This window comes from Pseudomonas hygromyciniae, from assembly GCF_016925675.1.
GTDB lineage: Bacteria > Pseudomonadota > Gammaproteobacteria > Pseudomonadales > Pseudomonadaceae > Aquipseudomonas > Aquipseudomonas hygromyciniae.
This window is the reverse complement of the sequence record NZ_CP070506.1, coordinates 5221654-5673922: the sequence shown is the minus strand read 5'-3', so window position 1 is coordinate 5673922 and position 452269 is coordinate 5221654. Positions and strand designations below refer to the sequence as shown.

The window sequence follows — 452269 nt, the reverse complement described above, 5'->3', positions numbered from 1 at the left end:
CCCATGGCGCCCAGTTGCCCGACGATATCGGCGTTGCTCGCGGTAGACAGCGGGAAGCTGCCGGCCAGTTCGCGCTTGGCGTCATCCAGTTCTTTTTGCGTTGGCCCGGTCTTGAGGTAGTCGGCCAGCACTTGCTCCACCAGGCGCAAGGTGCCACCGCTCATTTCGGCGCGGGTCTGCAGGTTGATCATGAATGGGCCACGCACCTGCATCGGCGAGAAGCCCGAATAGACGCCATAGGTCAGGCCACGCTTCTCACGTACTTCGCTCATCAAGCGGGTACCAAAGCCACCGCCGCCAAGGATCTGGTTGCCCAGGGACAGGGCGGCGTAGTCCGGGTCGGCGCGGTTGATGCCCAGTTGTGCGAACAGCAGGTGCGTCTGCTTGGATGGAAACTCGATATGCCCCAGGCCAGCCTTGGGCTCGGTCGGTTCGGCGATCTTCGCCAGTGCCGGGCCCTTGGGCAGCGATGCGGACACCTTGGCCGCCATGGCCTCGGCGTCGGCCCGGGACAGGTCGCCGACCATCGCGATCACCGCGTTGCCAGCGGCATAGGCCTTGGCATGGAATGCCTTCAACTGAGCCTGGGTAATAGCCGGAACGCTCTCAGGCGTGCCTTCGCTCGGGTGCGCATAGGGATGGTCGCCGTACAGGCGCTTGAACAGCTCGATACTCGCCAGCTTGCCCGGGTTCTGCTTCTGGTACTCGAAGCCGGCTAGCAGCTGGTTCTTGATCCGCGCCAGGGAGTCGGCAGGGAAGGTCGGCTGGCCGATCACCTGGTCAAACAGCGTGAGGGCGGCGTCGCGCTTGTCGGCGGCACTGAGGCTGCGCAGCGAGACCAGCGCCATATCGCGGTAGGCGCCGTTGCTGAAATCGGCACCCAGGCCTTCAAAACCGGCGGCAATCTGCCCCACGTCCTTGCCCGGCACGCCTTCGTTGAGCATGGCGTTGGTCAGCAGGGCCAGGCCTGGCGTGTTGCCGTCCTGGCTGCTGCCAGCGGCGAACAGGATGCGCATGTCGAACATCGGCAGTTCGTGGGCCTCGACGAACAGCACCTTGGCGCCTTCGGCGGTATTCCAGGTCTGCACGTTGAGCTGGCGGTTGGTTGGGTTCTTTCCGTCCAGCTCTGCCAGGGATTGCAGGGTCTTGCTGGACTTGGCCTGCTCCAGTGCCGGGCTCGCAACGGAGTCGTCCGGGCGACCGATATACACCGCGACTGCCGCCACCAGGGTCACGACGATCAGGCCGGGCAGTACCAGGCGGTTGTTTTTGCGATCACTCATGAGTGGTCTCCTCGGGCAGGACATGGGCGATACTCAGGCGTTCGCGGGTGAAATACGTGCGCGCGGCCTTCTGGATGTCCTCGGGTGTCACGCTTTGCAGCTCGGCAAGCTCGGTGTCCATCAGCTTCCACGACAGGCCGACCGTTTCCAGGGAGCCAATGGCCGTGGCCTGGCTGGTGATGGAGTCGCGCTCGTAGACCACGCCGGCAATGACCTGGGCGCGGATGCGTTCCAGCTCCTCGGCGGTCGGTGGCTTGGCCTTGAGTTCGTCCAGCAGGCGCCAGAGCCCGGCTTCGGCCTGGGCCACGGTTTTCTTCTTCTGCTGGTTGGGCGTGGCGCTCAAGGTGAACAGGCTGTCGCCACGGGTATAGGCGTCGTAGTTGGTCGAGGCCGCGGACACCAGTTCTTCACCGCGTTCCAGCTGGCTCGGGATGCGCGCGCTGTAGCCGCCATCGAGCAGCGCCGAGATCAGGCGCAGGGCGTTGACCGAGCGTTTGTCTTCGGCGGTGGCCAGGCCCGGGACGTTAAAGCCCAGGATGACGCTCGGCAATTGGGTCTGAACATGCAGGGTCAGCAGGCGCTCGCCCGGCTCGGCCAGCTCCAGGGGCTTTTTCGCCGGTGGCACGTCGCGCTTGGGGATCGGGCCGAAGTAACGCTGGGCCAGGGTTTTCACCTCATCCGGGGTCACGTCGCCGACCACTACCAGCGTGGCGTTGTTTGGCACGTACCAGGATTGGTACCAGTGGCGCAGTTCCTCGACCTTCATGCGGTCCAGGTCGGCCATCCAGCCGATGGTCGGCGTGTGGTAGCCGCTAGCCGGGTAGGCCATCGCCTTGAAACGTTCAAAGGCCTTGGACAGCGGGTTGTCATCGGTGCGCAGGCGGCGCTCCTCCTTGATGACTTCGATCTCGCGGCTGAATTCGTCGGCCGGCAGGCGCAGGGTGGCCATGCGGTCGGCTTCCAGCTCCAGGGCAACGCCCAGGCGGTCGCGGGCCAGTACTTGGTAGTAGGCGGTGTAGTCGTCGCTGGTGAAGGCGTTTTCTTCGGCGCCCAGGTCGCGCAGGATCAGCGAGGCTTCGCCGGGGCCGGTCTTGGAGCTGCCCTTGAACATCATATGTTCCAGGGCGTGGGACAAACCGGTCTGGCCAGGGGTTTCATAGCTGGAGCCGACCTTGTACCAGACCTGCGAGACCACCACCGGGGCGCGATGGTCTTCGCGCACGACGACCTTGAGGCCGTTGTCCAGGGTGAATTCATGGGTGGGTTGTGGGTCGGCAGCCAAGGCTGAAAGGGGCAGACAAACTGTGCTGAGCAGCAGGCCTGCGGCGCGGCGGGCTAGAGCATTCATTCGTTTTTAAACCTGTTGGGCTGCCCGCTTGGTCTTAGCGTCGGCGGGCGAGGAGGTGCTAGGATACTGATCCGTATTAGCGGCGGCCACTGCGGCTGTCATATCGTTTCGGATCCAGTCGTCGTAAAGATGGAGTTATCGGTGGGTTTCCCCGGTTTTAATCCGCTTTTCGCCGATTTTATCGCTTCAGTCCTATATTGAATCGATTTGTTGAGGCTGTATTCACGCCTCACAAAATGCTGCGCATGAACAAGCTGGCTAAAAAACAGTCTGTTGCGCATCGAATATTATTTACCGAGGCGCCACCTAGGCGCGTCGCTACCGTGAGATAGCCGTCCTCCATGTTTGGTTCCAACGACGACAAGAAGAGCCCAGCTGCGGCTGGCGAGAAAAAAGGCCTGTTCGGATGGCTGCGCAAAAAGCCGCAGGAAACCGTCGTCGAACAGCCGCAAGTCCAACCTGAGCCTGTGCCCGAGCCTGTTCTGCAGGCGGAACCTGCGATTGAGCCGGGGGCTGAGCCTGTTGTCGAGGCGCCGGTGGTGTTGCCGATGGCCGAGCCGGTCTTGCAGCCGGTGGTGGAGGCTGCGCCAGAGCCAGAGCCAGAGCCAGAGCCAGAGCATAAGCCATGGCCGTCATTGCCGGTGGCTGAAGAGCCCGTTGCGTTGGTGGAGGATGTGCAGGCCGAACATGCAGCGCCGCCGATTCCTGCCATTGTCGAGCCTGTCGAGCCGCTACCCGTCGTCGCTGAGCCGGCCCCGCTGATAGTCGAACCCGCTGCAGTGGTAGTCGCTGCTGCGCCCGCAGTCATCGAGACTGTCGCAGTACCTGCGCCTGTCCATGCGCCTGCCGAGGCCAGCAAGACCGGCTTCTTCGCCCGCCTCAAGCAAGGCCTGAGCAAAACCAGCGCCAGCATTGGCGAGGGCATGGCGAGCCTGTTCCTCGGCAAGAAAATCATCGACGACGAGTTGCTCGAAGACATCGAGACCCGTCTGCTGACCGCTGACGTGGGCGTCGAAGCCACCGCCGTGATCATCCAGAGCCTGACCCAGAAGGTGGCGCGCAAGCAGCTCACTGACGCCGACGCGCTTTACAAGTCATTGCAGGCCGAACTGGCCGCCATGCTCAAGCCGGTGGAAGCACCGCTGGTGATTACCGAGAAAAAGCCTTTCGTGATCCTGGTGGTAGGCGTCAACGGCGCCGGCAAGACCACCACCATCGGCAAGCTGGCGAAGAAGCTGCAACTGGAAGGCAAGAAAGTCATGCTCGCCGCCGGTGACACCTTCCGCGCCGCTGCGGTGGAGCAATTGCAGGTGTGGGGCGAACGCAACAAGATCCCGGTCATCGCCCAGCACACCGGCGCCGACTCCGCCTCGGTGATCTTCGATGCCGTGCAGGCCGCCAAGGCCCGTAACATCGATGTGCTGATCGCCGATACCGCCGGTCGCCTGCATACCAAAGACAATCTGATGGAAGAGTTGAAGAAAGTCCGCCGGGTGATGGGCAAGCTCGACGCCGATGCGCCGCACGAGGTGCTGTTGGTGCTGGACGCCGGTACCGGGCAGAACGCGATCAGCCAGGCCAAGCAATTCAACCAGACGGTACAGCTGACCGGCCTGGCATTGACTAAGCTCGATGGCACGGCCAAGGGCGGGGTTATTTTCGCCCTGGCTAAACAATTCGGGTTGCCGATTCGTTATATCGGTGTCGGCGAAGGTATTGATGACCTGCGCACGTTTGAGGCCGAACCCTTTGTCCAGGCGCTGTTTGCCGAGCGGGAGCGTTCATGATTCGTTTTGAACAGGTGGGCAAGCGGTACGCCAACGGGCATGTCGGCTTGCATGAGCTGAGCTTCCGGGTGCGCCGTGGCGAGTTCTTGTTTGTCACCGGGCATTCCGGCGCCGGCAAAAGTACCTTGCTGCGCCTGTTGTTGGCCATGGAGCGCCCCACCACCGGCAAACTGCTGCTGGCCGGCCAGGACCTAGCCACCATCAGCAATGCACAGATCCCGTTCCTGCGTCGGCAGATCGGCGTGGTGTTCCAGAACCACCAGTTGCTGTTCGATCGCACGGTGTTCAACAACATCGCCTTGCCATTGCAGATTCTCGGCCTGTCCAAGGCCGAAATCGTCAAGCGTGTGGATTCGGCCCTGGAGCGCGTGGCGCTGTCGGACAAGACCGATTTGTACCCCGGCGACCTGTCCACCGGCCAGCAACAGCGCGTCGGCATTGCCCGCGCCATTGTCCACCGCCCGGCCTTGCTGCTGGCGGACGAACCCACCGGTAACCTCGACCCGCGCCTGGCCGCAGAGATCATGGGGGTTTTTGAAGACATCAACCGCCTGGGCACCAGCGTGCTGATTGCCAGTCACGACCTGGCATTGATCGCGCGCATGCGCCATCGCATGTTGACCCTGCAGCGCGGTCGCCTGATTGGTGACGGGGAGGCCGGCGTATGAGTGCCACACGCAGCCCTAAAGTCTCCGAGCGCGTCGCGCCGAAAGCGGCCGATCCGCAGCCGCAGAAAAAGAAACGCGACGAAGATGACGGTCCCGATTTCAGCACCCTGCTGCACGCCTGGATCGAAAGCCATCGCGCCAGCCTGGTGGATAGCCTGCGCCGCTTGGGCAAACAGCCGATTGGCAGCTTCTTTACCTGCCTGGTCATGGCTGTGGCGTTGAGCCTGCCGATGGGGTTGTCGTTGCTGCTTAATAATGTCGAGCGCCTTGGCGGCTCCTGGCAGCGCGCGGCGCAGATTTCCCTGTACCTGCAACTGGATGCCAGCGCCACAGAAGGCGAGGCCTTGCGCGAGCAGATCAAGAACCTGCCGGGCGTGGCGGATGCCGAGTACATCAGCCGTGACCAGGCCCTGGAAGAATTCCAGCAGCAATCGGGCCTGGGCGAGGCGCTCAAGGAGCTGCCGCAGAACCCGTTGCCGGGCGTGGTGCTGGTGACGCCAAATGAAATCGACAAGACGGCCCTTGAAGCATTAAGACAAAAATTGGCTGAACTGCCCAAGGTACAACAGGCGCAGCTTGATTTAGTCTGGGTCGAGCGTCTGGCGGCGATTCTCAAGCTGGGCGACCGGTTTGTCTTCGGCCTGACGGTGTTGCTGGTTTCTGCATTACTTTTGGTGATAGGCAATACCATTCGTCTTCATATTGAAAACCGTCGCACCGAGATAGAAGTGATTAAACTGGTCGGCGGCACAGACAGCTATGTGCGTCGTCCTTTTCTGTACATGGGTGCGCTTTATGGCTTCGGTGCCGGGATTCTGTCCTGGGGCGTATTGGCGTTTGGCCTGGATTGGCTGAACGACGCGGTAGTCGGCCTGGCCGGTTTGTATGGCAGTGACTTTGCCCTGGCTGGCGTACCTGCTGCCGATGGTCTATCACTCTTGCTTGGCGCGGTGTTGTTGGGTTATATCGGTGCATGGATCGCAGTCGCACGCCATCTCAGGGAGCTGGCGCCGAAATAGTGTCTTTTTGCTTGTATTGACCTTTCAGCGTTTATAGGGAACTTGTCCTACGGTTTCCGGTCAATTTTCGCAGTGCTGAACTGCACGAGTTATGTGAGTCGGAGGTTTTTTCGTATGACCACTTCTTTGCAACCTGCTTATGCTCTGGTCCCAGGCGCGAACCTGGAAGCCTATGTGCACACGGTCAACAGCATTCCTTTGCTGACGCCCGAGCAGGAGCGTGAACTGGCCGAGAGTCTCTACTATGAGCAGGATTTGGGGGCGGCTCGGCAGATGGTGCTCGCCCACCTGCGTTTTGTCGTACATATCGCCCGTAGCTATAGCGGCTACGGCCTGGCCCAGGCTGACCTGATCCAGGAAGGCAACGTCGGGCTGATGAAGGCTGTAAAACGCTTCAACCCGGAAATGGGTGTGCGCCTGGTGTCGTTCGCCGTGCACTGGATCAAGGCGGAAATCCACGAGTTCATCCTGCGCAACTGGCGCATTGTGAAAGTGGCGACCACCAAGGCCCAGCGCAAACTGTTCTTCAACCTGCGCAGCCAGAAGAAACGCCTGGCGTGGCTCAACAACGAGGAAGTCCACCGTGTGGCCGAAAGCCTCGGTGTGGAGCCTCGGGAAGTGCGCGAGATGGAAAGTCGCCTGACCGGCCATGACATGGCCTTCGACCCGGCCGCCGAAGCGGACGACGACAGCGCTTTCCAATCGCCGGCCAACTACCTGGAAGACCACCGGTACGACCCGGCGCGTCAACTGGAAGATGCCGATTGGAGCGACAACTCCAACCACAACCTGCACGAAGCACTGGAAGTGCTGGACGACCGGAGCCGTGACATCCTCTACCAGCGCTGGCTGGCAGAAGAAAAAGCCACGCTGCACGACCTGGCGCAAAAGTACAACGTGTCGGCCGAGCGGATTCGTCAGCTTGAGAAGAGCGCGATGAATAAGCTTAAATTGTCGATCGCCGCCTAACACGCAGCGAACGGCCAAAAAAATGCCCCGATCGAAAGATCGGGGCATTTTTGTTTGTGTCGCGTCCTGTATCAGTTGGACCACGGCGCCTTTCGCGTATTGTTCAGCTCATTCAAGTAACCCGTGCCACCCAACTGCCCCATCTGCTGACGAATCCAGGCCGCCCGCCGCGCCACGTACGCTGTTGGATGGCTGGCACTCCACACTCGCGGATTCGGCAGCACCGCCGCCAGATAGCTGGCCTGCTGCCGCGAAAGCCCCTTGGCACTCACCCCGAAATGGTGTCGCGCTGCCGCCTCTGCGCCAAACACCCCTTCATCCCACTCCACGCTGTTCAAGTACACCTCAAGGATCCGTTGCTTGGGCCAGAGGATCTCGATCAATCCGGTAAACCAGGCTTCCAGGCCCTTGCGCAGATAACTGCGGCCGGCCCACAGGAACAGGTTCTTCGACACCTGCTGGCTCAGCGTACTGGCGCCGCGAATCGAGCCGCCGCGCTCGTTATGCAGCAGGGCGGCCTGGATCGCGCCAAAGTCAAAACCCCAATGCTGCGGGAAACGCTGGTCTTCGCCGGCCATGACCGCCAATTTCAGGTCGTCGGAGATCTCATCCCACGGCACCCAGGCGCGTTGCAGGTCAATAGGCTCGCTGTCGACCCAGGATTCGATCTTGCGCTCGACCATCAGCGCCGTGAACGGTGGCGGGACGACACGAAACAGCAGCACCAGCAAAACGCTGGCGATGACAAACCATTTCACGACTTTGAGAAAACGACTGAAGAGGACACGCAGCATAGAGATGGCTTGGCCGAACCCGTTGAGCGGGCCATTATACAGACCCGGCCCTTTGAGTCTGACTGGAGTTCCTCATGCTGCGTGGCTTTCTGATGTTGGCTGCCTTTTTCGGTTTTACCGGTGTGGCCCTGGGTGCGTTCGCGGCCCACGGTCTGAAAAAAACCTTGAGTGCTGAATACTTGGCGATTTTCCATACCGGCGTGACCTACCAGTTGGTGCATGCCCTGGCGTTGTTTGGCGTAGCCTTGTTGGCCGCGCATATTCCCGGGCGCCTGGTGATGTGGGCGGGCGTGTCGTTCAGCATCGGGATCCTGTTGTTCTCCGGCAGCCTGTATCTGCTGACCACCGTCGGCATCGGCAAACTGGGGATCATCACCCCGTTTGGCGGCCTGGCGTTCCTGATTGGCTGGCTGTGCCTGGGGCTCGCCGCCTGGCGCCTGCAACTGACCGCCTGACGCTTGTAGCTGACCTTCAGGTCACGATCAGGCTAGAATGCTGGCCCCTTAAAACGATGGCGGCCCGTGGCATGCGCATTCAATTGAACGGCGAATCCTATGAACTGCCCGACGGTGAAACCGTCGCGGCCCTGCTGACCCGTCTGGAACTGACCGGACGTCGCGTCGCAGTGGAGCTCAACCAGGATATCGTCCCGCGTAGCCAGCACACCGAAACCGCCCTCACTGAAGGCGACCAGGTTGAAGTGGTCCACGCCATCGGCGGCGGCTAGCCTAGGCGCAACTACCCGAATTCTGCAGAACCTCACCCCAACTCGAGGATTTCCCATGAGCATCGTTCGTAGCGACAAGCCCTTCGTCCTGGCCGGTCGTACCTACCAGTCGCGTTTGCTGGTAGGCACCGGCAAATACCGCGACATGGAAGAAACCCGTCTGGCAATCGAAGCCTCGGGCGCTGAAATCGTGACGGTGGCCGTGCGCCGCACCAACATCGGCCAGAACCCGGGCGAACCGAACCTGCTGGACATCCTGCCGCCGGACCGCTACACCATCCTGCCCAACACCGCCGGTTGCTACGATGCCATCGAAGCCGTGCGCACCTGCCGCCTGGCCCGTGAGTTGCTCGACGGCCACAACCTAGTGAAGTTGGAAGTGCTGGCGGACCAGAAAACCCTGTTCCCCAACGTGATCGAAACCCTCAAGGCCGCCGAAACTTTGGTCAAGGAAGGTTTCGACGTGATGGTCTACACCAGCGATGACCCGATCATCGCCCGCCAACTGGCCGAAATCGGCTGCATCGCAGTCATGCCGCTGGCCGGCCTGATCGGCACTGGCCTGGGGATCTGCAACCCGTACAACCTGCAGATCATCCTCGAAGAAGCCAAGATCCCGGTGTTGGTGGATGCCGGTGTCGGCACCGCGTCCGATGCCACTATCGCCATGGAGTTGGGCTGCGAGGCGGTGCTGATGAACTCGGCTATCGCCAACGCGCAGCAGCCGATCATGATGGCCGAAGCCATGAAACACGCGATTGTCGCCGGCCGCCTGGCGTATCTCGCCGGGCGTATGCCGAAAAAACTTTACGCCAGCGCCTCCTCGCCGCTGGATGGTCTGATCAAGTAAGAGCCATTGATGACTGAATCAAACGAAACGCCGAACCCCGTGGAAGAAGGCGACGAGTCCAAGCACCGCCGCATCAAAAGCTTTGTGATGCGTGCCGGGCGCATGACTGAAGGCCAGCAAAAGGGCCTGGACCAGGGCACGCCGTTGTTCGTCCTGCCCCTGGCTGATGCGCCGGTGGACTTCGACCAGGTGTTTGGCCGTTCGGCCCCGCGCTCCCTGGAAATCGGCTTCGGCATGGGCCATTCCCTGTTGGAAATGGCCGCAGCGTCGCCCGAGCAAGATTTCATCGGCGTGGAAGTCCACCGTCCGGGCGTGGGCGCATTGCTCAACGGCGTGCTGACCCAGGGCCTGAAAAATCTGCGGGTCTATGACTGCGACGCGATCGAAGTGCTCAACCGGTGCATTGCCGATAACAGCCTCGACCGCCTGATGCTATTTTTCCCGGATCCATGGCACAAGAGCCGCCACCACAAGCGCCGCATCGTCCAGGCCTCCTTCGCGGAGCTGGTACGCAGCAAGCTGAAAGTGGGCGGCATCCTGCACATGGCCACCGACTGGGAACCTTACGCCGAGTACATGCTGGAAGTGATGAACGTCGCCCCTGGCTACCGCAACCTGGCCGAAGATGGTCAGTGCGTACCACGCCCGGCCGAACGCCCGATCACCAAGTTCGAACGCCGTGGCGAGCGGTTGGGGCATGGGGTTTGGGATTTGAAGTTCGAAAAGCTGGCTTGATCAGCGAGAAGACTGAAATGCGATCAACTGTAGGAGCGAGCTTGCTTGCGAAAAACGGACAGGTGACGCGGGCTACCTGATAGCTCGGCGTTATCGTTAACGTTCTTCGCGAGCAAGCTCGCTCCTACAGTTTTGTGGTGTTGGGCTTTTAGTCAGTCCCGGCCGAGCGCCAAGTTCGAACGCCCTGGCGAGCGGTTGGGGCATGGGATTTGAAGTTCGAAAAGCTGGCTTGATCAGCTAGAAGACTGAAATGCGATCAACTGTAGGAGCGAGCTTGCTCGCGAAAAACGGACAGGCGATGCGGGCTACCTGATAGCTCGGCGTTATCGTTAACGTTCTTCGCGAGCAAGCTCGCTCCTACAGTTTTTTGGTGTTGGGCTTTTAGTCAGCGGCGGTCGGCAACCACGCCAATCAACACCAGGACCACCAGCAACACCGGCGCCAAGCTGTAGTTATTGAACTGGCTCAACCCCCGCACAATCCACGGTGTGGCGTAGATCAGCGCGGCACCACTGCCGATCATGCACAGCAGGGCCATCAACGGTACGCGCAAGGCGCCGGCGATATTGCCCAGGCGCGCTTCGACCCAGCCCTTGATATCGGCGCCAAACAGCACCAATAGGCAGCCTACCAGTGCCAGGGAGATTTCCGACAGGTTGCTACGGCTCCAGCGGGATACGGTGGCAAGCAGGTCGAGTACCAGATCCATTCGATTTCCTTAGAGCGATCAGCTCAAAAACTTCTGCAGCAGGTCATTGAGAAAGAGTTGACCACGGTCCGTGGCCGCCAGGCGTGACGGTTCGACCTGCAATAAGCCACTTTGTTCTGCCTCGCGACGGGCCTCATCCAGGCTGGCCAGGTCCAGGCCAGTGCGCTCGGCATAAAGCCTGGCTTCAACACCGTCAGTCAGGCGCAGGGCATTCATCAAGAACTCGAAAGGCAGCTCTTCATTGGTCAGCTCTTTCATTCCGGCCTGGAAGTTTTTTGCCGGGTTGAGGTAGTCCTTTGGTGCACGGGTTTTCCAGGTGCGCACAATGCGCCCATCTGGATGACTGAGCTTGCCGTGGGCGCCGGCGCCGATGCCGATAAAGTCGCCAAAGCTCCAGTAATTGAGGTTGTGCCGTGCAGGTCGTCCCGGTTGGGCGTAGGCCGAGACTTCATACTGGGCGTAACCGTGCTCGGCGAGCAGGGCCTGGCCGGCTTCCTGGATATCCCACAGGGTGTCGTCTTCCGGCAGCACCGGCGGCTGGTTCCAGAACACCGTGTTGGGTTCCAGGGTCAGTTGGTACCACGACAGGTGGGTCGGCTTGAGGGCGATGGCCTGGCGCAGGTCGCTCAAGGCATCGTCCAGGGATTGATCGGGTAAGCCGTGCATCAGGTCCAGGTTGAAGTTATCGAACCCGGCCTGGCGCGCCATGCCGGCGGCGCGTACGGCTTCGTCGCCGTTGTGGATACGGCCCAGGGCCTTGAGTTTTTCCTGCTGGAAGCTCTGGATGCCGATGGACAGGCGATTGATCCCCAGCTTGCGGTAGGCGACGAACTTTTCTTGCTCGAAGGTGCCGGGGTTGGCTTCCAGGGTGATCTCGATGTCGCCGGCAAACGGGATGCGTTGCTCCACGCCCTCCAGCAATCGGCCCAGCGCCGCAGCACTGAACAGGCTGGGCGTGCCGCCGCCAAAGAAGATCGAGCTCAACTCGCGGCCATACACCGCGTGCAGATCCTGATCCAGGTCCGCCAGCAACGCATCGACATACTCTTGTTCCGGCAGCACCTTGCTGGCGGTGTGGGAGTTGAAGTCGCAATAGGGGCATTTGCGCACGCACCACGGGATGTGGATGTACAGCGCCAGGGGCGGCAGCACGGGCAGGGCCGCCCGAGGTGTTTGCGCGCCACCGTGAATCAGCGGCAGCGCCGGGGTGTCGTGGGTCATTTCAAGCCCAGACGCTGGCGCAGCAAATCCATTGCGCGGGCGCGGTGGCTGATCTGGTTCTTGTCGGCGGGGCTCAGTTCGGCGCTGGAGACATTGCGCTCCGGTACCCAGAACAGCGGGTCATAGCCAAACCCGTGCTCGCCACTGGCCGCATGCAGGATGCGCCCGTGCCACAGGCCTTCGCAAAGAATCGGCAGCGGGTCGTCGGCATGCCGCACCAGGGCCAGCACGCAGACGAACTGCGCGCCACGCATCGCGTCCGGTACATCCTTGAGCGCGTCCAGCAACTTGGCATTGTTCGCCGCGTCGCCTTTGCCGTCGGCATACCGCGCCGAATAGATGCCAGGGGCGCCGCCGAGGAAGTCCACGGCCAGGCCAGAATCGTCGGCCAGTGCCGGCAGGCCGGAAATGCGCGCGGCATTGCGGGCCTTGAGGATGGCGTTTTCGACGAACGACAGGCCGGTTTCTTCAGGTTCCACCTGGCTGAACTCGCCAATCGAGCGCAATTGCACCGATTCGCCGAGCATGGCTTGCAGTTCCTTGAGTTTGCCGGCGTTATGGCTGGCCAGTACGAGTTGTGTCAGGTTCATTATTCGGCCGGGAACAGTTCTTGGGTGAAACTGAAACCGTGGGCCTTGCCGCCGGTTTCAACATTGATGGTAAAGGTGCGGAATTCCTGCTGCGGCACCGAGTAGGGGGCGAGGTAGTAGATCGCGCCTTTTTCGGTGATCTGCTTGAAGTTCAGCCTTTCACTCTTGCCGGTCAAGTCCTTGATCGTGCCGGTCACTTGCGCCGCCACAGGCTCCACGCCCTTGATCACCGAGACATTGATCATGCCCTTGTTCTTGCTGCGCACCACGCCCACGGCCTGGGCCGTCTCGGGTTGCAGGAAGCTGGAGGTGAAGGTGCTGTAGTGCACGGTGATATCACCAAACGCCTTCTGCCGGTTACTGTCGATAGGGCCGGCGGCCATGGCGCTGGCACCCAGGCACGCGGTGAGTAGAAAAATAGCCAGGCGACTCATGATCGTCCTCCTCGAAAATGGTTAGACGGCAATCTGATGATCGGTCAGGCCAGGACTGCTGACCCGGTAAATTCCGATTTCACCCAAAAGATTAGGCCATAGCTTACTCGCCCAGCCGTGGCGATGCTGTTGATCGACGGCAAGGCGGTTGATGACCTTGGCTTCACGCCCACTGCACAACGCCTCGAAATCTTCGAAGGTGCAGAAGTGAATGTTCGGCGTGTTGTACCAGGTGTACGGCAGGAAGTCCGATACTGGCATCCGGCCCTTGGTGGCTAGGTACCAGCGGCAGCGCCAGTGGCCGAAGTTGGGGAACGTGATGATGCATTGGCGGCCGACGCGCAACATCTCGTCGAGGATCCGGTCCGGGTAGTGCACGGCCTGCAGGGCCTGGGTCATCACCACGATATCGAAGCTGTTGCTGGCAAAGTTGCCCAGGCCCTTGTCCAGGTCCTGCTCGATCACGTTGATGCCCTTGGCCACGCACTGCGCGATGTTGTCCGGGTCGTTTTCCAGGCCATAGCCGGTGACTTGCTTGTTGTCGCGCAGCCAGCTCAGCAGTTCGCCATCGCCGCAACCCAGGTCGAGCACGCGGCTGCCGGCGGGGATCCAGTCTTGGATGATTTCCAGGTCGGCTCTCATGGCTTTCTCACAATGTAATGCGGTTCATGTAGTTGCTGAACGCCTGCAGGTAGCGCGGGATCGGGATCAGGAAGGCGTCGTGGCCTTGCGGTGCATCGATCTCCAGGTAGCACACGTCTTTGCGGGCGGCCATCAGCGCATCCACCAGTTCCCGCGAGCGGGCCGGGGAGAAGCGCCAGTCGGTGGTGAACGACATCACGCAGAACTTGGCGCTGGCACCCTCGAAGGTCTTCGCCAGGTCGTCATCAAAGTTTGCCGCCGGGTCGAAGTAGTCCAGGGCCTTGGTCATCAGCAGGTAGGTGTTGGCGTCAAAACGCCCGGAGAACTCCTCGCCCTGGTAACGCAGGTAGCTTTCAACCTGGAATTCGACGCTGTGGAAGTCGTAGTTGAGCTTCTCGCTCTTGAGCCCGCGGCCGAATTTCTCGCCCATGGAGTCATCGGACAGGTAGGTGATATGCCCGACCATCCGCGCCAGCATCAAGCCGCGCTTGGGGATCACCCCGGCTTCCTGGAACGAACCACCGTGGAACTCGGGGTCGGTGAGGATTGCCTGGCGCGCCACTTCGTTGAAGGCGATGTTCTGCGCCGATAACTTGGGGGCCGAGGCGATGGCCAGGCAATGGCGCACGCGATCCGGGTAGGTGATGGTCCATTGCAGGGCCTGCATGCCGCCCAGGCTGCCACCGATCACGGCGGCCCATTGCTGGATGCCCAGCAGGTCGGCCAGGCGCGCCTGGCTGTGCACCCAGTCTTCCACGGTCAGTACCGGGAAGTCGGCACCGAACGGCTTGCCGGTTTCCGGGTTGAGGCTGCTGGGGCCGGTGGAACCATTGCAACCGCCGAGGTTGTTCAGGCTGACCACAAAGAACTTGTTGGTGTCGATGGGCTTGCCGGGGCCGATGCAACTGTCCCACCAGCCGGGCTTGCGCTCGTCGGCGCTGTGGTAACCGGCGGCATGGTGATGGCCGGACAGGGCGTGACAGATCAGCACGGCATTGCTGGCCGTGGCGTTCAACTCGCCGTAGGTTTCATAGATCAGGTCATAGGCCGGCAGCGATCGACCGCAGGCCAGGGCCAGGGGTTCGCTGAAATGCGCCACTTGGGGCACGACCAGTCCAACAGAATCGGGGGGGAAGGCAGCTGGCATCGACCCTGCTCTCGTTTAAATGAGGCGTAAGTCTAAAGAGCGGGGGGGCTAGCGGCAAGCAAAGGCCTGCATGGATTCACTTCAAGACACAGTTACAAAAAAGTGGGAGCTGGCAAGCCAGCTCCCACAGATATCTATACCAGGTGCGGGCCGGTCAGATCAGCAGGCGCAGGATGTCCGGCATCATGGTCATCGCCGCCAGGTTGTTGATCACCAGCATGTCCAGGAGCTTGAGCACCATGAACGCGAGGATCGGCGAGATATCCAGGCCGCCGAGGTTCGGCAGGATCTTGCGGAACGGCGCCAGGGCCGGCTCGCAGATCTGGTTGACCAGTTCGGCGCCAGGGTTATGGCTGCCCGGTGCGACCCAGGACAGGATGACGCTGATGATCAGGGCGAAGAAGAAAATCTTCAGGAACAGCGCGGTTACGCCGATCACGGCCCAGACCAGCAGTTGCAGGAAGTTGCCCATGGTGCCGTAGGTCAGCAGCAGCGTCAGGGCCATCAGCGCCAGTTGCACCAGGATCGCCAGCACCAGCGACGACATGTCCAGGCCGAACAGGCTCGGGATCACCCGGCGCAACGGCTTGAGCAGCGGCTGGGTGGCCTTCACGGCGAATTGGCAGAGCGGGTTGTAGAAGTTGGCGCGTACCAGTTGCAGGACAAAACGCAACAGCACGATCAGCAGATACAGGCTGCCGAGGGTTTGCAGCACGTAGACGGCTGCGGTGTTCAAACCAATCATATTGGCTCCTTATTGACCCAGTTGTTCGGCCAGTTCGGCCGAGCGGTGCGCGGCGGCACCCAGTGCTTTTTCGACCAGGGCTTCAAAGCCCCCAGCCTGGAACGATTCGATGGCAGCTTGTGTGGTGCCATTGGGCGAGGTCACGCGACGCCGCAACTCGGCTGCGTCCACATCGCTGGACACCACCATATGCGCGGCGCCGAGGGCGGTTTGCTGAGTCAGTTGCTCGGCGATTTCCCGTGGTAGGCCCAGCTTCACGCCAGCGGCGGTCATGGCTTCGACCAGCAGGAAGAAATACGCCGGGCCACTGCCGGACACTGCCGTGACGGCGTCCAGTTGCTGTTCTTCGTCCAGCCACAGGGCCACGCCCACGGCCGACAACAGCTCCTGGGCCTGCTCACGTTGCTCGGCGCTCACTTGGGTGGTGGCGTATAGGCCGCTCACGCCTTGGCGCAGCAGTGAAGGCGTATTGGGCATGCAACGCACGATGGGCTGGGCGCCGAGCCAGTTGTTCATGCTGGCGCAATTGATGCCGGCGGCAATCGACACCACCAGTTGCTGCGGTGCCAGGCTTGGGCGCAGCGCTTCGCACACGGCCTTCATGGCCTGTGGCTTGACTGCCAGCACGATCACATCGACGCCCTGGATGGCCTCGGCGTTGTCGGCGAAGGTTTCGATACCGTGCTCGGCGCTCACCCGGGCGCGGGTTTCGGCACCCGGATCGCTGGCACGAATCTGCGAAGCTTCCAGGCCCTTGGCCCGCAGGCCGCCGATCAGGCTGGCCGCCATGTTACCGGCGCCGATAAAGGCTATACGCGTGCTGCTCATGACAGGTCCTTACTCAGATGGAAGTCAGCCATTTCATGGCTGGCCGTAGTCGCGGGCACCAAACAGGGCGGTACCGATCCGCACCCACGTGGCCCCTTGGGCAATGGCCGACTCAAGGTCATGGCTCATGCCCATGGAGAGTGTGTCGAGCCCCAGGTTCAGGCTCGCTTGCAAGTCACGCACCCTCGCAAACGCCGCATCTTGCTGTGCACGGTCGTCGGTGGGCTCGGGGATCGCCATCAGGCCCCGCAGCTTCAAGCGCGGCAGGGCCTGGATCGCCTCGGCCAGTGCTGGCAAATCGGCGGGTGTACAGCCGGACTTGCTGGCTTCGCCACTGACATTGACCTGAATGCAGATATTGAGCGGCGGCAGGTCGGCCGGGCGTTGCTCGGACAGGCGTTGGGCGATTTTCAGGCGGTCCACGGAATGCACCCAAGCGAAGTTCTCGGCGATAGCGCGCGTCTTGTTCGATTGAATGGGGCCGATGAAGTGCCAACTCAAGGGCAGGTCGGTTAATTCGGCTTGTTTGCCGAGGGCTTCCTGCAAGTAGTTCTCGCCGAAGTCGCGCATCCCGGCGGCATAGGCTTCGCGCACGGCTTGCGCGGGCTTGGTCTTGCTGACCGCCAGCAAATGCACGCTCGATTCATCACGTTGCACGGCCTGGGCCGCAGCACGGATCCGCTGACTAACCAGGCCAATATTGTCTGCTATGGTCGACATTCAAGTTGCGCCCGTGGATATGGAGTCCGCGGCATTCTACTGGAAATGGATAGCCCTATGGACATCACTGAACTGCTGACCGCAAGCGTCAGCCGGGGCGCCTCTGACCTGCATCTGTCGGCAGGGTTGGCGCCGAGGATGCGAGTCGATGGCGAGGTCGTGCCACTCGATTGGCCCTCATTGAGCGCTACGCAAGTAGCGGACTTGCTCGGCCCGATCCTGAATAAACACCAGCAAAAGGATTTCGAAACATCTCTTGAAACGGATTTTGCCTTCGAGTTGCCCGGTGTGGCGCGCTTTCGCGCCAACGTGTTCCAGCAGCATCGGGGCATGGGCGCGGTGTTTCGCGCGATTCCCTCCCGGGTGCAGAGCCTGGAAACCCTGGGGCTGGGCGATGTGTTCCGGCGTATCGCCGAACTGCCCAGGGGGCTGGTGCTGGTGACCGGGGCCACGGGCTCGGGCAAGTCCACCACCCTGGCGGCGATGATCGATTACCTCAACAACAGCCGTCAGCAACACATCCTGACCCTTGAGGACCCTATCGAATTTGTCCATGAGCCGTGCAAGGCGCTGATCAGCCAGCGCCAGGTGCATCGCGATACCCACAGTTTCTCCGCCGCCCTGCGTTCTGCGCTGCGCGAAGACCCGGATGTGATCCTGGTCGGCGAGTTGCGCGACCTGGAAACCATCCGCCTGGCCCTGACGGCGGCTGAAACCGGGCACCTGGTGTTTGGCACCCTGCACACCAGTTCGGCGGCAAAGACCGTGGATCGTCTGGTGGATGTGTTCCCGGCGGGGGAAAAGGCCATGGTCCGTTCGATGCTCTCGGAGTCGCTGCAGGCGGTGGTGTCCCAGGTGTTATTGAAGAAAGTTGGCGGCGGGCGCGTGGCGGCCCATGAAATCATGCTCGGTACACCGGCGATCCGTAACCTGATCCGCGAGGACAAGGTGGCGCAGTTGTACTCGGCGATCCAGACGGGAGGGGCGCTGGGGATGAAGACGTTGGATATGAGCTTGAAGGGGTTGGTCAGCCAGGGGCTGGTCAGCCGCGAAGAGGCGCAGCAGAAGGCGAGGGTGCCCACCGACATATGAGGTCTTGCGGGCAATAAAAATCAAATGTGGGAGCGGGCTTGCTCGCGAATGCGGTGTGTCAGTCACCCTCTTTGGTGGCTGATCTATTGCATTCGCGAGCAAGCCCGCTCCCACATGTGTTACCGCATTTGAGCCTTGAATCAGCGTTGCACAATGCGCAGGTTGTTCTGCTCTTTAGGCAGTACGCGCTTGGCAATCACGTAGTTCTTGTTCCAGAACGGCTTTTTCAGGGTGTCGATGCTGACCGACTTGCCACGGCGTGGCGCGTGGATAAAACGGTCGTTGCCCAGGTAGATGGCTACATGGTTGACCTGGCGGCTCTTGAGCTTGAAGAACAATAGGTCGCCGGGCTTCAAATCCTTGCGATCAACCTTCTGCCCGTGGCCACTGGCCATTGCATTGGAGGTGCGTGGCAAATCCACCGCAGCTACATCGTTGAAGGCGTATTTCACCAGGCCGCTGCAATCAAAGCCTTTACTTGGGCTGCTGCCGCCCCAACGATAAGGCGTACCGAGCACGTTGACGGCACGGCTGAGGACTTTGCTGCTTTGCTGGTTATTGCTCGCTACCAGGCCGGAAACTGCTTTACCGTGGGCCTTGCTCACTTGAGTCGGGCGCTTGACGGTGAGTTTTACCGATTTGGCGGAGCTGGTAGTAGCGTGGACTTTAGGGGTGAAACCATTAACGTTCGGAAGTCGTTGCTCACGATTGGTGGCGTGGGCGGCCAGTGGCATCAATAGGCAAATGGTTAGCCATGTCTTTAAAAATGGTCGCATAAGGCAGGCTCTTGTTGGTTTGCGCGCAACTTTATAACAGCTTTTAGTGTCTTTCTCAGGCCGTTTGTCGACTGAACCTTGACGTCAAAATCAGGAAAACCGCGACGAACTGTCGCAATTGTCCTACACAAGTCAGGTGGCATAAGGCTTTGAGGGAAGGGACGATACCATTTGCCGTACGTCGGGTGCCTGTAAAAAAGTCACAAAGAAACCAGAAATATTTATCTATCGAGGCAAAAGAGGTCATTCATGAACACCTATCGACAGGATGTTTCGCAACAGGACACCCACAGCAAGATGATCGGTTACCTGCTCTGGATCTTCGGTTTTACCGGAGCGCACCGCTTCTATTACGGCAAGCCGGTGACCGGGACTATCTGGTTCTTCACCTTTGGTTTGCTGGGTATTGGCTGGTTGATCGACCTGTTTCTGATCCCGGCAATGGACCGCGAAGCCGACCTGCGTTTTACCGCTGGGCCCATTGAATACAACGTGGCCTGGATTTTGTTGGCGTTTCTTGGGGTGTTTGGCTTGCACCGGATGTATCAGGGCAAATGGCTCACCGGCCTGTTGTACCTGGTGACCGGTGGCTTGTTCCTGATTGGGGTGCTGTATGACTTCTGGACGCTGAACACGCAGATCTCGATCCGCAATGCCGAGCGGTTGGGCGGGCGCTGATCAGCTCCAGCCTTGTGAGGATCTAATTGTGGGGGCGGGCTTGCTCGCGAAAGCGGTGCATCAGTCGACCTATTTGTTAACTGATATACCGCTTTCGCGAGCAAGCCCGCTCCCACATTTGATTGTGCCCGCTTCAGTTCTGGATCAAGCCTGGTAGCTGATCCGCCCATCCACCAAGGTGTAGCGCACAGTTGCCGGCAAGCTATGGCCGATGAACGGGCAGTTTTCACCCCTGGACAACCACTGCTCGCCAGCGACGGTGGAGCTGGCCGGATCAAACAGCACCAGATCTGCCGCCGAACCCACTGCCAGCTTGCCCGCCGGCAGGCGCAGCGCTTGCGCTGGGCCTGAGCTCAGGCGTGCGAGCAATGTTGGCAGGTCCAGCAAACCATCCTCCACCAAGGTCATCGCCAACGGGAGCAGCAGTTCGACGCTGCTGATCCCAGGCTCTGTCGCGCCAAATGGTGCCAGCTTGGCATCCCGCTCGTGGGGCTGGTGATGGCTGGAGATCGCCGAAACCACCCCCGACTTCACCGCCGCCCGCAAACCATCACGGTCGGCGCGGGTGCGCAGGGGCGGTTGCACGTGGTACAGGCTGGAGAAGTCGATCAGCGCCTCATCCGTCAGGATCAACTGGTACAGCGCCACATCAGCGGTCACCGGCAAGCCACGGGCCTGGGCCTGGGCAATCAAGGCCACGCCGCGGGCGCTGGTCAGTTGGCTGAAGTGGGCGCGTACGCCGCTTTGTTCCACCAATAGCAGGTCACGGGCCAAGGCTACGGTTTCTGCGGTTTCCGGGATGCCCGCAAGACCGAGGAAGCTGGCGGTGGGGCCTTCGTGGGCCAGGCCGCCTTCGGCCAGGTCATGGTCTTGGGAGTGGAAGATCACGGTCAGATCGAAGGTGGCGGCGTATTCCAGGGCCCGGCACAGGGTGCGGGTGCTGCGAAAACTCTCCAGGCCATTGCCGAAGGCCACGCAACCGGCGTCACGCAGGGCAATCAGCTCGGCCAGTTGCTCGCCATCCAGGCCTTTGCTCAGGGCGCCGATGGGGAACACTTTGCAATTGCCGGCCTCGCGGGCGCGGTCGAGGATCAGCTCGGCGACGGCCGAGGTGTCCAGCACCGGTTTGGTTTGCGGCGGGCAGCACAGGCTGGTGACACCACCTGCAGCGGCGGCGCGGGTTTCGCTGGTGATGCTGCCTTTGCGGCTGTAGCCCGGCTCGCGCAGGGCGACGTTCAGGTCTACCAGGCCGGGCGCGGCCACCAGGCCTTTGGCGTCGATGCTCTCGACCGGGTTGAAACCATTGGGGGCGGCGCCGATGGCAATGATCTTGCCGGCTTCCAGGTGCAGATCGGTGACTTGATCCAGGCCACTGGCCGGATCGATGACTCGGGCGCCGAGAATGCTGAGCTTCACTGGGCGTTCTCCTGCTCGAATTGACGTTGGGCAGTTTGCCCGCTCATGGCCATGGACAGTACGGCCATGCGCACCGCGATGCCGTAGGTGACCTGGTTGAGAATCACCGAGTGCGGGCCGTCGGCCACCGCCGACTCAATCTCCACCCCACGGTTGATCGGGCCAGGGTGCATGACAATCGCATCCGGCTTGGCGCCGGCCAGACGCGCGGTGGTCAGGCCGAACAGACGGTAGAACTCGCCTTCGCTGGGTAGCAGGCCACCGGCCATGCGCTCGCGTTGCAGGCGCAGCATGATCACCACATCGACATCCTTCAGGCCTTCGGTCATGTCGGTGTAGACCTTGACCCCGTATTGCTCGATGCCGATAGGCAGCAGGGTTTTCGGCGCGATCACGCGGATATCCGGGCAGCCGAGGGTTTTCAGGGCCAGCATGTTCGAGCGTGCCACCCGCGAGTGCAGGATGTCGCCGACGATGGCCACCGAGAGGTTTTCAAAGCCGCCCTTGTGCCGACGGATGGTGAGCATGTCGAGCATGCCCTGGGTCGGGTGGGCGTGACGGCCATCGCCGCCGTTGATGATCGCCACCTGCGGGCACACGTGCTCGGCGATAAAGTGCGCCGCGCCCGAGTCGCCATGGCGCACCACGAACATGTCGGCCGCCATGGCCTCCAGGTTGCGCAGGGTGTCGAGCAGGGTTTCGCCCTTGCTCGCCGACGAGGTGGAGACGTTCAGGGTGATCACGTCGGCTGACAGGCGTTGGGCCGCCAGCTCGAAGGTGGTGCGGGTGCGCGTCGAGTTCTCGAAGAACACGTTGCAAATGGTTTTGCCGCGCAGCAGCGGGACTTTCTTCACCGCCCGGCCGCCGACTTCAAGGAACGAGTCGGCAGTGTCGAGGATTTCGGTGAGCAATTCGCGGGGCAGGCCGTCGAGGGACAGGAAGTGTTGCAGCTGGCCCTGAGCGTTGAGCTGCAGCGGGCGCTTGGCATCTAGAGGCGTCATCGCGGGGACTCTTTACAAGGCGGTTTAAAGGGCGAGGTCTTGCAGTTCGAGTTCGAGCGGCGTGGGACCGGACAATTTTACCCGCTGTTGGGCTGAAAGCGACAGGGTGGCACCCACCACATCCGGGCTGATCGGCAGTTCGCCAGCTTCGAGGTCGAGCAGGCAGACCAGGGTGATGCTGGCCGGGCGGCCGTAGTCGAACAGCTCGTTCATGGCGGCACGGATGGTGCGGCCGCTCATCAGCACATCATCAATCAGCACCAGGTGCTGGCCTTCGATTTCAAAGGGCAGCGCAGACGGGCGCACTTGCGGGTGCAGGCCGTTCTGGCTGAAGTCATCGCGGTAGAAGGACACATCCAGGGTGCCCAGGGGCGAGTCGCTGCCCAGCTCTTGCAGCAACGCCTGGGCGACCCACACACCACCGGTACGGATGCCGATGAAACGCGGCTCGCTGATGGCGCGGTGTTGCAGATGGGTCGTGAGGCTCGTCGCCATCTGACGGATCAGTTCGGCGGGATTGGGCAGGCTCATGGTGGCTCCTTCAAGGGCTCGGGCAGCGTGACGCTGACAAAGTCCGGGCTCAAACGTAAGAAGACGCGGCAAGCCGCGTCAGTCAGGATTCAAATAAAGCGGTGTTTTCATCCAGCCAACCCTGCAACAGCAAGGCGGCGGCAATGGCGTCGACCGGGTTGTCGCGGTAGCTGCCTTTCTGCCCGCCACGATCGCGCCGCTCACCCTTGGCCTCAAAGGTGGTCAGGCGTTCATCGTGGGTATAGAAGGGCAGGTTGTAGCGGCCGTTGAGGCGGCGGGCGAACTTTTCGGCGCGCAGGCACATGTCGCTGGGGGTGCCGTCCATGTTCAACGGCAGGCCGACCACCACCGCGTCCGGCTTCCACTCCTTGATCAGGGCTTCGACCTGATTCCAGTCCGGTATGCCGTTTTGCGCCTTCAAGGTACACAGCTCGCGGGCCTGGCCGGTGATGACCTGGCCCACGGCAACACCGATCTGCTTGGTGCCGTAGTCAAATCCGAGGATCAGTCGCAAGGCCATCAGGCGTGCCCCGCCTGGCTGGTCAGCAGGTTGAGGTTGATCCCCAGTTGCGCTGCTGCGGCATTGAGGCGCAGTTCGCTGGCGGTGTTGAACAGAATGTCGGCATCGAAGGGGCACGTCAGCCAGGCATTGTTGGCCAGCTCTTCTTCCAGTTGCCCGGCTTCCCACCCGGCGTAACCCAGGGTGATCAGGCTCTGCTGCGGGCCGGCGCCATCAGCGATGGCAAACAGCACGTCCTGGGAGGTGGACAAGGACACGCCATCGAGGTCGACGGTTGCCTGGAACGTCGGGCCGCTGGGGTGCAGCACAAAGCCCCGGTCAGTCTGCACCGGGCCACCGAAATAGATCGGCACCGCCTGGCAACTGGCAGGTGGATCGATCTCCGGGCGCAGTTGCTCAAGGATATCGGCCAGGTTCAGGTCTTGCGGGCGGTTGACCACCAGCCCCATGGCGCCATTGGCCGTGTGCTCGACGATATAGGTCAAGGTGTGCGCAAAGTTCGGGTCGGCCATATGGGGCATGGCGATCAGGAATTGGTGCTTGAGGTAAGTCGGGCTGACATTTTTCATGTCCGCTAGTGTGGCGTTGGAGGGGCGAACTGACAAGCTGGGGATGTGTAGGAAATCGGTTGGCGGGTTTGCTTGGGCTGTAGGAGCGAGCTTGCTCGCGAAGATCGTCAACGATAACGCGGGCAGTCAGAATGCATGCGGCGGCCTCAGGTTCTTCGCGAGCAAGCTCGCTCCTACAGCGTTGGGCTGATCAGTTGCTGGAAAGCCGGTCGCCCTTGGCAAAGCGCCAGGTGCGGATGATTTCCAGGCGGTCGATATCGTTCAGGTCGCCGGTGAACGGGGCGAACGGCGCGGCCAGGCGCACGATGCGTTGTGCCGCCTGGTCCAGCAATGGCTGGCCGGACGACTCCAGCACCAGCACTTCATATAAAGAGCCGTCGCGGTTGATCGACACCAGCAGGCGCAAGTTGCCGTAGATCTGCTGGCGACGGGCCTCGTCCGGGTAGTTCAGGTTGCCGATGCGTTCGACCTTCTTGCGCCATTCGTCTTTATACCAGGCGCCTTTGTCGCGCATGGTCGAGGCGGCGTTGAGCCGGTAGATGCGCGGGCGCTTGGCATACAGCTGTTGTTCGTTGGCCAGTTCGGCCTCCAGGCTGGAGATTTCGCTGGAAAGTTGCGAGCTGTCGAATGTGGGGGCGGGTTTGCTTGGCGCAGGTTCGGTCTTCACGGCTTCGCGCTGGGTCACGGCCTTCTGGGGTTTTGGCGCAATGGTGGCGACGGCGGCCTTGGGCGCGGCCTGCTTGACCTCGGGCTTGGCCACCGGAGGCGGCGTGACCTTATTGATCTTGTTGTCCTGGAAGGGCGCCACTTCGGTGGTCTTGGGCACTGCCTTTTTATCCAGGGTGCCGCTGCCCTGCTGATTGTCCTGGGCCAGGAAGTCAGCCTTTTCGGGCTTCTTCTCACTTTTGAAGGTGGCGAGGGTGATTTCCAGGGTCTTGCTGATTTGCTGGGGTTCGACGAACGTGAAGCCCAGGCCGAGGATCAACGCCAAATGAATCAGCGCTGCCAGAAATAGGGTAAATCCGAGCCGATCAGCCGGGCGTACGCCGCTGTGGCTGATTTCGGGGGGCAGGTCGGACGGAAGCGTCATAACAGGAAAACCAACATCGCGCGTTTCACAGGTGGGGCATGATAGCGCAATGTTGGCTGACCTCCGGCTGTTCTATGTCACTTGGCTTGTAGCTTGTCGGCAATGGCTGCCATGAGCATTTCGCCGATATTGGTGCCGAACGCGTTGTCTATTTCGCGAATACAGGTCGGGCTGGTGACGTTGATTTCCGTCAGGTGCTCACCAATTACGTCAAGTCCTACGAACAGCAGGCCTTTCTCCCGCAGGGTCGGGCCAACCTGGGCGGCGATCCAGCGGTCTTTGTCGCTCAGCGGACGGGCTTCGCCACGACCACCCGCCGCGAGGTTGCCACGGGTCTCGCCGGCTGCCGGGATACGTGCCAGGCAGTAATCCACCGGTTCGCCATCGATCATCAGGATGCGCTTGTCGCCATCCTTGATCGCCGGCAGGTAGGCCTGGCCCATGATCTGCTGGGTGCCCAGGGCCGTCAGGGTCTCAAGGATCACCGACAGATTGGGGTCGCCTGCGCGGTGACGGAAGATCGAGGTGCCGCCCATACCGTCCAGCGGCTTGAGGATCACATCGCCGTGCTTGGCGGCAAATTCACGCAGTACGTCGGCGCGGCGGCTGACCACGGTGGGCGGCGTGCACTGGGGGAACAGTGTGGCGAACAACTTCTCGTTGCAGTCGCGCAGGCTCTGGGGCTTGTTGACGATCAGCACGCCGGCACGCTCGGCCTGCTCCAGCAGGTAGGTGGAGTAGACGAACTCCATGTCGAACGGCGGATCCTTGCGCATCAGGATCACGTCCAGGTCGCTCAGCGGGCTGTCGATCTCGTCTTGCAGTTCGAACCACTTTTCAGGGTTGGCAAACACCTGCAGAGGGCGCATCCGCGCCCGCGCCTCGCCGTCACCCTGGTAAAGGTCGCGCTGTTCCATATAGAACAGGGTCCAGCCGCGGGCCTGGGCGGCCAGCAGCATGGCCAGCGAGCTATCCTTTTTATAGGAAATGCTGGCGATAGGGTCCATGACAATGCCGACGCGAACGCTCATGGGGGATTTCCTCTAGCAAATAAGGGCGCATAAAAGTGGCGTCAGAGTGGCGCTGCGGCTGTTGTGGGTCAAGGAAAAACCACCTTGCCGGTCGGCCGATAGATTGCCTCCCCAGTCTGTGCTAAAAAGGCTGCCATGGTGTGTCGGCCCTTGCACGGCAAGGGTTTTGGCGCTCGTCCCAGGCAGTAGCCGGCAGTACACACCGAAAACCGATTCGCTGTGGCGATGGTAGAGCAGATATGGAACAGCATTCCAACGCCTTGAAAGTGATGGTGATCGACGATTCGAAAACGATTCGCCGCACCGCTGAAACGCTGTTGAAGAACGTAGGGTGCGAAGTCATCACGGCCATCGACGGTTTTGATGCCCTGGCCAGAATCGTTGACCATCACCCGCACATCATCTTTGTTGACATCATGATGCCGCGCCTGGATGGCTATCAGACCTGCGCTCTGGTCAAGAACAACCCGGCGTTCAAGGCCATCCCGGTGATCATGCTGTCGTCCAGGGATGGCCTGTTCGACAAGGCCAAGGGGCGCATCGTCGGCGTCGATCAATTTTTGACCAAGCCTTTCAGCAAGGAAGAACTGCTGAGTGCGATCAAGGCCTATGTGCCGGGTTTCGCTGCAGTAGAACAAGCACATTGACCCTGCCCCCAGGGCTTGCGTCAACCAATGTAGTGGGGAAAACCATGGCACGCGTTCTGATCGTCGACGATTCGCCGACTGAAATGTACAAACTGACCGGCATGCTGGAAAAGCATGGGCACCAGGTCCTCAAGGCCGAAAATGGTGCCGATGGCGTGGCCCTGGCCCGCCAGGAAAAGCCCGACGCCGTCTTGATGGATATCGTCATGCCCGGCCTCAATGGCTTCCAGGCCACGCGCCAGTTGTCCAAGGAGCCGGAAACCAACGGCATCCCGATCATCATCGTCACCACCAAGGACCAGGAAACCGACAAGATCTGGGGCGCACGCCAGGGGGCCAAGGAGTACCTGACCAAGCCGGTGGAAGAACACAAACTGATTGAGGTCCTGAACAAGGTGCTCAAACTCTGACGGCACGTTCCCATGACCGAGTCGCAAACCGCCTTTGAGCTGCTGCTGGACATCGACCGTCGCTGCCGCCTGTTGGCCGCTGATCTGCCGTCCCAGGAAACCCGCTCGCACAGCTGGAGCGGCATCGGCTTTCGCCTGGGCGGGCATTGGTATGTGGCGCCCATGGGCGAAGTCGCCGAAGTGCTGCATGAGCCGCGCTGCACCCTGATGCCCGGGGTCAAGCCTTGGGTCCGGGGCGTGGCCAACCTGCGCGGGCGTTTGCTGCCGGTGATCAACCTGTGCGGGTTCTTTGGCTATGAGCTGTCGGCCGCACGCAAGCAGCGCCGGGTGCTGGTGATTGAACACGAAGACACCTTTGTCGGCCTGCTGGTGGATGAAGTGGTCGGCCTGCAGCATTTTGCCCAGGACCTGCTGCGCCCGGTATCCGCCAGTGGGCCCGCCGCCAGCGCTGCGTTTATCCAAGGCCAGTTCAGCGGCGACCCGCTGTGGCAGGTCTTCAGCCCTTTCGCCCTGGCCCAGGCCCCGGGCTTTCTGGATGTTGCCGCATGAGCACCGCCACGCCCGTCAAACCGCAGGAAGCCTCCCGTAGCCGTTCGCAGATCATCGTGCTGTTTATTGCGCTGATCATTTTCATCATGCTGCTGTTCGCCAACTTCGCGTACCTCAACACCCAGTCCACCTATGACAAGCAGTACATCGGCCATGCCGGCGAACTGCGGGTGCTGTCCCAGCGCATTGCCAAGAATGCCACCGAGGCCGCGGCCGGCAAGGCTGCCGCGTTCAAGCTGTTGAGCGAGGCGCGCAATGATTTTGCCCAGCGCTGGGGCTACCTGAAAAAAGGCGACCCGGCCACCGGCCTGCCCGCCGCGCCCAGCGCCGTGCGTGGCGAAATGCGCGCCGTGCAGCATGACTGGGAAGCCTTGCTGAAGAACACCGACGTGATCCTGGCCAGCGAGCAGACGGTGCTGTCCCTGCATCAAGTGGCGGCGACCCTGGCCGAAACCGTGCCGCAATTGCAGCTGGAATCGGAAAAGGTGGTCGAGATCCTGCTGCAGCGCGGCGCACCCGCCAGCCAGGTAGCCGTGGCCCAGCGCCAATCGCTGTTGGCCGAGCGCATCCTGGGGGCGGTCAACACGGTGCTGGCGGGGGATGACACGGCGGTCAAGGCCGCCGACGCCTTTGGCCGCGATGCCAACCGCTTTGGCCAGGTCCTGGCCGGTATGCTCCAGGGCAGCGCTGGCCTGAAGATCAGCGAGGTGCAAGACCCGGACGCCCGTGCGCGCCTGGCGGAGATTGCCGAGCTGTTCGAGTTTGTCTCCGGCTCCGTGGATGAAATCCTCGAAACCTCGCCGCAACTGTTCCAGGTACGCGCCTCGGCGAGCAATATCTTCAGCCTCTCGCAAACCCTACTCGATGAGGCTTCGCACCTGGCCACCGGTTTTGAAAACCTGGCGGGCGGGCGCACCCTCGACACCATCGGCGGCTATGTCCTGGGCTTGCTGGCGCTGGCATCAATCATCCTGATCGGCCTGGTGATGGTGCGCGAAACCAATCGCCAACTGCGCGAAACCGCCGAGAAAAACGAACGCAACCAGAACGCGATCATGCGCCTGCTGGACGAAATCGAAGACCTGGCCGACGGCGACCTCACCGTGACCGCCTCGGTGACCGAAGACTTCACCGGCACCATCGCCGATTCCATCAACTATTCGGTGGACCAGTTACGCGACCTGGTGGCGACCATCAACCTCACCGCCGGTGAAGTGGCCGGCGCCGTGCAGGAAACCCAGGCCACCGCCATGCACCTGGCCCAGGCCTCGGAACACCAGGCCCAGCAGATCGCCGAAGCCTCGACGGCGATCAACCAGATGGCCCAATCCATCGACCAGGTGTCGGCCAACGCTGCCGAGTCCTCGGCCGTGGCTGAACGTTCGGTGGAGATCGCCAACAAAGGCAATGAGGTGGTGCACAACACCATCCACGGCATGGACAACATTCGCGAACAGATCCAGGACACCGCCAAGCGCATCAAACGCCTGGGCGAGTCATCCCAGGAGATTGGCGATATCGTCAGCCTGATCGACGACATTGCCGAGCAGACCAACATCCTCGCCCTCAACGCCGCGATCCAGGCAAGCATGGCCGGCGATGCCGGACGCGGCTTTGCCGTGGTGGCCGATGAAGTGCAACGCCTGGCCGAACGCTCGTCGGCCGCCACCCGGCAGATCGAGAACCTGGTGCGGGCGATCCAGACCGATACCAACGAAGCCGTGATCTCCATGGAACAGACCACCACCGAAGTGGTGCGTGGCGCGCGGCTGGCCCAGGATGCCGGAGTGGCCCTGGAAGAAATCGAAGGGGTGTCCAAGACCCTGGCCGCGCTGATCCAGAGCATCTCCAACGCCGCGCAGCAGCAAACCTCGTCGGCGGGGCAGATCTCCCTGACCATGAACGTGATCCAGCAGATCACCAGCCAGACCTCATCGGGCTCCACGGCCACCGCCGAGAGCATCGGCAACCTGGCCAAAATGGCCAGCCAGTTGCGCCGTTCGGTATCGGGCTTCACCTTGCCGCCCGTGCGCAAGCCCAATGAATGAAATGCCCCCTCAAAACCACCGCAATCTAAATGTGGGAGCGGGCTTGCTCGCGAAAGCGGTGTATCAGTCACCTAATGTGCCGACTGACCCAGCGCTTTCGCGAGCAAGCCCGCTCCCACATGAACGTTCACTCTTCATCCATTCAGACGGGAGTCGTTATGGTTGACCGGCACGACTACGTCGCCCTCGAATGGGTCAAGGGCGAAATCGCCGAAACCCTGAAGCAGGCCCGTGCGGCGCTGGACGCCTTTGCCGACGACGCCAGCGAGCAGGCCCTCGCGCAGTGCCTTGCGGGCATTCACCAGGTCCACGGCGCCCTGCAGATGGTCGAGTTCTACGGCGCGGCACTGCTCGCCGAAGAGATGGAACACCTGGCCCTGGCCCTGCAAGCGGGGCATGTCAGCCAGCGCGAAGAAGGCATTCGCCTGCTGCAACAGGCCCTCGGGCAACTGCCGTTGTACCTGGACCGTGTGCACAGCGCGCGGCGCGACCTGCCTCTGGTGGTGTTGCCGCTGCTCAACGACCTGCGCAGCGTGCACGGTAAAAGCCTGCTCTCGGAAACCAGCCTGTTCAGCCCGCAACTGCTGGTGATCGCGCCGTTGCCGGATGAAGCCCTGGCCCAACGTGCGCCGGCGGATTTTGCCGAGCAACTGCAGCAGTGGCGGCAAATGCTGCAACAAGGTTTGGCCGGGCTGCTGCGTGAGGATCATGGCCCCAGCAACCTGGAAGACATGGCGCGAGTCTTCGCCCAACTCGAAGCGCTGTGCCACGGCGCGCCGTTGCTGGCGTTGTGGCAAGTCACCTCGGCATTGGCCGAAGGCATGCTCACCGGCGTTATCGCCAATAGTCCGGCGCTGCGCAGCCTGCTCAAGAGCTGTGACAAGGTACTCAAGCGCCTGCAGATCCAGGGCATCGAAGGGATCAACACCCCGGCGCCGGATCAACTGCTCAAGAGCCTGCTGTTTTACATCGCCAAAGTCACCCGGCCGACGCCGCGCATGCAAAGCCTCAAAGAACGCTACGGCCTGGATGAAGCCTTGCCCGACAGTACCGTGGTCGATGCCGAGCGCGCGCGCCTGGCCGGCCCGGATCGCAATGCCATGGGCTCGGTGCTCGGCGCGTTGTGTGAGGAGTTGGTGCGGGTCAAGGAACGCCTGGACCTGTTTGTACGCAGCGACCGCCAGCACACAGCGGACCTGGACAGCTTGTTGGCGCCCTTGCGCCAGATCGCCGACACCCTGGCGGTGCTCGGCTTTGGCCAGCCGCGCAAAGTGATCATCGACCAGTTGGCGGTGGTCCAGGGCCTGGCCCAAGGGCAGCGCGAGCCCAATGATGCCGTGTTGATGGATGTGGCCGGAGCGTTGTTGTATGTCGAAGCGACCCTGGCCGGGATGGTGGGCACCGTCGAGCCGCAAAATCGTGAAGACAGCCGCCTGCCCACCACCGACCTGACCCAGATCCACCAGTTGGTGATCAAGGAGTCATGCCAGTGCCTCAAGCAGGCCCGGGAGTTGGTCATCGATTGCCTCGATGCAGGCTGGGACACACAGCGTCTGGAGTCCTTGCCCGAGCTGCTGACCCAGGTGCGCGGCGCCCTGGCGATGATTCCGTTGCCCCGTGCGGCCAACCTGATGCGTGGTTTCAATGACTACGTGAACGAGCAGTTGATGGTTCAGGACACTGCGCCGCCCACCGCGCAGCTCGAGCATTTTGCCGATGTGCTCAGCAGCCTGGAGCACTACCTGGAGCGCATGCTCCAGGACCCGGACGCGCCCGGCGAGCGGGTGTTGGACATCGCCTTTGAAGGCCTCGCGGCGCTGGGTTACGCGCCTGTGCAATCCCCGCAGGCTTGGCGCCAGGAACGGTCGGCGTCGAGCGAAGAATCAACGGACAACACCTTGGCGCAGGCCCTGGCCAGCCCGACCCCACGTCTCAACCCGCCCGCGCTGCAACGCCCGGGCAGCTTGCTGCCGCCACCGGCCGACGAAGAGTCGGTGGACGACGAACTGCGCGAAGTGTTCCTGGAAGAAACCGCCGAAGTACTGGAAGTGCTGCAGCGCCTGATACCCCAAGGCGCCGCCAGCCTCGAAGACAAGAGCACCCTGAGCGACATGCGCCGCGCGTTCCATACCCTCAAGGGCAGCGGGCGCATGGTGCGTGCCCTGGTGTTGGCGGAACTGGCGTGGGCCGTGGAAAACCTGCTTAACCGCGTGCTGGAACGGGTGGTCGCGCCGGGCGCCGAGGTCCAGGTCGTGCTCGATGACGTGCTGTTGCTGTTGCCGACCTTGATCGCCGAATTTGCCGCCGACGCCCAGCGCCAGCGCGATGATGTCGACCTGCTTGCCGCACGTGCCCATGCCCTGGCCAGTGGCGCGCCGTTACCGCCAGCCGTGGAGCAGGATGACAGCGCGCTCGACCCGCTGCTGCTGGAGATCTTCCGCAACGAAGCGTTGAGCCACTTGGACAGCCTCAATCGGTTTTTGCACCAGGCCACCGAACAGATGCCGCTGCCCGTCAGCGATGAGTTGCAACGTGCCCTGCATACCCTCAAGGGCAGTGCCTACATGGCGGGGGTCTTGCCCATCGCCGAACTGGCGCGGCCGCTGGACCACCTGACCCGCGAGTACAAGGCCCATCGCCTGGCGCTGGACCTGGATGAAATCGACCTGCTGCTGGAGGGCGAAGCCCTGTTCCAGCGCGGCTTGCGCCAGTTGGACAGTAATCCGCTGGCCCCCATCGACGGCGCGCAGTCCTTGATCGAGCGCACCCAGGCGCGTCTCGACAGCCAGCTCGAAGCCTTCCTCAACGCCCCGAGCGAGGGCCTGCGGATCAAGCGCGACCCCCAGTTGATCAGCAACTTCCTGGCCCAGGGCATGGATATCCTGCTCGACGTCGAAAGCCTCTTGCGGCGCTGGCAACAACACCCTGGCGAGCGCCAGGAGCTCAGTGCGCTGCTGGACGAGTTGACCACCCTGGGCGAGGGCGCGCACCTGGCCGACCTGCACCCGATGGATGAGCTGTGCGAAGCGTTGCTCGACCTGTATGGCGCGGTGGAAGAGAGCAGCCTGGCCGTCAGCGAGCGGTTTTTCCATGAGGCCGAACTGGCCCATGAAGCGCTGATCAACATGCTCGACCAACTGGCCGCCGGCCAGGAAGTCAGCCCGGCGCCGGCACGCATGAAAGCCTTGCGCGAGCTACTCGATGAAGGGCTCGATCCCAGCGCCACCGGCCTGATCAAAAGCGATGGCAGTCGCGCCCTGAGCATTGCCGAATTGGGCGCGGCCACCACACAGTTGCAACAAGACTGGGCGGTGGACGATGAGATCGTCGAGATCTTCCTTGAAGAAGCGGTCGATATCCTCGACAGCGCCGGGCAGTCCCTCAAGCGCTGGTTGCTGGAACCCGACGGCGTGGCACCGCTGTCGTCCCTGCAACGTGACCTGCACACCCTGCGCGGCGGCGCGCGCATGGCCGAAATCGGCCCGGTGGGCGATCTGGCCCAGGAACTGGAAAGCCTTTACGAAGGGTTGGTGGACCGGCGCTACAGTTACTCCGGTGAAATGGCCCAAGTGTTGATGGACAGCCATGAACACCTGGCCTTGCAACTGGAGCAGTTGCAAGAGCAGCAACCGTTGAGTGATTCCAGCGCCTTGATCAACCGTTTGCGCGATGTGCGCCAGAACGCGGCGCCAGTAACTGTGCCCGTAGCGCCTGAGGCGCAGGGTGCAGGCAGCGATCCCGAACTGCTGGATATCTTCCTCGAAGAAGCGGCCGATATCCTCGACAGCTCCGGCGCGGCGCTGTTGCGTTGGCAGGCCGAGCCGCAGAACCGCCAGGAGGTCGAGACCCTGCTGCGCGACCTGCATACCCTCAAGGGCGGTGCGCGCATGGTCGAAATTGGGCCGATCGGCGACCTGGCCCACGAACTGGAGTTTCTCTACGAAGGCCTTTCGGCGGGCCTGCTGGCGCCCACGGCTGAGCTGTTTGCGTTGTTGCAAGGCTGCCATGACCGCCTGGCACAGATGGTCGAGGCGGTGGCGGCGGGGTTGCCGGTCGGCTCGGTAGAGCGTCTGATCGAACGCATCAAGAGCCTGGTCCAGCCCACCGAAACCCAGGTTGCCCCGGTCGCGATGCCCACCGGCAAACCCGAAGCGCCGGCGGCCAGCGAGCCGGGCGCGGACATGGTGAAAATATCCGCCGAGCTGCTGGATGATCTGGTCAACCTCGCCGGTGAAACCTCGATTTTCCGGGGGCGTATCGAGCAGCAGGTCAACGACGCCCGCAGCGCCCTTACCGAGGTGCAAACCACCATCGAGCGCATGCGTGACCAACTGCGTCGCCTCGAAACCGAGACCCAGGGGCGGCTCGTCAGTCGCCAGCACGCCGAAACCGAGCGCCTGGGCTACGAAGAGTTCGACCCGCTGGAAATGGATCGCCATTCCCAGTTGCAACAATTGTCCCGTGCGTTGTCCGAGTCGGCCTCGGACTTGCTGGACCTCAAGGAAACCCTCGACCAGCGTAACCAGGACGCGCAGAACCTGTTGCAGCAACAGGCGCGGATCAACACCGAACTGCAAGAAGGCCTGATGCGCACGCGCATGGTGCCGTTCGAGCGCATGCTGCCGCGCCTCAAGCGCATCGTGCGGCAAGTGGCCGGTGAGTTGGGCAAGGATGTGGAATTCGTCGTCGGCAATGCCGAGGGCGAGATGGACCGCAACGTGCTGGAACGCATGGCCGCGCCCCTGGAGCATATGCTGCGCAACGCCGTTGACCATGGCCTGGAGTCGCGGGATGCGCGGCTGTTGGCGGGTAAGCCGGAGAAGGGCCGGATCACCCTGGACCTGAGCCACGAAGGCGGCGACATCATCTTCGATATGCGCGACGACGGCGCCGGTGTGCCACTGGATGCGGTGCGGCGCAAGGCGATCAAGCGGGGCCTGCTGGACCCGGATATGGAGATCAGCGACCGCGACGTGTTGCAGTTCATCTTGCAGCCAGGGTTCTCCACCGCCGAAAAAATCACCCAGATTTCCGGGCGTGGCGTGGGCATGGACGTGGTGCACGAAGAAGTGCGCCAGCTGGGTGGCAGCATGGTGATCGACTCCACGCCGGGGCTGGGCGTGCATTTTCGCATTCGCCTGCCGTTTACCGTGTCGGTCAACCGAGCGTTGATGGTGCAGTGTGCGGAGGACCAATACGCGATTCCGTTGAACACCATCCAGGGCCTGGTGCGTGTATTGCCCAATGAGCTGGAGGGGCACTACCAACTGGATCCGCCGGTGTATGAATACGCGGGCCAGCGCTACGAGTTGTATTACCTGGGCGAGTTGCTGCACACCGTGGCTCGTCCCAAGTTGCTGGGGCAAAACCAGCCGCTGCCGGTGCTGCTGATGCAGTGCAACGAGCGGCATATTGCGGTGCAGGTGGACGACATGGCCGGCACCCGGGAAATCGTGGTCAAAGGCCTGGGGCCGCAGTTTGCGGCGGTGCAAGGATTGTCCGGGGCGACCATCCTGGGCGATGGCCGGGTGGTGTTGATCATCGACCTGCTGGCGCATATCCGCGCCCTGGCCCCAGCCTTGCCGGCCCAGGCGGCAGACAGTGTGCTGGCAGTCAACGAGCCGCAGAAAAAACAGCGCTTGCTGGTGCTGGTGGTGGATGACTCGGTGACCGTGCGCAAAGTCACCAGCCGTCTGCTGGAGCGCAATGGCATGAACGTGCTGACCGCCAAGGACGGCATCGACGCCATCGCCTTGCTCGAAGAACACACCCCGGACCTGATGTTGCTGGATATCGAAATGCCGCGCATGGATGGCTTTGAAGTGGCGATCCAGGTGCGCAACGATCCGCGACTCAAGCGCCTGCCGATCATCATGATCACCTCCCGCACCGGCCAGAAACACCGCGACCGGGCCATGGCGATTGGCGTCAACGACTACCTCGGCAAGCCCTATCAAGAGTCGGTGTTGCTCGAAAGCATCGCCTACTGGAGCCCGAAACATGCTTGACCACCGCACCAGTCAACTCACCGGCTTGCTACTGCCCCTGGCCGACCGCCACCTGTTGCTGCCCAACGTCGCGGTGGCCGAGCTGATCGACTTCCAGCGCGGCGAACCGGCCAGCGACGCGCCGCCGTGGTACCTGCGCCAAGTGACCTGGCGTGACCAGCACCTGCCGCTGATCAGCTTTGAAGCGGCGTGCGGTGGCGCCAGTGTTGTCAGCGAACGCGCGCGGATTGTGGTGCTCAACGCCCTGGGCGGGCGGCCCACATTGAAGTTTATTGCGCTGGTGATCCAGGGCATTCCCCGCTCTTACAAGCTCGATAGCCAGTTGAGTTATGTGGACGTACCTCTGTCGCTGCTGGAACTGGCGGCGGTACAGGTCGGCGAGCAGGTGGCGAAAGTGCCGGACCTGTTGAAATTGGAAGCGCTGCTGGTCGAGGCTGGCCTGGCCTGAACAAAATCTCGGCGGCCAATGGAGATCAAAGGTGGGAGCTGGCTTGCCTGCGATAGCATCCCCTCGGTTTAACTGACACACCAAAGCGTCTGCATCGCAGGCAAGCCAGCTCCCACATTGGATTGTGCTTGGCGCCAAGCCTTACTCAATCTGCGCAAAACGCTCAATGACCGGTTGTTCACGGTGCTCTGCTTGCCAACGATCGTCGGTACTTTGCATCGACAACCATAACCGCGCTTTGCTGATACCTGCCCGCTCCAGCCTCACGGCAAGGTCCGGGCTGACTGGCGCGTGACCATGCAGGATCCTGGAGAATGTTTCCCTGGCAAAGCCGAGCCGCCGGGCCATTTCGGTAATGGTGATGCCCAGGCTGGGCATCACATCCTCAAGCAGGATTTCGCCGGGATGTGGTGGGTTGTGCATACCCATGTGCGTGCCCCTTGTGTTTCCAGCTGACGATCATGGATGGGTTGTGACGTGATACATCAGGCTCTGCAATGGCCTTGTATCGGGTTTAGGGTCAGATTCATGATGTTCTGCAGGTGAGATGATTCAAATCCAAAAGGCTAGTGAGGTGGCATCCGAGCAACAACCCTAAAAGGTTGTAGGAATGATTGATGGGGATGCAGTCTTCAGATTTTTCCCGCGAAATTTTCGCGCCATCCCACAAATGGTCGAACGGGGCCAACTGCTGATCGAGTACTCGCTGGAGCAGATATCGCCAGCGGCCGCTGCGTAAAACTTGATCGGTCCCAAAAAGGGACCTATCGTTCCCTTTTTGGGACTCTTTGGTCGTCGCCATGCAAACCCTGCCCCTCAGCACAGCCCTGTTTACCGTGACCCAGCAAAAAGTCCTGGGCCTGCTTTTTGGCAAACCTGAGCAGAGCTTTTTTACCAATGAAATAGCCCGCTGGGCCCAAGTGGGCAAGGGCAGCCTGACCCGTGAGCTGGAGCGTCTGCAACGAGCGGGTGTCCTGAGCATGACCCGTCAGGGCAACCAGACCCACTACCAAGCCAACCCGCAATGCCCGATTTACGCTGAGTTGCTGAGCATCGTGCGTAAGACCCTGAGCCTGGATGAACCTCTGCGCAACGCATTGGCGCCATTCGCCAAGCAGTTGATCTGGGCCTTTATCTACGGCTCGATTGCCAAGGGGCAGGCGCACTCATCCAGTGACATAGATCTGATGCTGATCGGTGAAAGCCTCGACTACAGTGAAGTCATGGCGCAGCTCATGCCGCTGGAAGAACAATTGGGCCGCACCATCAACCCAACGCTCTACACCCCTGAGGACTGGATTGGCAAATGGACTGCCGGGAACAGTTTTGTGCGGCGGGTCGCGGAGCAAGACAAGATCAATCTCATTGGGGTGAACCCCGTGGAGTCCAAGGATGGACAGCAAAACCAATCTGGAGAATCTGCTCCGTAGTGGTGGCTTGAAGGCCGAGCCGCCGGATTGCACGGAATGTGAAGGTTTGATGCGCTCGGGCAAGGATCGGTTAAGGGACGCGGGTACTGCGCAGTTATCCTTTTCGAGTCGCTTTGACCTGGCTTACAACGCCGCCCATGCCATCGCACTGACTGCCTTGCGCTTGCAAGGTTACCGCTCTGACAAGCGCTATCTGGTCTTCCAATGCCTGACTCATACCACCGATACCACAAAGGTTCAGGTTCGACTGTTTGCGTTGTGTCATGAGCGGCGAAACCTGGCGGAATACGAAGGGTATATGGATGAGGATGAGGCGCTGCTAAAGCAACTTATCGACAGTACACAAGCGTTGTTGAGTGATGTGGATGCGCAGCTCAAATGCTTTCTCGGATAAAGCCCCACGTAAACCCGCCGATAACCCTAGGAGTCTTTCGGTGGAAGCAACGACACAATGTGGCTATTCGACGTATTTGCCCGGCTGTATAACCTCAACCCGTTTACCTTCGCTTTCATAATGTGGCTTGTGGTGCTGGTAATCACCGCCAGCGTGACGATGAAATACCCGACCAGGCGCGGCAAGCTCTTGGGATTCGGGATCACGACCGTAGGTGCGGTGTTGATTCTGGGGTACCTGGAACTGCTGACGCTCAGCGCCACCGGCAAAGAAATCAAAGGGGTTGTGACCAACTTTGTAGTCATGACCCTGGGAGGCCTGGGCTCGGGCCTGCTGGCGGTGGCTATCTCGAAAGGGCCGAGCAAGGCCGAGATCCAAAAGACCCGCAACTTCATCCGCGGCTGGGGCCTGACGGTCTTTGAATACCTGTTGGTGTTTATCCTCATGTGCTCACTCGTCTTGTCTGCGCTCTGCCTGCTCTTGTGGTTCTTCGACTGGCCTGTGGTGACGGGGCATACGGTGTCGGGCCTGTTGCTGGTGTTCCTGGTCGCGGCGATGGGTTGCGCGTTCATTTCCTACCTGCGTCGGTTAATGAAGTGGGAGCAGTGGGGCGTGGGCCTGTTGTTTGGGCTATTGCTGTTTCTGCTGCCGGTGTATGTGCAGGCGATTGGGGGGCTGGTGAGCTGGAGCCTGGCGGCGGTGCTGGGATTTCATACTGTGGCAGGCATCGCCATGGGCTGGACCGTGTGGCGCCAGCGCCTGGAATGGTTGTAGGAGCGAGCTTGCTCGCGAAGGACGCATAGGCGCCGCGCGTTACCTGATAGCGCTGCGTTAGCGTTGACGTTTTTCGCGAGCAAGCTCGCTCCTACAGGGGGATCGTTACTCCAGCCGTAACGGTTCGCCGCCGAGCTTGATTGATACCCCCCCGATTCACTCCTATGGTGAGCCCCACGACAGCGAACCCGTGGAGCGATCATGACAACAACAATAACCCCCGACTCGCGCTGGACGCGGCGCCGCGACGAGAAGCAGCGGCGCCTCGGGCTGGTCCAGGCGTTTGCCGACGGGGCCGTGCTGCCCAGCGACAGGATCGTCGAGGCCCTGCAAGCCCTGATCCTGCCCGGCGACCGTGTGGTGCTGGAGGGCAATAACCAGAAGCAGGCCGACTTTCTCTCGCGCTCCCTGGCCAAGGCCGATCCGGCAGTGCTCCATGACTTGCACATGATCATGCCCAGCGTCGGGCGCTCCGAGCACCTGGACCTGTTTGAAAAGGGCATCGCGCGCAAGCTCGACTTTTCCTTCGCCGGCACCCAATCCCTGCGCATCAGCCAGTTGCTCGAAGACGGCCTGCTGGAAGTCGGCGCGATCCACACCTACATCGAATTGTATGCACGGCTGGTTGTCGACCTGATCCCCAACGTGGTGCTGTCCGCCGGCTTCATGGCCGACCGCGCCGGCAATATCTACACCGGCCCCAGTACCGAAGACACCCCGGCGCTGATCGAACCGGCGGCCTTCAGCGATGGCATCGTCATCGTCCAGGTCAACCAGTTGGTGGACGACGTCAGCGACTTGCCCCGCGTAGACATCCCGGCCAGTTGGGTGGATTTTGTAGTGGTGGCCGACAAGCCCTTCTATATCGAACCGCTGTTCACCCGCGACCCCCGGCATATCAAGCCGGTGCATGTGTTGATGGCGATGATGGCGATCCGTGGCATCTACGAAAAACACAACGTGCAGTCGCTGAACCATGGCATTGGTTTCAACACCGCCGCCATCGAACTGATCCTGCCGACCTACGGCGAGTCCCTGGGCCTCAAAGGCAAAATCTGCCGCAACTGGACCCTCAACCCGCACCCGACGCTGATTCCCGCCATCGAAAGTGGCTGGGTCGAGAGCGTGCATTGCTTTGGTACCGAGTTGGGCATGGAACACTACATCGCCGCCCGCCCGGATGTGTTCTTCACCGGCCGCGACGGCTCGTTGCGCTCCAACCGCATGTTCTGCCAACTGGCCGGCCAATACGCGGTGGACCTGTTTATCGGCGCCACCTTGCAGGTAGATGGCGACGGTCATTCCTCCACCGTGACCCGTGGCCGGCTGGCCGGGTTTGGTGGCGCGCCGAACATGGGCCACGACCCGCGCGGGCGCCGCCACGGCACCCCGGCCTGGCTCGATATGCGCCACGACGATGCCCCCGAAGCCCTGCTGGAGCGCGGCAAGAAGCTGGTGGTGCAGATGGTCGAGACCTTCCAGGAGGGCGGCAAACCGACCTTCGTCGAAACCCTGGATGCGGTGGAAGTGGCGCGCAAAAGCGGCATGCCCCTGGCGCCGATCATGATCTACGGCGACGACGTGACCCACTTGCTCACCGAAGAAGGCATCGCCTACCTGTACAAGGCGCGCTCCCTGGAAGAACGCCAGGCGATGATCGCTGCGGTGGCCGGGGTGACCGCCATCGGCCTGCGCCACAACCCCAAGGACACCGCACGCATGCGCCGTGAAGGCCTGATCGCCTTGCCCGAAGACCTCGGCATCCGCCGCACCGACGCGACCCGCGAACTGCTGGCGGCCAAAAGCGTGGCCGACCTGGTGGACTGGTCCGGTGGCCTGTACAACCCGCCCGCCAAGTTCAGGAGCTGGTAAATGCACGCACTCAAACTGCACACACTGACCCTGGCCGAGCAACTGGCGGACCTGGCGGTCGACGCGCTGATCGACGAAGCGGACCTGTCGCCCAAACCGGCGCTGGTGGACCGGCGCGGCAACGGCGCCCACAACGATCTGCACCTGGGTTTGATGCATGCCTCGGCACTGTCCCTGTGGCCGGCGTTCAAGGAAATGGCCGAGGCGGCGATCGAGTTAGGTGAAGTCGGCCTGCCACTGCGCGAAGCCCTGGGTCGTATCGGGCGCGAGGGTGAGCAAGCGATGCTGATCACCACCCAAGGCGTGAACACCCATCGCGGCGCGATCTGGGCCCTCGGCCTGCTGGTGGCTGCCACCGCGCTGGATCCCACCTCCCGCAACGCCAGTGCCGTTAGCCTGCGCGCCGCGCGCCTGGCCTTGCTCAACGACCGCTATGCGCCGCAACCGTTGAGCCATGGCGTACAAGTCGCCCAACGCTACGGCGCACGCGGCGCCCGCGAAGAAGCGCAACTGGGCTTCCCCTCGGTGCTGCAACGGGGCCTGCCGCAACTGCACGCAAGCCGCGCGCAACAACACGGCGAGCAGAACGCACGCCTCGATGCGCTGCTGGCGATCATGACCCAATTGGCCGATACCTGCGTGCTCTACCGCGCCGGCACCAATGGCCTGCAGGCCATGCAACTGGGGGCCCAGGCCGTACTGGACGCAGGCGGCAGCGCGAGCCTGGCCGGGCGCCGTCGTCTGAATGAATTGGACCAACAACTGCTGGCACTCAATGCCTCCCCCGGTGGCGCCGCCGACCTGTTGGCCGCCTGCTTGTTTATCGACCGCATCGAGTCTTGCGACGGAGCGTTTTGATGGAAACCCTATCCTTTGAATTCCCTGCCGGGCAGCCGCCCAAAGGCCGTGCGCTGGTGGGTTGCGTCGGTTCCGGCGACCTTGAAGTGCTGCTGGAGCCGGGCACGGCGGGCACCTTGAACATCCAGGTGCAAACCTCGGTCAACGGCGCCGAGCAACGTTGGCAGCATCTGTTCCAGCGGCTTTTCCAGGAACAGACACCGCCGGCCTTGAACATTCAGATCCACGATTTTGGCGCCACCCCCGGCGTGGTGCGCTTGCGCCTGGAGCAAGGTTTCGAGGAGCTTGGCCATGACTGACTTACTCAACCGACACAGCTTCGTCGAGCTCGGCGCCCGCCAGCGGGCCAAGGCGTTACTGGATGCCGGCAGCTATCGGGAACTGATCGACCCGTTCCAGCGCGTAATGTCGCCGTGGCTGAGCCGCCAGGGCGTGGTCCCCCAGGCCGACGATGGCGTGGTGATCGCCAAGGGCACTCTCGACGGCCTGCCGCTGGTGATCGCCGCCATCGAGGGCAACTTCCAGGGCGGCAGCCTCGGTGAAGTGGGCGGGGCAAAAATCGCCGGGGCCCTGGAACTGGCCGCCGAGGACAACCGCAACGGCGTCCCGACGCGTGCGGTGCTGCTGCTGGAAACCGGCGGTGTGCGCTTGCAGGAGGCCAACTTGGGGCTGGCGGCAATTGCCGATATCCACGCGGCGATTGTCGACCTGCGCCAGTACCAGCCAGTGATCGGCGTGGTGGCCGGCAGCGTTGGCTGCTTTGGCGGCATGTCGATTGCCGCTGGCCTGTGCAGCTACCTGCTGGTGACCCGCGAGGCACGCCTGGGCCTGAACGGCCCGCAAGTGATCGAGCAGGAAGCTGGCCTTGAAGAATACGACTCCCGTGATCGGCCCTTTATCTGGAGCCTGACCGGTGGCGAGCAGCGCTTCAACAGCGGCTTGGCCGACCGTTATGTGGCGGACGATGTGGCGCAGATCCGCCAGCAGATCAGTGAACTGTTGCAGCAAGGTTTGCCGGCCGCGCAACGCAGCCGCCAGGCCGATTATTACCTGGCGCGCCTGGCTGCGCTGGACGCCGTACCGCAGATCGAGCCGGCCACGGTTCGTGACCTGTATCAGGGAGAACGCCCATGAGAGGCTTGCAGTGGTTCAACGCATTGAGCGCGGATGCGGCGCCGGTGGCGGGTTTACCGGCTTCGTTGAAAGTGGCCGATGGCGTGCTCGGCGAGCAGGCCGTAAGGTTTATCGCGGTGGTGCCGGATGCTGCCAACCGCTTCCCCCGCGCACGCCAGGGCGAGGTCGGTCTGCTGGAAGGTTGGGGCTTGGCCAAGGCGGTGGATGAAGCCATCGCCAGGGGCGATCAGCGCCCGATCATTGCCATTGTCGACGTGCCGAGCCAGGCCTATGGCCGCCGCGAAGAAGCGTTGGGAATTCATCAAGCCCTGGCGGCGGCGGCGGACAGTTATGCCCGTGCGCGCCTGGCCGGGCACCCGGTGATCGGGTTGCTGGTGGGCAAGGCCATGTCCGGGGCGTTTCTTGCCCATGGCTACCAAGCCAATCGCCTGATTGCCCTGCGCGACCCTGGGGTGATGGTGCACGCCATGGGCAAGGCCTCGGCGGCGCGGGTGACCCTGCGCAGCGTCGAAGAATTGGAAGCCCTGGCCGCCAGCGTGCCGCCCATGGCCTATGACATCGACAGCTATGCCAGCCTCGGTCTGCTCTGGGAAACCCTGACGGTCAGCCAGATTGAACAACCGACGGCCGACGATCTGGCGCGGGTCAGTGATTGCCTGGTGCAGGCGATCAAGGACGTACAGAACAGTGGCGTGCGGGATTTGCGCGGGCGCCTGGGCGCCGCCAACCGTGCGGCGTCCAGCCATGTACGCGAGCTGCTGCGGGAGCAATGGTGAACGCTCACGACTTGCTCTGGGGCATGACTCCGGCGCACCTGCCTGTTGATGCACCGGACTGGGTACTGGCGGTGATCGGTGCCGGGCAGCCGGTGGTGGTGCGCCGGGCGCTGGCCGAACCTGGCTATGTGGCGGTGGGTGTGCGCGGGCGTCAGCGTGAGCAGCGCTTTGGCGCATTGATGCCCGTAGCAGCGGTACAACGACGAGTCGTCCCGGAAGCGCTGCGCGGGGTGATCTCGCCTCGGGATCTGCCGGCGTTGCGCGCCCTCGATCAATTGCGGCCGGTGCTGGCGCAAGAGGTGTGGGGCGTGACTGGCAGCGCGGGTTTCGAATTGGCCACCGGCATTGAAGCGCTGCATGCCCAGAGCGATCTGGATTTGTTGTTGCGCACTTTCGAGCCTCTTGATCGCGGCGATGCCAAGGATCTGCTGGCGCTGCTGGACACCGCGCCGTGTGCCGTGGACCTGCAACTGCAAACGCCGTATGGCGCGGTGGCCTTGCGCGAATGGGCCGGCCCATCGCCGCGGGTGCTGCTGAAAAGCGCCAGCGGCGCGCACCTGGTCAGCGACCCTTGGCAGGCGGTGGCATGAGCAGCCTTTTGGTGTTCCCAGGGCAAGGCGCCCAGCGCCCGGGCATGCTCCAGCAGTTGCCCGTCAGCGTCCTCGACGAAGCCAGCGAGGCCTTGGCGCAAGACGTGCGCCAGCTCGATTCGGCACAGGCCCTGGCCAGTACCCGCGCCGTGCAACTGTGCTTGCTGATTGCAGGCGTGGCCCACGCTCGTCAGTTGCAGCACACGCCGGACTACGTGGCGGGCCTGTCCATCGGCGCTTACCCGGCGGCGGTGATCGCCGGCGCCCTGGGGTTTGCCGATGCACTGCGCCTGGTCAGCCTGCGCGGTGAGCTGATGCAGTGCGCTTATCCACAGGGCTACGGCATGACCGCGCTGATCGGTGTGGAGTTATCCACCGTCGAACATGTGCTGGCCGAGATCCACGGCCCCGATTCACCGGTGTACCTGGCCAATATCAATGCCGACAACCAGTGCGTGATTGCCGGCAGCGACTCAGCTATGCAACGGGTCGCGGATCGCGTCAAAGGCCAGGGCGTGGCCAAGCGCCTGGCCGTCAGCGTGCCGTCCCATTGCGCGTTGCTGGATACGCCTGCGCAAACGCTGGCCGAGGCGTTCGCCAAGGTCACGCTCAAGGCGCCGGCCATCACCTACCTGAGCAGCACCCGGGCGCGGCCGATTCGCGATCCCGCACAGTTGCGCGACGACCTGGCCTTCAACATGTGCCGTGTCGTCGATTGGCGCGGCACCGTGCAAAGCGCCTATGAGCGTGGCGTGCGCCTGCAGATCGAACTGCCTCCCGGCGCGGTGCTTACCGGCCTGGCACGGCGGGTGTTTGAACAGGGCACCGTGATCGCCTTCGAAGGTGCGCGCCTGGACACCTTGCAGGCCTTGCTGGAACAGGAGGGCCGCCATCACCGATAAAGCATGACCTTGGCTTTCGAAGCACAAAAACAACAATTTCGATCAAGCATCAAGAGGACTACCAACATGATTATTTACGGTGTGGCGTTTCTGGCCTTGTGTACCTTGGCGGGCCTGTTTGTCGGCGAGCTGCTGGGCAAATGGATGGGCATCCCGGCCAACGTCGGTGGGGTGGGGATTGCGATGTTGCTGCTCATCGGCCTGGGTAGTTACCTGGGCAAGCGTGGCCTGTTTACCGGCAAGTCGGAGCAGGGTGTGAGCTTCTGGGCGGCGGTGTATATCCCGATTGTGGTGGCCATGGCCGCCCAGCAAAACGTTTATGGCGCCATCAGTGGCGGCCCCATGGCGATCCTCGCCGGCACCTGTGCGGTAGTGGTGGCATTTGCCCTGGTGCCGGTGCTGGTACGCATCGGCAACCGTGAGCCGGATGCAGTCGTCACTACCAAGTCGGCAGGGTGAGCGCCATGTACGAATCCTTGATGAAAGTCATCACCGGTTACGGCCTGATCAGTGGTTTTGCGGTGATCGGCCTGACCATGTGGGTGTCCTACTGGATCAGCGACACCTTCACCAAAGGCCGCTTGCATGGTTCAGCCATCGCGATCCTGCTGGGGCTGCTGCTGTCCTATGTGGGCGGTGCGTTTACCGGCGGCTCCAAGGGCGTGGTGGATATCCCGCTGCTGTCGGGCATCGGCCTGCTGGGCGGGGCGATGCTGCGCGACTTTGCCATTGTGGCGACCGCGTTTGGGGTGAGTGTCGATGAGCTCAAGCGTGCCGGATATGTGGGTGTGCTCGCACTGTTTGTGGGGGTTGGCTCGTCATTTATTGCCGGCGTGGGCGTGGCCATGGCGTTTGGCTACACCGATGCGGTGAGCCTGACCACCATCGGTGCCGGCGCCGTGACCTATATCGTCGGGCCGGTGACCGGGGCGGCGATTGGGGCCAGTTCCGAGGTGATGGCGCTGTCCATCGCAGCGGGGTTGATCAAGGCCATTTTGGTGATGGTAATGACCCCGTTCGTGGCGCCGTTGATTGGCCTGAACAGCCCGCGCAGTGCGGTGATCTTCGGCGGCCTGATGGGCACCTCCAGCGGCGTGGCCGGCGGTTTGGCGGCGACCGATCCGAAGCTGGTGCCCTATGGCTGCCTGACGGCGGCGTTTTATACGGCGCTGGGGTGTTTGTTGGGGCCTTCGTTGTTGTTTTTGATGATGCGGGGGTTGGTGGGCTGATTCGCTAATCTCGATTGAATGTTCGGGCCTCATCGCAGGCAAGTCGAATCGTCGCACCGCAGCTCCCACATTGGAATGCATTTCAAATGTGGGAGCTGGTTTGCTGCGATGGCGGTTTCAACCCTGCCGATTGGCGTACATCCGACACTCCGCCAACAACGCCAGCAAGTTCGGATCACGCTCTTTGGCCTTCAAGAACACCACGCCAATGTGCTGCTGCAGCCGGTAGCGCGCCTGCAACGGGATCAGCTTGACCCGGTTCTCATACACCGCCGCAATCCTTCCCGGCAGCAATGCATATCCCACCCCCGAGCTGACCATGCTCAGCAGGGTGAAGATGTCGTTGACCTGCATCGCCACCTTCGGTTCGAACCCTGCCTGCTTGAACACTCGTTCGCCGTCCTGGTGGGTGGCGAAGCCTTGGGTCAGGGTGATGAAGGTAGCGTCGCGCACTTGGGCCAGGTCGATTTCCTGTTCGCGGTCCAAGGGCGAGTCGGCGGGGGTGGCGAGGTAGATATCATCGGAAAACAGCTGGATCTGCGCGCAGTCCGGCTCCACCGCCTGGTCGTCGAGGGAGATCAGGATCGCGTCGACTTCCATGTTCTTGAGCTTGTACATCAGGTCGACGTTGGAGCCCAGGATCAGGTCGATATTGAGCTCGCTGCGGCGGATTTTCAGGCCCATGATCAGTTGCGGTACGGTCTTGACCGTCAGCGAATACAGGGCGCCGAGCTTGAAGCGTTCGGCGGAGAAACCGGCGGCTTCGCGGGTCAGGCGCACGCTGTCGACCACGTCCTGTACCAGCTTTTGCGCGCGTTCTTCGAGTACGTAGGCGCTTTCCAGGGGCGTGAGGTTGCGCCCTTCGTGCTTGAACAGTGGGCAGCGCAGGGCGTTTTCCAGGGAGTGGATGGCCCGGTGCACGCTGACATTGCTGGTCTGCAACTCGGCGGCGGCGCGGGCCAGGTTGCCGGTGCGCATGAAGGCCAGGAAGATTTCCAGCTTCTTGAGGGTGAACTCTTCGTCGATCAGCATGGCGATGACTCTTATTCGAATGCGTTCGATTGTGCCCTTAAAGCGTCGCAACCGTCATAACGGTCTTGCACTCTGGCCTGTCAGGCCTGAGCCTTACGGGGTCGATGCAGCAGTTTTGGAGGTTGGCGATATATGTATCACGGAGAACGATTCAACGCCTGGAGCCATTTGCTCGGCGCCGTGGCGGCCTTTATCGGCGCGGTGTGGATGCTGGTGGTGGCGAGCATGGATGGCAGCCCGTGGAAAATCGTCAGCGTGGCGATCTACGGTTTTACGCTGCTGGTGCTGTACAGCGCCTCGACGGTTTATCACAGCGTGCGCGGGCGCAAGAAAGCGATCATGCAGAAGGTCGATCACTTTTCGATCTACCTGCTGATCGCCGGCAGCTACACCCCGTTTTGCCTGGTGACCCTGAACGGGCCTTGGGGCTGGACGTTGTTCGGGATTGTCTGGGGCCTGGCGGTGATCGGGATCTTGCAGGAGATCAAGCCGCGCTCCGAGGCGCGTATCTTGTCGATTGTGATTTATGCGGTGATGGGCTGGATTGTGTTGGTGGCGGTCAAGCCATTGATTGCCGCGCTGGGTACGGATGGGTTTATCTGGCTGGCGTCGGGCGGGGTGTTGTACACGGTGGGGATTATCTTTTTTGCCTTGGAACACCGTTTGCGGCACTCCCATGGGATCTGGCATCTGTTCGTGATCGGCGGCAGCCTGCTGCACTTTGTGGCGATCATGGGCTACGTGCTCTGAATGTGGGAGCTGGCTCCTACAGGGTTCTGTGGTGTTTTAGAGGCGGTCTAGCTGCTCTTGGGCACGACTGCCAAAGATCTCCAGCAGGCTCGCCAGCATATGCGGCGGCGGTTCATCGGCGCGGGTCAGGGCATACAAGGTGATGGGCAGCGGTGGCGCCAATGGGCGGATGCAGGTGCTGTCGGTGGACGCGCCCAGGGCGGTGAAGGGATCGATCACCGCTAGGCCGGCGCCGGACTCCACCATGGCCCGGGCCAGGGAATAGGTCTGCACCGAGATCCGCACCTTGGGCGGCGGTTCGACCGCTTCGAGGTAGCTGTCGAGCCGCGCCGACAGCGGGTCGGCACTCGACAGGCCAATCAACGGCGCGCCTGCCAGGGCCATCAACGGCAGGGGCTTGCCCCGCTCCGCCGCAGGCCAGAAGCCCTGTGGCGCCAGCGCTACCAGTACGCCGTGGGCCAACGCCTGGGCTTTGAGCCCTGGATGGTCCGGGGACTTGAGGGTCAGCGCCACATCCATCTCGCGCATCAACAGGTTTTGCACCAGCTCGCGGCTGTGGGCACTGGACAGCTCGCAGGCGATGTCCGGATAGCGCTGGGTCCACTCGCCAATTGCCGGCGGCAACAATGACAAGGCCAGGGCCGGCGTAGCGCCGATGCGCAGGCTTTGGCCGGGTGCGCGGCGCAGGTTCTGGGCAAGGCGCCGCACGCCTTGCAGGCTTTCGCTGACCTTATCGACTTCACGCTCCAGGGCCAGGGCTTCCGGGGTCGGCTGCAGCTTGCCGCGTATACGCAGGAACAGCGGGAAGCCCAGTTGCAGTTCGGCGTGTTGCAACACTTTGGTCACCGCTGGCTGCGAGACATGCAGCAACTGCGCGGCGGCGCTGACCGAGCCGGTCTGGCGGATGGCCTGGAAGATTTCGATATGACGCAAGCGCATGACGAGTCCATAACCTTTGTTTATAGGTGGCCCATCTTTATTCATTGTCCGGCGCCTGTCACCTGCCCCTAACCTTGGACACTCATTACAAGGTTCGGGAATCGACATGGCTCAGCAGGTTTGCATCATTGGCGGTGGGGTCATCGGTCTGGCGAGCGCCTATGCCCTGGTGCGCGCCGGTATGGACGTGACGGTGGTCGAGGCCCGCGACAGCCTGGGCAGCGAGACCAGTTTTGCCAATGGCGGCCAGTTGTCCTATCGCTACGTCGCGCCGCTGGCGGACAAGGGCGTGCCGTTGCAAGCCATTGGCTGGCTGCTGCGCGGTGATTCGCCGTTGAGGCTGCGCCCGCGCCTGGATCCGGCGCAATGGCGCTGGATGGCCGCGTTCCTCGGCGCTTGCCGGGCCTCGGTGAACAAACGCAACGCCGGCCACCTGTTGCGCCTGGCCACGTTGAGCCAAGGCATCTTGCAGCAATGGCGCGAAGAAGATGGGCTGGACGGTTTCGACTGGCAGCGCAACGGCAAACTGGTGACATTTCGCAGCCATCACACCTTTGAACACGCTCGCAATAAGGTGCTGGATCGCCTGCAGCAACAGGTCCTGTCGGCGGCCGATTGCACGCGCCTGGAACCGACCCTGGGCGCGAAGGATTTTGTCGGCGGGATCTACACGCCCAATGAAGAAGTGGCGGACTGTCACCGCTTCTGCCAGCAGTTGGCAGCACGCCTCGAAGCGTCGGGCCGTTGTCGGTTTGTGCTGGGGCGCAAGGTCACGGGTATCCGCCATGCCAACGGCACGGTGCAGGCAATCGAGCTGGGCGAGGAGGTGATGCCGGTTGAGCACCTGGTGTTGGCGGCGGGGGTGCGCAGCCCTGAGCTGGCTTTGCCTGGGATCGCACTGCCGCTGTACCCGCTCAAGGGCTACAGCCTGAGCGTGCCGATTGGCGAGCAGCACGCCGCGCCGAAAATCAGTATCACTGACTATGACCGCAAGATCGTTTACGCAAAGATCGGCGAGCAATTGCGGGTGGCGGCGATGGTCGACATCGTCGGCTTTGATACGGGCCTTGAGCCCAAGCGCCTGGCCCTGATCAAGCGCCAGGCCTGTGAGACGTTCCCCTTGGCCGGTGATTACAGCCAGGCCATCGAATGGGCCGGCATGCGCCCGGCCACCCCCAGCGGTGTGCCGCTGATTGGCGCCAGCGTCTACCGCAACCTGTGGCTCAACCTTGGCCACGGTGCCTTGGGTTTCACCCTGGCCTGTGGCAGCGGCCAGGTATTGGCCGAACTGATCGGCCAGCATCCCCCTTCCATTGATATGCAGGGCCTCGCGCCCCGCGCCGCATAGGACAGTGCAATGACCATCACCCGGATCAACAGTAATAGTCGCCTGTCGGGCGCCGTGACCTTCCAGGACCTGGTATTCCTCTCCGGCCAAGTGCCGGACGAAGGCCAGGACGTCACCACCCAGACCCACGAGGTGCTGGCCAAGATTGACGCGCTGCTGGCGCAAGCCGGCAGCGACAAGGATCATCTGCTCAACGCGACCATTTACCTGAAGAACATCCAGGAGGGCTTTGCGCCGATGAATGATGTCTGGTCCGCCTGGCTGACGCCCGGCCAGGCACCGACCCGCACCACCCTGCAGGCGGAGCTGGCACGTCCGAACGTGCTGGTGGAAATCAGCGTTATCGCTGTCCGCCGCCCATAACAAAAACACCAACGGAGAATAACAATGCAAAAAATCACGTTGATCGGCACTGCGCTGGGGCTGTTGTTGACGGCCCAGGCTCAGGCCAATGAAACGCCACTGACGGGCACCCTGGCCAAGGTCGCGAATGCCAAGAGCATCACCCTGGGTTATCGCGATGCGTCGGTGCCGTTTTCCTATGTCGGTGACAACACCGGCAAACCCATGGGCTATTCGGTGGACCTGGCGAGCAAGATTGTCGAGCGCATCCAGCAGAAGACGGGCGTGCCCCAGCTCAACGTGAAGTACAACCTGGTCACCTCGCAGACGCGTATTCCGCTGGTGATCAACGGCACCGTGGACCTGGAGTGCGGTTCCACCGGGGTGACGGCCGAGCGGCAGAAGCAGGTGGCGTTTTCCTACGGCTTTATCTACGTGAAGGGCCAGTTGCTCACCGCCAACGACAGCGGTATCCAGCGCTTTGCCGACCTGCGCGGCAAGAACGTAGTGACCACCGCCGGCACCACCAACGAGCGGTTCCTCAAGAGCTACAACCATGAGCACAAGCTGGATATGGCAGTGATCAGCGCCAAGGACCACGGCGAGGCGTTCCAGATGCTGCAGTCGGGTCGAGCCGTGGCGTTCTATATGGATGACGCGTTGCTCTATGGCGAGCGCGCCAAGGCCAAGGACCCGCACAAGTGGGTGGTCGTGGGCGAGGAGCAGTCGCGGGAAATCTACAGCTGCATGGTGCGCAAGGACGACCCGCAGTTTCTGGCGGTGGTCAACGAGACCCTGGGCGAGCTGTACAGCTCGGGGGAAATCAACGGGATTTACCAGCGCTGGTTTGAACAGCCGATTCCGCCGAAGGGCTTGAACCTGGAGTTCCCCATGACCAGCGAGCTGAAGGCGATTATTGCCAAGCCGGTCAGCGATCCGGTGGAGTAAACAGGCGAGCACCCGATCAAAACTGTAGGAGCTGGCTTGCCTGCGATGGCGGCATCAAGGTCTGCGCAAGACTTGCGGGCCTCATCGCAGGCAAGCCAGCTCCTACAGTTTGATTGGGTTTGCATGGTGGGGTTAGAAGTCGCCCCAGAGTTGTTGAGCGACTGATAACGCGACTACGGGCGCGGTCTCGGTGCGCAGTACCCGCGGCCCCAACCTTGCGGCGTGGAAGCCAGCGCCTTGCGCGGCCTGGACTTCGCCATCGGTCAAGCCACCCTCCGGCCCGATCAAAAACGCCAGGCTCGACGGCTTGGCATGGCTCACCAGCGGCTCGGCCACCGGGTGCAGCACCAGCTTTAAATCCGCCTCGGCCTGTTTCAACCAATCGGCCAGCAACAGCGGTGGGTGAATCACCGGCACCGTGGAGCGCCCGCATTGCTCGCAAGCGCTGATTGCAACCTGGCGCCAGTGCAGCAGGCGTTTGTCGGCGCGCTCGTCCTTGAGGCGCACTTCGCAGCGCTCGCTGAAAATCGGCGTGATGGCGTTGACCCCAAGCTCGGTGGCTTTCTGGATTGCCCAGTCCATGCGCTCGCCACGGGACAAGCCCTGACCCAGATGAATGTGCAAAGGCGATTCCACCTGGCCGGAGAAGGCTTCGGTCAGTTGCACGGTCACGCGTTTTTTTCCGACTTCCAGCAGGCTGCCGCGAAATTCCTGGCCAGAACCGTCGAACAGTTGCACGGCATCGCCTTCGTTCATGCGCAGCACGCGGCTGATGTAATGCGCCTGGGCTTCGGGCAACTCGTGGTCGCCAAGGCTTAGCGGGGTATCGGTGAAAAAACGGGACAGTCTCATTTCTGTTCTCGGGAAAATGCAAAACCTGTGGGAGCCGGGCTTGCCCGCGATGCGGCAGGCCAGGCGCCAGATTAATGGGGTGGGTTCAATCAGCCGGGGTCGCGAAAGCCTGGGTGAAAGTCTTTCGGTACGGCCACGCTGACTGTGCTGTTGGTGGCGATATCAATGCCTTCAGTGGCCACTTCAGCGAGGAAGTCGATCTGCTCCGGGGTGATCACATACGGCGGCAGGAAATACACCACGCTGCCCAGGGGCCGCAGCAATGCACCGCGTTCCAGAGCGTGTTCGAACACTTTCAGGCCGCGCCGTTCCTGCCAGGGGTAGGCGGTCTTGGTGGCTTTGTCCTGCACCATCTCGATGGCCAGCACCATGCCGGTCTGGCGCACTTCCGAGACATGGGGGTGATCCACCAAGTGCGCGGTGGCCGTGGCCATGCGCTGGGCCAGGGCCTTGTTGTTCTCGATGACGTTGTCTTCTTCGAAAATATCCAGGGTCGCCAGGGCCGCGGCACACGCCAGCGGGTTGCCGGTGTAGCTGTGGGAATGCAGGAAGGCGCGCAGGGTCGGGTAGTCGTCGTAGAAGGCGCTGTACACATCTTCGGTGGTGACCACAGCGGCCAGCGGCAGGTAGCCACCGGTCAGGGCCTTGGACAGGCACAGGAAGTCCGGGCGGATGCCCGCCTGCTCACAGGCGAACATGCTGCCGGTACGGCCGAAGCCGACGGCGATTTCGTCGTGGATCAGGTGTACGCCATAGCGATCGCAGGCTTCGCGCAGCAGCTTGAGGTAAACCGGGTGGTACATGCGCATGCCGCCGGCGCCCTGGATCAGCGGTTCGACGATCACGGCGGCGACGCTGTCGTGGTTGTCTGCCAGAGTCTGTTCCATGGCCTGGAACATGTTGCGCGAGTGTTCTTCCCAACTCATGCCGTCGGGGCGCAGGTAGCAGTCCGGGCTTGGCACCTTGATGGTGTCCAGCAGCAAGGCCTTGTAGGTTTCAGTGAACAGCGGCACATCGCCGACCGACATCGCGGCGATGGTTTCGCCGTGGTAGCTGTTGGTCAGGGTGACAAAGCGCTTTTTGTTCGGCTGGCCGCGGTTGAGCCAGTAATGAAAGCTCATCTTCAATGCGACTTCGATACACGACGAACCGTTATCGGCATAGAAGCACCGGGTCAGGCCTTCGGGGGTGATCTTCACCAGGCGCTCGGACAGCTCGATCACCGGTTGGTGGCTGAAGCCGGCGAGGATCACGTGTTCCAGTTGGTCCACCTGATCCTTGATGCGCTGGTTGATGCGCGGGTTGGCGTGGCCGAACACATTGACCCACCACGAGCTGACGGCATCGAGGTAACGCTTGCCTTCGAAGTCTTCCAGCCATACGCCTTCACCGCGCTTGATCGGTACCAGCGGCAGTTGCTGGTGGTCTTTCATCTGGGTGCAGGGGTGCCACAACACGGCGAGATCGCGTTGCATCCACTGGTTATTCAAGCCCATCTTTGCGTCTCCTCGAAGCGCTGCCACGACCTGCGCAGGCAAAACAATCGCGCAAGCCTATGCAATGGCGGGCTGTGTCACAACCCATGAACGGTGAATTGGCAGTAAATGCAGGACGGTCTGTCACGTTTGTGCTCAATAGTCCTTAATCCCTGGTTAATTTAGTGTTCATAGGCTCAACATCGGATAAATCGATATTTCACAGCAAAATTTTCCGCTTTATATCGATAGGTAAAGCGCTAGTCTTGGGCACGGCTCTTACGGGATTTGGGGAATGCAACTACGAAACACATCGACCCGCTACGGCTGGGTCAGCATTGTTATCCACTGGAGTGTGGCACTGGTGGTGTTCGGTCTGTTTGCGCTGGGCCTGTGGATGGTCGGCCTCGACTACTACAGCATGTGGCGCAAAGACGCGCCGGACCTGCACAAAAGCATCGGCATTACGCTGTTCGCGGTGATGCTGGTGCGCATTGTCTGGCGTCTGCTCAGCCCACCGCCGCCAGCGTTGGCCAGTTATAGCCGCATGACCCGTATCGGCGCGGCGTTTGGTCACGCGTTCCTGTATCTCGGGCTGTTTGCCGTGATGATTGCCGGCTACCTGATTTCCACCGCAGACGGTGTCGGGATCCCGGTGTTTGGCCTGTTTGAAATTCCTGCCGTGGTTTCCGGTCTACCGGACCAGGCAGACGTAGCCGGCCTGGTGCACTTTTACCTGGCCTGGGTGCTGGTGGTGTTTGCCGGCCTGCATGGCGTGGCCGCCTTGAAGCACCACTTTATCGATCGTGACGCGACCCTGGTTCGTATGCTGGGGCGCAAAGCCTGATGTTCAACCTCGACTCACAAGGAATAGAAAGTATGTTGAAAAAAACTCTCGCCGCTCTGGCAATCGGTACTGCTCTGCTGTCTGCTGGTCAGGTGATGGCTGCTGACTACGTGATCGACAAGGAAGGCCAGCACGCCTTCGTCGACTTCAAGATCAGCCACTTGGGCTACAGCTACATCACCGGTACCTTCAAGGATCTGGATGGCAAGTTCAGCTTCGACGCTGCCAAGCCTGAAGATGCCAAAATCGAAGTGAATGTGCGTACCGCCAGTGTTTTCAGTAACCATGCTGAGCGTGACAAGCACGTGACCAGCAAGGACTTTCTGGAGGCGGGCAAATTCCCTGACGCCAAGTTTGTCTCCACCAGCGTTAAGCCAACCGGCAAAAATGCTGATGGCAAGCTGACCGCCGATGTGACCGGTGACCTGACTTTCCACGGCGTCACCAAGCCAATCGTGGTCAAGGCTACTTTCCTGGGTGAAGGCAAGGATCCATGGGGCGGCTACCGTGCAGGCTTTGAAGGCACCACCAGCATCAGTCGCAAAGATTTCCATAAAGACGGCATGGACGTTGGTCCACAGTCCGACAAAGTTGAGTTGTACATCACCTTTGAAGGTGTAAAAGCGAAGTAATCCTTCGTCTGTAGGAGCGAGCTCGCTCGCGAAGAACGCATGAGCGCCGCGTGCGTTCAGCAGGTCTGCGTCATCGTTGACGATCTTCGCGAGCAAGCTCGCTCCTACAGTAGTTTGAAGGCATAAAAAAACGCCCCGTATCGCAGGATACGGGGCGTTTTTTATGCTTTTGACAACCTAGCGGTTGCGAGTCAGCAACGCTGGTTTTTCACCACGAGGGCGGCCTGGCAGTTGATCCAACTGTTCAGGTGTCGGGAAGCGATCGCTTTTCGACTCCTTGTGGATGATCTTCGGCGTAGTGCCGCTGCGCGGGTTCTGCACAGCCGGCTCGGAGGCGCGTGGCTGCTCATCACGGGCAGGGCGGCGGTTGCGCGACTCTTCGCGACGGGCCTGGCCATCACGCGGAGCGCCGTTACGCGGACCATTGCGCTTGGCAGGCGGGGTGCCAGTGGTGGCGCCGTTGCTGCTGCGTGGACCGTTCTGGCGACCCTGCGGCTGGCCACCGGTGCGCGGAGCACCTGCGGCGGCGCCCTGTGCCGGGGCACCTGGGCGGCGGCCACGGCCTTGGGCCGGTTTGGCTTGGGGCACGTAGTCAACGCGGTTACCGAAGTTATCCACATCATCGTCGAGGAACTCGTCCGGTGCGCGGTCGGCTGCGGCGCGTGGCGGCTGGCTCGGCTGGCGCTGTTCGCGGGCCGGGGTGCCTTCACGGGGCTTTTGCTCGCGGGCTGGGCGTTCGCCACGGCCGTTGGTAGGCGCCTTGTCCTTGCCGCCCTTGTCCTTGCCTTTGTCGCGACGACCACCGCCACCACCGCCGCCGTTCGGGCCATCGCCCTTGGGACCACGTGGGTTGCGCGGGTTACGCACATCCGGACGCTCGCGCACTTCCGGCTTTTCGGCTTCTACGGTGCTGGCATCGAAGCCCATCAGGTCGCCGTCGGCGATTTTCTGCTTGGTCATGCGCTCGATGCTTTTCAGCAGTTTTTCTTCATCCGGGGCGACCAGGGAAATGGCCTCGCCCGAACGACCGGCACGGCCAGTACGGCCGATACGGTGCACGTAGTCTTCATCGACGTTTGGCAGCTCGAAGTTGACCACGTGTGGCAGTTGGTCGATATCCAGGCCGCGGGCGGCGATATCGGTGGCGACCAGGATCCGTACGGAGCCGGCCTTGAAGTCGGCCAGGGCCTTGGTCCGCGCGTTCTGGCTCTTGTTGCCGTGGATGGCGACAGCGGTGAGGCCATGCTTGTCCAGGTACTCGGCCAGGCGGTTGGCGCCGTGCTTGGTGCGGGTGAACACCAGCACCTGTTCCCAGGCGCCGGCGGTGATCAGGTGGGCCAGCAGCGAGCGCTTGTGGCTGGCAGGCAGGCGGAACACCCGTTGCTCGATACGCTCGACCGTGGTGTTGGGCGGCGTGACTTCGATGCGCTCGGGGTTGTGCAGCAGCTTGCCGGCGAGGGCGGTGATGTCGTTGGAGAACGTTGCCGAGAACAGCAGGTTCTGACGCTTGGCCGGCAGGCGCGCGAGGACTTTCTTCACGTCATGGACAAAGCCCATGTCGAGCATGCGGTCGGCTTCGTCCAGCACGAGGATTTCCACGTGGGACAGATCGACGCTGCCTTGGCCGCACAGGTCGAGCAAACGACCAGGGCAGGCGACCAGCACGTCAACCCCACGGGACATGGCCTGAACCTGTGGGTTCATGCCGACGCCGCCGAAGATGCAGGCGCTGACGAACTTCAGGTCACGGGCGTACAGCTTGAAGCTGTCATGCACCTGTGCGGCGAGTTCGCGGGTAGGGGTCAGGACCAGTACGCGGGGTTGGCGCGGGCCGTGACGCTGGGATTTGTCCGGGTGACCGTTGGGGAACAACCGCTCCAGAATCGGGAGGGCGAAGCCGCCGGTTTTACCAGTACCTGTCTGAGCCGCGACCATCAGGTCGCGACCTTGCAACACGGCGGGAATAGCCCGCTGTTGCACCGGAGTAGGCTCGGTATAGCCCGCTGCCTCGATGGCGCGGACTAAAGCCTCGGAGAGACCGAGGGAAGCAAAGGACATGAGTAATCCTGTTTGTAGTTAGGGCTTGGCCCAAAGGGATAATCTTGCCGGGCGCGAATGGCGTTTAGAGGAACGCAATCCCGTCCGGTCCTGCTGGGGCTGGCAGGCACTCCAACGGCTCGCGCGGGCTGCAAAGCTGCGCAGTAGCGGGGTTGGATGCCTGTGATACGACCACAGCGGCCGGGCGTAAGCCTGGCGGAAAGGCCGGAGTATAACAGAGCAATCACTGCGCGCTGCTTTCCTGCTGCTCAACGGTGTCGTCCAGCCGCGGCGCCGGGGGTATTTGTACGCTGGCGCCGGTATATTTCGCACTCAGGGCCGCATAGCCGGGCTCTTGCTTGAAGCGCTTGAGCTCGGCAGCAAAGCGCTGCACCAGCAGGTCCATGCCCGCGCCCCGGCGCACGGCGAGGAATTGCTTCTGGCTGCTGATCACCGGCGAGGCCTGGGTGACCTGGTGTTCCAGGCCCAGTTCCTTGATCACATGCTGGCCGACCCTGCGGTCGGTGATCACCAGATCAATCCGGCCACGGGCCAGCTTGCCGAAGTTGGCCTCGTGGCTGGGGGCCGGCTCGCGGATAAACAGGCTGGATTCGCTGAACCCGGCGCTATACAGGTAGCCGGGGGAGGTGCCGATGGTCAGCCCTTTCAGGTCATTGAGGGTCTGGAACGGATGCGGGCGCTCGTTGGCGTAGAACATCACAAACTCAACCTGGGATAGCGGTTCGCTGGGGTAAAGCAGTGCGGCGTCGCGTTCATGGCTGTGAAAAATATCCAGCGCGCCATCGGCCAGGCCCTGGTCGAGCATGGCCAGGCAACGTTTCCAGGGCAGGAACTGCCATTGCACCTCGATCCCCAGGCGCTGGAACACGATAACGGTGGTCTCGTAGTCGAGCCCGCGCATCTGGCCGTTTTCTTCGTAGACGTAAGGTGCCCAGGGTTCGGTGACAATGCGCAGTTTCTCGCCATGGGCGGTCAGGCTCAGGCAAGTGAAAAGAATAGCGCTCAACAACTGGAGAATGGCGGGCATACCCTGAGGTTACGACTGTCTCAGGTTAAAGAGAAGCTCTGGATCGGGGATCTGCGGGCGGCAAACCTGAACTTTTATTGTGCCGCCGACCCGCAAGGAATCCGGGGCGGCGGTACAAGGTGCAGCCTCAGCGTGGCAGCTTGAGGTTGTTCCAGATCGCCAGGCTTGGGTCGGCCTGGTTCAGGGTGTAGAAGTGCAGCCCCGGTGCGCCACCTTGCAGCAAGGTCTCGCACATTTCACTGATGACCTGCTCGCCGAAGGCCTGGATGCTTTTGACGTCATCGCCGTAGGCTTCCAGCTGCTTGCGTACCCAGCGTGGGATTTCTGCACCGCAGGCGTCAGAGAAGCGCGCCAGCTTGCTGTAGTTGGTGATTGGCATGATGCCCGGCACGATCGGGATATTCACGCCCAGGGCCTGCACGCGCTCGACAAAGTAGAAGTAGCTGTCGGCGTTGAAGAAGTACTGGGTGATCGCGCTGTTGGCGCCAGCATTGGCCTTGCGGACGAAGTTGTTGAGATCGTCTTCGAAATTACGCGCCTGCGGGTGCATTTCCGGGTAAGCGGCCACTTCGATATGGAAGTGATCACCGGTTTCTTCACGAATGAAGCTCACCAGGTCATTGGCGTAGCGCAGTTCGCCGCTGGCCATGCCCATGCCGGATGGCAGGTCACCGCGCAGGGCGACGATACGCTTGATGCCGGCGGCCTTGTACTGGGTCAGCAGGCCACGCAGGTCGTCTTTGCTGTCGCCCACGCAGGACAGGTGCGGAGCGGCGGGCACCTTGGCCTCGCTTTCCAGCTGTAGCACGGTGTTGATCGTACGATCACGGGTCGAGCCGCCTGCGCCGTAGGTGCAGGAGAAAAAATCGGGGTTGTAGCTGGCCAACTGCTTGGCAGTCGCCATTAGTTTTTCATGCCCAGCATCGGTCTTGGTCGGGAAGAACTCGAAGCTGTAGCGACGGTCTTGGGACATGGTAATACCCTTGAAAACTCATAAAACCGGAAGACATACACCGTCAATGTGGGAGCGGGCTTGCTCGCGAATGCGGTGTGCCAGTCGTTACTGCTTTGACTGACACTGCGCATTCGCGAGCAAGCCCGCTCCCACACAAGCCCGCTCCAGCAGGGAGAGAGCCGGTTACTTAGTAGCGGTAGGCGTGCGGCTTGAACGGACCTTCGACGGTCACGCCGATATAGTCGGCCTGGGTCTTGGTCAGTTGCGTCACGACGCCGCCGAAGCCGCGGACCATTTCCAGGGCCACTTCTTCGTCGAGTTTCTTGGGCAGTACTTCCACGGTCAGGCGCTCGGCTTTCTGGGCTGGCGACAGGTCGGCGTATTTCTGGCCGAACAGGAAGATCTGGGCCAGTACCTGGTTGGCGAACGAGCCATCCATGATGCGGCTTGGGTGGCCAGTGGCGTTGCCCAGGTTAACCAGGCGGCCTTCGGCCAGCAGGATCAGGTAGTCGTCGTTTTGCGGGTCGAAATCGCCAGCGCCGGTACGGTGAACCTTGTGCACCTGAGGTTTGACTTCTTCCCATGCCCAGTTCTTGCGCATGAAAGCGGTGTCGATCTCGTTGTCGAAGTGACCGATGTTGCACACCACGGCGCGCTTTTTCAGGGCCTTGAGCATGTTGGCATCGCACACATTCACGTTACCGGTGGTGGTCACGATCAGGTCGATCTTGCCCAGCAGGGCTTTGTCGATGCTGGCTTCGGTGCCGTCATTGACGCCATCGATGAACGGCGAGACCACTTCGAAACCGTCCATGCAGGCTTGCATGGCGCAGATCGGGTCAACTTCGGAAACCTTGACGATCATGCCTTCCTGACGCAGGGACTGGGACGAACCCTTGCCCACGTCACCGTAGCCGATCACCAGGGCTTGCTTGCCCGACAGCAGGTGGTCGGTGCCGCGCTTGATCGCATCGTTGAGGCTGTGACGGCAGCCGTACTTGTTGTCGTTCTTGCTCTTGGTCACCGAGTCGTTGACGTTGATGGCCGGGATTTTCAGCTCGCCCTTGGCCAGCATGTCCAGCAGGCGGTGTACACCAGTGGTGGTTTCTTCGGTCACGCCGTGGACGCGGTCCAGAATAGCCGGGTACTTCTTGTGCAGCAGCTCGGTCAGGTCGCCGCCGTCGTCGAGGATCATGTTGGCATCCCAAGGCGCGCCATCTTTGAGGATGGTTTGCTCCAGGCACCACTCGTACTCTTCTTCGGTCTCGCCTTTCCAGGCGAACACCGGGATACCGGCAGCGGCGATGGCGGCAGCGGCCTGGTCTTGAGTCGAGAAAATGTTGCAGGACGACCAACGCACTTCGGCACCCAGGGCAACCAGGGTTTCGATCAGCACGGCAGTCTGGATGGTCATGTGGATGCAGCCGAGAATCTTCGCGCCCTTGAGCGGCTGTTCAGCGGCGTACTTGCGGCGCAGACCCATCAGGGCTGGCATTTCGGATTCGGCGATAAAGGTTTCGCGACGGCCCCAGGCAGCGAGGGACATATCGGCGACTTTGTAGTCGGTAAAACCTGCAGGCGTGATTACAGCGCTCATGAAGAGCCTCCATTCGTAGTGTGCGAATGGGCGCCGTTGTGCGTTTAGTATCCAGCCAAGACAACCCGGCTGGGCAACGCCCCATCCGAGCCTGACAGGCCAGGGCCTGCTGCAGCGCCCCTCGGACAGGTGGCGGGAGAACGGTATCAATCGCAGATGACCGTTTTGAAACGGTGGCGATTATAGCCGCCTGTGCCCGACTTCCCAAGCCTTTCTGTCGGGCTCATGAAGATCGCTCATGGCCGTGATAGGCAATGGCGCATAGAGCTTGGGCCGGCGCTCTGCCATGATGGCGCCCATCATTCGGCAAGACGCTTTGGAGTGAACATGAACTTCCACACCCGCAAATGGGTAAAACCCGAAGACCTCAACCCCAACGGCACCCTGTTCGGTGGCAGCCTGCTGCGCTGGATCGACGAAGAAGCGGCGATCTACGCCATTGTTCAGCTGGGTAACCAGCGCGTGGTGACCAAGTACATCTCCGAGATCAATTTTGTCAGCGCCTCGCGTCAGGGCGACATCATCGAACTGGGCATCACCGCCACCGAATTCGGCCGCACCTCCATCACCCTGACCTGTGAAGTGCGCAACAAAATCACCCGCAAAAGCATCCTGACCGTGGAAAAAATGGTCTTCGTCAACCTCGGCGAGGACGGCCTGCCAGCCCCCCACGGACGCACCGAGATCAAGTACGTGAAGGATCAGTTCCAGGACGACAACCTGTCTGAATAACCTCGGCCCGGCCTGATTTGATTTACCAAATCTGTCCGGGCGGATCGCTTCCAGGCTTTCTCTGCACTCAGGGCCACATCCTGTAGAGAGAGCACGCAATGAAAGTGACCGCCAACCCGGCTGCCAACGCGCAGTCGTCATCGCAGCTACTGCCGCCGCCCCCCGCCCAAGGCATCAAGACCCCCTTGGTCGAGGGCGTCGGCCCCCGAAGGCTGAGCCTGTTCCGAGACAGTAATGGCCAGGTGGAGGTGGTGCTGTCACCACCTGCGGTCAGCCATCTGGTGCTCAGTGGCGGTGGGGCCAAGGGCATCGCCTTTCCTGGGATGGTGCAGGCGCTTGAAGAAACCGTGAGGCTGCCAGGCATCAACGCGATTTCTGGCTCATCTGCCGGTGCGATTTCTGCAGCGCTGCTGGCCAGTGGCATGGGGGCCAAGGCCTTTGGCACGCTCTCAAATGGCATTGACCTGCCCAGCCTGCTCAACAGCCAAGACCCTGTGACGGCCTGGCTGCAAAATGCCGGGGCAAGCCTCGGCAAACTTGCCGGGCGGCTGCCAGGCCCGGCGGGCAATATTTCCCAATTGCTGCTGACCATGATGCCGCGCCTGCAAACCCAGGCGCACTCGCTTGAAGACATGATCCGTAATGAGTCACGCAAGTCGATCCTGGCCCATATTGCCGACATGCCCAGGGCAAGCCGCCCCGGTGAAGTGATGAAAATCGCCGACAGGCTGAGCGCCGGAGGGGCGCCTACCTTTGGTGATCTTGAGGTGCTGAGCAGGCATATCCCGGCGATCAAGCAACTGAACATCACGGGAACCGGCATGTTCGATGGCCGCCCGCAGTTGGTGGTGTTCAACGCCAGCCTGACTCCGGATATGGACATTGCCCGTGCCGCGCACATCTCCGGCTCCTTGCCGGTGCTGTTCAAAAGCCCTGCCGAGCAAGGCCATGGATTCCAGGCGCGGGGTGAAGTCACTTTTTTCCAGGACGGTGGTTTGTTACTCAACACCCCGGCGCCCGGGGTGATCGAGCGCTCCTTTCCCGAGAGCCCGCTGAGCCAGCAGGAGTCGTTGATCGTCAAATTTGAGTCCCAGGCTCCAGCGGCGCAGAAGAAGAGTGGCAGCGTCATGAGCAACATTGCCGACAAACTGACAGGCACTGCTCATACGGCCGCAGGCGCCTATCAGCAGCAACGACTCAAGGAATTTGATCAGCAGACCGTGGTGCTGCCGCTCAAGTCCGACAAAGGTGACTTTCGTGAACTGCTCAGTGGCACGGTCAACTTCACCATGACCGCCGAGCAGAAAAAGCATTTGCAGGTCCAGGCCCGGCAAGCGGTGATGCAACACCAGGAGCAGCGCAGCAAGGTGCGTGAGCAGCATTTGTTCGGGTCATTGGACGACGCGGTACTGGCGATGGACGATGCAATGCTTGCCAGTGTGCAAGCGGCGCTCCAAAAGGATCCCGCCGCGGCGAATGTGTTGCGCTTTCGCAAGCAGGCACAGCAGGCGTTGCAAGCTCTGGACGCGGCAATTACCGAGGCCAACAAGGCAGGCAATACCTTGGGCTTCACGCCTGGTTTGCTTTCTGTGCTGCGTAACCTGGATGCGCTCGTGACTCGGCCCCAGCATATCGAGTGGCTGGGGCGGCGGCTTAATGCCCCTGGGCAGCATAATTTCCAGCAATTGTTGCAGGTGGTTGCCAGGCGCAATCAGGGGGCTGCCACGCCAACCTCCAAGGTCATGGCCAGTGCGCTGGCTGAAATGCAGCGGCGGGATATCGCCGTAAAGGCCGACAACTTCATTCGCGAAGTCATTTACCCCTCCCTCTACCGTGCGGGCCAGCCGGCCGCCAACGTCGAACTTCTGCAACGGGCCGCGCGCGACCTGGCCGAGGCGACGACGCCGGCCGAGTTCAATCGGGTGCTGAACGACATCATTGAACACTATGGCGCGCGTAATAAACCCTGGTCCAAGCCATTGCGCTCGACCACAGTAGAAATGGCCAAGGCCTGGCGCCTACCGCTTTAGTTGCCGGGCCACTGAACAGCCATGGCGCCGGCGTGTCGTAGCTACAGGCTTCCCTTGGACACTTGAGCATCATGGCCACCAACAAAGACGGCAAAACTCCCAACCTGTCGCAGGAAGAGCAGCAGGATGTGGACAAGAACCAACCACCCCGGGCGGCGGTGCTGCATGAAATCATCCGCACCCAGGGCGACCAGGAGCTGGAGCGCAGCGTAGCGGCACTGTGGTGGTCGGCGCTTGCCGCCGGCCTGACCATGGGCTTGTCGCTGATGGCCATGGGGCTGCTCAACTCACGTCTGCCCGATGGCGAAGCCTTCAAGGTAATCGCCAGCTTTGGCTACTGTGCAGGCTTTCTCGCGGTGATCCTCGCGCGCCAGCAACTGTTCACCGAAAACACCCTGACCGCCGTGCTGCCGGTGATGAGCAAGCCCACTTTGGGCAATGCCGGGCGCCTGTTGCGGTTGTGGACGGTGGTGCTGGTGGGCAACCTGTGTGGCACCTTGCTGGTGGCCTATGCGATGTTGCACCTGCCGATCTTCGACACCAAGACCGACCTGGCCTTTCTTGAAATAGGGCGCAAGGTCATGGAAAACGACACCGGCCAGATGTTCGCCAAGGGCATTGTGTCCGGTTGGATGATTGCCACTATGGTATGGATGATCCCGTCCATGGAAAGCGCCAAGATGTGGATCATTATTCTGATCACCTACCTCATGGCCCTGGGCGATTTCACCCACATCGTCGTCGGTTCGGCCGAGGTGTCCTATCTGGTATTTGCCGGCGAGTTGCCGTGGCGGGACTTCTGGCTGGTGTTTGCCGGACCGACCCTGGCGGGCAATATCATCGGCGGCAGTTTTATCTTCGCGTTGATCAGTCATGCGCAGATTCGCAGCGAAGGCAGCCTGCCAGGCAAGAAGGCTGCGGACCCGAGGCATCCGCAGCAGATCGACAAGGATCAGTGAGGCCCAGGTTTCGCGGGTGCATCCGCACGATATTTCGTATAAATAGGTGCTGATACATCGCGAATCACTTTAAGGAGGTTCCATTGCTGGCGACGGCCCTTGTTCTGGTAGCGGCGCTGTTGCATGCGACGTGGAACACCTTGATCAAATTCAGCGGCGAGCGCCTGTTGGTGATCGCCTGCATGGACAGCGTCGCGCTGCTGTTTGTCCTACTAGCGGTGGGATTTGTGTCGCTGCCGCCCCTGGAAATCTGGCCGTGGATCATCGCTTCGGCGCTGTTCGAGTTGCTTTACCGCTACTTGCTGATCCAGGCCTATCGCGTCGGCGACCTGGGGTTGGTGTACCCGCTGATGCGTGGTCTATCACCCTTGGTTGTGCTGGCGTTGACCCTGGTGTTTGCCGGGGAAGTGCTGAGTACGCAGCAGATTGTCGGCATCCTGCTCATCCCGTTCGGCATGCTGTGCCTGTTGTGGCAGGGCGGTGGTGGGGATCGGTTGCCGTGGTCGATGTTGCCGGTGGTGGCGCTGATCGGCCTGTGCATTGGCTGCTACACCTTCCTCGATGGGCAGGCGCTGCGGCGTTGGTCGCACCCTTTGGACTACCTGGTCTGGCTGACGCTGCTCAGCGCCTGGCCCTTTCCATTACTGGCCATGGTGCGCAAGCGTGCGGCGTTCAGCCTGTTCTGGCGCACTCAATGGCGGTTGGGGCTGAGCGTGGGATTGTGCGTGTTGTTGAGCTACGCTTTGGTGCTTTGGGCCATGCAGTTGGGCTCGATTGCCGAGGCCGCCGCGCTGCGGGAAGTCAGCGTGATCCTGGTGGTGTTGTTCGGTATGCGCTACCTGAAAGAACCTTTCGGCCGGTCCCGGCTCTTAGCCTGTGGGTTGGTGTTGATCGGCATGCTCGTGATGAAACTCTAACCAGCGGATAAAACCAAAAAAGGAATGAGTGATGACTGTCGCTTTCTGGTGTGTGTTGATCGCAATTTTTCTGCCTTACCTGTGTACCGGCGTGGCCAAGTTCAGTGGCGGCAAATTCGGGCCTCGGCAGAACCATGACCCTCGGGCCTTCCTGGAGACCCTGGAAGGGTTTGCCAAGCGCGCCCACAGCGCACAGCTCAACAGCTTCGAAGTGACCCCGGCGTTTGCGGCGGCGGTGATTATTGCCCACCTGGCGGGCAACGCGGAACTGGTGACCATCAACGTACTGGCTGTGCTGTTTATCACCAGCCGCCTGCTGTACATCATCTGCTACCTGGCGGACTGGGCGATCTTGCGTTCGCTGGTGTGGTTCGTGGGCATGGCGTTGATTGCCAGCTTCTTCTTCGTCTCGATCTAAGGCGCGCAGGCAGTGCCTGCTTGCTGTGGCGAGCGGGCTTACTGTGGTGAGCAGGCTTGTTGTGGCGAGCGGGCTTGCCCCGCGCTGGGCTGCGAAGCAGCCCCAAAACTAACCGCTATGGAGTATCTGATACACCGCATTTGACTTACTGGGGCTGCTTCGCAGCCCAGCGCGGGGCAAGCCCGCTCGCCACAGAAGCCCGCTTGCCACAGTAAGGCTGCTTGTCATAGCAGGCCGGCTCCTACAGGGGGGTATCCGGCACTTTGGGTAGCGCTGCGCCCTTGGGCCACAGCATCCAGATCTGGCCCTGCTGCTTCATATTCCCGGCTAACTCGCCCGCAGCATCACCCGTGCCCCAGAACAGGTCCGCACGCACCTCACCGACAATCGCACCCCCTGTGTCCTGGGCCGCTACAGGCCGTACGACCGGCGTGCCATCGGGGCGGGTGGTCGATAACCACAACAGGCTGCCCAGGGGGATGACCTTGCGGTCTACCGCCACGCTGTAGCCTGCGGTCAGCGGCACGTTCAGCGAGCCGCGCGGGCCTTCATTGCTGTCGGGCCGGGTGCTGAAGAAAACGTAACTGGGGTTGCTCGCCAACAGTTCCGGGATCCGCTGCGGGTTTGCCTTGGCCCAGGTGCTGATTGCGCCCATGCTGACCTCTTCTTTCTTCAATTCGCCTTGTTCCACCAGCCAGCGGCCGATCGGGCGATAAGGGAACCCGTTCTGGTCGGCATAGCCCACACGCAATTGGCGACCATCAGCCAGCTGGATGCGGCCAGAGCCCTGGATCTGCAGGAATTGCAGGTCCATCGGGTGGGTCAGCCAGGCAATCGGTTTGGCACTGGAACCTTGTTGGTTAATGGTGCCAGCATCGTCATAGGGCTTGAGGACCCGGCCTTCCAGACGCCCGCGCAGGCGTTTGCCCTTGAGTTCGGGGTAGATGCTTTCGAGGTTGACGATGATCAGGTCGTCCGGCACGCCAAACACGGGGACATGGGCGGTTTTGGTTTCGGTGAGGCTGCCTGGGTAGACCGGCTCGTAGTAGCCAGTGATCAGGCCATTGGGCGTGTTGTCCGCCGAGCGCAAGCCGTAGACGTCCAACTGTTGCTTGAGAAAGCCGCGGATATCGCCGGCATTGCCCGGCACATTGGCCGCTGCAGCACAGGTGGTGCCCCATATCGGATCGTTCTTCAGGCGCTGGCAGGCACTGCGCCAGGATTCGAAACCGGCTTGCAGGTCGCTGTCCGAAACCACTGGCAGGGCGTCCCAGGGGGCGCTGACATAGGTCGCTACGGCGTGGGGTTTTTCGGGCGCAGGCGTGGGGGCAGGGGCGTTGCCGCCGTCGCATCCGGCGAGCAGCGCGATCATCGGCAGCGCCCACGCCAGTCGGCGGTTCCAGGGGGTCAACAGGTTATTCATACAAGTAAATTCCCAAGGCGATTGCCCGCGCAGGTTATGGCGCAAGCATCCATATTATTAATAGGGCTATTGGTCTTTGCGGGCGGGGCGAGGATACTGGCCGCCGTTTCCCGTGACCCTGAGCCACCATGACTTTTAAAAAACTGACTGTTGTATTGCTGGCCTGCCTGACGCTGACTGCTTGCGGTGGCGTTGATCCGAACTCGCCACTGGGCCAGCGCAAGGCCATTTTCAAGCAGATGCTCAAGACCGGCGAAGACCTGGGTGGCATGCTGCGCGGTCGCATCCCGTTCGACGGGGCGAAATTTGCCGAAGGTGCGGTCAAGCTCGACGCCCTGTCCCATGAGCCGTGGAAGCATTTTCCAACGGTGCGCGAAGAAGATCACACCAGCGCCAAGGACGATGTATGGCAAAAACAGGCGCAGTTCCAGGAACTGGCGCGCAACCTTGAGGCGGCCACCGGTGAATTGGTGATCGCCAGCCAGGTACAGCCTTATAAGGCCAGTAACCTGGGGCCGGCCGTGCAGAAAGTCGAAGATGCCTGCAGCGCCTGTCATAAGCAGTTTCGCGACCATTGAGCCTGATCGGGCAAGAAAGTCGAATACGCCTTACTTGTCCAGGTCGTCGAGGGCTTGCTGCAACTCTTTGCGCGATTCGGCGAGCTTGTCCTTACGCTTGTTGATCTTCTCGGAGTCGCCCTTTTTCATGGCCTTGTCGAGGTCGGCCTGACGGCGGCTGACTTCGTGCTTGGCATCCAGCACTTTGTTCTCGCGTTCCTTTTTCAGGGAGGCGTCGGTGCAGTGGGCGGTGACTTCGCTCAAGGCTTTTTCCAGGCCGGCTTGTTGTTCGCTGTTGCCGTGGGCCTTGGCTTGTTCGATCTGCACGCTGATGGCCTGGCGCTTGGCGGCGCAGCCGGTCAGTTGCGGGGCAGTCTCGGCAGCCAGCAATGGCGTGCTCAGTAAGCTGGTGACGGTCAGCAGGGCAAGCGGTGCAAGAAACTTCATGGAAACTCCAAAGTAAACAAGATCGTTGTCAGGTGGGCAGGATGATTTCTGCCGGCACCGGTTAATGTAGCGGGCCCGGGACTAAAAGCCGTCTATCCCGGCAGCCCGTAGCGTTTCACTCATGGCCACCACCTGAGGGTCGCGAAAAAAGGCGCTCAACTGCGCCGCGCGTCCCGGGCCGATTCCCGCTTCGGCCTGCCAGGCTTGAGTGTCTCGGGCGGCCAGGGCCTGCCAGCCGCCCGCGAGGTTGTTACGGGCGGTAGGTGGAACCCCCAGCGCCATCAGCCATTGTGCGAACGGTCGCTGGCGCGCAACTCGCAGGCCCGCAAGCAGGCGTGCACTGCTGCGCTCACCGAATCCGTCAATGGTAGCAAGCTCTGTCTCATCAAGGTTCAACCAATCCACCAAGCCGCTGATTTGACCGGCCTGTATCAAACTGTTCCAGGTCTCGCGGCCTATGTGTGGCAGGTCCAGTCCCTGCTTGCCACTAAGCCAGGAAAGCCGGGCCAGCAGTTGCTCTTCACAGGCTGGGGTCAGCCGCCAGCAGCTCAGGTGATGGAAATCACTCGCGACAGGCACCTTGATATCAGCGCGTGGATGGCTACGCAGGATGACTTGGTCGAGCCTTGGGATCACTTGGCCAGCAAGGCTGATGGATATCTGGTCGCCAGGACGGATATCCAACGCCTGCCAACGCTTCAGGGAACCGATGCTGACGCGCCTGATCTGGCGGTCGTCGAGCAGCACCGGGTGCAGCTCCAGGATCGGCGTGATGCGGCCGGTGCGGCCGATCTTGAACTGCACCTGGCGCACATGGGCCAGGGCTTTGATAACCGGGTATTTCCAGGCAACCGCCCAATACGGCGTACTGGCCTGCCAGCGTTCGGCCGGGGCACGCCGGCTTTGGTGCAGGACCACCCCGTCGGTGGCGAATGGCAGCGGCTGACCATGCCAAAAGGCACGCCAGTGACGGGCCTGTTCGAAGTTATCGATAGGTTGGCTGTAGCGCTGGCTGTCGCTAAAACCCCAGCGTGCCAGGCTGTCCAATTGCTGCTTGAGGTCTGCCGGCCCTTGGGGCCAGGCCCAGACAAACAGGCCGATACCTGCGGCGTCGATGTCGCTGAGTTGTTGGCGATTCATCAGCCCGGAGATTTTGCTGCGGGCATTCATGCCGCCTGCCTCGCCTTGTATATGGGCCTCAAGGCGCCAATACAGCTCACCTTGCACAAGCAGGTCAATGGCCTCGGGCAGTCGTTGCACAATACCGGGGATTCTGCGGGCCGAGGCGGTCCAGTCCTGGCCTAGCAGACCATCGCCGCGGCTGATGACCTGGGCCAGGCGCCCCCCACGGTAGACCAGGGTAACGGCCACGCCGTCGACCTTGGGTTGTATCCACAGGTCGCTGCGTGTGCGGATCCAGTCTTCCACGGCGCGGTCGTTGATCAGCTTTCCAAGGCCCGTGTGCGGGACGGGGTGGGCGATGGTGCCCCGGGCGCTGGACAGTGGGTTGTCGGCCGGTGATGCCACCTGCGCAAAGCAGCCCCTCCATTGCTCCAGCCGCCTGCGGGCCTGGTCGTAGAGCTCATCGCTGATCGGGGATTGGCCGAGCCGATGGTAGCTGTCATCCCACAGGCTGATTTGCCGTTGCAGGGCGGCTGTTTCGTCCCGGGCCTTGTCGGCTGGCCAGTCCGGGCAGTCTTGTGCCCAGGCGACGATAGGGAAGAGCATCAACAGTAGGTAGTGCAGCAGGCGTGGCGTCATCATGAGCATCCTTGCTCTGAAGGGGGCGCCCAGCCTAAAGCAAGCAAACACCCATAAAAAAGCCTCGCAGGCGCGAGGCTTTTTACTGGGTGTTTCTGCTTACTTGAACAGACCGCCCAGGGCTTTCACGGTGTCGTTGCTGTCAGCCTTGGCCTGCTGCTTTTGTGAGGCTTCGTCGAGCTTGCCTTGGGACTCGCCGACTTTTTTGCAACCTTTGTTTACCTGGTCCAGTGCAGCCTGCATGGCCTTCACTTTCATGTCTTCGCCATTGGCTTTGGCGGCATCGACCTTGGCTTGCAGTTCCTGGCTCTGTTTTTCGCAGTTGCCGGTTGCGCCGCCCAGTTGGGAAGTCAGGGCGCTCAGGTCAGCGGCTTGCACTGGCAGGGCGAACAGGCTGAACAGGACGGCAGCAGGGGCGAACGTGGAAATACGCATGAAAAACCTCAATGTTCGATTGCCTGCGCACTTGGCTGTCCCGAGCGGGCGCAATGCAATATCCAGTGTGGTTGAACGCTCGGGAGGGCGCGGATTCTAGTAGGCCATCATTTGGCCTGCAAGGGTTGGATCCAATTAATGTGAACTTGTAGGGGGCGAGCTTGTTCGCGAGGGCGTCGACAATAACGCGGGAAGCCTGATGCCCCGTGGAGTTCTGGAGATTTTCGCGAGCAAGCTCGCTCCTACAATTTAAGGCAATAAAAAGCCCTGCCGGGCGAGCCGGGCAGGGCCTTGGGTGCTACGTGCTGCGATTACAGACCGGCAGCGGTGCGCAGGTCGTCAGCGCGGTCGGTTTTTTCCCAGGTGAACGTGGTGAACGTGTCGTCGCCGACCGTCTTCTGTTCAGGGGTGCGACCGAAGTGGCCGTAGGCCGCGGTTTCCTGGTACATCGGGTGCAGCAGGTCGAGCATGGTGGTGATTGCGTACGGACGCAGGTCGAAGATCTCACGCACCAGCTTGACGATCTTGTCGTCGCTGATCTTGCCGGTACCGAAGGTATTCAGCGAGATCGACGTAGGCTGTGCCACACCAATGGCGTAGGAAACCTGAATCTCGCAACGCTCGGCCAAGCCGGCGGCGACGATGTTCTTGGCCACATAACGACCGGCGTAGGCTGCCGAGCGGTCAACCTTGGATGGATCCTTGCCGGAGAACGCGCCACCGCCGTGACGGGCCATGCCGCCGTAGCTGTCGACGATGATCTTGCGCCCGGTCAGGCCGCAGTCGCCCACCGGGCCACCAATGATGAACTGGCCGGTCGGGTTGATGTGGAACTGGGTGTCCTTGGTCAGCAGTTCGGCAGGCAGCACGTGCTTGACGATCAGCTCCATCACGCCTTCGCGCAGGTCTTTGTAGGAGACTTCCGGGTTGTGCTGGGTCGACAGCACCACGGCGTCGATACCCACCACTTTGCCGCCTTCGTAGCGGCAGGTCACCTGGGACTTGGCGTCCGGGCGCAGCCAAGGCAGCAGGCCGGATTTACGGGCCTCGGCCTGGCGCTTGACCAGTTGGTGGGAGAAGGTGATCGGCGCAGGCATCAAAACGTCGGTTTCGTTGCTGGCGTAGCCGAACATCAGGCCTTGGTCGCCGGCGCCCTGGTCTTCCGGCTTGGCACGGTCGACACCCTGGTTGATGTCAGGCGACTGCTTGCCGATGATGTTCATCACGCCGCAGGTCGCGCCGTCGAAGCCGACGTCGGAGCTGGTGTAGCCGATGTCGGTGATCACGTCACGGACGATCTGCTCCAGGTCGACCCAGGCCGAGGTGGTGACTTCACCGGCGATGATCGCCACGCCCGTTTTCACCAGCGTCTCGCACGCCACGCGGGCGAACTTGTCTTCAGCAATGATGGCGTCCAGCACCGCATCAGAAATCTGGTCGGCGATTTTGTCCGGATGCCCTTCAGACACGGACTCGGAGGTGAAAAGGGAATATTCGCTCATCTCGATGTTTTCCTGATATTTACCGATGGTGAGTGTCGCCAGATGGCCGCTGAAAGTGGCGGACCTGAATCTGGAAACCATTACGTAAGCCTACATACAGGCTTTCCCCGGGAACGAGTCCCGCAGCGGTGGCCCAACGGGCCAGATCGTCCTGTTCAAACCCCAACCATAGATCACCGCAGGCCTCCCTGGCCCAACTCTGGTTGTGGCTGCATAAATCAGTTACCAGCAGGCTGCCGCCCGGTTGCAGCAAACCGGCCATTTGCTTGAGGGCATCGGCCGGCGCGGCAAAATGGTGCAAGACCATGTTCAGCACCACGCAATCGGCTTGCAGCCCTACATCATTCAAGGCATCGGCCAGCCGTAGGCTGACGTTGCCCAAGTGCTCGCGCTCGCACAGCTGGCGCGCCAGTTCCAGCATGGCCGGGCTGTTGTCCAGCGCCGTCACCTGGTGGAAGCGGCGTGCCAGGTCCGGCAGGAACCCGCCATCGCCCGGCCCGACTTCCAGCGCCGTGGCGCCCTGGTTGAAGCCCAGTTTGTCGAGCAGCGCCAGCACGCTTTCGCGGTATTGAGGCAGCCCGGCAATCAGGTCCTGCTGGGCGCGAAACTTGTCCGCCACCCGTGAGAAAAAGTCCTGGCTGGCGGCGGCGCGTTGCCCATGGACCTGAGCGATGCGCGATTGCACGTCAGCCGGCAGGGCCAGGTTGTCTACTTCTTCGAGCAATGCCGCGTGCAGCTTGCCACCCAACAAATCAGTGTGGGGCAGGGCGCGACGGTAAAAAATCGCATTGCCTTCACGGCGGGTGGCTACCAGGTCGGCCTGGGCCAACACCTTCAAATGGTGGCTCATGCCGGATTGGCCGATGGCAAAGATCCGCGCCAGTTCCAGCACGCCAAACGAGTCGTTGGCCAGGGCGCGCAGTACATTCAGGCGCAGCGGATCGCCGCCGGCCTTGCACAAGGCCGCCAGCTCATCGCAATCGTCGGGGCGAATGGAAGGCGCAGGTAAGTTCATAAGGCCAGCAGTCTAGTGATGAGGTCAAATCCTCGCAAGGCCAATATCAAAAAGTTTTGATATTGGTCGATAATCGGTGGTTATAAGCAGGCGCTATAACCTTTAGACGAACGGCGGGAAGTGTTCTTGCTGTCAATGCAGTCCAAACCACAGGAAAAACCCACATAAGTCGGTATCTGTCATTGCCCCTGAGGCCTTGGCTGAGGGAAAATGCCGGTCCTTTTTTCCGTTTCTTTTATTCAACCCCAGGAGATCAGCGATGCCCAGCCGTCGTGAGCGTGCCAACGCCATTCGTGCCCTCAGCATGGATGCCGTGCAAAAAGCCAACAGCGGCCATCCCGGTGCCCCGATGGGCATGGCGGATATCGCCGAGGTACTTTGGCGTGACTACCTGAAACACAACCCGAGCAACCCATCGTTCGCCGACCGTGACCGTTTCGTGCTGTCCAACGGCCATGGCTCGATGCTGATCTATTCGTTGCTGCACCTGACCGGCTATGACCTGTCCATCGACGATCTCAAGCAGTTCCGCCAACTGCACAGCCGCACCCCGGGCCACCCGGAATTCGGCTACACCCCAGGCGTGGAGACCACCACCGGTCCCCTGGGCCAAGGCCTGGCCAATGCCGTGGGTTTTGCCCTGGCAGAAAAAGTCCTGGCGGCGCAGTTCAACCGGCCCGGTCACAACGTTGTCGACCACCACACCTACGTGTTCCTGGGTGATGGCTGCATGATGGAAGGCATTTCCCACGAAGTCAGCTCCCTGGCCGGTACCCTGGGCCTGGGCAAGCTGATTGCCTTCTACGATGACAACGGCATCTCCATCGACGGCGAAGTCGAAGGCTGGTTCACCGACGACACGCCAAAGCGTTTCGAAGCCTACAACTGGCAGGTGATCCGCAACGTCGACGGCCACGATCCGGAAGAGATCAAGACCGCCATCGAAACCGCGCGTAAAAGCGAGCAGCCGACCCTGATCTGCTGCAAGACCACCATCGGTTTCGGTTCGCCGAACAAGCAAGGCAAGGAAGACTGCCACGGCGCCCCATTGGGTGACGCGGAAATCGCCCTGACCCGTGAAGCGCTGAAGTGGAACCATGGCCCGTTCGAAATCCCGGCTGATATCTACGCCGAGTGGGACGCCAAGGAAGCCGGTCGCGCTGCAGAAGCCGAGTGGGACCAGCGTTTTGAAGCCTACGCCGCTGAATTCCCGGCATTGGCCATTGAGCTCAAGAGCCGCCTCAACGGTGACCTGCCGCTGGACTTCTCGGCCAAGGCCGACGAGTACATCGCTGAAGTGGCCGCCAAGGGCGAAACCATTGCCAGCCGCAAAGCCAGCCAGAACGCCCTGAATGCCTATGGTCCACTGCTGCCTGAGCTGCTTGGCGGTTCGGCTGACCTGGCCGGTTCCAACCTGACCCTGTGGAAAGGTTGCAAAGGGGTCTCGGCTGAAGACGCCAGCGGCAACTACATGTACTACGGCGTACGCGAGTTCGGCATGAGCGCTATCATGAACGGCGTTGCCCTGCACGGCGGCCTGGTGCCGTACGGCGCGACCTTCCTGATGTTCATGGAATACGCACGTAATGCCGTGCGCATGGCTGCGCTGATGAAGAAGCGTGTGATCCACGTGTACACCCACGACTCCATCGGCCTGGGCGAAGACGGCCCGACGCACCAGCCGGTCGAGCAACTGACCAGCCTGCGTACTACGCCGAACCTGGACTGCTGGCGCCCATCGGACGCGGTCGAATCGGCCGTGGCCTGGAAACACGCGATCGAGCGCAAGGACGGCCCTTCGGCGCTGATCTTCTCGCGTCAGAACCTGCAGCACCAAGTGCGTACCGACGCGCAGATCGCCGCTATCAGCCGTGGCGGCTACGTGCTCAAGGACTGCATCGGCGAGCCGGAGCTGATCCTGATCTCCACCGGTTCCGAAGTGGGCCTGACCGTTCAGGCCTACGACAAGCTGACCGCCCAAGGCCGCAACGTACGTGTTGTGTCCATGCCGTGCACCAGCGTGTTCGAAGCCCAGGACGCGGACTACAAGCAATCGGTCCTGCCGTTGCAGGTCAGTGCGCGTATCGCCATCGAAGCGGCTCACGCCGACTACTGGTACAAGTACGTGGGCCTGGAAGGCCGCGTGATCGGCATGACCACCTACGGTGAGTCGGCGCCGGCGCCAGCGTTGTTCGAAGAGTTCGGTTTCACCCTGGAAAACATCCTGGGTCAGGCTGAAGAGCTGCTGGAAGACTAAGGCTGTAGATTGGGGTAGCTGTACTGACGCCTTCGCGAGCAAGCCCGCTCCCACATTTGGAATGCATTTCAACTGTGGGAGCGGGCTTGCTCGCGAAGGCGGCGGCACATTCACCCCATTACCCAAGGTAATCGAGAACCCCATGCCTCAACCCCTTCCCTACAAAGTTGCACTCAACGGCTACGGCCGAATTGGTCGTTGCGTCTTGCGTGCTCTGTTCGAGCGAGGGGCGACGGCCGGGTTTGAAATTGTTGCGATCAACGATCTGGCTGATATGGCCAGCATCGAATACCTGACACGCTTCGACTCCACCCACGGCCGGTTTCCCGGCGAAGTGCGGGTCGACGGCGATTGTCTGCATATCAATGGCAACTGCGTGAAGGTTTTGCGCAGTGCCGCGCCCGAGGGCATCGACTGGGCGGCGCTGGGCGTCGACCTGGTGTTGGAATGCTCTGGTGCCTATAACACCCGTGCTGATGGCCAGCGCTTCCTCGACGCCGGCGCACCACGCGTGCTGTTTTCCCAGCCGATGGCCAGCGAGGCGGATGTCGACGCCACCATCGTCTACGGTGTCAACCAGGACTGCCTGACCGGTGACGAGTTGCTGGTGTCCAACGCCTCCTGCACCACCAACTGCGGTGTGCCGCTGTTGCGCCTGCTGGACCAGGCGATTGGCCTGGAGTACGTGTCGATTACCACCATTCACTCGGCGATGAACGACCAGCCGGTGATCGACGCCTATCACCATGAAGACTTGCGCCGCACCCGTTCGGCGTTTCAGTCGGTGATTCCGGTGTCCACCGGCCTGGCCCGCGGTATCGAACGCCTGCTGCCGGAACTTGCCGGGCGAATCCAGGCCAAAGCAGTGCGCGTGCCGACGGTGAACGTGTCGTGCCTGGATATCACCATGCAAACCGTCAGCGATACCGATGCCGCCGAGGTCAACCGGATCCTGCGTGACGCCGCCACCAGCGGCCCGCTCAAAGGCTTGCTGGCCTACACCGAGCTGCCGCACGCCAGTTGTGATTTCAACCACGACCCGCATTCGGCCATCGTGGATGCCAGCCAGACCCGTGTTTCCGGACCAAGGCTGGTGAATATCCTGGCCTGGTTCGATAACGAATGGGGCTTTGCCAACCGCATGCTCGACGTAGCAGAGCACTATCTGCACATCGCTACTAAACAACCTCAACAGTAATTCAGGAACTGCGACCCATGACCGTGTTGAAGATGACCGACCTCGATCTGCAAGGTAAGCGCGTACTGATCCGCGAAGACCTCAACGTCCCAGTCAAGGACGGTGTAGTCACCAGCGATGCGCGAATCCTGGCCTCGCTGCCGACCATCAAGCTGGCCCTGGAAAAAGGCGCGGCCGTGATGGTCTGCTCCCACCTGGGTCGTCCGACCGAAGGTGAGTTCTCTGCCGAAAACAGCCTCAAGCCTGTAGCCGATTACCTGAGCAAGGCCCTGGGCCGCGAAGTGCCGTTGGTGGCCGACTACCTGGGCGGCGTCTCTGTTGCGGCCGGCGACATCGTGTTGTTCGAGAACGTGCGCTTCAACAAGGGCGAGAAAAAGAACAGCGACGAACTGGCCCAGCAATATGCGGCGCTGTGCGACGTGTTTGTGATGGATGCTTTTGGCACCGCTCACCGCGCCGAGGGTTCAACCCATGGCGTGGCCAAGTTTGCCAAGGTGGCCGCTGCTGGCCCGCTACTGGCTGCCGAGCTGGATGCACTGGGCAAGGCCCTGGGCGCACCGGCCCAGCCAATGGCCGCCATCGTGGCGGGCTCCAAGGTGTCGACCAAGCTGGACGTGCTCAACAGCCTGAGCCAGATCTGCAACCAACTGATCGTTGGCGGCGGCATTGCCAACACCTTCCTGGCCGCTGCTGGCCACCCGGTCGGCAAGTCCCTGTATGAGCCGGACCTGCTGGACACCGCCCGCGCCATCGCCGCCAAGGTCAGCGTGCCGCTGCCGGTGGACGTGGTGGTGGCCAAGGAATTCGCCGAAAGCGCCGAAGCCACCGTCAAGCTGATTGCTGACGTGGCGGCTGACGACATGATCCTGGATATCGGCCCGCAAACTGCTGCGAACTTCGCTGAACTGTTGAAAGCCTCCCAGACCATCCTGTGGAACGGCCCGGTCGGTGTGTTCGAGTTCGACCAGTTTGGCAACGGCACCAAAGTGCTGGCCAAGGCGATTGCCGAAAGCTCGGCCTTCTCGATTGCCGGTGGTGGCGACACCCTGGCGGCCATCGATAAATATGGCGTTGCTGAGCAGATCTCCTACATTTCTACCGGTGGTGGCGCATTCCTTGAGTTTGTCGAAGGCAAGGTACTGCCAGCCGTTGAAGTGCTGGAAAGCCGAGCCAAGGGCTGAGGCCCAGGGTCTGGAAAAGGAGCATTCCCATGATCAAGCCATTCGCGCTGGTGATTGCGGCAGGCCTGTTGGCCGGCTGCGGCAGCGCGCCCAAGGAGTCGCCAGAGGCCCCAGGGGCTGCGCCGCACACGGGCTGCTACCAGGCCGACTGGCAGGCGGAGACCATGCCGGTGATCAGCAAGCGCATAGGGCCCGACGGGCTGGAGAAGTACGATTCCCCGCCCAAAGGTAAGGAACAGGGTTGCCCTTGATGGGTCTGATTCACTAACCGACAGCACTGGCGGCCCAGGCCGCCGTTCGAGGATTGGCAATGAAAGGCGTTATCGCCCTGGCAGCGCTGGCTTTATTAGCCGGTTGCGCCAACCTGAACATGTTCAACAAGGCAGAGCCCCAGCAAGACACATGGACCACCTGGGTGTGCGACAGCCAGGCCCAGGTGAACTGGCGGTTTGTCGATAGCGACCGCAAGCAGGTAGATGTGCGCCTTGGCGGCTCCGACCAGGTGTATCGCCTCAAGGAAGACGTGGCGGCCTCCGGCGCGCTGTATAGCAATGAGCAGTTGGCATTTCACACAAAGGGTGAGGAAGGCCTGGTGTATTGGGTCGCCACCGACGATTTGATCGGCCGGGGCTGTAAGGCCCAGTAATACAGAACACTGAAGATCTCATGTAGGAGCGGGCTTGCCCGCGAAAGCGGTGGGTCAGTTGGCGAATTCGGTGCCTGGCACACCGCTTTCGCAGGCAAGCCAGCTCCTACATGATTCGGTTCCAGATTGGAATTTGGGTCAGCCCCAGTAGCAATAACGATTCAGCAGACCAAGGCTCAACCCCTTGATCTGCAATAACTTGAATAGCAGCCGCCGCTACGGCAGGCTTGCACGATTAACGACCCTCGACCGGGAGAGACAACACAATGGCACTTATCAGCATGCGTCAAATGCTGGACCACGCAGCCGAGTTCGGCTACGGCGTCCCAGCCTTTAACGTCAACAACCTTGAGCAGATGCGCGCCATCATGGAAGCCGCTGACAAGACCGACTCCCCAGTGATCGTCCAGGCTTCGGCCGGTGCGCGCAAATACGCCGGTGCCCCGTTCCTGCGTCACCTGATCCTCGCGGCAATCGAAGAATTCCCACACATCCCGGTGTGCATGCACCAGGACCACGGCACCAGCCCTGACGTGTGCCAGCGCTCGATCCAACTGGGCTTCAGCTCGGTGATGATGGACGGCTCCCTCGGCGAAGACGGCAAGACCCCGACCGACTACGACTACAACGTACGCGTCACCCAACAGACCGTAGCCCTGGCTCACGCCTGTGGTGTGTCGGTAGAAGGCGAGCTAGGCTGCCTGGGTTCGTTGGAAACCGGCATGGCCGGTGAAGAAGACGGCATCGGCGCCGAAGGCGTGCTGGATCACAGCCAGATGCTGACCGACCCTGAAGAAGCCGCTGACTTCGTCAAGCGCACCCAGGTCGACGCCCTGGCCATCGCCATCGGCACCAGCCACGGTGCCTACAAGTTCACCAAGCCACCTACCGGCGACGTGCTGGCGATCGACCGCATCAAGGAAATCCACAAGCGCATCCCCAACACCCACCTGGTGATGCACGGTTCTTCCTCGGTACCGCAAGAGTGGCTGGCGATCATCAACCAGTACGGCGGCGACATCAAAGAAACCTACGGCGTACCGGTTGAAGAAATCGTCGAAGGCATCAAGCACGGCGTACGCAAGGTCAACATCGACACCGACCTGCGCCTGGCGTCCACCGGTGCAATGCGTCGCCTGATGGCCACCAACCCGAGCGAGTTCGACCCGCGTAAATTCTTCGGCGCTACCGTGACTGCGATGCGTGATGTGTGTATCGCACGTTATGAAGCGTTCGGCACTGCCGGCAATGCTTCGAAGATCAAGCCGGTGTCGTTGGAAGCGATGTACCAGCGGTATCTGAAAGGTGAGTTGAACGCCAAGGTGAACTAAGCCTAAAGCGTTTAAAAAGAAACCCGCAGCGATGCGGGTTTTTTATGAGCGGCTTATAGCCGAGCCCGACCTTCCAAACGCTGAAAAATAATGTGGGAGATTCTATGTTGCAGGTAAACCCTGCAACTTTAAGTTCGGCTGGTATTCGCTCTGGTTTTTCATCAGCGCGAATGCCACCCGGCAGAGCTTGCGGGCGAGGATCACCAGGGCTTGGGTCTTTGCCAGTCCCCGGGCCAGGTAAGACTCGTAGTACGGTTTCCAGGTCGCAGATCGGCTAGCGGCCATCGCTGCGTTGTGAGCAAGGCGCCGCAACTCTGAATCGCCCTTTTTACTCAAGTGCCGAGGGCCGGCCTTTTTTCCGGAATCTTTTGGTCTCAGATCCATCCCCAAGAAAGCGATGAATGCATCGCCATTGGCGAACTGACCGCGCATGAAGGCTGTCGCTAGACCAGTAGCCGTAAGATCACCCACTCCCTCAATGGCTTTGCAGCGCTTGATATTTTCGGTGATGCCCGCCTCTTTACTGACCTTGTGCAGCAACTTCTGAATGACCTGCTCAGCTTGTTTGAAGGACTTTAACTGCTGGGCCAACTCGTCTTTCAAAAGCGGTTCGCCTGACCAGCTCAGTGTAAGGCTTACACGCAAGTTGATAAGCTCTGCACGTCGGTGTAGCAAGCTTTTCAATAACTTGTAAGCCTGCGGAGGTGGACTCCAGAGCCGTAGCCGTTTCTGCTCGCTGCTCAGGTAGCGCGCTAATAAACGTGCATCACAAGGGTCGGTTTTCGCCCGCTGGCCAATGCTTTCGCGGTAATGGCTCAACCGATAAGCGTCTACAACGTAAACCCGATGTCCTATTTCATGGGCGAGTTCAGCTGTGTCCAAGTGGTAAGTGCTGGTGGCTTCCAGGGCAATTGAGCTGTTGGCAGGTAATGTGTTGAGCCAGCGACCAAGAGCATCGCGGTCGTTGGCAATGGCTTGAGTGGCGTTGAGGTCTTCGCGGTAGGCAACGATTTCGGCCTTGGCCACATCGATACCCACAACCGTTGGTGAAGTAAGGATTGTCATAACTAATCCTCGGAGCTAGGGTTTAAGGGCTTGTCGGGGTCTATCCCAGCGCTGGCTTGCCTCTATTGTCGGTTTTCCCGATGAATTCCTTATCGGCGCTTAGGGTAGAAAGGGCGGGACGAGAAGTCTCCCACGGTCCGTACTGGCTAGAGTCGGAATCGGGCTTTTAGTCGCCGCCCACCCCTTCAAGTCTAAACATACAAGCGGGCTTGCTCGCGATTGCGGTGGTTCAGCCAATACATTTGTTGCCTGACCCACCGCCATCGCGGGCAAGCCCGCTCCCACATTTGATTTGCGGTGCTTATTGATCAACCAGCACTTTGGGGTTCGAGTTGCCCCAGACGGTGTAGAGATCCGCCAACAACGCCCCATTGATATCCTCAACCTCGGCCTGGCTCGTCTGCACATTCCCCTGCTTGCCAAACAGCACCACCTCATCCCCACTCTTCACGCTCGGCACATCGGTCACATCCACCATCAAGGTGTTCATCGACACCTTGCCCACCACCGGCACCCGATGCCCATTGATCAGCACGATGCCTTTATTGGTGAACGCTCGGCGATAGCCGTCGGAATAGCCCACGGTGATGTTGGCCAGTTTCGAATCCCGCGCCAGGGTGTAGGTGCGGTCGTAGCCGACGGTGTTGCCCTTGGGGTAGCTGTTGACCGAGGCCACGTGGGACTTGAACTGCATCACCCGCTTGTACTCGGTGAACGATGGCACGGTGTCGCCGAACAGCAGGCCGCCGGGGCGCACCATGTCCAGGCGGGACTCGGGCACTTCCAGGGTGGCGAAGGAGTTGGCGGCGTGCAGGGTGATTTTGCTGCGGTCCAGTTGGGCGACGTTGATCAGCCAGTTGGCCTGCTCGTTGAAGGCCTTGAGGCCGGCGCGCACGTCGGCGGCGTCTTCGACGGCGAAGTGGGTCATGATCGCCTTCACTTCCAGGTTCGGTACCTTGGTGATGGCCACGGCATCGCGCCGGCCTTGGGCGGTGGTCATTTCTACGCCGTTGCGGCTCATGCCGCTGGAGTTCAGGCCCAGGTGGACCACCAAAGGGCGGCCATGATGTTCGGCGATCAGGCTGGCGCGCACGGCGAAGTCGAGGTTGCCCACCAGCTCTTCGACGTTGTATGGCAGCGCCGCTTCCAGCTCGCTCAACGCGGCGGTGCGTACGCGGATCAGTTGGCCCTTGAAGCCGCTTTCACGTACGACGCGGGCTTCTTCATTGCTGGCCACGCCCACGCAAGGTACGCCGAGCTTGATCACCGACGGCATCAGCAGGCCGATACCGTGGCCATAAGCGTCCGCTTTGAGCACGGCGCAGATTTTCGACTTGTCGGCGAGGCTGGTTTGCAGGGTGCGGATGTTGTGTTCGAACGCGGCTTTGCTGATCTCAACCCAGGCGTTGCTGTCTTGGATATTGACCTGGGCCACCCCGTCGGTCATCGACAACGGCGGAGCAGCGAAGGCCGGGTTTTGCAGCAGAACCATGCCCATGGAAAGGGCGAGTAGGGTGCGAGTGAAGGGCATTGGTGAGTCTCCATGACTTTCTTATAGGGAAGCATTGCGCGTGCGCGGCGCCATACTCGAATTGTCCTACAAAAAAGTCGAGACCCAGGGTCGCGGTTCTGTCCTAAAGCGTCGTGAGAATGATCGGACTGTCAGTTGTGATCGATATCCAGTTTGGCAAATGTCACTTTGCCACCCTCTTTGCTGTCGCCGCTGTTGTCTTGCACATACACACCGGCCTTGAAGTACAAAGGCTTTTTGCCCCAGGCCGCGCCCAGGCGTTCGTTCCATTGGCCGTTGGCGGCTTCAATGTTCAGCAGGCCGGCCTTGTTCAGGTGGATGACGTAGGTGAAGTTGCGCTGCAGTGGCACATTCTCGGCCACGATGATCACCCGACCTTTGCTGTCATCCGGGCGCATGCGCACTTTGGCGACGATGTTGCCGGTCTGGGTTTTTTCCTTGTACTGGTATTCGACTTTGACCAGTGGTTTCTGGCTGTCATAGGCGTGGATCTGACCGATGACAATCTTGCCCGAGGAGGGCACCTGATTGATGGCCAGGGTGGCGCGCAGGTAGTTATCGGCTTCGGGATAGGTCCAGTTGCGCAGCCGGCCATCGGCATAGGTTTCGCGCAGTTCGCTGCGCGGGTAGATCGCGTTTTCGGTGCGGGTACCGGTGACGGGGGACCAGAATTGCGCGCTGCTGCCTTCGGCCTGGAAGTACTTGCCCTTGAAGCCGCTGAGCAGTTTAGGCGTGTCGATGGTGGCGGGTGGAGTGCCAACAGGGATGCTCAGGTTCCAGGTGGACAGATCAATCATGGAGTGCGCCTTTGTTGTACGAAAGAGGGGTCAAAAGGCTTTGGCCCGAGGGGTGGCGCGTTCTTTATAAGCGGCTGGTAACGGTTTGTTAATGATTTTCAGGCGGTTTATTGGCGTCAATAGCCTGTCAAAAAGCCATCTTTCCCGTAATCCGGGGGCTGTAGCGCCTGACCGTTAGTCGGTTGTGTGCGCTTTGGCGCAATGATGCTCCCGTCGTGCCTTCTGCTTTAAGGGATCCGAGGCTAGAGTGACTCCACATTAAGTGTCTGGTTTTGTCTCAAAATTGACCGGAACGAACCCTCAAGGAAGAGATGCAGCATGGAATCCGCTCCAACCCTGGCCGAAGGCTCTTCAGTGCTCCTGGTGGTCGATGACTACCCGGAAAACCTGATCAGCATGCGCGCGCTCCTACAGTGCGAGGACTGGCAGGTGTTGACCGCGGGCTCCGGCGAGGAAGCCCTGGGACTGCTACTGGCGCGTGATGTCGACCTGGTGTTGCTGGATGTGCGGATGCCGGGCATGGACGGCTTCGAAGTGGCGCGTTTGATGCGCGGCAGTCAGCGCACCCGCATGACGCCGATCATCTTCCTGAGTGCCACTGAGCAATCGCCCGCCGCCGTGCTCGAAGGCTATGCCAGTGGCGCCATCGACTACCTGTTCAAACCCTTTGACCCGAATATTCTCAAGCCCAAGGTCCAGGCCTTGCTGGAGCATCAGCGTAACCGCCGGGCCTTGCAGCGTCTGAGTCATGACCTGGAGGCGGCTCGGGCCTTTAATGCCTCGGTGCTCGACAACGCCGCCGAGGGCATTCTGGTGGTGGGCGAAGACGGGGTAGTCAGCTACGCCAATCCGGCCATTTCACGATTGCTCAATGCCACGGTGGACGAGTTGCAAGGCCAGGCGTTCCTGGGCTTCCTGCAAAAACCCCATATGCCTGACTGGTTCAGCTGCGAGCTGTATACCGGCTACCTGCGTGGCGAAACCTGGCGCCTGCATGATGCAATCCTGCGCACCGCACCCGGCCAGCAGTTGCCGGTGGCGATGTCCTGTGCGCCGTTGCCCCCGGAGCAGAGGGCCATGGTGGTGACTGTGCAAGACATGTCGCAGGTGCGCCATCTGCACCAGCAACTGGAGTCCCAGGCCGTCACCGACCCGCTCACCGGGTTGCTCAACCGGCGTGGTTTTTACCAGACCGTGGAGACGATCCTGCTGCGCAACGAGCGTAGCGAGCATGCCATGGTGCTGCTGTACATGGACCTGGACGGTTTCAAGCGGGTCAACGATTCGGTGGGGCACGACGCCGGCGACCGGGTGCTGCGCTGGGTCTCGGAGCAATTGGAACTGTGCCTGCGCAGTTGCGACATTCTTGGCCGCCTTGGTGGGGATGAGTTCGTCGCGTTGCTGGAGCTGGAATACGCGGAACAGGCCGCCAAGCTCGCCGAACAGTTGATCGAGCGGGTATCGATCTGCCAGCAGGTGGATGGCCTGGAGGTCATGCTGGGGGTCAGTATTGGCATCGCCACGTTCCCCGATTGCGGCCGCGATTTGTCCGGCCTGCTGCGTGCCGCCGATATCGCCATGTACGAAGCCAAGCGGGCAGGGCGTCAGCAATATCGCTATTACGATCAGGAAATGAACGGCCGGGCCCGCTCGCGCCTGATGCTTGAAAGCAGTGTGCGCGAGGCCATCGACCACAAGCAGGTGACGTTGGTGTACCAGCCCCAGGTGTCCCTGCTGGATGGGCACCTGCGCGGTGTCGAAGCCTTGTTGCGCTGGCAGCATCCGAGTGTGGGCGACGTGCCGCCTGGGTTGTTCATGCCCTTGCTGGAGGAGGCGCGCCTGATCAGCCAGCTCAGCAGTTGGATTTACCATCAGGTGGCATTGGCGCGCCAGACCTGGGCATCGGTCATGAGCGACGAATGGGTGCTCAGCGTGAGCCTGAGCAGCAGCCAGTTCAATATGCCCAACCTGGTGCCTCAACTGCAGCAGGCACTGGAGCGACATGGGCTGCACGGGCGGCAACTGGAAGTGGAAATCGCCGAAGAAAGCCTGATGCACAATATTGAAGAGTCCACCAAGCAGCTCAGGCAGCTACGACACCTGGGGGTACGCATAGCCCTGGATGACTTCGGTTCGGGCAACTGCTCCCTGGCCCATCTGCGTGACCTGGAGTTCGACACCCTCAAACTCGACCCCGGCCTGGTGGCCCGCGTGCTCGGCTCGCCGCGGGAGGCGGCGCTGGCCCGCAGCATTATCGAACTGTGTGGGCACTTCGGCTTGCTGGTGATTGCCGAAGGTGTAGAGACCCTTGAGCAGTGCCACTGGTTGCAAGCCAATGGCTGCCAGTTTATCCAGGGGCCGCTGGTGGCCCTGCCCCTCACAGTCAAAGAGATTTCCCTGTGGCCACAGCCTTTCGCGCTGCGCGCAGGCCCCTGCTGAATTCGCTACACTGGCGGCCTCAAGCCCCTGCCGTTCGAACCCATGACTGCGCTGAAATACCTCCAGGCCTATCCCGCCGCCCTGCAAGAGCAAGTACGCCAATTGATCGCCAAGGATCAACTGGGCGACTACCTGCAGCAGCGTTACCCCGAGCGCCATGGGGTGCAGAGTGACAAGGCGCTGTACAACTACGCCCAGGCTCTGAAGCAGGAGCACCTGCGCAACGCGCCGCCCATCGACAAGGTGCTGTTCGACAACCGCCTGGACCTGACCCACCGCGCCCTTGGCCTGCACACCACGATCTCGCGGGTGCAGGGTGGCAATCTCAAGTCCAAGAAAGAGATCCGCATCGCCGCGTTGTTCAAGGAGGCCGCGCCGCAATTCCTGAAAATGATCGTCGTCCACGAACTGGCACACTTCAAGGAATCGGACCACAACAAGGCGTTCTATAAACTCTGCGAATACATGATGCCCGGCTACCATCAGGTGGAGTTCGACCTGCGGGTGTACCTGACTTATCGCGACTTGCAGGGCAAGTGCTAATCACAAGGCGACCGATCATGGACGTGAGTAAGACCAAGAGCAGTTTCTACCGCCGCCTGTATGTGGCGTACCTGATCGACAGCCAATTGGCCAGCAGCGTCCCGGCGTTGACCGAGGTGACGGGCATGCCCCGGCGCACGGCCCAGGACACCATCGCGGCGTTGGCGGATCTGGATATCGTCTGTGAATTCGAGCAGGAAGATGGCGCCCGCAACCATGCCGGGCACTACCGGATTCGCGACTGGGGGGCGATTGACCGGGGCTGGATCGAGCGCAACCTGGTGCAGGTCAAGCAGGTGTTGGGTTACCCCTGAAATTGGGCTGGCAGGTCTGACGCTATCGCGGGCAAGCCCGCTCCCACATTTGATCGCAATCGACCTGTGGGAGCGGGCTTGCCCGCGATAGCGATCTCAAGCGCGCCGCATACCAATATGTGGAATGTCGTCTTCAAGGTAGACCTCACCCTCGACCTTGAACCCACATCTTGCGTAGTACCCCTGCAAATGCGCCTGGGCTGAGAGAAAGATCGGCATCTGCGGCCAGATATCGTCGATCTGTTTGAGGGCTTCTTCCAGCATCTGGTGGCCCAGGCCGGTGCCTCGCGCGGCCTCGGCCACGAGCACGCGGCCGATGACCACGTCGTCGCCATTCAGCTCCGGATCCAGCAGGCGCAGGTAGGCCACCAGTTGATTGTCCTGCCAGGCCATCAGGTGGTGGGTATCGCCCTCCAGGTCCTGGTTATCGATGTCCTGGTAGACGCATTTCTGCTCTACCACAAACACCTCCGAGCGCAGGCGCAAAATGGCATAGAGCTGTTCCTTGCCCAGATCATTGTGGTGCTTGCAAACCCAATCGACAGTCATCGTTCCATCTCGCTTAAAGACCTGAGCCGAATAGTAGTGCCCTGGCCGGCGACTGTCTTGGGCGATAGTGCAAACACGTGGAAAACCCTGTTTTTTGTGAGTGACGTCAATTTGCCATCATTGAGAGCTTTCGCGGCCTGCTTCTTTGTGTAATCTGCTGTACATCGCGAGCGATAAGCTACAGTCAGAACCTGGAAGTACTCCCGCCAGCGTCATCGCCCGCCAGAATCTGCCCGCTGTGCAAGGACAATAAGCATGCTGCGATTATCTCGTGCCGTTGCTTTGATCGTATTGCTGTTGCTGGCCCCTACAGTGGCCGCGGAACGCTTGCGCCTGGTGGCGGATGCGTGGCCGCCGTTTACCGATGCGACCCTGATCAATGGCGGCCTGGCTACCGATATCGTCAGCACCGCCCTGGCGCGTGCCGGCTATGCCAGTGATTTCGAGCAAGTGCCGTGGGCGCGCGCGTTGATGGGCGTGGGGGATGGGCGTTATGACGTGCTGATCAATGCCTGGTACGACGAGGCGCGCACGCACTTGGGGCAGTTTTCCGCCGAGTACCTGCTCAACCGTGTGCGTTTTATCAAGCGCCGCGCCGATCCCATCGAGTTCCAGAACCTTCAGCAACTGCACGACTACCCCGTCGCGGTGGTGCGCGGTTACGCCTATTCGGCAGATTTCGATGCTGATCCAAAACTGCAAAAAGTCCCGGTGCATAACTTTGCCATGGCCGTGCGCATGCTGGCTGCCCAGCGCGTGCGGCTGACGGTTGAGGATGAGTATGTCGCACGCTTTTACCTGGCGCGGGAATCGCCCAGGGTGCGCAATGCCGTGGAGTTCCTGCCCAAACCCTTGAGCGAAAACAGCCTGCATATTCTGGTCAGCCTGAAAAACCCCAAGCACGAGCAGATCGTTGCCGGGTTTGATCGGGAGATCAGCAAGATGAAGGCCGATGGCAGTTATGCGCGGTTGCTGAAGCAGCATGGGATGTAGGGGGTTCTAGGTCCCCATCGCAATACGAACGCCTCCCCCCTGTGGCGAGCGGGCTTGCCCCGCGTTGGGCTGCGCAGCAGCCCCAAAACCAGCCGCTACGTTTTATCTGATACACCGCACTCGGCTTACCGGGGCTGCTTCGCAGCCCAGCGCGGGCGATGCGGCGTTCCGACAAGCCTGCTCGCCACAACAGCATTTATGCGAGGGCGGCCTAAGCCGCGCTAGTCTCCTTGATCAAATGCGCCGCCAGCGTACGCAACGGCCCCAACTGCCGACAGATCAACGCCAACTGCGTCTGCACCAGGCGCTGGGCTTCGTCGATCTCATCCGGCATTTGCTCCAGCTCTACCGCCAGCGCTTCCTCGGCATCGCTTTGCACCGCGATCGGCTGTTTGTTCGCAAGCCCTGTGGCAATTTCGTCAATGCTGCTGGCGAGGGTCTTGCCCGCGCCTTCGATCAGGTGTTCGCGCATGTCGGCCGGCAGTTGGGTATCGCGGTGCGCACCCAGGCCCGACAGGTAGCTGAGCAAGGTGTGGGACAGCACCAGGAAGCGGAAGCCCACGTCGGCTTCCTTACGGAAATGCCCCGGTTCCATCAGCATGTTGGCCAGGGTGGTGGACAGCGCGGCGTCGGCGTTGTGCGCATTGCGCCGGGCCAGGCGGTAGGCCAGGTCGTCGCTCTTGCCGGCGGCATATTGCTGCATGATCTGGCGCAGGTAGATGCTGTTGCAGGTCAGGGTGTTGGCCAGCACCTTGTTCAGGCGCCGGCCCTGCCAGTCCGGCAGGAACAGGAACACCGCCAGGCCGGCGATCAGGCTGCCAAGCAGGGTATCGAACAGGCGCGGCAGGAACAGCCCGTAGCCATCGCCCACCTGATTGAAGCAGAACAGCACCATCAGGGTAATGGCGGCGGTGGCCAGGGTGTAGCGGGTGGTGCGGTTGATAAAGAACACCAGCCCGGCGGCGATGGCGAACATCGATTGCACCAGGGGGCTGGGGAACAGATCGAACAGCGCCCAGGCCACCGTCAGGCCGATGGCCGTGCCGACGATCCGCTGGCCGAGCTTGCGCCGCGTCGCGCCGTAGTTGGGCTGGCAGACGAACAGGGTGGTGAGGATGATCCAGTAGCCTTGGGACGGATGGATCAAATGCACCATGCCGTAGCCCACACTCAGCGCCAGGGGCAGGCGCAGGGCGTGGCGGAACAGCAGCGAAGTCGGGGTCAGTTGGGTGCGCAGGCGCGTCCACATTTCCTTGAGGTTGCGCGGCGAACGGTCCAGCAGGCTGCTGTCGCTGGCATCGGCCAGGCTGTCGGGGTTGCTGGCATCACTGAGCAGGCGGTCGAGGGTCGACAGGTTGGCCGCCAGCGCCCGCAGCGAACGCAGAAGGCCGCGCCAGGCTGGGTTGCTCTGGATACGCAGGTGTTCCAGGGATGCATTCAGGTCGCCCAGGGCTTCGGCGAAGCTGGCGTCGTAGACAAACGGCTGGCGCAACTGGATCGACTCGGCGAGGGCTTGGCAGGCCTTGCCTTGCTGGCGCAGCAGGCGCTGGCAGCGGAACAGCACGTCACTGTGGAAGAACGCCTCGGCCAGCGCGTTGTAGGGGTAGTGGGAGGAGCTGGCGCGTTCGTGGATGTCCTGGGCCAGGAAGTACAGCTTGAGGTAGCGGCTGACCTTGGACCCCGGCCGGCCATTGCCGACACGGTGCAGGATGATTTCCTTGGCCGCATTGAGTGCGGCCACCACCCGGCCATTTTGTTGGGCCAGTTCCAGGCGCCGCGCTTCTACGTCCAGTTGGCGAATAGGCTCGAACAGCGATGACTTGAGCTTGAGGTAACGCCCCAACTCGCGAAACAGCCGGGCCAGGCTCTGTTGCACCGGCTGGTTGGAAAACATCGCCTGCCACAGCACCGACAACGCGCCATACCAGGCGGCGCCGGCCACCAGCAGCAAGGGTTCGTGCCAGAAGTCGGTGACGGCGCCACCGCGCTGATCCACACCGATCATGGTGTAGACCGACAGAATCAAAGTCGCTGAGGCGATCGCCCCATAGCGCTCGCCGAGGGCGCCGAGCATGGTCAGGCAGAAACTCGCCAGGGCGATGGCGATGGCGAAAATCCACGGGTACGGAAACAGCAGCTCCACCGACAGCGCCGCCACGCTGAAACACACCAGCGTCACCGCCAGGGCGTTGAGGCGGCCTTGCCAACTGTCATCGGTCTCGGCCAAGGCGCTGGCGATAATCCCCAGGAACAGCGGGATCAGCAGCGACATTTCATCCTGATACCAGCACAGCGCCATGCTGCCGGTGAGGGCGATAAACACCCGTACGCTGTAACTGAACTTATCCAGTGCCCAAAGGCGCCGCATGGACTGCTTGAACGAGGTCGAGGACATGAAGTCTGGGGTCTTCCGGGACGATGCCGCTAAATTGAGCCAGTAATGACGCCACGGCAAGCGTGGCGATCACATTCACAAGCAAAAAATGTTTTTGGCACACCCCAATCAAAATGTGGGAGCGGGCTTGCTCGCGAATGCGGTGTGCCAGCCACCGGATCAGTTGACTGGTACTGCGCATTCGCGAGCAAGCCCGCTCCCACAGGTGATCGCATTACCGTTTTAGAGGGCGGGGCTCAGGCGTACTGCGCCGCCGCATAGCCCGATGCCCAGGCCCACTGGAAGTTGAACCCACCCAAGTGCCCGGTCACGTCCAGCACTTCGCCGATAAAGTACAGGCCCGGGCTTTTCAGCGACTCCATGGTCTTGGACGACACCTCCCGCGTATCCACCCCGCCCAGGGTGACTTCGGCGGTGCGGTAGCCTTCGGTACCGGCCGGGACCAACTGCCAACTGCCCAGTTTAGTGGCGATATCCGCCAGTTCGGCGTGGGTGTACTGCTTCATCGGCTTGGACACAAACCACGTCTCGGCCAACAGGTTGGCCATCTTCTTGGTGAAGATCTCACCCAGCAGGGTCTTGAGCTCGCTGTTGGGGCGCTCGGCCTGTTGCTGTTGCAGCCAGGTGTGGGCGTCGTGGTCGGGCAGCAGGTTGATCTCAACCGTGTCGCCGGGCTCCCAGTACGAGGATATCTGCAAAATCGCCGGCCCGCTCAGGCCGCGATGGGTAAACAAAATGTTCTCGCGAAAGCTCTGGTCGTTGCAGCTGACCAGGCAATCGACCGAGGTGCCGGACAACTCGCCACACAGCTCCTTGAGCTGATCGGTGATGGTAAATGGCACCAGGCCGGCGCGGGTCGGTAGCAACTCATGGCCGAACTGCTTGGCTACCTGATAGCCAAAGCCGGTGGCGCCCAGGGTCGGAATCGACAGGCCGCCGGTGGCAATCACCAACGACTCGCAGCGCAACTCGCCGAGGGTGGTCTGCAACTGATAACCGCTGTCGAGCTTGGTGATCTCCTGGATCGAGGTGTCCAGGTGCAGGCTCACGCCGGTCTGGATGCATTCGTCGAGCAGCATGCCGAGGATGTCGCTGGATTTGTTATCGCAGAACAGCTGGCCGAGTTTTTTCTCGTGGTAGGGCACGCCATGCTTGGCCACCAAACCGATGAAATCCCACTGGGTGTAGCGGGCCAGGGCGGATTTGCAGAAGTGCGCGTTGTGCGAGAGGAAGTTGGCAGGCTCGGTGTACATATTGGTGAAGTTACAGCGGCCACCGCCGGACATCAGGATCTTCTTGCCGGCCTTGTTCGCATGGTCGATCAACATCACCTTGCGCCCACGCCCGGCGGCGGTCAGCGCGCACATCAAGCCTGCGGCGCCAGCGCCAATGATCACAACTTCGGTCGAGCGCAAAACGGTGTCCTCACAAAAACCTAATTTGAAATGCAATCAAAAATGTGGGAGCGGGCTTGCTCGCGAATGCGCACTGTCAGCCAACCCATCTGGCGACTGGTACACCGCATTCGCGAGCAAGCCCGCTCCCACATTGGATCTCCATTGAATCGAAGGGCTTTACAGGATCCGCACGCGCAACGAGCGGCCCTTGATCTTGCCGTCGTTCAAGCGCTGCAACGCCTGCTTGGCGACGCTGCGCTCCACTGCCACGTAGGCCTGGAAGTCAAAGATCGCAATCTTGCCGACCTGGGCGCCCGGGATCCCGGCTTCACCGGTCAGTGCGCCAAGGATGTCGCCTGGGCGAACCTTGTCTTTGCGGCCGGCGGCAATGCACAGCGTGCTCATCACCGGCAGCAGCGGCGCGCCGCCCTGGGATTTGAGGTTGCTCAGTTGGTCCCAGTTCAGCGGGGCTTTTTGCAGCAGTTCGATGGCCTGGGCGCGGTGCGCTTCGGACGGCGCTACCAGGCTGATGGCGATCCCGGTTTCGCCAGCGCGACCGGTACGGCCCACGCGGTGAATGTGGATTTCCGAATCGCGGGCCAGTTCGACGTTGATCACCATGTCCAGCGAGTCGATGTCCAAACCACGGGCCGCGACGTCGGTGGCTACCAGCACCGAAGTACTGCGGTTGGCAAACATCGCCAGCACCTGGTCACGGTCGCGCTGTTCCAGGTCGCCATGCAGGCCGACTGCAGAAATGCCCTTGGCGGTCAGGTGATCCACGGTTTCCTGCACTTGCTGCTTGGTAAAGCAGAAGGCTACGCAGGAGGCCGGACGGAAGTGCGACAGCACCTTGGTCACCGCGTCCATGCGTTCTTCCGGGGAGATTTCGTAGAAACGCTGCTCGATCTGTTCGTCGGAGTGGAACGCTTCGGCTTTGACCTGCTGCGGCGCGCGCATGAATTTGGAGGCCAGTTGCTTGATGCTCACCGGGTAGGTGGCCGAGAACAACAGGGTCTGGCGACGGGCTGGGGTCTTGCTGATGATGTCTTCGATGGCGTCGTAGAAACCCATGTCGAGCATGCGGTCGGCTTCGTCGAGGATCAGTGTGTTCAAGCCGTCCAGCACCAGCGAACCCTTGCGCAGGTGTTGCTGGATGCGGCCCGGAGTGCCGACGATGACGTGGGCACCATGCTCCAGGGAAGCGATCTGCGGGCCGAGGGACACGCCGCCGCACAGGGTCAGAACCTTGATGTTGTCTTCGGCGCGGGCCAGGCGGCGGATTTCCTTGGCCACCTGGTCAGCCAGCTCGCGGGTCGGGCACATCACCAGGGCCTGGCAACCGAAGTAGCGCGGGTTGATCGGGTTCAACAGGCCGATGCCGAAGGCGGCGGTCTTGCCGCTGCCGGTCTTGGCCTGGGCGATCAGGTCCAGCCCCTTGAGGATCACCGGCAAGCTTTGCGCCTGGATCTGCGTCATCTCGGCATAACCCAGCGAGTCGAGGTTAGCCAGCATGGCGGCGGAGAGCGGCAAAGTATTAAAAGCGGTGGCGATGGTGGTCACGGGACTGGCTCTGCAAAAACAAAATGTCGCGCAGTGTACCAGCCCCGTGGGAATTTCCCTGCAAGTTCTAGACGAGACGCCGCTTAATGCTCGATGTCGTGCTCGCGGCTGACCAGCCTTTTGCCGTCTTTTGGCGACAATTGCAGGAAGATCGCCGCCGCTAGCATCGCCATGATGCCCACCGTGAGGAACGTCAACTGGAACGCTTCAAGCACGGTATTGACCACATCGTTACCGGCCTCGGCGGTAAACCCGCCGAGCAGGGCACCGGCGCAGGCCACCCCCAGGCTCAGGGCCAGTTGCGCCACCACCGACAGCAAACTGTTGCCGCTGCTGGCCTGGGCATCGTCGAGGTCGATCAGGGTCACGGTGTTCATCGCGGTAAATTGCAGGGAGTTGATCGCCCCCAGCACCGCGAGCATAGCCAGTAGCAGCGGGTACGGCGTCTGCTCGCTGACCAGGCCCATGCTCGCCAGCATCATGCCCAGGAGCAAGGTGTTGCCGGTGAGCACGATGCGATAGCCCAGGCGTTCGATCAGCGGCCGGGCGATGGACTTGGCGACCATGGCCGCCGCCGCCAGGGGCAACATGCTCATCCCGGCCTGGGACGGCGAATAGCCCAGGGCGATCTGCAACAGCAAGGGCACGAGGAACGGCAGGGCGCCGCTGCCCAGGCGGGCGAACAGGTTGCCGAGAATGCCCACGGCAAAGGTCCGGGTCTTGAACAGCACCGGCGAGAACAGCGGGTTTTCGATATGCCCGGCGCGCAGCCAGTAGGCCGCCAGGCAAGCCATGCCGCCGAACAGCAGCAACATCACCCGCAAGTGCGGCAGGTGCAGCTCGCCCAGGCCTTCCATGGCAATGGTGATCAGCACCATCGCCGCGCCAAACAGCAAAAAGCCCAGGCTGTCGAAGCGTGTACGCTCAGTGCCGCGCAGGTCGGGGATGAATTTCCACACGGCGTAACAGCCGAGCATGCCCACCGGCAGGTTGATCAGGAAAATCCAGTGCCAGGTCAGGTATTGCACCATCCAGCCGCCCATGGTCGGGCCGAGCAGGGGGCCGAGCAGGCCGGGAATGGTGATAAAGCCCATGATCCGCACCAGCTCCGAGCGCGGGTAGGCGCGCAGCACCACCAGCCGGCCGACGGGCAGCATCAGCGCGCCGCCCAGGCCCTGGATCACCCGGGCGCCCACCAACATGGTCAGGCTGCTGGACAGGGCGCACAGCAGCGAGCCGATGCTGAACAGCATGATCGCGCCGAAGAAAATCTTCTTGGTGCCGAAACGGTCGGCGATCCAGCCCGAGGCCGGGATCAGCAAGGCCACGGTGAGCATGTAGGCGATGATCACGCCTTGCATGCGCAGCGGGTTTTCCGCCAGGTCCTCGGCCATGGCGGGCAGGGCCGTGTTGAGAATCGTGCCGTCGAGCGACTGCATGAAGAAGGCAATCGCTACCACCCAGGGTAACCAACGGGCGGTCTTGGCATCGAGCACGACACGATTCGGCATGAGATCCCTTTTTGTTAGCAGGCTATGTGTTGCCGATTATGCGCCAACCTCGGCCGGTTTTCCCACTGGCGGTTCGTCTATATCGGCGATGGCTACGTGTTTGCCCACCAGGAAATCAATCAATGCCCGATGCACCGCCAGCGCCGCCTCCCGCGACTCCAGGTCGAGTAAATGGCCGGTGTGTTCGGCGCTGGAGAAGCTGCTGCGCCCCACATAGTGCTTGAACAGTTGGGCTTCATTGGCCGGGGTGTACTCATCCAGGGTGCCGTTGAGGAAATGCACCGGCGTCTCGATCTGGCGCAATTGCGGCAGGTAGTTGCCATCGCCCAGGGCCAGCATCTGATGAATATGAAAGCGCGCCTGGCGGTATTCGGTGGTGGCCATGGTCGACAGGTGCCGATGGTTATTGCGCTTGAGCCGGCTGGAGAGGAATTTGCCGACGGTTTCATTGAGCAGGTGGCCGACGGCGGACTTGTCATCGGCCTCGATCAGCACCCGCACCCGCTCCACGTATTCGAGCATTGCCTGGTTGAGGTTGGGTGCCAGGGCCATCACCACCGAGCTTTCGATGGAAGGCGGGTTGCGCGCCAGGGTCAGCAGGGTCGAGATGCCTCCCCAGGAGGCCGATACCAGATGGTTGACCTGGAAACGCTCCACCAGCGCCCGCAGGATCTCGACCTCGTCGTCCTTGGTCACCAGGTCCAGGTCAGTGTTGTGCGGGCGCGAATAGCCGGAAAACGGCAGGTCGAACATCAGCACATTGAAATGCTCGGCCAGGCACTTGCTGGTGCGGGCGAATGAGCGGGTGGTGGACAGCGCGCCGTTGACCAACAGCACGGTCTTGCGTTGCGGATCGTTACCCAGTTGCTCTACGTGAACGTTGTAGTGCTTGAACAACTTATCAATGACAAAACTTCCTTGGTACATGTCAACGCTCCGGCTCGCCCTATCCCGGGCGAGGTCATGCATCGCTTGCAGGCAAGCGGGTTGAAAGGTGGCGGGATGCCACTAACCGTTATAACGAGCTTTTGGAGAGTCGACAACAGCCCGCCAACCAGCGGGGTGCTGCCAGGGAAGGTTCGTCAGAATGCAGGGGATTGCCCTGTAGGAGTGGGCCTAAACCGTGGCCAAGGCGCTTGTCGTTGTGGTCAGGGCTGGCTTGTTGTGGCGAGGGGGCTTGTCCCCCGCTGGGCTGCGCAGCAGCCCCAAAACCAGCCCCCGCGGTCAACCTGACAGAACTCGGTGCACCTTACTGGGGCTGCTTTGCAGCCCAGCGGGGGACAAGCCCCCTCGCCACAACAAGCCCGCCTTCACTACAACAAGCCCGGTTTCACCACAGCAGGCCCAGGGTTTACAAGGTCAGGGTCAGACGCTTGACCAGCGCGCCGGGCAGCAAACTGGATGAGGTGTTGCGCTCGCCGTAGGTGCTGGCCGACAGCCGCAGTTCGCGCTCGGTGGTCAGTGCTTCCAACTGCGATCCCAGCAGGTGGTAGACGCTGTCGTCAAAACGCATGGTGCTGACCGGCGCCTTGATCTCGCCGTCTTCCACCCAGAACGTGGCGAAGCGGGTCATGCCCGTCAGGCGTGCCGCCGGCTGGTCGGAGTAGTTCAGGTACCACAGGTTGCTGATATACAGGCCGGTGCCCAGTTGCTTGAGGATATCGGCCTGGGCCAGGTTGCCGGCAGCCATCTGGAGCGCACTGGGGGATTCGCCGCCATCGGCGCCGTTGGTGCTCAAACCGTATTCGGCGGCGCTGCGTGAGTTCACCAGTTGGCCTTGCGCCCGGCCATTGGCGATCAAGGTCACGTCGCTGCGCGGATAACCGTCACGGGAGAACGCCGGGCTGAGGGAGGCCGTGATCTGTTCGCTCATCCCCACCAGCGGGCTCAGGGCCTGGTCACCGGCATACAGGCGCTGCAACGGGCTGCCCTTGCTGGCGATGGCCTGCGCAGAAAAACCGCCCCAGGTGAGCATGTCGACGATTTCTTCCAGAGCCGCCGGCGCCAGGTAGGCACGGTATTGGCCGGGCGCGAGGGTGTGCAAGGGGCGACCGAGGAACTCCAGTTGCTCGCGGGCTTGCTGCAAGCGCTGGGCAAACGCCGCGCTGTCCCAGGCATCGCCGGCGTAGCTGGCCTTTACCGCTTCGCCATTGGCATGGAACAGGCTGAAATCAAAGTTGAAGCTATTGGCCTGATGCCAGCCAAAAGCCCCTGACGAGCTGGCGAACCCGCGGCTGATCGGCCCGGCGGCATAGATTCCGACCAAGTCCAGGCCTTGGGCGCCCTGGCTGATTTCGGCCAGGACTTGATCGAGGTCCGGCAACGCCTGGGCCTTATCGCTCCTGTTTTGCCAGGCCGTGTGATTGAGCAGCAGGTAAGGATCCTTGGGCAGCAAGGGCAGGGTTTCGCGCAATTGCTGCAGGCCCTCGGCCAGGCGCTGGCGGTCGACTTCGGGGGATCCGGCCAGGGTGATGCCAAGGTCGGCATGCCGGCCATCATTGATCAGCTTGAGGTTGAGGCTGGCCTGCTGCACCTGGCCGGCCTGGCGTACCTTGGCGTGATTCAAGCGCACGAATTCGGACGACTCCGCCGCGTAGCCCAGATGAAACTGTTCCTCGGCGGTGATGGCCTGCTTGAGCCACTCCACCAGCTCCTTGAAAGCATTCATCAGACGTCTCCCCCAAACACATCTACATCGCTGAATACACACGCAGGCGAAGCATGGCCGACGCGGATCACCTGGTTCGGCTCGCCCTTGCCACAGTTGGGCGTGCCCAACACCTTGAAGGTGCTGGCATCGCCCACGGCACTGAGCTTGCGCCAGAACTGCGCGGAAATCGCCCGGTAGTTGGGGTTCTTGACCACGCCCTTGAGCTCGCCGTTCTCGATCAACTGGCCCCATTCGCAGCCGAACTGGAACTTATTGCGCGCATCGTCGATGGACCAGGAACGGTTGGTCGACATCAGGATGCCGTGCTCGATGCCGCCGATCAGTTGCGCCAGGCTTTGGTCACCGGCCTCGATATTGAGGTTGGCCATGCGGTCGATGGGCGCGCGGTTCCAACTGCTGGCGCGGCTGTTGGCCACGCCGTCCATACCCGAGCGGTATTGCGACAGCGCCCCGCCCAAGGGTTTGAGCAGCAGGCCGTTACGGATCAGGAACTGCTTGTTGGCGGGCGTGCCGTCATCGTCATGGGCGTAGCTGGCCAGTTGTTCGGGAATGCTTGGGTCGAAGGTCACGTTCAGCAGGTTGGAGCCGTACTGCAGGTGGCCGAAGTCGCTGGCCTTGACGAAGCTGGTGCCGGCGTAGTTGCGCTCGTCACCGAGGATGCGGTCCAGCTCCAGCGGGTGGCCAATGGATTCGTGGATCTGTAGGATCATCTGGTCGGGCATCAGCAGCAGGTCGCGCGGGCCTTGAGGCGTGTTGGGGGCCAGCAGCAGTTGCAGGGCCTCGTCGGCGATCCGTGGCGCGGCGCCGACCAGGCCGAAACGGTTGATCACTTCAAAGCCGCCTTGCTGGCCGAAGTTGCTGCCGCCCAGGGTGCGGGTCTGGCTGTCGTTGCCGTCGTAGGCCGTGACATCGACTCCGGGGAACACAAAGCGCTGGGCCTGGCGCAACTCGGCGCCGGCGCTGTTGAGGTAAATCTGCTCGACGTGGGTGGTGCCCAGGCTGACTTCCCAGTTCACCAGGCGCTCGTCCTTGGGCACGGCGGCCGATTCGGCGCCGAGCAGTTGGTAGCAGTCGCTCAGGGACGGGAAGGGTTGGTCGAGATCTGGCGACAGGTAGTCGGCGATGTGGCTGGACACCGGCTGGTCGCGCAGGTCGAGCAGGGCATGGGGCTTGATGCGAAGGGCTTGCTCTTCGGCCCGCTCCAGCGCGGCTTGCAGGCCGGCCAGGGAAATATCATGGGTGGCGGCGTAGGCTTCGACACCGTTGAGGCGCACGGTGAGCATGGCGCCTTCGTCGCGGCTCAGGTGCGGCGGTTCAGCGACGTTCTTGCGTACCGACAGGTACTGGCCGGACTCGCGCACGTAGCGCAACGAGAAAAACTCGGCGCGGCTGCGCAGAGCGGAGAAATGTTGTTTGAGTTGCGGGTGGGCGTCGAACATGGGGCCTTCCTTGTGGGCAGCGCAGGCCCTCATCACTGTAGGAACGAGCTTGCTCGCGAAGGTCGCGAACGATGGCGCGGGCATTCTGGATAAATGCTGCGCTCTCGGGTTTCTCGCGAGCAAGCTCGCTCCTACAAGGTTAGACCGGGCAACCCTTGGCGCGCAGGATCGCATCAAAACGATCAGGGTCCAGGGTGCCGGCTTCAATAGCCGCCAGTGTAGCCTGCTCGCGTGCCAGCAGGTCATGGCAGCGCACCAGCAGTTCCGGCAGCTCGCTGCGCGAGGCGGCGACCACGCCGTCGCCATCGCCGATCATCAGGTCGCCAGGGGCTACCAGCATGCCAGCGCACGAGATCGGTACGTTGATCTCGCCGCCGCCGTCGGTGCTCGGGCCACGGTGCACGCCGCCGATGGCGTAGGCCGGCAGCTCGCCGGTTTGCCATTCGTCGAGGTCACGCAGGGCGCCGTTGATCACCACGCCGACGATGCCGGCCTTCAGGGCCATGGCACGCATGATGCCGCCGAACACGGCGCGGGTCAGGTCGGCGCTGCCGTCGATCACCAGCACATCGCCCGGGCGGGCCATTTGCATGGCTTTGAGAATCATCAGGTTGTCACCGGGGCGCACGCGCACGGTCAGGGCGCTGCCGAGCATCGGTGCATTACCGTGGAAGGCCTTGAGGCCCAGGCCACCGACGTTACGGCCCAGGCAGTCGCTGACGGCCGCGGCCGGGATCTTGCTGAATTCCTTCAGCCATTTCGGGTCCAGCGGCTCAACGTTTGGATTGATCAGGAAGCCGGTAGGCCATTTGCTCGAAGAAACGACATCAAACATGAGAAAGCCTCGTGGCCAGGCAGAAGCCGGCGTGTCGGTAGGAAGGTGAAACGTTTGCGCGAGGGACTAGATTAGGCCGGCGCGGGGGGTGGGATCAAGGGTGTGGCGGTGTAGGAAGAGTCTGGGAAGGTGTGTGTAGGCTGGACGGGCCTCATCGCGGGCAAGCCCGCTCCCACATTTTGATTTGTGAACACATTCAAATGTGGGAGCGGGCTTGCCCGCGAAAGGGGCGCCGCGGTGTAGCGATTACTGCGCGCTAGGACCCACTTCACGCAACGGCTTGCCACGCACTGGCGCATCGCCGGCCACGTAGTAGTCGGCTGTGCTGCGCGGCAACTGGCGGCCACGCATCTTGTCGGCGATTTTCTCGGCGATCATGATGGTTGGCGCGTTCAGGTTACCGGTGGTGATGATCGGCATGATCGACGCATCGACCACCCGCAGGCCCTGCATGCCATGCACGCGGCCTTCGCCATCGACCACGGCCATTTCGTCGGTGCCCATCTTGCACGAGCAGGACGGGTGGAACGCAGTTTCGGCGTGCTCGCGGATGAACTTGTCCAGTTGCTCGTCGGTTTGCACCTCGATGCCCGGGCTGATTTCACGGCCACGGAACGCATCCAGTGCCGGCTGCTGCATGATTTCACGGGTCAGGCGGATGCCATCGCGGAATTCCTGCCAGTCCTGCTCGGTGGCCATGTAGTTGAAGAGGATGCTCGGGTAGTCCCGTGGGTTCTTCGACTTCACTTGCACGCGGCCACGGCTTGGCGAACGCATGGAGCCCATGTGCGCCTGGAAACCGTGCTCTTTCACACCGTTGCTGCCGTTGTAGTTAATCGCTACCGGCAGGAAGTGGTACTGGATGTTCGGCCACTCGAATTCTTCACGGGTACGGATAAAACCGCCCGCTTCGAACTGGTTGCTGGCGCCGATGCCGGTGCCGTTGAACAGCCATTCGGCACCAATAGCCGGCTGGTTGTACCAGAGCAGCGAGGGGTACAGCGAGACCGGCTGGGTGCAGGCGTACTGCAGATACAGCTCCAGGTGATCCTGCAGGTTTTCACCGACGCCTGGCAGGTCGTGGACCACCGGGATGTCGAGGCTTTCCAGCAGTTTGGCCGGGCCGACACCGGAGCGTTGCAGCAGTTGTGGCGACGCGATGGCGCCGCTGCACACCAGGACTTCCTTGCGCGCGCGGGCTTCCACACGTTCTTCGGCGGCACCGATCAGGTAACGCACGCCGACCGCACGCTTGCCTTCGAACAACACTTTGTCGGTCAGGGCATGGGTGACGATGGTCAGGGTCGAGCGCTTCTTGGCGGTGTCCAGGTAGCCACGGGCGGTACTGGCGCGACGGCCGTTCGGCGTCACGGTACGGTCCATCGGGCCGAAGCCTTCCTGCTGGTAGCCGTTCAAGTCTTCGGTGCGCGGGTAGCCGGCTTGTACGCCGGCTTCAACCATGGCGTGGAACAGCGGGTTGTTGCCGGCTTTGGGCGTGGTCACGCTGACCGGGCCTTCGCCACCGTGGTAGTCGTTGGGGCCGATGTCGCGGGTTTCGGCCTTGCGGAAATACGGCAGGCAGTCGAGGTAGCTCCAGTCTTCCAGACCTGGCAATTTCGCCCAGTTGTCGTAGTCCATGGCGTTGCCACGGATGTAGCACATGCCGTTGATCAGCGAAGAACCACCCAGGCCCTTACCGCGACCACATTCCATGCGGCGGCCGTCCATGTGTGGCTCTGGATCGGTTTCATAGGCCCAGTTGTAGCGGCGGCCTTGCAGAGGGAACGCCAGGGCAGCGGGCATCTGGGTACGGAAATCGAGACGGTAGTCGGGGCCGCCGGCTTCCAGCAGCAGGACGGTGACGCCTTCGTCTTCGGTCAGACGGGTCGCCAGGGTGTTACCGGCAGAGCCGGCACCCACAATGATGTAATCGTATTCTTGGGACATAAATGCACCCTCTTTGGAGATGGTCAGGTCGGGCTCCATCGCGGGCAAGCCCGCTCCCACAGGGGAACGCATTCCAATGTGGGAGCTGGCTTGCCTGCGATGGCTGCCTCGCAGGCAATACAGAACTCGGGTTTAGAACACCGAGGCGTAGTCGCCCAGCTCGACCTGTACCGATTTGATGCGGGTGAAGTTATTCAGCGAGCTGATGCCGTTCTCACGGCCAACACCCGACTGCTTGTAGCCGCCAACTGGCATCTTGGCGTCGGACTCGCCCCAGGCGTTGATCCAGCAGATACCCGCTTCCAGCTGATGAATCACGCGGTGGGCGCGGTTCAGGTCGCGGGTTACCAGGCCAGCGGCCAGGCCGAAGTCGGTGTCGTTGGCGCGGCGGATCACTTCTTCTTCGGTCTCGTAGGTGAGGATGCTCATCACCGGGCCAAAGATCTCTTCACGCACGATGGTCATTTCGTCGGTGCAGTCAGTGAACACAGTCGGTGCCACGAACGCGCCCTTGGCGAAGTCACCGTCGGTCAGGCGGTCGCCGCCGCACAGCAGGCGTGCGCCTTCTTCTTTACCTTTGGCGATGTAGCCGAGCACGCTTTCCATGTGGGCGAAGCTGACCAGCGGGCCGAAGTTGGTGTTTTCGTCTTCTGGGTTGCCGACGCGGATGCGCGCAACACGCTCGACGATCTTGGCTTCAAAGGCTGCTTGCAGGTGCTTTGGAATAAACACGCGAGTGCCGTTGGTGCAGACCTGGCCGGAGCTGTAGAAGTTGGCCATCATGGCAGTATCGGCGGCGCGATCCAGGTCGGCGTCGTCGAAAATGATCAGCGGGGATTTGCCGCCCAGTTCCATGGTCACGTCTTTGAGCGAGGAGCTCGAAGCGCTGGCCATGACCTTCTTGCCGGTGTCGGTGCCGCCGGTGAAGGAGATTTTTTCGATGCGTGGGTGCTCGGTCAGCCAGGTGCCGACTTCACGACCGCTGCCGGTCAGGACGTTGAACACGCCATCCGGAACGCCGGCTTCGGTGTAGATCTCGGCCAGTTTCAGGGTGGTCAGCGACGTCACTTCGCTTGGCTTGAAGATCATGGCGTTGCCGGCAGCCAGGGCTGGGGCAGACTTCCACAGGGCGATCTGGATCGGGTAGTTCCACGCGCCGATGCCGGCGACCACGCCCAGCGGCTCGCGGCGGGTGTAGACGAACGAAGTGGTACGCAGCGGGATCTGCTCGCCTTCAATGGCGGGCACCAGGCCGGCGTAGTATTCCAGCACGTCGGCACCGGTGACGATGTCGACGTACTTGGTTTCGGAGAAGGATTTACCGGTGTCCAGGGTTTCCAGGGCAGCCAGTTCATCGTTGCGCTCGCGCAGGATTTCCACGGCGCGACGCAGGATGCGCGAACGCTCCATGGCGGTCATCGCAGCCCAGATTTTCTGGCCCTTTTCGGCGCTGACCACGGCGCGCTCAACGTCTTCGAAAGTAGCGCGTTGCACGTTGGCGAGAACTTCACCGTTAGCCGGGTTGATGGCTTCGAAGGTGGCATCGCTGCCAGCGTCGCTGTAGCCGCCATCAATGTAGAGTTTTTGCAGTTCGAAACGGGCCATAAAGTCCTCGCAAGTGCATAAGTGGTTGGCGTTAACCACTGAGGGGCATAGCCCACTCAGTAGCCGTTCAGGGGTTGAGCGTTTATGTGTGCTCTAACTCACCTGCTTGGCCAATTGGAAATCCATGTATTCGTAAGCGATCCGTTGCGCCTGCTCCGTGTCGAAAGCGTCTCCCGACAGGGCGCCGCGCAACCACAAGCCGTCGATCAGGGCCGCCAGGCCACGGGCTGCTTTGCGTGCGCGCGGCAGCGGCAGCACTCGGCGAAACTGGCAGCACAGGTTGGAATACAGACGTTGATCGTTGATCCGCTGCAACCTGTGCAATGACGGGTGATGCATGCTGGTGGCCCAGAAGGCTAGCCAGGTTTTCATTGCCGGGCCGTTGACCTGGCTGGCGTCGAAGTTGCCTTCGATGATCACCTGGAGGTGCGCCCGTGGGCTGTCATCCTTCAGGGCACGCCTGCGTTCGTGGACGTTCTCGATCAGCGCATTCATCAGGTACCGCATCGTTGCGGCGATCAGGCCATTCTTGTCCTGAAAGTAGTGACTGATGATGCCGTTCGAGACTCCGGCCAGACGGGCGATCAGCGCAATGCTGGCATCTCCCATCCCAACCTGATCGATGGCCGTCAATGTGGCTTCGATCAACTGCTGGCGGCGTATGGGTTGCATACCGACCTTGGGCATGTAGCACCTCTCCTTAGGCCTGCCGACGGGCGTAAACGTTCGTCGGCTTGAGGGCCAGTCTATTTTGTTTTGATTGAACGTTCAATCAACAAAGAATAAGATCTGCGACAAATGGTCGCTGCCTACAGGTATTTCCTACATGTTGGCAGGCACATCTGACATCCATAAAAACCCCTGAAACAGCCCGTGACAGCGCTTCGCTGGGGTTCGGGGTTTTTCGGGATGTCTTTATAACACCCGTCCGTCGACTGCCGAAAAATCGATGGCGCGGGTCAAGCGCTGCCTTGTGTCCTCTCTCGCACTGCCCGGAGCCTCTGTGCCATGAGTTCTGCCTCTCTAATAAAGACCCCACCGGAAAAGGTGCGGGTCAACGGTTGGGTGTTCTACACCTCCACCGCGTTGATCCTGTTGTTGACCGCCGTTCTGATCATCGCCCCGCAAGAGGCCGGCAGAATGCTGGGAGTCGCCCAGACCTGGCTCTCGAAAAGCTTTGGCTGGTACTACATGGTGGTCATCGCCGCCTACCTGGTATTCGTGGTGGGCCTGGCGTTTTCCTCCTACGGCAAATTGAAGCTGGGCAGCAAGGCCGACACTCCAGACTTCAGCTACGGCGCCTGGGCCGGCATGTTGTTCTCTTCGGGCATCGGCATTTCGTTGCTGTACTTCGGCGCGTCCGAGCCGTTGGACCACTACTTCAACCCGCCTGAAGGCGCCGCCGCCACCCACATGGCCGCACGCCAGGCGTTGCAGTTGACCTTCCTGCACTGGGGCCTGCATGGCTGGGCGATCTACGCACTGGTCGGCCTGGCCGTGGCGTACTTTGCCTACCGGCATAACCAGCCGTTGGCGCTGCGCTCGGCGTTGTACCCATTGATGGGCGAGCGTTGGGTCAAAGGCGCGGCCGGTCACGCGGTGGACGGCTTCGGCATGTTCGTGACCCTGCTGGGCCTGGTGACGAACCTGGGGATTGGTTCGATGCAAGTGTCGTCGGGGTTGGAAAACCTGTTCGGCATGGAGCACAGCAACACCAACCTGCTGATCGTGATCATCGTGATGAGCACCGTGGCGACCATCGCTGCTGTGTCGGGTGTGGAAAACGGCATTCGCCGCCTGTCCAACTTGAACATTGTGCTGTTCAGCGGCCTGCTGATTTTCGTGCTGCTGTTTGGCCCGACCCTGCACCTGCTCAACGGCTTTGTGCAGAACATCGGCGACTACATGAACGGCCTGGTACTCAAGACCTTCGACCTGTACGTCTACGAAGGAGATGGCGAGAAGTCCGAGCGCTGGATGGGCCTGTGGACCCTGTTCTACTGGGCCTGGTGGATTTCCTGGGCGCCATTCGTGGGTATGTTCATCGCGCGTATTTCCCGCGGCCGTACCGTGCGTGAACTGGTGGCGGGCGTACTGCTGATCCCGCTGGGCTTTACCCTGGCGTGGCTGTCGATCTTCGGCAACTCGGCCCTGGACCTGGTGCTCAACCACGGTGCCGTGGAGCTGGGCAAGACCGCGCTGGAGCAGCCATCCATGGCGATCTACCAGTTGCTGGAATACTACCCGGCGTCGAAAGTGGTGATCGGCGTGTCGATCTTTGTCGGCTTTGTGCTGTTCCTGACGCCGGCGGATTCCGGCGCGGTGATGATGGCCAACCTGTCGTGCAAAGGCGGCAACGTGGATGAGGATGCGCCGCACTGGCTGCGGATCTTCTGGTCGGCGGTAATCACCCTGGTGACCATCGGCTTGCTGTTTGCCGGCAACTTTGAAGCCATGCAGACCATGGTGGTGTTGGCGGGCCTGCCGTTCTCGGTGGTGTTGATCTTCTTTATGTTCGGTCTGCACAAGGCCATGCGCCAGGACGTGGCCATCGAACAGGAGCAGGCGCAATTGGCCGAACGCGGCCGTCGTGGTTTCAGCGAGCGCCTGACTGCCCAGGACCTGCAACCGAGCCAGGCTGTGGTGCAGCGCTTCATGGACAAGAAAGTCACCCCGGCCCTGGAAGAAGCCGCCGTGGCCCTGCGCGCCCAAGGGCTGGATGTGCAGACGCTGCTGGGTAAATCCAAGCGCTGCATTGGCGTGCGGATCGAGATGGAAGGCAACCCGTTTGTCTACGAGGTGAGCCTGGACGGTTACCTGGCGGCGCCGAGTGAGTCGATCGAGGCGGACGAGGAGCGTGCGCGCTACTACCGCGCCGAGGTCTACCTGCACAACGGCGGTCAGGAATACGACCTGATGGGCTTCACCCAGGAGCAGATCACCCGGGATGTGCTCGATCAGTTTGAAAGCCATCGGCAGCTCCTTGGCCGTGTCTATAGCTGATAAAAGCCGGCGGTGTCGTCACTGACACCGCCTGTTCAAACTTGGCAATGTGATCAAATGTAGGAGCGAGCTTGCTCGCGAAAAACGTCAACGATAACGCGTGTTTCCTGGAGGAACCCGGTGCCTGTGAGTTCTTCGCGAGCAAGCTCGCTCCTACATTGATCCAGTTCCTTCAGTTGGGTCTTCAGCCCAGGTTCTTGCCCAGCAGGGCGTGGTATAGCTCGCTGTCTCCCAGAATCCCCACCACCCTGTTGTTGTCGTGCAGCACCAGCTTGTTGCCGGTCTGGTAGCGAATCTGCAACGCGTCACGCATGCCGATATTCGAATCCACCAACGTCGGCAACCGCCCCAGGCCTTCCACGGCTTGCCCTGGCGCCCAGTTCTGCAGGCTCATTGCTACGCCATTTTGCCGTGCGCCCTGGATGGTGTTGCCTTCAGCCAGGTCCAGCCATGAGTCGCCGCCCGGATCCAGGCACACCGAACCGTTGACCCGCTTGCAGTTGTCCAGGGTGCGCATCAGGCTGCGGCCGCACAACACGTTGAGCGGGTTGGTATGGGCGACGAAGGTGCGCACATAGTCATCCGCCGGGTTCAGCACGATCTCTTCCGGCACGCTGTACTGGATGATCTTGCCGTCCTTCATGATCGCGATGCGGCTACCCAGCTTGAGTGCCTCGTCGAGGTCGTGGCTGACGAACACGATGGTCTTGCTCAGCTTGCGTTGCAGCTCCAGCAATTCGTCCTGCAGGCCCTGGCGGATCAGCGGGTCGAGGGCCGAGAAGGGTTCGTCCATCAGCAGGATATCGGCGTCCATCGCCAGGGCGCGGGCCAGGCCGACGCGCTGCTGCATACCGCCTGAGAGTTCGTCGGGCTTCTTGTTGCGCCATTGGGTCAGGCCGACCAGTTCGAGCTTTTCGTCCACCAGCTTGCGCCGCTCCTTCTCGGGGCGACCCTGCATCTCCAGGCCAAAGCTGATGTTTTCGCGCACCGTCAGCCAAGGCATCAGGGCGAACTTCTGGAACACCATGGCGATGCGCTTGGTGCGCATCATTTTCAGCTCTGCCGGAGTGCACGAAGCGATGTCGATCTGGCGACCTTCATGCTCCACAAACAACTTGCCACGGCTCACGGTGTTAAGGCCGTTGATACAGCGCAACAGGCTCGACTTGCCGGAACCGGACAGGCCCATCAACACGCAGATCTCGCCTTTCTCGATATCCAGGCTGGCCTTTTCCACGCCGACAATCTGCCCGGTCTTTTTCAGGATTTCGTTGCGGTGCATCCCCTCGTCCAGCAGCTTGAGGGCTTCGCGTGGGTCTTTGGAGAAGATCACATCGACATTGTCGAATCGGATAATGCTCATGCATCACCCCCTACTTTGGCGTCGGGTTGTTTGCAGATGCGGTCGAGCATGATGGCCAGCAGCACAATCGCCAGGCCCGCTTCAAAGCCCAGGGCAATGTCGGCGGTGTTCAGCGCGTTGACCACGGGTTTGCCGAGGCCGTCGGCGCCCACCAGGGCCGCGATTACCACCATCGACAACGACAGCATGATGCATTGGGTAATACCGGCAGCAATGCTCGGCATGGCGTGGGGCAGTTCGATGCGCGAGAGCAACTGGCGGCGCGAGCAGCCAAAGGCCTTGCCGGCATCCATCAGTTCTTGCGGTACATCGCGGATGCCCAAGTAGGTCAGGCGGATCGGCGCGGCGATTGCGAACACCACCGTGGAGATCAGACCGGGCACCACACCCAGCCCGAAAAGGGTCAGGGTCGGGATGAGGTAGACGAAGGTCGGCACGGTCTGCATCAGATCGAGCACCGGCCGCATCATCGTGTAGAACATCGGCTTGTGCGCGGCAACAATGCCCAGCGGCACACCGATCACCACGCAGACCAGGGTGGCGAACAGCACCTGGGCCAGGGTCTCCATGGTTTCCTGCCAGTACCCCAGGTTGAGGATCAGCAGGAAGGAGGCAATCACAAAAACAGTCAGCCCCCATTTACGTTGAATGTAGTGTGCAAGCAGCGCAATCAGACCGATCAATGCCAGCGGATTGAACCAGGTCAGCGCGAACGTCACGCCGTGGATCATCGTTTCCAGTGTCGATGCGATCGCGTCGAAATAATCGGCGCCGTTCTGCGTCAACCATTCGACGAAGGCAGCGATGTACTGGCCTAGTGGGATTTTCTGTTCAGTCAGCATGGTAGTGAATGTCCACATGCGAAGAGGGAAAACATCCTGGGCCGGCACGCCGGCCCAGGGTCAGCGATTACTTGTCGAGGTAGGCTTTCACGGCGGCAAGTCCTGGTTTGCCATCAAGGGTGGTGACCCCGGCGAGCCAGGTGTCGAGTACTTGTGGGTTCTTCTTCAGCCAGGCCTTGGCGGCGGCATCGGGTTTCATTTTGTCGTCGAGGACGTTACCCATCAGGGTGCTTTCCATGTCCAGGGTGAACACCAGGTTTTTCAGCAACTGGCCCACGTTGCTGCATTCCTCGGAGTAGCCCTTGCGGGTATTGGTGTAGATGGTGGCCTGGCCATAGTTGGGGCCGAATGAATCGTCACCGCCGGTCAGGTACTTCATCTTGAAGCGGGTGTTCATCGGGTGCGGTTCCCAGCCGAGGAACACGATGGCCTTGTCGCGTTTGCTGGCGCGCTCGACCTGGGAGAGCATCCCGGCTTCGCTGGATTCGACGATCTTGAAACCGGCCGATTTCAAGCCAAAGGCATCCTTGTCGATCAGCGTCTGAATGGTGCGGTTGCCGTCATTGCCCGGCTCGATGCCATAGATCTTGCCATCCAGCTCCTTCTTGAACTTGGCGATATCGGCAAAGTCCTTCAGGCCTTTGTCGTACAGCGCTTGTGGCACTGCCAGGGTGTACTTGGCGTTTTCCAGGTTGGCGCGCACGGTTTCCACGGTGCCGGCATCGCGGTATTGCTTGATGTCGTTCTCCATGGTCGGCATCCAGTTGCCGAGGAAGATGTCCATGTTCTTGCCGTCGGCCAGGGACTTGTAGGTCACGGGTACGGAAATCATCGTGGTGCGAGGCTTGTAGCCCAGGCCCTTGAGGATCTCGCTGGTGGTGGCGGTAGTGACGGTGATATCGGTCCAGCCGACATCGGAGAAGTTGACGGTGCTGCACTGCTCGGGATCAGCAGCGTGGGCCGCAAAGGGAAGACTCAGCATGGCGGCCAACAACAACGGGTGGGAACCTTTCATGGGTTTGGACTCCTGGTGTTTTTCCGGCGGTGCTAGACCGCGCTTATAAGTGTTGCAGTTGGGGCGTGCGAGCAACGTGCAGCCTCGGTGCCTTGCAAACGAGTCGAGACTGATCATGGACCAGTGAAAATCTGACGCCTACAGGGTGCGTCGTATCCAGTACAGGGATGGTCGTATCCAGTGTCGGTGACGTCGCATACAGGTTTTTCCACAGGCAAAACTGCACTTTTTCTCGATCTGCGCCGCAAAAAACGGCGATTACGCCCCATTGCGCGGGGACGACGCTGGTGAGCATGGGTATGTCGGTGTGAGACGCCGGACGGCGCAACGAAAGCTTGATGATGCCGCCATCTGGGCGACTTGAGCGTAGCAGCTCCGCCACCAGGCGTTATTGCGCCTGGCCTGTGCTATCGAGGAGTTTCGCGCAATGGCTATCAGCGTTTTCGACCTGTTCAAGATCGGCATCGGGCCGTCCAGTTCCCACACCGTCGGCCCCATGCGTGCCGCGGCGTTGTTTGTCCAAAACTTGCGTGAACGTGCTCTTTTGGAACAGGTGCAGCGCGTCGAAGTTCAGCTGTATGGCTCGCTGTCGGCCACCGGCATCGGCCATGGCAGCGACAACGCGGTGATCATGGGGCTGATGGGCGAATGGCCGGACGCGATTGATCCGTCGCAGATCGGCCTGCGCATCGAGACCCTGCGCGAGACGCAGACGCTGCTGCTGGACAACCGCGTGCCGGTGCCCTTTGTATGGTCGCGGGACATGCGCCTGATCGACGAAAACCTGCCGTTCCATCCCAACGCCATGACCCTGGTGGTCTACGGCGCCCAGACCGAATTGCATCGCGATACCTACTATTCGGTGGGGGGCGGTTTTGTGGTGGATGAAGCCCAGGCGCGCAGCGGCGTGGCCGATATGGATCGCACCGAACTGCCCTACGAGTTTTCCAGCGCGGTGGAGTTGATGCAGTTGTGTAACACCCACAACCTGCGCGTTGCCGAATTGATGCTGGCCAACGAAAAGGTCTGGCGCTCGGAGGAAGAAATCCGCAGTGGCCTGATGAAACTCTGGCGCGCCATGCAGGACTGCGTCGAGCAGGGCCTCAAGCACGAAGGCATCCTGCCCGGCGGCCTGAACGTGCGCCGCCGCGCCGCCAAGTTGCACCGCAGCCTGCAGGAATTGGGCAAGCCGAATGTGATCGGCTCGACCTTGAGCGCCATGGAGTGGGTGAACCTGTTTGCCCTGGCGGTCAACGAAGAAAATGCCGCCGGTGGGCGCATGGTCACCGCACCGACCAACGGCGCGGCGGGGATCATCCCGGCGGTGCTGCACTACTTTATGAAGTTCAGTGAGCAAGTCACCGAGGCCAATGTGGTGGATTACTTCCTCGGTGCGGCGGCCATCGGCATCCTGTGCAAGAAGAACGCTTCGATCTCCGGCGCCGAAGTGGGTTGCCAGGGTGAAGTCGGTTCGGCCTGCGCCATGGCGGCGGCGGGGCTGGCAGAGATTCTCGGCGCGACCCCGGAGCAAGTGTGCAACGCCGCCGAAATCGGCCTGGAACACAACCTGGGCCTGACCTGCGACCCGGTGGGTGGCCTGGTGCAAGTGCCGTGCATCGAGCGCAATGCGATTGCAGCGGTCAAGGCGATCAACGCGGCGCAAATGGCCCTGCGCGGCGACGGCCAGCACTTTATCTCCCTGGACCGAGTGATCCGAACCATGCGCGATACCGGCGCGGATATGCATGACAAGTACAAGGAAACATCGCGGGGTGGGTTGGCGGTGAGTGCTGTGGAGTGTTGAACCGGTGATAGCGCTATCGCAGCATCGGTACCTACACAGTTCACAGAAAAATGACGAACTCCCCTGTGGCGAGCGGGCTTGCCCCGCGTTGGGCTGCGAAGCAGCCCCAAAACCAGCCGCTACGAAGTATCTGATACACCGCACTCGGCTTAACTGGGGCTGCTTCGCAGCCCAGCGCGGGGCAAGCCCGCTCGCCACAGGGGGGCGTCAGTGTCTGAAAGTTGTGTAGGTACCGATGCCGCGATGGCGGTAGTTCAAACAACACTGCTCATAAAGTGAACACCCCAACCAAAAGCGCCACCTTTTAGCGCGTCGCAAACAGATAAGTAGCTTGCGAACGATCACCCTCCTTACCACCCGTCACCTGTGCGTGTGGTGACACACTTTTCCTACGCCCTGAAAGCGCCTTCCCACAAGTGCTACCGATCTGCTCACAGACCCTGAGCGTAGGCTTTTTCCGAGTCATATCCTCACGCCGGGCGTGGGCTTATATAGACACCTCAACAGGTCGTTTTCAGGAGTTATTGAATACCTATTCAACTTTAGGCATGGCATTTGCTCTATCAATCCAAAGCCTCTCTCCTGATGGATGAAGAGCGCAATAACAAGAGCCTCGCCTGAGGCCATCACCTGCTTTGTGTGAGGAGATACCGCGATGACGTCGTTCAACTCCGGGGCCCAACCCCAGAACCGTGCGCCTCAATCCATCGGCTTTTTGCTGCTGGACAATTTCACGCTGATTTCCCTGGCGTCCGCAGTGGAACCGCTGCGCATGGCCAACCAATTGTCCGGCCGCGAGCTGTATCGCTGGACCACCTTGAGCGTCGACGGCAACCAGGTATGGGCCAGCGATGGCCTGCAAATCACCCCCGATTGCTCCATGCACAAAGCCCCGGCCCTGGACACCGTGATTGTCTGCGGTGGCGTGGGTATCCAGCGCACTGTGACCCGTGAACATGTGTCGTGGCTGCAAAGCCAGGCGCGCCAGTCCCGTCGCCTCGGCGCAGTGTGCACCGGTAGCTGGGCCCTGGCCTGCGCCGGCCTGCTTGACGGGTTTGATTGCAGCGTGCACTGGGAATGCCTGGCGTCGATGCAGGAAGCCTTCCCACGGGTGTCCATGAGCACACGCCTGTTTACCCTCGACCGCAATCGCTTCACCAGTTCGGGCGGCACCGCGCCGCTGGACATGATGCTGCACCTGATCAGCCGCGACCACGGCCGTGAACTGTCGGCGGCGATTTCCGAGATGTTCGTGTACGAACGCATCCGCAACGAACAGGATCACCAGCGCGTGCCGCTCAAGCACATGCTCGGCACCAACCAGCCGAAGCTGCAGGAAATCGTCGCACTGATGGAAGCCAACCTGGAGGAGCCGATCGACCTTGATGAACTGGCCGTGTACGTCGCCGTCTCGCGGCGCCAGCTGGAGCGGCTGTTCCAGAAATACCTGCACTGTTCGCCGTCGCGCTACTACCTCAAGCTACGCCTGATTCGTGCGCGGCAGTTGCTCAAGCAAACGCCAATGTCGATCATCGAAGTGGCCTCGGTGTGCGGGTTTGTGTCCACGCCGCACTTCTCCAAGTGCTACCGCGAATACTTCGGCATTCCGCCACGGGATGAGCGCGTAGGTTCCAACACCACCCAGCAAGTGGCGATGATGCCGATCCCGCAGGCGTTGGTGTTGTCACCGTTGGCCGGGCCAATGTCGGCGCTGAGCCAGGCGCGCAATGAGTCGACGTTTGCCAGTGTAAGGTTGTAGATCGAGGCGTCTGTATTCGCGAGCAAGCCCGCTCCCACATTTGACCGAGTTCCACCTTTGAAATGCAGTCAAAGGTGGGAGCGGGCTTGCTCGCGAATGCGGTGTATCAGGCCCCGGAGTTCTGCTTGAACTGCACCAGGGCCGGCAACAGCTGCTTATCAATCGCCTGGCGCACCGCCGGCAGAATCGTCGCACTGCCGGTGTACATCTGTTCAACCATGCCCTTGAGCGCCTTGGCCCGCGCTTCACTCAAGCCGCGCACTGCGCATTCACAGGCCTGCTCGGCGGTGGCGCCGCTGGACACCTCGAAACCCAGGGAGCGCAGTTGGCTCAACAGGTCATCCTGATCAATCAAATCCGCGTGCATCATGATGTTCATCCTGGTTAGGGGAGCCTTTGATTCTGGTGGGCTGCCAGCGGGTCGGCAAGGGCTGAATGACGCAATGGCTGGAACGACTATGAGCAGGTCGTTTTCGGGCCAGTTACCGAGGGTGGTTGCAGGCACACTGGTTTTCAAGCAAGCAGCATGAAGGTTTGGTCACCCTCAGTCCGCACGCTCACACAGCACTCTGCCCCGATCCTGTCACGGCTTGATCGGGGCTTTTTTATGGCTGCTTGTCTGTAGGAGCGAGCTTGCTCGCGAAAAACTCAAGGGCGCCGCGTCTAACCAGGCAGCGCGCGTTATCGTTCACGTTCTTCGCGAGCAAGCTCGCTCCTACAGGGTTAGCGTTGCGGCAGGCCGATGACGCGCCCGAGGAGGGCGGGCCGGGGTAGGTCTGCCTGCTCGGCACTGATTGCCGCCAAGCGCTGGGCAACCCCCTCGCTGAACGGTGCTGAACGTGGCCCGGCCAGGTCCACATGCAGCAGCATCTGTTCATTGCCCGCCAGTTCCCGTGCTTCGCCGACCCGATGCAGGCTGTGATAAAGATGCAGGCGCTTGCTGTCATGGGCGATCAACTGGGTATGCACTTCAACCTCGGCGCCCAGCTTCACCTCGTGCAGATAATTGAGGTGCAGTTCCAGGGTGAACAGCGAATGGTCGCTGGCTTCGCGGTGGTCGCTGTCCAGGCCCAGGGTGTCCATCAATGCATCGGTGGCGTAGCTGAAGATCAGCAGGTAGAACGCATCGCGCAGGTGGCCGTTGTAATCGACCCAGTCGGGGATGATTTTGGTGGTGTAGGTGGTCAGCGTAGGCATGTCATGAATCCCAAGGTGTACGCAGTCAAAATGTGGGAGCGGGCTTGCTCGCGAAAGCGGTGTGTCAGTTGGTGCATTCGGTGCTGATGCATCGCTTTCGCGAGCAAGCCCGCTCCCACAGGGTTATTCAGTGAAGCTCATGCCGTGTTTGGCCTTGGTGGTCTTCACCGCCTCCAGCACCGCCAGCAAACAATCATCACGATAGCGCTCCAACGCTGAAATGCTATGGCTGCCCAACTGCTCGCGGGTGCCATCGACCACATCATCAATCAGTTTGTCCGTCAGTTCCGGTGCAGGCAGGTACGTCCATGGCAGTTGCAACGCCGGGCCGAATTGCGCCATGAAATGCCGCATCCCGGCGTCGCCGCCGGCCAGGGTGTAGGTCAGGAACGTGCCCATGAACGACCAGCGCAAACCGGCGCCAAAGCGGATCGCATCGTCGATCTCGCCGGTGGTTGCTACACCATCGTTGACCAGGTGCAGCGCCTCGCGCCACAGCGCTTCGAGCAAGCGGTCGGCGATAAAACCCGGGACTTCCTTGCGCACATGCAAGGGGCGCATGCCGAGGGACTCGTAGACTTTTATGGCGGCCTGGATCGCTTCGGGTGCGGTGTGTTTGCCGCCCACCACTTCCACCAGCGGCAGCAGGTACACCGGGTTGAACGGGTGACCGACCACGCAGCGCTCCGGATGGGTGGAACCTTCATAAAACTCACTGGGCAGCAGGCCCGAGGTGCTGGAACCGATCAGCGCATTGGGCTTGGCCGCTGCACTGATCTTGCTGTGCAGCTCCAGTTTCAGTTCCAGGCGTTCCGGGGCGCTTTCCTGGATGAAGTCGGCGTCTTGCACGCATTCCTCGATGGTCGCCACAAACCGCAGGCGGTCCTGGCTGGCGCCCGGTGCCAGGCCCTGTTTTTCCAGGGCGCCCCAGGCATTGGCGACACGTTTGCGCAGGGCCGCTTCGGCGCCTGGCGCCGGGTCCCAGGCCACCACATCCAGGCCGTGGGCGAGGGCGCGGGATACCCAGCCACTGCCGATGACACCGCTGCCCAGGGCGGCGAAGGTTTTGATCTCGGTGATAAAGCTCATTTGGGTAATTTCCAGTGCTAAAGAGGTTCATTGTGGGAGCTGGCTTGCCTGCGATAGCGGTGGGTCAGTGCCATATGTATCAACTGATGCACCGCTATCGCAGGCAAGCCAGCTCCTACATTTTTGGGCGGGTTGCGGCGGGGGGATCAGCTGCGTTTGGTCAGGCCCATTTTTATGCGGCCTTCAGCCGGGCTCAGCACTCGTGCGCCCAGGCGGCTGAGGATTTCCCCGGCACGCTCCACCAGTTGCCCATTGGTCGCCAGCACGCCCTTGTCCAACCACAAATTGTCTTCCAGCCCGACCCGCACATTGCCGCCCAGCAGCACGGCTTGCGCCGCCATCGGCATTTGCATGCGCCCAATCCCGAAGCCGGCCCACACCGCATCAGCCGGCAGGTTGTCGACCATGGCCTTCATGGTGGTGGTGTCGGCCGGGGCGCCCCAGGGGATGCCCAGGCACAGTTGGAACAACGGGTTGTCGAGCAGGCCTTCCTTGATCATCTGCTTGGCGAACCACAAGTGGCCGGTATCGAAAATCTCCAGCTCGGCCTTCACCCCCAGTTCCAGGATGCGCTTGGCGCCCGCCCGCAATTGGGCCGGGGTCGAGACATAAATGGTGTCGCCATCGCCGAAGTTCAGGGTGCCGCAGTCCAGTGTGCAGATTTCCGGCAGCAGTTCTTCGACGTGGGCCAGGCGGGTCAACGGGCCGACCAGGTCGGTGTTGGGCCCGAACGCCATGGGGTTCTCGCCGCCACCGATTTCCAGGTCGCCACCCATGCCGGCGGTGAGGTTGACGATGATGTCGATATCCGCCTCGCGGATGCGCTCCATCACTTCGCGGTACAGCGCCACGTCGCGGCTGAACTTGCCGGTCTGCGGGTCGCGCACATGGCAATGCACCACGGTGGCGCCGGCTTTGGCGGCCTCTACCGCCGCCGCGGCGATTTGTTTGGGGGTGACCGGCACGTGTGGGCTTCTGGCGGTCGTGTCGCCAGCACCGGTGAGTGCGCAGGTGATGATGACGTCGTGGTTCATGGGGCAGGTTCCTTACAGGCGGGCGTAGTGATGCCGTTCGCAGCCGGTATCAGCTGCGAAGCGGTGATTCGAAAGAGGTTATTTGCTGCTCAGTTGCAGGTTGTCCGCAGCCGGCTTGCCGTCGAAGGTGGTCACGCCTTCCAGCCAGCGCTGCAGGTCCTGGGGGTGATCCTTGAGCCACTGTTTGGCAGATTCCAAGGCATCCTTGTGTTCCAGCAGCGGCTGCATCATCCGGCTCTCGTCGGCAGCGGTGAACGTCAGGTTGCTCAGCAGCCTGTGCACATTCGGGCATTGCTCGGCGTAGGTCGGGGTGGTCACGGTCCAGACCGTGGCCATGCCTTCGTTGGGGCCCAGGGCGTCCTCGCTGCCCGACAGGTAGGTCATCTGCACATTGACGTTCATCGGGTGCGGCGCCCAGCCGAAGAACACCACGGCCTCCTTGCGGCGCACGGCGCGGTCCACTGCGGCGAGCATGCCGGCCTCGCTGGACTCCACCAGCTGGAATTTGCCCAGGCCGAACTGGTTCTTGGCGATCATCGCCTTGATCTGGGTATTGGCCCCCGAGCCGGGCTCGATGCCGTAAATCTTGCCGCCCAGCTCTTTGTGGAACTTGGCGATGTCGGCGAAGGTTTTCAGGCCCTTGTCGGCGAGGTAGGTCGGCACCGCGAGGGTGGCGCGGGCGTCCTTGAGGCTGGGCGCATCGAGGACTTTTACTTGGCCGGCGTCGACAAAAGGCGTGATGGTCTGGGTCATCAGCGGGTTCCAGTAGCCGAGGAACAGGTCCAGGCGCTGGTCGCGAATGCCGGAGAAGATGATTTGCTGGGAGGCGCTGGTTTGCTTGGTGGTGTAGCCGAGGCCGTCGAGCAGCACCTGGGTCATGGCGCTGGTGGCGATCACGTCGGTCCAGTTCACCACACCCATGCGCACGTTTTTACAGGAGGCGGCATCGGCGGCCCACAGGCTGGTGCTCAAGACGGCGCTGAGCGCGAGCACGCAGCGGCTGATCAGTCGGTTCATGATGGATCCCTCGGCAGGTCGTTATTGTGGGTTCCGGTGTCTTTGCGCACCGTGTCGCCAAGTTACCCACCTTGATGCCCGGTAAAACGCACGGCGGCGACCCGCTCTTGCACTGCAGCGACCTGTGCCCTTGAATGGGCGATTGAACTGGCGTACACACAACACACGCTGCCCGCCTGACGAGAGCGCTTGCATGTCCCAGGACTTTTATTTTTTGCTGATGCCCGGCTTTTCAGCCATCGGCTTTATCTCTGCCATTGAACCGCTGCGCGTGGCCAACCGTTTTCGCGGCGAGCTGTATCGTTGGCACGTACTGAGCGCGGACGGCGGCGCGGTGCTGGCGAGCAATGGCATGTCGGTCAACGCTGACGGCGGATTGGAACCACTGAAAAAAGACGCGACTTTGCTGGTAGTGGCCGGCTTCGAACCCCTGGAGTTCGTCACGCCAGCCCTGGAGCACTGGCTGCGCCGCCTCGAGCATGACGGCGTGACCCTCGGCGCCATCGACACCGGCAGCTTCGTCCTGGCCCAGGCCGGCCTGCTCGACGGCTACCGTCTGACCCTGCACTGGGAAGCCATCGATGCCTTCAAGGAATCCTATCCCGCACTGGCCGTGACCCAGGAACTGTTCGAGATCGACCGCCGGCGCATCACCTGCGCCGGTGGCACCGCCTCCATCGACCTGATGCTCGACCTGATCAGCCAGGCCCACGGCCCGGAGTTGGCGATTCAGGTCTCCGAACAGTTCGTGCTGGGCCGCATCCGCCCGCGCAAGGATCACCAGCGCATGCAGATCGCCACGCGCTACGGGATCAACAACCAGAAGCTGGTGCAGGTGATCGGCGAGATGGAACAGCACACCGAACCGCCCCTGAGCACCCTGGCGCTGGCGCAGATGATCAAGGTCACGCGGCGGCAACTGGAGCGTCTGTTTCGCCTGCATCTGAACGAAACACCGAGTACCTTCTACCTCGGCCTGCGCCTGGAGAAGGCCCGCAAATTGCTGCGCCAGAGTGGTATGAGCGTGCTGGAAGTGAGCATTGCCTGTGGGTTTGAGTCACCGTCGTACTTCACCCGCAGCTACCGGGCACGGTTTGCCAAATGCCCGCGAGAGGATCGGCGGCGGTAGGGCATACGCCGACCAAAATGTGGGAGCTGGCTTGCCTGCGATAGCGGTGGGTCAGCAACTTATCTGCCAACTGATACACCGCTATCGCAGCATGAGTATCTACACGACCCGCTCTTCTGGGTATGTGTATATATCCGTTGCCGCGGTCGCGGCGGGTATGGGTTCCGCCCTTACGGCGGCTCACTTTTGAACAGCGCAAAAGTAAGCAAAACGCTCTTGCCCCACCACTCGGCACCTCGCCTAGGCTCGGTGTGCCCGTAATCCGACATTGATTTGGGGGGCCGCCGCGATGGGCCATCCATGGCCCAGCGCGGCTAAACCGGCGTCCTGCCGGTTTACCCCCCAAATCAATATCGGATTACGGCCAGCGTGGTTTAACGGGGCGCCTAAGATCAAAATCACAAGCAGAGCGAGGCGGCCTGACAGCCGACCTGATCGGTGAGGCTTACGCGTATACCTGTGGGAGCGGGCTTGCTCGCGAATGCGGAGGGTCAGTCAATATATCCATCACTGACCCACCGCATTCGCGAGCAAGCCCGCTCCCACAGGGGAATGCAGCTTCGCGCTCTGGCGTTGCTGTTGCTCTGCTTTTGATCTTAGGCGCCCCGTTAAACCACGATGGCCGCAGGCAGGTATTGCGCAGTGGGCACCCCGGCAGGATGCCGGGGTAGCCGCGACACGGCCATGGATGGCCGATCGCGGCGGGCCCACGGAGCAATGCCTGACTGCGGGCATGCCGAGCCTAGGCGAGGCACCGAGTGGTGGGGCAAGAGCGTTTTGCTTACTTTTGCGCTGTTCAAAAGTGAGCCGCCGTAAGGGCGGAACCCATAGCTGCCGTTACCGCAGCAATGGATATGCCCCCTACATCAGCCCAAAACCCAGAGCCCAGAAGTATCAGAGAGTTGTGTAGATACTCATGGCTATCGCAGGCAAGCCAGCTCCCACATTGAATATGTGGTGTGGCTTATTTTTTTACCAAGGCCGAGCACGCGGTTTTGAAGGCCTCATGCTGATACTTGTTCAGCGTCGCCGGCAGTTCGAAGCTGTGCTTCTTGTACTGCGCATTGATGGTCTGCGGCGACAGCAGCGTCACTTCAACGCCGTCCAGCAACTGCAACACGCCTTCGATCTTGAAGGTGGTCGGGCCGCCGGCGAATTCGCCTTTCTTGCTGCGTTTCTTGATCGCGATGCGGGTGATGCCGTTGTCGCGCACAAACGCGGCCACTTGGCTGGCGAAGGCTTTGACGTTGGCGGCTTCGTCATCGTCCTCAAGGGCGATTTTCTTGGTGGCCATGGCGACGTGGGTCAGGTCCGGGGCGGCAACGGCGATGATGGCTTCGCTGCCTTTGATTTCGATGCCGCACAGAGTCATGGGTAGCCTTGGTTCAGAAGAAAGGATGGGCGCGATTGTCGCTTATTCCTGGCCAATCGACTCCAAAAACTCCGACCGCTCATCACTCATCCGCGCCAGGCAGTCATTCTGCGCAATGGCGTAGGCGCGGGTTCCGGTCACTGCGGGGAAGGTGTCCACCGCGCAATCAGCATCCCGCAGTTTTTCCCACTTCTGCTGGGCATCCTTCAGACGAGCGGTAATGTCCGCCAGTTTGGTCTTGTCGCTGGCGTAGGTAGAACCCATGCGTTCCAGCAGGCCTTGATAGTTGTCTTTCAACAACTGCTCGGCGGTGGTTTTGTTGTAGGAGGCGCATTCCAGGGTCTGTTTGTCGTTTTCGATGCCATCACACGGCGTGCTGTCGGTGTCTTCAGCCGCGTGGACGCCGGTGGCGAGGAGTGCCAAAGCCAGGAAAATCGGTTTCATTGCGCCTTCTCATATCAGTGGGTGGGTCGAATTCTGGCTCAAGCGTAGGCCAAAGAACAGATGCAGGACAGACACGTCTGTGCACCCTTTGTCGTGGATTGACGCTTTCGGCAATTCCCCTGTCGTTTTTGCACCCGGCTCGCTCAGTCCCTGGGCATATGCTGGCCCCAAAGCGCCGGCAGACGATTCGGCGCATGAATCGCCAATAAGGGGACGCCTGATGAGCCCAGCCGAACTGCACGCCGACAGCATCGTTATCGACGGGCTGATCATTGCCAAGTGGAACCGCGACCTGTTCGAGGACATGCGCAAGGGTGGCCTGACCGCCGCCAACTGCACGGTGTCGGTGTGGGAAGGCTTCCAGGCCACGATCAATAACATCGTGGCCAGCCAGACCCTGATCCGTGAGAACAGCGACCTGGTGATCCCGGTGAAAACCACCGCCGATATCCGCCGCGCCAAGGAGCAGGGCAAGACTGGCATCATCTTCGGCTTCCAGAATGCCCACGCCTTTGAAGACCAGCTCGGCTACGTCGAGATCTTCAAGCAGCTCGGCGTCGGCGTGGTGCAGATGTGCTACAACACCCAGAACCTGGTGGGCACCGGCTGCTATGAGCGCGACGGCGGGCTGTCGGGCTTTGGGCGCGAAATTGTCGGTGAGATGAACCGTGTCGGCATCATGTGCGACCTGTCCCACGTCGGCTCCAAGACCAGCGAAGAAGTCATCCTCGAATCGAAAAAACCGGTGTGCTACTCCCACTGCCTGCCGTCCGGCCTTAAAGAGCACCCGCGCAACAAGTCCGATGCAGAACTCAAATTCATTGCCGACCACGGCGGCTTTGTCGGCGTGACCATGTTTGCGCCGTTCCTGGCCAAGGGTATCGATTCGACCATCGACGACTACGCCGAAGCCATCGAGTACACCATGAACATCGTCGGCGAAGACGCCATCGGCATCGGCACCGACTTCACCCAGGGCCATGGCCAGGATTTCTTCGAAATGCTGACCCATGACAAGGGCTACGCCCGCCGCCTGACCAGCTTCGGCAAGATCATCAACCCGCTGGGCATCCGCACCGTGGGCGAGTTCCCCAACCTGACCGAGACCCTGCTCAAGCGCGGCCACAGCGAACGCGTGGTGCGCAAGATTATGGGCGAGAACTGGGTCAACGTGCTGAAAGACGTCTGGGGCGAATAAGCCACCGTTTTTTCTCCCCCGGCCATTCGTGCCGGGGCATTACCAAGAATTTTCTGGAGTTAAGTTTCCATGGCCAAGATCGCCCCGCAATTGCCAATCGAAGTCGACAGCGAAACCGGTGTCTGGACCTCCGACGCCTTGCCGATGCTGTACGTGCCGCGTCATTTCTTCGTCAACAACCACATGGGCATCGAAGAGGTGCTGGGCGCTGATGCCTACGCCGAAATCCTCTACAAGGCCGGCTACAAATCCGCCTGGCACTGGTGTGAAAAAGAAGCCGAATGCCACGGCCTGGAAGGCGTCGCGGTGTTCGAGCACTACATGAAGCGCCTGTCGCAACGCGGCTGGGGCCTGTTCAAGATCCAGGACATCGACCTCGACAAAGGCACCGCCAGCGTCAAGCTCGAACACTCGGCATTCGTCTACGTGTATGGCAAGGTCGGGCGCAAGGTTGACTACATGTTCACCGGCTGGTTTGCCGGCGCCATGGACCAGATTCTGCAGGCGCGCGGCAGCAACATCCGCACCGTCGCCGAACAAGTCTACGGAGGCTCCGAAGAGGGCCATGACGACGGTCTGTTCACCGTCAAGCCGTTGTAAGCCGAGGACCGTGCCATGGCTTTCGAAGCAATGTTTGCGCCGATCCAGATCGGCAAACTGACCATCCGCAACCGCGTGCTCAGTACCGCCCACGCGGAGGTGTATGCCACCGACGGCGGGATGACCACCGAACGTTATGTGAAGTACTACGAAGAGAAAGCCAAGGGCGGCATTGGCCTGGCAATCTGTGGCGGTTCCTCCGTGGTGGCGATCGACAGCCCGCAGGAATGGTGGAGTTCGGTCAACCTGTCCACCGACCGCATCATCCCGCACTTCCAGAACCTGGCTGACGCGATGCACAAGCATGGCGCCAAGATCATGATCCAGATTACCCACATGGGCCGTCGCTCACGCTGGGACGGCTTTAACTGGCCGACCTTGATGTCGCCCTCCGGCGTCCGTGAACCAGTACACCGCGCCACCTGCAAAACCATCGAACCGGAAGAAATCTGGCGGGTGATCGGCAACTACGCCAGCGCCGCAGCGCGGGCCAAGGCCGGTGGCCTGGATGGCGTGGAACTGTCGGCGGTGCACCAGCACATGATCGACCAGTTCTGGAGCCCGCGGGTCAACAAGCGTACCGATGAGTGGGGCGGCAGCTTTGAGGGGCGGATGAAATTCGGCCTGGAAGTGCTCAAGGCCGTGCGTGCCGAAGTCGGCCCGGATTTTTGCGTCGGCATCCGCCTGTGCGGCGACGAGTTCCACCCGGACGGCCTGTCCCACGAGGACATGAAGCAGATCGCCAAGTATTACGACGACACCGGCATGCTCGACTTTATCGGCGTGGTCGGCTCGGGGTGCGACACCCACAACACCCTGGCCAACGTGATCCCCAACATGAGTTTCCCACCGGAGCCGTTCCTGCACCTGGCCGCCGGGATCAAGGAAGTGGTCAAGGTCCCGGTGCTGCACGCGCAGAACATCAAGGACCCGAACCAGGCCACGCGCATCCTCGAAGGCGGTTATGTGGACATGGTCGGCATGACCCGTGCGCACATGGCCGACCCGCACCTGATCGCCAAGATCAAGATGGGCCAGATTGACCAGATCAAGCAGTGCGTCGGCGCCAACTATTGCATCGACCGCCAGTACCAGGGCCTGGACGTGCTGTGCATCCAGAACGCCGCGACCTCCCGTGAATACATGGGCGTGCCGCACATCATCGAAAAATCCACCGGGCCCAAGCGCAAAGTGGTGGTGGTCGGTGCCGGCCCGGCCGGGATGGAGGCCGCTCGGGTTGCTGCCGAGCGTGGCCACGACGTGACCCTGTTGGAGAAAAAAGACTTTATCGGCGGGCAGATCACCACCGCGTCCAAGGCCCCGCAGCGCGACCAGATCGCCGGTATCACCCGCTGGTTCCAGCTGGAACTGGCACGGCTCAACGTCGACCTGCGCCTGGGCGTGGCGGCGGATGCCGCAACCATCCTCGACTTGCGCCCGGATGTGGTGGTGCTGGCGGTGGGTGGGCATCCGTTCATCGAGCAGAACGAACACTGGGGCGCGGCAGAAGGCCTGGTGGTCAGCAGCTGGGACGTGCTCGACGGCAAGGTGGCGCCGGGCAAGAACGTGCTGGTGTACGACACCATCTGCGAATTCACCGGCATGTCCGTGGCCGACTTCCTGGCCGACAAGGGTTGCCAGGTCGAGATCGTCACCGACGATATCAAGCCTGGCGTGGCCATCGGTGGTACGTCATTCCCCACCTACTATCGCAGCATGTACCCCAAGGAAGTGATCATGACCGGCGACATGATGCTGGAGAAGGTCTACCGCGAGGGTGACAAGCTGATAGCGGTGCTGGAGAACGAATACACCGGCGCCAAGGAAGAGCGGGTGGTGGACCAGGTAGTGGTGGAGAACGGCGTGCGCCCGGATGAAGAAATCTACTACGCCCTCAAGCAAGGGGCGCGCAACAAGGGGCAGATGGACGTCGAAGCGTTGTTCGCGATCAAGCCGCAACCGTGCCTGAGCGAACCGGGGGAAGGCTACTTGCTGTTCCGCATCGGTGACTGTGTGGCCCAGCGCAATACCCACGCCGCGATCTACGACGCCCTGCGCTTGTGCAAGGATTTCTGACCCAACACCGAACCAATGTGGACTCGGTCAAAAATGTGGGAGCGGGCTTGCTCGCGAAAGCGGTGTGTCAGTCGATACATCCGGTGGCTGATGCACCGCCTTCGCGAGCAAGCCCGCTCCCACATTAGACCTGTGTGGTCTGTGGGAGCTTCACCATGTTGAACACCCTTCTTCCGATTCTCCTGTTTGCGGCCCTGGGCCTCGCTGTCCTCGGCGCTTTGCGCCGGGTGAACATGTGGCGCCGTGGCCGTGCCGCCAAGGTCGACCTGCTGGGCGGCCTGTTGGCCATGCCCAAGCGCTACATGGTCGACCTGCACCACGTGGTCGCCCGCGACAAATACATCGCCAATACCCACGTGGCCACGGCCCTGGGCTTTGTGTTGTCAGCGTTGCTGGCGATTCTGGTGCACGGTTTCGGCCTGCATAACCGCATCCTTGGCTACGCCTTGCTGCTGGCCTCGGTGCTGATGTTTGTCGGCGCCACCTTCGTCTACCTGCGCCGGCGCAACCCGCCATCGCGCCTGTCCAAGGGCCCGTGGATGCGCCTGCCGAAAAGCCTGATGGCGTTTTCGGTCAGTTTCTTCCTGGTGACCTTGCCGGTGGCCGGGATCCTGCCTGCCGACTTCGGTGGCTGGCTGCTGGCCGCGCTGCTCGGTGTGGGTGTGCTGTGGGGCGTGTCGGAGATGTTCTTCGGCATGACCTGGGGCGGGCCGATGAAGCATGCGTTTGCCGGTGCCCTGCACTTGGCCTGGCACCGCCGCGCCGAACGTTTTGGCGGTGGCCGTTCCACCGGTTTGAAGCCGCTGGACCTGAGCGATAAAAGCGCGCCCCTGGGCGTGGAAAAACCCAAGGACTTCACCTGGAACCAATTGCTGGGCTTCGACGCCTGCGTGCAGTGCGGCAAGTGCGAAGCCGCGTGCCCGGCGTTTGCTGCCGGCCAGCCGCTGAACCCGAAAAAGCTGATCCAGGACATGGTGGTCGGCCTGGCCGGTGGCACCGATGCGAAGTTCGCCGGCAGTCCGTATCCGGGCAAGGCCATTGGCGAGCACAGCGGCAACCCGCACCAACCGATCGTCAACGGCCTGGTGGACGCCGAGACCTTGTGGTCGTGCACCACCTGCCGCGCCTGCGTCGAAGAATGCCCGATGATGATCGAGCACGTGGATGCCATCGTCGATATGCGCCGTCACCTGACCCTGGAAAAAGGCGCGACCCCGAACAAGGGCGCCGAAGTCCTGGAAAACCTGATCGCCACCGACAACCCTGGCGGTTTTGCCCCGGGCGGGCGGATGAACTGGGCGGCGGACTTGAACCTGCCGCTGCTCGGCGATAAGAAGACAACTGACGTACTGTTCTGGGTTGGCGATGGTGCCTTCGACATGCGTAACCAGCGGACCTTGCGCGCTTTCGTCAAAGTGCTGAAGGCGGCCAAGGTCGATTTCGCCGTGCTGGGCCTGGAGGAACGCGACAGTGGCGACGTGGCCCGGCGTCTGGGGGATGAGGCGACGTTCCAGCTACTGGCTGCGCGCAATATCCAGACCCTGGCCAAGTACAGCTTCAAGCGCATCGTGACCTGCGATCCCCACAGTTTCCATGTACTGAAAAACGAATACGGCGCCTTCGACGGCAACTACCGCGTGCAGCACCACAGCACCTACATGGCCGAGTTGATCGACGCCGGCGCGCTGAACCTGGGCCAGCACAAAGGCAACAGCGTGACCTATCACGACCCGTGCTACCTGGGCCGTTACAACGGCGAGTACGAGGCTCCGCGCCAAGTACTGCGGGCGCTGGGGATCGAGGTCAAGGAGATGCAACGTTCGGGCTTCCGTTCCCGTTGCTGTGGCGGTGGTGGCGGCGCGCCGATCACCGATATTCCCGGCAAGCAGCGCATTCCCGACATGCGCATGGAGGACATCCGCGAGACCGGTGCCGAGCTGGTGGCCGTCGGTTGTCCACAGTGTACGGCGATGCTCGAAGGGGTGGTCGAGCCGCGCCCACTGATCAAGGACATTGCCGAGTTGGTGGCGGATGCCTTGCTCGAAGAGGCCGCATCGGCCAAGAACACCCGTCAACCTGCGGAGGTCCACTGATGAGCGACATTATCCGCCGCGACCCACGGGCCGAATGGATCGCCCGCAACCGCCTGCACCCGCTGCATGCGGCGATGCAACCGGAGCAGCACAGTTGGATGGGGCCTAACGGCATCCTCCGTAAAAACGTGCATGGCATTGGTTTTATCGGCCCCAACGGCATCAAGCGTATCGACCGCAGCGGCGCCCAGCAGGGTGGCGCGACCAAGCGCACGGCAGCGGTGCAAGTGCAGTTGCCGCTGCACCAGGTGCCAGCCCCGGCGTTCTACATCAACGTGGTGCCGGATATGGTCGGCGGCCGCCTGAGCAGCCACGACCGCGACTTGCTGGGCCTGGCACGGCAACTCGCCGGCAGCGACGGTGCGGTACTGGCGGTGGTCTTTGGCGAGCATAAGGAAAGTGCCTTCGACACGGCCGGCGTGGATCGCCTGCTGGTGCTGGACGGCCACGCATTCGACGGTTATTCACCGGAGCAACGGGTCCATGGCCTGCGGGCTGTGGATAACCAGTTCAGCCCGCGTCACTGGTTGCTGCCCGACAGCCGCAGTGGCGGTGGCGAACTGGGGCGGCGCTTTGCTGCGAGCCTCAAGGAACGCCCGGCAACCCGGGTGTGGCAGATCAAGGGCAACGAGTGTATCGGCCGTGCCGGTGCGGGCCAGGAAGACCTGGCGCGAGCGTTGCCAAGGCTGATCCTGGCCGCCGTGGAATGTGCCGACCCCGTCAGCGATACGCGCCATGAAGTGTTGCCGGTGGAGTTATCCACAGCGCTGGCGCGCAGCTTGCCGCGTATCGAGGATCTGGGCGCGGTGGCGGTGGATCCGGGCGCGATTCCCATGGCCGAAGCCGAGTTTATTTTCTCGGGCGGCAACGGGGTCAAGGACTGGGAGCTGTTCCACCAGACCGCTGCCGCCCTGGGGGCTACCGAAGGTGCGTCGCGGGTGGCCGTGGACGATGGCTTCATGGCCCGTGATCGGCAGGTTGGCGCCAGTGGTATCTGGGTCACTGCGCGGGTGTATGTGGCCGTGGGGATCTCCGGGGCGATCCAGCACCTGCAAGGCATCGGTGCCTGCGACAAGGTGGTGGCGATCAACCTCGATCCGGGGTGCGACATGATCAAGCGCGCCGACCTGTCGGTGATCGGTGACAGCGGCGAAATTCTCCGGGCCTTGATCGCAGCGGTCCAGGCCCACCGCAACGGCGCCAAGCGCGATGCGGCTTAAGCAAAGGATATGGTCATGACCACCCATGTAATCAGCCTGGTCTCCATAGGCGCCCACCCGACCTCCGGCCGCCCACGTCGCGCCGAACAGGATGCGCGCGCCGTCGAGCTAGGGTTGCAACTGGCGGGGGATAACCTGCAAGTGCTGCATGCCGGCGACATTGCCGAACCGACCCTGCGCGCCTACCTGGGCATGGGGTTGGCGCAGTTGCACGTGCTGGAGCAGCCGGCCGGCGCCGATGCCTTGCCGATACTCGGCGACTATCTACGGGACGCTGGCGCCCAGGTGGTGCTTACCGGCAGCCAGGCAGAAACCGGCGAAGGCTCGGGCATGCTGCCCTTCCTGTTGGCCGAACAACTGGGCTGGCCGTTGATTGTCGGCCTGGCCCAGGTGGAGTCCATCGACAACGGTGTGGCCCATGTACTGCAAGCCCTGCCGCGCGGGCAGCGGCGGCGCCTGAAGGTGCGCCTGCCGTTCCTGGCCACGGTGGATAACGCCGGGCCCAAGCCTCGGCAAAGCGCCTACGGCCCGGCCCAGCGCGGAGTGCTGCAGGAGCACGACGTGCAGGTGGTGGACGATGAGTTATTCACAGGCGCCGTGCTGCAACCGGCCAAGCCTCGACCCAAGCGCCTCAAAGTGATCAAGGCCAAGAGCGGCGCCGACCGTATGAAAGCTGCCACTGCCAAGGCCAGCGGCGGCAGTGGCCAGGTGCTCAAGGGCCTCAGCCCCGAGGCGGGTGCCGAAGCGATTCTCAAGCTGCTGATCGAAGAAGGCGTGGTGCGCTGACCCCCCCTGTAGGCGCGAGCTTGCTCGCGAAGAACCTGAGCGCGCAGCGTTAAACCAGACACGCTGCGTGATCGTTGGCCTTTTTCGCGAGCAAGCTCGCTCCTACAAGCCATGTGCGTTGGTGTTACCCACAATCCCTGTTAACGCAGCTGTGGATAACCTGTTCGCGGCTGTCCACACCCCATGTAAATCAAGCCCTGCAGCCCTCTGTACGAAAAACAACCAACCTAAGCGCCGGTTTTTACTGGGCTTTTTCTGTGGATAAGGGAAAAGCCCCGCTCAGAGTTGCCCCCAAAGTCTGTTGGTGCTTCTGTGGATAAGATGTTCGCTACACGCTGCAAGCCATATGGATAAAGGCTTGCAGTGGGTTGGTTGAAATATGATCAATATCGCTGTTTCCATGGGTTTACGCGGGTAAAGCCTCGATTTTGATGGGCCGCAGGCGGTTTTCCACAGATAGGCCAAAGTTGCCCCCAAAGTCTGTTGGCGCTTCTGTGGATAAGGTGTTTGCGTTCCGCTACAGGCCATATAGAACGTGGCCTGTACGCTTTAGGTCAAAAAATGATCAATATTGGATAAAACCCATTGCTTTGAATAAGTCACGGATTTTCTTGGTTTTATGTCGAGGTAAGAGCGCAGTTGCCCACAATTGCTGTGGGTGGGTTTGTGGATAAGTTGTTGGGGGATGGCTGCAGGGCAGGGTAACAGTGGGCTGGCGGCCCTATGCTCAATTTTTGACCAGGAGCGGGCTCAAAAGTGGGAGCGGGCAAGCCCTAATGCCACGTAGGAGCGAGCTTGCTCGCGAAGAACTTGAGAGCGCCGCGTTTACCTAGCAAACACGCGTTATCGTTGACGTCCTTCGCGAGCAAGCTCGCTCCTACGTGGCATTAGGGCTTGCCTGCTCCCACAGTCAGTTACTCGTGTGCTGCGACGCCCTTGAGGTACGGCGCCGGCGCCGCTCCCAGGTTGTTGAGCATGCGCTCGCTGTACCAGTCCACAAAGTTCACCACGCCAAACTCATAGGTCTTGGAGTACGGCCCCGGTTGGTAAGCGGTGGAGTTGATCCCGCGCTGGTTCTCTTCGGCCAGGCGCCGGTCCTGGTCATTGGTGGCGTCCCACACCTGGCGCATGCGTTCGACGTCGTAGTCTTCACCTTCCACCGCGTCCTTATGCACCAGCCATTTGGTGGTGACCATGGTTTCCTGGGCGCTGATCGGCCACACCGTGAAGACGATGATGTGATCGCCCATGCAGTGGTTCCACGAGTGGGGCAGGTGCAGGATGCGCATCGAGCCCAGGTCGGGGTTCTTGATCCGGCCCATGAGTTTCTTGCAGCCCTGCTTGCCATCCAGGGTCATGGAGACGGTGCCCTTGAGCAGCGGCATGCGCACGATACGGTTTCGCAGACCGAAGCTGGCGTGGGCGTAAGGGATCTTCTCGGCGTCCCAGGCAGCGGCGGATGCGGCGACGTGGTCCTTGAAGGCCTGGTCGGCACGCGGGTCGGTGACGTCGTCCCATTCCAGCAGGGTTTTCAGTAACTCGGGGTGCGAGGCGTTGCAGTGGTAGCACTCGCGGTTGTTTTCCAGCACCAGCTTCCAGTTGGCTTTTTCAAACAAGGTGGTCTGGATCGCCACCTTGGTGTTTTCCATGTCGTAGGGTTCCATGTAGTGGTTGAGCGTCGACAGAAAGTCATCGATGGCCGGCGGGTTCTCGGCCAGGCTGATGAAGATGTAGCCGCCGGCGGTCTTCACGTTCACCGGCTTGAGGCCGTACTGCTTCATGTCGAAGTCGGCGCCCATCTCGGTGCCGGCGAACAGTAGGCGCCCGTCCAGTTCATAGGTCCACTGGTGGTAATGGCAAACCAGTTTGGCGACCTTGCCCTTGTCGCTGGTGCACAAGCGCGAACCGCGGTGGCGGCAGACGTTGTGAAAGGCATGCACCACGCCTTCGGCGCCACGGATCACGATGATCGGGTTCTTGCCGATCTGCAGGGTCAGGTAGTTGCCTTTGGCGGGGATTTCGCAGGTCATGCCGGCGATCAACCATTCCTTCTGGAAGATCTCCTGCATGTCGATATCGAACAGCCGCTGGTCAGAGTAAAACGGCTGGGGCAGCGAAAAAGTGCGCTCGCGCTCTTGCAGCATTTGCGCGGTGGCCTTGCGTGCGGGTTCCAGCGGATCGCCCAAGCTCAAGGTTGCGGTGACGTCCATCGTGTGTGTCCTCAAGGCCATTCTGTGTGGCCGCGATAAGTGGCTAATCAGGTTTGCAGCAAGGCGTAAAGAAAGCGTCGTTGTTGGCTGCGAGTGTGGGCCCGGCGCCGCCCTCAACCTTATCCATTAACGACATGGCCCACTCTGTTCCCGACGCGCAACCCCAGTGGTATGGGGGCTGGTCGCGATAAGTATGCGAATGTCGCAGATAGGTAAATGGCAGGTTGCGGCCTTACGCAGAATCGCCAGCATCAAGCCGAACTACGGCCGTGGAGAACAGCATGTCCAACACCTTCCTGAATCCTGTCACCACCCAGACCTGGGCCAATGGTCGGCACATCGTGCGGTGCGTCAAAGTCATCCAGGAAACCTGGGATGTGCGCACCTTCTGCTTTATGGCCGATCAGCCGATCCTGTTCTTTTTCAAACCGGGGCAGTTCGTCACCCTGGAGCTGGAAATCGACGGCCAGCCGATCATGCGGTCGTACACCATTTCCAGCTCGCCATCGGTGCCCTACAGCTTCTCGGTAACCATCAAGCGCGTGCCGGGCGGGCGGGTGTCGAACTGGTTGCACGACACCCTGCATGAAGGGCAAGAGTTGGCGGTGCACGGGCCGGTGGGGCTGTTCAATGCCATCGACTTCCCGAGCCCGAAGGTGCTGTACCTGAGCGGTGGCGTGGGGATCACCCCGGTGATGTCCATGGCCCGTTGGTTCTACGACACCAACGCCAATGTCGACATGACCTTTATCCACAGTGCGCGCTCGCCCAAAGACATCATTTACCACCGCGAGCTGGAACACATGGCCTCGCGCATCGACAACTTCAGCCTGCACCTGATTTGCGAGAAGCACGGCCTGGGCGAACCCTGGGCCGGGTATCGCGGGTACCTGAACCACAAGATGCTGGAATTGATGGTGCCGGACTTCCTCGAGCGGGAAGTGTTCTGCTGCGGGCCGACACCTTATATGAGCGCGGTCAAACGCCTGCTCGAAGCGGCGGGCTTCGACATGGCGCGCTACCACGAGGAATCCTTCGGCGCCACGCCAGCGGAAGCCCGCGCCGATGCGGTCGAGCAAGCCGAACAAGCCGCCGATGCGCCGCAGATCGACCAGGCGGATTTGCATCAGGTGGAATTCATTGCGTCGGGCAAAAGCATCCGCGTGGCGCCGGGCGAAACCGTGCATGCCGCCGCCGCCAAGCTCGGCCTGCTGATCCCCAAAGCCTGCGGCATGGGCATTTGCGGCACGTGCAAGGTGATGAAGCTGGGCGGGGAGGTCGAGATGGAGCACAACGGCGGCATCACCGAAGAAGACGAAGCCGAAGGCTACATCCTGTCGTGCTGCAGCGTGCCGAAGGGGGATGTGCGGATCGAGTTCTGATCTTAGTACAACCCTGGCCGACGATCCTGATGCACATGGTTGTGCGCACTGATGAACTTATCCCGGGCCTGGGCCAGAGGCAGGTCCGCCACCAGGCACTGTTCTTGCTGATGGGAGGTCGCGCCGGCCTGGGGGTAGCCATCGGCATCGACGATAACTGACCCTCCTACCCAGTTGACGCCGCGTTCTTCGCCATGACGGTCGCACGCGGCAATGAACAGGCGGTTGACGGCGGCATTGGCCTGGACCCGGACGATTTCTGCCGGCCTTTCGCCGGCGGGGCGCGGGCCATCTGGCCAGTTGACCGGCGCACAGAGCAGGTCGGCACCGGCGAGGGCGGCCAGGCGTACCCACTCGGGCAGTTCCAGGTCGTAGCAGATCATCACGGCGATGCGTCCGACGGCGGTTTCGACCACCGGCGGGGGCTCGGTGCCGGGGGTGAAGATGGATTTTTCGCGGTCCCACAAATGTGCCTTGCGGTACACCGTCAGCCTGCCGTCCGGCTCTATCAGCGCGGCGCTGTTGGCCACCTGGGTTGCCGTCAGCCGCTCACAGAAACCGGCCACGACAATAATGCCCAGCTCGTTTGCCAGTGTTTTCCACAGGGTCAGTGTCGGTCCCTCCAGGGTTTCGGACACCCTAAGGGCTTCGTGCAGGTCCGTGAACACATAACCGCTCTGCATCAACTCCGGCAGCACTACCACCTGCGCGCCTAGCGCTGCTGCACGGCGGATGGCCTCGGCGCTGAGGGTGCGGTTGTACTGCGCATCGGCGATACGGGGCGCCAGTTGATGACAGGCGATACGGACGGTGTTCATAGGTTGTTGCCTTCCAACATAGCCTCGCTGGCGGCAATCGCACGGCGCTCGGCGTTATGGTCAAGGTTGCGGTTCATCACACAGTAGGCGAGCGCGGAAACGCCCAGGCCGATCACAAACGCAATGTCGGCACCGCCCAGCGCCACGGCGACCGGCCCGACGTAGAAGCTCAACGACATGAACGGCACCATCGAGACCATGCCCAGGCCATAGGCGACCAGGCCCGCTTTGCCCCACTGGCCATAGATACCGGCGGGGTTGAAGATGTCGCTAATGGCGTATTGGCCTTTGCGCACCAGATAAAAATCCGCGAGGTTGACGGCGGTCCACGGCACCAGGAAATACAACATCAGCAGCACAAACGTATTGAAGCTGGCCAGGTAGCTGTCAGGAATGCTCAGGGCGATCAGGAAGATGATCACCGCCACCAGGCTAATCCCCATGATCCGGCTCTTGAGGCGCGGCTGGATCTTCACGAAGCCGTCGATGGCACTGATGCCGGTCAGCATGGCGCCGTAGCAGTTGACCGCCATGATGCCAATCAGCGCCGGCACGGCGATCAGCACGGTGAAGGTGCCGAAGCCGGGGATCACCTGGTTGCCCACGGTGCGCACGCTGGTGATGGGATCCGGCGAGGGCAGCGCCGAAGCAAGGAATGCGCCCAGGGACATCAGCCACAAAGCAGAGCCGGCGGCGCCCAGGTAGGTCCAGAAAATCACCCGGCGCGACGGCGTTTGGTGGGGCAGATAGCGCGAGTAGTCCGACACGTACACGGCGTAGCTGATCTGATAACCGGCAGCGGCGCTGAGCTGAATCAGGAACGCCGACCACGAGAAATGTGCATCGGCCACCGCCGCGTCGGCCGACAGGCTCATCAAGGCGGCGACGGTCAGCACCGCGAATACGCTGATCATCACGTAGGTCAGCCAGCGTTGCACGGTGTGCAGCAGGTCATGGCCGATCACGGCAATCACCACCGCGAGGATGATCATCAGCGCATACCACGGCGCGCGGCTGCCCGGCAGGACCGTGTTGATGGCATCGGTGGCGAGAATCACGTTGAACACGTTGAAGCCGATGTACACAAAGATCACCGCGATAAACGGCACGATGGCCCCGCGCAGACCGAACTGGGCGCGTGACTGGATCATCTGCGGCAAGCCCATGCGCGGGCCCTGGTTGGCGTGGAACGCCATGGCGAAGGTGCCCAGGCACACACCAATGACAATCGCCAGCACGGCGTAGACCAGGCTCAAGCCCAACGCGGCCCCGGTGAAGCCGGTGACCATGGTGGTGAGGACGAAGTTGCCCGTGAACCAGAAGGGACCCTGGTGCCAGACTTTGCCGTGGCGTTCGTTGCGCGGCACGTAGTCAATGGAGCGGGTCTCTATTTTCAGGCCGGGGGCGGCGCGGGGAGCGGTCTTGTCGGATAGGGCGTTCATAGGTTCACGGTTTATTTTTATAGGGGGTGAGTGCCGGAGCATCGGGTAACTGGCGGGCCAATTGAATCGCGATCTATAAATAATTACTTCAGACTTTCCTTAAGTAATGCTTTTTTGCGGGCGGCGATGGAACCGCTCTGTCTTATTGCAAAGCGATATAACCAGGGTGCGGTCGGTCTTCTAGTCTGGTTTTTAGTCCCGTCGCAGTCGCCTTTAGCCTTGTCGTAAAGGGTGGACGCTCACCCAATCTGCAAGGAAGCCACCATGTCTGCGATTCCCTCCCGTTCCCAGGGGGCCCAGCGCCTGTTGAACAAAAACGTCACGGCGCTGATTCCTGATTTTCCGTTCCATTACGCCCGCTATCTGTGGCAGGCGGCAATCCTCAAGAAACCCCTGGGCCATGTCGCGCCACAGCATTATGGCGAGCAGGTGTTGATCGTCGGGGCCGGCGTGTCCGGTCTGGTAGCTGCCTACGAGGCGATGCGCATGGGCCTGCATCCGGTGGTGGTCGAAGCCTCGGGGCGCATTGGTGGGCGCCTGTTTGCTCATGTGCTGGGTGACCGCAACGACCCGCAGGGCCGGGTGATCTGTGAACTGGGGGCCATGCGCTTTCCCAAGTCCGGCAAGGCGTTGATGCACTACTTCAATAAGGTCGGCATGGGCGGCAATTCGACGGACTTCCCCAACCCCGGCTCGGCGGCTGCGCCCAGCACGGTTGTCGATTACAAGAACCAGCAGACGTACTACGAGGGCAATGATCTGCCGGACCAATACAAACGCATTGAGGATATGTTCTTCGGCCAATTTCTGGAGCAGGACCCGATTCGCTTTACCGACATGGAAAACGCGATGCAGGAAAGTGCGGTGAACCAGGCTGAAATCAAGGCCATCTGGAACACGATCCTGCGGTCGGGATGGGATGACCTGAGCTTCTACGCCGCCATGGTTGAGCAGGCCAAATGGACTCGGGAAGACATCGACCTGTTTGGCCAGATCGGTTTCGGCACCGGCGGCTGGAACACCGACTACCCGAACTGCTTTCTCGAAGTGCTGCGGGTGCTTTATACCGGCCTGGATACCAATCACTCCTTGATGTACGACGGTTCCAGCGAGCTGCCCCTGCGCTTGTGGAGCGGCACGCCGGCATCGTTTGGTGACACCCAGGTCCATTGGCCGGCAGACACGACCGTGGAGAGCCTGACGCGTCGCGAGATCGCTGACCCGCTGCATCAGGAGGTCCGGCAGATCCAGCGTCTGTCCGGTGGCTCATTCAAGGTGTACCTGTATGACAACCAGCTGAATACGGGTACCGAGCGCAATTTTAAAAGTGTGGTCTACACGCCTCACGTGCGGGTGCTCGACAAGTTCCGCTACATGGACGGCAAGGACCGTTTTAACCTGATGGACAACTTGCTGGCCCCAGAGACCTGGGAGGCGGTGATGTACACCCATTACATGCAGTCGGCGAAGATCTTTGCCACCACCCAGCGGCCATTTTGGAATGATGCCCAGAACGGTCGCTACAAGATGAGCGTGACCTTGTCGGATCGCCTGACCCGAGGCACCTACCTGTTGGACTACGGTTTGGGCAATGGGGCGAGCACGGGCTGCGGTATGTTCCTCTCATATACCTGGAACGATGACAGCCTGAAGTTCCTGGGCGATCGCAGCGCGCCGTTGCCGACCCATGTGCAGTTGTGTACCACCTTGCTGGATACGGTGTACGCCGATACGCAACTGGACCTGGCGGCCGAGTTCGGCATGGTTGATCCGTTTATCGAGATCAACTGGGAAGACGAGCCGTTTTACCTGGGGGCCTTCAAGATGAACCTGCCGGGGCAGTATGAGTATCAGCGCCTGCTGTTTTCCCAGTTCATGAACGGTGTAGAGGGGGGAGAGCCGGACGGTTTTATTCTGTCGGGAGATGACATTTCCTGGACCGGGGGCTGGGCCGAGGGCGCTGTGACCACGGCCTTGAATGCGGTGAACAAGCTGGCGGTCATCTTTGAGGGCGGGACAATCGAAAACAATCCCGGGCCTATTGATCAGTGGGATGCTTTGCAACCCTTGAAACTGTAGAGGCTGGCGGCGAGGAGGCTGTTGTGGCAAGCCCCCTCGCCACAGGTCAGGCGCCCATCACTTCGCGTATATCCGCCGCAAGTTCGCGTACCCGTTCTTCTTCGGTATCCCACGCGCACATGAAGCGTGCGCCGCCCTTGCCGATAAAGGTGTAGAAGCGCCAGCCCTTGGCCGTCAGCGCGGCGATGGCCGGCTCCGAGAGTTGCAGGAACACGCCGTTGGCCTGCACCGGGAACATCAATTCCACGCCGGGAATGTCCGCCACCAGGCTGCTGAGCAACTGCGCGCAGTGGTTGGCGTGGCGTGCGTGCTTGAGCCAGGCGTCGTTTTCCAGCAGGCCGACCCATGGCGCTGACAGGAAGCGCATTTTCGAGGCCAGTTGGCCGGCCTGTTTGCAGCGATAGTCGAAGTCTTCCGCCAGCTTGTGGTTAAAGAACAGGATCGCCTCACCCACCGCCATGCCGTTCTTGGTGCCGCCAAAACACAGCACATCCACCCCGGCTTTCCAGGTCAGGTCGGCCGGCGAGCAGCCGAGGAAGGCGCAGGCGTTGGAGAAGCGTGCGCCATCCATATGCAGGTTCAGCCCCAGCTCCTTGCAGGTGACACTGATGGCGCGGATTTCATCCGGTGTGTACACGCTGCCCACTTCGGTGGCCTGGGTCAGGGTCACGACGCGGGGCTTGGGGTAGTGGATATCCTGGCGCTTGAGGGCGATCTCACGGATCGACTCGGGGGTCAGCTTGCCATTCTCGGTGCGCGCGGTGAGCAGCTTGGAACCGTTGGAGAAGAACTCCGGTGCGCCGCATTCGTCGGTCTCGACGTGGGCGGTTTCCGAGCAAATCACGCTATGGTAGCTCTGGCACAGCGAAGACAGGGCCAGGGAGTTGGCCGCCGTACCGTTGAAGGCGAAGAACACTTCACAATCGGTTTCAAACAGTTTGCGGAAACCGTCGGCGGCGCGGTGGGTCCATTCATCGTCGCCATAGGCGCGTTGATGGCCCTGGTTGGCGAGCTCCATGGCGGCCCAGGCTTCCGGGCAGATACCCGAATAGTTGTCACTGGCAAATTGTTGGCTCTTGTCGGTCATGGCCCGTTCCTGTGGTCGATATTGGTGCGCACTTTAACCAAGAATATCCGGCGGGCGCACGCACTGTTAATGCAAAGTCTCTGGGGAATTATGCACGGTACTGAAACGATTCCTGTAAGGCGCGGCCGCGATGGCGCCCTGGACCTGCTCAAATGGCTGGCGCTGCTGAGCATGGTGCTCGATCACCTGCGCTATATCGGTTTGAGCCTCGATGGCCTGTACGTGCCGGGACGCCTGGCGTTCCCGTGGTTTTGCCTGGCGATTGCGGCGAACCTGCACCGGGTCAAGGATGGGCCGACGATCTTTCAATGGCGTTACCTGGGCTGGTTGCTGCTGTTCAGCGTGATCAGCGAGGTGCCCTATCGGATGTTTATCGAGGATGCCGATACATTGAATGTGCTGCCGACCCTGGCGCTGGGTTTGCTGGTTGCACGAGGATGGCAGCAAAAGACGCTTTTTGATCGAGGATTGGCGCTGATCGCCTTGTTGTTGGCGGCGGTATTTTCGTCGAGCCTGATGTTCGGATTTTTTGGTGTATTGCTGCCGTTGGCGATGCTGTTGGTGTTCAGTCGCCCGTGGTATTTGAGCGTGTTGCCGGGGTTGGTGTGTGTAGCTGCCAATCAATGGCAGGTCTTACTCAATAGCGGCAATCTCGTCGCGATGCTCGGGTTGGCCACATGCCTGATTGCGCCATTGGCCGGATTGGTCTTGTTGCGACAGGTCACACATGTCTCACCGCCGGCTATGCGGCGCTGGGCGTATGCACTTTATCCCGCGCATTTCTTACTGCTGCTACTCCTTCGAAAGGTCATCACATAGTCCCTGTGGGAGCGGGCTTGCTCGCGAATGCGGTGGACCAGCCAATGCATGTGCTGCCTGACACACCGCATTCGCGAGCAAGCCCGCTCCCACATTTGTTCGGTGTTGTTCTGGTCATGTCGTAAACGCACCTTTGCGTGGCGTGCGTAGGCATTTGACCTGCCTGCGCCAGCCCTACCATCGCATCAAAGGGCCCTGCACGGGCCTCAACAATACGAAAGGCTGGGAGAGACGCGATGTTCAGCAAACAAGACCAGATCCAGGGATATGACGACGCACTGCTGGCGGCCATGAATGCCGAGGAGCAGCGTCAGGAAGATCATATCGAGCTGATCGCGTCGGAGAACTACACCAGCAAGCGTGTGATGGAAGCTCAAGGCAGCGGCCTCACCAACAAATACGCCGAAGGCTACCCTGGCAAGCGCTACTACGGCGGCTGCGAGCATGTGGATAAAGTCGAGGCCCTGGCCATCGAGCGCGCCAAGCAGCTGTTCGGCGCCGATTACGCCAACGTGCAACCGCACTCCGGTTCGTCCGCCAACAGCGCCGTGTACCTGGCGCTGATCAATGCCGGCGACACCATTCTGGGCATGAGCCTGGCCCACGGCGGTCACCTGACCCACGGCGCCAAGGTGTCGTCCTCGGGCAAGCTGTACAACGCCGTGCAGTACGGCATCAACACCGACACCGGCCTGATCGACTACGACGAAGTCGAGCGCCTGGCCGTGGAGCACAAGCCGAAAATGGTCGTGGCCGGTTTCTCTGCCTACTCCAAGACCCTGGATTTTCCGCGCTTTCGCCAGATCGCCGACAAGGTGGGCGCGCTGCTGTTCGTCGACATGGCCCACGTCGCAGGCTTGGTTGCCGCCGGCCTGTACCCGAACCCGCTGCCGTACGCCGATGTGGTGACCACCACCACCCACAAGACCCTGCGCGGTCCACGGGGTGGCCTGATCCTGGCCAAGTCCAACGAAGAGATTGAGAAAAAACTCAACTCCGCCGTGTTCCCAGGCGCACAGGGCGGCCCGCTGATGCACGTGATCGCGGGCAAGGCTGTGTGCTTCAAGGAGGCGATGGAGCCAGGCTTCAAAGCTTATCAACAGCAGGTGATCGACAACGCCCAGGCCATGGCCAGCGTGTTTATCAAGCGTGGCTACGACGTAGTGTCCGGCGGCACCGATAACCACCTGTTCCTGGTCAGCCTGATCCGCCAAGGCCTCACCGGCAAGGACGCAGACGCCGCCCTCGGTCGCGCCCATATCACCGTCAACAAGAACGCCGTGCCCAATGACCCGCAGTCGCCATTTGTGACCTCGGGCCTGCGCATCGGCACTCCGGCGGTGACCACACGCGGTTTTAAAGTGGCGCAGTGCGTCGAGTTGGCTGGCTGGATCTGCGACATCCTCGACAACCTCGGCGATGCCGATGTCGAGGCCAACGTGGCCAAGCACGTGTCTGCCCTGTGCGCTGATTTCCCGGTTTATCGCTGAGCGCGGTTTTGGAGTAATGACTATGCAACGCTACTCAGGCTTCGGCCTCTTCAAGCACTCACTCAGCCACCACGAAAACTGGCAGAAGATGTGGCGCACGCCGACCCCTAAAAAGGTGTACGACGTGGTCATTGTCGGCGGCGGCGGGCATGGTCTGGCGACCGCTTATTACCTGGCCAAGGAACACGGGATCACCAACGTGGCCGTGGTCGAGAAAGGTTGGCTGGGCGGCGGTAACACCGCGCGCAACACCACCATCGTGCGTTCCAACTACCTGTGGGATGAGTCGGCGCACCTGTATGAACACGCGATGAAGCTCTGGGAAGGTCTGTCCCAGGACTTGAACTACAACGTGATGTTCTCCCAGCGCGGCGTCTACAACCTGTGCCACACCCTGCAGGACATCCGTGATTCCGAGCGCCGCGTGAGTGCCAACCGCCTCAATGGCGTGGACGGCGAGCTGCTCAACGCCAAGCAAGTGGCCGACGAGATCCCGTACCTCGATTGCTCGAAAAACACCCGCTACCCGGTCCTCGGCGCTACCGTGCAACGGCGCGGCGGCGTGGCCCGTCACGATGCCGTGGCCTGGGGTTTTGCCCGCGCCGCCGACGCCCTGGGTGTGGACCTGATCCAGCAGACCGAAGTGATCGGCTTTCGCAAGGAAAACGGCGTGTGCATCGGTGTCGAAACCAACAAAGGCTTTATCGGCGCCAAGCGCGTCGGTGTGGTCACCGCCGGTAACTCCGGCCACATGGCTTCGCTCGCCGGTTTCCGCCTGCCGATCGAATCCCACCCGCTGCAAGCGTTGGTGTCGGAGCCGATCAAGCCGATTATCGACAGCGTGATCATGTCCAACGCCGTGCACGGTTACATCAGCCAGTCCGACAAGGGCGACCTGGTGATCGGCGCCGGTATCGACGGCTACAACGGCTACGGCCAGCGCGGCTCATACCCGGTGATCGAACACACCATCCAGGCCATCGTCGAGATGTTCCCGGTGCTGTCGCGGGTGCGCATGAACCGCCAGTGGGGCGGCATCGTCGACACCACGCCGGACGCCTGCCCGATCATCTCCAAGACCCCCGTGCCGAACATGTTCTTCAACTGCGGTTGGGGCACCGGTGGCTTCAAGGCCACCCCCGGCTCAGGCAACGTGTTTGCCGCGAGCCTGGCCAAGGGTGAAATGCACCCGTTGGCGGCACCTTTCTCCATCGACCGTTTCCACAACGGTGCGCTGATCGACGAACACGGCGCTGCGGCCGTCGCCCACTAACAGGAGAAATTCCCTATGTTGCATATCTTCTGTCCTCACTGTGGCGAACTGCGCTCCGAAGAGGAATTCCACGCGTCCGGCCAAGCGCACATCCCGCGCCCGCTGGACCCGAATGCCTGCACCGACGAGCAGTGGGGCGACTACATGTTCTTCCGCGACAACCCGCGCGGCCTGCATCACGAACTGTGGATCCATGCCGCCGGTTGCCGCCAATATTTCAACGCGACCCGCGACACCGTGACCTACGAAATTCTTGAAACCTACAAGATCGGCGAGAAGCCACAATTCACCGCCAAGGCTTCTGGAGAGAAGGTATGAGCCAGATCAATCGCCTGTCCAACGGTGGCCGCATTGACCGTAATAAAGTCCTGACGTTTACCTTCAACGGCCAGAGCTACAAAGGCTTTGAAGGCGACACCCTGGCTGCAGCCTTGCTGGCCAACGGCGTGGATGTCATCGGCCGCAGCTTCAAATACTCGCGCCCACGCGGCATCTTTGCTGCGGGCGCTGAAGAGCCAAACGCGGTGCTGCAGATCGGTGCCACCGAAGCCACGCAAATCCCCAACGTGCGCGCCACGCAACAGGCGCTGTACCAAGGCCTGGTCGCAACCAGCACCAACGGCTGGCCGAGCGTGAACAACGACATGATGGGCATTCTCGGCAAGGTCGGCGGCAAGCTGATGCCGCCGGGTTTCTACTACAAAACCTTCATGTACCCGCAATCGTTCTGGATGACCTACGAGAAGTACATCCGCAAGGCCGCAGGGCTGGGTCGCTCGCCGACCGAGAACGATCCGGACACCTACGACTACATGAACCGCCATTGCGACGTGCTGATCGTCGGTGCCGGGCCCGCTGGCCTGTCGGCGGCCCTGGCGGCTGCGCGCAGTGGTGCGCGGGTGATCATCGCCGATGAGCAGGAAGAGTTCGGCGGGTCGTTGCTCGACTCCCGTGAAAGCCTCGACGGCAAGCCGGCGGCCGAGTGGGTCGCCAGTGTGATTGCCGAGCTCAAGGCGTTGCCGGATGTGGTGCTGCTGCCTCGCGCCACCGTCAACGGCTATCACGACCATAACTTCCTGACCATCCACGAGCGCCTCACCGATCACCTCGGCGACCGTGCGCCGATCGGCGTGGTGCGCCAGCGTATCCACCGTGTGCGTGCCAAGCGCGTGGTGCTGGCGACCGGTGCGTGCGAGCGCCCGCTGGTGTACGGCAATAACGACGTGCCGGGCAACATGCTGGCGGGTGCGGTGTCGACTTACGTGCGCCGTTACGGCGTGGCGCCGGGTAAAAAGCTGGTGCTGTCGACCAACAACGATCACGCCTACCGCGTGGCGCTGGACTGGTTTGACGCGGGCCTCAGCGTTGTCGCCGTGGCCGATGCTCGCCACAACCCACGCGGTGCGCTGGTGGAAGAAGCCCGTGCCAAAGGCATTCGCATCCTCACCGGCAGCGCCGTGATCGAAGCCCGTGGCAGCAAGCACGTGACTGGTGCGCGTGTGGCGGCTATCGATGTCAAAGCCCACACCGTCACCAGCCCTGGCGAATGGCTCGATTGCGACCTGGTAGCCAGCTCCGGCGGCTACAGCCCGGTGGTTCACCTGGCCTCGCACCTGGGCGGCAAGCCGACCTGGCGTGAAGATATCCTCGGTTTTGTACCGGGCGAAGCACCGCAGAAACGTGTGTGCGTCGGTGGCATCAACGGCGTCTACGGCTTGGGTGATTCCCTGGCTGACGGCTTTGAGGGTGGCGTGCGTGCCGCCAGCGAAGCCGGGTTTGCCGCGGTGGAAGGTACGCTGCCCAAGGCCCTGACGCGCCTGGAAGAGCCAACCCTGGCGCTGTTCCAGGTGCCGCACGAGAAGGCCACTGCACGGGCGCCCAAACAATTTGTCGACCTGCAAAACGACGTCACCGCCGCCGCCATCGAACTGGCGACCCGCGAGGGCTTCGAGTCGGTGGAACACGTCAAGCGCTACACCGCGCTGGGCTTCGGCACCGACCAAGGCAAGCTGGGCAACGTCAACGGCCTGGCCATTGCTGCGCGTTCGCTGAACGTGACCATCCCGCAGATGGGCACCACCATGTTCCGCCCCAACTACACGCCGGTGACTTTCGGCGCCGTGGCGGGCCGGCACTGTGGGCATATCTTCGAGCCGGTGCGCTACACCGCGCTGCAAGCCTGGCACGTCAAAAACGGCGCCGAGTTCGAGGATGTCGGCCAGTGGAAACGCCCGTGGTACTTCCCGCGCAACGGTGAAGACCTGCACGCCGCAGTCAAGCGCGAATGCCTGGCCGTGCGCGACAGCGTCGGCCTGCTGGATGCCTCGACCCTGGGCAAGATCGATATCCAGGGCCCGGATGCCCGTGAGTTCCTTAACCGCATTTACAGCAATGCCTGGACCAAGCTCGACGTGGGCAAGGCGCGCTACGGCCTGATGTGCAAGGAAGACGGCATGGTCTTCGACGATGGCGTGACCGCGTGCCTGGCGGACAATCACTTCCTGATGACCACCACCACCGGCGGCGCCGCCCGTGTGCTGCAGTGGCTGGAAATCTACCAGCAGACCGAATGGCCGGACCTGAAGGTGTACTTCACTTCGGTCACCGACCACTGGGCGACCATGACCCTGTCCGGCCCCAACAGCCGCAAGCTGTTGAGCGAAGTCACCGACATCGACCTGGACAAGGACGGCTTCCCGTTCATGACCTGGAAAGAAGGCCTGGTGGGCGGCGTGCCGGCGCGGGTGTTCCGTATCTCGTTTACCGGTGAGCTGTCGTACGAAGTCAACGTGCAGGCCGACTACGCCATGGGCGTGCTGGAACAGATCGTCGAGGCCGGCAAGCAATACAACCTGACCCCGTACGGCACCGAGACCATGCACGTACTGCGGGCCGAGAAGGGCTTCATCATCGTCGGCCAGGATACCGACGGCTCGATGACTCCGGATGACCTGAACATGGGCTGGTGCGTAGGCCGTACCAAACCGTTTTCGTGGATCGGCTGGCGTGGGATGAACCGCGAAGATTGCGTGCGTGAAGAACGTAAGCAACTGGTGGGCTTGAAGCCGATTGATCCGAAGGTGTGGCTGCCGGAAGGCGCGCAACTGGTGTTTGATCCGAAGCAGACGATTCCGATGAAGATGGTCGGTCACGTCACCTCCAGCTATGCGCACAACTCCCTGGGGTATTCGTTTGCGATGGCGGTGGTCAAGGGTGGCTTGAAGCGTATGGGCGAGCGGGTGTTTTCACCGCAGGCGGATGGCAGCGTGATCGAGGCCGAGATTGTGTCTTCGGTGTTCTTCGACCCTAAAGGCGACCGGCAGAACATCTGATAGACCGAGGCGCGGCCTTCGCGAGCAAGCCCGCTCCCACAGGGGAGCTGTATTCCAAAATGTGGGAGCGGGCTTGCTCGCGATGGCGGCAGTAGCCGCACAACAGAATTCAAGAAAGGTGCTTTATGACCGCAGCCAATGTGTACCAACAACGCCCCACCGCCGGCGCCAAGGCCGAGTCGTCGCTGCACCATGCCGACCTCGCCAGCCTGGTCGGCAAGGGCCGCAAGAACGCCGGCGTGACCGTGCGTGAAAAGAAACTCCTTGGCCACCTGACCCTCCGTGGCGATGGTCATGACGCCGCGTTTGCCGCTGGCGTACACAAGGCCCTGGGCATCGAGTTGCCCGGCGCCCTGACAGTGATCGTCAAGGGCGAAACCAGCCTGCAATGGCTCGGCCCGGATGAGTGGCTATTGATCGTGCCAAGCGGTGAAGAATTCGCCGCCGAGCAAAACCTGCGTGCCGCCCTGGGGGATTTGCATATCCAGATCGTCAATGTCAGCGGCGGCCAGCAGATCCTTGAGCTCAGCGGCCCGAACGTGCGCGATGTGCTGATGAAGTCCACCAGCTACGACGTGCACCCCGACAACTTCCCCGTAGGCAAGGCGGTGGGCACGGTGTTCGCCAAGTCGCAACTGGTGATCCGGCATACCGCCGAGGACACGTGGGAGCTGCTGATTCGTCGCAGCTTCTCGGATTATTGGTGGTTGTGGTTGCAGGATGCGGCGGCCGAATACGGCCTGAATGTCCAAGCCTGATATGACCCTGTAGGAGCGAGCTTGCTCGCGAAAAACGTCAACGAAAACGCGCGCATCCTGAATGAACGCGGCGCCCTTGGATTTTTCGCGAGCAAGCTCACTCCTACAGTAAGCCGCATCGCTGTATGAGGAGTTAACTGTAATGAGCCGCGCACCCGATACATGGATTTTGACCGCCGATTGCCCCAGCGTGCTCGGCACGGTGGACGCGGTCACCCGCTATCTGTTCGAACAGGGCTGCTACGTCACCGAGCACCATTCGTTCGATGATCGCCTCTCGGGGCGCTTTTTTATCCGCGTGGAATTCCGTCAACCCGATGGCTTCGACGAGCAGGGTTTTCGCGATGGCCTGGCCACCCGTGGCGAAGCCTTTGGGATGATTTTCGAGCTGACGGCGCCTAATTACCGGCCAAAAGTGGTGATCATGGTCTCCAAGGCCGATCACTGCCTCAACGACCTGCTGTATCGCCAGCGCATCGGCCAACTTTCGATGGATGTGGTCGCGGTGGTGTCCAACCACCCTGATCTCAAACCCCTGGCCGACTGGCACCAGATTCCCTACTACCATTTCCCCCTCGACCCCAACGACAAACCGTCCCAGGAGCGTCAGGTGTGGCAGGTGATTGAAGAGGCCGGCGCCGAGCTGGTGATCCTTGCGCGCTACATGCAAGTGCTGTCACCGGAGTTGTGCCGCAAGCTCGATGGCAAGGCGATCAATATCCATCACTCCCTGCTGCCAGGGTTCAAGGGCGCCAAGCCGTACCACCAGGCGTACAACAAGGGGGTGAAGCTGGTCGGCGCCACGGCGCATTACATCAACAACGATCTGGATGAAGGTCCGATCATCGCTCAGGGGGTGGAGGTGGTGGACCATAGTCACTATCCCGAGGACTTGATTGCCAAGGGGCGGGATATCGAAGGGCTGACCTTGGCCCGGGCGGTGGGGTATCACATTGAGCGGCGGGTGTTTTTGAACGCCAATAGAACTGTGGTGCTCTGACGGGCGCCATCGCAGGCAAGCCAGCTCCCACATTCGACTGCATTCCACGAATGTGGGAGCGGGCTTGCCCGCGAAGAGGCCCTTACTAACAACGCAAAAAACAGCATCTGCAACCCGAGCACTTAAACGCGCTGCCCACCCAAGGGCGACGCGGTTCCATAAAAACAACAGCGAGGTGAAAGCATGTCTGGTAATCGTGGTGTCGTGTATCTCGGCAACGGTCAGGTCGAAGTACAGAAAATCGACTATCCCAAAATGCAGGACCCCCGTGGCAGGAAGATTGAGCACGGCGTCATCCTGCGCGTGGTCTCCACCAACATCTGCGGCTCCGACCAACACATGGTGCGCGGCCGCACTACCGCCCAGACGGGCCTGGTACTGGGCCATGAAATCACCGGTGAGGTGATCGAGAAGGGCAGCGACGTCGAGAACCTGAAACTCGGCGACCTGGTGTCGGTGCCATTCAACGTTGCGTGCGGGCGCTGCCGCTCCTGCAAGGAACAACACACCGGCGTCTGCCTGACCGTCAACCCGGCGCGTGCCGGTGGTGCCTACGGCTATGTGGACATGGGTGACTGGACCGGCGGCCAGGCCGAGTACGTGCTGGTGCCGTACGCCGATTTCAACCTGCTCAAACTGCCGGATCGCGACAAGGCCATGGAAAAAATCCGCGACCTGACCTGCCTCTCCGACATCCTGCCGACCGGCTATCACGGTGCCGTCACCGCTGGCGTTGGCCCGGGCAGCACCGTGTACATCGCTGGCGCCGGTCCCGTGGGCCTGGCCGCAGCGGCTTCGGCGCGCCTGTTGGGCGCGGCGGTGGTGATCATCGGTGACGTCAACCCGATCCGCCTGGCCCACGCTAAGGCCCAGGGGTTTGAAATCGCCGACTTGTCCAAGGACACGCCACTGCATGAGCAGATCGCCGCCTTGCTGGGCGAGCCGGAAGTGGATTGCGCGGTGGATTGCGTGGGCTTTGAAGCCCGTGGTCACGGGCATGATGGCGTCAAGCACGAGGCTCCGGCCACGGTACTCAACTCACTGATGGGCGTGGTGCGCGTCGCAGGCAAGATCGGCATCCCTGGCCTGTACGTCACCGAAGACCCGGGCGCGGTGGATGCTGCCGCGAAAATGGGCAGCCTGAGCATTCGTTTCGGTCTGGGCTGGGCCAAGTCCCACAGCTTCCACACCGGCCAGACCCCGGTGATGAAGTACAACCGCCAGTTGATGCAGGCAATCATGTGGGACCGCATCAACATCGCCGAAATCGTGGGCGTACAGGTGATCAGCCTGGATGACGCGCCGCGTGGCTATGGCGAGTTCGATGCCGGTGTGCCGAAGAAGTTTGTGATTGATCCGCACAAGCTGTTCAGCGCGGCGTAATCACAGCCACCGATAGCAATGTGGGAGCGGGCTTGCTCGCGAAGGCGGAGTGTCAGTCAGCGAATATGGCGACTGATACACCGCTTTCGCGAGCAAGCCCGCTCCCACATTGGTTGTGTTGTGTTTGAGCGTTAGCGAATTGCCAGCGCGCCCTGGTACACCGTCGGGCCCGTAGGCTGCTTGCTCACCGAGCCACCCTTGGTTTCCGAACTGACCATCAGTTCCACCGGCTGGCTGATGGTTTCCTGTTGACGCGGATTCAGGCCGATGATGCCTTTGCCATCCTCCGGCAACAGGCCCAGGGATACCGGTGTACCGCCGGCTGGCAGGGCCCACAGTTCGAGGCTGCGGTCCGGCTCCGGCGCGGTGGCGGCAATCGGTTGGACTTCCAGGTAATCCTTGTGCGCCATGATTTGCGCAGCCGGTTGTTGGCTGGTGCTGACCAGGGTCGCGGCGGACTTCACGCTGTCCTGTGTGTAGAGCGCGCCGCCGATACCGGCAACCACCACCACGCAGACGCCGATGAACAGACGCGGGCGGGTCCAGAATGAGGGCTTGTGCTCGATCACTGGGGGGAGGGTCGCAGTCATAAGGCTCTTCCTGACAAGTTTTGTAGTGTGTTGATTGACCCTGTGGTGGGCGATGGGTTCCTAGTGGCAGTTTGATGGTGTGGGGCCTTGGGGCTTTTCTGAACAAATCTGTGACGTGGAACAACCTAGTGGATGCTGAGTCCAACGGCTGCTTCAGCTCCTAAATTTACGAGGTTGTCTCGATGAAGATTTCACGCGGTTTTGCCCTGTCCTGCCTTCTGACCGTGGCGGCCAGCCCGGTGTTTGCAGCAGGCTTCAGCCTGGGCGATGTGGCCAACGCCGTCGCCGGTGCCCAGGGTACCAACAAGGCCGCCGCTGCTGCGCCAACGTCACAGACCGCCGGTTTGTTGGGCGCCTTGACCAAGCAATTGAATGTCACCCCGGAGCAGGCAGTCGGTGGTACCGGCGCCATGTTGGGCTTGGCCAAGAATCAGCTCAGCAGCACCGATTATTCGCAGTTGGGCAAAAGCGTACCGGGCCTGGACAAGCTGTCGGGTAGCAACGCATTGGGCAGCCTGGGCGCCCTGAGCGGCATGCTCGGCCAAACCGGCGGCAGCAAGACCAGTGGCCTCGATGGCCTGCTGGGTAACGTCAAGGACACCAACGACCTGAAAACCGCGTTCAGCGCCTTGGGCATGGACAGCGGCATGATCGGCCAGTTTGCCCCGGTGATCCTGCAATACCTGGGCGGCCAGGGTGCCGACAGTTCATTGCTTGGCAAGCTGGCCCAGGCCTGGGGTACCGGCAGCTAAGGCCGTTCGGCGCGTAGTTGGGCGATGCGCGCATCCTTCTCCATCCAGAGCTGGTTGACCCAGCTCTGGACGGTCTGGCGAAACGCCGGATCATTCTCGTAATCCCCCTGCCACAACGCTGGATCCAGCTCGCGGGTGCGGATATCGACAATCACGCGGGGCACCGCGCCGCTGATCAAATCCCAGAACCCCGGAATCTTCTCCTGTGGATACACCACGGTCACGTCGAGGATCGCATCCAGCTGTTCGCCCATCGCCGCCAGTACAAACGCCACGCCACCGGCCTTGGGCTTGAGCAGGCGGGTGAAAGGTGAGCCCTGTTGGGCACGCTTGGCTTCGGTGAAGCGCGTGCCTTCGAGGTAGTTGACCACCGTCACCGGCTGGCGCTTGAACAGCTCGCACGCCTGTTTGGTGATCTTCAGGTCCTGGCCCGCCAGTTCCGGGTGCTTGGCCAGGAACGCCTTGCTGTAGCGCTTCATGAACGGGTAATCCAGGGCCCACCAGGCCAGGCCCAGGAACGGTACCCAGATCAGTTCCTTTTTCAGGAAGAACTTGAAGAACGGCGTGCGCCGGTTGAGGGTCTGGATCAGCGCCGGGATATCCACCCAGGATTGATGGTTGCTGATCACCAGGTACGAGGTATCGACCCTCAACCCGGTATCGCCGCGAATGTCCCACTGGGTAGGAATGCACAGGGCGAAGATCAGCTTGTCGATCTCGGCCCAGGTCTCGGCGATCCACATCACGGCGCCGGAGGCGTAGTCCCGTGAACGACCGGGGGCCACCAGCTTGAGCAGGGCGAAGACCAGCAGGGGGCCGATCAGGATCAGCGTGTTGAGTAACAGCAGCAGTGTGACGAAACAGCCGGTGAGCAGGCGGCGCATAAGGAACTCTTGCAAGCGGTTGGACGGGCCATGATAAGCAGCTTGAGTCTAGAGGCCAAATCGCAAATGGCCTGACGAATGTTTCACTTTGTGTTGCGTATGCTGGGGCACGATCCAACTTTGTGCCGCGATTGCAGTCTAGTATTTGCCTACTTACCTCAAGGAATCCTCCTACGTGAAATCTCTCCTTGCCCTATTAGCCGTGGTGGCCCTGCCGGTCATGGCCGCCGAGCCGACCCTGTACGGGCGCTACGAATACATCCAGTTGCCGGAAATCGGCGAGACCTTCAAGGCCAAGATGGACACCGGTGCGCTGACCGCTTCGCTGTCGGCCCGCGACATCCAGACCTTCACCCGCGATGGCGAAGACTGGGTGCGTTTCCGCCTCAGCGGCAAGGACGTGAGCAACAAGGTTTACGAGCACAAAGTGGCGCGCATCAGCAAGATCAAGAACCGCTCCGACGAAGACGAAGACGGCGAAGAAACCAGCGTGGCCAAGCGCCCGGTGGTGGATCTGGAGATGTGCCTGGGCAACGTCAAGCGCACCGTCGAAGTCAACCTCACCGACCGCAGCAGTTTCAACTACCCGCTGTTGATCGGCGCCAAGGCCCTGCGTGAATTCGGCGCCGCCGTGAACCCGGCTCGCCGCTATACCGCCGACAAACCCGACTGCTGATTGACGCCGCATAAGGCATGGGGCACCGTTCACCTTTAGCTCCCAGTGCTCGGACGCCATGCCCCATATCCTGATTGTCGAAGACGAAGCGGCCATTGCCGATACGCTGATTTTTGCCCTGCAAGGCGAAGGCTTCACCACCACCTGGCTGACCCTCGGCCAGGCCGCGCTGGAGCATCAACGGCAGACCCCGGCAGACCTGCTGATCCTCGACATCGGCCTGCCGGACATCAGCGGTTTTGAAACCTGTAAGCAACTGCGCCGTTTCAGCGAAGTGCCGGTGATGTTCCTCAGTGCCCGCGACGGCGAAATCGACCGCGTGGTGGGCCTGGAAATCGGCGCCGATGATTATGTGGTCAAGCCCTTCAGCCCACGGGAAGTAGCAGCGCGGGTCAAGGCGATCCTCAAGCGTGTCGTGCCGGTTGCCGCGCCGACCAGCAGCGGGCTGTTCCAGGTGGACCACGAGCGGGTGCAGATCCACTATCGCGGGCAGTTGCTGGGCCTGACCCGGCATGAGTTCCGTTTGCTCAACTGCCTGCTGGAGCAGCCCGAGCGGGTCTTCAGCCGCGAGCAACTGCTCGATGCCGTCGGCGTGGCCGCCGATGCCGGCTACGAGCGCAATATCGACAGCCATATCAAAAGCCTGCGCAGCAAGTTGCGGGGCGTAGCCGCCGATGGCGAGCCGATCCAGACCCATCGGGGCCTGGGCTACAGCTACAGCCCGAGCCACGCCTGATGCGCATGGGGCTGCGGATTTTCCTGGTGTATGCGCTGTTTATCGGCCTGATCGGCTACTTTGTGCTCAACACGGTGATGAAGGAAATCCGCCCCGGCGTGCGCCAGTCCACCGAGGAAACCCTGGTGGACACCGCCAACCTGCTGGCGGAAATCCTGCGTGAGGACGTGAAGCACGGCACCCTGGGCCAAAGCCACTGGCCGACCGTGCTCAAGGCCTACGGCGAGCGCCAGCCGGGCGCGACGATCTGGGGGCTGGCGAAGAATCAAGTCAACCACCGTATCTATGTCACCGACGCCAAGGGCGTTGTGCTGCTGGACTCGGCAGGAGTGGCAGTGGGCCAGGACTACTCGAAATGGAACGACGTGTACCTGACCCTGCGCGGCGAATATGGCGCCCGCTCCACCCGCAGCGATGCCGATGATCCGGCCTCGTCGGTGATGCACGTCGGTGCGCCGATCCGTGATAACGGGCAGATCATCGGCGCGGTCACGGTGGCCAAGCCCAACAGCTCGCTGCAACCCTATGTCGACCGTACCGAGCGCCGCCTGCTGTGGTACGGCGCCGGCCTGGTGGCGCTAGGCCTGTTGCTGGGGGCGCTGTTGTCGTGGTGGCTGAGTGCTGCGCTGCGGCGCCTGACCACCTATGCCCAGGCTGTCAGCGAAGGGCGGCGCGCCGAGTTGCCGCACTATCGCGGCGGTGAGTTGGAGCAGCTGTCCACGGCGGTGGAGCACATGCGCACGCAACTGGAAGGCAAGGCCTATGTCGAGCGTTATGTGCACACCTTGACCCACGAACTGAAAAGCCCACTGGCCGCGATCCGCGGTGCGGCGGAGTTGTTGCAGGGTGAAATGACTGCGGCCCAGCAGCAGCGCTTTGTTGGCAATATCGCCAGCGAAAGCGCGCGTTTGCAGCAGTTGATCGAGCGCCTGCTGAACCTGGCCCAGGTCGAACAGCGCCAAGGGTTGGAGCAGCAAACCACCGTGCCGTTGGCCGCGTTGGTGGATGAAGTCCTCAAGGCGCAATGCGCGCGGATCGAACAGGCCGGGTTGCAGGTCGAGCGTCTGATCGGGGCTGATGTAAAGCTGTATGGCGAACCGTTCCTGCTGCGCCAGGCCTTGGGCAACCTGCTGGAAAACGCCCTGGACTTTACCCCGCCCGGCGGCACTCTGCGCTTTAGCGCCCAGGTGCGGCATCACGATGTCGATGTGTGCCTGTTCAACCAGGCCGAGCCGATCCCCGAATACGCCCTGCCACGCCTGAGCGAGCGTTTCTACTCCCTGCCGCGCCCGGTCAGCGGGCGTAAAAGCACCGGCCTGGGCCTGAACTTTGTCGAGGAAGTGATGAAGCTGCACGGCGGCTCATTGCAGATCGGCAATGTGCCGGGCGGGGTGCAAGTGGTGCTGCATCTCCACACAGTCTCCACATTGCCCTCATAAACCTCCCACAGTCCGGCGCCAGACTCTCCCCATCAAAACAGGGAGATACCCATGAACCGCAGCCTGCTATTCAAACTGGGCGCCATCGCGCTGCTGATCCTGCTATTGCTGATTCCGTTGCTGATGATCAACGGCATCATCAACGAACGCCAGGCGCTACGCGACGGCGTATTGATGGACATTGCCCGCAGCTCCAGCTACAGCCAGCAGGTGAGCGGGCCGTTGATGGTGGTGCCGTATCGCAAGACCGTGCGTGAGTGGAAGCTCAATGAAAAGCTCAACAAACGCTATGAAGTGCTCAGCGAAGAGCAAGGCCGCCTGTACTTCCTGCCGGAGCATTTCGAGCTCGACGGCAAGGTGCAAACCGAACTGCGGGCCCGGGGGATTTACCAGGCGCGGCTGTTCCATGCCGACAACCGTATCAGTGGCCGCTTTGTGTTGCCGGCGCAGATGGGGATCAAGGAAGACTTTGCCGATTACACGTTTGAACAGGCATTCCTGGCCGTTGGTATCAGTGATATCCGCGGGATCGAAAACGCCCTGAAACTGGAGCTGGGCAGCCAACGCCTGGAGTTTGCCCCGGGCACTCAAGTGAGTTTTCTTGGCGCCGGGGTGCATGTTCCGCTGCCCGCCCAGGACAGCAAGAACCCAGCGCCCCTGGACTTCGCCTTCGATCTGCGCCTGCAAGGCACCGAGCAATTGCAAGTGCTGCCGGTGGGCAAGACCAGTGTGGTCAAGCTGGCCTCCAACTGGCCCCATCCCAGCTTTGTCGGCAACTTCCTGCCGGCGCAGCGCGAGATCAACGACCAAGGGTTCAGCGCCAACTGGCAGACCTCATTTTTCTCCACCAACCTTGAGGAGGCGCTATACGGCTGCGTGGTCGGCAGTCGCTGTGAGAACTTCAATCAGCGCGGCTTTGGCGTGAACTTCATCGACCCGGTGGACCAGTACCTCAAGAGCGACCGCGCGATCAAATATGCGTTGCTGTTTATCGCCCTGACGTTCGCCGGCTTCTTCCTGTTCGAAGTGCTCAAGAGCCTGGCGGTGCACCCGATCCAGTACGCGTTGGTGGGGGTGGCCCTGGCGTTCTTCTACCTGCTGCTGTTGTCGCTGTCCGAGCATATCGGCTTTGCCCTGGCGTACCTGATCTCGGCCAGTGCCTGTGTGTTGCTGATCGGTTTTTATGTGTGCCACGTGCTGCGCAGCGTGGCCCACGGCCTGGGATTCTCGGCGGGATTGGCGGCGCTGTATGGCTTGCTGTACGGGTTGTTGAGTGCCGAGGACTACGCGTTGTTGATGGGCTCGCTGTTGCTGTTCGGGCTGCTGGGCACGGTGATGGTGCTGACACGCAAACTGGACTGGTATGGCGTGGGCAAGCGCAAGGCGAATGAGCCGTTGGAGTTTGACCTGGAGGCGGTGCAATGATCGGATTAAGGGAAGACCAGCGGGAGAGGGCGCAACTGGTGGGGAAAATCAACGCGCTGTTTCCCGAGTTGCGCGACGCCTTCGTGGCAAGTGGGTCTGTTGTGGTTGGAGGGCTCGCCACAACAAGCCCCGCTCACCACAGTAACCATCAGGCAGGCGGCTGGGTCGCCAGCATTGAAGGCCGCTGACTGACCTCGGCGTACCAGGTCGCCAGTTTGGGATTGCTCGAACGCCATTGCAGGTCCGGATGGCGAAAATCCACATAGCCCAAGGCGCAGGCGACGCTGATGGCGGCGATGTCGAAATGGCTGGCCAACTCGGCGATAGCGTCCCGCTCTAGCTCGGCCAGGGTACGGCGGATCTTGTTGCGCTGTTCTTGCAGCCAGCTTTCCCACTGCTTGTCGGCCGGGCGCAGGGCGGTTTCATAGCGCACCAGCACGGCCGCGTCCATGATCCCGTCGGCCATCGAGGCCAGGGTCAGGCGGCGCCAGCGAGCCGAGCCGTCGCGGGGGATCAGTGGGTTGCCGACGTGCTGGTGGTCGAAGTAGTCGAGGATCACCCGGCTGTCGTGCAACACATTGCCATCGGCCAGGCGCAGGGCCGGGATCTTGCCCACGGGGTTGCCTTCGTTCAGCGCAAGGATCGGGTTGACCGGCGTGACCAACACGGTCTCCAGGGCGACCCGATCTTGCTGGCCGGTTTCATGGAGCAGGACCAGGACTTTGCGGACAAACGGCGAAGCGGGGTGCTGGAACAACGTCATGCTTGGCGCGGACATGGGCAATCCTCGGAAAAGGTCGGCCATAGACTAGACAGTTGCGAGGTGACTGGCGAGGGGGATCTTGGTTGTTTTTGCGAGCCTCATCGCAGGCAAGCCAGCTCCCGCATTTGACGGAGTTCACACATCAAATTGTGGGGGCTGGCTTGCCTGCGATAGCGTCCTCACGGCCGCCGTACCAATCCCCACAGACCGATTGCTGCGGGTATCCCCAGACCAAGCCAACTGAGGGAGTCCCAAGCCCCATCCCCCAGCAACGCCGCAAACAACCCGGCAGCACTGAGCAGCCCGATGCCCAGCGGCACTCCGAACACCTTCCAGAAATTCGATTGCCGCGGCCTCATGGCTTGGCCGCCTTGCGCCGCACCAGCCACAGATACACACCGCTGCCCAGCACGATGATGGTCAGCACATCCAGGACCGCCCAGAGGATTTTCATCGGCATGCCGCCATAGTCGCCAAAGTGCAGGGGCTGGGACATGCCCATGGCGTCCATGTACCACGGCCGCCCGGCGACGGCGGTGACGCTCAGGTCGCTGGCGTCGATCAACACTGGCGTCAGCAGGTGCGAGGTCAGGTGTGTGCTGCCTTTCATGAACACCGCGTAATGGTGCTCGCTGGAAAACCGCGTACCGGGGAACGCAATAAAGTCCGGGGTCATGCCCGGCGCGACCTGTTCGGCGATTTTCAGCAGGTCAGTGGCCGGCGCCCGCAAGGTCAGCGGCGGTGCGTTCTTGTAGGGTTCGATCATCGCGGTGAGGCTGTCATTGCGCCAGGCGGCGATGATCAAGTCGGCACTGGCGCTGATCACCCCGGTGACGCCCACCACCAACGCCCAGGTCAGGGTGACGACGCCGATCAGGTTGTGCAGGTCCAGCCAGCGCAGGCGCGTGGACTTGTCCTGGCGCACGGTGGCGAACCTCAAGCGCCGCATGAACGGCAGGTACAACACCGTGCCGGAAATGATCGCCAGCACAAACAGCACACCCATGAACGCCAGCAGCAACTTGCCCGGCAGCCCGGCGAACATATCCACATGCAGGCGCAGCAGGAACATCGTCAAGCCGCCATTGGCCGACGGCATCTCCACGCTTTCGCCGGTGCGCGCGTCGAGCATAAAGGTGTGGGACGAATTGGGCTCGGTGCCGGCGGTGGCCGCCATGATTGCAATCACGCCGTTCTTGTCGTCTTCGTCCCAGGCCAGGTACTGCATGGCTTCGCCAGGGCGATGGGCCTGGGCCTTGGCCACCAGTTGCTCAAGGTTGAGCTGCGGGGTATCGGCCGGCATCTGCTTGAGCTCGGGCTCATTGCCCAGCAGGTGATCGATCTCATGGTGAAAGATCAACGGCAGACCGGTCAGCGCCAACATCAGCAGGAATACGGTGCAGATCAGGCTGGTCCAGGTGTGGATGAAGGACCAGCGGCGGATGGTTGTGCTTTTCATTTCATCGCCTTCAGACAAGCCAAAGCCGCCCATGGGAGGCGGCCTGGCTATGGAGCAGTTAGCTCAGTGCGTTACCACTGATAGGTGGCGCTGGCGACGACGCTGCGTTGGTCGCCGTAGTAGCAGTAGGAGGCATCACAGGTGGAGATGTACTGCTTATCGAACAGGTTGGTGGCGTTCAGTTTTACCGAGGCACCTTTGAGGCTATTGTCGAGGCGGCCAAGGTCGTAATGCACGGCGGCATCGAACACCGTGTAGGCATCGGCCTTGCCCAGCCAGGTGTTGCCTTGGTCGCCATAGGTGTTTCCGGTGTAGCGGGCGCCAGCGCCAATGCCGAAACCGTCGAGAACACCGTCGTGCCAGGTGTAGTCGGTCCACAGGGATGCTTGCTGGTTTGGCATCAGTTGCAGGCGGTTACCTTTGTAGATACCGGTCTGCACCTCGGATTTGGCCAGGGTGTAGGCGGCGATGACCTTGAGGTTCTCGGTCACATCAGAGATGGCTTCCAGCTCCAGGCCCTTGACCTTCACTTCGCCGGCCTGGTCGGTGATCGACTCGCCCCCCGAGCCGAATCGAGTGACCAGCACGTTTTTCTGGGTCAGGTCGTAAACCGCTGCGCTGAGCAGTGTGTTGCTACCAGGGGGCTGGTACTTGACCCCCAATTCCCATTGCTTGCCTTCGGTGGGTTTGTACGACTTGACCGGGTCAACGCTGGCGTTGCTCGCTGGCTGGAATGACTCGGCATAGGACAGGTACGGTACAAAGCCCGAGTCGAACACATAACTCAGTGCAGCGTTGCCACTGAAGTTTTTGCTGCGGTCGGTATTGGTCGCGTCACTCTTGTTGAGGTACGTGGTGCCTTGATGCACCCAGTCTTCACGTCCACCCAGGGTCAGGCGCCATTTGTCCAGGGCCATCTGGTCTTGCACATAGAGGCCGGTCTGTACGGTTTTCTGGTCGTAGTCGTAGAACGCATCCTTGCGCGCTGGGCGCACGATTGGCTGCCCGTAGACCGGGTTGTAGATGTTAACGGAACCACCGTCACCAAAAATCGATAGATAGGAGCTATTGGTGCGCTGATGATCCAGGCCGATCAGCACAGTGTGATTGATATTGCCGGTGGCGAAGTCAGCCTGGAAGTTGTTGTCCACTGCAAACTGAGCGATGTCCTCGTCCACATTGGTCGAGGTGCGGCTGATATTGCCCTCAGCGTCCACCGGGGCGTGGAAGTAAGCGCCCACGGTCAGTTGCTGGAAGGACAGCTCCGATTTGGTGTAACGCAGGTTTTGCTTGAATTGCCAGGTATCGTTGAAACGATGCTCAAAGGCGTAGCCCAATGCGTAGTAGGTACGGTCGTAGAACTCGTAGTCCGGGTCACCCAGGTTCTTGTGATGGGATACTTCGCCCAACGGAGATTTGATCTTGGTGCCCACGATCGGCAGGAACTGACTGGTGGTGCCGGTATCGTCGCGAGTGAACTGCGACAGGAAGGTCAGCTTGGTATCGGTATCGATATTCCAGGTCAGGCTCGGCGCGATGTTGTAGCGCTTGTTGTCGATGTGATCGACCTGGGTGCCGGCGTCGCGCACCACGCCACTGAGGCCATAGAGGAACTGACCTTCATCATCGATCTTGCCGGTGCTGGCGAAGTTGATCTGGCGGTAGTTGTCGCTGCCGTACTGCACCTGGATGGCATTGCTTGATTCTGCGCTGGGGCGCCGGCTGACCATATCCAGCAGACCGCCCGGTGGGGTCTGGCCGTAGACCGACGAGGCAGGGCCACGCAGCAGGGCGAGGCGGTCGAGGTTCCAGGTTTCTGCTTTCGGGTTGGCGTACACACCACGAGGCAGTGGCAGGCCATCGAGGAAATGGGTGGGTTCGAAGCCGCGTACGCGCATCCAGTCATAACGCGTGTCACTGCCATAGCTGGCGGAAACGATGCCGGGCATGTACTTGACCGCGTCATCCAGGTTCTGCACGTTGCGGTCCAGCATCTGCTGGCGGGTTGCGACGGAGATCGAACGGGGTGCTTCTACCAGCGCGGTATCAGTCTTGCTCCCCGCCGCCGTACGCGTAGCGACATAGCCATCCACCGGTCCCCAGGCGCTTTCATAGCTGCCCTGGCCAATGATGCTGGTCTCTGGCAGTGCAATTACACCCTCCGGGACGGGCACCAGGGTGAAGGTGCCGGTGCTGCTCTGCTCCAACTGCAAACCACTGCCGCGCAGGGCTTCACGCAGGGCGCCCGGGGCGTCGAACTGGCCTTTGACCGGGGCCGAGGTCTTGCCTGTTGCCAGTGCTGGGTTGAGGGTCAGTGCCAGGCCGGCCTGGCTGGCGATCTGGTTCAGGGTGCTGGCCAACGGGGCGGCTGGCAGATTGTAGGCACGCACGCTGGACGCCTGTTCGGCGGCGATTAGCGCAGTGCTGGCCAGCGGGGCGCTAAGGGCAATGGCCACGGCTAACAGGCTGGGGCGCAACAAGGTGTCTAGCGTGCGGGACATAGGGCGGCTCCGAAATGGAAATATTTCTCAATTGCCTGTTTGCCGAGCGAGAATCAAAAAGTGATAGGGGGAGGTGAAAATATTTTTGTCTGAGGGAAATGGGGGTGCTTTCAGGGCCTCATCGCTGGCAAGCCAGCTCCTACATTTGGGGGTGTTCACAATTCAAAGTGTGGGAGCTGGCTTGCCAGCGATAGGGCCCTAAGGGTTGCCCGCAACCTTTGGCACCACCGTCACCCACCACGGCGTACGCTGCTGGATCTGCACTGGCAAGGTGGGCAACAGCGCATTCAAAGCCAGGTCGGTGTCCTGCAGCGGGAAGCTGCCAGTGATGCGCAGGTCGGCCACGTTTTTATCCACACCCAAATAGCCGCTGCGGTAGCGGGCGAGTTCCTCGACCACATCCGCCAGCCGCGCGTTGTCGACCACCAGCATGCCGCGGGTCCAGGCGTCGGTGCCGGGCGTGACCGCCAGCAGTGGACCGAGGCCGTCCTGGCGCATCAGCACCTGCTGGCCTTCCTTGAACACCTGCTCCTGCTGCGACGCCTCGGGCTGCGCAGCGACGGCCGACTGCAAAACGCTGAGCCGCGTACCGTCGTCCTCGCGTTTGACGATAAACCGCGTGCCCAGGGCGCGCAGGCTGCCGTCGCGGGTCTGGACGACAAAGGGCCGCGCATCGTTGTGGCCGGTCTGGACCAGGATCTCGCCGTCCTGCAACACAATCACCCGGCGTTTTTCGTCAAAGCGCACATCAATGGCGCTGTGGGTGTTGAGGTTGATCAGGGTGCCATCCGCCAGCTTCAGCGTGCGTTGTTCGCCGGTGGCGGTGCGTTGGTCGGCCAGCCAATAGTTGATGGGCACGTAGCGCTGGCCTGCGAACAGCGCCAGGCCGCAGACCAGCACCACACTGGCCAGGCCGCTGCCGAGCTTGCGCACCCGGCGGCGGATGCCCTCACGCGATTGCAGCAGCGCCGCCCGCGCCGGGCCGCTGGCCACGCTGAAGCGCTGATCGAGCATGCCCAGTTGGCGCCAAGCGCGGGCGTGTTCGTCGTTGCTGGCCAGCCATTTACTGAACTCGTCATGCTCCACAGCGCTGCGATCCCCGGAATCCAGGGACAGTTGCCAGGCAATCGCAGCATCCAGCACGCGTGCCGAAACCGGTTTGGAGCTGATCTGACTCACAGCGGCTCGCCATACAGTGCGATGTAGCACTGGCGAATGCCCTGGGCCAGGTACTGTCGCACCCGTGGCACGGAAACACCCAGGCGCTGGGCGATCTCGGCGTGGCCCAGGCCATCGAGACGGTTATAGAGGAAGGCAGCGCGGGCCTTGCTGGAGAGTTTGCCCAGCAGGCGGTCGATGGCCTTGAGGTCTTCGAGGATCAGGTGCTGTTCTTGTGGGGAAGGGTGCTCGCTTTCCGGGATCAGCATCAGTTCGGTGAGGTAGGCCTGTTCCAGCGCCGCGCGGCGGAAATAGTCGAACAGCAGGCCCTTGGCGACGGCTACCAGGAACGCCCGGGGTTCACGAGGTTCGCGCAGTTCTTCACGTCCCAGCAGGCGCATGAAGGTGTCTTGGCTCAGGTCCTCGGCACGACTGGGGCACGCCACGTTGCGCCGCAACCATGCCAGCAGCCAGCCGCGATGGTCACGGTACAACGTGCCAACAAGCTCACTGTGGGGAGTTTGGGCGGACGACAAGGCATCACCAATCGGCAAGTTTAAACTAACGAGAATTATTCGCGATTGTGGCAGAGGCGATGAGGCTGCGCAATTGGCGTTGGTCGGATGATGGCACCACAACCGATGGTAGGAGCCGGGTTGTGGTGTTTAGAAGGACGGGGCTTGCTTGCGCCGTTTCCACTGGCTCAGGCGCTGCTGCAACGCGGCGGGGCTGTCCAGCCCTTGCTGGCGGGCGCGGCTGAACAGAATCAACATCAACTCAGCGGTGGCCAGGGCATCGGCGCTGGCGTGATGGCGCTCACCGACTTGCAGGTTGAAGTGGGCGATCCAGTCATCCAGGCCCGCTTCGCGAATATGCGCTTGGGGACATAGCAGTGGCGCCAGGTCTGCCACGTCGAGGAACGGATGGGCCAGGCGATAACCCAGGCTGTCCTTGAGCGCCCGGCCGAGCATGTGTTGGTCGAACGGTGCGTGGAACGCCAGCAGCGGGCTGTCGCCGACAAAATCCATGAAGTCCAGCAACGCCTCGGCTGGGTCGCAACCGGCGGCGATCGCACTGGGCCCCAGGCCGTGGATCAGGACGCTGGGGCTGAGTTTGGTGTGCGCCCGCAGCAAAGTGCGCTCGAACTGCTGGGAAAAGTCGATGGCACCGTCTTCGATCACCACTGCACCAATCGACAACACCTGATCGCGATTGAGGTTCAGGCCGCTGGTTTCCAGGTCCAGGACCACCCAGCGCTGGTCGCGCAAGGTGTTGTCGCCGAGTGTTCCGGGGGCTGGCAGTTGTTGCAGGCGTGCTTGTTGCAGGGCATCGAGCCCCGGTCGGTGTGGGCGTAGCCAACTGAACAGGCTCACAGCTGATACCTCAGGGCCAGGCTGCTTTGCAGGCGTTGGGCCTGGCGCAGGGATTCGCGCAGGATGCGCCGGTCCAGGTGGTTGAGGCTGTCCGGGTCGACCCGGTTGGAGTACGGCTGGTTCTCGCGGGTCTGCAATTGGTGCTGCTGCATGCGGGTTTGCTGGATAAAGTGGTAGGCCTCTTCATAGGCTGCGCCGTCCAGGCGTTCGATCACCGCTTTGTCCACTAGCTGGCGCAAGCGCTCCAGGGTGTTGTTGGCGGCGATCCCATTGGCCAGGGCCAACAGGCGGGCACCGTCTACGAACGGTGTCAGGCCCTGCACCTTGAGGTCCAGGGTGGCCTTGTCCGAGCCTTTGCGCGTCAGCACAAAATCACGGAAGCGCCCCACCGGCGGGCGCTGGCGCAGGGCGTTCTCGGCCATCATCCGTTGGAACAAGCGGTTGTCTGCGACCTGGTCAAGGATGCCCTGGCGCAACTGGTCGCAGCCCTGCTCATCGCCCCATACCACGCGCAGGTCGAAGTAGATGCTGGATTTGAGCAGGTTCTCCGGCGTCGCCTCGCGGATAAACGCGGCAAAGCGCCGGGCCCACTCGGCGCGGGACAGGCACAGCTCGGGGTTGCCGGCCATGATATTGCCCTTGCACAGGGTAAAGCCGCACAGCGCCAGGCTCTGGTTGATCTGCTGCGCCAGCGGCAACAGCAGGCCGCGAATCTCGGCCGCATGGGCGGCGTCCCGTGCATCAAACAGGATGCCGTTGTCCTGGTCGGTATGCAGGGTCTGTTCGCGGCGCCCCTCGCTGCCGAAACACAGCCAACTGAACGGCACGCCGGGGTCGCCTTTGTCGGCGATGCTTAGTTCGATGACCCGGCACACCGTGTGATCGTTGAGCAGCGTGATGATATGGGTGATCTGGGTCGAGGACGCGCCATGGGCCAGCATGCGCTCCACCAGTTGGCCGATCTCGCCACGCAGCGCCACCAGGTTTTCCACCCGTGGCGCATTGCGGATGGTGCGGGCCAGGTGCACCAGATCGACCCGTTGCAGGGAAAACAGATCACGCTCGGACACCACGCCACACAAGCGTCGATCCTTGACCAGGCAAACGTGGGCGATGTGCCGTTCGGTCATGGCAATTGCCGCGTCGAAGGCGCTGTGATCCGGGCTGAGGAAGAACGGCGCCTGGGTCATATGGCGCTCGATGGCCTGGGTGAAGTCGCTGGTGCCATCGGCCACTACGTGGCGCAGGTCACGCAGGGTGAAAATCCCCAGGGGGGCCTTGTGTTCATCGACCACCACGATGCTGCCGACCTGTTGCTCATGCATCAACGTGACCGCCTCACGCAGCGGCGTCAGCGGGCTGCACGTCACCGGGTGGCGCATGGCCAATTCGCCCAGGCGGGTATTGAGTGAATACTGGGTGCCGAGGTTTTCCACGGCTTTCTGCTGGACTTGCTGGTTGACCTGATCCAACAGGCTGCTGACCCCACGCAAGGCAAAATCGCGGAACGCCCCGGACAGGGCAAACAGCTTGATAAACGCCGGCTTGTTCAATTGCAGGCAGAAGGTATCTTCGGCGGCCTTGTGCTCGGTGCGGGTGGCCCGCTCTCCCAGCAGGGCGGCCAGGGGGAAGCACTCTCCGGTGGCGATTTCGAAGGTGGTCTCGGCCGAATCCGGACGCTGGCCGACCACGCGCCCCTGCTTGACGATATAGAAGTGCTCCACCGGGCCTGCCGACGGTTTGAGAATACTCTCGCCGGGGCCGTAGAAGCGCAATTGGCACTGTTCCACCAGAAACGCCAGGTGGGCGTTTTCCATCTGGTTGAAAGGTGGGAACCGTTGAAGGAATTGCAGGGTGCCGTGAATGTTCTGCAACACCGCAGTTTTCCCTGCCTGGGTGAAAGCATCAGCTTTACTCATAACCATGACCGCAGTTTTTTGTCGTTATCGTCCTTCATGGTCGACCCCCACGCGGCGGGTGCCCATTGGACGTAAGTCTAGGTAGCTATAAGGCCTTCGATGACTAAGGAAAAACCTTACATGAATATCGTCCAGACCCGTAGAACGCCCACTAGGAAAACTATCCGACGAAGTGCACATTGTTCGCCCTTCCGGCGATGTCTGACTAGTGTGCTGGGAGATTCAGAAGAACTGCCGAGAGACGTATGCCCGACCTAGATATTCTGAGTGACGCCGAGCGCGAAGCGCTGAGCGCCGTGATGCTCGAGCCTGATTTACCGCCGCAGCGGGTGCTGATCGTCGATGACGATAAAGACGCCCGGGAATTGCTGGCCGAAATCCTGGGGCTGGACGGCATTCGCTGCATGACGGCGGACAGTGGCGAGGCAGCCTGGGAATTGTTGAAGTCCAACACTTCCATCGGCCTACTGATCACCGACCTGCGCATGGCCCCCAGCAACGGCCTGCAACTTATCCGCCAGGTGCGCGAATCCACCCGCGCGGCATTGCCGATCATCATCATGTCCGGGGACGCCGAAGCGCCGGACGTGATCGATGCAATGCATCTGAGCGTGGTGGACTTTCTGCTCAAGCCGATTGATAGCGTGAAGTTGGCGAAGTTGGTCAAGCGCGAGTTGGGGATGGCTTCGTAACCCTGTGGTGACGGAGCTGGCGCCATCGCCGGCAAGCCAGCTCCCACATTGGGTAGCGGTGCTCCCTGACAACTCGGTCAACTGTGGGAGCTGGCTTGTCGGCGATGCGGCCAACACGATCTACCGGACCCCAATAAAAAGCCCCGATCTCACGACCGGGGCTTTTTTATGTTTCATGTCCCGTCCTGAATAAGGTTTACACCTTCTGACCTATCTTCAGGAGGAACCAATGGATTCGGGCAAAAGGCGGAGCCAGCGTGACTACACGCTAGCCTTTAAATTATCGGTCGTAGACCAGGTCGAAAAGGGCGAGTTGAGTTATAAAGAGGCTCAACGGCGCTACGGCATTCAGGGCCGGTCCACGGTACTGGTCTGGCTACGCAAGCATGGCCGGCAGGACTGGAGCCAAGGCGCCTCAATTCGAGAGCCGAGGAGCAGGTCCATGACCGAGCAAACCCTCCCGCTGACACCCGAGCAGCGGATCAAAGAGCTCGAAGAACAGCTGGCGCTAAGCAATCAGAAGGCGCAATTCTTCGAAGCCGTCGTGAATGTTCTGAAGAATGACTACGGTGTTTGCGTCGTAAAAAAAGCGACTCGGCAAGTCCTCTCGCAAGGGCAAATCCAAGACCTGAGCATCACCAGGGCTTGCCTGTTCATGGGCATTTCGCGCCAAGCGTATTACCAACGTAATCGAGCTTTTGACGCAAGGACTCGTCAAGATCAAGAGGTCATGGACTTTGTTCTTGAAAAGCGCCGCCGCCAGCCCAGGATAGGCACGCGCAAGCTGCATTACCTGATGAGCGTCGAAGTTGGCGCGCCAGTGCGGGTCGGTAGAGACCGCCTGTTTAGCATCTTGCGCAACGCTCGAGAACTGGTGGTGCGCAAACGGGCTTACCACAAAACGACGGACAGCCATCACCGCTTTCGCCGCCATCCGAATTTGCTCAAAGAGGGTCCAGGACAAATCGTTGCCAGCAGGCCCGAGCATGTCTGGGTCGCAGATATAACCTACCTTCCGACACAGGAAAGCGTCGCCTACGTGAGCCTCGTGACAGACGCTTACTCGCGCAAGATCGTAGGCCATCATGTGCATGAGAGCTTGCATACCGAGTCGGTGATCAAAGCGATGGAAAAAGCAATTAGCAAACGTCGAAGCAAGCTGCCACTGATCCATCACTCAGACCGTGGAGCCCAATACTGCTCCGAGCTTTACCAGCGCTTGCACGCTAGCCATAACGTTAGATGCTCAATGACCGACGGATATGACTGCTACCAGAATGCTCTGGCAGAAAGGATAAACGGGATCTTGAAGACCGAGCTTTTGCTGTGCCGCCCTAAAAACCTGGCGGAAGCAGTGAAAATGGTGGATGAATCGGTGCTGATCTACAACGGGGAACGGCCACACCTGTCCCTGAAATACAAAACGCCCGATGCGGTGCATCGGGCGTTTTGAGACTGAAACAGGTGTAAACCTATTTCAGGACTAGACATCAAGGTTCAGTCACAGACCATTCTTGGCCTTGAACTCCCGACGCCGACGATGCAACACCGGCTCGGTATAACCGTTGGGTTGCTTGGTCCCTTCGATCACCAACTCTACCGCTGCCTGGAACGCGATATTGCTGTCGAAGTCCGGGGCCAGAGGACGGTACAGCGCGTCCCCGGCATTCTGCCGATCCACTACCGGTGCCATGCGCTTGAGGCTTTCCATGACTTGGGCTTCGCTGACCACGCCATGGCGCAACCAGTTGGCGATGTGCTGGCTGGAGATGCGCAGGGTGGCGCGGTCCTCCATCAGGCCCACATCGTTGATATCCGGCACTTTCGAGCAACCTACGCCCTGATCGATCCAGCGCACCACGTAGCCGAGGATGCCCTGGGCGTTGTTGTCCAGTTCGTTGCGGATTTCTTCCTCGGACCAGTCGGTATTCTGCGCCAGGGGAATGGTCAGGATATCGTCCACCGAAGCGCGTTCGCGCTTGGCCAGTTCGGCCTGGCGGGCGAATACATCGACCTTGTGGTAATGCAGCGCGTGCAGTGCGGCAGCCGTCGGCGACGGTACCCACGCGGTGTTGGCGCCGGCCAGCGGGTGAGCGATCTTCTGCTCGAGCATGGCAGCCATCAGGTCTGGCATCGCCCACATGCCTTTACCGATCTGCGCACGGCCTTGAAGGCCGGTGCTCAAACCGATGTCGACGTTCCAGTTCTCGTAGGCGCCGATCCATTTTTCGGCCTTCATGGCTGCTTTGCGCACCATCGCGCCGGCTTCCATTGAGGTGTGGATTTCGTCGCCGGTGCGGTCGAGGAAGCCGGTGTTGATAAACACCACGCGCTCGCTGGCGGCCTTGATACAGGCCTTGAGGTTGACCGTGGTGCGGCGCTCCTCGTCCATGATGCCGACCTTGAGGGTGTTGCGCGGCAGGTTCAGCACCTCTTCGATGCGCCCGAACAGTTCGTTGGTGAACGCTGCTTCTTCGGGGCCGTGCATCTTGGGTTTAACGATGTACACCGAGCCGGTGCGGCTGTTCTTGCGGCTGTTGTTGCCATTGAGGCTGTGGACCGCTGCCAGGCTGGTGATCAGGCCGTCGAGGATGCCTTCTGGCACTTCATTGCCCTGGGCATCGAGGATGGCGTCGATGGTCATCAGGTGGCCAACGTTGCGCACGAACAGCAGCGAGCGACCATGCAGGGTCACCGCATTGCCGTCGACACCGGTGTAGGTGCGGTCGGCGTTCATGGTGCGGGTAAAGGTCTTGCCGCCCTTGGCCACTTCTTCGGCCAGGTCGCCCTTCATCAGGCCGAGCCAGTTGCGGTAGATCACCACTTTGTCGTCGGCATCGACGGCGGCGACGGAGTCTTCGCAGTCCATGATGGTGGTCAGCGCGGCTTCCATCAGGATGTCTTTGATGCCGGCGGCGTCGGTCTGGCCGACCGGAGTGCTGGCGTCGACCTGGATTTCGAAGTGCAGGCCGTTGTGCTTCAGCAAGATGGCGATTGGCTGGGCGGCATCGCCCTGGTAGCCGATCAACTGGGCATCGCTGCGCAGGCCGCTGTTGCTGCCACCCTTGAGGCTGACCACCAACTTGCCGTCGACGATCTTGTAGCCGGTGGAATCGACATGGCTGCCGGCGGTGAGCGGAGCGGCTTCGTCGAGGAAGGCACGGGCGAAGGCGATGACCTTGTCACCGCGCACCTTGTTGTAGCCCTGGCCTTTCTCGGCGCCGTCGGCTTCGCTGATGGCGTCGGTGCCATACAGCGCGTCGTACAGCGAGCCCCAACGGGCGTTGGAGGCGTTGAGGGCGAACCGCGCATTCATCACCGGTACCACCAACTGCGGGCCGGCCATGCGGGCGATTTCATCATCGACGTTTTGTGTGGTCGCCTGGAAATCCGCTGCTTCTGGCAGCAGGTAGCCAATATCTTGCAGGAAGGCTTTGTAGGCCACCGCGTCGTGGGCCTGGCCGGCATGGGTCTGGTGCCAGGCATCGATCCGCGCTTGGAAATCGTCGCGTTTGGCGAGTAGGGCTTTGTTCTTCGGTGCCAGGTCGTGGATGACCTTATCGGCGCCGGCCCAGAACTGGTCGGCGGTCAGGCCGGTACCGGGAATGGCTTCGTTGTTCACGAAGTCGAACAGGACTTTGGCGACCTGCAGGCCACCGACTTGAACGTGTTCAGTCATTGCTTGCCTCACTCTGCGGAGCTAATTCGCTTTTCAGCTTTTCAATTTACCAATGAAGCCTCTGGCCATTTAAACCACAAACCCAAGGCACCAGTACATGCCATCAACGGCGGCTGGGTGGTTCCAATCAACGGCGCAAGGCTTGCTGACGGGCTGTTCGGGGTTCTGACGGCGCCTGGGCAGACATCGACCTAACGTTATGTAGTGCGCGCCGAGGCATACTACATGATGAGTTGCGGTTGTGAAAATTAGACTAAATACGTCGTTTAGCGACCCACTTTGGTTGTACGGTCACAGCGGGGAATGGGATGTTCTCAAAAAACCAATGGATTGTTCCAGATAAATATAAAAATGGTACACGATTTGTTTTGCGGCTAGCTAAATCCCCTGTAGGAGCGAGCTTGCTCGCGAAGATCGCTAACGATGACGCAGGCATCCTGGATATACGCGGCGCACTTGAATTTTTCGTCGGAACGCCGCCCGCAGACAAGCTCGCTCCAGGCAGGTGCCTATAATCGAGTATTCATCACCAGAGGACTGTTGCCATGGACCATCTCGTACTCACCGTCATCGCCGCCGACAAACCCGGCGTGGTCGAACGTGTCGCCCATTGCATTGCCGAGCGCGGTGGCAACTGGCTGGAAAGTCGTATGGCCCATATGGCTGGGCAATTTGCCGGGATCCTGCGGGTCAGTGTGCCGATGGAAAACCGCAGTGAGCTGGTCAGCGCCCTGGAGGACCTGTCCACCCATGGCATTCGTGTACTGGTAGGCGAAAGCAGCGGTGGGCAGGCGTCGGCAAGCAAGCCGATCCTGATGACCCTGGTGGGCAATGACCGGCCGGGGATCGTGCGTGAAATCACCGCATTGTTGAGCAAGCAAGGGGTCAACCTGGAGCGCCTGAGTACCGACGTGCGCCCGGCGCCCATGAGCAGCGACCCGTTGTTTCACGCCGAGGCCGCGCTGGCGGTGCCTTCCACCCTGGCGCTGGATACGTTGCAGGCTGCCCTGGAAACCCTGGCCGATGATTTGATGGTGGAATTGCAGCTGCGCAGCGAGGAATAACCGTCCACAGGGTTGTTCATGGAAATCTTGCATGGGCCTGTGGATAAGCTGTAGAGACCCGGCGCCAGGCCACGCCGGCCGGGGCTTGCGGCGCGTTGAGCAAAAAACGAGCAATTTCAACGGCTTGTGCACAAACGCCGGGGATCAGGTTGTGGGTAACCTTGGGGTGAAACCCTGCAAGCCAAGCCGGCTGTGGCTTGCAGGGTTTTGTACGTTATTTGATCAGCGTTTGCGCAGGCTCAGCCACGCATCGATGCTGTAGACCGCAAGCCCAGCCCAGATAAACACGAACGCCACCAGGCTGGCGGGGCTCATGTGTTCGTCGAACAACAGCACCGCCTGCAGCAGCACCAGGGTCGGCGCCAAGTACTGCAGGAAACCGAGCGTGGTGTACGGCAAGTGCCGCGCGGCAGCGTTGAAACACACAAGCGGGATCAATGTCACCGGGCCTGCGGCCACCAGCCACCAGGCTTCGGATGTGCTCCAGAACGCCATATTGGCGCTATGGGCGGTGGGGTTGAGCAGCAGCCACGCCAGGGCAATCGGCACCAGCATCCAGGTTTCCACCACCAGGCCCGGCAGTGCCTTGACCGGCGCCTGCTTGCGGATCAAGCCGTAGAAACCAAAGGTCAACGCCAGCACCAGCGACACCCACGGCAAACTCCCCACCTGCCATACCTGTTGCGCCACACCCACGGCGGCCAGCCCGACGGCAACCCATTGCAGGCGCCGCAGGCGTTCACCGAGCAGCAGCATGCCCAGCAGCACGTTGACCAGCGGGTTGATGTAGTAACCCAGGCTGGCTTCCAGCATGCGGCCACTGTTGACCGACCATACATAGGTCAGCCAGTTGCCTGCGATCAGCGAGCCGCTCAACGCCAGGATCGCCAGGCGCTTGGGGTTGTCCCGCAGTTCGCGCCACCAGCCGGGGTGTTTCCACACCATCAGCAGCAAACCGCCGAACAGCGCCGACCACAGCACGCGATGGACGATGATTTCGGCGGCCGGCACGCTGGCGATGGCTTTGAAGTAGAGCGGGAACAGGCCCCAGATGACGTAGGCACTCAGGCCCAGGATGTACCCGCGACGCGGGTTGGCGGCTTGCATGCAGAATCCTTGCTTAGGCAGCTAACAATTCCGTGATTGTAAGGAAGTTTGTCTATCGATGGGTTGGCTTTTTGTAGGAACGAGCTTGCTCGCGAAAAACCTGAGGGCGCCGCTGGGTGTCAGGTTTCCCGCGTTATCGTTAACGATCTTCCCGAGCAAGCTCGCTCCTACATTGATGAGCGCGGGTGATTTCTTAGAAGAGCTTCAGGGGTTCTTCGTTGAGCGCCGACAATTGCTCGCGCAGCGCCAGCACCTGGTCGCCCCAATACCGCTCGCTGCCAAACCACGGGAAGCTGTGGGGGAATGCCGGATCATCCCAGCGCCGTGCCAGCCAGGCGCTGTAGTGCATCAGGCGCAGGGCGCGCAGAGGCTCGATCAGCGCCAGTTCGCGAGGATCGAAATCGTGGAATTCCTGGTAGCCGTCCATCAACTCCGACAGTTGCCCCAGGCATTCCTGGCGATCGCCGGCCAGCATCATCCATAAATCCTGCACCGCCGGGCCCATGCGGCAGTCGTCGAGGTCGACGATATGGAACATTTCGTCTCGGCACATCATGTTGCCGGGGTGGCAGTCGCCATGCATGCGGATGTTCTTGTGCGGCGTGGCGCTGTACACATCCTCCACGCGCTTGAGCAGGTCGCGGGCCACGGATTCGTAGGCAGGCAGCAGGCTCTTGGGAATGAAGTTGCCTTCGAGCAAGGTGTTCAGGGAGTCATGACCGAAGTTCTTCACCCCCAGGGCTTCGCGGTGTTCGAAGGGGCGGGTGGCGCCCACCGCATGCAAGCGCCCGAGCAACTGCCCAAGGCGGTACAACTGATCGAGATTGCCCGGCTCTGGCGCCCGGCCACCACGGCGAGGGAACAGGGTGAAACGAAAGCCCGCGTGTTCGAACAGGCTTTCGCCGTTATGGATCATCGGCGCGACGACTGGGACTTCGCACTCGGCCAGCTCAAAGGTAAAACGGTGTTCTTCGAGGATCGCCTCGTTGGTCCAGCGCTGGGGGCGGTAGAACTTGGCGATCAGCGGCTCGGAGTCTTCGATGCCGACTTGATAGACACGGTTTTCGTAGCTATTGAGGGCCAATACGCGAGCGTCGCTGAGGAAGCCGATGCTTTCGACAGCGTCGAGAACCAGGTCGGGGGTCAATGTTTCAAACGGGTGGGCCATGCGAACTCCTGCGCGCAGCAGGTCGCCGCGTCCGGCCGGGTATGGTAGCGCACCGGGCCTTGGATAGGTGGTGTGTGTGCCCGCGGTGAGCGTCGGTACCTACACAATGTTGCCGTAACCCATAAATCCAAGCGGGCAGTGCTGTTGTTGTTGTTGTTGTTGTTGTTGTTGTGGCGAGCGGGTTTGCCCCGCGCTGGGCTGCAAAGCAGCCCCCATCAGCCGAATGCGGTGTATCAGATAATCCGTAGCGGCTGGTTTTGGGGCTGCTTCGCAGCCCAACGCGGGGCAAGCCCGCTCGCCACAGGGGGGGGCGTCAGTGTCTGAAAGTTGTGTAGGTGCCTATGCCGCGATGAGGCCCTAAAGATCATCTAAACCGGCGTGCCCAACAGCACATTGCTCGGCGCAAACTGCACCTGAACCAGCGTGCCTTCACCCGCCCCCAGCGCCTTGAGCTGCTCGGGCGCCGCTAGCGCACACAGCACCAGGCCGCTGGGCAAGGCGATGCGCACCTCGCTGGGGCCATCATCGGCATCAAGAATCGCCTCGACCACGCCGCCCATGCAGTTAAATCCAGGCGTCGGCGCTTGGTCTGCAGCGATCAGCTCCAGCCAGCCGGCCTTGATCAACGCTACCACCTCAGTGCCGATTTCCAGTTCCAGGCGCAGGGTGCTGTCATGGGTGATCTGCGCGTCGAGGGTCAAGCTACCGGCCAGTTCCAGTCGCACCCGATCATTGCGGCCATGGCTGTCGATGCGGATCACTTGGCCATGCAATTGGTTGCGCGCGCTGGTGCGCAGCATCAGGCGGCCCAGCAGGTTGAAGTCGCTGGCGTCTTCGGCGCCCTCCAGCACCTGGGCCTGCAGGGTCTGCAGGCGCTGATACAGGCGCAACACCCGTTCACCTTCTGCCGAGAGCCGCGCACCGCCGCCGCCTTTGCCGCCGACGCTGCGTTCAACCAGAGGCTTTTGCGCCAGGTTGTTCAGTTCATCGATGGCATCCCACGCGGCCTTGTAGCTCAAGCCGGCGCTTTTCGCGGCACGGGTGATGGAGCCCTGCTCGGCGATATGTTGTAGCAAGGCGATACGCTGGGGGCGACGGACGATATGTTGGCTCAACAGAGACGGTAAAGGCATGGCGAACGGCTGCACACTGGCTTGGAATACCCGGGACGTTGCGGGCAGGCGCCGCCAGAGTCAAGTCATGTGCCGGGCTTGGGCGTGCGCGCCAGGCAGTACACATCGACCTGACGCGCGCCGGCATCTATCAGCAGGCGGGCCAGGCTGTGGGCGGTGGCGCCGGTGGTCAGTACGTCGTCCACCAGCGCCAGGTGCTGGCCCTGTACCTGCGCGCCCGGGGCCAGGGCAAAGGCCTTGAGCAGGTTGCGCTGGCGTTGCCTGGCGTCCAGTTGCTGTTGGGCGATGGTGTCGTGGGGGCGCAGCAGCAGTTGTTCATCCACGGGCAGGTCAAGGTCCCGGCTCAGCCAGCGGGCGAGCATGGCGGCCTGGTTGTAGCCGCGTTGGCGCAGGCGTTTGGCGGCCATCGGCACCGCAAGCAAGCGGTCGGGGCGTGCCAGTTCGGCGTTGTCGAAGCGGTCTTGCAGGCATTGCCCCAGCAGGCTTGCCAGCAGATGCCCCAGGGGCCATTTGGCCTGGTGCTTGAAGCGGTTGATCAGGCTGTCCACCGGAAAGCTATAGGTCCAGGGCGCCGCGACCTGTTTAAACGCAGGCGGTGACTGCTGGCATTGGCCACAGACCAGCCCGCTCATTGGCAACGGCAGGGCACACACTTGGCAGCAGTCGGTCAGCCACGGCAGCTCGATTTCGCAGACGTTGCACACCGTAGACGGCGAATCAGTCGGCTCATCGCAGATTAGGCAGGCCTGGTTGTTTTTTAACCATATGTAAACCTTGTGTTTGTAGTCAGGTTGACAGTGCATGAATCTTCCTTAAATATGCCGGGCATCCGTGTCGTGCCTGTGGGTATTGCCCTCCCACAGCGCTTGCCCAAGCATAAACAAGGAATCGCCCATGAGCGCCAGCCTCACTGCCACCTTGCGTCACGATTGGTCTTTGGCCGAAGTCAAAGCCCTGTTCGTCCAGCCGTTCAATGACCTGTTGTTCCAGGCGCAGACCGTGCACCGCGCGCATTTCGATGCCAATCGGGTGCAGGTGTCTACCTTGTTGTCGATCAAGACTGGCGCCTGTCCGGAAGATTGCAAATATTGTCCGCAGTCGGGCCACTACAACACCGGCCTGGAAAAAGAGAAGCTGATGGAAGTGCAGAAGGTCCTCGAAGAGGCTGCACGCGCCAAGGCCATCGGTTCGACCCGTTTCTGCATGGGCGCCGCCTGGAAGCACCCGTCGGCCAAAGACATGCCTTATGTCTTGCAGATGGTCAAAGGCGTGAAGGCCTTGGGCCTGGAAACCTGCATGACCCTTGGTCGTCTGGACCAGGAGCAGACAGAGGCGCTGGCCCAGGCCGGCCTGGACTACTACAACCACAACCTGGACACGTCGCCGGAGTTCTACGGCTCGATCATCACCACCCGCACCTACAGCGAACGCCTGCAAACCCTGGCGTATGTACGTGATTCGGGGATGAAGATCTGCTCGGGCGGTATCCTCGGCATGGGCGAATCCCTCGACGACCGCGCCAACCTGCTGATCCAGTTGGCCAACCTGCCGGAGCATCCGGAATCGGTGCCGATCAACATGCTGGTGAAGGTGGCCGGTACGCCCCTGGAGAATGCCGAGGATATCGACCCGTTCGACTTTATCCGCATGCTCGCCGTGGCGCGCATCCTGATGCCGCAATCCCATGTGCGGCTGTCCGCCGGCCGTGAAGCGATGAACGAGCAGATGCAGGCTTTGGCGTTCTTTGCCGGTGCCAACTCGATTTTCTACGGCGACAAGTTGCTGACCACCGCCAACCCGCAGGCCGACAAGGACATGCAACTGTTCTCACGCCTGGGCATCCTGCCGCAAGCCGGTGAAGAGCATGCTGATGAAGTGCACCAGGCGGCGATTGAGCAGGCGTTGGTCGAGCAGAAAAGCAGCGAGCAGTTCTACAACGCTGTCGTCTGATTGAAATGCCATCCAAATGTGGGAGCGGGCAAGCCTGCTCCCACATGTTTGATCGAGTTCAACCGCTAAATCCGAGGCCAGCATGTCATTCGATCTCGCCGCGCGCCTCGCTGCCCGCCGTACAGAACATCTCTATCGCCAACGCCCGCTGCTGCAAAGTCCCCAGGGTCCGCAGGTGGTGGTGGACGGCCAACCGCTATTGGCCTTTTGCAATAACGACTACCTGGGCCTGGCCAATCATCCGCAAGTCATCGAGGCCTGGCAGGCCGGGGCTGCCCGCTGGGGCGTGGGTGGAGGCGCCTCGCACCTGGTCGTCGGCCACAGTACGCCACACCATGAATTGGAGGAGGCGCTGGCCGAGTTCACCGGGCGCCCGCGTGCGCTGCTGTTTACCACCGGTTATATGGCCAACCTCGGTGCCGTCACCGCACTGGTCGGGCAGGGCGATACGGTACTCGAAGACCGGCTCAACCATGCCTCGCTGCTGGATGCGGGCTTGCTGTCTGGTGCGCGTTTCAATCGCTATCTGCACAACGATGCGGTCAGCCTGGCCAAGCGCCTGGAAAGAGCTTGCGGCAATACCCTGGTAGTCACCGACGGCGTGTTCAGCATGGACGGCAACCTCGCCGACCTGCCGGCCCTGGCTCGCGAAACCCGGGCCAAGGGCGCCTGGCTGATGGTGGATGATGCCCATGGCTTCGGGCCGCTGGGCGCCACGGGCGGCGGGATCGTCGAGCATTTCGGCCTGGGCCAGGAGGATGTGCCGGTGTTGGTCGGCACCCTGGGCAAGGCCTTCGGTACCGCCGGGGCGTTTGTTGCTGGCAGCGAGGAACTGATCGAAAGCCTGATCCAATTCGCCCGCCCGTATATCTACACCACCAGCCAACCGCCGGCGCTGGCCTGCGCCACATTGAAGAGCCTGGAGCTGCTGCGCAGTGAGCATTGGCGGCGTGAGCATTTGCACATGCTGATCCGTCAGTTCCGCCGGGGAGCCGAGCAGATCGGTCTAGAGCTAATGGACAGCTTCACACCGATCCAGCCGATCATGATTGGCGACAGCGCTCGGGCGGTGCGCCTGTCACAGATGCTGCGCGAGCGCGGGATTATGGTCACGGCCATCCGTCCACCCACTGTGCCCGTCGGCAGCGCCCGTTTGCGCGTGACATTGACGGCGGCCCACAGCGAGGCGCAGGTGCAGCTATTGTTAAGCGCATTGGAGGAGTGTTTCCGCTTGCTAGGCGCCCTGGAGCTCGACCATGCGTGATCGACTGATATTGCTGCCCGGCTGGGGGCTCGGCGTATCGCCGCTGGAGCCTTTGGCCGCCGCATTGCAGGGGCTGGACGAACACCTGCACGTACACATCGAGCCTTTGCCGGCGCTGGAGGCCAGTGACCTCGGCGAATGGCTGGATGAACTCGACGCCACATTGCCGGATAACGCCTGGCTTGGCGGCTGGTCCCTCGGCGGCATGCTGGCCTCTGAATTGGCGGCGCGACGTGGCGAACGGTGCTGCGGGTTGCTGACCCTGGCGAGCAATCCGTGTTTTGTCGCCCACGATGGTTGGCCTAGCGCTATGCCTGCGCAGACCTTCGATGCCTTCCTCGCCGGCTGCCACGCCGATTCCCAGGTCACCCTAAAGCGCTTCGGCCTGTTGTGTGGCAAAGGTGCCGAAGACCCTCGCGGGCTGGCGCGTTTGTTGGTCAGCGGCGCGCCGCACACGCCGTCCGGCGCGTTGATGAGCGGTCTTGAACTGCTTGCGCAACTGGATACCCGCGAGGCCTTGCAGGCTTTTCGCGGCCCGCAGTTGCATCTGTTCGCCGGTCTCGATGAGTTGGTGCCCTGTGAAGCCGCCACTGAACTGCTGAAGTTATTGCCCGATGTTGAGGTCGGTCTGATTGAACAGGCCGGGCACGCTTTCCTACTGGACAACCCCCACGGAGTGGCGGGGGCGATCCAGGCTTTTTTGCATGAGTGCGGCGATGACTGACTTGTCCCATCCTCCATTGCCGGGCGCCTTGCCCGACAAACGCCAGGTCGCGGCATCGTTTTCCAAGGCGGCGGCCAGTTACGACAGTGTCGCCGCGTTGCAGCGTGACGTGGGCGGCGAGTTGCTCGGGCGCTTGCCATCGGCGTTGATGCCCCGGCGCTGGCTGGATCTGGGCTGCGGTACCGGATTTTTCAGCCGCCAATTGAATAGAACGTTCCCGCAGGGCCAAGGCCTGGCGCTGGATATCGCCGAAGGTATGCTCAGCCACGCGCAGCCCTTGGGCGGTGCCGAGCACTTTATCGCCGGGGATGCCGAGCGTTTACCGTTGCAGGACGGTAGTTGCGAGTTGATCTTCTCCAGCCTGGCGGTGCAGTGGTGTGCTGACTTCACGGCGGTGCTCAGTGAGGCCCAGCGGGTGTTGCAGCCCGGTGGCGTGCTGGCGTTTGCCAGCCTGTGCGTCGGCACCCTGGATGAGTTGCGCGACAGTTGGCGGGCGGCCGACGCCATGGTTCACGTCAACCGTTTTCGCCCGTTCAGCACGTACCAACAGCAGTGCGCTGCCAGTGGCTTGCGCGTGGTGAGCCTGGAGCAGCGCCCCCACGTGCTGCATTATCCGGATGTACGCAGCCTGACCCACGAATTGAAAGCATTGGGGGCCCACAATATCAACCCGGGGCGCCCAGGTGGCTTGACAGGCCGCGCGCGGATTGTTGCATTGGTGCAGGCCTACGAGCAGTTGCGCCAAGTCCAGGGCCTGCCAGCAACCTATCAAGTCGTGTACGCCGTATTGGAGAAACCCTTATGAGCGCTGCCTATTTCATCACGGGCACCGACACCGATGTCGGCAAGACCACCGTCGCCGCGGGCCTGTTGCACGCGGCTCGACAGGCAGGCAAGAGCACCGCTGCCGGCAAACCGGTGGCCTCGGGCTGCGAAGTGACCCCACGGGGCTTGCGCAACGCCGATGCCCTGGCCTTGCTGGCGGAGTGCTCGTTGCCGCTGGCCTATGCTGAAGTCAATCCGCTGGCCTTTGAGCCCGCCATCGCGCCACACCTGGCGGCCCGCGAAGCCGGTGTGGCGCTGACCGTGCAAGCCCTGCTCAAGCCGATGCAGCACATCCTCGACAAACAAGCGGACTTCACCCTGATCGAAGGCGCTGGTGGCTGGCGCGTGCCGCTGGCCGATCAGGACAACCTGTCGGATCTGGCCAAGGCCTTGCAGTTACCGGTGATCCTGGTGGTGGGTGTGCGCCTGGGGTGTATCAATCATGCGCTGCTCAGCGCCGAAGCCATCGCCCGGGACGGTTTGCCGCTGGTGGGATGGGTGGCCAATATCATCGACCCCAAGACCTCCCGTCTGGAAGAAAACCTTGCCACCTTGGCCGAACGCCTGCCGGCACCGTGCCTGGGCCGCGTGCCACGGCTCAAGCAGCCCACGGCCGAAGCGGTGGCCGAGTACCTGCAGTTGGACTTGCTCGATTAGTTTTTCCTAGGGATAGGGCATTATGCCATTAGTGTTATTGACGGGCCTTTTGCCAGATTGTCTGCTTCAATAAGGATTCACGATTTATTGCAAGGCAGGTTTACGCCATGGAAATCTCTGGAAGCAGTGCGTTTTATTCAGGCCTGAGCACTATTCAGGCCGGTCAGAACCGCGTCGACCAGGCCGCCGGCAAAATCGCCAGTGCTGCCACCAGCCAGCCTTCGGACGCCCAGAATGACCGCTTGCAGGCAGTCAACCGCGGCCAGCCGACCGACTCGGCGAGCAATATGCTGGAACTGGCCGAAGGCAAGTTCCAGGTGGAGCTGGGCGCGAAAGTCGCCAAGGCTTCCGACGAAATGCTCGGCACGTTGATCGACACCTACGCCTGATCGACGGGCTCATTGTGGCGAGGGGGCTCGTCCCCCGTTGGGCTGCGAAGCGGCCCCAAAACCTGCCACCTCGGTGTATCTGATAAGTCTCGGTGTGTCTTATTGGGGCTGCTTCGCAGCCCAGCGGGGGACGAGCCCCCTCGCCACGACAAGCCTCTTGCTACCCCCGACTTCATCAACACACCTATCTCCCAATCTTTGACATGCCATGCGGCATCACGCTGCAGGCCTTGTCGTGCGTGACGTTGACCTGCGTCATGACAAACGGCATCTGCGGGGCGCTTGACAAGGATAGGGCGTAAACGTATGTTTCAAACAACTGTTTGACCGCTACAACAAATCCACGCGGTTGTTCATTCCAGATACATCAGCAGAGGTTTATCGCTATGCCTGACTACAAGGCCCCCTTGCGTGATATTCGCTTCGTTCGTGACGAACTGCTCGGCTACGAAGCGCACTATCAGAGCCTGCCGGCTTGCCAGGACGCTACTCCAGACATGGTTGACGCCATTCTCGAAGAAGGCGCCAAGTTTTGTGAGCAAGTGCTGGCCCCGTTGAACCGCGTCGGTGACATCGAAGGGTGCACCTGGAGCGAGTCAGGCGTTAAAACCCCTACTGGTTTCAAAGAAGCCTACAAACAATTCGTCGAAGGCGGCTGGCCGAGCCTGGCCCACGACGTGGCGCACGGCGGCCAAGGCCTGCCGGAATCCCTGGGCCTGGCCGTCAGCGAGATGGTCGGTGAAGCCAACTGGTCGTGGGGCATGTACCCAGGCCTGTCCCATGGCGCGATGAACACCATTTCCGAGCACGGTACCCCTGAGCAGCAGGACGCCTACCTGACCAAACTGGTCTCGGGCGAGTGGACCGGCACCATGTGCCTCACTGAGCCACACTGCGGCACCGACCTGGGCATGCTGCGTACCAAGGCCGAACCTCAGGCCGACGGTTCCTACAAAGTCTCCGGGACCAAGATCTTCATCTCGGCCGGTGAACACGACATGGCCGACAACATCGTCCACATCGTACTGGCCCGCCTGCCGGATGCTCCGGCTGGCACCAAAGGCATTTCGCTGTTTATCGTGCCTAAGTTCCTGCCCAACGCCGATGGTTCGGTGGGTGAGCGCAACGCGGTGTCCTGTGGCTCCCTGGAACACAAGATGGGTATCCACGGCAACGCCACCTGCGTGATGAACTTCGACGCGGCCACCGGTTACCTGATCGGCCCGGCGAACAAAGGCCTGAACTGCATGTTCACCTTTATGAACACCGCTCGCCTGGGCACTGCGCTGCAAGGTCTGTCCCACGCCGAGATCGGTTTCCAGGGTGGCTTGAAATATGCGCGTGACCGTCTGCAAATGCGTTCCCTGACTGGCCCGAAAGCGCCGGACAAGGCCGCTGACCCGATCATCGTGCACCCCGATGTACGCCGTATGCTGCTGACCATGAAAGCCTTCGCCGAAGGCAACCGTGCGATGGTGTACTTCACCGCCAAGCAAGTGGACATCGTTAAGTACGGCACCGACGACGAAGCCAAGAAACAGGCTGACGCGCTGCTGGCCTTCATGACCCCAATCGCCAAGGCGTTCATGACCGAAGTCGGTTTTGAATCTGCTAACCATGGCGTACAGATCTACGGCGGCCACGGCTTCATCGCCGAGTGGGGCATGGAGCAGAACGTTCGCGACAGCCGCATCTCGATGTTGTACGAAGGCACCACCGGCATCCAGGCCCTGGACCTGCTCGGTCGTAAAGTGCTGATGACTCAAGGCGAAGCGCTCAAGGGCTTCACCAAGATCGTGCACAAGTTCTGCCAGGCCAACGAAGGCAACGCAGCGGTCAGCGAGTTCGTCGCGCCGTTGGCTGCACTGAACAAGGAATGGGGCGAGTTGACCATGAAGGTCGGCATGGCTGCCATGAAGGACCGTGAAGAAGTCGGTGCCGCCTCCGTGGACTACCTGATGTACTCCGGTTATGCCTGCCTGGCTTACTTCTGGGCCGACATGGCGCGCCTGGCTGCCGAAAAACTGGCTGCCGGCACCAGCGAAGAAGGCTTCTACACTGCCAAGCTGCAGACTGCGCGCTTCTACTTCCAGCGCATCCTGCCGCGTACCCGTACCCACGTAGCGACCATGCTGTCGGGTGCCAACAACCTGATGGACATGAAAGAAGAGAACTTCGACCTGGGCTACTAAGCCCCGGCGGGTTCACTACAAGGCCGCCGCTCTTTCGGGAGCGGCGGCTTTTTTGTGGGCGGGTGAAAAAACCTGAGTGGCGCGCTCAGGGATTGCCCGTTGCTGCCGTTACAGTGATGGCAATGTGATACAGGTCACATTGAGTGTGCTTAACTGTGAACAGTGAAGGCACTGTGCCATCTATTTTGTGGGTCGGAGCTTTACCCTTGTCGCGCGCGTCTGCTGTACGTTTCAGTCATTTCCTACCGTCGTTGCTGTTATTGCTGGCGGGGTTGTCGGCTGCTTACGTCAAGGACCTCAACGTCTTCTTCACCTCGCTGTTCAATGTGCTGCCAACCCTGGTGTTGCTGCTGGGCGGCGCTTATTGCGCGGTGTACCGCCGCCAGCGTGAGCTGTTCCTGATGGTCACGGTGTACGTCGCTTACTTTCTTCTGGATACCCAGACCGATTTCTATCGCGACCATGGCCGCGTGCGCGAAGACGCCGCCGTGGTGTTCCATCTGGTGTGCCTGCTCTTGCCGATGCTGTTCAGCATCTATGCCCTTTGGCAGGAAAAAACTCACCTGTTCCGCGACTTTGTCGCACGCTGTGCGGTGCTGCTTGCCGTAGGCAGCGTTGCGTTGGGCCTGGAGCAAAGTTACCCGGGACCGTTGCTCAACTGGTTGGCAGAGATTCGCTGGCCGGCGTTGCATGGCGCGTGGATGAGCTTGATCCAGCTGTCGTACCCGATGTTCCTGTTGGGCTTTGTCGCCCTGGCAGCCCAGTACTGGCGTGAGCCGCGGCCGTTGCATGCCGCGCAGTTGGTGGGGTTGCTGGGGATGTTCTGGATGTTGCCGCAGACCTTTATCCTGCCGTTCACCCTGAACATCATGTGCAGCCAGGTGATGTTGATGATCGCCGCGGGTGTGTCCCATGAGGCCTATCAAATGGCCTTTCGCGATGAGCTCACCGGCCTGCCGGGGCGTCGCGCCCTCAACGAGCGCATGCAGCGCCTGGGGCGCAACTATGTGCTGGCGATGAGCGACGTCGACCACTTCAAGCGCTTCAACGACACCCATGGTCACGATGTCGGCGACCAGGTGCTGCGGCTGGTGGCCAGCAAACTGTCGAAAGTCAGCGGCGGTGGCCGGGCCTATCGGTATGGCGGCGAAGAGTTTGCCGTGGTATTTGCCGGCAAGACCCTGGATGAATGCCTGCCGCACCTGGAAGAAATCCGCGAGATCATTGCCAATTACCACATCAAGTTGCGTAACCCGGACAGCCGCCCCCAGGACGATTATCAAGGGCGCCAGCGCCGTTCGGGTTCGGGGGCGTCCAGCGTGTCGGTGACCGTGAGCATCGGCGTCGCCGAGCGCCAGGTCGAGCAGCGCACCCCGGAAGAAGTGCTCAAGTCTGCTGACCAGGCGCTTTACAACGCCAAGGGGGCCGGGCGTAACTGCGTGGTGGCAGCCGGCCAGAACCGCCGTGGTGCGGTGCGCATGCAGGGCGCTGCCGGTTGAGTGATGGTGGTGTATTCAGCGGCTGTACAGTGATTGTCCGGGACCACCGGCGGCAGTAGGTTGAAGCCATCTGCCGCCGGAGACATCACCATGCCTGCCTATAAAGCTCCCCTGCGCGACATGCGCTTTCTGATCGATCACGTGTTTGATTTCCCTGCTCACTACGCGGCCCTGGGCGCCACCGAGGCCAGCCCGGACATGGTCAGCGCGATCCTTGAAGAAGGCGCCAGGTTCTGCGAAAACGTGCTTGCACCGTTGAATCGCCCGGGTGATGAAGAGGGCTGCCATTTCGACAATGGCGTGGTGACCACACCTAAAGGCTTCAAGGAAGCCTTCGCGCAATACGTCGAAGGCGGCTGGCACGGCCTGGCGGCGGATCCGGCCTACGGCGGTCAAGGCCTACCATCGTCCCTGGGCTTGGTGCTCAGCGAGATGATTGGCTCCAGCAACACCTCCTGGGGCATGTACCCCGGCCTGACCCACGGCGCCATGTCAGCGATCCACGCCCACGGCACCCAAGCGCAGAAAGACACTTACCTGACCAAGCTCACTGCCGGCCAGTGGACGGGCACCATGTGCCTGACCGAAGCCCATTGCGGCACGGACCTTGGCATCATCAAGACCCGCGCCGTGCCCCAGGCCAACGGCAGCTACGCGGTGACCGGCAGCAAGATCTTCATCTCCGCCGGTGAGCACGATATGAGCGACAACATCATCCACCTGGTGTTGGCCAAGTTGCCGGACGCGCCTGCTGGCACTAAGGGTATTTCGCTGTTTATCGTGCCCAAGTTCCTCGCCGGTTCCGGCGCACGCAATGGGGTCAGTTGCGGTTCCATCGAGCACAAGATGGGGATCAAGGCCTCGGCCACCTGCGTGCTGAACTTCGATGGTGCCGAGGGTTATCTGATCGGCGAGGCCAACAAGGGCCTGAACTGCATGTTCACCATGATGAACCATGCGCGCCTGGGCACGGGCATGCAGGGGTTGTGCCTGGGTGAGGCGAGCTTCCAGGGCGCGATCCAGTACGCCAATGACCGTTTGCAGATGCGCGCCCTGACCGGCGCCAAGGCCCCGGATAAACCGGCAGACCCGATCATCGTGCATCCCGATGTGCGGCGCATGTTGCTGACCATGAAAGCCTTCAACGAAGGTAACCGCGCCCTGACTTACTTCACCGCGCAACTGCTGGACACCGCGCACCAGAGCGATGACCCGCAGCAGCGCCAGCAGGCCGAAGACCTGTTGGCGTTCCTCACCCCGATCTGCAAAGCCTTTATGACCGAAACCGGGCTTGAGGTGACCAACCACGGTATGCAGGTGTTTGGTGGCCACGGTTTTATCCGCGAGTGGGGCATGGAACAGTTAGTGCGCGACTGCCGGATCGCGCCGATCTACGAAGGCACCAATGGGATCCAGGCCCTGGATTTGCTGGGGCGCAAGGTGTTGGGCAGCCAGGGCAAGTTGCTGCGCGGCTTCACCAAAATCGTGCATAAGTTTTGCGCGGCGAATGCCGAACACCCGCAACTCAAGACCCAGGTCGCGCAGCTCAATGAGCTGAACCAACAATGGGGCGAGTTGACGACCAAAGTCGGCATGGCCGCGATGAAAAATCCCGATGAAGTCGGCGCGGCGGCCCTGGATTACTTGATGTACAGCGGTTACATCATCCATGCCTACCTGTGGCTGCGCATGGCCCTGGTGGCCCAGGCGCAGTTGGATGCAGGCCAAGGCGATGCGGACTACGCCCGTGGCAAGTTGGCGACCTGCGAGTTTTACTTCAAGCGTCTGTTGCCGCGCACCAGTGCTCATCGGGCGGCGGTGGAGGCGGGCAGTGATTGCTTGATGAGCCTGCCTGCCGAACTGTTCGCCTTGTAGGAATCGGTGGTGTGACTGTGAAATACCAATTGGTCACAAGCAGACCCTATGTGTCACAAAAGTTGTTCGGTTACACTCCGGGTCTGTGAAACCGATCCTACCGAATCACTTTTAACGTTCTCACGAGGTTTGCCATGGCTGACTACAAAGCGCCGCTGCGCGATATGCGCTTCGTCCTCAACGAAGTATTCGAGGTTGCCAAGCTGTGGGCGCAATTGCCGGCCCTGGCCGAGACCGTGGATGCTGAAACCGTCGAGGCGATTCTTGAAGAAGCCGGCAAAGTAACCGCCAAGACCATCGCCCCGTTGAGCCGCAGCGGCGACGAGGAAGGTTGCCGCTGGGACAATGGCGTGGTCACCACTCCGGCCGGATTCCCCGCAGCCTACAAGACCTATGCCGAAGGCGGCTGGGTGGGCGTGGGTGGCGATCCTGCCTATGGTGGCATGGGCATGCCCAAGGCCGTGTCGGCCCAGGTTGAAGAAATGATCAACTCCTCGGGCCTGGCGTTTGGCCTGTACCCGATGCTGACGTCCGGCGCCTGCGTGTCGATCAACACCCACGCTAGCGACGAACTCAAAGCCACTTACCTGCCGAACATGTACGCGGGCGTGTGGGCCGGTTCCATGTGCCTGACCGAGCCCCATGCCGGTACCGATCTGGGGATTATTCGTACTAAGGCCGAGCCCCAGGCGGACGGTTCCTACAAGGTCAGCGGGACCAAGATCTTTATCACCGGTGGCGAGCACGACCTCACCGAAAACATCATCCACCTGGTGCTGGCCAAGTTGCCGGACGCTCCAGCGGGTCCCAAGGGCATCTCGCTGTTCCTGGTGCCCAAGTTCATGGTCAATGCCGATGGCAGCCTGGGCGCACGCAATCCGGTGACCTGTGGTTCGATCGAACACAAGATGGGCATCCAGGCCTCCGCCACTTGTGTGATGAACTTCGACGACGCCGTTGGCTACCTGGTCGGCGAGCCGAACCGTGGCCTGGCGGCGATGTTCACCATGATGAACTACGAGCGCCTGGGCGTCGGCATCCAGGGCCTGGCGACCGGCGAGCGCTCTTACCAGAATGCTGTGGAATACGCCCGTGACCGCCTGCAAAGCCGTTCGCCGACTGGCCCCAAGGCCAAGGACAAGATCGCCGACCCGATCATCAACCACCCTGACGTGCGCCGCATGTTGCTGACCATGAAGGCGGCGAACGAAGGCGGCCGTGCGTTTTCCACTTATGTGGCGATGCAACTGGACACCGCCAAGTTCAGCGAAGACGCCGCGACCCGCAAGCGCGCGGATGACCTGGTGGCGCTGCTGACCCCGGTATCCAAGGCATTCCTCACCGACCTGGGCCTGGAAACTACCGTGCACGGCCAGCAGATCTTCGGCGGTCATGGCTACATTCGTGAGTGGGGCCAGGAGCAGTTGGTGCGTGATGTGCGCATCACCCAGATCTACGAAGGCACCAATGGCATCCAGGCGCTGGACTTGATGGGGCGCAAGATCGTTGGCAGCGGCGGGGCGTTCTACACCCTGTTTGCCGATGAGATCCGTCACTTCATCGCCACGGCCAGCAGCGACCTGTCTGAGTTCACCCAGCCCCTGAGCGCTGCGGTGGACGAACTCGACACCTTGACTGCCTGGGTGCTGGATCGTGCCAAGACCAACCCCAATGAAATCGGTGCGGCCTCGGTGGAGTATCTGCATGCCTTTGGCTACATGGCCTATGCCTATATGTGGGCCTTGATGGCCAAGGCTGCCTTGGGCAAAGAGAACGAGGAAGACTTCTACGCCAGCAAACTGGGGACGGCGCGCTTCTACTTCGCTCGCCTGCTGCCGCGTATTCACTCCCTGAGCGCCTCCGTGAAGGCCGGCAGTGAATCGCTGTTCTTGCTGGACGAAGCGCAGTTCTAATCGGTGGAGCACGTGTAAGCATTCTCTTACATGACGTACTGCTAATCGTCCTCTATCGCCAGATTGGATCCACAGCTAATCTACTTCACATGGACGTCGCGCAGGAAGCGCAAAGCAACAACAGGGACACGTAGGATTCTGCCAGGATGGCGGAGTGAAATGGATGTCAGGGAAACAGTCTGCAAAGCCCCGCTTCGGCGGGGTTTTCTTATTGCCCGCGAAAAAGTTCAGGCCAGCCCGTCTACCGTGGCCGTCGGCCCGTGGGGACCATTCATTACGTCTTCGAGCAAGGTGCGCAGCAATTCCAGCGTCGCTTGCTGACGTTGCACATCCCGACACACCAAACCCACTTTCAGCGGCACCCGTGGCTCACTCAAGGGCTTCCACAATAGCGCCTGGCTGCTGTGTTCATCCTGTGATCGACCGGGCAGTACCGTCGCCAGCCGGGTATGGGGCAGGCTGTCGAGAATCCCCACCATGGTGTTCAGTTCAGCCTGGACCTGTGGCCGGCGCCCCAGGTTCGCCAGTTGCGCCTGCCAGATTTGCCTGATCTGGAATTCTTCCCCCAGCAACAGCATGGGCAATTCCGCAGCTTGCTTGAGGGAAACCTTCTTGAATTCACGCAGAGGGTGGTCGGCTGGGATGACTACTTTCAGTTCATCTTCATACAGCAACACGCCGTGTAAGCCGGGTTGGCGGGCCGGCAGGTAACTGATGCCAATGTCCAGCGAGCCATTGAGCAGGCGACGTTCGATCTCCAGGCCCGTCAGCTCATAGATCTGCACCACCAGATGTGGCTGGGCCTTGCGTACCCGTTCCAGCATCTGCGGGACCAGGCTGGTATGCACGGTTTGCAGCACACCGATGGCCAGGGTCCGTAGCGCCTGGCCTTTGAAGTGGCGCAGCGCCTCGACGGCTTGCTGCATACCGTCGAGCAACGGCAAGGCGTGGTTGTACAAGGTGTGGGCAGCCAGGGTCGGCAACAGGCGTTTGCTGCTGCGTTCGAACAGGCTTACATCGAGGTGCTGCTCCAACTGGCGGATCTGCTGCGACAGCGCCGGCTGGGAGATCGACAAGCGCTCTGCGGCCCGGCCGACATGGCCTTCTTCGTACACCGCGACGAAATAACGCAGTTGCTTGAAATCCATAAGTAATGCTTATCGAAAAAGCTGGAAAATCGAAATGGCTGTACGCCCCCAAGGCGCCTAGTCTAGCGCCTATTCACAGGGCTTACAGGGCCAAGACGCGAGATGAATACCGTTTACAGCGATGCTGTTTACATAGGCAAGGCAAAAAACGATTTGCCGAACTCCCGCCAATCCAGGGTTGCCAACAACCTGCTGGGTGTGCAGGCATGAACCTTTTCAACCTGCGCCGCCCGGCACCGAGCCTGGATGATCTGTTACTGGACGCAAAAACTCCGATGCTGCGTGATGAGCTTTCCAGTCAATCCCTGATGCCCACAGTGGCCCGCCCTCCGCAGGTTTTCGTACGCGGCCAGGGTTCCTGGCTATGGGACAGCGAAGACCGTGTCTACCTCGACTTTGCCCAGGGCGGTGCGGCCAACAGCCTTGGCCACAGCCCTTCGATATTGGTGCGTGCATTGGCTGACCAGGCGCAATCCCTGATCAACCCTGGCATAGGGCTGCACAACCGCAGCCAACTGAACCTGGTGGACCGCCTGTGCCACAGCACCGGCAGCGACCAGGCCTACCTGCTCAACAGCGGTGCGGAAGCCTGCGAGGCAGCCATCAAGTTGGCGCGCAAGTGGGGCCAACTGCACCGTGGTGGCGCCTATCGCATTATTACCGCTGGCAACGCCAGTCACGGTCGCAGCCTGGCAACGCTGGCGGCCTCTGGCGACAATCGTTTCGAGCCACAACTGCCAGGCTTCTGCCACGTACCGTTCAATGACCTGCCCGCCCTGCATGCCGCGGTCGACGCACAAACCGTCGCGATCATGCTGGAACCGATCCAGGGCGAAGCCGGCGTCATCCCGGCCACCGAGCATTACCTCAAGGGTGTGGAGCGGCTGTGCCGGGAGTTGGGCATTCTGCTGATTCTTGATGAAGTACAGACTGGGATGGGCCGTTGCGGCACCTTGCTGGCCGAACAGCGCTACGGCGTGCGCGCCGATATCGTCGCCTTGGGCAAAGGCCTGGGTGGCGGAGTGCCATTGGCTGCGCTGCTGGCTCGCGGCAAAGCCTGCTGCTTTGAAATCGGTGAGTTGGAAGGCACCCATCACGGCAATGCCCTGATGGCGGCCGCTGGAGTTGCCGTGCTCGATAACGTGCTGGGGCATGGCTTTCTCGAACACGTACGTGATACCAGCCAATACCTGAGCGAAGGCCTGGCGCGGCTTGCCCACCGCTATGGCCAGGGCGAACTGCGGGGCCAGGGCCTGTTGTTGGGCCTGAGCTTGTCAGATGATTCGGCAGATGCGGTGGTAAAGGCGGCACTGTATGAGGGCCTTATCCTCAAAGCCCCCCAACCCGACTGCCTGCGTTTCACCCCGGCGCTGACGGTAAGCAAGAGCAATATTGACGAAATGCTACTGCGCCTGGCCCGTGCTTTTTCCCGTGTGCACACAGCCCAACTGCAATGCCGCAAGGGCATCGCTGTTTAACCCTTATTCCTGAACCGTCTCGCGGTATACGCAGCGCCTCCAGCCTGATTGTTTTGGCTGGGGGCGTTTTTTTGTGTGTAATTTCTGGATTGAAAAGGACGCTTGAGGCCCATCGAGAAAAATGGCTTTTTTGGCGGGCACCGGCAGGGAGTGCCGGTAGGGCGCAAAGATTTTTTGTAAGCCCTATTTCTAATCTATACCACCAGGTGGTATGTTCGTGGGGGAAGGGATGCCTATGAAGCTGCGACTGTTCAAAAGCCGGCATTTTGCTGATGCAGCCAGCAAGGCCTGGATCTGCGATTCGGAATTAAGAGAGGCATTTGGTGAGATGCTCAGGGGCCAGGCGGACAATCTGGGTGGTGGAGTCTGGAAGAAACGCCTCAATCACAACCGACATCGCTCCATCGTCCTGGCGAAGGGCAGGCATTACTGGGTTTATCAGTTTCTGTTCGCCAAGCAAGATCAAAGCAATATCAGCCACAAGGAATTGACTGGGTTTCGGGCGTTGGCAAAGGCCTATGAAGGCTTAAACGAAATACAGATCCAGCAGTTACTGGATCTCAGGGAGTTTGTGGAGATACATCATGACCAAAAAATATGAAAGCCAAGCGCTGGAGTCCATTCACCAATCGGCCAGCGCGCTGCATTCGATTGGCGCCATCAGCAAGACCACCCTTCGTGAATTCGATGAGCTGTGCATTGCGCCCGTACCGGCACAGATACCTGCCGACCAGATCAAACAACTGCGCGAGCGCAGTCATGTCAGCCAACCGGTGTTCGCTCGTTACTTGAACACCAGTGCGTCGACCATCAAGCAATGGGAGTCCGGCGAGAAGCAACCCAGCGGCATGGCGCTCAAGCTGCTGAGTATCGTGCAAAAGCACGGATTGGAGATCCTTGCCTGAGGAGGATGGCCCGGTGCCAGATTCCACTGAACCCTCACGCGCGGCCAGGGTCGATTAGCTGTACGGCTCACACGAGCCGATTATTCGGAGCTGACCCATGGATTTCATTCGTATCATCATCGCCATTCTGCTGCCGCCACTGGGTGTGTTCCTGCAAGTGGGTTTCGCCGGCGCGTTCTGGCTGAATATCCTGTTGACCCTGTGCGGCTACATCCCTGGCATCGTGCATGCGGTGTACATCATCGCCAAGCGTTGATCGGTCAGCCTTTGGCGATCAGCCTGGAGTTTCGCTCATTGCGAAAAGCCAGTTGCTCGATGGTCTGCGTGGCGTGCTCGGCTTCGAGCCGGGCGTTGAGGATGATGCCGTGATCGGCGGATTTGCTGCACACCGGGTCGGCGTTGCTGGCGTCACCCGTTAGCATGAACGCCTGGCAGCGGCAGCCGCCGAAGTCCTTTTCCTTCTCGTCGCACGAGCGGCACGGTTCGGGCATCCAGTCATAACCACGAAAGCGGTTGAAGCCAAACGAGTCGTACCAGATGTGCTGCATGCTGTGGTCGCGCACATTGGGAAACTGCACCGGCATCTGTCGGGCGCCGTGACAAGGTAGGGCAGTGCCGTCTGGTGTCACTGTCAGAAAGATACTGCCCCAGCCATTCATACAGGCCTTAGGGCGTTCCTCGTAGTAGTCCGGCGTGACAAAGATCAGCTTGCACGGATGCCTTTCGGCTTCCAGCTTGGCGCGGTATTCGTTGGTGATGCGCTCGGCACGGGTCAGTTGTTCCTGGGTCGGCAGCAGGCCAACACGGTTGAGCTGGGCCCAGCCATAGAACTGGCAGGTGGCGAGTTCGACAAAGTCTGCCTCCAGCGCAATGCACAGTTCGATGATGCGGTCGATCTTGTCGATATTGTGCCGATGGGTTACGAAGTTCAGCACCATCGGGTAGCCGTGGGCTTTGACCGCCCGGGCCATTTCCAGCTTTTGCGCGAAAGCCTTTTTGGAGCCGGCCAGCAGGTTGTTCACCTGCTCGTCGCTGGCCTGGAAGCTGATCTGGATATGGTCCAGGCCGGCTTTCTTGAAGTCGCTGATCTTCTGCTCGGTCAAGCCGATGCCGGAGGTGATCAGGTTGGTATAAAACCCCAGCTTGCGCGCCTCGGCGATCAGCTCGGCGAGATCCTGGCGCACCAGTGGCTCACCGCCGGAAAACCCCAGTTGTGCCGCGCCCATTTCCCGGGCCTCGCGAAACACTTTGATCCATTGCTCGGTACTCAACTCCTTGCCCTGCTCGGCGAAATCCAGCGGGTTGGAGCAGTACGGGCACTGCAGCGGGCAGCGATAGGTCAGCTCGGCGAGCAACCATAGCGGAAGGCCGATCTCGGGCTTTTCAGGCAAGTTCGATCCAGTGCTCTGCACGTGCCACCTCCATGAAATGCTCGATGTCTTCACCGAGTTCAGGCACGCCGGGGAATTGCTGCTCCAGCTCGCCAATGATGGCCGCCACACTGCGCTTGCCGTCGATCAAACCGCCAATCAACGCGGCGCTGTCGTTGAGCTTGATCATGCCTTCGGGGTATAGCAACACATGGCCCTTCTGCGCTGGCTCGTACTGGTAGCGGTAACCCTGGCGCCAGGTCGGCTTTTTGCTGCGGTCGAAACTCATAGGGTGATCCCTTTATGCCAGACCCGCTGCGCGGTCACGCTGTGATAAGGCGGGCGGTTCAGTTCGTAGGCCATGCTCATGGCATCGAGCATGCTCCAAAGAATGTCCAGTTTGAACTGGAGAATCTCCAGCATTCGCTCCTGGCCGGCGCGGGTGGTGTAGTGCGCAAGGGTGATCGCCAGCCCGTGCTCGACATCACGCCGGGCCTGGCCCAGGCGGGTACGGAAATACTCGTAGCCGGCAGGGTCGATCCATGGGTAATGCTGGGGCCAACTGTCGAGGCGCGATTGGTGGATCTGCGGAGCGAACAGCTCGGTCAGCGAACTGCTGGCGGCTTCCTGCCAACTGGCCCGGCGGGCGAAATTGACGTAGGCGTCCACGGCAAACCGCACACCGGGCAGCACCAGTTCCTGGGAACGCAACTGATCCGGATCCAGGCCCACCGCCTGGCCCAGGCGCAGCCAGGCTTCGATGCCGCCGTCTTCGCCGGGTGCGCCGTCATGGTCGAGCAGGCGCTGGATCCACTCGCGGCGGATTTCCCGGTCCGGGCAGTTGGCCAGGATCGCGGCGTCCTTCAGCGGGATGTTCACCTGATAGTAGAACCGGTTGGCGACCCAGCCCTGGATCTGCTCGCGGGTTGCCCGGCCGTCATACATCGCCACGTGGTACGGGTGATGGATATGGTAGAAGGCACCCTTGGCCCGCAAGGCCTGTTCAAATTCGACGGGGGTCAGCGGTGTATCGGTCATTGGGGCTCTCCTACAATTCAATGCTCATGCCGTCGTAGGCTACTTCTACATTGCGCCGCGCCAACTCGGCCCGTTCAGGCGAGTCTTCGTCGAGGATCGGGTTGGTGTTGTTGATATGGATAAGTACCTTGCGCTGCTTGGGCAATTGCTCCAGCACTTGCAGCATGCCGCCGGGGCCGTTCTGCGCCAAGTGGCCCATTTCGCGGCCGGTGCGGGTACCGACGCCACGGCGCTGCATTTCATCGTCATCCCACATCGTGCCGTCGACCAGCAAGCAGTCGCTCCCCGCCATGATTTCCAGCAGCTGCGCGTCGACTTTGCCCAGCCCGGGGGCGTAGAACAGTTTGCCGCCGGTGCGCAGGTCTTCGACGATCAAGCCGATATTGTCACCCGGGTGCGGGTCGAACCGATGGGGCGAGTAGGGCGGTGCGGCGCTGCGCAGGGGCAATGGGGTAAAGCGCAGGTTGGGGCAGGCAGGAATGGTGAAACTGGCGTCCAATTCGATACGGTTCCACGCCAGGCCGCCATTCCAGTGGGTCAACATGGTGAACAGCGGGAAGCCGGTGCTCAGGTCTTCATGGACCATGTCGGTGCACCACACCTGGTGCGGGCAGCCCTCGCGCAGGCTGAGCAGGCCGGTGGTGTGGTCGATCTGGCTGTCCATCAGGATGATTGCGCTGATACCGGTATCGCGTAGCGCGCGGCCAGGTTGCATCGGCGCAAAGCCCTGCAATTGGGCGCGGATATCCGGCGAGGCGTTGCACAGCACCCAGTTCACGCCATCGTCGGACAGGGCGATGGACGATTGGGTGCGCGCCTGGGCCCGCAGGCTGCCGTCGCGAAAGCCGGCGCAGTTCACACAGTTGCAGTTCCACTGCGGGAAACCGCCACCGGCCGCCGAACCTAGAATCTGGACGAACATCGCTGCTCCTTTACACAAGACTCAAAATAAAAACGCCCCGGCGAGCCGAGGCGTTGCATTGCAATACAAAAGCAATCAGCGGCTGGCGAAGTACATGGTGACTTCAAAACCAATACGCAGATCAGTGTAAGCAGGTTTGGACCAGGTCATATTCATACTCCTACGAAGGGATGGGACGTTTACTACCAAGTAATACATATAGTCCACCTCCAGTCGGAGATGTTCAGATGCGTGGCGCGATTTTACTCATTTCTCGTCAAGCTAGCGCTGTCTTGGTGGAAAAAGCCTGTTGCAGCATCGGCAACGATCAGCGTCATATCTGCCAGTGATCGCCCGCTGCCGCGCCATTGGCCAGGCAGCGCCAGCCGCCAGCCGCTTGGTTGAGTTGCGCAGCCGCCTCCACCAGATGCAGGCGTGTGCGGCCCTGGATCAGCTCTTGTAATTGCTCAAGATAGTTCGCGCCATGCCCGGCCAACCTGGCCTGCCAGAGCAACTCGGCGGCTTGGGATGTGGGCAGCGCCTGCGGCGAAAATTGCCGGGCCAGGGTCGCGTTACCCAGGTCGTCGCTTCCATTGATCAAGGTTGGCAATTGCGTGATGAAGGCCTGGATGTGATCGAGCAGGTCCGCCAGCGCCACATCGGGCGACTGCACGCCAAACAACAGAGCGGTTTGCCCGTTGAACTGTCGGATACCACTGAATACGGCGTAGCCCACCTGCAATTCGCCCCGTAGACGCTGGTAGAACGGAGTCTGGGCCAGGTGAGCGAGCAATCGCCAGTCGGCCTCGTCGGCCAGGGATGGGCTCGGGGCTGGGCACAGCAGCAGCAAGGCGGCTTCGGTGGAAGCGGTGTCTAGCTGATGCCAGCGATACAGTCCATTGATGGAGTGGGCGATGCGTGGAATCTCGGCACATTGTCCGGGCAGGCGTGCGGCCGCATGTTTGATCGCCGTTTCGCACGCAGCCGGCAGGCCCATGCCCAGGCCTTGCCACGTGGCAGTGGTCCATCCATTGGGCAATGGATTGGGGTGCCCTGTGGAGGCAATGTCGGCAGCGCAGGCTGGCAATGCCTTGAGCAGTTCGCGGATGGCCATCTGTGGCGCCGGGCTGGCGGGCGCGTCTTGTTCAAGGTTGGCGTCGGCCTGGGTCAGTTCGCGAGCCAGTTGCTCGACGATAGCGGGCATGGGGTCATGCAGCCCGCTCATTTTCAGCAGCCAACTATTGCCTACAGCTTCGCAGGACATTTCCACGCCGGCCTGGCGGGCGTTGGTCTGCAAAGTTTGCAGGCTGTTGCCTATGCCATGGGCGGTCGAATCCAGTTGCCAGCACAGGTAAAGGGCGCCCTCATCGTGATCGGCGGGCAACGCTTGGCTGAATGAAAGGCCTGGCAGTTCGCGCCGTCCACGGGAGCGATCCTGGGCGAAGGTGCGCAAGCCACGATGGGCGCTGGTCTGGCCGCGAATCAGTCCGGGGCGTGGTTCCTGGGCTTGCGGTCGCAAGAGTGGGTTGCCCGGCGGCAACTGCCAGGCCTGTTGCGCAGGAGCCGATTGCAGCAGGTTCAGCAGGGTCTTGAGCGCTTGGCAATGCTGCTCGGACAACGGCGCTTCGCGGTTCTCACTGTCATGGCGGGCCAGGGCCAAGGCGCCACTGATTTGCTGTTGGCGGTTGATCAGCAGCGCGTACTCTTCGCGCAACGCAGTCCAATCGCTGTGGGCGAAAAAGCTCAACCAGTCGTTCAATAGGGCTTCGATTGCCAGGGACTGTTGTGAGCCCTTTGGCCCCAGGGTGAATTCGATATCCAGCAGCGCCTGCCCGGCGAACGAGTACAGCACCCTGGCGTGCAGTGCGCTTGCCCTGCCCCGGGTTTTCAATTCGGCCAGCAGACCACCGGGTGCCGTGGCATTCAGCCAGGTGCAGAGGAAATCCAGGGCTTCGCGGGGCGCGTTGCAGGCGATGAGGTGATGCAGATGCTGGTTGTCGAGGTATTGATAGCGATATTTATCGCCGTCCATCAAGGCCGGTGGTGGCTGCTGCGGGCGTAGCGGGCCCAGGCGCAGGCACTCGCCAAAGCGCTCGGCCAAGGCTTGCAGTTCTTCCAGCGATTGCGGGCCGGCAAGGCTCAAGGTCATCTGTCCTGCTTGATAGAAGTCTTGATAAAACCCCAGCAAGCCTTGTTGGAAATCCTCCTGTGGCACCGGCAGGCTATCGCGGTTGCCCGCATGAAAACCCCGCAGCGGATGCCCGGCGGCGAGGCCTTCGAGGATCGCGACTTGATGCCGTGCCTCGGCATCCTGGGACCAGGCGATAAACTCGGCCTGCAGCACTTCGCGCTCGCGCAGTTGATCGTCCATGGCCAGGCGCGGATGAGCGAGCATATCGGCCAGGCGCTGCAGTGCGCCGTCAAACACCGTTGCGGGCACTTCAAAGAAGAAGTCCGTGGTGCGCTCACGGGTGCTGGCGTTGACCTGTCCGCCGTGGCGCTGCACGTAGGCCATCAAACCGTCCGATGCAGGAAAAGCCTCGGTGCCAAGAAACAGCAGGTGTTCCAGAAAATGCGCCAGCCCCGGCCAGGCCAACGGCACGTCATGGCTGCCCGCCGCTACCCGCACGACAGCTGCACAGCGCTTGAGACGTGGGGCATGACGCAGGGAAACCCGCAGGCCATTGGCCAGGGTCAGTTGCAGGTGATGAGGGTGGGCCGGCACAGGCATGAGCACTTCCAGAACGTAGGAAGTGCCTATGCTAGCGCAAAGCGCGGGGGTCAGTGTTTATGCAGCGCGGCATAGAGCTCGGGGCGCCGGTCTGCCAGGTAGTGGTTGGCCGCTTGTGCGGCGTGTATCACCTGGCGGTCGAGGGTCGCGACGATCAGTGCCTCATCCAGGCCTGCCTGGGCGACGCGCTGCCCATCCGGAGCGGCGATGCTGCTTTGTCCGCAATAGTGGATCTGGTCTTCATGCCCGCAATAGTTGGCGTAGGCCACATAGCACTGGTTTTCAAAGGCCCGTGCGCGCACGGTGACGTCCGCGACGAAGTCGAAGGGCACCATGTTGGCCGTCGGTACCAGGATCAGTTCGGCACCGGCCAGGGCCAGGCGCCGGGTATTTTCCGGAAACTCCAGGTCGTAGCAGATGAGGAACCCCAGCTTCCAGCCGTTCAGCTCGACGACGGGGAACTCGTCCCCACCGGGGCTGAACATCGAATGATCGAGGTCGCCGAACAGGTGCGTCTTGCGGTAGTTGCACAAGCGCTGACCATTGGCGTCGATCAGTTGTACGGCATTGTAGATCTGCCCATCCTCGGCCCGTTCCGGATAGCCATAGAGAATCGCCACGCCCGCGTTGCGCGCCAGTTCGGCAATGGTCTGCGCAGACTGCCCGTCCTGCGCTTCGGCCAGCGCGCCGACTGCTTCAGCACCGATGTTGTAGCCTGTGAGGAACATCTCCGGCAGCACCAACACGTCTGCATCGCACGCTTCATGCGCAACGCGATGCAGACGCTTGAGATTGCCCGCGACATCCAGCGGCAACGGCGGGCATTGGTACAGGGCAACACGCATGGCTTGGCTCCTTATTCGGCCAGGGCGATGGGGCCGATCTCATCGAACACATCCCCCGGCCCCGGGTTTTGCGGGTGGGTACTGCCACCGAAGTGGGTCATGATGCCCCAAACCGCGTTCAACGAGGTCTGCACGGCGCCTTCGACCCAGGCTGGGGTCCAGGATACATCGTCGCCGGCGATGAAAATCCCGCGCTGCTCGGCCGGCATATCCTTTTGCATGAAGTGCGCGTACATGCGCTGGTTATAGCGATAGTGGCCCGGCAACGCGCCCTTGAATGCGCCGAGGAAGTGCGGATCGGCTTCCCAGGAAACGGTGATTGGGTCGCCAATGATGCGCGCCTTGATATCGACTTTCGGGTAGATTTTTTTCAGCGCATCGAGGGCCAGCTTCACCCGTTTATCGATGGGCTGCGGGAGCATTTTCAGGGCGTCGCTCATCCACGAGTAGGACAGGCAAATGACCCCCGGCTTGTCGTCGCCATTGTCGAACAGGTAGGTGCCACGGGTCAGGCGATCAGTGAGGGTCATGCTCATCAGGTCGCGGCCGGTTTCCGGGTCTTTGTCCTTCCAGAAAGGGCGGTCGACCATGACAAAGGTTTTCGACGACTGCATATAGCGCGTGCGGTCCAGGGCCATCCACATTTTTTGCGAGAACAGGCTTTCGTCGCATTCGATCTGGGTGGTCAGCAGCCAGCTCTGGCAGGTGGTCAGCACGGCGGCGTATTCCCGGGTGTCACCGTAGTTGTCGGTCACCGCAAAACGCCCGTCGGCGGCATGGGCAATGCGCTTGACCCCGGCCCGTGGCGCGCCATGGTGCAGGGAGCTGAGGCTGGTGCCGGCCGGCCAATGGGCGCAACGCTCCGGTACATGGCGCCAGATCCCCATGGGCACTTGCGCCACGCCACCGACCACCAGGTGCTGGTGATCGTCGCAGTTGGTCATCACCACGCGGAAGATTTCCAGCATCGAGTTGGGGAAGTCCGAGTCCCAGCCACCGGTGCCGAAACCTACCTGGCCAAACACTTCGCGGTGATGGAACGACAGCTTGGCGAAGGCCTTGGACGTGGCGACAAAGTCGTAGAAGGTGCGGTCGTCCCACAGCGGCACCAGCTTGTTCCACAACTCCTTGAGCCGTGGCACGTCACGGTCGCGAATCGCTTGCTGGATATCACCGAACTGCGAACCGGCCTCCAGGGCGTCGGCCCAGGCGTCAGCCACTTCCTGGAATAGCGCAGGAAGGTCGGAAATTTTCTGTGCGTAATGGGTCTGGCCTTCCAGGTCGATCACGGTGCTGCCGGAGGCCGGCGTCAGCGGGTTGGGGAACGGCTTGGTTTCAAGGCCCAGCTTGTCCACATAGTGGTAAAACGCCGTCGATGACACCGGGAAGCGCATACCGCCCAGCTCCGCGATGATGCCTTCGGCCCCTTCAAAAGCCTGGGAGCGCAGGCGCCCGCCCATTTTCGAGGCTTCGTACACCACCGGCTTGAGGCCAAGCTTCATCAGCTCGTAGGCAGCCACCAGCCCGGCGATACCCGCACCGACAATCGCCACTTCGGCGCCATGGTTGGCGGCGGGAATACTGCCCAGCCCGGCGGGGTGTTCGATCCAGTCATCAAAGGCGAACGGAAAATCCGGGCCAAAGATAGTGATGGGTTTTTTACCGTCTGCAGGGTGGCGATTGTTCTTGTAGGTGGCGTTCATGGCTGACCTTGCTGGCACTCGACGGGGGCACGACCCGTGAAGTATAGGAAAAGATGGCAGCCATTCTAGGGAGCGTAGCGCTCGTTAATAAGACGCAATGTGTCGTCGTATTGAATTGTTTTTAGTCGAAGTGACGAGGTTGGCGGTCAGATTGGCTGGCCGCGATCCAATTTGTTACTAAGGATGATCGAGGTGGTGGTCTTTTCTACCCCGTCGACACTGCCGATCTGGTCCAGCAGTTGATCCAACTGCTCCGGCGAATCGGTACGCAGCCAGGCCACATAATCAAACTCACCACTGACCGCACACAACTGCTGGACCTGGGCCATGGCGCTGAGACGACGCAGCACTTCCTTACCGGAACGCGGTTGCACGGTAATCCCCACATACGCCTGCAACCCACCATCCACCACACGCTGCCCAAGACGCACGCCATAACCAGTAATCACCTGGGTCTTCTCCAGGCGCGCCAGGCGCGAGGTCACGGTGGTGCGGGCAATCCCCAGTTGGCGAGCGAGCATGGCTACGCTTTCACGGGCATTGATCTGCAAGGCGGCAATCAACTGGCGGTCGATCTCATCGAGAACGGGAGGGCGGGGGGGCGGACAAGATGGGCTCCGGCGTGGGTGGCAATGGGGGAGCATGTTACAGGCTCGTGTTCGCGGGTGGCGATTGCGGTGACCTTTCATATGCGCTTGATCCGGACTGCCTAGGATCAGAATTAGGCCGCGCCCGCAGAGTTGGCGAGGCTGGTCAGTGTGGCATTACATATTTGCGATGCGCCTGGCCTGCGTTACAGCCGCCACCCATCATTTAGCAGTGATTTTGGCGGCATCTAACCTACGTTAGGCGTTACCAGTATGTTCAAAGCAACCCCCGATCCGCCGGCAAGGTCCAACGCTAAGATCATCGATCAACGCGCTGTTGATCGACTGTTGTCCCATCTGATTTTAGGTCAGAGACGGCACCGAGAAATCGTGCCAGGGCTTCAGTCCCCCTCCGTGAACCGCCGCCGCGTCAAGAAAAGCACCACGCCCAGTGGCACGGCCAGCAGTGCTAGCAGCTCCAGGTCAAAGCCCAGCACCTGCTGCTCACCCACCTTGAAGAGGCTGACCAAGCCCGTTGCCAGCAGCGCCAAACCCAGCCATTTGCGCAGCGGGTATGGTTTCAGAAACTGAACGAGAATCGCGCCCAGCACCAGAAGGACGACAGTTTGCATGATGTAGGGCATGTGCAGTTCCTCAGACCTTGATGACCAGCGTCACGACAGAGCGCTGTGGGCCAATCCCGCCATGGACCTCTCCCTCGATGCTGACCAGCACGTCACCTGCATGCAGGGTCGGCAGGGCTCCTTTGAGGTACCAGTTGACACCCGTCGTCACGACTGCACCTGAAGCCCAGCCAATGAGCGGCCCGCCCAACGCACCTACCCTCCCGGCAACACCACCTGAGGCCGCAGCAATTCCCTTGGCGACGTTGCCGCGCATAGTGTTGATAGCATCGGCCTGCTGACGGGTGAGGGGATTGGAAATGCAGACTGTCAGCAGGCATGGCAGGTTTCGAGCCTGCATTCGGTCGTACATATCGACGACCATGCTGTTGACTTGGTAATGGGCGCGTTTCGCTTTGCCAAAGTGCAGCTCGCGCAGGCGACCTCGGTCGCTTTCCATGAGGGTGATTTGAGACAGATTGAAGACGATCCCTTCTTCGGACCTGTACTGGGTGGTCTTCTCGAACTTCATGCGCGTATCCATTCGTGCAAAAAGACGACGATTTTCTACAAGCGGTGACTAAGATGCAAACAGTCTTTGATGTGAGGCCCCGGGGAATTTGACGTCTGCATGGGGCTCATCGCCAGCAAGCCAACTCCCCGATAACAACACATCGAGCGCGTCGGTGTTGGAGACGTTAGGCCGAGGCGCCTCCGCACGAGGCACTGGCCGGGGCGATTCAGACTGTATCTGCGGCGGTCCATCCAGAAACACGAAAGCCGCGCAATGCGCGGCTTTGAGTATGGTGGGCCCAGTAGGACTCGAACCATTATGTGGTGCGTAAATATCCTGTTTAGATACTGTCCGTCCGGTCTTGTGGCCTGTAATCTCTAGAGGGAATGGGCAATTTTGGTAATCAGAAGATTCAGTGGCAACGTTTTCCAAATATAACCTCGGTGTGGCATTTGAATAAATGTCACCTCATCCCAGTTTTTAGATATCTATTGCTTCCGACAACGCAAGACATCCGATCTTGCCCAGCAGGCGCCCTCCGGTGCATGCTCGGAATATCCTAGTATTGTCAGGTGAGCCGCTGCCTGACATTTCTCAGATGCAGCGGAATGGAACCCCGCACTTCATCGCCGATGTCGCCAACCATGCACTAGAATTCAAGTGGTCACAAAAAAACCGACCTTAACCAATGACTGGTAGCCAGCGGATAACTCATCTGCATGGCAGTCTGCATCCAGCTCGGTGGATCTCTGCACGGGTCTCCAAACGCTGCACGCGATCTACAAAATGATCGCGTTGGTCACAGCTACCCTGCTGGCATCGAGCATAGGCTTCTCGGATAAGCTCAGCAGGAAGCTTTGCTCTTTAGCGACCTCCCGAAGGAGACTGTCCATGGCCACGGAGAGATGCATCAAGCCGTTAAACTTGTCTTCCGTGTTAAATATAAAGCGAGATCCATCTGGTACTATCAGTCGCCTCGCTTCTTCCTTGTTGTTCCACAAGTAATCCAAATATCTTTGGGTCTCAGCTAATATCGCTAATTCATAGTAGGCGCCAACGGAGAGACTATGCATGTTGGCGTGGTACATTATTGAGGCAATATCAAAGCTGGAGATCGTTACAGCTTTTCCTTCCGCCTCGAGATCTGCCTTTATGTTTTTACATAATCTTATTGATTTGCGGAGCCCACCAATCGTGGTTTCACATCGTTCTCGTATTTTTTTGATGTGCAGGAAAGGCCAGTTTTCAATCGTGGTGTTTTTATGCGAATCTAGGATGGTGACAGCACGGTCATGTTTCTGACCAGATGCTTGATAACTAATAGTGTCATGCCAGTGGGAAGGCACGACATCAACTGGACGCGCTAATGACCCTCCTTGCAATTTAATGGCCTTGGAGCCAGAGGTGTCAATTGTCGCAGCGGGAAACGCATCGCGAAGAGCTTTACTAATTTCCCCCCTGCGATCAGTTAACACCCCAACTGAGGTGCGTGAGGTCGGTGAACGGTACTGACCCGATGTACTCATGTACCCACGGGCATCATAGGTATGAAAGTCAGCTTCTATCGCTAAAAGGTCGACATCACTGAACCCTCGAATATGGACATTCAGCGGTACTGAGCCCTGTAGCTCGAATTCAAGACTGCCGCTTGTCCTCTTCGACAACTGGTTGCTAACCCGTTCTGCGGTTTCGATGCTGATGCGGGTGTAGGTAGGATCTACCTCTTGCATAGCGCCTAAAGCAAAAGTTGTATTCGGCTTGTCTTTGACCCTATGTTCCCACGCCTCTTTTGTAAGGCTTCGGTTCACGATGAAATCCTTCGCATCCATCGCGATTACAGAGGATCTATCAAGGCCCGAGCGTCTGGAGCGCAGACGATTGATTCGCTCGTTAATTGGTGTGTTCATTTTTTCTCCTCAGCTCCATTCGCCCATAGGTGGGCCGACCGTAACCGTTAAAATAGTCACCCTGTGCGCAATCTAGTGATTTAGTAAACAAAAGGTTTGCGCTGCCAACATGTCCCCGAAGCTCAGGTTCGCCGGGATTAGGATCATTCCGGTAGTTATAAAGAAGGCGGTATCCGTCAGCTTCATCGTGAACCAACGCCGCAGTGATACTGTTGGAGCCTGATTGATGTGTCTTCAATCGCACTCTAATCTTGTCCCAAGTTTGACAAATATATACATCGGCTTGCCAAGAGCGAATCGGATTTCCTTCGGTGTCCAGTGTTGTTCCAGTGCACTGCCACTCTCCCGACAGATCAGGAACTTTTAGATATTTAACTGCCCAGCGCCATTTCCAAACTGTCTTATTGAATAGAGCGTACAGCAGAGCAAAAACTATACCTGCGCCAATTAGTGACAGGGCTGTCGGTGGAAGATTTACAGGCAGGTCATACTTTTTAGCCAAATCTTCAGCTGACAGCAGCAAAAAAACCGCAATGCCGGAAATCGCGCTTGCCAGTAGTGTCAAATACCTACCAATCAGAGCTCGATTTACCCCGCCCAATAGGCTGTATTCATGATCGTGAATCATCAGACGCAACCTTCAATAGACTTAATGTCCCGGAAGCCCATTTACCTGCAGAAGATGGGCAGCAGCAATGCCGCCCAGAGCTTCCGATGAAACTTCAAAACTACTGGGTATGGCATACCGAGGAACACGTCCGGCAACCGTTCGACTGCTGGTAGGTGTTGCGAGCCTGGCGAACAGCGGTCACACAGGAGGTGTGATAGCCAAGATCAAGGCGGTTATGGAGTGCCGGCAAATAGATGCACGTACTGGTATGCACCTCGTGGTCACCATTGGTCTGTGCATTACGGTTCACGAAATACTGAGCCATTTTTACTCACCCCGCTCTTTGTTCGATTGGGCGAGCACCGAGGCTGCTAAGGTCTTGGTGGTGGCGCTGTACTTGTTGCTGTCGAGGACATGACTGGCTTTAGTCTCCATATCGGCACCGGTTTGCTTGCCGGTCGACGCTTGAGCCATTGCCGACCCTGCCAATTCCTTCTGGATGGCCGAGGAGCTATCACTACGCAGAATTTTGGAGGCCAAGCTGGCCACGGGAGACGAAGTTTGTTTAGGATTTTTCGGCACGATTAGGTGCTCCTGTATCTATAAAAAATCGAATAGGCAGGAGCAACCCTTGAGCGGAAAACCGGGCTGAATGGTTGACATCCAAAGTCGGTTTTTCTCTAATGCGCGTCCCACCAGTGTCCGCATTGGTTCAGGGATTGGCGGGTATGTGTGCTCGGCGTCCAAACTTTGCACGCATACCCGCTGTGTTCACTGAAACCTCAGCCCCTCGCCAAAAACACAACATGTAGTGCTGTTTTCGAGATGACCTACAAGATAATGGGGCCGAAATGACATTGCAAGGCAACAGCCTGTGGATAACTTGTGCGCAAATGAGTGGTTGGATCCATTTTTTTTCCTGTATGTATGCCCAGCCCTTCTAAATCGCGGGGTACAACGTTTCGCCGTTGAAATATTTTGAAACACACTCCTTTCGCATGCCCCTTTTCCTTCTAGAACAGCAACCCTCTGCGTTTAAAAGTGACAATTCAGTGGCGTCATTACTTCGTTAAATCTGGTTTGGTTTTTTCCGTCAGGTGCTGTTCCTGAACTCTTTCCACGGTCAGTGGATGACGCTAAAAACCTCGACTGAAAACATTCGGGCGGGGTATTGCGGGGCTATTTACTCTGATCTATGATCACGCCAGGTGGTGATGGTCGCCTGGCGCCTGTTTCGCGAAGCAATAGCCCATCTGTGACACCCTTCAGTTTTACATCGGCATGTCCCTAACCAGACGCTGCCCGGTGAACAGGCAATCGGACACCTAAGCGTCGTAGATTTAGGAACCTTTGCCATGTCTGATTTTTCCCGGCTAAACATCTTCAAATCCCAAGCTAAACAGCTTGCTCGTGATCAGGGCTTGAAGCTTTCTGGCGCTCAAGAAACCCTGGCGCAGAAAGCAGGTTTCGCTGATTACCATGAGCTCTCTGTAATCGCCCAACGGAACCCCAAGGATCCGCGTCTGATGGTGGCTGTATTTGGGATCAAAGAGTTTACCCAAGCGATCCATGAGGACGATGTCTACGCCGACTTGGATCTGGAACTGGAAGACCAGCTCTCCGGCGCGATTGCGAATACCAATGCGAGTGGATTCAGGATTGATGCTCTTGAAGTTGGAACCGCTGACTATAGCGACGCAACCGGGAAGCTGACTTTAAAAGTCTCCCTGACCTACCAGGGGCAGCAAGATCAGGAGCGGGTGTATCACGGTGCCGCGTTCTTCCTTACTTCCACGGTCGATTTGCTTCGCCGCGAGGGTATGTGGTTGCTTGCAGAAGACGGCGTATCTATCTCCAGTATCGAGTCGGATGCTGATCGAGATCGTAAGTCTGAGCACGAGTATTGGGCTCAGGTGGAAGATGCTCGAAACAGCAACCGCATGTCGATGGCGCAAGCACTCGCGAGCGAGCTAGGGATATCGGTTGAAGATGGCGAGCTCTTGGCCGGATCAGAGATCACGACCAACGAGTCGGATGATGGGCTCGTGTACAGCTACTGGATCAATTTTGAGCCGGAAGCTGAAGGCGAACTGAGAGCAGACCTGCTGGCGCGATTCGGCTCTCTGGAGTACGAGCTGAACCCAAACTTCTTCGATGATGTTGAGCACGATTTCTGAGATTGATGAGGTGGTGGTCGACCTCACGGTGAGCACCTATTGGGATAGACTCTGCCCGGAGCAGCATGCCTACGGCTTCCACTACCCTTGCTCAAAAAATGCGGGCGGCTTGGCCGTTGATGTCTTCAGCGGCGCCGGCGCACCGGCGGAAAGCGGCATTCTTATTCAAGGATGCGCTGAAGAGCAGTGTGAGCGCTTCGATGCTGTCAACTGGCACACCAGCGACGCATCAGATACCGCCCGGTAGACTGGCTTTCTGAGTCATCTAAACTTTACGAACTGGGGATGAGCTTGCTGAAGGTAGTCTTTGACAAGCCCCGTGATGAACTGGTGGCCTTCATCAATCGTCATTGAAACCTGCGCGGGCTGTTGCATCATTTCTTGAAAGCCGTGCCTAGCATCGAAGCCGTTCAAGCTGAAATTGTTGGCTGAACAGGTGAATTTCTTCTCTTTTCGCTTGCTTCTAAAAGCCTTGAGACCCTTCCGTCTTTCCCATGTCTCAAGAGTGTCCAGTATCTTGTAGTAGGTGATCCAGCTGCTGTCTTGGTCGAGAAATTTTAGGAAGAGGTAGATATCCTCATGCTCAGCGGCCAGCATCATTAGGCTGATCTTCTGTGAGGTGCCAAGCGCTTTCCTGAGATCATCGCTCCAAGCTTGCCTGGAGATAGCAGGCTTGGTAAGCATCCCCGGAATATTTCTTTTTTCCTGCCTTGAGAGCTCGCCCCCCTCAAGCAGGATCTTGTAGATACTCAGCTTGTATGGCTCGCGCTCCAACAGCGCCGATGCACCATTGAACAGATTCAAAAGCTCGTAGGTGATCTGCCAGACTCCTTCCTGAGTTTGACCCTCGAACAGATTTGAATTAAATCGGAAGTCGTCGTTAGGGCAATCGTTCCGGTCATCTACTCCCCCCCAGAGCCTGAAGTAATTGATGCTGTGCCCCCATGTGCAAAGCTGCCTGATCTCCTGCGGGTTGCCGTTGAGCAACACTTCCCAATCACTTTGCATATGCATCAGATCCCTCCAAACTTGAGATCCAGATGCTAGCAAAAAAGTCAGTCAGTGACGGGCCCTTTGGGCTCCCGAGGTTATCCGTGGCTGGCAACCGGACATGATTGATCAAGAGTACCCCGTTTTCCGAAGCAAGCTGGATCGGATACGAGCTATCTAACCGCGCACCTCTAAGCCAGACATCGACCTAGTGTCGTTTGGTTAGCTGAGGTGCTACATAAGCACTTATGGCGCGCAGGTCTCGCCGTTGGTGAGGAATGTGAAGTCTACCTCTCGATTGGTAAGTCCGGAACTCGCTGCAATTATCAGTCGATTACTTGGCCGCAGTAGGGCTACCGTCACTGCAGGCTGCAGTCCGTCGCTGAGCGTAACGCTCCCAAATGGGGTCTTTAAGCCTAAAAGTGATGGTTAATGTGCCGTATTAGGGACATTAAATTTGCATCTCATAGCAACCTACCACTAGGTCTCGGCTCATCATCTCCCTCGCCACCCCGTTATCTCCTTTGTGCCGCCCGCATGGACTGTTACGGCTCAAGCCGAAGCAGCAGTCATCATATTCGCTTTACCGAATATTCGCCAAAGCGTATATTCGATTTTGTGCATGTATTAGCTACCGACGACCCCGGCGCATTTCGCCACACGCTCCACGACATCCACGAGCGCATCAAGCTCTTCGTTTTGGTCAAGACCAAGCACCTGGAGGATCTATGACAGAACCCATGAACCCCACCACCTTATTCAAGTGCCTGGCGGATGACACCCGAGCAAAAATTTCGATGCTTGTCGTGAGTGAAGGTGAGCTGTGTGTATGCGAGCTGACGGCGGCACTCGACCTGAACCAGCCGAAGATTTCTCGTCATTTGGCCCTGCTGCGCTCTGCCGGTTTGCTGTTGGATCGTCGCCAAGGCCAATGGGTGTACTACCGCCTGAATCCCGATTTGCCTGCGTGGGTGACTGCAGTTTTGAAGGAAGTGGTCGACGCCAATCAGCAATGGCTGGAAACCGAGGCTAAGCGCCTCTGCGGCATGAACGACCGCCCGATCAACCAAGCCATGTGTAGCTGATTCACGCCCAACCGGATTAATGAAATGCTGATTGCCGTATTGATCTTTATCGCAACCATCGTCCTTGTCATCTGGCAACCCAAGGGGCTAGGGGTTGGCTGGAGTGCGATGTTCGGTGCCATCGTGGCGTTGCTGGCAGGCGTCGTTACTCTTGCAGACATACCCGAGGTCTGGCACATCGTCTGGAATGCTACCGGGACTTTCATTGCGGTCATCATCATCAGTTTGCTGCTTGATGAAGCAGGGTTTTTCAAGTGGGCTGCATTGCACGTGGCCCGATGGGGAGGCGGGAGCACCCGCAAGCTGTTCGCATTTATCGTCCTGCTGGGCGCAGCGGTGTCGGCCCTGTTCGCCAATGACGGAGCAGCATTGATCCTCACACCCATTGTGATCGCAATGTTGCTGGCGTTGCGTTTTTCTCCTGCTGCTACCTTGGCATTCGTCATGGCAGCCGGTTTTATCGCCGATACGGCGAGCTTGCCGCTGGTGGTTTCCAACCTGGTCAACATCGTTTCTGCCGACTACTTCGATATCGGCTTCAACGAATATGCTTCGATCATGGTGCCGGTAAACATCGTCAGCGTGGCGGCAACATTAGCCATGCTGCTGTGGTTTTTCCGCAAAGATCTGCCCAAAACTTATGACCTCAACCAGCTGGACAATCCGGACGAGGCTATCCACGACCGGGCCACTTTTGTAGCCGGCTGGTGGGTGCTGGCGCTACTCCTGATCGGCTTCTTTGTCATTGAGCCGTTGGGTGTGCCAATCAGCGCCATTGCAGCGGTCTGTGCATTCATCCTCTATGTCATCGCGGCTCGTGGTCATGCCATCAACACAAGCAAGGTGCTCAAAGAGGCGCCATGGCAGGTGGTGATTTTTTCTTTGGGTATGTATCTGGTTGTTTATGGCCTGAAGAACGCCGGCCTGACCGACCACATCGCGCAGATCCTGAACGTGTTCGCCGGTTATGGCGTTTGGGGTGCGTCCCTAGGTACAGGGCTGCTAACAGCGTTGCTGTCATCGATCATGAACAACATGCCCACCGTTCTGGTAGGCGCCTTATCCATTCATGCTGCTGAAGTCGATGGTGTAGTCCAGCAAGCGATGGTTTACGCAAACATCATCGGCTGCGACTTGGGCCCGAAGATCACCCCAATTGGGAGCTTGGCAACTCTGTTGTGGCTGCACGTGCTCGCCCGGAAAAACATAACGATCAGCTGGGGTTACTACTTCAAGACCGGGATCGTGCTGACCGTGCCCATCCTCGTCGCCACATTGTCAGCCCTGGCACTGCGCCTCAGTTTCTGAATCAAGGAATCGTCTGATGAAAGTCTTGTTCATGTGCACCCACAATAGCTGCCGCAGCATTCTGTCCGAGGCGCTTTTCAACCACCTGGCGCCCGAGGGTGTAGAAGCCGTCAGCTCAGGAAGCTTTCCCAGTGGCCGGGTGAATCAACGCGCATTGCAAACGCTGGAGGCGGCGCGTATCTCCACGGCGGGCTTGAGCAGCAAGGCCTCAGATGCGTTTGAGGGTTCGCCTCCTGACATCGTGATTACCGTCTGTGATCGGGCTGCAGGAGAAGCATGCCCCATCTTCTTCGGCCCAGCCTTAAAGGCGCATTGGGGGCTGGCTGATCCGTCCGAAGCCATCGGGTCGGAAGCAGACATTAGCGCAGCGTTCGAAACGACACTGGCCAAAATTCACGAACGCGTGAGTGCGTTTTTGGCCCTGCCGCTGAAGACCATGAGCGCTGACCAACTGAAAGTTGAACTGAACCGGATCGGTTCGCTTTAAAGATCAACCGAGGCGGCGCCCCAGCTGGTGCCGGCGAAGGAGTTTATATGCAAGACACACTGCCGAACGTACACGCCGACCTGATCGACATTCCTTCGTTGGAGCAGCTGTCGCCTCGTACGCCTTCGCTCCATAAACCTCGCATTCTTCTGCTATATGGATCAACGCGAGAGCGCTCATTCAGCCGGTTAGTCACGCAAGAGGCGGCGCGCCTGCTGAATGAGTTCGGCGCTGAGACCAAGATATTCGACCCCTCGGGTTTGCCGTTGCCGGACGACGCTCCGGATACACACCCCAAGGTCGCGGAATTACGCGAACTCATGCAATGGTCTGAAGGACAGGTGTGGTGTTCGCCTGAGCGGCACGGCTCCATGAGCGCAGTTTTCAAGGCCCAGATCGACTGGGTTCCGCTGGCGATTGGCGCTGTACGACCTACGCAAGGCAAAACCCTTGCTGTGATGCAGGTCTGCGGCGGCTCGCAATCTTTCAACGTGGTCAATCAGCTGCGCGTACTGGGTCGATGGATGCGGATGTTCACCATCCCAAACCAATCTTCGGTGGCAAAGGCGTTCACCGAGTTCGACGAGGCAGGTCGTATGAAACCGTCCTCGTACTACGACCGACTGGTGGACGTGATGGAGGAGTTGATGAAGTTCACGTTGCTGTTGCGGGATCGCCAGGATTATTTGGTTGATCGGTACTCCGAGCGTAAAGAGTCCGCCGAAGAACTGTCCAAACGCGTCAACCAGCGCTCCATCTAACGTCAGCACGAGGAAGCGATATGAGCCAGATCACGATCTACCACAATCCCGAATGCGGCACCTCTCGCAACACCTTGGAGTTGATCCGTAACAGCGGGGAAGAACCGACGGTTATCGAGTATCTGAAGACCCCGCCTGATCGCACCACACTTGTCAGACTCATTGGGGATATGGGTATCGGGGTACGGGCTCTTTTGCGTATCAAAGGCACTCCATACGAGGAGCTGAGATTGGGCGATGCATCGCTGACGGACGAACAGCTCATCGATGCCATGATGGCCCATCCTATCCTGATCAATCGCCCCATCGTCGTGACGCCTTTGGGGACGCGTTTGTGTCGTCCATCAGAAGCTGTGCTCGATTTGTTACCGCAAGAGCAGCGTGGGAGTTTCGTCAAGGAAGACGGACAAGTCGTCATTGATGAGAATGGCAACAGGGTTTGATCCCACCCGAAGTACGTGGCCTTGGAGTGCCATTCGCACTCCACTTGGCCACCGTTTGCATTCGACCTAACCAGCAATTGCATCTCGTTTGACCTGCTCGCGTTGTCAACATCATAGCAACGAGCGGCCAATAGCAGAGTTCTGGTCATCCTGTTCCGCCCTTCCTCCTATTTGAAGCCTCAGTTTCAGCAAAGAGCTGTTTATGAGTTTTCCGTCAAACGGCGCTTGTATAGGTATAGGGGGTATACCTATGATGCGTGTATTCACAGTTAAAAAGGTTTCTCTCATGGGCCATACAGCTTCAAACAAAGACGATCTTCTCAAACGCGTGAAACGCATCGCGGGGCAAATCCAGGCCGTTGAGCGTGCACTGGAGTCGGATGCCGATTGCGCGAAAACATTGCATCTCGTAGCTGCCACACGTGGAGCTATCAACGGCTTGATGGACGAAATTATTGAGGATCACGCCAGAGAACATGTAGCGAGCCCAACGCTTAGCGATGAAGAGCGCAACAAGGGTGTCGAAGAGCTTCTTGAAGCCATTCGCCGCTACTCCAAGTGAAGAATCCAGGTACATGTCCATGAGTAGCAGCCCCAATATCGAGATTAGCCACATACATGACCATGTGTTCCTTGGGTCAGCACGCGAAGAAAATGCCAAGCGTACCCTTTGGGTTGTGGCGCTTACGGTGGTGATGATGGTTGGCGAAATCGTCGCCGGCTATCTCACTGGCTCAATGGCTTTACTTGCCGACGGCTTTCACATGGCAACCCATGCAGGCGCTTTGGGCATCGCTGCAGCTGCCTACGGTTACGCAAAACGCCACGCTTCCAGCAGTCGTTATAGCTTCGGTACGGGCAAGGTTGGAGACCTAGGTGGATTTGCATCGGCGCTCATTCTCGGCATGGTGTCCTTGGTAATCGCCGTAGAGTCGGTCATGCGCCTTTTGCAGCCAACGGAGGTTCAATTCGGAACCGCTACGCTCATTGCGATTGTGGGTTTGATCGTAAACATTGTGAGCGCGCTTCTGCTTGGCCACGGTCACAGTCATGGGCACGATGATCATCATGGGCATGGGCATGGGCATGGCGATAACAACCTGAAATCAGCTTATGTCCATGTGATAGCGGACGCTCTGACTTCCGTCCTGGCAATTGCAGCACTGCTCGCTGGCCGATATCTGGGGTGGGTGTGGCTGGATCCGGTAATGGGCATTGTAGGTGCCATAGTTATTGCGCGTTGGGCATGGAGTTTGATGGGTGTAACCTCTGCTGTACTGCTGGATCAAACTGATGAGCACGTTGCAGAGGAAATTCGAGAGCTGGTTGAGACGCCGGGGGATGCAACCATTACAGACCTACATGTCTGGAGGGTGGGGCCAGAAGCGCATGCGGCTATTGTCAGCGTCATCGGCGAATCCACCGTGAACGCTGAAAGCATTCGTGAACGACTGAAGCCTGTCCACGAAGTCAGCCACCTTACGGTCGAGTTTCGATTAGTTTGATTTACCGGCTCCCTAACCTCGACTTCATGGGAACTCCGAATGCCACTAGGGAAACGTGAGCTTGCGCGTATCGAGCGTCGATTAATTACCACCCTCACCAAAGCGTGCGAAACAGCAAAAGGGGAGATCGAAGGATTTACGTGGCTCACTCACATCGCCGACCTGAATGCGCTGAGTGAAACCCTCAAGGTTGTCTGGGTGTTCGAAACACTGGCTGACAAGAAGCTCGCCCAGGCTAAAGCGAAGGCACGCATTGTTGAGTTGACTACCATCGCGTTGAACGAGGCCGACATCGATCTGAACCTTTCAGATCACAATGTCTGCTTCGACTCTGAGGAGGAGTGCCAGCGCACGCATGGCGGAAACTGGAAAAATCGTCTGGTTCAATCAGCCGCGACCAAAAGGGGCTGACAATGGCTAAAGAAATCGAAAATCCCTGTATCTCGACTTGCCAGCTGAATGGTGATCTGTGTGTGAGTTGCGGGAGAAGTAAGGAAGACATCAGAAAGTGGAAACGCATGAAGCGGCCTGAAAAAATGGCCGCTGTAAAACGGGCGAATGTGCGATTGAAAGGGCTCAAGAAAGCGTACGGATAGCAACTTGCATTGGATGACGGCTGCGAGTCGTTCTTTGCCGATCATGTCCACGAATTTTGCTGGTCAAATTCGACGCAAATGACTTGCTAGGTCGAATGCAAACGGGTGGGCAAGTCCGTGCAATTACTCACCTGGAGGGATGATGGTGAATCAAAATTCGAAACTTGATGTAGTGGTCATTGGCGGTGGTCAATCCGCGCTCACCGTCGCCTATTTTCTAAAGCGCTCGGGTCATTCCTACGTATTGCTCGACGCCGAGTCGGCACCGGGAGGAGCCTGGCGGCATGGATGGGATTCTCTCCGACTATTCTCGCCGTCTGCTTGGAGCTCAATCGCCGGCTGGCCCATGCCAGCTGTCTCCGAGGGGACTCCTGGACGGGACGATGTTATCGACTATCTGACTCAATACGAGCGCAGATATGATTTTCCCATTGTCCGCTCCACGCGGGTGACCCGTGTCGAGAAAACCGAAGATGGATTACGGGTTATCTCCGGGGATAGACGCTGGGATGCCAAAGCGGTTATCAGTGCAACAGGCACCTGGAGCCGCCCATTTACCCCGAGCTCTCCCGGACAGGAGTTATTTGTAGGGCAGCAGCTTCATTCCGCTCATTACGTTGGGCCGAACGAGTTTGAGGGGAAAACCGTCCTTGTCGTGGGTGGTGGAAACTCGGGAGCCCAGATTTACGCCGAGGTTTCCAAAGTGGCTCAGGCAACCTGGGTAACTCAAGATGCCCCAAAGTTTTTACCTGATGAAGTTGATGGGCGCGTCCTGTTCGAACGAGCCACTGCTAGATTGAAGGCGCAACAAGATGGGATGGAGCCTCAACAGCCCGTTGGAGGGCTGGGAGACATTGTGATGGTGCCATCGGTAAAGGAAGCTCGCGAACGCGGCGTGCTTAACACGGTGCGGCCATTTACGCATTTCACCTCAACGGGCGTTGTGTGGCCATCGGGGGCCGAGACGAAGATCGATGCCGTCATCTGGTGTACTGGATTTTCTCCAGCGCTCAACCACCTGGGCAACCTAGCTATCGTTGACGATGGCGGTAAAGTCGCCGTGAATAAAAACCGGAGTGTTGCTTCACCTAATCTGTGGCTGGTGGGTTACGGCGATTGGACGGGGCTTGCCTCTGCAACATTGATCGGAGTAACCCGCACCGCTCGAGATGTAGTCAACCAAGTCCAAAGCTATCTCACTAGCGAATCCTGATGGCTCGCGACGCAAATCGAGTGAACCTACTGCGATGCGACCTCAAGCTTGGGGAAAAGAATAGGTTCCAACGGAGGGGTTGCCTGGCACAGCCCTAGCCGCCAGTAACCGACGTCGTGCCATTTTCCAAGCTTGAAGCCTACCTCCGGATATGTGCCGATGTGGACGAACCCCAGAGACTCATGCAAGCCCACGCTTCCTTCATTGGGCTGCGCGATTCCGGCATAAGCTGCACGAAACCTTTGCTTTTCAAGAATCGGAAGCAAGGTCTCATAGAGTTCACGGCCAACTCCCTGACGGCGAGCAGATTCAGCTATGTACACCGTCACGTCCACCGCCCACCGGTAGGCCGCACGTGCGCGGTGCTGGCTGGCATAGGCGTAGCCCTTGATCTCCCCACCTTCTTCGGCCACCAGGTAGGGATATGTCTGAAGTGTCGTCGCTATCCGCTGAGCTATTTCCTCAGCGCTCGGCGGAATCTCTTCGAACGAGATGGCCGTTGTTGAAACGATGGGGGCGTAAATGCGCTGGATGGCTACAGCATCTGCTACCGTCGCCGTACGGATTTTCAAAGCCATGCAAGTCGTCCTTGATTCGAAAGCTGAACATTACCCTTTTTAGATCAGCCTTGGACATGGTCGAAATATGAAGATGTTATGAGCTCTACTATTCGCCTGAGTAGTTCAACTAGGCCTCTACATCGATCTGACTGATACGACCTCAACATATTTGTACTTCTTCCTTGCAGCCCTAACGGCGTCTTGCTCGGCAAGCAACGAGCTCAACGTGTCGGCCTCGTGAATCAACTCGGTCATTTTCCCCTCAAACTCGTTCCCAACCCGGAGCGTGACCCGCAGCCTGGGCGTGAACGCTTTCGTCACTTTCTTCTTGGCTAGTCGAGCCTCTGCGGGCTTCGTGAAAACGATCTCTGGCACAGGCTCCTGCACTAGCGGAGTAGAAACTTGCTCCTCTGGCTGAGGCGCACCAAAAAGGGCACGACGCATTTCTTCTTCGGTTAATTCAGAGTTCATAGAGCATCTCAAAGGGGTGGCACTTCACTGGTGAAATTCTACAAGGATTGCTGCTGACCGGCGTCCATCGGGAAACTGCTTGGACGTTAAATCCCCAGTTCGATTTCAATACATGAGCCTCGCAGGGCACGCGAAAGCTGCGCCTTTGGTAGCAATGTGATGAGCCCATCAACCAAGCTGCTGGCGTGACGAGCGTATAAGGTGACTGTGCCTGCAGCCCGAATTCGACCCGGTACGAAGGCACCGACTCGTTCCTGGGCAATTTTCAGTATATTCAAGACTTCTTGGCTAACCTTGTCGTGGGATAGATGCTCAACGACTGGTCTGGGCGGGCACCCGGCGCGGCTCCACATTTCTATGACCGCTTGGAGGAGTCCGTCTGAGCCGAGATGCTCGAGGGCCATCTCCCATAACTCACCCTCCTGCGCCATATCCAGGCGAGCCCTAGTCATAACGGAGTTCCTGCAACATGAGGCTCTTTCTTGATTGCGAGTTCACCCGGCTCTCAGCCACAGCGGAGCTGATATCACTCGCACTGGTAGCTGAGGATGGACGCGAATTCTACGTGGAATTGATCGACACATGGCGAGAGGAAGATTGCAGCGACTTCGTCTTAGAGATCGTTCTTCCGCAGCTCTGGGGTGGTGGCAATGCACAACCTATTATCGGGGCAAGAACTGCACTGCTCGATTTCCTAGCCTCGTTCGACGAAGTTCTGGAGATTGTCACAGACGCTCCACAGTACGACTGGGAGCTTTTCTGCGAACTCGCATATGACGATGGTAAATGGCCAAGGAACGTCCGGAATTACCCCACTGACGCCACCACTCTTGATGCCACAAGTGACGGAGTTCCGCTTCCGCATCACGCTCTCCTTGATGCCCGTATCATCGCCAGCATGTTCACCTAAAGCAATCCGAAGAAAGGGCTACCCTGAGAAGGCGTATGGATCAGTATTCTATATTGGCCAATCAGGTGGAGCTAAGTATGAACTGGAAGGCCCGCACGTAGGAGCCACTCGCGGAGTTGAGCTGTGGTGACAACCCTGAAGGCTCTTTCCACTACCCCAAGCCCGAATCTGGTCGCTTTTTTAGGGATGCCGATAGTGAAACTGTCCACGACGCCCCATGCGTCGATTCTGTGTCGCGGAAGTTCTGCAAAAAACCTCGTCTACCGAGCTCAAAGTCGGCAGCCTCAGCTGCCGCAGAAAAAGCGCCTATCAGATTGTGGGCAATCGCACATACAATCATTTTAGGCAGCATAGAATCCGCTTGAATGTGTTCGGAATGGAGAATCGTGATGTCTGCAAATAAGCGGCAGCAGTTTGAGCTTGGCAAAATCCTTCAGAACGCCATTTTCTCAATACAACTAGGGATTGAAGACTACGCGATCAGTACAGCACCAGGCGGAGACACGACCAGAGCCATTTCATCATCGCGCAACCTATTCGCCGGTGTGATTTTGCTGTTCAAATACAAGCTTGCGTCCCTCGCGAAAACTCCGGAGGAGGCCGAGCAGCTCCTTTATGAGCCTAAAGTCATACTCCCTTACTTGACTGAGGAAGGCGGGATCGAATGGCGTCCCATTTTCGAACAGAAAAATCCTCGCTCAATCGATACCGACGCGATCCACGCTCGACTAGATAGTTTAAATGTAGAGCATGATTGGGAGGTGGTTAAAACGCTGAGGGACTGCCGCAATAACCTCGAGCATCTCCATCCTACTCATCAAACAAGTGAAATACAAAAATTCCTAGCCGCTCTTTTCCCACTTCTTCAGAACTTCATAAGTAGCGAATTATTCGACAGCCCAGGCGCACTTTTAGGAAAAGCCTGGGAAACTATGCTCCAAACACACGACTTCTTCGAAAAAAACAGACTGAGGGCACGAGCTGAATGGAAAAAAATAGGTTTGCCCGCCAACGCCCTGAAACTTCTTAAAGGCTGCCAGCGCGGGAGTTGTGGGTCTCCTCTTCTGCAGCCTTTTGAAGAAGATGCTGCAGCGAGTCTTCCTGTTGATACGCCTGAATTCAGGTATGAATGCTTAGTCTGTCATCACCGGGCCGGTATGCTCGACGTGTTGGAAGCGGAATTCCTGCTCAAATATGAATCTGCCTTTGATACAGAGCAGGTTGTAGAGGAGTGTCCTGTATGTTTCGTTCACATGTTCCACACCCATCATGATATTTGCCATTGGTGTGAAACCAAAACTGAATATAAGCGGTGTGAGCACTGCCATACTATTCTTGAGTCTCATGAGGCCGAGCACGGAACATCGTGTGAGCGATGCGACCAATATCAATGGATGTTTGACCAGCATGATCCTACCGCCCGCTAATAATTAAGTTTCTTATTTTACCCATGGAGAAATCTATGTCTTTTGAGTTATCGAAGATTGACTGGAATGCCATTAGCGCTATATCTACATTTCTGGCAGTTCTAGTCGCCCTGTTCTATCAACCATTTTTAAACAGGCGCAAGGTTGTCCTCGACACTAATCTAAGAACAGAAAATGGAAATATACATTTTATCTATCTTTGCATAACTAACAAAGGCGAAAAGCCGATATGGATAGTTTCGGGCGGGCTGCTTTTTGAAGACGGTGAAAAAAAGGTTGTTAAGTTTATGGATGACGATACATTGCCAAAGAAACTGGAGCCCTCTGAATTCATTATCTGTCCAACTCCTATCATGGAGTACAATTACAAAATAAAAGACTTATTTGCAAAAGATTCGCTTGGAAAATTTTGGTACTTGAAGAGGAAGCAGAGAAAGGAACTAGATAAAAATATCCGAATCTGCAAAGATCATAACCCTCCTCTGGTTCGCAGCAAACCCGCCGAATACGTAGAAAGGCCGAAACCAAAAAGCAAATCTTGATTTTGACTTTCTCTTGCCTTGCTGATGATGAAAAGCACCATAAAATCTGCACCTAAGTGCCGCTAGCGGGACTATAGATCGAGTGACGCGGCACAAGTTTTGAAGAAGTCACTCCTGTGAAGGAGCCGTTGTTTTCAGATATCTACGTACAGTGGCTTCAGAGAGTTCTAACGCTTCCGCAATCTCGACAACAGGCACTCCTTCTTTCCTCAGTCGTTGAGCCTCTATCGTCTTATGTGCCGCCCCAGATCTGGAGGGTCTACCAGGAAACAACTTCCCAGTCCGTGCTAACGACTCAATTTCGATATCAATGCCGTCCTTTCTGATCCTGTTCAATTGCCTCGAAACACGTCTTAGACCCTCTCCAAAGGGCTCACTCGCCTGCAAGGAGGTCGCCATGAGAATCAACGCAGCGGCATCAAGCTCCAAGATGGATGCCAGTCTTACCAGCATATCAATGGTGATGCTTACTTCTCCCCGCTCAATCCGACTGAGATGGGATCGGTCAATGCTGTTCAAGTCCTCCTGAGACAGACCTTGTCCTCTGCGCACTGCTCGTACCACCACAGCTAGCGCTTCTGCTGCCTCCATCGATTTCCCTCCAGCAAATCGAGGATAAGGCCACATTGCGCTCCGTCATAACACGCCTTATCATCCTCATTGTGACTGGTTTGAATTCTCGGCATGATTTCGATGCCGGCGCGTCCTCAGGCAGAGCTGCGCAAAGGGTGCACTGGATCGGGAAATTCAGGCCAAGACGAGCGACAAGTCCAGAGATTGAATTGTCAATTTCCTGGTTATTAATGAAAAAGGAAGCCGTATGGCTAGCATCGAAGAACCCGATTTCATGAAAGGGCCACGTACACCACTGGAAGGCCTGTCCAGCAGCTCTGATGCACGAGCGCTAGCGAACCAACGTTTTCCCGAAAAGCCTTACTGCTTGGTTCGAGATTGGACAATATTTCGCATTGAAGTCACTCGCGACGAACTCTTCAAATGCCATGCAGCGGGCCAGCTCCCGATGATCCTGTTTGCTCACAACGTGGCCGAGGACAGCCAAGGCCGTTTCGAACGGGGCGATTGGGCTCGTTCAAGCATGTGCACCGGTTTCCACGACGGTGTTGCATTCGAAACCAGAAACACGGTTTACGTGTTGATTGGCCCTGGTCATGAACAGCTCGCGAGCCTGAAAGACGTTTTCTCCCTCTTCTAACCTGCGCTCTATATCGGAGCCCCTTCAGGCCAAGGACACACGATGTTTAGAACACACGACGCCGACATGCTGGGCCTACCGGGCATGTTCGGTGAGGGTCAGTACCAATGGCATCAGGTATCCAAAGTGCTTCGTAATCACTGGTATCACGTAACAGTTCAGGCCAAGACCAAGGGTCGAATTTCAGAGGCGGTTCTGATGGTCGGCAGCGAACCTCGGCTTCAGCAACTCCTGATTTCCCAAGACGCTGAGACGATCATCACAGAGGTGCAAGTAGTCACACCTGCCCACATGAATGGGACGGGAGTTTGGCGAATGGAGAAACTGACCAAAGTGACGCTTGGTGAAGACCAAAACGAGTGTGTTGTGTGCCTGCTAGAGGTGGAGACCGGCTCCAAATACCACAGCTCTCACCAACCTAGCTTCAACACTGATGTGCTGAGCAACCTTCGTCCGATCTATCACGCAAACATGATTCGTACAGCCTGAGATTTACCAAGATTTCTGCACGATACCAGCACAGATGGTTGCGTGTGGAATTCCTGGTTAGGCCGTATATACCGCCAACGGAGTGCAACAATGCTGAACATGATTGGCTTGGATTTTTATGGGAAGCGCCACACAGAATTCGACCTAATACGAATCAAAAAAGCCCAGGCGCAAGGCTTCGATAGACCGATCACAGCGTATCTTTGCAGCGCCTCCATCAAAGCCCGAACGGGCATAGGCGTAGTGTTTGGTCACAACCGTAAAGACCAGTATGGGCGGTTCGGCGACGGCCATTTGATCCGCACTTCTGATGTGATCAAAGTCGAGCGTGAAGGCAGGTTTTGGGTGATGACGACGGAGAATAGTCGTTACGTCTTGGCGACGTTCCAGAGGGGTAATGGACGTGCAAGCCTGCGTGAGTTTCTGCGGCTTTCACGGGGGATGCACCACTTCACCCCGCGAGGGTTACAGTAATGGTCGTGGTCTTCTTCCACTGGCGAACCCTCCTGAATGGCTTCGAGGTGGTGTCATGATCGTCAAGGCAGGCGAAGTCATCTGCATTGCCTCGGGCATTTTTGAGAATTACGACCGCGCTGGGCCCTTTGTTGCAACGCAGGACTTCGACCTCGATTCATTAATAGCAGAGGCAGTGAAGCCGCTCACAGAGAAATGGGAAGTGTCGAGTTTGTTTGGCGATATACCCAGGGTGCTTTTCGAAAACGGGCTTATCACCAAGCTTCCTTGTCGCAAAATTTACCTATGAGCGATGGGCGAAGTCGACATTCGGGAAGAGCAGGATGACCTTTGATGACGACGCTTCAAGCATTTTACTAAAGCGTCATGATGGTAGCGATAGAGCTGAGATGGTTTGCCTTGCAGTAGCCGCAGTTAGGATCGCGGTAAACGTCGATGACTTCAGCGGCTTGTGCCGCTCCGGTCATGAGTAGTGTCGTGAACGCAGCGATTCGCAGACTGGCATTCATGGAAGTTCTCCTGTTTATAAATAAGGCTTACCGACAGCAGCAACCGCCGCCGTTCCCGCCACAACCGGAGGATTTCTTACTTTCTACGCTTTCCACTGTCGCCAGCTGTGCTGGATAGCCCGCGTTCTCCAGGGCTGCAAGCAGCGCATGGCTGTCCGAATCGCCGCTGACCTTCACCCGTCCGGCTTGTAAATCCACTGCTACGTCACTCACGCCTTCAACTGGGCGCAGCGCTTCGGTGACATGTTTGACACATGAACCACAGCTCATGCCTTGGACTTGCAGTTCAACAGTTTTCATTGGTGACTCCTCACAACAAAGTTGATCATGGAAAGACTGACGCATGAGGCTTTTTTGCGGCGTTGGCTTATCCTCAACCTTGCTGCCATGGCAAGGTCAAGCGGTCGTTTTCACTCAATCAATGGAAGCCTGGCGCAGACGCAAGGCGTTGAATACCACCGACGCCGAGCTCACGCTCATGGCCAGTGCGGCAATGAGCGGTGACAGAAGGTGACCGGTAAGTGGAAAGAACAAGCCGGCAGCCAGTGGGATACCCATGGCGTTGTAAAGGAAGGCGAAGGTCAGGTTCTGGTGCATATTTCTCACCGTTGCGACTGACAGGCTGCGAGCACGCAGGATACCGAGGAGATCCCCCTTGACCAGGGTGACCTGAGCGCTGTTCATCGCCACGTCAGTGCCAGTGCCCATGGCGATACCTACATCAGCGCGAGCCAGTGCGGGGGCATCATTAATGCCGTCGCCGGCCATCGCCACCCGGTGTCCGGCTTGTTGCAGAGATGCCACCAGACGTTCTTTATCTTGCGGTTTGACCTCGCCGTGAACCTCCTCGATGCCCAATTGGCGAGCTACCGAGCGAGCAGTCGTAAGGCCATCGCCAGTGGCCATGATGACCTTGACGCCATCCGCCTGCAGACGCTCGACGGCCAGCTTCGTGGTGGGTTTGATGGGGTCGGCAACAGCCAGCAAACCCGCCAGGGCGCCATCGACTGCCAGGTACATGATGCTCGTACCGTCGCCGCGTAGCTTCTCGGCATGTTCTTGCAAGCTCTCTGTGGAAACGCCGGCCTCCTGCATCAACGCGGTATTGCCTAGCATCAGGCGGCGACCCTCGACCTGCCCGCTTACACCAATACCTGAGGCTGACTCAAAGGTTTCAGGTGTCACCAGTTTTAGCCCTGCGGCACGAGCCTGCTCGACGATGGCGCGGGCCAATGGATGCTCACTGCCCTGATCGAGACTTGCGGCCAGGCGCAACACTTCATCCTGAGTAAAACCGAGTACGGCCTCGACGCTATGGAACGCTGGTCGACCTTCAGTGAGGGTGCCAGTTTTGTCGACTATCAAGATGTCTATCTTGCGCAGGTTTTCGATGGCGGCGGCATCGCGAAACAATACGCCGCTGCCAGCAGCCTTGCCGGTGGCAACCATGACTGACATCGGTGTCGCTAGGCCAAGGGCACAGGGACAGGCGATGATCATGACCGCAACAGCGTTGATGAGTCCGAACACCCAACTTGGCTCGGGCCCCCACAGCCCCCAGCCGAGTAGAGTAAGCGCGGCGATAGTAATCACCACAACCACGAAGTAACTGGCAATCACGTCTGCCAGCCGTTGCATCGGCGCTTTTGAGCGTTGTGCCTGCACAACCATCTGCACAATCTGTGCGAGCAGGGTCGCCGACCCTATCTTCTGCGCTTGCATCACCAGACTGCCGTGGATGTTGAGAGTGGCGCCAATCAGCGCGTCGCCGGCTCTCTTCATGATCGGTATCGGTTCGCCGGTGAGCATCGACTCATCTACAGCGCTTTCGCCTTGCAACACCTGACCGTCGACAGGCACTTTTTCGCCCGGTCGCACACGTAACGTGTCGCCGCTGTGTACGTGTGTCAGAGGGATGTCTTCTTCCGTGCCATCGGCATTGATCCGTCGGGCAGTTTTGGGTGCCAGTCCAAGCAGCGACTTGATGGCAGCCGAGGTTTGCGAGCGAGCCTTGAGTTCAAGCATCTGGCCGAGAAGGGTCAGTGAGATGATTACAGCCGCCGCTTCGAAGTACACACCGATGCGGCCCTCCATCATGAAGTTGCTGGGGAATACATCGGGGGTCAGGGTGGCCACGACGCTGTAAAGGAAGGCCGCCGCCGTGCCGAGGCCGATTAGCGTCCACATGTTCGGACTTCGCTGAATCACCGAACGCACACCACGCACATAAAACGGCCAGCCAGCCCACAGCACGACGGGCGTAGCCAATCCCAGCTCGACCCAATTTTGCGTGGTGCCATGGAACAGCACCAGGGCATGTCCCCCCATAGCCAGCACGGTTACGATCACTGTCAGTGGCAATGTCCACCAGAAGCGCCGTGTGAAGTCCTTAAGTTCGGGATTCTCATCCTCCTCTAATTCGGGAATCACCGGCTCTAAGGTCATGCCGCACTTAGGGCAGACGCCGGGGCCGATCTGGCGAATTTCCGGATGCATGGGACATGTGTATACAGCGGCACCCGTTACCGGTTCTGCTGTTTTCTGATGGACTTGTTCGATTTTCAGTTGAGATATTCGATAACGCTCGGGTGCTGCCCTGAAGGTCGTTTGGCATTTCTGGCTGCAGAACCGGTAGTTTTGCCCCTCGTACTCCGTGCTGAACTGGCTGTCGTTACTGACGATCATGCCACATACCGGGTCATGGGAGCCGGTAAGTTGGGGTTCAGACTTCTGTATTAGGCCGTGCTCTTGACGAACCTCAGGGTTGTGCATGAGCTAAATCCTATTCGCATTCTTGGTTGAGACTGAGGTTTCGCCGTGATGCCTGTGACCACCGTGGTGGTGCCCGAAAAAATGCATCAGCGGGCACAACAGCAAAATCATATAAGGCAGTAAGCCCAGCATATGGCCGTAGTGTTCTCTTGCTAGATAGAACAGCACGATCACCAGCAACATGCCCAGCGCTATGCCGGGTTTGCTCCTCAAAAATGTTGGAGAGGTGTTAGCGGAATGTGGTGAATTCGTCATGGTCTGTACTCCTGAGGGAGCTGTTTAGTGATACGTCATATAGTTGCGGCGAACGGCAGTTTTACCTTTGGCATATTGGCTAAGGTAAAACCGTCGCTGCATTACCTAAAGGCTTGTGCGCGTCACTTGCTCATCGGCATGTTCATCATGCTCGATTGCTGATCCATCATTTTCATCATCATGTTCATCATTCCCATCTCCGTGCCGTCTTTGTTGCCGCCCATGCCCATGCCATGACAGTTCTTGTGCATCAAGGCCATGCTGTCCTTCATCGTCTTCATGCTCTCCTGCATGGCGGCGTGTCGCTCGGCAGGGGTCTTGGCGGCGGCTGCCTTGTCGTGTGCAGCCTGCATTTTTTGCATTTGCTCGGTCATGACGTTGTTTTGCATCGACGTGGCTGCAGCGCTTGTCTGGGCTGGCGCCGTCTGCCCCTCCGGGTGGTGCTCATCGACTGCCGAAGCGACGAATGGGCTGCTCATGAGCAGGGCTGCGAGAATAAGTTTCAATGAAATATTCATGGCAATCTCCAAAGGGTGAGTACAGCTCAGGTAATACCAAGCCGCGCCAGGTTGGCGCAGTCGGACAGTGCGCCGAAGCTCGGCGCGCAGAAGGTCGGATTAATCGTTGAAACGGACGAAAATCAGGCGGGCAGGAGGTCTGGCCGGTACAGGGCGCCGTAATGCAAGAAAGGCAAAAGCGGAGGGATTGGCGGGATACAAAATCAGCAACGCTGGGATAAGGAGCAGAAGCGTCCAACTGAACAGGTCAAATATTTGAAGATGGAGCGAAGGACTTACAGCTATTGCCGCATCGGCGCAGTGCTGAAGGCAACCGAGGGCATGGGCGTCATGGCTATCGTGATCTTGCGTAGTGATCAGCGAGACATGAGTTATAGCCGGATTGTGGCTGGGCTGTGCCAGGCATCCCTGGGTCGCTGCCAGACCAAACGCTAACACCCACAGCACGATGGCGAGGCGTATGAACGTTGGTTGACGATGGCGAAACCAGAACATGGAGAATCTCCGGTACTGATTAGCGGATTTTGATTTTCCAACATACGCCACATTGAAGTGCCACGGTTGATCTACATCAATTTATGCAACCGGCTGTCGGTTCTGTGGTTCGGTCAAATTTTACAACACCCGCCGATCTTTCAGATGTTGAGTTTCTCCGTGTGCTGTCGAAAGTGTAATCACCGGCTAAGCGTGCTGACAGGTGCGTCCCCTCATCATCCTCATCGAGCTGACGCTCAAACTCTCTGGTTTCAACGAGAGTCAATTCCTTGGAGGAGATGCATTATGAAAGCAACCAACGTTGTGATTCTTACGCTCAGTTTGGCTATATCGTCGCTGGCCTTTGCCGAAGGTGGTGGCGACCGTGCGGTTGAGCGCATGGAACGAGCTCGCGAGACGGCAATGGTCACCACCAAGCCCGTCCCACAAGCGAAAGCGCAAGAGGATATTGCACAGGAAAAGCCCACGGCTGAAGAGCAGAAGCATCAATGCTGAGCCGCCCAGCTTACTGAAATGTAATCACCCCGTTTGCTAGCTTATGGCATCTTCCGATACATCAAGCGCACTAGCTCGTCTAGCGTTAGCCCTCGGGGGCACGCCCAGTGCGCACATCTAACATCCGCCTGACGGGACATGAATCGGTATGCAAGCCAAAACCTCTCGGCGCACCTTTGTGAAAGGACTCACCGCAGGCGGGATTCTCGGTTGTCTAGGCCTCTGGCAAACCCCTATCTGGGCCGCCCCTAAAGTGGGTGAGACCAATGTCTTGTCAGGTACAGAGTTTGACCTCTTCATCGGAGAAACACCGGTAAATATCACTGGGAACTCCCGGACGGCCATGACCATAAATGGCGGGATTCCTGGGCCCCAGCTGCGCTGGCGTGAGGGCGATACCGTGACCTTGCGGGTCAAGAACCGCCTCAAGGATATGACTTCTATCCACTGGCACGGAATTATCCTTCCGGCGAACATGGACGGTGTGCCAGGCCTTAGCTTCCATGGAATTGAGCCTGATGGCACGTACGTCTATCAATTCAAGGTCAAGCAGAACGGAACGTACTGGTATCACAGCCACTCCGGCTTCCAAGAACAGGTTGGTGTGTACGGCCCGCTGGTAATCGACGCAAAAGAGCCCGAGCCTTTTGAGTATGACCGTGACTATGTGGTGATGCTCACCGATTGGACGGATGAAGATCCTGCTTCGCTGATGAAAACGCTGAAGAAGCAGTCTGATTACTACAACACCCACAAGCGAACAGTCAGTGACTTTATCAATGACGTTGCTGACAAGGGTTGGTCAGCAACCGTCGCTGATCGCAAAATGTGGGCAGAAATGAAGATGAATCCCACTGACATTGCAGACGTCAGTGGTGCGACATACACCTACCTGATGAACGGCCATGCTCCGAACTCCAACTGGACAGGCACATTCAAACCCGGCGAAAAGCTCAGATTGAGGTTCATCAATGGTTCAGCCATGAGCTATTTTGATGTCCGTATTCCGGGTTTGAAAATGACTGTTGTGGCTGCTGATGGCCAATATGTTAAGCCGGTGAGCGTAGACGAGTTCAGGATCGCCACTGCTGAGACCTTCGATGTGATTGTCGAGCCAACTCAGGATGCCTACACGCTGTTTGCTCAGTCGATGGATCGGTCGGGATACGCCCGAGGCACCTTGGCCGTCCGGTCAGGCATGACTGCTCCAGTCCCAGCGCTAGATCCTCGTCCTCTAGTCACCATGGCAGACATGGGTATGGCCGGTATGGATCACGGTGCGATGCCTGGTATGGGCGATATGGCTGGAATGGATCACAGCAAAATGGCCGGTATGGGAGACGACTCGATGCAGGGTATGTCGGGTATGGACGGCGGAGCCATGAAAGATAGCTCTGGCTCTATGCAAGGCATGTCCGGTATGAACAGCATGCAGGGAATGGATCACAGCAATATGTCCATGGGCGGCATTAGTGGTATGGGAGAAATGCAGTCGCACCCAGCCACAGAGTCCAACAATCCCCTCGTCGACATGCAAGCAATGTCGACCTCTGCGAAGCTCGATGATCCTGGCATGGGCCTTCGCGACAATGGTCGAAAGGTGCTGACGTACTCTGATCTAAAAAGCACGTTTGAGGATCCAGATGGCCGTGAGCCAAGTCGCACTATTGAACTGCACTTGACCGGTCATATGGAGAAATTTTCCTGGTCTTTCAACGGCGTAAAATTTTCAGACGCCGAGCCGGTAAAACTGAAGTACGGCGAGCGAGTTCGGTTCGTTCTCGTGAACGACACCATGATGACTCACCCCATCCACCTGCATGGGATGTGGAGCGACCTTGAAGATGAAAACGGGCAATTCCTCGTTCGCAAACACACCATCGATATGCCGCCAGGATCAAAGCGTAGCTACCGAGTGACTGCTGATGCGTTGGGACGCTGGGCCTATCACTGCCATCTCCTATACCACATGGAAATGGGCATGTTCCGTGAAGTGCGCGTGGAGGAATAAGGAGATGGCTATGAGTAATTTCTTAAGCGGGACTCGCATGCACTCAGCTGTACTCACGGTCGCTCTCACTGCTGGTGTTGCCTTGCCGGCAGCTGCTGAGTCTAGCCAGGGCATGGATCACAGCCAAATGCAGGGTATGGATCACAGCCAGATGCAGGGCATGGATCATAGCAAAATGGAGGGTATGCAGCCCGCCAAGCAGCCACAAACTCAAAGTCGGACTCCGATACCACCACTTACCGATGCTGACAGAGCCGCAGTTTATAATGCCCCTGGTGGTCACGAAGTCCATGACAGTGCTCTCAACTCACTTTTTATATTTGAGAAGTTGGAATGGCAGGATGCGGACGATGGAAGCGCGCTTAACTGGGAAGCACAAGGTTGGATAGGGGGAGATGTTGACCGTCTATGGCTACGTTCCGAAGGCGAGCGCACTAATGGGAAGACTAAAAAGGCTGAAGTTCAAGCTTTATGGGGACACGCCATTAGCCCTTGGTGGGATCTAGTCAGTGGGGTGCGTCAAGATTTCAAGCCAGGCGACCCTCAGACGTGGGCGGCTTTCGGTATCCAAGGCTTGGCGCTCTACAATTTCGAGGCCCAAGCTACTGCTTATTTGGGTGAAGATGGCCAGACCGCAGCGCGTTTAGAAGGGAATTACGACATTCTCTTAACTAATAAGCTGATTCTGCAACCGACGGCAGAATTCAATTTCTATGGCAAAAACGATCCTCAACGCGGGGTTGGTTCAGGGCTGTCTGAAAGTGAGGTTGGTTTGCGGCTTCGGTACGAAGTCCGTCGAGAGTTTGCACCTTACGTAGGTGTAACTTGGAATCGGTCTTATGGAAAAACCGCAGACTATGCCCGCGAGGAAGGTGAAGACAATAGCGAAGCACGCCTAGTGGTCGGCGTCCGAGTTTGGTTCTAATCGAAGTTAGCGTCACCCAATAATTATCTCACCTCATTACAACAGCTTCGTGCTGTGAGGAGCCTTGCATGTCCGTTTTCAAATCCTGTGTCGTGGCCGTTGCTCTTTCATCCAGCTTACTGCTCAGTGCAGTTGCCCAAGCCCACCCGAAGCTGCTGTCTTCAACTCCTGCTGAAGGTGAGAACGGCCAAGCCCCGGCAAAAATTGAGCTGTATTTTTCAGAGAGCTTAGTTACTCAATTTTCCGGAGCTAAGTTAATTATGACTGACATGCCTGGCATGCCGAACTCACCCATGGGTGTTAAGGCCAGCGTGGCGGGCGGAAGTGATCCAAAAACAATGATTATAACTCCGACATCGCCACTTACAACAGGAACTTATAAAATAGAGTGGCGAGCGGTATCGTCAGATACTCATCCGATTACCGGTAGCGTCACTTTCAAAGTGAAATAAGTATGAGCGACTCTTTAAATGTAGTGCTGCGATTCGCGCTCTACTTAGATCTGATGCTCCTGTTCGGCCTAGCAGTCTTCGGGCTTTACAGCTTTCGGGGAAAAGAGCGCGTATCAGGCGCAATGTTGCATTTTGAGTCGCTGCTACCTGGCATCGCTGCCTTTGGTGTGTTTTTGTCGATAGCCTCCTTCGTCGTCATGGCAAAAAATATGAGCGGCGCATCCGACTGGGCGGAGCTGCTACCCCATCTGGAAATGATGGTGTACGAAACTGAGGTGGGCTATAGCTGGGTGACGCGCATGATTTCATTAGTAGTGGTGATTTCTGTCGCAAGTCAGAGCAAGCGATGGCCAACAGGAAGTCTCTGGGTTGCTACCTTGGCAGGCTGTATCGCCTTATCCACGCTCGCGTGGACAGGTCATGGAGCGATGGATGAAGGCACTCAGCGGTTCTGGCACTTTGCGGCTGATATTCTGCACCTACTTGCCGCTGGCGGCTGGATCGGAGCTCTCGCGGCGTTTGGTTTGATGTTGAGTATCAGGAGGTCTAATTCGGAGCAACTCGTACGAGTGCTGTCACGAGCACTCACTGGCTTCGAGACAGCAGGCGCATTCATTGTGGGTACGATCATAGTCACAGGCGTCGCTAATTATCTCTTCATTGTCGGGCCGACGTTGCTAGAAGTTGTAACCAGCACCTATGGCGTGCTTCTTCTCGTGAAAATCCTGCTTTTTGCATGCATGATCGGGCTTGCTAGTCTCAATCGTTTTTACCTGAGTCCTTCACTCGAGCGCTCTGTGAAAGCCGGTGATTATTCCCTTGCAGCCTCGGTTTTGAGAAAAAGCATAGTGATTGAGTCAACCTGTGCTGTTGTCATCGTCTGTTTGGTGGCGTGGCTAGGAACACTGAGCCCTTCAATCGAGATGGCTCAAGGTTGATCCAGTAGCCAAATCTGAGCGTCCATATGGGTGCTCAGAGCTAGGTAACAACTATTGGCTCGCAGGGTACTGAGCGACTTTTTCTTGCGCACCTGCCTTGGTGAGGCCCAGCACTTGATAAGACTGATGGCTCTGGCCGTAGTCCATGCCGGGAGAGCCTGCGGGCATGCCCGGTACTGCAATTCCTGCGAGGTCGGAGCGACTACTCAGCTTCTTGATTTCTTCGGCTGGGACATGCCCCTCTACGAACTTGCCGTCAATAACAGCCGTATGGCATGACGCGAGTCCCTGCGGCACTCCTAAGCTCTGCTTAATAGCGCTCATATTGCTTTCAACATGGTCGACCACCTTGAATCCATTCGATTCAAGGTGCTTGACCCACTCCTTGCAGCATCCGCAGTTCGCGTCACGATGCACATCGATTGTGAGCGGCTCAGCCGCCTGCGCGACAGCACAAATCATCAAGCCCACGGCGAGCGATAGCTTTCGTTTGAACATTCGATGCACCTCGTAGCGTTTTAGTATGCGGTTGCTCTGCAAGCCCCCTAGCCTTGGGCCAGCCGTCATGCTTCCACAGTGGTTGGAATTAGGTTAAGCGCAAAAAGCTCAAATCGCTGATTACATTTTTGTAAGCCGCCTGCCAATTCACTCCATCCAACCCATCACACACCGACCTGTCGTGGCATCGGGCGATCCGTGGGCTGTTGAGGCAATTACATTTACGTAAGCTTGCGCACAGATGTCAGATTGGTAGCACACTAGAACACCGCAAACCGGAGCCCGTGCATGAAACTCTTGGTCGCAGAAGACGAACCCAAAATCGGAATGTACCTACAGCAGGGTCTTGTGGAGGCTGGCTTCACTGTCGACCGAGTTGTTACGGGAACAGAGGCGTTGCACCATGCGTTAAATGAGACCTATGACCTTCTGATCCTGGACGTAATGATGCCCGGCCTGGACGGCTGGGAGGTCATTCAATCTGTCCGCATAGCCGGGAACTCAGTTCCTGTTTTGTTTCTGACAGCCAGGGACGGGGTTGATGACCGGGTCAAAGGGTTGGAACTAGGAGCGGACGATTACCTAGTCAAACCCTTTGCATTTTCCGAATTGCTTGCTCGCGTCAGAAGCTTGCTCCGCCGTGGTTCCGCCGTACCCAACCAAACATCTATCAAAATCGGCGATCTGGAGGTCGATCTTCTGAAACGACGTGCCTCCCGCTCAGGTCGACGCATTGACCTCACCGCCAAAGAATTCTCCCTCCTAGAACTCCTTATGCGCCGTAGAGGGGAAGTCCTGCCAAAATCACTGATCGCATCGCAGGTTTGGGATATGAACTTCGACAGTGATACCAACGTGATCGAAGTAGCAATTCGCCGGCTCCGGGCCAAAATCGATGATGATTTCGACACTAAGCTGATTCAGACCACCAGGGGAATGGGCTACATGCTAGATGCGCCGGATACTGAATGAAGCGTGTATCTCTTACCTTCCGTTTGAGCATGATGTTTGTCTGTGCCGTGGTAGCCGTGCTGGTTGTAGCAGGCTTTACCTTCGATGCTTTTAGTAGACATCACTTCAAAGCGCTCGACCGTCAAGCGATGACGGAAAAGCTCGTATCCATTCGGCAAATCATGGATGGCGAGGCCGGCTCCGTAGACTCTTCAGAAGTGGTGTTACAACTGCAAGCCCTGCTGGGCGCCCATCAGGAGCTTTCAGCATCGATTGTCACCAACGGAGGGAGGACGATCTTCGCTACTCCCAACGGAACTGCACAGCCTACCGCTGCGGTTCATGAGGCTGGGGAAGGTTTGTTGGAGTGGACGGCTGGCGGCCATACGTATAGAGGCATGAAGGCCCAAGTTCATTTAGTGAATGAAGCTGAGCCACTAACCGCATGGTTAAGTATGGATATCACCAGTCACATGCACTTCGTTGAAACTTTGCGTTGGTGGCTGGTCATTGGGCTGGCTATCAGCGCTCTGGTCAGCGCAGCGTTAGGGTGGCTGGTGGCGCGCAGCGGGTTAAAGCCGGTCGCACAGGTGACGCAAGTCGCGGCCTCAATGTCAGCCGGTTCGCTGAAAGAACGCATCCCGATGGACTCGGTGCCTCGTGAGCTTGAGAGCCTTGTCTCTTCTTTCAACGCCATGCTTGCTCGCCTTGAAGAGTCTTTTGTTCGGCTGTCCAACTTTTCAGCCGATATTGCGCACGAGCTACGAACCCCTATCAGCAATCTGCGTACACACACCGAAGTCATCCTTTCAAAGAAACGTGCACCGGACACTTATGAAGAGAATCTCTATTCAAACCTGGAGGATCTGAACCGACTCTCCAGCATTATTGACGGCATGCTTTTCTTAGCAAAATCGGACAACGGTCTGGTTCTACCTGCCAAAGAGAAAGTCGAGTTGCGTTCGGTGGTCGAAAAACTTTTCGAGTATTACCAGTTGCTGGCAGAAGACACCGGAGTAAAGCTACAAGTCTCCGGACACGGCGCGGTCTATGGTGACGGTACGATGTTGGATAGGATGATCTCGAATTTACTTTCTAATGCGCTCAGGTATACCCCTCCTGACTGCACTGTCTCCGTAAAAATCGAGTCGTTGGGTAGCATAATCAGCTTGTCAGTGAAGAACCCCGGCGAGGAAATAGCTGGAGAACATCTGCCCCGGTTGTTTGACCGTTTTTACAGAGTCGATCCTGCACGTAGAGAGGGTGCTACGAACAACGCGGGGTTAGGTTTGGCAATCGTCAGATCACTGGTTGACGCCCATGATGGCGCCGTTGAGTGTGTCTCCGGAGGAGGCTATACGACCTTTGAGATCCGCTTACCTGCTTGGCCTGCTGACTGAGAATAAAAGAAAACTCCCGTGCCTCTTCTTTGAGGAACAAGGCCGCAATGCGGCCTTGTTTATTTACGGCGTCACTCGTGTGAATGGCCGTGCCCAGCGATCTCAGAAGTTGCGTCTTTTTCATCGCCTCCGCAGGCCGTCATCAAACCAAGGAAGCAGATCAGGAGCATCGAACGGATCATGGTTGTTGGGGTTTTCATTGGAATACTCTTCAAAAATGGATGAAATTGAATGACATGTGGTCAAGCAGCACGCTGCGTTTCTTGCCGTAGCACAGCCATCGCTGCTTCTGATTACTGTTTGACGCCCAAATAATCGCCGCTGGTTTTCAGTGTGATGGTCACGTCGTTAGTGCTGCGATTACGCCAAAACCAACCATGGGTGCCGTCAAAGATGGCGGTAAATTCACCCTTATCACTTTTGACCTGCTTGCCCTTGTTGTAGCTATGGAAGTAACCCTTCTCACCGTTGTAGGGTTCGCCATGGGTATCGAAGTTCACAGGCCCACCAACCGCAGTCCATTCGTAGCCAACAGACTTGCCCTTCAAGACTTCGAACTTTATTTCAGTCCCTTCACCTGGCTTGAGCGTGACGCTCATTTGATTAGTCTTCAAAGCTGAAGTGGGTGTGGGAGCCGGCTGAGCAGCAGGTTTCGCAATAGGCTGGACTTGCGCAACCTGTGGAGCTGGAGCTGGAGCAGCAGCTTGCGGTGGCGCGGCATCCGCCAAAGCTTCCTGAGCAAGGATGATCTTCAATTCGCCCATTTGGGTCAGTCCCAGTGCTCGGCCCACACCCGTTGGATCGACGGCATATTCCGAAGGCATAACCACTGTCACCAGCAGGCCGACCGCAGTCAGCAGTGCAATGACAGTGGAGCGCACCAGTTTGCGAGTGCTTGGCAATTCATTAACAGTGGGAAGCGGAGTATTGAACATGGTCAGAATTCCTTACGCGGAGACAAACAGGCCGGTGATCTGGTAACCCATCAAGAGGAAACCGGCACTCATCATGGCGACGTTGGCGGTATAGGCGTGGCGCCAGAAACTGCCGGTGCGCCGCCAATACCCCATCAGAATGAGAATCGCGCTGAGGGCCAGTAACTGGCCGATCTCAACACCAACGTTGAAGGCGATCAGGTTCGGAATCAGGCCATCAGGTGAGATCTCGTATTCCTGGATCTTCGTCGCCAGACCAAAACCGTGGAGCAAGCCGAAGATCAGCGTGGCCACTTTGGTGTTGGGTTGGAAACCGAACCAGCGCTGGAATGCGCCCAGGTTATCGAGCGCCTTGTACACCACCGAGAAGCCGATGATGGCGTCGATGATGTACGAGCTGATGCTGACCTCTGTAAGTACGCCAAGCAGCAGCGTGACCGAATGACCTACAGCAAACAGCGTGACATACAGCCCCACGTCTTTCAGGCGATAGAGGAAGAAGATCACCCCGAACAGAAATAGCAGGTGGTCGTACCCGGTCATCATGTGCTTGGCGCCCATGTAAATGAAAGGCAGCAACATGACGCCGGAGCTTTCCTGGATGAAGCCTTTGTCACCTTCCGCGACGGCGTGAGCCATCGCCTCGGGCATTCCCAGGAAAAGTGCAGCGATAAGTAAAAACAACGTAACCGTCTGGCCAACTCACCTCTCAGCACACAGACCAGCTCAGACAAGAACGGGTGGAAAACAAAGCCTTGCCCGCAGGTATACCCATTGAATAAGCCTGTATCTGACGTAGCTCATGCGGAGCTTGGCAGCGGGTCGCAATCGACGATGGCTTCATTGTATACTTCTGCTCCGCATACCCCTTGAGCTACAGGAACATCAGCATGACTGTACTCCAAACGATCTACTGGCAGCCTACGCCGCCTTAGCGCTACGCCCCCTCGCAACAACCTGCTTCCGCTAGCCTCGCTCGCGGGTGCGCACTGCTGTACGCCTGGTTATACGCCTTAAGCACACAGCAAAAAAATCCTCAAAATTTGAATTTGTATCGATTCGCTCGCCATTCCCTTGGCGTGCGCGATGCTTTGCCTTGGATATTTTCTATGCTGCAAAAACTTAGACAAACGTGGTTTTCCAACGTCCGTGGAGATGTGCTCGCGGGGCTCGTAGTCGCACTTGCGCTGATCCCTGAAGCCATCGCCTTTTCCATCATCGCCGGCGTTGACCCAAAGGTCGGACTTTACGCCTCCTTCTGTATCTGTGCTGTTATTGCCTTTGTCGGCGGTCGTCCCGGCATGATCTCGGCGGCTACCGGCGCCATGGCACTTCTCATGGTCACTCTGGTTAAAGAGCACGGACTTCAGTATTTGCTGGCAGCCACGTTGCTCTGTGGGGTACTTCAAATCCTCGCGGGTTACCTGAAGCTAGGTTCGCTGATGCGCTTCGTCTCTCGCTCTGTGGTCACGGGTTTTGTGAACGCATTAGCGATTCTGATTTTTATGGCGCAGTTACCTGAATTGACCAACGTGACCTGGCACGTCTACGCGATGACCGCAGCGGGCCTTGGAATCATCTACCTGTTTCCGTATATACCTAAGATCGGCAAGCTGGTTCCCTCACCACTGGTGTGCATCCTGACCCTGACTGCCATCGCCATTTATCTGGGGCTAGATATCCGTACCGTGGGGGACATGGGCCAACTGCCGGATACGCTGCCGATTTTTCTGTGGCCTGAAGTGCCGCTGAACTTTGAAACCCTGCGCATCATCTTTCCTTACTCCGCTGCGCTGGCAGTTGTAGGCCTACTGGAGTCGATGATGACCGCGACCATCGTCGACGACCTGACCGATACCACCAGCAACAAAAACCGCGAGTGCAAAGGCCAGGGTGTGGCCAACATCGCTGCCGGCATGCTTGGCGGCATGGCAGGTTGCGCCATGATCGGCCAGTCGATCATCAACGTGAAATCTGGTGGCCGCACCCGTCTCTCGACATTGTGTGCCGGCGTTTTCCTGCTGCTGATGGTGGTATTTCTTGGCGAATGGCTCTCCAAAATCCCTATGGCGGCACTCGTGGCTGTGATGATTATGGTGTCCATCGGCACCTTTAGCTGGGATTCCTTGCGCAATCTGAAAGAGCATCCGCTGTCGACCAACCTCGTCATGGTGGCGACCGTCGTGGTCGTCGTGGCCACTCACAACCTAGCCTACGGCGTACTGGTAGGTGTGCTGCTGGCTTCGCTGTTCTTTGCCAATAAGGTTGGGCACTACCTGGATATCAAGAGCACTTTGGAAGAGACGGAATCGCATCGGACTTACCGCGTCGTGGGCCAGGTGTTCTTTAGCTCTGCGGACAAGTTCACTGAAGTTTTTGACTTCAAGGAAGCGCTCAACAAAGTCACCATCGATCTCACACAAGCGCATTTCTGGGATATCACCGCCGTCGCAGCGCTGGATAAGGTCGTGATCAAGTTCCGCCGTGAAGGCGCTGAGGTTGAAGTGCTCGGTCTCAATGAAGCCAGCACAACAATCGTTGACCGCTTCGGCGTGCATGACAAACCCGGTGCCATCGACAAGCTCATGAGCCACTAAGGAGAACGACAATGACCCACGTAATGGCATGCATTGATAACTCACAATCCTCATTGGCGGTCTGCGATTACGCAGCATGGGCCTCGCAACGACTCAGCGCTCCCCTGACCTTGCTCCATGTGCTGGATAGGGAAAAATATCCTGCATCCGCTGACCTCAGCGGCAATATCGGTCTCGGTAGCAGAGAACATCTACTGGAAGAGTTGGCCACGCTGGATGCGCAGCGTGCAAAACTGGCCTTGGAGCATGGGCAGCACATGCTTGAAAAAGCTCGCGAGCGAACAGTCATCTCTGGCGCCATGTCACCTGATCTGAAGCAGCGCCATGGCCATCTCGTCGAGAGCCTGAGCGATCTCCAAGACGATATTCGATTACTGGTGATTGGAAGAGTCGGTGAGGACAGCACGCGCAGTGCCCAAAGTCTTGGCAGCCAGATTGAAGCGGTAGTCCGAACAATCCACCGCCCCATCCTGATTACAACCAGCCATTTCAGGAAACCTGAAACGATCATGGTGGCATTTGACGGCAGCGCTACAGGCCACAAGACCGTACAGATGCTTGCTTCAAGCCCGCTGTGCGAAGACCTGCCAATTCATATCGTCATGGTTGGTACGGACTCTGAAGAAAACCAGAACGAGCTGGAGAAAGCACGAACCACACTTGCCTCTTCTGGCCCGCTAGTGCATGCCGAGATCCGCCCAGGCGAAGTAGAGTCGGTACTTCATGCGTATCAGGCAGAGCACGGCATTGACCTCTTGGTCATGGGGGCGTACGGGCACTCACGCATCAGGCAGTTTCTGGTAGGCAGCACGACCACGACGATGCTGCGAACATCCACTTTACCCGTATTGCTGCTTCGCTGAGCCAGTTCCACTGGCCACAGTATTTCCAGAACTGCGGAAATGCCGTGGCCACCCTGGACGATGACTAACTGATTTTGCCGTAACGAGACCACATGCAACTCATAACTGAAATTGTTCACCCCGAGCTGAAATCCAAACAGGGCAGAGTATTCCGTCGACATGCAGCACGCGGCATCGTGATGCGGGATGAACAGATCCTGTTGCTGTTCACCGAGCGCTATAACGACTTCAGCTTTCCTGGAGGCGGCCTTGATGGTGACGAGGACATTGTCACAGGCCTGAAGCGTGAGCTTGAGGAAGAGACTGGTGCTCGTGACATAAAGGTGCTCCAGCACTACGGTTACATTGAGGAGTACCGGCCCTACTGGGGGCCACAGTACGATCTGATGCACATGACCTCGCATTTTTATCAATGCGAAGTAGCGCCCCAGCTAGAGCCCGTGAGAATGGAAAGCCACGAAATCGCTAATGGTATGCGGCCTGTCTGGATCAACCTGCATGAAGCCATCACGCACAATGAAGCCGTTATGCAGCGTCACGAGTCTTCGATGGGGCAATCAATTCTGCGCGAAACCTATATGCTGAGAAAAGTCGCTTCCGAATTGTTGATACAAGTCAGCCTTTGAGCTGACTATTTGGCGAAGTCCACTTAGCCTGTCTCAGGCAAGCATCCAATGCTGCGGGAGTAATTGCGTGATTTCGCTCGCCCGCTGTGTCGGCAGCCGCATCAGCACATCCTTGAGATAGGTATACGGATCGTGCCCATTCATACGCGCCGACTGGATCAGGCTCATGATTGCCGCCGCCCTTTTTCCACTGCGCAGCGACCCGGCAAATAACCAGTTCGAGCGCCCAAGCGCCCACGGCCGGATCAAATTCTCGATCTGGTTATTGTCGATGGGTACAGCACCATCTTCCAAGTAGCGCGTCAGCGCTACCCAGCGTTTAAGGCTGTAATCCAGGGCCTTGGCCGTGGCCGAACCCTCGGGCACAAGTTCGCGTTGGGCCAACATCCACTCATGCAGTTTTTCAGCGATGGGCACCGCTGTTTCCTGACGTAATCGCCAGCGGTCTTCGTCGCTCATTTCCTTGGCGTGTCGCTCGACTTCATACAACCCGCCAATCGAGTGAAGCGCCTGCTCCGCCAACTGGCTTTTATTGGCTGCATGCAGGTCGAAGAATTTGCGGCGTGCATGGGCCATGCAGCCGATTTCGGTGATGCCCAGCTCGAAGCTGGCCTTGTAGCCGGCGAAGTCATCGCAGACCAGCTTACCGTTCCACGTGCCCAGGAAGTTACGCGCATGTTCGCCGGCACGGCTGGGGCTGAAGTCGTAGATTACGGCCTTGAGGGCCGAGAAAGGCGTGGTGCTATAGGCCCACACGTAAGCGCGGTGGGTTTTCTTTTCGCCTGGTGCGAGCATCTGAACCGGGGTCTCATCGGCGTGGATCACGCCCTGGGCCAACACATGCTCACGCAGCGCATCGACCAGAGGCTGGAGCTGCACACCGGTCTGTCCGACCCATTGCGCCAGTGTCGAACGGGCGATGGGCAGTCCGGCCCGACCAAAAATCTTCTCCTGCCGGTACAGCGGTAAATGGTCGGCGAACTTCGCCACCATCACGTGGGCCAACAGGCCTGCGGTCGGGATGCCCTTGTCGATCACTTGGGCCGGTACAGGCGCCTGGATCAGTGTTTCACACTGACGGCACGTCCATTTTCCACGCACATGCCGCTCAACGGTGAACACGCCCGGAGTGTAATCGAGCTTCTCGCTGACGTCTTCGCCGATTCGCTGAAGCTGGCAGCCGCACACGCACTGAGTATTCTCTGGTTCGTGACGGATCACGGTTCGCGGAAACTGCGGCGGCAGTGGTGCACGCTTGGGCTTATTACGTGGCTCGGCCGGTGCGGCCGGCGGATTGGCTGCCTTCAGCTCGGCTTCGATAGCTGCGATATCGGTATCGAGCAGATCATCGAGCAGACTGCCTTGGTCGGGGCTCAGTTGCTCGCTGCGCTTGGCGAACTTGTGTCGCTTGAGGATGGCGATTTCATGAGCCAGTTGCTCGTTGACCGTTTCGAGGCGTTGGATTTTCTGGCTCATGGAGTCGACCTGGGACAGCAACTGCATAGCCTGTTCGGCCAAGCCGCGCAGCTGTTCCGGTGTCATCTGGTCGAGATTGGGCGAGGAAGTCATGCCGCTGATTGTGTCAGAGCAGGTCGTCAACAGCGATAAACCGATGGGCTAATGGCAGGGGCTAAAGCACTGTGATCGCGCTGCCTGCGCCGACCCGCTGCCACGGCAAACCCAGTACCAAGGCTTGAAGTTGCTCGTTATCGAGTTCGACTTCCGATCCGTGACGGATGCCGGGCCAATGAAACTTGCCTTGGTTCAATCGTCGCGCTGCCAGCCAAATGCCCACACCGTCATGCACCAAGACTTTCATTCGGTTGGCACGGCGATTAGCGAAGAGGTATGCGCAGTGCGGCTTCGCCACACCGAACACCGCGATCACCCTGGCCAGCGCGGTCTCGGTACCGGCGCGCATGTCCATAGGCTCGGTGGCAAGCCAGATGGCATCGATCCGAATCATACCAATAGGTCTCGCAGAAAGGTGGCACAGGCGACAGCGCTTTCGGTCGGCCAGTTCACTTTGACGGTGCCACGCGGGTGCTGGATTTCAATGCAGATACTCGATGAAGCTGCCTGCGAATGTCCTCCGGCTAGCGGCAAGGGCACTGGAATGAAAGCAGGTTGCAGCGCCATGGTTTTGTTCGTGAGTACCCTAATCCATTTATGGACGAGGTTCGCGTTAAGGCTGTGCTTCTGCGCGACGCTGGCAATCGATGCGCCGGGCTGGGCGCACTCTTGGACAACTTGGGCCTTGAAGGATTTTGAATAGGAACGGCGTTGTGACTGCATGGAAAGACCCGCTTAAAAGGCTAGAAATGGTGTCCACTTAAATTAGGTGGACACCATCGCCTTTGGCGTCGGGGTCAGGAAGGTGAGTTGGCCGGACGGTTACAAAACAACAGCAATACGGGGCGGTGCAAAGGCGCAGTAATCGCGCCGACGCCGCTCATCAAGTACGAATGCATATATCAATCCTATGTTGCAGAGATCGAAGGCCGTAGTGCGGCCAAGGTCAAGATGCGAACGAAGGACGGGGTGGACGCTCGATCAAGAATATCGGCGGCAGGGGAACAGAGTGTCGAAGCGCATCGACCCGGATGGATAGCATCGGGGATGTCGCCAGCATCAACGCCGCTGTGAGTTGCGGTGTTTCGTGCTGGTGATCAGGGGTCAATGGCGAATGGTAGTGATCTGAAAGACTCGAATAGCTTGATGAAGCCTCTTCGCCGTGGGAGTGATGGGCGTCTTGCGTGATCTCCCAGGCTGGCTGTTTCGACGCCACTGATAACGAATAGGTATGCCCGGCCCAAGCCACCAATATGGCGAGAGCAAGCGCGATTACCACCGTAGTTGTCAGTGTTCTGCTGAACATGGCGTTAGGGTTTCAACTCGGTTTATAGGGCTTTTACGCGTTTGACCGGATCCCCCTAGGGGGGATAGGATGCCAGCGTAATTCATTGAGGCCTGAGGCTCAAGTCATGAGTGAGCACGAACACGAACACAGCCATCCCCACACCCACCAAAGTCATGAGGCGATCATCAAACGTCTCAAACGGGCGGATGGGCATTTACGCGGCATCATCACCATGATCGAAGAGGGTCGTGAGTGCGTGGACATCGCCCAGCAGCTGCATGCGGTTGAAAAAGCAGTGTGCCAGGCCAAACGTACGCTCATCCAGGATCACATTGATCACTGCCTGGAGGACACCGTTTCGGCGCTAGGCAATGGCGAACGCGCACCACTGGAAGCTTTCAAGCAAATCACCAAGTACCTCTAGGTCTGTCATGCCCAATTTTGCTGAACTGCTGCAACAAGGCGGGGCTCACGCCTGGCTGTATTTCCCGAGCGCGATCCTGCTCGGCGCCTTGCATGGCCTGGAGCCGGGACATTCCAAAACCATGATGGCGGCCTTCATCGTGGCCATCCGTGGCTCGGTCAAACAGGCTGTTTTGTTAGGTTTGGCCGCGACGTTGTCGCATACCGCAGTGGTGTGGTTGGTCGCCATCGGCGGCATGTACCTGGGCAAAGGCCTGGATGCGCAAACCACTGAGCCGTACTTCCAGCTTGCCTCTTCTGCACTGATTATCGTGATTGCGCTATGGATGCTCTGGCGTACTTGGCGCGGCGAGCAGATGTTCAAGTTCGAGCAAGGTGATGATCATCACCACGGCGAGCACGACCATGGTCATCATGACGAGACCCATCGAATCGATACCGGCCATGGCCGCATCGAGCTGTCGATCTTCGAGGAAGGCATGCCACCGCACTGGCGCCTGAAGACACTGACCGGGCACGCTTGGGCTGCCTCAGATGTTCGCCTGATGACTACTCGTCCCGACGGTAGCAGCCAATCGTTCTCTTTCGTTGAGCGCGACGGCTTCCTGGAGTCGACGGTCGATATTCCGGAACCACATGAGTTCAGTGCTCGCTTGAGTCTTGGACATGCAGATCACTCCCATGATTACGATCTCCAGTATCAGGAACACGATCACGGGCATGCTCATTCCGAATTGGAAGGCTTAGAGTTGTCGAATGATGGCTACCAGGATGCGCATGAACGTGCGCATGCCAGCGATATCCGCAAGCGCTTCACCAATCGCGAGGTCACTACGGGCCAGATCGTTATGTTCGGCCTGACTGGCGGTCTGATTCCTTGTCCGGCAGCCATCACCGTTCTGTTGCTATGTCTTCAGGTTAAAGAAGTTGCGCTGGGAGGCATGCTTGTCCTGTGTTTCAGCATCGGATTGGCGCTCACCTTGGTCACTGTAGGTGCTGCGGCGGCAATTGGTGCTAAGCAGGCCTCCAACCGTTGGCCTTGGCTGGGCACCGTGGCTCGTCGTGCTCCGTACCTGTCCAGCGTGCTGATCATTTGTGTTGGTCTGTACGTGGGTTTCCATGGCTGGATCGGCCTGAACGCTTGAGGCAAGTCTTTCGTGCTTGAACTTACGAGCTACATTGGTCTGTTCGTGGCGGCATTCGGTGCCGCGACGTTATTGCCAATGCAGTCTGAAGCCGTGCTGGTCGGGATGTTGCTCTCCGACCGGTACGTCGTTTCTACGCTATTGGCGGTAGCCACTGTTGGCAATGTGCTTGGCTCCGCACTGAACTGGCTTCTGGGCCGTTCCGTTGAGCGATTCCGCCACAAGCGCTGGTTCCCCGTGAGCGAGAGCAAGTTAGAAAAAGCCCAGCAGTCCTATCTGCGCTACGGGCGCTGGTCACTGTTATTGAGCTGGGTGCCCATCATTGGCGACCCGCTGACAGTCGTCGCTGGAGTCATGCGCGAGCCGCTCTGGAGTTTCCTGTTGATTGTCACCCTGGCCAAGGGGATGCGTTATCTCGTGCTGACCGCCGTCACTTTGGGATGGACATGACGACTGCTCATACAAATCCGCCTTCTTCACTCAAGAGCCGAAACGCCAGCCTGGATCTGATCAAATGGCTGGCAATGCTCACCATGGTTATCGATCACTTACGATTGGTCTGGCCGGAAATGAGCAACCTGTTCATTCCAGGAAGGCTTTCATTCCCGCTGTTCTGTGTCGCCATTGCGGCAAACGTGGCACGCTCTAAACAGGGGGAATTGCTGACTACTGCGAACGTTCGATACCTTGCGTTGATGCTCTTGTTCGCCGTCATATCAGAAGTGCCTTACCGCTACATCAGCACCTCAGGATCATTCAATGTGTTGGTGACGCTGGCATTGGGGCTGGTGATTGCCTGGGGATGGCAACATCGCACCCTATTGAGCAGCGCTATGGCATTATTGGCCGCCGCGATTGCCTACGTGCTGGATGATCCACTTATGTACGGATTCTACGGTGCACTTGTTCCAGCGGCTGTCTTAATAGCAATCAAAGGCCCCGGTGTTCTTTGGCTGCTGCCAGCGGCTCTATGCCTGATGAGCAATACTCGAAGTAGCATCGTAACCAGGGCGCTGGACTTGGAAGTCTATTCAATGGTGGCGTTGAGCACCGCGTTCGCGGCGCCGCTGATAGGACTCTGGCTACTGCGTCAGACCTTCACCTTCAAGGTCTGGCCGGTGCGGCAATGGGGATATTGGTTCTATCCGGGCCACCTTGCCGCTTTGCAAGCGCTACGGTTGCTGGTCTGAATACCGGTCACCAGCTTTAGCAAGCCCTAGGAACTCACGATCATCTGTTGGGCCATCGGCGATGCTGATCATCGATCACGTATGGATGTTCGTGATCCACACCGTCCTGGCCGTCGATGTGTGCGTGATCGCCCGGCAGATTCTCATGGGTGTGTTTGATCGACTCCTGATCATGAGCTGGGCGCCAGATCACGATGCTGACCAGTAGTGCACTGCCTGCCACCACGGCGAGGCCAACAAACGACGCCGTGAGGCTGATGTTGGCTCCCAGCCATCCCGCCAGTGGATAAGTAATCAACCAGCAAGCATGGGACAGCGCAAATTGGGCGGCAAACAACGCCGGGCGATCTTCGGCATGTGCCGAGCGACGCAACAGGCGACCGCTCGGAGTCTGGGCCAGCGAATAGCCCACCCCGAGCACCATCCACAGCGGCAGCAGGAAGTTGTAGGTGGTCAGGTTGATGCCGACGGCCAAGCCTACGACCAGTATTCCTCCGCCAAACAACATGGCCGTTCGGTCTTTGATGTTTTTCAGCAGGCGAGGCAAGACCAGGGCCGAGATCATGGAACCACCACCAAACGCAGCCAGCGCCAATGCCGTTGAGCTTTGAGGCAGAGCGAAGCGCGACTGAACCATCACCACGGTATTGACGATGACCATGGCACTGGCAGCCGCTACCGTCAGGTTGAGAGCCAGCAGCCCTCGCAGGCGGGGCGTCGCTAGGAATATGCGCATGCCACGAGTAGTTCGTTCATAGATGCTGCGTCGTGGTACTTGCTTCGCCTTTGGCAACAACACCGTGGCGACTAGGGCGGCAGAAGCGAGGAAGCCGATGACCGTGCCGGCGAAAAGGCTGTGGAAGCTGATCACCGTCAGGAGCGCGGCAGCGAGCATCGGGCTCGCGACACTTTCGAGATCGTAAGCCAGACGCGATAGCGACAAGGCACGGGTGTAGTCGTCTTCATCCGGCAGGATGTCTGGAATGGTCGCTTGGAACGTTGGAGTGAACGCTGCCGATGCGGACTGAAGGACGAAAATCAGCACGTAGATTTGCCAAACCTCGGTCACAAACGGGAGAGCAAGCGCGACCAGCGCCCGCACCAGATCCAGCGAGACCAGCATGGCTCTGCGAGGCAGGCGCTCTGCAAAAGCCGCTGCAATGGGCGCTACGCCAATATAGGCCGTCATTTTTATAGCCAACGCCGTGCCGAGAACGGCACCTGCTTGGGCGCCTGCTAGATCGAACGCCAGTAAACCGAGCGCGACGGTGGCAAGGCCAGTCCCTAAGAGTGCAATCACCTGAGCCAGGAAAAGATGGCGATAGGTTCGGTTGGCTAGGATTTTCAGCATGAGAAATCTCAAAAGGAAGCGCGTACGACTATCTGGTTACTGAGATTTCCCGAAGATAAAAGAACTACGAGTTTCTCGTTTTCAGATGAATTCATATCCCCCCTAGGGGGATATGAATTCATCCTAAACCAGAGCCAGAAGTAGCTCAAGAAATAAGCATTCGACCTTTGATCGAGTCTCCGGAGAAGTAGCTTGCTCAGTGAAGGCACTTAGCCATACGCTGCCGGGCGTGAGACCTCTCACGGATATAAAATATGAGCAAGGAGCAAGCCCTGATGAAACTGTCCGCCATTTTGATCGCCGCTTTACTTTCGATTACGTCCGTTGCTGCCTTCGCACACAGCGGCGGTACTGATTCAAAAGGTTGCCATCGCAACCATAAAACCAACGACTACCACTGCCATTAAATGGCCAAAGCCCAGCGTCAGGCTGGGCTTTGGTGTGAGCTGGTCACTTCAGATCTCTGGGTGTCTGACGGACGCTGTTTAATCCGCTCGTGATCGCTAGCGCAACAGATGTACTGCCAGACCAGCGAGCGCACAGGCCATCAGTACCTGAATGACGCCGCGCTTGAAGCGGAACAATGCTATTGCGGCTGCGATGGCGATCAATGCAGAGGGCCAGTCGAGGTTACCGCTGAAGCCTTTCGGCCAAAGCACGTGATACCCGAAGAAGCACGCCAGATTGAGGATCACCCCAACTACGGCGGCGGTGATGGCGGTAAGCGGTGCAGTGAACTTGAGTTCGTTGTGGGTCGACTCAACCAGAGGGCCACCCGCAAGGATGAACAGGAACGAAGGTAAGAAGGTGAACCAGGTCACCAGGGCAGCTGCGACAGCTCCGGCCAGAAACACCTGATCAGCCCCGAACACTTGCGAGACATAGGCCCCGACGAAGCCGACGAAAGCCACCACCATGATCAGCGGCCCTGGCGTGGTTTCCCCCAGCGCAAGGCCGTCGATCATCTGTGTCGGGGTTAGCCAGCCATAGTGACCGACTGCGCCTTGATAGACATACGGCAGTACGGCATAAGCCCCGCCGAAGGTCAGCAATGCAGCTTTGGTAAAGAACCAGCTCATCTGGGTCAGGGTTCCTTCCCACCCAAAGAGCGCGGTCAAAACACCCATCGGCAAAGCCCATAGCACGGCACTAATCAGTGCGAGTGAGGCCAATTTCAACCAGCTGAACCGAGCATGTTCGGGGGACGGCGTGTCGTCATCGATTAAGGCCGGGCCGAAGGATTTTTTGGCGGCGCTATGGCCACCGGCTCTGAATTTTTCGGGTGCCATTCGCCCCCCGAAATAGCCAATCAACGCTGCCCCTAAGACGATCAGCGGGAACGGAACATTGAATGCAAAGATGGCGGCAAATGAAGCCGCTGCTATCGCCCACAGCCAATTATTCTTCAGTGCCCGAGAGCCGATTCTATGCGCCGCCTGCACCACGATGGCCGTCACGGCGGGCTTGATGCCGTAGAAAAGTCCGGCTACCACGGGTACTTCGCCGAACGCGATGTACATCCACGACAGCGCGATCAGGATGAATAGTGAGGGCAGTACAAACAGCGCGCCGGCGATCACGCCTCCCCACGTTCGATGCATCAGCCAACCAATGTAAGTCGCCAATTGCTGAGCCTCGGGCCCTGGCAACAACATGCAGTAATTGAGGGCATGTAGAAATCTGCGTTCTGAAATCCAGCGTCGCCGCTCCACCAACTCCTGATGCATGATCGAGATCTGGCCCGCAGGCCCGCCGAAGCTAATGAAACCGAGCTTCAACCAGAACCAGAACGCCTCACGCAGACTAATCTGTTCAGGCCTCAACGGATTCGCTTCAACCTCTGGTGCCATAACTTTACTCATTGGGTTGCTCCTCTTTCACAAACCCGGCGAGCAGGCCGTCGAAGATGGCGCTCGCGGCAGCCAGAAGTTGGTCGTCGTCGGAAATGGTCTCTCGCAGCCCAGCAAGCACCCGCTCAATCCCGGCAGCCTCCACCGGCTGAATACCGCCAACATCGAGGTAATGCACAAGGGCAGCAATGCGACCTAGACCTTGTATCTGGATTTGAAAACTGGCCTGTAGGGTTTCAAAGGTGACGCGGTTACCAACATGGCTGAAGGTTGCGTCATCAAAATCAAACCCCAAGGCGTTGACTGGGCAGTCCTGTGGAGTGTTCAGCCAGACGATCTGAGCTTGCGGGTCGATGAAGCGGCGGATCAACCAGGCACAGGCGAGCCGGTCGACCCAGGGACGTTTACGCGTTGCCCAGATACGGCCCTGATAATCGCTGAGATTGAGTACCGATATCGGTTGATTACTGCTGTGCGGCTCATCCGGCGACAGGGCTCTACTGACTGCCGTCTCTAACTCCTGTAGAGCCGCATCAATCTGGTGCTTTGGTTCACCTGGGAAGTAATCGATGCTCGCTATCTGATCGTAGGCTTTGCGCAGCTTGCGGATTTGTTTGGTCGTCGCCAGCGCATTTTCAGCATTCAACTGCTCACGGCAGCCTTCGATCTCTCCACCAAGTTTGGTGTAGTCATCCTTGCGGTCGAAAAACTCGATAAAGCGCTCACCGTTGGGATCAACTACAGGCAGGAGGTAGGCGGTGCCATTGATGGCCAATATGTCTCGTTCGACAGAAGTCAGAGCTTCGCGGCAAGCGCTGGTATCAGGGAGCAGGTAAACACCGTCACGGAGTACAGCGGCACCTGAAGCTTTCAAGGCACGCCAGGCTCGCATGCGCTCGGTGGCGTTGGCGGTGGGTAAGCCAAGGATCAATGCGAGCCAATTTTTCATGTAGGAATATCTACTCGATATGTAGTAATCGCTACGCTACTCCTTGCTGCAAGGCTTGGGAAGCGGTGCTCAACAAAAGCAGTTGTTCAGAGGGCATTCGGAAGAAGGAACAGACACGCAGACTTGCGGTGGTCATTGCGAGCGAAGCCAAGCTTCCATTTTTTGCAACCTTCCTCTACGTAAAAGCACCGGTTTCCCTAAATCCAACATCACCAACAATCCCTGCCTTTCGCATGTTGAAGGGAACCAATCAGCGATTTCGACGTTGCAGCGTTTGGCGTCACCTACCGCCCACTTAATAATCATGTCTGCTGCGGCACGGTAGTGATCCGCCATGAACAGCCTTTTGCCGTCTTCTGACCAGCCTCTCATCGCAAGCTCGTCGGTTACGTCGATGAGTCCAGCGTCTCCAAAGAAATCGGTCGTATCTGGATAATGAATACCTGCCAAGGACACCTTGGCCACGCCGGATTTTCGGTCGAAGTAAGACAGGAAATGCCATCCTCCCGTTGTACTACCTGGATCTGGAAAATTGATCGCAGCTTTGCCAGTGATGTAGTGCGTGCGGGAAACGCGTTTGAGATCAAAATCGAAAAGCGGCTGGTTCATGGGAGTGTTTTGAGCCGGGCCAGCCCCTGTTTGATATGACCAGCGTTCTCACCAATTGTGTAAAGCGCACCACGGACGTTGTCGCCGACTTCCGCATGTCCCTGGGCTTCCACCTGGAGGGTCAGCTCCATGAGCGCAGCCTCAAGGGCCAGCTGGTTTTGGTACATCCTTTCCAGTACATCTGATAGGGAATACTCACCCTGCATTTGGCTCACCTCCATGTTGGGAGCAACAGCATAGCAATAGGCTTAAACGTGTAGGCGCTTTTCCAAACTGGCCTACAGCTCATCACCATTGAACTAATCATCATGCGCATGTCCCTAATGTCGTGCTGATAGCCGCCCGATTAGCGCGGTTCGGAGCTCCCCACTCTCACGCAAAGGTTTGATGAATCATGAAGAGCGAACAAGTTGAAGGTGTAGCAGAAAAGCTGGCCGGCAAGGCGCAGAGCACGGTCGGGAAACTAATTGGTGATTCGAAGATGGAAGCTGAAGGTGCGGGACATCAAGCGGCTGGTCAGCTGACTAAAACCTATGGCGATACACTGAATAGCGTATCCACGTTCGTTAAAGAAAAACCAGTCGCCGCCCTCGCGATTGGTGCTGCAGCGTTGATCTTGATAAATCGCATTTTTCGTCGTTGAACGTGGAGGAGGTGTCTCCAGCCAGGTGACACCTCTCGCTAAAGTCCTGCCCTCTTCGCACTCCCGCTACAGTTTTCTGCCAGGAGAGTGCGAGGGTAATAAACCTGCAGCCTCTTTTGCCTCGAGTAGCCTTTGCTCAGCGTACATAGCCGGATCATCGTCTGGCAGCGGGTAGCCTGCAGCCGATAGGGCCTGGGCCCGCTCCTCAATCAGCACGCGCTCGGGAACGCGAAACGCTTGGTAGGATCTGCCTGGTACGCGTTGAGTTACGCCAACTCGCAACTCCTCAGGACTTACTCTCCAGCCGGCATCGTCTGGGTGCTTGGTAAGCTTGTAACCAGAGCAGTTAGGCACGTGGTGAGTGATCTCGTACTCTCGCCATACGGCCATAGCTTGACCGTCAATCTTCTGTGGCCTGCACTCAATCAGCCAAGCCACCGCATTGATGAGTTGCCCATGTGAAAACACGGCGATGTCCTGGGCAGGATGCTCTGCAAGTCTATCTAAGAAAGACTGACCTCTAGATATAAAGTCCAAGAATGACTCGGCGCCTTCACCATCCGTGAACGCTGGGTCTGACTTGGCCCAGTATCCCTCCACCCAAGCTCGTCTCTGGGCAACGGTCGTGTTGATACACCGTGCAGGTTCAAGGTAGGTGAACTCGTGAATGGGCCATATTTCAAACGGCACTGAAGGGAAAGCAGCCACTGTCTGCATTGCAGTTGCTTGCGCTCGGGAGAACGGCGAGGCAACGATCAGATCTGGGGCTTGAGCGAATGACCCTGCCACTTGGCGCGCTTGCTCGACCCCCTTTGGGGTAAGAGGGATGCTCGCGTGATCAAGGCTGGGTTGGCCTGCGTTGGCCGCGCTTTCTCCATGGCGGATCAGCCTGACGTGCTTCACCGACCAAATATCCCCACTATTTCAGCCATCCGAACCTGCTCTCTACGTTATGGGCAACACCACAAGTGCCTACCCTTGCCCAAGGATACACCGCAGCCATGAGCACGAAACACATCACGTAGAAAAAGAGGGGTCGCGATAACCTGGAGGTTTATGTATTCCAATATTTTTGGACTGTGCTTCTGGCAATGCCAAGCTTTTCAGCGATTGTTTTCCTGTCGAAACCTTGCGCTTTCAGGGCTCGAACGTAATCTGCATAAAGCGGCTGCTTAGGCTTTCCCTGGGAGCGCTTGATGAGCTTTCCATCACTGAATTGCTCCTCTACCAACTGCCACCCTCCGGACATCTCGAATTCCCTGATTCGCAAGGCAGTACGTTGCAGGGCTTGCGAAGGGAGCTCGTCACCCTGAGCCGCAATGGCGAGAGTAACCATAGTCAAAAGGTCGAGGCCTAGATAGTCAGCGATCTCGTCCAGTTTCTCCAACGTCGCGTTCGCTCGGGCCTGCTCAAGCTTCCCCACGTACGTTCTGTGCGTTGCCCCCGCCAACTCTTCGTAACTCAACCCCTGATGAGCACGAGCTCCACGCAATGCTCCTGCCAGCGCTTCTTTCAGATGCATGAGTCGGATCCTCAAAACTGAGGATAGAGCCACGGCAAGCGTGTTTCGATAAACAGATCATAGTGATATTATCGTGACATATGGTTTGCCAAGCAGTCGTTTGATCATAGCGGCGACGTCTGGATTGGTGATGGATTGGTCATCAGAGCAGCACCTAAGACACGGCCAGGGACGTCTCGATGGGAGACGCGCTCATCAAGTCCGGCGTTTATGGCCAGCGTGAGCCCGCCTGCAATAGTCACTGAGCGACGTCTTGGCAAGAACCAGATCCACTTTTTTGAGCGATGGCAGGGATAGTGAGTGATGAAGTTCGATTGCGTGAAAGTTTCAGGAAAAGTTGACTACGTTCGATCTGTTGATCGAATGAACGGCGGACATAAAGCTAAAGTCAGCATTGATGGTGCAGTTATCCCGAATTTGCAAGTATCGAATAAGCTTTACGAAGAGTTAGAAGTCGGCGAAAACGTAACTTTGTATGGACTTTTCAAAAGAAGTAATGACAAGGAAAAAAACACAGGCATCTTGTACGGCCTAGCGAAGCAAAACGGCGAGAAATCATTTGCAACCCAGTATAGATATCAAGTCCCGCTTTTCCTGACGGTCACTGCGACCATCGCATTTTGCTTAACTTTCGTCGCCGGCTGGATAGCTTCGATATTCCCAGTGCTTTTCTTGTTTGGAGAAAATTCGGATTATATGTATACCACTACGGTATTTGCAGTAATTGAGTCGAGCTTGGTTGCCGCATTTTTCCTGTGGAGGGCATGGGCGATGTTCAACGCTACATCTGATCCTGAAGCTTGGGAAACTACCGAAGCCGCAGCGCTATCGAGTCGCTTTAGTAAGCTCCACAAGTAATTGTCCTGTGCGTAGGGCACGCTAACACCCGCCCCGGCTTCAGGATCGCTGCGCCAGACTTTCCTTTGGCTGCGAGTATCGGGCAAGCGGAGCGCGCAGGCGTGTGGGATGGACGCCCGTAGGGACGAGACGTGGCTTGCCACGGCTCGGTTCACGCCAGCCATCCGCCGAAGGCGGCACGCCATAACCACCGCCCTGCTTTGTGAAAAGGAGGCTTAAATGACCTGCGATTTACTCCGCGAGCGTGAGAGAACTAGGCGAAGGTTTCTGTGGGCGCTTGCCACCTTCCACCCTGGTGATATCAGTGCATCCGGCCTCCTTGCGATCCTCGATGATCTCGATGACCAAGAGCAAAACGACGCCCCCTGTAGCGATCAGCCACTCGAACTCGTTGAGGTTCGTAATTCTGTCTCGGTAATGCGTCATAACTCTGGAATCGACATCATTTTGGAGCAGACTATCCCGCAGCCTTGGAGGGAGCGCTTCGTTCAGGCAAGCGTAGGCTCGACCAGGCTGGCAGAAGGGTTCTACGCCTGCGACTGGTATAAATTCCTGGATTGCTGGGAAACAGAGATGCAACACTTCGAGGCACACACAGCTGCCTGCAGTAAGCCCAAGCTGGATTGAAGCAGACGGAGACTAGACATGGAGCGAGGCGGCGATGACACCGTGTATTGCGATATCCAAATGCCTGTGGCTCAAGGGCGGGAGCTATTGGAATTAGTGAGTGCACTACGAGAATCGAAAGCTCATCCACGTCTCGACAGAGTCTTCGAGCACATGCAGTACGAACTCAGCACGTCCATCGATATCGTGGATAACCCGCCAACTTGGGGGCCTTGGCGTCAGTGATGACGCTTAGTGGAGCCATCAGAGCTCTGCATCCCATGCATCCATCGCCTCGCTCAAAGTCGAGTACCACTGAAGATCACCGAGCCGTAGGGCATTTGCAACTTGCCTGTTGGTATTGCCGTCGACCCAAGGCGGGAGACTCTCTTGGCCATTTGAGAAGAGACTAGCCGTCGCCACAGCGTAACAGCCGGTATTCGTAGACTGGAGGCACACATAGCGCACAGCAGCGCCACTATGGAGCCGACGCCAAGTCACCACTTCCCTACAGTCTAATGCGCTCACTGGAGCCTCTACGGCGGGACTCTCTTCCTGTTCCACCTGGACATGTACCGCTGCTTTGAATGGCCCGCCAGGCGCACCAGGTTTGTGGACGAGATGCTTGAGCTGCTCACGTGAGGCGATGATCTGGTCGCGAATCTCTTCCGGGTCGATAGACATTCCACCCCGGTCAGTAACCGAGAGGGTCTTCAAGGAGTTCGCCGCCAGGATGAACTCGCGTTCACGCGCCTTCTCCCGCTCGGGGCGTCGGTCGGGACTAATGACGTTCCAAAGGCTTGTAAGCAGCTTCAAGGACATACTCCTACCTAAGGTATTGGGCGCGGATCCTGCGATCATACTAGGAGTGCAAGACGCCTGAAGGGGTAGCCCAGTCCAAAACATTGTTGCTAACTAACGATTAGGAATTCAAACCGAAAAGCCAACACAGAGCGTGTCGCTTCGATTTGGGCGAGCTACCCCCTGCTGCACAATGTCCTGAGTGCTTAGGATCAAGGCCAGCCGCTTTGATCGTGACACGCCGGTGTAGAGCATGCTGCGTTCCACAAATTCGCTTTGGCTCAGAGAGCAAATGATGGACGTCTCGTACTCGCTGCCTTGCGACTTGTGAATTGAGATGGCGTAAGCGAGCTTCATCCCGAGCACGAACAAGTCCATCCTGGATAGGGTGACTTCGATCCCATTGAAGAGACATGCACCATAGATCTGGCCATCGATTGACGTAACGCCGGACATGATCCCGGTATTGCCATTGAACAAATTATGCTCGTAGCTATTCTGGGTCACGATGACGGGGTCATTCACTCGCAGCCAGTATTTGCCCATCCAAATGCCCAGCGTCTCGTCTGTGTGCTGGAGGACGCTTTGCAGATGGTTGTTTATCTTGTGCCCGGAATCCGGCATGCGCTCGGACATGTGGGGCGTCAGAATCTGAGCATCAGGGATGATCTGCTTGATCTTCGCGAGGTGTGTCAGCATGTCCTGCGTGTTCGTGCAGGGGATCAGATAAACCCCATCGCGCTCGCCATTCCAGAATGGCAATGTGTCCAGATGACCCGATCTAATCTTCATGGCGATGTTCTGAAGGTGACTGTTGTCGATAGACCTGTGAACCTTGGTCAGATGGGTCGACGGTATCGCCTTTGATTTGACCAGGGCATGGAAGAATATTCCATAGCCTACCGGTGATAGCTGACCGGTATCGCCTACTAGCAAGAGAGACAGTTCCTTCTTTGCGAACGCATTCAGCAGTTTCAGCATCAAGGCGATGTCCACCATGCTGGATTCGTCAATGACTACGAGCGGGTCGCCCCCAGTGTTGAACCCTGAGCTTGCGGCGCTGATTTTGATCAAAAAGCTGTGGATCGTGTGGGTGTCTCGGCCAACAGACTCCTTGGCCCGCTCCTTGGCTTTTCCGCTCAGTGCTAGGACATGCACTGGGCGGTGCCGAGAAGCTATATCCACGATGGCTTTCAGCACGGTTGTTTTGCCAGTACCGCCGAACCCAGTCAGCGTGCTGATGCGATTAGTAAGCGCCATTCGCACTGCGTTTTTCTGGTCTTGAGTAAGCGAGTACCCAAAGGTGCTCTGACTATGTGCGGAGTAATCTTCAATCGCTTGCTCCAGTTCCTGCGCAGAACCGTGGAGCAATGAGGCCTGAGCGGACAGTAGAGTAGCGACTCGCTGCTCAAGTTTACTTTCGATAAGGGCCGCGCCCAGTGGCTGGATGAGTGTCGTCCCTTGATGCGTCTTCACGCATACAGCACGCCTTTGTAGGGCACAGTCGATAGCTTGGTCTACCAGTCTGGCGGATGAAAGCTTCTGCATCAGGGCGGTTTTTAGTTCTTCGATTCGGTATGCCGTATGACCCTGATCCAGGCGCACATACAGCAAGTTCTCCACAAGGCCGGCCAGCCTGCGTGGGTCATCACGAGATATGCCTAGCTTAGCTGCTGCGGCGTCCACGATTTTCCATATGTTCGGGTGGATGCCTTGAAACGCAACGAGGCTGTACGGGTTAAGCTTCAGACGCTCTACCGTATTGGTCTGGCAAACCTTGAGAATGCTTTTGGCGAGCCCAGGGTCGAAGTGGTGTTCCATGAGAAACTCAATCGTTGAAATCTCATCCTGCAGCGTCCTCCAAGCATCCACGACCTTCTGGGCGAGATCGGGATTAATAAATTCCGCCAGGTAGCTGACCCTGCCAGCAGTCAATGCCTGAGCAAGGTTTTCTGCGCCAAATGCCCTGACCAGTTTCGAGACTTTCGCTTTGCCGAATGACAGCCCGCGAAATGCAGGATGCTTTACCAGCAATCGTTCCACATACGCCGCAATGGGCAGGTTTACGATATGGCAGCTCTCGATCAGAACGAAATCCCTGAACTGATCATGCCCTGTGATCGAGCCTTTGAACTGCCAGCATTCACCTGGTTGAGGAATGCGGGTGATGATTTTATAACTGGCTCTGCAGGTGTAAATTTTGTTTTGGCCAATGATGCGCCCGGAGAAGACTGCACCACCGAAACTGCCTGGCTTCACCGAGCTCACCTGGATCACGCTCGACAGGTTGCTCATAGGATGAATGACCGCCCAGAGTCGATCATTAAGTCCTGCTGGCTACTGATTTCCTGTGCAGATGTCCGAAGCAACCGTAGCTCGGCAGAGAGTCGCTCAACTTGCTCGCGAAGCAGTTCGTTTTCCTTCGACTTTTGCTCAAGCATTACTCGCAAGCGATTGGCTTCGCGACTTTTCGAATCCGCCATATCAACCGCCAGAGACTCGGGGTCTTTGGCCGCAACAAACTCGCTGCCTATGCGGCGAATGTCCTTCGCGATGACCTGTTCCAGGGTCTGGCCCTGGGAGCAAAAGACCTTCTTGGCGCTTTCAGAAAACCACTGCCTACGATTACCACATTCATCAGCGATTTTGCTGAAGTTGACGGCGCCAAACTGGTTCATAGGAAATTTCTCCCCAGCCTGTTCCAGTTGCAGCACGTAGTCCCTATAGCGGTCGTACGGAGAGCGCTTCTGATCACTTGTGTCCATGGCTTTTCTCTTTCGCTTTCAACCACAGAATGAACGGCTCAACCACCTCTGTTGGCACGAGTCCCTCCCTAGGTTCAAGGTCGTCAAAACTGCAGCAAATCTTTTTAGCCTGCATGTCAACCGTAAACATCCCTTCACTTGCATCGAGAACCAACTTAAGGGCCCGGCAGGTTTTGTCAAACTTCGCCATGAATCCTTGATCCACATGCGTTGTGTCTGGCAGGGTTACTGGCTGAGCACCATGGCTACGGAGGGCTGAGCGCAGAGCTTCGACCTCCTTCCTCAGTTTCTCTGTCTCAGCTTGAAGTTGGTCTGCTCGCTGAACGGCCAGCTTTCCGACAAGCTTGTCCTTCTTAGGCTCCATGTTTCCAGCAGCATCCCAGTGCTTGAAGAATATTGGCCCGAGCAGAGTCCAATAGTCAGTGCTCTGTACCAAGGTTCTGTAGCCAATCTTCTTTTCGTTTACAGGAAGCCCATCGTTGTAAAGTTCGGCGCAGAATCTTGAGTAAGGCGTAACCCCATCGAATGATGCTTTTCCTACGAAAGACTTCAGCTTAGGTATTACTTCGTCTTTAATTCGGGAAATTCTATAGTCGCGGTTCAGCTTTTGAGAGCCTGCAAATCGGTTTTGGCCCTTTTTCGCACCTTTGCTCATGCAGAAACACCCCCTGGGCTCGAAATTAGCTTCAGGATTGCAGTAGGTCGTTCCAAGGCCATGGGCTTACTCATTGCATCATTCAAATCATGCAGTGAAAGACCCAGAACTTCACACGTAGACCGAATCAGGCCCCTAAATTCATCGATCAACGTGAATCCTGTAGGAGCTTCTTGCAGCATGCGGTTAAAGTCCCCAGTGAATGCTAGGAGCTTGTTTCTTGCCACTTTAACCTGCTTGTCTAACTGTGGAGTGAAATACTCCGCATGCGACTTGGCTTCTGCAGTGCGAGCAATCAGGTTGGAAAGCGAGTCTTTCTTGAGCTCTAAGCGCTCCAGGTGCTCTGAGACGATTTCAGGTTTCTCTACCAGGAAGCTCTCACGCGTTTTGATTTCGTTATGCATTTGCTCGAGGCAGTGAGCAGTAACGCTCCATGAAATGATCTCTGCGGCGAGGAATTTGCGACGATTGGCTTTTGGGACAAGGCTTTCAGGCGATGCTCCATTCCTTTTAGACTCAGCGATATAGGCCTCCAGCTCGCTGCACTCGTCAGTTAGCACACGAATGTGACCGTATATCCTTGGCAGGTGGTCGACAGTTTTGACCGAGTAATAGCAGCCCCCGCACGGCATGCTTATCTCAGGAATGGCACCCAGGTCTTTAATGACGTCCGCTGGGCAGCGATTACCAAACGGGCAGATATGAGTGGGCATGAAGGCCAGCGAGTCGATGGGGCGCTGCCTTGTCTCCCTGACGCCCGAAACCACATCATCCTTGGTCTCACGGTCAAATGAGATCGCACCGAAGTCAATCAGAGACTTCTCCTTGTCTCGCCGGAAAGCCTGCTGAAGCTTCGATGCAACGTCTTCTGCTTTGATGTTAGACATTGCTGGGCGGTCAACTAGCCATCCATGCTCAACACTCAGTTTTTGATACTGGGCAACCGATTTCAGGTATGCAGGGTCAACTTTTGCGTAATACATTACATGTTCATCACTGGCATGGCCGGTAATAAATGCGCCGATGATGTGTGGCGGCAAAATTGGGATGTATTCAGATACAACTGATACTCGGCAGGAGTGCGGGGTATGTTCGATTAATTTGCAGGCCTGTCCCTCAAGTTTGATCGCGGTGAGATAGTCGTGAGGATCATCAATAGACTCCAGATCCCCCACAGCCTCTGGCATAGCGTTCGTCGCCTCAATGCCCAGCTGAAACCTGCAGAACAAGTCGAAAGAATAAATTAGCCTTTTGAAATATTTCGCATAGGCCTCCGGAGTCAGCACGCCAGGACTTGTTCCCTTCGGAAATAGCGTGATGATTTTGCCATGCTCATTTTCTTCATGGTAGTCATACCAAGTTTCGACATCCATTGCGGGATCGTTAAACCAAGGGATCATGGCTTTTTGACGATCTAGCAGTTCAATTACCGTCTTCGAAACAGTAGCGTCCCACGGGCCGTTTACTTTGTCAGTGTTGATGCGTAACTTGCAAAGCGGAGGCAGGGGTCTTGAACGATCAATTCGCATATCATAGGTTCGCCTCTCTAGCCAGCGTATGTGAATACTACGAACCCCTGTCTCCAGTGCGATGATATTATGTCTGATGTAATTGAGCTGAGGATAGAACACCCACTTTCCTTCGCGTTCAACCGAGTGTTCAATAATTGGCACGACGAACCTTGGAAGAAGTCGCAGCGCCTCATACTTCATGGGGCGATTATTTTCGGATTTAGGCTGCGAAGCGTCAAATGATGGGTTCCGGTAGAACACAATTGGAACGTACCCAAGTTTTTCAGTTTGAACGATTTTTTGGGTATTGTTCCAGTTCTTTGTTTCAATATCAGCTCGAAATTTTTCGTCGAACAGGTTTATTTGTTCGTGATATACCCTTTCGGCTAGGTGAGTTGTGAAAGACTCTATCGCGTAGCAGTATTGGAGAAGGTATGGGAAATGCTCAGAATGAAATGCAGGCTTATTAGAGCCATTCCTTCTTCGCACGATGGGGAAATCGAGCTCAAGTATGGGGCAAACAAAACCAGAAAGTTTCTCGTCGGCGCTCGAGTGAGCCGTCAAGTAGTTGAAGAAACTGGTGATGTGGTACATGATCTGCTGGATCGTTGAGTTTGACCTGCCTCTGCGAAGAAAAGTGAGAAAGCCTATGTATCCATCGCCTTCCATGTGCGTCCGATTAAGCTCACTTGGGTGAGGAGGAAGCAATCCCGTGGCAGTAGGGTATTCGCCAAACAACCAGGTATTCAGAACTGAGAAGCTCTTGCTGTAAGCGTCGAAAGACTTAATTCCCCGAGACTTTTGTAAAGCGGTGTATTTGTCCTGATATTTCAACCACGACTCGACACTTTCCTTGTGCTCATCAGGATAGTCATATTCGCCAGAGGCCAGCGCTTTTCTACTGGCGTGCAAATCATTTTTAGGGCGGACGGCGGCCTGGCTACATCTGTCAGAATACAGCCTCTGAACATAGTTCCAAAACGCGGCTGGGGCGATGGGGTACTGGAACCAGTCAACGTCATTTCTTCGCGTTAAGACCAAGTGGTCGGAGAGGTCAGCGATGTCATTTGGATTGATGTCTTCGATTCTATGCCAGTCTGTGCAACGAATCATGCGCCATGCGTACCATCCAAAGTTTTTGACGGCACTAGGCTTCATTACGGAGGTAATGTCCGGAATGTCTTCGTAGAGAACATGCGAGACAAACGGTTTGCTCACAAATGCAAGCACCTCGGTATAGGATGCTGCAGCAAACTCATAGAAGTTGGTTCCTTCGTCCTGATTGTGAACCGTGGGCTTTCTTAGGTCAGCCGGGAGCAGGACAGCTCGCTCCTGCCAGAGAAAGTGAAGAATTAAGACGCAGTCTTTACTCAGCCTCTCCAAGGAAGACTTGTTGAGCCAGTCAATAGAGGCCTTCGGAACGACCTGCTTCGCAAGTTCTATCGGCGCAGTCTTTTTCGTGCAAGCTAAAGCATTACGCACCCACACTTCATCATAAATAGGTGCATTCGACACGTTCAGGTGGTCATCAAACAGGCGCACGATGGACGCGTTGTAATATTCGTTACGAGCGCCGCTTGTTACCTTACTTGGAGAGATATAGTTCGTGCCAAACAGCTCTTTGCAGACGCAAGCCTTGGCTTTCGTGATCGCCTCTTTAATGGAGCTATCAAGAGGTGCTCCAGTTTTGATAATCTGAATATCCTTAGTCAGGTTAATCATGTTGCGTCCCTTGAATGCGATTCGCCTCGTCCTTCAATACTTCGAGCTGGCGTAGATAAAATTCTTCGCGAATTGTGGTAAAGGAGGCATCGCCTCTTTGCATGACGTACTGGTTAGCATGTTGAATGTATGCTTCGATGATGTCGGTGTCATGCTTCGCGTACTTCATCGTGGATGTAACGCTGGCATGGCCCATCAGGATCTTAACGTATGTAATGGGCAGGCCAGGAAGGGGCTGTCCAGGAACTGGCATGTAATTAAGCGTGTAAGTTCCGTACATATGCCTAAGCGAATGAGTGCTGATGCCTGTGACGTCCGGCAAGCCTGCCTTCAAGGCGTATTTCTTGAGGGTTTTGTCACGGCTACTCCTGTCGCTTGCGAAGAAGGGCCTACCGTCAGAGTTTTGAAATAAGAAATCATGTCCAACGCTGGAGTTGTATTCTAGGGTCAGGTACTTCTCAAGGTTCTCCCAGAATATTTTAGCGAATGGCTCAATCATGAAGGTCACCTCGGTCTCCCGACCTTTCCAGGAGAGAAGCTTATGCTCTTCTTCAGTAATGCCAGGCGTTTTCCTTGCAAAGGGGTCGCGTAGGAACACTGCAAAATCGTCACCATCGATGTCAGGCATTCGAACTTGTAGCGCCTCGCTTGTACGCGAACCTGTCGCGGCGAGTAGGGCATATAGCGTCATGTCCCTGTAAAATGTCGTGGACTTTGCAGGCTTGGCCTGTCTGAGAAAGTCGACGGATCGTTCTATAGGGAATGGGAGAATCTTGAACGGCTGCTTGTCGTTTTTCCTGTTCCTACGCCCTGCTTTAGCAAACAGCTTATCTTGCTTGCGCTTAGGCAACACTGAGTTAAGCGAGCCACGAATGACTGCTGCCATCCACGAATTGGCCTTGTGGGCCGAAACCTCATATTGGCTTCGATATTCGGCCCGGCTCGAGTAGAACCGACTGAAAAGATGGTCAGGTGTTGTAATGTTTTTTGACTCGGCTACTTCAAGAAACCACCGGATAGATGATTCTATAGACTCTGCGATTGAGTTTTGACCTGTGAGCCGCGTCTTCCCCAGACTATAAGCCAGGGTCTTCGCTATCGGGTTCGTGGCGTCTGTACCGAAGAGGAGATAAACCTGATAGCTGTAGATGACGGTCTCGATAGTGACCTCGACATCTGCAGGAAATTGGGTCTTCGACGCCTCATACACGTAGTCGATGAAGCGGCTAACGTGCTCCGAGTAGAGCTTATCAGTGTTTACGGCATAGCCCCTACGTGCCAGCCAAGTCGTGTAGTCGGTGAACGGTTTGAACTCGCGTGCCTCGTCGGGCATGCCAGGGTCGAGATGAAGCAGGATGTAGTTAGCCTCGCTCGTAACGGGCGCTTCGACCAAGATGAAGTTCTTCATGAGCTCTTATTCCAAATACCACACCCTATTAGCTTTGGGTGTCGCACTTGCCTTTGTCAAGGAAAAAGGCTCAAGTGGGTGAATCAGGCCAACGCAGAAAGCTCCGTCAGCATGGCCGTTGGCCGTCTGCGGAGTGCGCTAAGTGCTTGATTGTAAGGGGGATGGGGCCACCGGCGGGAATCGAACCCGCGACCCACCGATTATGAGTCGGTTGCTCTAACCAATTGAGCTACAGTGGCGCTGAGAAGGTGCAAAGCTATCAAAAATCAGGTTCAAATGCCACACTAACATTCGTACCACATAAGAACCTACGACCAAGGGATTATGAGTCCCCTGCTCTAACCAACTGAGCTATAGGCCCTCAGTAGGTCGCGGATTATAACGATGGTTTCTCCACTGTGCTATCCGAAAAATCTGAATGGGTCATGTGGAGGAAGGTTGCCGCGAAGATGTCGGCGGGGAGGGGCAGGCTGACGATGTAGCCTTGCATTTGTTCGCAGCCTTCGTCGGCGAGGAAGGCTTGCTGGGCGGGGGTTTCCACGCCTTCGGCGATGATGGTGAATTGCATGCTGTGGCCCAGGGCGATGATGGCGCGCACGATGGCGGCGTCGTGGGGGTCGTCTGGCAGGCCGCGGACGAAGGATTGGTCGATTTTCAGGAAGTCCAGGGGCAGGCGCTTGAGATAACTCAAGGACGAGTAGCCGGTGCCAAAGTCGTCGATGGCCAGTTGTACGCCCAGGCGCTTGAGTTTATGCAGCACTTCCAGGGCTTCTTCGGCCTGGCTCATGATGAAGTTTTCGGTGATCTCCAGTTGCAGGCAGTCCGGTTCCAGGCGGTTGTCTCGCAGTAGTTGTTCGATACGCCCCAGCAGGTTGGGGTGGCGCAGTTGGGCTCCGGCAAGGTTGACGGAGAGGGGGCCGAAGGGGTCATAGGACTTTCGCCATTGATGCAATTGGCGGCAAGCCTGTTCCAGGACCCAGTCGCCGATTTGCAGGATCATGCCGTTCTCTTCGGCCAGGGCTATGAAGTGCTCGGGGGGCACGTCGCCAAAGGTGGGGTGGCGCCAGCGGATCAGGGCTTCGGCGCCGATCAGTTGCTGGGTTTCCAGGCTCAGCTTCGGTTGGTAGTACAGAAACAACTCATCGCGTTCTATGGCCCGGCGCAGTTCGTGCTCTAGGGCAACGCGCTCGTTGGCCTGGGCGGTGAGGTCCTGGGTATAGCGTTCGACCCGATTGCGGCCCTTGGCTTTGGAGCGGTACATGGCGGCATCGGCGTTTTTGACCAGGGTGGCGACGTCGATGCCGTCCTGCGGATAGAGGCTGGTGCCGATGCTGGCGCTGATGAAGAACTCGTGCTCGCCCGCCTGAAAAGGCAGGGTGAAGCAGGCCAGCAGTTTATTCGCCAGGTGCTGGGCATCGCTGGCCTGTTGCAGGCCGGGTAGCAGGATGATGAATTCGTCACCGCCCAGGCGGGCCACGGTGTCGATGTCGCGCAGTTGCTCCTTGAGGCGCACGGCGATGTCCTTGAGCAGCAGGTCGCCAATCGGGTGGCCGAGGCTGTCGTTGATGTGTTTGAAACGGTCGAGGTCGAGAAACAGCACAGCACCCTGGTTGCCGGTTTCCTGTTGGTTATTGAGGGCGGTCTGCAGGCGGTTCTCAAACAGGGTGCGGTTGGGCAGCCCGGTAAGCGGATCATGATGCGCCTGGTAGTCGAGTCGTGCCTGGGCGTGCTTGAGGCTGGAGATGTCGGCAAATACCGCCACGAAGTGGGTGATTGACTGCTCGTGGTTGCGCACCGCGCTGATGGTCAGCCAACTGGGATACAGCTCGCCGTTCTTGCGTCGGTTGGAGATCTCGCCTTGCCAGTGGCCGTTGGCGGTCAGTTGATGCCACATGGCGGCGTAGAATGCGCTGTCGTGCAGGCCGGAGGCCAGCAGGCGCGGGGTATGACCGAGGGCCTCGGCCTCGCTGTAGCCGGTGATTTCGCTGAAGGCACGGTTGACGGCGCTGATGTTTTGCCGGGTATCGGTGATCAGTACGCCTTCGGCCGTGCTTTCAAAAACCGTCGCGGCCTGTTGCAGCTTTTCCTGCATCAACTGGCGTTCGGTAATGTCGCGGGCGATGGTCAGCATGCAGTCGTCATCCCCGATCGGCAGTGGACGACTGGATACTTCGCACAGGCGAATCTGGCCGTCGCTGCGCCGGATATGACAGATGAAATCACGCACCAGGCCGTCGCGATGCAGCAGGTCGAGCATGTGTTTGCGTTCGTTCAAGTCCACCCAGATGCCCAGGTCCAGGGTCGATTGGTCCAGGGACATTGCACTGTTGAAACCGGTGATACGGCTAAAGCCTTCGTTGACCTCCAACAGCAGGCCATCGTGCTGGCGTGTCAGCAACAAGCCGTCGGGCGAGGCATGGAAGGCCTTGGCGAATTTTTCTTCGGAAGTCTGCAGTAGCTGCTGGGTTTCCTTCAGTTGGGTGATGTCCCGCACCACCACTACTAGCGCTTCGGTAGCATCGAGCTGGAACGGTTCGGCGGAGATCAGCCCTGTAAACGCCTGGCCATTACTGCGCAGGAATGGCATCTCCAGATTGCGGATGCTGGTGGTCTGCACGCGCTTGAGCAGGTTGGGGCCCACGCCCTGGATGCCCCAGATGTTCAGTTCGGTGGCGGTCTTGCCGATGACGTCTGCGGCGCTCAGGCCAATCTGGTCCTCGAATGCCTTGTTGACCTCCAGCAGGCAACCATCGGACAAGCGAGCGATCACCAGTATGTCCGGGCATTGCTGGAACACCGAGGCGAACTTCTCCTGTGAGAGCTGCAATGCTTCCTCGGTGCGCTTGGCCTCGCTGATATCGATCATCAGGCCTCGCATGACGGGCTCATGCCCATGCTTGATCAGGCTGACAATGTCCCTGACCCATAGGCAACGGCCGTCGGCGGTGATTACCCGGTAATCGATGCTGTGGTCGCGGTTGGCGCGGGTTTCCCGTTGGCAGAAGGTGTCGGCGCGGGTCAGGTCGGCGGGGTGGATGATATTGCGCCAGAAGCCTGGGATCAGCCAGTGCGCCCGTGGATACCCGAGCAGCTCCTCGGCATGGGGTGACACATAGCTGTAGGTGAAATCGTTGATGTCCGCTTCCCAGGCGATAGCTGACAGGCTTTCCACGAGTCCGCGGTAATGGTATTCGCTGCTGCGTAACTCCTGCTCCAGGGCCACCCTGCGGGAAATCTCCGAACTGAGCCGGCGATTGATCCGAATCACGATGGCCAGCACGGTGCTCAGCAGCAGCACGGCAGGCAGGCCGTAGAGCAGCAAGTCGGCCCAGAAGGAGCGGTGGTCGATGACATTGCCAACCCAGTGTTGCTGGATCTCGTCAATTTCCCTGGGGCTGAGGTCGGCGAGGACTTTATCCAGAATGCCAATCAGCATTTTGTTCTCGCGGGGCACGCCCATGGCCAGTTGATAGCGATAAGGCGTTTCGCCACTGACATACAAACCATCGAGCTTGAGCTGGCGCAGGCTCCAGACACTGGAGGCCAGGTCTCCGACGACGGCGTCCACCTCGTCGGTGGCCAGGGCCTGCAACGTCGAGCTGACGTTGGGCATCGCCACCAGGTTCAGGTCGGGATGGTGGGTGCGCAGCAACTCGTGGGGAGCATAGTTCTCCACCACGGCAATCTTCAGCCCATACAGGTCCTTGAGGGAGCGGGGCTGGGCGCCGCCTTCGTGGGCGAGAATGACTATCGGGAAGTCGAGGTAAGGCCGGGAAAATGCCAGGAAACCCAGGCGCTCCGGGGTGGACATAATGCCCGGCAATAGATCGAGCTGGTTGTTCCTGGCCTGCTCCAGCAGTGCGCTCCAGTTGGCGGGTTCGATCAACTTGACCTTGATGCCCAGGCGATCCTGGATCAAACGAACATAGTCAGCGGCCAGTCCCTGGTAGCGGCCTTCTTCATCGCGATATTCAAATGGCGGCCACGATGCATCAACGCCCAGGCGCAACTCCGGGTGGTCCGCCAACCAGCCATGCTCTTCATCAGTGAGAGTCAACGCGCCAGCCGTTGCGGTCCAGGTCAGCAGCGACAGCAGCAGCACGGTCGGCAGTCTGGGCATAACGGTCTCGTTATGGCACGGGGAATAATTCGAGTGTAGACGGGCATTACGAGGGGGGTAAAGCGGGGGAGATTTAATCTGCACAAAGCAAAACCCCCAGGCCTGGGCCTGGGGGTTTTGTGATCACTCGTCGAGGAAGGAGCGCAAATGCTCGCTTCTCGTCGGGTGGCGCAACTTGCGCAGCGCCTTGGCTTCGATCTGACGGATCCGCTCGCGGGTCACGTCAAACTGCTTACCGACTTCCTCGAGGGTGTGGTCGGTATTCATGTCGATGCCGAAACGCATGCGCAGTACCTTGGCTTCACGGGCAGTGAGGCCGGACAGTACGTCGCGTGTCGCTTCTTTGAGGCTCTCAACGGTGGCGACATCGATTGGCGACTGCATGGTCGAGTCTTCGATGAAGTCACCCAGATGGGAGTCTTCGTCATCACCAATCGGCGTTTCCATGGAGATCGGCTCTTTAGCGATCTTCAATACCTTGCGGATTTTATCCTCAGGCATTTCCATGCGTTCACCCAGCTCTTCCGGGGTCGGTTCGCGACCCATTTCCTGCAACATCTGCCGGGAAATGCGGTTGAGCTTGTTGATGGTCTCGATCATGTGCACCGGAATACGGATGGTGCGGGCCTGGTCGGCGATCGAGCGAGTGATCGCCTGACGGATCCACCAGGTGGCATAAGTCGAGAACTTGTAGCCGCGACGGTATTCGAACTTGTCCACAGCCTTCATCAAGCCGATGTTGCCTTCCTGGATCAGGTCGAGGAATTGCAAGCCACGGTTTGTGTACTTCTTGGCGATGGAGATCACCAGACGCAAGTTTGCTTCAACCATCTCTTTCTTCGCGCGACGGGCCTTGGCCTCGCCGATCGACATGCGACGGTTGATGTCCTTGATCTCGGCAATCGTCAGACCGGTTTCGGTCTGCAATGCAGTCAGCTTCTGCTGGCAACGAACGATGTCGGCCTGGAAGCGACCAATGGCTTCAGCGTATTTGCTTTTGCCCTTGGCCAGTGCGTCGGTCCAGCTTTCGTCAACTTCATTGCCCGGGAACTGGCGCAGGAAGTCGGTACGCGGCATGCGCGCATCACGGACACAGAGCTGCATGATCGCACGCTCTTGTGCACGCAGACGCTCAAGGGCGCTACGAACCCGCTCAACCAGGCCTTCGAATTGCTTCGGCACCAGTTTGATCGGCATGAACAGCTCAGCCAGGGCCAGCAGTTCGGCGGTTGCCTGCTTGCTGCCACGACCATGCTTCTTCAGGGCCTTGCGCGCCAGTTCCATCTGATCGGAGACCGCGCCAAAGCGCTGGGCTGCGATGATCGGATCCGGGCCGCTTTCGACTTCTTCTTCGTCGTCGGTGCTGGCTTCAGCCTCGTCGTCGTCGGTTTCGTCGTCCGCTTTCACGGCCTTCGGGTCGACAGGCGGCGGTATTTCGGCAGCAGGCGGCGTAATGCCGTCGTCCGGGTCGATATAACCGCTCAGGACGTCGGACAGGCGGCCACCTTCGGTGGTAACGCGGGTGTACTCGGAGAGAATGTGGTCAACCGTGCCGGGGAAGTGCGCAATTGCGCCCATCACTTCGCGGATGCCCTCTTCGATACGCTTGGCGATTTCGATTTCGCCTTCGCGTGTCAGCAGCTCAACCGTACCCATTTCACGCATATACATGCGCACAGGGTCGGTGGTGCGACCGATATCGGTCTCCACTGCAGCCAGCGCGGCAGCAGCTTCTTCAGCGGCGGCCTCGTCGGTATCGGCGTCCGCCAGCATAAGAGAATCCTTATCTGGCGCAGCTTCGAATACGTTGATCCCCATGTCGTTAATCATGCGGATGATGTCTTCCACCTGTTCCGGATCTGAAATATCCTCCGGCAGGTGGTCGTTGACCTCCGCGTAAGTCAGGTAACCCTGCTCACGACCAAGGACGATCAACTCTTTGATACGAGACTGCTGTTGCGCTTTTCCGGACATAACACCCTATCCACTGAAGGTCTTGGCGGGCAAAAAACAAGCCGAGGATTATACCCGAGCTATGACCTCACACGCCAGCTGAGGTCGGGTTTGATGCGGAAACATTCTGTTTTAAGAGGTCGCGCATCTGCTTTGCTATCTGAATTTGCTCTTCAGCCGACAATCCTGGCTGCCTTGCTTTCTTGATAAGTTCATCGAGGGTCTGTGTATGTTGACCCGCAGATAACCTAGTAATGGTGTCTAAAAACTGTTGTTCAAGGTTATCGCCGTCAATTAACCATTCCTTTTCTGCGAGTGCCTTCAAAAGACGTCCTTGCTCTGTGCCATGCCAGCGAGCCATCAGTTGGATTGAGTTTAGCTTAGGATTTTTCTGCACGGCCTCGATCAGGGCAATCAGCACCTGGGCGTAGGTGTTGCTTTCGTTGGCAAAATGTTCGGCGCTTTCCACTCGGCCCGCCAGTTGCGGGTGGTGGATCAGGGTGCGCAGGGCAATCAGCGTCGGCGCTTCTACGGCCACCGGCGTGCGCGGGGCGTACGGTTCGTCGCGGTCGCCGCGCTTGCCGTTTTTGTTCCAGGGCTTCTTGTCCCATTTCTTGCCGCCGGCGCCGGGTTTCTTCGATGTCCAGTCTTGTTGCGGCACAAAGGCTTCTTGAGGCTGGTGAAAATCCCCATAGTCCGGCATGGCGTCGTAGTCGAAGCCCGGATCGTAGGCCGGTGGCGCGTCCTGGGGGGCGCTGTGCACCAGCTGGCTGACCGCCTCGCCGCTCAGCCCGGTGATTTCCAGCAAGCGCTGGCGCATCAGGGCCTTGAGGTTGGCGCCGGGAACCTTGTCGATCAGCGGGGCCGCGAGGGTGGCCATGTGGGCCTTGCCTTCGAGGGAGCGCGGGTCGGCTTCTTCGGTCAATTGCTGGAAGAAATAATCGGCCAGGGGCTGTGCGTGCTGATGAATGCGGGCGCGAAACGCATCGGTGCCTTCGGAGCGCACCAGGGTATCCGGGTCTTCACCTTCGGGCAGGAACAGAAAGCGCGCGCGGCGCCCGTCCTGCAGGCTCGGCAGGGTGGCTTCGAGGGCGCGCCAGGCGGCATTGCGGCCGGCCTGGTCACCGTCGAAGCAGAACAGCACGCTGGGCACCACGCGAAACAGGCGTTTCATGTGTTCTTCGCTGGTGGCGGTGCCGAGGGTAGCCACGGCATTGCGCAAGCCTTGCTGGGCCAGGGCGATAACGTCCATATAGCCTTCAACCACGATGATTTCATCGAGATTGCGGTTGTTCTTGCGCGCTTCAAACAGGCCGTAGAGTTCCTGGCCCTTGTGAAATACCGGGGTTTCCGGTGAGTTCAGGTATTTGGGCTTGTCGTCACCCAGCACCCGGCCGCCGAAGGCGATGATGCGGCCACGGCTGTCGCGGATCGGAAACATCACTCGGTCGCGGAAGCGGTCATAGCGCTTGCCGGTCTCGGCGTTTTCCACCAGCAAGCCAGCGTCGATCATGGCTTTTTGCTGCAGGGTGTCGCTGCTCAGGTGCTTGTACAGGTTGTCCCAGCCCGGCGGGGCGAAGCCCAGGCCGAAGTCGCGGGCGATTTCCCCGGTCAGGCCGCGGCCCTTGAGGTAGTCCACGGCGGCTTTGCGCTGGGGATGGCTTTTCAGGGCCTGGCGGTAGAACTCGGCGGCGGCGGTGAGCAGCGGGTACAGCGGCGAATCGGTGGGCTGGCGCGGTTTGTGCGGCCGGCCGCTTTCTTCGCGGGGGATTTCCATGCCGGCGGCTTTTGCCAGTTCCTCGACGGCCTGGGGGAAGTCCAGGTTGTCGTGGTCCATGATAAAGCCGAGCGCGTTGCCGCCCGCGCCGCAGCCGAAGCAGTAGTAGAACTGCTTGTCAGGGCTGACGCTGAACGATGGAGTCTTTTCTTTGTGGAACGGGCAGCAGGCAGTGTAGTTCTTGCCAGCCTTTTTCATTTGCACGCGTGAGCTGACAACATCGACGATGTCGGTGCGGTTCAGAAGGTCGTCAATAAAGCTCTGGGGAATTAGCCCGGCCATGGCGTTCTCGTCATCACTGCGTGTAAATGAGGGCCCGCGACGCACTCAAGGCGCGCATATCGTCGGCGGCTTGATCATCGATTGTCTGTTTGGGTTGTCAGGGAGTGTATCTGTCGAGCGCTCACTGACGTTAGTTCCAATCAGTCTTCGACGTGTTTGAAAGTGTTGCCCTGGAGTCCGGTCACGGCCAATGGCGGCCTCGGAAGCTCATCGTGGGGCACAGTCGACCTATTGATCGTCTGCCTGGAAAAATAAGTGTGCTCGTCAGTAGCCTTGATAGGCTCGTCAGAAGAGACGTGCACCGCTGGCAAAAGAGCCAGTCCTGACGTTTGAAGCAGTGAAGCTTTGTCTCGGTCGCATGTGCGGCGTCGACGGTGAAGCATCAAGCGATATCCGCAAATGCCAACAGCCCGGCTGAGGGCCGGGCTTGGCAGAAGCTTGCTACGAACGTCTGTGTATTAGTACAGACGAACGGCGCGGCGCTGTTCGCGCTGAACTTTCTTGGCGTGACGCTTAACAGCGGCTGCTGCTTTACGCTTACGCTCAGAAGTTGGCTTCTCATAAAATTCGCGGCTACGAACTTCAGCCAGAACACCGGCTTTTTCGCAGGAGCGCTTGAAACGACGCAGAGCTACGTCGAAGGGTTCGTTCTCTTTTACTTTGACGGCTGGCATCCAGAGCTACCTTCTTTCATTACCGGGAATCAACGTTCTCGTCGCAAAAAATTCGCGGCTGAGGTCGTCGGTTTTTAAGGGTTGCGGATGTTAACCCCTCATTGCCCGGAATGCAAAGCCTCTGATCGAAAACCGCTAGTCGGGAGGGGGCGTGGCGACTATTATGCGCGCCTTCGAATTCAGCCTCTACAAGGCGCAAACCCATGTTAGTACTGGGCTTAGAAACCTCCTGCGACGAGACCGGCGTCGCGCTTTACGACAGTGAACGCGGGCTTTTGGCCGATGCACTGTTCAGTCAGATAGACCTGCATCGGGCCTATGGCGGCGTGGTGCCGGAGCTCGCCAGCCGCGATCACGTCAAACGCATGTTGCCATTGATCCGCCAGGTGTTGGACGAGGCCGATTGTGTGGCGACCGAGATCGATGCCATCGCCTACACCGCCGGCCCTGGATTGGTCGGAGCCCTGCTGGTTGGGGCCTCCTGCGCCCAGGCGCTGGCATTTGCCTGGGGTATTCCAGCCCTTGGCGTGCACCACATGGAAGGCCATTTACTGGCGCCGATGTTGGAAGAAAACCCGCCTGAGTTCCCGTTCGTCGCTTTGTTGGTTTCGGGCGGCCATACGCAGCTGGTTCAGGTCGATGCAATCGGTCAGTACACGCTTCTGGGGGAAACCCTGGATGATGCCGCCGGTGAAGCGTTCGACAAGACTGCCAAGATGATGGGCCTCAATTATCCCGGCGGTCCGGAAATCGCGCGTCTGGCGCAAAAAGGCGTCCCTGGGCGCTATACCTTCCCGCGCCCCATGTGCGATCGCCCTGGCCTGATGTTCAGCTTCAGTGGCTTGAAAACCTCGGCCTTGAACACCTGGCAGCAAAGCGTCAGCGCCGGGGACGACAGTGAGCAAGCCCGTTGCGACATCTCTCTGGCGTTCCAGCAGGCGGTGGTGGAGACTTTGACCATCAAGTGCAAGCGTGCGTTGAAGCAGGCCGGCATGAAGCGCCTGGTCATTGCTGGAGGCGTCAGCGCCAACAAGGCCTTGCGTCTGTCACTGGAAAAGATGCTCGGTGACCTCAAGGGCGATGTGTTTTACGCGCGCCCCGAGTTCTGTACCGATAACGGCGCGATGATTGCTTTTGCCGGGTGCCAGCGCTTGCAGGCTGGCCAGCATGAGAGCTTGGCCATCAGCGTGCAGGCGCGCTGGCCGATGGAGCAGTTGCCGCCGTTGTGAGCGGGCAAACATGAGCCGGGTTCACCGGGCGTATTTAAAAATGCCGTTCGCGCCCGGCAAACAGGTCGCGTAAATTGCCGCGATGGCGCCAGACAATCAGCAGGGTGAGTACGCTCATCGGCAGCAGTGCTGCTGGTTCCTGCCAGGCCAGCAGCGGCAAGGTCATCGGTGTGGCGATCAATGCCGCGAGGGAACTGGTGCGGGTCAGGTAGAACGTCAGTAGCCAGGCGGCAATGGCCAGCAGCGCTGCCGGAGGATAGATCCCCAGCAGCATGCCGGCGGCTGTCGCGACGCCCTTGCCACCGCGAAAGCGAAAGTACAGAGGGAACAGATGGCCGAGCACGGCGCATACGCCAATCCAGGCCTGTTGTTGCAGGGAGAGGCCAGCGAGATCGGCGATCAGTACCGGCAGCAGGCCTTTGCAGACGTCGCCGAACAAGGTCAGTACGGCGAGTTTTTTGCCGGCCAGGCGCAACATATTGGTGGCGCCGGCATTGCCTGAGCCACTCATTCGCGGGTCGGGATTTCCCGTCAGGCGGCTGAGCAAGATGGCAAAGGACAGCGAGCCGAGCAGGTAGGCGAGGGTCGCCAGTAACCAAGACATGCTAACTATTCCGGGCGAGGACGCCTTGATTCTAACGGGGCATTGCGCCCTTGTCGTGCTGTGGAGAAGAGTGCTTGGACAGAGTGTTTATCGAAGGCCTGGAAGTCGACACCGTGATCGGGGCCTACGACTGGGAGCGAGGTATCCGTCAGTGTCTGCGCCTGGACCTGAGTTTCGCCTGGGACAATCGCCCGGCGGCAGCGGGTGATGACCTGACCCTGGCGCTCGACTACGCTAGCGTTTCCACACGTATCCAGGCCTTTGCTGCGCAAGCGCAATTCCAACTGGTGGAAACGTTTGCCGAGCGCCTGGCGCAAGTCCTGATGGAAGAGTTCCAGATTCCCTGGCTGCACCTCAAGCTGACCAAGCCCGGTGCAGTCCCGGCCGCCAAGGGTGTGGGCGTGGAGATCGAGCGCGGATGTCGCTAACTCAGGTTTACCTTGGTCTTGGCAGCAATATCGAGCGCGAGTCCCACCTGTGCGCGGGCCTTGACGCGTTGGCGGGCTTTTTGACGGACCTGCGCTGTTCGGCGGTGTTCGAAAGCCAGCCAGTGGGAATCAAGAGCGGGCCGTTTTTCAACCTAGTGGTGTCGGCATACACCGATTTGCCCTTGATGGAACTGGATCGCCGGTTGAAGTTCATCGAGGCCGACAATGGTCGCTATGCGCCGGATCGCAAAGGCCTGCCTCTGGATATCGATGTGCTGCTGTATGGCGACCTGAGCGGTAACTTCGATGGATTGGTGTTGCCGCGGGCAGAAATCCTGAAGAACGCCTTTGTGTTGTGGCCGCTATCGTTGATGGCGCCAGAGCGTGTGCATCCGGAGGTGGGCAAGACGTTTGCCGCGTTGTGGCGCGACGCGCAGATCGATCAGGTGCTGGCCCCGGTTGCCTTCAAATGGCGCGGTCAGCAGCTCACCCAGGGCCTGTAGGGGGCGGCCTGCCGGCGACGGCGCCCTCTGGTTTGCGGGGATGCTGCTGACGCCATCGCGGCATAGGTATCTACACAACTTCAGAAACTGATGAACTCCCCTGTGGCGAGCGGGCTTGTCGGAACGCCGCATCGCCCGCGCTGGGCTGCGAAGCAGCCCCAATAAGCCGAATGCGTTGTACCAGATACACCGCAGCGGCTGGTTTTGGGGCTGCTTCGCAGCCCAGCGCGGGCGATGCGGCGTTCCGACAAGCCCGCTCGCCACAACTACGCTATCTGCCTGGATTTAAGTGTTGCGGCAAAGTTGTGTAGATACCGATAGTCATCGCGGGCAAGCCCGCTCCTACACTGAATGCTGTTCTTTGTAGGCTTTCAGGGCGTTGAGCCGTTCACGCTTGAGCGCCTCGCCCAATTGCGGGCCCTTGAAGCCTTTCTCCAGCAGCGGCGCCACGGCAACACCTCGCGCCACCTGCGCGGCACCCCGCAAATAATCCGCTTGTGGATAACTTCTCTGCTCAAGGCCCTTGCGGCCCCGTGCGTCCATTTCGCAGGCGACGACAAACTCTTCAAAGCGCTGTGGCCGGCGAAACACGTCAAAACTCTGCAGCAACTCCAGCAGGGTCGAGGCCTTAAGCTCCAGTGCCCGATGCCCATGGGTGTGATATTCGCCGACCAGCAGCGCCAATTCCTGGCAGTCCTTTGGCACTTTGAAGCGTTCATTGACCGCTTTGATCAGCTTCAGGCCCCGCTGCTCGTGAGCGATATGCCTGGGTAACTTATCCACAGGTGTCAGGCCCTTGCCCAGGTCGTGCAGCAGGCAGGCCCAGCGCACAGTCAGGGGCTGGGCGTGCAGGGCCGCCTGTTCCAGCACGCTCAGGGTATGGATGCCGGTATCGATCTCGGGATGGTGGGCTTCGGGCTGGGGCACACCAAACAGCGCATCCACTTCTGGCATCAGGGTTTTCAGGGCGTGGCAGTCACGCAGCACCTGGATAAACACCTGTGGCTGATCTTCCATCAGGGCCCGGGAAATTTCCTTCCAGCTGCGTTCTGGCGTCAGGGCTTCCAGTTCACCGGAGTCACTGAGTTGGCGCATCAATTCCAGGGTTTCGGGGGCGATAGTAAAACCGAGGCCGGCATACCGTGCGGCAAACCGCGCCACTCGCAGTACACGCAGGGGGTCTTCGGCGAATGCCGGGGAGACGTGGCGCAACACCCGGGCTTGCAGGTCGCGCTGGCCGTTATACGGGTCGGTCAGGTTGCCGTCGTCGTCTTCGGCCATGGCGTTGATGGTCAGGTCGCGGCGGATCAAGTCTTGTTCGAGAGTGACTTCGGGGCTGGCATGAAACACAAAGCCGCCATAACCCCGGCCACTTTTGCGCTCTGTGCGGGCGAGGGCGTACTCCTCGTTGTTGTTCGGATCAAGGAAGACCGGAAAGTCAGAACCTACGGGCCGATAGCCCTTGGCGAGCATTTGTTCGGTGGTGGCGCCAACAACGACCCGATCTATATCGGTAACGGCAATGCCCAGCAAGCGATCACGCACCGCTCCGCCGACTTTGTAGATTTGCATGAAAAAGCCTCCATTAGCCCTACAGGATAACGCCTGTGCCAGGCCAATGGAGGCATTGCTGCGTCAAAGGTGGACCACGGCCAGGTCCAGGCGGCCGTAGTCGTTGTCGTTGTGGTCATTGCGCGGCGGAACATGATGGGTCTTCATGACCTGGTCGCCTTGCAGCGTCTCCAGATGGATATCGAAACCCCACAGTCGGTGCAGGTGCTTGAGGACCTCGTCCGTGGACTCTCCCAGGGGTTTGCGGTCGTGTTGCTGGTGGCGCAGGGTCAGGGAGCGATCACCGCGCATGTCGATGCTGTAGATCTGCACGTTGGGCTCGCGGTTGCCCAGGTTGTATTGGGCCGCCAGGGTTTCGCGGATGGTGCGGTAGCCGGCTTCGTCGTGGATCGCGGGCACCAGCAGGTCGTCCTTGAGGTCGTCATCCATGATGCTGAACAGCTTGAGGTCGCGAATCACCTGGGGCGACAGGTACTGCAGGATAAAGCTCTCGTCCTTGAAGCTGCTCATGGCGAACTTGATGGTCGATAACCAGTCACTGCCGGCGATCTCCGGAAACCAGCGGCGATCTTCTTCGGTGGGATGTTCGCACATGCGTCGGATATCCCGGTACATGGCGAAGCCCAGGGCATAGGGGTTGATGCCGCTGTAGTAGGGGCTGTCGAAGCCCGGTTGGAAGACCACGCTGGTGTGGGAGGTGAGGAACTCCATCATGAAGCCGTCGGTCACCAGCCCTTCATCGTAGAGGTCGTTCATCAGCGTGTAGTGCCAGAACGTGGCCCAGCCCTCGTTCATCACCTGGGTCTGGCGCTGTGGATAGAAGTACTGCGCGATCTTGCGCACGATCCGCACGATCTCCCGTTGCCACGGCTCCAGCAGTGGCGCGTGTTTTTCCAGGAAATACAGGATGTTTTCCTGGGGCTCGACGGGGAAGCGCGCATTGTCCTTGTCGCTGTTCTTGTCGGCGCGTTTGGGGATGGTGCGCCACAGATCGTTGATCTGCTTTTGCAAATGTTCTTCCCGATCCTTCTGGCGAAGCCGTTCTTCCTCGGCAGAGATGGGGTAGGGACGTTTGTAGCGGTCCACACCGTAGTTCATCAGGGCATGGCAGGAATCCAGCAGATCCTCCACGGCGTCGATCCCGTGGCGTTCCTCGCATTGCATGATGTACTGCTTGGCGAACACCAGGTAATCGATGATCGAACTGGCGTCGGTCCAGGTGCGGAACAGATAGTTGCCCTTGAAAAAGCTGTTATGACCGTAGCAGGCGTGGGCCACCACCAATGCCTGCATGCAGATGGTGTTTTCTTCCATCAAGTAGGCGATGCACGGGTCGGAGTTGATCACGATCTCGTAGGCCAGGCCCATCTGGCCACGGGTGTAGGATTTCTCGGTGCTGAGGAAGTGCTTGCCGTAGGACCAGTGGTGATAGCCCAGGGGCATGCCCACCGAGGCGTACGCGTCCATCATCTGCTCGGCGGTGATCACTTCGATCTGGTTGGGGTAGGTATCCAGGGCATATCCGGCCGCAATACGGCTGATTTCCCGGTCATAGGCCTGGATCAGTTCGAAGGTCCATTCGGACCCCGTGGAAATGGGTTGGCGCTTATGCTCTTTGGCGGTCATGTCACTAACCTGCGCTGGAAGAGTTCACGGAAGACCGGATAGATATCGCCGGCCGAGACCAGTTGTTGCTGGGCGAAGGTATCGGCAAAGGCTTCACCGATGCGTTCGTATTCAAACCACAGGGCCTGGTGCTCGCGGGGGGTAATCTCCACATAAGTGTAGTACTGCACGAACGGCATGATCTGGTTGACCAGGATGTCGCGGCAGATGGGCGAGTCGTCGTTCCAGTTGTCGCCGTCGGAAGCCTGGGCGGCGTAGATGTTCCATTCGTTGGCCGGGTAGCGCTCGGCCATGATTTCCTGCATCAATTTCAGCGCGCTGGACACGATGGTGCCGCCGGTCTCCCGTGAGTAGAAAAACTCTTCTTCGTCGACCTCGCGGGCACTGGTGTGATGGCGGATAAACACCACGTCGATCTTGTCGTAGTTACGCTTGAGGAACAGGTACAGCAGGATAAAAAAGCGCTTGGCGATGTCCTTGGTCGCCTGGGTCATCGAGCCGGAAACATCCATCAGGCAGAACATCACTGCCTTGGAGCTGGGGTTGGGTTGCTTGACCAGCAGGTTGTACTTCAAGTCGAAGGTGTCGAGGAATGGCACGCGGTGAATGCGCGCGCTGAGTTTCTCGATTTCTGCTTCGATTTCTTGGATATCGCCGAAGTTGTCCGGTTCTTCGCGCTTCAAGCGCGCCAACTCTTCCTTGGCCTCCTTGAGTTTGGCGCGGCTGCTGCCGGACAGGGCGATACGCCGTGCATGGGCCGAGCGCAGGGTACGGATGATATTGATGCGTGAGGGGTTACCCTCGTTGCTGATGCCGGCGCGTACGGTCTTGAACGTGTCGGTGCCGGTCAGGTTGCGCTTGACCAGATTGGGCAGTTCCAGGTCTTCGAACATGAATTCGAGGAATTCTTCCTGGGTAATCTGGAACACGAACTCGTCCATGCCTTCGCCGGAGTTACCGGCCTTGCCTGGGCCTTTGCCACCGCCACCGCCTTGAGGGCGCTGGATATGCTCGCCGGTGGTGAATTCCTTGTTTCCCGGGTGAACCACAGTCTGTTTGCCGCCGCGGCCGTGATGCAGCACCGGTTCGTCGATATCCCGGCCGGGAATGCTGATTTGCTCGCCGTGTTCCATATCTGTAATGGAGCGGCGACTCACCGCCTCTTCGACAGCCTTTTTGATGTGGTCACGGTAGCGCCGCAGGAAACGCTGGCGGTTTACCGTGCTCTTGTTCTTGCCATTGAGGCGTCGGTCGATCACATAGCTCATAGGGAGCCCTCCGGGCAGCTTCACGTTACAAGCTTCAAGCCGCGAGCTGGAAGCTTAGAGACAAGCGGTCAACTGCCAGGCCTAGGGCCCGGCAGCGCGCGCCTGTCGCTGCCTTACTGCGATTTGCGAACCCGCAGGTACCACTCGGAAAGCAGCCGTACCTGTTTGTCGGTGTAGCCACGCTCGACCATTCGTGTGACGAAGTCGTTGTGTTTTTGCTGGTCCTCCTTGCTGGCCTTGGCGTTGAAGCTGATGACCGGCAGCAGATCCTCGGTGTTGGAGAACATTTTCTTCTCGATGACCACCCGCAGCTTCTCGTAGCTGAGCCAGGTAGGGTTCTTGCCGTTGTTGTTGGCCCGGGCGCGCAGTACGAAGTTGACGATTTCGTTGCGGAAATCCTTCGGATTGCTGATGCCGGCCGGTTTTTCGATCTTCTCCAGTTCCTCGTTGAGGGCTACGCGGTTGAGGATCTCGCCGGTTTCCGGGTCACGGTATTCCTGGTCCTGGATCCAGAAATCTGCGTAAAGCACATAGCGATCGAAGATGTTCTGCCCATATTCGCTGTAGGACTCCAGGTAAGCAGTCTGGATTTCCTTGCCGATGAACTCGATATAGCGCGGTGCCAGGTACTCCTTGAGGAAGCGCAGGTAGCGCTCGCGGGTTTCGGCCTGGAATTGCTCCTGTTCGATCTGCTGCTCCAGTACATAGAGCAGGTGCACCGGGTTGGCGGCGATCTCATGGGGGTCGAAGTTGAAGACCTTGGACAGGATCTTGAAGGCGAAGCGGGTCGATAGGCCATTCATGCCTTCATCCACGCCCGCCGTGTCGCGGTATTCCTGGATCGACTTGGCCTTGGGATCGGTGTCCTTGAGGTTCTCCCCGTCGTAGACGCGCATTTTCGAGTAGATATTCGAGTTTTCCGGCTCCTTGAGGCGCGACAGCACGGTGAACTGGGCGAGCATCTTCAGGGTGTCGGGCGCGCAATGGGCCTTGGCCAGGGAGCTGTTGAACAGCAACTTGTCGTAGATCTTGATTTCATCGCTGACCCGCAGGCAGTACGGCACCTTGACGATATAGATCCGGTCGATGAAGGCTTCGTTGTTCTTGTTGTTGCGGAAGGTGTGCCATTCCGATTCGTTGGAGTGGGCCAGCAGGATACCGGTGAACGGGATCGCCCCCAGGCCTTCGGTACTGTTGTAGTTGCCTTCCTGGGTCGCGGTGAGCAGTGGGTGCAGCACCTTGATCGGCGCCTTGAACATCTCCACGAACTCCATCAGGCCCTGGTTGGCCCGGCACAGCGCGCCCGAGTAGCTATAGGCGTCCGCGTCGTTCTGCGGGAATTCCTCCAGCTTGCGGATATCGACCTTGCCCACCAGCGCAGAAATGTCCTGGTTGTTTTCATCCCCTGGCTCGGTCTTGGCCACGCCGATCTGGTTGAGGATCGACGGATAGAGTTTGACCACCCGGAACTGGCTGATATCGCCGCCAAACTCGGCCAGGCGCTTGGTGGCCCAGGGCGACATGATGGTATTGAGATAGCGCCGTGGGATGCCGAAGTCTTCCTCGAGGATCGCGCCATCTTCCGTGGCGTTGAACAGGCCCAGGGGCGACTCGAACACCGGGGAGCCCTTGATTGCGTAGAAAGGCACCTTTTCGATCAGTTGCTTGAGTTTTTCGGCCAGGGAAGATTTACCGCCGCCCACGGGGCCGAGCAGGTAGAGGATTTGTTTCTTCTCTTCCAGGCCTTGGGCGGCATGGCGGAAGTAGGAGACGATCTGGTCGATGCATTCTTCCATGCCATGGAAGTCTTCAAAGGCCGGGTAGCGGCGGATCACCTTGTTTGAGAATATTCGCGATAGCCGCGAATTGTTGGAGGTGTCTACCAACTCCGGCTCGCCAATCGCCAGTAGCAGGCGCTCGGCGGCAGACGCGTAGGTGCTGCGGTCCTTTTTGCACAGCTCAAGATACTCTTGCAGCGTGAGCTCTTCCTGCTGTGTGGACTCGAAGCGTTGTTGGAAGTGGCTAAAAATACTCATGACGTCGTCACCTCGCTCGATACGTGGAGCCGACGCCGGGTCAATCAGTCGATGCTGGCAGCCAGTGGCGCTTGCCGTGGCCATTTCCCCCCAGAACACCTTGAAACGCTACCGATGACCCGCACGCCGGTGTACCGGCTCTCCCCTGTTTTGGATGGCCTGCGCTTAATGATAGTTGGGAATCCGGGAGGTCAAGGCGAGATGCCTAATTAGTTTGGGCGCGCCGTTCGTCAGAAACGGCGCGAGCCCAAGCGTCACGCGGGGTAGCGGGGTTTGAAAAAAATTATTGCGAATCGCCTGTGGAAATTTCCGCAGGATACGTCGTACGCCATAGCTCAAAGCCACCGTCCAGGCTGTAGACATCCGAGAAGCCCTGGCTGACCAGATAGGCGGCGGCGCTCTGGCTGGAGTTACCGTGATAGCAGGCCACGATCACTGGCGCGTCGAGGTCGGCGGCGCGGATGAAGTCGGCGATATTGACGTTGTCCAAATGCTTGGCCCCGCTGATGTGGGCAGCGGCGTAAGTAGGCTGGTCACGGATATCCACCACCACGGCGCCTTTTTCGCGCAGGGCCTGGGCTTGTTCGGGGGGGGATACGTTTGAATTCGCTCATGGCGGGCTCCTTGGGCGGGCGGCAAGCGGCGTCTAGCGCTTGGCGGCGGCGGGCTGTGTAACGGGAAGGGGAGATTCGCACTGGCAGCTCAGGCGCTCGCCAGTGTCGATGTTCATCAAGGTCATGGCGCCACCCCACACGCAACCGGTGTCGAGGGCGAATACACCGGGCTCGTCGCAATGGCCTTCAAGGGCGGCCCAGTGACCGAAGATGATCTTCGTGTCGCGGGTCTTGCGTTCCTTGTGGGCGAACCAGGGTTTGTAGCCGGGCAGGCCGGTGTCGGCGCCTTCCTTGCTCTTGAGGTCGAGTTTGCCCTCGGCGGTGCAGAAGCGCATGCGCGTGAAATAGTTGGTAATGACCCGCAGGCGGGTGATGCCGGTCAGGTCGTTATCCCACTTCACCGGCTCATTGCCGTACATGCCGTCCAGATAGGTGGCGAACAAGGTGTCATCGGCCAGGACGGTTTCGACTTCGGCAGCACATTTAAGGGCTTTTTTCAGAGTCCATTGCGGCGGGATGCCAGCATGCACCAGGGCGGTATTACGGCTTTCATCGTAATGGACGAGTTTTTGCCGGCGCAGCCAGTCGAGCAGCTCGGCGCGATCCGGGGCCTCGAGGATTTCCCGCAGGGTGTCGCCCTTTTTCAGGCGCTCGATGTTATTACCAGCTGCCAGTAGGTGCAGGTCGTGGTTGCCCAGCACGCAAACCAGCGAGTCGCGCAGGCGGTACAGATAGCGCAGGGTTTCCAGGGATTGCGGGCCGCGGTTGACCAGGTCGCCCACCAGCCACAGGCGATCGTTGGCTGGGTCGAAGGCTACGCGTTCAAGCAGGCATTTAAGCGGTTCCAGGCATCCTTGCAGGTCGCCGACAGCATAGGCTGCCATCAGTGCAGGGCTCCCGGCACCGCCAGGCGGAAGGGGGCAATGATGGCGTCGAAGTGTTTACCGTCGTTGGCCAGCATCTGGTAGCTGCCTTGCATCGTGCCGACCTTGGAGGTCATCACGGTACCGCTGCTGTAGGTGTGGCTGGCGCCGCTATCGATCAGTGGCTGTTGGCCGATGACGCCGGCGCCGCGTACTTCCTCGACATGGCCGTCACCGTCGGTGATTACCCAGTGGCGCGACAGCAGCTTGGCAGGCACTAGGCCGTTGTTTTTCACCGTGACGGTGTAGGCAAAGGCAAAGCGGTTCTGTTCGGGTTGCGATTGTTCCGCCAGGAAGCGGGTGACGACGCTGACGTCGATCTGATAGCGAGGATCGGACATGCAAGAGGCCTTAAGAGCAAAAGCGGAGGACAGCAGATGCGGATCAGTCTAGGCCATGAGGTGGGCACTAGGCCAGACATGCTGTCTGACCGGGCGTCCACCCGTGTAGGAGCCGGCTTGCCAGCGATGGCGCTGGGTCAGTCGGCAGTGGGTGCAGGCTGAATCGCTAGCTGGTCGGCCAAGCGTACGAACGCGGCGAGGTCCAACTGCTCAGGCCGCAGGCTGCCGTCGACACCGGCCGCTTCGATTTCGGCGTTGCTCAGCAGCGCCTTGAGCGTATTGCGCAAGGTCTTGCGACGCTGGTTGAACGCTTCGCGCACCACTCGCTCCAGCAGGCGATGATCCTTGGCTGGATGCGGCAGCACCGCGTGTGGCACCAGGCGCACAATCGCCGAGTCGACCTTCGGCGGCGGGTTGAATGCACCGGGGCCAACATTGAATAGGTGTTCGACCCGGCAGTGGTACTGAACCATGATCGACAGGCGGCCCCAATCACCGCCACCAGGACCAGCCGCGAGACGTTCGACCACTTCTTTCTGCAACATGAAATGCATGTCGCGGATGATCCCGGCGTTGTTCAGCAGGTGAAAGATCAGCGGCGTGGAGATGTTGTACGGCAGGTTGCCGACCACCCGCAGGCTGTGGGGAGCGGCATTGAGGCTGTTGAAGTCGAACTTCAACGCGTCGCCTTGGTGCAGCTTGAAGTTGGACTTGCCGGCAAACTGCTGGTTGAGGATCGGAACCAGGTCCTTGTCCAGCTCAATCACATCCAGCTGGCCGCCACTGTTGAGCAGGCCCTGGGTGAGTGCGCCCTGGCCCGGGCCGATTTCCAGCAGGCGGTCTTCGGGCTTGGCATGGATGGAGCGCAGGATTCGGTCGATAACGCCAGCATCGTGCAGGAAGTTTTGCCCGAAGCGCTTGCGCGCCCGGTGTTGGTAATGCTCGGTCATATACGGGTCTCGGCCATCTGATAGGCGGTTTCCAGGGCCACGTGCAGGCTGCCGGTATCGATCTTGCCGCTGCCCGCCAGGTCCAGGGCGGTGCCATGGTCGACGGAGGTGCGGATGATCGGCAGGCCCAGGGTCACGTTGACTGCGGCGCCGAAACCTTTGTATTTCAGCACGGGCAGCCCCTGGTCATGGTACATCGCCAGCACTGCATCGCAGTGCTCCAGATATTTGGGGGTAAACAGAGTGTCCGCAGGCAGTGGGCCACGCAGGTCCATGCCGTCTTGGCGCAGGCGCTCTAGTGTTGGTTCGATAATGTCGATTTCTTCATGGCCCAGGTGGCCGCCTTCACCCGCGTGGGGGTTGAGGCCGCACACCAGGATCCGTGGCTGGGCGATGCCGAACTTCTGTTGCAGGTCAGCATGCAGGATGCGCGTTACGCGCTCCAGGCGTTCCGGGGTGATGGCATCGGCAATCTGGCGCAAGGGTAGGTGAGTGGTCACCAGTGCCACGCGCAGGCCACGGGTTGCCAGCATCATCACCACTTGTTCGGTATGGGTCAGCTCGGCAAGAAACTCCGTGTGACCGGAAAAGGCGATGCCGGCTTCGTTGATCACGCCTTTATGCACCGGCGCCGTGATCATCCCGGCGAAGTCGCCGTCGATGCAGCCTTGCCCGGCACGGGTCAGGGTCTCCAGCACAAAGGCCGCATTGGCCTTGTCCAGATGCCCGGCGACCACCTGGGCCTGCAGCGGGGTATCCCACACGTACAGGCTGTTGGCGGGCGCTGGATGGTCGGGCCAGTTGCCCGGCGAAACAGGCAGCAAGTCGACAGCCACGCCCAGTTGCGCGGCCCGCTCAAGGAGCAGGTCGCGGCTGGTAATGGCAATCAGGGGATGAGGCTGGGCTTGCGAGGCGAGCAGCAGGCACAGGTCTGGACCTATGCCGGCCGGCTCGCCGGGTGTCAACGCGAAACGCTGGGGTTTCACTGGGCTGCCTGGTCGGTGCCTGTTGTGTCGGCGCCAGGAAGCTTGTTTTCCACGTAGGCTTCGTCGCGGATCTGACGCAACCAGGTTTGCAGCTCTTCGTCGTACTTGCGGTTACGCAGTACGGTCAGCGCTTGTTGCTCACGGGCCTGGGTGGTGTTGTCGGTGGCGCGGCGGCCAAGGACTTCCAGGACGTGCCAGCCATATTGGGTCTTGAACGGCTTGGACAGCACACCTTGCGGCGTCTCGGTCATGACTTGCTGGAACTCGGGTACGAGGGCCCGTGGGTCGATCCAGTTCAGGTCGCCGCCGTTGAGGGCCGAACCCGGGTCTTCCGAGAAACTTTTGGCCAAGGTGGCGAAGTCTTCGCCGCCATTGATGCGCTCATAGATCTTTTGCGCCAGTTCCTTGGTTTGAGCCTCGGTGCGAATCTCGCTTGGCTTGACCAGGATGTGACGGACATGCACTTCGTCCTTCAACGAAGACTCACCGCCGCGACGTTCCAGCAACTTCAGAATGATGAAACCACCCGGCGTACGCGCAGGTTGGGTGATGCCACCCACTTCCATGGCGCTCAGCTCACGGTCAAACGGTGGTGGCAATTGCGCAGCTTTACGCCAGCCCATATCACCGCCTTCGAGAGCGTTGTCGCTGCCGGACTGGGCAATGGCCATCTGGGCAAAGTCAGCACCGGCCTTGAGACGGTCATAGATCGCCTGGGTCTTGGCCGCGGCGGCGTTGAGCTGCTCGGCGTTGGCGCTGTCTGGCGTCGGGATCAGGATATTGGCCAGGTGCAGTTCTTCGGAGAGCTGCATCTTGCCCAGGTCCGAGGCGAGGAAGTTCTTCACTTCCTGCTCCGATACCTGCACGCGCTCGGCCACACGGCGCTGACGCACACGGCTGATGATCATTTCACGGCGGATCTGGTCGCGGGCGTCCTCATAGGAGAGGCCGTCACGAGCCAGGGCCGCACGGAACTGATCAATGCTCATGTTGTTGCGTTGAGCAATGGTGCCGACGGCCTGGTTCAGCTCTTCGTCGGTGATGCGGATGCCGGAGCGGTCGCCAATCTGCAGTTGCAGGTTTTCGACGATCAGGCGTTCCAGCACTTGCTGGTCCAGGACGCTGGTCGGCGGCACGCCACCGCCACGCTTGGCGATGGTTTGCTGAACTTCCTTGACCCGTTGGTCGAGTTGGCTCTGCATGATCACGTCGTTATCGACGATGGCCACGACCTTGTCCAGCGGTTGCACTGCGGCGTGCGCCGCCGCAGTACCCAGGAACAGCGCGCCCAGCATCAGCGGGCGCAGACAATCAGAAAGCTTGATCTTCACGTTCACGATAACCTTGGATGCCTTTGTCGAGGAAGCTCTCTACCTTGGCGCCAGTCAGGCCGCCGAGTCCCTTGAGGACGATTTGGAGGAAGAGCCCGTGGTCGCCTTTTTCGTTCAGCGGGGCGATCTGGGTGTATTCGTCGTTGGAAACCCAATAACGGTTGATCACGCGCAGTTTCCAGCAGCAGTTGTCGTACTCGAAACCACCGAAGGCTTCCAGGGTACGGTTGCGTGCATAGTCATACTGCCAGCGGGTGATCAGGTTCCACTGTGGAATGATCGGCCACATCATCGAGAAGTCGTGTTGTTGGATTTTGTAGTAATCCTTCACGTAGTTCTCTTGGCCTACAGTGCCGTAGTCGCCGCCAAACTGCCATTTGCCAGTCAGCTGGTTATAGACCACCTGGTCATTGCGATAGCGATAGCCGACGTTGATAACCTTGTTCGGATTGTCTTCCGGCTGGTAGTGGAACATTGCACTGCCGGAACGGGGGCTGTGGTTCTCAGTGTCCCAGTTGTAGTCGGCAGTAGCGCGCCAGTCACGGTTAAAGCGGAACTCGTAGTCCAGGGCGATCGGCGAGACATCTGACTGTGCGTCTTCACGGTCGGCGGCCACGATGCCCGGTAGTTGCACTTCGCGGTCCTTGAAGTACAGCGCCTGGCCGACCGAAACGCGCTGACGCTCAAAGCCGTTTTCTTCGATCCAGCGACTGGTCACGCCCAGGGACAGTTTATTCTCGTCACCGATACGGTCAGTGCCTGAGAAACGGTTGTCGCGGAACAGAGATCCGTAGCTGAACGAGGTTTCGCTAGTGTCGAACACTGGGATATCGGACTGGTCTTTCTCTGGAACATAGAGATAGAACAGGCGTGGCTCCAGGGTCTGGTTGTAGTTCTTGCCGAACCATTGGGTAGCACGGTCGAAATACAGGCCGCTATCGACACTGGCGATTGGAATAGAGCGATCTTGAGAACTCTTGAACTTCTGGCCCGTCGGTAGTTGCGACTTGCCGGTGTTGTCGAGGTCAAGATCGTACTTGGTGTAGGCATATTTGAGCTTTGGCGTGATGAAACCGTAGCTCGAAGTCATCGGCAGCGACATGCTTGGCGCCACATTCAACCGAGTACCATTGGCCCGGGTAAGGCCGGTGACGTAGGTGTCAAGGCGCCGGGAAGGTATACCGTCCTTGTCGGTAAAGTCCCCAGTCTCAAGATCCCGGTCAAACCTCACCGCTTCAGTATCATAGGCAAAGTTCAGGCCGCCCGGATGATACGGCAGTGAACCATTGAAGGTGATCTGCGGCAGGCGGTTATACGGCGTAATCTGGGAAATCGTCGCCAACTTGTACGCTTGCAGGTTCAGTCGCGCATTGTAGTTGTCACCACGATAGTTGACCGCACCCTGCTGGTTAAGCGCATCACGCCGTTCAACACCAATCTGGTCAGTCTGCAGATCCTGGAAGTAGTACGGGTCGCTGATGTCGGTGTAGTCGACTTCAGTCATGACGCGCGAATCCAGGCCGCCCTTGTGCTGCCAGTTGAGCATCCAGCGGGTTTTTTCGAAGTCTGTCTGCTTGCTGCGTTCGTTGTTGTCGTCGTTCAGGTACGCACCGCCGACCTGACCTTCGCTGGACTTGGTGAGGTAGCGGAATTCGCCTTCCATCAACAAACCACGCTTGGTCATATAACGCGGGTACAACGTGGCATCGTAGTTCGGCGCCAGGTTGAAGTAGTAAGGCGTCACGAGGGTAAAGCCACTTTCCCCACCCGAGCTGAAGCTCGGCGGCAGGAAGCCGGATTGACGACGATCGTCAATCGGGAAGTAGATGTACGGGGTGTACAGGATCGGGATGTTCTTGACCCGCAACGTCGCGTTGGTCGCCGTACCGAAGCCGGTGGCCGGGTTCAACGTGATGTTGTTGCCACGCAGTTGCCAGGCATTGCTGTCCGGCTCGCAGGTGGTGTACGTACCATCCTTGAGGCGGATGATCGCGTTTTCGGCACGCTTGGCGTACAGCGCGTTACCGCGGATGCGCGATTTGTGCATCACGTATTCGGCGTTGTCGATCTGGGCCGCACCGGTGTCCAGTTGGACCTGGGCGTGGTCGCCGACGATCAGCGCGCCATTGTCGCGCATACGCACGTTGCCGTTCAGCTCGCCGCGGTTCTCGGCCTGGTACAGGCTGGCCTCTTGGGCCTCGACCTGCATGCTGCCCTGGCGCATGACCACGTCACCGGCCAGGGTTGCAACTTGGGTTTCCTGCTCGTAACGAGAGGCCTTGGCACCGATGAAGGTCGGCGCGTCGCTCTTGTCCGTCTTGTCGTTCATGCCAGGACGGATCGGCTCGATGTACGCACCGGCGCAATAAGGACCGGTTTCGGCCAGTTGCGCAGCGGTGAGTTTTTCGCGAGGGACCCAGTCCAGGTGGCTGTAGTCGGCGCTGCGCGAGCGCAGGCCACGGCCCTTGGATTCGGTGACCAGCTTGGTCTGCGGCACGGCTTCGGCACCAGCAGCTTCGTCTTGCGGCGTGCCGTTGGCCGAGCTGACGGCGCTGCCGTCATGCACCGGACGCGGTGGCAAAGGGGCTGCGCTGGTTTTCGGCGCGCAATCCCAGGCACCCGAAGCAGAGACTGAGCAGTCATACTGTTCCGCGGCGACCACGAATGAGGTGGCGAAAGGTTGCATGGCCAGCAGACTGCCAGTTACCAGCAACGGAAATTTTCTACGAAACGCGGGGGATTTCAATGCCATCTTATTAGTCCGGGCTTCCTGCGTGCCATCTGCCCGCGGTGTGGGCCGCACGCCTCTCGATGGTCTGAAAAAGATGCGTGATAATAAAGCATGACCCGCTTGACGGCTAGCGCCGTCGGAGACCCTTGTAATGCCCGACCAAGATCTACGTTTGCAACACCTCAAAGCCTGGCTTGATCAGCAGTTACCCGAGCTTTTCCATGCCCAGGGTTGGGGGGCCGTACCCCCGGCTACATTGACTGCGGCCAGCAGCGACGCGAGTTTCAGACGGTACTTCCGTTGGGAAGGCGAAGGTCGCACATTTGTCGTGATGGATGCCCCACCCCCCCAGGAAAACTGCAAACCTTTCGTCGATATCGCGCGAATGTTGGCGAAATCGGGAATAAATGTTCCACAAATTTATGCCGAAGATCTGTCCCAGGGCTTTCTTTTGCTCAATGACCTGGGCAAAAACACCTACCTGGATGTGATTGACGGTGAAAATGCCGACCAATTGTTTGCCGAGGCCATCGACGCGCTGCTGGCTTTCCAGCAATTGCCGATGGACGCCGGGTTGCCTAGCTATGACGTGCCGTTGTTGCGCCGGGAGTTGGAGTTGTTCCCCGAATGGTACGTGCGCCGGCACCTGGGCATTGAATTCGATGATCAGCAGGTGGCGCTATGGCAGCGGGTCAGCCAATTGCTGATCGATAGCGCCCTGGCCCAGCCCAAGGTCTTGGTGCATCGCGACTATATGCCGCGCAACCTGATGATCAGCGCGCCGAACCCAGGTGTGCTGGACTTCCAGGATGCGGTCTACGGCCCGGTGACCTACGACATTACCTGCCTGTTCAAGGACGCCTTTCTCAGTTGGCCCCAAGCGCGGGTACGCCAATGGCAGCGTGGTTACTGGGAACGTGCTGGCCAGTTGGGCATCCCGGTACAGGCGGATGTTGAAGACTTCCTGCGTGCCAGCGACTTGATGGGGGTGCAGCGTCACCTCAAGGTCATCGGTATCTTCGCGCGTATCTGCCACCGTGATGGCAAGCCGCGCTACCTGGCGGACGTGCCGCGCTTCTTTGCCTATATAGACGCGGTGCTGGCTGATCGCCCGGAACTGGCCGAATTGGGCGAGTTGCTGTCCAGCCTGCGCCAACCGGCCGAGGCCCACGTATGAAGGCCATGATCCTGGCGGCCGGCAAGGGCGAGCGGATGCGTCCGCTTACCCTGCACACCCCCAAGCCACTGGTCCAGGCCGGCGGCAAACGCCTGATCGAGTATCACCTGGAGGCGCTGGCGAAAGCCGGATTCACCGAGATCGTCATCAACCATGCCTGGCTGGGCCAGCAAATCGAGAGTTACCTGGGAGATGGCGCACAGTACGGCGTGCGCATCCAGTATTCGCCCGAAGGCGAGCCGCTGGAAACCGGTGGCGGGATTTTCCAGGCCTTGCCCCTGCTGGGAGACGAGCCGTTCCTGGTGGTCAATGGCGATATCTGGACCGACTATGACTTTGCCCGCCTCAAGCAGCCCTTGAGCGGCCTCGCGCACTTGGTGATGGTCGAAAATCCGCCCCATCACCCCAGTGGTGGCGATTTCTTTATCAAGGACGGTTTGCTTCATGATGCAGCGCCCGATGCCGATAACCTGACCTTCAGTGGCATTTCGCTGCTGCATCCCAAGCTGTTCGCGGGTTGCAGCGCCGGTGCCTTCAAGCTGGCGCCCTTGTTGCGTACGGCGATGGCTCAAGGCTTGGTCTCGGGGGAACACATGGATGGACGCTGGATTGACGTCGGTACGCTGGAGCGCCTGGCGCAGGTTGAAAATCTGCTGACCGTGGGCCAGTAAGATGCTGTGGCCAGGGACTCTGATCGGAGCCGGGGCTGGGTTTGCCATCGCCAGTATTCCGGGGGCCATGTTGGGCGCGCTATTGGGTCAGGCGCTGGATCGGCGCCTGCAATTGCGCAGTTGGGCGCAACTGCGTGAGCGCCTGGGTGGCCGGCCGGCGCTGCGCAATGACGAGCTGTTGTTTGTGTTATTGGGCCGCCTGGCCAAGAGCAACGGGCGGGTGGTGGACGGGCATATCCAGCAGGCGCGGGTGGAGATGCGTTCGCTGGACATGACCGAGCCGGCCCAGCGCCGGGCGATTGCAGCGTTCAATCGGGGCAAGTCGGGGACCGATCGCGTGCGCAGTTACCTGCGCGTGCTCAAGTCCCAGCCCCATGCGGCGGAAGGTGTGCTGCGTGCTTGCTGGCGCATGGTCTGGGCCGACGGCAAGGCCAGCGTCGCCGAGCGCGACCTGATCGAGCTGTGGGGCAAATGGCTGGGGTGGACGCCACAACAGATCCAGGCCCTGGCCCACGATTACGAACCGGATCGCAAACCCCTGGCCACCCGCGGCGGCACCTACCAGGAAGCGCTACGGATCCTCGGTGTGAGCGCCACGACCGAGCCTGCGGTCATCAAGCGTGCTTATCGAAGGCTGCTCAGCCGCCATCACCCGGACAAGATTGCCGGCAGCGGCGCCAGCCCCGCGCAGGTACGCGAGGCCACGGAACGTACGCGGGAACTGCATAGTGCCTACACGATCATTCGCGAGCAGCGCAATTTCCGCTGAGCCCCTGTAGGAGCGAGCTTGCTCGCGAAAAACGTAAGCTCAATGCGTTTATTCTGGCTAAACGCGGCGACCTCCGGTTTTTCGCGAGCAAGCTCGCTCCTACAAGGAGGGGATCAGCTTGCGCTGTTTTGCGGGCTCAACCAGCCGCGAATCCGCCGGTACAACTGTTCCTGGGCCGCTGAGCTGTTGCCGGGAATCGTCTTCAACGACACCTGCTTATAGTTGTCATTCTTCAGCCGCTTGCTCGCCTGGCCGCGCTCCAGCGCCAGTTTGCTTGCCAGGGCGCTGTCTTGGTAGAAGACATCGGCAGTCGCCAACTTCAAGGCCGGCACCAACTGTTGCAGGTCCGGTTGACGGCCCACCGGCGTCTGCGCGGCGACCATAATAAATTTCTGCACCTGGGCCGGTTGTTTTTCGCTCAGGTAGCGGGCAGCCCACCAGGCTCCGGTCCCGTGCCCCAACAGCACGACGCTGCGGGCGTTCTGGGTCTGGGCATAGGCGACGGCGGCATCGATACGGGCGAAGATCCGTGTTGCGTCGGTCTTGTCCTGCTCATCCACGCCAGGGACCACGGCCGGGTCGGTGCCTTCGGCTTCGGCGCTGGCCGCTTGTTCAATCGGCTTGGGCGCGGCGGTGCTGGCATCCTTGCTGCTGGTGTCGACGGCCGCGTTGGGGGCCTGGATGACCCGCGGTGGCAGGGTGTCCAGGCTCTGGTCGGGCAGCGACAGGCTCAGGCTGCTCCAGGCGGCATCCGGCAATTTCTGGCGCAAAGGCCCGATTGCTTGCGGCCAGTCAGCAGTTTCCCCGGCGCCGGGGACGATAATCACCACACCTTGCGGCTCAGCGCTGTTGGCCGGCTTCCACAGGGCCAGGAACGACTCGTCGCCGGCCTGTAACTGTTGCTGTTCCTGGGGCGGCAGTTGCCGCTCCAGGGCATTGGCTTCTTCTTGGCTGCGCTCGGGCAAAGGTTGGCGTTCCGGCGGCTTTTCGGCGGTAGCCGGCGCGGTGTCAGCCGCCTGTACGCAAAAGGTGCTGGTAAACAGAAGCGACAGGCACAATGCTGGCAGTGTCGAACGGTGAAGCAGGGGCATAGTGGAATCCCGGCCAGAAGTGATCCCGGCAGCCTAATGGGTTGGATGTGAGATGTGAATGATGATTTTTCGCTGTCTGCTGGTTATCGGCTATCTGTGCTTTCCCTTGATGGCGAGTGCCGCGCCTGCGTCCGTGGTACCGCCGGCGGTGCTCAATGCCCAGCAGCGCGAGTGGCTGGCGCAGCACCCGCAACTGCGGGTCGGCGTGGTGTTGCAGGCCCCCTACGCACAATACGACCGGCGCCTGCAGCGGTTGTCCGGGGCCAATGTCGAGCTGATGCAGGCGCTGGCCAAGGCGTTGAATATCGAACTGACCTGGCGCAACTTCCCCACTCAAGAACAGTTGGAAGACGCCTTGCGCGAGGACGCGGTCGACCTCGCGCCTGGCCTGCTGCAAACCCCGGCCGGCCTACGCCTGTGGCTATTTTCTGACCCGTATATGCGCGTTCCCCAGCACATCGTGGGTATCCGTGACGGCAGCGGCGCAGTGGACCTGGAAAAACTCGACGAACACTCACGGGTTGCCGTGCGCATGCCCAGTGCCGTGGCCGATTACCTGCGCAGCAATTACCCCAACCTGAACCTGCAAGGCGTGCCCCTGGAGCGCCAGGCCCTGCAATTGTTGGTCAGCCAGCAGGCGCGCTATGCGGTGATCGATGAGGCGCAGTTGAGTCGGTTGTCGGTCGAGCCCGAATTCGCCACCCTGGCAGTGGTCGGTGATATTGGCCTGCCGCAATTGCTGCGGGTGGCCACGCGGCGTGACTGGCCACCCCTGGCGGACATTGTCGAGAGCGGCCTGCGGGCCATTCCCGCCCGTGATTTGGAGCAATTGCACGCCCGTTGGCTGCAACCCAAATATCCGCGGCTCTCGGAGTCACCGGGGTTCTGGCAAAACCTCAGCCTGCTGCTGGGCCTGCTGTTGCTCGCGTGCCTGGCGATCGCTGTATGGCAGCGTCGGCAAAAACATGCCCTGGAGCACCAGTTGCTGGCCGCCCGTGAGGAAAGCGCGGCCCGTGCCGCCGGCGCAGAAGCGTTGCGCCTGACCCAGTTTTCCATCGACCAAAGCACCGTCGGTATCCTTTGGGTCAACTGGGACAGCCATGTGCGCTATGCCAACGTCGCCGCCGAAGCCATGCTTGGCTACGCCCCCGGCGCGCTGATCGAGCGCCCGTTGATCGAGTTCGAACCCAACCTGAGCATGGACCGCTGGCTGAACCTGTGGAAACGCGCCCGCGCTAGCGAAGATGGCGCCCAGAGCTTCGCCACTCAGTGCCTGCGTGCGGATGGCAGCCTGTTGCCCACGGATGTATCCCTGAGTTTCCTGCGCTTTGCCGGCGGTGAGTACCTGGTGGTGTACCTCAACGACGTCACCGAACGGCGCCGGGCACTGGCTGCGCTGCAGGAAAGTGAAGCGCGCCTGCAAGGCATCGCCGCCAATGTGCCAGGGCTGGTGTTTCGCCTGGAGCGCCTGCCGTCGAGCGCGGCCATCGACTTTGCGTATATCAGCGAAGGCAGCGAACGCCTGGTGGGCTATTCGCCGTCCGTGCTCAGCCATCGCGATGTGGGAATTCGCAGCGTGGTACACCCCGATGACCGCGCCAGTTATCACCAGACCCAGGACCAGGCCATCGACAGCGAGAGCAACTGGTCGTGGCAAGGTCGCATCCTCACTCGCCAGGGCGAGCAGCGCTGGGCCGAGATCAAGGCCGTTACCCGGCGCATGGAGGATGGCGCGGTGGTCTGGGACGGGATCGTCTGGGACATCAGTGATAGCAAACGGATTGAATTGGAGCTGGACGCCTCGCGGGCGCAACTGCGCGAGTTGTCGGCTCACCTGGAGACCGTGCGCGAGGAAGAGAAGGCGCGGATCGCCCGCGAAGTCCACGATGAGTTGGGGCAAATGCTCACGGTACTGAAGCTGGAAACGTCCATGTGCGAGTTGGCCTACGCCCAGTTGGACCCTGGCCTGCACGAGCGCCTGAACAGCATGAAGCGCCTGATCGCCCAACTGTTCCAATTGGTCCGCGATGTGGCCACCGCGCTGCGCCCGCCGATTCTCGACGCCGGAATTGCATCGGCCATTGAGTGGCAGGCGCGGCGCTTTGAGGCGCGCACGCAGATCCCTTGCCTGGTGCAAGTGCCGGATTCCCTTCCGGCGTTGAGCGACGCCAAGGCCATTGGCCTGTTCCGCATCCTGCAAGAGGCGCTGACCAATGTCATGCGCCATGCCCAGGCGCATACTGTGGAACTGACCCTGGTGGTGGAGGGCGCCAGTCTGCGGCTGACCATCAGCGATGATGGCGCAGGCTTTGTCGCCGCACCGGGGCGCCCGGCGTCGTTTGGCCTGGTGGGTATGCGCGAGCGCGTGCTGATCATGGGCGGGCAGTTGACCCTGGACAGTGAACTGGGAGAGGGCACCACCCTGAGCGTGACGGTGCCGTTGGATGCGCCTTAGGCCCCTTGTGGGAGCGGGCTTGCTCGCGAAGGCGGTGTATCAGTTACACATAAGTCAACTGACACGCCGCCTTCGCGAGCAAGCCCGCTCCCACATTTTGAATATCGGCGTTTAATCGTTATAGAGAGGAAAGTCCCGTGATCCGCGTATTGGTAGCCGAAGACCACACCATCGTCCGTGAAGGCATCAAGCAGTTGATCGGCCTGGCCAAGGATCTGCTGGTGGTGGGCGAGGCGGGGAACGGCGAGCAGCTGTTGGAAGCCTTGCGCCACACACCATGCGAGGTCGTGTTGCTGGATATCTCGATGCCCGGGGTCAACGGCCTGGAAGCGATTGCACGAATCCGTGCGCTGAACAATCCGCCGGCGATCCTGGTGCTGTCGATGCATGATGAGGCACAAATGGCTGCCCGGGCGTTGAAGGTCGGCGCGGCAGGTTATGCAACCAAGGACAGTGATCCGGCGCTGCTGTTGACGGCAATTCGCAAGGTGGCCGCAGGCGGGCGTTATATCGATCCAGACCTGGCGGACCGCATGGTGTTCGAAGTCGGCCTCACCGATGCCCGGCCCTTGCACTCGCTGTTGTCCGAGCGTGAGTTCTCGGTGTTCGAGCGCTTGGCCCAGGGCGCCAATGTCAACGATATTGCCCAGCAACTGGCCCTGAGCAGCAAGACCATCAGTACCCACAAGGCGCGGTTGATGCAGAAGCTCAACATCACCTCCCTGGCAGAACTGGTGAAATACGCCATGGAGCACAAACTCCTGTAGGCGCCCGGCAAGCCGAGCGCCTACAGAGGCATATCTATTTGCGACATCCCAGCTGCACCCCACAGCCCAGGCTTGCGGCTTGTCTCGTCGACCTTGCCGCGCAACTGTCCCATGCCCGCCATTCGTGTAGGGCAATCCCTACCCCGAACCTTCCACCGCGCTGATGCCAATCTCTCTTGCGCCCCGATTTCCGGGGGCTTGCGCCTGGACTACGCTAGCTCCACAGCAGTCCAAAACACAAAGGTGCGGGTATGAGCGAGGTGGATTCAAATGATGTGCTGGTCAGCTTTCGTGGTGTGCAGAAGAGCTACGACGGCGAGAACCTGATCGTCAAAGACCTCAACCTGGACATTCGCAAAGGCGAGTTCCTGACCCTGCTAGGCCCGTCCGGGTCGGGCAAGACCACCAGCCTGATGATGCTGGCGGGCTTTGAAACGCCGACCGCCGGGGAAATCCTCCTGGCCGGACGCTCGATCAACAATGTGCCGCCGCACAAGCGCGACATTGGCATGGTGTTCCAGAATTACGCGCTGTTCCCGCACATGACCGTGGCCGAGAACCTGGCGTTCCCCCTGACAGTCCGGGGTTTGAGCAAGACCGACGTCAGTGAGCGGGTCAAGCGCGTGCTGAGCATGGTGCAACTCGACGCCTTCGCCCAGCGCTACCCCGCGCAACTCTCCGGCGGCCAGCAACAACGGGTGGCGCTGGCCCGTGCATTGGTATTCGAGCCGCAGTTGGTGTTGATGGATGAACCCCTCGGCGCCCTCGATAAACAGCTGCGTGAACACATGCAGATGGAGATCAAGCACCTGCACCAGCGCCTCGGCGTGACCGTGGTTTACGTAACCCACGACCAAGGGGAAGCGCTGACCATGTCCGACCGCGTGGCGGTGTTCCACCAAGGCGAGATCCAGCAGATCGCACCGCCGCGCACTTTGTATGAAGAGCCGAAAAACACCTTCGTTGCCAACTTCATCGGTGAGAACAACCGCCTTAACGGCCGCCTGCACAGCCACACCGGTGAGCGTTGCGTAGTCGAGTTGGCGCGGGGCGAGAAGGTCGAGGCGCTGGCGGTGAATGTCGGGCAGATCGGCGGCCCGGTGACCCTGTCGGTGCGCCCGGAACGGGTCAGCCTCAACGGCTCCAGCGAAAGCTGCAGCAACCGCTTCTCGGGCCGGGTGGCCGAATTCATCTACCTGGGCGATCACGTACGTGTGCGCCTGGAAGTCTGCGGCAAGGCTGATTTCTTTGTGAAACAACCGATCGCCGAGCTGGACCCGGCACTGACGGTCGGCGACGTGGTTCCGATTGGCTGGCAAGTCGAGCACGTTCGCGCACTCGACCCACTTCTAGAGGCGAATTGATCGCCCCCTTGGCTTCACCCAACCCTGCACGTGGAGAGAACAATAAATGTTGAGATCCCTGAAATTGACCGCCCTGGCCATTGGCCTGGCGGGTGCTTCACAGGTCATGGCAGGTCCCGACCTGACGGTGGTGTCGTTTGGCGGCGCGAACAAGGCGGCCCAGGTCAAGGCCTTCTATGCCCCGTGGGAAAGCGCGGGCCACGGCAAGATCATCGCCGGCGAGTACAACGGCGAGATGGCCAAGGTCAAAGCCATGGTCGACACCAAGAGCGTGTCCTGGGACCTGGTGGAAGTCGAGTCGCCGGAGCTGTCCCGTGGCTGTGACGAAGACATGTTCGAACCGCTGGACCCGAAACTGTTCGGCAACCCCGACGACTATGTGAAAGGCGCGATCCAATCCTGCGGCGTGGGGTTCTTTGTGTGGTCCACGGTGATGGCCTACAACGCCGACAAACTGAAGACTGCGCCCACCAGTTGGGTAGACTTCTGGGACACCAAGAACTTCCCGGGCAAGCGTGGCCTGCGCAAGGGCGCCAAATACACCCTGGAATTCGCCCTGATGGCCGACGGCGTGGCGCCCAAGGATGTCTACAAAGTGCTGGCCAGCAAAGATGGTCAGGACCGCGCCTTCAAGAAACTCGATGAGCTCAAGCCGTCGATCCAGTGGTGGGAAGCCGGCGCACAGCCGCCGCAGTATCTGGCTTCAGGTGATGTGGTCATGAGCTCGGCCTACAACGGCCGGATCGCCGCTGTGCAAAAAGAGAGCAACCTGAAAGTGGTGTGGAACGGCGGTATCTACGATTTCGACGCTTGGGCGATCCCCAAGGGCCTGAGCAAGGAGCGCGCTGAGGCGGCGAAGAAATTCATCGCCTTCTCCGTCGCACCGCAACAGCAGAAAACCTATTCGGAAAACATCGCCTACGGCCCGGCCAATACCCAGGCAGTACCGCTGCTGGCCAAGGACATCCTCAAGGATATGCCGACCACTCCGGAAAACATCGCCAACCAGGTGCAGATCGATGTGAGCTTCTGGGCGGATAACGGCGAGCAGTTGGAGCAGCGCTTCAATTCCTGGGCTGCCAAACAATAAGCCGCGCCGCATAACCCCTGTGGGAGCTGGCTTGCCTGCGATGGCATCACCTCGGTACACCTGAACACCGAGACGCTGCCATCGCCGGCAAGCCGGCTCCTACAGGGGCCTCAACAGTAGATTTTCCGGAGTTTGCCATGGCCATCGCCGTTCCCTCGAACGAGGTCACCACCCCCAGCTTGAAGCAGCGCCTGGCGCGCGCCGAGCGGCTTAACCGCTGGAAGGCCCAGGCGCTGATCGCGCCACTGGTGGTGTTTTTGCTGCTGGTGTTCCTGGTGCCCATCGTTGCGCTGCTCTATAAAAGCGTCGGTAACCCGGAAGTGGTCGCCGGTCTGCCGCGTACCGTGGTGGCGGTGACGGCCTGGGATGGTCGCGGCCTGCCCGGCGAGCCGGTGTACCAGGCTGTCAGCGAGGACTTGGGCGAAGCCCGCAAAAACCAGACCCTGGGCGATTTGTCCAAGCGCCTGAACATGGAACTGGCGGGCTATCGCAGCCTGCTGACCAAAACCGCGCGGGCGCTGCCGTTCAGCGAAGTGCCGGCCTCTTATAAAGAAGCGTTGGAAAACCTCGACGAACGCTGGGGCGACCCCGCGTACTGGCAGGCAATCCGCCGCAATACCAGCAGCCTGACGCCTTATTACCTGCTGGCGGCGGTCGATCATCGGATCGACGACCTGGGCGAAGTCGCCCCGGCCACGCCGGACCAGGCGATCTACCTCGATATATTCGCCCGCACCTTCTGGATGGGCCTGGTGATTACCGTGTGCTGCCTGCTGCTGGCCTATCCGCTGGCGTACCTGCTGGCCAACCTGCCGGCGCGCCAGAGCAACCTGTTGATGATCCTGGTGTTGCTGCCCTTCTGGACCTCGGTGCTGGTGCGGGTCGCTGCGTGGATTGTGTTGCTGCAGTCCGGCGGCTTGATCAACGGTGCGCTGATGAGCATGGGCATCATCGATAAACCCCTGGAACTGGTATTCAACCGGCTCGGGGTCTACATCTCCATGGTGCATATCCTGCTGCCGTTCATGATTCTGCCGATCTACAGCGTGATGAAGGGTATTTCCCCGACCTATATGCGCGCGGCGATTTCCCTGGGCTGTCACCCGTTTGCCAGTTTCTGGCGGGTGTACTTCCCGCAGACCTATGCGGGCGTCGGTGCCGGTTGCCTGTTGGTGTTTATCCTGGCGATTGGTTACTACATCACCCCGGCGCTGCTGGGCAGCCCGAACGACCAGATGGTCAGCTACTTCGTGGCGTTCTACACCAACACCAGCATCAACTGGGGCATGGCCACTGCACTGGGCGGCTTGCTGCTGCTGGCGACCGTGGTGCTGTACCTGATCTACAACTGGCTGGTGGGCGCCAGCCGCCTGCGTCTGAGCTGAGGAGCGCCTGATATGTCCAGCAGTCCTTACATGTCACCCATCGAACGGGTGTGGTTCTACAGCTTGCGGATCCTCTGCGGCCTGATCCTGTTGTTCCTGATCCTGCCGGTGTTGGTGATTATCCCGCTGTCATTCAACTCCGGAAGTTTTTTGGTGTACCCGTTGCAGGGGTTTTCGCTGCACTGGTACCAGGATTTCTTTGCTTCGGCGGAATGGATGCGCGCCTTGAAGAACAGCATCATCGTCGCCCCGGCCGCGACGGTGCTGGCGATGGTGTTTGGTACGCTGGCGGCCATCGGCCTGACCCGTGGCCATTTCCCCGGCAAGGCGCTGGTGATGGCCCTGGTGATTTCGCCGATGGTGGTGCCCGTGGTGATTATCGGCGTGGCCAGTTATCTGTTCTTTGCCCCGCTGGGATTGGGCAACAGCTTCTTTTCGCTGATCGTGGTGCATGCGGTGTTGGGCGTGCCCTTTGTGATCATCACGGTGTCGGCGACCTTGCAGGGGTTCAACCATAACCTGGTGCGGGCGGCGGCTAGCCTGGGTGCATCGCCGTTGACTGCTTTTCGCCGGGTGACGCTGCCGCTGATTGCGCCGGGGGTTATTTCCGGGGCGCTGTTTGCCTTTGCCACGTCCTTCGATGAGGTGGTGGTGACGCTGTTCCTCGCCGGGCCCGAGCAGGCGACCTTGCCGCGGCAGATGTTCAGTGGCATCCGCGAAAACCTCAGCCCGACCATCGCCGCGGCGGCAACCTTGTTGATTGCCTTCTCAGTGGTATTGCTGCTGACCCTGGAATGGCTGCGTGGGCGTAGCGAAAAACTGCGCACCGCCCAGGTCTGACTGCTGAAACCCGATCACCTGTGGGAGCTGGCTTGCCTGCGATGGCATCACCTCGGTACACCTGACACACCGAGCCGATACCATCGCAGGCAAGCCAGCTCCTACAGTGACCGTGCCCGCCTGGAGTCATCCGACCATTCAGCCGCTGAATGGCAGACAACCCACATTCCCCAGCTATTCTTGTGCCAGCCCCCAACTTATAAGAGGCCGCGCACATGAGTACCTCCTCATTCAAGATCGCCCACAAACTGCTCACCGGCCCAGGCGCCATCGAGCAATTGGCCGCCGAGTTGACCCGGCTGGATATCGATAACCCGCTGATCGTCACCGATGCCGCGCTGGTCAAGTCCGGTACGGTGCAACTGGCGTTGGCGCAGTTGGGTGATCGCCCCTACGAGATTTTCGACCGGGTGCTGCCCGACCCGGAGGTCGCCATCGTCGAAGACTGCATGCAGGTCTACCGTGAAGGCGGGCATGACGGCCTGATCGGCGTGGGCGGTGGCAGCGCCATTGATATCGCCAAGAGTGTTGCCGCCTATGCCGGTTATCACGGCGCCCTGGCGGATTTGTTCGGCGTGGACCAGGTGCCGCGCAAGGGGCCGCCGCTGATAGCGATTCCCACCACGGCCGGCACCGGTTCGGAAGTGACCAATGTGGCGATTCTCTCGGACAAGGCCGCGCAATTGAAAAAAGGCATCGTCAGTGACTATCTGCTGCCGGATGTCGCGCTGATCAGCCCGCAAATGACCCTGACCTGCCCGCGCAGTGTCACGGCCGCCAGTGGTGTGGATGCGCTGGTGCATGCCATCGAGTCCTATCTGTCGCTGAACGCCTCGCCGATCACCGATGCCTTGGCCATCGGTGCGATCAAGTTGATAGCCAAGGCTTTGCCCAAGGCTTATGCCAACCCGGCCCACCTGCAGGCGCGTGACGATATGGCCACCGCCAGCCTGATGGCTGGCATGGCGTTCGGCAATGCCGGGGTGGGCGCGGTGCATGCGTTGGCCTATCCGCTGGGCGGTCGCTTCAATATTGCCCATGGAGTGAGCAACGCGTTGTTGCTGCCCTATGTGATGCACTGGAACAAGCTGGCCTGTGTCGAGCGCATGCAGGACATTGCCCAGGCCATGGGCGTGAATGTCAGCGGCTTGAGTCTCAACGACGCTGCCGACCAGGCGGTGGAGGCGATGACGCGGCTATGTGCCGCAGTGGAAATTCCCCAAGGCCTGCGCAGCTTCGGCGTGCCGGAGGAGGCGATCCCGGCCATGGCGGTAGAGGCAGCGGGAATCGAGCGGCTGATGCGCAACAACCCGCGCAAGCTCAGCGCGGCGGATATCGAGAAAATCTACCGCGCCGCCTATTAGCCATTGAGTCAGGTCACGGTGCGCGCAGCAAAGCATGAGGTATACAATGCGCGCCATCGTGATTTAGCTCAGAAAAGGTGCGTCATGCAGCCCTTCGTTATTGCTCCATCGATCCTCTCCGCCGACTTCGCCCGCCTGGGTGAGGAAGTGGACAACGTGTTGGCCGCCGGTGCCGACTTCGTACACTTCGATGTCATGGACAACCACTATGTGCCGAACCTGACCATCGGCCCGATGGTCTGCGCAGCGCTGCGCAAGTACGGCGTGACCGCGCCTATCGATGTGCACCTGATGGTCAGCCCGGTGGATCGCATCATCGGCGACTTCATTGAAGCCGGTGCGACCTACATCACCTTCCACCCGGAAGCCACGCTGCACATCGACCGCTCCCTGCAGTTGATCCGCGAAGGCGGTTGCAAGGCTGGGCTGGTGTTCAACCCGGCGACGCCGCTGGACACGCTCAAGTACGTGATGGACAAGGTCGACATGGTCTTGCTGATGAGCGTCAACCCAGGCTTTGGCGGGCAGAGGTTCATCCCCGGCACCCTCGACAAGCTGCGTGAAGCTCGTGCGTTGATCGATGCCTCTGGCCGCGATATCCGCCTGGAGATCGACGGTGGGGTCAACGTCAACAACATCCGTGACATCGCGGCGGCGGGCGCCGACACCTTCGTCGCCGGTTCGGCGATCTTCAACACCCCTGACTATCAGGCGGTGATCGCCAAGATGCGTGCAGAACTGGCGCTGGCGCGTCCATGAGCGGTTTTGAGCAGCTGTTCCCCGGTAAATTGCCACGGCTGGTGATGTTCGATCTGGACGGTACCCTGGTCGACTCGGTGCCGGACCTGGCGGCTGCAGTGGACCACATGTTGCTCAAGCTGGGGCGTAAACCTGTAGGTGTCGAGTCGGTGCGCGACTGGGTCGGTAACGGCGCGCAGATGCTGGTGCGCCGGGCCCTGGCCAATCACATCGATGCCGAGGGCGTGGATGACGTGGAGGCCGAGCACGCGCTGGAATTGTTCAACGCCGCCTACGAAGACGGCCACGAACTGACCGTGGTCTATCCCGGCGTACGCGATACCCTCAAGTGGCTGCACAAGCAGGGCGTGGAAATGGCCCTGATCACCAACAAGCCGGAACGCTTCGTCGCGCCGCTGCTGGACCAGATGAAGATCGGCCGGTATTTCCGCTGGATCATCGGCGGCGATACTCTGCCGCAGAAAAAGCCCGATCCAGCGGCGCTGTTCTTTGTGATGAAAATGGCCAACATCCCGGCGTCCCAATCGCTGTTTGTCGGTGATTCGCGCAGTGATGTGCTGGCGGCAAAAGCGGCGGGCGTGCAGTGCGTAGCCCTGAGCTACGGCTACAACCATGGCCGGCCGATTGCTGAAGAGTCGCCGGCGCTGGTCATTGATGACCTGCGACTGCTAATCCCCGGTTGCTTGGGAGCGGGCGCTGAGATAACGTTGCCCGACGCTGTCCCATCCCCTTCTGGAAATCCCATCGTGGTGGTCACTCGCAAACTCTGGATGAAAGTCATCAAGGCCCTGGCCCGCTGGCGTTGGCGCGCCTGACTGATCCTGGCCGCGCTGCGGCACGTTTGCATACCTGACCGTTAGACCCTCACGCCACGAGGCACCTCATGATCCGCGAAGAATTCCTGCGTTTGGCCGCTGCCGGCTACAACCGCATCCCCATGGCCCGGGAAACCCTGGCCGACTTCGATACGCCGCTGTCGATCTACCTGAAGCTGGCCGACGAGCCCAATTCCTACCTGCTGGAATCGGTGCAGGGCGGTGAAAAGTGGGGCCGTTACTCGATCATTGGTCTGCCGTGCCGCACGGTCTTGCGGGTGCATGACCATCACGTCAGCATCACCCATGACGGCGTCGAGATCGAAAGCCACGATGTGCAAGACCCGCTGGCCTTCGTCGAAGCGTTCAAAGCGCGCTACAACGTGCCGACCATTCCTGGCCTGCCGCGTTTCAATGGCGGCCTGGTGGGGTATTTCGGCTACGACTGCGTGCGTTATGTGGAACAGCGCCTGGGCAAATGCCCGAACCCCGATCCGTTGGGGGTGCCGGATATCCTGCTGATGGTTTCCGACGCGGTGGTGGTGTTCGACAACCTGGCCGGCAAGATGCACGCGATCGTCCTCGCCGACCCGGCCCAGGCCGATGCGTTCGAGCAAGGCCAGGCCAGCCTCGAAGCCCTGCTGGACAAGCTGCGTCAACCGATCACCCCACGTCGCGGCCTGGACCTCAGCCGTCCGCCGGCGGCCGATCCGGTGTTTCGCTCAAGCTTTACCCAGGATGACTACGAGCGTGCGGTGGATACCATCAAGGAATACATCCTTGCCGGTGACTGCATGCAAGTGGTGCCGTCGCAGCGTATGTCCATCGACTTCAAGGCGGCGCCCATCGACCTGTACCGGGCGCTGCGCTGCTTCAACCCGACGCCGTACATGTACTTTTTCAACTTTGGCGACTTCCACGTGGTGGGCAGCTCGCCAGAAGTGCTGGTGCGTGTCGAAGATAACCTGATCACCGTGCGCCCGATTGCCGGCACCCGCCCCCGTGGCGCGACCGAAGAGGCCGACCTGGCGCTCGAAGAAGACCTGCTGTCTGACGACAAGGAAATCGCCGAGCACTTGATGCTGATCGACCTGGGGCGTAACGACACCGGGCGCGTTTCGGAAATCGGCTCGGTGAAACTCACCGAGAAAATGGTGATCGAGCGCTATTCCAACGTGATGCACATCGTCTCCAACGTTACCGGCGAGCTGAAGGCCGGCCTGACGGCAATGGACGCGCTGCGCGCCATTCTGCCGGCGGGCACCTTGTCTGGTGCACCGAAGATCCGCGCGATGGAAATCATCGACGAGCTGGAGCCGGTCAAACGCGGTGTCTACGGCGGCGCCGTGGGCTATTTTGCGTGGAATGGCAACATGGACACCGCCATTGCGATCCGCACGGCGGTGATCAAGGACGGCGAACTGCATGTGCAGGCGGGCGGCGGGATTGTTGCTGACTCGGTACCGGCCCTGGAATGGGAAGAAACCCTGAACAAGCGCCGGGCGATGTTCCGCGCGGTGGCGTTGGCCGAGCAGACCCCGCAGGACTGACGGCCGGTCCAGATCCAACTGTGGGGCGGGTTTGTGTGGGAGCGGGCAAGTCGAATCGTCGCACCGCCGCTCCCACATTGGTTTTACGTTGGACTTGCGACCGTATTAGAAATCCAGGCTCACCCCGACACTGACTCCTTGCTGGGTCAGGCTGTCATCCTTCCTTACGTTATAGGCCGCCCGCAACGCCAGCTCCTGGGTCAGCTTGTGGCTGACCCCGAGGCTCAGGCGGTCTGAATTGCTGCGGGGCGTGTAGCCGTCCAGCTTGAAGTCGATCCCCTGCACGCTGTTGAGCGAAATGTTCACCCTCTGGGTGTCGTTTTCAAACTCATGCTCGTGAGCCACTTCGCCAAACACCTGGGTTTGCGGGGTGACCCGGTAGCTGCCCTGCAGGCCAACTCCCAGGCGTTTGGAGTCGCGTTGCTGGTCATCAAAGGTCAATGCGGTGGAGCGGCTACCTTTTTCCCCGTAGCCATCGACTTCGATCCGCGCGTAGTCGGCGCTGATGAACGGTGACAGGTGCCAATCGCTGCCGACCGCGGCAATGTCATAACCCACACGGCCGCTCAAGGCCCAGAGCCAGCCGTCGGTGTTGCCTTTTTCGGAGCCTTCGCTGACGCCCAGGGCGAATTTGCGCTTGAGGCTGTCGAAGTCCAGGCGGCCACCGGTCAGCGCGGCATCGGCCCACCAGTGATTGTGCTGATACTGCGCGAATGCGCTGCCCATGTAGCTGTTGAGCTTGTAGTCCGAGTCGCTGGCGCCGGCTTCGAGGGTCTGGCGATATAACCCGGCTGCAACACCTACGCGCCAACTGTCGTCGAGCCGATAGCTGCCACCGACATTCAGGTTATAGCCACTGCCGTCGCCACTGGCGGAGCTGCGTTGATCATCAAAGTCCAGGCGCTGGCCACCGCCGGCCACAATGGCGCGCCATTGGCCGACTGCCTGCCAGTTGTCATTGTCCGCTTGCCATTGGTTGCGCAATTCATCCTGGTGCGCACGCAGGGTGCCTTGGGCCATTTCCGGTAACAAGGTCAGCTCCCAGGGGGCGGCGAGCAGTGAATAGGCGTAGTCGGCGATCAAGCGCTGCCCGGCGACGGTGGGGTGGACCGAGTCGTTGTAGATCAACTTGGTCGGATCCGGGTTGGTGCCGCCAATGCCGTAGACCGGGTTAGCGGTGCAACTGTTGCCACTGAAGCAGGTGCCGGTAAGGTTCTGCCCGGTCGCCAGGCCAAATCGGCCCGGGTCGGCGAAGGATTCCTGCAACAACAGTGGAATATTCAACGGGATGATCTGGGCATCGATCTGCGACAGGCGTTGTACCAATGCCTGGTTGAAAATATTACTCAGGGCGGAGGTCGCTGCCTGCTGTGGTGTGCCGTTGATGGCAGGTGTCAGGCCCAGGTCGGGTAGCATCCACACCATGATGTAGCGCGCGCCGGCTTGTTGCAGGGCTTGGGCGCTGTCGGCCAGGCGCCCACCTGCGGCAACGGCGTCGCCCGGGCTACCGACGCGCTGTTGCAGGAAGTCATTACCGCCACCTGACAGAAAATACAGCGCGTTAGGGTCGGCGCGCCCGCCGTTTGCCGGCAGATAACCCTGGCGACTGCGCAACACAGTGCCAGCGCCCGCATTGCCGGGTGGGATCGCGGTGTTGGAGACCGAGGTGATGGAATCCAGAATATTATCGGTACGGTAGCCGCCGACCGCCCAGTTATTACCGTCGGGCAAGCCTTGTGCCGCGCGAACCGGCGAGGTGGAGGCATTCAGGTCGTTTGGCGCTACGCCCAGTTTCGAGCCCAGCAGGGTTGATGACACCAGGCCATAGTCGCCTTGGAAGGTCGGACCGGTACGGTTGGTGAAGCGCAAGCTGGCGCCAGACAAACCATCGGGAAACTGGCCCGCGTCGGCCAGGCTATCGCCGAAAACGACCATGGTTGAATAAGGTGAAGGTGCTGCAAACGCCTGCGCGCAGGCGAGTGCCAAGAGGCAGCCGGCAAGGGGCGCAACAAAAGATGGTCTGAGCATACGCAATTCCATGTGATTGTTTTTGTATCGGAAGTGGAACACTAGCAATGTAGTGGGAGTTTTCCGCGAGGAAAAACGTTTTTTCTTACAAACCCTCGGTCATCAACCCCGTATTTGCTGCTCCATATTGCACCGTCGGCGAGGCTACGTTACTGTGCGGGAACGTATGAATGAGACCCTCCCCGTGTTGATCATCAGCAAACTCTTGATGCGAGTAGTCAAGGCACACGCCCGTTGGCGTTGGCGCGCCTGAATTTTCTCTGCCGGCCCGGCCGGACCTGTACCGATTTGCCTTCTTCACCCTTTGTTCGACGCCCCTTGCCGGCTAATCCTGGCAACTGGAAAGTGCGTCTGGCAGCGGGTCACTCTCTTGGAAGGCGGTCATTTGAAATCAGTGAATTCAAGAGGTTTGAACCCACATGTTGCTGATGATTGATAACTACGACTCCTTTACCTACAACGTTGTGCAGTACCTGGGTGAACTCGGTGCCGAGGTCAAGGTGGTGCGCAACGATGAAATGACCGTGGCGCAGATTGCGGCCTTGAACCCGGAGCGCATTGTCGTTTCGCCCGGGCCGTGCACGCCGACCGAGGCGGGAATTTCCCTTGAAGCGATCAAGTATTTTGCCGGCAAGCTGCCGATTCTCGGGGTTTGCCTGGGCCACCAATCCATCGGCCAGGCGTTTGGTGGCGATGTAGTGCGTGCCCGCCAGGTGATGCACGGCAAGACCAGCCCGGTGTTTCACCGTGACCTGGGCGTGTTTCAGGGCCTGAACCTGCCGGTTACGGTGACCCGCTACCACTCACTGGTGGTTAAGCGCGAAACCCTGCCCGAGTGCCTGGAACTGACGGCCTGGACCCAACTGGAAGACGGCTCGGTCGATGAGATCATGGGCCTGCGGCACAAGACACTGAATGTCGAAGGGGTGCAATTTCACCCCGAATCGATTCTGACCGAGCAGGGCTACGAGCTGTTCGCCAACTTTCTCAAGCAGAGCGGCGGCACGCGCTAAGGACTTTCCATGGATATCAAGACTGCCCTGAGCCGTATCGTCGGCCATCTGGACCTGAGCACCGCTGAAATGAGCGATGTCATGCGCGAAATCATGACCGGTCAATGCACCGATGCGCAGATTGGCGCCTTTATGATGGCCATGCGCATGAAGAGCGAGAGCATCGACGAAATCGTCGGCGCCGTCTCGGTGATGCGCGAGTTGGCGGACAAGGTCGAACTCAAGACCCTCGACGGTGTAGTCGATGTGGTCGGCACCGGCGGCGATGGTGCGAATATCTTCAACGTATCGACGGCGTCTTCCTTTGTGGTGGCGGCCGCTGGCTGCACCGTGGCCAAGCATGGCAACCGCGCGGTATCGGGTAAGAGCGGCAGTGCCGACCTGCTGGAAGCGGCCGGTATCTACCTGAATCTGACACCGGTGCAGGTGGCGCGCTGCATCGATAACGTTGGCATCGGCTTTATGTTTGCCCAGTCCCACCATGGAGCGATGAAGCACGCCGCTGGCCCTCGCAAGGATCTGGGCCTGCGTACCCTGTTCAACATGCTTGGCCCGCTTACGAATCCGGCCGGTGTGAAACATCAGGTGGTGGGCGTGTTCAGCCAGGCGCTGTGCCGGCCATTGGCCGAAGTCCTGCAACGCTTGGGCAGCAAGCATGTGCTGGTGGTGCACTCCAAGGACGGCCTGGATGAATTCAGCCTGGCGGCCCCGACCTTTGTGGCGGAGCTGAAGAACGACCAAGTCACCGAATACTGGGTCGAGCCAGAAGATCTGGGTATGAAGAGCCAGAGCCTGCATGGCCTAGCGGTGGAAAGCCCGGCGGCCTCCCTGGAATTGATTCGCGATGCCCTGGGGCGCCGCAAGACTGAAAACGGCCAGAAAGCGGCTGAGATGATTGTTCTGAATGCTGGCGCGGCACTTTACGCAGCCGATCACGCCTATAGTCTTACAGAAGGTGTCGCCTTAGCCCACGATGCGCTGCATACGGGGCTGGCTCGCGAAAAGCTCGAAGAGCTGGGAGCATTCACGGCCGTATTCAAAATGGAGAATGAAGGATGAGTGTGCCAACAGTCCTGGAAAACATCCTCGCCCGCAAAGTCGAAGAAGTGGCCGAGCGCCGCGCCCGCGTGAGCCTGGCCGAGCTAGAAGGCCTGGCGAAAGGCGCCGATGCGCCGCGCGGCTTCGCCAATGCGCTGATCGCCCAGGCCAAGCTCAAGCAGCCGGCGGTGATCGCAGAGATTAAAAAGGCCTCGCCGAGCAAAGGTGTGATTCGCGAGCACTTCGTGCCAGCAGAAATTGCTGCCAGTTACGAGAAGGGCGGGGCGACCTGTCTTTCCGTGCTGACTGACATCGACTACTTCCAAGGTTCCGACGCTTACCTGCAACAAGCCCGCGCCGCGTGCAAGTTACCGGTGATCCGCAAGGACTTCATGATCGACCCGTACCAGATCGTCGAGGCCCGGGCATTGGGCGCCGATTGCGTGCTGCTGATCGTTTCGGCGCTGGACGACGTAAAGATGGCCGAACTGGCGGCAGTTGCCAAAGGCGTGGGCCTGGATGTGCTGGTTGAAGTCCACGACGGTGACGAGCTGGAGCGCGCACTGAAAACCCTCGATACACGGCTGGTTGGGGTCAACAACCGCAATCTGCACACCTTTGAAGTCAACCTCGAAACCACCTTGGACCTGCTGCCGCGCATTCCCCGCGACCGCCTGGTGATTACCGAGAGTGGGATCGTCAATCGTGCGGATGTGGAGCTGATGGAAATCAGCGACGTCTACTCGTTCCTGGTCGGCGAAACCTTTATGCGTGCGGAAAATCCTGGGGCTGAGTTGCAGCGCCTGTTTTTCCCGGAGCGTGGTGTGCCGGTCAGCGGTTCGACGCTGGATTGATTTGAAACGCTCCCACATTTGCTTTTGTGTTTATTCAGAGAGGTAAATGCCCGATGATCCAGCCCGTAGCGATGACCGTTGAGGCAGGCCTTGCCGCCGAGCAGGACTTGCTGGCCGCCGTCTGTGCGGGTGAGCAATCATTCGGGCTGCTGTTCTGGCAGCCCAGCGACCAGGCATTGGTGATGCCTCGCCGCCTGAGCCGCTTGCCTGCGTTTGAAGCGGCGAGCCAAGTGTCGGCCGCCCACGGTTGGCCGGTATTGCTGCGGGAAACCGGCGGTGAACCGGTGCCGCAATCGAGCGCCACGGTCAATATTGCTCTGGTCTACGCACCGCCGCGCAGTGAAGGCGACCAGGGCCGGATTGAAACCGGGTACTTGCGTCTGTGCCAACCTATCTGCGATTTACTGACTGAGTTGGGGGGCGATGCTTCTGTAGGCGAAATCGCCGGCGCCTTTTGCGATGGCCGCTATAACGTCAATCTCGACGGACGCAAAATGGTCGGTACTGCCCAGCGCTGGCGCCAGAGTGGTGGGCGCCCGGTGGGCCTGGTGCATGGCGCACTGTTGCTGGATAACCATCGCGAAGAACTGATTGCTGCGGTCAATCGCTTCAACCAGGCGTGTGGCCTGGAGCAACGGGTTCGTGCCGACAGCCATATCGCCCTGCATGAAGCCTTTGCTGCGCCGGATGCGATCAGCCGCCTCGATGCTTTGTACCGGCAGATGCTGGCGCAGGTCTTTGCGCCCTAGCGGGTGCCGAACACCACCATCGTCTTGCCTTTGACGTGAACCAGGTTGCGCTCCTCCAAATCCTTGAGCACTCGACCGACCATCTCCCGCGAACAACCGACGATCCGCCCGATTTCTTGGCGAGTGACCTTGATTTGCATGCCGTCGGGATGGGTCATGGCATCTGGCTGCTTGCACAGCTCCAGCAGGCAGCGGGCGACGCGCCCGGTGACATCGAAGAACGCCAGGTCGCCGACTTTGCGCGTGGTGTTGCGCAAGCGCTGGGCAATCTGGCCGCTCAGGGCATAGAGAATTTCCGGATCTTGTTGGGCCAGCTCGCGAAATTTTGCATAGCTGATTTCCGCGACCTCACACTCGATCTTGGCTCTTACCCAGGCGCTACGCTCCTGTTCTTTGCCGGCTTGCTCAAACAGCCCCAGCTCCCCGAAAAAATCACCAGTGTTGAGGTAGGCGATGATCATTTCGCGGCCGTCTTCATCCTCGATCAGAATGGTGACCGAACCTTTGATAATGAAGAACAGGGTTTCCGAGCGCTCCCCGGCGCAGATGATGTTCTGCTTGGCTGGGTAGCGCCGGCGTTGGCAATGGGTCAGTAACTTATCTAGGTTCTTGATCTTGGGTGTGGGGGTAACAGCAACCATGGTTGTATCCCGAAAAGACTGCACGGTGTGGTTGGGCTTGTATTTTTATCGAGCGAGGTCCATCCAGTGGATGGCAATGCGCCATTGATTTGGCGCCAGCTTAACAGACACATTCTGACTCGATCAGGGAATTTATCTATCAAGGCCTACTGTTGATGGTCTTGCGGCAGAACACTGCGCTCGCGGGGGCCTGTGATAAGCTGGCGCCCCTTTTTTAGCAGTGGAGTCTGGGCGATGAAGGCACGCATCCAATGGGCGGGCGAAGCCATGTTCCTCGGTGAATCGGGCAGCGGCCATGTGGTGGTCATGGATGGCCCGCCGGAAGCCGGCGGTCGCAATCTGGGTGTACGGCCCATGGAAATGCTCCTGCTTGGCGTGGGCGGCTGCAGTAACTTCGATGTGGTCAGCATCCTGAAGAAGTCGCGCCAGGCGGTGGAAAGCTGCGAAGCCTTTCTGGAGGCCGAACGCGCTACCGAAGACCCTAAGGTATTCACCAAGATCCATATGCATTTTGTGGTCAAGGGGCGCGCGCTGAAGGAAGCGCAGGTCAAGCGGGCTATCGAACTGTCGGCAGAGAAGTATTGCTCGGCCTCGATCATGCTCGGCGCGGCCGGTGTGGCCATTACTCATGATTACGAGATCATTGAGCTGGGTTGACCTTTGGCAGGAGCGAGCCTGCTCGCCAAGAACGCCAACGATAACGGGTTTAGTCAGGCTGCCCGCGGTGTCCTTGAGTTTTTCGCGAGCAAGCTCGCTCCTACAATGTTCGTGTGGGGTTTAAATGCGGTAAGTACTTTTGGTCATGACCTTGGCCATCAGGCTCATGCCAAACCTTACCGGTGCCGGGAAGCGGAAGCCGCCGGCATCCAGCGCGCTTTCTGCGTGGTGTTCTTCGTCGATACGCATCTGCTCAAGAATCGCCCGGGACTTTTCGTCCTCGGCCGGCAGTTGTTCCAGGTGCTCATCCAAGTGCTTGCATACCTGATGCTCGGTCGCGGCGACGAAGCCCAGGCTGACCTTGTCGCTGATCAAGCCAGCAGCGGCGCCGATACCAAACGATAAACCATAAAACAGTGGGTTCAGCACGCTGGGGTGACTGCCCAACTGGCGGATACGTTGTTCGCACCAGGCCAAATGGTCGATTTCTTCCTCGGCGGCATGCTCCATGGCGGCACGTACTTGCGGCAGCTTGGCAGTCAAGGCCTGGCCCTGATACAGCGCCTGGGCACAGACTTCACCGGTATGGTTGATACGCATCAGGCCGGCTACATGACGGGTATCAGTCTCGCTCATTTGCGCTTCGGGTTGCACGATGGCCGGTGATGGGCGATACGGCTGGCCGCTGAAAGGTAGCAGCGTGCGCATGGCCGTGTCGGCTTGCAGCAGCAGTCGGTCAATCGGCGAGTAGTGACGTTGGGTAGTCATGCTGACCTCCGGGAAAAATCTCGGCGTCCAGTTTACCGCAAGAGAGGGGCGTGTGTTTGCGCTGGGTCATGCTTCTTACAAGGGCCTGCTTGCCGGCGATGGGGCTCTTGAGGCCGCCATCGCCGGCAAGCAGGCTGCTGCAATAGGGCTTCAGCCCGGTGGCCAGTTCATCTGGCGTTGACCCAATACATGCATATGAATGTGATAGACGGTCTGGCCGCCATCCTCATTGCAGTTCATGACTACGCGAAAACCTTTTTCACAACCTTGTTCCACGGCCAGGCGCTGGGCGGTGAACAGGATGTGTCCAGCCAGGCCTTTGTCTTCTTCCGTCAGGTCGTTGAGGGTGCGGATCGGCTTTTTCGGAATCACCAGAAAATGTACGGGGGCCATTGGCGCAATATCGTGGAAGGCCAGGACCTGGTCATCCTCGTAGATAATCCTCGCGGGTATTTCTCTGTTGATGATCTTGGTGAACAGAGTATCCACAGCTGTTTCTCCATTATGAAAGTGCAGGGTGAGTGTACTCAGCAGGTCAGCGCGGGCAATAGGCCTTGTTGATGGCGCCGGCAATCTTGCGGGTCAGCCAGCGTGGGCTCAAGCGCGGGCTGAACGCCAGCCAGCGGTTACGGCGACCGGGAACGATGATTGCTTTGTTCTTGGCCAAGGCGCGTACGGTGTGCAGAGCCACTTCTTCCGGGCTCATCAACTGCAGGCCGTCCAGCTTGGCGGTGTCCATCTGTGCGGTGCCGAAGAACGCGGTGCGTGTTGGGCCGGGGCAAAGCACTGAAACCTTGATGCCGCAGCTCTTCAGCTCTTCGCGCAGGCCTTCGGAGAAGTGCAGCACATAGGCTTTGCTGGCGTAATAGGTGCTCATCCAAGGCCCCGGCTGGAAGGCTGCAACCGAAGCGACGTTGAGAATCTGCCCGCCGCCGTGCAGGGCCATGGAATTGCCCAGTGCGTGGCACAGGCGAGTCAGGGCCAGGATGTTGACTTCGATCAGGTCTTGCTCGGTCATCCAATCCTGGGCCAGAAATGGCCCGCTGGTGCCGATGCCGGCGCAGTTGACCAGCAAGTCGATCTGCCGCTCGCCTTCTTCCAGCTCCAGCAGGAACCCGGACAGGCGCAACGGCTCGCCCAGGTCACAGGCACGGAACAACACCTCGACGCCAAAGCGTTGGGTCAGTTCTATGGCAATACTTTCCAACTGATCACGCTGGCGGGCCACCAGAATCAAGCTGCGGCCGCGCCGGGCCAGTGCTTCGGCCAAGGCCAGGCCGATGCCACTGGAGGCACCGGTGATCAGAACGTAACGGGTCATGCGTTTCTCCATCGCAACGCCACCGAGCCTGCGACAGATGCGTCACAGGCGTGGGGCGTTTCTTCATTCTTCCGGAGAGTCTACAGGTTCGGCCGCATCGTCAGCACTTTGCACGTCTTCTTCACCGACGATGATGCTCTGGTCCGCGTCTTCATCGGTGGTCATAGAGCTGCTTTCATAGCCGCTGTCCACGCTGCTTTCGAGCTGGTCCAGGTAACCGCCCATGGCCAGCATCACCATAGTGGCGAAAATCAATGGAAGCAGTGCTAGCCATAGGGTGGCCAGGACCTTCACTGCGGTCGAGTTGCGTGGCGGTGGCGCACCATATTGGTTGGCGCCCGCATTGCCTGGCAACACGATCAGCAGGATCGGGAAAATGCTGCCCACAATCGGTACGAGGTTCAGGAACCATAACCAGCCGGACCAGCCCAGGTCATGCAGGCGCTGCACAGTGATCTGGACACTGATCCACACAGACGCCACGAGCACGACGAAACCAAGCAGTGAGCCAATGATCATCGCGGCGGTGGGAGATACTGCGGCAATGCCCAGGCCCACGGTGAACAGGGCGCCCACGAGGGCGAACATCGCCAGGCTCAGCACCAGGGTCCAGGCCAGGAAGCGCAGGCGCCCGATACGGCCGTTGACGGTAAACACCTTGAGGGTGGAAAACTCTGGAAGGTTATCCCCGACAGCTGCGCGCGGCGGTGCGTATGGCGAAGCAGTTGGGCTTGAGAAGTCAGAGCGGCCGGAATCGGTCTCATGAGTTTCAGCCAGGCTGAAGGCCACGGGTTGTTCGGCTTCGATGCGCGCATCAATCCCGGTGTTTTTCAGGGCCGTCAGGTAGGTTTCGGCATCGGGGCGAGACAGGTCGCGCTTCAGGGCGACCGGGCGACCGGTGAAAAGCTTTTCGATCGCTTCAACGTCGCTTTTGAACAATTCGGCAAGGTTCAGCTTGGCGGTGGTGCTTTCGACACCCGGGAGCAGGGCTCCATCAAACACAATCTTGAAACGGTTGTCGCTCATGCGGGCATCCTTGTCACTTTTCAGGGGGGGTAATGCAGGCCTGCTTCAATCGGCAGGCCTGGCGGGTGTGTCAGCGTGGCCAGCGCAATTGTACCGCTTGCTCGCGCGCCTTGCGGTATTCGGCATCGAGACGGGCAACCAGTTCATCGACGCTGGGTAAGTCGTCAATTTCACCGACGCCCTGGCCGGCGGACCATACAGTCTTCCAAGCCTTTGCCTCGTCGCTGAGAGGCTTGAGCTTGGAGCCGAAGTTGACTTCACCTTTGCCTTGCAGGGCGGCGAGGTCGAAGCCGGCGTTTTCCAGGCTTTGCCGCATAAAACTGGCAGGCACGCCGGATACCGCCGGAGTGTGCACGATATCGGCTGCGCGGGATGTGAGCAGCATCTCTTTATAGGCATCGGGGGCGTGGCTTTCAGTGGTGCCGATAAAGCGGGTACCAAAATACGCGAGATCAGCACCGAGCAATTGCGCGGCGAGGATCTCGTGGCCATGGTTCAGGCAGCCGGCCAGTAGCAGGGTCTTGTCGAAAAACTGGCGGATTTCGGCGATCAGCGAGAATGGGCTCCAGGTGCCCGCGTGGCCGCCAGCCCCTGCCGCCACTGCGATCAGCCCGTCGACCCCGGCTTCGGCAGCTTTTTCGGCATGGCGCCGAGTGGTGACGTCATGGAACACCAGGCCGCCGTAGCTGTGTACGGCATCTACCAACTCCTTGACCGCACCCAGGCTAGTGATAACGATCGGCACCTTGTGCTCGACGCAGATCGCCAGGTCAGCCTCAAGGCGCGGGTTGCTGTTGTGCACGATCAGGTTGACCGCGTAAGGCGCGGGGTTGTCCAGCAGCGCCAGGCCCGCTTCGATTTCTTCCAGCCAAGCCTTGAACCCGCTGCTTTCGCGTTGGTTGAGTGCCGGGAAGCTCCCGACCACGCCATTGCGACAGCACGCCAGGACCAGTTGCGGATTGGAAATCAGGAACATCGGCGCAGCCACCACAGGCAGGCGCAGACGTTGTTCAAGCAAAGCGGGCAGCGACATTGGAAGTACCCCGGTTTAGGTGCGGCTGATTAGAGTTAGAACGGTTTTACGACGACCAAAATTACAATAGCCAGCAATATCAGAACCGGCACTTCATTGAACCAGCGATAAAAGACATGGCTGCGGGTGTTTTCGCCACGTGCGAAACGTTTTACCTGGGCGCCACACATGTGGTGGTAACCGATCAGGATTACTACAAGGGTCAGCTTGGCGTGCATCCATCCACCCTGACTGAATACGCTTGGGTTAAGGCTGATCAACCAGATGCCGAATACCAGGGTGGCGATCATCGCCGGCAGCATGATGCCCTTGTACAGCTTGCGTTCCATGAGGCTGAAGCGCTCCTGGCTGACGGCATCCTGGCTTTGAGCGTGGTAGACGAACAGGCGCGGCAGGTAAAACAGCCCGGCAAACCAGCAGACAATGCTGACGATATGAAAGGCTTTGACCCATAGATAAAGCATTTTTAGTTATTCCCAGGTTCACGGTGACTGGAGATAGTAGAGGTTAGAGTGCGCGCACGTCACCTTGACGGTTGTCGCAGAACGATACGGCCCCTATTATCGACGGCTTTCCAGTGGGTTCGTTGAGGGCAGGTTTATGGTCAAGGTCGGTATCGTCGGCGGCACGGGTTACACCGGTGTCGAATTGCTGCGTCTGTTGGCTCAGCATCCGCAAGCTGAGGTGGTGGTCATCACCTCCCGATCCGAGGCCGGCCTGGCCGTTGCCGATATGTATCCGAACCTGCGCGGCCATTACGATGGCCTGGCGTTCAGCGTTCCGGACATCAAGACCCTGGGTGCCTGCGACGTCGTGTTCTTCGCCACACCGCATGGGGTTGCCCATGCCTTGGCGGGGGAGTTGCTGGCGGCCGGTACCAAGGTCATCGACCTCTCGGCGGACTTCCGTCTGCAGGATGCCGATGAGTGGGCCAAGTGGTACGGCCAGCCCCATGGTGCTCCAGAGCTGCTTGAAGAGGCGGTGTATGGCTTGCCTGAGGTCAATCGCGAGCAGATCAGCAAGGCGCGCCTGATCGCCGTGCCGGGTTGCTATCCGACGGCTACCCAGTTGGGTTTTCTGCCGTTGTTGGAAGCCGGTCTGGCTGACGCATCGCGTCTGATTGCCGACTGCAAGTCGGGTGTCAGTGGCGCTGGTCGCGGTGCGGCCGTAGGCTCTTTGTATTCCGAGACCTCGGAAAGCATGAAAGCGTATGCCGTAAAAGGGCATCGTCATCTGCCGGAAATTCGCCAGGGCCTGCGTCGTGCGGCCGGCAGTGACGTCGGCCTGACGTTCGTGCCGCACCTGACCCCGATGATCCGTGGGATTCACTCGACACTGTATGCAACCGTCAAGGATCGTTCGGTGGACCTGCAGGCATTGTTTGAAAAACGCTATGCCAATGAACCGTTCGTCGATGTAATGCCGGCTGGCAGTCACCCGGAGACCCGTAGCGTGCGCGGCGCCAACGTATGCCGGATCGCCGTGCATCGTCCGCAGGACGGCGACCTGGTCGTGGTGCTGTCCGTCATCGATAACCTGGTCAAAGGCGCGTCGGGCCAGGCTGTGCAGAACATGAACATCTTGTTTGGGCTGGATGAGAAGCTCGGTTTGTCCCACGCCGGCATGCTGCCTTAAGACGGCGGCGGCAGTGCAAAAGGCCCGTTGATCGGGCCTTTTGTGTTTTTAAGGGCCGCTGCGCAGATTGATATACCGTAACAATAGTTGACCGCTTTTCTAGGAGAAGCGGATAATGGCCGCCATCACGCATATGGCGGCGCTACGCCGGGAGATTATCAGCATGAGCGTTGAATCCTTCACCCCCACGGCTTTGCAATTCACCCACGGTGCTGCGCACAAGGTGAAGAGCCTGGTCGATGAAGAGGGTAATGATCGCTTGAAGCTGCGCGTATTCGTTACGGGCGGCGGTTGTTCAGGGTTTCAGTACGGCTTTACCTTCGATGAAGATGTGGCCGATGACGACACCATCGTCGAGCGCGAGGGCGTAAGCCTGGTCGTGGATCCGATGAGCTTCCAGTACTTGGCAGGTGCCGAGGTGGATTACCAGGAAGGTTTGGAAGGCTCGCGCTTTGTGATCAAAAATCCGAATGCCACCACGACTTGTGGTTGCGGTTCGTCGTTCTCGATCTGATCGAGGGCGGGTAGGCAAAACGCCGCTTGGCTCTTATGGGGTCAAGCGGCGTTTTGCTATCTGTGTATCAGGCGGGGTAGATCGCGCCAAGTACGCGAAGGCCGCGGGCACCGGTAACGCTTGGGCGGTTGGCGGCGATACCTTCAAGGCAGCAATGGGCCAGCCAGGCGAAGGCCATGGCCTCCACCCAGTCGGGGTCTACACCGTGGGTGGCAGTACTGCTGACGCGAGTGGCCGGCAGCAAGGCTGCGATACGCTTCATCAGTGTCGTGTTATGGGCGCCACCACCACATACCAGCAGAGTTTCGGTTTGCGGTTGTGCGGTTTGCAGCGACTCGACGATGGTCTGCGCCGTCAGTTCCAGCAGCGTGGCCTGGACATCTTGCGCACTGAATGATGGCAATCGACCGAGGTGGTGTTCCAGCCAGGGCAGGTTGAAGACTTCGCGCCCCGTGCTTTTAGGGCCCTTGGTCAGGAAGAAGGGATCGCTGAGCAGTGCGGTCAGTAGTTGGGGTTGGATCTTTCCTGTCGCGGCCCATTGGCCGCCACGGTCAAAGTTATCGCCCCTTTGCTGGTGAATCCAGGCATCCAGCAGGACATTGCCCGGGCCGCAGTCAAAGCCAGCTACCGGTTTGTCGGTCTCGATCAGGCTCAGATTGCTAAAGCCGCCGACGTTGAGTACTGCGCGATTGCCGCCAGCCTCGCCAAACAGCGCTTCGTGAAAGGCTGGCACCAGCGGCGCACCCTGGCCACCGGCGGCTACATCGCGGCTACGAAAGTCACTGACCACGGTTATTCCGGTCAGCTCAGTCAATAATGCGGGGTTGCCAATCTGCACGGTAAAGCCGCGGGCGGGCTCGTGGCGAATGGTTTGCCCATGACTGCCAATCGCGCGGATATCGTGGTGCGTGAGTTGCTGTTGCTCAAGCAGGGCATGGACGCCCTGAGCGGCGAGTGTTACCCAGTTTTGCTGGGCGATCGCCGATCGCGCGATCTCGTCAGGGCCGCTGGCACAAAGGCTTAGCAGTTCGACACGCAGGGATTCAGGCATGGGGATGTAATGGGTGGCGATCAGGTTGACCGCCGTATCCTGCTCGATCAGCGCAATGTCCAGGCCATCAAGGCTGGTCCCGGACATGACACCTATATAGAGCGCCATCGCTTAGCGCTTCGCCGAAGCCAGCATGGTGGCGCGTTCCTGGTCCATGCGTGCCATCAGCGGTTGGCTTTGCTGAAGGAAACGCGCGCGCTCGGCCTTGGCGATCGGGTCAGCCATTGGCAGCTTCTGGCCCAGTGGGTCGACGTGCACGCCGTTGACCTGGAACTCGTAGTGCAAGTGTGGGCCGGTGGACAGGCCGGTGGTGCCGATGTAGCCAATCACTTGACCCTGCTTGACGTTGCCGCCGGTCTTCACGCCTTTGGCAAAGCCTTGCATGTGCCCGTATAGCGTACGGTAGCTGTTGCCGTGTTGGATGATGACGGTATTGCCGTAGCCGCCGCGACGTCCGGCCAACAGCACTTTGCCATCGCCGGCTGCCTTGATCGGTGTGCCGCGCGGCGCTGCATAGTCGACACCTTTGTGGGCGCGAATTTTGTTCAGAATTGGGTGCTTGCGGCCCATGGAAAAACGCGAGCTAATACGGGCGAAGTCAACCGGAGTACGGATGAAAGCCTTGCGCATGCTATTGCCATCGGCAGTGTAGTAGCTGCTGTTGCCTTGTTTGTTGGTGTAACGCACGGCGGTGTAGGTCTTGCCGCGATTGGTAAAGCGCGCCGACAGGATATTGCCGGTGCCGACGACCTTGCCGTTGGCCACCTTTTGCTCGTAGATCACGTCGAATTCGTCACCCTGGCGAATATCCTGCGCGAAGTCGATGTCGTAGCCAAATACGCTGGCCATGTCCATGGTCATGCTGTGGGACAGGCCTGCGCGGGCAGCGGACTGGGACAGTGAGCTGTTGATAACACCGTGTACATAGGCAGAACGCATCACCGGCTTGGTGGTCACGCGATTGAAGGCGAAGCCCTTGGCGCCCTTGGTTAGGGTGATGCTTTCAAGATCGTTGAGGTTGGTGTGCAGCGTGGTCAGTTGACCTTCTGGGTTCAGCTCGAACTCAAGTTTTTGGCCGCGCTTGAGCTGGGTGAATTGCTTGGCTTGCTTATCGCTGGCCAGTACATCGTGAACGGTCGCGGCTGAAAGGCCGACTTTCTCGAACAGCGTCGACAACGTGTCGCCTTTGGCCACGACCACTTCACGGTGCTCGGGGCCCTTTGCTACCTGGGGTGCAGGTGCTGCCTGGGCGGTTGTCTTGGTGTCATCCGTGCTGTCTTCAATCTGTGCAAACGGCGACTCGACGCTTGCGGTTGTGGCTTGTTGCGCGTCAGAAGCGTCTTGATCTTGTGTCAGTTGTTCAACCGGGCTCTCCAGGTCAAGACTTAAGGTCGTTCGTTTGGCTTCTACGTCACTGGAAGGGAATACCAGGAGTGCCAGGCTGAGAAGGGCGGCGATACCACTTGCGGCGAGCAGGTGGGTCTTCGGGTAAAGCGGCGGCGCTTTAGACGGTTCAGTGGTCATAGGTAATTTTGACTTTGAAAAGATGAAGTGGAAAAGATGAATGACATGATGAAGATGAAATAACTGTATAAAATATAACCAAATCATCTGTGGTGCAAGCTCGCGAATGCAGGGCTCGCCGAATGGTGTTCGTTTGCAGGGCAAAACTTGTAATTAGTCCCTGATCTTGTATGGTTGGTTCCCTTTGAATCTGAGCCTTGCGGGTCTGTTATGAAGTCGGTTGAAGAGCAGCTAGCGCTGATCAAACGTGGTGCGGAAGAACTGTTGGTCGAGGCCGAGCTGATCGAAAAGCTCAAGCGTGGCCAACCCCTGCGTATTAAGGCTGGCTTTGATCCGACGGCACCGGATCTGCACCTGGGTCACACCGTGCTTATTAATAAGCTGCGTCAGTTCCAGGAGCTGGGGCATCAGGTGATCTTCCTTATAGGTGACTTCACCGGGATGATCGGTGATCCGAGTGGTAAGAGTGCTACACGTCCGCCGCTGACCCGCGAGCAGGTTCTGGATAATGCCGAGACCTACAAGACCCAGGTCTTCAAGATTCTTGATCCGGCCAAGACCGAGGTCGCGTTCAACTCTACTTGGATGGATCAGATGGGGCCGGCGGACTTCATTCGCCTGACCTCCCAGTACACCGTTGCGCGGATGCTTGAGCGCGATGACTTCGATAAGCGCTATTCCACCAATCAGCCTATCGCGATTCACGAGTTCCTGTACCCGCTGGTTCAAGGGTATGACTCGGTGGCTCTGCGTGCGGATGTCGAGCTGGGTGGTACCGATCAGAAGTTCAACCTGCTGATGGGGCGTGAGCTGCAGCGTGCGTATGGTCAGGAGGCGCAATGCATTCTGACCATGCCATTGCTGGAAGGGCTGGATGGCGTGAAGAAGATGTCCAAGTCGTTGGGCAACTATGTCGGCATCCAGGAGGCGCCAGGCGTGATGTACGGCAAGCTGGTTTCTATTCCGGATGCGCTGATGTGGCGTTACTTCGAGCTGTTGAGCTTCCGCTCCATGGATGAGATCAATGCATTGCGTGCCGACGTAGAGGCTGGTGCGAACCCGCGGGACGTCAAGATCAAGCTGGCGGAAGAGATTGTTGCGCGCTTCCATGGTGAAGAGGCTGCGGCCAGCGCTCACCGTGCTGCGGGCAATCGCATGAAGGATGGCGAGTTGCCGGATGATCTGCCGGAGATTGAATTGACTGCTGCCGAGGCAATGCCGATCGCTGCTGTCCTTAATAAGGCGGGCCTGGTGAAGAACTCGGCCGTGGCGCGTGATCTTCTGGGGTCTGGCGGTGTGCGTATAGATGGTGAGGTTGTCGATCGCACCTTTATATACGAGCTGGGTGCGACCCACGTTTGTCAGGCCGGCAAGAAGGCATTTGCGCGTATTACGCTTAAATCCGAATAAACCTGGAATTAGCAGTTGACGGCGAATTATATCTGTCTATAATTCGCCCCACTTCCGGCGCAGTCGAAACGGAAAACTCCTTGGTAAACAATGAGTTATGCAGAATTCGACAGTGGGTTGCTTCAGTTCATCGAAGCCAAAAGGAAGTTGAAAAAGAGGTGTTGACAGCAGCGTGTAACGCTGTAGAATTCGCCTCCCGCTGACGAGAGATCGGAAGCGCAAGTGGTTGAAGTTGTTGAGAAAATCCTCGAAAACTTCTGAAAATAACCACTTGACAGCAAATGAGGCTGCTGTAGAATGCGCGCCTCGGTTGAGACGAAAGATCTTAACCAACCGCTCTTTAACAACTGAATCAAGCAATTCGTGTGGGTGCTTGTGGAGTCAGACTGATAGTCAACAAGATTATCAGCATCACAAGTTACTCCGCGAGAAATCAAAGATGTAACCAACGATTGCTGAGCCAAGTTTAGGGTTTCTTAAAAACCCAAAGATGTTTGAACTGAAGAGTTTGATCATGGCTCAGATTGAACGCTGGCGGCAGGCCTAACACATGCAAGTCGAGCGGTAGAGAGAAGCTTGCTTCTCTTGAGAGCGGCGGACGGGTGAGTAATGCCTAGGAATCTGCCTGGTAGTGGGGGGGATAACGTTCGGAAACGGACGCTAATACCGCATACGTCCTACGGGAGAAAGCAGGGGACCTTCGGGCCTTGCGCTATCAGATGAGCCTAGGTCGGATTAGCTAGTTGGTGGGGTAATGGCTCACCAAGGCGACGATCCGTAACTGGTCTGAGAGGATGATCAGTCACACTGGAACTGAGACACGGTCCAGACTCCTACGGGAGGCAGCAGTGGGGAATATTGGACAATGGGCGAAAGCCTGATCCAGCCATGCCGCGTGTGTGAAGAAGGTCTTCGGATTGTAAAGCACTTTAAGTTGGGAGGAAGGGTTGTAGATTAATACTCTGCAATTTTGACGTTACCGACAGAATAAGCACCGGCTAACTCTGTGCCAGCAGCCGCGGTAATACAGAGGGTGCAAGCGTTAATCGGAATTACTGGGCGTAAAGCGCGCGTAGGTGGTTAGTTAAGTTGGATGTGAAATCCCCGGGCTCAACCTGGGAACTGCATTCAAAACTGACTGACTAGAGTATGGTAGAGGGTGGTGGAATTTCCTGTGTAGCGGTGAAATGCGTAGATATAGGAAGGAACACCAGTGGCGAAGGCGACCACCTGGACTGATACTGACACTGAGGTGCGAAAGCGTGGGGAGCAAACAGGATTAGATACCCTGGTAGTCCACGCCGTAAACGATGTCAACTAGCCGTTGGGAGCCTTGAGCTCTTAGTGGCGCAGCTAACGCATTAAGTTGACCGCCTGGGGAGTACGGCCGCAAGGTTAAAACTCAAATGAATTGACGGGGGGCCCGCACAAGCGGTGGAGCATGTGGTTTAATTCGAAGCAACGCGAAGAACCTTACCAGGCCTTGACATCCAATGAACTTTCTAGAGATAGATTGGTGCCTTCGGGAACATTGAGACAGGTGCTGCATGGCTGTCGTCAGCTCGTGTCGTGAGATGTTGGGTTAAGTCCCGTAACGAGCGCAACCCTTGTCCTTAGTTACCAGCACGTCATGGTGGGCACTCTAAGGAGACTGCCGGTGACAAACCGGAGGAAGGTGGGGATGACGTCAAGTCATCATGGCCCTTACGGCCTGGGCTACACACGTGCTACAATGGTCGGTACAGAGGGTTGCCAAGCCGCGAGGTGGAGCTAATCCCACAAAACCGATCGTAGTCCGGATCGCAGTCTGCAACTCGACTGCGTGAAGTCGGAATCGCTAGTAATCGCGAATCAGAATGTCGCGGTGAATACGTTCCCGGGCCTTGTACACACCGCCCGTCACACCATGGGAGTGGGTTGCACCAGAAGTAGCTAGTCTAACCTTCGGGAGGACGGTTACCACGGTGTGATTCATGACTGGGGGTGAAGTCGTAACAAGGTAGCCGTAGGGGAACCTGCGGCTGGATCACCTCCTTAATCGACGACATCAGCTGCTCCATAAGTTCCCACACGAATTGCTTGATTCATTGAAGAAGACGAAAAGAAGCAGCCCGAAATTGGGTCTGTAGCTCAGTTGGTTAGAGCGCACCCCTGATAAGGGTGAGGTCGGCAGTTCGAATCTGCCCAGACCCACCAATTTTGTGTGGGAAACGCCTGTAGAAATACGGGGCCATAGCTCAGCTGGGAGAGCGCCTGCCTTGCACGCAGGAGGTCAACGGTTCGATCCCGTTTGGCTCCACCACTACTGCTTCTGTTTGTATAAAGCTTAGAAATGAGCATTCCATCGTTGTGATGGTGAATGTTGATTTCTAGTCTTTGACTAGTTCGTTCTTTAAAAATTTGGGTATGTGATAGAAAGATAGACTGAACGTTACTTTCACTGGTAACGGATCAGGCTAAGGTAAAATTTGTGAGTTACTCGTAACTGAGTATTATCGAATTTTCGGCGAATGTTGTCTTCATAGTATAACCAGATTGCTTGGGGTTATATGGTCAAGTGAAGAAGCGCATACGGTGGATGCCTTGGCAGTCAGAGGCGATGAAAGACGTGGTAGCCTGCGAAAAGCTTCGGGGAGTCGGCAAACAGACTTTGATCCGGAGATGTCTGAATGGGGGAACCCAGCCATCATAAGATGGTTATCTTACGCTGAATACATAGGCGTAAGAGGCGAACCAGGGGAACTGAAACATCTAAGTACCCTGAGGAAAAGAAATCAACCGAGATTCCCTTAGTAGTGGCGAGCGAACGGGGACTAGCCCTTAAGTGGCTTTGAGATTAGCGGAACGCTCTGGAAAGTGCGGCCATAGTGGGTGATAGCCCTGTACGCGAAAATCTCTTAGTCATGAAATCGAGTAGGACGGAGCACGAGAAACTTTGTCTGAATATGGGGGGGGACCATCCTCCAAGGCTAAATACTACTGACTGACCGATAGTGAACTAGTACCGTGAGGGAAAGGCGAAAAGAACCCCCGGAGAGGGGAGTGAAATAGATCCTGAAACCGTATGCGTACAAGCAGTGGGAGCCCACTTTGTTGGGTGACTGCGTACCTTTTGTATAATGGGTCAGCGACTTATTTTCAGTGGCGAGCTTAACCGAATAGGGGAGGCGTAGCGAAAGCGAGTCTTAATAGGGCGTCTAGTCGCTGGGAATAGACCCGAAACCGGGCGATCTATCCATGGGCAGGTTGAAGGTTGGGTAACACTAACTGGAGGACCGAACCGACTACCGTTGAAAAGTTAGCGGATGACCTGTGGATCGGAGTGAAAGGCTAATCAAGCTCGGAGATAGCTGGTTCTCCTCGAAAGCTATTTAGGTAGCGCCTCATGTATCACTGTAGGGGGGTAGAGCACTGTTTCGGCTAGGGGGTCATCCCGACTTACCAAACCGATGCAAACTCCGAATACCTACAAGTGCCGAGCATGGGAGACACACGGCGGGTGCTAACGTCCGTCGTGAAAAGGGAAACAACCCAGACCGTCAGCTAAGGTCCCAAAGTTATGGTTAAGTGGGAAACGATGTGGGAAGGCTTAGACAGCTAGGAGGTTGGCTTAGAAGCAGCCACCCTTTAAAGAAAGCGTAATAGCTCACTAGTCGAGTCGGCCTGCGCGGAAGATGTAACGGGGCTCAAACCATACACCGAAGCTACGGGTATCATCTTCGGATGATGCGGTAGAGGAGCGTTCTGTAAGCCTGTGAAGGTGAGTTGAGAAGCTTGCTGGAGGTATCAGAAGTGCGAATGCTGACATGAGTAACGACAATGGGTGTGAAAAACACCCACGCCGAAAGACCAAGGTTTCCTGCGCAACGTTAATCGACGCAGGGTTAGTCGGTCCCTAAGGCGAGGCTGAAAAGCGTAGTCGATGGAAAACAGGTTAATATTCCTGTACTTCTGGTTATTGCGATGGAGGGACGGAGAAGGCTAGGCCAGCTTGGCGTTGGTTGTCCAAGTTTAAGGTGGTAGGCTGGAATCTTAGGTAAATCCGGGATTCTAAGGCCGAGAGCTGATGACGAGTTACCCTTTGGGTGACGAAGTGGTTGATGCCATGCTTCCAAGAAAAGCTTCTAAGCTTCAGGTAACCAGGAACCGTACCCCCAAACCGACACAGGTGGTTGGGTAGAGAATACCAAGGCGCTTGAGAGAACTCGGGTGAAGGAACTAGGCAAAATGGCACCGTAACTTCGGGAGAAGGTGCGCCGGTGAGGGTGAAGGACTTGCTCCGTAAGCTCATGCCGGTCGAAGATACCAGGCCGCTGCGACTGTTTATTAAAAACACAGCACTCTGCAAACACGAAAGTGGACGTATAGGGTGTGACGCCTGCCCGGTGCCGGAAGGTTAATTGATGGGGTTAGCTAACGCGAAGCTCTTGATCGAAGCCCCGGTAAACGGCGGCCGTAACTATAACGGTCCTAAGGTAGCGAAATTCCTTGTCGGGTAAGTTCCGACCTGCACGAATGGCGTAACGATGGCGGCGCTGTCTCCACCCGAGACTCAGTGAAATTGAAATCGCTGTGAAGATGCAGTGTATCCGCGGCTAGACGGAAAGACCCCGTGAACCTTTACTATAGCTTTGCACTGGACTTTGAATTTGCTTGTGTAGGATAGGTGGGAGGCTTTGAAGCGTGGACGCCAGTTCGCGTGGAGCCAACCTTGAAATACCACCCTGGCAACTTTGAGGTTCTAACTCAGGTCCGTTATCCGGATCGAGGACAGTGTATGGTGGGTAGTTTGACTGGGGCGGTCTCCTCCTAAAGAGTAACGGAGGAGTACGAAGGTGCGCTCAGACCGGTCGGAAATCGGTCGTAGAGTATAAAGGCAAAAGCGCGCTTGACTGCGAGACAGACACGTCGAGCAGGTACGAAAGTAGGTCTTAGTGATCCGGTGGTTCTGTATGGAAGGGCCATCGCTCAACGGATAAAAGGTACTCCGGGGATAACAGGCTGATACCGCCCAAGAGTTCATATCGACGGCGGTGTTTGGCACCTCGATGTCGGCTCATCACATCCTGGGGCTGAAGCCGGTCCCAAGGGTATGGCTGTTCGCCATTTAAAGTGGTACGCGAGCTGGGTTTAGAACGTCGTGAGACAGTTCGGTCCCTATCTGCCGTGGACGTTTGAGATTTGAGAGGGGCTGCTCCTAGTACGAGAGGACCGGAGTGGACGAACCTCTGGTGTTCCGGTTGTCACGCCAGTGGCATTGCCGGGTAGCTATGTTCGGAATAGATAACCGCTGAAAGCATCTAAGCGGGAAACTAGCCTCAAGATGAGATCTCACTGGAACCTTGAGTTCCCTGAAGGGCCGTCGAAGACTACGACGTTGATAGGTTGGGTGTGTAAGCGCTGTGAGGCGTTGAGCTAACCAATACTAATTGCCCGTGAGGCTTGACCATATAACACCCAAGCAATTTGCGTCGAAAGGCCAGATTGCGGTGTGTGAAGACGAAATGAACCGAAAGTTCGATCTTGCAAACACCGACTTCTATTACATACCCAATTTGCTGAAGCGAGGCCAGCTGGCCACGACTCAGTACCCGAATTTCTTGACGACCATAGAGCATTGGAACCACCTGATCCCATCCCGAACTCAGTAGTGAAACGATGCATCGCCGATGGTAGTGTGGGGTTTCCCCATGTGAGAGTAGGTCATCGTCAAGATTAAATTCCGAAACCCCAATTGCGAAAGCAGTTGGGGTTTTGTTTTGGGCGGTAGAAAAGGCGCGCCCAGTCTTGGTCGATTGTTCGATTGAAGTCCCTCAATCATCCGTCAGCTTGCTTTCTATGCAATGGCTCTACGCATGGCTATCATGCGTGCCTCATTGTAAGGCGAGACTTGCATGCTGACGTTGTTAACACTTCTGAAAGATGGTCGATTCCACTCGGGTGAAGCGCTAGGCGCAGCCCTGGGCATCAGTCGTAGTGCTGTGTGGAAGCAGCTCCAGCATCTGGAGGTTGAGCTGGATCTGACAATTCATAAGGTCAGGGGTAGAGGCTATCAATTGGCATCCCCGCTGGTTCTATTGAATGCTGACGAGATCGCCTTGAAGTCGTCGGTCTGTGCAGGTTCGATTTTCATATCGGATACCATCGATTCCACTAATGCCCAGGCATTGCGCCTTATTGAGGCGGGGCAAGCGGCGCCGTTTCTGGTTCTCTCGGAGCGGCAGACTGCGGGCAGGGGGCGTCGAGGGCGCAAGTGGGTGAGTCCATTTGCACAGAATGTTTACTACAGCCTTGTGCTTCGTATCGATGGCGGGCTGCGACAGCTCGAGGGGCTGAGTCTTGTGGTGGGCTTGGCGGTCATGCAAACCTTGCGCGACCTTGGTGTCCATGGCTCGGGTGTGAAATGGCCGAATGACGTTCTTGTTGGGTCGAAGAAGGTTGCAGGCATCCTTCTTGAGCTGGTCGGGGATCCTGCTGATGTCTGTCATGTCGTGCTCGGTATTGGCATTAACGCAAACATGCAGACCGCCGCGGAGGTTGATCAGCAGTGGACATCAATACAGCTCGAAACAGGTCGTTCGGTAGATCGAAATCATCTGGTTGCTCATCTGAGCGAGGCATTGCAGGCTTATCTAGTGCGTCATAGAGATTCTGGTTTCTCGGTAATCCGCAATGAGTGGGAGCAGAATCATCTCTGGCAGGGTAGGGCTGTGTCGTTGATCGCGGGTGTTAACCAGGTAGACGGGGTCGTGCTGGGTATCGACGGTCAAGGCGCGCTACGTCTCGAGGTAAATGGCGTTGAGAAAATATACAGTGGTGGTGAGTTAAGCCTGAGGTTGCGTGATGATTCTTGAGCTCGACTGTGGGAATAGCTTCATCAAGTGGCGAGTCCTCGAGGCCAACCAGGCAGTCGTTTTCGCTGAAGGCGTTGTTGATTCCGATGTGGCGTTGCTGGGTGGTCTTCATTCGCTGGTCGGTCTTTCTCTGCACCACTGCAGGTTAGTCAGCGTGCGCGCCCAGGAAGAGACGAGTCGCCTGGTCGACGTCTTGGTTGCAGCCTTTGGTGTCTCTATCAGTTGTGCAGCGCCATCGCGTGAGATGGCGGGTGTGCGCAATGGTTATGAGGAGTATGCCCGCCTGGGGTTGGACCGTTGGCTGGCAATGCTTGGGGGCTTCCGGTTAGCCTCTCGAGCATGCCTGGTACTTGATTTTGGTACAGCCGCCACGGCTGATTTCATTGCGGCAGATGGCAAGCATCTTGGGGGATTTATCTGTCCGGGTATGCCGCTGATGCGCAATCAGCTGAGAACCCATACCCGAAAAATACGGTATGACGATGTTGCAGCTGAGCGTGCGTTAGAAAAACTGGAGCCTGGGCTTACGACTGCTCAAGCTGTTGAGCGGGGTTGCACGCTCATGCTTCGTGGTTTCGCTCAGTCGCAGTTGGAGCTAGCTCGCAGCTACTGGGGTAAGGAGTTCTCTGTTTTCCTTACAGGTGGTGATGCTGAGTTGGTCGCCGATGCCTTACCGGGCGCTCGCGTTGTTCCGGACCTGGTATTTGTTGGCTTGGCGCTGGCGTGCCCTTTGTCTTGAGGTTTTTATGCGTTGGTTGTTTCTGTTGTTGCTGGTTCTCAATGTCTTTTACTACGTTTGGCACCAGCAAGAGGCCCCGTTGCGTGCGAAGGATGTAACTCCTCTGGCGCTATACAGGGGCTCTCAGCAGGATATTCAGTTGCTGAGTGAGTCGGCCGACGCAATGACGCGCCGTGATCGGCCTCGGGCTCCAGAGGTGCCAGCAGGTTGCTTGTATATCGGCGGTTTTGCCAGTCAGGAACAGGCGCAGTTCCTTGAGCAGCGCCTGACCAGCCTGGATATAAAGGTCAGGATCCAGCAAATGGTTGTCGTAGGTGCGCCTGCTTTTTGGTTGCGTGTGGCGCCTGAAAGTCGCCGCCTTGCTGACGATCTGCCGTTTGAAAGCCTTGCTAATGAATTCAATGAGTTAAAACATAAAATAATGCCGTGCGAAGGCATTGCAACTGTCGAATAGTTTGCATAGAATGGCGCCCGCTCCACAGTGATGACCCTTTCGGGAAGTCGGTGTGAAGCGATCGTCACGCAGCTAACCTCATATTTTTAATGAGAAAATGCTTGACAGAAGGTCGGCGTAATGTAAAATGCCGGCTCGCTTAGGAGGGGTTCCCGAGCGGCCAAAGGGATCAGACTGTAAATCTGACGTCTACGACTTCGAAGGTTCGAATCCTTCCCCCTCCACCATTTTTAGCGTGAGCTGCAAGCTCCGCGGGTATAGTTTAGTGGTAGAACCTCAGCCTTCCAAGCTGATGATGCGGGTTCGATTCCCGCTACCCGCTCCAAGTTTGCAGGTTGTGCAAGGTGTTTCGCTCTTGTAGCTCAGTTGGTAGAGCACACCCTTGGTAAGGGTGAGGTCAGCGGTTCAAATCCGCTCAAGAGCTCCATATGACAAGGCAGATATGAAAATATCTGCCTTTGTTTTAACAGCTGTCTCGGCTTGATTCTGTTTTGCCTGGTGTTGCCAGGTTGTTTCAAGTCTCTTGGGGTTGGTTGTTGTAAAGTCTTTTTCAGGCCTGCATAATGGTCGGCCTGATTTTGTTTTAGGTCAGTAGCTCAATTGGCAGAGCGACGGTCTCCAAAACCGTAGGTTGGGGGTTCGATTCCCTCCTGACCTGCCAGATTCACGTGGTGTATCTGGCTTTCTTTTCACAGGATCTTCATAGATGACTCCTAAGGCTGAAGCTCAAAGCTCTCGTTTCGATCTGGTTAAGTGGCTCGCTGTGGTCGCTTTGGTGGTCGTAGGCGTTGTTGGCAATCAGTACTATTCTGCTTCGCCGATCCTGTACCGCGTACTCGTATTGCTCGCTCTTGCTGCTGTGGCTGTCTTCATTGGTCTGCAGACTGTAAAGGGTAAGTCTTTCGCTGTACTGGTAAAGGAAGCTCGCACCGAAATACGAAAAGTCGTTTGGCCGACTCGCCAAGAAACCACGCAGACCACGCTGATTGTTGTGGCTGTTGTTTTGGTTATGGCGTTGCTGTTGTGGGGGCTTGATTCCCTGCTCGGCTGGCTTGTTTCCTTGATTGTTGGCTAAGGGTGTCCCGTGGCTAAGCGTTGGTACGTTGTGCATGCTTACTCGGGTTACGAGAAGCATGTTATGCGCTCTTTGCTGGAGCGCGTAAAGCTGGCAGGCATGGAAGATGGCTTTGGCGAAATTCTGGTTCCCACTGAAGAAGTGGTTGAAATGCGGAATGGCCAGAAGCGCAAAAGCGAACGCAAGTTCTTCCCTGGCTATGTGCTGGTACAGATGGACATGAATGAGGGTACTTGGCACTTGGTCAAGGACACTCCTCGCGTGATGGGCTTCATTGGCGGTACCGCTGATAAGCCTGCACCGATCACTGACAAAGAGGCAGAAGCGATTCTGCGTCGCGTTGCTGACGGTAGCGACAAGCCTAAGCCGAAGACATTGTTCGAGCCTGGCGAAGTTGTTCGTGTCACAGATGGTCCGTTTGCTGATTTTAACGGTACTGTTGAAGAAGTTAACTACGAAAAGAGCCGGATCCAAGTGGCAGTGCTCATTTTCGGTCGCTCTACTCCGGTAGAGTTGGAGTTCAGCCAGGTCGAAAAGGTCTAGCTGACAAAGCATCCCAACCCCGCAGCCTTAGGCTGTGGGGTTTTGTCGTCACTGGGATAAACGCGCAAGTAACCGGGGAGCCTTTCGAGGCGCTTGAACCCGTAATTGGAGTGCCTCATGGCCAAGAAGATTACCGCTTACATCAAGCTGCAAGTGAAGGCCGCTCAGGCCAACCCTAGCCCACCCGTCGGTCCAGCTCTGGGTCAGCACGGCGTGAACATCATGGAATTCTGCAAGGCCTTCAACGCCCGTACTCAGGGTATTGAGCCAGGTTTGCCGACTCCAGTGATCATCACTGTATATAGCGACCGTAGCTTCACTTTCGAAACCAAGTCGACCCCGGCTTCGGTTTTGTTGAAGAAAGCTGCTGGTCTGACTAGCGGTTCCGCTCGTCCGAACACCGTTAAGGTTGGCACCGTCACTCGTGCTCAGCTGGAAGAAATCGCGAAAACCAAAAACGCGGATTTGACTGCAGCTGATATGGATGCAGCCGTGCGTACCATCGCCGGTTCTGCTCGTAGCATGGGCCTTAACGTGGAGGGTGTGTAATGGCTAAGCTGACCAAGCGCCAAAAGGCTATCGCCGGCAAAATCGAAGCGGGCAAGTCCTACAACTTTGTAGACGCTGCTGCTTTGCTGACCGAGCTGTCGACTGTCAAGTTCAGCGAGTCCGTTGACGTTGCTGTAAACCTGGGTGTTGACCCACGTAAATCCGACCAGGTCGTTCGTAGCGCTACTGTGCTGCCACACGGTACTGGCAAGACTGTACGTGTTGCTGTCTTCACCCAAGGCCCAGCAGCTGAAGCTGCTCTGGCCGCTGGCGCCGATCGCGTTGGCATGGACGACCTGGCTGCCGAAATGAAAGGCGGCGACCTGAACTATGACGTAGTAATTGCCTCCCCGGATGCAATGCGCGTTGTAGGTCAGTTGGGTCAGATCCTGGGCCCACGTGGCCTGATGCCTAACCCGAAAGTCGGCACCGTAACGCCAGACGTAGCCACCGCGGTTAAAAACGCCAAGGCTGGTCAGGTTCGTTATCGCACTGACAAAAACGGCATCATTCACACCTCCGTTGGCAAGGTCGGCTTCGACGCCGTCAAGCTGAAGGAAAACGTTGAAGCCCTGATCGCTGATCTGAAGCGTATCAAGCCAGCTTCCTCGAAAGGCATCTACGTCAAGCGCGTTACCCTGAGCACCACTATGGGCCCAGGTCTGGTCATCGACCAAGGTTCGCTGGACGTATAAGACACAAATTGGCGCGAGATATCGCGTCAATTGAAAGATTGGGGTCCCTGCCTGGCGGGGGCTATCCAAGACCGTAGGCGACGCAAGTCTTAAACCATCAAGCCTACGCAGATGGTGCTCCCGGTTCCTTACCGAATCAGACACCAAAACGACATCCGGCCTAGGCCAGATGAAACGGTAACAAGCAGGAGTTAAACCCGTGGCAATTAATCTCGAAGACAAGAAGGCCATCGTCGCTGAAGTCAACGAGGCTGCCAAAGCTGCTCTGTCCGCTGTCGTGGCTGATGCCCGTGGTGTGACAGTAGGCGCTATGACCGGACTCCGTAAAGAGGCTCGTGAAGCTGGCGTATACGTACGTGTTGTACGTAACACCCTGCTCAAGCGCGCTGTTGCTGACACTGAATACAGTGTCCTCAACGACGTGTTCACCGGCCCGACTCTGATCGCGTTCTCCAAGGATCATCCAGGCGCTGCTGCCCGTTTGTTCAAGGAATTCGCCAAGAGTCAGGATAAGTTCGAGATCAAGGCAGCTGCGTTCGAGGGCAAGTTCCTCGCAGCTAACCAAATCGACGTACTGGCAACACTGCCGACCCGTAACGAAGCTATTTCGCAGCTGATGAGCGTGATTCAAGGCGCTACCAGCAAGCTGGCTCGTACTCTGGCTGCAGTTCGCGAGCAAAAAGAAGCTGCCGCAGCATAAGGCTGAGCACGTTCTCTCGCGTATTTTTGTTTATTTCGATGGCCGCGTAGGCCGTCCCCCAATTCAGGAAATACAGTAATGTCTATCTCCCAAGAAGATATCCTCAACGCCGTAGCTGAAATGTCGGTTCTGCAGGTTGTTGAGCTGATCAAAGCTTTCGAAGAAAAATTCGGCGTTTCCGCTGCCGCTGCTTCCGCTGGCCCAGCTGTTGCTGCTGTTGCTGCTGAAGAGCAAACCGAATTCAACGTCATGCTGCTGGAAGCTGGCGAGAAGAAAGTAAACGTGATCAAGGCAGTACGTGAACTGACCGGTCTGGGCCTGAAAGAAGCCAAGGCTGTAGTTGACGGCGCTCCTGCCCAGGTTCTGGAAGCTGTGTCGAAAGACGCTGCTGACAAAGCCAAAGCAGTACTGGAAGAAGCAGGCGCCAAAGTCGAGCTGAAGTAAGCATCGACCTTGCGTTTCCAGCCCAAGCGTTAAGCTGAAGGCTGATGGCTGGTGGCTCTTGCCACCGGCCTTTTTCCGTTCTTGGCTGTCGACTCGGTCGCCGCCACTAACGCGCTGTAGCCACCCGATGCGGTGGTGCAAACCATGGGGTTTGCAAGATTTTCTGGCTGCTCCCGTCGGGAGGGCCAAACAAGCAGGTGACCAAGCTGGGGAACGCTGATGGCTTACTCATATACTGAGAAAAAACGTATCCGCAAGGACTTTAGCAAGTTGCCGGACGTCATGGATGTCCCGTACCTTCTGGCTATCCAGCTGGATTCGTATCGTGAATTCTTGCAGGCGGGAGCGACCAAAGATCAGTTCCGCGACGTGGGCCTGCATGCGGCCTTCAAATCCGTTTTCCCGATCATCAGCTACTCCGGCAATGCTGCGCTGGAGTACGTCGGTTATCGCCTGGGCGAACCGGCATTTGATGTCAAAGAATGCGTGTTGCGCGGTGTTACGTACGCCGTACCTTTGCGGGTAAAAGTTCGTCTGATCATTTTCGACAAAGAATCGTCGAACAAAGCGATCAAGGACATCAAAGAGCAAGAAGTCTACATGGGCGAAATCCCGTTGATGACTGAGAACGGTACCTTCGTTATCAACGGTACCGAGCGTGTAATCGTTTCCCAGCTGCACCGTTCCCCGGGCGTGTTCTTCGACCACGACCGCGGCAAGACGCACAGCTCCGGCAAGCTCCTGTACTCCGCGCGGATCATTCCGTACCGTGGTTCGTGGTTGGACTTCGAGTTCGACCCGAAAGACTGCGTGTTCGTGCGTATCGACCGTCGTCGCAAGCTGCCGGCCTCGGTACTGCTGCGCGCGCTCGGCTATACCACCGAGCAGGTGCTGGACGCTTTCTACACCACCAACGTCTTCAGCCTGAAGGATGAAACCCTCAGCCTGGAACTGATTGCTTCGCGTCTGCGTGGTGAAATTGCGGTCCTGGACATCCAGGATGAGAAGGGCAAAGTCATTGTTGAGGCTGGCCGTCGTATTACTGCGCGCCACATCAACCAGATCGAAAAAGCCGGTATCAAGTCGCTGGACGTGCCTCTGGACTATGTCCTGGGTCGCACTACCGCCAAGGTCATCGTTCACCCGGCTACAGGCGAAATCCTGGCTGAGTGCAACACCGAGCTGAACACCGAGATCCTGGCAAAAATCGCCAAGGCTCAGGTTGTTCGCATCGAGACCCTGTACACCAACGATATCGACTGCGGTCCGTTCGTCTCCGACACCCTGAAGATCGACTCCACCAGCAACCAATTGGAAGCGCTGGTCGAGATCTATCGCATGATGCGTCCTGGCGAGCCACCTACCAAAGACGCTGCCGAAACCCTGTTCAACAACCTGTTCTTCAGCCCTGAGCGCTATGACCTGTCTGCGGTCGGCCGGATGAAGTTCAACCGTCGTATCGGTCGTACCGAGATCGAAGGTTCGGGCGTGCTGTGCAAGGAAGACATCGTTGCGGTCCTGAAGACCCTGGTCGACATCCGTAACGGCAAAGGCATCGTCGATGACATCGACCACCTGGGTAACCGTCGTGTTCGCTGTGTAGGCGAAATGGCCGAGAACCAGTTCCGCGTTGGCCTGGTACGTGTTGAGCGTGCGGTCAAAGAGCGTCTGTCGATGGCTGAAAGCGAAGGCCTGATGCCGCAAGACCTGATCAACGCCAAGCCAGTGGCTGCGGCGGTGAAAGAGTTCTTCGGTTCCAGCCAGCTCTCGCAGTTCATGGACCAGAACAACCCGCTCTCCGAGATCACCCATAAGCGCCGTGTTTCTGCACTGGGCCCGGGCGGTCTTACTCGTGAGCGTGCTGGCTTTGAAGTGCGTGACGTTCACCCGACGCACTACGGTCGTGTTTGCCCGATCGAAACGCCGGAAGGTCCGAACATCGGTCTGATCAACTCTCTGGCTGCCTATGCGCGCACCAACCAGTACGGCTTCCTTGAAAGCCCGTACCGCGTGGTGAAAGACGCCCTGGTCACCGACGAGATCGTCTTCCTGTCCGCCATCGAAGAAGCTGATCACGTGATCGCTCAGGCTTCGGCCACGATGAACGACAAGAAAGTCCTGATCGACGAGCTGGTAGCTGTTCGTCACTTGAACGAGTTCACCGTCAAGGCGCCGGAAGACGTCACCTTGATGGACGTATCGCCCAAGCAGGTAGTTTCGGTTGCAGCGTCGCTGATCCCGTTCCTGGAACACGATGACGCCAACCGTGCGTTGATGGGTTCCAACATGCAGCGTCAAGCTGTACCGACCCTGCGTGCTGACAAGCCGCTGGTAGGTACCGGCATGGAGCGTAACGTAGCTCGCGACTCCGGCGTTTGCGTCGTGGCTCGTCGTGGCGGCGTGATCGACTCCGTTGATGCCAGCCGTATCGTGGTTCGTGTTGCCGATGACGAAGTTGAAACTGGCGAAGCCGGTGTTGACATCTACAACCTGACTAAATACACCCGCTCGAACCAGAACACCTGCATCAACCAGCGTCCGCTGGTGAGAAAGGGTGATCGCGTTCAGCGTAGTGACATCATGGCCGACGGTCCGTCCACCGATATGGGTGAGCTGGCTCTGGGTCAGAACATGCGCATCGCGTTCATGGCATGGAACGGCTTCAACTTCGAAGACTCCATCTGCCTGTCCGAGCGTGTGGTTCAAGAAGACCGCTTCACCACGATCCACATCCAGGAACTGACCTGTGTGGCGCGTGACACCAAGCTTGGGCCTGAGGAAATCACCGCAGACATCCCGAACGTGGGTGAAGCTGCGCTGAACAAGCTGGACGAAGCCGGTATCGTTTACGTAGGTGCTGAAGTTGGCGCTGGCGACATCCTGGTCGGTAAGGTCACTCCGAAAGGCGAGACGCAACTGACTCCGGAAGAGAAGCTGCTGCGCGCTATTTTCGGTGAAAAAGCCAGCGACGTTAAAGACACTTCCCTGCGTGTACCTACCGGTACCAAGGGCACTGTCATCGACGTACAGGTCTTCACCCGTGACGGCGTCGAGCGTGATGCTCGTGCACTGTCCATCGAGAAGACCCAGCTCGACGAGATCCGCAAGGATCTGAACGAAGAGTTCCGTATCGTTGAAGGCGCGACCTTCGAACGTCTGCGTTCCGCACTGGTAGGCCACAAGGCCGAAGGCGGCGCAGGTCTGAAGAAAGGTCAGGACATCACCGACGAAATCCTCGACGGTCTTGAGCATGGGCAGTGGTTCAAGCTGCGCATGGCTGAAGATGCTCTGAACGAGCAGCTCGAGAAGGCTCAGGCCTACATCGTTGATCGCCGCCGTCTGCTGGACGACAAGTTTGAAGACAAGAAGCGCAAACTGCAGCAGGGCGATGACCTGGCTCCAGGCGTGCTGAAAATCGTCAAGGTTTACCTGGCAATCCGTCGTCGCATCCAGCCGGGCGACAAGATGGCCGGTCGTCACGGTAACAAAGGTGTGGTCTCCGTGATCATGCCGGTTGAAGACATGCCGCACGATGCCAATGGCACCCCGGTCGACGTCGTCCTCAACCCGTTGGGCGTACCTTCGCGTATGAACGTTGGTCAGATCCTTGAAACCCACCTGGGCCTCGCGGCTAAAGGTCTGGGCGAGAAGATCAACCGTATGATCGAAGAGCAGCGCAAGGTCGCAGACCTGCGTAAGTTCCTGCACGAGATCTACAACGAGATCGGCGGCCGCAAAGAAGAGCTGGACACTTTCTCCGACCAGGAAATCCTGGATCTGGCGAAGAACCTGCGCGGCGGCGTTCCAATGGCTACCCCAGTGTTCGACGGTGCCAAGGAAAGCGAAATCAAGGCCATGCTGAAACTGGCAGACCTGCCAGAAAGCGGCCAGATGCAGCTGTTCGACGGCCGTACCGGTAACAAGTTCGAGCGCCCGGTTACTGTTGGCTACATGTACATGCTGAAGCTGAACCACTTGGTAGACGACAAGATGCACGCTCGTTCTACCGGTTCGTACAGCCTGGTTACCCAGCAGCCGCTGGGTGGTAAGGCTCAGTTCGGTGGTCAGCGTTTCGGGGAGATGGAGGTCTGGGCACTGGAAGCATACGGTGCTGCATACACTCTGCAAGAAATGCTCACAGTGAAGTCGGACGATGTGAACGGTCGTACCAAGATGTACAAAAACATCGTGGACGGCGATCACCGTATGGAGCCGGGCATGCCCGAGTCCTTCAACGTGTTGATCAAAGAAATTCGTTCCCTCGGCATCGATATCGATCTGGAAACCGAATAACACGTGACGCGAATCGAGAGCGGGGCTGTTTAGCCCGCTCTCTGCTCCGCCAGGAGGAAAGGCCTTGAAAGACCTACTGAATTTGCTGAAAAACCAGGGTCAAGTCGAAGAGTTCGACGCCATCCGTATTGGGTTGGCATCGCCTGAGATGATCCGATCGTGGTCGTTCGGTGAAGTTAAAAAGCCGGAAACCATCAACTACCGTACGTTCAAACCTGAGCGTGACGGCCTGTTCTGCGCCAAGATCTTTGGCCCGGTAAAGGATTACGAGTGCCTGTGCGGTAAGTACAAGCGCTTGAAGCACCGTGGTGTGATCTGCGAGAAGTGCGGCGTTGAAGTCGCACTGGCCAAGGTTCGTCGTGAGCGCATGGCGCACATCGAGCTGGCTTCGCCGGTTGCCCACATCTGGTTCCTGAAATCGCTGCCGTCCCGTATCGGTTTGCTGATGGACATGACTCTGCGTGATATCGAACGCGTTCTCTACTTCGAGAGCTATGTCGTTATCGATCCAGGCATGACCACCCTTGAAAAAGGTCAGCTGCTCAACGACGAGCAGTACTTCGAAGCGCTGGAAGAATTCGGCGACGATTTCGATGCCCGCATGGGTGCCGAAGCTGTCCGCGAACTGCTGCACGCTATCGACCTGGAACACGAGATTGGCCGCCTGCGCGAAGAGATTCCGCAAACCAATTCCGAAACCAAGATCAAGAAACTGTCCAAGCGTCTGAAGTTGATGGAAGCCTTCCAGGGTTCCGGCAACTTGCCAGAGTGGATGGTGCTGACCGTTCTGCCGGTTCTGCCGCCAGACCTGCGTCCGCTGGTACCGTTGGATGGTGGTCGTTTCGCGACTTCCGACCTCAACGACCTGTACCGCCGCGTGATCAACCGTAACAACCGCTTGAAGCGCCTGCTTGATCTGTCCGCTCCGGACATCATCGTGCGCAACGAAAAGCGTATGTTGCAAGAAGCGGTTGATGCCCTGCTCGACAACGGTCGTCGTGGCCGCGCTATCACGGGTTCCAACAAGCGTCCTCTGAAATCCCTGGCCGACATGATCAAGGGTAAGCAAGGTCGTTTCCGTCAGAACTTGCTCGGTAAGCGTGTTGACTACTCCGGTCGTTCGGTAATTACCGTAGGCCCGACCCTGCGTCTGCACCAGTGCGGTCTGCCCAAGAAGATGGCTCTCGAGCTGTTCAAGCCGTTCATCTTCGGCAAGCTGGAAATGCGCGGTCTCGCGACCACCATCAAAGCGGCCAAGAAAATGGTCGAGCGCGAACTGCCAGAGGTTTGGGACGTTCTCGCTGAAGTGATTCGCGAACACCCGGTCCTCCTCAACCGTGCACCGACCCTTCACCGTCTGGGTATCCAGGCGTTTGAGCCGGTACTGATCGAAGGTAAGGCTATCCAGCTGCACCCTCTGGTCTGTGCTGCGTACAACGCCGACTTCGACGGCGACCAAATGGCCGTGCACGTACCGCTGACGCTGGAAGCCCAGCTGGAAGCGCGTGCGTTGATGATGTCGACCAACAACATCCTGTCGCCAGCCAACGGTGAGCCAATCATCGTTCCGTCGCAGGACGTTGTACTGGGTCTGTACTACATGACCCGTGAAGCGATCAACGCCAAGGGCGAAGGTCGTGTGTTCGCTGACCTGCAAGAAGTTGACCGTGTGTTCCGTGCCGGCGAAGCCGCACTGCACGCCAAGGTCAAGGTGCGGATCCACGAAACCGTCAACGACCGTGACGGCGGCAGCGTGAGCAACACCCGTATTGTCGACACCACTGTCGGCCGTGCGCTGTTGTACCAGGTTGTGCCAAAAGGTCTGTCTTACGACGTCGTCAACCTGCCGATGAAGAAAAAGGCGATCTCCAAGCTGATCAACCAGTGCTACCGCGTGGTTGGTCTGAAAGAGACCGTGATCTTCGCTGACCAGTTGATGTATACCGGTTTCGCTTATTCGACCATTTCCGGCGTTTCCATCGGTGTTAACGACTTCGTTATCCCGGATGAAAAAGCCCGCATCATCAGTGCTGCCACTGACGAAGTGAAAGAGATCGAGAGCCAGTACGCCTCCGGCCTGGTAACCCAGGGCGAGAAGTACAACAAAGTGATCGACCTTTGGTCCAAGGCCAACGACGAAGTGTCCAAGGCGATGATGGCCAACCTCTCGAAAGAGAAGGTCATCGACCGCCACGGCGTCGAAGTCGACCAAGAGTCTTTCAACTCGATGTACATGATGGCCGACTCGGGCGCACGGGGTTCTGCTGCGCAGATCCGTCAGCTCGCCGGTATGCGTGGCCTGATGGCCAAGCCGGATGGTTCCATCATCGAAACGCCGATTACTGCGAACTTCCGTGAAGGTTTGAGCGTACTTCAGTACTTCATCTCCACGCACGGTGCTCGTAAAGGTCTGGCGGATACCGCGTTGAAAACCGCTAACTCCGGTTACCTGACTCGTCGTCTGGTAGACGTTGCACAAGATCTGGTTGTAACCGAGATCGATTGCGGCACCGAGCATGGCCTGCTGATGACTCCGCACATTGAAGGCGGTGACGTTGTAGAGCCTCTGGGTGAGCGCGTATTGGGTCGTGTTATTGCTCGTGACGTGTTCAAGCCAGGTACCGAGGAAATCATCGTTCCTGCCGGCACCCTGGTGGATGAGAAGTGGGTCGAGTTCATCGAACTCAACAGCATCGACGAAGTGATTGTTCGCTCGCCGATCAGCTGCGAAACCCGTTACGGTATCTGCGCCAAGTGCTACGGCCGTGACTTGGCTCGTGGTCACCAGGTCAACATCGGTGAAGCGGTTGGCGTTATCGCTGCCCAGTCCATCGGTGAGCCGGGTACTCAGTTGACCATGCGTACGTTCCACATCGGTGGTGCGGCAAGCCGGACCTCCGCAGCTGACAGCGTTCAGGTGAAGAATGGCGGTACTGTCCGTCTGCACAACCTCAAGCACGTTGAGCGAGTGGATGGCCACCTGGTTGCTGTGTCCCGTTCTGGTGAGCTGGCGATCGCTGATGACTTCGGTCGTGAGCGTGAGCGTTACAAGCTGCCGTACGGTGCTGTGATTTCGGTTAAAGAGGGTGACAAGGTCGACGCTGGCGCAATCGTAGCCAAGTGGGATCCGCACACTCACCCAATCGTTACCGAAATGAAAGGTACCGTGACCTACGTGGGCATGGAAGAAGGCATCACGATCAAGCGTCAGACTGACGAATTGACCGGTATGACCAACATTGAAGTACTCGACGCCAAAGATCGTCCAGCTGCCGGTAAAGACATCCGTCCTGCCGTGAAGATGGTTGATGACAACGGCAAGGATCTGTTGCTGCCAGGCACTGACGTTATCGCTCAGTACTTCCTGCCAGCCAACGCCCTGGTCGGTGTAGCGGATGGTGCGAAGATCGCGATCGGTGATGTTATCGCGCGTATCCCGCAAGAAACTTCGAAGACCCGCGACATCACCGGTGGTCTGCCGCGTGTTGCCGACTTGTTCGAAGCTCGTCGTCCGAAAGAAGCGTCGATCCTGGCTGAAGTCAGCGGTACCATCGCGTTCGGTAAAGAGACCAAGGGCAAGCGCCGTCTGGTCATTACCCCGAACGACGGTAGCGATCCGTATGAAGAGCTGATTCCGAAGTGGCGTCACCTGAACGTCTTCGAAGGCGAACAAGTAAACCGCGGCGAAGTTATCTCCGACGGCCCGAGCGATCCACACGATATCCTGCGTCTGCTGGGTGTGAGTGCGCTGGCCAAGTACATCGTCAACGAGATTCAGGACGTTTATCGTCTGCAGGGCGTGAAGATCAACGATAAGCACATCGAGACCATCCTGCGTCAGATGCTGCGTAAAGTTGAAATCGCTGAATCCGGCGATTCGAGTTTCATCAAGGGCGACCAGATGGAACTGACTCACGTACTGGTAGAAAACGAGCGTCTGGCAACCGAGGAGAAATTTGTTTCCAAGTTCACTCGCGTGTTGCTGGGTATCACCAAGGCGTCGTTGTCCACTGAGTCGTTCATCTCGGCGGCCTCCTTCCAGGAGACCACTCGCGTACTGACCGAAGCAGCGGTAACCGGCAAGCGTGACTACTTGCGCGGCCTGAAAGAAAACGTGGTTGTGGGTCGTCTGATCCCGGCCGGTACCGGTTTGGCCTACCACAGCGAGCGTAAGCGTCGCCGTGAACTCGACAAGCCGTTGCGCGTAAGCGCCAGTGAAGTGGAAGCTGCACTGACCGAAGCGCTGAACTCTAGCGGTAACTGAGTTCTGCGATAAATAAGACCGGGCCCTGGCAGCCCCGTTCGTCGGAACAAGGCAGTTTTGTCGGGTTTCGGTGGAGGGGGAGGTCGGGGCCTTGCCTTGACTGGGGGCAAGATCCTCTTTAGACTCTTGTACCCCTAAATTTGGCGGGAATTCGTTCCTGCCATTTTGCTTTTCTTGCAAGACAATAGCGTCGCAAGACAACAGTGGAGCTAGTAGATGGCAACTATCAACCAGCTGGTACGTCAGCCGCGTAAGCGTATCGTCGAGAAATCCGACGTGCCTGCGCTGCAGAACTGCCCGCAACGTCGTGGCGTATGCACTCGCGTGTATACCACTACGCCGAAAAAACCTAACTCGGCACTGCGTAAAGTATGCCGTGTGCGCCTGACCAACGGTTTCGAGGTTTCCTCGTACATCGGCGGTGAAGGCCACAACCTGCAAGAGCACAGCGTGGTACTGATCCGCGGCGGTCGTGTAAAAGACTTGCCAGGTGTTCGTTACCACACCGTACGCGGCTCCTTGGATACTTCCGGCGTTAAAGGTCGTAACCAGGGTCGTTCGAAGTACGGTACCAAGAAGCCTAAGTAGTAGCGGCTTTTTGTAAACTGAATCATCTTATTTTCTGAGTCGATAAGAGTAAGGTCGGAGGCGTCCCGCAAGGGCACCGATTCCGAGCGAACCTGAAGACCGTTTGAGGGCTTATCCATGCCAAGAAGACGCGTAGCAGCCAAGCGCGAAGTGCTTGACGATCCAAAATACGGAAGCCAAATCCTGGCCAAGTTCATGAACCACGTGATGGAAAGCGGCAAAAAAGCCGTTGCCGAGCGTATCGTTTATGGCGCGCTGGAAAAGGTTAAAGAACGCAAGAACAGCGACCCCCTGGAAATCTTCGAGAAAGCTCTCGACGCCATCGCTCCGCTGGTCGAAGTGAAGTCGCGCCGTGTAGGCGGTGCTACTTACCAGGTTCCGGTCGAAGTTCGTCCGTCCCGTCGTAACGCCCTGGCAATGCGCTGGTTGGTAGACTTCGCCCGTAAGCGCGGCGAGAAGTCTATGGCTCTGCGTTTGGCCGGCGAGCTGTTGGACGCTGCTGAAGGTAAAGGTGCTGCTGTTAAGAAGCGTGAAGACGTGCACCGTATGGCTGAAGCTAACAAAGCTTTCTCGCACTACCGCTTCTAATCTTAGCTTCACTAATTTTGCGAGGGCTTTATGGCTCGTACTACTCCGATTAGCCGCTACCGTAACATCGGTATCGTTGCTCACGTGGATGCTGGTAAAACCACCACCACCGAGCGCGTACTGTTTTACACCGGCAAAAGTCACAAAATGGGCGAGGTGCATGATGGCGCCGCGACCACAGACTGGATGGTTCAGGAGCAGGAGCGTGGTATTACCATTACTTCTGCTGCTATTACCGCCTTCTGGAAAGGTTCTGCCAAGCAGTACAAAGACGAGCACCGCTTCAACGTAATCGATACCCCGGGCCACGTTGACTTCACTATTGAAGTTGAGCGTTCCCTGCGTGTACTCGACGGCGCGGTCGTTGTGTTCTGCGGTACTTCGGGTGTTGAGCCTCAGTCGGAAACCGTATGGCGTCAAGCCAACAAGTACGGTGTTCCGCGTCTTGTTTACGTAAACAAGATGGACCGTGCTGGTGCGAACTTCCTGCGCGTGATCGGTCAGATCAAGCAGCGTCTGGGTCACACTCCGGTGCCAATCCAATTGGCTATCGGTTCCGAAGACAACTTCCAGGGCCAGATCGATCTGATCACCATGGAAGCCGTCTACTGGAATGACGCCGACAAAGGTATGGTTCCTGTTCGCAAGCCTATCCCTGCAGAGTTGCAGGAACTGGCTGACGAGTGGCGCAATAACCTGGTTGAGGCTGCTGCCGAAGCCAGCGAAGAGCTGATGAACAAGTACCTCGAAGGTGAAGAGCTCACCAACGTGGAAATCAAGGCCGCTCTGCGTCAGCGTACTATTGCTGGTGAGATCGTCTTGGCTGTTTGCGGTTCTTCCTTCAAGAACAAGGGTGTTCCCCTGGTTCTCGACGCCGTTATCGACTACCTGCCTGCTCCAACCGACATTCCTGCTATCAAGGGTACCAACCCTGATAACGAGGAAGAAGAGATGGAGCGTCATGCTGACGACAGCGAGCCGTTCTCGGCTCTGGCGTTCAAGATCGCTACCGACCCATTCGTGGGTACCCTGACTTTCGTCCGTGTTTACTCGGGCGTGTTGGCCTCCGGCGACGGCGTGATCAACTCGGTCAAGGGCAAGAAAGAGCGTGTGGGTCGTATGGTGCAAATGCACGCAAACGCCCGTGAAGAGATCAAGGAAGTGCGCGCTGGTGACATCGCGGCCCTGATCGGCATGAAGGACGTCACCACTGGTGAGACTTTGTGCGACGCTGCTAAGCCAATCATCCTGGTTCGCATGGACTTCCCGGAGCCGGTTATTTCGGTTGCCGTAGAGCCTAAGACCAAGGATGACCAGGAAAAAATGGGTATCGCTCTGGGCAAACTTGCTCAGGAAGATCCATCTTTCCGCGTTAAGACTGATGAAGAGACTGGTCAAACGATCATCTCTGGCATGGGCGAGCTGCACCTGGACATCCTGGTTGACCGGATGCGCCGTGAGTTCAACGTCGAAGCCAACATCGGTAAGCCTCAGGTTTCCTATCGTGAGCGCATCACGAAGAACTGTGAAATCGAAGGCAAGTTCGTTCGTCAGTCCGGCGGTCGTGGTCAGTTCGGTCACTGCTGGATCCGTTTTGCTCCTGCTGACGAAGGTCAGGAAGGTCTGCAATTCGTGAACGAAGTAGTGGGTGGTGTTGTTCCTAAGGAATACATCCCTGCTATCCAGAAGGGTATCGAAGAGCAGATGAAGAACGGTGTTGTTGCCGGCTATCCGCTGATCGGCCTGAAAGCAACCGTTTTTGACGGTTCTTACCACGACGTCGACTCCAACGAGATGGCGTTTAAGGTGGCTGCTTCCATGGCAACCAAGCAACTGGCCCAGAAGGGCGGTGGTGAGTTGCTTGAGCCAATCATGGCGGTAGAAGTTGTTACACCTGAAGACTATATGGGTGATGTCATGGGCGACCTTAACCGTCGTCGCGGCATGATCTTGGGCATGGAAGACACGGTTTCCGGCAAAGTGATTCGCGCCGAGGTTCCGTTGGGTGAGATGTTCGGTTATGCGACCGACGTTCGCTCCATGTCTCAGGGTCGCGCAAGCTACTCTATGGAATTCAAAAAATACAACACAGCTCCGGCGCACATCGCTGAAACTGTATCCAAAAAACAAGGCTGATTCAGTCCTTTAGGCAAGGAGTTAATTGTCGTGGCTAAAGAAAAATTTGATCGTTCCCTACCGCACGTCAACGTTGGCACCATCGGTCACGTTGACCACGGTAAAACCACTCTGACTGCTGCTCTGACTCGCGTTTGCTCCGAAGTATTCGGTTCGGCAATCGTTGATTTCGATAAAATCGACAGCGCACCAGAAGAAAAAGCTCGTGGTATCACCATCAACACCGCGCACGTTGAATACAACTCGCTGATCCGTCACTACGCTCACGTTGACTGCCCAGGTCACGCTGACTATGTGAAGAACATGATCACCGGTGCTGCCCAGATGGACGGCGCAATCCTGGTTTGCTCGGCCGCTGATGGTCCGATGCCACAAACCCGTGAGCACATCCTGCTGTCCCGTCAGGTTGGCGTTCCGTACATCGTGGTTTACCTGAACAAGGCTGACCTGGTAGACGACGCTGAGCTGCTGGAACTGGTTGAGATGGAAGTGCGCGATCTGCTGAGCACTTACGACTTCCCAGGCGACGACACTCCGATCATCATCGGTTCTGCTCGTATGGCTCTGGAAGGTAAAGACGATAACGAAATGGGCACCACGTCCGTTCGTAAACTGGTAGAGACTCTGGACAGCTACATCCCAGATCCAGTTCGTGTTATCGACAAGCCGTTCCTGATGCCAATCGAAGACGTATTCTCGATCTCCGGTCGCGGTACTGTTGTAACTGGCCGTATCGAGCGCGGTATCGTTAAGGTTCAAGATCCACTGGAAATCGTTGGTCTGCGTGACACTACCGTCACCACCTGCACCGGTGTTGAAATGTTCCGTAAGCTGCTCGACGAAGGTCGTGCTGGCGAGAACTGCGGCGTTCTGCTGCGTGGTACCAAGCGTGACGACGTTGAGCGTGGCCAGGTTCTGGTCAAGCCAGGTTCGGTTAAGCCGCACACCAAGTTCGAAGCTGAAGTGTACGTGCTGAGCAAAGAAGAAGGCGGTCGTCACACTCCGTTCTTCAAAGGCTACCGTCCACAGTTCTACTTCCGTACTACTGACGTGACTGGTAACTGCGAACTGCCGGAAGGCGTTGAAATGGTAATGCCAGGCGACAACATCAAAATGGTTGTCACCCTGATCAAAACCATCGCAATGGAAGACGGTCTGCGCTTCGCAATCCGTGAAGGCGGCCGTACCGTTGGTGCTGGCGTTGTAGCTAAAATCATCGAGTAAGCATCTCTTCTGAGATAGCTTCGATGCTTTGAAAAGCCCCCGCTCAGCGGGGGCTTTTTTATTGGGTTGACACCTATCTGGGGCGTCTATAGAATTGCGCCTCCTTTTAACGGGCGCAGTGCGCTCGGTGGGAATAGCAGCCGGAGTCTGAAATCCAATGCAAAATCAGCAAATCCGTATCAGGTTGAAGGCTTTTGACCATCGCCTGATCGACCAATCCACCCAGGAAATCGTGGAAACCGCGAAACGTACTGGGGCACAAGTGCGTGGTCCTATTCCACTGCCTACCCGCAAAGAGCGGTTCACCGTTCTGGTCTCCCCGCACGTCAACAAAGACGCGCGTGACCAGTACGAGATCCGTACTCATAAGCGCGTTCTGGACATTGTCCAGCCAACGGATAAAACCGTTGATGCGCTTATGAAGCTTGATCTGGCGGCCGGTGTGGAAGTACAGATCAGCCTCGGCTAAGACTCGGGTCTTAGTCGTGTAACGCTCTGAAATGGGCGGCCATAGCGGGTGAAAGCCCCGTACACTCATGAGGTTTACAACATGACTATTGGTGTAGTCGGTCGTAAATGCGGTATGACCCGTATTTTCACCGAAGAAGGTGTCTCCATTCCGGTCACGGTCATTGAGATCGAGCCGAATCGCGTCACCCAGTTCAAAACTGAAGAAACCGATGGCTATCGTGCAGTGCAAGTCACTGTCGGCGAGCGTCGTGCTTCGCGCGTGACTGCTGCTCAAGCAGGTCACTTCGCTAAAGCAAACGTTGCAGCTGGTCGTACTGTCATGGAGTTCCGTCTTGAAGAAGGCGACTACCAGGCTGGCGATCTGATCAACGCTGAAATCTTCGCCGCTGGTCAACTGGTTGATGTAACCGGTCAGTCCAAGGGTAAAGGCTTCCAGGGTACGATCAAGCGTTGGAATTTCCGTGGTCAAGACAACACTCACGGTAACTCCGTTTCCCACCGCGTCCCGGGCTCTATTGGCCAGTGCCAGACTCCTGGTCGTGTATTCAAGGGCAAAAAAATGTCCGGTCATATGGGCGCTGAGCGCGTGACCGTGCAGTCCCTCGAAGTAGTGCGCGTCGACGCTGAACGCAATCTGTTGTTGGTCAAGGGTGCTGTTCCTGGCGCTACTGGCGGCAACCTGGTTGTACGTCCAGCGGCCAAGGCTCGCGGTTAAGGGGAAGCTGACATGCAATTAAATGTAAATGACGCTCAAGCGATCGAAGTTTCCGAACTGACATTTGGCGGCGAATTCAACGAGACGCTCGTTCACCAAGCAGTCGTGGCCTACATGGCCGGCGGCCGTCAAGGTAGCAAGCAGCAAAAGACCCGTTCCGACGTTCGTGGTGGCGGTAAGCGCCCTTGGCGTCAGAAAGGTACTGGCCGCGCTCGTGCCGGTACTATCCGTAGCCCAATCTGGCGTGGCGGCGGTACCACTTTCGCAGCTCGTCCGCAGGATCACTCTCAGAAGCTCAACAAGAAGATGTATCGCGCAGCACTGCGCTCCATCCTTGCTGAACTCGTGCGTACTGACCGTCTGGTCGTGGTTCAGGACTTCGCTGTTGAAAGTCCAAAAACCAAAGATCTGCTAGGCAAACTGAACAACATGAGCCTGACCGATGTTTTGATCGTGTCTGAAGCTGTTGATCAGAACCTGTACCTGGCTGCTCGCAACCTGCCACACGTTGATGTGCGTGACGTGCAAGGTTCCGATCCAGTTAGTCTGATCGCATACGACAAGGTGTTGATCACCGTGTCGGCCGTGAAGAAATTCGAGGAGCTGCTGGGATGAACCAGGAACGCGTATTTAAAGTTCTGCTTGGCCCGCACGTTTCCGAAAAGGCTACGGTTCTGGCTGACAAGAAAGGCCAGTTCGTTTTCAAGGTTGCAACTGACGCAACCAAGCTGGAAATCAAGAAGGCCGTCGAAAGCCTGTTCAGCGTGAAAGTAGAGCGTGTTACTACCCTGAATGTTCTGGGTAAGAGCAAGCGCACTGCTCGCGGTCTGGGCAAGCGTAATGACTGGAAGAAGGCAGTTATCTCCCTTCAGCCAGGCCAAGATCTCGATTTCAGCAGCAGTGCTGAGTAAGGAAGGGGTGCATCATGGCAATCGTTAAATGCAAACCGACTTCCCCTGGCCGCCGTTTTGTGGTCAAGGTGGTCAACCAGGAGCTGCATAAAGGCGCTCCTCACGCACCGCTGCTCGAGAAGAAATCGAAGACTGGTGGTCGTAACAACAATGGTCGTATTACCACTCGTCACATCGGTGGTGGCCATAAGCAGCATTATCGTCTGGTCGATTTCCGTCGCAACGACAAAGATGGCATCTCTGCCACTGTCGAGCGTATCGAATACGATCCAAACCGTACTGCTCACATCGCTCTGCTGCTGTACGCAGATGGCGAGCGTCGCTACATCATCGCGCCTAAAGGCGTGAGTGCTGGCGACCAGCTGATCGCAGGTGCTCTGGCACCGATCAAGCCGGGCAACGCTCTGCAACTGCGTAACATTCCAGTTGGTAGCACCGTACACGGCATCGAATTGAAGCCAGGTAAAGGCGCACAGATCGCTCGTTCCGCTGGTGCTTCGGCTCAGCTGATCGCTCGTGAAGGTGTCTACGTGACCCTGCGTCTGCGTTCTGGTGAGATGCGTAAAGTACTGGCTGAATGCCGTGCGACCCTGGGCGAAGTCTCGAACTCCGAGCACAGCCTGCGTTCGCTGGGTAAAGCTGGTGCCAAACGCTGGCGTGGCGTTCGCCCAACCGTTCGTGGTGTTGCCATGAACCCGGTTGACCACCCACACGGTGGTGGTGAAGGTCGTACCTCTGGTGGTCGTCATCCGGTATCGCCATGGGGCTTCCCGACTAAGGGCGCGAAGACTCGTGGTAATAAGCGTACCGACAAAATGATCGTCCGTCGTCGCAAGTAAATAGAGGGATACGACAGTGCCACGTTCTCTGAAAAAAGGTCCTTTTATTGATCTTCACCTACTGAAGAAGATCGAAGTGGCGGCGGAAAAGAACGATCGCAAACCAGTTAAGACCTGGTCGCGCCGTTCTATGATCCTGCCACAAATGGTCGGTTTGACCATCGCAGTACACAACGGTCGTCAGCACGTCCCAGTTCTCGTTAACGAAGACATGGTCGGCCACAAACTGGGCGAGTTTGCCGGTACCCGCACTTATCGTGGGCACGTGGCAGACAAGAAAGCCAAGCGTTAAGGGGTTAGGAAATGGAAGTAGCCGCTAAGTTGTCGGGCGCTCGAATCTCCGCCCAGAAAGCCCGCTTGGTCGCCGACCAGATCCGCGGGAAGAAGGTGGGCGAAGCGCTCAACTTGTTGGCTTTCAGCAGTAAGAAAGCCGCCGAGATCATGAAGAAAGTGCTGGAGTCGGCCGTAGCCAACGCCGAGCATAACGAAGGCGCAGACGTTGATGACCTGAAGGTCAGCACCGTTTTCGTCAACGAAGGGCGTTCGCTGAAGCGTATCATGCCGCGTGCCAAAGGCCGTGCTGATCGCATCGTCAAGCGGTCTTGCCATATCACTGTCAAGGTTGCTGACAAGTAACGGAGTCGAAGAGATGGGTCAGAAAGTACATCCCATTGGCATTCGCCTGGGAATCGTCAAGGAGCACACCTCCGTCTGGTACGCAGACGGTCGGACTTATGCGGACTATTTGTTCGCTGATCTGAAGGTGCGTGAGTATCTCCAAGACAAACTAAAAAGCGCGTCCGTAAGCCGTATCGATATCCATCGTCCGGCCCAAACTGCACGTATCACCATCCACACCGCTCGTCCAGGTATCGTTATCGGGAAGAAAGGTGAAGATGTTGAGAAACTGCGTCAGGACCTGACCAAGCAAATGGGTGTGCCTGTGCACATCAATATCGAAGAGATCCGCAAGCCGGAGCTCGACGGTATGCTGGTTGCGCAGAGCGTAGCTCAGCAGCTGGAGCGCCGCGTAATGTTCCGTCGTGCTATGAAGCGCGCCGTGCAAAACGCCATGCGTATTGGTGCCAAGGGCATCAAAATCCAAGTGAGCGGTCGTCTCGGCGGTGCTGAAATCGCACGTACTGAATGGTATCGCGAAGGTCGTGTGCCGTTGCACACCCTGCGTGCCGACATCGACTATGCCAACTACGAAGCTCACACCACTTACGGTGTGATCGGTGTAAAGGTTTGGATCTTCAAAGGCGAAGTAATTGGTGGTCGCCAAGAAGAACTGAAACCACAAGCACCAGCGCCTCGTAAAAAAGCTGCTAAGTAAGGGGTACGCCAAATGTTGCAACCTAAGCGTACGAAGTTCCGCAAGCAGATGACAGGCCACAACCGTGGTCTGGCTCAGCGCGGTAGCAAAGTCAGCTTCGGCGAGTTCGCGCTGAAGTCTGTAGCTCGTGGTCGTCTCACCGCTCGTCAGATCGAGTCAGCGCGTCGTGCACTGACCCGTCACGTAAAACGTGGCGGCAAGATCTGGATCCGTGTATTCCCGGACAAGCCGATCTCCAAAAAACCTCTCGAGGTTCGGATGGGTAAAGGTAAGGGTAACGTGGAATACTGGGTAGCCCAGATTCAGCCAGGCAAAGTCCTGTATGAAATCGAGGGTGTAACTGAAGAGCTGGCGCGTGAGGCTTTTGCCCTGGCTGCTGCAAAGCTGCCGCTCGCCACCGCCTTTGTTAAACGGACGGTGATGTGATGAAAGCGAATGAACTTCGTGAAAAATCCGCACAGCAGCTGAACGAGCAACTGCTCGGCCTGCTGCGCGACCAGTTCAATCTGCGTATGCAGAAAGCAACTGGCCAGTTGGGGCAGTCTCATCTGCTCTCGCAAGTTAAGCGTGACATCGCTCGCGTGAAGACTGTGCTCAACCAGCAGGCAGGTAAGTGATCATGGCTGAAGCCGAAAAGACTGTCCGTACGCTGACTGGCCGTGTTGTCAGCGACAAGATGGACAAAACCATCACCGTTTTGATCGAGCGTCGCGTTAAGCACCCGATCTACGGTAAATATGTTAAGCGTTCGACTAAGCTGCACGCGCACGACGAAACCAATCAGTGCCACATCGGCGACAAAGTCACTATTCGTGAAACTCGTCCGCTGGCCAAGACCAAGTCTTGGGCATTGGTTGATGTTCTCGAACGCGCTGTGGAAGTCTAAGGACTAGGGGTCGGAGAAATTATATGATTCAGACTCAATCCATGCTCGATGTGGCCGATAACAGCGGCGCTCGCCGTGTTATGTGCATCAAGGTGCTGGGTGGCTCCCATCGTCGTTACGCTGGTATCGGTGACATCATCAAAGTTACCGTGAAGGAAGCAATTCCTCGCGGTAAAGTGAAAAAAGGCCAAGTGATGACTGCTGTTGTAGTCCGCACTCGTCACGGCGTACGTCGTGCTGATGGCTCCATTATCCGCTTTGATGGCAACGCTGCTGTTCTTCTGAACAACAAGCAAGAGCCGATCGGCACCCGTATCTTTGGGCCAGTGACCCGTGAACTTCGTACTGAGAAGTTCATGAAGATCGTCTCGCTCGCCCCAGAAGTGCTGTAAGGAGATCCGACATGCAAAAGATTCGTCGTGACGACGAGATCATCGTGATCGCCGGCAAAGACAAAGGTAAGCGCGGTAAGGTGCTGAAGGTTCTTGCTGATGACCGTCTGGTCATTGGTGGTCTGAACCTGGTCAAGCGTCATACCAAGCCTAACCCCGCGTCGGGCGTACAGGGCGGTATCGTCGAGAAAGAAGCGCCATTGCACGCTTCTAACGTCGCCATCTTCAACGGCGAAACCAACAAGGCTGACCGCGTTGGTTTCAAAGTAGAAGACGGTAAGAAAATTCGTGTCTTCAAGTCGACCCAAAAAGCGGTTGATGCTTGAACACTGCTAGGTAGATAAGACCATGGCACGACTAAAAGAGATTTACCGGAAGGAAATCGCTCCGAAGCTTAAGGAAGAACTTAAGCTTTCGAACGTGATGGAAGTTCCGCGCGTTACCAAAATCACCCTGAACATGGGTCTGGGCGAAGCGATCGGTGACAAAAAAGTCATCGAGCACGCTGTTGCTGACCTGGAAAAGATCACCGGTCAAAAAGTCGTTGTGACTTACGCTCGGAAATCCATCGCTGGCTTTAAAGTCCGTGAAGGTTGGCCGATCGGTGTCAAAGTGACTCTGCGCCGTGAGCGTATGTACGAGTTCCTGGATCGTCTGCTGTCGATCTCCCTGCCTCGGGTTCGCGACTTCCGCGGCCTGAATGCCAAGTCCTTCGATGGTCGTGGTAACTACAGCATGGGCGTGAAAGAGCAGATCATCTTCCCGGAAATCGACTACGACAAGATCGATGCTCTCCGCGGTCTGGACATCACCCTGACCACCACTGCCAAGAACGATGATGAAGGCCGCGCTCTGCTGCGTGCGTTCAAATTCCCGTTCCGCAACTGATTGGAGTAGGACCATGGCCAAGATGAGCATGAAAAACCGCGAGCTGAAGCGTCAGCTCACGGTTGCCAAGTACGCCAAGAAGCGTGCAGCACTGAAAGCTATCATCGTTGATCTGAACGCAAGTCCAGAAGCGCGTTGGGAAGCTACAGTAGCTCTGCAGAAGCAGCCACGTGACGCAAGCGCCTCGCGCATGCGTAACCGCTGCCGCCTGACCGGTCGTCCACACGGCGTTTACCGCAAGTTCGGCCTCGGCCGTAACAAACTGCGTGAAGCGGCAATGCGTGGTGACGTACCAGGTCTGGTTAAAGCTAGCTGGTAAGTACTTTCGAAGTCCAGGTGGCCAGGATCGCAAGATACTGACCGCCGGTGGCCTAGAATCTGGAACAAGCCCCTTTTGGGGCTTGTTTCATTTCCGGAGTGTGTCTAAAATACGCGGCTCGCCTGAGCCCGTGTGTTTTATGCCCGGAGATTCTCGGTGACATATGTAGCCGCAAGGCTAATTTTTTTGTATTAGGAGCGTCTAGCCCATGAGTATGCAGGACCCGTTAGCGGACATGCTAACTCGTATCCGTAATGCCCAGATGGCTGAAAAGTCCGTCGTAAGCATGCCATCTTCCACGTTGAAGGTAGCTGTTGCCAAAGTCCTGAAAGACGAAGGCTACATTGCGGGTTATCAGATCAGCAGCGAAATCAAGCCACTGCTGTCCATCGAGCTGAAGTACTTCGAAGGCCGTCCGGTCATCGAGGAAGTGAAGCGCGTTAGCCGTCCAGGCCTGCGTCAGTACAAGTCCGTTGAAGATCTGCCGAAAGTTCGTGGCGGTCTTGGCGTGTCTATCGTCTCCACCAACAAAGGTGTGATGACGGATCGTGCTGCGCGCGCTGCCGGTGTCGGCGGCGAAGTTCTTTGCACTGTGTTCTAAGGGGGGATAAGCATGTCTCGCGTCGCTAAGAACCCCGTTAAGCTGCCAGCCGGTGTCGAAGTAAAATTCGCAGGCCAACAGCTTTCGGTGAAGGGTGCCAAGGGTACTCTTGAACTGAACATCCATTCGTCCGTTGAGATCGTTGAAGAAGCTGGTGAGCTGCGTTTCGCTGCTCGCAATGGCGATCAACAAACTCGCGCAATGGCCGGTACCACGCGTGCGTTGGTAAACAACATGGTCCAAGGCGTAAGCCAAGGCTTCGAGCGCAAGCTCCAGCTGGTCGGTGTTGGTTACAAAGCGCAAGCAAAAGGCACGGTTTTGAACCTGGCCCTTGGCTTCTCGCACCCAGTGGATTACGAACTGCCGGAAGGCATCACCGCTGAAACTCCTAGCCAGACCGATATCCTGATCAAGGGCATCGATAAGCAGCTGGTAGGTCAAGTGGCTGCCGAGATCCGCGACTTCCGTCCACCAGAGCCGTACAAAGGCAAAGGTGTGCGCTACGCGGACGAAGTCGTCCGTCGTAAAGAAGCCAAGAAGAAGTAGGGCATAGCAAATGACCGACAAAAAAGTTACTCGACTGCGTCGCGCTCGCAAAGCACGCCTGAAAATGCACGAACTCGAAGTCGTGCGTCTCTGCGTGTTCCGCTCGTCGCAGCACATCTACGCCCAGGTCATCTCGGCCGACGGCAACAAAGTCCTGGCAAGCGCCTCGACTTTGGATAAAGAACTGCGTGATGGTGCCACTGGCAACATCGACGCGGCCACTAGGTTGGCCAGCTGGTCGCTACGCGTGCTAAGGCCGCTGGCGTCTCGCAAGTGGCTTTCGACCGCTCTGGCTTCAAGTACCACGGCCGCGTTAAAGCGCTGGCTGATGCTGCTCGTGAAGCTGGGCTGGAGTTCTAAGTTATGTCAAATAACGACCAAAAGCGCGACGAAGGCTACATTGGAAGCTGGTTCAAGTTAACCGCGTAGCCAAAACCGTTAAAGGCGGCCGTATCTTCACTTTCACCGCGTTGACCGTGGTTGGTGATGGTAAGGGCCGTGTTAGCTTCGGCCGTGGCAAGTCGCGTGAAGTGCCTGCTGCGATCCAGAAGGCAATGGAAGCTGCTCTTCGCAACATGATCCAAGTTGACCTGAACGGCACCACCCTGCAGTACGCAATGAAGTCCGCCCATGGCGCTTCGAAGGTGTACATGCAGCCTGCTTCTGAAGGTACCGGTATCATCGCTGGCGGCGCTATGCGTGCTGTCCTCGAGGTTGCTGGCGTTCAGAACGTTCTGGCCAAGTGCTACGGCTCGACTAACCCGGTAAACGTGGTTCACGCCACTTTTAAAGGTTTGAAAGCTATGCAATCTCCTGAATCCATTGCCGCCAAGCGTGGCAAAAGCGTCAGGAGATCTTCTGATCATGGCTACCGTTAAAGTAACGCTGATCAAAAGCATGACCGGCCGCATCCCTAACCACAAATTGTGCGTTAAGGGTTTGGGTCTGCGTCGCATCGGTCACACTGTAGGAGTCCAGGATACTCCCGAGAATCGGGATGATCAACAAGGCTTACTACATGCTGCGTGTCGAGGGTTAATCGATGAAACTCAATGATCTGAGTCCAGCGCCGGGTTCCCGTCGCGAAAAGCATCGTCCAGGCCGTGGTATCGGTAGCGGTTTGGGTAAGACTGGTGGCCGTGGCCACAAAGGTCAAGCCTCCCGCTCCGGTGGCACCATCGCTCCAGGCTTTGAAGGCGGTCAACAGCCGCTGCATCGTCGCCTGCCGAAGTTCGGTTTCGTTTCCCTGAAGGCCATGGATCGCGCAGAAGTGCGTTTGTCCGAACTGGCTAAAGTGGAAGGCGACATCGTTACCGTGCAGACCCTGAAAGATGCCAACGTGATCAACGTCAACGTACAGCGTGTGAAAATCATGCTGTCCGGTGAAGTGACTCGCGCTGTCACTATCGGCAAGGAATCAGCGCCACCAAAGGTGCGCGTTCGGCTATCGAAGCGGCTGGCGGCAAGTTCGAGGAATAAATGGCTAAGCAAGGTGCTCTCTCAGCGCTCGGCAAAGGCGGTATGTCTGAACTTTGGGCTCGTCTGCGTTTTCTGTTCCTGGCGATTATCGTCTACCGAATAGGCGCACACATCCCGGTTCCAGGTATCAATCCGGACCGACTCGCAGACCTGTTTCGACAGAATGGGGGACCATTCTTAGCTTGTTCAACATGTTTTCCGGCGGCGCGCTGGAGCGGATGAGCATCTTTGCACTGGGGATCATGCCGTACATTTCGGCATCGATCATCATGCAGTTGATGAGCGCCGTCAGCCCGCAGCTGGAGCAGTTGAAGAAGGAAGGTGAAGCTGGTCGTCGCAAGATTAGCCAGTACACCCGCTACCTCACTGTCGTCCTTGCTCTTGTCCAGGCGGTTGGCATGTCCATCGGTCTGGCAGGGCGGGCGTAGCGTTCACTGGTGACTTTGGCTTCCATTTCGTCGCAGTAACCACATTTGTGGCTGGTGCGATGTTCATGATGTGGCTGGGTGAGCAGATTACTGAGCGTGGTGTTGGCAGCGGTATCTCGATGTTGATTTTCGCAGGTATCGTCGCCGGTCTTCCGAGGGCAATCGGGCGTCTTTCGAGTCTGCACGTCAGGGTGATATCAATATCTTCGCCTTGGTTGCCATCGGTTTGCTGGCAGTAGCGATTATCGGTTTTGTGGTGTTCATTGAGCGTGGCCAGCGTCGTATTGCTGTTCACTACGCCAAGCGTCAGCAGGGCCGTAAGGTCTTCGCTGCGCAGACCAGCCACTTGCCGCTGAAAGTGAATATGGCCGGTGTTATTCCTGCTATCTTCGCGAGCAGCATATTGCTGTTTCCGGCTTCGTTGGGTGCCTGGTTCGGTCAGTCTGAAGGTATGGGCTGGTTGCAGGACATCTCGCAGTCGATCGCTCCTGGTCAGCCGTTGAATATTCTGCTGTTTAGTGCAGGGATTATTTTCTTCTGCTTCTTCTATACGGCGTTGATGTTCAATCCGAAAGACGTAGCGGAAAACCTGAAGAAGTCCGGTGCCTTTATTCCGGGTATTCGTCCAGGCGAGCAGTCGGCGCGCTACATTGATGGCGTTCTGACTCGTTTGACCCTGTTCGGTGCTCTATATATGACGGCCGTGTGCTTGTTGCCCCAGTTCCTGGTGGTTGCAGCCAACGTTCCGTTCTACCTTGGCGGGACCTCGTTGCTGATCGTCGTCGTGGTTGTGATGGACTTCATGTCCCAAGTACAATCGCACCTCGTTTCGCACCAGTACGAATCCCTGATGAAGAAAGCCAACCTGAAGGGCTACGGCGGCGGCATGTTGCGCTGAGTACCCCATAAGGTTCGAGGAGTTGGTGATGAAAGTTCGTGCATCGGTGAAAAAGCTGTGCCGTAACTGCAAGATTATTCGCCGCGAAGGTGTTGTTCGAGTAATTTGCAGCGCGGAACCGCGTCACAAACAGCGCCAAGGCTGAGTGTGATCCGCTTGAAGCCCGGCAGCTAGTGCGCTGCCGGGTTGATTATTTGTTATTACAGCGATATTATCTCGCGCCCTATTTCTTGGCTTCCGGGGCGTAGGTAGCTGTCAATTTGGGCCCACTGAATGGCCCGTATTGCAGGCGTTAACATTCCAGATAACAAGCACACTGTTATCTCGCTGACCTACATCTATGGTGTTGGTCGCACTACTGCCAGAAAATTTGCGCAGTTGCTGGAGTAAGCCAGCCGCTAAGATCAAGGATCTGAGCGACGAGCAGATTGAATTGCTGCGTGGCGAAGTGGCGAAGTTCACCACTGAAGGTGACCTGCGTCGCGAAATCAACATGAAAATCAAGCGTTTGATGGACCTCGGTTGCTATCGCGGTCTGCGTCATCGTCGTGGTCTTCCAGTACGCGGTCAGCGTACCAAGACTAACGCGCGTACCCGTAAAGGTCCGCGTAAGCCGATCCGCCAGTAATCGCCCCAGCGAATCGACAGGAAAATTATCATGGCAAAACCTGCTGCTCGTCCTCGTAAAAAAGTTAAAAAGACGGTGGTTGATGGCACGCCCACATCCATGCATCTTTTAACAACACCATCGTGACCATCACCGACCGTCAAGGTAACGCGCTTTCTTGGGCTACCTCTGGTGGTTCGTCGGTTCGCAAGTCCACCCCGTTTGCTGCTCAAGTAGCTGCTGAACGTGCTGGTCAACTGCGCTGGAATACGGCCTGAAAAACCTCGACGTTAACGTCAAGGGTCCAGGTCCAGGTCGTGAGTCTGCTGTCCGTGCTTTGAACGGCTGTGGCTATAAGATCGCCAGCATCACCGACGTGACGCCAATCCCGCACAACGGGTGCCGTCCGCCGAAGAAGCGCCGCGTGTAATCCAGGAGATTGTAAAGAATGGCTCGTTACATTGGTCCAAAATGCAAACTCGCTCGTCGCGAAGGCACCGATCTCTTTCTGAAGAGCGGCGTGCGCGCAATCGAATCGAAGTGCAACATTGAAGCAGCACCTGGTATCCACGGCCAACGCCGCGGTCGCCAGTCCGACTACGGCACCCAACTGCGTGAAAAGCAGAAGGTCCGTCGTATCTACGGCGTTCTCGAGCGTCAGTTCAGCGGCTACTACAAAGAAGCTGCTGGCAAAGGTGCAACTGGTGAAAACCTGCTGCAACTGCTCGAATGCCGTCTGGACAACGTTGTATACCGTATGGGCTTTGGTTCGACTCGTGCCGAATCCCGTCAGCTGGTATCGCACAAATCCGTAAGCGTAAACGGCCAAACCGTTAACGTCCCGTCCTACCAGGTTCGTGCTGGTGACGTGGTCGCGATTCGCGAGAAAGCAAAAACCAACTTCGCATTGTCCAAGCTCTCGATCTGTGTGCCCAACGTGGCCGCGTAGAATGGGTAGAAGTAGACACTGAGAAGAAGTCCGGCGTTTTCAAGAACGTTCCTGCTCGCAGTGATCTGTCCGCCGACATCAGCGAAAGCCTGATTGTCGAGCTCTACTCCAAGTAAGGGCTAGAAAATAGGTGCATCCATGCAGATTTCGGTAAATGAGTTCCTGACACCCCGCCACATTGATGTGCAGGTTGTCAGTCCAACCCACGCCAAGATCACTCGAGCCTCTCGAGCGTGGTTTTGGCCACACCCTGGGCAACGCGCTGCGCGCATCCTGTTGTCCTCAATGCCCGGCTGTGCAGTAGTCGAGGCCGAGATTGACGGTGTGCTCCACGAGTACAGCGCCATCGAAGGTGTACAGGAAGACGTAATTGAAATCCTGTTGAACCTTAAAGGTCTGGCTATCAAGCTGCACGGCCGTGACGAAGTTACGCTGACCTTGTCGAAGAAGGGTTCAGGGGTGGTTACCGCTGCCGATATTCAGCTGGATCATGATGTCGAGATCGTTAACCCCGATCACGTAATCGCTAACCTGGCGTCTAACGGCGCTTTGAACATGAAGCTCACCGTAGCTCGTGGTCGTGGTTATGAACCGGCCGACTCGCGTCAGAGCGATGAAGACGAAAGCCGCAGCATTGGTCGCTTGCAGCTTGACTCTTCGTTCAGCCCGGTTCGCCGTATCGCATACGTGGTGGAAAACGCCCGTGTCGAGCAGCGTACTAACCTGGATAAGCTGGTTATTGATCTGGAAACCAACGGTACTCTGGATCCTGAAGAGGCTATTCGCCGCGCTGCAACCATTCTGCAACAGCAGTTGGCTGCGTTCGTCGACCTCAAGGGTGACAGCGAACCAGTGGTAATCGAGCAGGAAGACGAGATCGATCCGATCCTGCTTCGCCCGGTTGACGATCTGGAACTGACTGTACGTTCGGCTAACTGCCTTAAGGCGGAAAACATTTACTACATCGGTGACCTGATCCAGCGCACCGAAGTAGAACTGTTGAAGATCCGAACCTGGCAAGAAATCCTTGACTGAAATCAAGGACGTTCTGGCCTCCCGCAGTCTGTCCCTCGGCATGCGCCTCGACAACTGGCCGCCTGCAAGCTAAAGAAGGACGACAAGGCGACTGCCTGATCGTCGTAATCACCGAACGTGAGTTTGGTAAGGAATGAACCATGCGTCATCGTAAAAGTGGTCGTCACCTGAGCCGTACCAGCTCGCACCGCAAGGCCATGTTTCAAAACATGGCGGTGTCGCTGTTCGAGCACGAGCTGATCAAAACTACACTGCCGAAAGCCAAAGAACTGCGTCGCGTTGCTGAGCCGCTGATCACGTTGGCCAAGACGAACAGCCTGGCTAACCGCCGTCTGGCTTTCGACCGTACCCGTTCGAAAGCTATCGTTGGAAAGCTCTTCAACGACCTGGGCAAGCGTTACGCTACCCGTGAGGTGGCTACCTGCGCATCCTCAAGTGCGGTTTCCGCACTGGCGACAACGCGCCTATGGCGTACGTCGAGTTGGTTGATCGTGCTACTGCTGGCGAAGCTGTATCCGCCGAGTAAGACGACAGTCGCTAAAAAAAACCGGGCCTAGTGCCCGGTTTTTGTGGGCGATAGAAAAGCCCATGGCGGGTCTTGATTGAATTTTGGCTATGCGAGCCAGTACATCGTTAGTAATTAGCTATCGATATGCATAATTTAATAAATTTGATGGTGTCATCTTCCTGGTCAATACTCCTTCAAGCCGATTAGCCGGCAGTTCCAAGACTGACCTGAGGAGGTTGAGCATGAGCCACAAACCCTTACCACTGCCAGCGGCGCTCCGTTGCGGATAATCAAATTCCTGTTCTGCAGGCCCACGTGGCCCGTTGCTGCTCGACGACTTTCACCTGATCGAGAAACTTGCCCACTTCAACCGTGAAAACATCCCAGAGCGCCGTGTACACGCCAAAGGCTCGGGAGCGTACGGAACCTTCACGGTCACCAAAGCATCACTCAATCACCAGCGCCAAGCTGTTTGAAGCTGTCGGTAAGCAGACGCCGACTTTCCTGCGCTTCTCTACAGTCGGTGGCGAGCGCGGCTCGGCAGATACCGAACGCGACCCGCGTGGCTTTGCGTTGAAGTTCTACACCGAAGAAGGCAACTGGGATATTGTCGGGAACAACACCCTGTGTTCTTTATCCGGGACCCGCTGAAATTCCCTGATTTTATTCACACCCAAAAGCGCCTGCCGCAAAGCAACTTGAAAAGTGCGCAGATGATGTGGGACTTCTGGTCGCATTCGCCTGAGGCACTGCACCAGGTCACTATTCTGTTCTCGGATCGTGGCATCCCGGACGGCTACCGACACATGCACGGCTTCGGTAGTCATACCTACAGCTTGATCAGCGCAAATGGCGAGCGTCATTGGGTGAAGTGGCACTACAAAACCAAGCAAGGCATCAAGAACCTGGCACCTGCCGATGCTGCACGCCTTGCTGGTACTGACCCGGACTACGCCCAGCGTGATCTGTTCGAGGCCATTGAGCGCGGCGACTTCCCGAAATGGCGCGTCTGCATCCAGATCATGACTGAAGCCCAGGCCAACGCTCACTATGAGAATCCCTTCGACGTGACCAAAACCTGGTCGCAGAAAGAGTTTCCGCTGATTGAAGTCGGCGAATTGAGTTGAACCGCAACCCGCTGAACTACTTCGCCGAAGTGGAGCAGGCAGCGTTCGGTCAAGCAACATGGTGCCAGGTGTCGGTTTGTCTCCGGATCGCATGCTGCAAGGCCGTGTGTTCGCTTACGCTGACGCGCACCGCTACCGTATTGGCACTAACCATCAGCACTTGTCAGTGAATGCTGCGCGTAGTCCAGTCAGCAACTACCAACGTGATGGCTCCATGGCATTTGGTAGCAACGGTGGCGCGGCTCCCAACTACGAGCCTAATAGCTACGCCGACGCACCCAAACAGGCTCCGCAGTACGCAGAACCTGCCTTGGCACTCAGTGGCGCGGCAGATCGTTACGATCACCGTGAAGACACTGATTACTACAGCCACGCCGGTGCGCTGTTCCGCCTGATGAATGTTGAGCAAAAGCGCTGTTGATCAACAACATCGCTGGTGCAATGACTGGGGTTTCCAGTGATGTGGTTCAGCGTCAGTTGCAGCACTTCTTCAAGGCCGATCCAGCCTATGGAGAAGGAATAGCAACTGCGCTGGGTGTAGCGCTTAACTAACTCTAAGTGATAAGCAGAACCGCCCTCATTTGGGCGGTTTTTGCGTTATTTCAGCTACTTTTCTCTGAAAATCTTCACTTTTCTGCCGTTCGTCCCGTGACCTGCAGGTCAGCATGGTTCAAACTAAGGCCTTTCAAGCAGGGAGATGTAGGGCGATGCAAGGTCACCCCGACGTAATCGATTACCTCAACACGTTGCTGACGGGCGAACTGGCAGCTCGTGACCAATATTTCATTCACTCGCGCATGTACGAAGACTGGGGTTTACCGAGCTCTACGAGCGTATCAACCACGAAATGGAAGAAGAGGCACAGCATGCCGACGCGCTGATGCGCCGCATCCTGATGCTCGAAGGCACGCCGCGTATGCGTCCTGACGACCTGGATACTGGCACCACGGTGCCTGAGATGCTCGCCAGCGACTTGCGCCTGGAGTACAAGGTTCGCGCTGCACTGTGCAAAGGCATTGAGCTTTGCGAGAAGCACAACGACTACGTGACCCGTGAAATCCTGCGCGTACAGTTGAACGATACTGAAGAAGATCACACCTACTGGCTAGAAAAGCAGTTGGGTCTGATCAAGTTGATCGGTCTGGAAAACTACCGCAATCGCAGTTCTGATTTCGCCGGCAATGAAAAAGCCCCTGTCACCGCTACGGTGACAGGGTTTTGCTGGGCCCGAAAAATCAGGCCCGGTCGCGCGCCAGCAACGGCTTCAGATAGTAACCAGTGTGGGATTGCGGCATCTCGGAGACCTGCTCCGGCGTACCCACCGCAATAATCTGCCCACCCTTGGAACCGCCCTCCGGGCCGAGGTCCACCAGCCAGTCTGCCGTCTTGATCACATCCAGATTGTGCTCGATCACCACCACGGTGTTGCCGTGATCGCGTAGCCGGTGCAGTACGTCGAGCAATTGCTGGATGTCCGCGAAGCGCAGACCGGTAGTCGGTTCATCGAGGATATACAGGGTCTTGCCGGTATCGCGCTTGGACAGTTCGCGAGACAGCTTCACCCGCTGCGCCTCGCCACCGGATAAGTGGTCGCCGACTGCCCCAGTTTGATATACGACAAGCCCACGTCCATCAAGGTCTGGAGCGTGCCAGGCCCCGCACTGCGTCAAAGAACACCCGCGCTTCCTCGATGGTCATCTCGAGGGTTTCATGGATGTTCTTGCCCTTGTATTTGATCTCCAGGGTTTCGCGGTTGTAGCGCTTACTCTGCACACATCGCACGGCACGTAGATGTCCGGCAGGAAGTGCATCTCCACCTTGATCAAACCGTCGCCCTGGCACGCCTGCAGCGCCCGCCCTTGACGTTGAAGGAGAAGCGCCCAGGCCCATAACCACGGGACCGGGACTCCGGCACACCGGCGAATAGCTCGCGAATCGGCGTGAACAGCCCGGTGTAGGTCGCGGGTTGAGAGCGGGGGTGCGACCATCCGGCTTTGGTCGATATCCACCACCTTGTCCAGGAGCTCCAGGCCCTTGATGCTGTCATGCGCTGCAGCTTCCAGGGTGGTGGCGCTATTCAGCGCTGTGGCGCTGAGGGGAACAATGTGTTGTTGATCAACGTGGACTTGCCGAACGGATACACCCGTGACGCAGGTCAGCAGGCCCAAAGGGATTTCCAGGTCAACATTGCGCAGGTTGTTGCCGCGTGCGCCCTTGAGATGCAGCGCCTGTTTTTGTTACGTGGCGTACGTTTGCTGGCACTTCGATTTTTACCCGGCCAGACAAGTATTTGCCGGTCAGGGAGTCCGGATGGGCCATGACTTCAGCTGGTGTGCCCTGGGCAACGATGTGCCCGCCATGGACGCCCGCGCCGGGGCCGATATCGACCACATAGTCCGCCAGGCGAATGGCATCCTCATCGTGTTCGACCACGATCACCGTATTGCCGATATGCGCAGGTGCTTGAGCGTGCCCAGCAAACGATCATTGTCGCGCTGGTGCAGGCCGATGGAGGGCTCGTCGAGGATGTACAGCACGCCCACCAGGCCCGCGCCGATCTGGCTGGCCAGACGAATGCGCTGGGCCTCGCCGCCGGACAGCGTGTCGGCACTGCGATCCAGGGACAGGTAATCCAGCCCACGTTGACCAGGAACTGCAAGCGCTCGCGGATCTCCTTGAGGATCTTGTCGGCAATCTCGCCGCGTCGCCCGGTCAGCTTCAATACGCCGAAGTATTCGCAGGCATCACCGATGGGCAGGCTGGTCACCGCCGGCAATGTCTTCTCACCTACCCACACGTGGCGCGCCTCGCGACGCAAGCGAGTGCCCCGGCAATCCGGGCAGGGCTGTGTGCCGAGGAACGCCAGCTCCTCGCGCACGCTGGCCGACTCGGTTTCCCGATAGCGGCGCTCCAGGTTGGGCACGATGCCTTCGAATGGGTGGGAGCGCTTGACGATATCGCCACGGTCATTCAGGTATTTGAAATCGACGTTCTGGGAGCCGCTGCCATGCAGGATGATTTTCTGTTGCTCTGCTGGCAGCTCGTTGAACGGCACCCCCAGGCTGAATTTGTAGTGGGCGGCCAACGACCCGAGCATCTGAAGTAGTAGACATTGCGCCGATCCCAGCCGCGTATTGCACCCTCCGCCAGCGTCAGGTCGCCATTGACCAGGCGCTTGATGTCGAAGAACTGCTTGACCCCAACCCATCACAGGTCGGACAGGCGCCGGCCGGGTTGTTGAAGGAGAACAGCTTGGGTTCCAGCTCGCCGATGGCGTGGCCGCAGATCGGGCAGGCAAAGCGTGCGGAGAAGATGATTTCTTCGCCTGGCTCGTCGTCCATCGGGGCAACCAGGGCGATACCGTCCGCCAGTTTCAGCGCGGTTTCGAACGACTCCGCCGGCGCTGCTGCAGATCGGCACGCACCTTGAACCGGTCGACTACTACATCGATGGTGTGCTTCTTCTGCTTGTCCAGCTTGAGCTTCATCCAGCTCATAGAGCTTGCCGTTGATCCGGGCACGGACAAAACCCTGGGCGCGCAGCTCTTCGAACACAGAGGTGTTCGCCCTTGTGCCTGCGGATCACCTGAGCCAGCAGCATCATTGGCGCCTTCCGGCTGTGCTAGCACCAGGTCAACCATCTGGCTGACGGTCTGGGCTTCCAGCGGAACATCGTGATCCGGGCAGCGTGGAATACCGCGCGCGCGCACAGCAAGCGCAGGTAATCGTAAATTTCGGTAATGGTGCCCACGGTGGAGCGAGGGTTGTGGAGGTCGACTTTTGTTCGATGGAAATGGCTGGCGACAGGCCTTCAATGGTGTCGACATCAGGCTTTTCCATCATCGACAGGAACTGCCGGGCATAGGCCGACAGCGACTCACATAACGACGCTGGCCCTCGGCATATGGCGTATCGAACGCCAGCGATGACTTGCCGGACCCGGCAAGCCGGTGATGACAATCAGTGTTTGTCCCGGGGCAGGGTCAGGTCGATGTTCTTCAGGTTGTGGGTTCTGCCCCACGAATCAGGATCTTGTCCAAGATGGCCTCGCACGGCAGGCGTATAAATAATGCAGGAGTATACGGCTAAAGACTGGATGAATATACACTGTCAGTTTGCCCATTTCAGCCTTACATGAAAGCTGCGCGGCAAAGCGCCGCATATACCCTCTCAATCGATGGGACTGGTAGAATCACGCCGGTTCACACGAGGTTTTTCCATGCACGATCCCCACAGCGAACGCATGAGTAGCGGCGAGACCCGAGCGGCAAGCGGTCTGGCCCTGGTGTTCGCCTTCCGTATGCTGGGCATGTTCATGGTGTTGCCGGTACTGGCGACCTATGGCATGGACCTCGCAGGCGCGACCCCAGCCTTGATTGGCCTGGCGATTGGCGCCTATGGTCTGACCCAGGCGATTTTCCAGATTCCGTTCGGGATCATTTCCGACCGCATTGGCCGCCGGCCATTGATCTACCTGGGGCTGATCGTGTTCGCCCTGGGCAGCGTGTTGGCGGCCAATGCCGATTCGATCTGGGGCGTGATCGCCGGACGTATCCTGCAAGGTGCCGGGGCGATTTCTGCGGCGGTGATGGCACTGCTGTCAGATCTGACCCGCGAGCAGCATCGTACCAAGGCCCTGGCCATGATTGGCATGACCATCGGTCTTTCGTTTGCCGTTGCGATGGTGGTTGGCCCGCTGCTGACCCGTGCGTTCGATTGCACGGCCTATTCCTCGCCACTGGGGGCATGGCGCTGTTCGGCATCGTGATCGTGGCCTTTATGGTGCCGCGCTCCACCGGGCCGCTGCAGCACCGTGAATCGGGCGTGGCAAAGCAAGCGCTGCTGCCGACGCTCAAGCACCCGGACTTGCTGCGCCTGGATTTAGGTATCTTTGTATTGCATGCGATGCTGATGTGCAGCTTCGTCGCGTTGCCCTGGCGCTGGTGGAAAAGCCGGATTGCCCAGGGAACAGCACTGGTGGGTCTATCTCACCGCCTTGTTGATTTCATTCTTCGCCATGATCCCGTTCATCATCTATGGCGAGAAGAAACGCAAATGAAACGAGTTTTGCTCGGTGCCGTCGCGACATTGATGCTCACTGAACTATTCTTCTGGCAGTTCGGCGACAGCCTACGGGCATGGTAATCGGCACGGTGTAATTTTCACTGCGTTCAACCTGCTGGAGGCGTCACTGCGTTCGCTGATCAGTAAAGTTTCACCGGCAGGCGGCAAAGGCACGGCGATGGGGTTTATTCCAGCAGTCAGTTCCTCGGTTCGGCGCTGGGCGGCATCATGGGCGGCTGGATGTTCCAGCATGGCGGTTGTCAGTTGTGTTCCTCGGATGCGCCGGGCTGGCTGCACTTTGGCTGGTCTTTGCTGTTACCATGCGCGAACCTCCCTACGTCACAAGTCTGCGTTTGCCGCTATCGCCGGAGGCGATCCGTGAAAGCGGTCTGGTAGAGCGCCTGAAGGCCGTCGTAGGGGTAACAGATGCAGTCGTGGTCGCTGAAGAGGCGACCATTTACATCAAATTGGACACCGAATTATGGATCGCGCGACGCTCGAGCAACTGGTCAACCCAGTGCCGACAGCGCGCCCAGCCTAGGAGAACGTTATGGCCCGTGGGGGTAAACAAGTCATATTGGTCGGTACATGCGGCCAGGATCCCGAAGTTCGCTACTTGCCTAACGGTAACGCCGTGACCAACCTGAGTCTGGCGACCAGCGAACAATGGACCGACAAGCAGACCGGCCAGAAGGTCGAGAAACCGAATGGCACCGTGTATCGATGTTCAGCAAGGTTGCAGAGATCGCCGGTGAATACGCGCCAGGGTTCGCAGGTCTGCATCGAAGGCAAACTGCAGACCCGCGAGTGGGAAAAAGACGGTATCAAGCGTTACACCACCGAAATCGTGGTTGATATGCAAGGCACCATGCAACTGCTGGGCGGCCGTCCACAGGGCGACCAACAGGGCCAGGGCGGCATGTCCAATCGGCACCGCGCCCACAGCAGTCGCGTCCACAGCCAAGCCAGCAGCCACAGCGTGAGTCGCGCCCAGCGCCACAGCAGGCGGCACCGCAACCGGCTGCTGATTTCGACAGCTTTGATGACGATATTCCCTTCTGAGGAGCCGTAGAGACTTCTTTGTAAAGTTTCTTCTGGAAGCCCCCGCATTGCAGGGGCTTTCGTTTTCGCGTTGTAAAAAAATTGACGTGTTTTAACTAGGTTCCTACCTTGAATTTACGTAAGGAATTCGAGGTGGGTATGCAGTTAGCAATCAGACGGTTTCAGGCGGAATCAGGAGAGAGGTTTTCTATCCTCGTCGATAACGCCGGCATGCCGCTTTATTACCCCGCGCTGTACGTGACTGCCGAGATGCGTGGGCGCTCGCTTTCCATTAACACTATCAATAACGCGCTATCGGCGCTCAAGGCGATATGCGCCTGGCAGAGTTACTACGGCCTTGATCTAGAGTCGCGTTTTAAGCAGAGCGAGCTGCTTTGTCGTCATGAGATCATTCTTTGCGGGACTTCATGCAAAAGCCTCTGAAGATATGTGTCAAAGGACAAGCAGGTCGTCCCTAAAGGCCGTCGAAGAAGGGTCGCCCAGGACAATCAGTACAACTGAATCACTGTTATCGCTGGGTACGTCCGATTTCTTGCAGGCAGATTGCACCCAGTAACAGAGACCAGTGCGCAGGAAATTGATGCCATGGTGGCTCAGATCAAAGCAAATCGACCGAAGATTGGCGATAAAACTGAAGAAGGCACATCTGATTCCCATCTGGATGACTCCGTTTTGGATATGGTTGAAGAAATTCTAAAGCCAGGCAGCGAATCCAACCCGGTTGCCGACGTTGGCCTTCAATTTCGGAACGCATTGATGTTCACAATTCTTCGTCTCACAGGGATGCGGCGTGGAGAACTGCTGAACCTCAGAAGTGAAGACTTCGATTTTGCGAAAAATACGGTCAGGATCGTGCGACGAGCAGACTCTGCTGGCGATCCAAGAACTTATCAGCCAGTCGCTAAGACGCGGGAGCGTACATTTCCTCTGATCCCTGAGCTCATGCAGCGAATCCATGAGCATATCGCCAAATTCCGCAACAAGATTCCGGGTGCTCGTAAGCATGGATATCTTTGTGATTCATCGTTCAGGACAGACTGTGGGCTGGCCGCTTTCTAATTCTGGCTTCGGAAAATTTATTGCAACTCTGTCGACTCTAGCCGATGAATTTTCTGGTCTGCATACCCATGCCCTTCGGCACCATTGGAACTACATATTTTCGAGGAGCCGCGATAAAGACGGCGTAACCCCTGAGCGAGAACAACAACTCCGCTCTTACTTGATGGGGTGGAGTGAAACTTCTGGCACAGCGTCAATTTATAACAAGCGCCATATCAAGAAGCGGCTGGAAAGGCTGTGATGGGCTTGCAAAAAAGCACATGGGGAAATCCTCTGATGATCATGAATAATAATGCTGCTCTAGCTCGGTATGAGCGCACTTCATTGTCTCCAAAGATGGCTATGAGGTGGAGATATATTCAAGCCATTGGAGGCTGAGTAAAGATATCAGATTCTTCCTCGATACTTTTCCCTCATTTCTGAATGATGATTTCAAGCGCACATTTAGGCAGGTTTGGCCATCTATGGAGAAACCTGTTCAGCGCATTACACTATGTCACTGTACCGCCGATTCAAATCTTATTTTGAAGCAACTCATTCTCTCCCACTATTCAGTCGGAATCGATGATCTCGTATCGCCACAGATAGCTGATGCTGATTGGGAGCTCAGCTCTTGCGTGCATTCATCGCACATGGGTCAGTCTTGGATATCCTGGAGCCTCCGCCGATACCCTGAAAATGATGGAGGGCTGGAGGATAAAAGGGAATGAAAAAGGCTACGCAGTACAATCGATGTGTCCAGAAAATGGGCCGCTTACAGATATTGAGATGGAAGCTATTGTCTCAGGCGTGCTTGATTGTTATGCGATTGGAAAACTAGATTTGGACAAACTTGCTTCGCGATGATTTTAGCTATGACTGGCAGGCGCCCAGCTCAAATTGCAGCATTGAAGATTAAAGACCTTATCCCTGTTGGGCAGCGTTACTTCATCAATTTTCCGCGTGGTAAGCAAAAGCACGGGGTGGCGTCAGTCGTTCTCTAAGTTTGAAGTTGTTGAGGACTTGTGGACCCTTCTTCAGGAGCAGGTAGGCCATGTCAAATCAGTTATTTCTAATCTTCTCGGTGGATCTATCCGGCAGAATCTTGTGTCCGAGCTGCCACTGTTTCCGACCTTCAAACACTACGACACGAACAAAGATCTTGAGTCGCAACTGGCAGGAGATTTTTGCATGCCCGCGTGAATGAGATCGGTTACTCGATGTCGAGCGTTAAAGAAGTGATCGCCGTTATCAGCCACCGAACTGGCGCTTACACCAACATCAACCCATATCGCTTCCGCTACACCCTCCGGGACCAACCTCGCGAGGGGGCAGGGGCGAATACATCATCGCGAAGCGCTTGATCCTCCGACATCCAAAATGCTGGTGTCTATGTGAGGAACATTCCCGAGATCGTTGAGCGCATCGATAAAGCTGTAGCGCTACAGTTAGCTCCACTTGCGCAAGCGTTCCAAGGCGTCCTTGTCGTTGATGAGGCCAAGGCTCGCCGTGGGGGATCGTTCAAGCGAATTGCAGTGCAGGTGGCAACGTCGGTAGCTGCGGGAGCTATGGGTTTTGTGGAGCTCTGGCCCCGGTCGCCTGTTACACCTGTTCGCATTTTCAGCCTTGGCTGGATGGACCTCATGAGGATGTCTTAGATCAGCTAATTCTTGAGCGTGACAGCGTTTATGAAGGCACAGGCGACCTGAAGATCGCATCCGTCAATGACCGACTCATTCTTGCAGTTAGTGATGTAGTAACTCGTTGCAATGCCATGAAGAGCGATCTCGCCAATGTCTAACATCTTTCAGTTTGTTCCGAAGGCCCAAGCTGCCAGCCGGCAGAACCTTGATGAGTTCATCGTCATGTGCCGAGAAGGCTTACAGTGTTTGGTGCCGATCTGGATTGTACGACGATACGTGGCCAGGTGTAGGTAACTTCAAAGGTGCTCCGTCTCGTGGCTATAGCGAAGCGCAGCTTCCGGACGCAGGCATCATTCCATTCGCCAAGGCATACGTTCGTTATCACAAGCCATAACCCTAGGAAGCTGAAGAATGAGTTCAAGGCCATTCGCTGCGTTGAAGCTGCTTTGCTTGAAATTAAAGGCTGTGCTGACATCACGCAGACCGATATCAGTGTCTTGATGAACCGCCAAGGTAGCGTTTACTTACGGCGCAAGTTCATATCAAGCGGGCATCAGCGGCGAAACTCGTTGAATTCCTCAATGAAAGCCGAATCATCCCAGCACCAATTTCCCTGAAGACCCAGTAAAAAACCCAAGGAGATTCATCGTACTGATTCCGTCGGCAAGCAACGGCGCGAGGACAAAATGCCTCCAGAGCGAACGCTTCAGGCAATAGCGGAGATGTTCAGCAATGACCTTCAGGGCGCGCGAGATCGCTTCACTACATCAATCTTTGCGCTATGCATGTGCGCTCCATCTCGCATCAGCGAAGTACAAGACCTTCCCCTCAACTGCCTGCACCGGGAGACCGACAGCAAAGGCGTAAAGCGTCTCGGGCTCAGGCTTTACGCAGGAAGGGATATGAATCTGATATTAAATGGCTTCCTACTGTTCTGGTGCAAACGGCTGAGGAAGCGGTTCGCCGTCTCACAGAAATGTCCGAGCCGGGGCGCATGCTCGAAGTGGCTTGAAAGCCATCCGGATAAGTTCTATCGCCATGAAAACTGTCCTAACTTCGGTGAAGATCACCCTCTAAGTGACACCCAAGCATGCCTTGCTCTGGGGTTAGATCCAGTGACGTAGCGGCGGTAGCTACCGCTAAGCTGAAAGCGGGAATGAAATCCTACAAACCATTTCCGGCCTTTTATGCAGAGAACGGCTACGTCACATTGCGGTTTCTGAACGGTTTCATGCACAGCAAGCTGCCGAAGGGTGGCCGTGGCTCAACAAAGAGCGGCACATCAAGTATTCCGAGGCGCTCTGCTGTTTTAGACAAAACGAACTGAGGATGGATTATCCAGCACGACCGATCGTTGTCTGGTCTCCGGGAGAGTACGTTCACCACCGACATCAACTACATCGATGGCCAAGAGCGCAGCATCTGGGAACGGAATGGCTATAAAAATCCTGATGGAACCCCTATTTCTATGGGGTCTCATCAAGTTCGGCACTACCTGAATACGCTGGCTCAGCGCGGCAGCTTAGGCCAATTGGACATTGCTAAATGGTCAGGGCGAGCCAACATCCAGCAGAACGCTACCTACAACCACATGACAGCCGATGAGCACGTAGAGATGGCCAGGGAAGCGGGTATTGGTGTCGCGTTGACCAAGATCAGGAGAACGCGCCAGTGACGTTGGCTGACCTTGACACCACGGGGTGGAATTGCCCACATCACAATTTTCGGCTTCTGCGTGCATGACTATTCAATGCTTCCGTGTCAGAAGCACCGTGACTGCCTGAATTGCACTGAGCAAGTCTGCGTTAAGGGTGATGCCAACAAGCTCGAAAGACTCAAAGTCATCGTGACAGTATCCGCCTTCAGCTTGGCAAGGCTCAGGCGGCGAAGAAGACGGTATCTACGGTGCCGACCGCTGGAGTCTGAATCGCCCCGGATTCTCTAGACACCTTGCAAGCTCATTGCGTAACGCTTTTCAAACTCTACCGGTGACAGCTGATTGTTGAAACCATGGCGGCGTTTTACGTTGTAGAACATCTCGATGTAATCAAACACATCACTCCGAGCATCTTCCGCGTGGTGTAGATTTTTCGCTGATCCGTTCCCGTTTCAGAAGCTGGAAAAAGCGCTCGGCCACGGCGTTGTCATGACAGTTGCCTCGGCGACTCATGCTGGCAACCAAATTGTTTGCCTTCAAAAAGCTGCGCCAATCGGAGCTGCTGTACTGGCTGCCTTGGTCGGAATGAACCATCACCTCTTGCTTCGGTTTACGCCTCCAACCCGCCATCAACAACGCATCAATAGCCAAATCACTGGTCATCTGCGACTTCATTGACCAGCCAACGACCTGCCGAGAAAACAGATCCAGTACCACCGCCAAATACAACCAGCCTTCATACGTACGAATGTACGTGATGTCGGTTACCCAAACCTTGTTGGGTTCCACAACATCGAACTGGCGCTTCAGCAAATTGGGTGAGACGACTGCTGGCTTACCGCCGTACTTTCCAGGGCGGCGTCGATAACCTGTCCGAGAACGCAGACCTTCAAGACGCATCAGCCTCGCCACACGATGACGACCACAATCCTCACCGACCTCGCGCAGATCGTCGTGGATTTTGCGATAGCCATAAACGCCACCGCTCTCCAACCAGGAATGCTTGATCAAACCCAGCAGTCGCTGGTCGTCTTTAGCGCGTACAGATTGCGGCTCAGACAGCCAGGCGTAATAACCGCTGGGATGGACTTTCAGCGTCAGGCAAAGCCGTCGAATCGAATAGTCGCCCGCGCGCTGCTTGATAAAGGCGTACTTCAGCCGCACTCCTTGGCAAAGTACGCGGCGGCCTTTTTAATATGTCTCGCTCTTCAGTGACGCGCTTGAGTTCCGCTCGCAGACGACGTAGCTCAGCGTGCTGATCATCATCCTGCTGCCGTTCTTCTTGAGGTTTGCTGTGGCGCTTTATCCAGGCATAGAGGCTATGCGTCGACACGCCGAGACGGGCGGCTACCTCAGCGACAGGCAGCTTCTTTTCAGTCACTTGATTGACTGCTTGATTTTGAATTCTTCGGGATAACGCGGGTTGCTCATGGCACCTCCTGATTGGCCTCATTTTAAGGCATGGAGGTGTCTACGAGGCCCGGGGCGTCAGTAATGATGATCCGTCAATGCCCAATAAGATATGAGCTTAAGCCCACTCAGTCGTTAGTCTTGCTGACTGTCTGGTACTCATAACCGTTCTAGGCCACCTTGGCCCGGACTATCCCGTAACACCAGGAACCCCCGGTGGCTTTGCCTCGGGGGTTTCTTGTTTATAGGGAAATTCCGGAGGCCTGGCATTTGTCCCCGTGTGCCACGAGACTTAAGCTGTAGCGCATTCCCTTACCCCAGAAGGAAGCCCTGATGACCTGGTCTGCCCAGCGTATTCGATGTTTGAACAACAGCGCACCCGTCCCGTCCGGGACCTGGTCGCCGCCATTCCTGCTGGTAATGCGCACTGCGGTCGACCTGGGTTGTGGCCCCGGCAGCTCCACCGAGGTGTTGGCCGAACGTTTCCTCACGCAACGATTACTGGCTTGGACGGTTCACGGGACATGCTGGTCAGCGCCCGCGGGCGGCTACCGGCACTGCGCTTTGAATTGGCCGATATCGGCGCCTGGAAGCCTGGGCAACAGTTCGATGTGATCCTCGCCAACGCCTCGCTGCAATGGGTGCCCGACCACGCCAGCCTCTATCCGCACCTGGTGGCGCAACTGACACCGGGCGGGACGCTGGCAGTGCAAACCCCGGACAATCTCAACGAGCCCGCTCACCGCCTGGCCCGTGAAGTGGCAGCGCAAGGGCCGTGGGCGAACAAGATCGGCGCGGTCAAACATGAGGCTCGTCACCCGGCAAGTTATTACTTCGAACTGTTGAGCAAGCATTGCAGTGCCGTGGATGTATGGCACACCACTTATTACCACCCGCTCACCGGCCATGAGGCGGTGGTGGGTGGTTCAGGGACGGGCCTGCGGCCATTCTGCGCCGCTGGACGAGGCCGAGCAAGGCGCCTTCCTCGACGCCTATCTGGCGCACATCCGCGAGGCTTATCCGGCCCTGGCCGATGGCACGGTGTTGCTGCCGTTTCACGCCTGTTCATCATCGCCACGCGCTGACAGTCAGCCTTCAGGCCTTCAGGAACTCGTCCGCCGAAACCACGCTGGCATAGGCAAATGCCAGCGACGCCATACAGGCCTCATGCACCTGGGCCGCCGCAACGGTCTTGCCATTGAACTCCAGGTCACGGGTGGCACAGGCATCGTGGATCACCGTAACGGTGTAGCCATAATCCGCCGCTGCCCGAACCACTGCGTCGATACACATGTGGCTCATGCTGCCCACCACCACCAGGTCGGTGATGCTGCGCTGTTCAGCAGATCGCGCAGGTTGGTTTGGCGAAAGGCATTTACAAAATGCTTGAGTACCACCGGTTCGTCGTTTTCGTTCAGCACCTTGGGATGCAAGTGCGCGCCTTCGAACCTGGCGTGAAGAAGGGGCGTCGTCAGAAGTGAACTCATGGCGCACATGGATCACCGCATCACCGGCCTGGCGAAACGCCTGGAGCAGTTGTTGTGCCTTGTCTGCGGCAGCCTCGACACCAGCCAGTGGCCATTTGCCCTGGGGGAAGTAGTCGTTCTGGATATCAATTAGGATAAGTGCTTGCTTGGCCATGAGTATTTTCTCGTGATGGGCTGATGCGTCCAGTATCGTGGCTGGCGCGAGGCTCGGGATTGGCTGCACCGACAATAACAGGGGAAAACTGACAATGGCTCTGGAACGCTCGATCGTCGAGCTTGGCGTGCTGATTTACAGCGGTGCGCAGATGGCCGCGGTACACGGCTTGACCGACCTGTTTGGGGTCGCCAATCGCATCGCCGCCGAGCATCAGGCCGAGCAGTTGCCCGTGTTGCGTATCAGCCATTGGCAGGTGGGTGGCGATGGTACTCCTGTTCGGGCTTTCGACAGCCTGCCTGGGCCTGAACAACCCTTGATGGCGGTGCTGGTACTGCCCTCGATTGGTGAATTCTGCGAAGAACAGGCGCCGCCCCGGCTGTTGCAGCGGCTGCGCGAGCAACATGCGCGGGCACAGTGCTGGGAGGCGTGTGCATCGGCTCGATCATGCTGGCGCGCAGCGGTTTGCTCGATGGGCGCAGCGCCACCACCCACTGGTCTTCGGCCAGCACCTTCGCCAGTCGTTTTCCCGCGGTGCGCGGAGGCCGACAAACCTATCGTCGATGATGGCGACCTGATTACCACCGCCGGGCTGATGGCCTGGTCGAACTGGGCCTGCGCCTGGTCGACCGCCTCATGGGCCGAGCATCGCCGCTGGCACTGCGCGTTTTCTGGTGATTGAGCACAGTGACAGCGCCAGCCAGTGCGGCAGCAATTTTGCGCCGATCCTGAGCCATGGTGACGGGGCGATCCTCAAGGTCAGCACGCTTTGCAGGCCAGCGGTGCGGTGGACGTATCGCTCGCGACGATGGCACAGGCAGCCGGCCTGGAAGAGCGCACCTTCCTGCGCCGTTTTCGCAATGCCACCGGCCTGAAACCCACCGAATATTGCCAGCACCTGCGAGTCGGCAAGGCGCGGCAGATGCTCGAGCTTACCAATACCACCATCGACCAGATTGCCTGGACCGTGGGTTATCAAGACCCCAGTGCCTTTCGCGCAACCTTCAAAAAAATCACCGGCCTTGCGCCCAATGATTACCGCAACCGGTTCGGGGTAAAGGCACCCGCTGATCACCAGATACACCCCACCCATGTAGGAGCGAGCTTGCTCGCGATGGCATCTATCAGTAAGTGCATCTTGCCTGACCCACCGCTATCGCGAGCAAGCTCGCTCCTACATTTTTTCCCGCTGACTGGCCCGGCATCGTGCAGAACGCCGGACCCTTGATCACGCTTCGTGCAGAATGAGGCAGGCCAAATGCCATCTCCTTCACGCTAACCGCTTGATCTGCCAACCCTTTGCCCCGATTGCAGCTTGGCCTGAACCTGCAACCCTCGTGCTACACACCTGCAAGCCTTGCCCAAGGGGACGCATGACCCCGACCAACCGTAAGAAAATCGTGGTGGCCCACTCGATCCGGCCCGACGCCCCTTCACGAAGTGGAAACCAACGCGCGCCCTCGCTCGCTGGCTGGCGCAGATCCTCGGGCTCGACTACGGCGGTAGCTACAGCCTCGACCTGCACGCCCAGGCGGATCTGTACCTGCTGCCCACCCAGACCCTGGTGGGACCTGCCCAGGCACTCAGCCTGGGAGTGAAGGGCCCGGAGGACTTGTGGGGTGGTTACGTCGACCACGATTTCATCTGCACCAAAGCCATTACCCCGGCCTGCACGGCCCCGGCGCGGTGGCGCCCGAGGGCTGGTCGCCGTTGTTTGCCGAGCGGGTTCGCGCAGTGGTGCTCGGCGGCTTAGGCGTGTTTGCCGTGCAAGATGCTCGCGCGGCCATGCAGTTGCTGGAGTTGGGGCCGATTCGCCTGAAGCAGGTGCATGCCTGCGCCGGTCGGGGCCAGGAGGTGGTCGAAAGCCTCAAGCAATCCGACGCAATCCTCGCCCGCGCCGATGTATCCGACCTGTTCGCCAAAGGTGTGGTGTTGGAGCAAGACCTGCAGGATGTGGTGACGCACAGCGTCGGCCAAAGCTTTATCGGCGGTCATGTATTCAGTTCTGCGGCGAGCAATACCTGACCCAGGACGGGCAGGGCGAAGCGGTCTACGGCGGCTCCGAGCTGCTGGTGGTGCCGGGGTACTACGAAGAGTTGCTTACCCTGTCGCTGGACGAGGACGTGCGCCTGGCCATTGAACAGGCACAGGTCTTCGATAACGCCGCCGATGAGGCCTATCCTGGTTTTTATGCCTCGCGGCGCAACTACGACATCGCCCGGGGCCTGACAGCCAAGGCACGCAGCGCAGCGGTGTGCTGGAGCAATCGTGGCGCATGGGCGGCGCCAGCAGCGCGGAGGTCGCGGCGTTGCAGAGCTTTATCAACGATCCCACCCTGCGGGCGATTCGCGTGTCGTCCGTGGAGACCTATATCGACCAGCACTGCCCGCCGATGCCATCGAGATCTATCGCGGCCCGGCAGAAAACAGCGACTTTCTTCTCAAGTACGTAACGGTCAAATCCTATGACGGCTAGAAGCGAAACCATCACCATTGATATCGATGACGAACAGATGGGCAGGACCTTTCTCAGTCCCAAGTCAAAAGTGCCAGGGTGTTGTTCGTGCATGGCTGGGGCGGTAGCCAGGAGCGCGACTGGAACGGGCCAAGGTATCGCCGGCCTGGGCTGCGTGTGCCTCACCTTTGATTTGCGCGGGCATGCAGGCAATGGCATTCCTTGTCGCGGGTCACTCAGGACAACCTGCGGACTTGCTCGCGGCCTATGATCGCCTGTTGGCGCACCCGCCATCGACACCTCGGCGGTGGCGGTGGTGGGCACCAGTTACGGGGCTACCTGGCGCGATCCTTACCTCCCTACGCCCGGTGCGCTGGCTGGCGCTGCGTGCGGCGCTGTATCGCGACCAGCAATGGCACACCCCAAGCGCGACCTGGATAAAGCCGACTTGATGGATTACCGCAGCACGCTGGTGCACGCCGAAACCAATCGCGCACTGCACGCCTGCGCCGCCTTTACCGGGGATGTGTTGATCGTCGAATCAGAAACCGATGACCATGTGCCCCACGCCACCATCATGAGCTACCGCGCTGCATGCCAGCAGACCCATTCGCTGACGCATCGGATCATCGACAGTGGCGACCATTCGTGAGCGACCCGGTGTCTCAGCAGGCCTCACCTCGATCCTGGTGGACTGGATCACCGAGATGGTGGTGGGCGAGCGGTTGAGCATCATCCAATCCCAATGATGGGTTTCATGCGGGTGTTTTCTTCACCCGCAGGGCCTTGGCCTTCGCCTCCACTGCGAGGTACATCACCAGGGCGACCAGCAACGGCAAGATAAAATAGATCGCCCGATAGGCAATCAACCCGGCGAGCAGGCTACCCCGTGAGGCTTCATGTTGTAGCAGGGCGATAAACACCGCCTCCAGTACGCCAAGGCCGGCCGGAATATGTGTCACCACGCCGGCAATCGCGCTGATCAGCAACACCCCCAACACCAGCGGATAGTCGAGCTTGGCCGGCAGCAAGGTAAAAATCACCGCCGCCATCAGCGACCAGTTCAACGCACCGAGCGCCAGTTGCAGACACGCCATGCGCAGCGACGGCGGGTTGATCTCGATCCCGCGTATCGACCAGGCGCGCTTCTTCGAAAACTGACAGGCCGCCAGATAGCCGAGGCTCGCCACTACCAGCAACACGCCGACACCTTGCAGGGCGCCGCTACTGTTTTCAGCCCGGCGGCATCGTTACCAGGCCGCTGCTGAACACCACGCCGGCCAAGGCCATATAGCCAAACCAATTGGTGGCCAGGCTCAAGCCAGGATTTTCGCAATATTGCCGTTGCTCACCCCCAGCCGCGAATACAGCCGGTAGCGCATGGCAATCCCGCCGACCCAGGCGCTGAGGTTGAGAACGCGTAACTGATGATGCCCACCGGCAGGGTCTGCTTCAGCGCAAGGGCTGGCGCACGTAGGTCCGCCCGATCAGGTCAAAGCACGCGTACACCAGGAAACTGCACAGGGTCAGCCCGGCCGCGATCCCCAACGTGCGCAGCTTGAAGTCGCCGAGGGTGGCGAATGCTTCGCTCCAGTCGATACGCCGGGCGAGCAGGGTAAACAGCACGATCAGCAACAGGAAGAACGCGACGGTCAGCGGCTTCTTCCAGCGTTTGAACGCGTGACGCGCGCATCAGCCGCGTGGGCTTGGCTCATGGTCCTGGCTCCCGTTATGCACAAAGGGTTTCAAGCGCGGTTTATGCGCGGGCAGCCACCCAGTCCAGGCCGGAAAATGCCGCAGTACATGGAACACCACAAACCCCACGGTCACCCGCCACAACCAGCCGCGCGGCGTGCGGTTTTCCGGCATGGTCTCGCAGTGGTTGCGGCTCAGGTCTTCGAGGCGCTCGAACAAGGTTGATTGAACCCTCGGTCACGAATCAGCACATTGGCCTCCAGGTTCAGCGCCAGGCTCAGCGGGTCGAGGTTGCTCGAGCCCACGGTGCTCCACCCTTCATCCACCAGGGCCACCTTGCCGTGCAGTGGGCGCTGGCAATACTGTGGATCACCACGCCTTCCTTGAGCAGATAGTCGTAGAGCATGCGCGCCGCTAACTTGGCCATCAGCACATCGGGCTGGCTGCATGATCAACTGCACCTGCACGCCGCGTCGGGCGGCATTGCGTCCCGTAGCAGGCGATAACCGGGAAAGAAGTAGGCATTGGCGATCACCACGCGCTGGCGGGCGTGGCGCAGGGCGTGCAGGTAGGCTTCCTCGATATCGCTGCGGTGTTGCAGGTTGTCGCGGTAGATCAGGCGTACCAGGCCGTCACCTTCCTGCGCAGCCCATGACGGTTGCTGCCGTCGCCGCCAACCGCGCCGCGTACGCACCGGGCGCCCACTTTGCGCCAGGGCAAAGTGATGCAGGTCCGCCACGGCCGGCCCGATCACCTGCACCGCATAATCCTGCTTCTCGGGACCGAAGTCCGCCAGATGATCTGCAGAAAAATTGATCCCGCCGATAAACCCCACCGCAGCGTCCACGACCACGATCTTGCGATGCAGGCGGCGAAACCAGCTGGTGCGAAACCCCAGGGTCTTGGGCGCCGGGTCGAACATCTGGACCGTGACCCCGGCCTGGGCCAACTCGCCGAACCCGGGGCCCAGTCTGCCGCAGCCAAAGCCATCAAGACTGACCACCACCTTTACACCGCGCTGGGCTGCCTCGATCAGAACCCGTGCAACTCATGGCCAACCTTGTCTTCGAACAGAATAAATGTCTCCAGGAGGATTTCCTGGCGAGCCTGGCGCAGGGCCTCGAATACCTTGGGAAGTACGCCTCGCCGTTCTCCAGCAGTTGCAGCTGGTTGCCGGGCTGCCAGCCGTAGTCCAGATCCCCGGTCCTGGCGTCATCCGGCGGCAGGTCGGTGGCGATGTGTTCCACGGCGCCGTTCATAACTCTATCTCCACCGACAGCGGCGCATGATCAGACAAGTGCGACCAGGGCCGAGCCGTCAGCACTTGCGCGTGATGGACCTTGAGGTTGCGCACGTAAATGCGGTCCAGCGGCAGTAAGGGCAGGCGCGCCGGAAACGTACGCGCCGGTTTACCATGGGCCTGCACAAACACTTCCCGCAGGCCGCTGCCGCTCGATCCGCCCGCTGGCGCCAGTCATTGAAGTCGCCGGCGACGATCAGCGGCGCTGCGTCGGGAATTTCGGCAACCCGCTGCGTCAGCAATTTCAGCTGTTGTTGGCGGTGCACCTCGCGCAGCCCCAGGTGCACGCAAATGGCATGCACCTCCGGCCGGTGCCCGGCAGGCGTAGCACGCAATGCAGCAGCCCGCGGCTTTCGTGGCCGCTCTGGGAGATGTCGAGGTTGTCATAGCGAATGATCTGGAATTTCGACAGCAGTGCATTGCCGTGGTCGCCATGGGGATACACCGCGTTGCGCCCGTAGGCGAACTGCGGCCAGATACTGTCGGCGAGAAACTCATACTGCGGCATGCTCGGCCAGTTGCTGTAGCGCCGGGGATGCTGCTCATGGGTGCCATGCACCTCCTGCAAGAACACCACATCCGCTGCGACACCCGCACCGCTTCGCGCAATTCCGGCAGGATGAAGCGTCGATTGAGGGCAGTGAAGCCCTTGTGGGTATTGACCGTCAGCACCTTGAAGCGGGTGATGGGTGCTGGGCGTGACAGGCACCCATTCTGGAATCACAGCCATGGTGGCTCCGTGGGCTGGCGGGGCAGTGGCCTCCGTTCGTTAATGGTTGACTGTGATGCTCGCGCGAAAGTTTCGACGATTCTACAAACGGCACCCACTGTAGGAGCCGGCTTGCCGGCGATAGGCATAGGTATCTACACAATTTTGCCGCAACGCCTAAATCCAGGCAGATAGCGCAGTTGTGGCAAGCCCGCTCGCCACAGGAGAGTTCGTCAGTTTCTGAAAGTTTGTAGATACCTATGCGGCGATGGGGCCCCCGAGCCTTGCACCGCCATTGCGTACGCCATCGCTGGCAAGCCAGCGCCTATAAGCGGGCGGGTCAGGATTGGTTACGAGCAGACCCTTAACGCCACTTAGTAAGTGACGCTTGCGCTACAAACCCGCAAAATGCAACGATTCTGGCAAATACCAACGGCACGGCATCAACGCCCGTCGACAATAGCCATCGTTCCAAACAGACCGGGCCTGCTCAATCTATGCGAATGCGCCTTATGTTACTGGGCGGCGGGAATGCCCTCGGGCAGGCGCTGATTTGCCTCGGTGCGGAGGAAGATATCGGTTTCCTCGCCCCGCGCCTGCCCCAGACGGCTGGGATGCCGCCAGTCTTACCCAATTGCTCGACGACACCCGTCCCGATGCCTTGATCAACCTCGCCTACTATTTCGACTGGTTCCAGGCCGAGAGCGTGAACGAGGCCCGCCTGGCCGGGCAGGAATCTGCCGTCGAGCGCCTGGCGCAGCTGTGCCAACACCACAGCATCACGCTGTTGCAACCGTCCAGCTACCGGGTGTTCGATGGTCTGCGCGCCACGGCCTACAGCGAAAAAGATGAGCCGGTGCCCTGGGCCCGCGTGGCCAGGTGCTATGGCGTATTGAACAGAGTGTGCGCGCTACCTGCCCGCAAATGTGCTGCTGCCTTGGCTGGTTGCTCGATGACAGTGTCGACGGTGCGCCTGGGCGTTTCCTGGCGCGAGCCGAGAAAACCGAGGAGCTGTTGCTGGCCGACGATCGCAGGGGCAACCTGACGCCGGTGGACGATGCGGCACGGGTGATTATCTCGGTGCTCAGGCAGCTCGACTGTGCGGCGCTGTTGTGGGGCACCTACCACTACGCCGGGCAGGAGGCGACCACGCCTGTGGCCCTTGGCCAGGCGATCCTCAGCGAAGCGCGCAACTTCCATGCGCTGGCGGTCGAAGCGCCGACCGCCCAAGCCTACGCCGCGCGGCCAGACGCCGCCGACGAGCCGCAACATGCGGTGCTGGCCTGCAAAAGATCCTGCATACATTCGGCATCAAACCACGGGCGTGGCGTGCAGGGCTGCCGGCGTTGCTCGATCGCTTCTACCGGCATAACTAACGGGTCTGCCGCATAACAAATTGGAGCCCGGTTTGTGGGGAACCGGCTTGCCTGCGATAGCATCGCCTCGTTGTCTTTGATGACCGAGGTGTCTGCATCGCAGGCAAGCCAGCTCCTACACAAACCGGGCTCCCACATTGCTGTAGCGTTTGTTAAACCTAGCTTAGAACTTGTAGCCGATACCGACCATGTAGACCATCGGATCCACGTCCACATTGACCTTGGCGCGGGTACCCGCTGGCAGAGCACTGTTCTCCACGGTGGCCTTGGTGCTGATGTCGATGTAGCGGACCTGACCGTTAATCATCCACTTGTCGTTGATCATGTAGTCCATGCCGACCTGCGCGGCCCAGCCCCAGGAGTTCTCGGCCTTGAAGTTGTTGAAACCTTGGCCCTGGCGCCGCTGCCTACGTGTTCGTCATAGATCCAGGTGTAGTTGATACCGGCACCGACGTAAGGTTGGAACGCCGATTTGCCGTCCAGCGGGTAGTACACGACGCTCAGGGTAGGCGGCAGGTGCTTGAGGGTACCGGAGCTTGCTGTTGGCGGCGCCGGGGGAGGTGTTCTTGATCTTCACATCATGCTCGAACGGCGTGGCGGCCAGCAGCTCGATACCGACATGGTTGGTCAGCATGTAGGCGAAGTTCAGACCCAGTTGCGTGTCGCTGCTCATGGTCGCCTTGCCGCCCAGGTCCTTGCCGGCCAATGGCCCTGGTCAACCTTGACGCTGCCGCCATCGGCCTTCGGGTTAACGGTGATGGCACCGGCGCGAACGAGGATGTCGCCAGCTTCGTGGGCGTGGGCGAGAGGGGCGGCGAGTGCAAGCGCGAAGAGGGAAGCGCTGAGCAATGACTTGTGCATGGGTGGCTCCAAAGGACGTTTTTAGTTGGCTGTGTCCAATGGTAAAGATCGTTGCGGTCGGGCCTTTGACTCAGCTCAATGAAACGGTGATCAGCCAAGTACACCGCTCCCACATTTGATTGGCGGTGTTAGTTCGGCAATTCGTAGGCGTAGATCTTCTCGGCTTCCATCTGATAGCCAGCATCTGCCAACTCGCTGGTAGATGGCTTGACCTGCATCTGTCCCTCGATCCAGTACGGCTGGTACAACTCCTCCAGCTTCACGCCGATCTCACTGCGCACATGCACGATCTGGTTCGACGGCGGTGGTGGCACATGGATGCAGGCGCCGAAATACGGCACCAGCAGGAACTCAGTGGTGCGGCCTTCCTCGCTGACCTCCAGCGGCACGATATAACCCGGCAGGCGGATGTGCTGGCTGTTCAGCGTGGCAACCACCGGCGCGTTGGGCAAATCCCGCTTGGTCGCTGGCGCTGCCTCGGCTGACAGGGCATCGGCCATGTTCGACAGGTCGTGCAGCGGCGTCATGCCCGGCACCTCCACCGGTGCATCCGGCGGAATCATTTCCTGCCACGACAAGTCCTGAGGCTCGGCGGCCCAGGCGGGCAGGGCCATCGTCAATAACAGCGCAAGCAGTGCGACGCATCAAAGCCTTCCTCATAAACGGATCGACAGGCCATCGGCCAGGATTGGCGATAGGCGCGCCAGGCCGGCACGCTGCCCATCAGCAGGGCGGCGACCAGGATACCGGCGAGCAGCGTCCATTCATACGGGGTGGGCAGCGCCAGCGGGGTCCAGGCCGTAATTGGTTTGCAAACAGCCGCGGACGCGGCGATACACATACAGCAGGCCAACCCCCGCCACCACCCCTGCCAGGGCCGGGCGAAGGCTTCGAAAATCAGCAGGCTCGCAATATGCCAGGGCCGCGCACCCACGGAACGCAGGATCGCCATTTCCCGGCGCCGTTCATTGAGGCTGGTGAGGATCGCCGTGAGCATGCCGATCAACCCAGTCAGCACCACAAACAGCGAGATCACGAACAGCGCCTTTTCCGCGGTGCCCATCATGCTCCACAGCTCTTGCAAGGCCACGCCTGGCAGGATCGCCAGCATCGGCTCTCCACGGAACTCGTTGATCTGGCGTTGCAGGGCGAACGTCGAAATCTTGTTGTTCAAGCCCAGCATAAACGCGGTGATGGCTTGTGGCGTGAGGTCCATATTCGCGCCTGGTCGGCACTGATCCGCCCCCTGGCCGGCACGCCGTTGTGCCAGTCGATATGGATCGCTTCCATGCCGCCCAGGCTGATATGCAGCGTGCGGTCCACCGGGGTGCCGGTGCGTGCAGAATGCCAACCACGGTGAAGGGTTTGTCATCGTGCTTGACCAGGCTGACCACCGCCACGCTGTGGGCCAGCACCAGCTTGTCGCCGAGTTTGTAATGCAGGGCGTCGGCCACTTCGGCGCCGAGCACCACTTCAAAAGGGTCAGTGGCAAAGGCGCGGCCACTGGCCAGTTGCAGGTTCTGCTTGCGCCCGTATTGGTAGTGTTCGAAGTAGGCGTCGGTGGTGCCCATTACCCGGCAACCGCGATGGGAGTCGCCCAGGGACATGGGGATTGCCCATTTCACCTGCGGGCTGGCGGCGAAGTGCTCGAAGCTGTCCCAGCGGATGTTGTTGGTGGCGTTGCCGATACGAAATACCGAGTACAGCAGCAGGTTGACTGAACCGGAGCGGGCGCCGACGATCAGGTCGGTGCCGCTGATGGTGCTGGCAAAGCTGGCGCGGGCCTCGGACGCGCCCTACCGCCAACAGCAGGCACACCGACAGGGCGATGGCAAAGGCGGTGAGGATCGCGGTAAAGCGGCGGTTTGCCAGGCTGGCCATGGCTAGACGGAACAAATACATCTCAAACCTCGAGCGGCGTGGCGGCGCGATTGAGCCCGGCCACCGACAGGTTGCGGTCGAACAGCGAAGCCAGGCTCTGGTCATGGCTGACGAACAACAGGCTGGCGCCCGCCTCGCGGCATTCGGCGAACAACAATTGAAGGAAGGCTTCCCGGGCATCGTGGTCCAGGGCCGAGGTCGGCTGTCGGCGATCACCAGTTCCGGCTGGCCGATCAATGCCCGGGCGGCAGCGACCCGTTGTTGCTGGCCGATGGACAGCGCATCGGCACGTCGCTCGAGCAAGTCCGGGTCCTTGAGGCCCCAGGCGCGCGCAGGGCGGCGGCGGCCTGGTCGACACTGCCATGGCGCTGGATCGCCCGTGCGCGCGTAGCTTGGAGAAATGGCAAGGCAACCCGACGTTCTCGCGTACCGAGAGAAACGGCAGCAGGTTGAACTGCTGGAAGATATACCGGTGTGATCGACCCGAAACCGATCGCGGGCACCGGCCGACAGCTCAGTCAACTCCTGGCCCAGCAGGCGAATAGTGCCGCGACTGGTGTTCGCACCCCGCCCAGCAGGCCGAGCAAGGTGGTTTTGCAGCTGCCGCTGGGGCCCTTGAGGAACAGGGTCTCCCCGGTTCCAGACGAAACGCCGGGATATCCAGCAACTGGGGGTGACCGGGCCAGTTAAAGCCCAGGTCGGACAGTTCGATCAGTGCTTGGGTCATGGGAACTCAGTATCACCTGCAGAGCGCGGTCAACTGTAGGCGCTGGATTGCCTGCGATGCTGACTACGCGGTGCCGATGCCATCGCAGGCACGCCAGCCCCTACAGTTGAGCGTGTGGAGTCAGAATTTCAGGGTGGCAGTCTTGGCCGTTTTCAACACCCGCTGGCCACTGGCCGATCAGTTGTACCTGAATTTTCAGGGTGGCGGGAAGGTCTTGAAGAGGTTCGCCGGGTCGAGGCTTTTCAGCGCGGCGGGGCTGGCGCAGGTGAACTGATAGTGGGCGGGATTTCGCTCTGATCATGGTCGTGGCGGCAGCGCCTTTGCCATCGGTCGCGTGGTCATGATCGTCTTCTGGCTTGTCGCCGAACAGCGGGCTTTCGAGCTCTTGGCCGCTGACCACACAACCGGCGGCTTTTGGCAGGCTGAACAGTGCCAAGGGTTGTTCCAACTGTTTACGGGCGGCGGCGACCTTGGCTTTGTCTGCGTCGGTGGTGGCCAGGTGTTCGAAACCCACCAGGTTCATCGCCGGGCTTTCCAGCTCCAGCTCCAGGGCCTTGCCATCGAGCACCGCGTTAAGGCGGGCAACGCCATGCCCCTGGGCGCCAAGGCTGCCGTGTTCATGGTCATGATCGTGGTCGTGTTCGTCAGCCGCCAGGGCAGCCAGGGCAACAGGGCAAACGGCAAAGCGAGCAACAGGCGGCGCATAGCGAAACTCCAGGGCGTGAATGAATATTTTGTTATGTGATCTTATAACAAAAGCGTTGAGAGTTTGACCGTCTGCTTGGCGCAGCGCAAGGCGCATGGGAGCATGCTCGTCAGAAAAGTGCTGGAGGACGAGCAATGATGCGAATTCGTGGAACCATCGGCGAACTGCCCGTGGACTTGACCCTGGAGTTGGACGACAGCGATTGGGCGCGGCTGGGCGTCACCTGCAGGCTACGCCGGCGACTGGCAGGTGCCTGTCACACCGCCAGCCTCGGTCAATCAGGACGAGAACCTGAGGCAGGCCGCCCAGGACCGCTGCGCGAGGCCGGGCAGCTCAGCGGGCTGGAACTGTCGGATCGCCTCGAAGGCCTGGCCGGCAACGCCCAAGCCGGCAAGCGCCTGTTGGTACGCCTGCGCCATAGCGCCAAGGTGAAGGTGTCCAGCGGCGGGGATACGCCGCAATACAGTTGGATCGCTGATTAGCACAACGCGGCGAACAACTTGCGGCGATACACCGTGACCAGCGGGTGGTCGTTGCCCAGCAACTCGAACACTTGCAGCAGTGTCTTGTGCGGCGGCCTTCGTTGTAGCTACGGTTGCGGATAAACAATTTCAGCAAGTCTTCCAGCGCCGCGTCGTATTGCTGGCGGGCCAATTGCTGCACGGCCAGTTGATACGCTGCGTCATCGTCCTGCGGGTTTTGCGCCAGGCGGGCCTTGAGGTCGGCGGCATCCGGCAGGTCAGCAGCCTGGCGCAGGAACGTGATCTGCGCCTTGGCACCAGCGAGGGCCGCCTTGTGGGCGTCGCTCTTGACCGCGTCGAGCACGGTCTGCGCTTCGCCCAGTTCGCCACGCTCGGCCAGGCAGCGAGCGTAGAGGATCAATGCCGCGGCGTTGGTGTTGTCTTCACCCAGCAAGGTCACCAGTACGGCCTCGGCCTCACTGATACGACCCTCGGCAAACAGCGCCTGGGCCTGCTCCAGTGGGTCCTCATCGGCCGGTGGCGGCAACTGCACATGGGGCTCCAGCAACGCGCGAATCTCAGACTCCGGCTTCGCCCCGGCAAACCCGTCCACCGGCTGACCGTCCTTGAACAACACCACGGTGGGCAAGCTGCGAATGCCAAAGCGCGCAACGATATCCTGCTCGGCTTCACAATCGACCTTGGCCAGCAGCAGCTCGCCCTGATAACTCTCGGCAATCTGCGCCAGCAACGCATCAACGCCTTGCACGGCGCACACCATTCGGCCCAGAAATCCACTAGCACGGGTTTGTGGAACGAATTTTCGATGACGGCCTGATCGAACGTAGCGGTGGTGACATCGAAAATGTATGGCGTGGGCTCACTCATGGGGTATCTCGAAGAAAGCGGGAATGGGGCAACTATAAGGCTTGGTGCAGTTGGCTGAAAGCGCAGACAGGCACTGTAGGAGCCGGTTTGCTGGCGATGGCCTCAAGGCCTGCGCGAATGGTACAGGCTCACCTTGCGAAACTCCCAAGGCTCCGCCAGATCCGGCAACGTCAACGCCTCTAGAATCCCCAGCCGCTGATAGTCCGGATGCTGGAAACCCGCACCCGCGAATCGGCGACCAGCGCTGCGCGCCCGCGGGTGAGGAATTGATCCAGCAGCGGCAGGTGCCCGGTCGTACAGCACGTCCGCCACCAGGATCAGGTCGAAACGATCGGCTTCGGCAAAGAAGTCCGCCGAATAGCCCAGCGTTACGCCATTGAGTTGAGCATCTGCCCGGCAGGCGCCGAGTGCCAGCAGGTCGAGGTCGCAGGCCACCACTTCCAGGGCGCCGGCCTTTACTGCGGCAATCCGCCACCCCGGAACCGGCGCCAAAATCCAGGACCCGCTTGCCCGCCACCCACTGCGGGTTGGCCGCCAGGTAGCGGGCCAGCGCCAGGCCGCTGGCCCAGCAGAAGCTCCAGTAGGGCGGCTCGTGCGGGATGCGCCGGGTTTCCTCGGGGCTGAAGGCGCGGTCCATGTTGTCGGCGTCCAGCAGCCATAACGACAGGTCGGTGCCCGGTAACGGGCAGGGCACCAGTTGCGCGCCGCCGATCAACTCGCTCAAGGCTCGTTGCAGGTGCAGCGGTGGCGTCATGGTGCGCGGACGAGTTGCAGTGGCCCGGTGGTCTGGGTGATCGGCTGCTGGATACGCACCGCCGGCAGATGCAGGATCAACTGCCCGGCCGGCTGGCGCGACCACGTAATTCAACGCGGGCGCCGCTCGGGAAGGCTTGGGGTTGAAGCGCAGGCGGAAGGCCAGTGGTTTGTTGTTGCCGATCAGCACGCTGCTGGCCAGCGGTTGTTGCGGGCGGCTGCGTTCGTCGATCACCAGCAACGCCAGCTCGACTTCGGCGCCGGCTGGTACGCTATTGAGGTGCCGCTCACTTCACGCTGGTAGGCCGGCAAAGGCCCGAGAGGTTCCTGGCCAGAAATTTTTTCTCTTGTTGCGGCGTGGGCTGCGGGGCCGTTGGTTTTGGCGCTTCGCTGCTGCAGGCGACCAGAAAACTGAACATTGTGAGTAAAACCAGCGGTCGTAACGGCATGTACGGCTCCAAAAGGGCAAAATCCGTGAACTAAACATAAGAAACATAATAGTCAGCCTATATACCGTAAAGGCTATGGCTTGTCTTGCCACGGGGATGCGCTACCATGGCCCCCCTTTTTTGTTGCCTGCCACCATGCACTGTCCCTTCTGCGGTGCCAACGACACCAAGGTCATTGACTCACGTCTGGTCGCCGAGGGCGATCAAGTGCGTCGCCGGCGCGAATGCCTGGCCTGCGGTGAACGTTTCACCACCTTCGAAACCGCCGAACTGGTACCGCCACGCCTGATCAAGTCCGACGGCAGCCGCCAGCCCTTCGACGAAGACAAACTGCGCGCTGGTATGCAGCGCGCCAAACGCCCGGTGAGTGTCGAGCGGCTGGAAGCGGCGCTGGTGCATATCAAGCACAAGCTGCGGGCGACCAGTGAGCGCGAGGTCAAGAGCCTGGTGGTTGGAGAACTGGTGATGGGCGAGCTGCAAAAGCTCGACGAAGTCGCCTATATTCGTTTCGCCTCGGTGTATCGACGCTTCCAGGACCTCAACGAGTTCCGCGAAGAGATCGACCGCCTGGCCCGTGAGCCGGTCAAAGAATGAACCCTCCTTCTGCTGAGCAGGCTGTGCTTGACGCCCATTACATGGCCCGCGCCCTCGAATTGGCGCGCAAGGGCCTCACCCACCCCAACCCGCGGGTCGGCTGCGTGATTGTGCGTGATGGGCAGATTGTCGGCGAAGGCTGGCACGAGCGCACCGGCGAACCCCATGCCGAGCCAACGCCTTGCGCGCTGGCCGCGATAAAGCCGGGTGCCACGGTGTACGTGACCCTTGAACCGTGCAGCCATTATGGTCATACGCCACCTTGCGCCGATGCGTTGGTGACGGCCGGCGTGGCGCGGGTGGTCGCGGGCATGCAAGACCCGAATCGGAAGTGGCCGGGCGCGGCATGCAGCGCCTGGCCCAGGCCGGTATCGAGGTGTTCAGCGGCGTACTGGAAAGCCAGGCGCGCGCCTTGAACCCCAGGTTTCTCAGGCGTATGGAACACGGTCTACCGTTTGTGCAGGTCAAACTGGCGATGAGCCTGGATGGCCGCACCGCGATGGGCAGTGGTGAAAGCCAGTGGATCACCAGCCCTGCCGCCCGCGCCGCCGTACAGCGCCTGCGGGCCGAGGCCAGTGTGGTGCTGACCGGCGCCGATACGGTGCTGGCCGATGGCGCGCGCCTGACCGCGCGCGCCGCCGGACTGGGCCTGGATCCACAGACCACCGCCCTGGCGATGTCGCGCCCGGTGCTGCGCGTGCTGATCGATGGCCGCCTGCGGGTGCCGCTCAACGCGCCGTTCTTCAAGGCCGGCCTGGCCCTGGTCATCACCTGCGTGACCCCGGAAACCAGTTCCCCGAGGCCCCGAATGCCTGGTGGTGCCGGGTGTCGACGGCCAGGTCGACCTGCGCTCGGCGCTGGTGGCCCTGGCGGCCCGTGGTGTCAATGAAGTGCTGGTAGAAGCCGGGCCAAGCCTGGCGGGCGCGTTTGCCCAGCAGGGCCTGGTGGACGAGTACGTGATTTTCGTCGCCGGCAAGTTCTTGGGCTCTGCCGCTCGGCCTTTCTGGACTGGCGCTTGAAAGCTGGCCGACGCCCCAACTCAAGATCACGCAAATGCGCGCTGCAGGCGACGACTGGCGAGTCACTGCCATCCCGCTCCCCAGCGAGCGTATTCCGCGGCGCCCACGCCTGCACCGTTTTCCAGGAGAAGGCCATGTTCACCGGCATTATCGAATCCATCGGCAGCATCCGCGCCATGACCTCAAAGGCGGCGACGTGCGCCTGTTGGTTGAAACCGGCAAACTCGACCTTGGCGACGTCAAGCTGGGCGACAGCATCGCCGTCAGCGGCGTATGCCTGACCGTCATCGAACTGCCGGGCAACGGCTTTGCCGCCGATGTCAGCCTAGAAACCCTGGACTGCACCGCGATGAATGATCTTGCGGCTGGCAGCCCGGTCAACCTGGAAAAAGCCCTGACCCCGACTACCTGTTTGGGCGGCCCTTGGTCAGCGGCCATGTCGACGGCGTCGGCGAAGTGGTGGCGCGCAGCGAAACGCGCAGGCCGTGGAGTTCCGCATTCAGGCCCCTAAAGAACTGGCGTACATCGCCCATAAAGGCTCGATCACCGTCGATGGCACCAGCCTGACCGTGAACGCCGTGAACGGCGCCGAATTCGAACTGACGATCATTCCCCACACCCTCAGCGAAACCATCATGGCCTCTTTCCAGCCGGGTCGCCGGGGAACCTGGAAGTGGACTTGCTTGCCGTTACCTGGAGCGCCTTCTGTTGGGCGAAAAGCCGCAGAGCCTGCAGCCGTAACATCACCGAAAGTTTTCTGGCCGCTAACGGCTACCTGAAATCCTGACCAAGGGTGCCGCGTGGCGCTCAATAGCATCGAAGAACTGGTTGAAGACATCCGCCAAGGCAAGATGGTCATCCTGATGGATGACGAAGACCGCGAGAACGAAGGCGACCTGATTATGGCCGCCGAGTTGTGCCAGCCTGAACACATCAACTTCATGGCTAAGCACGCCCGTGGCCTGATCTGCATGCCCATGAGCCGTGAGCGCTGCGGACTGCTCAAACTGCCGCGATGGCGCCGCGCAATGGTTCGGGGTTTGGTACCAAGTTCACCGTCTCGATTGAAGCGACCACCGGCGGACCACCGGCATCTCCGCCGCTGACCGCGCCTGCACCGTGCAAGCCGCTGCCGCCAAAGACGCCAAGGCCGAAGACATTGTCAGCCCTGGCCATATCTTCCCGCTGATGGCCCAGCCTGGTAGCACCCTGGCCCGTACCGGCCACACAGAGGCTGCCTGCGACCTGGCGCGCATGGCCGGGTTCGAGCCGAGTGGGGTGATCTGCGAAGTGATGAACGACGACGGCACCATGGCGCGTCGTCGGAACTGGAAGCCTTTGCCGCCGAGCACAACATCAAGATCGGCACCATTGCCGACCTGATTCACTACCGGATGATCCACGAACGTGCCGTTCGGCGGATTGCCGAGCAGCCGCTGGACAGCGAGCTGGGGCATTTCAGCCTGGTGACCTACCGTGACTCGTGGAAGGCGACGTGCACATGGCCCTGACCCTGGGCAACATCTGCGCCGAAGAGCCGACCCTGGTGCGTGTGCACAACATGGACCCGCTGCGTGACCTGTTGATGGTCAAGCAGCCGGGCCGCTGGAGCCTGCGAGCCGCCATGGCCGCGGTTTCCCAGGCGGGCAGCGGTGTCGTGCTGCTGCTGGGCAATCCGGTGGATGGCGATGTGCTGCTGGCGCATATCCGCGAAAGCGCTGACCAGGTGCCAGTGAAAAAACCGACCACCTACAGCATCGTCGGTGCCGGTTCGCAGATCCTGCGTGACCTGGGCGTGCGCAAAATGCGCTTGATGAGCGCGCCAATGAAATTTAATGCGATATCCGGTTTCGACCTGGAAGTAGTAGAATACGTGCCCTCCGAATAAAGGCCGGCGATTATCGCTCCTTGTTCGCGGTTCAAATATCACTAAGGGCGCGTCATAGACGCGTCCAGCTCTTTAGAGATTTGTCGAATGACCATGAAGACCATCGAAGGTCCTTCATCGCCCCCAAAGGCCGCTACGCCCTGGTGGTTGGCCGCTTCAACAACTTAGTGGTTGAAAGCCTGGTAAGCGGTGCTGTGGACGCCCTGGTTCGCCACGGTGTGAGCGAAAGCGATATCACTATTATCCGTGCCCCTGGCGCCTTCGAAATTCCACTGGTTGCGCAGAAAGTTGCCCAGCAAGGCGAATACGCAGCGATCATCGCCCTGGGCGCGGTCATTCGTGGCGGCACCCCGCACTTCGAATACGTGGCGGCGAGTGCCCAAGGGCCTGGCCCAGGTGTCCATGGAGTTCGGCGTGCCGTGGCCTTCGGCGTACTGACCGTTGATTCCATCGAGCAAACCATCGAGCGCTCCGGCACCAAGGCCGGTAACAAAGGCGCTGAAGCTGCCTGTCCGCCCGGAAATGGTCAGGCTGCTGTCGCAGTTGGAGGCCAAGTGATTTCCGACGAGAGCGATCGTTTCAACCCACGCGAGCCACGTCCTGCGGACGCCGGCAAACCGTCGAAGAACGAAAAGCGCCGTGCTGCCCGTCAGCTCGCCACCCAGGCGCTGTACCAGCGCCACATGGCCAGCACCTCGTTGAACGAGATCGAAGCGCAGTTTCGCGTGGACAACGACTTCACCTTCGCCGACCTGCCGTACTTCCACGACATCCTGCACGGCGTGCATGCCAACCTGAGCGAGATCGATACGGCCCTGGCTCCTTGCCTGGACCTGACCCTCGAAGAGTTGGACCCGGCTGAACTGTGCGTGATGCGCCTGTCCACCTGGGAGCTGCTCAAGCGTGTCGACGTGCCGTATCGCGTTGTGATCAACGAAGGTATCGAACTGGCGAAAGTCTATGGTTCGACCGACGGTCACAAGTTCGTCACCGGCGTGCTCGACAAGCTGGCCCCGCGCCTGCGTGAAGCCGAAGTGAAGGCGTACAAGCGCTAACCTGCGCTTGACTCCCTGATGGGCGAGTTCGAGCTGATCCGCACCTACTTCGCCGCCGCGCCGGCGCAAGGCGGCGAAGATATTGCCCGGGGATCGGCGACGACTGCGCCTTGCTGGTTCCTCCTGGGAGCAACTGGCGATTTCTACCGATACCCTGGTGGCCGGCGTGCGCGTGCCGACCCCTGCGATCCGTTCCTGCTCGGTCAGCGCTCGCTGGCGGTAGCGTCAGCGACCTGGCGGCCATGGGCGCCTACCAGTGCCTTTACCCTTGCACTCACCACACCGACGGTCGCGGCCGATTGGTTGCAACGCTATGCGCAGGTTTTGAACGCCATGGCCCAGCGCTGTAGCGTGGGCCTGGTGGGCGGCGACGCTACCCGTGGGCCGCTGAGCCTGACCGTCACCGTGTTTGGCCGTGTCCCGGCCGGGCTGGCGTTGACCCGCGGTGGCGCGCAGCCGGGCGACCTGCTGTGTGTCGGCGGCGACCTGGGCAATGCAGCGGGGGCCTTGCCGCTGGTATTGGGGCAGCGTAGCGCCGCAGCGCAAATCGCCGAGCCGCTGCTGGGCCACTATTGGTCGCCACAGCCGCAGTTGGCCTTGGGCATGGCGTTGCAGGGCAAGGCTACGTCTGCGCTGGATATCTCTGACGGCCTGCTGGCTGATTGTGGGCATATCGCCAGGCTTCGGCCGTAAGCCTGGTGATCGAGCGACAACGGCTGCGCTGTCGGCCGCGTTGCTGGCCTTTCTCGGCGATGAGCAGGCGCGGTCCGCGGCCTTGAGCGGGGGATGATTACGTCCTCGCGTTCACCTTGCCACCCGCTGAGCTGGGGCCATTGCTGGCTGAGGATGGCCGGTGCATGTCGTCGGGCGGGTGGAGGCGGGAGCAGGTGTGAGGCTGCTGGATGCCGGTGGCAACGACATCACCCCGGCCGTGCGCGGTTATCAGCACTTTCGCGAGACGCCGTGACACGGCTGGCTGCGCTACCCTTTACAACGTTACAGAAAGATCGCTTTCCCAGGAGGACGTCATCATGGGGCTACGTCGCTGGTTGCTGATCCTGCTGTGCGTTGGCGCATCTGCCGGATGGACCGATGACACTCCCAAAGTGCCCGGCCAAATCCGCCTGGCCAGTGAAACCTGGAATGACTACACCAACGCTGACGGCAGTGGTCTGGCCTGGGACGTGCTGCGGGAAGTCTTCGAACCCGCCGGGGTCAAGGTCAAGATCCGCAGCGAGGCCTACACCCGTTCGGTCGGCCTGGCGCGGCGTGGCGAAGTAGATGCCTGGGTCGGTTCCTATCACGCTGAGACCGAAGGCGTGCTGTACGCCCGCTGGAACTATGACGCCGACCACATCTACGCCGTGGGCCTGGCGAGCCCAGAGCCGACGTGGCGACGCTGGGTACCTACCGCCTGGCCTGGGTGCGCGGCTATAAGTACGAGGACTACCTGCCCAATATTCACCGTTTCAACGAGATCGAGCGGCGTGGCGGGATTTTGCCGATGCTCCAGCACGGGCAGGCCGACTTCTACATTGATGCCCAGGCCGAAATTAAATACATCCTTGGCCAAACCGACGACCCATCGGTGTTCAAGCTCACGCACATTGCCGAACTGCCGTTGTTCCTGGGGTTTACCGACAATGAACGGGGCCGGGCGTTGATAGCGTTGTTTGACCGGCGCATGGCGTCGCTGGTGGCAAGCGGCGAGTTGAAACCGATCTTCGAGCGCTGGCACCAGCCCTATCCGTTCTGATCACCCCGCCTTTATGTAGGAGCGAGGTTGCTCGCGAAGAACCAGAAAGCGCCACGTTTATCCTGCAAGCGCGCGTTATCGTTGACGCCCTTCGCGAGCAAGCTCGCTGCTACATGAAAAGCTGATCGTGCATAGAACCAAGGCAAAGGCCAATCGAACCGATTGATCTTTATCAGCGATAATTCAGCTTAAGCGTGTGTAGGAACGTGCTGTTACAATGCCCGCCTCTGTGAAATCTGAAATCAGGAGCACACGGTGCCCGTCGTTTTCGTCGCTGCTTCCAAGCTGCCTACCCCTTTGCCACGTTCACTATGCATGGCTTTCTTGAAAAAGCCTCCGGGCGCGAGCATGTCGTGCTCAGCCTGGGCGATGTGGCCGATGGCGCCCCGGTCCTGGGCCGCGTGCACTCCGAGTGCCTGACCGGTGACGCACTGTTCAGCCAGCGCTGCGACTGCGGCTCGCAACTGGAGGCCGCCATGCAAGCCATCGCCCGTGAAGGTCGTGGTGTGCTGCTGTATCTGCGTCAGGAAGGCCGTGGCATTGGCTTGCTGAACAAGATCCGCGCCTACGAACTGCAAGACGGTGGCGCTGATACGGTCGAGGCCAACGAGCGGCTGGGCTTTGCCGCCGACCAGCGCGACTACGCCATCTGCCTGCCGATGCTCGAACACCTGGGCATCCAGTCCCTGCGCCTGATGACCAACAACCCGCGCAAGGTCAAGGCCTTGACCGAAATGGGCATCACCGTTGCCGAGCGCGTGCCGCTGCACACCGGGCATAACCCGCATAACAAACTCTACCTGGCGACCAAGGCCAGCAAGCTCGACCACATGATGGGCAACGAGCATCAAGGCGAGGTCGACCGAGCGTGACGCGCGGCCAGGTCAAGCGGCGCCTGTCCTTCAGTTGGTGGCGGTACCTGGCGCTGGCGTTGTTGCCGTTGTTCGTGATCAATCTGGTGTTTGCCAAGGCGAGCCACTGTTGCCGGTGCTGGCAATGCCATTCTTTATCGCCGGTGTCGCGTCGATGTTTGCCAGCCTGCGTTACTTCCATGGCTACAAACATGCGCTGATCGCCACCTCCAAGGCCCTCGATACGCCTGAAGAGCCCGCCGCGTGGATCACCCTCGCGGCCCGTCGACGCACGGCGTTGCTGGTCGCGGCGTTCCCGGCCTGGATCGGTGCGCTGGCGGTGTTCGTCGGGCTCGAAGCGGTGCCGCTGTTTCTCCTGGCCTTGTCGACCCTGGTGCTGTTCTACCTCTATCGCATACCGCGTCAGCTCGGTTGATGCGCCTCTGGCTGGCGGTTCTGCTACTGGCCGCCAGCGCGTCGGCGACGGCGGTCCAGCGGTGGTCAGCCTCGCGCCGTCCCTCTCTGAAATCGTCGTTGAGCTGGGTGCCAGCGATCTGCTGGTGGGCGTTCTCGACGGCGGCGAACGGCCTGAAGCGCTGCGCAACGTGGCCTCGGTGGGGCGTTATGGGCAGTTGGATCTGGAGCGCCTGCTCAGTCTGCAGCCTGACTTGCCGCTGCTCTGGCCCGGCAGCATCGGCCCCGCCCAGCGCGAGCAGCTCAAGCGCTTGAACATCCTGATCTACGTCGCCGAACCCCATAGCCTTGAACAACTGAGCAGCCAGGTCGAAGCCATCGCCCGGCAGTTGGGGCGTGCCGAGGACGGTCGCCAACTGGCTGCCCGCTTGCGTCAACGTTTGGCCGAGTTGCGCCAGCGCTATTACCGCAGCGAACCTTTGCGGGTGTTCTACCAGGTTTGGAACCAGCCGCTGTACACCGTGGGCGGTGGGCAGATCATCAGCGATGCGCTAAGTGTGTGCGGTGCGCGCAATGTGTTTGACGACCTCAAGTTGCCAGCGCCGCAGGTCAGTATCGAGTCGGTGTTACAGCGTGATCCCGAGGTGATCCTGGCGGCGGATCAAGCGCAACTGGACGACTGGAAGGCCTGGCCCCAGGTGGCGGCGGTGGCCCAGGGGCGCTTGCTGATCGTGCCGGATAAAGGGCTGGAGCGGCCCAGTGGGCAGATGGTGGAGGCGGTGGCCAGGTTGTGTCAGGTGATTGCGCCGAACCGCTGAGACCGCTATCGCAGGCAAGCCAGCTCCCACATTTGTTCTGTGGTGTGGCCAAAATCTTCTGCCCTGCCGAGCTCCCACCTTTGATGTGTGAATACAGTCAAATGTGGGAGCTGGCTTGCCTACGATGGCGTCGGTCCAAATAGCCTTAGAGCTGCGGCGTCCACGTCACCCCAACCATCCACGTCCGGCCTTCTTCCCGATACGGTTGGTTGTTCTGGAAATTCGGATCGTCATAGCTGTACCACGCCCGCGTATAGCGGCGATCCAGCAGGTTATCGACCTTCAACGACAACGCCACTTCCCGATTCAGCGCCCAGCCGCTGCGCTCCCACCAGGTAATAGCCCGCGAGGCGGTTCTTGTTGTCCTCGGCGTCGTGGCTGCTGCTGATGGCCTGCCAACTGGCGCCCAGGCTCAGTTGATCGAACTGCCGATCAGGTCAGGTTCAGGGTGCGCCGGGCGCGGCGGGCCAGGGTATGCCGCTGGTGCGGTCGCGCGGGTCGATGATCGATAGGCCGAGGTTGCCTTGCCAGCCGAACAATTCTTGCTTGAGGGCGGCTTCGAAGCCGTTGATGCGGGCGGTGGCGACGTTTTGCGGTTTGCCGCCGTCGAGAATGATCGCGTCTTTCAAGTCGGTGCGATACAGCGAGGCTTCCAGCCGTGAGCTGTCGCTGAGCTAGCTGCGCCATTGCAGTTCGTAGCTTTTTGACGTTTCGGGCTGCAGGTTAGGTTGCTGTATCGGGTGTCGGGTAATACAGGTCATTGAAGGTGGGCGCACGAAAGCCTTCGCTGTAACTCAGTAATACGTCGTTGTCGCTATTGACAGGCAAGGTCAGCGTACCGCTCAACTGTTCTGCGCGCCGAATTGCTGGTTATCGTCGTGACGCAGTCCCAGTTCTGTGGAAAACCACTCTCCCTTGAAGCGATGCTGGATAAACGCTGCGCGGTTCAGCGGCTGTTTTCGCTGAACGTGGTGCTGCCGTGAAAGCAGTCTTCATACCAATCGCCGCCGAGGATCAGGCTGTTTTGCTGATCGAGCGTCAGGTCGTTCTGCCAGTTGATCGAGTCGCGGTAGGTATTGAACACACTGGAGTCAGCACTGAGCTTGTCGCGTTTGGTGTCGCGGTTTTCGCTGTGGCCCAGTTCCACACGGGTCTGCCATGCCTCGTTGAGTTGGGCGTCGATATAAGCGCTGGCACTGCTGACTGTGTAGTCGGTATAGGGCTTCTGGCCCACGCTTTGCCCAGTGGCGAAATCATAGCGACCAAAGCTATTGTCATATTCCGACTTGCCCCGGCTATCCAGCGGGTTAAAACCCACCTCCAGCTCATCGCTGAATTCATGGCTGAGATTCAGACTCAGCGACTTGTTGCGATAGGCATCATGGTCACGGTCGCTGGGGAAGGATGCGTGGCTCCAGTCGATACCGGCGGTTTCATCCAGGCTCGCGCCCAGGTTGAAGCGCGTGCGCTCATCGCCGCCCGACAGACCCAGGCTGCGCTCCCAGGTGCTGTTACTGCCAAAGCCCAGTTTCAGGCGTGGTTGCAGGCCTGGTCCGGCATTGCGGCGGGTGAATATCTGGATCACCCCGCCAATCGCGTCACTGCCGTAAATCACCGAGCGCGACCCGCGCAGTACTTCCACCCGTTCAATCTGATCGACATTCAGGTATTGCAGGCCGCTGTCGCCGGAGGTGGCATTGGCGATCCGCTGACCATCCACCAGTACCAGGCTTTGTGCCGACTTGGTACCGCGTATGAAAATCCCCGGCAAGCTGCCCCGGCCACCGGTCCGCGCCACTTGTACACCAGGCACGCGGCTGAGCAGGTCAGTGACGCTGGAGGGTTGCAGGCGGTCGATATCGTCACGGGTGAAGACCGTGTTGGCGGCGCTGCTGTCTTGCGCGCCTGCACCTGGCGGTTGGCGCTGATCACCACGTCGGGAGCTTCAGGGCGGCGTCGCGGCTATCGGCGAATAGTTGCGCAGAGGGTAAAAACAGGAGGGCAGGGCAAATCGAAGGTATTTCATGGGCCGTCCATGGGTTCCAATGCATGCAATGCAACGAGAAACAAATGTGGAGCTGGCTTGCTTGAGATGCAGACACCTCGGTCTTCCAGAGAGACCGGGTGATGCTATCGCAGGCAAGCCAGCTCCCTATTTGATCGGGTTTTACCGGGATTGGATTACAGGCCGAGCAAGGCCATGCGCTGGCGCACCGCAGTCTCGATCCCGCTTCATCCAAACCACACTCAGCCAGCATCTGCGCCGGCTTGGCGTGCTCCACGTATATGTCCGGCAAGCCCAGGTGCAGCACCGACTTAAGGATATTCTCCCGCGCCAGGAATTCGCTGATCGCCGCACCGGCGCCGCCCATGATGGCGTTTTCTTCAACGGTCACCAGCAACTCATGGCTGCCGGCGATCTCACGCACCAAGGCTTCATCCAGAGGTTTGACGAAGCGCATGTCGACCACGGTGGCGTCGATTTTCTCCGCCACTTTCAGGGCTTCGGCCAGTTGCACGCCGAACACCAGGAACGCGGCCTTGCTGCCCTGGCGACGCACGATGCCCTTGCCAATCTCGATCGGTTCCAGGTCTTTTTCGATCACTGCATTCGGGCCATTGCCGCGGGGATAGCGTACCGCCGCCGGGCCGTTGTACAGGTGCCCGGTGCTGAGCATCTTGCGCAGTTCGTTCTCGTCGCTTAGGGTCATCACCAGCATGCCGGGGATGCAGCGCAGGTACGACAGGTCGTAGCTGCCAGCGTGGGTCGGGCCGTCTTCGCCCACCAAACCGGCGCGGTCGATGGCGAACAGCACGTCGAGGTTCTGCACCGCCACGTCATGCACCAATTGGTCATAACCGCGTTGCAGGAAGGTGGAGTAGATCGCCACCACCGGCTAGCGCCTTCGCAGGCCATGCCGGCGGCAAAGATCACCGCGTGTTGCTCGGCAATCGCCACGTCGAAGTAGCGCAGCGGGAAACGCTCGCTGAACGCTACCAGGTCAGACCTTCCTTCATCGCCGGGGTAATGCCCACCAGGCGCGGATCGGCGGCGGCCATGTCGCACAGCCATTCGCCAAACACGCCGGAATACTTCGGCCCGCTGGCTTTTCGGCGCCGCCACGGGCGCGTCCAGGCTCGAGCTTGGTGATGGCGTGGTAACCAATCGGGTCGACCTCCGCCGGGGCGAAGCCTTTGCCTTTCTTGGTGACGATATGCAGGAACTGCGGACCTTGAGGTCGCGCATATTGCGCAGGGTGGCGATCAGGGTCGGCAGGTCGTGGCCGTCGATCGGGCCGATATAGTTCCAGCCCAGCTCTTCGAACAGGGTGCCGGGGACCAGCATGCCCCTGGCGTATTCTTCGGTGCGGCGGGCGATTTCCCACGCGCCGGGTAGGCGCGACAGTACTTTTTGCTGCCCCCGCGCATGCTGGCGTAGGTGCGGCTGGACAGAATTTTCGCCAGGTAATTGGACAAACCACCGACATTGCGCGAGATCGACATGTCGTTGTCGTTGAGGATCACCAACATGTTGGCGTCCACTTCCGGCGCATGGTTCAACGCTTCAAACGCCATGCCGGCTGTCAGCGCGCCATCACCGATCACGGCAATCGCCTTGCGATCGCTGTTTTGCAGACGGGCGGCAATCGCCATGCCCAGGGCTGCGCTGATCGAGGTGCTGGAATGGCCGACGCCAAAGGTGTCGTACTCGCTCTCGGAGCGGCGCGGGAAGGCGGCAATGCCATCCTTCTGGCGCAAGGTGGCATGCGCTCGCGGCGTCCGGTGAGAATTTTATGCGGATACGCCTGGTGACCCACGTCCCACACCAGCCGGTCGTCCGGGGTGTCGAACACGTAATGCAACGCGATGGTCAGCTCGATGACGCCCAGGCCGGCACCAAAATGCCCACCGGTCTGACCGACCGTGTAGAGCAATTCCAGGCGCAACTCATCGGCCAGGGTTTCCAGCTCGGCTACCCAGGCGACGCAGGCCGGCCGGCGTGTTAGCACGGTCCAGCAGCGGCGTGGTCGGGCGCTTGCGGGAATCTCTTGAAACGTCGTGGGCATCAGGCGAATCGTTATAGGTATAAGAAGAGGCGGCAGTTTACCTCAAGCATCGCAAACCGCCCACGCAGAGCACCGAACTTGGCCGATATGCGGCGCTAATGGCCGCTGTAATCAGTGGCGGCGTTCGACGATATACCGCGCCAGGTCACGCAGCGGCTCGGCTGCCGCGTCGAATGGTCGCAGGGCGGCCAGGGCCTGGTCGCGCAGTTCCAGAGCGTGACCTTGGCGGCTTCCAGCCCCAGCAGCGACGGATAGGTCGGCTTGTCACGGGCAATATCGGCGCCTTGGCGTTTGCCGAGGGTCGCGGTGTCGCTTTCCACATCGAGAATATCGTCCTGCACCTGGAACGCCAGGCCGACAGCCCGGGCATAAACCTGTAAGGCGGCCAACTGCGCAGCTTCGGCGCGGCCACTGGCCGGGCGCCGAGGTGCACGGCAGCCTCGATCAGCGCCCCGGTCTTGTGCCGGTGCATATATTCAGGGCTTGCTGGTCCAGCTTGAGGCCCACCGAACCGAGGTCAATCGCCTGACCCCGACCATACCGGCCGGACCTGCGGCAGCGGCCAGCGCGGTGACCATACGTAGGCGGATTTCTGCATTGACGCCGCTCAGGCGCGGATCAAGCAAGGCACTGAACGCCAGGCTTTGCAGGCCGTCACCGGCGAGGATCGCACAGGCTTCGTCAAAGGCTTTATGGGTGGTGGGCTGGCCGCGACGCAGATCGTCATCGTCCATCGCCGGCAAATCGTCGTGTACCAGCGAGTAGGCATGAATCAACTCCACCGCACACGCCGCGCCATTGGCCTGCGCCGCGTCCACGCCCAGCGCCTCACAGGCCGCATAGGCGAGTAAAGGCCGCACGCGCTTGCCGCCGTTCATCACGCTATAGCGCATGGCCTCATACAACCTGGCCAGCTCCGGGCTTGGCGCCACAAACAGCGGTTCCAGCGCAGCATTGACCCAGGCCTGACTGCTGGCCTGATAAACGTCGATCATTGCGCTTGTTCCGCGTCGAAGGTTCTTCGGCCAACTCCCCATCCCGTTCCAGCAACACCTGAACCTTCTGCTCCGCCTGCGCCAGAACGCTCTGGCAATCGCGGGTCAGGCCGATACCTTGCTCAAATGCCGTCAACGAGTCTTCCAGCGACAACTCGCCGTTCTCCAGACGCTCGACCAGGGTTTGCAGATCGGCGAGGGATTATTCGAAATCGAGTGCAACTTTTTACGGGCCATGGCAGCTATTCCGGTTGACGGTAAACGGGCGCGACACTAGCGGATAGGGGGGAAGGGCAAATTGGGGCACGGTGTTGGGGCAGGTTGGCCGGTGATGGCAGTTTGACCGCCGCCGTTCACGCAGAGACTAATGGCCCAGAGTGTATCAATGGCAAACTTGCCGTTGTATTGAGTTATGACTCACTAGAGTCGTCCCGGTTATCGAGGGTAACTGTTGTTTCATTATTCTCTGGTCATGGTTTAGTTTAATAAGTGAGGCGGTGCCGGGCGTGAGTTGAATGTCATGGTTTTCCGTTGTTTAAATAGTAAGTTTGAATATGGTTGCCCTGGTGCTTTAATTTTATGACTCATTCTGCATTGCCTCGGCGTGATAGCGAGTGAGGCATTCGAGTAAGATTTTCATAAACTGTCTCTGATTAGTGATTTCATCGTCAAAGTAAGTATCGAAAAGATAAAAACCGAATCAAAGTTCTCGTCGGTTTAAAAAGTGCTCTAGTGTAGTGATGTACCACTCTCTTTCTTCTTTTTTGTAATGAAGAAACTCAGGTTTCGTCAGTTTGTCGAATAACTCTGAAAGTTCTTTGTCGTCATTAACGTTTTTTGAAACAATAAAACGTTCCCTGTCAAGATCGTCGTAATTATCAAAGCTGTATGTAAATAGCAGGCTTCTGATGATTGAAAGTTTTAGTAGTAGTTTCATACTAAAAGTCCGTATATGCAGTAATGGGTTTTCCTTCTGTGTCTAGTATAACTTTTGCTTTGGTTTGCTTTCCGTATTCCAAGTTTGCTCTTTTGTATCCCTCGCCAATTTCTTTTCCCATATCTATAGGTTCGCGTGATTTGGCTATGTTGGTTCTCCTGAGTATAAGCTGTGCTCGATAAATAGCATTTAATTGGTCCCTGTGGCTGAGGTATCAGGTAGCTGCGCTAGGTATTTTTGGTTGGCCGACTCTTCTTCCATCAACGTGTCTTTCGATTTCTCCTGTAGTTGGATTTTAGCCGTCATTACCCTTTCAAGTTGAGCGTCCAGCGTAGTCTGCGCGCCATGTTTTTCCAGGAAGTGAGCTCTTGGCAATGCTTGCTCCATTTCTTTCAAACGACTATAGGCATTTGCTTCTGCAAGCTCATCAATTTTGCCTGTCGTTCTGCGCGTGTCGTTTGCGGGAGAATAGGCTCTGCGTGATCAATATTTTTCGCGGGATCCTGAACGGTCGCGCTTGGCTTACACCCATCCCCACCCGGACTCGCATTCAACCCCGGATCCACCCACCCCGTTGGGTTGGGCCATACAAATATCCGTTCAGCCCACCCGCCAACTTCACCGGGTCGGGGGTCAGGTAGCGTCCGTTATCCGGATTGTAGTAGCGATGCCGGTTGTAATGCAGCCCGCTTTCCCGGTCGTAATACTGCCCCTGAAAGCGCAGTGGGTTGTCGACCGTGCCTACATCCAACCGGGTGATTTTCCGTAGGCCTGGTAATGGGCAGACCAGACGATTTTGCCGTCTGCGCTGGTCAGTTCCTGCGGTGTGCCCAGGTGGTCGAGTTGGTAGTGGAAGACCTGTATTGGCCGGCCCGAAACCTTCAAGCAAGGCCAACGGCCTGAAGCTGTCAGGCTCGTAGAGGTAGCTGCGGTGCTGGCCATGGGTGTGTTCGGCGATGAGCTTGTCGCCTTGCCAGAAAAACTCGGTGGTTTTGCCCGCCACGGTTTTGCTGATGCGCCGGCCAAACGGGTCGTAGCGATAGCTGGCCTGGCTGCCGTCCGGTTGCGTCACGCCGATCAGGCGGTGCTGGCAATCGTAGCGGTATTCGGTGACCCGTTGCTGTGCGCGGCCACGGCGTTCGCGTATGAGGTTTCCGAAGGCGTCGTAGTCGTAATTCCGGTCGCCTTGTAGTAACAGGCGGTTGCCGACGACGATGCCGGGGCCTGGGCGGTCTTGCATCAGCAGGTTGCCCGCCGGGTCGTGGGCGAAGCGTTCTTGCACGTCTTGCGAGTGGTCGGCGCGGGTCAGGCGGTCGGGGGTCGTAGTGGTAGTCGTGCTGGCCCTTGCGGGTGTCGAGCAGGCGGGTGAGGTTGCCGCTTTTGTCGTAGGTGTAGTGGCGGTGTTGGTGTTGGGTCAGGCGGCCCTGGTCGTCGTAGTGGTAGTGGCTGAGCAGTTGGCCCTGCTGGCGCTGTTCTCGCGCCCGGCTTTGAACAGGTGTGAGGTGAGTGTGCGGCCATTGAGCTCAACGGTGGCGAGGTGGCGCCCTTGTCGTGGTTGAAGGTCAGGTGGTTGTTGTCGGGCAGGCGCAGGTGGTCGAGTTGGCCGCAGCTGTCGTAGCCGTAACGCAAGGTGCCCCAGCCCTGGTGTTCGGCGGTCAGGCGGTTTTGGCGGTCGTATTCGTAATGCAGCGGCCGGTGGCCGTCGTCGACGCTTAAGAGATTGCCGAGGCGGTCGTAGGTGTAATCCACCGTGCTGCCATCGGGCAGGGTTTTTCTTATAAGGCGGCCGGCGTTGTCGCGCTGGTAGGCGGTAATCAGTTGACGGTCATCGTCACCGAACTCGGTTTTTCCTGCAGGTGGCCGTTGAGGTCGTAGACGTAGGTGGTGCGTTTGCCGTCGAAGCCGGTTTCCTGTTGGATCAGGCCGTTGGGGTGGTACGCCAGTTGATAGCGCTCGCCTGACTCGTTTTCGATTTCGGTCAGTAGCAGGCGGGTGTTGTCGTAGCGGTACTTGAGTTGAGAACCATCGGGGTTGATCCGACGACTGATCAGGGAAACCCTCAGCATATTCATACCGGGTCACACGCCCCAGTTCATCGCGCTCGGCGGTGACTTTTCCGTAGGGGTTGTAGCTCATTCGCGGGTGGCGCCGCCCGGCAATACCACCTTGAGCAGTCGGCCTACCGCGTCCCAGTGATAGTGGGTCAGCGCGCCATGTTCATCTTCACGGGCAATCTGCCGGCCCGGGTCGTCATAGCGATAACGGCGCACGCTGCCGTTGGGTAACTGTTCCTGAGTCAACTGCCCAAGGTCATTCCAGGTCAGGCGCTGACAGCTATGGTCCGGATACCAAACCGCTAAAAGCTGCCCGCGCTTGTCATAGCTGTACTCGGTGACATTGCCGTCCGGATCAGTCTGGCGGGTGATATCGCCTAACGCTGGTACTTCCAGACCGCTTCACCCCGGCGCATGACCCGTACGAAGCCATGCTCATACTCGTAGGCGGTAGGCCCGTCATCCCCGGAAACAGCGCCACCAAGCGCCCAGCCTCGTCGTACTGATAGGCCGTAATCGCCCCAAGGGGATCCTGTTCAACCATCAGCCGGCCCTGGGCGTCGTAGGACTTGAAATGCTCGCCGCCATCCGGATCAACCCGCTGCACCAGCCGTGCGCGCGGGTCATGCACATCACTTCCTGGCTGCCATCGGCGTTAAGCGGGTGACGCGGCCGTCGTCATCCCAGACATAGCGCGTATCCATCTGCGCAAAACGGGCCCAATGCCGCACACAGCGCGCCGCCTTGCCAGACCGTTCCCACGCCTAGAAGAAACTCGCCCCACCGGCCAGCTGCCGCTCAGTGATCACAGCAAGGCTGTCGTAATGATAGCGCTCGCTTTCGCCTACGGCATTGATCGCCTCAACCAGTCGCCACTGTTCGTCATAGCGGTAGGAAACGACGTTCTGTTCAGTCACCCAGGCGTCGTCCGATTCGCTTTCCACGCGAAACACCTGGTAGTCCACCGCCACGATATGCCCGCGGTCATAGCGCAGCAGCGCGCCCGGCATCGTTATCCAGGCGCAGAATCCGCCCCGATACATCGCGGGAAATACGCAGGCGGTTGTCATACCCATCGCTGATCGCCGTCAGCACACCGTCTTGAAAGTGGTAGAACCGTGCCCCTTGAGCCAGCACCAGTTCATCCGACGCCGCCCCAGATAAATCGCTGCCTCAGCGAGGCTATTGCTGATGGCCGGGCGGGCAGCGGACGGCAGGGGAAAGGTGGTACTGCGGTTCTCGTGATCGGTCCACACCACCGATCACCGACCACCACCAGCCGCTGGGCCAGGGAATGGCTCCAGCCAAACCCCAGCCCGCAATCCACCTCCACGGCACTGGTGCGATACAGCCGCGTCCAGGCAAATGGCAGTACGCCATCCAGTTCGCCATCGGTTAGGGTCAGCAGTTCTTCGCCGGTGACCATGGACACCGGGCAGCCGTGGGTCGCGGTTTTATCGGCGCTGGCGCTGGCTGCGCCGTTGGGGTTTTTCGCGGAGGAGGGCGCGTCGTCCACCGCCTCAAGTTGCTTGAGCGTGGTATTGCGCCGTGCCCCCAGTGCATCTGCAGGCCACCTTTTGTAAGCCGCCGACGACGCCGCGCACGGCCACCGCCTTGTAGCGATCCACCGCCGCCGTAAAACGCTTGAGGATGTCGAACACGCCTTTGACGAAGCCCACCGCAAGCTCAACCACCTGCGATCCATACTTCGCCAGCCGCAGCCCCAGATACGCGATCCCGGCGCCTTGCAGGGCAATGGTCAACACCAGCGCAATCAGCAAATCAATGAGCAGCGACACGGCAAGCCCGGTAATCACCTCGGCGGTTTTCCCCGCCACCTGGCTGGGCAGCAACGCCGACAGCCAGATCATCGCCGTGCGCAACATCAGGTACAGCGCCGCCTCGTCGCTGGCCAGCAGCATCGCCTGTTCCATCGCTTGGGGCGCTTCACGCGCCAGGGCAGCTCGGCGGCCTGGGTGCCGAGGCGTTCGATGTGCTGGGCCGGGTCTCGAGGATGTCCTGCACCAGCGACACGCTGTCCCACACCCCGGAAATGGCTGACCAGGTCCCGGCCAATATCCCACTGCCAATGGCGCTCGCCGTGGAGGCCTGCCAGTGCGGTTTGAACCCACTCCACTCCTTGCGCAGCCGGGCTTGCAGCTCAACGGTCAAACCGTCGTAGGACGCAAACAGCGCCTCCACCTGCGCCGGCGACACCCCGCCCTGCACACGCACCTGATAGCGCCCGCCGGCCGCGCGGTGATGGGAGGCCTGACCCTGTTCATCCAGTTGGATAAACGTGGAACTGCCGTCATCCAGGCCAAGCACCTGCACCTGGAGATTGCCCAGCGGCACGTCATCACCGACTCGAACTTGCTCTGGATCTTCAGCTCACCGCCTGCCGGGCACACGGCAACACTGGAAGCAAAGTCGCTGTCGGTCATGCTCACCGACACTTGGAGTCGCCGACCCGCAGCACTCGCTCCATGCCCAGCAACGACGGCAAATCCGTGGCATGGCTGGCCTTGTCCAGGGCTTGCGCGTACCAGCTGGTTACCTGCTGGCGATACACCGCCAGGCTCTGGTGAAAGCCGTTCAGCTCGTATTCGATCAGGTCGAGGGGATGAATCAGGGGCAGGAGCTGGCATCCATGACGTCTCTGCAAAAGAAAGGCGTCGGAGAATGCCGCAGGAAAAGGGCGGTTGGAGGTGTGGTCTGTTAAATCAGAATGGGCTTACGTGCAGGCAGAATTTACTAGGTGGGATCGCCGCTTATGCCCACATGAAACGGCGATGCTGCTGGATTGAAAGTCGCTTTTAGTCATAAAGCCAAGGCTCAGCTCCTGCAGGTTTTTCACCACAATCTGCTGGGCCTCGGGTTTGGGGTCCAGCCAATGGTTTTGCCCAGCGCTGGGTTGACGCCATGACGCGGGAAATCTGGCCGAAGAACGCGCCCTGCAAAACAAATGGGGCGATCTGCTGAACTAGCTGTTGCGCGCAGTGCCGGTTTCCACCAACCGTGCAAACTGGCACTGACCCTGGGCCTGCTCCAGGCTGCCCTCAAACGCCACCAGCCCTGCATGCACCTGTTGCAGGGCTTGGATTTCGTCATCAACTCGAGTTTCTTTTGCGCTATCGCCTGGTTGGCGCGCTGCCACGGCAACTCATCGCCATGGTGCCCGTGCAGAATCTCCTGCAACTCCTTGAGCTTGAAACCCGGTTGCTGCGCACACGTAAACGTCAGCAGCTCCACGCTCTGCGCCGAGTAAACCCGATAGCGCCCCTCGCGATGCGGCAGTGGCAACAAGCCGATGTCCTCATAGTGACGAATGGCTTTGATTGTCGTGCCCGACAGCTGCGCGGCTTTACCGATGTACATGCAGATCCTTTCAAAAGAGTGTGCCGGCCTTTTCAGCCACTTTTCGCGCTGCGCCGCGGTAGAGCCCAGTACAGGCCCGAACATCACGGTCTTGATCGGCTTGATGCCGCAAAACTCGAGGGTGGTCTTGCGCATCTGGTGCACGCCGGGCATGCGGTAGAACCATCGGTAATACCACGGCGGCGTATCCAGGGCCACCAGCAGGTGGGCGGTTCGGCCCTTCAGGAGCTTGTCGGGAACGCCTTGCCCTTGCGGTATTTGAAGGCAAAACCGGGAGGAAAATCCGATCGATAAATCCCTTCAACAATGCCGGAACGCCGCCCCACCAGATGGGGAACACGAACGCCACATGTGTCGCCCACAGAATGTGGATTGGGCGCCGAGCAAGTCGGGCTCAAGAGGTTGGGCCTGGTGATAGGCGTGGTGCAGGATCGGGTCGAAAACCAGCTCGCCAAGGCGCAGGATGCGTACCTCATGGCCGGCGTTTCTGGCTGACTGCAGGTGGTCTCGGCGAGTGCCGAACAGAAGCTGGTGCTGGAGGAGTGGCTAAGGATGATCAGGGTGCGCTGAACCACGGGGAATGTCCTGAGAGAAATGGCATTCAGCGTAGGGTCTGCCGTATAGGGGAGAGTCAAGGCCAGTGTGACAAAAGCCTGCGGTTCAAGGCAGGCTTGGTGCTGTTGCTTACATCAGTCCGGGAGGCTGGAAAGTGGCGACAGAATATCGTTCCACACCTTGTCCTGCAGATGGGGCAGTTGGCTCTTCTCCAACTCGGTCAGCCCGTAGCCATCCGGGTTCTCCAGCACATCGAAAAACTTGACGATGCGGCAGTTGAAACGCTCGCCATCCAATCTTTCGTTAACGATGTAGATAGGCAGTGCCTTGACGTTGAACAGGCGAGTAACCCCAGGAATTTGCCGATGCTGAATTTGAGGGTGTAGGCCAGTTTTGAGTTGCGGCTTTCGGGATGATAACTGACGAAGTCGCCGAACGCGTAGATCACCAGCGCATCCTGTTTGCCAGGGCGCGGGATAAGTTCTGCGGGCTGGCTGACATGGGCATGGTTGCCGAGGATCGTGTCTACACCACAGGCAATCACCTTGCGCGCGGCTTCCACGATATTGACGTGGGGGTACATCTCGAACTCCCAGCCCCAGTGGCAGTAGGCGATGATCCAGTCCGCCCCCTTGGCTTGGCGCGGGCGACCTGTTCTTCGATCAGTGAGTAGTCGGGCGCCGGGTTTACATCGTTGAAGCGCACCACGTTGACCAGGTAAGCCTTGTCAGGCGATGGGTCGCGGCCGTTGAGGTCAAAGGTATAGGCCAGCAGGGCACCCTGATGCCGTTTTTCTCCACCACCACCACATCATCCTGCTCGGCCTGGCTGGCGGCAGTGCCGGCATAGTAGGCGCCCGGTTTTCAGTACATCGAGGGTGGCGAGTACGCCTTGTTCACCCCAGTCCATGGCGTGGTTGGTCGCGGTACTGAAGAAGTTGATGTTCGCCTCATCACGGAACTTGCGGAACATCGCCTCGGATGTGTTCATCTGGGCCGGTTGCCCCTTGTCTGATGGCGTTCCGGTTTTCTGTGCCGGTCAACGGTCGATTCCAGGCTGGCGCTGACGATGTTTGCGGTGCTGTAGAAGTCCGTGATGTCATCGAACAGTTGCGGGGTGTTTCCGGGGTCAGGACATCGACCGCCAGCAGGTCTCCGGCACATGACACCGAGACCGAGCGCAACGGCAGGTAGCTGAAGCCTGGGTCCGTCGGTGATTGATTCAGGTTGAAGAAGTTGAACGCCTGGGATTCAAACAGCTCCTCCAGCCCGGAGCCTTTCTCGGCCACTTCAAGATGATTGAACCAGTTGCGGTAGAGCCACTTGAGTTTCTGGAAGGGCTTGCCAGAGATGTCGTACACCCCGGTTTCTGGCTGCGGGTAGTGGAATTGCTCATAGAAAATGTAGTTGGCCAGCAGGACCGCGAGTCGGGTCAGGCCGCGCAGGTCGATGTGCTTGAGAGCAGGGGGATGATCCAGAACGGCGGGCCGTTGATGATTTCATCGAAGGGGATGCCCGTGCTCAACTTGGCCGGGTCGGCCAAGATCGGCTGGATCGCGGCAAACACCTTTTGCGGGCCCTCCTGGGCCACCCAGCCAAACAGCGCCTGTGCGTCTTCCTGTTCCTTGGGGCTGAGCGTTCGGTCATCTTCAGTTCGCCAGTCGCTACCCGGTTGAGTGTGGCGACGACCTCATCCTGATGCTGGTCGCGACGGGCCTGGATCTTTTGCATGACCTCTCTTAAAGCCTGTGCCAAATATGCACTCATCATGAACATCCTCTGTGGTTTGAGTGTGTACCCCACCTGATAGGGGGCATTTTTGTCATTCCAAGCGCGTGGCAAGACTGCGCAGGCTCAGCGCAGTCACTTCGCGTGCCCGCTCCAGTACCGGGCGTTTCCAGCCCTCGGTTTCGATGTGGAACGCATCGCGCAACTGGCGCTTGATCTGCACGCGCCGGGCTTGTGCTGTCTGTGGATGGGTGTGCAGCCAGTGATCGGCGCGTAGGGCCTCAAGCACTCGTGGCCCCGGCTGTGTGCCGTACTCCAGGGTCAAACCGTTGTACTGCGCGTGTGGGCATTCCTCCATCACCGCCAGGTCCAGGGTGCCGTCGAGCATGGCCGACGAGGAGGTGCCGTCTACGTTGGTCGTGACCTGCGGGCCCCACCAGCTGCGCGCCCGTGCAATATCGCTGGGGTGATTGAGCCCCTCGTAGATCCGCTCACCCACGCCACACGGTCCTGGCCCTGTATGCACATCGATCCAGCCGATACGCCGGCTGTGGTTGCCCAGGCGCCGGATAATCTGGCGCAGTTGCAGGTTGCTCCAGGCAGGTGCCGTGCCCGCGAAAAACAAACCTTCGGGGTGGCTGTGTTGGCCGAGGGTAATGGCTGACTGCGGGGGTTTGCGGCCATGGCGCAGGGCGTATTCGGCCAGGCCCAACGTGCTGAACAGGGTGGGTGGTTGCCGTCGCGGCAGCAGCGGTGGGGCGAGGATACGGTAGTCGGGGTTGTCGGGCACCGGTTGCGCGAAGTCAATGAAGTTACGGTTGAGGTCGACATTGTCTTCGCTGACCCGACGCAGCCAGGAGAAGCCGCACGGGTTGATCGCATGCAGATACAGCACCGCCAGGTCTTGGCGCTGGCAGTGTTGCACCCACTCGCGGTTGCGCAGGTGATCAACCTGGACTGCGAGCCGCAGAAGCTTTCCACGCCTGAACCCGCTGCTCCAGACCAGCAGGTTGGTGGCCGTGGGCGAGCCTGCAAGCGCCACGTCCAGGGCCAGTTCCTCGCCATCGCTGCCGGTAACGGGTGAGGATGGTTGACCTACAGGCCGAAGCTGGCGCAGGCCTGGAGGAATTTTTGCCGAGCTGCGTAGCTTTGCAGCAGGATAAGTCCATCGGGCGTTCCCTATTGGCAGTCGTGCTGGGCACCGCGTGCTGCGATCGAGGTGGGGGAGCCGCCGCCGCGAGGTTTATGCCGGGCTGGTGGCGGCAGAACTGGCGCCGTGAGTGCTGGCCGTGAGTTCGCGGCGACTGCGTTCAGGGTCGATCAGCACCAGCCCGAGCAGGCTGAACACCAATAGGGCAATGCCGAACATGCCGATGGCCAGTCCGAAGCCGGTCACCAGGTCGCCGTTGTGCCAGCCGATGGCCAGTCCGTCCAGCACGGGGCGAGCATGCCGGCGGTGGTCAGCGGTGGATATGGATCGCCAGCATGCTCCCGCGTTGGCGGGCCGGGGCGATGTGGGCAACGATGCGGAAACCGAAGGCCGACAGCAGATTGCGAGAATGCTGCCGGGCAGGAAAAACCCCAGGGTCACGGTCAAGCTGGTGTTGTAAAACCCATCAGGATGTAAGTCGCGGCTGCGATCAGGCAAGCGAGAAGCGGCGGCACGATCATCGCCTTGCGGATGCTGGCGTTGCGTTTCATGCGCGTTGCGCCAGGCTGGAAGCCATCAGGTTGATAAAGATCACCCCCAGAGTGGTGGTCAGCAGCAGGTAGACCGATTGCATCGGCGTCATGCCCAGGCCTCTTTGCAGGTAGGTGGGTAACCAACCGTAGAGCAAGGCATTGGGCAGGTAGCTGCAGAACGCAGCCAAGGTAATGCAGACAAACGTGCGGTTGAGCAACAGGCGCTTGTAGGGCAACGTGGGCAGCAGGTCGCCCTGGGTGCCCTGTATCGTCACGCTGGGCTTCGCGGCCATAACGTTGCCACAGCAGCAGCCACACCAGGCTGACACCGGCCAGCAGCACGCAGCCCGTGCGCCAGCCCGCCTGCTCGATCAGCTTGGGCCGGGCCACCGCGCCGGCAATCGCACCGAGCATGATTGATACCTGGATCAGCGCTGTGGCAGCACTCGCTCGCGGCTGGTGTACCTCTTGAAACAGGGGTGCTGAGTCACCGCCGCGCCCGGGCTACAACCGGCGCTGAGCAGGACGCGGCTGGCCAGCGGGGTATAGAAACGGTGGACAGGGCCGAGAGCAATTGGGCGGTCATCCACACCAGGGCCATGCCGGAGAGAATCCAGCGGCTCGGCATGCGGCTGGCGAGAAAAGCCACCAGCACGCCCGAGACCGAATAGAGAAAAAGAACGAGCTGCTGATAAAACCGAACTGCGCTGGCGTGAGCTTTAACTCATCAATGATCTGCGGGCCGGCGAAGGCGAAAATGGTCTTGTCCAGCACGCTGATAATCACCACTGTCATCAGCAGGGCAACTACGAGCGGGCGTCGGCTATCGGTCAGTGAACGCATGGAAATGGCCTTGTTTTAAGGGGGCTAAAAGCGAATGCCTACACTGGCTTCTAACAGGCGGTGATCTGCCACCAGGTTGTAATCGCCGCCACCGGTGTTCCGGTAGCTGAGATCGAAGGTGTAGGTGCTTTTGTAATCTCTTCGCACGCCGAGTATTTGCGCGTAGCGGCCTTCGGAAAATACCCGTCATAGGCGTGACCCTTGATGTCGTAGACGAGTGTCAGCGACGGCGTCACGTCAGCCCGGGCAATACATTCCTGTAGTTGATTTCTCCTTTGACGCGGGTGCCCCAGGCAAACGGGGTGACAAATCCGTCATCTGCGCATTTGGCCGCCGGGCCTGTGCACTTGGCGGCCTTGCCGTAGGGCGCGCTGCCGAAACCGGGGCGGCCATAACGGATCTGGTCGGTGTCGGGCAGGTCGTGTACGTATTTCAACCCGGCTTCTGCCGATAGCTTCATCGCGCCGCCCAACACCTGGCCAAAAGGATGGCTGGCGCCCAGATTCAATTGGCTGACGTGGAAGCGGTCGTAGCCGCTGCCAGGTAGCCCGTCGGGGTTTTGGACAGGTAGCCCATGGGCCCGCTGCCGGCGAGCAGCCCGGCGATAAAGTCGGCACTGTTCCACGCAATCGGTTGATTGGGCCGGTAACCGTATTCGGCATAAATCCCGGTGCCGCCCGGTAGCCGCGTCTTGAAGTTGAGGGCATACAGGCGAATGCGGGTTGGATAGGCGCGCTGATAGGTGGGCATTGCCTGCCCCACGTCCGCAGCCGGTGGCGTCAGCACGCCGGGGCCGGTGCGCACCACCTGGCAGCGCTTCGCGGCTACTGTAGTCAGTGAAATAGAAGCCGAACAACCCCACGTCCTTCCATAAATACTGCAGGCTGGCGCTGAACTGATTGTTGCCAGGGCGATGGTCCGGGCCGCGTGCCACATGGTCGATGGGGTTGTTGAGGGCCTGGCCATCGGTGGTGTAGATCGGCTGTCCCGCTATGGCGCTCATCACGCTGCCGTTGAGGATGAATTGGTTGCAGCCCGGTTGTGCGTAGTCGCTGGTCGACAGAAAGTGCCGCAGCCAGAGTAGGCACTGGGGCGCAATTCAAACTGATTGAACGCATCCAGCGACAGGTTCTCGGTCAGCGCCAGCTTGGCGTACAGGGTCGGCATTGGCACGGTGCGGGCTTCGGCAATCGAGGTGGCTCGACGTGCGGCGGCCCAGTCAAACGCGTTTACCGCCTGCAGGCCACCGCTGATGGTGGTCGGTGTGACCCAGGGGATCGCCTGGTCGCCCAGGCGCACCAGCAGGTCATGCCCGGCAGGCTGGAAGTTGCCGCAGACGTAGGCGTCGTTGAACACCGCATTGGAGAACCGCGCCAGGGAGTCGAACCCCGAATCACTGAGCGGCTCTCCCGAGCGATACCGTGGGTACGCTGCCATGGTCGACGTCCTGATGCTTTTGGGTGTAGTCGTACCAACCCTTTGCGCTGACGAAAACCCCGAGGTTGCGGTGGCTCAAATCTGCTTGCAGGTAGGTTTCGGCCGACGTAGAAACCGCATCGCCGCGCTTGTAGTTGAGGTTGCCGTCGTTGAACAGGTTCATACCGTATTCGGCGCTGGTCAGGCGTGGCTGGGGTCGTCCATGCGTCGTACCGTGCCCAGGGCCAGGGCGCCTTTGACCAGCAGGCGCGTGTCCTCATGTTGCCATTGCATGCCGTTACCCAGCCCTGACTTGAGGTCACTGAACACCAACTCCCCTGCGCTGACTGGAGCGCTGATACCGCACTGAGCAAGGTCGTGGCCAACCCTGCAACCACTGGCTTGCCGGTACTTCCCCAGGCGTTTCTTATTGTTGTTTTCACCGACTGATACCCTTGTTTTTTTCTTGCTGAGGCCAGGTGTTTTTCAGTCTAGCGTCGAAGTGATTGCGGTAATACGGCGAATACCGACAGCAATAAAGCCAATATCGCCAAGTAAAAACCCAGGTTCTACTGACCTGTAGTGAGGCAAGCTAGTCCGCACAAGTCATGCAGTGAGCGGGCTGGTGTTTAAAGGTGATAGGGCTAATATCGCCAACAATAAATCAATATCGCCAGGTAAGCCCATGAATGTCCGCGTCGATTTATTGCATGGCCCGCATAATCTTGCCGGCACGCTGTTTAGCGTGATCGACATGCTGCGCACCTTCAACAACCTCTGGCAGTTGCGCACGGACAAGCGCGGGGCGTTTTTCACTGGCGCTTGATCGATGCGGCGGGCAATGAACTGGCGCTTCCGGACTGGCTGTCGGAAATGCGCCCGCCCAGCCCAGGCCGTAAAACCCTGCGGCCCTCGCAGACGGTCCTGTTTGTTCCTGGCGTGCAAATGAAAAACGTGCCGGACCTGAACCAGGTTCTTGCTCAATGCGCCGACGAACTGAACTGCTTGCGCGTTATCACGCCCAAGGGCGTGTGGTGGCTGCCAGCTTCAATGGCGCCGTGCTGCTTGCCCGTGCAGGGGTACTGGATGGTCGGCGCGCAACCGCACCTGGATGATTGCCAGTTGGTTCGCGTCCACCTTTCCCAAGGTGCAATTGGCGATGGAAGGCCCGGTGGTGGTCGACGGCCCGGTCTTCACCGCCGGAGCCCTGCGGCGGTCTGCGACCTGATGGTGGAGTTGATCCGTCACTTCGCCGGCGAAGAAATGGCCCAGATCGCCACCAACGGCCTGCTGTACCACCCGATGCGTTTTGAGCATTCCAGCCTGAACTTCCCCGGCATCTCGGTAAAAACCCGCGACAGCGTGGTGTTCCGCGCCAAGCAATGGCTGCAGCAGCATATTCAGATGCCCTACAGCCTGGACGCGGTAGCCCAGGCCGCGACCGCCAGCCCGCGGACTTTGCTGCGTCACTTCAAGGAGGTGGAGGCATGACCCCTCTGGACTACCTGCATCGCCTGCGGGTTGAACGGGCCAAGCAATTGCTGGAAGTGACCTTGATCGATCTGACGGAAGTCATGGAGTACTGCGGTTATCAGGATGCCAGTCGTTTCGACGCCTTTTTTGCGCACTACGGGCTTACACCTTCCGAGTATCAGCGGCGATACACCATGCGCATATCCAGTCGGCGGTGGCGGGCGGATGAGGCCGGGGAGGATTTGATTGAGGGTTGGGGCTCGACCGCCTGTAATTTGCGCGCTTCAACTGGCCCGGTGGGTCTGCCGATACTCGCCCGGCGGCATGCCGGTGCGGCTCTTGAAGGTGCGGTGGAATGAGCGCGGTTCGGTGAAACCCAGGTATTGGGCGATGTCCTGGATCGGCAGGTCGCTGTGCAGCAGGTAGTGCTCGGCCAGTTCCTGACGCAGGTCGTCGAGGATCTGCTGGTAGGACGTACCCGCCTGCTGCAATTGGCGTTGCAGGGTGCGCACCGACATGGCGAACTGCTCGGCCACTTGTTCCTTGCGCGGCAGGCCTTCCTTGAGCAACTGGCGCAGGGCGTTTTTCACCCGCAGCGCGAGGGTCGAATCGTCCAGCGAGGCCATCAGGGCCAGGGCGTGTTCCTCCAGGGTCCGCAGCAATTGCGCATCAGCCTGGCGCAGGGGCGTTTGCAGGTAACCCAACGGCGCCACCAGGGCCGAGCAGGGCTGCTCGAATAACACCGGGCAACCGAAGAAGTCCCCATATTGGCTCAGTTGCGCGCCGTCCGGCAGTGGGTGTTCGAGCAGTACCTGGCTGGGCGACTTCGGTGTCGGCGATCCAGCGTGCATACACCAGCCAGGATGCCAGCACGTTCTCCACCATATGCCGGCGGATCCGCGGCTGCTGGTGGCGGCAGTTCCAGATCAGCCGCACCTGCCCATCGACTATCTCCGCGCGGCTGGTGCCCATGTCGCCCACCAGCTTTCGAACGGCATGATGCGGTTCATCGCCTCGCCCAGGGCGCGCAGTTCATGGTGATGTAGCCCAGCACGCTCCACGAATCTGGCAGCACGAAACGCGCCGAATTGAGCCCGAACAGCAGGTCCCCGGAATGTTCGCAGAAACACTCCAGCAGGCGTTCGTGGGCCTTCACGGGCAGGCGCAGGCTGTTGTCGTCGAGTTGGCCGGCAGTGATTCCGGCTGCCGCCAGGGCGGTGTGGTCGCCACGCCGAGCTGTTCGGCATGGCGCAGGTATTTCAGCAGAGGGGACTGAGGTCGAGCCGGTTGTCTGCATGATCGGGTTCCTGGCGGGGGTGTTGTTGGCGGCAGTACTGTTGCGCGCGTCGATGGCTGGCAAGGTAATTTGAAACCATGACTAAAGTAAATGCTCCCGTGGCGACATCGGGAAATGGACCGATCGGCCCAATTGGCTACTCCATCTGTCTCGATGCGACCGTGACAGCTTGCGCCGGCTGACTAGTATGGGGGCACTGAAAATCACACGATCTGCTGGGAGAAACAGGCATGCGACGCTGGAACGGCTGGGGAAGAAACCACGCAGATGGAGATGCCTGCTCATGGGGCGGCGTTTCTGCGCGAGCGACTGGGCGATGGGCACACCCTGCCCGATGCCAGCCTGGACAGCGCCCTGGCCGGGGTTCCGCATCGCGCCTGGCGCCCCATCCGCTCTACAGTATTGAACCCAGGGACCGCCTGATGCATGCCCGAGGCCAGAGCCTGCCGGAGTGGCTGGCCCTGCGTGAAGGTGTACTGGGCCGCTACCCGGATGCCGTGGCCCTACCGGAAAGTGTCGAGCAGATCCGCCAGTTGTTGGCCCTGGCCGACAGTGCCGACCTGTGTCTGATTCCCTATGGTGGTGGCACCTCCGTGGCCGGGCATATCAACCCGCCGGCGTCCACGCGCCTGGGACTGACGGTGTCCCTGGCCCACATGAATCGCCTGCTCGGCCTCGACGAGCAAAGTCTGATCGCCACCTTCGGCCCCGGCGCCAGCGGGCCTCAGGTGAAGAGCCAGCTACGCGCCAAAGGCTACACCCTGGGGCACTTCCCGCAGTCCTGGGAGCTGTCGACCCTGGGCGGCTGGGTCGCCAGCCGCTCCAGCGGCCAGCAATCGCTGCGCTATGGGCGGATCGAGCAACTGTTCGCCGGCGGCACCCTGGAGACATTCGCCGGGCCCCTGGAGAATCCCGAGGCCCGGCGTCGGCCGCCGGCCCCGACCTGCGGGAAGTGGTGCTGGGCAGTGAAGGGCGCTTCGGCATCATTTCCCAGGTCAAGGTGCGGGTCAGTGCCTTGCCCGAGGACGAGCGTTTCTATGGTGTGTTCCTGCCGGACTGGCCCCGAGCCCTGCAGGCCATTCGGCAACTGGTGCAGGCCCGGGTACCGCCGTCGATGCTGCGCCTGTCCAATGCCCTGGAAACCCAGACTCAGCTGGCGCTGGCTGGCCATCCCAATCAAATCGCCTGGCTGGAGGCACCTGGCACTGCGTGGCACGGGTGAGGGCAAGTGCCTGCTGACTTTCGGTGTCACTGGCAATCGTCGGCAGAATGCCCTGTCGTTGCGCCAGGCCCGCCAGCATCTCAAGGCCTTTGGCGGCGTGTTTACCGGCACCCTGTTGGGCAAGAAATGGCAACAGAACCGCTTTCGCTTCCCCTACCTGCGGGAGAACCTCTGGCAGGCCGGCTACGTGGTCGACACCCTGGAGACCGCGACCGACTGGTGCCATGTCGATACCTTGCTGCACGCTATCGAGGCCAGCCTGCGCGACTGCCTGGCGGCCGAGGGCGAGCTGGTCCATGTGTTCACCCATCTGTCCCATGTGTATGGCGAAGGTTCGAGCATCTACACCAGCTATGTGTTCCGCCCGGCGGCGGACTACCCGGCCACCCTCGAACGCTGGAAGGCCCTGAAGCGGGCGGCCAGCCGCACCATCGTCGAAAACCACGGCACCATCAGCCACCAGCACGGCGTGGGCAAGGACCACGCGCCTTACCTGCCGAGGAGAAGGGCGAATTGGCGATGGCTGCGCTGCACCGCCGGCATTTCGATCCGGCCGGGCGCCTCAACCCCGGCACGCTGCTGGAAGACTAGGCCCTGAGCAATGACTGGAATGCCCAATGGCGCGAGGCCGCGCTGCCACAACTGGCGAGTGAAACCTGGGACCTGATCGTGATCGGCGGCGGCATCAGCGGCGCCGGGATCCTGCGCGAGGCGGCTCGGCGCGGCTGGCGCTGCCTGCTGCTGGAGCAACGGGATTTTGCCTGGGGCACCTCCAGCCGCTCGTCGAAAATGGTCCATGGCGGGCTGCGTTATATCGCCAAGGGCCAATGGCGCCTGGCCCGTGATTCAGTGCACGAGCGCCAACGTTTGATGGGCGAAGCACCGGGGCTGGTGGAGCCCATGTGTCCTGATGCCGCACTATCGCGGTGGGTTCCTGGACCGCGGGTATTCGGTGGTTTGCTGCGCCTGTATGACGCCCTGGCCGGTTGTCGTAGCCGGCGGTTCCATAAGCCTGAACAACTGCGCCATCTGGCACCGGGGCCCTGGCGCAGGGGTTGCTGGGGTTCGCAGGTTCGCGATGCACTGACCGACGATGCGCGGCTGGTCATGCGCGTGCTGGCCGAGGCCCGTGCCGATGGCGCCTGGGCACTCAATGGCCTGCGGGTGCGTCAGGTATTGCGCGACGGCGAGCGTGTGTGTGGGGTCGAGGTCGAGGACGCTGAAGGCAGCGCGGTCATGCAAGTGCGCTGCGCAGTGCTGGCCGTGGCCACCGGTGCCTGGGCTGAGCGCCTGCAACCGGGCGGTGGGCAGCGCCAGTTGCGGCCCTTGCGCGGCAGCCATCTGTTGTTGCCGGGCTGGCGCTTGCCGGTGGCCCATGCCTTCAGTTTCATGCACCGGCGCGACGGCGCCCGGTGTTCGTCTTTCCCTGGGAGGGAGCCACGGTGGTGGGCACCACCGACCTGGATCACCGCGAGGATCTGGACCTTCGTGCGAGCATCACCCGTGAAGAACTCGACTACCTGCTGGAGGCTTGCGCCCAACCATTTCCCCAGGCCGAGGTGACGGCGGCGGACGTGTTGTGCACCTGGTCCGGGGTGCGTCCGGTGGTGGGCGCCGCCGACTCCCAGGCCAAGCCATCAATGAAACCCGCGAGCATGTGCTGTGGCAGGAACCCGCTGTGTGACCTGGCGGGGGCAAGCTGACCACCTTCCGGCCCCAGGCCATCGAAGTGTTGCGGGCCTGTGCCGGGATGCTTGGCAAAACCCTGGAGGATGACTGGGCGCCGTGTTCCAGGCCTTGGCGCTGCAGGCGATTCCCGGCTGAGCGGTGCCGGCCTGCGCCGCCTGGCCGGGCGCCATGGCCGCGATCTGCCGCGCCTGGCCAGCCTGATAAGCAGCCTGGGCAGCGACTGTGTCGGGGCCAGCGATACCCTGTGGGCGGAGCTGGCCTTTGCCGCCGAGACCGAAATGGTCCTGCACCTGGACGACCTGTTACTGCGGCGCACGCGCCTCGGCCTGCTACTGCCCGAAGGCGCTGCGCATTACCTGGCAGATATCCGCCGGCTTTGTCAGCCGCGCCTGGGCTGGGACGACGCGCGCTGGGAACAGGAACAGCAGCGCTACCTGCACTGTGGCAACGCCATCGCAGCGTACCCAGCGCCTCGATCTGAAGAGTGCCTCATGAAAAAGCGAGCTTCGTGGATAACAACACCCCGGCAAAGACTATGTGCTGGCGATCGACAACGGCACCCAGAGTGTCCGTGCGCTGTTGTTCGACCTGTCGGGCAACCTGTTGGCAAAGGCAAGGTCGAGTTGCAGGCCTATTACTCCAGCCAGCCCGGCTGGGCCGAGCAGGACCCGGATTATTACTGGCGCAAGCTGGGGAAGCCTGCCAGCGTTGTGGGCGCAGACCGGTATCGACCGCAGTTTGATCCGTGGCGTATCCCTGACCACCCAGCGCGGCACTGTGATCAATGTCGATGCCCGGGGCAGGCGTTGCGGCCAGCCATCCTCTGGCTCGACCAACGCCAGTGCCAGCCAGAGGGCGGATCAAGGGCCCTGGGGTTGGCTGTTCAAGCTGGTGGGCGCTGAGGCCACGGTGGACTACTTTCGTGCCCAGGCCGAGGCTAACTGGATTGCCCAACATCAGCCGGATATCTGGGCTGCCACTGACAAGTTCCTGCTGCTCTCGGGTTTCTCAGCCATCGCCTGACCGGGCGTTTTGTCGACTCGGTGGGCTGTTGCGTGGGCTATTTGCCCTTCGACTCAAGCATCTGCGCTGGGCCGCCCCCGGGACTGGAAATGCAGGCCCTGGCGGTGCGTGCGGAGCAACTGCCGACCCTGTACAAACCGGGGAAGAGCTGGGCCGCATCACCGCCGAGGCCAGCCGCCATACCGGCATCCCGGAGGGGTTGCCACGATTGCCGCCGGCTCCGACAAGGCCTGCGAGGTGCTCGGTTCCGGCGTGGTGGAAGCGACGACCGCGTGCCTGTCCTACGGCATTCCGGCGACCATCACCACCACTCGCTCGCGCTATCTGGAGATTGTCCCGCTGATCCCGCCTTACCCGGCGGCAATCCCCGATCACTACAACTGCGAAGTGATGATCTATCGCGGCTACTGGATGGTCAGTTGGTTCAAGAACGAGTTCGGCCTGCGGGAAATGCAGCAGGCCCGTGAGCAGGGCCTGGAACCGGAGCAGCTGTTTGATGCGCTGGTCACGCAGTACCGCCCGGCTCCATGGGCCTGACCCTGCAACCCTATTGGTCGCCGGGTATCCGCGAACCGGGAGTGGAGGCCAGGGGGCGATGATCGGCTTTGGCGATGTGCATACTCCGGCCCATATCTACCGGGCGATTCTGAGGCCTGGCCTATGCATTGCGCCAGGGCAAGGAGCGAATCGAGCGCCGTTCGAAACGTCGATCACGCGCTTGCGCGTGGCCAGTGGCAGCCCAGAGCGACGCGGCGATGCAATTGACTGCCGATATCTTTGGCCTGCGCGCCGAGCGTCCCCATGTGTATGGGGCGTCCGGGTTGGGGGCTGGGATTGCCTGTGCCGTGGGGCTTGGGCTGTACCCGGATTTCGATACCGCCATCGCCGCCATGACCTGCACCGCCGGTCTTCATGCCTCAACCCGAGGCACAACAGATGTACGACCGTTTGTACCGCGAGGTTTACCTGCGCATGTATCGCCAACTCAAGCCGCTGTACCAGAGCATCCGCGAGATCACCGGCTACCCGGCGTGACCCACTGTAGGAGCGGCTTGCTCGCGAAGAACGTCAACGATAACGCGTGCCTGCAGGATAAACGCGGCGCTCTCAAGTTCTTCGCGAGCAACTCGCTCCTCCCGATGGTCCCGATCGTGCGTGGCGCTATTGGTGAGTCGTTTTGGCAAGATCGGACAGTGTCGGGGCATACCCGGATTGTTAGGCTGAACGCATCTACAACAAGAGCGTAAAGCCATGAAGTTGCGTCGTTGCTGCTGTGCCTGGGGCTATGGAGTCTGTCGCCTGGGGTCGGTGCATGGTCCAATCACAGCGTGGGCAGCTACCTGGCCCTGCAAGATTTGCCCGCATTGCGCGAGGCGCCCCAGGTGCAGGTCGAGACCCTCGAGCGGTTTATCTCCCAGCAATACCCTGGCCTGGTGGCCTTGTTGGACGAGCAGGAACACTTCGCCCGCAGCCACTTTCCCGACTATCCGCCGCGCCCCGATAACCTGCGCCTGGCGCCCCAGCCCATCGCCGATCTGCGCCGCGACTTCCTATGGCCCTGCGGGTCAATCCACAGATCCACCTGGCCCAGGTGATCCAGCCCATGCCCGGTGAGGACCTGGCGGGGCGCCCGCAGCTCAAGGCGGCCGGCGTGATGGTCGGACAAACCCTCTCACCGTGGAATCGCCAGCGCTTTATCCAAGTGCAGCCGGGGCAGAAGGTCGCGCCGCTGGCGGTGCTGGCGACCGCTGCGGATGAGCCGGACTACGGCCACGATATCAACCTGTTCAGCGATAACCCGGGGCCGTCGGCGCCTTGTATGGCTTTGGCGTGCAGTCGTTTGGCGATGCGCGTTTCCAGTACAGCTCCCAGGCGCCGTTCCATATGGGTTTCTTTCACGAGAGCGCGGTGGTCTATGTCGCGCGCGTTTCTGCTGCGCAACTGGCCGGACTGGCGGGCCTACCAGTACTTCGGCCTGGCGCGTTTTGCCTTCGCCAATGGCCATCCCTACTGGGGTTATCGCTTCCTCGGCTGGGGCATGCACTACCTGCTGGACCCGGCCCAGCCTATCACGCCACCACGCTGCCGGGCGACGATTTGACCATCATGCTGCTGATGGAAGGCAAGGCCCTGGCCGGCTACGACAGCGACAAGCGGGCGGCGATCGAACGTGTCGCCACGCGCCACAACGAGGTGGAACGCTATCAGTTCGCCTGGCTGCGCCACCTGCCGCTGACGGGGCGAGCAACCGATGCTGGCGGCCTACGCCGACACCAGTGGACACCGACTATCCCGGCTATTCGACGGACTACCTGCGCCAGGTGGTCAGCGCCGAGGCGGATGCCCAGGCGGTGGCGTTCGGCGAGGCCATCGGCCGGTGGCGACGCCGGGGCGACCCAGAGTTTCAGTACAGGCAGCCAGTTGCCCGCCGGCGCTACGACCATGCCCGGCTCAACGAACGGTTGGTGCAGTTGCTGCGCCACTTTGGCGCCCACAGTCCACTACGTCGGGCCGGCCTCGATCGCCCGGCGCGGTGAAACAACAGACATCGCAGTGCAAAACAACAAAAGGTTGCAGGGGAGAGACGGCAATGAGCACCACAGTGCGCGCGCAAGACTCGGGATCCGAGGGTAAATGGTCCATCACATCCACTGGGGCTGGCGTTGGCCTGGCGGGCCTGCTGCAACTGTGCAGCGGCAGGAACGTGCAGGCCATGGAGTTCAGCGTGCTGGACAACCAGGTCACCGGCTCGTTCGGCAGCACCCTGTCGTATGGGCGTTTGTGGCGGGTCCAGGGGCGGGACAAGGGCAACGACGACGTCAACACCAACGACGGCAATCGCAGCTTCGATACCGGGCTGGTTTCCAGGTGTACAAGATCACGTCGGAGCTGGAAGCCAACTATCAGAACTACGGTCTGTTCGTGCGGGCACGGGGTTCTATGACACTCAGATCATGGACAAGCGCAACGACTACTACCGCAACAACAACCCGTCGCAACCCAGCCAGAACCATCCGCGGGACGACCGCTTCACCGACCAGACCCGGGACATTGCCGGAAGCCGCTGGAGATTCTCGACTCCTACATCTATGCATCTGGGACGTTGGCCAGATGCCCTGACCGCGCGCCTGGGGCGCCAGGTATTCAGCTGGGGCGAGGGCATCTTTATCGCGGCGGGGTCAACACCACCAGCCCGGTGGACGCGGCAAACCGCCTGCCGGGCGCCGAGGTCAAGGAAGTGCTGATGCCGGTGGAGGCCTCAGCTTCAACATCGCGAGCGACAACCTGTCGATGGAGAGTTTCTACCAGTGGAACTGGAAGGAGACACGCATCGATCCAGTCGGCACTTTCTACTCCCAGAGCGACCTGTTCGCCGATGGCGGCCGCACCGGCTACAACAATTTCACCGGCAGCGCCCTCGATACCCTGACGCCCATCGGCGGCAACGTCATCGGGCTATACGACGCCCTGGGCAACAACCCGATGCTCGGGGGCATGCTGCGCATCCCGGGCTCTACGCCAACGGCATGACCCCGGCCTACGGCACCACCCTCAAAGTGGCGTCGATCGGCCAGGACACAACGCGCGCAACGATGGCCAGTTCGGCTTCGCCTTCCGTTACATCGCCGAGGAGCTCAACAGCACCGAGTTCGGCCTGTACCTGGTCAGCTACCACGCTAAGGAACCGACCATCGCCGCTGACCTGGCGGGCTACAAAGGCATCGACATGGCGGCCCTGACCAGCATGCTGTCGTCGGTGGCTGGCAGCCAGGCGGCGGCCTTGGCCCATGGCCTGGCGACGGTGGACGTGATGGGCAACATCCAGGCGCACCGCCGCTACGCTGAAGATATCCGCATGTACGGCTTCAGCTTCACACCACCCTGGGCAAGGCCTCGGTGTTTGGCGAGCTGGCCTGCCGGCCGAACCTGCCCATCGGCGTCGCCGCCAGCAACGACCTGATCGGCGACCTGGCCAATGGTGCCGGCGCGGCAGCGAGTGGGCAGTTCATCAATGTCGGCGGGCAGATGGTCAGCCTCGACAGCCAGATCGACAACTCCGAGCGCGTGGAGGCTTTCAACACCTCAGTGGGCAGCATCTACAACTTCGGCCCGGGCCTGAGCTTCGACTCGTTGTTCGGCGTCTTCGAACTGGCCTCCGAGCACTTGCGCGGCAGTGGCCTGAAGTACCAGGCCTACGATGGCAGCACCCGTTACTACGCGGGCGGCAGCAACGCTTCCTATGTGTCGGGTGGTGATCGTGATGACCAGGTCAGCCGTGACTCCTACAGCTACACGGTGATGTTCAGCAGTACCTGGAACGACGTGTACGCCGGGGTCAACCTGTCGCCCTACGTGGTCTACAAGGACGACTTCAAAGGCAACTCCTACCAGGCCAGTAACTACATCGAGGGACGCAAGGTTACACCCTGGGGCTCAAGGCCAACTACCAGAACAAGTTGGAAGCCGAACTGCAGTACACCGAGTTCTTTGGTGGCGGCCAGAACAACGTGATCCGCGACCGCGACAACATTGGTTTCAACCTCAAGTACTTCCTGTAAGCCGCAGCCATGCTGCGTCGCGAGGCGGCTGCCCGCCCTCGTTCTTTGGAAATTCGCCATGTTCCACGCACCTCGAATGCTCACCGCCAGCCTGGCCTTGGCCCTTGGCCTGGCCGCTGGCAATGCCCTGCGGCGCTCTCGCCCCAAGACGCGCAGCAGCTCAAGACCCAGCTCACTCCCTTCGGCGCCGAGCGCGCAGGCAATGCCGCCGGTACCATCCCCACCTGGGGGGCGGCATCGCACCCAAGGGCTATGAAAAGGGCAAGCACCACCTCGACCCTTTGCCGGCGACAAACCGCTGTTCACCATCACCAAGGCCAACCTGGAGCAAATCAAGGCCAGCCTGACGGCAGGTCAGATCGCCTTGTTCAACAGCTACCCCGACAGCTTCCAGATGCCCATCTATCGAGCCGACGCTCCGGCTCGGCGCCGCAGTGGGTGTATGACAACACCTTCAAGAACGCCACCAGCGCCAAACTGCTGGACGGCGGCACCGGCTTCGCCGACGCCTTTGGTGGCGTGCCGTTCCCCATTCCGCAGAACGGTGTGGAAGCACTGTGGAACCACATCACCCGCATCGCGGCACCTACATCGTGCGCCGTGCTTCGGAGGCGCCCGTGCACGCACCGGCAGCTTCGCTCTGGTCACGGCGCAGCAGGAAGGGCTGTTCACCTACTACCGCCAGGGCGGGCAATACGCCGACCTGAAAAACATCCTGTTCTACTACCTGACCTTCGTAAAAAGCCCGGCCCGCCTGGCCGGTGGCGCGACCCTGGTGCACGAGACCCTCGACCAGATCAAAGACGCCCGCCAAGCCTGGATCTACGACGCCGGCCAACGCCGCGTACGCCGCGCACCAAACCTGGCCTACGACACACCGATCTCATCCTCCGATGGCCTGCGCACGGCGGACGACACCGACATGTTCAACGGCTCACCGGATCGTTACGACTGGAAACTGCTGGGCAAGAAGGAAATTACATCCCCTACAGCAAATACAAACTCGCCAGCGCCGACGTGAAATACGCCGACCTGCTCAAGGTCGGCCACCTCAACCCGCAATACGCCCGCTACGAGCTACACCGCGTGTGGGTGGTCGAAGGCACCCTGAAAGCAACGGCGCGGCACCTGTACTCCAAACGCGTGCTCTACCTCGACGAAGACAGCTGGGGTGCAGCAGTGGTCGACCAGTACGACGGCCGTGGCGAACTGTGGCGGGTGTCGATGGCCTATCTGAAAAACTTCTACGATTTGCCGACTACCTGGAGTGCATTGGATATGTTCCATGACCTGCAGGCGCGACGGTACTACGTGCAAAACCTGGATAACGAAGAGCCGCAGACGGTGGACTTTGCACAGCCGATTCCGGAGGACTCGTACTTTATGCCGTCGGCGTTGCGCTTGCGCGGGACTCGATAGGGCTGTCGTTGTTAATTAGGCGGGAGAGCTGTGTTGAGGGCGGGCTCATCGCGCAAGACTGGGCTTGCATCGTCCGTCTCATGGGCCAGCTTGAGGGCAAATAGCGCAACGGTTTCCAGCGTCGATTCCATGGAGCGGTGTCCTCTGCTGTGGTGATCGGGCGGCGATCCTCACTTTTTGCAGGCGAAAAAAGACTTTGATCGCCAAGGTCTTTTAATTCGGTGCTGGAGGGCGGGGCATGTGGGTTTGGGCTGCATGAGCGGAAGTGTGATCGATCATCCACGTTTCCAGATCGATCAAACTTTGCACGTTCAATCGGACATGAAGGTGCATAAGCATCTGATTGAAAACGCCGCAATTACGCCAGTTGCGAAGCCGTTGATACACCCGGGCCAGGGCCGAAGCTGAGGCATATCGCCCCAAACAGCGCGAGCGCAGAACACGTCGTTGAGCATAAGGCGATCATCCGCTCGCTGGCATCCCGCGACGGCGGGTTTCAGTGAACCTATCAGCACCCCAGGCTGCATCAGGAAGTTCATGCTGCTTGGTCATCGTGGTGGCCTGCTATTAATGGCTGAAGGGTTTACATACTCTGATATTTCAAGAACGTTTGTAATAGAGATCTAGGGTCGCTTTGGATGTTTACTAATATATTTGCATTATGATGATGCCCTGGCCTTGAAAATTTCCTGCTTCAGCTTCTTGTCGGCTGGAGTGTAGAATCGAAGTGACTGTTAGTGAGGTTGTTTGTCCCCAGCCTTGGAATGAATAACCATTAGCCAGATCTTTACCTTGAGTATGCAGGCTGGCAGTTAATGTACCTGCTCTTCCTAAGTCAATTTCACCGGTCCCACTAACTGTAGTTTGACACTGGTCCAAGCATCACACAAAATATTGAGAGTGCCGTAAGCCTCGGCGTTATTGACTTTGTCAGCCGTTAATGTGTTGTATGAGATATTTAATTGATCGGCTATGGAGCAGGTAACGTTTACTGGAGGAAGCGGATAGCATTGCATTCCCGGTATAGGTATGAGGCTTGAGAAGCCTGTCTGAAATATTATGCACTGTGCGTCTGCTGATCCTGATCCTGAATCGGCTCGATTGAATCTAATGTCTCTGCTTATGGTTCCGTATTTATTTATCCATAGTTGTCTTGCTTGTATCATGGTAGTGCCGTTAGGGATCTCTACGTAAGTGCCATCCATGTCCATGCCATATACTCCCTCCTACTGCTAATCCCCTCCTTAGCAGGGTCCAAAGTTGCAGTATGAGGCTGAGTTAATACACTATTTGTGTTTTGCTCCGTGGGCCATACAATTTTGTATGGGCAATTGTATTCCATTTGTCTTTAAGTACACGTAAATTGTCCAGCTGTGGGAACGCCAGGCAATAAGTGGGTGCCATAATTAAACACAATATTGTTAAGAGTCTGTAAAGCGTTTTGAGTGGCGCACGCTGAGTATTAAGTTGCGTTGTGGTATGGAGTTTCTCGGATGAGTGCATGTTTGGTTTTCTTGAGTGCCCTGAGCTTTGCGATGATACAGTTTTCTGCCCGAGCGAGGTCGGTTAAGGAAATGTCAATTAATGTTCAAGAAAAAGCTTGCGCGAGCCAAGCCAGTTCTTGAGTATGGCTTGGTGCTTGCTGTGCAGTTTGTGTTAACCAAAAATACAGAGGTGTCTATTATGATTTTGATACCTGACGAAGTTCGCGTCGAGGTTATTCGCTCTGCTATTCCTATGTTCTCAGGAAAAACTGAGCGAATGAAGGAGGTGCTCGCAGTGCTATCGGCTGAGTGCTGTCGTGCATGTCGACCGTTTTTGATCGGTGCTTATTCGGTCGCATGCTACGTTTGGTTATTTGAGGGCCGTCTATTGTGAAGGGCGTTTGCCGGGGTTTATGAGCCTTTATGAATAAGTGCATTGGGCTCTTCTGGTCAAGAATCATGCAAGGGTCAGTGCCTCTTTTCCTATTCTCGGTAGGGGTTGAGCCGGAGGGCTTGGTTTCGAGAGATTACCGAAAGTATTCAGGAATTTTCCTGGTTTTAATTTTGATAAAGTGATCTACCTCGCTTTAACTGCTCAGGCCTATTTTTATGCGCTCTTTGGATGTTGTTGTCTTCTGTTCGAGCGCCATTCGTGTTAAACATATTGTTAAGTCTCTAGAGCTCGCAGAAGTTGGGCGTATCGAAGTGATCTCAGGGCGTGCAAGGGGAGAGCCCTCCAATGCATTGGCTCTTGATATTGGCTTGGTTATCTGTGATTCGTTTTCTCTAGCACAGAAATCTCATTGTTTCGCAGGCTATGTGAGCAGACTGAGCACTTCGAAACCTACGAGAACGATGAACTTGAAGCTCATACGGCATGGGGGATCAACCGCTTAACGGCTCGCGGTAAAAAGACCTGTGTGGGGCGCTACGCAGGATTGCCTGCGATACAAATCTCTCGCGCAGTAGCAATGGCAATGCTGCGCAAGCGAAGAAGACCAGAGCGGGGACGGGCACCTGCATCGCCTGTTTCTCCACCTCCAATGCTTTCCAGGGCGCAGGTGCTTGGTATTTTAGCGCAGCGTCAGAGTGTGCCTTATTACCACCCAAGTTGTGTTTGAAAACCGAGCGCATTCTCGCGTCGAGATACTTGCGCGTTGGCGGCACCCAGAAAAAGGACTTCTGCCGCCTAGTATATCTTTGCCAATGGTTGATGAGCTTCACCTACAGGGGCCGTGTTCGACTGCATGCTTGAGCAAGCCATGCAGGTACACAAGACATTGTTGCTCATGGGCGAGACGCTGATATTTTCATACAACATAGAAACAACCCAGCTACAGGAGGAGGGGTTTGCCTCCGCGGTAAGTGAACGTATCCAGCAAGCGGGTATTTCGCCGAATCTGGTGACCTTGGAAGTCACCGAAACCAAGCTCTGGATTTGCAGATAGCCGCGATCGAGAACATCACGTTGTTAATTCAAGGCGGAATCGGTCTGTCGCTGGATGATTTTGGTACCGGTTTTTCTTCACTAGAACGGCTGACGCAGCTCCCCTTTAGCCAGATCAAACTCGACTCCACTTTATCGCTTGAGCGCTGGATGAAAAACAGACCCGGATTATCGGTTTTTATCAAGTTTTCTTGTTGCTTGGGATGGAGCTTGTTGCGGAGGGCGTGGAAAGCGAACAGCAATTTTTACATTTAAAGGAGCTAGGCGTCGACTCTGCCCAAGGTTACTTTTTCCATCCGCCAATGAGCGCTGCTTCATTGATGAAGGTTTTATTGGGGGAGGATAGATCAGGCTGAAGTTGTTGTCCTGTTGAACAGTCATGCTCTGGAGTTTATATGTTTCGTGTGTTTATGGGGCTGGTCTGTATTGTCATCGCGAGTATGGGTTCTACTCCGCTGTCAGCATCGCAACATGAAGAGTTGCCGGAGTCGGCGGTCGCAGTTAATCCCCATGAAACCATCGAAGTGATCGAGTTTTTTCCTACGGCTGTCGACAGTGTTTCAATTTGGAGGAAGTCCTTGACCCATGGATCAGGGCGCTGCCGACCGATGTCTATTTTAATCGACTACCGGCGATGTTCGGTGGGCGATGGGATGTACAAGGCCAGTTGTTTTTAACGTTGAAAGTCATGGCCGTTGATTATTCTGTGCATCACGCCGTATTTGAAGCGGTGCGTAAACGTCAGAAATTGACCAGCGCTGAGGAGATGGCTGATTTCCTAGCAACAGTCGGCGTCGATAAAGACCTGTTCATTGCCACTTATCACTCACCTGTGGTGCAAGCAAAAGTCATAGAGGCTAAGGAGAAAACCAAATTGTTTGAAGTCGGTGCTTTACCAGCGATGGTGGTCAATGGCAAGCATTGCCTTGATCTTCGTGTGGTGGCGTGAAGTCAATGTTGCAGCGTGCTGAACGATTGACCAATAACGAACGCTTACTCCGCTAAACAGTCTTTCATTTTGTATTGTGACTCATGCTCAGGGGACATCAGATGGATGGAGTGCTGGCGTTTTACCGACGTCGTATTGAACTGAAATGGTTGTGTTGGCTTTTTGTTCTATAAGTATTTTGCAGGCGCCAAACGCCACGGCGGGTCAATGTTAAGTGTGGCTAGGTTAATATTTAATGCCCAGGAGCATAGTGCTTCCCTATTGCTTAGCAATGATAGTGAGCAGGATTTTGCAGTGCGGGTATGGGTGACTGATCGTCAGGCGGACGGTCCAGTAATTGCGCCGTTTATTGTCATGCCAGCACTATTCAGTGTGCCTTCCAGAGCAGAGCAAGTACTTCGGGTGATGAAAACCCCGGTAAATTGCCAGAGGATCGCGAGTCCGTATTTTATCTAAATGTGCAGAAAGTTTCGCACGATCAAAAGAACCGTGATAACCCCTCAACAGTCGCCGCTACGGAGCGCATTGAGCTGTTTTATCGTCCGAGAGCCTCTCTGGCAAAGCCGTGGATGCCGGAGCGCACTGCATTGGCAACTGGTCGAGGAAGCGGGCGAGCATCGACTGCAGGTCACTAACTCCAGTGCCTATTACGTGATGTTTTCGAGCCTGAAAGTGGTGAGTAACCACAAGGTTTTGAGCTTGGAAAGCTGCAAATGTTGCCGCCCAAGTCAACTCAGGGCTACTCGTTGGCCACCAATTGGGCGTGCGACGGGTGGATGTAAAATTTTCCGTGGTCAATGACGACGGCGTTCGCACGCACACGATTAACTCGAAGGCTACCTTTTAGCGCTCTTGAAGGTGGAACGGAAACCATTGTTTATCGCTTCGACAGCATTTGATGAATATTAAGCAACAGTTTCTTTAGCTCAGTCAGAGGTTGGATCAGTGGGATCCTATTGACGTTGGCACTCATCACTGCCGCTTCGAGGGCTTCACACTGTGTCCAGAGATCGTCAGAACCGATGATTCGCGCCGATCCTTTCAAGCGATGCAGGGTGTTTTGCATGCTCTTGAAGTTTCCTGCTTCCAGCGCTGTTTCCAGTTCCTGGTAATCGGTTTCGTTAGTGGCAATCAATTCGTGGATTAAGTCGAACCTCTTAGCGTCTGGCAGGTTGGACAAAAACGTATATTCGGTTTGCTCAACGACCGTTTTTCCGTGTTGAGCGCGCTCCCGTAAATCAGGGACGTAGCGTGTCAGTTGCGCGATGCTGACAGGTTTGATTAGGCACTGATTCATACCAGCGTCCATGCACTTACTGATTTCCTCCTTGCGGGCGCTGGCGGTCATCCCGATGATGGTGCAGGGCCGCACGCGCAGTGCTATTTCCCGTGACGGATCTCCCGAGTCAATGCCATCCCACTCAACTCAGGCATATTGCAATCTGTGATCAGCAGGTCGATCTCGGTGTCTTCCCATTGGAACAGAGCCTCCAGGCCATTTTGGGTCAGGATTGGGATGTGCCCCAGCAGTTCCAGCTGTTCTTTAAGTAGGTGGAGGCTGGGTAGATGATCTTCAGCGACCAAGATTCTGAGTGGGGTTGAACCTTCTGCCGCGGCGTGGGCCTGAATCTCCGTGCTGGTTTTGAGCTCGCAAGGTTGGGCTGTCAGGCTCAGAGTCACGCAGGTGCCTTGGCCTTCAGTGCTCTCGACGGCCAGGTTGCCCCTATGATCTGACTCAGCGACTGGCAAATGGATAGGCCCAATCCGGCGCCGCTGTTTGGGGTGATGGTGTTGCGGCGAAAAGGGGTAAAGAGGTTGGCTTTTTCGGCGTCATTAATTCCGCTGCCGGTGTCTTGGACCCTCAGCTTGAACTGCATGGCCTCACCCATTAGGCAGCCTTCAAGTCTTACGCTAATAGCCCCGGCACTGGTGAACTTGATCGCGTTGCTCAACAGGTTAGACAACACTTGTTTGATCTTCAGCTTGTCGATGGACACGCCTAGGTCAGCGTAATCCCCAGATCCAGATGGATGGCCAGGCTTTATGCTTGGCGGGCCCCAGGAAGATGTTGACCACCGGTTCTATTGCTTCCCGCCACGTTGTCTCTTCGAGCGTCAAGCGGGTCTCTCCCGACTCGATACTAGAGACATCCAGAATACTCCCCAACAACTCAAGCAAGCTGAGCGCAGCACTATAGGCAACGCTAATGGCATTAAGGTTTCTTGTGCTGTTTTGATCGCGTGTCAGTACCAGCTCCAGCATGCCAATAATGGCGTTCATCGGTGTTCTGATTTCATGGCTCATGGTCGCCAGGAAAATCGACTTACTGTTGTTCGCGTTGTCGGCGCAGGCCTTGGCTTGACGCAGTTGTTCAAGAATCTGTAGACGATCACTGATGTCCAGCCAGCCGCAGACAACACCGATGAAGTGTTCATCTTCATCACGCAGGGCTCGATCCAGTGATAGATATCAATGCTTCCGTTTGGGTTGGAAGCGTCTGGTCAAACGCAATCGCCGTACCGGTTTGCAGCACCTGAGAGTAATGGGTTTGCCACTGTTGAAGAATGGCTGGGTCAACCTGCTCGTCGAGTACGGTGCCGTTGATGACAGTGTCAGCCGTTGCATCAAATGACCGGGCGTAGGAGGTGTTAAACAACAGCAGTGCGCCCTTGCGATCTCTGAGATAAATCGGGTGGGGGATGCTGTTCACCATGTTTTGCATCAGGCTCAGTCGTGACTGCAGGTCTTTCCGTTCGACGGTGCGTTTGAATATCAGTTTTCGCAGAAATACGATCCACACCCCTGTCACTAATAGCAGTGCAAACAGGGCGCTCAACATTTGGTAAGTACGCAGGCTGATGCCCTCCCGGTACAGAGCGTCGGTGGCGGTGTTGGCTCGCCAGCGGCCGCTTATCGTCGCTGTTTCGCTGGGGAAATTTTCAGCAACGCTTTTTCGATAATCGAAATCAGCGTGGCCTTGTCCGATTTGCCGCAATGCTCAAGTTGGCCGTGAGGGGGCGAGGATGCCGTCGATCTTCAGGCTGTCTTCGTACTTATAGGCCAGGAAATAGCGGGCTTGATTGATCGATGCGATGGTCAGGTCTGCGCCACCATCGCACACACTGTTCAGGAGTCGGCAAAGGTGTCGGTCAGTTGTAGTTTGCTGTGCGGGTAATGCTCTTTTAAATAGGGAATCAATCCGTCCGATTGTGGCAGCGCGATGGTACTGGTGGCATCGGGGCCGAAGTCGACGTGTTGGCTAAGCGTGTAATCAAGGTGTAAGGGAGCTGAAAATCGGTTTGCTCATCAGGTACTGACGTTTACGCGTCTCGGTTTCCCCCATTACGTTCAGGTCCACCTCTTGGTTATCGAGTTCACGGATGGAGGTAGCGATAGAGCGTGAGCGAACGACCTTGAATTTCAGGCCTGATTCCAATCGCACCAATTCGAGGATGTCGGACATGGAACCACTGAATTGGCCTGTGGTATCGAAGAAGGCGAAGGGTGCCAGGTCTTCACTGATTGAAATCCGGAAAGTGTGGTTACTTTGCAGTAGTTGTTTTTCTTCCGGGCTCAATTGCTGTTGAAAATCCCCCTCTGTGCATTTGATCGTGGCAACCCACCAGTTTATGGCTTGGATTCTTTGACAGGTGCTACGGGTGTTGAAGGCCCGATTGAGGATCGTCTTGAGTTGAATATCGTCGGGTCTGAGGGCAAAGCCTATGGCTTCGTCAATGTTCTGCGCAGTCACGTTGGTGACGAGCAGGTTACTGAAGCTTTCGCTTACCGGGTAACTGGTGCTCACGGTATCGCCAGATACGCTTGCGAGTCTCCATGCACTACTGCGGCAATGGCCTCCAGGGGGTGTTGTACTTCACAATCGTCGCGCCACGAAAGGTATCCAGGATCGCGTCGTTGACCAAGCCTCCCTGGACGTTGGAAATCTTTGATTTGGGATTACTCAGGTCGACATCAAGCAGGGTGCCTGTCTTGGAATAGAGCCCTATTCGGGTAAAAGTGTAGGCGTCTGTCATCGCCGCCGAGTACTTTGACCTCAGCCTCAGTACTGGTCTCTATCAGGTCGATGGTGCCTTCGCGAAGCGCGGCAAATGCCCCAGCTCGGCTGGCAAAATAGCGAACGCTGATCTCTATCGACAACGCCTTTTTCAGCCCATTCAGGTACTCGGCCGTGATGCCTTGCAACTGCTGATTGGAATCAATAAAGCTGAAGGGCGGATGGCTTGGGTGGTGTACCCCACCGTCAGCACTTTTTTCGCCTTAAGCCGGGCAACTGCCTGCTCATCGAGTTCAGGTGACATGGGGATGACCCGAGTCAGCTCGGACAGTCGGGGTCAAGTTCGGCATCAGCAGCAGGCGGTAACGATCGTTACGAACAGTGTGCAGAACAACAGGCGAAAAAGATTTCATACTCGATTACTCAGAGCAAGCCACGCTCTTTGGCGATGCTGGCGAGCTCAATCGAGGTACGCACGCCGAGCTTCTTCAGGAGGTTGACTTTATGACCGCTGATGGTCTTGTTGCTCAGGTTGAGTTTTGCGGCAATTTCCTGGTTGCTGAAGCCTTTGGCCAATTGCTGAAGAATGATGATTTCTTTGTTGGTCAGGTTTCAAAGGTTCCGCTGTTGTTGTTCTTGGTGGCGTCGCGGTACAGCGTCAACACCTCCTTCCGGGAAGTACAGGTAACCATCCGATAGGGCGTTAAAGCCTTTGATCAACTCTTTGAGGTCGGCGTTCTTATTGATAAAACCTTGTGCGCCCGCCTGCATGCAGCGAACAGCATAGGTACTGGCCAAGTGTGAGGTGAATACCAATGTCTTGATCTAATCTCGTCCGCCACAATACGTTGCACAGCGACAAGCCGTCCAGGCTATTGATGCCGATATCCAGCAGCAGGTATTCCGGGGCCAAGGACTGGATCAGAGACAATGCCTCGAAGCCATCTGAACAGGTGGCGACGGCTTCGTAACCGTTCTCTTCAAGGACGGTTTTGGCGGCAACACAGATGATTGGATGGTCATCCACAATGAGTACACGTTTATTCATGGAGGATCTCAAGGAAAGGCCTAAGTGGGCGTCTCAGCAGACTCGCCAAGCAAGCGTATCAGACTTGTGTAATCAGTACTTCGGCGTTGGGGCGGTCTGTTTCAGCTCTGGATGGTGTGTGATAAGCGCTGCGATGCGAAGGCTTGCATACATAGTAGATGAATTTTTCAGATGCCCGGCTTTCTTGGGACGTCTCTATGATAATTCAAGAATATTCTTGGTCCTGACTTTCGTCGTTGCGGCCGGCGCAGGAGAAGACAGAGGCTTGCTGTAGGCTGATTCTAAAAAAATCAAGACACAGTGTCTTGGGGTCGAGATTGGTCTTGATGAATTCATCGGGTGCTAGAACTAAGCTCAGTCGCTATTTTAACTGACGTTGAACGCTAAATTTATGAAATTTAAAAAGTTGAACTTGTCTCTGGAGTTAAGCCTTTCTGTACCGCTCTCCTGGGAAGTAGCAGGAGACCTTTGTATTCATGAAGAAGTCATTAGGCGGCTGCAAAGTGTTTTGGATGATATGGGAGAGGAATACAGATGCTTTTATGATGAAATAAGCCGCTTGCAAAAAAGCAGGAAGATTTTTTACAAGGCAAGTACTTGCACTAAATATCAAGTGAGGTGGCTTCTTGTGAGCGCGTCGACTGTTGCCACTTAACGTCTGGGCCTATTCTTCTTCGCGCTGATGGTGCGTGCAGGCGAAGGTGTCCAGTTGCTTGGCGACTTGGGCCTGGTGCGAGCCATATCTCGATCGTGGAAGATAGGTTTTGACGTCCGCAGTCTTAAACTTGTCGCTCGCGACCGCAGTGAGCAAGAGGGAGCTTACTCAAGAAAATTCTTGATGGTTTGTTTGCTAGAGTTCGGCGCTATTTATGAACGCGGCAATGCTTGAACTCAAACACCCTGTCTCATGGCTAGACCTGAAGCGTTATGCCTCGACCAGTACTGGCTATCGACGATGGCGTGCGCAGTGGTGGGGTGAGTAGCAGTGGCTGCTATTTAAGGTTTTTGGGGCAAAAGACGTGTATGAAGAGCTACTTTGGCTGGAAGCGCCTGGGGTCATCCGGCGTTATGTCAAGCAGCAACGAACAGCCCCTCGTGCCGGGGCTGTGGCAGGCCCGCCGCTGTCCTCCCGCGCTGTGACTCTGGTTGAGCGAGATAACCAGGCAGATGTGCAGCACCGAGCAAGCACTGAAATGATGATGCGAACCATCGCTGTCTGTACGCCCCAACAAGAGACCCTCAATGCGGTGTTGCTATGCAGCTTCGCCGTTCCGCAGCAGGCATGAACTACCTGGCCTATAGCCTTAACGAAAGTATTGGTGATCAGGATGTGCGTGTTTACATCGCTGCGCTCCAGTTCGAGCAGGGCCGATATCGTCTTGCTATGTCGGTAGCCGATCACGCTTGGCAGCAGGCGTTCAGTCAGATAGTCGATCAGGGCCAAATGGCTCAAGACGCTAGGTGGCACTACATCGACATCGGGCAACAACCTCTCCCCGTGGCCCTTTGCGAAGAGCACGCCAGCGTCAAGCTCAATAAAGCCTTGGTCATGGGCTTGCTCCTGCGGCCGGATGCAGTGGAGGTGGGCCAGGCGATTGAGTATGCCCCTGTTGCGAGCACATACCGCAACGAAACTGTGAACGAAGCGGCAGACGCAGTGCAAGAGACGTCGCAGCCCGCGGAGCAGCTGGATGGGCAGGAGGAAGAGCTAGATGAGGTTCAGGAAAGCTTGAGCAGCCTTGTGGCGCTGGCCCAGGAACTGGAACAGCGCCACAGCCTCGACCCAACAACACCGGCAACTGGAAGAGCGTCAAAGCCAAATGCTGGAAAAGGAGCGCGAGCTCAACAGCAAGGTGAAAGATCTGGCAAGCGTTACGCGGCCCTACGGGACGCAGAGGCTCGAGCGGCTAGCCTGCAAACCCGTTTGCAACTGTTGAATGAGCGTGAAGCGGCGCTCAAAGTCCGCAGTGAGGAATTGGCATTGGGTCAGCAGAAGCTGTTGGCTAACCGGGCGAGATTCAGCGGTATCGTCAAAAGTTTAATGCGGCTGTACAACTTAAAGGCACTGGCCTCAACACTTGAAGGCGCTTGCAGCGTAACCACCAACCGACTGAAAGCACGGCTCAGAGTGCCTGCTTTGACCCAGTGCTGCGGGGGCAATCTTTCATTTAGATCGCCCCCCTTCGATCGCCTGACGCCGGCAAGCCATTCCTAAGGACTCGGGGTTGCACCAGGTCGAGGCAGCAATGCATCCACCCGCATGACCCAGCCCATTCGTGGCTGAACAGACTCCGTATCAAAGCCCTCTATAGTCTTCAGTTTCAGCCAGTATTGGTTATCGCGTTGGCGGATCTGGCCGGCGAGTTTTCCGCCTGAGAAGGTCAGTAGCTCAAAGCTCAAGTCCGGCTTTGCCATCTGCTGCTCATCGGCCTCGATCGCAATGTCGGCAATGTTGAGTTGGCCAAACAATCGCAGCAGGCTAGTGGCCTTGGCCTCATCCGCGACCTTTGGCGTGCTGGGGTATTGGCGCAGTTTCAAGCTCGTTGCGTCAGATGACTCGCGGAGGATTCTCAGTCGCGCGCCGTTGGGGTAGGTCAGCGATAGCTGGCGTATGTGTTCAAAGGGAATCCGCGTCAGGCGTCGGTCGATCCACGCCAAAGGGCTTTGCGGCAGCGGCAGATTTTCATTGAGTAGCCAGGTCACCTCACTATCAGGCTGGCTCACCCGCCGCCTTGGCGGACCTGTTTGCCAAGTAATAGCGTGAGCGGGGTCTGCTCCTGGCGTTCGAGTGTCAGGCGTATGGCCTGCTCGTCCAGGCCAAGGGCAGCACGATTTTGTGGCTGGGGACTTTGGGCTTCGACCTTGCGTACGGTGGTCAGCGCCCGCGGGATGACGATGCCGCCGGGCGCAGCAGGGAAATCTACCAGAGGTAACTACCCATAATCCGTCGCGGCGCTCGACACGGATATCTGGCTGATTGCGGCGGCTCGGGGTCAGGGCGTTGACCTGGCTGATATCCAGTTCCGGCAACCACAGCGACTCGACCATAGGTTCGATTTTTGGTTTCGGGGCCCAGTTGACCGAGGCGCCTATTAGTACCGCGCAGGTAACGGTCAAACCCAACAGGGTGATTCCACGCATGGCCTGGTCTCCTTTTCCGGAACGCAGGCGCCGAATCGCCATGATCAACAGCGCCAGCAAGGTGAGCAGCAGCAGGACCAGGCCGATGTTGAGCCACTTCGGTTCGACCCAGGGCATCGACGTCGTTGTTCAACTGATATTGAAGGCTGCGCAGTTGCTCACGCAGTTGGTGTTATTGGCGTTCGCGCTGAGCCAATTCATCGATCTGTTCAGCCGGCAGCTGCGCCGCGTGAGGATCAGGATTGCTGCGCAGCTTTTGAGGCCCGATCGGTCTCGGCGAGGCTCTGTGAGAGCTGGCGGTAAGTGCTCTGGAAGCGAATCTGGGCCTGGCGTTGCAACTCGTCCACCACGCTGAACAGGCGGCTGAAGCGGCCTCGCGCGCGTAGGCTGACCAGGGCTTCGGATCCGCTCAGATAATCCAAGGAGTTGATGACAAATGCATCGTTATCGGCCCATGGGCGCAGCAGTGAATGTCCCGAGCGTTGCTGTTCTTGTAGCCAAAGTCGGTCGGTGAGCAAATCGGTATCGGCCACCGCAATGACGTTAATATTGGCCGCCTCTTTGAGGCCGTTTTCTTGCCGGTAATGCCTTGGGGAACGCGGTGTGGGCAGGGCCATAGATACGTGCGGCGAGGCTATAGCGCTGGCCTTCAGGTTTAAGCTGACGCAGTTGATCGCCCAGCTCATCGAGCAGCCCAAAACTCTCGGCGTCAAACAGCACGGCCGATGTGGAGCTTTGGATCGGTGGCACAAAGATCGTGCTGGCGTTGGGGGAGGGCTGAAGGACGCCAGCACTGGCCAGGGTCATACGTTGCGGGTCAGTGGTGCTCGATCATCGGCATTGAGGGATTCGGGTGGTAGATTCAGCCAGGTCATCTGGCGCTGTGGGCGTTGCCCGGCGCCTGGGGCAGTCATTGCGTAACGCTGGTCGGCGACCACTTTACCCGCCAGTAATTGCATGCCCCAGGCGTTGAACAGTCTTGGTAGGTCGAAGTTGTTGTGACCTTGGGCGTCGTTGTCGACCTGGCTGGGAGGGTCGACAAACACCAGCAACTTGCCGCCACCGAGCACGAACTGGTCGATGGCATAGAGGTCACCTCGTCCAGCTCCTGGGATGCACCAGCATCAATACCGACAGGTCGGCGGGTATCAGCGTGGCCTGGTTTGAGGTAGCGCACCTCAAACTGGCGAGAGGTTTCCTCAAACAGTGCCCACGGCGGTTTGTCCGCATCGCCACCGACAGGCAGGGTCGACATCACGCCGATGATCGGTCGTTGTGGCGTGTTCAGGGCGTGAAGCAGGCGGCTGATGTCGTACTCCAGCAAGCGCTCCTCACTGGGTGAAAACAGTGAAATGATTTGGGTGTCACCAGGGTATTGGTCGCCGCCAGCCCCAGATAGAGCAGTGCGCCTCCCTGTTGCAGCGTACACCCTGCAACCCGAAGAGCGTGCCGCCTGCTCTTCGCTCGTAGAAAAGGCGCAGGGTCGATGACCTGTAATTTCAGTTTGCCGGAGGCTTCACGCTCGTAACTGCGCAGCAATGCATCAATGCGTTTGGCGTAATTGCGCAGCGGCGGTAGCTCCTGGGCCTGGCTGTCGGAAAAATACAGAGACAGATTGATCGGCTCCTTCAGATTGGCGAGCAGTTGCCGGGTGCCAGGGCTGATGGTGTAGAGCTGATGCTCGGTGAGGTCGAGTCGAGCCTCGCGCAGGACCAGGCTGGTCAGGCTATTGAAGGCCAAAAAGACACAGCGATCAGTACCAGGCCCAGCCCGGAGAACAACAGGCGTTTCATGCGGGAACCTCACTGGGCTTTGTTCGGGTCGATGACGACCGCGTCGCGGACAACCAAGCCACGATCAAGCTGATGAAATAGAGCACATCGCCGGCGTCAACCAGCCCCTTGCTGATGGCTTGATAACGCTCCAGCAAACTCAACCCCGCTACTCCATCCACCAGCCACATCGGTGCCCAGTGCAGCAGCGTGTCACGCACAGGGGCCAAGCCACTGCCCATAAATAGCAGGCACACCAGCAAGGTCAGTACGAAGGCGACCATCTGTTGCTTGGCCAGCGCCGACATGCATGAGCCGATGGCCAGATAAGCCCCCGCCAGCAACCAACTGCCCAGGTAGCCGACGGGATCGCCAGGTTATCTGGCGAGCCTAGATAGTTGACGGTGAGTACTAGGGGAAGGTCAGCGCCAACGCTAGGCCGGCAATGATCCAGGCGGCGATGAATTTGCCGGTGACTCTGGCGAAGTCACCCAGCGGCAGGGTCATCAGCAGCTCGATGAAACCGTTCTGGCGTTCTTGTGCCCACAGGCGCATGGCCAGGGCCGACAGCAGAAACAGATAGAGCCAGGGCTGGATGTTGAAGAACGGCATAAGATCAGCCTGGTTGCGCGCGTAGAAATCCCCTGGATAGAAGGTCAGGATGCCCGACAGCGCGACAAAGGCCATGAGGAACACGTAGGTCAGTGGGGCTTTCGAGTAACTTGCCAGCTCGCGCCACACGATCACCAACAGTTTCATTGAGGTGCCTCGCTCATCGGTTGGCGGTACACCGATTCAAAACAGTCGGGCTCTGCTTCAGGCGTTCAACCGGCCATTGGCGCTCGGCGACGAGGCGACGGATCAGCGGCAAAATCACCGGGCCCGGTTTTGCCAGCACAGTCACTGCGTCGAGGGTGTTACTGGTTCTCTCGATGCCGGCCACCCCGGCAGCATGACTAACGCCAGGGTCGACCGCCTGCATAGGCGCCAGATGGACGGCATTGTGCAGTCGAGAGTGGCTGGCCAGCTCCAGTGGCGTGCAACTGGCCACGAGCGTCCTGCCTTGATAAGCAATACATGGGTGCAGAGCGCCTGTGCATCCTTGAGTTGATGGGTCGAGATGATCACCCGTTTGTCCTGAGCCAAGTCTTTAATCATCTCGAGTATCCGTTGCTGCTGATGAGGGTCGAGGCCATCGGTGGGTTCATCGAGGATCAATACGCTGGGTTCGTGAAGCATCGCTTGACCAGACCCACCGACGTTTAAATCCCTTGGACAGGTTTCGATGGGCCATCGGCCCGCCTCAAATCAAAGCGCTCAATGGCCCGAGCAATCCGGCTGCGTTTTTGCGCACCTCGGTAATTGCGCACAGCGGCGATAAATTCGAGAAACCCCGCACTGTCATCTCGCCATAAAAGGGCGAGTTTTCTGGTAGGTAGCCAATCAATTGCTGGGCCTCGCGTCGCTGGGTGGTGATGTCACGCCCAGGATGCTGGCGCTGCCATGGGTGGGCGGCAGAAAGCTGGCGAGCATTTTCAGTGTCGTGGTTTCGCCCCATTGGGGCCGAGCGAGCCCAGCACCTCGCCCTGCTTAACCTGGAAAGACGGGTTGTCGACCACTGTTCTCCCCACCAGATGCCGGGTCAGTTGGTTAGCCTCGATCATGGCGCAAATAGTTATCTCCGGGTAAAAGGGTCGCTGCCACAACCTTGGTGGGAGGGCTGCAAATAGACGTGATACAGAAGTTTCTATCCATAAAAGAATAACCGTTTTAATAGACATTATTTTCAGGCCAGAAAAGACGCTCAATATCCAAGAATGGTCTCAGCAACTCCGGTCGTGTCCTGGATTATTGGACTGGCGTGCAGGTGTAAAGTTAAAGGGAGTGGCAATGAACTGTCCGTCTTGTTGTCTTGGAGTCATCAAACATGCGTTTTCGAAGTATTACTTTCGCCGACTCAAGCGGTGACGTGATCAATGCGGTTCTGTTGTTTGGTTTCGCGGTGCCATTAATCATTAAGAACTTTCTGGTTTATACATTTAATGAGGAGTCCGCGCTGGGCGTATTCGGGTGTATCTGGCAGCACTCTATAAACAAGGCGAGACCTACAGCCTGGGCGCACTGGAAACTGACCGGGATCATGTGTTTGCGCTGCAGGCACTCAAACAGATAGTGAGGACTGAATCACCATGAATTCGACTAAAACCGAGCGTACGACATATCACTTGATTAACCTGGAAGATCAGTCGTTTTTCCCCGGTTCCGTCGATGCTCATCAATCGTTGGGAATGGACAAAACCCAACTGATGAGTGCGATTACCAGCCAAGCCGTGCATCCCTTCGGCTTGCTAACAAAAACTGCGGCGGTGGCTGATTTGCAACAGAGCCTGCCGCAGGCGTTGGATGACTCTGGCGATAGCGAAGTGCCGGAACGAGGTTTCACCGCCTGCGCTGGTCGAGGCTGCTGCGGTGCCGAAACGGAGCCAAGCGATATCGAGCCGGGATCGCCCTTTCGTCAAGCCAGGACGATTTCGAGCGGCTGATTGCCAGCAATGTCAGCCATGACACGGAATACCTGCTCCAAGATGTGCAAGACACCTTGGGTTCACTGAGCAGCATGGCCAATCGGCTGGCCGAGCAGAAGAAAGACACCTTCAAACAACAGAAAGTGCTGCATGGCCGCGACCTCGCTGCAGGAAAAGCAGTTGTTGAGTGAAAAAGGAAGACTTGCGCCAACTGCACAAGCAGCTCTTGCACGATCGCAACCTGTTGGAGCAAGAGGCTGAAAGCAACGCCCAAGTGATTGCCGAACGCAGTGCCACCCTGCAACAACTGGCGGAAAGTCTTGAAGCCCGTGAGCGCGCCAGTGCCCGCCGTGCGGAGCTGTTACAACAAGAAAATACCCGCACAGATGAACTCTCGACCCTGTTGCGTACGCGGTTGGCGCAGTTGCAGAAGCGTGAAGTGAACTAGATCGCAGAGGGCAAGAGCTGAATGACAATCTGAAGCAGCTCAAAGTGCCAAAGACCGGTTCAGCGCCATCGTCAAAAGTTTTAATGAAACGGTGAACTTGGGGCGACCCGCAACCTGCCGGCCAGAGAGCTGATCAAGACGAGGGGGATGGCATGTGGAGCCTATTTAGAGGCCTGCCATACAAAAGGTCGTTTGTTTACCTGTTGTTTATAGGCTGGCTGTTGGCTGCCGGTTCGGTTTGCCGCTACAGTAGTGAATATTTCAGGCACTATTCGCGCCGCACCAAGTTGTGTGCTGAACGGTGACTATATAATTTCCGTACTCATTGGCGGTGCGACGGGCAGGATTGATGTCGCAAAGATTGACGGTAAAAATTATAAGGAGCAGGTGCCGTTTTCTATTTCTTGTAAAAATATACCAGGCAACACTGTCAAGCTTCAGATTATGGGCCAAGAATCCGATTTTACCCCGGCGCGCTGCAGACTACTGTACCAGGTCTGGGGTTGGCGTTGACAGTCGACGGCTCTCCGATCTCAGTTAATCAATGGTTCAATGTGAACTACCTTAGTTTGCCTGCCGTGGAGGTAGTGCCTGTCAAAGCACTGGATGCAGTCTGCCTAGTAAGTTTTTTCTGGTCAGGGCAGTCATGGTGGTTGCGTATATGTAAGTCATAAGTTATTAATTATTGAAGTTCCTCCGCGGTCATGTATGACAAGGTGGGTTGGTGTTTTTTCTGCAGATTTATATGGGGTGAGGTCATTTATGTGCAAAAGAAATGTGCTTTTAAAGTATGCTCGATTAAGCTTGCTTGCATTGCTCGTAGGGGGCGCAATCTGCTGGTGCGGTGGATATGCAGTTTTCCGGGACGTTAATTTCGGCGCCTAAGTGTACGCTGAGCACGTCCGATGTAATTGTTGAGTTCGGTGATCTTGATATCGCAAAGTTAACCACGGCCGGTGGTAATTACGATCAGGTTCGGGTGTGGTATGATCCGAAGTGTACAAATACCCAAGACGCTTCGAAGTTTACGGTTAATCTGATTTTTCAAGGTACCCCAGCGGTTGGTAATGCTCAAGCTTTGAGTACCAATAATGCTGGTCTGGGAATTCTGTTAAAAGATCAAGGTGGCAGGGTGTTGGAGGTTAATAGCCCTTTTCTTGTTAAAGATCTAGCGTTCTTACCTAGTATTTGGGCTTATCCGATTAAGCTTAATGAAAATGTGGCAGGAGGCACCTTTAAGGCAAGTGGTACGCTGATATTTGATATTAAATAGTATTGGTGTAAGTCGTACTGTTCTTGTTTGATGTTGTGTCGATACTGAAACAGAAAAATGGCGATGAGTTGTTTTTCTGTTTTTATTAACTTGGTTTCGGCTAATTCGAGGGTCGCTGCGCTTTAGTGTTGCGTGGATGCGGGTGTGGTTGTCCTGCTGTTCAGATAAATAAAAAAGTCAGCTGCGTAGTTTTGCATTACTTGTAGCTATCAGAAATGTCAATTGTTTTAGGGTTTGGAAAGATCCCCGACCTTTGAAGCACTCACTCTACACTCTCCGAACAGCCAAACTCCGATAAAACAGATGTAAGCTGGCAAGCTTAAGCAGATCGATCGCGAGCGCCTGCTTATGGTGATGGGGAGGTCCTGATTGCTTTGAGCAAAACGTATTATCCGCAGAGTGAAGGTGGTCGTGCGGTATACATTGGTCTAACGTCCGGCTTGGTTGTATGGCGGCGAATATAGAAAAAGTAACGCAGGTCTATTGTTGCTGGTAGACGAGGAGGCGTAGGTGTGCAGCGATGCCGAGTTGACTCTGAAACAGGGATTAGGCGGTGCTCGGTGCAGTCATACATTTAGTGCAGGTTGCTTACGTAGGCCAACTGCGAGTGGCGGCTGTCACTCAGGTTTTAAGTGTTATCCACTCTTGTTATTTCTAATAGTCAGTGACTGCCTGATTTTAGATTTTGCATCGGTTTGAATGGCTGTGGCTGCAGAATGATGATTGCGCAGCCATTGAGTGCGGACGCTTGCGTTTCTTGTAAGTGTGAGTGCTAGGTAACGTCTACTTTGTATTTGATACCCGGCTTACTCGTACTCCAGCTTAAATACCATCATCACTTCGAATTCACCTCGGGTGATATTCCTCTGGGCAAGCGCGTCGGGTTCTATTTGTAAAAAGGCGTTGAGTGAAATAACGGTCTCGGTTTTACTCGACTTCCAGGCCTCGCTCTGTTTGTTGAGCAGTATGGGGCGTCCGTCAGGTGTTCAGGCCAATGGCAAAACCTTGAGTGCTGCCATTGAGGGCTACAAAACCAGGCAGCGTAAGACTCTCCGCGCCGCTGAAGAGCACTTTTACCGCGATGTCTTGGCTGATATCACAGTCTTGCAAATGCAATTTAATGGGCCGGCCCAATGTGCGTTGGTTTTTGTAGAGGTACTTGTCTGTAACGAGGCCGAACTGCAACTCAATGGCTTCGTCACCAGGCTTGAGGTGCAGGGCTCAGTGACCAAGGCGCCGTGAAAGTACATATTGGGGGTCTTGTAGGGTTCTGCCGGCACCGGGTTGGAAAGTATGACCGCAAGCAGAGTTAGCCATCGCGTGTGTTGTTTACAAGTGCCCATGCACACCTCTTATTGATACTCGGCCGTCAAGGTGGCCGTAACGTTGAAAGCATCGGCCACCAGTTCGACGTCCGGGTCTTTCACCGGCACGGCCTGGAGTGTCGGCGGGTGCTAGGGTCAATCAACAGGGCTTTCCAAGGATCAGCGGTTCGCCGTTCTGGCGTATTTCGATCCCCAGGCCACCGACGCTGGTTTGCAAGGCTGCTGGGTTGAATGAAGTGACTTGCCCCGTGATTTTCAGAATCATGACCCATTCGTAGGGGCTGGCGTCACAACGGATCCCATAGTCTACGGTTTGCCGATAGTTGACCCCGTTGACTTTACGTACTGCGATGTTCTGACCAAAGGCCACGTCGATGACCTGGCCCTCATTGATGGTGCAGTTGGGGCTTTTATCAGGTTGCCCTGAAGAAAATATTATCGGCCTGGGTCGGTGCAACTGTCCCTAATGCCAGGACGCACGCGTATCTGGGGACTGCTCGATGGCTGAAAAGGCACCCAAGGATACGGACAGCTAATCGAGGAGCGTTGGTCCGAATTTTCATGGGCAGGTTATTGCGCCCTGGCCTGTGGGTTGACGGTGCAGTTATTGCCTGCGCATTGAAATTACAATTGCGGGCGAGCGCCGAAATCGTTGATGTAGGTGAGTATTGGTGCCTGGCCAAGCGCCTTGGCGTCTACGCTCAGAACGCCCTTGGCCTTGGGGGCGACCATAAAGGGCTCAAACCCTTTGGCAGATTCGCTTTTGGGGCGCTTTGAGCATCTACCAGGGTCACGTAGTAAGGCGTCAGGTTATTCACCATATAGCGGTCGCCCTGGAGGGTAAGGGTGATCTGTTCTGGGACGGAACATCGGTGCCGCCTTGTTGGGACCTTATGGCTTCGGGCGGTAGAACAGTTTGATCCGAGTTTGCAGAGCGATTTGCAGAGTATTGGCTTTATCACTGCGCGGTGGGATTTCCCGCAGGTTGAAGTAGAAGAGGCTTTCCTGATCCTGGGGCAAGGTCGAGGCCGCAGGCAGTCCCTGAATTTTCTCTTGGCTACTGGCACCCGGCTCCAGGCGCTGGATGGGAGGCAGAACGATCAGCGGTGAGGTGATTTTTTGCCCGCTTCATCTTCAAGCCAGCCCTGGGCCAGGTAGGGAAGTTTGGTGTTTTGATTGGTGATACTCAGGCTTACGGATTTATCAGCGGCGCTGTAGATCACGCGGGTACGGTCCAGCGCGATGGCGGCGTGGGCCTGTGTTGTACCGAGTGCAGACCAGCAGTGCGGCGCTTAAGTTTTTACTGTAGAGGTATTCATCGGATTGTTTCTCTCACTCATTATGGGAAAGCACCGTTAAGCGGCTTTCAGGGTCAGGTCTTCGCGACACAGTAGTTCTAGCTCGACGCCGTCCGATGGCAGTGTTTCCGGTAATTTCACGTTGCATTGATCCTTGCTGTCCCAGCGCACAGTCATCACCTCGTTGGCCTTGATGCCCGTGAGGTAAACGCCGCCTGCATCCATTACGATGCCGGTTTCCTGCCCGCGCAGGTTATGCACCGTCGCACGGAATGGCGGGTGGGCCCATGGGGCAGGGTGATAAACGCCATGGCCTTGCTACCGGAAATCACCTCGAACTTGCGATAGCCAATTGCGCCCTCGGTCAGGGTGGCCTGGGTTATCGAACGGGTGGCCTCGACGTTGTCTCCCAGCTTGTCCAGATCGATGCTCGCCTCGTCGCGATAGTAAGGGCTGATGTCGCTGACCACCGCTTTGCCAAAGTAGTTGGTACGGGTGGTTGGGCCCCGGCCTCTGACTGGCACGTCGCTGACACCGTCGGTGTCGAGCAGCAGGCAGGTGCCGCCATTGATGTTTGAGCGGTGCAGGGCGCCGCCGTGGGCAATCAGTGTTGCGCCGCCTTGAGGCGAGCCGCCGATGGCGCTGTATTCTCCAGGCTGGTAGCTGGCGTTGGCGGTAAGCCGCGTGCTGTCGCCCTCATGGTTGAAAGCCATTGACTGATTGTCCCGTGCGCGAGGAACCAGCGCCGATCTGGTAGTTAGTCTTGTCATTGACGCGGCTGGAATAGCTGGCGTTGTGGGTAGTATTGGTGCTGTTCATCGACGTGCTGTGGTTGAACGAACCATCACCCAAAGGTAATGATAGTGAGAGGTAGCCGCCGCGATCAGAGGTGGTGCCGGATTGGTTGTTGTACGCGGTCAATGACAGGTTCAGGTTTTGAAACGCCCGACATCGAAATACCGCGCAGGCGAAACGCTTTGGCGGTTGGCGGCGGGGGCGTCCCAGTAGGTTTGATGGCTGTAGTTTGCGTATACCGTCACGCCCAGATCGCGAAACTGTTTATTGAGGGTGACGGTGTACATTTCCTTGGCTTTGTTATACGCTCTTTTGATCGCGCGACTGAAGGAACTCCTCATGCTCATAAAGTTCTCCTGGGAGAAGCGATAACCGGCAAAGGTAATTTGGCTGTCATATTCATCGAAACGCTTGGAGTAGCTCACACGGTAGGACTTGCCGCTGAAACTGCCTTGGGGCAGCGTTGCGTTGGATTGGGTAACGTCCACAGAAATGGCCCCGAGTGCACTCAAGTCGCGCCCAGCGCCCAGTGCCAGGGAGTTGTAGCCCTGGGAGCCGATGCCACCACCGTACAATGACCAGCCATTGCTGACCCCCAGGAGAACTCACCGGCGGCAAATAGCGGCCCGTCGATGTTGTGCTCAGCATCCGAAGGGCGGCCGGCGGTCAACTTGTAGCGCACGCTGCCGGGGCGTGTCAGGTATGGAATGTTGGCCGTGTCCATCTGGTACTCCTGAACGCTGCCATCAAGTTCCTCGATCCGCACATCCAGTTTGCCGTTGACGGCGTTGTTGATGTCCTGGATGCGGAAGGGCCAGCGGCTACCCGGGTTTCATAAAGCAGACGGCCTTGCTGGCTGACGGTGACCCGTGCGTTGTTGTTCGCGACCCCGGTGACTTCCGGGGCATAACCACGCAGGTTGGGCGGCAGCATATTGTCGTCTGAGGCGATTGACACCGGCGTAGCTGAAGCTGTCGAACAGGCTCGAGCTCAGGTAGTCCTCACCCACGGTCGGGCGTGAACGCAACGGGGCGATGGCGCGGTAAGCGTAATAGCGGTTCCAGGTGAAGGCGCGCTGTGTCGCCTGCCCGGTACTGCGTTCGGTACGCCCCTGCATGTCGGCGCGAATCCGCCAGGCGTTCGCGCCCAGGGTGCCAGTGAGGCCCAGCGAGTCGCTGCGCTGACTTTTATAGCGTTACTTTGGCCGTTGACGTCGTAATCGAACAACGGCCCGGAGACGCCTTCGTCCCAGCGGGAGGGAGGGTCCCAGTCGGGTGAACTGTATTCGAGCCAAGCCTGGGGATATTCAGGTAGAGCGTCGAGGTACTCAGGTCAATGCGCATCTCGGTGCCTTCAAGGCTCCGGAGGTCCATGCACTGGTTGTCATGCCACCAGCGTAACTGGTCTTTGGCGCTGTTCTTGAGGCCAAATTGCTCGACCAATGCAGGCGAAATGCAGGCAGCACTGTCTTGCGGTGCGTCATCCGGGGCAGTGAATACTATCGCCTGTTCGGAAGTTGATGTTTGTTGACGTGGACTGCAAGGCTGTAAGTGCCTGGCATTATAAAACTGCCCTTGGAAAACACGCTCAGGTCAATGTTCAGACTGTCTTCAAGGCTCAACACGTCCGAGTTGAATTGGAATTCTTCAGCCGCGTAGGTGAAGCAAACCGGTAATAACAGGATGCAACTTGCCAATACTATTTTCAGGTTCACATTCAAATACTCTTGAACTGGGCGGGTGCGGATGAACGGCCATCGTTATCTATTCACCCAGTGTCTGGGTTGACCAGCTAAAAAGTCGGCACCTTAACGGTTGCGCGATTCTCTATTTGAATAGGGGTGAATATGAAGGTGCTCCGATAAAAAACCAGGTCGCGCGATATATATTGCGTGACCTGGGTTGTAGCGGGGCTAACGCTTACTGGTAAGCGAGGTGAAGTCGGCAATCGAAGTGAACTCACCTGGAATAATAATTACTGGCTTTGCTCCTTCTCACTACCTTTCACGTCGCCTTGCAAGTACGCCGCGAACAGCATGGTGTTATTGCCATCTTGAAGTGTAAGTTTGGACGATGCGGTGCCCAACTCAATCAGATTGCCGGTACCGTCGGTGATAGCGATACTGGCACCCTTCGCCGAGCCGGCGATGCCCAGCACTTGGTGTTACCAGTCGATGCGGTGCCTGAGAATGTCGCGGTTACGAGGTTCTTGTCTGTCTCCAATACACAACCTTCCAGATTGAGTTGGAAGGTTTGTGGCTGAACTTACCGCCATCCTTCAAGGTTTTGTTGGACACAGTGCCCAACTCAACAGTCTGGTCGACAGTGTCTGCAGAAATAGAGCAAGGAGCATCGTTGATCGTGCCCTTGAACGTGATCTTGCCGTGACCTTGGTCTGCAGCGTGGGCAAGCGACATCGAACCAACAGCAACTACGACAGCCAACATGGTTTTACGGATAAACGTTGAGAAACCCTTCAAGTGGGATGGATCACAGCGCGACAAGTCCATTTGTTTTAGAAGTTCTCACGTTCAAACAAACATGACTTGCGCGACCTCAGCTCAGGTTAGAGTGCCTGGGCCGGGTCATTTTAGGTTCGGAAGTCAGGGGGCTACGGGGCGGATCTTGATGTGATCAAGAATATTCTTGTATTTGTGCAGGGGGCTTGTTGTTTTAAGTGTAGGGTTATATTTGTAGTTGGTTTTATAAAAACCAGGAATGCACTTTGGCCTATTGAAGTCTTCACGTCATGGGTAAATAGATGCGGGCTCCCAATGACGTGTACTTTTACAGGCCGACTTTCTATAAGAACCTATGTTGAAAACCCTCGGACAGAGGAATGCCTGAAACGCCCGGAATAGCGAAGCTATCAGGAAGATTCTTGGATGGGATAGGATTATTTCGGACAATTAAAAAGCCGGCTTGTGGCCGGCTTCTCGGGACTGGTTAAGTCTATTTTTGGTAAACCTCACCAGCCTTCAATCGTTCACCCCAGCTCTCGCTCAATGAGGGGGCATCGGCGGGAACTCCTCCGCGTCGCCGGGCAGGGTGTGTGGGCTTTACGCCGACCCTGCCAAATGTGCGCGCATGTTACTCACATTTCTCTCGTTTTCCCAGCGTCTGGTCTGATTTAGAGCTGTCGTGGCCGATCAGATGGTCGTCCAGCAGGACGGGAGGCGGCGTTTGTTGAGGTGGACCACCAGAACACCCAGCCCAGGATATGTACGTTTTGCTCGAAGCGCTGGTCGTAGGTCAGGAGTTCGTCAGGGTGTTCGTTGCTATTGTGGCTGCGGATGCGCAGGCCGCCGCCAGGCCGGTTGTAGAGGTGCGATGCGCAGCATGCCGTCGTGTTCGAGGGCGTAGATCTCGCCGTCGATGATTTGCGTGCAGCCGCGATCGATGGCCAGGATGGCGCCGTCCTGGATGATGTCGATCATGCTGTTGCCGACCATATAGGCCCCCAAGGCGCGTCCGGCGGTGACGTTGAGTTGTTCCAGGGTGCTCAGGGAGAGGCGTAGGTTTTCCTGGGAGTTGAAGGAGGCGTGGAGGGGATTTCCACGTCGATTTTTCGGGTCGCTGCTGGGCCCGCAGAGGTAGTGGCCGCAGTCTTCGCGTGCAGGCGCGTTGTTTGCGGAGTTGGAGCCTTCCTGTTGGTAGTTGGTCGGCAGGTGTTTGGGGCCTTCGCCGGTACGCAGCCAGCGGCTGGTGACACACAGCAGTTCTGCTATTTCGTCGAGCCGGGCCATGGGCACGCCACGCTTGAACCAGTTGTTCACGTGCTGGGGCGTGACGTCGCGATTCTTGGCGAAGTCGGAAGCGGAAAGATGAACTTCCCGAAGTAACATTCTTAAGCGATCACCTGATGTATTCATAAACGCAGAGTTTACTGGCCGGAAAATTAGATCAAATAAACCATGCGTTGAGTTGGTGTATGTAGGTGTTTCCTTAAAGCAAGTGAAATCCTGTTTGAGTTATAACGAGTTAAACGCTAGTTGCTGTTTTGTTTACTTGATTGAACTTGTTGTTTATTTTTTTCCCACAAAAAAGCCCCAAATGATCGGGGCTTTTTGATTGCCGTGTCCCGTCCTGAATAAGGTTTACACCTTCTGACCTATCTTCAGGAGGAACCAATGGATTCGGGCAAAAGGCGGAGCCAGCGTGACTACACGCTAGCCTTTAAATTATCGGTCGTAGACCAGGTCGAAAAGGGCGAGTTGAGTTATAAAGAGGCTCAACGGCGCTACGGCATTCAGGGCCGGTCCACGGTACTGGTCTGGCTACGCAAGCATGGCCGGCAGGACTGGAGCCAAGGCGCCTCAATTCGAGAGCCGAGGAGCAGGTCCATGACCGAGCAAACCCTCCCGCTGACACCCGAGCAGCGGATCAAAGAGCTCGAAGAACAGCTGGCGCTAAGCAATCAGAAGGCGCAATTCTTCGAAGCCGTCGTGAATGTTCTGAAGAATGACTACGGTGTTTGCGTCGTAAAAAAAGCGACCCGGCAAGTCCTCTCGCAAGGGCAAATCCAAGACCTGAGCATCACCAGGGCTTGCCTGTTCATGGGCATTTCGCGCCAAGCGTATTACCAACGTAATCGAGCTTTTGACGCAAGGACTCGTCAAGATCAAGAGGTCATGGACTTTGTTCTTGAAAAGCGCCGCCGCCAGCCCAGGATAGGCACGCGCAAGCTGCATTACCTGATGAGCGTCGAAGTTGGCGCGCCAGTGCGGGTCGGTAGAGACCGCCTGTTTAGCATCTTGCGCAACGCTCGAGAACTGGTGGTGCGCAAACGGGCTTACCACAAAACGACGGACAGCCATCACCGTTTTCGCCGCCATCCGAATTTGCTCAAAGAGGGTCCAGGACAAATCGTTGCCAGCAGGCCCGAGCATGTCTGGGTCGCAGATATAACCTACCTGCCGACACAGGAAAGCGTCGCCTACGTGAGCCTCGTGACAGACGCTTACTCGCGCAAGATCGTAGGCCATCATGTGCATGAGAGCTTGCATACCGAGTCGGTGATCAAAGCGATGGAAAAAGCAATTAGCAAACGTCGAAGCAAGCTGCCACTGATCCATCACTCAGACCGTGGCGCCCAATACTGCTCCGAGCTTTACCAGCGCTTGCACGCTAGCCATAACGTTAGATGCTCAATGACCGACGGATATGACTGCTACCAGAATGCTCTGGCAGAAAGGATAAACGGGATCTTGAAGACCGAGCTTTTGCTGTGCCGCCCTAAAAACCTGGCGGAAGCAGTGAAAATGGTGGATGAATCGGTGCTGATCTACAACGGGGAACGGCCACACCTGTCCCTGAAATACAAAACGCCCGATGCGGTGCATCGGGCGTTTTGAGACTGAAACAGGTGTAAACCTATTTCAGGACTAGACACCGTGGCAATGAGTAGCGGGTATCAGCCTTTGTAGGCGGCTACCGACTTCATGATCTCGGCACGGGCGGCGTCTGCGTTGCCCCAACCGTCGATCTTCACCCATTTGCCTTTTTCGAGGTCTTTGTAGTTCTCGAAGAAGTGCTTGATCTGCTCCAGCAGCAGTGGCGGCAGGTCGGTGTATTCCTTCACATCGACGTACAGCTGGGACAGCTTGTCGTGTGGCACGGCGATGACTTTGGCATCGCCACCACCGTCGTCGGTCATGTTCAGGATGCCGACTGGACGGGCGCGGATAACCGAACCTGGGGTGACCGGGTAAGGAGTCACCACCAGCACGTCGAGGGGATCACCGTCGTCAGCCAGGGTGTTGGGGATGAAACCGTAGTTGGCCGGATAGAACATCGGGGTAGCCATGAAACGGTCAACGAACAGGCAGTCGCTGTCTTTGTCGATTTCGTATTTGATCGGCGCGTGGTTGGCCGGAATCTCGATGGCGACGTAGATGTCGTTCGGCAGGTCTTTGCCAGCCGGAATCTTGCTGTAGCTCATTGGGCGTTGCCCCCGTTGTTGGCCAAGTGAATTGGCCGGATTGGCCTAAAAGTGGCGGCGATTATAGGCATATTCCTGCGCCGATGCCACGCGCCAGACGTCGTACGGTACTTAGCCTTCAGTCTGATAGCGCGGGTCGCTGGCTTGCAGATGTTTCAGGCGGGCCAGTGGATCCTGGCGGTAAAAAAGGCTCAGTTGCTCGTAGACCTGTGGATAACTGTCGATGAGCAAATCCGGGGCGCTGAAAAAATATTCGCTGGTGACGGCAAAGAATTCTGCCGGGTTTTCTGCCGCATACGGGTCGATGGCGGTTTCGGCGTCGGGGTTGAGGTCGAGCTGGTGGTTGAGGTCGTCATAAGCGCTCTGCATCACGCTTGCCCACGCCTGGACGCGCATGTCGTGGTGCAGGGGGGGCAGGCCATTGGCGTCGCCATTGAGCATGTCGAGCTTGTGCGCCAGTTCGTGGATTACCAGGTTGTAGCCTTCCCAATTGCCACTGGCCAGCACGCCCGGCCAGGCGAGGATCACCGGGCCTTGCTGCCAGGCTTCGCCGCTGTGTTCGCCATCCCACTCATGTTCCACACCGCTGGCGTCGCGATGGCGCTGGGGGCTGCGGAAGTCATCGGGGTAGAGGATGATTTCGTGGAAGCCCTGGTACCAATCCAGCTCGCCCAGGTTCATC

The 452269-nt window shown here is 59.0% G+C and carries 418 protein-coding genes, 7 tRNA genes, 3 rRNA genes, 64 pseudogenes and 1 riboswitch (2 of these 493 running past the window's edge); of the genes and pseudogenes, 265 read left to right on the top strand and 227 right to left on the bottom strand.

Going from position 1 to position 452269, the window contains the following annotated elements:
• Together JTY93_RS25670 and JTY93_RS25665 are read right to left on the bottom strand one after the other, a co-directional pair.
• Positions 1-1283, bottom strand: partial view of a M16 family metallopeptidase gene (locus tag JTY93_RS25670; RefSeq protein ID WP_205475985.1) — the 5' portion only. It extends 208 nt beyond the left edge of the window; 1283 of the gene's 1491 nt are visible here — the first part of the coding sequence; the start codon lies at positions 1281-1283; its stop codon lies off the left edge, out of view.
• Positions 1276-2631, bottom strand: a complete 1356-nt coding sequence (locus JTY93_RS25665; RefSeq protein WP_133715519.1) for a M16 family metallopeptidase — start codon at positions 2629-2631, stop codon at positions 1276-1278. Before JTY93_RS25665 ends, JTY93_RS25670 begins: the two co-directional genes overlap by 8 nt.
• A gap of 341 nt (positions 2632-2972) precedes the next feature.
• On the opposite strand from JTY93_RS25665, the gene ftsY reads away from it, so the two are divergent.
• The 4 genes from ftsY (at position 2973) to rpoH (ending at position 7074) form a co-directional block, all read left to right on the top strand.
• Positions 2973-4418 (top strand): signal recognition particle-docking protein FtsY, encoded by a 1446-nt coding sequence (gene ftsY, locus JTY93_RS25660; RefSeq protein ID WP_205475986.1) that lies wholly within the window; start codon positions 2973-2975, stop codon positions 4416-4418.
• Entirely contained in the window at positions 4415-5086 is a 672-nt protein-coding gene (gene ftsE, locus JTY93_RS25655; RefSeq protein ID WP_003213784.1) for a cell division ATP-binding protein FtsE, read from the top strand. Before ftsY ends, ftsE begins: the two co-directional genes overlap by 4 nt.
• Positions 5083-6105: a permease-like cell division protein FtsX gene (gene ftsX / locus JTY93_RS25650; RefSeq protein WP_029300742.1), complete on the top strand. Its 1023-nt coding sequence runs from the start codon at positions 5083-5085 to the stop codon at positions 6103-6105. The genes ftsE and ftsX overlap by 4 nt, the downstream gene beginning before the upstream one ends.
• A gap of 114 nt (positions 6106-6219) precedes the next feature.
• Positions 6220-7074: an RNA polymerase sigma factor RpoH gene (rpoH, locus tag JTY93_RS25645; protein WP_003176698.1), complete on the top strand. Its 855-nt coding sequence runs from the start codon at positions 6220-6222 to the stop codon at positions 7072-7074.
• A gap of 71 nt (positions 7075-7145) precedes the next feature.
• On the opposite strand, the gene mtgA is transcribed toward rpoH, so the two are convergent.
• Positions 7146-7868, bottom strand: coding sequence for a monofunctional biosynthetic peptidoglycan transglycosylase (mtgA, locus tag JTY93_RS25640; RefSeq protein WP_205475987.1), 723 nt, complete (start codon positions 7866-7868; stop codon positions 7146-7148).
• Positions 7869-7942: 74 nt separating this feature from the next.
• Between mtgA and JTY93_RS25635 the strand changes: the two genes are divergently transcribed.
• From JTY93_RS25635 to trmB, 4 genes are all read left to right on the top strand, one after another.
• Positions 7943-8323 (top strand): DUF423 domain-containing protein, encoded by a 381-nt coding sequence (locus JTY93_RS25635; RefSeq protein WP_205475988.1) that lies wholly within the window; start codon positions 7943-7945, stop codon positions 8321-8323.
• Positions 8324-8394: 71 nt separating this feature from the next.
• A complete protein-coding gene (gene thiS / locus JTY93_RS25630; RefSeq protein ID WP_162947777.1) occupies positions 8395-8595 on the top strand; it encodes a sulfur carrier protein ThiS in 201 nt (66 codons plus the stop codon).
• A gap of 55 nt (positions 8596-8650) precedes the next feature.
• A complete protein-coding gene (locus tag JTY93_RS25625; RefSeq protein WP_017845016.1) occupies positions 8651-9445 on the top strand; it encodes a thiazole synthase in 795 nt (264 codons plus the stop codon).
• A 9-nt stretch (positions 9446-9454) separates the two neighbouring features.
• Positions 9455-10180 (top strand): tRNA (guanosine(46)-N7)-methyltransferase TrmB, encoded by a 726-nt coding sequence (gene trmB, locus JTY93_RS25620; RefSeq protein ID WP_029300750.1) that lies wholly within the window; start codon positions 9455-9457, stop codon positions 10178-10180.
• Positions 10181-10565: 385 nt separating this feature from the next.
• Here the strand turns inward: trmB and JTY93_RS25615 are convergent, their stop codons facing one another.
• The 9 genes from JTY93_RS25615 to JTY93_RS25575 form a co-directional block, all read right to left on the bottom strand.
• Positions 10566-10889 (bottom strand): DUF3392 domain-containing protein, encoded by a 324-nt coding sequence (locus JTY93_RS25615; RefSeq protein ID WP_029300493.1) that lies wholly within the window; start codon positions 10887-10889, stop codon positions 10566-10568.
• An 18-nt stretch (positions 10890-10907) separates the two neighbouring features.
• Complete coding sequence (gene hemW / locus JTY93_RS25610) at positions 10908-12110, bottom strand: radical SAM family heme chaperone HemW (RefSeq protein ID WP_240344170.1); 1203 nt, start codon at positions 12108-12110, stop codon at positions 10908-10910.
• The gene (gene rdgB / locus JTY93_RS25605) at positions 12107-12703 is read right to left on the bottom strand and encodes an RdgB/HAM1 family non-canonical purine NTP pyrophosphatase (protein WP_027606096.1); all 597 of its coding nucleotides are present in this window, start codon (positions 12701-12703) and stop codon (positions 12107-12109) included. Before rdgB ends, hemW begins: the two co-directional genes overlap by 4 nt.
• Positions 12700-13134, bottom strand: coding sequence for a DUF4426 domain-containing protein (locus JTY93_RS25600; protein WP_205475989.1), 435 nt, complete (start codon positions 13132-13134; stop codon positions 12700-12702). The genes rdgB and JTY93_RS25600 overlap by 4 nt, the downstream gene beginning before the upstream one ends.
• A gap of 21 nt (positions 13135-13155) precedes the next feature.
• Positions 13156-13776 carry a methionine biosynthesis protein MetW gene (gene metW, locus JTY93_RS25595; protein WP_029300485.1) on the bottom strand — a complete coding sequence of 207 codons (621 nt, stop codon included), beginning with the start codon at positions 13774-13776 and terminating at the stop codon, positions 13156-13158.
• A 7-nt stretch (positions 13777-13783) separates the two neighbouring features.
• Positions 13784-14923, bottom strand: coding sequence for a homoserine O-succinyltransferase MetX (gene metX / locus JTY93_RS25590; protein ID WP_169954935.1), 1140 nt, complete (start codon positions 14921-14923; stop codon positions 13784-13786).
• A 154-nt stretch (positions 14924-15077) separates the two neighbouring features.
• A complete protein-coding gene (locus JTY93_RS25585; protein WP_038444147.1) occupies positions 15078-15668 on the bottom strand; it encodes a YggT family protein in 591 nt (196 codons plus the stop codon).
• A 9-nt stretch (positions 15669-15677) separates the two neighbouring features.
• The gene (gene proC, locus JTY93_RS25580; RefSeq protein WP_205475990.1) at positions 15678-16496 is read right to left on the bottom strand and encodes a pyrroline-5-carboxylate reductase; all 819 of its coding nucleotides are present in this window, start codon (positions 16494-16496) and stop codon (positions 15678-15680) included.
• A gap of 33 nt (positions 16497-16529) precedes the next feature.
• On the bottom strand, positions 16530-17216 hold the full coding sequence (locus JTY93_RS25575; RefSeq protein WP_205475991.1) for a YggS family pyridoxal phosphate-dependent enzyme: 687 nt from the start codon (positions 17214-17216) through the stop codon (positions 16530-16532).
• A gap of 57 nt (positions 17217-17273) precedes the next feature.
• Here JTY93_RS25575 and JTY93_RS25570 point away from each other — a divergent pair, with 57 nt between their 5' ends.
• Positions 17274-18308 (top strand): type IV pilus twitching motility protein PilT, encoded by a 1035-nt coding sequence (locus JTY93_RS25570; protein ID WP_205475992.1) that lies wholly within the window; start codon positions 17274-17276, stop codon positions 18306-18308.
• A gap of 140 nt (positions 18309-18448) precedes the next feature.
• Here JTY93_RS25570 and JTY93_RS25565 read toward each other — a convergent pair whose 3' ends face one another.
• A complete protein-coding gene (locus tag JTY93_RS25565) occupies positions 18449-19084 on the bottom strand; it encodes a C40 family peptidase (protein WP_029300475.1) in 636 nt (211 codons plus the stop codon).
• Between the two features lie 249 nt (positions 19085-19333).
• Here JTY93_RS25565 and JTY93_RS25560 point away from each other — a divergent pair, with 249 nt between their 5' ends.
• Positions 19334-19762 carry an NINE protein gene (locus JTY93_RS25560; protein ID WP_169991413.1) on the top strand — a complete coding sequence of 143 codons (429 nt, stop codon included), beginning with the start codon at positions 19334-19336 and terminating at the stop codon, positions 19760-19762.
• Between the two features lie 144 nt (positions 19763-19906).
• Here the strand turns inward: JTY93_RS25560 and JTY93_RS25555 are convergent, their stop codons facing one another.
• The 7 genes from JTY93_RS25555 to gshB form a co-directional block, all read right to left on the bottom strand.
• Positions 19907-21178, bottom strand: coding sequence for a dihydroorotase (locus JTY93_RS25555; RefSeq protein WP_205475993.1), 1272 nt, complete (start codon positions 21176-21178; stop codon positions 19907-19909).
• Positions 21175-22179, bottom strand: coding sequence for an aspartate carbamoyltransferase catalytic subunit (locus JTY93_RS25550; RefSeq protein WP_205475994.1), 1005 nt, complete (start codon positions 22177-22179; stop codon positions 21175-21177). Before JTY93_RS25550 ends, JTY93_RS25555 begins: the two co-directional genes overlap by 4 nt.
• A gap of 24 nt (positions 22180-22203) precedes the next feature.
• On the bottom strand, positions 22204-22710 hold the full coding sequence (gene pyrR, locus JTY93_RS25545; RefSeq protein WP_029300467.1) for a bifunctional pyr operon transcriptional regulator/uracil phosphoribosyltransferase PyrR: 507 nt from the start codon (positions 22708-22710) through the stop codon (positions 22204-22206).
• An 82-nt stretch (positions 22711-22792) separates the two neighbouring features.
• A complete protein-coding gene (gene ruvX, locus JTY93_RS25540; protein WP_005792259.1) occupies positions 22793-23230 on the bottom strand; it encodes a Holliday junction resolvase RuvX in 438 nt (145 codons plus the stop codon).
• On the bottom strand, positions 23230-23799 hold the full coding sequence (locus JTY93_RS25535) for a YqgE/AlgH family protein (RefSeq protein WP_205475995.1): 570 nt from the start codon (positions 23797-23799) through the stop codon (positions 23230-23232). The genes ruvX and JTY93_RS25535 overlap by 1 nt, the downstream gene beginning before the upstream one ends.
• Positions 23800-23989: 190 nt before the next feature.
• Positions 23990-24889, bottom strand: coding sequence for an energy transducer TonB (locus JTY93_RS25530; protein WP_169991419.1), 900 nt, complete (start codon positions 24887-24889; stop codon positions 23990-23992).
• A 77-nt stretch (positions 24890-24966) separates the two neighbouring features.
• The gene (gshB, locus tag JTY93_RS25525; protein WP_029300457.1) at positions 24967-25920 is read right to left on the bottom strand and encodes a glutathione synthase; all 954 of its coding nucleotides are present in this window, start codon (positions 25918-25920) and stop codon (positions 24967-24969) included.
• Between the two features lie 239 nt (positions 25921-26159).
• Between gshB and pilG the strand changes: the two genes are divergently transcribed.
• From pilG to JTY93_RS25495, 6 genes are all read left to right on the top strand, one after another.
• On the top strand, positions 26160-26567 hold the full coding sequence (pilG, locus tag JTY93_RS25520; protein ID WP_032858786.1) for a twitching motility response regulator PilG: 408 nt from the start codon (positions 26160-26162) through the stop codon (positions 26565-26567).
• A gap of 44 nt (positions 26568-26611) precedes the next feature.
• On the top strand, positions 26612-26977 hold the full coding sequence (gene pilH, locus JTY93_RS25515; protein ID WP_205475996.1) for a response regulator: 366 nt from the start codon (positions 26612-26614) through the stop codon (positions 26975-26977).
• Between the two features lie 12 nt (positions 26978-26989).
• A complete protein-coding gene (locus JTY93_RS25510) occupies positions 26990-27526 on the top strand; it encodes a chemotaxis protein CheW (RefSeq protein ID WP_205475997.1) in 537 nt (178 codons plus the stop codon).
• Positions 27523-29574, top strand: a complete 2052-nt coding sequence (locus JTY93_RS25505; protein ID WP_205475998.1) for a methyl-accepting chemotaxis protein — start codon at positions 27523-27525, stop codon at positions 29572-29574. The genes JTY93_RS25510 and JTY93_RS25505 overlap by 4 nt, the downstream gene beginning before the upstream one ends.
• 158 nt (positions 29575-29732) lie before the next feature.
• Positions 29733-35582: an Hpt domain-containing protein gene (locus JTY93_RS25500; RefSeq protein ID WP_205475999.1), complete on the top strand. Its 5850-nt coding sequence runs from the start codon at positions 29733-29735 to the stop codon at positions 35580-35582.
• Positions 35575-36030 carry a chemotaxis protein CheW gene (locus JTY93_RS25495; RefSeq protein WP_205476000.1) on the top strand — a complete coding sequence of 152 codons (456 nt, stop codon included), beginning with the start codon at positions 35575-35577 and terminating at the stop codon, positions 36028-36030. The genes JTY93_RS25500 and JTY93_RS25495 overlap by 8 nt, the downstream gene beginning before the upstream one ends.
• 141 nt (positions 36031-36171) lie before the next feature.
• Here the strand turns inward: JTY93_RS25495 and JTY93_RS25490 are convergent, their stop codons facing one another.
• Positions 36172-36459 carry a HigA family addiction module antitoxin gene (locus JTY93_RS25490; RefSeq protein ID WP_205476001.1) on the bottom strand — a complete coding sequence of 96 codons (288 nt, stop codon included), beginning with the start codon at positions 36457-36459 and terminating at the stop codon, positions 36172-36174.
• 371 nt (positions 36460-36830) lie between these two features.
• Between JTY93_RS25490 and JTY93_RS25485 the strand changes: the two genes are divergently transcribed.
• The 12 genes from JTY93_RS25485 (at position 36831) to madM (ending at position 45989) form a co-directional block, all read left to right on the top strand.
• Entirely contained in the window at positions 36831-37460 is a 630-nt protein-coding gene (locus JTY93_RS25485; RefSeq protein ID WP_205476002.1) for a nucleotidyltransferase domain-containing protein, read from the top strand.
• Positions 37423-37854, top strand: a complete 432-nt coding sequence (locus JTY93_RS25480; RefSeq protein WP_205476003.1) for a hypothetical protein — start codon at positions 37423-37425, stop codon at positions 37852-37854. Before JTY93_RS25485 ends, JTY93_RS25480 begins: the two co-directional genes overlap by 38 nt.
• Before the next feature lie 132 nt (positions 37855-37986).
• The gene (locus JTY93_RS25475; RefSeq protein WP_205476004.1) at positions 37987-38628 is read left to right on the top strand and encodes a hypothetical protein; all 642 of its coding nucleotides are present in this window, start codon (positions 37987-37989) and stop codon (positions 38626-38628) included.
• Between the two features lie 201 nt (positions 38629-38829).
• Complete coding sequence (gene mdcA / locus JTY93_RS25470) at positions 38830-40500, top strand: malonate decarboxylase subunit alpha (RefSeq protein ID WP_205476005.1); 1671 nt, start codon at positions 38830-38832, stop codon at positions 40498-40500.
• Positions 40501-41358 carry a triphosphoribosyl-dephospho-CoA synthase gene (locus tag JTY93_RS25465; RefSeq protein ID WP_205518958.1) on the top strand — a complete coding sequence of 286 codons (858 nt, stop codon included), beginning with the start codon at positions 40501-40503 and terminating at the stop codon, positions 41356-41358. It abuts the gene before it with no gap.
• Positions 41358-41657 carry a malonate decarboxylase subunit delta gene (locus tag JTY93_RS25460; protein WP_032858772.1) on the top strand — a complete coding sequence of 100 codons (300 nt, stop codon included), beginning with the start codon at positions 41358-41360 and terminating at the stop codon, positions 41655-41657. Before JTY93_RS25465 ends, JTY93_RS25460 begins: the two co-directional genes overlap by 1 nt.
• The gene (locus JTY93_RS25455; RefSeq protein WP_205476007.1) at positions 41650-42492 is read left to right on the top strand and encodes a biotin-independent malonate decarboxylase subunit beta; all 843 of its coding nucleotides are present in this window, start codon (positions 41650-41652) and stop codon (positions 42490-42492) included. Before JTY93_RS25460 ends, JTY93_RS25455 begins: the two co-directional genes overlap by 8 nt.
• The gene (gene mdcE, locus JTY93_RS25450; RefSeq protein ID WP_205476008.1) at positions 42489-43268 is read left to right on the top strand and encodes a biotin-independent malonate decarboxylase subunit gamma; all 780 of its coding nucleotides are present in this window, start codon (positions 42489-42491) and stop codon (positions 43266-43268) included. The genes JTY93_RS25455 and mdcE overlap by 4 nt, the downstream gene beginning before the upstream one ends.
• Positions 43262-43858, top strand: coding sequence for a malonate decarboxylase holo-ACP synthase (locus JTY93_RS25445; RefSeq protein WP_205476009.1), 597 nt, complete (start codon positions 43262-43264; stop codon positions 43856-43858). The genes mdcE and JTY93_RS25445 overlap by 7 nt, the downstream gene beginning before the upstream one ends.
• Complete coding sequence (gene mdcH, locus JTY93_RS25440) at positions 43855-44760, top strand: malonate decarboxylase subunit epsilon (protein ID WP_205476010.1); 906 nt, start codon at positions 43855-43857, stop codon at positions 44758-44760. Before JTY93_RS25445 ends, mdcH begins: the two co-directional genes overlap by 4 nt.
• A gap of 66 nt (positions 44761-44826) precedes the next feature.
• Positions 44827-45219: a malonate transporter subunit MadL gene (gene madL / locus JTY93_RS25435; RefSeq protein ID WP_205476011.1), complete on the top strand. Its 393-nt coding sequence runs from the start codon at positions 44827-44829 to the stop codon at positions 45217-45219.
• A 5-nt stretch (positions 45220-45224) separates the two neighbouring features.
• Positions 45225-45989, top strand: a complete 765-nt coding sequence (gene madM / locus JTY93_RS25430; protein ID WP_205476012.1) for a malonate transporter subunit MadM — start codon at positions 45225-45227, stop codon at positions 45987-45989.
• A 117-nt stretch (positions 45990-46106) separates the two neighbouring features.
• Here madM and JTY93_RS25425 read toward each other — a convergent pair whose 3' ends face one another.
• Positions 46107-47021, bottom strand: a complete 915-nt coding sequence (locus JTY93_RS25425; RefSeq protein ID WP_205476013.1) for a LysR family transcriptional regulator — start codon at positions 47019-47021, stop codon at positions 46107-46109.
• A 132-nt stretch (positions 47022-47153) separates the two neighbouring features.
• On the opposite strand from JTY93_RS25425, the gene trhA reads away from it, so the two are divergent.
• Complete coding sequence (gene trhA, locus JTY93_RS25420) at positions 47154-47771, top strand: PAQR family membrane homeostasis protein TrhA (RefSeq protein ID WP_169991460.1); 618 nt, start codon at positions 47154-47156, stop codon at positions 47769-47771.
• A gap of 36 nt (positions 47772-47807) precedes the next feature.
• Here the strand turns inward: trhA and JTY93_RS25415 are convergent, their stop codons facing one another.
• Positions 47808-48710: a LysR family transcriptional regulator gene (locus JTY93_RS25415; protein ID WP_205476014.1), complete on the bottom strand. Its 903-nt coding sequence runs from the start codon at positions 48708-48710 to the stop codon at positions 47808-47810.
• Between the two features lie 106 nt (positions 48711-48816).
• On the opposite strand from JTY93_RS25415, the gene JTY93_RS25410 reads away from it, so the two are divergent.
• The 3 genes from JTY93_RS25410 to JTY93_RS25400 are packed head-to-tail and all read left to right on the top strand — an operon-like array spanning position 48817 to position 51348.
• Entirely contained in the window at positions 48817-50058 is a 1242-nt protein-coding gene (locus JTY93_RS25410) for a D-amino acid dehydrogenase (protein ID WP_205476015.1), read from the top strand.
• A 9-nt stretch (positions 50059-50067) separates the two neighbouring features.
• A complete protein-coding gene (locus JTY93_RS25405) occupies positions 50068-50421 on the top strand; it encodes a RidA family protein (RefSeq protein ID WP_205476016.1) in 354 nt (117 codons plus the stop codon).
• A 24-nt stretch (positions 50422-50445) separates the two neighbouring features.
• Positions 50446-51348, top strand: a complete 903-nt coding sequence (locus JTY93_RS25400; protein ID WP_205476017.1) for a transporter substrate-binding domain-containing protein — start codon at positions 50446-50448, stop codon at positions 51346-51348.
• 132 nt (positions 51349-51480) lie between these two features.
• Here the strand turns inward: JTY93_RS25400 and JTY93_RS25395 are convergent, their stop codons facing one another.
• Both JTY93_RS25395 and JTY93_RS25390 read right to left on the bottom strand, forming a co-directional pair.
• The gene (locus tag JTY93_RS25395; RefSeq protein ID WP_205476018.1) at positions 51481-52200 is read right to left on the bottom strand and encodes a 16S rRNA (uracil(1498)-N(3))-methyltransferase; all 720 of its coding nucleotides are present in this window, start codon (positions 52198-52200) and stop codon (positions 51481-51483) included.
• Positions 52201-52289: 89 nt separating this feature from the next.
• A complete protein-coding gene (locus tag JTY93_RS25390) occupies positions 52290-53696 on the bottom strand; it encodes an adenosylmethionine--8-amino-7-oxononanoate transaminase (RefSeq protein WP_205476019.1) in 1407 nt (468 codons plus the stop codon).
• 274 nt (positions 53697-53970) lie between these two features.
• On the opposite strand from JTY93_RS25390, the gene JTY93_RS25385 reads away from it, so the two are divergent.
• Together JTY93_RS25385 and JTY93_RS25380 are read left to right on the top strand one after the other, a co-directional pair.
• Positions 53971-54522 (top strand): cytochrome b, encoded by a 552-nt coding sequence (locus JTY93_RS25385; RefSeq protein ID WP_205476020.1) that lies wholly within the window; start codon positions 53971-53973, stop codon positions 54520-54522.
• 32 nt (positions 54523-54554) lie between these two features.
• Positions 54555-55154: a YceI family protein gene (locus JTY93_RS25380; protein WP_169991474.1), complete on the top strand. Its 600-nt coding sequence runs from the start codon at positions 54555-54557 to the stop codon at positions 55152-55154.
• 177 nt (positions 55155-55331) lie between these two features.
• Here JTY93_RS25380 and rhlE2 read toward each other — a convergent pair whose 3' ends face one another.
• From rhlE2 to ahcY, 4 genes are all read right to left on the bottom strand, one after another.
• Positions 55332-57212: an RNA helicase RhlE2 gene (gene rhlE2 / locus JTY93_RS25375; RefSeq protein WP_169991476.1), complete on the bottom strand. Its 1881-nt coding sequence runs from the start codon at positions 57210-57212 to the stop codon at positions 55332-55334.
• 223 nt (positions 57213-57435) lie between these two features.
• Positions 57436-58239, bottom strand: a complete 804-nt coding sequence (locus tag JTY93_RS25370; protein ID WP_205476021.1) for a substrate-binding periplasmic protein — start codon at positions 58237-58239, stop codon at positions 57436-57438.
• A 127-nt stretch (positions 58240-58366) separates the two neighbouring features.
• Positions 58367-59212, bottom strand: a complete 846-nt coding sequence (gene metF, locus JTY93_RS25365; RefSeq protein WP_029297387.1) for a methylenetetrahydrofolate reductase [NAD(P)H] — start codon at positions 59210-59212, stop codon at positions 58367-58369.
• A gap of 169 nt (positions 59213-59381) precedes the next feature.
• A complete protein-coding gene (gene ahcY / locus JTY93_RS25360) occupies positions 59382-60791 on the bottom strand; it encodes an adenosylhomocysteinase (RefSeq protein ID WP_169991480.1) in 1410 nt (469 codons plus the stop codon).
• 21 nt (positions 60792-60812) lie between these two features.
• Positions 60813-60920: riboswitch (S-adenosyl-L-homocysteine riboswitch) on the bottom strand.
• Between the two features lie 198 nt (positions 60921-61118).
• Here ahcY and JTY93_RS25355 point away from each other — a divergent pair.
• The 5 genes from JTY93_RS25355 (at position 61119) to JTY93_RS25335 (ending at position 65847) form a co-directional block, all read left to right on the top strand.
• Entirely contained in the window at positions 61119-61523 is a 405-nt protein-coding gene (locus JTY93_RS25355; RefSeq protein ID WP_038444074.1) for an acyl-CoA thioesterase, read from the top strand.
• 98 nt (positions 61524-61621) lie between these two features.
• The gene (locus tag JTY93_RS25350; RefSeq protein ID WP_205476022.1) at positions 61622-63553 is read left to right on the top strand and encodes a patatin-like phospholipase family protein; all 1932 of its coding nucleotides are present in this window, start codon (positions 61622-61624) and stop codon (positions 63551-63553) included.
• A 71-nt stretch (positions 63554-63624) separates the two neighbouring features.
• Positions 63625-64512, top strand: coding sequence for a formate/nitrite transporter family protein (locus tag JTY93_RS25345; protein ID WP_205476023.1), 888 nt, complete (start codon positions 63625-63627; stop codon positions 64510-64512).
• 83 nt (positions 64513-64595) lie between these two features.
• Positions 64596-65429, top strand: a complete 834-nt coding sequence (locus JTY93_RS25340) for an EamA family transporter (RefSeq protein WP_029297377.1) — start codon at positions 64596-64598, stop codon at positions 65427-65429.
• Between the two features lie 31 nt (positions 65430-65460).
• A complete protein-coding gene (locus JTY93_RS25335) occupies positions 65461-65847 on the top strand; it encodes an MAPEG family protein (protein ID WP_057960859.1) in 387 nt (128 codons plus the stop codon).
• Positions 65848-66088: 241 nt separating this feature from the next.
• Here JTY93_RS25335 and mltA read toward each other — a convergent pair whose 3' ends face one another.
• Complete coding sequence (gene mltA / locus JTY93_RS25330) at positions 66089-67270, bottom strand: murein transglycosylase A (protein WP_205476024.1); 1182 nt, start codon at positions 67268-67270, stop codon at positions 66089-66091.
• 128 nt (positions 67271-67398) lie between these two features.
• On the opposite strand from mltA, the gene JTY93_RS25325 reads away from it, so the two are divergent.
• Positions 67399-67848, top strand: a complete 450-nt coding sequence (locus tag JTY93_RS25325; RefSeq protein ID WP_090292295.1) for a c-type cytochrome — start codon at positions 67399-67401, stop codon at positions 67846-67848.
• A 30-nt stretch (positions 67849-67878) separates the two neighbouring features.
• On the opposite strand, the gene JTY93_RS25320 is transcribed toward JTY93_RS25325, so the two are convergent.
• The 5 genes from JTY93_RS25320 to JTY93_RS25300 all read right to left on the bottom strand — a co-directional run bounded on the left by JTY93_RS25320 (position 67879) and on the right by JTY93_RS25300 (position 72987).
• Complete coding sequence (locus tag JTY93_RS25320) at positions 67879-68274, bottom strand: DUF1090 domain-containing protein (RefSeq protein ID WP_169991491.1); 396 nt, start codon at positions 68272-68274, stop codon at positions 67879-67881.
• 81 nt (positions 68275-68355) lie between these two features.
• Positions 68356-70038, bottom strand: coding sequence for an NAD-dependent DNA ligase LigB (gene ligB, locus JTY93_RS25315; protein WP_205476025.1), 1683 nt, complete (start codon positions 70036-70038; stop codon positions 68356-68358).
• Positions 70039-70134: 96 nt separating this feature from the next.
• On the bottom strand, positions 70135-70470 hold the full coding sequence (locus JTY93_RS25310; protein WP_205476026.1) for a DUF1090 family protein: 336 nt from the start codon (positions 70468-70470) through the stop codon (positions 70135-70137).
• A 311-nt stretch (positions 70471-70781) separates the two neighbouring features.
• The gene (gene metK, locus JTY93_RS25305; protein WP_029297363.1) at positions 70782-71972 is read right to left on the bottom strand and encodes a methionine adenosyltransferase; all 1191 of its coding nucleotides are present in this window, start codon (positions 71970-71972) and stop codon (positions 70782-70784) included.
• Between the two features lie 19 nt (positions 71973-71991).
• Positions 71992-72987: an ArsR/SmtB family transcription factor gene (locus tag JTY93_RS25300; RefSeq protein ID WP_205476027.1), complete on the bottom strand. Its 996-nt coding sequence runs from the start codon at positions 72985-72987 to the stop codon at positions 71992-71994.
• A 259-nt stretch (positions 72988-73246) separates the two neighbouring features.
• Between JTY93_RS25300 and tkt the strand changes: the two genes are divergently transcribed.
• The 6 genes from tkt to fba all read left to right on the top strand — a co-directional run bounded on the left by tkt (position 73247) and on the right by fba (position 79600).
• Positions 73247-75244 (top strand): transketolase, encoded by a 1998-nt coding sequence (tkt, locus tag JTY93_RS25295; RefSeq protein ID WP_169991498.1) that lies wholly within the window; start codon positions 73247-73249, stop codon positions 75242-75244.
• A 142-nt stretch (positions 75245-75386) separates the two neighbouring features.
• Complete coding sequence (epd, locus tag JTY93_RS25290; RefSeq protein ID WP_205476028.1) at positions 75387-76442, top strand: erythrose-4-phosphate dehydrogenase; 1056 nt, start codon at positions 75387-75389, stop codon at positions 76440-76442.
• Positions 76443-76459: 17 nt separating this feature from the next.
• Complete coding sequence (locus JTY93_RS25285; protein WP_169991502.1) at positions 76460-77623, top strand: phosphoglycerate kinase; 1164 nt, start codon at positions 76460-76462, stop codon at positions 77621-77623.
• Between the two features lie 29 nt (positions 77624-77652).
• Positions 77653-77874 carry a hypothetical protein gene (locus JTY93_RS25280; protein WP_205476029.1) on the top strand — a complete coding sequence of 74 codons (222 nt, stop codon included), beginning with the start codon at positions 77653-77655 and terminating at the stop codon, positions 77872-77874.
• Between the two features lie 59 nt (positions 77875-77933).
• Positions 77934-78269: an MliC family protein gene (locus JTY93_RS25275; protein ID WP_205476030.1), complete on the top strand. Its 336-nt coding sequence runs from the start codon at positions 77934-77936 to the stop codon at positions 78267-78269.
• A 266-nt stretch (positions 78270-78535) separates the two neighbouring features.
• A complete protein-coding gene (gene fba, locus JTY93_RS25270) occupies positions 78536-79600 on the top strand; it encodes a class II fructose-bisphosphate aldolase (RefSeq protein WP_029297347.1) in 1065 nt (354 codons plus the stop codon).
• Positions 79601-79702: 102 nt separating this feature from the next.
• On the opposite strand, the gene JTY93_RS25265 is transcribed toward fba, so the two are convergent.
• The 3 genes from JTY93_RS25265 to JTY93_RS25255 form a co-directional block, all read right to left on the bottom strand.
• Complete coding sequence (locus tag JTY93_RS25265) at positions 79703-80665, bottom strand: IS110 family transposase (protein WP_205518957.1); 963 nt, start codon at positions 80663-80665, stop codon at positions 79703-79705.
• Between the two features lie 301 nt (positions 80666-80966).
• Entirely contained in the window at positions 80967-82196 is a 1230-nt protein-coding gene (alr, locus tag JTY93_RS25260) for an alanine racemase (RefSeq protein WP_205477998.1), read from the bottom strand.
• A 131-nt stretch (positions 82197-82327) separates the two neighbouring features.
• Positions 82328-82993 carry a polysaccharide lyase family 7 protein gene (locus JTY93_RS25255; RefSeq protein ID WP_205477999.1) on the bottom strand — a complete coding sequence of 222 codons (666 nt, stop codon included), beginning with the start codon at positions 82991-82993 and terminating at the stop codon, positions 82328-82330.
• A 318-nt stretch (positions 82994-83311) separates the two neighbouring features.
• On the opposite strand from JTY93_RS25255, the gene JTY93_RS25250 reads away from it, so the two are divergent.
• Genes JTY93_RS25250 through JTY93_RS25240 form a run of 3 tightly spaced genes read left to right on the top strand, consistent with a single transcriptional unit; the run spans position 83312 to position 86289 of the window.
• Positions 83312-85432: a putative bifunctional diguanylate cyclase/phosphodiesterase gene (locus tag JTY93_RS25250; protein WP_205478000.1), complete on the top strand. Its 2121-nt coding sequence runs from the start codon at positions 83312-83314 to the stop codon at positions 85430-85432.
• Between the two features lie 42 nt (positions 85433-85474).
• Positions 85475-85975, top strand: coding sequence for a M48 metallopeptidase family protein (locus JTY93_RS25245; RefSeq protein ID WP_205478001.1), 501 nt, complete (start codon positions 85475-85477; stop codon positions 85973-85975).
• A gap of 17 nt (positions 85976-85992) precedes the next feature.
• Entirely contained in the window at positions 85993-86289 is a 297-nt protein-coding gene (locus JTY93_RS25240) for a winged helix-turn-helix domain-containing protein (RefSeq protein ID WP_029297334.1), read from the top strand.
• A gap of 96 nt (positions 86290-86385) precedes the next feature.
• Here the strand turns inward: JTY93_RS25240 and JTY93_RS25235 are convergent, their stop codons facing one another.
• Positions 86386-86838: a GNAT family N-acetyltransferase gene (locus JTY93_RS25235; protein WP_205478002.1), complete on the bottom strand. Its 453-nt coding sequence runs from the start codon at positions 86836-86838 to the stop codon at positions 86386-86388.
• Positions 86839-87093: 255 nt separating this feature from the next.
• Here JTY93_RS25235 and JTY93_RS25230 point away from each other — a divergent pair, with 255 nt between their 5' ends.
• Positions 87094-87831, top strand: coding sequence for a substrate-binding periplasmic protein (locus JTY93_RS25230; protein WP_205478003.1), 738 nt, complete (start codon positions 87094-87096; stop codon positions 87829-87831).
• A 211-nt stretch (positions 87832-88042) separates the two neighbouring features.
• Here the strand turns inward: JTY93_RS25230 and yccS are convergent, their stop codons facing one another.
• The 11 genes from yccS to betI form a co-directional block, all read right to left on the bottom strand.
• Positions 88043-90226: a YccS family putative transporter gene (gene yccS, locus JTY93_RS25225; protein ID WP_205478004.1), complete on the bottom strand. Its 2184-nt coding sequence runs from the start codon at positions 90224-90226 to the stop codon at positions 88043-88045.
• Between the two features lie 236 nt (positions 90227-90462).
• Positions 90463-91641 carry a BaiN/RdsA family NAD(P)/FAD-dependent oxidoreductase gene (locus tag JTY93_RS25220; protein WP_205478005.1) on the bottom strand — a complete coding sequence of 393 codons (1179 nt, stop codon included), beginning with the start codon at positions 91639-91641 and terminating at the stop codon, positions 90463-90465.
• Positions 91642-91800: 159 nt separating this feature from the next.
• Entirely contained in the window at positions 91801-93138 is a 1338-nt protein-coding gene (gene dbpA / locus JTY93_RS25215; protein WP_232545553.1) for an ATP-dependent RNA helicase DbpA, read from the bottom strand.
• 131 nt (positions 93139-93269) lie between these two features.
• Positions 93270-94697: a multidrug transporter subunit MdtD gene (gene mdtD, locus JTY93_RS25210; protein ID WP_205478006.1), complete on the bottom strand. Its 1428-nt coding sequence runs from the start codon at positions 94695-94697 to the stop codon at positions 93270-93272.
• A 36-nt stretch (positions 94698-94733) separates the two neighbouring features.
• A complete protein-coding gene (locus JTY93_RS25205) occupies positions 94734-95624 on the bottom strand; it encodes an alpha/beta fold hydrolase (protein ID WP_205478007.1) in 891 nt (296 codons plus the stop codon).
• Between the two features lie 424 nt (positions 95625-96048).
• On the bottom strand, positions 96049-97365 hold the full coding sequence (locus JTY93_RS25200; protein WP_205478008.1) for a TldD/PmbA family protein: 1317 nt from the start codon (positions 97363-97365) through the stop codon (positions 96049-96051).
• Positions 97365-98807: a TldD/PmbA family protein gene (locus tag JTY93_RS25195; protein ID WP_205478009.1), complete on the bottom strand. Its 1443-nt coding sequence runs from the start codon at positions 98805-98807 to the stop codon at positions 97365-97367. The genes JTY93_RS25200 and JTY93_RS25195 overlap by 1 nt, the downstream gene beginning before the upstream one ends.
• 139 nt (positions 98808-98946) lie before the next feature.
• Positions 98947-99642 carry an RraA family protein gene (locus tag JTY93_RS25190; protein ID WP_032858688.1) on the bottom strand — a complete coding sequence of 232 codons (696 nt, stop codon included), beginning with the start codon at positions 99640-99642 and terminating at the stop codon, positions 98947-98949.
• Positions 99643-99888: 246 nt separating this feature from the next.
• A complete protein-coding gene (betA, locus tag JTY93_RS25185; protein ID WP_169991544.1) occupies positions 99889-101589 on the bottom strand; it encodes a choline dehydrogenase in 1701 nt (566 codons plus the stop codon).
• Positions 101590-101721: 132 nt separating this feature from the next.
• Complete coding sequence (betB, locus tag JTY93_RS25180; protein ID WP_170057605.1) at positions 101722-103194, bottom strand: betaine-aldehyde dehydrogenase; 1473 nt, start codon at positions 103192-103194, stop codon at positions 101722-101724.
• 93 nt (positions 103195-103287) lie between these two features.
• Complete coding sequence (betI, locus tag JTY93_RS25175) at positions 103288-103881, bottom strand: transcriptional regulator BetI (RefSeq protein WP_016977777.1); 594 nt, start codon at positions 103879-103881, stop codon at positions 103288-103290.
• A gap of 378 nt (positions 103882-104259) precedes the next feature.
• Between betI and JTY93_RS25170 the strand changes: the two genes are divergently transcribed.
• On the top strand, positions 104260-106197 hold the full coding sequence (locus tag JTY93_RS25170) for a BCCT family transporter (RefSeq protein ID WP_232545555.1): 1938 nt from the start codon (positions 104260-104262) through the stop codon (positions 106195-106197).
• Between the two features lie 184 nt (positions 106198-106381).
• Here the strand turns inward: JTY93_RS25170 and choV are convergent, their stop codons facing one another.
• The 3 genes from choV to JTY93_RS25155 form a co-directional block, all read right to left on the bottom strand.
• Positions 106382-107560, bottom strand: coding sequence for a choline ABC transporter ATP-binding protein (gene choV / locus JTY93_RS25165; RefSeq protein ID WP_205478010.1), 1179 nt, complete (start codon positions 107558-107560; stop codon positions 106382-106384).
• Positions 107557-108402: a choline ABC transporter permease subunit gene (gene choW, locus JTY93_RS25160; protein WP_032858679.1), complete on the bottom strand. Its 846-nt coding sequence runs from the start codon at positions 108400-108402 to the stop codon at positions 107557-107559. Before choW ends, choV begins: the two co-directional genes overlap by 4 nt.
• A 67-nt stretch (positions 108403-108469) precedes the next feature.
• Complete coding sequence (locus tag JTY93_RS25155) at positions 108470-109417, bottom strand: choline ABC transporter substrate-binding protein (RefSeq protein WP_205478011.1); 948 nt, start codon at positions 109415-109417, stop codon at positions 108470-108472.
• 427 nt (positions 109418-109844) lie between these two features.
• On the opposite strand from JTY93_RS25155, the gene JTY93_RS25150 reads away from it, so the two are divergent.
• Positions 109845-111221, top strand: a complete 1377-nt coding sequence (locus JTY93_RS25150) for an L-serine ammonia-lyase (protein ID WP_205478012.1) — start codon at positions 109845-109847, stop codon at positions 111219-111221.
• Between the two features lie 655 nt (positions 111222-111876).
• Positions 111877-112980 (top strand): choline metabolism transcriptional regulator GbdR, encoded by a 1104-nt coding sequence (gene gbdR, locus JTY93_RS25145; RefSeq protein ID WP_029300670.1) that lies wholly within the window; start codon positions 111877-111879, stop codon positions 112978-112980.
• 106 nt (positions 112981-113086) lie between these two features.
• On the opposite strand, the gene JTY93_RS25140 is transcribed toward gbdR, so the two are convergent.
• The 5 genes from JTY93_RS25140 to JTY93_RS25120 all read right to left on the bottom strand — a co-directional run bounded on the left by JTY93_RS25140 (position 113087) and on the right by JTY93_RS25120 (position 117317).
• Positions 113087-113350, bottom strand: coding sequence for a hypothetical protein (locus tag JTY93_RS25140; protein WP_029300669.1), 264 nt, complete (start codon positions 113348-113350; stop codon positions 113087-113089).
• A 353-nt stretch (positions 113351-113703) separates the two neighbouring features.
• The gene (locus tag JTY93_RS25135; RefSeq protein ID WP_205478013.1) at positions 113704-114177 is read right to left on the bottom strand and encodes a thioesterase family protein; all 474 of its coding nucleotides are present in this window, start codon (positions 114175-114177) and stop codon (positions 113704-113706) included.
• A 123-nt stretch (positions 114178-114300) separates the two neighbouring features.
• Complete coding sequence (locus tag JTY93_RS25130; RefSeq protein ID WP_205478014.1) at positions 114301-115266, bottom strand: L-carnitine dehydrogenase; 966 nt, start codon at positions 115264-115266, stop codon at positions 114301-114303.
• A gap of 146 nt (positions 115267-115412) precedes the next feature.
• Positions 115413-116300 carry a 3-dehydrocarnitine:acetyl-CoA trimethylamine transferase CdhC gene (gene cdhC / locus JTY93_RS25125; RefSeq protein ID WP_205478015.1) on the bottom strand — a complete coding sequence of 296 codons (888 nt, stop codon included), beginning with the start codon at positions 116298-116300 and terminating at the stop codon, positions 115413-115415.
• Positions 116301-116378: 78 nt separating this feature from the next.
• On the bottom strand, positions 116379-117317 hold the full coding sequence (locus JTY93_RS25120; protein WP_205478016.1) for a choline ABC transporter substrate-binding protein: 939 nt from the start codon (positions 117315-117317) through the stop codon (positions 116379-116381).
• A 193-nt stretch (positions 117318-117510) separates the two neighbouring features.
• On the opposite strand from JTY93_RS25120, the gene JTY93_RS25115 reads away from it, so the two are divergent.
• Entirely contained in the window at positions 117511-118446 is a 936-nt protein-coding gene (locus JTY93_RS25115) for a GlxA family transcriptional regulator (protein ID WP_205478017.1), read from the top strand.
• A gap of 964 nt (positions 118447-119410) precedes the next feature.
• Here JTY93_RS25115 and JTY93_RS25110 read toward each other — a convergent pair.
• The gene (locus tag JTY93_RS25110) at positions 119411-119818 is read right to left on the bottom strand and encodes a DUF3010 family protein (protein ID WP_205480279.1); all 408 of its coding nucleotides are present in this window, start codon (positions 119816-119818) and stop codon (positions 119411-119413) included.
• Between the two features lie 42 nt (positions 119819-119860).
• Positions 119861-120262 (bottom strand): lysozyme inhibitor LprI family protein, encoded by a 402-nt coding sequence (locus JTY93_RS25105; RefSeq protein ID WP_205480277.1) that lies wholly within the window; start codon positions 120260-120262, stop codon positions 119861-119863.
• A 220-nt stretch (positions 120263-120482) separates the two neighbouring features.
• Here JTY93_RS25105 and JTY93_RS25100 point away from each other — a divergent pair, with 220 nt between their 5' ends.
• The 6 genes from JTY93_RS25100 (at position 120483) to etfB (ending at position 128235) form a co-directional block, all read left to right on the top strand.
• Complete coding sequence (locus JTY93_RS25100; protein WP_032858660.1) at positions 120483-121460, top strand: dipeptidase; 978 nt, start codon at positions 120483-120485, stop codon at positions 121458-121460.
• A gap of 69 nt (positions 121461-121529) precedes the next feature.
• Positions 121530-122060, top strand: a complete 531-nt coding sequence (locus JTY93_RS25095; protein WP_003194877.1) for a DUF5943 domain-containing protein — start codon at positions 121530-121532, stop codon at positions 122058-122060.
• A gap of 15 nt (positions 122061-122075) precedes the next feature.
• On the top strand, positions 122076-124136 hold the full coding sequence (gene dgcA / locus JTY93_RS25090) for an NADH:flavin oxidoreductase (RefSeq protein ID WP_205480274.1): 2061 nt from the start codon (positions 122076-122078) through the stop codon (positions 124134-124136).
• 155 nt (positions 124137-124291) lie between these two features.
• Complete coding sequence (gene dgcB / locus JTY93_RS25085) at positions 124292-126229, top strand: (Fe-S)-binding protein (RefSeq protein WP_205480266.1); 1938 nt, start codon at positions 124292-124294, stop codon at positions 126227-126229.
• Positions 126229-127449, top strand: coding sequence for an electron transfer flavoprotein subunit alpha (gene etfA / locus JTY93_RS25080; protein WP_205480258.1), 1221 nt, complete (start codon positions 126229-126231; stop codon positions 127447-127449). Before dgcB ends, etfA begins: the two co-directional genes overlap by 1 nt.
• A gap of 15 nt (positions 127450-127464) precedes the next feature.
• Complete coding sequence (etfB, locus tag JTY93_RS25075) at positions 127465-128235, top strand: electron transfer flavoprotein subunit beta (RefSeq protein WP_205480255.1); 771 nt, start codon at positions 127465-127467, stop codon at positions 128233-128235.
• Between the two features lie 914 nt (positions 128236-129149).
• Here etfB and gbca read toward each other — a convergent pair.
• Positions 129150-130445, bottom strand: a complete 1296-nt coding sequence (gene gbca, locus JTY93_RS25070) for a glycine betaine monooxygenase oxygenase subunit (protein ID WP_205478098.1) — start codon at positions 130443-130445, stop codon at positions 129150-129152.
• A 281-nt stretch (positions 130446-130726) separates the two neighbouring features.
• Between gbca and gbcB the strand changes: the two genes are divergently transcribed.
• Positions 130727-131827: a glycine betaine monooxygenase reductase subunit gene (gbcB, locus tag JTY93_RS25065; protein ID WP_205478097.1), complete on the top strand. Its 1101-nt coding sequence runs from the start codon at positions 130727-130729 to the stop codon at positions 131825-131827.
• Positions 131828-131829: 2 nt separating this feature from the next.
• Here the strand turns inward: gbcB and JTY93_RS25060 are convergent, their stop codons facing one another.
• Together JTY93_RS25060 and JTY93_RS25055 are read right to left on the bottom strand one after the other, a co-directional pair.
• Positions 131830-132645: a nitrilase-related carbon-nitrogen hydrolase gene (locus JTY93_RS25060; protein WP_205478096.1), complete on the bottom strand. Its 816-nt coding sequence runs from the start codon at positions 132643-132645 to the stop codon at positions 131830-131832.
• Positions 132642-134087: a purine-cytosine permease family protein gene (locus JTY93_RS25055; protein WP_205478095.1), complete on the bottom strand. Its 1446-nt coding sequence runs from the start codon at positions 134085-134087 to the stop codon at positions 132642-132644. Before JTY93_RS25055 ends, JTY93_RS25060 begins: the two co-directional genes overlap by 4 nt.
• A gap of 264 nt (positions 134088-134351) precedes the next feature.
• Between JTY93_RS25055 and JTY93_RS25050 the strand changes: the two genes are divergently transcribed.
• Positions 134352-136166 (top strand): flavin monoamine oxidase family protein, encoded by a 1815-nt coding sequence (locus JTY93_RS25050; protein ID WP_205518956.1) that lies wholly within the window; start codon positions 134352-134354, stop codon positions 136164-136166.
• Between the two features lie 46 nt (positions 136167-136212).
• Here JTY93_RS25050 and JTY93_RS25045 read toward each other — a convergent pair whose 3' ends face one another.
• A complete protein-coding gene (locus JTY93_RS25045) occupies positions 136213-137253 on the bottom strand; it encodes a threonine aldolase family protein (RefSeq protein ID WP_029296975.1) in 1041 nt (346 codons plus the stop codon).
• 90 nt (positions 137254-137343) lie between these two features.
• On the opposite strand from JTY93_RS25045, the gene JTY93_RS25040 reads away from it, so the two are divergent.
• The 8 genes from JTY93_RS25040 (at position 137344) to fdhA (ending at position 147308) form a co-directional block, all read left to right on the top strand.
• Positions 137344-138072 carry a TraX family protein gene (locus JTY93_RS25040; protein WP_205478099.1) on the top strand — a complete coding sequence of 243 codons (729 nt, stop codon included), beginning with the start codon at positions 137344-137346 and terminating at the stop codon, positions 138070-138072.
• 236 nt (positions 138073-138308) lie between these two features.
• On the top strand, positions 138309-139562 hold the full coding sequence (locus JTY93_RS25035; protein ID WP_169389960.1) for a serine hydroxymethyltransferase: 1254 nt from the start codon (positions 138309-138311) through the stop codon (positions 139560-139562).
• 22 nt (positions 139563-139584) lie between these two features.
• A complete protein-coding gene (locus tag JTY93_RS25030) occupies positions 139585-140835 on the top strand; it encodes a sarcosine oxidase subunit beta (protein ID WP_010207084.1) in 1251 nt (416 codons plus the stop codon).
• A gap of 15 nt (positions 140836-140850) precedes the next feature.
• Positions 140851-141153 (top strand): sarcosine oxidase subunit delta, encoded by a 303-nt coding sequence (locus tag JTY93_RS25025; protein ID WP_003194855.1) that lies wholly within the window; start codon positions 140851-140853, stop codon positions 141151-141153.
• The gene (locus tag JTY93_RS25020; RefSeq protein WP_205478093.1) at positions 141150-144167 is read left to right on the top strand and encodes a sarcosine oxidase subunit alpha; all 3018 of its coding nucleotides are present in this window, start codon (positions 141150-141152) and stop codon (positions 144165-144167) included. The genes JTY93_RS25025 and JTY93_RS25020 overlap by 4 nt, the downstream gene beginning before the upstream one ends.
• Positions 144168-144292: 125 nt before the next feature.
• Positions 144293-144925, top strand: a complete 633-nt coding sequence (locus tag JTY93_RS25015; RefSeq protein WP_205478092.1) for a sarcosine oxidase subunit gamma — start codon at positions 144293-144295, stop codon at positions 144923-144925.
• 142 nt (positions 144926-145067) lie between these two features.
• A complete protein-coding gene (gene purU, locus JTY93_RS25010; RefSeq protein WP_029296961.1) occupies positions 145068-145925 on the top strand; it encodes a formyltetrahydrofolate deformylase in 858 nt (285 codons plus the stop codon).
• Positions 145926-146108: 183 nt separating this feature from the next.
• The gene (gene fdhA, locus JTY93_RS25005; protein WP_038443950.1) at positions 146109-147308 is read left to right on the top strand and encodes a formaldehyde dehydrogenase, glutathione-independent; all 1200 of its coding nucleotides are present in this window, start codon (positions 146109-146111) and stop codon (positions 147306-147308) included.
• Between the two features lie 131 nt (positions 147309-147439).
• Here the strand turns inward: fdhA and JTY93_RS25000 are convergent, their stop codons facing one another.
• Positions 147440-147898 (bottom strand): anti-sigma factor domain-containing protein, encoded by a 459-nt coding sequence (locus tag JTY93_RS25000; protein ID WP_169999452.1) that lies wholly within the window; start codon positions 147896-147898, stop codon positions 147440-147442.
• Between the two features lie 182 nt (positions 147899-148080).
• On the opposite strand from JTY93_RS25000, the gene JTY93_RS24995 reads away from it, so the two are divergent.
• Positions 148081-148650, top strand: coding sequence for a DUF2780 domain-containing protein (locus tag JTY93_RS24995; RefSeq protein WP_205478091.1), 570 nt, complete (start codon positions 148081-148083; stop codon positions 148648-148650).
• Here JTY93_RS24995 and yihG read toward each other — a convergent pair.
• Positions 148647-149534 (bottom strand): 1-acylglycerol-3-phosphate O-acyltransferase, YihG family, encoded by an 888-nt coding sequence (gene yihG / locus JTY93_RS24990; protein WP_205478090.1) that lies wholly within the window; start codon positions 149532-149534, stop codon positions 148647-148649. The genes JTY93_RS24995 and yihG overlap by 4 nt on opposite strands.
• A 175-nt stretch (positions 149535-149709) precedes the next feature.
• Between yihG and rloA2 the strand changes: the two genes are divergently transcribed.
• The 4 genes from rloA2 to creD are packed head-to-tail and all read left to right on the top strand — an operon-like array spanning position 149710 to position 153810.
• A complete protein-coding gene (gene rloA2, locus JTY93_RS24985; RefSeq protein ID WP_205478089.1) occupies positions 149710-150210 on the top strand; it encodes a retropepsin-like aspartic peptidase RloA2 in 501 nt (166 codons plus the stop codon).
• A 58-nt stretch (positions 150211-150268) separates the two neighbouring features.
• Positions 150269-150946: a two-component system response regulator CreB gene (gene creB / locus JTY93_RS24980; RefSeq protein WP_205478088.1), complete on the top strand. Its 678-nt coding sequence runs from the start codon at positions 150269-150271 to the stop codon at positions 150944-150946.
• A complete protein-coding gene (creC, locus tag JTY93_RS24975; RefSeq protein ID WP_205478087.1) occupies positions 150946-152385 on the top strand; it encodes a two-component system sensor histidine kinase CreC in 1440 nt (479 codons plus the stop codon). The genes creB and creC overlap by 1 nt, the downstream gene beginning before the upstream one ends.
• A gap of 51 nt (positions 152386-152436) precedes the next feature.
• Positions 152437-153810, top strand: coding sequence for a cell envelope integrity protein CreD (gene creD, locus JTY93_RS24970; protein WP_205478086.1), 1374 nt, complete (start codon positions 152437-152439; stop codon positions 153808-153810).
• Positions 153811-153958: 148 nt separating this feature from the next.
• Here creD and JTY93_RS24965 read toward each other — a convergent pair whose 3' ends face one another.
• The 8 genes from JTY93_RS24965 to JTY93_RS24935 form a co-directional block, all read right to left on the bottom strand.
• Positions 153959-154588: a glutathione S-transferase family protein gene (locus JTY93_RS24965; RefSeq protein WP_169999445.1), complete on the bottom strand. Its 630-nt coding sequence runs from the start codon at positions 154586-154588 to the stop codon at positions 153959-153961.
• A gap of 164 nt (positions 154589-154752) precedes the next feature.
• Positions 154753-154932 carry a hypothetical protein gene (locus JTY93_RS29470; protein WP_240344475.1) on the bottom strand — a complete coding sequence of 60 codons (180 nt, stop codon included), beginning with the start codon at positions 154930-154932 and terminating at the stop codon, positions 154753-154755.
• Positions 154929-156032: a PepSY-associated TM helix domain-containing protein gene (locus JTY93_RS24960; RefSeq protein WP_205478085.1), complete on the bottom strand. Its 1104-nt coding sequence runs from the start codon at positions 156030-156032 to the stop codon at positions 154929-154931. Before JTY93_RS24960 ends, JTY93_RS29470 begins: the two co-directional genes overlap by 4 nt.
• 71 nt (positions 156033-156103) lie before the next feature.
• Positions 156104-158533, bottom strand: a complete 2430-nt coding sequence (locus JTY93_RS24955) for a TonB-dependent siderophore receptor (protein ID WP_205478084.1) — start codon at positions 158531-158533, stop codon at positions 156104-156106.
• A gap of 198 nt (positions 158534-158731) precedes the next feature.
• Positions 158732-159712 (bottom strand): FecR domain-containing protein, encoded by a 981-nt coding sequence (locus JTY93_RS24950; protein ID WP_205478083.1) that lies wholly within the window; start codon positions 159710-159712, stop codon positions 158732-158734.
• Positions 159709-160227, bottom strand: a complete 519-nt coding sequence (locus JTY93_RS24945) for an RNA polymerase sigma factor (RefSeq protein WP_169999441.1) — start codon at positions 160225-160227, stop codon at positions 159709-159711. The genes JTY93_RS24950 and JTY93_RS24945 overlap by 4 nt, the downstream gene beginning before the upstream one ends.
• Before the next feature lie 129 nt (positions 160228-160356).
• A complete protein-coding gene (locus JTY93_RS24940) occupies positions 160357-161064 on the bottom strand; it encodes a 3'-5' exonuclease (protein ID WP_169999440.1) in 708 nt (235 codons plus the stop codon).
• Positions 161061-162983 (bottom strand): putative nucleotidyltransferase substrate binding domain-containing protein, encoded by a 1923-nt coding sequence (locus JTY93_RS24935; RefSeq protein ID WP_205478082.1) that lies wholly within the window; start codon positions 162981-162983, stop codon positions 161061-161063. Before JTY93_RS24935 ends, JTY93_RS24940 begins: the two co-directional genes overlap by 4 nt.
• A 245-nt stretch (positions 162984-163228) precedes the next feature.
• On the opposite strand from JTY93_RS24935, the gene JTY93_RS24930 reads away from it, so the two are divergent.
• Both JTY93_RS24930 and JTY93_RS24925 read left to right on the top strand, forming a co-directional pair.
• Complete coding sequence (locus tag JTY93_RS24930; RefSeq protein ID WP_205478081.1) at positions 163229-163675, top strand: response regulator; 447 nt, start codon at positions 163229-163231, stop codon at positions 163673-163675.
• Positions 163676-163904: 229 nt separating this feature from the next.
• The gene (locus JTY93_RS24925) at positions 163905-165128 is read left to right on the top strand and encodes an IS3 family transposase (protein ID WP_205518915.1); all 1224 of its coding nucleotides are present in this window, start codon (positions 163905-163907) and stop codon (positions 165126-165128) included.
• Between the two features lie 48 nt (positions 165129-165176).
• Here JTY93_RS24925 and JTY93_RS24920 read toward each other — a convergent pair whose 3' ends face one another.
• Positions 165177-167354: a malate synthase G gene (locus JTY93_RS24920; protein ID WP_205479877.1), complete on the bottom strand. Its 2178-nt coding sequence runs from the start codon at positions 167352-167354 to the stop codon at positions 165177-165179.
• A 545-nt stretch (positions 167355-167899) separates the two neighbouring features.
• On the opposite strand from JTY93_RS24920, the gene JTY93_RS24915 reads away from it, so the two are divergent.
• Positions 167900-168418: a glycine cleavage system transcriptional repressor gene (locus tag JTY93_RS24915; RefSeq protein ID WP_205479879.1), complete on the top strand. Its 519-nt coding sequence runs from the start codon at positions 167900-167902 to the stop codon at positions 168416-168418.
• Between the two features lie 222 nt (positions 168419-168640).
• On the opposite strand, the gene rarD is transcribed toward JTY93_RS24915, so the two are convergent.
• From rarD to JTY93_RS24895, 4 genes are all read right to left on the bottom strand, one after another.
• A complete protein-coding gene (gene rarD, locus JTY93_RS24910; RefSeq protein WP_205479881.1) occupies positions 168641-169525 on the bottom strand; it encodes an EamA family transporter RarD in 885 nt (294 codons plus the stop codon).
• Positions 169526-169718: 193 nt separating this feature from the next.
• Complete coding sequence (locus JTY93_RS24905) at positions 169719-170693, bottom strand: SrkA family protein kinase (protein ID WP_032858595.1); 975 nt, start codon at positions 170691-170693, stop codon at positions 169719-169721.
• Between the two features lie 368 nt (positions 170694-171061).
• Complete coding sequence (locus JTY93_RS24900; RefSeq protein WP_205479883.1) at positions 171062-171826, bottom strand: TOBE domain-containing protein; 765 nt, start codon at positions 171824-171826, stop codon at positions 171062-171064.
• Between the two features lie 65 nt (positions 171827-171891).
• A complete protein-coding gene (locus JTY93_RS24895) occupies positions 171892-172629 on the bottom strand; it encodes a ComFC family protein (protein ID WP_205479884.1) in 738 nt (245 codons plus the stop codon).
• Positions 172630-172720: 91 nt separating this feature from the next.
• Here JTY93_RS24895 and bioB point away from each other — a divergent pair, with 91 nt between their 5' ends.
• The 10 genes from bioB to JTY93_RS24845 all read left to right on the top strand — a co-directional run bounded on the left by bioB (position 172721) and on the right by JTY93_RS24845 (position 185114).
• Positions 172721-173776, top strand: a complete 1056-nt coding sequence (gene bioB / locus JTY93_RS24890; protein WP_205479886.1) for a biotin synthase BioB — start codon at positions 172721-172723, stop codon at positions 173774-173776.
• A gap of 82 nt (positions 173777-173858) precedes the next feature.
• Positions 173859-175040 (top strand): 8-amino-7-oxononanoate synthase, encoded by a 1182-nt coding sequence (gene bioF / locus JTY93_RS24885; RefSeq protein ID WP_205479888.1) that lies wholly within the window; start codon positions 173859-173861, stop codon positions 175038-175040.
• Entirely contained in the window at positions 175033-175764 is a 732-nt protein-coding gene (locus JTY93_RS24880) for an alpha/beta fold hydrolase (RefSeq protein ID WP_205479890.1), read from the top strand. The genes bioF and JTY93_RS24880 overlap by 8 nt, the downstream gene beginning before the upstream one ends.
• Entirely contained in the window at positions 175757-176569 is an 813-nt protein-coding gene (gene bioC, locus JTY93_RS24875; RefSeq protein WP_205479892.1) for a malonyl-ACP O-methyltransferase BioC, read from the top strand. Before JTY93_RS24880 ends, bioC begins: the two co-directional genes overlap by 8 nt.
• Positions 176566-177246, top strand: a complete 681-nt coding sequence (gene bioD / locus JTY93_RS24870; protein WP_169998000.1) for a dethiobiotin synthase — start codon at positions 176566-176568, stop codon at positions 177244-177246. Before bioC ends, bioD begins: the two co-directional genes overlap by 4 nt.
• Positions 177247-177353: 107 nt before the next feature.
• Positions 177354-177635 (top strand): pyrroloquinoline quinone biosynthesis protein PqqE, encoded by a 282-nt coding sequence (locus tag JTY93_RS24865; RefSeq protein WP_169997998.1) that lies wholly within the window; start codon positions 177354-177356, stop codon positions 177633-177635.
• A gap of 386 nt (positions 177636-178021) precedes the next feature.
• On the top strand, positions 178022-179827 hold the full coding sequence (locus tag JTY93_RS24860) for a phenylacyl-CoA dehydrogenase (RefSeq protein ID WP_169997996.1): 1806 nt from the start codon (positions 178022-178024) through the stop codon (positions 179825-179827).
• Between the two features lie 206 nt (positions 179828-180033).
• Positions 180034-181326, top strand: a complete 1293-nt coding sequence (locus JTY93_RS24855) for a GGDEF domain-containing protein (protein WP_205476270.1) — start codon at positions 180034-180036, stop codon at positions 181324-181326.
• Between the two features lie 90 nt (positions 181327-181416).
• A complete protein-coding gene (locus JTY93_RS24850) occupies positions 181417-183201 on the top strand; it encodes an acyl-CoA dehydrogenase C-terminal domain-containing protein (RefSeq protein WP_205476271.1) in 1785 nt (594 codons plus the stop codon).
• Positions 183202-183335: 134 nt separating this feature from the next.
• The gene (locus JTY93_RS24845) at positions 183336-185114 is read left to right on the top strand and encodes an acyl-CoA dehydrogenase C-terminal domain-containing protein (RefSeq protein WP_205476272.1); all 1779 of its coding nucleotides are present in this window, start codon (positions 183336-183338) and stop codon (positions 185112-185114) included.
• A gap of 227 nt (positions 185115-185341) precedes the next feature.
• On the opposite strand, the gene JTY93_RS24840 is transcribed toward JTY93_RS24845, so the two are convergent.
• Positions 185342-186262: a LysR family transcriptional regulator gene (locus JTY93_RS24840; protein ID WP_169997988.1), complete on the bottom strand. Its 921-nt coding sequence runs from the start codon at positions 186260-186262 to the stop codon at positions 185342-185344.
• Positions 186263-186468: 206 nt separating this feature from the next.
• Between JTY93_RS24840 and JTY93_RS24835 the strand changes: the two genes are divergently transcribed.
• From JTY93_RS24835 to JTY93_RS24820, 4 genes are all read left to right on the top strand, one after another.
• Positions 186469-187740, top strand: coding sequence for an aspartate aminotransferase family protein (locus JTY93_RS24835; protein ID WP_205476273.1), 1272 nt, complete (start codon positions 186469-186471; stop codon positions 187738-187740).
• A gap of 235 nt (positions 187741-187975) precedes the next feature.
• Positions 187976-188341, top strand: coding sequence for a type II toxin-antitoxin system RelE/ParE family toxin (locus JTY93_RS24830; protein ID WP_205476274.1), 366 nt, complete (start codon positions 187976-187978; stop codon positions 188339-188341).
• Positions 188325-188645 carry a helix-turn-helix domain-containing protein gene (locus tag JTY93_RS24825; RefSeq protein ID WP_029296888.1) on the top strand — a complete coding sequence of 107 codons (321 nt, stop codon included), beginning with the start codon at positions 188325-188327 and terminating at the stop codon, positions 188643-188645. The genes JTY93_RS24830 and JTY93_RS24825 overlap by 17 nt, the downstream gene beginning before the upstream one ends.
• A gap of 97 nt (positions 188646-188742) precedes the next feature.
• The gene (locus JTY93_RS24820) at positions 188743-188901 is read left to right on the top strand and encodes a YqaE/Pmp3 family membrane protein (protein ID WP_007904205.1); all 159 of its coding nucleotides are present in this window, start codon (positions 188743-188745) and stop codon (positions 188899-188901) included.
• Positions 188902-188905: 4 nt separating this feature from the next.
• Here JTY93_RS24820 and pqqE read toward each other — a convergent pair whose 3' ends face one another.
• The 14 genes from pqqE to JTY93_RS24750 all read right to left on the bottom strand — a co-directional run bounded on the left by pqqE (position 188906) and on the right by JTY93_RS24750 (position 202056).
• Positions 188906-190036 (bottom strand): pyrroloquinoline quinone biosynthesis protein PqqE, encoded by a 1131-nt coding sequence (pqqE, locus tag JTY93_RS24815; RefSeq protein ID WP_240344224.1) that lies wholly within the window; start codon positions 190034-190036, stop codon positions 188906-188908.
• Positions 190029-190304, bottom strand: coding sequence for a pyrroloquinoline quinone biosynthesis peptide chaperone PqqD (gene pqqD, locus JTY93_RS24810; RefSeq protein WP_205476276.1), 276 nt, complete (start codon positions 190302-190304; stop codon positions 190029-190031). The genes pqqE and pqqD overlap by 8 nt, the downstream gene beginning before the upstream one ends.
• On the bottom strand, positions 190301-191053 hold the full coding sequence (gene pqqC, locus JTY93_RS24805) for a pyrroloquinoline-quinone synthase PqqC (protein WP_205476277.1): 753 nt from the start codon (positions 191051-191053) through the stop codon (positions 190301-190303). The genes pqqD and pqqC overlap by 4 nt, the downstream gene beginning before the upstream one ends.
• A gap of 10 nt (positions 191054-191063) precedes the next feature.
• The gene (pqqB, locus tag JTY93_RS24800) at positions 191064-191975 is read right to left on the bottom strand and encodes a pyrroloquinoline quinone biosynthesis protein PqqB (protein WP_205476278.1); all 912 of its coding nucleotides are present in this window, start codon (positions 191973-191975) and stop codon (positions 191064-191066) included.
• 75 nt (positions 191976-192050) lie between these two features.
• Positions 192051-192125 (bottom strand): pyrroloquinoline quinone precursor peptide PqqA, encoded by a 75-nt coding sequence (gene pqqA, locus JTY93_RS24795; protein ID WP_003194766.1) that lies wholly within the window; start codon positions 192123-192125, stop codon positions 192051-192053.
• Between the two features lie 163 nt (positions 192126-192288).
• Positions 192289-194685: a pyrroloquinoline quinone biosynthesis protein PqqF gene (gene pqqF, locus JTY93_RS24790; RefSeq protein ID WP_205476279.1), complete on the bottom strand. Its 2397-nt coding sequence runs from the start codon at positions 194683-194685 to the stop codon at positions 192289-192291.
• A gap of 50 nt (positions 194686-194735) precedes the next feature.
• Positions 194736-195530: a carbon-nitrogen hydrolase family protein gene (locus JTY93_RS24785; RefSeq protein WP_205476280.1), complete on the bottom strand. Its 795-nt coding sequence runs from the start codon at positions 195528-195530 to the stop codon at positions 194736-194738.
• An 11-nt stretch (positions 195531-195541) separates the two neighbouring features.
• Complete coding sequence (locus tag JTY93_RS24780; protein WP_029296874.1) at positions 195542-197233, bottom strand: flavin monoamine oxidase family protein; 1692 nt, start codon at positions 197231-197233, stop codon at positions 195542-195544.
• 146 nt (positions 197234-197379) lie between these two features.
• Complete coding sequence (locus tag JTY93_RS24775; protein WP_205518955.1) at positions 197380-197877, bottom strand: Lrp/AsnC family transcriptional regulator; 498 nt, start codon at positions 197875-197877, stop codon at positions 197380-197382.
• A 344-nt stretch (positions 197878-198221) separates the two neighbouring features.
• Positions 198222-198464, bottom strand: coding sequence for a hypothetical protein (locus JTY93_RS24770; protein WP_070994508.1), 243 nt, complete (start codon positions 198462-198464; stop codon positions 198222-198224).
• 10 nt (positions 198465-198474) lie between these two features.
• Complete coding sequence (locus JTY93_RS24765) at positions 198475-198975, bottom strand: hypothetical protein (RefSeq protein ID WP_205476281.1); 501 nt, start codon at positions 198973-198975, stop codon at positions 198475-198477.
• A gap of 761 nt (positions 198976-199736) precedes the next feature.
• Complete coding sequence (locus tag JTY93_RS24760; protein WP_096144790.1) at positions 199737-200864, bottom strand: nucleotidyltransferase-like protein; 1128 nt, start codon at positions 200862-200864, stop codon at positions 199737-199739.
• Positions 200848-201492, bottom strand: coding sequence for a Cap15 family cyclic dinucleotide receptor domain-containing protein (locus JTY93_RS24755; RefSeq protein WP_080394783.1), 645 nt, complete (start codon positions 201490-201492; stop codon positions 200848-200850). Before JTY93_RS24755 ends, JTY93_RS24760 begins: the two co-directional genes overlap by 17 nt.
• Before the next feature lie 309 nt (positions 201493-201801).
• On the bottom strand, positions 201802-202056 hold the full coding sequence (locus tag JTY93_RS24750) for a hypothetical protein (protein WP_106117639.1): 255 nt from the start codon (positions 202054-202056) through the stop codon (positions 201802-201804).
• Between the two features lie 773 nt (positions 202057-202829).
• Between JTY93_RS24750 and JTY93_RS24745 the strand changes: the two genes are divergently transcribed.
• Positions 202830-203651 carry a hypothetical protein gene (locus JTY93_RS24745; protein WP_096143203.1) on the top strand — a complete coding sequence of 274 codons (822 nt, stop codon included), beginning with the start codon at positions 202830-202832 and terminating at the stop codon, positions 203649-203651.
• Positions 203629-203898 (top strand): hypothetical protein, encoded by a 270-nt coding sequence (locus tag JTY93_RS24740; RefSeq protein ID WP_096143204.1) that lies wholly within the window; start codon positions 203629-203631, stop codon positions 203896-203898. Before JTY93_RS24745 ends, JTY93_RS24740 begins: the two co-directional genes overlap by 23 nt.
• Before the next feature lie 14 nt (positions 203899-203912).
• On the opposite strand, the gene JTY93_RS24735 is transcribed toward JTY93_RS24740, so the two are convergent.
• The gene (locus JTY93_RS24735) at positions 203913-204665 is read right to left on the bottom strand and encodes a hypothetical protein (protein WP_096143205.1); all 753 of its coding nucleotides are present in this window, start codon (positions 204663-204665) and stop codon (positions 203913-203915) included.
• Between the two features lie 612 nt (positions 204666-205277).
• On the opposite strand from JTY93_RS24735, the pseudogene JTY93_RS29465 reads away from it, so the two are divergent.
• The 11 genes and pseudogenes from JTY93_RS29465 to JTY93_RS24685 form a co-directional block, all read left to right on the top strand.
• Positions 205278-205373: pseudogene (locus JTY93_RS29465) on the top strand (arsenate reductase ArsC); the annotation flags it as partial.
• Positions 205370-205726 (top strand): metalloregulator ArsR/SmtB family transcription factor, encoded by a 357-nt coding sequence (locus tag JTY93_RS24730; protein ID WP_096143206.1) that lies wholly within the window; start codon positions 205370-205372, stop codon positions 205724-205726. The pseudogene JTY93_RS29465 and the gene JTY93_RS24730, both read left to right, overlap by 4 nt.
• A 24-nt stretch (positions 205727-205750) precedes the next feature.
• The gene (locus JTY93_RS24725) at positions 205751-207034 is read left to right on the top strand and encodes an arsenic transporter (protein ID WP_096143207.1); all 1284 of its coding nucleotides are present in this window, start codon (positions 205751-205753) and stop codon (positions 207032-207034) included.
• Between the two features lie 16 nt (positions 207035-207050).
• Positions 207051-207521: an arsenate reductase ArsC gene (locus JTY93_RS24720; protein ID WP_096143208.1), complete on the top strand. Its 471-nt coding sequence runs from the start codon at positions 207051-207053 to the stop codon at positions 207519-207521.
• A gap of 47 nt (positions 207522-207568) precedes the next feature.
• The gene (gene arsH / locus JTY93_RS24715; protein ID WP_096143209.1) at positions 207569-208282 is read left to right on the top strand and encodes an arsenical resistance protein ArsH; all 714 of its coding nucleotides are present in this window, start codon (positions 207569-207571) and stop codon (positions 208280-208282) included.
• 20 nt (positions 208283-208302) lie between these two features.
• Complete coding sequence (arsC, locus tag JTY93_RS24710; protein ID WP_096143210.1) at positions 208303-208725, top strand: arsenate reductase (glutaredoxin); 423 nt, start codon at positions 208303-208305, stop codon at positions 208723-208725.
• 286 nt (positions 208726-209011) lie between these two features.
• Entirely contained in the window at positions 209012-209287 is a 276-nt protein-coding gene (locus tag JTY93_RS24705; protein ID WP_084570950.1) for a metal/formaldehyde-sensitive transcriptional repressor, read from the top strand.
• 19 nt (positions 209288-209306) lie between these two features.
• Positions 209307-210230 carry a CDF family Co(II)/Ni(II) efflux transporter DmeF gene (gene dmeF, locus JTY93_RS24700; protein ID WP_205476282.1) on the top strand — a complete coding sequence of 308 codons (924 nt, stop codon included), beginning with the start codon at positions 209307-209309 and terminating at the stop codon, positions 210228-210230.
• 39 nt (positions 210231-210269) lie between these two features.
• Positions 210270-210641 carry a hypothetical protein gene (locus JTY93_RS24695; protein WP_096143212.1) on the top strand — a complete coding sequence of 124 codons (372 nt, stop codon included), beginning with the start codon at positions 210270-210272 and terminating at the stop codon, positions 210639-210641.
• Between the two features lie 2 nt (positions 210642-210643).
• Positions 210644-210826 carry a DUF1289 domain-containing protein gene (locus JTY93_RS24690; RefSeq protein ID WP_096143213.1) on the top strand — a complete coding sequence of 61 codons (183 nt, stop codon included), beginning with the start codon at positions 210644-210646 and terminating at the stop codon, positions 210824-210826.
• A 139-nt stretch (positions 210827-210965) separates the two neighbouring features.
• Positions 210966-212039 carry an ArsO family NAD(P)H-dependent flavin-containing monooxygenase gene (locus tag JTY93_RS24685; RefSeq protein ID WP_096143214.1) on the top strand — a complete coding sequence of 358 codons (1074 nt, stop codon included), beginning with the start codon at positions 210966-210968 and terminating at the stop codon, positions 212037-212039.
• A 26-nt stretch (positions 212040-212065) separates the two neighbouring features.
• On the opposite strand, the gene JTY93_RS24680 is transcribed toward JTY93_RS24685, so the two are convergent.
• Both JTY93_RS24680 and JTY93_RS24675 read right to left on the bottom strand, forming a co-directional pair.
• Positions 212066-212617, bottom strand: a complete 552-nt coding sequence (locus tag JTY93_RS24680; protein ID WP_096143215.1) for an arsinothricin resistance N-acetyltransferase ArsN1 family B — start codon at positions 212615-212617, stop codon at positions 212066-212068.
• Positions 212618-212734: 117 nt separating this feature from the next.
• Entirely contained in the window at positions 212735-213070 is a 336-nt protein-coding gene (locus tag JTY93_RS24675) for a hypothetical protein (RefSeq protein WP_096143216.1), read from the bottom strand.
• A gap of 469 nt (positions 213071-213539) precedes the next feature.
• Here JTY93_RS24675 and JTY93_RS24670 point away from each other — a divergent pair, with 469 nt between their 5' ends.
• The 3 genes from JTY93_RS24670 to JTY93_RS24660 all read left to right on the top strand — a co-directional run bounded on the left by JTY93_RS24670 (position 213540) and on the right by JTY93_RS24660 (position 215949).
• Positions 213540-213980, top strand: a complete 441-nt coding sequence (locus JTY93_RS24670) for a 3'-5' exonuclease family protein (RefSeq protein WP_096143218.1) — start codon at positions 213540-213542, stop codon at positions 213978-213980.
• A gap of 389 nt (positions 213981-214369) precedes the next feature.
• The gene (locus JTY93_RS24665; protein ID WP_096143575.1) at positions 214370-215407 is read left to right on the top strand and encodes a hypothetical protein; all 1038 of its coding nucleotides are present in this window, start codon (positions 214370-214372) and stop codon (positions 215405-215407) included.
• Between the two features lie 35 nt (positions 215408-215442).
• Positions 215443-215949 carry a hypothetical protein gene (locus tag JTY93_RS24660; protein WP_096143576.1) on the top strand — a complete coding sequence of 169 codons (507 nt, stop codon included), beginning with the start codon at positions 215443-215445 and terminating at the stop codon, positions 215947-215949.
• A gap of 108 nt (positions 215950-216057) precedes the next feature.
• On the opposite strand, the gene JTY93_RS24655 is transcribed toward JTY93_RS24660, so the two are convergent.
• Positions 216058-216540: a helix-turn-helix domain-containing protein gene (locus JTY93_RS24655; protein WP_096143577.1), complete on the bottom strand. Its 483-nt coding sequence runs from the start codon at positions 216538-216540 to the stop codon at positions 216058-216060.
• 229 nt (positions 216541-216769) lie between these two features.
• Here JTY93_RS24655 and JTY93_RS24650 point away from each other — a divergent pair, with 229 nt between their 5' ends.
• The 4 genes from JTY93_RS24650 (at position 216770) to JTY93_RS24635 (ending at position 218414) form a co-directional block, all read left to right on the top strand.
• The gene (locus JTY93_RS24650; protein ID WP_233101200.1) at positions 216770-217162 is read left to right on the top strand and encodes a DUF6957 family protein; all 393 of its coding nucleotides are present in this window, start codon (positions 216770-216772) and stop codon (positions 217160-217162) included.
• A gap of 42 nt (positions 217163-217204) precedes the next feature.
• On the top strand, positions 217205-217651 hold the full coding sequence (locus JTY93_RS24645; protein WP_096143578.1) for a hypothetical protein: 447 nt from the start codon (positions 217205-217207) through the stop codon (positions 217649-217651).
• Between the two features lie 90 nt (positions 217652-217741).
• Positions 217742-218125, top strand: coding sequence for a hypothetical protein (locus JTY93_RS24640; protein ID WP_032894847.1), 384 nt, complete (start codon positions 217742-217744; stop codon positions 218123-218125).
• A 55-nt stretch (positions 218126-218180) separates the two neighbouring features.
• Positions 218181-218414, top strand: a complete 234-nt coding sequence (locus JTY93_RS24635) for a hypothetical protein (RefSeq protein WP_096143223.1) — start codon at positions 218181-218183, stop codon at positions 218412-218414.
• A 106-nt stretch (positions 218415-218520) separates the two neighbouring features.
• Here JTY93_RS24635 and JTY93_RS24630 read toward each other — a convergent pair.
• From JTY93_RS24630 to JTY93_RS24605, 6 genes and pseudogenes are all read right to left on the bottom strand, one after another.
• Positions 218521-218634, bottom strand: a pseudogene (locus JTY93_RS24630) (DUF411 domain-containing protein); the annotation flags it as partial.
• Positions 218635-218661: 27 nt separating this feature from the next.
• Positions 218662-218934 (bottom strand): heavy-metal-associated domain-containing protein, encoded by a 273-nt coding sequence (locus tag JTY93_RS24625; RefSeq protein ID WP_096143224.1) that lies wholly within the window; start codon positions 218932-218934, stop codon positions 218662-218664.
• Positions 218935-219048: 114 nt separating this feature from the next.
• Positions 219049-221319: a heavy metal translocating P-type ATPase gene (locus JTY93_RS24620; protein WP_106117684.1), complete on the bottom strand. Its 2271-nt coding sequence runs from the start codon at positions 221317-221319 to the stop codon at positions 219049-219051.
• A 90-nt stretch (positions 221320-221409) separates the two neighbouring features.
• Positions 221410-221661, bottom strand: coding sequence for a DUF2933 domain-containing protein (locus JTY93_RS24615; RefSeq protein ID WP_106117683.1), 252 nt, complete (start codon positions 221659-221661; stop codon positions 221410-221412).
• 122 nt (positions 221662-221783) lie between these two features.
• The gene (locus JTY93_RS24610) at positions 221784-222179 is read right to left on the bottom strand and encodes a hypothetical protein (RefSeq protein WP_205476283.1); all 396 of its coding nucleotides are present in this window, start codon (positions 222177-222179) and stop codon (positions 221784-221786) included.
• Between the two features lie 99 nt (positions 222180-222278).
• On the bottom strand, positions 222279-222674 hold the full coding sequence (locus JTY93_RS24605) for a hypothetical protein (protein ID WP_205476284.1): 396 nt from the start codon (positions 222672-222674) through the stop codon (positions 222279-222281).
• 285 nt (positions 222675-222959) lie between these two features.
• On the opposite strand from JTY93_RS24605, the gene JTY93_RS24600 reads away from it, so the two are divergent.
• The 5 genes from JTY93_RS24600 to copD all read left to right on the top strand — a co-directional run bounded on the left by JTY93_RS24600 (position 222960) and on the right by copD (position 227495).
• Positions 222960-223169 (top strand): co-regulatory protein PtrA N-terminal domain-containing protein, encoded by a 210-nt coding sequence (locus JTY93_RS24600; RefSeq protein WP_205476285.1) that lies wholly within the window; start codon positions 222960-222962, stop codon positions 223167-223169.
• A gap of 148 nt (positions 223170-223317) precedes the next feature.
• The gene (locus tag JTY93_RS24595) at positions 223318-225180 is read left to right on the top strand and encodes a copper resistance system multicopper oxidase (RefSeq protein ID WP_205476286.1); all 1863 of its coding nucleotides are present in this window, start codon (positions 223318-223320) and stop codon (positions 225178-225180) included.
• Positions 225181-225190: 10 nt separating this feature from the next.
• Positions 225191-226105 (top strand): copper resistance protein B, encoded by a 915-nt coding sequence (locus tag JTY93_RS24590; protein ID WP_205476287.1) that lies wholly within the window; start codon positions 225191-225193, stop codon positions 226103-226105.
• 68 nt (positions 226106-226173) lie between these two features.
• Positions 226174-226557 (top strand): copper homeostasis periplasmic binding protein CopC, encoded by a 384-nt coding sequence (gene copC, locus JTY93_RS24585; RefSeq protein ID WP_205476288.1) that lies wholly within the window; start codon positions 226174-226176, stop codon positions 226555-226557.
• A 2-nt stretch (positions 226558-226559) separates the two neighbouring features.
• A complete protein-coding gene (gene copD, locus JTY93_RS24580) occupies positions 226560-227495 on the top strand; it encodes a copper homeostasis membrane protein CopD (protein ID WP_205476289.1) in 936 nt (311 codons plus the stop codon).
• A 51-nt stretch (positions 227496-227546) separates the two neighbouring features.
• Here copD and JTY93_RS24575 read toward each other — a convergent pair whose 3' ends face one another.
• On the bottom strand, positions 227547-227993 hold the full coding sequence (locus JTY93_RS24575; RefSeq protein WP_205476290.1) for a DUF411 domain-containing protein: 447 nt from the start codon (positions 227991-227993) through the stop codon (positions 227547-227549).
• Between the two features lie 288 nt (positions 227994-228281).
• Here JTY93_RS24575 and JTY93_RS24570 point away from each other — a divergent pair, with 288 nt between their 5' ends.
• Together JTY93_RS24570 and JTY93_RS24565 are read left to right on the top strand one after the other, a co-directional pair.
• A complete protein-coding gene (locus JTY93_RS24570; RefSeq protein ID WP_032894827.1) occupies positions 228282-228965 on the top strand; it encodes a heavy metal response regulator transcription factor in 684 nt (227 codons plus the stop codon).
• Entirely contained in the window at positions 228962-230344 is a 1383-nt protein-coding gene (locus JTY93_RS24565; RefSeq protein ID WP_047338274.1) for a heavy metal sensor histidine kinase, read from the top strand. Before JTY93_RS24570 ends, JTY93_RS24565 begins: the two co-directional genes overlap by 4 nt.
• Positions 230345-230637: 293 nt before the next feature.
• Here the strand turns inward: JTY93_RS24565 and JTY93_RS24560 are convergent, their stop codons facing one another.
• Together JTY93_RS24560 and JTY93_RS24555 are read right to left on the bottom strand one after the other, a co-directional pair.
• Entirely contained in the window at positions 230638-231279 is a 642-nt protein-coding gene (locus JTY93_RS24560; protein ID WP_158879133.1) for a transmembrane anchor protein, read from the bottom strand.
• Between the two features lie 12 nt (positions 231280-231291).
• Complete coding sequence (locus tag JTY93_RS24555; RefSeq protein WP_240344226.1) at positions 231292-231930, bottom strand: HupE/UreJ family protein; 639 nt, start codon at positions 231928-231930, stop codon at positions 231292-231294.
• A gap of 458 nt (positions 231931-232388) precedes the next feature.
• Between JTY93_RS24555 and JTY93_RS24550 the strand changes: the two genes are divergently transcribed.
• From JTY93_RS24550 to JTY93_RS24540, 3 genes are all read left to right on the top strand, one after another.
• Positions 232389-233876 carry a SulP family inorganic anion transporter gene (locus JTY93_RS24550; RefSeq protein ID WP_083376071.1) on the top strand — a complete coding sequence of 496 codons (1488 nt, stop codon included), beginning with the start codon at positions 232389-232391 and terminating at the stop codon, positions 233874-233876.
• A gap of 11 nt (positions 233877-233887) precedes the next feature.
• Positions 233888-234739 carry a universal stress protein gene (locus tag JTY93_RS24545; RefSeq protein ID WP_083376070.1) on the top strand — a complete coding sequence of 284 codons (852 nt, stop codon included), beginning with the start codon at positions 233888-233890 and terminating at the stop codon, positions 234737-234739.
• A gap of 92 nt (positions 234740-234831) precedes the next feature.
• Positions 234832-235365: an NUDIX hydrolase gene (locus tag JTY93_RS24540; RefSeq protein WP_083376069.1), complete on the top strand. Its 534-nt coding sequence runs from the start codon at positions 234832-234834 to the stop codon at positions 235363-235365.
• Between the two features lie 33 nt (positions 235366-235398).
• Here the strand turns inward: JTY93_RS24540 and tnpC are convergent, their stop codons facing one another.
• The 3 genes from tnpC to tnpA all read right to left on the bottom strand — a co-directional run bounded on the left by tnpC (position 235399) and on the right by tnpA (position 237660).
• On the bottom strand, positions 235399-236934 hold the full coding sequence (tnpC, locus tag JTY93_RS24535) for an IS66 family transposase (RefSeq protein WP_083376068.1): 1536 nt from the start codon (positions 236932-236934) through the stop codon (positions 235399-235401).
• Between the two features lie 61 nt (positions 236935-236995).
• Entirely contained in the window at positions 236996-237331 is a 336-nt protein-coding gene (tnpB, locus tag JTY93_RS29460; RefSeq protein WP_009684097.1) for an IS66 family insertion sequence element accessory protein TnpB, read from the bottom strand.
• Positions 237328-237660, bottom strand: a complete 333-nt coding sequence (gene tnpA / locus JTY93_RS30195; protein WP_083376067.1) for an IS66-like element accessory protein TnpA — start codon at positions 237658-237660, stop codon at positions 237328-237330. The genes tnpB and tnpA overlap by 4 nt, the downstream gene beginning before the upstream one ends.
• A gap of 689 nt (positions 237661-238349) precedes the next feature.
• Here tnpA and JTY93_RS24520 point away from each other — a divergent pair.
• The 4 genes from JTY93_RS24520 to JTY93_RS24505 are packed head-to-tail and all read left to right on the top strand — an operon-like array spanning position 238350 to position 240983.
• Complete coding sequence (locus JTY93_RS24520; protein WP_032894820.1) at positions 238350-238649, top strand: metal-sensing transcriptional repressor; 300 nt, start codon at positions 238350-238352, stop codon at positions 238647-238649.
• 7 nt (positions 238650-238656) lie between these two features.
• Entirely contained in the window at positions 238657-239793 is a 1137-nt protein-coding gene (locus JTY93_RS24515; RefSeq protein ID WP_158879135.1) for a nickel/cobalt efflux protein RcnA, read from the top strand.
• A gap of 12 nt (positions 239794-239805) precedes the next feature.
• On the top strand, positions 239806-240243 hold the full coding sequence (locus JTY93_RS24510; RefSeq protein WP_158832388.1) for a YqaA family protein: 438 nt from the start codon (positions 239806-239808) through the stop codon (positions 240241-240243).
• On the top strand, positions 240240-240983 hold the full coding sequence (locus JTY93_RS24505) for a TraX family protein (protein ID WP_158879136.1): 744 nt from the start codon (positions 240240-240242) through the stop codon (positions 240981-240983). The genes JTY93_RS24510 and JTY93_RS24505 overlap by 4 nt, the downstream gene beginning before the upstream one ends.
• A gap of 40 nt (positions 240984-241023) precedes the next feature.
• On the opposite strand, the gene JTY93_RS24500 is transcribed toward JTY93_RS24505, so the two are convergent.
• Entirely contained in the window at positions 241024-242334 is a 1311-nt protein-coding gene (locus JTY93_RS24500; RefSeq protein WP_158879137.1) for an MFS transporter, read from the bottom strand.
• A 254-nt stretch (positions 242335-242588) separates the two neighbouring features.
• Between JTY93_RS24500 and JTY93_RS24495 the strand changes: the two genes are divergently transcribed.
• The gene (locus JTY93_RS24495; protein WP_223656464.1) at positions 242589-242741 is read left to right on the top strand and encodes a YHYH domain-containing protein; all 153 of its coding nucleotides are present in this window, start codon (positions 242589-242591) and stop codon (positions 242739-242741) included.
• Between the two features lie 96 nt (positions 242742-242837).
• On the opposite strand, the gene chrA is transcribed toward JTY93_RS24495, so the two are convergent.
• The 4 genes from chrA to JTY93_RS24475 all read right to left on the bottom strand — a co-directional run bounded on the left by chrA (position 242838) and on the right by JTY93_RS24475 (position 245948).
• A complete protein-coding gene (chrA, locus tag JTY93_RS24490) occupies positions 242838-244196 on the bottom strand; it encodes a chromate efflux transporter (RefSeq protein WP_032894815.1) in 1359 nt (452 codons plus the stop codon).
• Positions 244189-245133, bottom strand: coding sequence for a chromate resistance protein ChrB domain-containing protein (locus JTY93_RS24485; protein WP_032894813.1), 945 nt, complete (start codon positions 245131-245133; stop codon positions 244189-244191). The genes chrA and JTY93_RS24485 overlap by 8 nt, the downstream gene beginning before the upstream one ends.
• Before the next feature lie 132 nt (positions 245134-245265).
• Positions 245266-245742 carry a hypothetical protein gene (locus JTY93_RS24480; protein WP_032894812.1) on the bottom strand — a complete coding sequence of 159 codons (477 nt, stop codon included), beginning with the start codon at positions 245740-245742 and terminating at the stop codon, positions 245266-245268.
• Positions 245739-245948, bottom strand: coding sequence for a hypothetical protein (locus JTY93_RS24475; protein ID WP_032894810.1), 210 nt, complete (start codon positions 245946-245948; stop codon positions 245739-245741). The genes JTY93_RS24480 and JTY93_RS24475 overlap by 4 nt, the downstream gene beginning before the upstream one ends.
• A gap of 188 nt (positions 245949-246136) precedes the next feature.
• On the opposite strand from JTY93_RS24475, the gene JTY93_RS24470 reads away from it, so the two are divergent.
• Positions 246137-246385 (top strand): CsbD family protein, encoded by a 249-nt coding sequence (locus tag JTY93_RS24470; protein ID WP_032894809.1) that lies wholly within the window; start codon positions 246137-246139, stop codon positions 246383-246385.
• Positions 246386-246679: 294 nt separating this feature from the next.
• Here JTY93_RS24470 and JTY93_RS24465 read toward each other — a convergent pair.
• Positions 246680-247288 (bottom strand): annotated as a pseudogene (locus JTY93_RS24465) (histidine phosphatase family protein); the annotation flags it as partial.
• A 151-nt stretch (positions 247289-247439) separates the two neighbouring features.
• Complete coding sequence (locus JTY93_RS24460) at positions 247440-247907, bottom strand: transcriptional regulator (RefSeq protein ID WP_032894808.1); 468 nt, start codon at positions 247905-247907, stop codon at positions 247440-247442.
• Positions 247908-248210: 303 nt separating this feature from the next.
• On the opposite strand from JTY93_RS24460, the gene JTY93_RS24455 reads away from it, so the two are divergent.
• From JTY93_RS24455 to JTY93_RS29455, 3 genes are all read left to right on the top strand, one after another.
• The gene (locus JTY93_RS24455; RefSeq protein WP_032894807.1) at positions 248211-248765 is read left to right on the top strand and encodes a hypothetical protein; all 555 of its coding nucleotides are present in this window, start codon (positions 248211-248213) and stop codon (positions 248763-248765) included.
• A 219-nt stretch (positions 248766-248984) separates the two neighbouring features.
• Complete coding sequence (locus JTY93_RS24450) at positions 248985-249392, top strand: hypothetical protein (RefSeq protein WP_096143044.1); 408 nt, start codon at positions 248985-248987, stop codon at positions 249390-249392.
• A gap of 18 nt (positions 249393-249410) precedes the next feature.
• The gene (locus tag JTY93_RS29455; protein ID WP_096143045.1) at positions 249411-249617 is read left to right on the top strand and encodes a hypothetical protein; all 207 of its coding nucleotides are present in this window, start codon (positions 249411-249413) and stop codon (positions 249615-249617) included.
• A 684-nt stretch (positions 249618-250301) separates the two neighbouring features.
• Here JTY93_RS29455 and JTY93_RS24445 read toward each other — a convergent pair.
• From JTY93_RS24445 to rpsU, 10 genes are all read right to left on the bottom strand, one after another.
• Positions 250302-252467, bottom strand: a complete 2166-nt coding sequence (locus JTY93_RS24445; RefSeq protein WP_198863118.1) for an AAA family ATPase — start codon at positions 252465-252467, stop codon at positions 250302-250304.
• Positions 252464-252937 carry a hypothetical protein gene (locus JTY93_RS24440; protein ID WP_096144463.1) on the bottom strand — a complete coding sequence of 158 codons (474 nt, stop codon included), beginning with the start codon at positions 252935-252937 and terminating at the stop codon, positions 252464-252466. Before JTY93_RS24440 ends, JTY93_RS24445 begins: the two co-directional genes overlap by 4 nt.
• Positions 252924-253592 (bottom strand): hypothetical protein, encoded by a 669-nt coding sequence (locus JTY93_RS24435; protein ID WP_096144464.1) that lies wholly within the window; start codon positions 253590-253592, stop codon positions 252924-252926. Before JTY93_RS24435 ends, JTY93_RS24440 begins: the two co-directional genes overlap by 14 nt.
• Complete coding sequence (locus JTY93_RS24430; RefSeq protein WP_096144465.1) at positions 253589-256825, bottom strand: hypothetical protein; 3237 nt, start codon at positions 256823-256825, stop codon at positions 253589-253591. Before JTY93_RS24430 ends, JTY93_RS24435 begins: the two co-directional genes overlap by 4 nt.
• The gene (locus JTY93_RS24425; RefSeq protein ID WP_096144466.1) at positions 256818-258233 is read right to left on the bottom strand and encodes a tyrosine-type recombinase/integrase; all 1416 of its coding nucleotides are present in this window, start codon (positions 258231-258233) and stop codon (positions 256818-256820) included. The genes JTY93_RS24430 and JTY93_RS24425 overlap by 8 nt, the downstream gene beginning before the upstream one ends.
• A gap of 162 nt (positions 258234-258395) precedes the next feature.
• Positions 258396-258472: transfer RNA gene (locus JTY93_RS24420), tRNA-Ile, on the bottom strand.
• A 137-nt stretch (positions 258473-258609) separates the two neighbouring features.
• Entirely contained in the window at positions 258610-262353 is a 3744-nt protein-coding gene (locus JTY93_RS24415; RefSeq protein WP_205476291.1) for a bifunctional diguanylate cyclase/phosphodiesterase, read from the bottom strand.
• Positions 262354-262476: 123 nt separating this feature from the next.
• Complete coding sequence (rpoD, locus tag JTY93_RS24410) at positions 262477-264327, bottom strand: RNA polymerase sigma factor RpoD (RefSeq protein ID WP_029296867.1); 1851 nt, start codon at positions 264325-264327, stop codon at positions 262477-262479.
• A gap of 67 nt (positions 264328-264394) precedes the next feature.
• Positions 264395-266365: a DNA primase gene (dnaG, locus tag JTY93_RS24405; RefSeq protein ID WP_205476292.1), complete on the bottom strand. Its 1971-nt coding sequence runs from the start codon at positions 266363-266365 to the stop codon at positions 264395-264397.
• A gap of 458 nt (positions 266366-266823) precedes the next feature.
• Complete coding sequence (gene rpsU / locus JTY93_RS24400) at positions 266824-267039, bottom strand: 30S ribosomal protein S21 (RefSeq protein ID WP_002551877.1); 216 nt, start codon at positions 267037-267039, stop codon at positions 266824-266826.
• Positions 267040-267242: 203 nt separating this feature from the next.
• Between rpsU and tsaD the strand changes: the two genes are divergently transcribed.
• Entirely contained in the window at positions 267243-268268 is a 1026-nt protein-coding gene (tsaD, locus tag JTY93_RS24395) for a tRNA (adenosine(37)-N6)-threonylcarbamoyltransferase complex transferase subunit TsaD (RefSeq protein ID WP_205476293.1), read from the top strand.
• A gap of 34 nt (positions 268269-268302) precedes the next feature.
• On the opposite strand, the gene plsY is transcribed toward tsaD, so the two are convergent.
• Positions 268303-268872, bottom strand: coding sequence for a glycerol-3-phosphate 1-O-acyltransferase PlsY (gene plsY, locus JTY93_RS24390; RefSeq protein WP_205476294.1), 570 nt, complete (start codon positions 268870-268872; stop codon positions 268303-268305).
• A gap of 74 nt (positions 268873-268946) precedes the next feature.
• Between plsY and folB the strand changes: the two genes are divergently transcribed.
• Both folB and folK read left to right on the top strand, forming a co-directional pair.
• Positions 268947-269300 (top strand): dihydroneopterin aldolase, encoded by a 354-nt coding sequence (gene folB / locus JTY93_RS24385; RefSeq protein WP_029296829.1) that lies wholly within the window; start codon positions 268947-268949, stop codon positions 269298-269300.
• Positions 269291-269803 carry a 2-amino-4-hydroxy-6-hydroxymethyldihydropteridine diphosphokinase gene (gene folK / locus JTY93_RS24380; protein WP_205476295.1) on the top strand — a complete coding sequence of 171 codons (513 nt, stop codon included), beginning with the start codon at positions 269291-269293 and terminating at the stop codon, positions 269801-269803. The genes folB and folK overlap by 10 nt, the downstream gene beginning before the upstream one ends.
• Before the next feature lie 342 nt (positions 269804-270145).
• On the opposite strand, the gene JTY93_RS24375 is transcribed toward folK, so the two are convergent.
• The 11 genes and pseudogenes from JTY93_RS24375 to JTY93_RS24325 all read right to left on the bottom strand — a co-directional run bounded on the left by JTY93_RS24375 (position 270146) and on the right by JTY93_RS24325 (position 284202).
• The gene (locus JTY93_RS24375; protein WP_205477966.1) at positions 270146-271375 is read right to left on the bottom strand and encodes a multifunctional CCA addition/repair protein; all 1230 of its coding nucleotides are present in this window, start codon (positions 271373-271375) and stop codon (positions 270146-270148) included.
• Positions 271376-271438: 63 nt separating this feature from the next.
• Positions 271439-273001, bottom strand: a complete 1563-nt coding sequence (locus JTY93_RS24370) for a SpoVR family protein (RefSeq protein WP_029296823.1) — start codon at positions 272999-273001, stop codon at positions 271439-271441.
• Entirely contained in the window at positions 272998-274269 is a 1272-nt protein-coding gene (locus JTY93_RS24365) for a YeaH/YhbH family protein (protein ID WP_029296821.1), read from the bottom strand. The genes JTY93_RS24370 and JTY93_RS24365 overlap by 4 nt, the downstream gene beginning before the upstream one ends.
• Positions 274270-274382: 113 nt before the next feature.
• Positions 274383-276305, bottom strand: a complete 1923-nt coding sequence (locus tag JTY93_RS24360) for a PrkA family serine protein kinase (protein WP_017739508.1) — start codon at positions 276303-276305, stop codon at positions 274383-274385.
• 283 nt (positions 276306-276588) lie between these two features.
• Positions 276589-276919, bottom strand: a pseudogene (glpE, locus tag JTY93_RS24355) (thiosulfate sulfurtransferase GlpE).
• A gap of 32 nt (positions 276920-276951) precedes the next feature.
• A complete protein-coding gene (locus JTY93_RS24350) occupies positions 276952-277803 on the bottom strand; it encodes a symmetrical bis(5'-nucleosyl)-tetraphosphatase (RefSeq protein ID WP_205477964.1) in 852 nt (283 codons plus the stop codon).
• On the bottom strand, positions 277803-278183 hold the full coding sequence (gene apaG, locus JTY93_RS24345) for a Co2+/Mg2+ efflux facilitator ApaG/CorD (protein ID WP_205477963.1): 381 nt from the start codon (positions 278181-278183) through the stop codon (positions 277803-277805). The genes JTY93_RS24350 and apaG overlap by 1 nt, the downstream gene beginning before the upstream one ends.
• A 137-nt stretch (positions 278184-278320) precedes the next feature.
• Positions 278321-279133: a 16S rRNA (adenine(1518)-N(6)/adenine(1519)-N(6))-dimethyltransferase RsmA gene (gene rsmA / locus JTY93_RS24340; RefSeq protein WP_169997945.1), complete on the bottom strand. Its 813-nt coding sequence runs from the start codon at positions 279131-279133 to the stop codon at positions 278321-278323.
• Positions 279130-280119, bottom strand: a complete 990-nt coding sequence (pdxA, locus tag JTY93_RS24335) for a 4-hydroxythreonine-4-phosphate dehydrogenase PdxA (RefSeq protein ID WP_205477962.1) — start codon at positions 280117-280119, stop codon at positions 279130-279132. The genes rsmA and pdxA overlap by 4 nt, the downstream gene beginning before the upstream one ends.
• Complete coding sequence (locus JTY93_RS24330; protein ID WP_205477961.1) at positions 280116-281450, bottom strand: peptidylprolyl isomerase; 1335 nt, start codon at positions 281448-281450, stop codon at positions 280116-280118. The genes pdxA and JTY93_RS24330 overlap by 4 nt, the downstream gene beginning before the upstream one ends.
• Positions 281431-284202, bottom strand: a complete 2772-nt coding sequence (locus tag JTY93_RS24325; protein ID WP_205477960.1) for an LPS-assembly protein LptD — start codon at positions 284200-284202, stop codon at positions 281431-281433. The genes JTY93_RS24330 and JTY93_RS24325 overlap by 20 nt, the downstream gene beginning before the upstream one ends.
• 130 nt (positions 284203-284332) lie before the next feature.
• Here JTY93_RS24325 and JTY93_RS24320 point away from each other — a divergent pair, with 130 nt between their 5' ends.
• Genes JTY93_RS24320 through JTY93_RS24310 form a run of 3 tightly spaced genes read left to right on the top strand, consistent with a single transcriptional unit; the run spans position 284333 to position 286798 of the window.
• A complete protein-coding gene (locus JTY93_RS24320; protein ID WP_205477959.1) occupies positions 284333-285358 on the top strand; it encodes an aminoglycoside phosphotransferase family protein in 1026 nt (341 codons plus the stop codon).
• Positions 285355-286029, top strand: a complete 675-nt coding sequence (murU, locus tag JTY93_RS24315; protein ID WP_205477958.1) for an N-acetylmuramate alpha-1-phosphate uridylyltransferase MurU — start codon at positions 285355-285357, stop codon at positions 286027-286029. The genes JTY93_RS24320 and murU overlap by 4 nt, the downstream gene beginning before the upstream one ends.
• A gap of 1 nt (position 286030) precedes the next feature.
• Complete coding sequence (locus JTY93_RS24310; protein WP_169997932.1) at positions 286031-286798, top strand: DnaJ domain-containing protein; 768 nt, start codon at positions 286031-286033, stop codon at positions 286796-286798.
• A gap of 113 nt (positions 286799-286911) precedes the next feature.
• Here the strand turns inward: JTY93_RS24310 and JTY93_RS24305 are convergent, their stop codons facing one another.
• Positions 286912-287889, bottom strand: a complete 978-nt coding sequence (locus JTY93_RS24305; protein WP_205477957.1) for an alpha/beta hydrolase family protein — start codon at positions 287887-287889, stop codon at positions 286912-286914.
• A gap of 61 nt (positions 287890-287950) precedes the next feature.
• Between JTY93_RS24305 and JTY93_RS24300 the strand changes: the two genes are divergently transcribed.
• The 10 genes from JTY93_RS24300 (at position 287951) to trpE (ending at position 300278) form a co-directional block, all read left to right on the top strand.
• Positions 287951-290344 carry a PAS domain-containing sensor histidine kinase gene (locus JTY93_RS24300; protein ID WP_205477967.1) on the top strand — a complete coding sequence of 798 codons (2394 nt, stop codon included), beginning with the start codon at positions 287951-287953 and terminating at the stop codon, positions 290342-290344.
• 137 nt (positions 290345-290481) lie between these two features.
• Positions 290482-291111, top strand: coding sequence for a response regulator (locus JTY93_RS24295; protein WP_029296794.1), 630 nt, complete (start codon positions 290482-290484; stop codon positions 291109-291111).
• Between the two features lie 251 nt (positions 291112-291362).
• Positions 291363-292475 carry an ABC transporter ATP-binding protein gene (locus tag JTY93_RS24290; protein WP_029296791.1) on the top strand — a complete coding sequence of 371 codons (1113 nt, stop codon included), beginning with the start codon at positions 291363-291365 and terminating at the stop codon, positions 292473-292475.
• A 46-nt stretch (positions 292476-292521) separates the two neighbouring features.
• The gene (locus JTY93_RS24285; RefSeq protein WP_205477956.1) at positions 292522-293565 is read left to right on the top strand and encodes an ABC transporter substrate-binding protein; all 1044 of its coding nucleotides are present in this window, start codon (positions 292522-292524) and stop codon (positions 293563-293565) included.
• A gap of 137 nt (positions 293566-293702) precedes the next feature.
• Complete coding sequence (locus JTY93_RS24280; RefSeq protein ID WP_169997924.1) at positions 293703-294950, top strand: ABC transporter permease; 1248 nt, start codon at positions 293703-293705, stop codon at positions 294948-294950.
• Positions 294951-294962: 12 nt separating this feature from the next.
• Positions 294963-295790 (top strand): ABC transporter permease, encoded by an 828-nt coding sequence (locus JTY93_RS24275; RefSeq protein ID WP_029296783.1) that lies wholly within the window; start codon positions 294963-294965, stop codon positions 295788-295790.
• Positions 295791-296005: 215 nt separating this feature from the next.
• Positions 296006-297154 (top strand): iron-containing alcohol dehydrogenase, encoded by a 1149-nt coding sequence (locus tag JTY93_RS24270; RefSeq protein ID WP_205477955.1) that lies wholly within the window; start codon positions 296006-296008, stop codon positions 297152-297154.
• 84 nt (positions 297155-297238) lie between these two features.
• Positions 297239-297913 (top strand): ribulose-phosphate 3-epimerase, encoded by a 675-nt coding sequence (gene rpe, locus JTY93_RS24265; RefSeq protein ID WP_205477954.1) that lies wholly within the window; start codon positions 297239-297241, stop codon positions 297911-297913.
• Complete coding sequence (locus tag JTY93_RS24260; RefSeq protein ID WP_205477953.1) at positions 297910-298728, top strand: phosphoglycolate phosphatase; 819 nt, start codon at positions 297910-297912, stop codon at positions 298726-298728. Before rpe ends, JTY93_RS24260 begins: the two co-directional genes overlap by 4 nt.
• Before the next feature lie 68 nt (positions 298729-298796).
• On the top strand, positions 298797-300278 hold the full coding sequence (gene trpE / locus JTY93_RS24255; protein WP_205477952.1) for an anthranilate synthase component I: 1482 nt from the start codon (positions 298797-298799) through the stop codon (positions 300276-300278).
• Between the two features lie 105 nt (positions 300279-300383).
• Here trpE and estP read toward each other — a convergent pair whose 3' ends face one another.
• Complete coding sequence (estP, locus tag JTY93_RS24250) at positions 300384-302306, bottom strand: esterase EstP (protein WP_205477951.1); 1923 nt, start codon at positions 302304-302306, stop codon at positions 300384-300386.
• A 419-nt stretch (positions 302307-302725) separates the two neighbouring features.
• On the opposite strand from estP, the gene JTY93_RS24245 reads away from it, so the two are divergent.
• Genes JTY93_RS24245 through JTY93_RS24230 form a run of 4 tightly spaced genes read left to right on the top strand, consistent with a single transcriptional unit; the run spans position 302726 to position 305960 of the window.
• Positions 302726-303319 (top strand): aminodeoxychorismate/anthranilate synthase component II, encoded by a 594-nt coding sequence (locus JTY93_RS24245; protein ID WP_029296765.1) that lies wholly within the window; start codon positions 302726-302728, stop codon positions 303317-303319.
• A gap of 9 nt (positions 303320-303328) precedes the next feature.
• On the top strand, positions 303329-304378 hold the full coding sequence (trpD, locus tag JTY93_RS24240) for an anthranilate phosphoribosyltransferase (RefSeq protein ID WP_032858515.1): 1050 nt from the start codon (positions 303329-303331) through the stop codon (positions 304376-304378).
• Positions 304375-305211, top strand: coding sequence for an indole-3-glycerol phosphate synthase TrpC (trpC, locus tag JTY93_RS24235; RefSeq protein WP_205477950.1), 837 nt, complete (start codon positions 304375-304377; stop codon positions 305209-305211). Before trpD ends, trpC begins: the two co-directional genes overlap by 4 nt.
• A 53-nt stretch (positions 305212-305264) precedes the next feature.
• The gene (locus JTY93_RS24230; RefSeq protein ID WP_205477949.1) at positions 305265-305960 is read left to right on the top strand and encodes a lipoate--protein ligase family protein; all 696 of its coding nucleotides are present in this window, start codon (positions 305265-305267) and stop codon (positions 305958-305960) included.
• Here the strand turns inward: JTY93_RS24230 and crp are convergent.
• The gene (gene crp / locus JTY93_RS24225; protein WP_169997905.1) at positions 305957-306601 is read right to left on the bottom strand and encodes a cAMP-activated global transcriptional regulator CRP; all 645 of its coding nucleotides are present in this window, start codon (positions 306599-306601) and stop codon (positions 305957-305959) included. The two genes, JTY93_RS24230 and crp, sit on opposite strands and share 4 nt — an antisense overlap.
• 234 nt (positions 306602-306835) lie before the next feature.
• Between crp and JTY93_RS24220 the strand changes: the two genes are divergently transcribed.
• Positions 306836-307258, top strand: coding sequence for an OsmC family protein (locus JTY93_RS24220; protein WP_005792019.1), 423 nt, complete (start codon positions 306836-306838; stop codon positions 307256-307258).
• Positions 307259-307378: 120 nt separating this feature from the next.
• Here the strand turns inward: JTY93_RS24220 and coq7 are convergent, their stop codons facing one another.
• The 6 genes from coq7 to hemJ form a co-directional block, all read right to left on the bottom strand.
• Positions 307379-308026 (bottom strand): 2-polyprenyl-3-methyl-6-methoxy-1,4-benzoquinone monooxygenase, encoded by a 648-nt coding sequence (gene coq7, locus JTY93_RS24215; RefSeq protein WP_029296753.1) that lies wholly within the window; start codon positions 308024-308026, stop codon positions 307379-307381.
• A gap of 150 nt (positions 308027-308176) precedes the next feature.
• Complete coding sequence (locus tag JTY93_RS24210) at positions 308177-308515, bottom strand: histidine triad nucleotide-binding protein (protein WP_032858506.1); 339 nt, start codon at positions 308513-308515, stop codon at positions 308177-308179.
• Positions 308516-308561: 46 nt separating this feature from the next.
• Complete coding sequence (locus JTY93_RS24205; RefSeq protein WP_205480290.1) at positions 308562-309347, bottom strand: SDR family NAD(P)-dependent oxidoreductase; 786 nt, start codon at positions 309345-309347, stop codon at positions 308562-308564.
• Positions 309348-309410: 63 nt separating this feature from the next.
• Positions 309411-310373: a DUF805 domain-containing protein gene (locus JTY93_RS24200; RefSeq protein ID WP_205480288.1), complete on the bottom strand. Its 963-nt coding sequence runs from the start codon at positions 310371-310373 to the stop codon at positions 309411-309413.
• A 70-nt stretch (positions 310374-310443) separates the two neighbouring features.
• Positions 310444-311406 carry an NAD(P)H-dependent flavin oxidoreductase gene (locus JTY93_RS24195; protein WP_032858500.1) on the bottom strand — a complete coding sequence of 321 codons (963 nt, stop codon included), beginning with the start codon at positions 311404-311406 and terminating at the stop codon, positions 310444-310446.
• Positions 311407-311441: 35 nt separating this feature from the next.
• Positions 311442-311870, bottom strand: a complete 429-nt coding sequence (gene hemJ, locus JTY93_RS24190; RefSeq protein ID WP_205480285.1) for a protoporphyrinogen oxidase HemJ — start codon at positions 311868-311870, stop codon at positions 311442-311444.
• A 136-nt stretch (positions 311871-312006) separates the two neighbouring features.
• On the opposite strand from hemJ, the gene argC reads away from it, so the two are divergent.
• Positions 312007-313041 (top strand): N-acetyl-gamma-glutamyl-phosphate reductase, encoded by a 1035-nt coding sequence (argC, locus tag JTY93_RS24185; RefSeq protein ID WP_029296741.1) that lies wholly within the window; start codon positions 312007-312009, stop codon positions 313039-313041.
• 163 nt (positions 313042-313204) lie between these two features.
• The gene (gene erpA, locus JTY93_RS24180) at positions 313205-313555 is read left to right on the top strand and encodes an iron-sulfur cluster insertion protein ErpA (RefSeq protein ID WP_003176443.1); all 351 of its coding nucleotides are present in this window, start codon (positions 313205-313207) and stop codon (positions 313553-313555) included.
• A 67-nt stretch (positions 313556-313622) separates the two neighbouring features.
• On the opposite strand, the gene JTY93_RS24175 is transcribed toward erpA, so the two are convergent.
• Positions 313623-314714 carry an anhydro-N-acetylmuramic acid kinase gene (locus JTY93_RS24175; protein WP_205480283.1) on the bottom strand — a complete coding sequence of 364 codons (1092 nt, stop codon included), beginning with the start codon at positions 314712-314714 and terminating at the stop codon, positions 313623-313625.
• Between the two features lie 3 nt (positions 314715-314717).
• Positions 314718-316130 (bottom strand): peptidoglycan DD-metalloendopeptidase family protein, encoded by a 1413-nt coding sequence (locus JTY93_RS24170; RefSeq protein ID WP_205480281.1) that lies wholly within the window; start codon positions 316128-316130, stop codon positions 314718-314720.
• Between the two features lie 210 nt (positions 316131-316340).
• Here JTY93_RS24170 and tyrS point away from each other — a divergent pair, with 210 nt between their 5' ends.
• The 56 genes and pseudogenes from tyrS (at position 316341) to bfr (ending at position 358791) form a co-directional block, all read left to right on the top strand.
• Positions 316341-317540, top strand: coding sequence for a tyrosine--tRNA ligase (gene tyrS / locus JTY93_RS24165; RefSeq protein WP_145157402.1), 1200 nt, complete (start codon positions 316341-316343; stop codon positions 317538-317540).
• 496 nt (positions 317541-318036) lie between these two features.
• A 16S ribosomal RNA gene (locus JTY93_RS24160) occupies positions 318037-319577 on the top strand.
• A gap of 82 nt (positions 319578-319659) precedes the next feature.
• A tRNA-Ile gene (locus tag JTY93_RS24155) sits at positions 319660-319736 on the top strand.
• Positions 319737-319766: 30 nt separating this feature from the next.
• Positions 319767-319842: transfer RNA gene (locus tag JTY93_RS24150), tRNA-Ala, on the top strand.
• Between the two features lie 249 nt (positions 319843-320091).
• Positions 320092-322990, top strand: a 23S ribosomal RNA gene (locus tag JTY93_RS24145).
• Positions 322991-323139: 149 nt separating this feature from the next.
• Positions 323140-323255: ribosomal RNA gene (gene rrf, locus JTY93_RS24140) — 5S ribosomal RNA — on the top strand.
• Together the 16S, 23S and 5S rRNA genes with 2 tRNA genes alongside form the textbook arrangement of a ribosomal RNA operon.
• 179 nt (positions 323256-323434) lie before the next feature.
• Positions 323435-324394 carry a bifunctional biotin--[acetyl-CoA-carboxylase] ligase/biotin operon repressor BirA gene (birA, locus tag JTY93_RS24135; protein WP_205477565.1) on the top strand — a complete coding sequence of 320 codons (960 nt, stop codon included), beginning with the start codon at positions 323435-323437 and terminating at the stop codon, positions 324392-324394.
• Positions 324384-325133 carry a pantothenate kinase gene (locus JTY93_RS24130; protein WP_205477566.1) on the top strand — a complete coding sequence of 250 codons (750 nt, stop codon included), beginning with the start codon at positions 324384-324386 and terminating at the stop codon, positions 325131-325133. Before birA ends, JTY93_RS24130 begins: the two co-directional genes overlap by 11 nt.
• A gap of 7 nt (positions 325134-325140) precedes the next feature.
• Positions 325141-325587, top strand: a complete 447-nt coding sequence (locus JTY93_RS24125; protein ID WP_169998325.1) for a hypothetical protein — start codon at positions 325141-325143, stop codon at positions 325585-325587.
• A gap of 142 nt (positions 325588-325729) precedes the next feature.
• Positions 325730-325814 (top strand) — tRNA-Tyr (locus JTY93_RS24120).
• 24 nt (positions 325815-325838) lie between these two features.
• Positions 325839-325912: transfer RNA gene (locus tag JTY93_RS24115), tRNA-Gly, on the top strand.
• A gap of 26 nt (positions 325913-325938) precedes the next feature.
• Positions 325939-326014: transfer RNA gene (locus JTY93_RS24110), tRNA-Thr, on the top strand.
• Between the two features lie 158 nt (positions 326015-326172).
• Positions 326173-326248, top strand: a tRNA-Trp gene (locus JTY93_RS24105).
• 45 nt (positions 326249-326293) lie between these two features.
• Complete coding sequence (gene secE, locus JTY93_RS24100; RefSeq protein ID WP_029299242.1) at positions 326294-326662, top strand: preprotein translocase subunit SecE; 369 nt, start codon at positions 326294-326296, stop codon at positions 326660-326662.
• Between the two features lie 9 nt (positions 326663-326671).
• Positions 326672-327205, top strand: coding sequence for a transcription termination/antitermination protein NusG (gene nusG, locus JTY93_RS24095; protein WP_003176436.1), 534 nt, complete (start codon positions 326672-326674; stop codon positions 327203-327205).
• Between the two features lie 117 nt (positions 327206-327322).
• Positions 327323-327754 (top strand): 50S ribosomal protein L11, encoded by a 432-nt coding sequence (gene rplK, locus JTY93_RS24090; RefSeq protein WP_003210097.1) that lies wholly within the window; start codon positions 327323-327325, stop codon positions 327752-327754.
• Positions 327754-328449 (top strand): 50S ribosomal protein L1, encoded by a 696-nt coding sequence (rplA, locus tag JTY93_RS24085; protein ID WP_003176434.1) that lies wholly within the window; start codon positions 327754-327756, stop codon positions 328447-328449. Before rplK ends, rplA begins: the two co-directional genes overlap by 1 nt.
• A gap of 199 nt (positions 328450-328648) precedes the next feature.
• Complete coding sequence (gene rplJ, locus JTY93_RS24080; protein ID WP_003176433.1) at positions 328649-329149, top strand: 50S ribosomal protein L10; 501 nt, start codon at positions 328649-328651, stop codon at positions 329147-329149.
• A gap of 78 nt (positions 329150-329227) precedes the next feature.
• Complete coding sequence (gene rplL, locus JTY93_RS24075; protein WP_010566858.1) at positions 329228-329593, top strand: 50S ribosomal protein L7/L12; 366 nt, start codon at positions 329228-329230, stop codon at positions 329591-329593.
• Between the two features lie 219 nt (positions 329594-329812).
• Positions 329813-333886, top strand: a complete 4074-nt coding sequence (gene rpoB / locus JTY93_RS24070) for a DNA-directed RNA polymerase subunit beta (RefSeq protein ID WP_053138310.1) — start codon at positions 329813-329815, stop codon at positions 333884-333886.
• Positions 333887-333950: 64 nt separating this feature from the next.
• Positions 333951-338150, top strand: coding sequence for a DNA-directed RNA polymerase subunit beta' (gene rpoC / locus JTY93_RS24065; RefSeq protein WP_169951377.1), 4200 nt, complete (start codon positions 333951-333953; stop codon positions 338148-338150).
• Between the two features lie 216 nt (positions 338151-338366).
• Positions 338367-338738 (top strand): 30S ribosomal protein S12, encoded by a 372-nt coding sequence (rpsL, locus tag JTY93_RS24060; RefSeq protein ID WP_002555494.1) that lies wholly within the window; start codon positions 338367-338369, stop codon positions 338736-338738.
• Positions 338739-338855: 117 nt separating this feature from the next.
• Positions 338856-339326: a 30S ribosomal protein S7 gene (rpsG, locus tag JTY93_RS24055; RefSeq protein ID WP_002555493.1), complete on the top strand. Its 471-nt coding sequence runs from the start codon at positions 338856-338858 to the stop codon at positions 339324-339326.
• 30 nt (positions 339327-339356) lie between these two features.
• Positions 339357-341462 carry an elongation factor G gene (fusA, locus tag JTY93_RS24050; protein WP_029299268.1) on the top strand — a complete coding sequence of 702 codons (2106 nt, stop codon included), beginning with the start codon at positions 339357-339359 and terminating at the stop codon, positions 341460-341462.
• Positions 341463-341492: 30 nt separating this feature from the next.
• Positions 341493-342686, top strand: coding sequence for an elongation factor Tu (tuf, locus tag JTY93_RS24045; protein WP_003176426.1), 1194 nt, complete (start codon positions 341493-341495; stop codon positions 342684-342686).
• A gap of 157 nt (positions 342687-342843) precedes the next feature.
• Positions 342844-343155, top strand: a complete 312-nt coding sequence (gene rpsJ / locus JTY93_RS24040; protein ID WP_003186070.1) for a 30S ribosomal protein S10 — start codon at positions 342844-342846, stop codon at positions 343153-343155.
• An 81-nt stretch (positions 343156-343236) separates the two neighbouring features.
• The gene (rplC, locus tag JTY93_RS24035; protein WP_007253310.1) at positions 343237-343872 is read left to right on the top strand and encodes a 50S ribosomal protein L3; all 636 of its coding nucleotides are present in this window, start codon (positions 343237-343239) and stop codon (positions 343870-343872) included.
• A 12-nt stretch (positions 343873-343884) separates the two neighbouring features.
• Entirely contained in the window at positions 343885-344487 is a 603-nt protein-coding gene (rplD, locus tag JTY93_RS24030; RefSeq protein WP_003176424.1) for a 50S ribosomal protein L4, read from the top strand.
• Positions 344484-344783 carry a 50S ribosomal protein L23 gene (gene rplW / locus JTY93_RS24025; RefSeq protein WP_002555488.1) on the top strand — a complete coding sequence of 100 codons (300 nt, stop codon included), beginning with the start codon at positions 344484-344486 and terminating at the stop codon, positions 344781-344783. The genes rplD and rplW overlap by 4 nt, the downstream gene beginning before the upstream one ends.
• Before the next feature lie 14 nt (positions 344784-344797).
• Positions 344798-345622, top strand: coding sequence for a 50S ribosomal protein L2 (gene rplB, locus JTY93_RS24020; RefSeq protein WP_003176423.1), 825 nt, complete (start codon positions 344798-344800; stop codon positions 345620-345622).
• A gap of 16 nt (positions 345623-345638) precedes the next feature.
• On the top strand, positions 345639-345914 hold the full coding sequence (rpsS, locus tag JTY93_RS24015) for a 30S ribosomal protein S19 (RefSeq protein WP_002555486.1): 276 nt from the start codon (positions 345639-345641) through the stop codon (positions 345912-345914).
• An 11-nt stretch (positions 345915-345925) separates the two neighbouring features.
• Entirely contained in the window at positions 345926-346258 is a 333-nt protein-coding gene (gene rplV / locus JTY93_RS24010) for a 50S ribosomal protein L22 (protein ID WP_003103908.1), read from the top strand.
• A gap of 13 nt (positions 346259-346271) precedes the next feature.
• Entirely contained in the window at positions 346272-346958 is a 687-nt protein-coding gene (gene rpsC, locus JTY93_RS24005) for a 30S ribosomal protein S3 (protein WP_003176422.1), read from the top strand.
• A gap of 12 nt (positions 346959-346970) precedes the next feature.
• Positions 346971-347384 (top strand): 50S ribosomal protein L16, encoded by a 414-nt coding sequence (rplP, locus tag JTY93_RS24000; RefSeq protein ID WP_003232424.1) that lies wholly within the window; start codon positions 346971-346973, stop codon positions 347382-347384.
• The gene (rpmC, locus tag JTY93_RS23995) at positions 347384-347575 is read left to right on the top strand and encodes a 50S ribosomal protein L29 (protein ID WP_002555481.1); all 192 of its coding nucleotides are present in this window, start codon (positions 347384-347386) and stop codon (positions 347573-347575) included. The genes rplP and rpmC overlap by 1 nt, the downstream gene beginning before the upstream one ends.
• A 2-nt stretch (positions 347576-347577) precedes the next feature.
• Positions 347578-347844: a 30S ribosomal protein S17 gene (rpsQ, locus tag JTY93_RS23990; RefSeq protein ID WP_003176419.1), complete on the top strand. Its 267-nt coding sequence runs from the start codon at positions 347578-347580 to the stop codon at positions 347842-347844.
• 23 nt (positions 347845-347867) lie between these two features.
• Positions 347868-348236 carry a 50S ribosomal protein L14 gene (gene rplN / locus JTY93_RS23985; protein ID WP_002555479.1) on the top strand — a complete coding sequence of 123 codons (369 nt, stop codon included), beginning with the start codon at positions 347868-347870 and terminating at the stop codon, positions 348234-348236.
• An 11-nt stretch (positions 348237-348247) separates the two neighbouring features.
• Positions 348248-348562 (top strand): 50S ribosomal protein L24, encoded by a 315-nt coding sequence (rplX, locus tag JTY93_RS23980; protein ID WP_029299388.1) that lies wholly within the window; start codon positions 348248-348250, stop codon positions 348560-348562.
• 22 nt (positions 348563-348584) lie between these two features.
• Positions 348585-349124 carry a 50S ribosomal protein L5 gene (rplE, locus tag JTY93_RS23975; protein ID WP_003210069.1) on the top strand — a complete coding sequence of 180 codons (540 nt, stop codon included), beginning with the start codon at positions 348585-348587 and terminating at the stop codon, positions 349122-349124.
• A gap of 13 nt (positions 349125-349137) precedes the next feature.
• Entirely contained in the window at positions 349138-349443 is a 306-nt protein-coding gene (rpsN, locus tag JTY93_RS23970) for a 30S ribosomal protein S14 (protein WP_003176414.1), read from the top strand.
• A gap of 208 nt (positions 349444-349651) precedes the next feature.
• On the top strand, positions 349652-350044 hold the full coding sequence (rpsH, locus tag JTY93_RS23965) for a 30S ribosomal protein S8 (RefSeq protein WP_017848802.1): 393 nt from the start codon (positions 349652-349654) through the stop codon (positions 350042-350044).
• Positions 350045-350056: 12 nt separating this feature from the next.
• Entirely contained in the window at positions 350057-350590 is a 534-nt protein-coding gene (gene rplF / locus JTY93_RS23960) for a 50S ribosomal protein L6 (protein WP_003176412.1), read from the top strand.
• Between the two features lie 10 nt (positions 350591-350600).
• Positions 350601-350950: pseudogene (gene rplR / locus JTY93_RS23955) on the top strand (50S ribosomal protein L18).
• A 3-nt stretch (positions 350951-350953) separates the two neighbouring features.
• Positions 350954-351468: pseudogene (rpsE, locus tag JTY93_RS23950) on the top strand (30S ribosomal protein S5).
• Positions 351455-351629 (top strand): annotated as a pseudogene (rpmD, locus tag JTY93_RS23945) (50S ribosomal protein L30). Before rpsE ends, rpmD begins: the two co-directional pseudogenes overlap by 14 nt.
• Positions 351630-351632: 3 nt before the next feature.
• Positions 351633-352069: pseudogene (gene rplO / locus JTY93_RS23940) on the top strand (50S ribosomal protein L15).
• 191 nt (positions 352070-352260) lie between these two features.
• Positions 352261-352497, top strand: coding sequence for a hypothetical protein (locus tag JTY93_RS30330; RefSeq protein WP_511218636.1), 237 nt, complete (start codon positions 352261-352263; stop codon positions 352495-352497).
• A gap of 59 nt (positions 352498-352556) precedes the next feature.
• Positions 352557-353395, top strand: a pseudogene (gene secY / locus JTY93_RS30325) (preprotein translocase subunit SecY).
• A 28-nt stretch (positions 353396-353423) separates the two neighbouring features.
• Positions 353424-353540, top strand: coding sequence for a 50S ribosomal protein L36 (gene rpmJ / locus JTY93_RS23930; protein ID WP_002555468.1), 117 nt, complete (start codon positions 353424-353426; stop codon positions 353538-353540).
• A 128-nt stretch (positions 353541-353668) separates the two neighbouring features.
• A pseudogene (gene rpsM / locus JTY93_RS29445) lies at positions 353669-354023 on the top strand (30S ribosomal protein S13).
• A 30-nt stretch (positions 354024-354053) separates the two neighbouring features.
• Positions 354054-354432 (top strand): annotated as a pseudogene (gene rpsK / locus JTY93_RS23915) (30S ribosomal protein S11).
• Positions 354433-354450: 18 nt separating this feature from the next.
• Positions 354451-355067, top strand: a pseudogene (gene rpsD / locus JTY93_RS23910) (30S ribosomal protein S4).
• A gap of 22 nt (positions 355068-355089) precedes the next feature.
• Positions 355090-356085, top strand: a pseudogene (locus tag JTY93_RS23905) (DNA-directed RNA polymerase subunit alpha).
• A 41-nt stretch (positions 356086-356126) separates the two neighbouring features.
• A pseudogene (rplQ, locus tag JTY93_RS23900) lies at positions 356127-356512 on the top strand (50S ribosomal protein L17).
• A gap of 262 nt (positions 356513-356774) precedes the next feature.
• Positions 356775-358173: pseudogene (locus tag JTY93_RS23895) on the top strand (catalase).
• Between the two features lie 155 nt (positions 358174-358328).
• A pseudogene (bfr, locus tag JTY93_RS23890) lies at positions 358329-358791 on the top strand (bacterioferritin).
• A gap of 65 nt (positions 358792-358856) precedes the next feature.
• On the opposite strand, the gene JTY93_RS29850 reads toward bfr, so the two are convergent.
• The 6 genes and pseudogenes from JTY93_RS29850 to JTY93_RS29825 all read right to left on the bottom strand — a co-directional run.
• Entirely contained in the window at positions 358857-359183 is a 327-nt protein-coding gene (locus tag JTY93_RS29850; protein WP_311136336.1) for a hypothetical protein, read from the bottom strand.
• A 70-nt stretch (positions 359184-359253) separates the two neighbouring features.
• Entirely contained in the window at positions 359254-359394 is a 141-nt protein-coding gene (locus JTY93_RS29845) for a hypothetical protein (RefSeq protein ID WP_311136335.1), read from the bottom strand.
• Between the two features lie 408 nt (positions 359395-359802).
• Positions 359803-360054 carry a hypothetical protein gene (locus JTY93_RS29840; protein ID WP_311136334.1) on the bottom strand — a complete coding sequence of 84 codons (252 nt, stop codon included), beginning with the start codon at positions 360052-360054 and terminating at the stop codon, positions 359803-359805.
• The gene (locus JTY93_RS29835) at positions 360038-360718 is read right to left on the bottom strand and encodes a hypothetical protein (RefSeq protein ID WP_311136333.1); all 681 of its coding nucleotides are present in this window, start codon (positions 360716-360718) and stop codon (positions 360038-360040) included. The genes JTY93_RS29840 and JTY93_RS29835 overlap by 17 nt, the downstream gene beginning before the upstream one ends.
• A gap of 55 nt (positions 360719-360773) precedes the next feature.
• Complete coding sequence (locus JTY93_RS29830) at positions 360774-361175, bottom strand: hypothetical protein (RefSeq protein ID WP_311136332.1); 402 nt, start codon at positions 361173-361175, stop codon at positions 360774-360776.
• A pseudogene (locus JTY93_RS29825) lies at positions 361061-361447 on the bottom strand (hypothetical protein); the annotation flags it as partial. The gene JTY93_RS29830 and the pseudogene JTY93_RS29825, both read right to left, overlap by 115 nt.
• Positions 361448-361839: 392 nt before the next feature.
• Between JTY93_RS29825 and JTY93_RS23880 the strand changes: the two are divergent.
• From JTY93_RS23880 to JTY93_RS29420, 6 genes and pseudogenes are all read left to right on the top strand, one after another.
• Positions 361840-363225 (top strand): annotated as a pseudogene (locus tag JTY93_RS23880) (MFS transporter).
• A 9-nt stretch (positions 363226-363234) separates the two neighbouring features.
• A complete protein-coding gene (gene ssb, locus JTY93_RS23875; protein ID WP_205518953.1) occupies positions 363235-363756 on the top strand; it encodes a single-stranded DNA-binding protein in 522 nt (173 codons plus the stop codon).
• 98 nt (positions 363757-363854) lie between these two features.
• A complete protein-coding gene (locus JTY93_RS29430; protein WP_240357258.1) occupies positions 363855-364169 on the top strand; it encodes a hypothetical protein in 315 nt (104 codons plus the stop codon).
• Positions 364170-364331: 162 nt separating this feature from the next.
• Positions 364332-364805, top strand: a complete 474-nt coding sequence (locus JTY93_RS29425; protein ID WP_240357257.1) for a tyrosine-type recombinase/integrase — start codon at positions 364332-364334, stop codon at positions 364803-364805.
• 591 nt (positions 364806-365396) lie between these two features.
• Positions 365397-365651 (top strand): hypothetical protein, encoded by a 255-nt coding sequence (locus JTY93_RS23865; RefSeq protein ID WP_205518952.1) that lies wholly within the window; start codon positions 365397-365399, stop codon positions 365649-365651.
• A gap of 2130 nt (positions 365652-367781) precedes the next feature.
• The gene (locus JTY93_RS29420; RefSeq protein WP_240357256.1) at positions 367782-368102 is read left to right on the top strand and encodes a hypothetical protein; all 321 of its coding nucleotides are present in this window, start codon (positions 367782-367784) and stop codon (positions 368100-368102) included.
• Positions 368103-368368: 266 nt separating this feature from the next.
• Here the strand turns inward: JTY93_RS29420 and JTY93_RS23855 are convergent.
• A pseudogene (locus tag JTY93_RS23855) lies at positions 368369-369515 on the bottom strand (IS3 family transposase).
• A 312-nt stretch (positions 369516-369827) separates the two neighbouring features.
• On the opposite strand from JTY93_RS23855, the pseudogene tam reads away from it, so the two are divergent.
• A pseudogene (tam, locus tag JTY93_RS23850) lies at positions 369828-370579 on the top strand (trans-aconitate 2-methyltransferase).
• 10 nt (positions 370580-370589) lie between these two features.
• Here tam and JTY93_RS23845 read toward each other — a convergent pair.
• Positions 370590-371135, bottom strand: a complete 546-nt coding sequence (locus JTY93_RS23845; protein ID WP_205518951.1) for an isochorismatase family protein — start codon at positions 371133-371135, stop codon at positions 370590-370592.
• A gap of 94 nt (positions 371136-371229) precedes the next feature.
• Between JTY93_RS23845 and JTY93_RS23840 the strand changes: the two are divergent.
• From JTY93_RS23840 to JTY93_RS23830, 3 pseudogenes are all read left to right on the top strand, one after another.
• A pseudogene (locus JTY93_RS23840) lies at positions 371230-372192 on the top strand (GlxA family transcriptional regulator); the annotation flags it as partial.
• A 414-nt stretch (positions 372193-372606) separates the two neighbouring features.
• Positions 372607-373587 (top strand): annotated as a pseudogene (locus tag JTY93_RS23835) (DUF3182 family protein).
• Positions 373588-373599: 12 nt separating this feature from the next.
• Positions 373600-374338 (top strand): annotated as a pseudogene (locus JTY93_RS23830) (alpha/beta hydrolase family protein).
• Positions 374339-374344: 6 nt separating this feature from the next.
• On the opposite strand, the pseudogene JTY93_RS23825 reads toward JTY93_RS23830, so the two are convergent.
• From JTY93_RS23825 to JTY93_RS23815, 6 genes and pseudogenes are all read right to left on the bottom strand, one after another.
• Positions 374345-375245 (bottom strand): annotated as a pseudogene (locus JTY93_RS23825) (UPF0104 family protein).
• Between the two features lie 36 nt (positions 375246-375281).
• Positions 375282-375503 carry a hypothetical protein gene (locus JTY93_RS29415; protein WP_240357255.1) on the bottom strand — a complete coding sequence of 74 codons (222 nt, stop codon included), beginning with the start codon at positions 375501-375503 and terminating at the stop codon, positions 375282-375284.
• Entirely contained in the window at positions 375479-375733 is a 255-nt protein-coding gene (locus tag JTY93_RS29410; protein WP_240357254.1) for a phospholipase D-like domain-containing protein, read from the bottom strand. The genes JTY93_RS29415 and JTY93_RS29410 overlap by 25 nt, the downstream gene beginning before the upstream one ends.
• A gap of 2 nt (positions 375734-375735) precedes the next feature.
• Entirely contained in the window at positions 375736-376287 is a 552-nt protein-coding gene (locus JTY93_RS29405; protein WP_240357253.1) for a hypothetical protein, read from the bottom strand.
• A 314-nt stretch (positions 376288-376601) separates the two neighbouring features.
• The gene (locus JTY93_RS30320; protein WP_511218632.1) at positions 376602-376850 is read right to left on the bottom strand and encodes an endonuclease/exonuclease/phosphatase family protein; all 249 of its coding nucleotides are present in this window, start codon (positions 376848-376850) and stop codon (positions 376602-376604) included.
• Entirely contained in the window at positions 376829-377314 is a 486-nt protein-coding gene (locus JTY93_RS23815) for an endonuclease/exonuclease/phosphatase family protein (RefSeq protein ID WP_511218631.1), read from the bottom strand. The genes JTY93_RS30320 and JTY93_RS23815 overlap by 22 nt, the downstream gene beginning before the upstream one ends.
• Before the next feature lie 476 nt (positions 377315-377790).
• Between JTY93_RS23815 and JTY93_RS23810 the strand changes: the two are divergent.
• Positions 377791-378669 (top strand): annotated as a pseudogene (locus tag JTY93_RS23810) (sugar nucleotide-binding protein).
• A 163-nt stretch (positions 378670-378832) separates the two neighbouring features.
• On the opposite strand, the pseudogene JTY93_RS23805 reads toward JTY93_RS23810, so the two are convergent.
• From JTY93_RS23805 to JTY93_RS30310, 4 genes and pseudogenes are all read right to left on the bottom strand, one after another.
• A pseudogene (locus JTY93_RS23805) lies at positions 378833-379530 on the bottom strand (OmpW/AlkL family protein).
• 128 nt (positions 379531-379658) lie between these two features.
• Complete coding sequence (locus JTY93_RS23800) at positions 379659-380144, bottom strand: DUF3299 domain-containing protein (protein ID WP_205518950.1); 486 nt, start codon at positions 380142-380144, stop codon at positions 379659-379661.
• Between the two features lie 2 nt (positions 380145-380146).
• Positions 380147-380746, bottom strand: coding sequence for an FtsX-like permease family protein (locus JTY93_RS30315; RefSeq protein ID WP_311136331.1), 600 nt, complete (start codon positions 380744-380746; stop codon positions 380147-380149).
• A gap of 178 nt (positions 380747-380924) precedes the next feature.
• Positions 380925-381197 (bottom strand): annotated as a pseudogene (locus JTY93_RS30310) (ABC transporter permease); the annotation flags it as partial.
• Between the two features lie 91 nt (positions 381198-381288).
• Here JTY93_RS30310 and JTY93_RS30305 point away from each other — a divergent pair.
• Positions 381289-381417: a hypothetical protein gene (locus JTY93_RS30305; protein ID WP_311136330.1), complete on the top strand. Its 129-nt coding sequence runs from the start codon at positions 381289-381291 to the stop codon at positions 381415-381417.
• Between the two features lie 16 nt (positions 381418-381433).
• On the opposite strand, the pseudogene JTY93_RS23790 reads toward JTY93_RS30305, so the two are convergent.
• Positions 381434-382138: pseudogene (locus JTY93_RS23790) on the bottom strand (ABC transporter ATP-binding protein).
• 120 nt (positions 382139-382258) lie between these two features.
• A pseudogene (locus tag JTY93_RS23785) lies at positions 382259-382843 on the bottom strand (DUF2796 domain-containing protein).
• 135 nt (positions 382844-382978) lie between these two features.
• On the opposite strand from JTY93_RS23785, the pseudogene JTY93_RS23780 reads away from it, so the two are divergent.
• Positions 382979-383326, top strand: a pseudogene (locus JTY93_RS23780) (hypothetical protein).
• On the opposite strand, the pseudogene trxA reads toward JTY93_RS23780, so the two are convergent.
• The 3 pseudogenes from trxA to JTY93_RS23765 form a co-directional block, all read right to left on the bottom strand.
• A pseudogene (gene trxA, locus JTY93_RS23775) lies at positions 383323-384193 on the bottom strand (thioredoxin). The pseudogenes JTY93_RS23780 and trxA overlap by 4 nt on opposite strands.
• Positions 384194-384295: 102 nt before the next feature.
• A pseudogene (locus JTY93_RS23770) lies at positions 384296-384947 on the bottom strand (class I SAM-dependent methyltransferase).
• A pseudogene (locus tag JTY93_RS23765) lies at positions 384944-385395 on the bottom strand (hypothetical protein). Before JTY93_RS23765 ends, JTY93_RS23770 begins: the two co-directional pseudogenes overlap by 4 nt.
• Positions 385396-385530: 135 nt before the next feature.
• On the opposite strand from JTY93_RS23765, the gene nrdR reads away from it, so the two are divergent.
• From nrdR to JTY93_RS23710, 11 genes and pseudogenes are all read left to right on the top strand, one after another.
• On the top strand, positions 385531-385989 hold the full coding sequence (gene nrdR / locus JTY93_RS23760; protein ID WP_205518948.1) for a transcriptional regulator NrdR: 459 nt from the start codon (positions 385531-385533) through the stop codon (positions 385987-385989).
• A pseudogene (ribD, locus tag JTY93_RS23755) lies at positions 385986-387102 on the top strand (bifunctional diaminohydroxyphosphoribosylaminopyrimidine deaminase/5-amino-6-(5-phosphoribosylamino)uracil reductase RibD); the annotation flags it as partial. The gene nrdR and the pseudogene ribD, both read left to right, overlap by 4 nt.
• A 40-nt stretch (positions 387103-387142) precedes the next feature.
• Positions 387143-387795, top strand: a pseudogene (locus JTY93_RS23750) (riboflavin synthase).
• A 13-nt stretch (positions 387796-387808) separates the two neighbouring features.
• Positions 387809-388896 (top strand): annotated as a pseudogene (gene ribBA, locus JTY93_RS29700) (bifunctional 3,4-dihydroxy-2-butanone-4-phosphate synthase/GTP cyclohydrolase II).
• A gap of 143 nt (positions 388897-389039) precedes the next feature.
• A pseudogene (gene ribH / locus JTY93_RS23740) lies at positions 389040-389345 on the top strand (6,7-dimethyl-8-ribityllumazine synthase); the annotation flags it as partial.
• A 105-nt stretch (positions 389346-389450) separates the two neighbouring features.
• Positions 389451-389951 (top strand): transcription antitermination factor NusB, encoded by a 501-nt coding sequence (nusB, locus tag JTY93_RS23735; RefSeq protein ID WP_205518947.1) that lies wholly within the window; start codon positions 389451-389453, stop codon positions 389949-389951.
• Positions 389952-389969: 18 nt separating this feature from the next.
• Positions 389970-390918, top strand: a pseudogene (gene thiL, locus JTY93_RS23730) (thiamine-phosphate kinase).
• Between the two features lie 64 nt (positions 390919-390982).
• Positions 390983-391707: pseudogene (locus tag JTY93_RS23725) on the top strand (substrate-binding periplasmic protein).
• A gap of 255 nt (positions 391708-391962) precedes the next feature.
• Positions 391963-392579: pseudogene (gene ribA / locus JTY93_RS23720) on the top strand (GTP cyclohydrolase II).
• Positions 392576-392994, top strand: a pseudogene (locus JTY93_RS23715) (MFS transporter). Before ribA ends, JTY93_RS23715 begins: the two co-directional pseudogenes overlap by 4 nt.
• Positions 392994-393790, top strand: a pseudogene (locus JTY93_RS23710) (cobalamin-binding protein). Before JTY93_RS23715 ends, JTY93_RS23710 begins: the two co-directional pseudogenes overlap by 1 nt.
• A 145-nt stretch (positions 393791-393935) precedes the next feature.
• Here JTY93_RS23710 and JTY93_RS29695 read toward each other — a convergent pair.
• From JTY93_RS29695 to JTY93_RS29665, 25 genes and pseudogenes are all read right to left on the bottom strand, one after another.
• A pseudogene (locus JTY93_RS29695) lies at positions 393936-395841 on the bottom strand (TonB-dependent receptor domain-containing protein).
• A 237-nt stretch (positions 395842-396078) separates the two neighbouring features.
• A pseudogene (locus JTY93_RS30185) lies at positions 396079-396627 on the bottom strand (transketolase C-terminal domain-containing protein); the annotation flags it as partial.
• A 455-nt stretch (positions 396628-397082) separates the two neighbouring features.
• Positions 397083-397857 (bottom strand): annotated as a pseudogene (locus tag JTY93_RS30180) (1-deoxy-D-xylulose-5-phosphate synthase N-terminal domain-containing protein); the annotation flags it as partial.
• Positions 397858-397968: 111 nt separating this feature from the next.
• Positions 397969-398852 (bottom strand): annotated as a pseudogene (locus JTY93_RS23695) (farnesyl diphosphate synthase).
• Positions 398853-398871: 19 nt separating this feature from the next.
• Positions 398872-399089: pseudogene (locus JTY93_RS23690) on the bottom strand (exodeoxyribonuclease VII small subunit); the annotation flags it as partial.
• 1161 nt (positions 399090-400250) lie between these two features.
• A pseudogene (locus JTY93_RS23685) lies at positions 400251-403368 on the bottom strand (RHS repeat-associated core domain-containing protein); the annotation flags it as partial.
• Positions 403364-403765, bottom strand: a complete 402-nt coding sequence (locus JTY93_RS23680) for a hypothetical protein (RefSeq protein ID WP_205518946.1) — start codon at positions 403763-403765, stop codon at positions 403364-403366. The gene JTY93_RS23680 and the pseudogene JTY93_RS23685, both read right to left, overlap by 5 nt.
• A gap of 25 nt (positions 403766-403790) precedes the next feature.
• On the bottom strand, positions 403791-404198 hold the full coding sequence (locus JTY93_RS23675) for a hypothetical protein (RefSeq protein ID WP_205518945.1): 408 nt from the start codon (positions 404196-404198) through the stop codon (positions 403791-403793).
• Between the two features lie 91 nt (positions 404199-404289).
• Positions 404290-404508: a hypothetical protein gene (locus tag JTY93_RS23670; RefSeq protein WP_205518944.1), complete on the bottom strand. Its 219-nt coding sequence runs from the start codon at positions 404506-404508 to the stop codon at positions 404290-404292.
• Between the two features lie 318 nt (positions 404509-404826).
• A pseudogene (locus JTY93_RS23665) lies at positions 404827-405221 on the bottom strand (MerR family DNA-binding transcriptional regulator).
• Positions 405208-405796: pseudogene (locus tag JTY93_RS29690) on the bottom strand (NAD(P)H-dependent oxidoreductase). Before JTY93_RS29690 ends, JTY93_RS23665 begins: the two co-directional pseudogenes overlap by 14 nt.
• A gap of 200 nt (positions 405797-405996) precedes the next feature.
• Positions 405997-406359 carry a CapA family protein gene (locus JTY93_RS29360; RefSeq protein ID WP_240357248.1) on the bottom strand — a complete coding sequence of 121 codons (363 nt, stop codon included), beginning with the start codon at positions 406357-406359 and terminating at the stop codon, positions 405997-405999.
• Between the two features lie 227 nt (positions 406360-406586).
• Positions 406587-406766, bottom strand: coding sequence for a CapA family protein (locus JTY93_RS29355; RefSeq protein ID WP_240357247.1), 180 nt, complete (start codon positions 406764-406766; stop codon positions 406587-406589).
• Positions 406729-407136 (bottom strand): hypothetical protein, encoded by a 408-nt coding sequence (locus JTY93_RS29350; RefSeq protein WP_240357246.1) that lies wholly within the window; start codon positions 407134-407136, stop codon positions 406729-406731. The genes JTY93_RS29355 and JTY93_RS29350 overlap by 38 nt, the downstream gene beginning before the upstream one ends.
• Positions 407137-407207: 71 nt before the next feature.
• Positions 407208-407366, bottom strand: coding sequence for a hypothetical protein (locus tag JTY93_RS29345; RefSeq protein WP_240357245.1), 159 nt, complete (start codon positions 407364-407366; stop codon positions 407208-407210).
• Positions 407367-407597: 231 nt separating this feature from the next.
• Positions 407598-408545 carry a DUF2817 domain-containing protein gene (locus tag JTY93_RS23650; RefSeq protein WP_311136329.1) on the bottom strand — a complete coding sequence of 316 codons (948 nt, stop codon included), beginning with the start codon at positions 408543-408545 and terminating at the stop codon, positions 407598-407600.
• Positions 408546-408746: 201 nt separating this feature from the next.
• Complete coding sequence (locus JTY93_RS29340; protein WP_240357244.1) at positions 408747-408941, bottom strand: hypothetical protein; 195 nt, start codon at positions 408939-408941, stop codon at positions 408747-408749.
• Between the two features lie 259 nt (positions 408942-409200).
• Positions 409201-409479 (bottom strand): hypothetical protein, encoded by a 279-nt coding sequence (locus tag JTY93_RS29335; protein WP_240357243.1) that lies wholly within the window; start codon positions 409477-409479, stop codon positions 409201-409203.
• Between the two features lie 289 nt (positions 409480-409768).
• A complete protein-coding gene (locus JTY93_RS29330) occupies positions 409769-410029 on the bottom strand; it encodes a hypothetical protein (RefSeq protein WP_240357242.1) in 261 nt (86 codons plus the stop codon).
• Between the two features lie 24 nt (positions 410030-410053).
• Complete coding sequence (locus tag JTY93_RS29685) at positions 410054-410176, bottom strand: DUF1302 family protein (RefSeq protein ID WP_275899794.1); 123 nt, start codon at positions 410174-410176, stop codon at positions 410054-410056.
• Positions 410177-410261: 85 nt separating this feature from the next.
• A complete protein-coding gene (locus tag JTY93_RS29805; protein WP_311136328.1) occupies positions 410262-410537 on the bottom strand; it encodes a DUF1302 family protein in 276 nt (91 codons plus the stop codon).
• Positions 410534-410836, bottom strand: coding sequence for a DUF1302 family protein (locus JTY93_RS29800; RefSeq protein WP_311136327.1), 303 nt, complete (start codon positions 410834-410836; stop codon positions 410534-410536). Before JTY93_RS29800 ends, JTY93_RS29805 begins: the two co-directional genes overlap by 4 nt.
• A 195-nt stretch (positions 410837-411031) precedes the next feature.
• Entirely contained in the window at positions 411032-411466 is a 435-nt protein-coding gene (locus JTY93_RS29675; RefSeq protein ID WP_311136326.1) for a DUF1302 family protein, read from the bottom strand.
• A complete protein-coding gene (locus JTY93_RS29670) occupies positions 411423-411629 on the bottom strand; it encodes a DUF1302 family protein (protein WP_275899793.1) in 207 nt (68 codons plus the stop codon). The genes JTY93_RS29675 and JTY93_RS29670 overlap by 44 nt, the downstream gene beginning before the upstream one ends.
• A 17-nt stretch (positions 411630-411646) precedes the next feature.
• Positions 411647-411775, bottom strand: a complete 129-nt coding sequence (locus JTY93_RS29665) for a hypothetical protein (protein WP_275899792.1) — start codon at positions 411773-411775, stop codon at positions 411647-411649.
• A 355-nt stretch (positions 411776-412130) separates the two neighbouring features.
• Between JTY93_RS29665 and JTY93_RS29325 the strand changes: the two genes are divergently transcribed.
• The 3 genes from JTY93_RS29325 to JTY93_RS29315 are packed head-to-tail and all read left to right on the top strand — an operon-like array spanning position 412131 to position 413277.
• On the top strand, positions 412131-412271 hold the full coding sequence (locus JTY93_RS29325) for a hypothetical protein (protein WP_240357241.1): 141 nt from the start codon (positions 412131-412133) through the stop codon (positions 412269-412271).
• Positions 412268-412936, top strand: coding sequence for a helix-turn-helix domain-containing protein (locus JTY93_RS29320; protein ID WP_240357240.1), 669 nt, complete (start codon positions 412268-412270; stop codon positions 412934-412936). Before JTY93_RS29325 ends, JTY93_RS29320 begins: the two co-directional genes overlap by 4 nt.
• Positions 412933-413277 (top strand): helix-turn-helix domain-containing protein, encoded by a 345-nt coding sequence (locus tag JTY93_RS29315; RefSeq protein WP_240357239.1) that lies wholly within the window; start codon positions 412933-412935, stop codon positions 413275-413277. Before JTY93_RS29320 ends, JTY93_RS29315 begins: the two co-directional genes overlap by 4 nt.
• Here the strand turns inward: JTY93_RS29315 and gliR are convergent.
• Positions 413203-414215, bottom strand: a pseudogene (gene gliR, locus JTY93_RS23630) (AraC family transcriptional regulator GliR). The gene JTY93_RS29315 and the pseudogene gliR sit on opposite strands and share 75 nt — an antisense overlap.
• Before the next feature lie 230 nt (positions 414216-414445).
• On the opposite strand from gliR, the pseudogene JTY93_RS23625 reads away from it, so the two are divergent.
• From JTY93_RS23625 to JTY93_RS23595, 13 genes and pseudogenes are all read left to right on the top strand, one after another.
• Positions 414446-416028 (top strand): annotated as a pseudogene (locus tag JTY93_RS23625) (FAD-binding oxidoreductase).
• A gap of 78 nt (positions 416029-416106) precedes the next feature.
• Positions 416107-416739, top strand: a pseudogene (locus JTY93_RS30175) (FAD-dependent oxidoreductase); the annotation flags it as partial.
• 110 nt (positions 416740-416849) lie between these two features.
• Positions 416850-417140 (top strand): FAD-dependent oxidoreductase, encoded by a 291-nt coding sequence (locus JTY93_RS30170; RefSeq protein ID WP_275899791.1) that lies wholly within the window; start codon positions 416850-416852, stop codon positions 417138-417140.
• Positions 417141-417209: 69 nt separating this feature from the next.
• Positions 417210-417476, top strand: a pseudogene (locus JTY93_RS30165) (glycerol-3-phosphate dehydrogenase C-terminal domain-containing protein); the annotation flags it as partial.
• A gap of 187 nt (positions 417477-417663) precedes the next feature.
• Positions 417664-418149 carry an FGGY family carbohydrate kinase gene (locus tag JTY93_RS23615; RefSeq protein ID WP_205518943.1) on the top strand — a complete coding sequence of 162 codons (486 nt, stop codon included), beginning with the start codon at positions 417664-417666 and terminating at the stop codon, positions 418147-418149.
• 237 nt (positions 418150-418386) lie between these two features.
• On the top strand, positions 418387-418686 hold the full coding sequence (locus tag JTY93_RS23610; RefSeq protein ID WP_205518942.1) for an acetate and sugar kinases/Hsc70/actin family protein: 300 nt from the start codon (positions 418387-418389) through the stop codon (positions 418684-418686).
• 728 nt (positions 418687-419414) lie between these two features.
• Positions 419415-420686, top strand: a pseudogene (locus JTY93_RS23605) (phospholipase).
• Positions 420687-420739: 53 nt separating this feature from the next.
• Complete coding sequence (locus JTY93_RS30160; RefSeq protein WP_240357237.1) at positions 420740-421093, top strand: DUF1302 family protein; 354 nt, start codon at positions 420740-420742, stop codon at positions 421091-421093.
• 10 nt (positions 421094-421103) lie between these two features.
• Positions 421104-421394 carry a DUF1302 family protein gene (locus JTY93_RS30155; protein ID WP_375373782.1) on the top strand — a complete coding sequence of 97 codons (291 nt, stop codon included), beginning with the start codon at positions 421104-421106 and terminating at the stop codon, positions 421392-421394.
• A gap of 46 nt (positions 421395-421440) precedes the next feature.
• Positions 421441-421680: a DUF1302 family protein gene (locus tag JTY93_RS30150; RefSeq protein WP_375373781.1), complete on the top strand. Its 240-nt coding sequence runs from the start codon at positions 421441-421443 to the stop codon at positions 421678-421680.
• Positions 421681-421771: 91 nt separating this feature from the next.
• Positions 421772-422708 (top strand): annotated as a pseudogene (locus JTY93_RS30145) (DUF1302 family protein).
• Positions 422709-423072: 364 nt separating this feature from the next.
• Positions 423073-423236, top strand: a pseudogene (locus tag JTY93_RS30140) (DUF1329 domain-containing protein); the annotation flags it as partial.
• Positions 423223-424127 (top strand): annotated as a pseudogene (locus JTY93_RS23595) (DUF1329 domain-containing protein). The pseudogenes JTY93_RS30140 and JTY93_RS23595, both read left to right, overlap by 14 nt.
• Positions 424128-424772: 645 nt before the next feature.
• On the opposite strand, the gene JTY93_RS30300 reads toward JTY93_RS23595, so the two are convergent.
• Complete coding sequence (locus JTY93_RS30300) at positions 424773-425006, bottom strand: MrpH family fimbial adhesin (RefSeq protein ID WP_511218630.1); 234 nt, start codon at positions 425004-425006, stop codon at positions 424773-424775.
• Between the two features lie 705 nt (positions 425007-425711).
• Here JTY93_RS30300 and JTY93_RS23590 point away from each other — a divergent pair.
• The 8 genes from JTY93_RS23590 to JTY93_RS30295 all read left to right on the top strand — a co-directional run bounded on the left by JTY93_RS23590 (position 425712) and on the right by JTY93_RS30295 (position 428808).
• Positions 425712-426005, top strand: coding sequence for a hypothetical protein (locus tag JTY93_RS23590; RefSeq protein ID WP_205518941.1), 294 nt, complete (start codon positions 425712-425714; stop codon positions 426003-426005).
• Positions 426006-426858: 853 nt separating this feature from the next.
• A complete protein-coding gene (locus JTY93_RS29650) occupies positions 426859-427059 on the top strand; it encodes an EAL domain-containing protein (protein WP_205518940.1) in 201 nt (66 codons plus the stop codon).
• The gene (locus tag JTY93_RS29645) at positions 427050-427313 is read left to right on the top strand and encodes an EAL domain-containing protein (RefSeq protein ID WP_311136325.1); all 264 of its coding nucleotides are present in this window, start codon (positions 427050-427052) and stop codon (positions 427311-427313) included. The genes JTY93_RS29650 and JTY93_RS29645 overlap by 10 nt, the downstream gene beginning before the upstream one ends.
• The gene (locus JTY93_RS30135) at positions 427262-427414 is read left to right on the top strand and encodes an EAL domain-containing protein (RefSeq protein WP_205518939.1); all 153 of its coding nucleotides are present in this window, start codon (positions 427262-427264) and stop codon (positions 427412-427414) included. The genes JTY93_RS29645 and JTY93_RS30135 overlap by 52 nt, the downstream gene beginning before the upstream one ends.
• A gap of 209 nt (positions 427415-427623) precedes the next feature.
• A complete protein-coding gene (locus JTY93_RS23570) occupies positions 427624-428007 on the top strand; it encodes a thioredoxin domain-containing protein (protein WP_205518938.1) in 384 nt (127 codons plus the stop codon).
• Positions 428008-428214: 207 nt separating this feature from the next.
• Positions 428215-428463 carry a fimbria/pilus periplasmic chaperone gene (locus JTY93_RS30130; RefSeq protein WP_375373794.1) on the top strand — a complete coding sequence of 83 codons (249 nt, stop codon included), beginning with the start codon at positions 428215-428217 and terminating at the stop codon, positions 428461-428463.
• Between the two features lie 2 nt (positions 428464-428465).
• A complete protein-coding gene (locus tag JTY93_RS30125) occupies positions 428466-428642 on the top strand; it encodes a hypothetical protein (protein ID WP_375373780.1) in 177 nt (58 codons plus the stop codon).
• Positions 428590-428808 carry a fimbrial biogenesis chaperone gene (locus JTY93_RS30295; RefSeq protein ID WP_511218635.1) on the top strand — a complete coding sequence of 73 codons (219 nt, stop codon included), beginning with the start codon at positions 428590-428592 and terminating at the stop codon, positions 428806-428808. Before JTY93_RS30125 ends, JTY93_RS30295 begins: the two co-directional genes overlap by 53 nt.
• 76 nt (positions 428809-428884) lie before the next feature.
• Here JTY93_RS30295 and JTY93_RS23555 read toward each other — a convergent pair whose 3' ends face one another.
• The 8 genes from JTY93_RS23555 to JTY93_RS30115 form a co-directional block, all read right to left on the bottom strand.
• The gene (locus JTY93_RS23555) at positions 428885-429304 is read right to left on the bottom strand and encodes an Hpt domain-containing protein (protein ID WP_205518935.1); all 420 of its coding nucleotides are present in this window, start codon (positions 429302-429304) and stop codon (positions 428885-428887) included.
• An 83-nt stretch (positions 429305-429387) separates the two neighbouring features.
• Positions 429388-429687, bottom strand: a complete 300-nt coding sequence (locus JTY93_RS23550; protein ID WP_205518934.1) for a response regulator — start codon at positions 429685-429687, stop codon at positions 429388-429390.
• Complete coding sequence (locus tag JTY93_RS23545) at positions 429684-430004, bottom strand: sensor histidine kinase (RefSeq protein WP_205518933.1); 321 nt, start codon at positions 430002-430004, stop codon at positions 429684-429686. The genes JTY93_RS23550 and JTY93_RS23545 overlap by 4 nt, the downstream gene beginning before the upstream one ends.
• 7 nt (positions 430005-430011) lie before the next feature.
• On the bottom strand, positions 430012-430311 hold the full coding sequence (locus tag JTY93_RS23540) for a histidine kinase dimerization/phospho-acceptor domain-containing protein (protein WP_205518932.1): 300 nt from the start codon (positions 430309-430311) through the stop codon (positions 430012-430014).
• Positions 430312-430447: 136 nt separating this feature from the next.
• Positions 430448-431002, bottom strand: coding sequence for a PAS domain-containing protein (locus JTY93_RS23535; RefSeq protein WP_205518931.1), 555 nt, complete (start codon positions 431000-431002; stop codon positions 430448-430450).
• A gap of 276 nt (positions 431003-431278) precedes the next feature.
• Complete coding sequence (locus JTY93_RS23530; RefSeq protein WP_205518930.1) at positions 431279-431812, bottom strand: transporter substrate-binding domain-containing protein; 534 nt, start codon at positions 431810-431812, stop codon at positions 431279-431281.
• 167 nt (positions 431813-431979) lie between these two features.
• Positions 431980-432210, bottom strand: a complete 231-nt coding sequence (locus tag JTY93_RS30120; protein WP_375373779.1) for a type 2 periplasmic-binding domain-containing protein — start codon at positions 432208-432210, stop codon at positions 431980-431982.
• 235 nt (positions 432211-432445) lie between these two features.
• Positions 432446-432598, bottom strand: a complete 153-nt coding sequence (locus JTY93_RS30115) for a response regulator transcription factor (RefSeq protein WP_205518929.1) — start codon at positions 432596-432598, stop codon at positions 432446-432448.
• On the opposite strand from JTY93_RS30115, the gene JTY93_RS23515 reads away from it, so the two are divergent.
• Positions 432527-432721: a hypothetical protein gene (locus JTY93_RS23515; RefSeq protein ID WP_205519051.1), complete on the top strand. Its 195-nt coding sequence runs from the start codon at positions 432527-432529 to the stop codon at positions 432719-432721. The genes JTY93_RS30115 and JTY93_RS23515 overlap by 72 nt on opposite strands.
• 40 nt (positions 432722-432761) lie before the next feature.
• On the opposite strand, the gene JTY93_RS23510 is transcribed toward JTY93_RS23515, so the two are convergent.
• The gene (locus JTY93_RS23510; protein WP_205518928.1) at positions 432762-433070 is read right to left on the bottom strand and encodes a response regulator; all 309 of its coding nucleotides are present in this window, start codon (positions 433068-433070) and stop codon (positions 432762-432764) included.
• A 1255-nt stretch (positions 433071-434325) separates the two neighbouring features.
• Here JTY93_RS23510 and JTY93_RS23505 point away from each other — a divergent pair.
• Entirely contained in the window at positions 434326-435285 is a 960-nt protein-coding gene (locus JTY93_RS23505) for a hypothetical protein (protein ID WP_205518927.1), read from the top strand.
• Here JTY93_RS23505 and JTY93_RS29790 read toward each other — a convergent pair.
• The 7 genes and pseudogenes from JTY93_RS29790 to JTY93_RS29260 all read right to left on the bottom strand — a co-directional run.
• Positions 435282-436328 carry a DUF4340 domain-containing protein gene (locus JTY93_RS29790; RefSeq protein WP_311136324.1) on the bottom strand — a complete coding sequence of 349 codons (1047 nt, stop codon included), beginning with the start codon at positions 436326-436328 and terminating at the stop codon, positions 435282-435284. The genes JTY93_RS23505 and JTY93_RS29790 overlap by 4 nt on opposite strands.
• Positions 436329-436447: 119 nt before the next feature.
• Positions 436448-436897 (bottom strand): hypothetical protein, encoded by a 450-nt coding sequence (locus tag JTY93_RS29785; protein ID WP_311136323.1) that lies wholly within the window; start codon positions 436895-436897, stop codon positions 436448-436450.
• A gap of 117 nt (positions 436898-437014) precedes the next feature.
• Positions 437015-437281 carry a Gldg family protein gene (locus JTY93_RS29780; protein WP_311136322.1) on the bottom strand — a complete coding sequence of 89 codons (267 nt, stop codon included), beginning with the start codon at positions 437279-437281 and terminating at the stop codon, positions 437015-437017.
• A gap of 214 nt (positions 437282-437495) precedes the next feature.
• Positions 437496-437951, bottom strand: a complete 456-nt coding sequence (locus JTY93_RS29775; protein ID WP_311136321.1) for a DUF7088 domain-containing protein — start codon at positions 437949-437951, stop codon at positions 437496-437498.
• Positions 437952-438013: 62 nt separating this feature from the next.
• Positions 438014-438742: pseudogene (locus JTY93_RS23495) on the bottom strand (heme exporter protein CcmB).
• A 13-nt stretch (positions 438743-438755) separates the two neighbouring features.
• The gene (locus JTY93_RS29265) at positions 438756-439034 is read right to left on the bottom strand and encodes a hypothetical protein (RefSeq protein ID WP_240357305.1); all 279 of its coding nucleotides are present in this window, start codon (positions 439032-439034) and stop codon (positions 438756-438758) included.
• 116 nt (positions 439035-439150) lie between these two features.
• Positions 439151-439222 (bottom strand): annotated as a pseudogene (locus tag JTY93_RS29260) (hypothetical protein); the annotation flags it as partial.
• 950 nt (positions 439223-440172) lie between these two features.
• Between JTY93_RS29260 and JTY93_RS23485 the strand changes: the two are divergent.
• The 4 genes from JTY93_RS23485 (at position 440173) to JTY93_RS23470 (ending at position 443471) form a co-directional block, all read left to right on the top strand.
• Complete coding sequence (locus JTY93_RS23485; RefSeq protein ID WP_205518926.1) at positions 440173-440526, top strand: hypothetical protein; 354 nt, start codon at positions 440173-440175, stop codon at positions 440524-440526.
• Positions 440527-440695: 169 nt separating this feature from the next.
• The gene (locus tag JTY93_RS23480) at positions 440696-440956 is read left to right on the top strand and encodes a hypothetical protein (protein ID WP_205518925.1); all 261 of its coding nucleotides are present in this window, start codon (positions 440696-440698) and stop codon (positions 440954-440956) included.
• 850 nt (positions 440957-441806) lie between these two features.
• Positions 441807-442229, top strand: a complete 423-nt coding sequence (locus JTY93_RS23475) for a fimbrial protein (protein ID WP_205518924.1) — start codon at positions 441807-441809, stop codon at positions 442227-442229.
• A 903-nt stretch (positions 442230-443132) separates the two neighbouring features.
• Complete coding sequence (locus JTY93_RS23470; RefSeq protein WP_205518923.1) at positions 443133-443471, top strand: hypothetical protein; 339 nt, start codon at positions 443133-443135, stop codon at positions 443469-443471.
• 222 nt (positions 443472-443693) lie between these two features.
• Here JTY93_RS23470 and JTY93_RS23465 read toward each other — a convergent pair whose 3' ends face one another.
• The 9 genes and pseudogenes from JTY93_RS23465 to JTY93_RS23410 form a co-directional block, all read right to left on the bottom strand.
• A complete protein-coding gene (locus tag JTY93_RS23465; RefSeq protein WP_205518922.1) occupies positions 443694-443924 on the bottom strand; it encodes a fimbrial protein in 231 nt (76 codons plus the stop codon).
• Positions 443925-444178: 254 nt separating this feature from the next.
• Positions 444179-444825 (bottom strand): annotated as a pseudogene (locus JTY93_RS30110) (fimbria/pilus periplasmic chaperone); the annotation flags it as partial.
• An 84-nt stretch (positions 444826-444909) separates the two neighbouring features.
• Positions 444910-445077 (bottom strand): hypothetical protein, encoded by a 168-nt coding sequence (locus JTY93_RS23455; RefSeq protein ID WP_240357235.1) that lies wholly within the window; start codon positions 445075-445077, stop codon positions 444910-444912.
• Positions 445077-445565: a fimbria/pilus outer membrane usher protein gene (locus tag JTY93_RS23450; protein WP_205518920.1), complete on the bottom strand. Its 489-nt coding sequence runs from the start codon at positions 445563-445565 to the stop codon at positions 445077-445079. Before JTY93_RS23450 ends, JTY93_RS23455 begins: the two co-directional genes overlap by 1 nt.
• Positions 445549-445773 carry a hypothetical protein gene (locus tag JTY93_RS23445; protein WP_205518919.1) on the bottom strand — a complete coding sequence of 75 codons (225 nt, stop codon included), beginning with the start codon at positions 445771-445773 and terminating at the stop codon, positions 445549-445551. Before JTY93_RS23445 ends, JTY93_RS23450 begins: the two co-directional genes overlap by 17 nt.
• A gap of 8 nt (positions 445774-445781) precedes the next feature.
• Positions 445782-446764 (bottom strand): annotated as a pseudogene (locus tag JTY93_RS29255) (fimbria/pilus outer membrane usher protein).
• Between the two features lie 146 nt (positions 446765-446910).
• Positions 446911-447232, bottom strand: a pseudogene (locus JTY93_RS30105) (FimD/PapC N-terminal domain-containing protein); the annotation flags it as partial.
• 389 nt (positions 447233-447621) lie between these two features.
• Positions 447622-447804, bottom strand: coding sequence for a fimbrial protein (locus JTY93_RS23415; protein WP_205518916.1), 183 nt, complete (start codon positions 447802-447804; stop codon positions 447622-447624).
• A gap of 932 nt (positions 447805-448736) precedes the next feature.
• A pseudogene (locus tag JTY93_RS23410) lies at positions 448737-449518 on the bottom strand (LexA family transcriptional regulator).
• A 258-nt stretch (positions 449519-449776) separates the two neighbouring features.
• Here JTY93_RS23410 and JTY93_RS23405 point away from each other — a divergent pair.
• Entirely contained in the window at positions 449777-451000 is a 1224-nt protein-coding gene (locus tag JTY93_RS23405; RefSeq protein WP_205518915.1) for an IS3 family transposase, read from the top strand.
• A gap of 59 nt (positions 451001-451059) precedes the next feature.
• Here the strand turns inward: JTY93_RS23405 and ppa are convergent, their stop codons facing one another.
• Positions 451060-451587, bottom strand: a complete 528-nt coding sequence (ppa, locus tag JTY93_RS23400; protein WP_003176323.1) for an inorganic diphosphatase — start codon at positions 451585-451587, stop codon at positions 451060-451062.
• A gap of 111 nt (positions 451588-451698) precedes the next feature.
• A protein-coding gene (locus tag JTY93_RS23395; RefSeq protein WP_205479630.1) for a M90 family metallopeptidase crosses the window boundary here: on the bottom strand, positions 451699-452269 show its 3' portion. Its footprint extends 242 nt past the window's final position; the window shows 571 of its 813 coding nt (coding positions 243-813); its start codon lies off the right edge, out of view; its stop codon occupies positions 451699-451701.

Bases quoted from the DNA above. Each gene is read 5' to 3' on its own strand.
- JTY93_RS25040 (WP_205478099.1), top strand. From the start codon at position 137,344: ATGCACGGTACTGAAACGATTCCTGTAAGGCGCGGCCGCGATGGCGCC.
- JTY93_RS24280 (WP_169997924.1), top strand. From the start codon at position 293,703: ATGGCCATCGCCGTTCCCTCGAACGAGGTCACCACCCCCAGCTTGAAG.
- JTY93_RS24415 (WP_205476291.1), bottom strand. From the start codon at position 262,353: ATGCCCAGACTGCCGACCGTGCTGCTGCTGTCGCTGCTGACCTGGACC.
- JTY93_RS25280 (WP_205476029.1), top strand. From the start codon at position 77,653: ATGATCAAGCCATTCGCGCTGGTGATTGCGGCAGGCCTGTTGGCCGGC.
- JTY93_RS24655 (WP_096143577.1), bottom strand. From the start codon at position 216,540: ATGGAGGCAGCAGAAGCGCTAGCTGTGGTGGTACGAGCAGTGCGCAGA.
- JTY93_RS25115 (WP_205478017.1), top strand. From the start codon at position 117,511: ATGTCCCAGGACTTTTATTTTTTGCTGATGCCCGGCTTTTCAGCCATC.
- JTY93_RS25275 (WP_205476030.1), top strand. From the start codon at position 77,934: ATGAAAGGCGTTATCGCCCTGGCAGCGCTGGCTTTATTAGCCGGTTGC.
- rpsC (WP_003176422.1), top strand. From the start codon at position 346,272: ATGGGTCAGAAAGTACATCCCATTGGCATTCGCCTGGGAATCGTCAAG.
- JTY93_RS25565 (WP_029300475.1), bottom strand. From the start codon at position 19,084: ATGCGACCATTTTTAAAGACATGGCTAACCATTTGCCTATTGATGCCA.
- JTY93_RS25350 (WP_205476022.1), top strand. From the start codon at position 61,622: ATGAAAGTGACCGCCAACCCGGCTGCCAACGCGCAGTCGTCATCGCAG.
- dgcB (WP_205480266.1), top strand. From the start codon at position 124,292: ATGTTGAACACCCTTCTTCCGATTCTCCTGTTTGCGGCCCTGGGCCTC.
- JTY93_RS24845 (WP_205476272.1), top strand. From the start codon at position 183,336: ATGGCTGACTACAAAGCGCCGCTGCGCGATATGCGCTTCGTCCTCAAC.
- JTY93_RS24430 (WP_096144465.1), bottom strand. From the start codon at position 256,825: ATGATTAACCTGACTAAGGATATTCAGATTATCAAAACTGGAGCACCT.
- murU (WP_205477958.1), top strand. From the start codon at position 285,355: ATGAAGGCCATGATCCTGGCGGCCGGCAAGGGCGAGCGGATGCGTCCG.
- rplA (WP_003176434.1), top strand. From the start codon at position 327,754: ATGGCTAAGCTGACCAAGCGCCAAAAGGCTATCGCCGGCAAAATCGAA.
- JTY93_RS24825 (WP_029296888.1), top strand. From the start codon at position 188,325: ATGACCAAAAAATATGAAAGCCAAGCGCTGGAGTCCATTCACCAATCG.
- pyrR (WP_029300467.1), bottom strand. From the start codon at position 22,710: ATGAGCCTGCCCAATCCCGCCGAACTGATCCGTCAGATGGCGACGAGC.
- mdcE (WP_205476008.1), top strand. From the start codon at position 42,489: ATGAGAGGCTTGCAGTGGTTCAACGCATTGAGCGCGGATGCGGCGCCG.
- JTY93_RS24705 (WP_084570950.1), top strand. From the start codon at position 209,012: ATGGGCCATACAGCTTCAAACAAAGACGATCTTCTCAAACGCGTGAAA.
- JTY93_RS25240 (WP_029297334.1), top strand. From the start codon at position 85,993: ATGGACGTGAGTAAGACCAAGAGCAGTTTCTACCGCCGCCTGTATGTG.
- JTY93_RS24685 (WP_096143214.1), top strand. From the start codon at position 210,966: ATGATGGTGAATCAAAATTCGAAACTTGATGTAGTGGTCATTGGCGGT.
- creD (WP_205478086.1), top strand. From the start codon at position 152,437: ATGAACCGCAGCCTGCTATTCAAACTGGGCGCCATCGCGCTGCTGATC.
- JTY93_RS25030 (WP_010207084.1), top strand. From the start codon at position 139,585: ATGCAACGCTACTCAGGCTTCGGCCTCTTCAAGCACTCACTCAGCCAC.
- thiS (WP_162947777.1), top strand. From the start codon at position 8,395: ATGCGCATTCAATTGAACGGCGAATCCTATGAACTGCCCGACGGTGAA.
- metF (WP_029297387.1), bottom strand. From the start codon at position 59,212: ATGTCCCAAGACCGTCGCTACAGCTTCGAGTTCTTCCCGACCAAGACC.
- ppa (WP_003176323.1), bottom strand. From the start codon at position 451,587: ATGAGCTACAGCAAGATTCCGGCTGGCAAAGACCTGCCGAACGACATC.
- JTY93_RS24915 (WP_205479879.1), top strand. From the start codon at position 167,900: ATGGACCATCTCGTACTCACCGTCATCGCCGCCGACAAACCCGGCGTG.
- mltA (WP_205476024.1), bottom strand. From the start codon at position 67,270: ATGAATAACCTGTTGACCCCCTGGAACCGCCGACTGGCGTGGGCGCTG.
- JTY93_RS25490 (WP_205476001.1), bottom strand. From the start codon at position 36,459: ATGGGTATGCACAACCCACCACATCCCGGCGAAATCCTGCTTGAGGAT.
- JTY93_RS29335 (WP_240357243.1), bottom strand. From the start codon at position 409,479: ATGGCCGCGAAGCCCAGCGTGACGATACAGGGCACCCAGGGCGACCTG.
- fusA (WP_029299268.1), top strand. From the start codon at position 339,357: ATGGCTCGTACTACTCCGATTAGCCGCTACCGTAACATCGGTATCGTT.
- JTY93_RS25100 (WP_032858660.1), top strand. From the start codon at position 120,483: ATGAGCCCAGCCGAACTGCACGCCGACAGCATCGTTATCGACGGGCTG.
- JTY93_RS24740 (WP_096143204.1), top strand. From the start codon at position 203,629: ATGATGTTGAGCACGATTTCTGAGATTGATGAGGTGGTGGTCGACCTC.
- rplE (WP_003210069.1), top strand. From the start codon at position 348,585: ATGGCACGACTAAAAGAGATTTACCGGAAGGAAATCGCTCCGAAGCTT.
- JTY93_RS25570 (WP_205475992.1), top strand. From the start codon at position 17,274: ATGGACATCACTGAACTGCTGACCGCAAGCGTCAGCCGGGGCGCCTCT.
- JTY93_RS24470 (WP_032894809.1), top strand. From the start codon at position 246,137: ATGAAGAGCGAACAAGTTGAAGGTGTAGCAGAAAAGCTGGCCGGCAAG.
- JTY93_RS25385 (WP_205476020.1), top strand. From the start codon at position 53,971: ATGCAACTACGAAACACATCGACCCGCTACGGCTGGGTCAGCATTGTT.
- JTY93_RS24435 (WP_096144464.1), bottom strand. From the start codon at position 253,592: ATGAGCAAAGGTGCGAAAAAGGGCCAAAACCGATTTGCAGGCTCTCAA.
- rpe (WP_205477954.1), top strand. From the start codon at position 297,239: ATGCAGCCCTTCGTTATTGCTCCATCGATCCTCTCCGCCGACTTCGCC.
- rpsG (WP_002555493.1), top strand. From the start codon at position 338,856: ATGCCAAGAAGACGCGTAGCAGCCAAGCGCGAAGTGCTTGACGATCCA.
- rarD (WP_205479881.1), bottom strand. From the start codon at position 169,525: ATGCAAGCCGCCAACCCGCGTCGCGGGTACATCCTGGGCCTGAGTGCC.
- JTY93_RS24760 (WP_096144790.1), bottom strand. From the start codon at position 200,864: ATGAACACACCAATTAACGAGCGAATCAATCGTCTGCGCTCCAGACGC.
- folK (WP_205476295.1), top strand. From the start codon at position 269,291: ATGTCGCTAACTCAGGTTTACCTTGGTCTTGGCAGCAATATCGAGCGC.
- JTY93_RS30305 (WP_311136330.1), top strand. From the start codon at position 381,289: ATGGTGCTGGCAAAGCTGGCGCGGGCCTCGGACGCGCCCTACCGCCAA.
- pqqC (WP_205476277.1), bottom strand. From the start codon at position 191,053: ATGACCGATACACCGCTGACCCCCGTCGAATTTGAACAGGCCTTGCGG.
- JTY93_RS25035 (WP_169389960.1), top strand. From the start codon at position 138,309: ATGTTCAGCAAACAAGACCAGATCCAGGGATATGACGACGCACTGCTG.
- JTY93_RS24425 (WP_096144466.1), bottom strand. From the start codon at position 258,233: ATGAAGAACTTCATCTTGGTCGAAGCGCCCGTTACGAGCGAGGCTAAC.
- JTY93_RS25370 (WP_205476021.1), bottom strand. From the start codon at position 58,239: ATGCCCGCCATTCTCCAGTTGTTGAGCGCTATTCTTTTCACTTGCCTG.
- JTY93_RS24850 (WP_205476271.1), top strand. From the start codon at position 181,417: ATGCCTGCCTATAAAGCTCCCCTGCGCGACATGCGCTTTCTGATCGAT.
- JTY93_RS25325 (WP_090292295.1), top strand. From the start codon at position 67,399: ATGACTTTTAAAAAACTGACTGTTGTATTGCTGGCCTGCCTGACGCTG.
- JTY93_RS24840 (WP_169997988.1), bottom strand. From the start codon at position 186,262: ATGGATTTCAAGCAACTGCGTTATTTCGTCGCGGTGTACGAAGAAGGC.
- JTY93_RS23540 (WP_205518932.1), bottom strand. From the start codon at position 430,311: ATGAGCCATGAAATCAGAACACCGATGAACGCCATTATTGGCATGCTG.
- JTY93_RS24865 (WP_169997998.1), top strand. From the start codon at position 177,354: ATGGAAATCTCTGGAAGCAGTGCGTTTTATTCAGGCCTGAGCACTATT.
- bioF (WP_205479888.1), top strand. From the start codon at position 173,859: ATGTCATTCGATCTCGCCGCGCGCCTCGCTGCCCGCCGTACAGAACAT.
- rplV (WP_003103908.1), top strand. From the start codon at position 345,926: ATGGAAGTAGCCGCTAAGTTGTCGGGCGCTCGAATCTCCGCCCAGAAA.
- JTY93_RS24550 (WP_083376071.1), top strand. From the start codon at position 232,389: ATGCTGCAAAAACTTAGACAAACGTGGTTTTCCAACGTCCGTGGAGAT.
- purU (WP_029296961.1), top strand. From the start codon at position 145,068: ATGAGCCGCGCACCCGATACATGGATTTTGACCGCCGATTGCCCCAGC.
- JTY93_RS29315 (WP_240357239.1), top strand. From the start codon at position 412,933: ATGACCCCTCTGGACTACCTGCATCGCCTGCGGGTTGAACGGGCCAAG.
- JTY93_RS25460 (WP_032858772.1), top strand. From the start codon at position 41,358: ATGGAAACCCTATCCTTTGAATTCCCTGCCGGGCAGCCGCCCAAAGGC.
- trhA (WP_169991460.1), top strand. From the start codon at position 47,154: ATGTATCACGGAGAACGATTCAACGCCTGGAGCCATTTGCTCGGCGCC.
- rplD (WP_003176424.1), top strand. From the start codon at position 343,885: ATGCAATTAAATGTAAATGACGCTCAAGCGATCGAAGTTTCCGAACTG.
- JTY93_RS25020 (WP_205478093.1), top strand. From the start codon at position 141,150: ATGAGCCAGATCAATCGCCTGTCCAACGGTGGCCGCATTGACCGTAAT.
- nrdR (WP_205518948.1), top strand. From the start codon at position 385,531: ATGCACTGTCCCTTCTGCGGTGCCAACGACACCAAGGTCATTGACTCA.
- gbdR (WP_029300670.1), top strand. From the start codon at position 111,877: ATGACGTCGTTCAACTCCGGGGCCCAACCCCAGAACCGTGCGCCTCAA.
- JTY93_RS24485 (WP_032894813.1), bottom strand. From the start codon at position 245,133: ATGAAAAATTGGCTCGCATTGATCCTTGGCTTACCCACCGCCAACGCC.
- JTY93_RS24495 (WP_223656464.1), top strand. From the start codon at position 242,589: ATGAGCAAGGAGCAAGCCCTGATGAAACTGTCCGCCATTTTGATCGCC.
- JTY93_RS30135 (WP_205518939.1), top strand. From the start codon at position 427,262: ATGGAGCTTGTTGCGGAGGGCGTGGAAAGCGAACAGCAATTTTTACAT.
- JTY93_RS24450 (WP_096143044.1), top strand. From the start codon at position 248,985: ATGACCTGCGATTTACTCCGCGAGCGTGAGAGAACTAGGCGAAGGTTT.
- JTY93_RS24755 (WP_080394783.1), bottom strand. From the start codon at position 201,492: ATGATTCACGATCATGAATACAGCCTATTGGGCGGGGTAAATCGAGCT.
- metW (WP_029300485.1), bottom strand. From the start codon at position 13,776: ATGAGAGCCGACCTGGAAATCATCCAAGACTGGATCCCCGCCGGCAGC.
- JTY93_RS25445 (WP_205476009.1), top strand. From the start codon at position 43,262: ATGGTGAACGCTCACGACTTGCTCTGGGGCATGACTCCGGCGCACCTG.
- JTY93_RS25245 (WP_205478001.1), top strand. From the start codon at position 85,475: ATGACTGCGCTGAAATACCTCCAGGCCTATCCCGCCGCCCTGCAAGAG.
- JTY93_RS24270 (WP_205477955.1), top strand. From the start codon at position 296,006: ATGAGTACCTCCTCATTCAAGATCGCCCACAAACTGCTCACCGGCCCA.
- JTY93_RS25335 (WP_057960859.1), top strand. From the start codon at position 65,461: ATGACTGTCGCTTTCTGGTGTGTGTTGATCGCAATTTTTCTGCCTTAC.
- pqqD (WP_205476276.1), bottom strand. From the start codon at position 190,304: ATGAGTTTCGACCGCAGCAAAAAGCCGACCTGGCGCCAGGGTTACCGC.
- JTY93_RS24205 (WP_205480290.1), bottom strand. From the start codon at position 309,347: ATGACCCGTTACGTTCTGATCACCGGTGCCTCCAGTGGCATCGGCCTG.
- ftsY (WP_205475986.1), top strand. From the start codon at position 2,973: ATGTTTGGTTCCAACGACGACAAGAAGAGCCCAGCTGCGGCTGGCGAG.
- JTY93_RS30150 (WP_375373781.1), top strand. From the start codon at position 421,441: ATGGAGAGTTTCTACCAGTGGAACTGGAAGGAGACACGCATCGATCCA.
- JTY93_RS23450 (WP_205518920.1), bottom strand. From the start codon at position 445,565: ATGGCTTTCAACCATGAGGGCGACAGCACGCGGCTTACCGCCAACGCC.
- arsC (WP_096143210.1), top strand. From the start codon at position 208,303: ATGAGCCAGATCACGATCTACCACAATCCCGAATGCGGCACCTCTCGC.
- JTY93_RS24730 (WP_096143206.1), top strand. From the start codon at position 205,370: ATGACAGAACCCATGAACCCCACCACCTTATTCAAGTGCCTGGCGGAT.
- JTY93_RS24560 (WP_158879133.1), bottom strand. From the start codon at position 231,279: ATGTTCAATACTCCGCTTCCCACTGTTAATGAATTGCCAAGCACTCGC.
- JTY93_RS24455 (WP_032894807.1), top strand. From the start codon at position 248,211: ATGAAGTTCGATTGCGTGAAAGTTTCAGGAAAAGTTGACTACGTTCGA.
- JTY93_RS25480 (WP_205476003.1), top strand. From the start codon at position 37,423: ATGGACAGCAAAACCAATCTGGAGAATCTGCTCCGTAGTGGTGGCTTG.
- yccS (WP_205478004.1), bottom strand. From the start codon at position 90,226: ATGTCCTCGACCTCGTTCAAGCAGTCCATGCGGCGCCTTTGGGCACTG.
- JTY93_RS29325 (WP_240357241.1), top strand. From the start codon at position 412,131: ATGAATGTCCGCGTCGATTTATTGCATGGCCCGCATAATCTTGCCGGC.
- copD (WP_205476289.1), top strand. From the start codon at position 226,560: ATGAGCGACTCTTTAAATGTAGTGCTGCGATTCGCGCTCTACTTAGAT.
- JTY93_RS25625 (WP_017845016.1), top strand. From the start codon at position 8,651: ATGAGCATCGTTCGTAGCGACAAGCCCTTCGTCCTGGCCGGTCGTACC.
- gbca (WP_205478098.1), bottom strand. From the start codon at position 130,445: ATGGACGTCACCGCAACCTTGAGCTTGGGCGATCCGCTGGAACCCGCA.
- mdtD (WP_205478006.1), bottom strand. From the start codon at position 94,697: ATGCCGAATCGTGTCGTGCTCGATGCCAAGACCGCCCGTTGGTTACCC.
- JTY93_RS23800 (WP_205518950.1), bottom strand. From the start codon at position 380,144: ATGGCCCTGCCCGCCTGGGCCGCCGAGCCTCAGGACTTGTCGTGGCAG.
- JTY93_RS30315 (WP_311136331.1), bottom strand. From the start codon at position 380,746: ATGGACCTCACGCCACAAGCCATCACCGCGTTTATGCTGGGCTTGAAC.
- birA (WP_205477565.1), top strand. From the start codon at position 323,435: ATGCTGACGTTGTTAACACTTCTGAAAGATGGTCGATTCCACTCGGGT.
- JTY93_RS25000 (WP_169999452.1), bottom strand. From the start codon at position 147,898: ATGACTGCGACCCTCCCCCCAGTGATCGAGCACAAGCCCTCATTCTGG.
- JTY93_RS25635 (WP_205475988.1), top strand. From the start codon at position 7,943: ATGCTGCGTGGCTTTCTGATGTTGGCTGCCTTTTTCGGTTTTACCGGT.
- JTY93_RS25395 (WP_205476018.1), bottom strand. From the start codon at position 52,200: ATGAGACTGTCCCGTTTTTTCACCGATACCCCGCTAAGCCTTGGCGAC.
- pilG (WP_032858786.1), top strand. From the start codon at position 26,160: ATGGAACAGCATTCCAACGCCTTGAAAGTGATGGTGATCGACGATTCG.
- JTY93_RS24540 (WP_083376069.1), top strand. From the start codon at position 234,832: ATGCAACTCATAACTGAAATTGTTCACCCCGAGCTGAAATCCAAACAG.
- JTY93_RS24360 (WP_017739508.1), bottom strand. From the start codon at position 276,305: ATGAGTATTTTTAGCCACTTCCAACAACGCTTCGAGTCCACACAGCAG.
- arsH (WP_096143209.1), top strand. From the start codon at position 207,569: ATGCAAGACACACTGCCGAACGTACACGCCGACCTGATCGACATTCCT.
- JTY93_RS24960 (WP_205478085.1), bottom strand. From the start codon at position 156,032: ATGAAAAGCACAACCATCCGCCGCTGGTCCTTCATCCACACCTGGACC.
- metX (WP_169954935.1), bottom strand. From the start codon at position 14,923: ATGCCAGCTGCCTTCCCCCCCGATTCTGTTGGACTGGTCGTGCCCCAA.
- creB (WP_205478088.1), top strand. From the start codon at position 150,269: ATGCCCCATATCCTGATTGTCGAAGACGAAGCGGCCATTGCCGATACG.
- JTY93_RS29355 (WP_240357247.1), bottom strand. From the start codon at position 406,766: ATGAACACATCCGAGGCGATGTTCCGCAAGTTCCGTGATGAGGCGAAC.
- pqqB (WP_205476278.1), bottom strand. From the start codon at position 191,975: ATGTTCGTCCAGATTCTAGGTTCGGCGGCCGGTGGCGGTTTCCCGCAG.
- tnpA (WP_083376067.1), bottom strand. From the start codon at position 237,660: ATGCAGTCACAACGCCGTTCCTATTCAAAATCCTTCAAGGCCCAAGTT.
- rplP (WP_003232424.1), top strand. From the start codon at position 346,971: ATGTTGCAACCTAAGCGTACGAAGTTCCGCAAGCAGATGACAGGCCAC.
- JTY93_RS23455 (WP_240357235.1), bottom strand. From the start codon at position 445,077: ATGGATGCAGGCGGCGTTTACCTCACGGGCATCAAGGCCAACGAGGTG.
- JTY93_RS24785 (WP_205476280.1), bottom strand. From the start codon at position 195,530: ATGCGTGTTGCCCTGTACCAATGCCCGCCGTTGCCGCTGGATGTCGCG.
- JTY93_RS23505 (WP_205518927.1), top strand. From the start codon at position 434,326: ATGCAGCTTCGCCGTTCCGCAGCAGGCATGAACTACCTGGCCTATAGC.
- JTY93_RS25455 (WP_205476007.1), top strand. From the start codon at position 41,650: ATGACTGACTTACTCAACCGACACAGCTTCGTCGAGCTCGGCGCCCGC.
- ahcY (WP_169991480.1), bottom strand. From the start codon at position 60,791: ATGAGCGCTGTAATCACGCCTGCAGGTTTTACCGACTACAAAGTCGCC.
- JTY93_RS24620 (WP_106117684.1), bottom strand. From the start codon at position 221,319: ATGATCGTCAGTAACGACAGCCAGTTCAGCACGGAGTACGAGGGGCAA.
- JTY93_RS29455 (WP_096143045.1), top strand. From the start codon at position 249,411: ATGGAGCGAGGCGGCGATGACACCGTGTATTGCGATATCCAAATGCCT.
- dbpA (WP_232545553.1), bottom strand. From the start codon at position 93,138: ATGCTGGCTAACCTCGACTCGCTGGGTTATGCCGAGATGACGCAGATC.
- pqqF (WP_205476279.1), bottom strand. From the start codon at position 194,685: ATGCCTGTGCCGGCCCACCCTCATCACCTGCAACTGACCCTGGCCAAT.
- JTY93_RS24480 (WP_032894812.1), bottom strand. From the start codon at position 245,742: ATGAACCAGCCGCTTTTCGATTTTGATCTCAAACGCGTTTCCCGCACG.
- gshB (WP_029300457.1), bottom strand. From the start codon at position 25,920: ATGAGCGTTCGCGTCGGCATTGTCATGGACCCTATCGCCAGCATTTCC.
- JTY93_RS25250 (WP_205478000.1), top strand. From the start codon at position 83,312: ATGGAATCCGCTCCAACCCTGGCCGAAGGCTCTTCAGTGCTCCTGGTG.
- JTY93_RS23475 (WP_205518924.1), top strand. From the start codon at position 441,807: ATGCAGTTTTCCGGGACGTTAATTTCGGCGCCTAAGTGTACGCTGAGC.
- JTY93_RS24680 (WP_096143215.1), bottom strand. From the start codon at position 212,617: ATGGCTTTGAAAATCCGTACGGCGACGGTAGCAGATGCTGTAGCCATC.
- JTY93_RS24995 (WP_205478091.1), top strand. From the start codon at position 148,081: ATGAAGATTTCACGCGGTTTTGCCCTGTCCTGCCTTCTGACCGTGGCG.
- JTY93_RS30130 (WP_375373794.1), top strand. From the start codon at position 428,215: ATGTTAAGTGTGGCTAGGTTAATATTTAATGCCCAGGAGCATAGTGCT.
- JTY93_RS24200 (WP_205480288.1), bottom strand. From the start codon at position 310,373: ATGAGCGACAACCGTTTCAAGATTGTGTTTGATGGAGCCCTGCTCCCG.
- plsY (WP_205476294.1), bottom strand. From the start codon at position 268,872: ATGTCTTGGTTACTGGCGACCCTCGCCTACCTGCTCGGCTCGCTGTCC.
- JTY93_RS24695 (WP_096143212.1), top strand. From the start codon at position 210,270: ATGCCACTAGGGAAACGTGAGCTTGCGCGTATCGAGCGTCGATTAATT.
- JTY93_RS24500 (WP_158879137.1), bottom strand. From the start codon at position 242,334: ATGCTGAAAATCCTAGCCAACCGAACCTATCGCCATCTTTTCCTGGCT.
- etfA (WP_205480258.1), top strand. From the start codon at position 126,229: ATGAGCGACATTATCCGCCGCGACCCACGGGCCGAATGGATCGCCCGC.
- dmeF (WP_205476282.1), top strand. From the start codon at position 209,307: ATGAGTAGCAGCCCCAATATCGAGATTAGCCACATACATGACCATGTG.
- JTY93_RS24650 (WP_233101200.1), top strand. From the start codon at position 216,770: ATGGCTAGCATCGAAGAACCCGATTTCATGAAAGGGCCACGTACACCA.
- JTY93_RS24605 (WP_205476284.1), bottom strand. From the start codon at position 222,674: ATGTTCTGGTTTCGCCATCGTCAACCAACGTTCATACGCCTCGCCATC.
- JTY93_RS24325 (WP_205477960.1), bottom strand. From the start codon at position 284,202: ATGGCATTGAAATCCCCCGCGTTTCGTAGAAAATTTCCGTTGCTGGTA.
- JTY93_RS24820 (WP_007904205.1), top strand. From the start codon at position 188,743: ATGGATTTCATTCGTATCATCATCGCCATTCTGCTGCCGCCACTGGGT.
- JTY93_RS25050 (WP_205518956.1), top strand. From the start codon at position 134,352: ATGTCTGCGATTCCCTCCCGTTCCCAGGGGGCCCAGCGCCTGTTGAAC.
- rpoD (WP_029296867.1), bottom strand. From the start codon at position 264,327: ATGTCCGGAAAAGCGCAACAGCAGTCTCGTATCAAAGAGTTGATCGTC.
- JTY93_RS25105 (WP_205480277.1), bottom strand. From the start codon at position 120,262: ATGAAACCGATTTTCCTGGCTTTGGCACTCCTCGCCACCGGCGTCCAC.
- ligB (WP_205476025.1), bottom strand. From the start codon at position 70,038: ATGATGACGCCACGCCTGCTGCACTACCTACTGTTGATGCTCTTCCCT.
- JTY93_RS24245 (WP_029296765.1), top strand. From the start codon at position 302,726: ATGTTGCTGATGATTGATAACTACGACTCCTTTACCTACAACGTTGTG.
- rpsU (WP_002551877.1), bottom strand. From the start codon at position 267,039: ATGCCAGCCGTCAAAGTAAAAGAGAACGAACCCTTCGACGTAGCTCTG.
- metK (WP_029297363.1), bottom strand. From the start codon at position 71,972: ATGAGCGAATATTCCCTTTTCACCTCCGAGTCCGTGTCTGAAGGGCAT.
- JTY93_RS24595 (WP_205476286.1), top strand. From the start codon at position 223,318: ATGCAAGCCAAAACCTCTCGGCGCACCTTTGTGAAAGGACTCACCGCA.
- JTY93_RS25060 (WP_205478096.1), bottom strand. From the start codon at position 132,645: ATGAACACCGTCCGTATCGCCTGTCATCAACTGGCGCCCCGTATCGCC.
- JTY93_RS24195 (WP_032858500.1), bottom strand. From the start codon at position 311,406: ATGTCGCTGCCCGCTTTGCTTGAACAACGTCTGCGCCTGCCTGTGGTG.
- madL (WP_205476011.1), top strand. From the start codon at position 44,827: ATGATTATTTACGGTGTGGCGTTTCTGGCCTTGTGTACCTTGGCGGGC.
- JTY93_RS24175 (WP_205480283.1), bottom strand. From the start codon at position 314,714: ATGGCGCTCTATATAGGTGTCATGTCCGGGACCAGCCTTGATGGCCTG.
- JTY93_RS25025 (WP_003194855.1), top strand. From the start codon at position 140,851: ATGTTGCATATCTTCTGTCCTCACTGTGGCGAACTGCGCTCCGAAGAG.
- JTY93_RS25235 (WP_205478002.1), bottom strand. From the start codon at position 86,838: ATGACTGTCGATTGGGTTTGCAAGCACCACAATGATCTGGGCAAGGAA.
- JTY93_RS25495 (WP_205476000.1), top strand. From the start codon at position 35,575: ATGCTTGACCACCGCACCAGTCAACTCACCGGCTTGCTACTGCCCCTG.
- gbcB (WP_205478097.1), top strand. From the start codon at position 130,727: ATGTCCAACACCTTCCTGAATCCTGTCACCACCCAGACCTGGGCCAAT.
- estP (WP_205477951.1), bottom strand. From the start codon at position 302,306: ATGCTCAGACCATCTTTTGTTGCGCCCCTTGCCGGCTGCCTCTTGGCA.
- JTY93_RS30160 (WP_240357237.1), top strand. From the start codon at position 420,740: ATGAGCACCACAGTGCGCGCGCAAGACTCGGGATCCGAGGGTAAATGG.
- JTY93_RS24645 (WP_096143578.1), top strand. From the start codon at position 217,205: ATGTTTAGAACACACGACGCCGACATGCTGGGCCTACCGGGCATGTTC.
- JTY93_RS24675 (WP_096143216.1), bottom strand. From the start codon at position 213,070: ATGAACTCTGAATTAACCGAAGAAGAAATGCGTCGTGCCCTTTTTGGT.
- JTY93_RS24170 (WP_205480281.1), bottom strand. From the start codon at position 316,130: ATGACCACTGAACCGTCTAAAGCGCCGCCGCTTTACCCGAAGACCCAC.
- JTY93_RS24925 (WP_205518915.1), top strand. From the start codon at position 163,905: ATGGATTCGGGCAAAAGGCGGAGCCAGCGTGACTACACGCTAGCCTTT.
- JTY93_RS24770 (WP_070994508.1), bottom strand. From the start codon at position 198,464: ATGCCCTACATCATGCAAACTGTCGTCCTTCTGGTGCTGGGCGCGATT.
- JTY93_RS24830 (WP_205476274.1), top strand. From the start codon at position 187,976: ATGAAGCTGCGACTGTTCAAAAGCCGGCATTTTGCTGATGCAGCCAGC.
- JTY93_RS29675 (WP_311136326.1), bottom strand. From the start codon at position 411,466: ATGGCAGCGTACCCACGGTATCGCTCGGGAGAGCCGCTCAGTGATTCG.
- JTY93_RS25465 (WP_205518958.1), top strand. From the start codon at position 40,501: ATGCACGCACTCAAACTGCACACACTGACCCTGGCCGAGCAACTGGCG.
- dnaG (WP_205476292.1), bottom strand. From the start codon at position 266,365: ATGGCCGGGCTAATTCCCCAGAGCTTTATTGACGACCTTCTGAACCGC.
- JTY93_RS23515 (WP_205519051.1), top strand. From the start codon at position 432,527: ATGACCGCTGATGGTCTTGTTGCTCAGGTTGAGTTTTGCGGCAATTTC.
- JTY93_RS24565 (WP_047338274.1), top strand. From the start codon at position 228,962: ATGAAGCGTGTATCTCTTACCTTCCGTTTGAGCATGATGTTTGTCTGT.
- JTY93_RS25285 (WP_169991502.1), top strand. From the start codon at position 76,460: ATGACCGTGTTGAAGATGACCGACCTCGATCTGCAAGGTAAGCGCGTA.
- JTY93_RS29330 (WP_240357242.1), bottom strand. From the start codon at position 410,029: ATGCGTTCACTGACCGATAGCCGACGCCCGCTCGTAGTTGCCCTGCTG.
- JTY93_RS23680 (WP_205518946.1), bottom strand. From the start codon at position 403,765: ATGCTGCTGGCCAGCGACGAGGCGGCGCTGTACCTGATGTTGCGCACG.
- JTY93_RS25575 (WP_205475991.1), bottom strand. From the start codon at position 17,216: ATGTCGACCATAGCAGACAATATTGGCCTGGTTAGTCAGCGGATCCGT.
- JTY93_RS25600 (WP_205475989.1), bottom strand. From the start codon at position 13,134: ATGAGTCGCCTGGCTATTTTTCTACTCACCGCGTGCCTGGGTGCCAGC.
- JTY93_RS23485 (WP_205518926.1), top strand. From the start codon at position 440,173: ATGAATTCGACTAAAACCGAGCGTACGACATATCACTTGATTAACCTG.
- tnpB (WP_009684097.1), bottom strand. From the start codon at position 237,331: ATGATTCGGATCGATGCCATCTGGCTTGCCACCGAGCCTATGGACATG.
- apaG (WP_205477963.1), bottom strand. From the start codon at position 278,183: ATGTCCGATCCTCGCTATCAGATCGACGTCAGCGTCGTCACCCGCTTC.
- JTY93_RS24775 (WP_205518955.1), bottom strand. From the start codon at position 197,877: ATGCTCCCCCATTGCCACCCACGCCGGAGCCCATCTTGTCCGCCCCCC.
- JTY93_RS25230 (WP_205478003.1), top strand. From the start codon at position 87,094: ATGCTGCGATTATCTCGTGCCGTTGCTTTGATCGTATTGCTGTTGCTG.
- rpsH (WP_017848802.1), top strand. From the start codon at position 349,652: ATGAGTATGCAGGACCCGTTAGCGGACATGCTAACTCGTATCCGTAAT.
- JTY93_RS24955 (WP_205478084.1), bottom strand. From the start codon at position 158,533: ATGTCCCGCACGCTAGACACCTTGTTGCGCCCCAGCCTGTTAGCCGTG.
- JTY93_RS24665 (WP_096143575.1), top strand. From the start codon at position 214,370: ATGTCTGCAAATAAGCGGCAGCAGTTTGAGCTTGGCAAAATCCTTCAG.
- secE (WP_029299242.1), top strand. From the start codon at position 326,294: ATGACTCCTAAGGCTGAAGCTCAAAGCTCTCGTTTCGATCTGGTTAAG.
- rpoB (WP_053138310.1), top strand. From the start codon at position 329,813: ATGGCTTACTCATATACTGAGAAAAAACGTATCCGCAAGGACTTTAGC.
- JTY93_RS25415 (WP_205476014.1), bottom strand. From the start codon at position 48,710: ATGCGCTTGCGTCATATCGAAATCTTCCAGGCCATCCGCCAGACCGGC.
- JTY93_RS25055 (WP_205478095.1), bottom strand. From the start codon at position 134,087: ATGAACGCCCTATCCGACAAGACCGCTCCCCGCGCCGCCCCCGGCCTG.
- JTY93_RS25485 (WP_205476002.1), top strand. From the start codon at position 36,831: ATGCAAACCCTGCCCCTCAGCACAGCCCTGTTTACCGTGACCCAGCAA.
- JTY93_RS24880 (WP_205479890.1), top strand. From the start codon at position 175,033: ATGCGTGATCGACTGATATTGCTGCCCGGCTGGGGGCTCGGCGTATCG.
- JTY93_RS29410 (WP_240357254.1), bottom strand. From the start codon at position 375,733: ATGCAGCCAGCCCGATGTGCTGATGGCCAAGTTAGCGGCGCGCATGCT.
- JTY93_RS23510 (WP_205518928.1), bottom strand. From the start codon at position 433,070: ATGAATAAACGTGTACTCATTGTGGATGACCATCCAATCATCTGTGTT.
- ftsX (WP_029300742.1), top strand. From the start codon at position 5,083: ATGAGTGCCACACGCAGCCCTAAAGTCTCCGAGCGCGTCGCGCCGAAA.
- JTY93_RS25530 (WP_169991419.1), bottom strand. From the start codon at position 24,889: ATGACGCTTCCGTCCGACCTGCCCCCCGAAATCAGCCACAGCGGCGTA.
- JTY93_RS25135 (WP_205478013.1), bottom strand. From the start codon at position 114,177: ATGCCTACGCTGACCACCTACACCACCAAAATCATCCCCGACTGGGTC.
- madM (WP_205476012.1), top strand. From the start codon at position 45,225: ATGTACGAATCCTTGATGAAAGTCATCACCGGTTACGGCCTGATCAGT.
- JTY93_RS25410 (WP_205476015.1), top strand. From the start codon at position 48,817: ATGGCTCAGCAGGTTTGCATCATTGGCGGTGGGGTCATCGGTCTGGCG.
- JTY93_RS23405 (WP_205518915.1), top strand. From the start codon at position 449,777: ATGGATTCGGGCAAAAGGCGGAGCCAGCGTGACTACACGCTAGCCTTT.
- JTY93_RS25205 (WP_205478007.1), bottom strand. From the start codon at position 95,624: ATGTACCAAGGAAGTTTTGTCATTGATAAGTTGTTCAAGCACTACAAC.
- JTY93_RS24350 (WP_205477964.1), bottom strand. From the start codon at position 277,803: ATGGCAGCCTATGCTGTCGGCGACCTGCAAGGATGCCTGGAACCGCTT.
- JTY93_RS24230 (WP_205477949.1), top strand. From the start codon at position 305,265: ATGATCCAGCCCGTAGCGATGACCGTTGAGGCAGGCCTTGCCGCCGAG.
- JTY93_RS24835 (WP_205476273.1), top strand. From the start codon at position 186,469: ATGAACCTTTTCAACCTGCGCCGCCCGGCACCGAGCCTGGATGATCTG.
- JTY93_RS23845 (WP_205518951.1), bottom strand. From the start codon at position 371,135: ATGGCCAAGCAAGCACTTATCCTAATTGATATCCAGAACGACTACTTC.
- JTY93_RS25560 (WP_169991413.1), top strand. From the start codon at position 19,334: ATGAACACCTATCGACAGGATGTTTCGCAACAGGACACCCACAGCAAG.
- rplW (WP_002555488.1), top strand. From the start codon at position 344,484: ATGAACCAGGAACGCGTATTTAAAGTTCTGCTTGGCCCGCACGTTTCC.
- trpC (WP_205477950.1), top strand. From the start codon at position 304,375: ATGAGTGTGCCAACAGTCCTGGAAAACATCCTCGCCCGCAAAGTCGAA.
- JTY93_RS24460 (WP_032894808.1), bottom strand. From the start codon at position 247,907: ATGCATCTGAAAGAAGCGCTGGCAGGAGCATTGCGTGGAGCTCGTGCT.
- ssb (WP_205518953.1), top strand. From the start codon at position 363,235: ATGGCCCGTGGGGGTAAACAAGTCATATTGGTCGGTACATGCGGCCAG.
- JTY93_RS23865 (WP_205518952.1), top strand. From the start codon at position 365,397: ATGCTGATTGGGAGCTCAGCTCTTGCGTGCATTCATCGCACATGGGTC.
- coq7 (WP_029296753.1), bottom strand. From the start codon at position 308,026: ATGACTACCCAACGTCACTACTCGCCGATTGACCGACTGCTGCTGCAA.
- JTY93_RS30155 (WP_375373782.1), top strand. From the start codon at position 421,104: ATGGACAAGCGCAACGACTACTACCGCAACAACAACCCGTCGCAACCC.
- JTY93_RS24720 (WP_096143208.1), top strand. From the start codon at position 207,051: ATGAAAGTCTTGTTCATGTGCACCCACAATAGCTGCCGCAGCATTCTG.
- tsaD (WP_205476293.1), top strand. From the start codon at position 267,243: ATGTTAGTACTGGGCTTAGAAACCTCCTGCGACGAGACCGGCGTCGCG.
- JTY93_RS24370 (WP_029296823.1), bottom strand. From the start codon at position 273,001: ATGACCGCCAAAGAGCATAAGCGCCAACCCATTTCCACGGGGTCCGAA.
- rsmA (WP_169997945.1), bottom strand. From the start codon at position 279,133: ATGACCGAGCATTACCAACACCGGGCGCGCAAGCGCTTCGGGCAAAAC.
- yihG (WP_205478090.1), bottom strand. From the start codon at position 149,534: ATGCGCCGCCTGCTCACCGGCTGTTTCGTCACACTGCTGCTGTTACTC.
- JTY93_RS24475 (WP_032894810.1), bottom strand. From the start codon at position 245,948: ATGCAGGGTGAGTATTCCCTATCAGATGTACTGGAAAGGATGTACCAA.
- JTY93_RS24600 (WP_205476285.1), top strand. From the start codon at position 222,960: ATGAAAGCAACCAACGTTGTGATTCTTACGCTCAGTTTGGCTATATCG.
- JTY93_RS25500 (WP_205475999.1), top strand. From the start codon at position 29,733: ATGGTTGACCGGCACGACTACGTCGCCCTCGAATGGGTCAAGGGCGAA.
- hemW (WP_240344170.1), bottom strand. From the start codon at position 12,110: ATGACCCACGACACCCCGGCGCTGCCGCTGATTCACGGTGGCGCGCAA.
- rpsQ (WP_003176419.1), top strand. From the start codon at position 347,578: ATGGCTGAAGCCGAAAAGACTGTCCGTACGCTGACTGGCCGTGTTGTC.
- JTY93_RS24130 (WP_205477566.1), top strand. From the start codon at position 324,384: ATGATTCTTGAGCTCGACTGTGGGAATAGCTTCATCAAGTGGCGAGTC.
- JTY93_RS25255 (WP_205477999.1), bottom strand. From the start codon at position 82,993: ATGATTGATCTGTCCACCTGGAACCTGAGCATCCCTGTTGGCACTCCA.
- JTY93_RS25405 (WP_205476016.1), top strand. From the start codon at position 50,068: ATGACCATCACCCGGATCAACAGTAATAGTCGCCTGTCGGGCGCCGTG.
- JTY93_RS24690 (WP_096143213.1), top strand. From the start codon at position 210,644: ATGGCTAAAGAAATCGAAAATCCCTGTATCTCGACTTGCCAGCTGAAT.
- JTY93_RS24515 (WP_158879135.1), top strand. From the start codon at position 238,657: ATGCCCAATTTTGCTGAACTGCTGCAACAAGGCGGGGCTCACGCCTGG.
- JTY93_RS24930 (WP_205478081.1), top strand. From the start codon at position 163,229: ATGCCCGACCTAGATATTCTGAGTGACGCCGAGCGCGAAGCGCTGAGC.
- fba (WP_029297347.1), top strand. From the start codon at position 78,536: ATGGCACTTATCAGCATGCGTCAAATGCTGGACCACGCAGCCGAGTTC.
- JTY93_RS24590 (WP_205476287.1), top strand. From the start codon at position 225,191: ATGAGTAATTTCTTAAGCGGGACTCGCATGCACTCAGCTGTACTCACG.
- JTY93_RS24365 (WP_029296821.1), bottom strand. From the start codon at position 274,269: ATGAGCTATGTGATCGACCGACGCCTCAATGGCAAGAACAAGAGCACG.
- fdhA (WP_038443950.1), top strand. From the start codon at position 146,109: ATGTCTGGTAATCGTGGTGTCGTGTATCTCGGCAACGGTCAGGTCGAA.
- bioC (WP_205479892.1), top strand. From the start codon at position 175,757: ATGACTGACTTGTCCCATCCTCCATTGCCGGGCGCCTTGCCCGACAAA.
- JTY93_RS25045 (WP_029296975.1), bottom strand. From the start codon at position 137,253: ATGACCGACAAGAGCCAACAATTTGCCAGTGACAACTATTCGGGTATC.
- JTY93_RS24615 (WP_106117683.1), bottom strand. From the start codon at position 221,661: ATGACGAATTCACCACATTCCGCTAACACCTCTCCAACATTTTTGAGG.
- JTY93_RS24900 (WP_205479883.1), bottom strand. From the start codon at position 171,826: ATGCCTTTACCGTCTCTGTTGAGCCAACATATCGTCCGTCGCCCCCAG.
- JTY93_RS25400 (WP_205476017.1), top strand. From the start codon at position 50,446: ATGCAAAAAATCACGTTGATCGGCACTGCGCTGGGGCTGTTGTTGACG.
- trmB (WP_029300750.1), top strand. From the start codon at position 9,455: ATGACTGAATCAAACGAAACGCCGAACCCCGTGGAAGAAGGCGACGAG.
- dgcA (WP_205480274.1), top strand. From the start codon at position 122,076: ATGGCTTTCGAAGCAATGTTTGCGCCGATCCAGATCGGCAAACTGACC.
- trpE (WP_205477952.1), top strand. From the start codon at position 298,797: ATGATCCGCGAAGAATTCCTGCGTTTGGCCGCTGCCGGCTACAACCGC.
- JTY93_RS24440 (WP_096144463.1), bottom strand. From the start codon at position 252,937: ATGGACACAAGTGATCAGAAGCGCTCTCCGTACGACCGCTATAGGGAC.
- JTY93_RS25320 (WP_169991491.1), bottom strand. From the start codon at position 68,274: ATGAAGTTTCTTGCACCGCTTGCCCTGCTGACCGTCACCAGCTTACTG.
- rplL (WP_010566858.1), top strand. From the start codon at position 329,228: ATGTCTATCTCCCAAGAAGATATCCTCAACGCCGTAGCTGAAATGTCG.
- JTY93_RS24745 (WP_096143203.1), top strand. From the start codon at position 202,830: ATGTCTGATTTTTCCCGGCTAAACATCTTCAAATCCCAAGCTAAACAG.
- JTY93_RS29785 (WP_311136323.1), bottom strand. From the start codon at position 436,897: ATGAGCTGGGCGATCAACTGCGTCAGCTTAAACCTGAAGGCCAGCGCT.
- JTY93_RS24555 (WP_240344226.1), bottom strand. From the start codon at position 231,930: ATGCCCGAGGCGATGGCTCACGCCGTCGCGGAAGGTGACAAAGGCTTC.
- JTY93_RS25505 (WP_205475998.1), top strand. From the start codon at position 27,523: ATGAGCACCGCCACGCCCGTCAAACCGCAGGAAGCCTCCCGTAGCCGT.
- epd (WP_205476028.1), top strand. From the start codon at position 75,387: ATGCCTCAACCCCTTCCCTACAAAGTTGCACTCAACGGCTACGGCCGA.
- JTY93_RS24220 (WP_005792019.1), top strand. From the start codon at position 306,836: ATGAAGGCACGCATCCAATGGGCGGGCGAAGCCATGTTCCTCGGTGAA.
- bioB (WP_205479886.1), top strand. From the start codon at position 172,721: ATGAGCGCCAGCCTCACTGCCACCTTGCGTCACGATTGGTCTTTGGCC.
- betI (WP_016977777.1), bottom strand. From the start codon at position 103,881: ATGCCCAAGGTCGGTATGCAACCCATACGCCGCCAGCAGTTGATCGAA.
- rpmC (WP_002555481.1), top strand. From the start codon at position 347,384: ATGAAAGCGAATGAACTTCGTGAAAAATCCGCACAGCAGCTGAACGAG.
- JTY93_RS24965 (WP_169999445.1), bottom strand. From the start codon at position 154,588: ATGTCCGCGCCAAGCATGACGTTGTTCCAGCACCCCGCTTCGCCGTTT.
- pilH (WP_205475996.1), top strand. From the start codon at position 26,612: ATGGCACGCGTTCTGATCGTCGACGATTCGCCGACTGAAATGTACAAA.
- JTY93_RS24305 (WP_205477957.1), bottom strand. From the start codon at position 287,889: ATGCCCCTGCTTCACCGTTCGACACTGCCAGCATTGTGCCTGTCGCTT.
- JTY93_RS23555 (WP_205518935.1), bottom strand. From the start codon at position 429,304: ATGAATCAGTGCCTAATCAAACCTGTCAGCATCGCGCAACTGACACGC.
- JTY93_RS25015 (WP_205478092.1), top strand. From the start codon at position 144,293: ATGACCGCAGCCAATGTGTACCAACAACGCCCCACCGCCGGCGCCAAG.
- JTY93_RS25265 (WP_205518957.1), bottom strand. From the start codon at position 80,665: ATGACAATCCTTACTTCACCAACGGTTGTGGGTATCGATGTGGCCAAG.
- JTY93_RS29360 (WP_240357248.1), bottom strand. From the start codon at position 406,359: ATGTACCCCCACGTCAATATCGTGGAAGCCGCGCGCAAGGTGATTGCC.
- JTY93_RS24895 (WP_205479884.1), bottom strand. From the start codon at position 172,629: ATGCACTGTCAACCTGACTACAAACACAAGGTTTACATATGGTTAAAA.
- choW (WP_032858679.1), bottom strand. From the start codon at position 108,402: ATGCTGACTGAACAGAAAATCCCACTAGGCCAGTACATCGCTGCCTTC.
- JTY93_RS29650 (WP_205518940.1), top strand. From the start codon at position 426,859: ATGCTTGAGCAAGCCATGCAGGTACACAAGACATTGTTGCTCATGGGC.
- JTY93_RS24935 (WP_205478082.1), bottom strand. From the start codon at position 162,983: ATGAGTAAAGCTGATGCTTTCACCCAGGCAGGGAAAACTGCGGTGTTG.
- JTY93_RS24735 (WP_096143205.1), bottom strand. From the start codon at position 204,665: ATGCATATGCAAAGTGATTGGGAAGTGTTGCTCAACGGCAACCCGCAG.
- JTY93_RS25190 (WP_032858688.1), bottom strand. From the start codon at position 99,642: ATGTTTGATGTCGTTTCTTCGAGCAAATGGCCTACCGGCTTCCTGATC.
- rplX (WP_029299388.1), top strand. From the start codon at position 348,248: ATGCAAAAGATTCGTCGTGACGACGAGATCATCGTGATCGCCGGCAAA.
- JTY93_RS24660 (WP_096143576.1), top strand. From the start codon at position 215,443: ATGTCTTTTGAGTTATCGAAGATTGACTGGAATGCCATTAGCGCTATA.
- rplB (WP_003176423.1), top strand. From the start codon at position 344,798: ATGGCAATCGTTAAATGCAAACCGACTTCCCCTGGCCGCCGTTTTGTG.
- JTY93_RS24375 (WP_205477966.1), bottom strand. From the start codon at position 271,375: ATGCAAATCTACAAAGTCGGCGGAGCGGTGCGTGATCGCTTGCTGGGC.
- JTY93_RS29425 (WP_240357257.1), top strand. From the start codon at position 364,332: ATGGTGGCTCAGATCAAAGCAAATCGACCGAAGATTGGCGATAAAACT.
- JTY93_RS24765 (WP_205476281.1), bottom strand. From the start codon at position 198,975: ATGAAGTTCGAGAAGACCACCCAGTACAGGTCCGAAGAAGGGATCGTC.
- JTY93_RS24275 (WP_029296783.1), top strand. From the start codon at position 294,963: ATGTCCAGCAGTCCTTACATGTCACCCATCGAACGGGTGTGGTTCTAC.
- JTY93_RS25615 (WP_029300493.1), bottom strand. From the start codon at position 10,889: ATGGATCTGGTACTCGACCTGCTTGCCACCGTATCCCGCTGGAGCCGT.
- JTY93_RS24640 (WP_032894847.1), top strand. From the start codon at position 217,742: ATGCTGAACATGATTGGCTTGGATTTTTATGGGAAGCGCCACACAGAA.
- JTY93_RS24290 (WP_029296791.1), top strand. From the start codon at position 291,363: ATGAGCGAGGTGGATTCAAATGATGTGCTGGTCAGCTTTCGTGGTGTG.
- JTY93_RS24575 (WP_205476290.1), bottom strand. From the start codon at position 227,993: ATGTTCAAACGAAAGCTATCGCTCGCCGTGGGCTTGATGATTTGTGCT.
- JTY93_RS24445 (WP_198863118.1), bottom strand. From the start codon at position 252,467: ATGAGCAACCTGTCGAGCGTGATCCAGGTGAGCTCGGTGAAGCCAGGC.
- rplN (WP_002555479.1), top strand. From the start codon at position 347,868: ATGATTCAGACTCAATCCATGCTCGATGTGGCCGATAACAGCGGCGCT.
- JTY93_RS24260 (WP_205477953.1), top strand. From the start codon at position 297,910: ATGAGCGGTTTTGAGCAGCTGTTCCCCGGTAAATTGCCACGGCTGGTG.
- JTY93_RS24610 (WP_205476283.1), bottom strand. From the start codon at position 222,179: ATGAATATTTCATTGAAACTTATTCTCGCAGCCCTGCTCATGAGCAGC.
- JTY93_RS25300 (WP_205476027.1), bottom strand. From the start codon at position 72,987: ATGAACTTACCTGCGCCTTCCATTCGCCCCGACGATTGCGATGAGCTG.
- JTY93_RS25535 (WP_205475995.1), bottom strand. From the start codon at position 23,799: ATGAAAAATGTCAGCCCGACTTACCTCAAGCACCAATTCCTGATCGCC.
- bioD (WP_169998000.1), top strand. From the start codon at position 176,566: ATGAGCGCTGCCTATTTCATCACGGGCACCGACACCGATGTCGGCAAG.
- JTY93_RS29470 (WP_240344475.1), bottom strand. From the start codon at position 154,932: ATGAGGCCGCGGCAATCGAATTTCTGGAAGGTGTTCGGAGTGCCGCTG.
- JTY93_RS25390 (WP_205476019.1), bottom strand. From the start codon at position 53,696: ATGGGCTTGAATAACCAGTGGATGCAACGCGATCTCGCCGTGTTGTGG.
- JTY93_RS25345 (WP_205476023.1), top strand. From the start codon at position 63,625: ATGGCCACCAACAAAGACGGCAAAACTCCCAACCTGTCGCAGGAAGAG.
- JTY93_RS25310 (WP_205476026.1), bottom strand. From the start codon at position 70,470: ATGCGTATTTCCACGTTCGCCCCTGCTGCCGTCCTGTTCAGCCTGTTC.
- proC (WP_205475990.1), bottom strand. From the start codon at position 16,496: ATGAGCAGCACGCGTATAGCCTTTATCGGCGCCGGTAACATGGCGGCC.
- JTY93_RS25110 (WP_205480279.1), bottom strand. From the start codon at position 119,818: ATGACTCTGTGCGGCATCGAAATCAAAGGCAGCGAAGCCATCATCGCC.
- alr (WP_205477998.1), bottom strand. From the start codon at position 82,196: ATGCCCTTCACTCGCACCCTACTCGCCCTTTCCATGGGCATGGTTCTG.
- mdcH (WP_205476010.1), top strand. From the start codon at position 43,855: ATGAGCAGCCTTTTGGTGTTCCCAGGGCAAGGCGCCCAGCGCCCGGGC.
- JTY93_RS25425 (WP_205476013.1), bottom strand. From the start codon at position 47,021: ATGCTGATCGACGAAGAGTTCACCCTCAAGAAGCTGGAAATCTTCCTG.
- chrA (WP_032894815.1), bottom strand. From the start codon at position 244,196: ATGAGTAAAGTTATGGCACCAGAGGTTGAAGCGAATCCGTTGAGGCCT.
- JTY93_RS25195 (WP_205478009.1), bottom strand. From the start codon at position 98,807: ATGTTCGACGCCCACCCGCAACTCAAACAACATTTCTCCGCTCTGCGC.
- tnpC (WP_083376068.1), bottom strand. From the start codon at position 236,934: ATGACTTCCTCGCCCAATCTCGACCAGATGACACCGGAACAGCTGCGC.
- JTY93_RS29790 (WP_311136324.1), bottom strand. From the start codon at position 436,328: ATGCCCTGGGTCGAACCGAAGTGGCTCAACATCGGCCTGGTCCTGCTG.
- JTY93_RS24725 (WP_096143207.1), top strand. From the start codon at position 205,751: ATGCTGATTGCCGTATTGATCTTTATCGCAACCATCGTCCTTGTCATC.
- JTY93_RS25095 (WP_003194877.1), top strand. From the start codon at position 121,530: ATGGCCAAGATCGCCCCGCAATTGCCAATCGAAGTCGACAGCGAAACC.
- JTY93_RS25585 (WP_038444147.1), bottom strand. From the start codon at position 15,668: ATGATTGGTTTGAACACCGCAGCCGTCTACGTGCTGCAAACCCTCGGC.
- JTY93_RS25380 (WP_169991474.1), top strand. From the start codon at position 54,555: ATGTTGAAAAAAACTCTCGCCGCTCTGGCAATCGGTACTGCTCTGCTG.
- mtgA (WP_205475987.1), bottom strand. From the start codon at position 7,868: ATGCTGCGTGTCCTCTTCAGTCGTTTTCTCAAAGTCGTGAAATGGTTT.
- ruvX (WP_005792259.1), bottom strand. From the start codon at position 23,230: ATGGCCTTGCGACTGATCCTCGGATTTGACTACGGCACCAAGCAGATC.
- JTY93_RS25155 (WP_205478011.1), bottom strand. From the start codon at position 109,417: ATGAAAGGTTCCCACCCGTTGTTGTTGGCCGCCATGCTGAGTCTTCCC.
- JTY93_RS24320 (WP_205477959.1), top strand. From the start codon at position 284,333: ATGCCCGACCAAGATCTACGTTTGCAACACCTCAAAGCCTGGCTTGAT.
- rhlE2 (WP_169991476.1), bottom strand. From the start codon at position 57,212: ATGTCCTTTGCTTCCCTCGGTCTCTCCGAGGCTTTAGTCCGCGCCATC.
- JTY93_RS24310 (WP_169997932.1), top strand. From the start codon at position 286,031: ATGCTGTGGCCAGGGACTCTGATCGGAGCCGGGGCTGGGTTTGCCATC.
- tkt (WP_169991498.1), top strand. From the start codon at position 73,247: ATGCCCAGCCGTCGTGAGCGTGCCAACGCCATTCGTGCCCTCAGCATG.
- JTY93_RS24300 (WP_205477967.1), top strand. From the start codon at position 287,951: ATGATTTTTCGCTGTCTGCTGGTTATCGGCTATCTGTGCTTTCCCTTG.
- copC (WP_205476288.1), top strand. From the start codon at position 226,174: ATGTCCGTTTTCAAATCCTGTGTCGTGGCCGTTGCTCTTTCATCCAGC.
- JTY93_RS25200 (WP_205478008.1), bottom strand. From the start codon at position 97,365: ATGAATGCTTTCAAGGAGCTGGTGGAGTGGCTCAAGCAGGCCATCACC.
- rpsN (WP_003176414.1), top strand. From the start codon at position 349,138: ATGGCCAAGATGAGCATGAAAAACCGCGAGCTGAAGCGTCAGCTCACG.
- tyrS (WP_145157402.1), top strand. From the start codon at position 316,341: ATGAAGTCGGTTGAAGAGCAGCTAGCGCTGATCAAACGTGGTGCGGAA.
- JTY93_RS25130 (WP_205478014.1), bottom strand. From the start codon at position 115,266: ATGAGCTTTATCACCGAGATCAAAACCTTCGCCGCCCTGGGCAGCGGT.
- mdcA (WP_205476005.1), top strand. From the start codon at position 38,830: ATGACAACAACAATAACCCCCGACTCGCGCTGGACGCGGCGCCGCGAC.
- JTY93_RS23590 (WP_205518941.1), top strand. From the start codon at position 425,712: ATGTTCAAGAAAAAGCTTGCGCGAGCCAAGCCAGTTCTTGAGTATGGC.
- JTY93_RS25510 (WP_205475997.1), top strand. From the start codon at position 26,990: ATGACCGAGTCGCAAACCGCCTTTGAGCTGCTGCTGGACATCGACCGT.
- JTY93_RS24285 (WP_205477956.1), top strand. From the start codon at position 292,522: ATGTTGAGATCCCTGAAATTGACCGCCCTGGCCATTGGCCTGGCGGGT.
- etfB (WP_205480255.1), top strand. From the start codon at position 127,465: ATGACCACCCATGTAATCAGCCTGGTCTCCATAGGCGCCCACCCGACC.
- rpmJ (WP_002555468.1), top strand. From the start codon at position 353,424: ATGAAAGTTCGTGCATCGGTGAAAAAGCTGTGCCGTAACTGCAAGATT.
- JTY93_RS25665 (WP_133715519.1), bottom strand. From the start codon at position 2,631: ATGAATGCTCTAGCCCGCCGCGCCGCAGGCCTGCTGCTCAGCACAGTT.
- JTY93_RS24635 (WP_096143223.1), top strand. From the start codon at position 218,181: ATGATCGTCAAGGCAGGCGAAGTCATCTGCATTGCCTCGGGCATTTTT.
- rpsJ (WP_003186070.1), top strand. From the start codon at position 342,844: ATGCAAAATCAGCAAATCCGTATCAGGTTGAAGGCTTTTGACCATCGC.
- JTY93_RS24670 (WP_096143218.1), top strand. From the start codon at position 213,540: ATGAGGCTCTTTCTTGATTGCGAGTTCACCCGGCTCTCAGCCACAGCG.
- JTY93_RS24780 (WP_029296874.1), bottom strand. From the start codon at position 197,233: ATGAACGCCACCTACAAGAACAATCGCCACCCTGCAGACGGTAAAAAA.
- JTY93_RS24505 (WP_158879136.1), top strand. From the start codon at position 240,240: ATGACGACTGCTCATACAAATCCGCCTTCTTCACTCAAGAGCCGAAAC.
- JTY93_RS29670 (WP_275899793.1), bottom strand. From the start codon at position 411,629: ATGAACCTGTTCAACGACGGCAACCTCAACTACAAGCGCGGCGATGCG.
- rpsL (WP_002555494.1), top strand. From the start codon at position 338,367: ATGGCAACTATCAACCAGCTGGTACGTCAGCCGCGTAAGCGTATCGTC.
- rplF (WP_003176412.1), top strand. From the start codon at position 350,057: ATGTCTCGCGTCGCTAAGAACCCCGTTAAGCTGCCAGCCGGTGTCGAA.
- cdhC (WP_205478015.1), bottom strand. From the start codon at position 116,300: ATGAACCACGACGTCATCATCACCTGCGCACTCACCGGTGCTGGCGAC.
- JTY93_RS29835 (WP_311136333.1), bottom strand. From the start codon at position 360,718: ATGCTCGGGTCGTTGGCCGCCCACTACAAATTCAGCCTGGGGGTGCCG.
- hemJ (WP_205480285.1), bottom strand. From the start codon at position 311,870: ATGCTTTATCTATGGGTCAAAGCCTTTCATATCGTCAGCATTGTCTGC.
- betA (WP_169991544.1), bottom strand. From the start codon at position 101,589: ATGTCCCAAGAATACGATTACATCATTGTGGGTGCCGGCTCTGCCGGT.
- crp (WP_169997905.1), bottom strand. From the start codon at position 306,601: ATGGTTGCTGTTACCCCCACACCCAAGATCAAGAACCTAGATAAGTTA.
- JTY93_RS25355 (WP_038444074.1), top strand. From the start codon at position 61,119: ATGAACTTCCACACCCGCAAATGGGTAAAACCCGAAGACCTCAACCCC.
- JTY93_RS24125 (WP_169998325.1), top strand. From the start codon at position 325,141: ATGCGTTGGTTGTTTCTGTTGTTGCTGGTTCTCAATGTCTTTTACTAC.
- JTY93_RS25550 (WP_205475994.1), bottom strand. From the start codon at position 22,179: ATGACGCCTCTAGATGCCAAGCGCCCGCTGCAGCTCAACGCTCAGGGC.
- argC (WP_029296741.1), top strand. From the start codon at position 312,007: ATGGTCAAGGTCGGTATCGTCGGCGGCACGGGTTACACCGGTGTCGAA.
- erpA (WP_003176443.1), top strand. From the start codon at position 313,205: ATGAGCGTTGAATCCTTCACCCCCACGGCTTTGCAATTCACCCACGGT.
- JTY93_RS24570 (WP_032894827.1), top strand. From the start codon at position 228,282: ATGAAACTCTTGGTCGCAGAAGACGAACCCAAAATCGGAATGTACCTA.
- JTY93_RS25150 (WP_205478012.1), top strand. From the start codon at position 109,845: ATGGCTATCAGCGTTTTCGACCTGTTCAAGATCGGCATCGGGCCGTCC.
- creC (WP_205478087.1), top strand. From the start codon at position 150,946: ATGCGCATGGGGCTGCGGATTTTCCTGGTGTATGCGCTGTTTATCGGC.
- rplK (WP_003210097.1), top strand. From the start codon at position 327,323: ATGGCCAAGAAGATTACCGCTTACATCAAGCTGCAAGTGAAGGCCGCT.
- trpD (WP_032858515.1), top strand. From the start codon at position 303,329: ATGGATATCAAGACTGCCCTGAGCCGTATCGTCGGCCATCTGGACCTG.
- ftsE (WP_003213784.1), top strand. From the start codon at position 4,415: ATGATTCGTTTTGAACAGGTGGGCAAGCGGTACGCCAACGGGCATGTC.
- betB (WP_170057605.1), bottom strand. From the start codon at position 103,194: ATGGCCCGTTTCGAACTGCAAAAACTCTACATTGATGGCGGCTACAGC.
- JTY93_RS25120 (WP_205478016.1), bottom strand. From the start codon at position 117,317: ATGAACCGACTGATCAGCCGCTGCGTGCTCGCGCTCAGCGCCGTCTTG.
- rpoH (WP_003176698.1), top strand. From the start codon at position 6,220: ATGACCACTTCTTTGCAACCTGCTTATGCTCTGGTCCCAGGCGCGAAC.
- JTY93_RS24520 (WP_032894820.1), top strand. From the start codon at position 238,350: ATGAGTGAGCACGAACACGAACACAGCCATCCCCACACCCACCAAAGT.
- JTY93_RS24860 (WP_169997996.1), top strand. From the start codon at position 178,022: ATGCCTGACTACAAGGCCCCCTTGCGTGATATTCGCTTCGTTCGTGAC.
- choV (WP_205478010.1), bottom strand. From the start codon at position 107,560: ATGAGCATTATCCGATTCGACAATGTCGATGTGATCTTCTCCAAAGAC.
- rplC (WP_007253310.1), top strand. From the start codon at position 343,237: ATGACTATTGGTGTAGTCGGTCGTAAATGCGGTATGACCCGTATTTTC.
- JTY93_RS24625 (WP_096143224.1), bottom strand. From the start codon at position 218,934: ATGAAAACTGTTGAACTGCAAGTCCAAGGCATGAGCTGTGGTTCATGT.
- JTY93_RS24545 (WP_083376070.1), top strand. From the start codon at position 233,888: ATGACCCACGTAATGGCATGCATTGATAACTCACAATCCTCATTGGCG.
- JTY93_RS30330 (WP_511218636.1), top strand. From the start codon at position 352,261: ATGTTTTCCGGCGGCGCGCTGGAGCGGATGAGCATCTTTGCACTGGGG.
- JTY93_RS24920 (WP_205479877.1), bottom strand. From the start codon at position 167,354: ATGACTGAACACGTTCAAGTCGGTGGCCTGCAGGTCGCCAAAGTCCTG.
- JTY93_RS23815 (WP_511218631.1), bottom strand. From the start codon at position 377,314: ATGGCTGTGATTCCAGAATGGGTGCCTGTCACGCCCAGCACCCATCAC.
- JTY93_RS24905 (WP_032858595.1), bottom strand. From the start codon at position 170,693: ATGGCCCACCCGTTTGAAACATTGACCCCCGACCTGGTTCTCGACGCT.
- JTY93_RS25140 (WP_029300669.1), bottom strand. From the start codon at position 113,350: ATGATGCACGCGGATTTGATTGATCAGGATGACCTGTTGAGCCAACTG.